426 protein-coding genes, 5 tRNA genes, 1 pseudogene and 2 riboswitches (2 of these 434 only partly in view) are annotated in these 456,516 nt (G+C 70.7%); of the genes and pseudogenes, 189 read left to right on the top strand and 243 right to left on the bottom strand.

The genetic code is table 11. The features are described 5' to 3' along the window. A protein-coding gene (locus tag BLT21_RS14030; RefSeq protein ID WP_256336085.1) for an alpha/beta fold hydrolase crosses the window boundary here: on the top strand, positions 1-2,410 show its 3' portion. It extends 239 nt beyond the left edge of the window; only the last 2,410 of its 2,649 coding nucleotides appear in the window; its start codon lies off the left edge, out of view; its stop codon occupies positions 2,408-2,410. Further along, positions 2,407-3,381: an NAD-dependent epimerase/dehydratase family protein gene (locus BLT21_RS14025; protein WP_091503172.1), complete on the top strand. Its 975-nt coding sequence runs from the start codon at positions 2,407-2,409 to the stop codon at positions 3,379-3,381. The genes BLT21_RS14030 and BLT21_RS14025 overlap by 4 nt, the downstream gene beginning before the upstream one ends. Positions 3,382-3,407: 26 nt before the next feature. On the opposite strand, the gene BLT21_RS14020 is transcribed toward BLT21_RS14025, so the two are convergent. Then, a complete protein-coding gene (locus tag BLT21_RS14020; protein WP_256336084.1) occupies positions 3,408-4,361 on the bottom strand; it encodes a DMT family transporter in 954 nt (317 codons plus the stop codon). A 189-nt stretch (positions 4,362-4,550) separates the two neighbouring features. On the opposite strand from BLT21_RS14020, the gene BLT21_RS14015 reads away from it, so the two are divergent. The 6 genes from BLT21_RS14015 (at position 4,551) to BLT21_RS13990 (ending at position 8,196) form a co-directional block, all read left to right on the top strand. Next, complete coding sequence (locus tag BLT21_RS14015; protein WP_256336083.1) at positions 4,551-4,919, top strand: DUF7882 family protein; 369 nt, start codon at positions 4,551-4,553, stop codon at positions 4,917-4,919. Positions 4,920-4,967: 48 nt separating this feature from the next. Next, the gene (locus tag BLT21_RS14010) at positions 4,968-5,243 is read left to right on the top strand and encodes a hypothetical protein (protein WP_176786920.1); all 276 of its coding nucleotides are present in this window, start codon (positions 4,968-4,970) and stop codon (positions 5,241-5,243) included. 455 nt (positions 5,244-5,698) lie between these two features. Then, a complete protein-coding gene (locus BLT21_RS14005) occupies positions 5,699-5,932 on the top strand; it encodes a hypothetical protein (RefSeq protein WP_091503168.1) in 234 nt (77 codons plus the stop codon). 99 nt (positions 5,933-6,031) lie between these two features. Continuing rightward, the gene (locus BLT21_RS14000) at positions 6,032-6,439 is read left to right on the top strand and encodes a hypothetical protein (RefSeq protein WP_091503167.1); all 408 of its coding nucleotides are present in this window, start codon (positions 6,032-6,034) and stop codon (positions 6,437-6,439) included. A 516-nt stretch (positions 6,440-6,955) separates the two neighbouring features. Then, positions 6,956-7,876 carry a phosphatase PAP2 family protein gene (locus BLT21_RS13995; RefSeq protein WP_091503165.1) on the top strand — a complete coding sequence of 307 codons (921 nt, stop codon included), beginning with the start codon at positions 6,956-6,958 and terminating at the stop codon, positions 7,874-7,876. Positions 7,877-7,914: 38 nt separating this feature from the next. Beyond that, positions 7,915-8,196 carry a hypothetical protein gene (locus BLT21_RS13990; protein WP_143024994.1) on the top strand — a complete coding sequence of 94 codons (282 nt, stop codon included), beginning with the start codon at positions 7,915-7,917 and terminating at the stop codon, positions 8,194-8,196. Positions 8,197-8,613: 417 nt separating this feature from the next. Here the strand turns inward: BLT21_RS13990 and BLT21_RS13985 are convergent. The 3 genes from BLT21_RS13985 to BLT21_RS13975 all read right to left on the bottom strand — a co-directional run bounded on the left by BLT21_RS13985 (position 8,614) and on the right by BLT21_RS13975 (position 10,638). Then, positions 8,614-8,689: transfer RNA gene (locus BLT21_RS13985), tRNA-Thr, on the bottom strand. Positions 8,690-9,027: 338 nt separating this feature from the next. Continuing rightward, complete coding sequence (locus BLT21_RS13980) at positions 9,028-9,615, bottom strand: DUF7010 family protein (RefSeq protein ID WP_091503161.1); 588 nt, start codon at positions 9,613-9,615, stop codon at positions 9,028-9,030. 30 nt (positions 9,616-9,645) lie between these two features. Then, a complete protein-coding gene (locus tag BLT21_RS13975; RefSeq protein ID WP_091503159.1) occupies positions 9,646-10,638 on the bottom strand; it encodes a DsbA family protein in 993 nt (330 codons plus the stop codon). Between the two features lie 243 nt (positions 10,639-10,881). Between BLT21_RS13975 and BLT21_RS13970 the strand changes: the two genes are divergently transcribed. Beyond that, positions 10,882-11,985 (top strand): ABC transporter ATP-binding protein, encoded by a 1,104-nt coding sequence (locus tag BLT21_RS13970; protein WP_091503158.1) that lies wholly within the window; start codon positions 10,882-10,884, stop codon positions 11,983-11,985. Between the two features lie 86 nt (positions 11,986-12,071). Next, positions 12,072-13,376, top strand: a complete 1,305-nt coding sequence (locus BLT21_RS13965; RefSeq protein ID WP_091503156.1) for a DUF4032 domain-containing protein — start codon at positions 12,072-12,074, stop codon at positions 13,374-13,376. 38 nt (positions 13,377-13,414) lie between these two features. On the opposite strand, the gene BLT21_RS13960 is transcribed toward BLT21_RS13965, so the two are convergent. The 4 genes from BLT21_RS13960 to cysS form a co-directional block, all read right to left on the bottom strand. Further along, entirely contained in the window at positions 13,415-14,053 is a 639-nt protein-coding gene (locus tag BLT21_RS13960) for an NAD(P)-dependent oxidoreductase (RefSeq protein WP_091503154.1), read from the bottom strand. Between the two features lie 55 nt (positions 14,054-14,108). Then, complete coding sequence (locus tag BLT21_RS13955; protein ID WP_371113455.1) at positions 14,109-16,559, bottom strand: glycogen/starch/alpha-glucan phosphorylase; 2,451 nt, start codon at positions 16,557-16,559, stop codon at positions 14,109-14,111. Between the two features lie 209 nt (positions 16,560-16,768). Further along, positions 16,769-17,755, bottom strand: a complete 987-nt coding sequence (gene rlmB / locus BLT21_RS13950) for a 23S rRNA (guanosine(2251)-2'-O)-methyltransferase RlmB (RefSeq protein ID WP_091503149.1) — start codon at positions 17,753-17,755, stop codon at positions 16,769-16,771. Next, entirely contained in the window at positions 17,748-19,151 is a 1,404-nt protein-coding gene (cysS, locus tag BLT21_RS13945; RefSeq protein WP_091503147.1) for a cysteine--tRNA ligase, read from the bottom strand. The genes rlmB and cysS overlap by 8 nt, the downstream gene beginning before the upstream one ends. 81 nt (positions 19,152-19,232) lie before the next feature. Between cysS and BLT21_RS13940 the strand changes: the two genes are divergently transcribed. Then, on the top strand, positions 19,233-20,153 hold the full coding sequence (locus BLT21_RS13940) for a DMT family transporter (protein WP_256336082.1): 921 nt from the start codon (positions 19,233-19,235) through the stop codon (positions 20,151-20,153). 1 nt (position 20,154) lies between these two features. Continuing rightward, positions 20,155-20,652: a GNAT family N-acetyltransferase gene (locus BLT21_RS13935; protein WP_091503143.1), complete on the top strand. Its 498-nt coding sequence runs from the start codon at positions 20,155-20,157 to the stop codon at positions 20,650-20,652. Here the strand turns inward: BLT21_RS13935 and ispD are convergent. Next, positions 20,637-21,818, bottom strand: a complete 1,182-nt coding sequence (ispD, locus tag BLT21_RS13930; protein WP_091503141.1) for a 2-C-methyl-D-erythritol 4-phosphate cytidylyltransferase — start codon at positions 21,816-21,818, stop codon at positions 20,637-20,639. The two genes, BLT21_RS13935 and ispD, sit on opposite strands and share 16 nt — an antisense overlap. Positions 21,819-21,839: 21 nt before the next feature. Then, positions 21,840-22,322 carry a CarD family transcriptional regulator gene (locus BLT21_RS13925; protein WP_076690104.1) on the bottom strand — a complete coding sequence of 161 codons (483 nt, stop codon included), beginning with the start codon at positions 22,320-22,322 and terminating at the stop codon, positions 21,840-21,842. Positions 22,323-22,476: 154 nt separating this feature from the next. Here BLT21_RS13925 and BLT21_RS13920 point away from each other — a divergent pair, with 154 nt between their 5' ends. After that, positions 22,477-22,974, top strand: coding sequence for a DNA modification methylase (locus tag BLT21_RS13920; protein ID WP_091503139.1), 498 nt, complete (start codon positions 22,477-22,479; stop codon positions 22,972-22,974). Between the two features lie 81 nt (positions 22,975-23,055). On the opposite strand, the gene BLT21_RS13915 is transcribed toward BLT21_RS13920, so the two are convergent. Further along, complete coding sequence (locus tag BLT21_RS13915; protein ID WP_091503136.1) at positions 23,056-23,739, bottom strand: response regulator transcription factor; 684 nt, start codon at positions 23,737-23,739, stop codon at positions 23,056-23,058. Then, entirely contained in the window at positions 23,736-24,944 is a 1,209-nt protein-coding gene (locus BLT21_RS13910) for a sensor histidine kinase (protein WP_091503134.1), read from the bottom strand. The genes BLT21_RS13915 and BLT21_RS13910 overlap by 4 nt, the downstream gene beginning before the upstream one ends. A 171-nt stretch (positions 24,945-25,115) precedes the next feature. Between BLT21_RS13910 and phoU the strand changes: the two genes are divergently transcribed. Then, a complete protein-coding gene (gene phoU, locus BLT21_RS13905) occupies positions 25,116-25,802 on the top strand; it encodes a phosphate signaling complex protein PhoU (protein WP_091503132.1) in 687 nt (228 codons plus the stop codon). Positions 25,803-25,865: 63 nt separating this feature from the next. Here the strand turns inward: phoU and BLT21_RS13900 are convergent, their stop codons facing one another. Then, entirely contained in the window at positions 25,866-26,615 is a 750-nt protein-coding gene (locus BLT21_RS13900; RefSeq protein ID WP_091503130.1) for a phosphoglyceromutase, read from the bottom strand. A 40-nt stretch (positions 26,616-26,655) separates the two neighbouring features. Here BLT21_RS13900 and BLT21_RS13895 point away from each other — a divergent pair, with 40 nt between their 5' ends. Beyond that, on the top strand, positions 26,656-27,474 hold the full coding sequence (locus BLT21_RS13895) for a class I SAM-dependent methyltransferase (protein ID WP_091503507.1): 819 nt from the start codon (positions 26,656-26,658) through the stop codon (positions 27,472-27,474). Positions 27,475-27,516: 42 nt separating this feature from the next. On the opposite strand, the gene BLT21_RS13890 is transcribed toward BLT21_RS13895, so the two are convergent. Both BLT21_RS13890 and BLT21_RS13885 read right to left on the bottom strand, forming a co-directional pair. Then, positions 27,517-28,191: a HEAT repeat domain-containing protein gene (locus tag BLT21_RS13890; protein ID WP_091503128.1), complete on the bottom strand. Its 675-nt coding sequence runs from the start codon at positions 28,189-28,191 to the stop codon at positions 27,517-27,519. A gap of 76 nt (positions 28,192-28,267) precedes the next feature. Then, a complete protein-coding gene (locus tag BLT21_RS13885) occupies positions 28,268-29,197 on the bottom strand; it encodes a LysR family transcriptional regulator (RefSeq protein WP_091503126.1) in 930 nt (309 codons plus the stop codon). Between BLT21_RS13885 and BLT21_RS13880 the strand changes: the two are divergent. Together BLT21_RS13880 and BLT21_RS13875 are read left to right on the top strand one after the other, a co-directional pair. Continuing rightward, positions 29,173-30,387: pseudogene (locus tag BLT21_RS13880) on the top strand (MFS transporter); the annotation flags it as partial. The gene BLT21_RS13885 and the pseudogene BLT21_RS13880 sit on opposite strands and share 25 nt — an antisense overlap. Positions 30,388-30,629: 242 nt before the next feature. Further along, complete coding sequence (locus BLT21_RS13875; RefSeq protein ID WP_091503122.1) at positions 30,630-32,279, top strand: amidohydrolase; 1,650 nt, start codon at positions 30,630-30,632, stop codon at positions 32,277-32,279. Positions 32,280-32,318: 39 nt separating this feature from the next. Here BLT21_RS13875 and BLT21_RS13870 read toward each other — a convergent pair whose 3' ends face one another. From BLT21_RS13870 to BLT21_RS13855, 4 genes are all read right to left on the bottom strand, one after another. Further along, a complete protein-coding gene (locus BLT21_RS13870) occupies positions 32,319-33,437 on the bottom strand; it encodes an FUSC family protein (RefSeq protein WP_256336081.1) in 1,119 nt (372 codons plus the stop codon). Position 33,438: 1 nt separating this feature from the next. Beyond that, positions 33,439-34,530, bottom strand: coding sequence for a CAF17-like 4Fe-4S cluster assembly/insertion protein YgfZ (locus BLT21_RS13865; protein ID WP_371113447.1), 1,092 nt, complete (start codon positions 34,528-34,530; stop codon positions 33,439-33,441). After that, positions 34,527-35,132 (bottom strand): nitrobindin family protein, encoded by a 606-nt coding sequence (locus tag BLT21_RS13860; protein WP_091503117.1) that lies wholly within the window; start codon positions 35,130-35,132, stop codon positions 34,527-34,529. Before BLT21_RS13860 ends, BLT21_RS13865 begins: the two co-directional genes overlap by 4 nt. 146 nt (positions 35,133-35,278) lie before the next feature. Next, entirely contained in the window at positions 35,279-35,569 is a 291-nt protein-coding gene (locus BLT21_RS13855) for a hypothetical protein (RefSeq protein WP_091503115.1), read from the bottom strand. A 108-nt stretch (positions 35,570-35,677) separates the two neighbouring features. Here BLT21_RS13855 and BLT21_RS13850 point away from each other — a divergent pair, with 108 nt between their 5' ends. The 3 genes from BLT21_RS13850 to BLT21_RS13840 are packed head-to-tail and all read left to right on the top strand — an operon-like array spanning position 35,678 to position 39,530. After that, positions 35,678-36,376: a winged helix-turn-helix domain-containing protein gene (locus BLT21_RS13850; protein ID WP_091503113.1), complete on the top strand. Its 699-nt coding sequence runs from the start codon at positions 35,678-35,680 to the stop codon at positions 36,374-36,376. 50 nt (positions 36,377-36,426) lie between these two features. After that, positions 36,427-38,595 carry an RNA degradosome polyphosphate kinase gene (locus BLT21_RS13845; protein WP_091503111.1) on the top strand — a complete coding sequence of 723 codons (2,169 nt, stop codon included), beginning with the start codon at positions 36,427-36,429 and terminating at the stop codon, positions 38,593-38,595. Then, a complete protein-coding gene (locus tag BLT21_RS13840) occupies positions 38,592-39,530 on the top strand; it encodes an NUDIX hydrolase (RefSeq protein ID WP_091503109.1) in 939 nt (312 codons plus the stop codon). Before BLT21_RS13845 ends, BLT21_RS13840 begins: the two co-directional genes overlap by 4 nt. Positions 39,531-39,533: 3 nt before the next feature. Here BLT21_RS13840 and BLT21_RS13835 read toward each other — a convergent pair whose 3' ends face one another. Further along, positions 39,534-40,172: a Rho termination factor N-terminal domain-containing protein gene (locus BLT21_RS13835; protein WP_091503107.1), complete on the bottom strand. Its 639-nt coding sequence runs from the start codon at positions 40,170-40,172 to the stop codon at positions 39,534-39,536. Between the two features lie 182 nt (positions 40,173-40,354). On the opposite strand from BLT21_RS13835, the gene pstS reads away from it, so the two are divergent. The 5 genes from pstS to BLT21_RS13810 all read left to right on the top strand — a co-directional run bounded on the left by pstS (position 40,355) and on the right by BLT21_RS13810 (position 45,654). Next, on the top strand, positions 40,355-41,464 hold the full coding sequence (gene pstS, locus BLT21_RS13830; protein WP_091503104.1) for a phosphate ABC transporter substrate-binding protein PstS: 1,110 nt from the start codon (positions 40,355-40,357) through the stop codon (positions 41,462-41,464). Between the two features lie 80 nt (positions 41,465-41,544). Next, a complete protein-coding gene (gene pstC / locus BLT21_RS13825; RefSeq protein WP_091503102.1) occupies positions 41,545-42,498 on the top strand; it encodes a phosphate ABC transporter permease subunit PstC in 954 nt (317 codons plus the stop codon). Position 42,499: 1 nt separating this feature from the next. Continuing rightward, on the top strand, positions 42,500-43,597 hold the full coding sequence (gene pstA, locus BLT21_RS13820; RefSeq protein WP_091503100.1) for a phosphate ABC transporter permease PstA: 1,098 nt from the start codon (positions 42,500-42,502) through the stop codon (positions 43,595-43,597). Between the two features lie 19 nt (positions 43,598-43,616). Further along, positions 43,617-44,396: a phosphate ABC transporter ATP-binding protein PstB gene (pstB, locus tag BLT21_RS13815; protein ID WP_091503097.1), complete on the top strand. Its 780-nt coding sequence runs from the start codon at positions 43,617-43,619 to the stop codon at positions 44,394-44,396. Between the two features lie 424 nt (positions 44,397-44,820). Continuing rightward, on the top strand, positions 44,821-45,654 hold the full coding sequence (locus tag BLT21_RS13810) for a DUF559 domain-containing protein (RefSeq protein WP_091503095.1): 834 nt from the start codon (positions 44,821-44,823) through the stop codon (positions 45,652-45,654). Positions 45,655-45,994: 340 nt separating this feature from the next. Here BLT21_RS13810 and BLT21_RS13805 read toward each other — a convergent pair whose 3' ends face one another. The 4 genes from BLT21_RS13805 to sigK all read right to left on the bottom strand — a co-directional run bounded on the left by BLT21_RS13805 (position 45,995) and on the right by sigK (position 49,530). After that, entirely contained in the window at positions 45,995-46,879 is an 885-nt protein-coding gene (locus tag BLT21_RS13805; protein ID WP_091503093.1) for an aminodeoxychorismate lyase, read from the bottom strand. 383 nt (positions 46,880-47,262) lie between these two features. After that, positions 47,263-47,901, bottom strand: a complete 639-nt coding sequence (locus BLT21_RS13800; protein ID WP_091503091.1) for a DNA-directed RNA polymerase subunit beta — start codon at positions 47,899-47,901, stop codon at positions 47,263-47,265. 166 nt (positions 47,902-48,067) lie between these two features. Beyond that, on the bottom strand, positions 48,068-48,934 hold the full coding sequence (locus BLT21_RS13795; RefSeq protein ID WP_091503089.1) for an anti-sigma factor: 867 nt from the start codon (positions 48,932-48,934) through the stop codon (positions 48,068-48,070). Continuing rightward, positions 48,931-49,530, bottom strand: a complete 600-nt coding sequence (gene sigK / locus BLT21_RS13790; RefSeq protein WP_176786919.1) for an ECF RNA polymerase sigma factor SigK — start codon at positions 49,528-49,530, stop codon at positions 48,931-48,933. Before sigK ends, BLT21_RS13795 begins: the two co-directional genes overlap by 4 nt. Before the next feature lie 249 nt (positions 49,531-49,779). Between sigK and BLT21_RS13785 the strand changes: the two genes are divergently transcribed. Further along, positions 49,780-50,454, top strand: coding sequence for a fasciclin domain-containing protein (locus BLT21_RS13785; RefSeq protein WP_091503087.1), 675 nt, complete (start codon positions 49,780-49,782; stop codon positions 50,452-50,454). Between the two features lie 214 nt (positions 50,455-50,668). Continuing rightward, positions 50,669-50,741 (top strand) — tRNA-Lys (locus tag BLT21_RS13780). A 595-nt stretch (positions 50,742-51,336) separates the two neighbouring features. Here BLT21_RS13780 and BLT21_RS13775 read toward each other — a convergent pair. The 3 genes from BLT21_RS13775 to BLT21_RS13765 form a co-directional block, all read right to left on the bottom strand. Beyond that, positions 51,337-51,591, bottom strand: coding sequence for a helix-turn-helix domain-containing protein (locus BLT21_RS13775; RefSeq protein WP_091503085.1), 255 nt, complete (start codon positions 51,589-51,591; stop codon positions 51,337-51,339). After that, positions 51,591-52,067 carry a DUF2975 domain-containing protein gene (locus tag BLT21_RS13770; RefSeq protein ID WP_143024993.1) on the bottom strand — a complete coding sequence of 159 codons (477 nt, stop codon included), beginning with the start codon at positions 52,065-52,067 and terminating at the stop codon, positions 51,591-51,593. Before BLT21_RS13770 ends, BLT21_RS13775 begins: the two co-directional genes overlap by 1 nt. Before the next feature lie 277 nt (positions 52,068-52,344). Beyond that, positions 52,345-53,130 (bottom strand): DNA/RNA non-specific endonuclease, encoded by a 786-nt coding sequence (locus BLT21_RS13765; RefSeq protein ID WP_091503083.1) that lies wholly within the window; start codon positions 53,128-53,130, stop codon positions 52,345-52,347. Between the two features lie 96 nt (positions 53,131-53,226). Here BLT21_RS13765 and BLT21_RS13760 point away from each other — a divergent pair, with 96 nt between their 5' ends. The 7 genes from BLT21_RS13760 (at position 53,227) to BLT21_RS13730 (ending at position 58,817) form a co-directional block, all read left to right on the top strand. Beyond that, on the top strand, positions 53,227-53,562 hold the full coding sequence (locus BLT21_RS13760; RefSeq protein ID WP_091503081.1) for a YciI family protein: 336 nt from the start codon (positions 53,227-53,229) through the stop codon (positions 53,560-53,562). A 200-nt stretch (positions 53,563-53,762) separates the two neighbouring features. Beyond that, on the top strand, positions 53,763-54,392 hold the full coding sequence (locus BLT21_RS13755) for a DUF1345 domain-containing protein (RefSeq protein WP_091503079.1): 630 nt from the start codon (positions 53,763-53,765) through the stop codon (positions 54,390-54,392). A 161-nt stretch (positions 54,393-54,553) separates the two neighbouring features. Next, complete coding sequence (locus BLT21_RS13750) at positions 54,554-55,021, top strand: hypothetical protein (protein WP_091503078.1); 468 nt, start codon at positions 54,554-54,556, stop codon at positions 55,019-55,021. Beyond that, positions 55,018-56,187 carry a zinc-dependent alcohol dehydrogenase gene (locus tag BLT21_RS13745; RefSeq protein WP_091503076.1) on the top strand — a complete coding sequence of 390 codons (1,170 nt, stop codon included), beginning with the start codon at positions 55,018-55,020 and terminating at the stop codon, positions 56,185-56,187. The genes BLT21_RS13750 and BLT21_RS13745 overlap by 4 nt, the downstream gene beginning before the upstream one ends. A 112-nt stretch (positions 56,188-56,299) precedes the next feature. After that, on the top strand, positions 56,300-57,460 hold the full coding sequence (locus BLT21_RS13740) for a glutathione-independent formaldehyde dehydrogenase (protein WP_091503074.1): 1,161 nt from the start codon (positions 56,300-56,302) through the stop codon (positions 57,458-57,460). 121 nt (positions 57,461-57,581) lie between these two features. After that, positions 57,582-58,346, top strand: coding sequence for a hypothetical protein (locus tag BLT21_RS13735; protein WP_091503072.1), 765 nt, complete (start codon positions 57,582-57,584; stop codon positions 58,344-58,346). 126 nt (positions 58,347-58,472) lie between these two features. Beyond that, complete coding sequence (locus BLT21_RS13730) at positions 58,473-58,817, top strand: histone-like nucleoid-structuring protein Lsr2 (RefSeq protein ID WP_091503071.1); 345 nt, start codon at positions 58,473-58,475, stop codon at positions 58,815-58,817. 103 nt (positions 58,818-58,920) lie between these two features. On the opposite strand, the gene BLT21_RS15695 is transcribed toward BLT21_RS13730, so the two are convergent. From BLT21_RS15695 to BLT21_RS13720, 3 genes are all read right to left on the bottom strand, one after another. Then, positions 58,921-59,070: a hypothetical protein gene (locus tag BLT21_RS15695; protein WP_176786918.1), complete on the bottom strand. Its 150-nt coding sequence runs from the start codon at positions 59,068-59,070 to the stop codon at positions 58,921-58,923. Positions 59,071-59,133: 63 nt separating this feature from the next. Next, positions 59,134-59,373 (bottom strand): hypothetical protein, encoded by a 240-nt coding sequence (locus BLT21_RS13725; RefSeq protein WP_091503069.1) that lies wholly within the window; start codon positions 59,371-59,373, stop codon positions 59,134-59,136. A 44-nt stretch (positions 59,374-59,417) separates the two neighbouring features. Next, positions 59,418-59,786 (bottom strand): VOC family protein, encoded by a 369-nt coding sequence (locus tag BLT21_RS13720; protein ID WP_091503067.1) that lies wholly within the window; start codon positions 59,784-59,786, stop codon positions 59,418-59,420. Between the two features lie 56 nt (positions 59,787-59,842). On the opposite strand from BLT21_RS13720, the gene BLT21_RS13715 reads away from it, so the two are divergent. Together BLT21_RS13715 and BLT21_RS13710 are read left to right on the top strand one after the other, a co-directional pair. Next, the gene (locus tag BLT21_RS13715; RefSeq protein WP_091503064.1) at positions 59,843-60,319 is read left to right on the top strand and encodes a MarR family winged helix-turn-helix transcriptional regulator; all 477 of its coding nucleotides are present in this window, start codon (positions 59,843-59,845) and stop codon (positions 60,317-60,319) included. A 16-nt stretch (positions 60,320-60,335) separates the two neighbouring features. After that, complete coding sequence (locus BLT21_RS13710; RefSeq protein WP_091503062.1) at positions 60,336-61,370, top strand: YdcF family protein; 1,035 nt, start codon at positions 60,336-60,338, stop codon at positions 61,368-61,370. 19 nt (positions 61,371-61,389) lie between these two features. On the opposite strand, the gene BLT21_RS13705 is transcribed toward BLT21_RS13710, so the two are convergent. Beyond that, a complete protein-coding gene (locus BLT21_RS13705) occupies positions 61,390-62,244 on the bottom strand; it encodes a PhzF family phenazine biosynthesis protein (protein ID WP_091503060.1) in 855 nt (284 codons plus the stop codon). A gap of 113 nt (positions 62,245-62,357) precedes the next feature. Here BLT21_RS13705 and BLT21_RS13700 point away from each other — a divergent pair, with 113 nt between their 5' ends. Further along, positions 62,358-63,077, top strand: coding sequence for an isochorismatase family protein (locus tag BLT21_RS13700; RefSeq protein WP_091503058.1), 720 nt, complete (start codon positions 62,358-62,360; stop codon positions 63,075-63,077). On the opposite strand, the gene BLT21_RS13695 is transcribed toward BLT21_RS13700, so the two are convergent. Continuing rightward, positions 63,047-63,820 (bottom strand): response regulator, encoded by a 774-nt coding sequence (locus BLT21_RS13695; protein WP_091503056.1) that lies wholly within the window; start codon positions 63,818-63,820, stop codon positions 63,047-63,049. The two genes, BLT21_RS13700 and BLT21_RS13695, sit on opposite strands and share 31 nt — an antisense overlap. Beyond that, positions 63,817-65,094, bottom strand: a complete 1,278-nt coding sequence (locus BLT21_RS13690) for a sensor histidine kinase (protein WP_256336080.1) — start codon at positions 65,092-65,094, stop codon at positions 63,817-63,819. The genes BLT21_RS13695 and BLT21_RS13690 overlap by 4 nt, the downstream gene beginning before the upstream one ends. A 163-nt stretch (positions 65,095-65,257) precedes the next feature. Between BLT21_RS13690 and BLT21_RS13685 the strand changes: the two genes are divergently transcribed. Genes BLT21_RS13685 through BLT21_RS13675 form a run of 3 tightly spaced genes read left to right on the top strand, consistent with a single transcriptional unit; the run spans position 65,258 to position 68,416 of the window. Further along, positions 65,258-66,280: a tripartite tricarboxylate transporter substrate binding protein gene (locus BLT21_RS13685; RefSeq protein WP_091503499.1), complete on the top strand. Its 1,023-nt coding sequence runs from the start codon at positions 65,258-65,260 to the stop codon at positions 66,278-66,280. Further along, the gene (locus BLT21_RS13680) at positions 66,277-66,897 is read left to right on the top strand and encodes a tripartite tricarboxylate transporter TctB family protein (protein ID WP_091503051.1); all 621 of its coding nucleotides are present in this window, start codon (positions 66,277-66,279) and stop codon (positions 66,895-66,897) included. The genes BLT21_RS13685 and BLT21_RS13680 overlap by 4 nt, the downstream gene beginning before the upstream one ends. Before the next feature lies 1 nt (position 66,898). Next, the gene (locus BLT21_RS13675; protein WP_091503049.1) at positions 66,899-68,416 is read left to right on the top strand and encodes a tripartite tricarboxylate transporter permease; all 1,518 of its coding nucleotides are present in this window, start codon (positions 66,899-66,901) and stop codon (positions 68,414-68,416) included. Between the two features lie 72 nt (positions 68,417-68,488). Here the strand turns inward: BLT21_RS13675 and BLT21_RS13670 are convergent, their stop codons facing one another. The 4 genes from BLT21_RS13670 to BLT21_RS13655 all read right to left on the bottom strand — a co-directional run bounded on the left by BLT21_RS13670 (position 68,489) and on the right by BLT21_RS13655 (position 72,664). Next, positions 68,489-70,036 (bottom strand): GMC family oxidoreductase, encoded by a 1,548-nt coding sequence (locus tag BLT21_RS13670; protein WP_091503048.1) that lies wholly within the window; start codon positions 70,034-70,036, stop codon positions 68,489-68,491. Beyond that, positions 70,033-71,067, bottom strand: coding sequence for a gluconate 2-dehydrogenase subunit 3 family protein (locus tag BLT21_RS13665; protein ID WP_091503046.1), 1,035 nt, complete (start codon positions 71,065-71,067; stop codon positions 70,033-70,035). The genes BLT21_RS13670 and BLT21_RS13665 overlap by 4 nt, the downstream gene beginning before the upstream one ends. Continuing rightward, the gene (locus tag BLT21_RS13660; RefSeq protein ID WP_091503044.1) at positions 71,064-71,963 is read right to left on the bottom strand and encodes an SDR family oxidoreductase; all 900 of its coding nucleotides are present in this window, start codon (positions 71,961-71,963) and stop codon (positions 71,064-71,066) included. Before BLT21_RS13660 ends, BLT21_RS13665 begins: the two co-directional genes overlap by 4 nt. 110 nt (positions 71,964-72,073) lie before the next feature. After that, entirely contained in the window at positions 72,074-72,664 is a 591-nt protein-coding gene (locus tag BLT21_RS13655) for a TetR/AcrR family transcriptional regulator (RefSeq protein WP_091503042.1), read from the bottom strand. Positions 72,665-72,756: 92 nt separating this feature from the next. On the opposite strand from BLT21_RS13655, the gene BLT21_RS13650 reads away from it, so the two are divergent. Beyond that, entirely contained in the window at positions 72,757-73,146 is a 390-nt protein-coding gene (locus tag BLT21_RS13650; protein WP_091503497.1) for a DUF1304 domain-containing protein, read from the top strand. 83 nt (positions 73,147-73,229) lie between these two features. Further along, positions 73,230-74,243, top strand: coding sequence for an NADP-dependent oxidoreductase (locus BLT21_RS13645; protein WP_091503040.1), 1,014 nt, complete (start codon positions 73,230-73,232; stop codon positions 74,241-74,243). A gap of 92 nt (positions 74,244-74,335) precedes the next feature. Here BLT21_RS13645 and BLT21_RS13640 read toward each other — a convergent pair whose 3' ends face one another. The 5 genes from BLT21_RS13640 to BLT21_RS13620 are packed head-to-tail and all read right to left on the bottom strand — an operon-like array spanning position 74,336 to position 77,987. Then, positions 74,336-74,968 (bottom strand): HAD-IA family hydrolase, encoded by a 633-nt coding sequence (locus BLT21_RS13640; protein WP_176786917.1) that lies wholly within the window; start codon positions 74,966-74,968, stop codon positions 74,336-74,338. Between the two features lie 59 nt (positions 74,969-75,027). Further along, complete coding sequence (locus BLT21_RS13635) at positions 75,028-76,440, bottom strand: PTS ascorbate transporter subunit IIC (protein WP_091503036.1); 1,413 nt, start codon at positions 76,438-76,440, stop codon at positions 75,028-75,030. A 55-nt stretch (positions 76,441-76,495) separates the two neighbouring features. Further along, complete coding sequence (locus BLT21_RS13630) at positions 76,496-76,777, bottom strand: PTS sugar transporter subunit IIB (protein WP_023954969.1); 282 nt, start codon at positions 76,775-76,777, stop codon at positions 76,496-76,498. Then, the gene (locus BLT21_RS13625; protein WP_091503034.1) at positions 76,774-77,226 is read right to left on the bottom strand and encodes a PTS sugar transporter subunit IIA; all 453 of its coding nucleotides are present in this window, start codon (positions 77,224-77,226) and stop codon (positions 76,774-76,776) included. The genes BLT21_RS13630 and BLT21_RS13625 overlap by 4 nt, the downstream gene beginning before the upstream one ends. A 14-nt stretch (positions 77,227-77,240) precedes the next feature. Continuing rightward, a complete protein-coding gene (locus BLT21_RS13620) occupies positions 77,241-77,987 on the bottom strand; it encodes a GntR family transcriptional regulator (RefSeq protein WP_091503032.1) in 747 nt (248 codons plus the stop codon). A gap of 125 nt (positions 77,988-78,112) precedes the next feature. On the opposite strand from BLT21_RS13620, the gene tkt reads away from it, so the two are divergent. Next, the gene (gene tkt / locus BLT21_RS13615) at positions 78,113-80,185 is read left to right on the top strand and encodes a transketolase (protein WP_091503011.1); all 2,073 of its coding nucleotides are present in this window, start codon (positions 78,113-78,115) and stop codon (positions 80,183-80,185) included. Positions 80,186-80,300: 115 nt separating this feature from the next. On the opposite strand, the gene BLT21_RS13610 is transcribed toward tkt, so the two are convergent. Further along, positions 80,301-81,722 carry a DHA2 family efflux MFS transporter permease subunit gene (locus tag BLT21_RS13610; protein WP_091503009.1) on the bottom strand — a complete coding sequence of 474 codons (1,422 nt, stop codon included), beginning with the start codon at positions 81,720-81,722 and terminating at the stop codon, positions 80,301-80,303. A gap of 107 nt (positions 81,723-81,829) precedes the next feature. Between BLT21_RS13610 and BLT21_RS13605 the strand changes: the two genes are divergently transcribed. Further along, the gene (locus tag BLT21_RS13605; protein WP_091503008.1) at positions 81,830-82,498 is read left to right on the top strand and encodes a TetR family transcriptional regulator; all 669 of its coding nucleotides are present in this window, start codon (positions 81,830-81,832) and stop codon (positions 82,496-82,498) included. A 226-nt stretch (positions 82,499-82,724) separates the two neighbouring features. Beyond that, positions 82,725-83,501 (top strand): 23S ribosomal RNA methyltransferase Erm, encoded by a 777-nt coding sequence (gene erm / locus BLT21_RS13600; RefSeq protein ID WP_091503006.1) that lies wholly within the window; start codon positions 82,725-82,727, stop codon positions 83,499-83,501. Here erm and BLT21_RS13595 read toward each other — a convergent pair. The 3 genes from BLT21_RS13595 to BLT21_RS13585 form a co-directional block, all read right to left on the bottom strand. Beyond that, positions 83,486-83,791 (bottom strand): hypothetical protein, encoded by a 306-nt coding sequence (locus BLT21_RS13595; protein ID WP_091503004.1) that lies wholly within the window; start codon positions 83,789-83,791, stop codon positions 83,486-83,488. The genes erm and BLT21_RS13595 overlap by 16 nt on opposite strands. 172 nt (positions 83,792-83,963) lie before the next feature. Next, positions 83,964-84,833: a WcbI family polysaccharide biosynthesis putative acetyltransferase gene (locus BLT21_RS13590; RefSeq protein ID WP_091503003.1), complete on the bottom strand. Its 870-nt coding sequence runs from the start codon at positions 84,831-84,833 to the stop codon at positions 83,964-83,966. Positions 84,834-84,878: 45 nt separating this feature from the next. After that, positions 84,879-85,430: a CGNR zinc finger domain-containing protein gene (locus tag BLT21_RS13585; RefSeq protein ID WP_091503001.1), complete on the bottom strand. Its 552-nt coding sequence runs from the start codon at positions 85,428-85,430 to the stop codon at positions 84,879-84,881. A gap of 25 nt (positions 85,431-85,455) precedes the next feature. Between BLT21_RS13585 and BLT21_RS13580 the strand changes: the two genes are divergently transcribed. Next, positions 85,456-85,683, top strand: coding sequence for a hypothetical protein (locus BLT21_RS13580; RefSeq protein WP_091502999.1), 228 nt, complete (start codon positions 85,456-85,458; stop codon positions 85,681-85,683). Here BLT21_RS13580 and BLT21_RS13575 read toward each other — a convergent pair. Continuing rightward, positions 85,662-87,014 carry a D-alanyl-D-alanine carboxypeptidase family protein gene (locus BLT21_RS13575; RefSeq protein ID WP_091502997.1) on the bottom strand — a complete coding sequence of 451 codons (1,353 nt, stop codon included), beginning with the start codon at positions 87,012-87,014 and terminating at the stop codon, positions 85,662-85,664. The two genes, BLT21_RS13580 and BLT21_RS13575, sit on opposite strands and share 22 nt — an antisense overlap. Before the next feature lie 113 nt (positions 87,015-87,127). Between BLT21_RS13575 and BLT21_RS13570 the strand changes: the two genes are divergently transcribed. The 5 genes from BLT21_RS13570 (at position 87,128) to BLT21_RS13550 (ending at position 93,570) form a co-directional block, all read left to right on the top strand. Continuing rightward, positions 87,128-88,102, top strand: a complete 975-nt coding sequence (locus tag BLT21_RS13570; RefSeq protein ID WP_256336079.1) for a hypothetical protein — start codon at positions 87,128-87,130, stop codon at positions 88,100-88,102. After that, positions 88,099-89,739, top strand: a complete 1,641-nt coding sequence (locus BLT21_RS13565; protein ID WP_256336078.1) for an efflux RND transporter periplasmic adaptor subunit — start codon at positions 88,099-88,101, stop codon at positions 89,737-89,739. The genes BLT21_RS13570 and BLT21_RS13565 overlap by 4 nt, the downstream gene beginning before the upstream one ends. Then, on the top strand, positions 89,736-90,491 hold the full coding sequence (locus tag BLT21_RS13560; RefSeq protein WP_091502994.1) for an ABC transporter ATP-binding protein: 756 nt from the start codon (positions 89,736-89,738) through the stop codon (positions 90,489-90,491). Before BLT21_RS13565 ends, BLT21_RS13560 begins: the two co-directional genes overlap by 4 nt. Then, a complete protein-coding gene (locus BLT21_RS13555) occupies positions 90,491-91,816 on the top strand; it encodes an ABC transporter permease (RefSeq protein WP_091502992.1) in 1,326 nt (441 codons plus the stop codon). Before BLT21_RS13560 ends, BLT21_RS13555 begins: the two co-directional genes overlap by 1 nt. Positions 91,817-91,923: 107 nt before the next feature. After that, positions 91,924-93,570, top strand: a complete 1,647-nt coding sequence (locus BLT21_RS13550) for a serine/threonine-protein kinase (RefSeq protein ID WP_091502990.1) — start codon at positions 91,924-91,926, stop codon at positions 93,568-93,570. A 7-nt stretch (positions 93,571-93,577) separates the two neighbouring features. On the opposite strand, the gene BLT21_RS13545 is transcribed toward BLT21_RS13550, so the two are convergent. The 4 genes from BLT21_RS13545 to BLT21_RS13530 all read right to left on the bottom strand — a co-directional run bounded on the left by BLT21_RS13545 (position 93,578) and on the right by BLT21_RS13530 (position 97,456). Then, entirely contained in the window at positions 93,578-94,162 is a 585-nt protein-coding gene (locus BLT21_RS13545) for an isochorismatase family protein (RefSeq protein ID WP_091503492.1), read from the bottom strand. Beyond that, on the bottom strand, positions 94,159-96,363 hold the full coding sequence (locus BLT21_RS13540; RefSeq protein ID WP_256336077.1) for an MMPL family transporter: 2,205 nt from the start codon (positions 96,361-96,363) through the stop codon (positions 94,159-94,161). Before BLT21_RS13540 ends, BLT21_RS13545 begins: the two co-directional genes overlap by 4 nt. Positions 96,364-96,415: 52 nt before the next feature. Next, positions 96,416-96,811 (bottom strand): hypothetical protein, encoded by a 396-nt coding sequence (locus BLT21_RS13535; protein WP_091503487.1) that lies wholly within the window; start codon positions 96,809-96,811, stop codon positions 96,416-96,418. 66 nt (positions 96,812-96,877) lie between these two features. Next, entirely contained in the window at positions 96,878-97,456 is a 579-nt protein-coding gene (locus tag BLT21_RS13530) for a TetR/AcrR family transcriptional regulator (protein ID WP_091502988.1), read from the bottom strand. Between the two features lie 187 nt (positions 97,457-97,643). Here BLT21_RS13530 and BLT21_RS13525 point away from each other — a divergent pair, with 187 nt between their 5' ends. Next, entirely contained in the window at positions 97,644-98,408 is a 765-nt protein-coding gene (locus BLT21_RS13525) for a sugar phosphate isomerase/epimerase family protein (protein WP_176786936.1), read from the top strand. Next, complete coding sequence (locus BLT21_RS13520; protein ID WP_091502984.1) at positions 98,405-99,532, top strand: Gfo/Idh/MocA family protein; 1,128 nt, start codon at positions 98,405-98,407, stop codon at positions 99,530-99,532. The genes BLT21_RS13525 and BLT21_RS13520 overlap by 4 nt, the downstream gene beginning before the upstream one ends. Before the next feature lie 68 nt (positions 99,533-99,600). Here the strand turns inward: BLT21_RS13520 and BLT21_RS13515 are convergent. Next, positions 99,601-99,676, bottom strand: a tRNA-Thr gene (locus tag BLT21_RS13515). Between the two features lie 241 nt (positions 99,677-99,917). On the opposite strand from BLT21_RS13515, the gene BLT21_RS13510 reads away from it, so the two are divergent. The 3 genes from BLT21_RS13510 (at position 99,918) to BLT21_RS13500 (ending at position 102,571) form a co-directional block, all read left to right on the top strand. Beyond that, positions 99,918-100,814: a MetQ/NlpA family ABC transporter substrate-binding protein gene (locus BLT21_RS13510; protein WP_091502982.1), complete on the top strand. Its 897-nt coding sequence runs from the start codon at positions 99,918-99,920 to the stop codon at positions 100,812-100,814. Positions 100,815-100,881: 67 nt separating this feature from the next. Next, positions 100,882-101,919, top strand: a complete 1,038-nt coding sequence (locus tag BLT21_RS13505) for a methionine ABC transporter ATP-binding protein (RefSeq protein ID WP_091502980.1) — start codon at positions 100,882-100,884, stop codon at positions 101,917-101,919. Beyond that, on the top strand, positions 101,912-102,571 hold the full coding sequence (locus tag BLT21_RS13500; protein WP_176786916.1) for a methionine ABC transporter permease: 660 nt from the start codon (positions 101,912-101,914) through the stop codon (positions 102,569-102,571). Before BLT21_RS13505 ends, BLT21_RS13500 begins: the two co-directional genes overlap by 8 nt. Positions 102,572-102,591: 20 nt before the next feature. Here BLT21_RS13500 and BLT21_RS13495 read toward each other — a convergent pair whose 3' ends face one another. The 9 genes from BLT21_RS13495 to BLT21_RS13455 form a co-directional block, all read right to left on the bottom strand. Beyond that, positions 102,592-104,145, bottom strand: a complete 1,554-nt coding sequence (locus BLT21_RS13495) for an alpha/beta hydrolase (RefSeq protein ID WP_091502978.1) — start codon at positions 104,143-104,145, stop codon at positions 102,592-102,594. Further along, on the bottom strand, positions 104,142-105,296 hold the full coding sequence (locus tag BLT21_RS13490) for a DNA polymerase III subunit delta' (protein ID WP_091502976.1): 1,155 nt from the start codon (positions 105,294-105,296) through the stop codon (positions 104,142-104,144). Before BLT21_RS13490 ends, BLT21_RS13495 begins: the two co-directional genes overlap by 4 nt. Positions 105,297-105,371: 75 nt before the next feature. Then, complete coding sequence (gene tmk, locus BLT21_RS13485; protein ID WP_091502974.1) at positions 105,372-106,022, bottom strand: dTMP kinase; 651 nt, start codon at positions 106,020-106,022, stop codon at positions 105,372-105,374. Further along, complete coding sequence (gene topA, locus BLT21_RS13480; protein WP_091502972.1) at positions 106,019-108,724, bottom strand: type I DNA topoisomerase; 2,706 nt, start codon at positions 108,722-108,724, stop codon at positions 106,019-106,021. Before topA ends, tmk begins: the two co-directional genes overlap by 4 nt. Before the next feature lie 88 nt (positions 108,725-108,812). Next, complete coding sequence (locus BLT21_RS13475; protein ID WP_091502970.1) at positions 108,813-109,130, bottom strand: helicase; 318 nt, start codon at positions 109,128-109,130, stop codon at positions 108,813-108,815. Continuing rightward, positions 109,130-109,465 (bottom strand): TadE family type IV pilus minor pilin, encoded by a 336-nt coding sequence (locus tag BLT21_RS13470; RefSeq protein WP_256336075.1) that lies wholly within the window; start codon positions 109,463-109,465, stop codon positions 109,130-109,132. Before BLT21_RS13470 ends, BLT21_RS13475 begins: the two co-directional genes overlap by 1 nt. Further along, entirely contained in the window at positions 109,465-109,665 is a 201-nt protein-coding gene (locus tag BLT21_RS13465) for a DUF4244 domain-containing protein (protein WP_091502968.1), read from the bottom strand. Before BLT21_RS13465 ends, BLT21_RS13470 begins: the two co-directional genes overlap by 1 nt. 87 nt (positions 109,666-109,752) lie before the next feature. Next, a complete protein-coding gene (locus BLT21_RS13460) occupies positions 109,753-110,583 on the bottom strand; it encodes a type II secretion system F family protein (protein WP_256336074.1) in 831 nt (276 codons plus the stop codon). Between the two features lie 59 nt (positions 110,584-110,642). Then, positions 110,643-111,704 (bottom strand): TadA family conjugal transfer-associated ATPase, encoded by a 1,062-nt coding sequence (locus tag BLT21_RS13455; protein WP_091502964.1) that lies wholly within the window; start codon positions 111,702-111,704, stop codon positions 110,643-110,645. 399 nt (positions 111,705-112,103) lie between these two features. Here BLT21_RS13455 and acs point away from each other — a divergent pair, with 399 nt between their 5' ends. Next, on the top strand, positions 112,104-114,068 hold the full coding sequence (acs, locus tag BLT21_RS13450) for an acetate--CoA ligase (protein ID WP_091502962.1): 1,965 nt from the start codon (positions 112,104-112,106) through the stop codon (positions 114,066-114,068). 48 nt (positions 114,069-114,116) lie between these two features. On the opposite strand, the gene BLT21_RS13445 is transcribed toward acs, so the two are convergent. The 3 genes from BLT21_RS13445 to BLT21_RS13435 form a co-directional block, all read right to left on the bottom strand. After that, positions 114,117-115,862 carry a Na+/H+ antiporter gene (locus BLT21_RS13445; protein ID WP_091502960.1) on the bottom strand — a complete coding sequence of 582 codons (1,746 nt, stop codon included), beginning with the start codon at positions 115,860-115,862 and terminating at the stop codon, positions 114,117-114,119. Positions 115,863-115,953: 91 nt separating this feature from the next. After that, positions 115,954-116,421: a RidA family protein gene (locus BLT21_RS13440; protein WP_091502958.1), complete on the bottom strand. Its 468-nt coding sequence runs from the start codon at positions 116,419-116,421 to the stop codon at positions 115,954-115,956. Continuing rightward, positions 116,418-116,639: a Sp36 family protein gene (locus BLT21_RS13435; RefSeq protein WP_091502956.1), complete on the bottom strand. Its 222-nt coding sequence runs from the start codon at positions 116,637-116,639 to the stop codon at positions 116,418-116,420. Before BLT21_RS13435 ends, BLT21_RS13440 begins: the two co-directional genes overlap by 4 nt. Before the next feature lie 107 nt (positions 116,640-116,746). Between BLT21_RS13435 and BLT21_RS13430 the strand changes: the two genes are divergently transcribed. From BLT21_RS13430 to BLT21_RS13415, 4 genes are all read left to right on the top strand, one after another. Further along, on the top strand, positions 116,747-119,311 hold the full coding sequence (locus BLT21_RS13430; RefSeq protein WP_091502954.1) for a transglycosylase domain-containing protein: 2,565 nt from the start codon (positions 116,747-116,749) through the stop codon (positions 119,309-119,311). Beyond that, a complete protein-coding gene (locus BLT21_RS13425; protein ID WP_091502952.1) occupies positions 119,311-120,240 on the top strand; it encodes a metallophosphoesterase in 930 nt (309 codons plus the stop codon). Before BLT21_RS13430 ends, BLT21_RS13425 begins: the two co-directional genes overlap by 1 nt. A gap of 48 nt (positions 120,241-120,288) precedes the next feature. Continuing rightward, positions 120,289-120,362, top strand: a tRNA-Pro gene (locus BLT21_RS13420). Between the two features lie 61 nt (positions 120,363-120,423). Continuing rightward, positions 120,424-121,188, top strand: a complete 765-nt coding sequence (locus tag BLT21_RS13415; RefSeq protein ID WP_176786914.1) for an HAD-IIB family hydrolase — start codon at positions 120,424-120,426, stop codon at positions 121,186-121,188. Positions 121,189-121,281: 93 nt separating this feature from the next. Here the strand turns inward: BLT21_RS13415 and BLT21_RS13410 are convergent, their stop codons facing one another. The 6 genes from BLT21_RS13410 to BLT21_RS13385 all read right to left on the bottom strand — a co-directional run bounded on the left by BLT21_RS13410 (position 121,282) and on the right by BLT21_RS13385 (position 127,437). Further along, on the bottom strand, positions 121,282-122,565 hold the full coding sequence (locus tag BLT21_RS13410; protein ID WP_091502948.1) for an alpha-hydroxy acid oxidase: 1,284 nt from the start codon (positions 122,563-122,565) through the stop codon (positions 121,282-121,284). Positions 122,566-122,614: 49 nt separating this feature from the next. Next, complete coding sequence (locus tag BLT21_RS13405; RefSeq protein WP_091502946.1) at positions 122,615-123,334, bottom strand: FadR/GntR family transcriptional regulator; 720 nt, start codon at positions 123,332-123,334, stop codon at positions 122,615-122,617. An 85-nt stretch (positions 123,335-123,419) separates the two neighbouring features. Further along, positions 123,420-124,034: a thymidine kinase gene (locus BLT21_RS13400; protein WP_091502944.1), complete on the bottom strand. Its 615-nt coding sequence runs from the start codon at positions 124,032-124,034 to the stop codon at positions 123,420-123,422. Between the two features lie 5 nt (positions 124,035-124,039). After that, positions 124,040-125,512 carry a malate:quinone oxidoreductase gene (locus BLT21_RS13395; RefSeq protein WP_091502942.1) on the bottom strand — a complete coding sequence of 491 codons (1,473 nt, stop codon included), beginning with the start codon at positions 125,510-125,512 and terminating at the stop codon, positions 124,040-124,042. A gap of 55 nt (positions 125,513-125,567) precedes the next feature. Then, positions 125,568-126,626: an aspartate-semialdehyde dehydrogenase gene (locus tag BLT21_RS13390; RefSeq protein ID WP_091502940.1), complete on the bottom strand. Its 1,059-nt coding sequence runs from the start codon at positions 126,624-126,626 to the stop codon at positions 125,568-125,570. 94 nt (positions 126,627-126,720) lie between these two features. Beyond that, positions 126,721-127,437, bottom strand: coding sequence for an NRDE family protein (locus BLT21_RS13385; protein ID WP_091503482.1), 717 nt, complete (start codon positions 127,435-127,437; stop codon positions 126,721-126,723). Positions 127,438-127,509: 72 nt separating this feature from the next. On the opposite strand from BLT21_RS13385, the gene coaBC reads away from it, so the two are divergent. Further along, positions 127,510-128,721, top strand: coding sequence for a bifunctional phosphopantothenoylcysteine decarboxylase/phosphopantothenate--cysteine ligase CoaBC (coaBC, locus tag BLT21_RS13380; protein ID WP_091502939.1), 1,212 nt, complete (start codon positions 127,510-127,512; stop codon positions 128,719-128,721). Positions 128,722-128,769: 48 nt separating this feature from the next. Here the strand turns inward: coaBC and thrC are convergent, their stop codons facing one another. Then, positions 128,770-130,173, bottom strand: coding sequence for a threonine synthase (thrC, locus tag BLT21_RS13375; protein ID WP_091502937.1), 1,404 nt, complete (start codon positions 130,171-130,173; stop codon positions 128,770-128,772). 77 nt (positions 130,174-130,250) lie between these two features. Further along, positions 130,251-131,537, bottom strand: a complete 1,287-nt coding sequence (locus BLT21_RS13370) for an aspartate kinase (protein ID WP_091502935.1) — start codon at positions 131,535-131,537, stop codon at positions 130,251-130,253. Positions 131,538-131,694: 157 nt separating this feature from the next. Here BLT21_RS13370 and BLT21_RS13365 point away from each other — a divergent pair, with 157 nt between their 5' ends. Next, entirely contained in the window at positions 131,695-133,086 is a 1,392-nt protein-coding gene (locus tag BLT21_RS13365; RefSeq protein ID WP_091502933.1) for a threonine/serine exporter family protein, read from the top strand. Between the two features lie 117 nt (positions 133,087-133,203). On the opposite strand, the gene BLT21_RS13360 is transcribed toward BLT21_RS13365, so the two are convergent. The 5 genes from BLT21_RS13360 to BLT21_RS13340 all read right to left on the bottom strand — a co-directional run bounded on the left by BLT21_RS13360 (position 133,204) and on the right by BLT21_RS13340 (position 140,002). Continuing rightward, on the bottom strand, positions 133,204-134,232 hold the full coding sequence (locus tag BLT21_RS13360; protein ID WP_091502931.1) for a 6-phosphofructokinase: 1,029 nt from the start codon (positions 134,230-134,232) through the stop codon (positions 133,204-133,206). Between the two features lie 223 nt (positions 134,233-134,455). Beyond that, entirely contained in the window at positions 134,456-136,609 is a 2,154-nt protein-coding gene (locus BLT21_RS13355) for a DEAD/DEAH box helicase (protein ID WP_091502929.1), read from the bottom strand. Between the two features lie 229 nt (positions 136,610-136,838). After that, positions 136,839-137,489: a hypothetical protein gene (locus tag BLT21_RS13350; protein ID WP_091502927.1), complete on the bottom strand. Its 651-nt coding sequence runs from the start codon at positions 137,487-137,489 to the stop codon at positions 136,839-136,841. Positions 137,490-137,498: 9 nt separating this feature from the next. After that, positions 137,499-139,790 (bottom strand): heavy metal translocating P-type ATPase, encoded by a 2,292-nt coding sequence (locus BLT21_RS13345; RefSeq protein WP_091502925.1) that lies wholly within the window; start codon positions 139,788-139,790, stop codon positions 137,499-137,501. Then, positions 139,790-140,002, bottom strand: coding sequence for a heavy-metal-associated domain-containing protein (locus BLT21_RS13340; protein WP_091502923.1), 213 nt, complete (start codon positions 140,000-140,002; stop codon positions 139,790-139,792). The genes BLT21_RS13345 and BLT21_RS13340 overlap by 1 nt, the downstream gene beginning before the upstream one ends. A 91-nt stretch (positions 140,003-140,093) precedes the next feature. Between BLT21_RS13340 and deoC the strand changes: the two genes are divergently transcribed. Beyond that, positions 140,094-140,810, top strand: a complete 717-nt coding sequence (gene deoC, locus BLT21_RS13335) for a deoxyribose-phosphate aldolase (RefSeq protein WP_091502921.1) — start codon at positions 140,094-140,096, stop codon at positions 140,808-140,810. A 21-nt stretch (positions 140,811-140,831) separates the two neighbouring features. On the opposite strand, the gene BLT21_RS13330 is transcribed toward deoC, so the two are convergent. The 4 genes from BLT21_RS13330 to truB are packed head-to-tail and all read right to left on the bottom strand — an operon-like array spanning position 140,832 to position 143,563. Beyond that, positions 140,832-141,803 (bottom strand): bifunctional riboflavin kinase/FAD synthetase, encoded by a 972-nt coding sequence (locus tag BLT21_RS13330; protein WP_091503479.1) that lies wholly within the window; start codon positions 141,801-141,803, stop codon positions 140,832-140,834. Beyond that, on the bottom strand, positions 141,800-142,252 hold the full coding sequence (locus tag BLT21_RS13325) for a hypothetical protein (protein WP_091502919.1): 453 nt from the start codon (positions 142,250-142,252) through the stop codon (positions 141,800-141,802). The genes BLT21_RS13330 and BLT21_RS13325 overlap by 4 nt, the downstream gene beginning before the upstream one ends. Before the next feature lie 34 nt (positions 142,253-142,286). Then, positions 142,287-142,655, bottom strand: coding sequence for a hypothetical protein (locus tag BLT21_RS13320; RefSeq protein WP_091502917.1), 369 nt, complete (start codon positions 142,653-142,655; stop codon positions 142,287-142,289). Further along, complete coding sequence (truB, locus tag BLT21_RS13315; RefSeq protein WP_091502915.1) at positions 142,652-143,563, bottom strand: tRNA pseudouridine(55) synthase TruB; 912 nt, start codon at positions 143,561-143,563, stop codon at positions 142,652-142,654. Before truB ends, BLT21_RS13320 begins: the two co-directional genes overlap by 4 nt. A 90-nt stretch (positions 143,564-143,653) precedes the next feature. On the opposite strand from truB, the gene BLT21_RS13310 reads away from it, so the two are divergent. Beyond that, entirely contained in the window at positions 143,654-144,520 is an 867-nt protein-coding gene (locus tag BLT21_RS13310) for an HhH-GPD family protein (RefSeq protein WP_091502913.1), read from the top strand. A 66-nt stretch (positions 144,521-144,586) separates the two neighbouring features. Here BLT21_RS13310 and rbfA read toward each other — a convergent pair whose 3' ends face one another. The 4 genes from rbfA to nusA form a co-directional block, all read right to left on the bottom strand. Beyond that, a complete protein-coding gene (gene rbfA, locus BLT21_RS13305) occupies positions 144,587-145,024 on the bottom strand; it encodes a 30S ribosome-binding factor RbfA (protein ID WP_091502911.1) in 438 nt (145 codons plus the stop codon). A gap of 133 nt (positions 145,025-145,157) precedes the next feature. Continuing rightward, positions 145,158-147,986 carry a translation initiation factor IF-2 gene (infB, locus tag BLT21_RS13300; RefSeq protein WP_091502909.1) on the bottom strand — a complete coding sequence of 943 codons (2,829 nt, stop codon included), beginning with the start codon at positions 147,984-147,986 and terminating at the stop codon, positions 145,158-145,160. A 95-nt stretch (positions 147,987-148,081) separates the two neighbouring features. Continuing rightward, positions 148,082-148,333, bottom strand: a complete 252-nt coding sequence (locus tag BLT21_RS13295; RefSeq protein ID WP_091502907.1) for a YlxR family protein — start codon at positions 148,331-148,333, stop codon at positions 148,082-148,084. A gap of 30 nt (positions 148,334-148,363) precedes the next feature. After that, positions 148,364-149,350, bottom strand: a complete 987-nt coding sequence (nusA, locus tag BLT21_RS13290) for a transcription termination factor NusA (protein WP_091502905.1) — start codon at positions 149,348-149,350, stop codon at positions 148,364-148,366. 260 nt (positions 149,351-149,610) lie between these two features. On the opposite strand from nusA, the gene BLT21_RS13285 reads away from it, so the two are divergent. Next, a complete protein-coding gene (locus BLT21_RS13285; RefSeq protein WP_091502903.1) occupies positions 149,611-150,717 on the top strand; it encodes an NAD(P)-dependent alcohol dehydrogenase in 1,107 nt (368 codons plus the stop codon). A gap of 87 nt (positions 150,718-150,804) precedes the next feature. Next, positions 150,805-151,611 (top strand): DUF1206 domain-containing protein, encoded by an 807-nt coding sequence (locus tag BLT21_RS13280; protein ID WP_091502901.1) that lies wholly within the window; start codon positions 150,805-150,807, stop codon positions 151,609-151,611. Between the two features lie 110 nt (positions 151,612-151,721). Here the strand turns inward: BLT21_RS13280 and BLT21_RS13275 are convergent, their stop codons facing one another. Beyond that, positions 151,722-153,479: a proline--tRNA ligase gene (locus BLT21_RS13275; protein WP_091502899.1), complete on the bottom strand. Its 1,758-nt coding sequence runs from the start codon at positions 153,477-153,479 to the stop codon at positions 151,722-151,724. 121 nt (positions 153,480-153,600) lie between these two features. Here BLT21_RS13275 and pcp point away from each other — a divergent pair, with 121 nt between their 5' ends. Beyond that, a complete protein-coding gene (gene pcp, locus BLT21_RS13270; protein WP_176786913.1) occupies positions 153,601-154,236 on the top strand; it encodes a pyroglutamyl-peptidase I in 636 nt (211 codons plus the stop codon). A gap of 120 nt (positions 154,237-154,356) precedes the next feature. Here pcp and ispG read toward each other — a convergent pair whose 3' ends face one another. Beyond that, positions 154,357-155,487 carry a flavodoxin-dependent (E)-4-hydroxy-3-methylbut-2-enyl-diphosphate synthase gene (ispG, locus tag BLT21_RS13265; RefSeq protein WP_091502897.1) on the bottom strand — a complete coding sequence of 377 codons (1,131 nt, stop codon included), beginning with the start codon at positions 155,485-155,487 and terminating at the stop codon, positions 154,357-154,359. A gap of 238 nt (positions 155,488-155,725) precedes the next feature. Here ispG and BLT21_RS13260 point away from each other — a divergent pair, with 238 nt between their 5' ends. After that, positions 155,726-157,666, top strand: coding sequence for an anthranilate synthase family protein (locus BLT21_RS13260; RefSeq protein WP_091502895.1), 1,941 nt, complete (start codon positions 155,726-155,728; stop codon positions 157,664-157,666). Positions 157,667-157,690: 24 nt separating this feature from the next. Here the strand turns inward: BLT21_RS13260 and BLT21_RS13255 are convergent, their stop codons facing one another. Further along, positions 157,691-158,995, bottom strand: coding sequence for a M50 family metallopeptidase (locus BLT21_RS13255; RefSeq protein WP_091502893.1), 1,305 nt, complete (start codon positions 158,993-158,995; stop codon positions 157,691-157,693). A gap of 56 nt (positions 158,996-159,051) precedes the next feature. Here BLT21_RS13255 and BLT21_RS13250 point away from each other — a divergent pair, with 56 nt between their 5' ends. The 5 genes from BLT21_RS13250 (at position 159,052) to pflA (ending at position 165,338) form a co-directional block, all read left to right on the top strand. Beyond that, entirely contained in the window at positions 159,052-159,642 is a 591-nt protein-coding gene (locus BLT21_RS13250) for a hypothetical protein (RefSeq protein WP_091502891.1), read from the top strand. A gap of 61 nt (positions 159,643-159,703) precedes the next feature. Then, positions 159,704-160,393, top strand: a complete 690-nt coding sequence (locus BLT21_RS13245; protein ID WP_091502889.1) for a DUF1775 domain-containing protein — start codon at positions 159,704-159,706, stop codon at positions 160,391-160,393. Between the two features lie 65 nt (positions 160,394-160,458). Continuing rightward, positions 160,459-162,066: a Mur ligase family protein gene (locus BLT21_RS13240; protein ID WP_091502887.1), complete on the top strand. Its 1,608-nt coding sequence runs from the start codon at positions 160,459-160,461 to the stop codon at positions 162,064-162,066. A gap of 180 nt (positions 162,067-162,246) precedes the next feature. Beyond that, positions 162,247-164,520 carry a formate C-acetyltransferase gene (pflB, locus tag BLT21_RS13235; RefSeq protein ID WP_091502885.1) on the top strand — a complete coding sequence of 758 codons (2,274 nt, stop codon included), beginning with the start codon at positions 162,247-162,249 and terminating at the stop codon, positions 164,518-164,520. A 14-nt stretch (positions 164,521-164,534) separates the two neighbouring features. Then, positions 164,535-165,338, top strand: a complete 804-nt coding sequence (gene pflA, locus BLT21_RS13230; protein WP_256336101.1) for a pyruvate formate-lyase-activating protein — start codon at positions 164,535-164,537, stop codon at positions 165,336-165,338. Between the two features lie 8 nt (positions 165,339-165,346). Here the strand turns inward: pflA and BLT21_RS13225 are convergent, their stop codons facing one another. Next, entirely contained in the window at positions 165,347-166,432 is a 1,086-nt protein-coding gene (locus BLT21_RS13225) for a 1-deoxy-D-xylulose-5-phosphate reductoisomerase (protein ID WP_091502883.1), read from the bottom strand. Positions 166,433-166,468: 36 nt separating this feature from the next. Continuing rightward, a complete protein-coding gene (locus tag BLT21_RS13220; RefSeq protein ID WP_091502882.1) occupies positions 166,469-167,446 on the bottom strand; it encodes an FKBP-type peptidyl-prolyl cis-trans isomerase in 978 nt (325 codons plus the stop codon). 213 nt (positions 167,447-167,659) lie between these two features. Between BLT21_RS13220 and BLT21_RS13215 the strand changes: the two genes are divergently transcribed. After that, the gene (locus BLT21_RS13215) at positions 167,660-168,463 is read left to right on the top strand and encodes a lysophospholipid acyltransferase family protein (RefSeq protein ID WP_371113454.1); all 804 of its coding nucleotides are present in this window, start codon (positions 167,660-167,662) and stop codon (positions 168,461-168,463) included. Positions 168,464-168,491: 28 nt separating this feature from the next. On the opposite strand, the gene BLT21_RS13210 is transcribed toward BLT21_RS13215, so the two are convergent. Further along, positions 168,492-168,971 carry an OsmC family protein gene (locus BLT21_RS13210; RefSeq protein ID WP_091502880.1) on the bottom strand — a complete coding sequence of 160 codons (480 nt, stop codon included), beginning with the start codon at positions 168,969-168,971 and terminating at the stop codon, positions 168,492-168,494. A gap of 52 nt (positions 168,972-169,023) precedes the next feature. On the opposite strand from BLT21_RS13210, the gene BLT21_RS13205 reads away from it, so the two are divergent. Next, complete coding sequence (locus tag BLT21_RS13205; RefSeq protein WP_091502878.1) at positions 169,024-170,013, top strand: asparaginase; 990 nt, start codon at positions 169,024-169,026, stop codon at positions 170,011-170,013. Positions 170,014-170,047: 34 nt separating this feature from the next. Continuing rightward, positions 170,048-171,163 (top strand): alanine dehydrogenase, encoded by a 1,116-nt coding sequence (gene ald, locus BLT21_RS13200; protein ID WP_091502876.1) that lies wholly within the window; start codon positions 170,048-170,050, stop codon positions 171,161-171,163. Positions 171,164-171,221: 58 nt separating this feature from the next. Here the strand turns inward: ald and BLT21_RS13195 are convergent, their stop codons facing one another. From BLT21_RS13195 to prmC, 19 genes are all read right to left on the bottom strand, one after another. Continuing rightward, positions 171,222-172,445: a saccharopine dehydrogenase family protein gene (locus BLT21_RS13195; RefSeq protein ID WP_091503467.1), complete on the bottom strand. Its 1,224-nt coding sequence runs from the start codon at positions 172,443-172,445 to the stop codon at positions 171,222-171,224. A 9-nt stretch (positions 172,446-172,454) separates the two neighbouring features. After that, on the bottom strand, positions 172,455-173,978 hold the full coding sequence (locus tag BLT21_RS13190; protein WP_371113453.1) for an APC family permease: 1,524 nt from the start codon (positions 173,976-173,978) through the stop codon (positions 172,455-172,457). Positions 173,979-174,039: 61 nt separating this feature from the next. Further along, on the bottom strand, positions 174,040-176,772 hold the full coding sequence (locus BLT21_RS13185; protein WP_091502872.1) for an FtsK/SpoIIIE domain-containing protein: 2,733 nt from the start codon (positions 176,770-176,772) through the stop codon (positions 174,040-174,042). A 67-nt stretch (positions 176,773-176,839) separates the two neighbouring features. Then, positions 176,840-177,682, bottom strand: coding sequence for a PP2C family protein-serine/threonine phosphatase (locus BLT21_RS13180; RefSeq protein ID WP_091502870.1), 843 nt, complete (start codon positions 177,680-177,682; stop codon positions 176,840-176,842). A 72-nt stretch (positions 177,683-177,754) separates the two neighbouring features. After that, positions 177,755-178,738 carry an aldo/keto reductase gene (locus tag BLT21_RS13175; protein ID WP_091502868.1) on the bottom strand — a complete coding sequence of 328 codons (984 nt, stop codon included), beginning with the start codon at positions 178,736-178,738 and terminating at the stop codon, positions 177,755-177,757. A gap of 64 nt (positions 178,739-178,802) precedes the next feature. Continuing rightward, positions 178,803-179,486, bottom strand: coding sequence for a hypothetical protein (locus BLT21_RS13170; RefSeq protein WP_091502866.1), 684 nt, complete (start codon positions 179,484-179,486; stop codon positions 178,803-178,805). Positions 179,487-179,605: 119 nt separating this feature from the next. Continuing rightward, positions 179,606-180,358 carry a YaaA family protein gene (locus BLT21_RS13165; protein ID WP_091502865.1) on the bottom strand — a complete coding sequence of 251 codons (753 nt, stop codon included), beginning with the start codon at positions 180,356-180,358 and terminating at the stop codon, positions 179,606-179,608. A gap of 81 nt (positions 180,359-180,439) precedes the next feature. After that, positions 180,440-180,697, bottom strand: coding sequence for a F0F1 ATP synthase subunit epsilon (locus BLT21_RS13160; protein ID WP_091502864.1), 258 nt, complete (start codon positions 180,695-180,697; stop codon positions 180,440-180,442). Position 180,698: 1 nt separating this feature from the next. Next, positions 180,699-182,144 carry a F0F1 ATP synthase subunit beta gene (gene atpD, locus BLT21_RS13155; protein WP_091502862.1) on the bottom strand — a complete coding sequence of 482 codons (1,446 nt, stop codon included), beginning with the start codon at positions 182,142-182,144 and terminating at the stop codon, positions 180,699-180,701. Positions 182,145-182,165: 21 nt separating this feature from the next. After that, positions 182,166-183,068: a F0F1 ATP synthase subunit gamma gene (locus BLT21_RS13150; RefSeq protein ID WP_091502860.1), complete on the bottom strand. Its 903-nt coding sequence runs from the start codon at positions 183,066-183,068 to the stop codon at positions 182,166-182,168. Positions 183,069-183,086: 18 nt separating this feature from the next. Next, positions 183,087-184,727: a F0F1 ATP synthase subunit alpha gene (atpA, locus tag BLT21_RS13145; protein ID WP_091502859.1), complete on the bottom strand. Its 1,641-nt coding sequence runs from the start codon at positions 184,725-184,727 to the stop codon at positions 183,087-183,089. Between the two features lie 72 nt (positions 184,728-184,799). Beyond that, the gene (locus tag BLT21_RS13140; protein WP_091502858.1) at positions 184,800-185,588 is read right to left on the bottom strand and encodes a F0F1 ATP synthase subunit delta; all 789 of its coding nucleotides are present in this window, start codon (positions 185,586-185,588) and stop codon (positions 184,800-184,802) included. Next, positions 185,588-186,139 (bottom strand): F0F1 ATP synthase subunit B, encoded by a 552-nt coding sequence (locus tag BLT21_RS13135; RefSeq protein WP_091503464.1) that lies wholly within the window; start codon positions 186,137-186,139, stop codon positions 185,588-185,590. The genes BLT21_RS13140 and BLT21_RS13135 overlap by 1 nt, the downstream gene beginning before the upstream one ends. A gap of 31 nt (positions 186,140-186,170) precedes the next feature. Continuing rightward, positions 186,171-186,410, bottom strand: a complete 240-nt coding sequence (gene atpE, locus BLT21_RS13130) for a F0F1 ATP synthase subunit C (protein ID WP_091502856.1) — start codon at positions 186,408-186,410, stop codon at positions 186,171-186,173. 43 nt (positions 186,411-186,453) lie between these two features. Continuing rightward, positions 186,454-187,230 (bottom strand): F0F1 ATP synthase subunit A, encoded by a 777-nt coding sequence (gene atpB / locus BLT21_RS13125; RefSeq protein WP_371113446.1) that lies wholly within the window; start codon positions 187,228-187,230, stop codon positions 186,454-186,456. Positions 187,231-187,413: 183 nt separating this feature from the next. Continuing rightward, positions 187,414-187,872: a Cg1360 family ATP-synthase-associated protein gene (locus tag BLT21_RS13120; RefSeq protein WP_091502853.1), complete on the bottom strand. Its 459-nt coding sequence runs from the start codon at positions 187,870-187,872 to the stop codon at positions 187,414-187,416. After that, positions 187,869-189,020, bottom strand: a complete 1,152-nt coding sequence (locus BLT21_RS13115) for an MraY family glycosyltransferase (protein ID WP_091502852.1) — start codon at positions 189,018-189,020, stop codon at positions 187,869-187,871. The genes BLT21_RS13120 and BLT21_RS13115 overlap by 4 nt, the downstream gene beginning before the upstream one ends. Next, positions 189,017-189,775 (bottom strand): L-threonylcarbamoyladenylate synthase, encoded by a 759-nt coding sequence (locus BLT21_RS13110; RefSeq protein WP_091502851.1) that lies wholly within the window; start codon positions 189,773-189,775, stop codon positions 189,017-189,019. Before BLT21_RS13110 ends, BLT21_RS13115 begins: the two co-directional genes overlap by 4 nt. A gap of 34 nt (positions 189,776-189,809) precedes the next feature. After that, positions 189,810-190,691, bottom strand: a complete 882-nt coding sequence (prmC, locus tag BLT21_RS13105) for a peptide chain release factor N(5)-glutamine methyltransferase (RefSeq protein ID WP_091502849.1) — start codon at positions 190,689-190,691, stop codon at positions 189,810-189,812. 124 nt (positions 190,692-190,815) lie between these two features. Here prmC and cysK point away from each other — a divergent pair, with 124 nt between their 5' ends. Together cysK and epsC are read left to right on the top strand one after the other, a co-directional pair. Next, a complete protein-coding gene (gene cysK, locus BLT21_RS13100) occupies positions 190,816-191,769 on the top strand; it encodes a cysteine synthase A (protein ID WP_091502848.1) in 954 nt (317 codons plus the stop codon). After that, positions 191,769-192,341: a serine O-acetyltransferase EpsC gene (epsC, locus tag BLT21_RS13095; protein WP_091502846.1), complete on the top strand. Its 573-nt coding sequence runs from the start codon at positions 191,769-191,771 to the stop codon at positions 192,339-192,341. Before cysK ends, epsC begins: the two co-directional genes overlap by 1 nt. 99 nt (positions 192,342-192,440) lie before the next feature. On the opposite strand, the gene prfA is transcribed toward epsC, so the two are convergent. The 6 genes from prfA to BLT21_RS13065 form a co-directional block, all read right to left on the bottom strand. After that, entirely contained in the window at positions 192,441-193,517 is a 1,077-nt protein-coding gene (gene prfA, locus BLT21_RS13090) for a peptide chain release factor 1 (protein ID WP_091502844.1), read from the bottom strand. 2 nt (positions 193,518-193,519) lie between these two features. Next, positions 193,520-195,736 (bottom strand): transcription termination factor Rho, encoded by a 2,217-nt coding sequence (rho, locus tag BLT21_RS13085; RefSeq protein WP_091502842.1) that lies wholly within the window; start codon positions 195,734-195,736, stop codon positions 193,520-193,522. 151 nt (positions 195,737-195,887) lie between these two features. Then, complete coding sequence (gene thrB / locus BLT21_RS13080) at positions 195,888-196,817, bottom strand: homoserine kinase (RefSeq protein ID WP_091502841.1); 930 nt, start codon at positions 196,815-196,817, stop codon at positions 195,888-195,890. Positions 196,818-196,901: 84 nt separating this feature from the next. Next, positions 196,902-198,221 carry a homoserine dehydrogenase gene (locus tag BLT21_RS13075; RefSeq protein ID WP_091502839.1) on the bottom strand — a complete coding sequence of 440 codons (1,320 nt, stop codon included), beginning with the start codon at positions 198,219-198,221 and terminating at the stop codon, positions 196,902-196,904. Next, positions 198,218-199,660, bottom strand: a complete 1,443-nt coding sequence (gene lysA, locus BLT21_RS13070) for a diaminopimelate decarboxylase (RefSeq protein WP_091502838.1) — start codon at positions 199,658-199,660, stop codon at positions 198,218-198,220. The genes BLT21_RS13075 and lysA overlap by 4 nt, the downstream gene beginning before the upstream one ends. Positions 199,661-199,791: 131 nt before the next feature. Then, positions 199,792-200,388: a YdeI/OmpD-associated family protein gene (locus tag BLT21_RS13065; protein ID WP_091502836.1), complete on the bottom strand. Its 597-nt coding sequence runs from the start codon at positions 200,386-200,388 to the stop codon at positions 199,792-199,794. 37 nt (positions 200,389-200,425) lie between these two features. Here BLT21_RS13065 and BLT21_RS13060 point away from each other — a divergent pair, with 37 nt between their 5' ends. After that, positions 200,426-200,938, top strand: a complete 513-nt coding sequence (locus BLT21_RS13060) for a hypothetical protein (RefSeq protein ID WP_091502835.1) — start codon at positions 200,426-200,428, stop codon at positions 200,936-200,938. A 39-nt stretch (positions 200,939-200,977) separates the two neighbouring features. Here the strand turns inward: BLT21_RS13060 and BLT21_RS13055 are convergent, their stop codons facing one another. Genes BLT21_RS13055 through BLT21_RS13045 form a run of 3 tightly spaced genes read right to left on the bottom strand, consistent with a single transcriptional unit; the run spans position 200,978 to position 204,350 of the window. Continuing rightward, complete coding sequence (locus BLT21_RS13055; protein WP_091502834.1) at positions 200,978-201,790, bottom strand: LmeA family phospholipid-binding protein; 813 nt, start codon at positions 201,788-201,790, stop codon at positions 200,978-200,980. Between the two features lie 4 nt (positions 201,791-201,794). Further along, a complete protein-coding gene (locus tag BLT21_RS13050; protein ID WP_091502833.1) occupies positions 201,795-203,462 on the bottom strand; it encodes an arginine--tRNA ligase in 1,668 nt (555 codons plus the stop codon). A gap of 60 nt (positions 203,463-203,522) precedes the next feature. Further along, entirely contained in the window at positions 203,523-204,350 is an 828-nt protein-coding gene (locus tag BLT21_RS13045) for a transglutaminase-like domain-containing protein (protein WP_091502831.1), read from the bottom strand. A 95-nt stretch (positions 204,351-204,445) separates the two neighbouring features. Between BLT21_RS13045 and BLT21_RS13040 the strand changes: the two genes are divergently transcribed. The 3 genes from BLT21_RS13040 (at position 204,446) to BLT21_RS13030 (ending at position 205,861) form a co-directional block, all read left to right on the top strand. After that, positions 204,446-204,853: a RidA family protein gene (locus tag BLT21_RS13040; RefSeq protein WP_091502830.1), complete on the top strand. Its 408-nt coding sequence runs from the start codon at positions 204,446-204,448 to the stop codon at positions 204,851-204,853. 79 nt (positions 204,854-204,932) lie between these two features. Further along, positions 204,933-205,739, top strand: a complete 807-nt coding sequence (locus tag BLT21_RS13035) for an SGNH/GDSL hydrolase family protein (protein WP_256336071.1) — start codon at positions 204,933-204,935, stop codon at positions 205,737-205,739. Positions 205,740-205,788: 49 nt separating this feature from the next. Beyond that, a tRNA-Arg gene (locus BLT21_RS13030) sits at positions 205,789-205,861 on the top strand. 55 nt (positions 205,862-205,916) lie between these two features. On the opposite strand, the gene BLT21_RS13025 is transcribed toward BLT21_RS13030, so the two are convergent. From BLT21_RS13025 to BLT21_RS13010, 4 genes are all read right to left on the bottom strand, one after another. Beyond that, on the bottom strand, positions 205,917-206,702 hold the full coding sequence (locus BLT21_RS13025) for an NAD(P)H-dependent oxidoreductase (RefSeq protein WP_091502827.1): 786 nt from the start codon (positions 206,700-206,702) through the stop codon (positions 205,917-205,919). After that, entirely contained in the window at positions 206,699-207,301 is a 603-nt protein-coding gene (locus BLT21_RS13020) for a TetR/AcrR family transcriptional regulator (protein ID WP_218125823.1), read from the bottom strand. The genes BLT21_RS13025 and BLT21_RS13020 overlap by 4 nt, the downstream gene beginning before the upstream one ends. A gap of 136 nt (positions 207,302-207,437) precedes the next feature. Beyond that, the gene (locus tag BLT21_RS13015; RefSeq protein ID WP_091502825.1) at positions 207,438-208,460 is read right to left on the bottom strand and encodes a CNNM domain-containing protein; all 1,023 of its coding nucleotides are present in this window, start codon (positions 208,458-208,460) and stop codon (positions 207,438-207,440) included. Further along, positions 208,457-209,902, bottom strand: a complete 1,446-nt coding sequence (locus tag BLT21_RS13010; RefSeq protein WP_091502824.1) for a hemolysin family protein — start codon at positions 209,900-209,902, stop codon at positions 208,457-208,459. The genes BLT21_RS13015 and BLT21_RS13010 overlap by 4 nt, the downstream gene beginning before the upstream one ends. Before the next feature lie 289 nt (positions 209,903-210,191). Here BLT21_RS13010 and BLT21_RS13005 point away from each other — a divergent pair, with 289 nt between their 5' ends. Further along, positions 210,192-210,788, top strand: a complete 597-nt coding sequence (locus BLT21_RS13005) for a TetR/AcrR family transcriptional regulator (RefSeq protein ID WP_091502822.1) — start codon at positions 210,192-210,194, stop codon at positions 210,786-210,788. A 70-nt stretch (positions 210,789-210,858) separates the two neighbouring features. Here BLT21_RS13005 and BLT21_RS13000 read toward each other — a convergent pair whose 3' ends face one another. From BLT21_RS13000 to BLT21_RS12975, 6 genes are all read right to left on the bottom strand, one after another. Further along, the gene (locus BLT21_RS13000; protein ID WP_091502821.1) at positions 210,859-213,105 is read right to left on the bottom strand and encodes an exo-beta-d-1,3/1,6-glucosidase; all 2,247 of its coding nucleotides are present in this window, start codon (positions 213,103-213,105) and stop codon (positions 210,859-210,861) included. Then, on the bottom strand, positions 213,102-214,148 hold the full coding sequence (locus BLT21_RS12995) for an ABC transporter permease (protein ID WP_091502819.1): 1,047 nt from the start codon (positions 214,146-214,148) through the stop codon (positions 213,102-213,104). The genes BLT21_RS13000 and BLT21_RS12995 overlap by 4 nt, the downstream gene beginning before the upstream one ends. Position 214,149: 1 nt before the next feature. After that, a complete protein-coding gene (locus BLT21_RS12990; protein ID WP_091502818.1) occupies positions 214,150-215,145 on the bottom strand; it encodes an ABC transporter permease in 996 nt (331 codons plus the stop codon). Further along, complete coding sequence (locus BLT21_RS12985) at positions 215,142-215,954, bottom strand: ABC transporter ATP-binding protein (RefSeq protein ID WP_091502817.1); 813 nt, start codon at positions 215,952-215,954, stop codon at positions 215,142-215,144. Before BLT21_RS12985 ends, BLT21_RS12990 begins: the two co-directional genes overlap by 4 nt. Continuing rightward, positions 215,951-216,775, bottom strand: coding sequence for an ABC transporter ATP-binding protein (locus BLT21_RS12980; protein ID WP_091502815.1), 825 nt, complete (start codon positions 216,773-216,775; stop codon positions 215,951-215,953). The genes BLT21_RS12985 and BLT21_RS12980 overlap by 4 nt, the downstream gene beginning before the upstream one ends. An 84-nt stretch (positions 216,776-216,859) precedes the next feature. Continuing rightward, positions 216,860-218,530: an ABC transporter substrate-binding protein gene (locus tag BLT21_RS12975; RefSeq protein ID WP_091502814.1), complete on the bottom strand. Its 1,671-nt coding sequence runs from the start codon at positions 218,528-218,530 to the stop codon at positions 216,860-216,862. A 165-nt stretch (positions 218,531-218,695) separates the two neighbouring features. Between BLT21_RS12975 and BLT21_RS12970 the strand changes: the two genes are divergently transcribed. Genes BLT21_RS12970 through BLT21_RS12960 form a run of 3 tightly spaced genes read left to right on the top strand, consistent with a single transcriptional unit; the run spans position 218,696 to position 221,000 of the window. Continuing rightward, entirely contained in the window at positions 218,696-219,364 is a 669-nt protein-coding gene (locus BLT21_RS12970; protein WP_091502812.1) for a TetR/AcrR family transcriptional regulator, read from the top strand. A gap of 9 nt (positions 219,365-219,373) precedes the next feature. Beyond that, positions 219,374-220,462 (top strand): peptidoglycan DD-metalloendopeptidase family protein, encoded by a 1,089-nt coding sequence (locus tag BLT21_RS12965; protein WP_091502811.1) that lies wholly within the window; start codon positions 219,374-219,376, stop codon positions 220,460-220,462. Between the two features lie 16 nt (positions 220,463-220,478). Then, positions 220,479-221,000: a hypothetical protein gene (locus BLT21_RS12960; RefSeq protein WP_091502810.1), complete on the top strand. Its 522-nt coding sequence runs from the start codon at positions 220,479-220,481 to the stop codon at positions 220,998-221,000. A 125-nt stretch (positions 221,001-221,125) separates the two neighbouring features. Here the strand turns inward: BLT21_RS12960 and BLT21_RS12955 are convergent, their stop codons facing one another. Genes BLT21_RS12955 through BLT21_RS12945 form a run of 3 tightly spaced genes read right to left on the bottom strand, consistent with a single transcriptional unit; the run spans position 221,126 to position 222,118 of the window. Then, positions 221,126-221,344: a hypothetical protein gene (locus BLT21_RS12955; protein WP_091502808.1), complete on the bottom strand. Its 219-nt coding sequence runs from the start codon at positions 221,342-221,344 to the stop codon at positions 221,126-221,128. Positions 221,345-221,387: 43 nt separating this feature from the next. Next, a complete protein-coding gene (locus tag BLT21_RS12950) occupies positions 221,388-221,738 on the bottom strand; it encodes a hypothetical protein (RefSeq protein WP_091502807.1) in 351 nt (116 codons plus the stop codon). Beyond that, positions 221,735-222,118, bottom strand: a complete 384-nt coding sequence (locus BLT21_RS12945) for a DUF7882 family protein (RefSeq protein ID WP_256336070.1) — start codon at positions 222,116-222,118, stop codon at positions 221,735-221,737. Before BLT21_RS12945 ends, BLT21_RS12950 begins: the two co-directional genes overlap by 4 nt. 116 nt (positions 222,119-222,234) lie before the next feature. On the opposite strand from BLT21_RS12945, the gene BLT21_RS12940 reads away from it, so the two are divergent. Beyond that, positions 222,235-222,747: a MarR family winged helix-turn-helix transcriptional regulator gene (locus BLT21_RS12940; protein ID WP_091502805.1), complete on the top strand. Its 513-nt coding sequence runs from the start codon at positions 222,235-222,237 to the stop codon at positions 222,745-222,747. A 3-nt stretch (positions 222,748-222,750) separates the two neighbouring features. On the opposite strand, the gene BLT21_RS12935 is transcribed toward BLT21_RS12940, so the two are convergent. Beyond that, the gene (locus tag BLT21_RS12935; RefSeq protein WP_091502804.1) at positions 222,751-223,551 is read right to left on the bottom strand and encodes a DNA-formamidopyrimidine glycosylase family protein; all 801 of its coding nucleotides are present in this window, start codon (positions 223,549-223,551) and stop codon (positions 222,751-222,753) included. A gap of 118 nt (positions 223,552-223,669) precedes the next feature. Here BLT21_RS12935 and BLT21_RS12930 point away from each other — a divergent pair, with 118 nt between their 5' ends. Further along, positions 223,670-224,506 (top strand): alpha/beta fold hydrolase, encoded by an 837-nt coding sequence (locus tag BLT21_RS12930; protein WP_091502803.1) that lies wholly within the window; start codon positions 223,670-223,672, stop codon positions 224,504-224,506. 65 nt (positions 224,507-224,571) lie between these two features. On the opposite strand, the gene BLT21_RS12925 is transcribed toward BLT21_RS12930, so the two are convergent. From BLT21_RS12925 to BLT21_RS12895, 7 genes are all read right to left on the bottom strand, one after another. Beyond that, the gene (locus tag BLT21_RS12925; RefSeq protein ID WP_091502801.1) at positions 224,572-225,054 is read right to left on the bottom strand and encodes a pyridoxamine 5'-phosphate oxidase family protein; all 483 of its coding nucleotides are present in this window, start codon (positions 225,052-225,054) and stop codon (positions 224,572-224,574) included. 128 nt (positions 225,055-225,182) lie between these two features. Further along, entirely contained in the window at positions 225,183-225,422 is a 240-nt protein-coding gene (locus BLT21_RS15555) for a hypothetical protein (protein ID WP_143024992.1), read from the bottom strand. A 171-nt stretch (positions 225,423-225,593) separates the two neighbouring features. After that, the gene (locus BLT21_RS15945; protein ID WP_091502798.1) at positions 225,594-226,097 is read right to left on the bottom strand and encodes a DMT family transporter; all 504 of its coding nucleotides are present in this window, start codon (positions 226,095-226,097) and stop codon (positions 225,594-225,596) included. A 1-nt stretch (position 226,098) separates the two neighbouring features. Next, positions 226,099-226,413 (bottom strand): DMT family transporter, encoded by a 315-nt coding sequence (locus BLT21_RS12910; RefSeq protein WP_091502797.1) that lies wholly within the window; start codon positions 226,411-226,413, stop codon positions 226,099-226,101. Between the two features lie 10 nt (positions 226,414-226,423). Next, positions 226,424-226,488, bottom strand: a riboswitch (guanidine-III (ykkC-III) riboswitch). Between the two features lie 84 nt (positions 226,489-226,572). Next, positions 226,573-227,430, bottom strand: coding sequence for a CPBP family intramembrane glutamic endopeptidase (locus tag BLT21_RS12905; protein WP_091502795.1), 858 nt, complete (start codon positions 227,428-227,430; stop codon positions 226,573-226,575). A 15-nt stretch (positions 227,431-227,445) separates the two neighbouring features. Continuing rightward, positions 227,446-228,195, bottom strand: coding sequence for a tRNA (guanosine(46)-N7)-methyltransferase TrmB (gene trmB / locus BLT21_RS12900; protein ID WP_091502794.1), 750 nt, complete (start codon positions 228,193-228,195; stop codon positions 227,446-227,448). 54 nt (positions 228,196-228,249) lie between these two features. Further along, on the bottom strand, positions 228,250-229,083 hold the full coding sequence (locus tag BLT21_RS12895; RefSeq protein ID WP_091502792.1) for a DUF3097 domain-containing protein: 834 nt from the start codon (positions 229,081-229,083) through the stop codon (positions 228,250-228,252). Positions 229,084-229,264: 181 nt separating this feature from the next. Here BLT21_RS12895 and BLT21_RS12890 point away from each other — a divergent pair, with 181 nt between their 5' ends. The 4 genes from BLT21_RS12890 to BLT21_RS12875 all read left to right on the top strand — a co-directional run bounded on the left by BLT21_RS12890 (position 229,265) and on the right by BLT21_RS12875 (position 233,462). Then, the gene (locus tag BLT21_RS12890) at positions 229,265-231,301 is read left to right on the top strand and encodes a TPM domain-containing protein (RefSeq protein ID WP_091502791.1); all 2,037 of its coding nucleotides are present in this window, start codon (positions 229,265-229,267) and stop codon (positions 231,299-231,301) included. 41 nt (positions 231,302-231,342) lie between these two features. Next, a complete protein-coding gene (locus tag BLT21_RS12885) occupies positions 231,343-232,077 on the top strand; it encodes a PspA/IM30 family protein (protein ID WP_091502789.1) in 735 nt (244 codons plus the stop codon). Positions 232,078-232,161: 84 nt separating this feature from the next. Next, positions 232,162-233,004, top strand: a complete 843-nt coding sequence (locus tag BLT21_RS12880; RefSeq protein WP_091502788.1) for an arginase family protein — start codon at positions 232,162-232,164, stop codon at positions 233,002-233,004. Continuing rightward, positions 233,001-233,462 (top strand): Fe-S oxidoreductase, encoded by a 462-nt coding sequence (locus BLT21_RS12875; RefSeq protein ID WP_091502786.1) that lies wholly within the window; start codon positions 233,001-233,003, stop codon positions 233,460-233,462. Before BLT21_RS12880 ends, BLT21_RS12875 begins: the two co-directional genes overlap by 4 nt. Positions 233,463-233,517: 55 nt before the next feature. On the opposite strand, the gene BLT21_RS12870 is transcribed toward BLT21_RS12875, so the two are convergent. From BLT21_RS12870 to BLT21_RS12860, 3 genes are all read right to left on the bottom strand, one after another. Beyond that, complete coding sequence (locus BLT21_RS12870; RefSeq protein ID WP_091502785.1) at positions 233,518-233,979, bottom strand: SIP domain-containing protein; 462 nt, start codon at positions 233,977-233,979, stop codon at positions 233,518-233,520. A gap of 65 nt (positions 233,980-234,044) precedes the next feature. Further along, positions 234,045-234,767 carry a tyrosine-protein phosphatase gene (locus tag BLT21_RS12865; RefSeq protein ID WP_091502784.1) on the bottom strand — a complete coding sequence of 241 codons (723 nt, stop codon included), beginning with the start codon at positions 234,765-234,767 and terminating at the stop codon, positions 234,045-234,047. Further along, on the bottom strand, positions 234,764-235,240 hold the full coding sequence (locus BLT21_RS12860; RefSeq protein ID WP_091502782.1) for a carboxymuconolactone decarboxylase family protein: 477 nt from the start codon (positions 235,238-235,240) through the stop codon (positions 234,764-234,766). Before BLT21_RS12860 ends, BLT21_RS12865 begins: the two co-directional genes overlap by 4 nt. 70 nt (positions 235,241-235,310) lie before the next feature. On the opposite strand from BLT21_RS12860, the gene BLT21_RS12855 reads away from it, so the two are divergent. From BLT21_RS12855 to BLT21_RS12820, 8 genes are all read left to right on the top strand, one after another. Beyond that, positions 235,311-236,243, top strand: coding sequence for an alpha/beta fold hydrolase (locus BLT21_RS12855; protein ID WP_256336069.1), 933 nt, complete (start codon positions 235,311-235,313; stop codon positions 236,241-236,243). A 304-nt stretch (positions 236,244-236,547) separates the two neighbouring features. Continuing rightward, entirely contained in the window at positions 236,548-238,059 is a 1,512-nt protein-coding gene (locus BLT21_RS12850; protein ID WP_091502781.1) for an ABC transporter substrate-binding protein, read from the top strand. Then, positions 238,056-239,006: an ABC transporter permease gene (locus BLT21_RS12845; protein ID WP_091502780.1), complete on the top strand. Its 951-nt coding sequence runs from the start codon at positions 238,056-238,058 to the stop codon at positions 239,004-239,006. Before BLT21_RS12850 ends, BLT21_RS12845 begins: the two co-directional genes overlap by 4 nt. Continuing rightward, positions 239,003-239,884, top strand: coding sequence for an ABC transporter permease (locus BLT21_RS12840; protein ID WP_091502778.1), 882 nt, complete (start codon positions 239,003-239,005; stop codon positions 239,882-239,884). The genes BLT21_RS12845 and BLT21_RS12840 overlap by 4 nt, the downstream gene beginning before the upstream one ends. Beyond that, complete coding sequence (locus tag BLT21_RS12835) at positions 239,881-240,663, top strand: ABC transporter ATP-binding protein (RefSeq protein ID WP_091502777.1); 783 nt, start codon at positions 239,881-239,883, stop codon at positions 240,661-240,663. Before BLT21_RS12840 ends, BLT21_RS12835 begins: the two co-directional genes overlap by 4 nt. Continuing rightward, complete coding sequence (locus BLT21_RS12830) at positions 240,660-241,469, top strand: ABC transporter ATP-binding protein (RefSeq protein ID WP_091502775.1); 810 nt, start codon at positions 240,660-240,662, stop codon at positions 241,467-241,469. Before BLT21_RS12835 ends, BLT21_RS12830 begins: the two co-directional genes overlap by 4 nt. Positions 241,470-241,535: 66 nt before the next feature. Continuing rightward, positions 241,536-242,588 carry a M4 family metallopeptidase gene (locus BLT21_RS12825; RefSeq protein WP_091502774.1) on the top strand — a complete coding sequence of 351 codons (1,053 nt, stop codon included), beginning with the start codon at positions 241,536-241,538 and terminating at the stop codon, positions 242,586-242,588. Beyond that, positions 242,581-242,925 carry a protealysin inhibitor emfourin gene (locus BLT21_RS12820; protein ID WP_256336068.1) on the top strand — a complete coding sequence of 115 codons (345 nt, stop codon included), beginning with the start codon at positions 242,581-242,583 and terminating at the stop codon, positions 242,923-242,925. The genes BLT21_RS12825 and BLT21_RS12820 overlap by 8 nt, the downstream gene beginning before the upstream one ends. Before the next feature lie 4 nt (positions 242,926-242,929). Here BLT21_RS12820 and BLT21_RS12815 read toward each other — a convergent pair whose 3' ends face one another. Together BLT21_RS12815 and BLT21_RS12810 are read right to left on the bottom strand one after the other, a co-directional pair. Further along, positions 242,930-243,556: a GNAT family N-acetyltransferase gene (locus BLT21_RS12815; RefSeq protein WP_091502772.1), complete on the bottom strand. Its 627-nt coding sequence runs from the start codon at positions 243,554-243,556 to the stop codon at positions 242,930-242,932. A gap of 49 nt (positions 243,557-243,605) precedes the next feature. Continuing rightward, a complete protein-coding gene (locus BLT21_RS12810) occupies positions 243,606-244,262 on the bottom strand; it encodes a uracil-DNA glycosylase (protein ID WP_176786934.1) in 657 nt (218 codons plus the stop codon). Positions 244,263-244,343: 81 nt separating this feature from the next. Between BLT21_RS12810 and BLT21_RS12805 the strand changes: the two genes are divergently transcribed. Then, positions 244,344-245,816 (top strand): MFS transporter, encoded by a 1,473-nt coding sequence (locus tag BLT21_RS12805; protein ID WP_256336067.1) that lies wholly within the window; start codon positions 244,344-244,346, stop codon positions 245,814-245,816. 39 nt (positions 245,817-245,855) lie between these two features. On the opposite strand, the gene BLT21_RS12800 is transcribed toward BLT21_RS12805, so the two are convergent. Beyond that, a complete protein-coding gene (locus BLT21_RS12800) occupies positions 245,856-246,641 on the bottom strand; it encodes an SDR family oxidoreductase (protein WP_176786911.1) in 786 nt (261 codons plus the stop codon). A gap of 153 nt (positions 246,642-246,794) precedes the next feature. Here BLT21_RS12800 and BLT21_RS12795 point away from each other — a divergent pair, with 153 nt between their 5' ends. After that, positions 246,795-248,117, top strand: a complete 1,323-nt coding sequence (locus BLT21_RS12795; RefSeq protein WP_091502768.1) for a bifunctional o-acetylhomoserine/o-acetylserine sulfhydrylase — start codon at positions 246,795-246,797, stop codon at positions 248,115-248,117. Between the two features lie 78 nt (positions 248,118-248,195). On the opposite strand, the gene BLT21_RS12790 is transcribed toward BLT21_RS12795, so the two are convergent. Beyond that, on the bottom strand, positions 248,196-249,227 hold the full coding sequence (locus BLT21_RS12790) for a TerC family protein (RefSeq protein WP_091502761.1): 1,032 nt from the start codon (positions 249,225-249,227) through the stop codon (positions 248,196-248,198). Positions 249,228-249,407: 180 nt separating this feature from the next. Here BLT21_RS12790 and BLT21_RS12785 point away from each other — a divergent pair, with 180 nt between their 5' ends. The 3 genes from BLT21_RS12785 (at position 249,408) to BLT21_RS12775 (ending at position 252,210) form a co-directional block, all read left to right on the top strand. After that, positions 249,408-250,430: a DUF2332 domain-containing protein gene (locus tag BLT21_RS12785; protein ID WP_091502760.1), complete on the top strand. Its 1,023-nt coding sequence runs from the start codon at positions 249,408-249,410 to the stop codon at positions 250,428-250,430. Positions 250,431-250,527: 97 nt separating this feature from the next. Next, positions 250,528-250,947 carry a hypothetical protein gene (locus BLT21_RS12780; RefSeq protein ID WP_091502759.1) on the top strand — a complete coding sequence of 140 codons (420 nt, stop codon included), beginning with the start codon at positions 250,528-250,530 and terminating at the stop codon, positions 250,945-250,947. A 60-nt stretch (positions 250,948-251,007) separates the two neighbouring features. Then, positions 251,008-252,210 (top strand): homoserine O-acetyltransferase MetX, encoded by a 1,203-nt coding sequence (locus tag BLT21_RS12775; protein WP_091502735.1) that lies wholly within the window; start codon positions 251,008-251,010, stop codon positions 252,208-252,210. A 7-nt stretch (positions 252,211-252,217) separates the two neighbouring features. Here BLT21_RS12775 and BLT21_RS12770 read toward each other — a convergent pair whose 3' ends face one another. Genes BLT21_RS12770 through BLT21_RS12755 form a run of 4 tightly spaced genes read right to left on the bottom strand, consistent with a single transcriptional unit; the run spans position 252,218 to position 255,883 of the window. Then, the gene (locus tag BLT21_RS12770) at positions 252,218-253,453 is read right to left on the bottom strand and encodes an MFS transporter (protein ID WP_256336066.1); all 1,236 of its coding nucleotides are present in this window, start codon (positions 253,451-253,453) and stop codon (positions 252,218-252,220) included. Next, positions 253,450-253,791: a thiamine-binding protein gene (locus tag BLT21_RS12765; protein WP_091502733.1), complete on the bottom strand. Its 342-nt coding sequence runs from the start codon at positions 253,789-253,791 to the stop codon at positions 253,450-253,452. The genes BLT21_RS12770 and BLT21_RS12765 overlap by 4 nt, the downstream gene beginning before the upstream one ends. Positions 253,792-253,804: 13 nt before the next feature. Further along, positions 253,805-255,010, bottom strand: coding sequence for a glycosyltransferase 87 family protein (locus BLT21_RS12760; RefSeq protein ID WP_176786910.1), 1,206 nt, complete (start codon positions 255,008-255,010; stop codon positions 253,805-253,807). A 24-nt stretch (positions 255,011-255,034) separates the two neighbouring features. Beyond that, positions 255,035-255,883, bottom strand: a complete 849-nt coding sequence (locus BLT21_RS12755; protein WP_091502731.1) for an ADP-dependent NAD(P)H-hydrate dehydratase — start codon at positions 255,881-255,883, stop codon at positions 255,035-255,037. Between the two features lie 38 nt (positions 255,884-255,921). Between BLT21_RS12755 and BLT21_RS12750 the strand changes: the two genes are divergently transcribed. Then, positions 255,922-256,989, top strand: a complete 1,068-nt coding sequence (locus BLT21_RS12750) for an NADH:flavin oxidoreductase/NADH oxidase (RefSeq protein ID WP_091502729.1) — start codon at positions 255,922-255,924, stop codon at positions 256,987-256,989. Positions 256,990-257,087: 98 nt separating this feature from the next. Here the strand turns inward: BLT21_RS12750 and BLT21_RS12745 are convergent, their stop codons facing one another. The 3 genes from BLT21_RS12745 to BLT21_RS12730 form a co-directional block, all read right to left on the bottom strand. Then, positions 257,088-258,170: a hemolysin family protein gene (locus BLT21_RS12745; RefSeq protein WP_091502727.1), complete on the bottom strand. Its 1,083-nt coding sequence runs from the start codon at positions 258,168-258,170 to the stop codon at positions 257,088-257,090. Beyond that, positions 258,167-259,534, bottom strand: coding sequence for a hemolysin family protein (locus BLT21_RS12740; protein ID WP_091502725.1), 1,368 nt, complete (start codon positions 259,532-259,534; stop codon positions 258,167-258,169). The genes BLT21_RS12745 and BLT21_RS12740 overlap by 4 nt, the downstream gene beginning before the upstream one ends. 819 nt (positions 259,535-260,353) lie before the next feature. Next, positions 260,354-261,811 carry a GMP reductase gene (locus BLT21_RS12730; RefSeq protein WP_091502721.1) on the bottom strand — a complete coding sequence of 486 codons (1,458 nt, stop codon included), beginning with the start codon at positions 261,809-261,811 and terminating at the stop codon, positions 260,354-260,356. 197 nt (positions 261,812-262,008) lie between these two features. On the opposite strand from BLT21_RS12730, the gene BLT21_RS12725 reads away from it, so the two are divergent. After that, a complete protein-coding gene (locus BLT21_RS12725) occupies positions 262,009-265,704 on the top strand; it encodes a multifunctional oxoglutarate decarboxylase/oxoglutarate dehydrogenase thiamine pyrophosphate-binding subunit/dihydrolipoyllysine-residue succinyltransferase subunit (RefSeq protein ID WP_176786909.1) in 3,696 nt (1,231 codons plus the stop codon). Between the two features lie 100 nt (positions 265,705-265,804). Here BLT21_RS12725 and BLT21_RS12720 read toward each other — a convergent pair whose 3' ends face one another. Together BLT21_RS12720 and BLT21_RS12715 are read right to left on the bottom strand one after the other, a co-directional pair. Beyond that, positions 265,805-266,053 carry a zf-HC2 domain-containing protein gene (locus BLT21_RS12720; RefSeq protein ID WP_091502719.1) on the bottom strand — a complete coding sequence of 83 codons (249 nt, stop codon included), beginning with the start codon at positions 266,051-266,053 and terminating at the stop codon, positions 265,805-265,807. Continuing rightward, positions 266,050-266,643 carry a sigma-70 family RNA polymerase sigma factor gene (locus tag BLT21_RS12715; protein ID WP_091503445.1) on the bottom strand — a complete coding sequence of 198 codons (594 nt, stop codon included), beginning with the start codon at positions 266,641-266,643 and terminating at the stop codon, positions 266,050-266,052. Before BLT21_RS12715 ends, BLT21_RS12720 begins: the two co-directional genes overlap by 4 nt. A gap of 108 nt (positions 266,644-266,751) precedes the next feature. Here BLT21_RS12715 and aroA point away from each other — a divergent pair, with 108 nt between their 5' ends. The 3 genes from aroA to bcp are packed head-to-tail and all read left to right on the top strand — an operon-like array spanning position 266,752 to position 269,635. After that, a complete protein-coding gene (gene aroA, locus BLT21_RS12710; RefSeq protein WP_091502717.1) occupies positions 266,752-268,095 on the top strand; it encodes a 3-phosphoshikimate 1-carboxyvinyltransferase in 1,344 nt (447 codons plus the stop codon). Beyond that, positions 268,092-269,171, top strand: coding sequence for a ribosome small subunit-dependent GTPase A (gene rsgA / locus BLT21_RS12705; RefSeq protein WP_091502715.1), 1,080 nt, complete (start codon positions 268,092-268,094; stop codon positions 269,169-269,171). Before aroA ends, rsgA begins: the two co-directional genes overlap by 4 nt. After that, on the top strand, positions 269,168-269,635 hold the full coding sequence (bcp, locus tag BLT21_RS12700; protein ID WP_091502713.1) for a thioredoxin-dependent thiol peroxidase: 468 nt from the start codon (positions 269,168-269,170) through the stop codon (positions 269,633-269,635). The genes rsgA and bcp overlap by 4 nt, the downstream gene beginning before the upstream one ends. A gap of 12 nt (positions 269,636-269,647) precedes the next feature. Here bcp and BLT21_RS12695 read toward each other — a convergent pair whose 3' ends face one another. Then, on the bottom strand, positions 269,648-270,034 hold the full coding sequence (locus BLT21_RS12695) for a histidine kinase (RefSeq protein ID WP_091502711.1): 387 nt from the start codon (positions 270,032-270,034) through the stop codon (positions 269,648-269,650). 221 nt (positions 270,035-270,255) lie between these two features. Here BLT21_RS12695 and BLT21_RS12690 point away from each other — a divergent pair, with 221 nt between their 5' ends. Next, a complete protein-coding gene (locus tag BLT21_RS12690; RefSeq protein WP_047542656.1) occupies positions 270,256-270,504 on the top strand; it encodes a WhiB family transcriptional regulator in 249 nt (82 codons plus the stop codon). Between the two features lie 73 nt (positions 270,505-270,577). Here BLT21_RS12690 and BLT21_RS12685 read toward each other — a convergent pair whose 3' ends face one another. Genes BLT21_RS12685 through BLT21_RS12675 form a run of 3 tightly spaced genes read right to left on the bottom strand, consistent with a single transcriptional unit; the run spans position 270,578 to position 273,924 of the window. Next, positions 270,578-272,071 carry a sensor histidine kinase gene (locus BLT21_RS12685; protein ID WP_091503442.1) on the bottom strand — a complete coding sequence of 498 codons (1,494 nt, stop codon included), beginning with the start codon at positions 272,069-272,071 and terminating at the stop codon, positions 270,578-270,580. A 9-nt stretch (positions 272,072-272,080) separates the two neighbouring features. Next, positions 272,081-273,301, bottom strand: coding sequence for a CpaE/TadZ family protein (locus BLT21_RS12680; RefSeq protein ID WP_091502708.1), 1,221 nt, complete (start codon positions 273,299-273,301; stop codon positions 272,081-272,083). Then, positions 273,301-273,924 carry an SAF domain-containing protein gene (locus tag BLT21_RS12675; protein WP_091502706.1) on the bottom strand — a complete coding sequence of 208 codons (624 nt, stop codon included), beginning with the start codon at positions 273,922-273,924 and terminating at the stop codon, positions 273,301-273,303. Before BLT21_RS12675 ends, BLT21_RS12680 begins: the two co-directional genes overlap by 1 nt. Before the next feature lie 98 nt (positions 273,925-274,022). Here BLT21_RS12675 and BLT21_RS12670 point away from each other — a divergent pair, with 98 nt between their 5' ends. Then, positions 274,023-274,295: a helix-turn-helix domain-containing protein gene (locus BLT21_RS12670; protein ID WP_091502703.1), complete on the top strand. Its 273-nt coding sequence runs from the start codon at positions 274,023-274,025 to the stop codon at positions 274,293-274,295. A gap of 4 nt (positions 274,296-274,299) precedes the next feature. Here BLT21_RS12670 and BLT21_RS12665 read toward each other — a convergent pair whose 3' ends face one another. Beyond that, on the bottom strand, positions 274,300-274,881 hold the full coding sequence (locus BLT21_RS12665; protein WP_091502701.1) for a hypothetical protein: 582 nt from the start codon (positions 274,879-274,881) through the stop codon (positions 274,300-274,302). A gap of 133 nt (positions 274,882-275,014) precedes the next feature. On the opposite strand from BLT21_RS12665, the gene BLT21_RS12660 reads away from it, so the two are divergent. Continuing rightward, on the top strand, positions 275,015-275,455 hold the full coding sequence (locus tag BLT21_RS12660) for an Rv3235 family protein (RefSeq protein ID WP_091502699.1): 441 nt from the start codon (positions 275,015-275,017) through the stop codon (positions 275,453-275,455). Between the two features lie 18 nt (positions 275,456-275,473). On the opposite strand, the gene BLT21_RS12655 is transcribed toward BLT21_RS12660, so the two are convergent. Together BLT21_RS12655 and secA are read right to left on the bottom strand one after the other, a co-directional pair. Then, complete coding sequence (locus BLT21_RS12655; RefSeq protein WP_091502696.1) at positions 275,474-276,697, bottom strand: pyridoxal phosphate-dependent aminotransferase; 1,224 nt, start codon at positions 276,695-276,697, stop codon at positions 275,474-275,476. 60 nt (positions 276,698-276,757) lie between these two features. Beyond that, complete coding sequence (secA, locus tag BLT21_RS12650) at positions 276,758-279,544, bottom strand: preprotein translocase subunit SecA (RefSeq protein ID WP_091502694.1); 2,787 nt, start codon at positions 279,542-279,544, stop codon at positions 276,758-276,760. A 160-nt stretch (positions 279,545-279,704) separates the two neighbouring features. Here secA and BLT21_RS12645 point away from each other — a divergent pair, with 160 nt between their 5' ends. Next, positions 279,705-281,036, top strand: coding sequence for a hypothetical protein (locus BLT21_RS12645; protein WP_091502692.1), 1,332 nt, complete (start codon positions 279,705-279,707; stop codon positions 281,034-281,036). A 69-nt stretch (positions 281,037-281,105) separates the two neighbouring features. On the opposite strand, the gene hpf is transcribed toward BLT21_RS12645, so the two are convergent. The 5 genes from hpf to mtrA form a co-directional block, all read right to left on the bottom strand. Continuing rightward, positions 281,106-281,768 (bottom strand): ribosome hibernation-promoting factor, HPF/YfiA family, encoded by a 663-nt coding sequence (gene hpf / locus BLT21_RS12640; protein WP_091502690.1) that lies wholly within the window; start codon positions 281,766-281,768, stop codon positions 281,106-281,108. Positions 281,769-281,857: 89 nt separating this feature from the next. Continuing rightward, positions 281,858-282,514: a ComF family protein gene (locus BLT21_RS12635; RefSeq protein ID WP_091502688.1), complete on the bottom strand. Its 657-nt coding sequence runs from the start codon at positions 282,512-282,514 to the stop codon at positions 281,858-281,860. A gap of 88 nt (positions 282,515-282,602) precedes the next feature. Further along, entirely contained in the window at positions 282,603-284,291 is a 1,689-nt protein-coding gene (locus BLT21_RS12630; protein WP_091502686.1) for an LpqB family beta-propeller domain-containing protein, read from the bottom strand. Then, complete coding sequence (gene mtrB, locus BLT21_RS12625) at positions 284,291-285,961, bottom strand: MtrAB system histidine kinase MtrB (RefSeq protein WP_091502684.1); 1,671 nt, start codon at positions 285,959-285,961, stop codon at positions 284,291-284,293. Before mtrB ends, BLT21_RS12630 begins: the two co-directional genes overlap by 1 nt. 7 nt (positions 285,962-285,968) lie before the next feature. Next, positions 285,969-286,649, bottom strand: coding sequence for an MtrAB system response regulator MtrA (gene mtrA / locus BLT21_RS12620; RefSeq protein WP_091502683.1), 681 nt, complete (start codon positions 286,647-286,649; stop codon positions 285,969-285,971). Between the two features lie 141 nt (positions 286,650-286,790). Here mtrA and BLT21_RS12615 point away from each other — a divergent pair, with 141 nt between their 5' ends. The 5 genes from BLT21_RS12615 to BLT21_RS12595 are packed head-to-tail and all read left to right on the top strand — an operon-like array spanning position 286,791 to position 292,125. Then, positions 286,791-288,059, top strand: coding sequence for a DUF7847 domain-containing protein (locus BLT21_RS12615; RefSeq protein WP_143024991.1), 1,269 nt, complete (start codon positions 286,791-286,793; stop codon positions 288,057-288,059). Next, positions 288,056-288,688: a DUF4129 domain-containing protein gene (locus BLT21_RS12610; protein WP_143024990.1), complete on the top strand. Its 633-nt coding sequence runs from the start codon at positions 288,056-288,058 to the stop codon at positions 288,686-288,688. The genes BLT21_RS12615 and BLT21_RS12610 overlap by 4 nt, the downstream gene beginning before the upstream one ends. Next, on the top strand, positions 288,685-289,854 hold the full coding sequence (locus BLT21_RS12605; protein WP_091502677.1) for a DUF4350 domain-containing protein: 1,170 nt from the start codon (positions 288,685-288,687) through the stop codon (positions 289,852-289,854). The genes BLT21_RS12610 and BLT21_RS12605 overlap by 4 nt, the downstream gene beginning before the upstream one ends. After that, positions 289,851-290,816, top strand: a complete 966-nt coding sequence (locus BLT21_RS12600) for an AAA family ATPase (RefSeq protein ID WP_091502675.1) — start codon at positions 289,851-289,853, stop codon at positions 290,814-290,816. The genes BLT21_RS12605 and BLT21_RS12600 overlap by 4 nt, the downstream gene beginning before the upstream one ends. 7 nt (positions 290,817-290,823) lie before the next feature. Then, positions 290,824-292,125, top strand: coding sequence for a DUF58 domain-containing protein (locus BLT21_RS12595; protein ID WP_091502673.1), 1,302 nt, complete (start codon positions 290,824-290,826; stop codon positions 292,123-292,125). A gap of 105 nt (positions 292,126-292,230) precedes the next feature. Here BLT21_RS12595 and katG read toward each other — a convergent pair whose 3' ends face one another. Genes katG through BLT21_RS12580 form a run of 3 tightly spaced genes read right to left on the bottom strand, consistent with a single transcriptional unit; the run spans position 292,231 to position 296,105 of the window. Further along, entirely contained in the window at positions 292,231-294,579 is a 2,349-nt protein-coding gene (gene katG, locus BLT21_RS12590; RefSeq protein ID WP_091502671.1) for a catalase/peroxidase HPI, read from the bottom strand. 38 nt (positions 294,580-294,617) lie between these two features. Next, positions 294,618-295,052 carry a Fur family transcriptional regulator gene (locus tag BLT21_RS12585; RefSeq protein WP_091502669.1) on the bottom strand — a complete coding sequence of 145 codons (435 nt, stop codon included), beginning with the start codon at positions 295,050-295,052 and terminating at the stop codon, positions 294,618-294,620. Between the two features lie 57 nt (positions 295,053-295,109). Next, positions 295,110-296,105 carry a stage II sporulation protein M gene (locus tag BLT21_RS12580; RefSeq protein WP_091502667.1) on the bottom strand — a complete coding sequence of 332 codons (996 nt, stop codon included), beginning with the start codon at positions 296,103-296,105 and terminating at the stop codon, positions 295,110-295,112. 16 nt (positions 296,106-296,121) lie between these two features. Between BLT21_RS12580 and BLT21_RS12575 the strand changes: the two genes are divergently transcribed. Then, positions 296,122-296,982 carry an RDD family protein gene (locus tag BLT21_RS12575; protein ID WP_091502665.1) on the top strand — a complete coding sequence of 287 codons (861 nt, stop codon included), beginning with the start codon at positions 296,122-296,124 and terminating at the stop codon, positions 296,980-296,982. Here the strand turns inward: BLT21_RS12575 and BLT21_RS12570 are convergent. Continuing rightward, positions 296,954-297,160: a DUF3499 family protein gene (locus BLT21_RS12570; protein ID WP_036305938.1), complete on the bottom strand. Its 207-nt coding sequence runs from the start codon at positions 297,158-297,160 to the stop codon at positions 296,954-296,956. The two genes, BLT21_RS12575 and BLT21_RS12570, sit on opposite strands and share 29 nt — an antisense overlap. An 80-nt stretch (positions 297,161-297,240) precedes the next feature. On the opposite strand from BLT21_RS12570, the gene BLT21_RS12565 reads away from it, so the two are divergent. Then, positions 297,241-297,681: a metallopeptidase family protein gene (locus tag BLT21_RS12565; RefSeq protein WP_176786908.1), complete on the top strand. Its 441-nt coding sequence runs from the start codon at positions 297,241-297,243 to the stop codon at positions 297,679-297,681. 53 nt (positions 297,682-297,734) lie between these two features. Here the strand turns inward: BLT21_RS12565 and BLT21_RS12560 are convergent, their stop codons facing one another. The 4 genes from BLT21_RS12560 to manA form a co-directional block, all read right to left on the bottom strand. Continuing rightward, a complete protein-coding gene (locus tag BLT21_RS12560) occupies positions 297,735-299,126 on the bottom strand; it encodes a DUF5719 family protein (protein WP_091502661.1) in 1,392 nt (463 codons plus the stop codon). Beyond that, positions 299,123-301,963 (bottom strand): glycosyltransferase family 2 protein, encoded by a 2,841-nt coding sequence (locus BLT21_RS12555; RefSeq protein WP_091502659.1) that lies wholly within the window; start codon positions 301,961-301,963, stop codon positions 299,123-299,125. The genes BLT21_RS12560 and BLT21_RS12555 overlap by 4 nt, the downstream gene beginning before the upstream one ends. 122 nt (positions 301,964-302,085) lie before the next feature. After that, the gene (locus BLT21_RS12550) at positions 302,086-302,406 is read right to left on the bottom strand and encodes a WhiB family transcriptional regulator (protein WP_091502657.1); all 321 of its coding nucleotides are present in this window, start codon (positions 302,404-302,406) and stop codon (positions 302,086-302,088) included. A 143-nt stretch (positions 302,407-302,549) separates the two neighbouring features. After that, on the bottom strand, positions 302,550-303,722 hold the full coding sequence (manA, locus tag BLT21_RS12545; protein ID WP_091502655.1) for a mannose-6-phosphate isomerase, class I: 1,173 nt from the start codon (positions 303,720-303,722) through the stop codon (positions 302,550-302,552). Positions 303,723-303,794: 72 nt separating this feature from the next. Between manA and BLT21_RS12540 the strand changes: the two genes are divergently transcribed. Genes BLT21_RS12540 through BLT21_RS12525 form a run of 4 tightly spaced genes read left to right on the top strand, consistent with a single transcriptional unit; the run spans position 303,795 to position 309,028 of the window. Continuing rightward, a complete protein-coding gene (locus BLT21_RS12540; RefSeq protein WP_091502653.1) occupies positions 303,795-305,219 on the top strand; it encodes an O-antigen ligase family protein in 1,425 nt (474 codons plus the stop codon). Between the two features lie 35 nt (positions 305,220-305,254). Next, on the top strand, positions 305,255-306,703 hold the full coding sequence (locus BLT21_RS12535; RefSeq protein WP_091502651.1) for an O-antigen ligase family protein: 1,449 nt from the start codon (positions 305,255-305,257) through the stop codon (positions 306,701-306,703). Next, positions 306,700-308,046: an O-antigen ligase family protein gene (locus BLT21_RS12530; RefSeq protein WP_256336065.1), complete on the top strand. Its 1,347-nt coding sequence runs from the start codon at positions 306,700-306,702 to the stop codon at positions 308,044-308,046. Before BLT21_RS12535 ends, BLT21_RS12530 begins: the two co-directional genes overlap by 4 nt. Before the next feature lie 10 nt (positions 308,047-308,056). Next, complete coding sequence (locus BLT21_RS12525) at positions 308,057-309,028, top strand: glycosyltransferase (RefSeq protein WP_091502649.1); 972 nt, start codon at positions 308,057-308,059, stop codon at positions 309,026-309,028. On the opposite strand, the gene BLT21_RS12520 is transcribed toward BLT21_RS12525, so the two are convergent. The 4 genes from BLT21_RS12520 to glf are packed head-to-tail and all read right to left on the bottom strand — an operon-like array spanning position 309,010 to position 313,724. Next, a complete protein-coding gene (locus tag BLT21_RS12520; RefSeq protein WP_091502647.1) occupies positions 309,010-309,753 on the bottom strand; it encodes an ABC transporter ATP-binding protein in 744 nt (247 codons plus the stop codon). The genes BLT21_RS12525 and BLT21_RS12520 overlap by 19 nt on opposite strands. Next, a complete protein-coding gene (locus BLT21_RS12515) occupies positions 309,753-310,544 on the bottom strand; it encodes an ABC transporter permease (RefSeq protein WP_091502645.1) in 792 nt (263 codons plus the stop codon). The genes BLT21_RS12520 and BLT21_RS12515 overlap by 1 nt, the downstream gene beginning before the upstream one ends. A gap of 25 nt (positions 310,545-310,569) precedes the next feature. Beyond that, positions 310,570-312,591 carry an acyltransferase family protein gene (locus tag BLT21_RS12510; protein ID WP_176786907.1) on the bottom strand — a complete coding sequence of 674 codons (2,022 nt, stop codon included), beginning with the start codon at positions 312,589-312,591 and terminating at the stop codon, positions 310,570-310,572. Then, positions 312,588-313,724, bottom strand: a complete 1,137-nt coding sequence (gene glf, locus BLT21_RS12505) for a UDP-galactopyranose mutase (protein WP_091502641.1) — start codon at positions 313,722-313,724, stop codon at positions 312,588-312,590. The genes BLT21_RS12510 and glf overlap by 4 nt, the downstream gene beginning before the upstream one ends. 194 nt (positions 313,725-313,918) lie before the next feature. On the opposite strand from glf, the gene BLT21_RS12500 reads away from it, so the two are divergent. Genes BLT21_RS12500 through BLT21_RS12490 form a run of 3 tightly spaced genes read left to right on the top strand, consistent with a single transcriptional unit; the run spans position 313,919 to position 317,230 of the window. Further along, on the top strand, positions 313,919-314,977 hold the full coding sequence (locus BLT21_RS12500) for a hypothetical protein (RefSeq protein ID WP_143024989.1): 1,059 nt from the start codon (positions 313,919-313,921) through the stop codon (positions 314,975-314,977). Then, on the top strand, positions 314,974-316,215 hold the full coding sequence (locus BLT21_RS12495; protein ID WP_091502638.1) for a polysaccharide biosynthesis protein: 1,242 nt from the start codon (positions 314,974-314,976) through the stop codon (positions 316,213-316,215). The genes BLT21_RS12500 and BLT21_RS12495 overlap by 4 nt, the downstream gene beginning before the upstream one ends. Before the next feature lies 1 nt (position 316,216). Next, positions 316,217-317,230 (top strand): glycosyltransferase, encoded by a 1,014-nt coding sequence (locus BLT21_RS12490; RefSeq protein WP_091502636.1) that lies wholly within the window; start codon positions 316,217-316,219, stop codon positions 317,228-317,230. On the opposite strand, the gene BLT21_RS12485 is transcribed toward BLT21_RS12490, so the two are convergent. Then, the gene (locus BLT21_RS12485) at positions 317,184-317,909 is read right to left on the bottom strand and encodes a glycosyltransferase (protein ID WP_371113445.1); all 726 of its coding nucleotides are present in this window, start codon (positions 317,907-317,909) and stop codon (positions 317,184-317,186) included. The genes BLT21_RS12490 and BLT21_RS12485 overlap by 47 nt on opposite strands. 113 nt (positions 317,910-318,022) lie before the next feature. On the opposite strand from BLT21_RS12485, the gene BLT21_RS12480 reads away from it, so the two are divergent. Further along, positions 318,023-318,901: a glycosyltransferase family 2 protein gene (locus tag BLT21_RS12480; protein WP_091503436.1), complete on the top strand. Its 879-nt coding sequence runs from the start codon at positions 318,023-318,025 to the stop codon at positions 318,899-318,901. A 57-nt stretch (positions 318,902-318,958) separates the two neighbouring features. Here BLT21_RS12480 and BLT21_RS12475 read toward each other — a convergent pair whose 3' ends face one another. The 5 genes from BLT21_RS12475 to rfbA are packed head-to-tail and all read right to left on the bottom strand — an operon-like array spanning position 318,959 to position 323,375. Beyond that, a complete protein-coding gene (locus tag BLT21_RS12475; RefSeq protein WP_091502631.1) occupies positions 318,959-319,336 on the bottom strand; it encodes a DUF2304 domain-containing protein in 378 nt (125 codons plus the stop codon). Further along, positions 319,333-320,076, bottom strand: coding sequence for a glycosyltransferase family 2 protein (locus BLT21_RS12470; RefSeq protein ID WP_091502629.1), 744 nt, complete (start codon positions 320,074-320,076; stop codon positions 319,333-319,335). Before BLT21_RS12470 ends, BLT21_RS12475 begins: the two co-directional genes overlap by 4 nt. A 3-nt stretch (positions 320,077-320,079) precedes the next feature. Then, positions 320,080-321,504 carry a sugar nucleotide-binding protein gene (locus tag BLT21_RS12465; protein ID WP_091502627.1) on the bottom strand — a complete coding sequence of 475 codons (1,425 nt, stop codon included), beginning with the start codon at positions 321,502-321,504 and terminating at the stop codon, positions 320,080-320,082. 3 nt (positions 321,505-321,507) lie between these two features. Then, on the bottom strand, positions 321,508-322,506 hold the full coding sequence (gene rfbB, locus BLT21_RS12460; RefSeq protein ID WP_091502625.1) for a dTDP-glucose 4,6-dehydratase: 999 nt from the start codon (positions 322,504-322,506) through the stop codon (positions 321,508-321,510). After that, positions 322,506-323,375 (bottom strand): glucose-1-phosphate thymidylyltransferase RfbA, encoded by an 870-nt coding sequence (rfbA, locus tag BLT21_RS12455; RefSeq protein ID WP_091502622.1) that lies wholly within the window; start codon positions 323,373-323,375, stop codon positions 322,506-322,508. Before rfbA ends, rfbB begins: the two co-directional genes overlap by 1 nt. Before the next feature lie 92 nt (positions 323,376-323,467). Here rfbA and BLT21_RS12450 point away from each other — a divergent pair, with 92 nt between their 5' ends. The 5 genes from BLT21_RS12450 to BLT21_RS12430 all read left to right on the top strand — a co-directional run bounded on the left by BLT21_RS12450 (position 323,468) and on the right by BLT21_RS12430 (position 331,303). Next, on the top strand, positions 323,468-325,534 hold the full coding sequence (locus tag BLT21_RS12450) for a hypothetical protein (protein ID WP_143024988.1): 2,067 nt from the start codon (positions 323,468-323,470) through the stop codon (positions 325,532-325,534). A 102-nt stretch (positions 325,535-325,636) separates the two neighbouring features. Continuing rightward, on the top strand, positions 325,637-327,634 hold the full coding sequence (locus BLT21_RS12445) for a DUF6541 family protein (protein ID WP_091502617.1): 1,998 nt from the start codon (positions 325,637-325,639) through the stop codon (positions 327,632-327,634). Between the two features lie 87 nt (positions 327,635-327,721). Further along, positions 327,722-329,710 (top strand): glycosyltransferase, encoded by a 1,989-nt coding sequence (locus BLT21_RS12440; protein WP_091502615.1) that lies wholly within the window; start codon positions 327,722-327,724, stop codon positions 329,708-329,710. Next, the gene (locus BLT21_RS12435) at positions 329,707-330,576 is read left to right on the top strand and encodes an ABC transporter permease (protein WP_091502614.1); all 870 of its coding nucleotides are present in this window, start codon (positions 329,707-329,709) and stop codon (positions 330,574-330,576) included. Before BLT21_RS12440 ends, BLT21_RS12435 begins: the two co-directional genes overlap by 4 nt. Continuing rightward, positions 330,560-331,303 carry an ABC transporter ATP-binding protein gene (locus tag BLT21_RS12430; RefSeq protein ID WP_091502611.1) on the top strand — a complete coding sequence of 248 codons (744 nt, stop codon included), beginning with the start codon at positions 330,560-330,562 and terminating at the stop codon, positions 331,301-331,303. Before BLT21_RS12435 ends, BLT21_RS12430 begins: the two co-directional genes overlap by 17 nt. Before the next feature lie 24 nt (positions 331,304-331,327). Here the strand turns inward: BLT21_RS12430 and BLT21_RS12425 are convergent, their stop codons facing one another. The 6 genes from BLT21_RS12425 to BLT21_RS12400 all read right to left on the bottom strand — a co-directional run bounded on the left by BLT21_RS12425 (position 331,328) and on the right by BLT21_RS12400 (position 337,099). Beyond that, complete coding sequence (locus BLT21_RS12425) at positions 331,328-332,413, bottom strand: glycosyltransferase (RefSeq protein ID WP_091502609.1); 1,086 nt, start codon at positions 332,411-332,413, stop codon at positions 331,328-331,330. 3 nt (positions 332,414-332,416) lie between these two features. Beyond that, a complete protein-coding gene (locus BLT21_RS12420; protein WP_091502607.1) occupies positions 332,417-333,856 on the bottom strand; it encodes an LCP family protein in 1,440 nt (479 codons plus the stop codon). Continuing rightward, entirely contained in the window at positions 333,853-334,320 is a 468-nt protein-coding gene (gene purE / locus BLT21_RS12415) for a 5-(carboxyamino)imidazole ribonucleotide mutase (RefSeq protein ID WP_091502605.1), read from the bottom strand. The genes BLT21_RS12420 and purE overlap by 4 nt, the downstream gene beginning before the upstream one ends. A 145-nt stretch (positions 334,321-334,465) precedes the next feature. After that, positions 334,466-335,593, bottom strand: coding sequence for a 5-(carboxyamino)imidazole ribonucleotide synthase (locus BLT21_RS12410; protein WP_091502604.1), 1,128 nt, complete (start codon positions 335,591-335,593; stop codon positions 334,466-334,468). Between the two features lie 84 nt (positions 335,594-335,677). Next, positions 335,678-336,232, bottom strand: coding sequence for a PH domain-containing protein (locus BLT21_RS12405; RefSeq protein ID WP_091502602.1), 555 nt, complete (start codon positions 336,230-336,232; stop codon positions 335,678-335,680). Positions 336,233-336,310: 78 nt separating this feature from the next. Beyond that, the gene (locus tag BLT21_RS12400; RefSeq protein ID WP_091502599.1) at positions 336,311-337,099 is read right to left on the bottom strand and encodes a biotin--[acetyl-CoA-carboxylase] ligase; all 789 of its coding nucleotides are present in this window, start codon (positions 337,097-337,099) and stop codon (positions 336,311-336,313) included. 129 nt (positions 337,100-337,228) lie between these two features. On the opposite strand from BLT21_RS12400, the gene BLT21_RS12395 reads away from it, so the two are divergent. Continuing rightward, a complete protein-coding gene (locus BLT21_RS12395; RefSeq protein WP_176786906.1) occupies positions 337,229-338,818 on the top strand; it encodes an acyl-CoA carboxylase subunit beta in 1,590 nt (529 codons plus the stop codon). Then, complete coding sequence (locus BLT21_RS12390; protein WP_176786905.1) at positions 338,815-339,066, top strand: acyl-CoA carboxylase epsilon subunit; 252 nt, start codon at positions 338,815-338,817, stop codon at positions 339,064-339,066. Before BLT21_RS12395 ends, BLT21_RS12390 begins: the two co-directional genes overlap by 4 nt. A gap of 248 nt (positions 339,067-339,314) precedes the next feature. Here the strand turns inward: BLT21_RS12390 and BLT21_RS12385 are convergent, their stop codons facing one another. The 4 genes from BLT21_RS12385 to BLT21_RS12370 are packed head-to-tail and all read right to left on the bottom strand — an operon-like array spanning position 339,315 to position 343,571. Further along, positions 339,315-340,385, bottom strand: a complete 1,071-nt coding sequence (locus BLT21_RS12385; RefSeq protein WP_091502595.1) for a hypothetical protein — start codon at positions 340,383-340,385, stop codon at positions 339,315-339,317. Continuing rightward, entirely contained in the window at positions 340,382-341,620 is a 1,239-nt protein-coding gene (locus BLT21_RS12380; protein WP_176786904.1) for a sensor histidine kinase, read from the bottom strand. The genes BLT21_RS12385 and BLT21_RS12380 overlap by 4 nt, the downstream gene beginning before the upstream one ends. Beyond that, positions 341,610-342,266: a response regulator transcription factor gene (locus BLT21_RS12375; RefSeq protein WP_091502593.1), complete on the bottom strand. Its 657-nt coding sequence runs from the start codon at positions 342,264-342,266 to the stop codon at positions 341,610-341,612. The genes BLT21_RS12380 and BLT21_RS12375 overlap by 11 nt, the downstream gene beginning before the upstream one ends. A gap of 9 nt (positions 342,267-342,275) precedes the next feature. Beyond that, positions 342,276-343,571 carry a class I SAM-dependent RNA methyltransferase gene (locus tag BLT21_RS12370; protein WP_091502591.1) on the bottom strand — a complete coding sequence of 432 codons (1,296 nt, stop codon included), beginning with the start codon at positions 343,569-343,571 and terminating at the stop codon, positions 342,276-342,278. A gap of 72 nt (positions 343,572-343,643) precedes the next feature. Between BLT21_RS12370 and BLT21_RS12365 the strand changes: the two genes are divergently transcribed. The 3 genes from BLT21_RS12365 to BLT21_RS12355 all read left to right on the top strand — a co-directional run bounded on the left by BLT21_RS12365 (position 343,644) and on the right by BLT21_RS12355 (position 346,399). Next, on the top strand, positions 343,644-344,300 hold the full coding sequence (locus BLT21_RS12365) for a Maf family protein (RefSeq protein ID WP_091502589.1): 657 nt from the start codon (positions 343,644-343,646) through the stop codon (positions 344,298-344,300). Positions 344,301-344,397: 97 nt separating this feature from the next. Continuing rightward, the gene (locus BLT21_RS12360) at positions 344,398-346,164 is read left to right on the top strand and encodes an acetyl/propionyl/methylcrotonyl-CoA carboxylase subunit alpha (protein WP_091502587.1); all 1,767 of its coding nucleotides are present in this window, start codon (positions 344,398-344,400) and stop codon (positions 346,162-346,164) included. 16 nt (positions 346,165-346,180) lie between these two features. Beyond that, on the top strand, positions 346,181-346,399 hold the full coding sequence (locus BLT21_RS12355; RefSeq protein ID WP_091502583.1) for a hypothetical protein: 219 nt from the start codon (positions 346,181-346,183) through the stop codon (positions 346,397-346,399). Positions 346,400-346,456: 57 nt separating this feature from the next. Here the strand turns inward: BLT21_RS12355 and BLT21_RS12350 are convergent, their stop codons facing one another. Next, the gene (locus BLT21_RS12350; protein ID WP_091502581.1) at positions 346,457-347,920 is read right to left on the bottom strand and encodes an NAD(P)H-quinone dehydrogenase; all 1,464 of its coding nucleotides are present in this window, start codon (positions 347,918-347,920) and stop codon (positions 346,457-346,459) included. 68 nt (positions 347,921-347,988) lie between these two features. On the opposite strand from BLT21_RS12350, the gene BLT21_RS12345 reads away from it, so the two are divergent. Genes BLT21_RS12345 through BLT21_RS12335 form a run of 3 tightly spaced genes read left to right on the top strand, consistent with a single transcriptional unit; the run spans position 347,989 to position 351,141 of the window. Then, entirely contained in the window at positions 347,989-348,822 is an 834-nt protein-coding gene (locus tag BLT21_RS12345; RefSeq protein ID WP_091502579.1) for a purine-nucleoside phosphorylase, read from the top strand. 26 nt (positions 348,823-348,848) lie between these two features. Then, positions 348,849-350,549, top strand: a complete 1,701-nt coding sequence (locus BLT21_RS12340; protein ID WP_371113452.1) for a phospho-sugar mutase — start codon at positions 348,849-348,851, stop codon at positions 350,547-350,549. Between the two features lie 22 nt (positions 350,550-350,571). Further along, on the top strand, positions 350,572-351,141 hold the full coding sequence (locus BLT21_RS12335; protein ID WP_091502577.1) for a GNAT family N-acetyltransferase: 570 nt from the start codon (positions 350,572-350,574) through the stop codon (positions 351,139-351,141). Between the two features lie 30 nt (positions 351,142-351,171). Here BLT21_RS12335 and BLT21_RS12330 read toward each other — a convergent pair whose 3' ends face one another. Further along, positions 351,172-353,091, bottom strand: a complete 1,920-nt coding sequence (locus BLT21_RS12330; RefSeq protein ID WP_091502575.1) for a BglG family transcription antiterminator — start codon at positions 353,089-353,091, stop codon at positions 351,172-351,174. A 107-nt stretch (positions 353,092-353,198) separates the two neighbouring features. Between BLT21_RS12330 and BLT21_RS12325 the strand changes: the two genes are divergently transcribed. From BLT21_RS12325 to BLT21_RS12290, 8 genes are all read left to right on the top strand, one after another. Beyond that, positions 353,199-353,552, top strand: coding sequence for a PTS sugar transporter subunit IIB (locus BLT21_RS12325; protein ID WP_091502573.1), 354 nt, complete (start codon positions 353,199-353,201; stop codon positions 353,550-353,552). Next, positions 353,549-353,821, top strand: a complete 273-nt coding sequence (locus BLT21_RS12320) for an HPr family phosphocarrier protein (RefSeq protein ID WP_091502571.1) — start codon at positions 353,549-353,551, stop codon at positions 353,819-353,821. The genes BLT21_RS12325 and BLT21_RS12320 overlap by 4 nt, the downstream gene beginning before the upstream one ends. A 52-nt stretch (positions 353,822-353,873) precedes the next feature. Continuing rightward, positions 353,874-355,529, top strand: coding sequence for a phosphoenolpyruvate--protein phosphotransferase (ptsP, locus tag BLT21_RS12315; RefSeq protein ID WP_091502569.1), 1,656 nt, complete (start codon positions 353,874-353,876; stop codon positions 355,527-355,529). A 43-nt stretch (positions 355,530-355,572) separates the two neighbouring features. Beyond that, positions 355,573-357,156 carry a PTS mannitol transporter subunit IIBC gene (locus BLT21_RS12310; protein WP_091502567.1) on the top strand — a complete coding sequence of 528 codons (1,584 nt, stop codon included), beginning with the start codon at positions 355,573-355,575 and terminating at the stop codon, positions 357,154-357,156. An 86-nt stretch (positions 357,157-357,242) separates the two neighbouring features. Beyond that, on the top strand, positions 357,243-357,680 hold the full coding sequence (locus BLT21_RS12305; protein ID WP_091502564.1) for a PTS mannitol transporter subunit IIA: 438 nt from the start codon (positions 357,243-357,245) through the stop codon (positions 357,678-357,680). Further along, a complete protein-coding gene (locus BLT21_RS12300) occupies positions 357,677-358,843 on the top strand; it encodes a mannitol-1-phosphate 5-dehydrogenase (RefSeq protein ID WP_091502562.1) in 1,167 nt (388 codons plus the stop codon). The genes BLT21_RS12305 and BLT21_RS12300 overlap by 4 nt, the downstream gene beginning before the upstream one ends. Next, on the top strand, positions 358,840-359,619 hold the full coding sequence (locus BLT21_RS12295; protein WP_091502559.1) for an alpha/beta hydrolase: 780 nt from the start codon (positions 358,840-358,842) through the stop codon (positions 359,617-359,619). The genes BLT21_RS12300 and BLT21_RS12295 overlap by 4 nt, the downstream gene beginning before the upstream one ends. Before the next feature lie 217 nt (positions 359,620-359,836). Then, positions 359,837-360,640 (top strand): type IV toxin-antitoxin system AbiEi family antitoxin domain-containing protein, encoded by an 804-nt coding sequence (locus BLT21_RS12290; RefSeq protein WP_256336064.1) that lies wholly within the window; start codon positions 359,837-359,839, stop codon positions 360,638-360,640. Positions 360,641-360,719: 79 nt separating this feature from the next. Here BLT21_RS12290 and BLT21_RS12285 read toward each other — a convergent pair whose 3' ends face one another. The 8 genes from BLT21_RS12285 to BLT21_RS12250 form a co-directional block, all read right to left on the bottom strand. After that, entirely contained in the window at positions 360,720-361,835 is a 1,116-nt protein-coding gene (locus BLT21_RS12285) for an adenosine deaminase (protein WP_091502555.1), read from the bottom strand. Positions 361,836-361,929: 94 nt separating this feature from the next. Continuing rightward, complete coding sequence (locus BLT21_RS12280; protein WP_091502553.1) at positions 361,930-363,240, bottom strand: thymidine phosphorylase; 1,311 nt, start codon at positions 363,238-363,240, stop codon at positions 361,930-361,932. Beyond that, positions 363,237-363,638 (bottom strand): cytidine deaminase, encoded by a 402-nt coding sequence (locus tag BLT21_RS12275; protein ID WP_091503429.1) that lies wholly within the window; start codon positions 363,636-363,638, stop codon positions 363,237-363,239. The genes BLT21_RS12280 and BLT21_RS12275 overlap by 4 nt, the downstream gene beginning before the upstream one ends. Before the next feature lie 8 nt (positions 363,639-363,646). Then, entirely contained in the window at positions 363,647-364,933 is a 1,287-nt protein-coding gene (locus BLT21_RS12270) for an ABC transporter permease (RefSeq protein ID WP_091502551.1), read from the bottom strand. Further along, complete coding sequence (locus tag BLT21_RS12265; protein ID WP_091502549.1) at positions 364,930-366,246, bottom strand: ABC transporter permease; 1,317 nt, start codon at positions 366,244-366,246, stop codon at positions 364,930-364,932. Before BLT21_RS12265 ends, BLT21_RS12270 begins: the two co-directional genes overlap by 4 nt. Beyond that, the gene (locus BLT21_RS12260) at positions 366,243-367,757 is read right to left on the bottom strand and encodes an ABC transporter ATP-binding protein (protein ID WP_091503427.1); all 1,515 of its coding nucleotides are present in this window, start codon (positions 367,755-367,757) and stop codon (positions 366,243-366,245) included. The genes BLT21_RS12265 and BLT21_RS12260 overlap by 4 nt, the downstream gene beginning before the upstream one ends. A gap of 88 nt (positions 367,758-367,845) precedes the next feature. Further along, on the bottom strand, positions 367,846-368,961 hold the full coding sequence (locus BLT21_RS12255; RefSeq protein WP_091502547.1) for a BMP family lipoprotein: 1,116 nt from the start codon (positions 368,959-368,961) through the stop codon (positions 367,846-367,848). A gap of 155 nt (positions 368,962-369,116) precedes the next feature. Further along, positions 369,117-370,232 (bottom strand): mannose-1-phosphate guanylyltransferase, encoded by a 1,116-nt coding sequence (locus tag BLT21_RS12250; RefSeq protein ID WP_091502545.1) that lies wholly within the window; start codon positions 370,230-370,232, stop codon positions 369,117-369,119. Between the two features lie 190 nt (positions 370,233-370,422). Between BLT21_RS12250 and sdhC the strand changes: the two genes are divergently transcribed. From sdhC to BLT21_RS12210, 8 genes are read left to right on the top strand one after another with little or no spacing between them, the layout of a single operon-like run. Next, on the top strand, positions 370,423-370,857 hold the full coding sequence (gene sdhC, locus BLT21_RS12245; protein ID WP_091502543.1) for a succinate dehydrogenase, cytochrome b556 subunit: 435 nt from the start codon (positions 370,423-370,425) through the stop codon (positions 370,855-370,857). Continuing rightward, positions 370,857-371,300, top strand: a complete 444-nt coding sequence (locus BLT21_RS12240) for a succinate dehydrogenase hydrophobic membrane anchor subunit (RefSeq protein ID WP_023955540.1) — start codon at positions 370,857-370,859, stop codon at positions 371,298-371,300. The genes sdhC and BLT21_RS12240 overlap by 1 nt, the downstream gene beginning before the upstream one ends. Positions 371,301-371,346: 46 nt before the next feature. Continuing rightward, entirely contained in the window at positions 371,347-373,173 is a 1,827-nt protein-coding gene (gene sdhA / locus BLT21_RS12235; RefSeq protein ID WP_091502540.1) for a succinate dehydrogenase flavoprotein subunit, read from the top strand. Beyond that, complete coding sequence (locus tag BLT21_RS12230) at positions 373,173-373,943, top strand: succinate dehydrogenase iron-sulfur subunit (protein WP_091502538.1); 771 nt, start codon at positions 373,173-373,175, stop codon at positions 373,941-373,943. The genes sdhA and BLT21_RS12230 overlap by 1 nt, the downstream gene beginning before the upstream one ends. Before the next feature lie 60 nt (positions 373,944-374,003). Further along, complete coding sequence (locus tag BLT21_RS12225) at positions 374,004-375,164, top strand: YihY/virulence factor BrkB family protein (protein WP_091502535.1); 1,161 nt, start codon at positions 374,004-374,006, stop codon at positions 375,162-375,164. A 49-nt stretch (positions 375,165-375,213) separates the two neighbouring features. Then, entirely contained in the window at positions 375,214-376,053 is an 840-nt protein-coding gene (locus BLT21_RS12220; protein WP_091502533.1) for an exodeoxyribonuclease III, read from the top strand. A 41-nt stretch (positions 376,054-376,094) separates the two neighbouring features. After that, the gene (gene trpS / locus BLT21_RS12215; RefSeq protein ID WP_091502531.1) at positions 376,095-377,099 is read left to right on the top strand and encodes a tryptophan--tRNA ligase; all 1,005 of its coding nucleotides are present in this window, start codon (positions 376,095-376,097) and stop codon (positions 377,097-377,099) included. After that, positions 377,092-377,604, top strand: a complete 513-nt coding sequence (locus tag BLT21_RS12210; RefSeq protein ID WP_256336063.1) for a hypothetical protein — start codon at positions 377,092-377,094, stop codon at positions 377,602-377,604. Before trpS ends, BLT21_RS12210 begins: the two co-directional genes overlap by 8 nt. A gap of 313 nt (positions 377,605-377,917) precedes the next feature. Here BLT21_RS12210 and BLT21_RS12205 read toward each other — a convergent pair whose 3' ends face one another. Then, positions 377,918-378,796, bottom strand: a complete 879-nt coding sequence (locus tag BLT21_RS12205) for a hypothetical protein (protein WP_256336062.1) — start codon at positions 378,794-378,796, stop codon at positions 377,918-377,920. 461 nt (positions 378,797-379,257) lie between these two features. Here BLT21_RS12205 and BLT21_RS12200 point away from each other — a divergent pair, with 461 nt between their 5' ends. The 9 genes from BLT21_RS12200 to BLT21_RS12160 all read left to right on the top strand — a co-directional run bounded on the left by BLT21_RS12200 (position 379,258) and on the right by BLT21_RS12160 (position 387,727). Further along, positions 379,258-379,821: a GNAT family N-acetyltransferase gene (locus BLT21_RS12200; RefSeq protein ID WP_091502529.1), complete on the top strand. Its 564-nt coding sequence runs from the start codon at positions 379,258-379,260 to the stop codon at positions 379,819-379,821. 67 nt (positions 379,822-379,888) lie between these two features. Continuing rightward, on the top strand, positions 379,889-380,752 hold the full coding sequence (locus BLT21_RS12195; protein WP_091502527.1) for an Fpg/Nei family DNA glycosylase: 864 nt from the start codon (positions 379,889-379,891) through the stop codon (positions 380,750-380,752). A 296-nt stretch (positions 380,753-381,048) separates the two neighbouring features. Further along, a complete protein-coding gene (gene ribD, locus BLT21_RS12190) occupies positions 381,049-382,131 on the top strand; it encodes a bifunctional diaminohydroxyphosphoribosylaminopyrimidine deaminase/5-amino-6-(5-phosphoribosylamino)uracil reductase RibD (RefSeq protein WP_091502525.1) in 1,083 nt (360 codons plus the stop codon). Beyond that, positions 382,131-382,763, top strand: a complete 633-nt coding sequence (locus BLT21_RS12185) for a riboflavin synthase (RefSeq protein ID WP_091502523.1) — start codon at positions 382,131-382,133, stop codon at positions 382,761-382,763. The genes ribD and BLT21_RS12185 overlap by 1 nt, the downstream gene beginning before the upstream one ends. Further along, a complete protein-coding gene (gene ribA / locus BLT21_RS12180) occupies positions 382,760-384,085 on the top strand; it encodes a GTP cyclohydrolase II (RefSeq protein ID WP_091502521.1) in 1,326 nt (441 codons plus the stop codon). Before BLT21_RS12185 ends, ribA begins: the two co-directional genes overlap by 4 nt. Further along, on the top strand, positions 384,082-384,555 hold the full coding sequence (gene ribH / locus BLT21_RS12175; protein WP_091502519.1) for a 6,7-dimethyl-8-ribityllumazine synthase: 474 nt from the start codon (positions 384,082-384,084) through the stop codon (positions 384,553-384,555). Before ribA ends, ribH begins: the two co-directional genes overlap by 4 nt. A 42-nt stretch (positions 384,556-384,597) precedes the next feature. Then, positions 384,598-384,948, top strand: a complete 351-nt coding sequence (locus BLT21_RS12170) for a Fe-S protein (protein WP_091502517.1) — start codon at positions 384,598-384,600, stop codon at positions 384,946-384,948. 232 nt (positions 384,949-385,180) lie between these two features. Further along, complete coding sequence (locus BLT21_RS12165) at positions 385,181-386,623, top strand: MFS transporter (RefSeq protein WP_091502514.1); 1,443 nt, start codon at positions 385,181-385,183, stop codon at positions 386,621-386,623. A gap of 120 nt (positions 386,624-386,743) precedes the next feature. Then, entirely contained in the window at positions 386,744-387,727 is a 984-nt protein-coding gene (locus tag BLT21_RS12160) for an NADP-dependent oxidoreductase (protein ID WP_091502512.1), read from the top strand. A 48-nt stretch (positions 387,728-387,775) separates the two neighbouring features. On the opposite strand, the gene BLT21_RS12155 is transcribed toward BLT21_RS12160, so the two are convergent. The 3 genes from BLT21_RS12155 to BLT21_RS12145 are packed head-to-tail and all read right to left on the bottom strand — an operon-like array spanning position 387,776 to position 390,401. Then, positions 387,776-388,606, bottom strand: a complete 831-nt coding sequence (locus tag BLT21_RS12155; RefSeq protein ID WP_091502510.1) for an ABC transporter permease — start codon at positions 388,604-388,606, stop codon at positions 387,776-387,778. Continuing rightward, entirely contained in the window at positions 388,603-389,463 is an 861-nt protein-coding gene (locus BLT21_RS12150; RefSeq protein WP_091502508.1) for an ABC transporter permease, read from the bottom strand. The genes BLT21_RS12155 and BLT21_RS12150 overlap by 4 nt, the downstream gene beginning before the upstream one ends. Then, positions 389,460-390,401, bottom strand: coding sequence for an ABC transporter ATP-binding protein (locus BLT21_RS12145; RefSeq protein ID WP_091502506.1), 942 nt, complete (start codon positions 390,399-390,401; stop codon positions 389,460-389,462). Before BLT21_RS12145 ends, BLT21_RS12150 begins: the two co-directional genes overlap by 4 nt. A gap of 74 nt (positions 390,402-390,475) precedes the next feature. Here BLT21_RS12145 and BLT21_RS12140 point away from each other — a divergent pair, with 74 nt between their 5' ends. Both BLT21_RS12140 and rraA read left to right on the top strand, forming a co-directional pair. Further along, entirely contained in the window at positions 390,476-391,327 is an 852-nt protein-coding gene (locus BLT21_RS12140) for a sulfurtransferase (RefSeq protein ID WP_091502504.1), read from the top strand. Between the two features lie 47 nt (positions 391,328-391,374). Continuing rightward, positions 391,375-391,842 carry a ribonuclease E activity regulator RraA gene (gene rraA / locus BLT21_RS12135; protein ID WP_091502502.1) on the top strand — a complete coding sequence of 156 codons (468 nt, stop codon included), beginning with the start codon at positions 391,375-391,377 and terminating at the stop codon, positions 391,840-391,842. A 271-nt stretch (positions 391,843-392,113) separates the two neighbouring features. Here rraA and BLT21_RS12130 read toward each other — a convergent pair whose 3' ends face one another. Continuing rightward, positions 392,114-394,720: a helix-turn-helix transcriptional regulator gene (locus tag BLT21_RS12130; protein ID WP_143024987.1), complete on the bottom strand. Its 2,607-nt coding sequence runs from the start codon at positions 394,718-394,720 to the stop codon at positions 392,114-392,116. A gap of 203 nt (positions 394,721-394,923) precedes the next feature. On the opposite strand from BLT21_RS12130, the gene BLT21_RS12125 reads away from it, so the two are divergent. Beyond that, entirely contained in the window at positions 394,924-396,957 is a 2,034-nt protein-coding gene (locus BLT21_RS12125; protein WP_091502499.1) for an ABC transporter ATP-binding protein, read from the top strand. A gap of 129 nt (positions 396,958-397,086) precedes the next feature. Here BLT21_RS12125 and BLT21_RS12120 read toward each other — a convergent pair whose 3' ends face one another. After that, complete coding sequence (locus BLT21_RS12120) at positions 397,087-398,973, bottom strand: phosphoenolpyruvate carboxykinase (GTP) (RefSeq protein WP_091502496.1); 1,887 nt, start codon at positions 398,971-398,973, stop codon at positions 397,087-397,089. A gap of 117 nt (positions 398,974-399,090) precedes the next feature. Between BLT21_RS12120 and BLT21_RS12115 the strand changes: the two genes are divergently transcribed. Further along, positions 399,091-400,533, top strand: a complete 1,443-nt coding sequence (locus BLT21_RS12115) for an XRE family transcriptional regulator (protein ID WP_091502494.1) — start codon at positions 399,091-399,093, stop codon at positions 400,531-400,533. A 122-nt stretch (positions 400,534-400,655) separates the two neighbouring features. Here the strand turns inward: BLT21_RS12115 and BLT21_RS12110 are convergent, their stop codons facing one another. After that, positions 400,656-401,747: a winged helix DNA-binding domain-containing protein gene (locus BLT21_RS12110; RefSeq protein WP_091502492.1), complete on the bottom strand. Its 1,092-nt coding sequence runs from the start codon at positions 401,745-401,747 to the stop codon at positions 400,656-400,658. Positions 401,748-401,960: 213 nt separating this feature from the next. Between BLT21_RS12110 and BLT21_RS12105 the strand changes: the two genes are divergently transcribed. Genes BLT21_RS12105 through BLT21_RS12095 form a run of 3 tightly spaced genes read left to right on the top strand, consistent with a single transcriptional unit; the run spans position 401,961 to position 404,433 of the window. Further along, entirely contained in the window at positions 401,961-402,818 is an 858-nt protein-coding gene (locus BLT21_RS12105; RefSeq protein ID WP_091503419.1) for an ABC transporter substrate-binding protein, read from the top strand. Positions 402,819-402,838: 20 nt separating this feature from the next. After that, entirely contained in the window at positions 402,839-403,684 is an 846-nt protein-coding gene (locus tag BLT21_RS12100) for an amino acid ABC transporter permease (RefSeq protein WP_091502490.1), read from the top strand. Continuing rightward, positions 403,681-404,433 (top strand): amino acid ABC transporter ATP-binding protein, encoded by a 753-nt coding sequence (locus BLT21_RS12095; protein WP_091502488.1) that lies wholly within the window; start codon positions 403,681-403,683, stop codon positions 404,431-404,433. Before BLT21_RS12100 ends, BLT21_RS12095 begins: the two co-directional genes overlap by 4 nt. Positions 404,434-404,535: 102 nt before the next feature. On the opposite strand, the gene BLT21_RS12090 is transcribed toward BLT21_RS12095, so the two are convergent. Then, positions 404,536-405,417, bottom strand: coding sequence for a bifunctional methylenetetrahydrofolate dehydrogenase/methenyltetrahydrofolate cyclohydrolase (locus BLT21_RS12090; protein ID WP_091502486.1), 882 nt, complete (start codon positions 405,415-405,417; stop codon positions 404,536-404,538). A gap of 168 nt (positions 405,418-405,585) precedes the next feature. Beyond that, positions 405,586-406,860, bottom strand: a complete 1,275-nt coding sequence (gene glyA / locus BLT21_RS12085) for a serine hydroxymethyltransferase (RefSeq protein WP_091502484.1) — start codon at positions 406,858-406,860, stop codon at positions 405,586-405,588. A 52-nt stretch (positions 406,861-406,912) separates the two neighbouring features. Beyond that, a riboswitch (ZMP/ZTP riboswitch) is annotated at positions 406,913-406,996 on the bottom strand. 71 nt (positions 406,997-407,067) lie between these two features. Between glyA and BLT21_RS15880 the strand changes: the two genes are divergently transcribed. From BLT21_RS15880 to BLT21_RS12060, 5 genes are all read left to right on the top strand, one after another. Next, positions 407,068-408,588 carry a beta-N-acetylhexosaminidase gene (locus tag BLT21_RS15880; protein WP_091502483.1) on the top strand — a complete coding sequence of 507 codons (1,521 nt, stop codon included), beginning with the start codon at positions 407,068-407,070 and terminating at the stop codon, positions 408,586-408,588. After that, positions 408,585-409,736 carry an N-acetylglucosamine-6-phosphate deacetylase gene (locus BLT21_RS15875; protein ID WP_371113451.1) on the top strand — a complete coding sequence of 384 codons (1,152 nt, stop codon included), beginning with the start codon at positions 408,585-408,587 and terminating at the stop codon, positions 409,734-409,736. The genes BLT21_RS15880 and BLT21_RS15875 overlap by 4 nt, the downstream gene beginning before the upstream one ends. 61 nt (positions 409,737-409,797) lie before the next feature. Beyond that, entirely contained in the window at positions 409,798-410,196 is a 399-nt protein-coding gene (locus BLT21_RS12070; protein ID WP_091502478.1) for a YrdB family protein, read from the top strand. Then, a complete protein-coding gene (locus BLT21_RS12065; RefSeq protein WP_091502476.1) occupies positions 410,193-411,560 on the top strand; it encodes an FAD-binding oxidoreductase in 1,368 nt (455 codons plus the stop codon). Before BLT21_RS12070 ends, BLT21_RS12065 begins: the two co-directional genes overlap by 4 nt. Continuing rightward, positions 411,557-411,973, top strand: a complete 417-nt coding sequence (locus BLT21_RS12060; protein ID WP_256336061.1) for an NUDIX hydrolase — start codon at positions 411,557-411,559, stop codon at positions 411,971-411,973. The genes BLT21_RS12065 and BLT21_RS12060 overlap by 4 nt, the downstream gene beginning before the upstream one ends. 30 nt (positions 411,974-412,003) lie before the next feature. On the opposite strand, the gene BLT21_RS12055 is transcribed toward BLT21_RS12060, so the two are convergent. From BLT21_RS12055 to BLT21_RS12035, 5 genes are all read right to left on the bottom strand, one after another. After that, complete coding sequence (locus BLT21_RS12055) at positions 412,004-412,951, bottom strand: ROK family protein (protein ID WP_091503417.1); 948 nt, start codon at positions 412,949-412,951, stop codon at positions 412,004-412,006. A gap of 2 nt (positions 412,952-412,953) precedes the next feature. Continuing rightward, positions 412,954-413,919, bottom strand: a complete 966-nt coding sequence (locus tag BLT21_RS12050; protein ID WP_091502472.1) for a carbohydrate ABC transporter permease — start codon at positions 413,917-413,919, stop codon at positions 412,954-412,956. Then, the gene (locus BLT21_RS12045) at positions 413,916-414,887 is read right to left on the bottom strand and encodes a carbohydrate ABC transporter permease (protein ID WP_091502470.1); all 972 of its coding nucleotides are present in this window, start codon (positions 414,885-414,887) and stop codon (positions 413,916-413,918) included. Before BLT21_RS12045 ends, BLT21_RS12050 begins: the two co-directional genes overlap by 4 nt. A gap of 64 nt (positions 414,888-414,951) precedes the next feature. Further along, a complete protein-coding gene (locus BLT21_RS12040) occupies positions 414,952-416,211 on the bottom strand; it encodes a sugar ABC transporter substrate-binding protein (RefSeq protein ID WP_091502468.1) in 1,260 nt (419 codons plus the stop codon). 111 nt (positions 416,212-416,322) lie between these two features. Next, a complete protein-coding gene (locus BLT21_RS12035) occupies positions 416,323-417,471 on the bottom strand; it encodes an ROK family transcriptional regulator (RefSeq protein WP_091502466.1) in 1,149 nt (382 codons plus the stop codon). A gap of 172 nt (positions 417,472-417,643) precedes the next feature. Here BLT21_RS12035 and BLT21_RS12030 point away from each other — a divergent pair, with 172 nt between their 5' ends. The 3 genes from BLT21_RS12030 (at position 417,644) to BLT21_RS12020 (ending at position 420,160) form a co-directional block, all read left to right on the top strand. Then, positions 417,644-418,075, top strand: coding sequence for a hypothetical protein (locus BLT21_RS12030; RefSeq protein WP_143024986.1), 432 nt, complete (start codon positions 417,644-417,646; stop codon positions 418,073-418,075). A 131-nt stretch (positions 418,076-418,206) separates the two neighbouring features. After that, positions 418,207-419,646, top strand: a complete 1,440-nt coding sequence (locus BLT21_RS12025; RefSeq protein WP_176786903.1) for a L,D-transpeptidase family protein — start codon at positions 418,207-418,209, stop codon at positions 419,644-419,646. 61 nt (positions 419,647-419,707) lie between these two features. Then, positions 419,708-420,160: a GNAT family N-acetyltransferase gene (locus BLT21_RS12020; protein ID WP_091502460.1), complete on the top strand. Its 453-nt coding sequence runs from the start codon at positions 419,708-419,710 to the stop codon at positions 420,158-420,160. A 75-nt stretch (positions 420,161-420,235) separates the two neighbouring features. Here BLT21_RS12020 and BLT21_RS12015 read toward each other — a convergent pair whose 3' ends face one another. After that, positions 420,236-422,452 carry an NADP-dependent isocitrate dehydrogenase gene (locus BLT21_RS12015; protein ID WP_091502459.1) on the bottom strand — a complete coding sequence of 739 codons (2,217 nt, stop codon included), beginning with the start codon at positions 422,450-422,452 and terminating at the stop codon, positions 420,236-420,238. 136 nt (positions 422,453-422,588) lie between these two features. On the opposite strand from BLT21_RS12015, the gene BLT21_RS12010 reads away from it, so the two are divergent. After that, the gene (locus BLT21_RS12010) at positions 422,589-423,581 is read left to right on the top strand and encodes an acetylxylan esterase (protein ID WP_091502457.1); all 993 of its coding nucleotides are present in this window, start codon (positions 422,589-422,591) and stop codon (positions 423,579-423,581) included. Then, a complete protein-coding gene (locus BLT21_RS12005) occupies positions 423,578-424,501 on the top strand; it encodes an N-acetylglucosamine kinase (RefSeq protein ID WP_091502455.1) in 924 nt (307 codons plus the stop codon). The genes BLT21_RS12010 and BLT21_RS12005 overlap by 4 nt, the downstream gene beginning before the upstream one ends. An 81-nt stretch (positions 424,502-424,582) precedes the next feature. Here the strand turns inward: BLT21_RS12005 and BLT21_RS12000 are convergent, their stop codons facing one another. From BLT21_RS12000 to BLT21_RS11970, 7 genes are all read right to left on the bottom strand, one after another. Then, on the bottom strand, positions 424,583-426,394 hold the full coding sequence (locus BLT21_RS12000) for an ABC transporter ATP-binding protein (protein ID WP_091502453.1): 1,812 nt from the start codon (positions 426,392-426,394) through the stop codon (positions 424,583-424,585). Next, positions 426,391-428,211, bottom strand: a complete 1,821-nt coding sequence (locus BLT21_RS11995; RefSeq protein WP_091502451.1) for an ABC transporter ATP-binding protein — start codon at positions 428,209-428,211, stop codon at positions 426,391-426,393. The genes BLT21_RS12000 and BLT21_RS11995 overlap by 4 nt, the downstream gene beginning before the upstream one ends. Positions 428,212-428,517: 306 nt before the next feature. Further along, a complete protein-coding gene (locus BLT21_RS11990; protein WP_091502449.1) occupies positions 428,518-429,066 on the bottom strand; it encodes a methylated-DNA--[protein]-cysteine S-methyltransferase in 549 nt (182 codons plus the stop codon). Next, positions 429,063-430,595, bottom strand: a complete 1,533-nt coding sequence (locus tag BLT21_RS11985; protein WP_091502448.1) for an AlkA N-terminal domain-containing protein — start codon at positions 430,593-430,595, stop codon at positions 429,063-429,065. Before BLT21_RS11985 ends, BLT21_RS11990 begins: the two co-directional genes overlap by 4 nt. Before the next feature lie 141 nt (positions 430,596-430,736). Continuing rightward, entirely contained in the window at positions 430,737-431,423 is a 687-nt protein-coding gene (locus tag BLT21_RS11980; protein WP_143024985.1) for a hypothetical protein, read from the bottom strand. A gap of 10 nt (positions 431,424-431,433) precedes the next feature. Continuing rightward, on the bottom strand, positions 431,434-433,128 hold the full coding sequence (locus BLT21_RS11975) for an alpha/beta hydrolase (RefSeq protein WP_091502445.1): 1,695 nt from the start codon (positions 433,126-433,128) through the stop codon (positions 431,434-431,436). Continuing rightward, a complete protein-coding gene (locus BLT21_RS11970; protein ID WP_091502443.1) occupies positions 433,125-433,418 on the bottom strand; it encodes a hypothetical protein in 294 nt (97 codons plus the stop codon). Before BLT21_RS11970 ends, BLT21_RS11975 begins: the two co-directional genes overlap by 4 nt. Positions 433,419-434,260: 842 nt before the next feature. On the opposite strand from BLT21_RS11970, the gene BLT21_RS11965 reads away from it, so the two are divergent. Further along, the gene (locus tag BLT21_RS11965; RefSeq protein WP_091502441.1) at positions 434,261-435,688 is read left to right on the top strand and encodes a dihydrolipoyl dehydrogenase family protein; all 1,428 of its coding nucleotides are present in this window, start codon (positions 434,261-434,263) and stop codon (positions 435,686-435,688) included. A gap of 33 nt (positions 435,689-435,721) precedes the next feature. Here the strand turns inward: BLT21_RS11965 and BLT21_RS11960 are convergent, their stop codons facing one another. The 11 genes from BLT21_RS11960 to BLT21_RS11910 all read right to left on the bottom strand — a co-directional run bounded on the left by BLT21_RS11960 (position 435,722) and on the right by BLT21_RS11910 (position 449,734). Next, a complete protein-coding gene (locus tag BLT21_RS11960) occupies positions 435,722-436,399 on the bottom strand; it encodes a hypothetical protein (RefSeq protein ID WP_091502439.1) in 678 nt (225 codons plus the stop codon). Positions 436,400-436,412: 13 nt separating this feature from the next. Then, complete coding sequence (locus BLT21_RS11955) at positions 436,413-437,222, bottom strand: hypothetical protein (protein ID WP_091502437.1); 810 nt, start codon at positions 437,220-437,222, stop codon at positions 436,413-436,415. After that, positions 437,219-437,845 carry a hypothetical protein gene (locus BLT21_RS11950; protein ID WP_091502435.1) on the bottom strand — a complete coding sequence of 209 codons (627 nt, stop codon included), beginning with the start codon at positions 437,843-437,845 and terminating at the stop codon, positions 437,219-437,221. Before BLT21_RS11950 ends, BLT21_RS11955 begins: the two co-directional genes overlap by 4 nt. Further along, positions 437,842-439,086, bottom strand: a complete 1,245-nt coding sequence (locus tag BLT21_RS11945; RefSeq protein WP_091502433.1) for a hypothetical protein — start codon at positions 439,084-439,086, stop codon at positions 437,842-437,844. The genes BLT21_RS11950 and BLT21_RS11945 overlap by 4 nt, the downstream gene beginning before the upstream one ends. A gap of 28 nt (positions 439,087-439,114) precedes the next feature. Further along, positions 439,115-439,453 (bottom strand): flagellar protein FlgN, encoded by a 339-nt coding sequence (locus BLT21_RS11940; protein WP_143024984.1) that lies wholly within the window; start codon positions 439,451-439,453, stop codon positions 439,115-439,117. Between the two features lie 85 nt (positions 439,454-439,538). Continuing rightward, positions 439,539-439,826, bottom strand: coding sequence for a WXG100 family type VII secretion target (locus tag BLT21_RS11935; RefSeq protein ID WP_091500844.1), 288 nt, complete (start codon positions 439,824-439,826; stop codon positions 439,539-439,541). 142 nt (positions 439,827-439,968) lie between these two features. Next, complete coding sequence (locus BLT21_RS11930; protein WP_091502430.1) at positions 439,969-444,546, bottom strand: FtsK/SpoIIIE domain-containing protein; 4,578 nt, start codon at positions 444,544-444,546, stop codon at positions 439,969-439,971. Positions 444,547-444,587: 41 nt separating this feature from the next. Continuing rightward, positions 444,588-446,045, bottom strand: a complete 1,458-nt coding sequence (locus BLT21_RS11925) for an RDD family protein (RefSeq protein ID WP_091502428.1) — start codon at positions 446,043-446,045, stop codon at positions 444,588-444,590. A 136-nt stretch (positions 446,046-446,181) separates the two neighbouring features. Beyond that, a complete protein-coding gene (gene purH / locus BLT21_RS11920) occupies positions 446,182-447,786 on the bottom strand; it encodes a bifunctional phosphoribosylaminoimidazolecarboxamide formyltransferase/IMP cyclohydrolase (protein WP_091502426.1) in 1,605 nt (534 codons plus the stop codon). Positions 447,787-447,825: 39 nt separating this feature from the next. Beyond that, a complete protein-coding gene (purN, locus tag BLT21_RS11915) occupies positions 447,826-448,449 on the bottom strand; it encodes a phosphoribosylglycinamide formyltransferase (RefSeq protein ID WP_091502424.1) in 624 nt (207 codons plus the stop codon). Positions 448,450-448,453: 4 nt separating this feature from the next. Then, positions 448,454-449,734 (bottom strand): cell division protein PerM, encoded by a 1,281-nt coding sequence (locus BLT21_RS11910; RefSeq protein ID WP_176786902.1) that lies wholly within the window; start codon positions 449,732-449,734, stop codon positions 448,454-448,456. Between BLT21_RS11910 and BLT21_RS11905 the strand changes: the two genes are divergently transcribed. After that, positions 449,733-451,250: an NCS2 family permease gene (locus BLT21_RS11905; RefSeq protein WP_091502422.1), complete on the top strand. Its 1,518-nt coding sequence runs from the start codon at positions 449,733-449,735 to the stop codon at positions 451,248-451,250. The genes BLT21_RS11910 and BLT21_RS11905 overlap by 2 nt on opposite strands. 183 nt (positions 451,251-451,433) lie before the next feature. On the opposite strand, the gene sucD is transcribed toward BLT21_RS11905, so the two are convergent. From sucD to BLT21_RS11885, 4 genes are all read right to left on the bottom strand, one after another. Further along, positions 451,434-452,336 (bottom strand): succinate--CoA ligase subunit alpha, encoded by a 903-nt coding sequence (gene sucD / locus BLT21_RS11900; protein WP_091502420.1) that lies wholly within the window; start codon positions 452,334-452,336, stop codon positions 451,434-451,436. A gap of 27 nt (positions 452,337-452,363) precedes the next feature. Then, positions 452,364-453,530, bottom strand: a complete 1,167-nt coding sequence (gene sucC, locus BLT21_RS11895) for an ADP-forming succinate--CoA ligase subunit beta (RefSeq protein ID WP_091502418.1) — start codon at positions 453,528-453,530, stop codon at positions 452,364-452,366. Positions 453,531-453,663: 133 nt separating this feature from the next. Then, positions 453,664-454,266 (bottom strand): response regulator transcription factor, encoded by a 603-nt coding sequence (locus BLT21_RS11890; RefSeq protein ID WP_091502415.1) that lies wholly within the window; start codon positions 454,264-454,266, stop codon positions 453,664-453,666. Beyond that, a complete protein-coding gene (locus BLT21_RS11885; protein WP_256336059.1) occupies positions 454,263-455,522 on the bottom strand; it encodes a sensor histidine kinase in 1,260 nt (419 codons plus the stop codon). The genes BLT21_RS11890 and BLT21_RS11885 overlap by 4 nt, the downstream gene beginning before the upstream one ends. 112 nt (positions 455,523-455,634) lie before the next feature. Here BLT21_RS11885 and BLT21_RS11880 point away from each other — a divergent pair, with 112 nt between their 5' ends. Both BLT21_RS11880 and BLT21_RS11875 read left to right on the top strand, forming a co-directional pair. Beyond that, positions 455,635-456,135, top strand: a complete 501-nt coding sequence (locus tag BLT21_RS11880; RefSeq protein WP_091502410.1) for a small multidrug efflux protein — start codon at positions 455,635-455,637, stop codon at positions 456,133-456,135. A 107-nt stretch (positions 456,136-456,242) separates the two neighbouring features. Next, on the top strand, positions 456,243-456,516 hold the start of the coding sequence (locus BLT21_RS11875) for a long-chain-fatty-acid--CoA ligase (protein WP_091502408.1). 1,421 nt of this gene lie beyond the right edge of the window; 274 of the gene's 1,695 nt are visible here — the first part of the coding sequence; it begins with the start codon at positions 456,243-456,245; the stop codon falls past the right edge of the window.

Genomic DNA, 456,516 nt, shown 5'->3' with positions numbered 1-456,516 from the left:
GATGGGCTATTCGGAGCGCACCGCCGTGACGCGCGGCCTGCCGCAGCGCATCGCCGACCTCGGGGCTCTCGTCGACGATCTGGCGCTCACCGGCCGCCTCGTCACGATCGGTCACGACTGGGGCGGCCCGATCTCGCTGGGATGGGCTGTCCGCAACGGCGACCGCGTCGACGCTGTCTCCGTGCTGAACACCGCCGTGCACCACCCGGCCGGGATGCCGCTGCCCGCCGCCCTGCGCGTCGCCGGCGCCCGCTCACTGCTCGCGGCGACGACCGTGAAGACGACGGCTTTCCTCGACACGACCTTGGCGCTGGCCGACCCCGCACTCGAACCGGAGGTGCGCGCCGCCTACCGTGCGCCGTACGCGACGAGTGCGCTGCGCCGCGGCATCGGCGCCTTCGTCGCCGATATCCCGGCGACACCGGAGCATCCGAGCACGCCCGCTCTCGACGAGCTCGCGGGCGGGCTCGTCGACCTCGCCGTACCGGCGCTGCTGCTGCGCGGCCCGCGTGACCCGGTCTTCGGCGAGCACCATCTCGACGATCTCGCGCGTCGTCTCCCCCACGCCGACGTGCACCGCTTCGAGGGAGCGGGCCACATGCTCGCCGAGGAGCGGCCGTATGCCGACCTCGTCCTCGACTGGCTCGACGACAATCGCATCGCCACGCCCCAGGCCGACGGCGACGATGCGGAGGCCTCTCGCGTGGTCGCCGACCCGGAGGGCGAGGACGACACCGACCCCGGGCAGACGTCGGATCAGGCACCGTTCGCGCCCATCTGGCAGCGACTGGCCGATCGTCGCGACGACGATGACACCGCCGTGGTCGACCTCACCCGCTCCAGCGCGGGCGGCCCCCTGAGCGTGAGCTGGCGCGAGCTGGCCGAACGGGTGAACCAGCTCGCCGCCGGCTTCGCCGACTTCGGCATCCGCCCCGGCGATCGCGTCTCGCTGCTCGTCCAGCCCGGGCCGACGCTGACCGCCGTGCTGTACGCCTGTCTGCGCATCGGCGCCGTCGTCGTCGTGGCCGATCGCGGCCTGGGCGTCCGGGGGCTCTCCCGCGCGGTACGCGGGACGGAACCCTCGTTCGTCATCGGCGAGCGCGCCGGCCTGGCCGCCGCTCGCGCCCTCGCGTGGCCCGGACGCCGGATCTCGGCCCCGCAGCTCCCGGGCGCCGCCGCGCGAGCCCTGGGCGTCGAGGCCAGCCTCGCGGAGATCGCGACGCGGGGCGCTCGAGGAACCCTCCCCGCGGCTCCGACCGCGGACGACGAGGCCGCGATCCTCTTCACCTCGGGATCCACGGGACCCGCGAAGGGCGTGGTGTACACGCACGGACAGCTGTCGGCACTGCGTGATGTGCTCGGGGCGCACTTCGACGTCACGCCCGACGTGGGCCTCGTGACGGGGTTCGCGCCGTTCGCCCTGCTCGGCCCCGCCCTCGGAACGCGCTCGGCGACCCCGCGCATGGACGTCTCCGCGCCGCGCACCCTCACCGCGGTGGCGGTCGCCGAGGCCGTCCGAGCGTCGCGCGCACGCATCGTGTTCCTCTCCCCCGCCGCCCTCGCGAACGTCTGCGCCACCGCCGGCCGGCTGAGCGACGACGACCGCGCGGCGCTCGCGCAGGTGCGCACGTTCCTCTCCACCGGCGCGCCGGTCGGCATCGACCTGCTCCGGCAGGCGCACGATCTGATGCCGGCGGCCGAGGCGCACACCCCGTACGGGATGACGGAGTGCCTGCTGGTCACCGACGTCACCCTCGACGAGCTGGAGCGCGCACAGAGCGCTCCAGACGCCGGCATCTGCGTCGGCACGCCGATCGGCTCGGGCGACGTCCGCATCTCGGCCCTCGACACCGACGGCCGCGCCACCGGCGAGCTCGCCGCAGACCCGCACGTCGCCGGCGAGATCGTCGTCTCGGCGCCGCATCTGAAGCGCGGCTACCACCGCCTCTGGGCGACCGATCGTGAAGCGGTCCGAGGCACCGGGTCGGTCGCCGGTCGGTGGCACCGCACAGGCGACGTCGGGCACCTCGACGCCGAGGGGCGGCTCTGGGTCGAGGGACGGTTGCCTCACGTCATCGTCACAGCAGACGGGCCGGTCACCCCTGTCGGTCCCGAGCAGCGCATCGAGAAACTCGGCACCGTCCGCCGCGCGGCCGTGGTCGGCGTGGGACCACGCGGCCGCCAGGTGTGCATCGCCGTCCTCGAGACCGCTCGCGGCGCGCGCCAGCCCGGCCTCGCGTCGCCGGAGCTGACCGACCAGATCCGTGCCGCGTCCGACCTCGAGATCGCCGCGGTCCTCGTCGTGCCGGTGCTGCCGACCGATATCCGGCACAACTCGAAGATCGACCGCTCACGGCTGTCGGGCTGGGCCGAACGTGTGCTCGCGGGCGAGAAGCCGAGCGCGCCGTGATCGTCCTCGCCACCGGGGCCTCCGGCTTCCTCGGCCGAGCCGTCGTGGCCGAGCTGCTAGCAGCCGGGCACAAGGTCCGCACCCTGCAGCGACGGCCGTCGCGCGTCGCGGGCGCCCACGACATCCTGGGCTCGATCTCCGACCCCCGGGCCGTCGATGAGGCTGTCTCGGGCGCCGAAGCCGTGGTGCATCTCGCCGCAAAGGTCTCGCTCGCGGGCGACCGCCGGGACTTCCGCGCCGTCAATGTCGACGGCACGACGGCACTGCTCGACGCGGCAGCGGCTGCCGGCGCGACCCGATTCGTGCAGGTGTCGTCTCCCTCGGTGGCGCACGCCGGCTCAGCTCTGGCCGGAGCCGGCGCCGACCCGGCCGATCCCGTCCACGCGCGCGGCGATTACGCCCGCACGAAGGCCGAGGCCGAGCTCATCGCGCTCGCCCGTGACAGCGCGGCGATGCGCGTCGTCGCGGTGCGCCCGCACCTGGTCTGGGGTCCCGGCGACCCGCAGCTGATCGAACGCATCGTCGCGCGAGCCCGGCGCCGCACGCTCCCGCTGCTCAACGGCGGCACGGCGCTCATCGACACCACCTACATCGACAACGCGGCCTCGGGCATCGTGGCGGCTCTGCACCGGGCGGATGCCGTCGGCGGCCGTGCCTACGTGCTGACGAACGGCGAGCCGCGACCCGTCGGCGACCTCATGGCCGGCATCTGCCGCGCGGCCGGCGCGCCGGTCCCGCGCCTGCGGCTGCCCGCTGCTGTCGCTCGCGCGGCGGGCGCCGCCGTAGAACGCGTGTGGCAGGTGCGCCCTGGCGTGGATGAGCCCCCCATGACGCGCTTCCTCGCGGAGCAGCTCTCGACCGCGCACTGGTTCGATCAGACCGACATCCGACGCGACCTGCAGTGGGCGCCGACCGTGTCGATCGACGAGGGACTCGCGCGTCTGGCCGACCACTACGCCGCCAAGCGCTGACGCCGGACTCCGAGGCAGCCGGCGGCTCAGCGGGCGCGGCGCCGCCAGGGGACGACGGCGATCACCACCCCGGCGAAGGCGACCGCTGCGGCCGTCGACGCGGCCAGCAGCGACGGCCCGGACGGGGGCGGCGCGACCGCATCGAGCACGATCGAGGCCGACAGAAGACCGACGACCGAGCCGAGTCCGAGAAGCAGAACGCCGGTGCGCTTCACCAGCGCGGCCGAGAGGACGATGTAGACCACTCCCGTGGGGCCGCCGAGGTACACCCAGGCCGCTGACGGCAGTGCGTCGGGCACACCGCTCGCCGTGACGCTCACCGCGGCGGCGATGCCGAGCGCGATCGTCCCACCGGCGAAGTTGACCGCTGTGGCGGTGATGGGGCTGCCGATCTCGTGCCGGAGACGCCCGTTCGTACCCTGCTGCCAGGCGATGCCCGCGCCGGCGACCACCGGCAGAAGCAGCATCCACCAGGGCACCGGCTCGCCACGCGGACCGAGCGCGCAGAGGATGACGCCGGCGATCGCCAGGAGGCCCCCGACGAGGCGCGGTACCGTGACCGCGACGACGCCGGCCGGTCCGTATCCGACCCGGTCGAGGATGAGCCCTCCCGCCGTCTGCCCGGCGACGACGCCGACCGTGAACAGAGCGACGCCGATCGTCGCGACCGTGAGCCCCTGTGTCGCGACCGTGACGGCTCCGGCGAGCCCGCCGAGCAGCATCCAGACGGGGATGCCTCGGCCCGCCCCGGCCACGAGCAGCCGCACACCGTTCCGGCCACCGCGAGTGAGCACGGTGATCGCGAGAATGAGGACCAGACCCGTGGCGAACGAGATGAAGGCCGCCACGAACCCGTCGCCGACGGCTGCGCCCAGTGCCCCGTTGATGCGCGCCTGGACGGCCGTGAGGATGCCGACGAGCACGGCTCCCGCGACCGCGAGTCCGAGCGGCAGCGTCGAGGTGCGGGCCTGAGCGTTCACTTGCTCAATAGTGCCGGAGAATCGGCGACGCTCCTCACCCGCACCCCCGGCGCCGACCCCCCTTGACGTCTCCTCCGGCACCCGGAAGCGTGGCAAGTCAGAACAGAGAACGTTTCGCGCTCTGGTCCACACGCCGCGCACCCCCTCAGCGCGACGGCCGGCCCGTGAAACGTCCTCCCGAGGGCCATCATGGGTCGCTTCATCTACGGCAACGGGAACGCCAAGGTCGAGATCGAGGATCGGGCGCTCGCCCACTTGCAGCAGGTCATCGGCACCAAGCTGCGCCGCAACGAATGCTTCTTCTTCACGTGGCGCGACGACGTCAGCGTCGGCGACGGCCGTCGCTCGGTCTGGATCCACCACGGTGCGGACCTCGAGTTCAAGTACCACGGGCACCGGTCACCGCGTCTGAACCGCGACTGGCTCGAGGCGCTCACGATCGTCGCCAACTCGGGAACCGGTCTCTACCTGACGCCGGAACCCGCACCGCGCGGCGGCCCTGAGGCGGGCGCCCTGAGCACCGTGCACGTGTCTCCGCAGACCGCCGTCATCTCTTGATCATCTGCCGTCCGAGCGGGGCTGGCACGGCGGCTTAGGCTGGTTCGCATGTACGTGGGCACCATCCGTCAGGTGGAGAGCGCCTCTGTCGAGCTGGCGGGGCATTCCCTCGCCGAGATCCGCGACCAGGCGCAGGCAGCCGCGCCGGCGGGCTTCGATCTCGTCTCGGCACCGGTGCAGATGATCAAGGGCAGCACCGAGCTCAAGGCGACCGCGACCTACCGGCGGCGCGACGTCCTTCGTGACATCGAGGCGGACGATCGCGAGGCTCTCTTCGCGAAAGTGCCCGAGGGCTGGCAGCTCGTCAACCTGCGCAAGCACTGACCAGGGGATGCGGCGACCCCGCCGACTGCCGGGGATGGCTCGGGGCAGGGTTGCGGCCGGTCAGGGATACGCCGACCGAAGAAGGTACGCGTCGGGCAGTCTTTGCGGTAGCCCCCTTTCGGTGGACGCTGATCGTCCTCACAGTGGGGCGGTCGCTCCCGGACCGGAGAGCGCTCTATTGGGGGGGCACGCCCTCAGGTCCGGGATCGGCGCAGCGTCGCAGCTTCCGACCTCGCCCAGTCCCGACGCCACTGCGGAGGCAGACTCCGGTGCTCTCGGACTTCGGGTACCGCACCCGACGACTTCGAGATCTGGGCGACCGGCCAAGAGGTGCATGACGGCATCTGACCGTGCGGCGTCGACGGCCTCCCTCGAAGCGTGATGAACACCAGGTGGGCCGACACCCGCGATACGGCGGGGTCGACAGATAGCCATCTGCCTGCGAGGGTGGCCCGATGAACAGCACACAGACGAGACGCAGATGGGCGTGGGGCTTCCTCCTGTTCGGCGTCGTGTACGGAGTGGTGGTCGCGGTCATGATCATCACCGGCGCACTCAGTACCACCTTGTGGTTCACGGTCGCCGCCATGGCGATGCTCGCGGCGTCGCAGGCCCTCAACCTCCGAGCGATCAGCCGTACCGAGCGTCGGGAGCGCACGCACGAGCATCCCGAGGCGCACTCGGCCTGACATTCCCGCGGTCGGGGTGATCGTGCGTCGGGTCCGGTAGCGAATCCCGATGTCGGCACTGCGTGGCAGGCTCACCGCTGGGAGAAGGGGCGTTCGCGGGTGGGGACCAACACACGGTATGCCGACGCGATCGACAGTCGAGCCGAGCTCTCGCAGCAGACGATCATGCGCATCCCGCCCTGCACGATCCCCATGCAGGCATACGGGCCGCAGCCGCTGACGTGGGCGGAACAGCGGCCGACCGTCTGGGCGTGGGTGTCGTGGCCGCACAAGCCCGCCGAACGGATCGCCGCGGTGGCCGTGCGGTACGTTCGGCCCATGACGACGTTCTGGGTGATCTCGATCGTGGCGGGCGTCGGGATCGTCGGAGTCGCCCTCATGTTCGGTTTCCGCGAAAGCCGTCGAGGCGGGTTGCAGGTGTATTCTCACCGATGGTTCGTCGTGGTCGCCGTGGCCGGTGCCGGCGGAGGAGCTCTGTCGATCGGCGTACTCAACCTGCTGCGCTGAGGAGCAAGGCCGGGAACCGGCTGAATTGCGAGGTGCATTCGCCGGCCTGAGTCGGCGTTTTCGGAGCCGACTACGGGATGTGAACCCGTCATCCCCGTCTTCTACGTGCGACACACTGGCTGCAGTTATCGCGCCTCGCGGCGGTTTCGGTACACCCGGATACAACTGAGTACACGCGCAAAACCACGGGTAGACCAAGGTCCGCAGCCTTCGCAATCATGGGATATGGATCTCGTAGCCGCACCCGCCGCAGACGTACCCGCCGTCGACCGTGCGCATGACCGTGCCGCAGACAGCTCGATATCGAGGCGGTCTCGCTCGCTCGCCCCGACCTCCATGGCTGTATCCGTGCGGGCAAGCATGATGAGTCGATAACGGATCAGATCTTGGGTGTGGTCCTCCTCGGCGTCCGTCACGACACAGAGGGTACAGACCCACCATGACGGCACCGTGGCGATCGAGCCCGCAACCGGCGGACCTGCGAATGGCCACGGGTCAGGCCCCTACGCTAGCGGGATGCACCAACTTCGCGCCCCCGTCTCCGTGCAGGGTCGAATGATCACAGGTGGGCTCACAGCCGCCGCCCTCTTCTTCGCCCTGTACGTCTTCTTCAATCTGACCGTTGTCGGGCAGTCTTTGGAGAACGGTTGGGCGTGGAAGTACGAAGTTTTCGACACGGTCGGCTATTGGCTCCACCAGCATGATCTACCACCGATCGCTCACGACCGCGCCACGATCGCCGTCGGCACGCTCCTCGCGATCGGCATTGCCGCCGTGAGCCGCGACTGGCGCACAGTCGCCTGGGTCGCAATCGCTACCCCCGGCGCTGTCCTCGCGTCCGAAGGGTTCAAGATGGTCTTCGGGCGCCCCCTGCTGATCGATTCGCGCGACGACGCAGTGAGCTATCCGAGCGGCCATGCCGTCATCGTGCTCGCCGTGTCCGCCGCGCTGATCGTCGTGGTGCCCAAGGGCTGGGCACGGTGGGTCGTCCCAGCGCTGGGGGTATGGATGGCGTTGGCCACCTCAGCCATCGTCGTGATCGGAAATCACCGCCCCAGCGAGATCATCGGCGCCGCGCTCCTCACCATCGCGGTATTCACGCTGACAGGCACGGTGGCGCACTCGAGCTTCCTCCGCCTGAGGATGTCGTCCGGCACGCGTCACCCCGTGGCGACCGAGGCACCGAGCGAAGATGCCGCACCCCGAGCGTGGACGCTCGTCGGCCTGGTCGCCTTGATCGCTGTTGCTGGCATCGTCGCAGCATGGGGGGCTCTGCCGTGGGTCACCGCCATCGACGGAGCGACGGGAGCGGTGGCATCTCTGCTCGTCCTCCGCGTCATGTCCGAAGTGCGGCTGAGGATCGCCGACATCCCGCAGAACAGAACTGTCGGTGTCGAGCAGCGGGCATCGCCAGCGGGCGAAACCATTCGCTCATAGCCTCAAGCGCTTCGGCTCGACCTCGGCGATGAACAGCCATGAGGGCGCCTGATGTCGGCGTACCATGGCAGTCTCTCGGCCGGAGAACGGGGAACCCGGCCACGACATCACTGCTCGGGCCCGACGTGCAGCTCGATGTGCTGCTGCCCGCGATCTGCGGCCGCAGCCAGTACACCCACGACCCGGCGCCCGTGATCGGCGGGCTCACCGCGGCCTCATGCGGACGGGCCAACATCCTCGGCCGCGTCGCCGGCTTCTGGTCCGGCTACGTCGAATCACCGGAGAGGGCTCCGCTTACCGCGGCGCATCCGAATGCATAGAGCGCGAGCCACCTCTGTGGTGAGCGGAGTCTCAGTGCCCGGATTTGCGTGGGTGGGAGTGGGAGTACCCACAGTGACCAGCGGCAAGTCACGCCTCGCCCACCACTCGAGCTCGAGACGTGGGGGCGCATACGACGCACGACGATAGGCGGCAAGCCGACCGCGTTCGGCACCCTCCGGCACCCGAACAACTACCGCACGACCTGGCGCGCCGCCCTGGCGGGGACGCCGTACGCCGGCATGACGCCGAAGAGCTTCCGCAAGACGGTGGCGACCGTCATCCGCGACGAGCTCGGGATCGAGGCGGCGAAGGACCAACTCGGCCGCGAGGGGCAAGAAGACGACGGAGGCGCACTACGCCGATGCTGTTCACCTGAAAACCATGCGTTAGCGCTTGTCGGCCTGACCCGGCCTTTCTGGAGCCGACTACGGGACTTGAACCCGTAACCCCCGTATTACAAGTACGGTGCGCTACCAATTGCGCCAAGTCGGCAATGACCACAGTCTATCGACCGACCCGCACCGGCCGAGAACCGCTTGCGGCGAGGACGCCTGGAGGGCGCCGATCGATGAGGCTCTCGGGCGGAATCACCTGACCGTTCGGCAGACAGAACGGGGCTCTGTCTGCCGAACGGTGCTGCGGTAGCAGCGCGCGTCTCTCGTCGGGGAAGCCCCAAACTTCCTGGTCCGACGCGGCGGTGTGAAACCGGCCCCAAGAGCGAGCAGCGCCTCCGCAAGACTATGGCGACCCGTGAGCCATCGCCCGCTATATGAGACACCTCTCACGTCCGAGATCAGCGCGATCCGATCGCTCGCGGCCTCCCGCGTCGGCTACCGGACCACCGGCGCGGACACGTCCGCCACGGGCGAGGAAGCATCACGCCGCGTCTCCGCGCGGTGGCTTAGGAACAGCGGGATGGCGAAGGCGAGCAACAGCGCGGCCCCCAGCCATCCGCTGGCCGCTCGCAATGCAGGAATCGCGAAGATCGCGCCGGCGCCGACCGCGGCGAGGACTCCGGCGAGGACGCCGTACAGCGGCATGCCGTAGAGCGAGATGAACGTCAGGTAGTGCGCGCCCACGATGATCAGCGCGGCCGGCAGGAACAGCGACGGCGCGACCGTGCCGAGAGCGATCGCGACGAGCAGGCCGAGCGGCACGGTGAGCGCGCTCTGAGTGGCCAGCGCCGCGGAGGGGTGCCCCTTCGGCAGGAAGGCCGGGCCTCCCATCGCCTTCAAGACGAGCGAAGACAGGGGGAAGATGAGGATTCCCCCGAAGAACAGCACCGCCATCGACGCCGAGACGGAGCCCCACTGGTAGGCCGCGGCCGCTGCCGCCCAGACGACTGCCGAGACGAGCGGACCTGCGAACCCTCCGCGGTAGACGCGGCGGACGTCGTGCTGCGCACCGTTTACGTCCATCAGTCGTTTCGCCCGCAACCGCCTAGGCGGTCAGGATGCCGGCGTCGCAGTCGGCGTGGGCGTCGGTGTCGGTGTCGGCGCGGACTTGTAGTACGCATCGCTCGCGGTGGTGAGCACGAACTGCGAGAACTCCGCCGGGTCGGTCAGGTCACCGATGTACTGCTTGCCGTTGACGAGCACCATCGGGGTGCCGGTGAGCGACAGGCCGTCGGTGTCGGGAATGCCGGCGACGGCACGCTCGGTGGCCGACTTCGCCCAAGCGGCGTAGGAACCCGATTCGATGCAGTCGCGGACGACACGGGTCGAGTCGACGCCCGACGCCTGCGCCATGTTCGCGAGCTCGGTATCGGAGTACCCGTCGGAGTCGACCTCGGGCTGACGCGTGAGCAGCTCGCTGTTGAAGGCGAAGAACGCGTCGGGCGAATGCGTGGCCACACAGGCCGCAGCGCTCGCGGCGCGGAGCGAGTACTTCGTGCCGTTCGACTTCGCGGTCAGCATCGCGACCGGGTAGTAGCTGAGCGTCACGGCACCGTCGTCGACCCACGACGTGAGCTGCTGCGCGTTGGCGACCTGCCACTCACGTGCTCCGGCGGAGAGGTAGTCGACGTACACGCGGATCTCGACGGGCGGGGCGGCGGTCGTCGACGGAGCGGGCAGTCCCTCCGCGGGCGTCGCCTGCGCGGCATCCTCCGGCGCGTCCGCGGCTGCTTCCTCGGCGGCGCCGGCCTCGGCGGAGATGTCCGCAGTCACCGATCCGGTGACGACGTCGGCGACGACGAACCCGTCGCCCGACGCGGTGGTGGGCTGGAGCTGCGGGCTGCTGCCGGCGCTCGAGACGGTCCAGGTCACCGCGATGGCCGCGGCCGCGACGACACCCACGGCGAGCACCCCGAGACCCGAGCGGCGGGCGATCCGCGCGCGCGACTGCCGGGTGTGGACCTGGAGCGCCTTCTCGCGCACCGCCTCGCGGCGGTCGGCGACTGCCGGCGATTCAGGAGCGTCAGGAGTGTCGTCAGAAGACATGGAACCTCGGGGACAGGAAGAAAATGAGGGCCGAGCGATGGGACTCGCGACGGGCTTCACGAGTCATCCGATGGTAATCAGCCAGCCTGGGAAAGCCCAGAGCACGAGCGCGATCCGACGTCCCGCACACGCCTGCGCGCGTGCCATACTGAGATCGCGCCCGATGGGGGGCGTACGGGGGCGACCCCGTTCCATTCACAACGGATCGTCCGGCACGTACCTGCCGGTGAAGGAGAAGAAACGATGGCGACCGTCACTTTCGACAACGCTACCCGCCTGTACCCCGGAGGCACGCGCCCCGCGGTCGACAAGCTCAACCTCGAAGTGGGCGACGGCGAGTTCCTCGTCCTGGTCGGCCCCTCGGGCTGCGGAAAGTCCACCTCGCTGCGCATGCTCGCCGGCCTCGAAGAGGTGAACTCGGGCAGCATCCGCATCGGTGAGCGCGACGTCACCGACGTGCCGCCGAAGGACCGCGACATCGCGATGGTGTTCCAGAACTACGCGCTCTACCCGCACATGACCGTCGCCGAGAACATGGGCTTCGCGCTCAAGATCGCCGGCGTCGGCAAGGAAGAGCGCGCTCAGCGCGTGCTCGAGGCCGCCAAGCTGCTCGACCTCGAGGAGTACCTGACCCGCAAGCCGAAGGCCCTCTCGGGTGGTCAGCGTCAGCGTGTCGCGATGGGCCGTGCCATCGTCCGCAAGCCCCAGGTGTTCCTCATGGACGAGCCGCTGTCGAACCTCGACGCCAAGCTCCGCGTCCAGACCCGCACCCAGATCGCGTCGCTGCAGCGCAGCCTCGGCGTCACCACGGTCTACGTCACGCACGACCAGACCGAGGCGCTGACCATGGGTGACCGCATCGCGGTGCTCAAGGACGGTCTGCTGCAGCAGGTCGGCACCCCGCGCGACCTGTACGAGAAGCCGAACAACATCTTCGTCGCAGGCTTCATCGGCTCGCCGGCGATGAACCTGTTCTCCGCGTCGCTCGTCGAAGGCGGCGTCCAGTTCGGCACGAAGGTCGCCGGCGTCGAGGCCGACACGCTGGGCAAAGCTCAGGGCTCGACGGTCACCATCGGCGTCCGCCCCGAGGACATCATCGTCAACCCGGAGGACGGCCAGGGTCTGACCGTCGACGTCGACCTGGTCGAGGAGCTCGGCGCGGACGGCTACCTCTACGGTCACACCGAGATCAACGGCAAGCGCACCGACATCGTCGCGCGCGTCGACGGCCGCCGTCACCCGAACGCTGGCGACAAGGTCGTGCTCGCTCCCGTCACCGGACACATCCACGTGTTCGACAGCGAGAGCGGCGAGCGTCTCACCGACAAGGCCATCGCCTCGGCCTGATCCGGTATCTTCGTACGCTGCGGCGCGGGTGGCCACTGTGGTCGCCCGCGCCGCAGTCTTTGCGCCCCCACCCGATCGGAGAACACGTGCGCTCCTCGCTCTCGATCACCGCGAGCAGTGTCGACCCGGGCCTGCTCGCCCTGCCGTGGTCGACGACCCTCGCCGACTGGTCGACGCCTGACATCGTCTACCTGCCCAAGGGCATCTCACGGCACCTCGTGCGCTTCGCCAACCTCTCGGGTCGTGTCGTGGCGATCAAGGAGACGACGGCGGCGATGGCCCGGCGCGAGTACGAGATGCTCGGGTCGCTGCAGCGTCTCGACGTGCCGTGCGTCGAGCGCGTCGCGGTCATCGACGGTCGCCGGGATGCCGGCGGCGACGAGCTGCCGGCAGCCCTCGTCACCGCGCATCTGAAGTTCTCCCTGCCCTACCGCGCCCTGTTCACGCAGGTGCTGCGCCCCGATACCGCGACCCGTCTCGTCGACGCCCTGGCGCTGCTGCTCGTCCGCCTTCACAACGTCGGTTTCTTCTGGGGCGACGTCTCGCTGTCGAACACGCTCTTCCGCCGTGATGCCGGCGCGTTCGCCGCCTACCTCGTCGACGCCGAGACGGGAGAGCTGCACGAGCGGGGCCTCACCCGTGGCCAGCGTCTGCACGACCTCGACATCGCGCGCACCAACATCGCCGGCGAGATCATGGACCTCGAAGCCGGCGGGCGGCTCGAGGGCGGTGTCGACGCCATCGCCATCGCCGACGGGATCATGTCGTCGTATCACTCGCTGTGGGCGGCCCTCACCGACCAGGAGACGTTCTCGGCGAACGAGTCGTGGCGCATCACCGAGCGCGTGCAGAAGCTCAACTCGCTCGGCTTCGACATCGGCGAGATGTCGATCGACGCCGCCGCCGACGGCACGCGCGTATCGATCCAACCCAAAGTCGTCGACGCCGGACACCATCAGCGGCGCCTCATCCGGCTGACCGGGCTGGATGTCGAGGAGAATCAGGCCCGCCGCCTGCTGAACGACCTCGACGAGTTCAGCGCCCGTGTGTCACGACTCGGCTCGAATGAGGAGATGGTCGCTCACGAGTGGCTGACCCGCGTGTTTGAGCCGGTCGTCCTCTCGGTGCCGTGGGACCTGCGCGCCAAGCTCGAGCCGGCCGAGTTGTTCCACCAGGTGCTCGAGCACCGCTGGTACCTGTCGCAGAGCGAGGGCCGGTCCATCCCGTTGGCCGAGGTCCTGTCGTCCTACGTCGAGAACGTGCTGCGCCACCGGCGCGACGAGGCCACCGTCATGGGTCCGCAGACCGAGACGATGTCGGTTCCGGTCATCACCGACTCCGTCACGGTCGACGACGACGAGGCCGCGGTCGACTGGCGCGACCTCGTCTGAGTCCGACGTGCCGAGAGCGAGGAACTCGGCGGGCGGGGTCAGTATCCGACGGTGAAACGGCCGCGGACGTGCTTCGGGTTCTCGATCTCGTCGACCACGGCGATGGCGAAGTCCGCACCGGAGATGAACGAGTCGCCGTTGTCGTCGGTGACGAGCACGTCTCCCCCGTCGCGATAGGTTCCGGTGCGCTCCCCCGGGTTGAACGACCCGAAGCCACCCGCGGGGTGGATGAAGAACCAGTCGCGGCCGGTGTCATCGGCCTGGAGGTCCTCGAGCACGCCGATCGCCTCGAGGGCCTCGGCCTTGAACTCCTCGGGGAAGCCGCTGTCGATCAGACGCGGTCCACCGGGCGCGACGAGACTGCCGCCGGCACCACCGACCACGCCGACGCGCACGTTCTCGGGCAGCGTCTGGACGAGCAGTGCGGTGTTCGGACGCACCTGTCCCTGCATGTCGCCGCGGGGAGCCACCGCCGACACGACGACGTCGACCCCCTCGAGCTGGGTGACGAGGGCGGGGACGTCGAGCAGGGTGCCCTCGAGGTAGGTCGCACCCTCGACGCGCTCAGCCGGCACCTTGCGGGCGACGGAGACCACGGTGTGACCACGCGAGACCGCCTCCTCGACGATGTGACTGCCGGCGTAACCGGTTCCTCCGATGACGGCGATACGTGCCATGACTGTTCCCTCCGTTGGTTGGTCGTGGTCAGGTCGGGGTCTGGGCCCCGGGGTGTCAGCGCGCGGGCTGGGTGTGCCAGATGCGGTCGATGTAGTCGCGGATCGACCGGTCGGACGAGAAGAAGCCGGTACGGGCGACGTTGAGGATGGCCGACCGCGTCCACGCATCGCGGTCGGCATACGCGGCATCCACCTTCTCCTGGGCGGCGATGTACGACGTGTAGTCGGCGAGCACCATGAAGCGGTCGTCGTAGAGCAGGTTCGAGACGATGGGCTCGAACGTCGCCCGGTCACCGCCGGAGAACGCGCCCGAACCGATGAGATCGAGAGCACGTCGGAGTTCGTCGTCGCCCTGGGCGAACTCGCCCGGACGGTATCCCGCGGCCCAGAGCTCCTCGACCTCGGGCTCGCTCATCCCGAAGAGGAAGAAGTTGTCGTCGCCGACGAGCTCGCGGATCTCGACGTTCGCGCCGTCGTCGGTGCCGATGGTCAGCGCTCCGTTGAGGGCGAACTTCATGTTGCCGGTACCCGACGCCTCTTTGCCGGCGAGCGAGATCTGCTCCGAGAGATCCGCGGCGGGGATCACTCGTTCGGCGAGCGTGACGTTGTAGTTCGGCGGGAAGACGACCTTGAGCCGTCCCTCGAGCCGTGGGTCGTTGTTGACGACCGAGCCCACGGCGTTGATGAGATGGATGACGCGCTTGGCCATCGCGTACCCCGGGGCCGCCTTGGCTCCGAAGATGAAGGTGCGCGGCTGCAGGTCGGATGCCGCGACGCGTCCCGACACCACGCGCTCGTACAGGGTGACGATGTGCAGCACCTTGAGCATCTGCCGCTTGTACTCGTGCAGCCGCTTGACCATGACGTCGAGAAGGTGGTCGTCGGCGATCTCGAACCCGTCGCGCGCGAGCAGCACGTCGTTCAGTCGGCGCTTGTTGGCGGACTTGACCTCGGCGAACGCCGCGCGGAAGTCGGCATCCTCGGCGTACGACTCGAGCTCGCGCAGGCGCTCGAGATCGGTCAGCCACCCGGTGCCGAGCGCAGCGGTGATGAGCTCGGACAGCTCCGGGTTGGCGAGCCGCATGAACCGGCGGGGCGTGACGCCGTTCGTGACGTTGGTGAACTTCTCGGGCATCATCTCGTCGAACTGGTGCAGCACCTTCTCGCGAAGCAGCTGCGAGTGCAGTTCGGCGACGCCGTTGACCTTGGCGCCGGCGACGGTGGCGAGGTAGGCCATGCGCACGGCGCGGTGCTCCGACACGATCGACATCTCGTTCAGGCGCTGCTCGTCGTCGCCGAAGCGCTCACGGACGCGCACGAGGAACTCGTCGTTGATGCGGTAGATGATCTCGAGGTGACGAGGCAGCAGCCGGCCGAGCAGGTCGACCGACCAGACCTCGAGCGCCTCGGGCAGCAGCGTGTGGCACGTGTAGGCGAAGCACTTCTGGGTGATGGCCCAGGCGACGTCCCACTCGAGCTTGCGCTCGTCGACCAGCACGCGCATCATCTCGGGCACCGCGATGACGGGGTGGGTGTCGTTGAGCTGGAAGATGACGCGCTCGGGCAGGTCCTCGATGACGAAGTCCTCGGGTAGCACCTTCGTCAGATAGTCCGCGATCGACGCCGCGACGAAGAAATACTGCTGCTGCAGGCGCAGCTCCTTGCCCTGCGGGGTCGAGTCCTCGGGGTACAGCACCTTCGAGATGTTCTCGGCGAAGGTCTGCGCGCGCACCGCCTCGACGTAGTCGCCGCTGTTGAAGGTGCGCAGATCGAACGCCTTCGTGGCCTCGGCGCTCCACAGCCGCAGAGTGTTCACCCGACCGTTCTGGTAGCCCGGCACCATGTAGTTGTAGGGCACGGCGCGAACGCTCCACGCGGGCACCCAGCGGCTGCGGATGACGCCCTCGTCGTCGTAGGTCTCGGTGTGCCCGGCGAACGACACCGTCTGTGCCGACTCGGGGTGCCGGAACTCCCAGGGCGAGCCGAGCGCCAGCCAGGCGTCCGGCTTCTCGACCTGCTCGCCATCGCGGAACACCTGGCGGAAGATGCCGTACTCGTAGCGGATGCCGTAGCCGATGCTCGGCACGCTGAGGGTGGCCAGCGAGTCGATGAAGCAGGCGGCGAGACGGCCGAGACCGCCGTTGCCGAGGCCGGGCTCGACCTCGTGGGCCCGCATCGTGTCGATGTCGATGCCGCACGCGGCGAGGGCCTCGCTGGCGATGTCGGTGAGACCCGCCGCGAGCAGGTTGTTGTCGAGCTGCCGGCCGAGCAGGTACTCCGCGGAGAGGTAGCAGACCGCCTTGCTCTGGTCGGAGCGCTGCCGCCGCTGATCCTCGAGCCACCGCGCAACGAGGTAATCGCGCACGGTCGCGGCGAGGGCCATGTACTTGTCGGTCTCGGTCGCGGACGACAGGGCGACGCCCCGGTCCATGTTCAGGTTCAGCAGGAACTCGCGGACGAACCCGTCGACGGTCACCGGCGGCGTCGCCACCGGCGCAAGCGCCAGCGGGTGCGTCGCATTGAACGTGCGGGAATCGGGAGTCTTGTCGTTCTCGCTCACGGTTCGAAACTACCGGGTCGATCCGGATCGCGCGGGGCGGTCCGGGATCGGCGTCACGGAATTTACAGGAAGGTCATCGCTCGGTCACAGCGCGACGTCACGGCGCGACGTCACCCGCGCGAGGTCGCCGCGCCGCGGGCATTGCGACCCCGGTGTCACTCCTGCGCGGCGCGGATCGTCGCGACCTGGTACAGCGCGACGGATGCGGCGATGCCCGCGTTCAGCGACTCGGTCGCCGACGAGATCGGGATCGACACGACCTGGTCGCAGGTCTCCGTCACGAGGCGCGAGAGGCCCTTGCCCTCCGACCCGACGACGATCACGACCGGACGATCGGCGAGCTGCAGAGAGGGCAGTTCGACGTCGCCGCCGCCGTCGAGGCCGAGCACGAAGACGCCCTGCTTCTTGAACTCCTTCAACGTGGTCGTGAGGTTCGGCGCGATGACGACCGGGATGCGCGCGGCGGCGCCGGCGCTGGTCTTCCACGCCGCCGAGTTCACGCCCGCCGAGCGACGCTGCGGCACGATGACGCCCTGGCTTCCGAATGCGGCCGCTGAGCGCATGATCGCACCGAGGTTGCGCGGGTCGGTGACACCGTCGAGCGCGACGAGGAGCGGGGTCTCGCCGGCATCGATGACCTCCTCGAGGAGGTCCTGCGGGTGGCCGTACTCGTAGGGCGGCACCTTGATCGCGACGCCCTGGTGCACGCCGTCGAAGCCGGCCATGCGGTCGAGCTCCTGCCGGGTGACCTCGAGGACCGGGATGCCGCGGTTCGTCGCGATAGACAGCATCTCCTTGACGCGGTCGTCCATCTCGACGCGCTGGGCGATGTAGAACGCCGTGGCGGGGATCTTCGCGCGCAACGCCTCGAGCACACTGTTGCGGCCCGTGACCGTCTCGGTGTCGTCACCCGACTTCGCCTTCGGCGCACGGTTGCCGCCCTGGCGCTGTTGCGGCTTGCCGCCGGCGGCGACGTACCGCTCCTGGGCGGCCTTGCGCTTGCCGGCGGGGTGCCAGGCGCGGTCCTCGGCCTTCGGGGTCGGGCCCCGACCCTCGAGCGAGCGACGGTTCTTGCCGCCGGTGCCCTTGGTGGGGCCCTTCTTCTTGCCGCGTCCGGCGGACGGGTTTCCTGGCTTAGCCACGGTTCACACTCCAATGGGTCCCCTCGGGACCGTCTTCGAGGACGATGCCGGCCGCCGCGATCGCGTCGCGGATGCGGTCGGCCGTCGCCCAGTCCTTGGTGGCGCGCGCATCGGCGCGCTGGTCGATCATGGTGCGCACGAGCGCGTCGAGCGCGCCTGTCGCGGCGCCGTCGCCGCGCGACTCGTCGTCGCGGAGCAGCCCGAGCACCGACAGCATCCCCGTCACCGCGGCGGCCGCTGCGGCGGCTGCGGGGTGGTCGCCGTCGTCGAGGGCGGTGTTGCCCGAACGGACCGTCTCGTGCAGCACGGCGAGGGCCTGCGGCACGGCCAGGTCGTCGTCCATCGCGGCCGCGAACGCCGCGGGAAGATCGGCGGTGGCGGCGGGTGCTCCGGTCGACAGCGCACGTGCGGCGCGCTGCTGGAACGAGCGGATGCGGTCGAGTGCCGCCTCGGCCTCGTCGAAGCTCGCCGGCGTCAGGTCGAGGCTCGAGCGATAGTGCGCGGCGCCCAGCGCGTAACGCACGACGGCCGGGTCGCGCTCGGCGAGCACGTCGTCGGCGAGCAGGAAGTTGCCGAGAGACTTCGACATCTTCTGGTCGCCCACGGTCACGAGGCCGTTGTGCACCCAGTACTGCGCGAAGCCGTCGCCCGCGGCCGTCGACTGCGCGAGCTCGTTCTCGTGATGCGGGAAGCGCAGGTCGAGGCCGCCGCCGTGGATGTCGAACTCGCCGCCGAGATAACGCCGGCTCATCGCGGAGCACTCGATGTGCCATCCGGGGCGACCCGGCCCCCAGGGTGAAGCCCAGGCGGCATCCGTCGGCTCCGCCGGTTTCGCGCCCTTCCACAGGGCGAAATCGCGCGGGTCGCGCTTGCCCCGCGGATCGGCGTCGGCCGCCGCCTCCATCGCGTCGAGCGACTGCCGGGTGAGCGAGCCGTAGGCCGGCCACGACCGCACGTCGAAGTACACGTCGCCGGAGGCGTCGGGAGCAGGGTAGGCGTGGCCGCGTTCGATCAGTGTCTCGATGATCTCGATCATCTGCGGCACGGACGCCGTCGCGCGCGGCTCGTAGGTGGGCGGGAGCACGCCGACGGCTGCGTAAGCACGGGTGAACTCGAGCTCGATGCGATACGCCAGTGCCCACCACGGCTCCGCATCCGTCGCGTTCGCGAGGATCTTGTCATCAATGTCAGTGACGTTGCGCACGAACGTGACGCGACCGTGCCGGTGCTCGAGCCAGCGGCGCAGGATGTCGAAGCCCACCGCGGCGCGGACATGCCCGATGTGGGGGCCCGACTGCACGGTCGGCCCACAGACGTAGACGGTGACGTTCGACGGGTCGCGGGGCGCGAAATCACGCAGCGCCTGCGCGCGGGTGTCGTAGAGGCGAACGGTCACCGCATAAGCCTACCGGCGGGGCGTCGCGCCGCCGTGGCATACGCGTGGTCCGAGACGCGGTAGAACTGGAGGGTGCTGCCCGTGATCGCCGTCCTCGTCGCGGCGGTGCTGTTCGGCACGACCGGCACGGCGCAGGCGCTCGGCCCCGAGAGCACGACCCCGTTCGGCGTCGGCGCCGCCCGCCTCGTCATCGGGGGCGCTGCTCTCGCCGCCGTCGGGCTGTCGATCGGTTCTCGACGCCGCCGCCGCGCGCTCACCCGCGGCGACTCAGCACCCCAGGGCGGGGCGAGGGCGTTCGCCCTGATGGCGCTGACCGGTCTGTGCCTCGCTCTCTACCAGCCGCTCTTCTTCCTCGGAACCGCGCGCAACGGTGTCGCGGTGGGCACCGTCATCGCGCTCGGGTCGGCGCCCGTGCTCGCCGGCCTGCTCGAATGGGCCCTGACCCGTCGACGCCCGACGCCGTCGTGGATGACGGCGACGGCGCTCGCGACGATCGGCGTCGCGCTGCTGGCCGTCACCGGTGGCGGCTCGGCGGGGGCCGACGGGCTCGGCGTGCTCGGCTCGCTCGGAGCAGGAGCGTCGTTCGCCGTGATCGCGAACGCGCAGCGTCGTCTCATCTCCGGTGGCTGGGACGCCTTCACCGTCTCGGGTGCCATGGGGGCCGGCGCCGCCGTCTGCGGCCTCGCGATGATCCCCGTCACCGACATGACCTGGCTCGCGGATCCCCGAGGCTGGCCCATGGCGCTGTGGCTCGGCATCGCCACGGTCGCGCTCGCCTACGCCCTGTTCACCTGGGGCCTGAGCGGCCTCACCGCCGCCACCGCGGCCACCCTCACGCTGGCCGAGCCCCTCACGGCGAGCCTGCTCGGCGTGCTGCTGCTCGGCGAGCACCTCGCCCCGCTCGCACTCGTCGGGCTCGCCGTGCTCGCCGCGGGACTCGTGCTGCTCGCGCTCACTTCGCGCTCACGCCGGAACCCGGCTCCGACCCCCCTGGAGGCCTGACATGCCCGCGTCCCTCTCGATCGTGCTCGACGACCTGACCGGTACCGCGACCCGCGACCTCATCGCCGCGCACCTCGCCGGCATGCTCGCCAACACCCCGGTGGAGAGCGTCCACGCCCTCGATCTGACCGCACTGCAGCATCCCGCCGTGCGCGTGTACTCCGCCTGGGTCGGCGATGAGATCGCGGCCGTCGGAGCGTTCACCACCTTCGACTCCGACCGGGCCGAGATCAAGTCGATGCGGGTCGCCGAGGCGTACCTGGGTCAAGGGATCGGGCGGGCGATGCTCGAACACCTTGAGCGCGAGGCCCGGGGTGTCGGCATCCGTTCGCTCTGGCTCGAGACCGGCGCCGGGCCCGACTTCGTCGCGGCCCGCAGTCTGTACGAGCGCGCGGGCTTCTCGTACTGCCCGCCGTTCGGCGACTACTCCCCCGACCCGCTGTCGGTCTTCATGACGCGCGAGCTCGCAGGAGAGACCGCCGGTCAGCGGATGCGGTAGACGAGGGCGACCGCGGTAGCCGAGACGCCCTCGCCGGCGCCCGTGAACCCGAGCCCATCGGTCGTCGTCGCGGCGACCGACACCGGCGCGCCGAGCGCCGCAGTCAGGACGCCCTCGGCCTCGGCCCGGCGCGGCGCGAATCGCGGCCGGTTGGCCTGCACCTGAACCGAGACGTTGCCGATCGCGAGACCCGCTTCGGCCACGAGCTGCCGCACGCGCTGCAGGAAGACGATCCCCGCGGCACCGGCGTACTCGGGTCGGTCGACGCCGAAGTGCGTGCCGATGTCTCCGAGGCCCGCGGCGGCCAGAACGGCGTCGACGATCGCATGCGCGACCGCGTCGCCGTCGGAGTGCCCGCGCAACCCCGTCTCCCTGGGCCATTCGAGACCGGCCAGCCGCAGTGGGCCGTCGCCGCCGAACGCGTGGACGTCGGTTCCGATGCCGACGAGCGGCAGGGCGGATGCCGCCGGCGCGATCGGTCGCAGCAGATGCCGGGCGCGTTCGAGGTCGGCGGGCGTGGTGATCTTGAACGAGAGATCGTCGCCGTCGACCGTCCGGATCGGATGACCGCTCGCTGCCACGAGCGCGGTGTCGTCGGTGTAGTCCGCGGTCGCATCGGCGTACGCCCGGTCGAGGAGCGCGCGCGGGAACCCCTGGGGCGTCTGCGCGGCGACGAGCGGCGCCCGATCGACGGCCGCCTCGACGTCGGCGCCCGCGACACGCTTCAGGGTGTCGACGACCGGGCGGGCCGGCACGACGCCGGCACCCGTGCGCTCGACCTCGGCGATCACGCGTTCGAAGACCGCCGGTGGGGTGAGCGCGCGCGCCGCGTCATGGATGAGCACCGTCTCGACGTCGGCCCAGAGCGCGCGCAGGCCCGCGGCGACGGACCGCTGACGCGTGTCTCCGCCGACGACCACCGTGACGAGCTCGGAGCGGTCGCCGAACGCCGCGTCGGCCTCGGTGCGCGCGTCGCCCTCGCGGCCCGCGGGCACGACGACGACGACCTGAGCGAGCGGCGCCCGCGCCACGCCGTCGAGGGCATGACGCAGCACCGATCGGTCATCGATGCCGACGAACGCCTTGGGTGCTCCGGCGGACAGCCGGGTGCCCGAGCCCGCCGCGACGACGACGACCGCGACACGCGGTACCGGGATGATGCCCACGGCAGCGATGCCGGGCCGGTTTCAGGAGGCGAGGACCTCGTCGAGCACGCCCGAAGCGTGCTCTTCGTCGGCCTTGAGGGCCAGGGCGATCTCGGAGACGAGGATCTGGCGCGCCTTTGCCAGCATGCGCTTCTCACCCGCGGACAGGCCGCGGTCCTGGTCACGGCGCCAGAGGTCGCGGACGACCTCGCTGACCTTGATGACGTCGCCCGAGGCGAGCTTCTCGAGGTTGGCCTTGTACCGGCGCGACCAGTTGGTCGGCTCCTCGGTGAAGGGAGCGCGCAGGACATCGAACACGCGCTCGAGTCCGTCCTTGCCGATGACGTCGCGGACGCCGACCAGATCGACGTTGTCAGCCGGGACCTCGATGATGAGGTCTCCCTGCGTGACGTTGAGCTTCAGGTATTTCTTCGTCTCGCCCTTGATGATCCGGTCCTTGACCTCGATGATCGTGGCTGCCCCGTGGTGGGGGTAGACGACGGTTTCGCCAACCTCAAAAAGCATGGAGTTATATCCCTTCGGCAACATCCAGGATAACACAGGGGGCATACAGTAAGGTTTGCCGCCTCCTGTGCGCGGACGCCTCCTCCCCCGTGTCTGCGGGAGCCGCGTCACCCTCTAGACTGCTGAAGACGCCGTCTGCCAGCCTGGAGGATCCGTGAAACTGCGAATCGTCGCCTCGATTGCCGTGGGCGCCGCCCTGACCCTGGGAGCCACGGGCTGCAGCATGATCGCGCCGCAGGCGACGACCATCCAGTACTCCGCCTCCGACGGCGTGAACATCCCGCACTCGGGGCCGCTCGATGTCCGCAACGCGATGGTCATCGCCGACGAGTCGGGCACCACGGGCAACTTCATCGCCGCGATCGTCAACGACACCGACGAGCCGCAGACGCTCGTGTTCGGCTTCGGCGGCGAGACCGCCACGCTCCGCGTCGATGCGCGTCAGCGCTTGAGCCTCGGCGTCGACGGCGAGGAGCCCATCCGGCTCGAGAACCTCGACACCGCCCCGGGTGCCACGATCGCCATGTCGTTCCAGTCCGGCGACGGCGAGGGCGTGCGCACCGAGGTCCCCGTGCTCGACGGACTGCTGCCGTACTACACCGAGTTCGTCCCCCGCGAGACGCCGACCCCGACGGCGACGCCCACCCCCTGACACTCCATCGCGTTCGTCGCGACATGACGAGAGGGGCCTGGCGATGTCTGCCAGGCCCCTCTCGTCGTATCAACCGTCGGATCAGGCCTCGAACCGGTAGCCGAGCCCCCGCACGGTCAGGAGCATCGACGGCTGACCCGGATCGACTTCGATGCGCGACCGGATGCGCTTGATGTGCACGTCGAGCGTCTTCGTGTCGCCGAAGTAGTCGCTCCCCCAGACACGATCGATGAGCTGGCCGCGGGTCATGACCCGGCCGGCATTGCGCATCAGCACCTCGAGCAGCTCGAACTCCTTCAGCGGCATGTTGATCTCGCCGCCGTCGACCGCGACCGTATGGCGGTCGAGATCGATCGTGACGCGGCCGCCGGCCAGCACCCGCTCGTCGACCTCGACATCCGCCGTGGCCGCACGACGCAGCACCGCACGCATCCGGGCGAGGAGCTCGCGCGACGAGTAGGGCTTCGTGACGTAGTCGTCGGCGCCGAGCTCCAGGCCGACAACGATGTCGACCTCGGAGTCCTTCGCGGTCAGCATGATGATCGGCACCTTCGAGGTGGTGCGGATGATGCGGCACACCTCGGTTCCCGGCATGCCGGGCAGCATGAGGTCGAGCAGCACGACGTCTCCGCCGCGCGCGTCGAACGCCTCGAGTGCGGCGGGGCCGTCCTCGGCGATCTCGACCTCGAAGCCCTCGCGTCGCAGGAGGTACGCCAGCGGGTCGGCGAGGTCTGGTTCGTCCTCGACGAGCAGGACACGGGTCATGATGGTTCTCCCTTGGCCCGGGCGGGAAGCGCACGGACGATTCTCTTGGTGGTCTTCTTGGGCGCGACCGGAGCGCCGTCGGGTGTCGGGATGGCGGGCAGGCGCACGGTGAACGTCGACCCGTGGCCCTGGCGCGACCAGAGCTGCACCTCGCCACCGTGTCGCTGCACCGCATGCTTGACGATCGACAGACCCAGTCCCGTGCCGCCGGTGCGTCGCGAGCGCGCCGCGTCGGCACGGTAGAAGCGTTCGAACACCCGCTGCTGCTCGTCTTCCGGGATGCCGATGCCGCGATCGGTCACGGCGATCTCCACGGTGTCGTCCGAAGCGCGCACCCCGACGCCGACCTGGCTCGCCGGCGGGGAATAGACGATCGCGTTGGCGATGAGATTGCCGATCGCTTCACTCAGCACCTGCACGTCGCCGCGCACGTACAGTCCGCGGTCGCCGCCGCGGATGAGCGCAACGCCGGCCGACTCCGCGGTGATGGCGTTGGTCTCGATGGCCGACGTGACGACCTCGTCGACGGCGACGTCGCGCAGCTCGGTCAGTTCGTCGGAGGACTGCAGGCGCGACAGGCTCATGATGCGCGAGGTCAGGTTGCCGAGCCGGAGCGCCTCCGCGCTCAGCCGACTGGCGAAGGAGCGGACCTGCTGGGGATCGTCGGCCGCCGACTCGATCGCCTCGGCCAGCAGGGTCACCGCGCCGACGGGCGTCTTGAGCTCGTGGCTCGTGTTGGCCACGAAGTCGCGCCGCATCGCGGCGAGCCGTTCGCGCTCGGTGATGTCGCGGACCAGCACGAGGGTGAAACGCGGCGTGATGCTGCTCGCCCGCGCGACGACGAGCCTCGGCTCGGCCGGCGCCACACCGCGCCGCAGCCGCAACGTGCCCGTCTCGGAGTGCGAAACGCCGCGGGAGGAACGCAGCAGGGTGCGCAACTCCTCGCCCGGCACCGTCTCGCCCTCGCGCAGGCCGAACAGTTCGGCGGTGGGCGAGGTCGCGATGACGGTGAACGAGGCATCGACGATCAACGCCGCCTCGTCGAAGGCGCGGAGCACCTCGCGGGCACCGGCGGGGAGTTCACCGTCGGCCTGCTCCTGCGCCTTGACGCGGGCGCGCCAGGCGAGGAAGGCCACGGCGCTGATGAGAAGGCCGACGAACACGCCCGCGACGAGGGCGACCAGCGCGAGCTGCGTCGGATTCATTCCTCCAGAGTAGGACGCCGCCTCGGCCCCCGCCGTCGCTCTCGCGACGAACCCGTGAGCCCACGGACGGATGTTCATCGGCCCGGCACCGTTCGTTAACCTTGGGGAGCGACAATCGCGTCGCCGTGAGTACGGCGTCGTGCTGTCTCCGCAAGAAGGAAAGGTGCTCCGATGCGCGAAGTCTTCCACCAGTCCCTCGAGGACGTCCAGGCGCGACTGGTCGAGATCTCCGAGCTGGTGACCGTCGCGATCGAGAAGGCCACGCGTGCGTTCAGCACCAGCGACATCACCCTGGCCGAAGAGGTCATCGACGCCGACGCGATCATCGACGAGAAGGCGGTCGCGATCGACGAGCAGGCCATCGAGATCCTCGCCCGCCAGCAGCCGGTCGCGCGTGACCTGCGCATCGTCGTGGCCGCGCTGCGCATGAGTGCGTCGCTCGAGCGGATGGGTGACATCGCCGAGCACGTCGCGCAGCTGACGCGCATGCGGTTCCCCGAGCGTGCGATCCCCAAGGGACTCAAGAACACCTTCACCAAGATGGGCGAGATCGACGTCGAGGTCGCGCGTACCCTGACCGAGCTCCTCCGCACCGAGGACCTCTCGCTCGTCGAGACCCTCCGCGGTCTCGACGACCGGCTCGACGACCTCCACCTCAGCGTCTTCGAGAAGGTGCTGAGCGAGAACTGGCAGGGTGAGGCGGCCGCGACGGTCGACGCGACGCTCGCGAGCCGCTACCACGAGCGCTTCGCCGACCACGCGGTGACCGTCGGCAAGCGCGTGGCCTACCTCGCGACGGGCGAGTGGCGCCCCGACACCGAGACGATCGGCGTGATCGTCGGCGAGAGCGGTCTCTGACCGCATCCCGCAGACGACGAAGGGGCGGTGCCGATCGGCACCGCCCCTTCGTGTGTGTTCGACTTACTTCTTGCCCTGGTTCGCCACGGCCGCGGCGCCCGCGGCAGCCGCCTCGGGGTCGAGGTACTGGCCGGGGCCGAGGGGCTGCAGGTCTTCGTCGAGCTGGTACACCAGCGGGATGCCGGTCGGGATGTTCAGCTCGGCGATGTCGTCGTCGCTGATGCCCTCGAGCTGCTTGACCAGTGCGCGCAGCGAGTTGCCGTGCGCGGTGACGAGCACGGTCTTGCCCGAGCGCAGGTCGCCGGCGATCTCGGACTCCCAGTACGGCAGCAGACGGTCGATGACGAGTGCGAGCGACTCGGTGCGGGGCACCTCGCCGTCGATGCCGACGTAGCGGGGGTCGTCGACCTGGCTGTACTCGTCGTCGTCCGCGAGGGGCGGCGGCGGAACGTCGAACGAGCGACGCCAGAGCATGAACTGCTCGTTGCCGAACTCCTCGAGGGTCTGCGCCTTGTCCTTGCCCTGCAGAGCGCCGTAGTGGCGCTCGTTCAGGCGCCACGAGCGCTTCACGGGGATCCAGAGGCGATCGGCCGCGTCGAGGGCGATCTGCGCGGTCTGGATGGCCCGGCTGAGCACGGACGTGTACAGCACGTCGGGCAGCAGCCCCGCCTCGGCGAGCAGTTCGCCGCCGCGGTGGGCCTCGGCCTTGCCCTGGTCGGTCAGTCGGACGTCGACCCAGCCGGTGAACTGGTTGGACTTGTTCCACTCGCTCTGCCCGTGGCGGAGGAGGATCAGGGTGTACGGCGCACTCATGCTCCGAGTCTACCGAGCCGAGGCCTGCGATCATGGGGTCATGGCCCCGGCACATATCGGGCAGGCCACCCGTGGCACCACCAACACGAATCGCCTGCGCCGCGTCGATCGCTGGATCGCGCGTCATCCCGTGCTGCGTCGGTGCGCCGACCCGCTGGTCGTCGACCTCGGCTACGGCGCGAGCGGCGTGACGGCTCTCGAGCTCGAGGCACGCCTGCGCGCGGCGCGCGACGACGTCGAGGTACTGGGTCTCGAGATCGATCCCGACCGCGTCTCGCGCGCCCGGGCACAGCTCGACGAGGTGCGGGCCGGGCGCACGGCATTCTCGCGCGCCGCACGCGTCTCGTTCGCGCGCGGGGGCTTCGAGGTGCCGGTGCCGGGCGGTAGACGTCCCGCGGTGATCCGGGCCTTCAACGTGCTGCGCCAATACGACGAGACGGATGTCGCCGACGCGTGGTCGCGCATGACGTCGCGCCTCGCACCCGACGGCATGCTCGTCGAGGGGACGTGCGACGAGATCGGTCGCGTGAGCACGTGGATCGAGGTCGGGCCGGATGCTGCACCCCGGTCGCTGACCGTCTCGCTCCGCCTCGCCGGGCTCGACTCCCCGGCGATCGCGGCCGAGCGCCTGCCGAAGGCACTCATTCATCGCAATGTCGCCGGCGAGCGCGTGCACGACCTGCTGACGATGCTCGACGACGAGTGGCGCCGAGCCGCCCCCGCATCCGCTTTCGGTCCCGTCCAGCGCTGGCGTTCCGCGCTGCAGGCGATGAGCACCCGCGGCGCCGAACTCGGCGACCGCTCGCGCTGGCGCCTCGGCGAGTTCACCGTGCCCTGGAGCGCCGTCGCCCCGGCCTGACCCGAGCTCCCCGCCGAGCAGCCGAACCGCGCCGAGCGGCGGTCAGGCGTCGTGCCAGTCCGCCGCGTCACGGCGCGCCGCGGCGCGGCGGGCGATGGCCACGGCGGCCTCGAACCCGTCCTCGGGGTGGGAGACGAGATGATCGGTCGCGAGGGCATGCAGCCGCACCTCCCAGTCGGTGGATGCCGCGGCGGTCTCGATCGCGTCGCGGCCGGCCTCGCCGAGCATCACGAAGGCCCGGCTGAGGCTCTGCCGCACGTCATCGGCACCCGATCCGAAGTGGTCCGCCAGCTCGGCGGCGAGCGCGCCACGCTCGGCATCCGGGGCCAGACCGGCCGCCGTCCGCCAGGCCGTGCGCGCGACATCGGGGTCGTCGTCGTGCAGGAGGTCGGCTGTGATCGCCGGCCACGCCCGGGCGTCACCGATCTTCGAGAGGGTGTGCAGCGCCTGGCTGCGCGCACGGGGGGACGTCGACATCAGCTCGGGGAGCACCCGGTCGAGGGTCGTGTCGCGGTCCTGCCGGGTCAGGGCCCAGGTCAGGGTCTCGCGGACGGTGAAGTCGGGCTCGTGGGCGCATTGCTCGACGAGCACGGGCACATACTCGGGACGCGGGTAGGTGCCGGCGGCCATCGCGCTGCGGACGCGCTCGGACCCGTCCGACGAACCGAGGGCTCGGCGCAGCAGGTCGGCTGCGGTGGGGGTGTTCTCGCTGGTCATGGTGTCACTCCTCCTCCCCTATCGAACACGCTCGCGGGACGCCGCGGCCCGATCGCGTCGTTCTCACAACGCGGTCTCAGGCCTCCGACGCCGCGCGGCGGCTGCGACGGGCTGCCTGCCGAGCCCGCCCGCGACCGCGCTCGGCGAGGAAGACCGCGAGGTCGTCGACCACTGTCTCGATGAGCGCCGCCCGCGGCCCGTCGGCATCCCACCCCGCGTAGAGCTGCGCCTCGAGGCATCCGTCGGCGCCGAGGATGGGCACCGTCACGGTTCCCGGCGCCGGGTCGTCGGTGAGCACGGCTATTCCGCGACCGGCCGCCACCAGGGCGCGGGCGATCGCGGGCTGCCTGACCGTGATGGGGTCGTCGTAGTCGAGCCCCGCCCTCCCGACCTCGTGATCGAGGGCACGTCGGGCCGCACTGTTGGGCGTGAGCAGCACGAGCGGATGCTGCAGCAGCTCGGCGACGGCGACTTCGGCCCGACGAGCGAGCTCGTGCTCGCGGGGCACGTGCGCCCACACGCGCGCGGGCGAGAGCCGCCGCGCCCGCCAGCCCGGACGCGGGGTCGTCGTCGAGATCCCGAGGTCGGCCCCGCGGGTCGCCGCCAGGTCGAAGACGCGGAAGGGGTCGGCATCGTCGCAGTCGAGCACGGGCGCCTCTGCGCCCCGGGCGACGAGGTACGGGGCGATCGCCGAGGTGATCGTCGCCGAAGGGGCGATGACATGCAGGATCGCGCGCGTCTGGCCGCTCTCCTGCTTCGTGCGTCCCACCACGTTCTCGGCGAGTGCCAGCAGGTCGGTTACGCGGTCGTAAAATCTCGCGCCGGCCGGCGTCGGACGTACCGGCCCGTTGCCGCGGATCAGCAGTCGGACGCCGAGCTCGTCCTCGAGCCGTTGGATCTGCCGTGTCATCGCCGGCTGCGTGATACTGCGGCGTCGCGCGCCCGCAGAGATCGAACCCTCCTCGATGACGGCGGCGAAGGATGCGAAGGCGAACAGGTCGGCCATGCACCCAGAACATACCTCAATGCCCGAATATCATTCGACAACATGGTTCGTCTCTCGCCAGCATGGCGGAACGGCGCTCCCGCGTCGCGATGAGAGGACCCGACCCCATGACCGTTCCCGCCCCCGCGCTCCACGATGAGCGCAAAGCCCGCCGGGCTGCCTTCGGCTCGTTCGTGGGCACCTCGATCGAGTGGTACGACTTCTACCTGTTCGGAACGGCGGCGGCCCTCGTGCTGCCGACCGTGTTCTTCCCGGGAGCCGACCCCGCGATCGGGCTGCTGGCCTCGTTCGCGACGTTCTGGGCCGGGTTCCTCGCCCGGCCGTTGGGCGGTCTGTTCTTCGGCCACATCGGCGACCGCCTCGGCCGTAAGAACACCCTCGTCGTCACCCTCGTGATCATGGGCGTCGCCACCTTCCTCATCGGGCTGCTGCCCGGCGCCGACACGTGGGGCGTGGCCGCCCCCATCCTGCTCATCGCGCTGCGGGCCGCGCAGGGATTCGCCGTCGGCGGCGAGTGGGGCGGCGCCGTCCTGATGGCGTCGGAGAGCGCGCAGAAGGGCCGCGGAGTCCGCTCCGCGATGTGGGTGCAGCAGGGCTCGCCCGTCGGCAGCATCCTCGCCACCGTCGCGTTCCTGCTCGTCGGGCTCCTCGACCAGGAGGCCTTCCTGTCGTGGGGCTGGCGCGTGCCCTTCCTCGCCTCGGCCGCGCTGGTCGCCGTCGGGCTCCTCATCCGACTGAAGGTCGAGGAGTCTCCGGAGTTCGAGGCGGCCGCGTCGGATGCCGACGTCCCCCGCATCCCGATCGGCGAACTGCTGCGCCACCACTGGGGCACCCTGCTGGTCGGCGTGCTCGCCTGTGGTCTCGGCATCGGCGGCGCCTACTTCACCTCGACGTTCATGCTGTCGTACACGACGACCCAGCTGGGCGTCGACCGTCAGACGATGCTCATGATCCTGCTCGGCACGGTGTTCGTGCAGTTCGCCTGGCAGCCGATCGCAGCGCGCATCGCGGAGCGCGTCGGAACGGCCCGGTTCATGGTGGTCAGCCTCGTCGTGGCGATCGCCATCGCCTTCCCGGCGTTCCTCATCATCTCGGCAGGCGAGCCGCTCGGCATCTTCCTGGTGCTCGCGGCGGTCATGATCCCGACCTCGGGCTACTACGCCGTGCTGGCCGGTTTCCTCGCCCAGGCGTTCCCGGTGCGCATCCGCTACACCGGCATCTCGGCGGCCTACCAGCTCTGCGCCACGCTGATCGGCGGCACCACTCCCCTGCTCGCGCAGCTCGCGCTGAACATCGGCGGGGGCAGCTGGGTCGGCATCGCGGTCTTCTACGTCATCCTCATCAGCATCACCCTGATCGGCGTCGTGGGTGTGACGGTGCGCAGCGGCTTCTCCGCGGCCGCCGAGCGTCGTGAGCGCGCCGAGGTGACCGCATGAGGCTCGACGCGATCATCGAGAACGGCCGCATCCGCACCGGCGACGCCGACCGCCCGATGGTCTCGCGCGTCGGGGTGTTCGCGGGACGGATCGTCGGGGTCGACGAGGAGATCGACGGCGCCACGGCCGACCGCGTGCTCGATCTCGGCGGCGCGCCCGCCGTGCCCGGGTTCCACGATGCCCACCTGCACTTCAGCCTCCACGGGCAGAAGCTGCTGCGGCTCGACCTCTCGCACACGGCGCGACCCGACCTCGACGCCGTGTACGCCGCGATCTCGACGGCCGTCGCGGATGCCGCGCCCGGCGCGTGGGTGCTCGGGCGCGGACACGACCAGAACAAGCTCGGCCGCCACCCGCACCTGGCCGATCTCGATCGCATCGCGCCCGACAACCCCGTCTACCTCGAGCACACCTCGGGGCACATGGGGGTCGCCAACAGCGCCGCCTTCCGCGCGATGGGCCTCGACCCCGCCGCGCTGCCGCACCACGTCGACGGCGGCCACGTCTCTCGCGACGCCGACGGCCATCCCGACGGCCTGCTGCAGGAGCGGGCTCAGGAGCTCGTCACGGGCGGGTTCCTGCCGGTCGCGCTCGACACGCACCGCGAGGGCTCCCGGCTGGCATCGGCCGACCTGCTCGGATACGGCATCACGACCGTGACCGAGCCGGGCATCGGCGCCCCCGGACAGATCGGGCAGAGCCCCGTCGAGCTGCGCGCCTACCAGGAGGGCATCGAGGCCGGCGACGTCCGTCTGCGCATCAACGCGATGCCCTACATCCGCGTCATGCACGACCTCGGCGCGATCGGGGGCAGAGAGACCGGGTGGGGTCTCGACCTGGGAGCCCGCACGGGGCTCGGCGACGACCGGCTGCGGATCTCGGGCACGAAGGTGCTGAGCGACGGATCGCTCATCGGACGCACCGCGGCGATGTGCTGCGACTTCAGCGACGACCCGGGCAACCGGGGCTTCCTGGTGTGGGAGGAGCCCCAGCTGCGCGAGATGATCCGCGACGCGCACCGCAACGGCTGGCAGATCGCGACCCATGCGATCGGCGACCGGGCGCTCGACGCGCTGATGGATGCCGTCGACGCCGCGCAGCGGGAGTTCCCCCGCCACGACCCGCGCCACCGCATCGAGCACTGCGGTGTGTCGCGTCCCGACCAGATCGACCGTGTCGTTTCGCTCGGCCTCATCCCGAGCCCGCAGGGCCGGTTCGTCTCCGAGACCGGCGACGGCCTGCTCGCGGCCGTCGGCCCCGAGCGCGCCGACATGGTCTACCGGATGCGGACGTGGCTCGACCGCGGCGTCGTGCTGCCCGGGTCGACCGACGCACCCATCGTGCATCCCGACCCGATCGCGAGCATCCACGACATGGTCAACCGTCGGACCGCGGCCGGCGTGCCGCTGGCGCCCGCCGAGGCCGTGTCCCCCGAACAGGCTCTGCGTGCCTATACGTACGGTTCGGCGTACGCCGCGCGCGAAGAACATGTCAAGGGCACCATCCGCCGCGGGATGCTGGCCGATCTGGCCGTGCTCAGCGACGACCTGCTGACGGTCGACCCGACGCGCATCTCGTCCGTCGAGGTGGGCGCGACGATCGTCGGCGGCGAGCTCGTGCACGACCGGGGCGCCGTCGTCTCCTGAGACGCGACGAGCGGCACCGCCTCGCGCGGGCCGCTGCGGTCAGATGCGGGGCATGGTCGCGCGAGCCTCGGCCGGCGCCATGCCCGCGGCGGTCAGCAGGTCGACGACCAGCGGGCGCAGCGCGGTGATGATGTTCTGGTCGCCCAGCGACGATCCCGGCACGAGCGCCGTCGGGTCGAGGCGCGCCGCCACCGCCCGAAGTGATTCGAGTGCGATCGGCTCGAGCTCGATGTCGTCGATCGACTGCCCGAGCAGGGCGGCGGCGCGCGCGATCTGCGCGAGCAGGTCGGCTGCGATCGGGCGGGGCTGACGGTCGTCGAGGGCGTAGACGACGCGGCGCGCGATCACGCGGAGGTTGCGCGTCGCGAGGTCGAGGGCGGCGCGCATCCGCTCCTGGCGCTGCAGCTCCTCCCGCTGACGACGGAGGAAGGGCGAGATGCGGGCGACGGCGAGCCCCGACTCGAGCGACGTGGTCCAGTCGTCGACGAGCGGCTGCAGCGACCGGGCCTTCTCGAGGCCGCGGTCGGCCCGCATCCGGTCGCCGCGACGCATGGCCTGGATGACGGTCGCCGCCGCGTTCTCGAAGCCCGCGAACAGCGCACGCCCCGCTCGCGACACCTCGCGGAGCGGGCGCCGGGGCAGCAGCGCGGTGGCGAGCAAGGCGGCGATGGCGCCCACCGAGCCGTCGATGAGTCGCACGAAGGGCATGCTGCCAGGAATGGCGATCACGATAACCGACTGGATGGCCGCGGAGATCGCGAAACTCGGCTGGGGCGACAGCGCCCGGGCGATGAGCATCGTCGCGGTCAGCGCGAGGGCGAGCTGCCACGTTCCCGAACCGACGACGAGCACGATCAGCTCGGACACGAGCACACCGACCAGCATCCCGATCACCGTCTCGAGCACACGTCGGGGACGCGCGTCGCGGACGAGGCCCAGACTCGAGATCGTGACCGTCGCGGCCAGCAGCGGTGATGCGTGCCCCAGCACGATGTGCGCGAAGGCGTAGGCGACGGATGCCGCGACCACGATCTGCAGGATGGCGGGCGCCGATTCGCGCGCGCGGTTCAGCCCCCGCCGCGGGCGCACGCGAGCGCGCCAGCCGGTCGCGATGGGCGCGGTGACGGCGGGCGGCTCGTCGGCACGCTCGGGCGCCACGTCAGGTGCGGCGGCTCAGCCGGGGCAGCCGCGGCGGCGCGGCTGTGCGACCGGCGTCGGGCGGGACGACGACCTCCTGCACGGCGGAGACGACCGCGCCGTCCGCGTCGACAGCGAGCTCGGCGTCGACGGGGACCGTCCGCTTGACGATCGCCAGCGCGATCGGCCCCTGCTCGAAGTGCCGTGCGACCGAGGTGATGCGACCGACCTCGTCGCCGTCGCGGCGCACGATGGCACCCGGGTCGGGCAGGACCGCGTCGCTGCCGTCGAGCTGCAGCGCGACGAGTCGGCGCGGCGGGTGACCGAGGTTGTGCACCTTGGCCACCGTCTCCTGGCCGCGGTAGCACCCCTTCGACAGGTGCACGGCCGTGCGCAGCCAGTCGACCTCGTGCGGGAGCGTCATGCCGTCGGCCTCGGCGCTCGCGCGAGGGCGCCATGCGGCGACGCGCAGGGCTTCGGCGGCCCAGCGACCGACGATCCGGAGCTCGCCCGAGACCGCATCGGTGGCGAGACGATCGAGCAGGTCACGGGCGACGACGGCCTCGGCCCAGTCGCGGCCCGAAGCCGGGTGCCCCTCGCCGAGGGCGTAGCCCCAGCCGCCCGTCGAGACCTCGGGCCACGGGTCGCGCCAGACCGCCGCGGCGTCAAGCCGCGACACCGCCTCGGCCGTGCCGCCCAGCACCGCGGTGTCGTCCGACCGGTCGGCGACCTCGACACGCAGCCGGAACCGCATCCGGGTCAGCCACGAGGTGAGCGCCTCGCGCCGGTCGGCGTCGGTGATCAGCCACGTCGTCTCGCCGTCGTCGACGACGGATGCCGCATGCTCGACGTGCCCGTGGGGGTCGAGAACGAGCAGCTCGGTGCTCTCGCCGGGAAGGAGCCGGGTGAGCGCCTGCGACGTCAACGAGTCGAGCCAGCTCAGCCGGTCGGGTCCCGTCACGGTGATGACGGCGCGGTCGCCGAGGGGCGCGAGGGCCGCGCCGCTGTCGAGTAACTGCTGCTCGCGCATCGGGTTGCCGACGTGGATGAGACCCTGCTCGTCGCAAACCGCACCATCGAGACCGGCGAAGGCCGCGCCGTCGCCCGCCATCATTCGGCCTTGGCCAGGCGTGCTGATGCGTGCGAGGCGAGCTCGCCGCCGAGCGCGGCGATGTCCCAGGCCCAGAGCAGGTGTCCGTCGACCAGGCCGTACATGCGGGTCGCGGCGGTGTAGTCCTTCGCGCCCGACCCCCGCACGACCGCATCCGTCGCGAGGTCGATGCGCGGCCCGCGCACCTGACCGAGGTACAGCTCGCTCACCCCGTCGGAGTGCACGAGCGCGACCTCGAGGTCGAAGCCGCCCTCGGCGTTCCGGAGCGCCTCGACGTCATCGACGGTGCGTTCCCGGGCGGGTGCGGGTGCCGGAAGCAGACCCGGCCCGACGTCTTCGACGCCCGCGGGCCGGGAGACGCGCCAGTAGCCGGTCTCGGCGACGAGCGGACGCACACGTTCGCCGCCGTCGTCGAGCAGCCAGGCGCCGGCCGAGTAGTTGAGGTAGTCGCCGCCGTCGTGGCTGAAGCTGACCTGGTGGGCGAACTCTCCGGTCAGATGCCCGTCGGCCGTCTCGTAGTCGATGACGCCGGTGCCTTCCCAGACACCGAGCAGCCAGGACAGCGGGACGAGATCCGCCGGGAGATCGGTCGGCAGCTCGAGCACGGTGTCAGCGCTGGCCGCGATAGAGGTTCTTCACGACGACGCCCGAGACGAAGACGATCGCGAGCGATGCCAGTCCGAGCAGGCCCACGAAGAAGATTTCGAGCGCGAGGAGATCCATGTTCCCTACTCTACGCCCGCGGGCGCGCTCACGCCGCGACGAGCGCGGAGAGCCCGAAACCGATGCCGATGAAGCCCATGACGAGGAGTGCACCGAGAACGCTCGCGGCCACGCGCTCGATGAAACCGCGCGATCGGCCGAGGGCGAGCTGCACGCCGAAGGCCACGATGAGGCAGCCCCCGAGCGCTACGGGCATCCAGACCGCCCGCGTCTCGACGGGCGCGAGGACTCCGACGAGGACGGCGGCGACGGCCGCGATGATCCAGACGGCGACGACTCCGGCGACGGTGCGCGGCGGTGCGAGATCGGGCGTGGTCACCGTTCCATTGTGGCCCACCCCGCTGTCGCCCGCGACGATGCGCGCGGTGCGACCCGAGCGAACGCCTAAGATGAGGTCACGTCCCGGCCGCTCCCGGAGGATTACCCGTTGGCACAGCTTCTCGTCTTGAGTTCCACGCATGGCGGTGGTCTCGCGCTGCCTGCGCTCGAGCTGCTCAGCCATCGGGTGCGCCAGATCCCCGCCGAGCCCGCGCAGCTGGTGAACGCGCCCAGCGCCGAAGTCGTCTTCGTCGACGCGCGCCATGACCTGGTCGGCGCGAAGTCGCTCTGCAAGATCCTCGGCAGCACCGGTATCGATGCTCCCCTCGTGCTCATCGTCACCGAGGGCGGCCTGACGGCGGTCTCGACCGACTGGGGCGTGGATGACGTCATCCTCGCGACCGCCGGTCCCGCCGAGATCGATGCCCGCATCCGTCTCGCGATCGGGCGGGTGAGCAAAGAGGCGGTGTCGAGCCGCATCCAGACCTCCGGCATCACGATCGACGAGTCGTCGTACTCGGCGAAGGTGCACGGACGTCCGCTGGACCTCACCTACAAGGAGTTCCAGCTGCTGCACTTCTTCGCCACCCACCCGTCGCGCGTCTTCACCCGCGAGCAGCTGCTGAGCGAGGTGTGGGGCTACGACTACTTCGGCGGCACCCGCACGGTCGATGTCCACGTGCGACGCCTGCGCGCGAAACTCGGCGATCTCGAGCAGTTGATCGGCACGGTCCGCAACGTCGGCTACCGGTTCAACGTGTACGAGGACGATCCGGTTCCCGCCGGTCGCGAGACCGGCCAGAGCTGACTCTCCGTCCCGTTCACCGGCAAGACACGCAGGACTGCCATGATGAGGGGATGATCGACACCGAGGCCCTGGACTCCGGTCTGGGCGACGCAGACGACGACGACTTCGATCCCGCGGTCGAAGACGTCGACGCTCAGCTGCCCGACCACCGCTACACCGATCGTGAGATCAGCTGGCTCGCCTTCAACCAGCGCGTGCTCGAGCTCGCCGAAGACCCGACGATGCCCGTGCTCGAGCGGGCCAACTTCCTCGCGATCTTCGCGAGCAACCTCGACGAGTTCTTCATGGTCCGCGTCGCCGGCCTGAAACGACGCATCATCACCGGCCTCGCGGTGCCGACCAACGTCGGTCGCGCTCCGCAAGAGGTCCTCGCCGACATCTCGGCCGAGGCTCATGCGCTGCAGCTGCGGCACTCGCGCGTCTGGGGCGGCGAGGTCCAGCCCGCGCTCGTCGAGGCCGGGATCGAGATCGTCGGCTGGGACGACCTCGACGAGTCCGAGCGCAGCCGCCTGTACGACTACTTCCAGGCTCAGGTCTTCCCCGTGCTCATGCCGCTCGCGGTCGACCCGGCGCACCCGTTCCCCTATATCTCGGGTCTGTCGCTGAACCTCGCGATCCGCATCCGCAACGCCAAGACGGGCCGCCAGGAGTTCGCGCGCCTCAAAGTGCCGCCGATGCTCCCCCGATTCGTCGAGCTCGACACGGGAAGCTCCGTCAAGCGCTACCTGCCGCTCGAGCACCTCATCGCGAACAACCTCGGAGACCTGTTCCCCGGCATGGAGATCCTCGAGCACCACACCTTCCGGCTCACGCGCAACGAGGACGTGGTGATCGAGGAGGACGAGACCGAGAACCTCATCCAGGCCCTCGAGGCCGAGCTGCTGCGCCGCCGCTTCGGACCGCCGATCCGCCTCGAGGTCACCGAGGACATGGACGACGTCACGCTCGATCTCCTCCTCGGCGAACTCGACATCACCGATCAGGAGGTCTACCGGCTGCCGGGGCTGCTCGACCTGCGCGGACTCTTCGACCTCGCCCGCATCGACCGCCCCGAGCTGCGCTACAAAGCGCACGTGCCGACGACGGCGACGGCCTTCCAGCCTGCCGAGCAGAACGGGCGCACCGACTTCTTCGGCGCCATCCGCGCCGGCGACGTCCTGGTGCACCACCCGTATGAGTCGTTTACGACGAGCGTCGTCGCGTTCCTCGAGCAGGCGGCACGCGACCCGCATGTGCTGGCGATCAAGCAGACGCTCTATCGCACGTCGGGCGACAGCCCCATCGTGCAGGCGCTGATCGATGCCGCCGAGCGCGGCAAGCAGGTGCTCGCGCTCGTCGAGGTCAAGGCCCGGTTCGACGAGGCCGCCAACATCGTGTGGGCCCGCAAGCTCGAGAAGGCGGGCGTCCACGTCGTGTACGGCCTGGTGGGGCTCAAGACCCACTGCAAGCTGCTCCACGTCATCCGCGAGGAAGACGGCGCCCTGCGTAGCTACAGCCACATCGGCACGGGAAACTACAACCCCAAGACGAGCCGGCTCTACGAGGACTTCGGCCTCTTCACGAGCGACGAGCAGGTCGGCCGCGACCTGACCCGCCTGTTCAACGAGCTGAGCGGGTACGCGATCGAGAAGAAGTTCAAGCGCCTGCTCGTGGCCCCGCTGCATCTGCGCAAGGGACTCCTGCGCCACATCGACACCGAGCGCCGCAACGCTCTCGACGGCAAGCCGGCGCACATCCGCATCAAGGTCAACTCGATGGTCGACGAGCAGATCATCGACGCGCTGTACCGGGCGAGCCAGGCGGGGGTGCGCGTCGACGTGTGGGTGCGCGGCATCTGCTCGCTCCGCACCGACCTGCCCGGCGTCACCGACAACATCACGGTGCGCTCGATCCTCGGCCGCTATCTCGAGCACTCGCGCATCTTCACGTTCCACAACGCCGGCGACACCACCGCCTTCATCGGCAGCGCCGACATGATGCACCGCAACCTCGACCGGCGCGTCGAAGCGCTGGTCCGCGTCGTCGCGCCCGAGCACGTGAAGGAGCTGACGACGCTCTTCGACCTCGCGATGAGCGACTCGACGAGCTCGTGGCATCTCGGCGAAGGCGGGGTCTGGACGCGTCACGCGTTCGACGACGACGGCAAGCCGCTGGTCGACCTGCAGGAGCGCACGATGGCTCAGGTGCAGCGTCGACGCCGGGCACGGGCGGTGCGATGACCGACACCGCGGTGTACGCGGCCGGCGGTGTGGTGTGGCGGTGGGTCGACGACAAGGTGAAGGTGCTCATCATCCACCGCACCAAGTACCGCGACCTGACGCTCCCCAAGGGCAAGGTCGACCCCGGCGAGATGCTCGCCGAGACGGCGGTGCGCGAGATCCGCGAGGAGACCGGCATCACGGTGCGGCTCGGCCCGCCCGTCGGCGTCTCGAAGTACCACCTGCCGAGCAAGAAGCAGAAGATCGTCCATTACTGGGCCGCCGAGGCGACCGATCTCGCGATCAAGATGTCGACCTTCGTGCCTAACAAGGAGATCGCGGCGCTCGAGTGGATGGGGCTGAAGAAGGCCCGCAAGGCTTTGAGCTACCCCGTCGACGTCGAGATCCTCGACGAGTTCGTCCGCCTCGTCGACGAGCGCGCGATCGACACCTTCCCCCTCATCGCCCTGCGCCACGCGAAGGCCGTCGCCCGCGAGGACTGGGACGGCGAGGATGCGGCGCGCCCGCTGTCGGCGCGCGGCAAGAAACAGGCCCACGCGATCGTCGGGCCGCTCATCGCGTTCGGCGCGCGCCGGATCGTCTCGTCCGACGCCAAGCGGTGTCTGCGCACGGTCGCTCCCCTGGCGGGCGCGCTGAGCAAGCGGATCGAGAGGTCGCGCTCGCTGTCGCAGGAGGCGTGGGAGCACGGGAAGGCGGATGTGCGCGCGGTCGTCGGCGAGCGCGTCCGCGCCCGCAAGCCCGTGGTGCTGTCCACCCACGGACCGGTGCTGCCCGACCTCCTCAACGAGATGGCCCTCGCCACCGGCACGCTTCGCGGGTCGTATCTGGGCAGCGCGTCGGCCCTCGAGACGGGGGCGTTCTCGGTCGTGCATCTGCCACGCGAGAACCCGGGTGCGGGCATCGTCTCTATCGAGACGCACCTGCCCAAGATCTGACCGTCACGACAGCCGTCGTACCAGCTGCGCCTTCGTCAGTCGTGAGTACCCCGTGAGGCCGGCGGCCCGCGCCCGAGCGCGCAGCTGCACCACCGTCATCGACGCGAGCGCGGGCGCGCCTGCGGACTCCTCGACAGCGGATGCCCCACGGCGGGGCTCCTGCGCCGCGGGGTCATCGGCCCCGGGCTCGCCGAGCGCCGCCGCGAGCTCGTCGTCGGCCTCGCGCGAGGCCAGCTCCGCCCGTGCCGCGGCCTTCTCGGCCTGGGCCGCGCGTCGGCGACGTTCCTTCGACTCCGTCTTCTTCGCCGCGGCCTCCGCCTCGGCGTCCCGGGCCGCGGTCTCAGCCTGCTCCGCCTCCGCGCGCAGACGCGCCTTCTCGGCAGCCCGACGCACCGCCGTCTCGACGGCCTTCTCGAGCCGTTCCGCCGCGGCGCGCGCACGTTTGGCCACCTTCTTGGGCGAAGACCGCATCCGCTTGTCCGACACCGCGGCGGCCTCGCGCGCCTCGTCGATCGCGTCACCGAGCGGACGGGCGATCTTCTTCGGCAGTTTCTTGGCGGTCTTCCGCGCCTTCTTCGCCGCGTGCGCGACGCCGTCGACGGCCTCGCGGGCTGCCCGCTCCTGCTTCGATGTCTTCGCCATGCCGCACACCGTAGCGGCAATACGTGAACGACGCGCCGCCCGAGAAGCCCGGTATGACGCGGCAGCTCGAGGTCGTTCACCTTCTGTTCACCCCCACAGCGCACTCTCGTAAGGGACGGTGTCTACCGTTCGGGACGAACCTGCACCGGGTTCTCGTCATCAACATGCGAAGGATTCACACAGTGAAGCTCTCCCGATTCGCCCAGCTGGGCGCCGTGGCCGCCGTGGCCTCTCTTGCCCTCGCCGGCTGCGCCGCTAACGAAGGTGCCGCTCCCGACGCCGGCGCCGGCTCGAGCGACTCCTCCGCCCCCGCACTCGAGGGAAACCTCGTCGGCGGCGGCGCCTCGTCGCAGGAGGTCGCCGTCCAGGCCTGGACGCAGGGTCTGCAGACCGCCAACCCCGGCCTCACCATCGACTATGACCCGTCCGGATCGGGCACCGGCCGCGAGTCGTTCCAGGCCGGCGCCGTGCAGTTCGCCGGCTCGGACCGGGCGTTCAAGACCGACGAGATCTCGGCCGGCGGCTTCGAGGCATGCGCCGACGGCTCCGACCTCGTCGAGCTGCCCACCTACATCTCGCCGATCGCGGTCGTCTTCAACCTCGACGGCGTCGACTCGCTGAACCTCGACGCCGACACGCTGGCGAAGATCTTCGCCGGCCAGATCACGACGTGGAACGACCCGGCCATCACGGCGCTCAACGAGGGCGTCGACCTGCCCTCGACCGCGATCACGCCCGTGCACCGCTCCGACAAGTCGGGCACGACCGGCAACTTCACCGACTACCTCGCCAAGACCGCGGCCGACGTCTGGACGGCCGGCTCGGTCGAGGAGTGGCCGGCGCTCGGCGGCGAGGCCGCTCAGGGCACCTCGGGCGTCATCTCCGCCGTCGAGGGCGGCCAGGGAACGATCGGCTACGCCGACGCCTCGCGCGCCGGCAACCTCGGCACCGTCGCCATCCAGGTCGGCGACGAGTTCGTGGAGTACTCCCCCGAGGCCGCCGCGGCGATCGTCGACGCGTCGCCCGAGGAGGACGGCCGCGCCGCGACCGACATCGCGATCGCGCTCGACCGCACCAGCACCGAGGCCGGCGTCTACCCCATCGTCCTCGTCAGCTACCTGATCGGCTGCGCCGAGTACAAGGACGCCGCGACCGCCGACCTGGTGAAGGGCTTCTTCACCTACGCGGCGAGCGCCGAGGGCCAGGACGCCGCGGCCTCCGCCGCCGGCTCCGCGCCCATCTCGGAGACCCTGCGCACGCAGGTCACCGAGGCCATCGAGGCCATCAAGTAAGACGCTCCGGGTGCCCGGTCCGGCGTTTCGCCGGGCCGGGCACCTCGCGCGGTTCCCGCCCGTCGCACAGAATCGAAGCCATGACCACAACACCCGAGGTCACCCGAACCGGGACCCCGACGGCCAAGACCCGAGCGGGTGACCGCTGGTTCTCCGGCACCGCGCTCTTCGCCGGCTCGATGATCCTCGTGACCCTCGCCGCGGTCGCGATCTTCCTGATCATCCAGTCGCTTCCCGCCTTCGTCGCCACCAACGAAGACGCCTCGATCCTGCCCGACAACTTTTGGTCGTACGTCGGACCCCTCGTGTTCGGCACCGTATGGGCCGCCGCTCTGGCGCTGCTCATGGCTGTTCCGCTCTCACTCGGCGTCGCCCTCTTCATCTCGCACTACGCGCCCCGCCGACTCGCGCAGGCCCTCGGCTACGTCGTGGACCTGCTCGCCGCCGTCCCCTCCGTCGTCTTCGGTCTGTGGGGCATCGGCGTTCTCGCCCCCGCCGTGCAGCCGATCTACAGCTGGTTCGTCGAGAACGCCGGCTGGTTCCCGCTGTTCGCCGGCCCCGTCTCGAGCACCGGCCGCACGATCTTCACCGCATCCGTGGTGCTGGCCGTCATGGTCACCCCGATCATCACCGCCATCTGCCGCGAGATCTTCCTGCAGACGCCGACCCTGCACGAGGAGGCCGCGCTGGCCCTCGGGTCGACCCGCTGGGAGATGATCCGCATGGCCGTGTTCCCCTTCGCCCGCAGTGGCATCGTCTCGGCGGCCATGCTCGGCCTCGGACGCGCGCTCGGCGAGACCATGGCCGTCGCGATGGTGCTGTCGGTGTCGGGCGGCGTGACCTTCGCGCTCTTCACGTCGGGCAACCCGTCGACGATCGCGGCGAACATCGCGCTCACCTTCCCCGAGGCGTACGGCACGAACGTCAACGTGCTCATCGCCACCGGTCTCATCCTCTTCATCGTCACCTTCGCGGTGAACGCGGTCGCTCGCTACATCGTGAGTCGCCGCAAGGAATTCTCGGGGGCGAACTGACATGACCACGACGATCACTCCCCCGGCCACGCCGACGCGCCAGGCCTCGACCAGCCTCACCACCGGTCATCTGCCCAAGTGGGCACCGTGGGCCATCCTCGGCGCCTCGCTCGTGGTGGTCGGCATCTTCTTCGGCGTCATCGCCGCGGCAGCCGGCGAGGGCCTGAACGTGCCGGGATGGCTTATCCTCTCGGCCGTCGCCTACCTCGTGCTGGTCACCGCCGTCTCGGCCGCGGTCGAGGGGCGCCGCAAGGCCACCGACCGCCTCGTGACGGGTGTCGTCACCGTGGCCTTCATCATCGCGATGGTGCCGCTCGTCTCGGTCGCCTTCACGGTCATCACCCTCGGCGCCCCGAGCTGGAGCGGCGAGTTCTTCAGCTCGTCGATGCGCAACGTCGTCGGTGAGGGCGGCGGCGCGCTCCACGCCATCATGGGCACGGTGCTGATCACGCTCGCGGCGGCGGTCATCTCCATCCCGATCGGCATCTTCACGGCGATCTATCTGATCGAGTACGGCCAGGGGAAGCGCCTCGCCCAGGGCATCACCTTCCTCGTCGACGTCATGACCGGCATCCCCTCGATCGTGGCCGGCCTGTTCGCCTACGCCCTGTTCGCGCTCTTCCTCGGACCCGGCGTCCGCCTCGGCATCATGGGCTCGGTCGCGCTCGCGGTGCTCATGATCCCCGTCGTCGTCCGTTCGACCGAGGAGATGCTGCGCCTCGTCCCGAACGAGCTGCGCGAGGCCTCGTACGCGCTCGGCGTGCCCAAGTGGCTCACGATCGCGAAGGTCGTGCTGCCCACCGCGATCGCGGGCATCACGACCGGCGTGATGCTGTCGATCTCGCGCGTCATCGGCGAGACCGCTCCGCTGCTCATCACGGCAGGCTTCACGGCATCCATGAACTACGACCTCTTCAACGGTCGTATGCAGACCCTGCCGGTCTTCACCTACACCCAGTACATGAACCAGGGCATTCCCGCCGAGGCCTTCGTCGGTCGCGCGTGGGCGTCGGCTCTGACCCTCATCGTCATCGTCATGCTGCTGAACCTCGTGGCGCGCCTCATCGCCCGATTCTTCGCACCCAAGACCGGCCGCTGACCCGAAAGAAAGAACCTCCGTGTCAAAGAGCATCGAAGTCAACGACCTCAACGTCTACTACGGCGACTTCCTCGCCGTCGAGGGTGTCTCCCTCGACATCGAGCCCCGTAGCGTCACCGCCTTCATCGGCCCGTCGGGCTGCGGCAAGTCGACGTTCCTGCGCACCCTGAACCGCATGCACGAGGTGATCCCCGGCGCCCGCGTCGAGGGCAGCGTGCTGCTCGACGGCGACGACCTGTACGGCCCCGGCGTCGACCCGGTGCTCGTGCGTCGCCAGGTCGGCATGGTGTTCCAGCGGCCGAACCCGTTCCCCACGATGTCGATCCGCGAGAACGTGCTGGCCGGCGTCAAGCTCAACAACCGCCGCATCTCGAAGTCGGACTCCGACGCCCTCGTCGAGAAGTCGTTGCGCGGCGCCAACCTCTGGAACGAGGTCAAGGACCGCCTCGACAAGCCCGGCTCGGGCCTTTCGGGTGGCCAGCAGCAGCGTCTGTGCATCGCTCGCGCCATCGCGGTGTCGCCCGACGTCCTGCTGATGGACGAGCCCTGCTCGGCCCTCGACCCGATCTCGACGTTCGCGATCGAGGAGCTGATCCAGGAGCTCAAGAGCGACTACACCGTCGTCATCGTCACGCACAACATGCAGCAGGCCTCGCGCGTCAGCGACAAGACCGCCTTCTTCAACATCGCCGGCACCGGCAAGCCCGGCAAGCTCATCGAGTACGACGACACCACCTCGATCTTCACCACCCCGTCCGTCCAGGCCACCGAGGACTACGTCTCCGGCCGCTTCGGGTGACGTGCGGGGCCGGGGTGCGGTGGGGCTTGTGGTTGGGCTTGGGCTGGGGCTTGTGAGCCGCTGAGCCCGGTCCGGGATGCAAGGGATCGTGCGCGACGCGCCGGTGCGAGGACTCCTCGCCCGGCGCGTCGCCGCATCCGCCTTGCATCGCGGCCTCGGGTCGGCCTGCATCACGACCCCCGGGCCCGCGGTGCCTCGCCGGGGCCAGCGCCCTCGGCTGCCCGCGCGGGGCCGCGATGCAAGGGATTCAGACCGACACCCCGGCATGGATGACGTCCGGCCGGGGTGTCGCGTCCGAAGCCGTGCATCCGGGTCCGCGGACCGGCCACCACTCGGGTCCTCCCCCATGCTCACCGCGGCGTCGTGATGCACAGAAGGGGCACCACCCGCGGGTGAGTCGCCGAGCCGATTTCACGCTGGTCGGATGTGTGCCACCCGATCGATCTTCACCACCCGCCAGCTGCGAGCCGACGGGCTGACACATCGCGACATCACCGCAGCGCTCGACACAGGACGGCTCGAGCGCATCCGGATCGGCATGTACGCGTCGCCCGACGCGTGCCGAGCCGCGCGGGCGGTCGCCGCCCACGGAGGGTCGATGGCATGCGTGACGGCGGCGCGTCACCACGGTCTGTGGACGCTCGACGACGAGGATGAGCCGCACGTCTGGCTCAAGACCGGGCAGCGAGCCCACCACGAAAGCGCATGCGGATGCGTCGAGCACTGGGACCGCGATCGGCGACGCACGGCATCCGGCCCGCTTCCGCTACCGCAGGTACTGCGGCAGATCCTCGGATGCCGCGGCCCCGAGCAGTTCTTCGTGGCCGTCGAGTCCGCGCTGCGACAGGGCCGTCTCAGCTCGGACGAGCTCCGCTGGCTGCGCAGGAACACGAACGCACGCGGACGCGAGGCGCTGCATCTCGCTCGTACGGACGCCGACAGCGGCCTCGAGTCGCTGCTGCGGTGGCGGCTGCGGCGGTTCGGGCTGCGCGTGCGCACCCAGGTCGCCGTGTTCGGCGTCGGCGTCGTCGATGCGCTGATCGGCGATCGACTGATCGTCGAGCTCGACGGTCGCGCAAATCACGACGGCGCGACGATGAGACACAAGGATCTCGTGCGCGACGCGAACGCGGCCTCGTGGGGGTACACGACTCTGCGCTTCGACTACGCACTCGTCATCCACGACTGGGACCTCGTCGAGACCGCCATCCTCGGCGCCTTCGCCTCTGCGGGCCCCGGCGCCGCGGCCTCCGCCTGAGCCGGTGCGCCGGTGCGCCGACGCGCGGATGCGCGGATGCAAGGGATCGCTTCCGACACCCCGGTCAGCCTTGGGCTTCACCGGCGCGCCGCGCTCGTTCCCTTGTATCGCGGCATCCGCTCGCGCAGGTCGGTGGGCCCGGTCACCGGCCACAGGCCACAGCCCACGACCCACAGCCCCGACCCACGACCCACGGCCCACGGCCCACGAGCCACGGGCAATGGGCCGCGATGCAAGGGAGTACGGAAGACACCCCGGCAGCCTCAACCCCCGCACGGCGCGTCGCGCATAATCCCTTGCAACGCGGCAGACGCGGCCCCGCCCGAGGAGCCGGGCCGGGTCAGTCGCGCGGCGAGAGCAGGTAGTCGTTGAGGGATGCGGTGAACTCGGCATCGACGGCGAGGGCGGCGCCGTCGAGCTCGACGATGGGGGCTGCGAGCCGGACGCTGGACACGAGCCAGGCGGCATCCGCTCGGCGCAGGTCATCGAGCGGAATCGTCTCGTAGACGGTCTCGAATCCGCGCTGCGCGAGGTGCTCGAAGAGGCTGAGCTGGGTCGTGCCGTGCAGGATCCCGCCGTTCGGGGCGGGCGTGACGAAGGTGTCGCCTCGCCGCAGGATCAGCGATGCGGTGGGCGCCTCGAGCACGAATCCGTCGGAGCTGAGGAAGATCGCGTCGTCGCTGCCGCGCCGGTGCGCCTCGCGGAGCGCCGCCATGTTCACCGCGTACGACAGCGTCTTGGCGCCGAGCAGCAGCCAGGGCGCGCGTGCCGGTGCGTCGATCGCGTACCCCCGGTCGAGGGTCACGACGCGGATGCCGTCGGTGCGGGGCGCCGTGAAGTCCGCGGCCGCCGCAGCGGTCGCCCAGGCGGTGGGCGTCGGGCCGTGCTCGATACCCCGGCTGAGGATGAGCTTGACCACTCCCTCGCCCGGGCCGCTCTCGGCAGCCGCGATCGCGACCGCCGCCCGCCACTGCGCGATGTTCGGCGCGGGCAGGTCGCAGAGCTCGGCGGAGTGAGCGAGGCGCTCGAGGTGCGCCTCGACCTCCTGCGAGTGACCGTCGACGACGCCGATCGACTCGAAGATGCCGTCGCCCCGTTGCGTGCTGAGCTCACCGACGGTGAGCGCCGGCGCGGCCGGGTCGACCGACGTGAAGGTCGACGCGAGGTCGGACGGGGTCTCATCCGCCGCGAGCGGGTCGATCATCAGCGCGAATCGCAATGCCATGCGCCGAGCCTACGACGCGCCCGAGTGCCGGGATGCACGACATCCGGTGCGACACCCCGCGAGGGATGCCGGCCGCCCGGCATGTCGCCCCAGAACCCTTGCATCGCGGCACCAGCCGGCAGGCGCCCAGCCACCAAGCCCGGCCCGATCGACCTCATCCGCTACCCGCCAGAGGTCCCGATCGTCAACCCCGGGAATGCCCACGGGTGGGGCTCCGTTAGACTGTGAGTGCCGGGCCGCAGTAACCCCGGGCTCCATCTTCAGCCGCTGCGAGCGGCCACGCGCCGAGAGGCGTTCTGCGGCCCGGCACTTATCTTTTCCGCCGCGAACGGCGAACCGCGAAACCGCGGAGATCAGGGCGGAACCGCCTCGACCTCACCGGCTCAGGTCAGCGCTTCGCGCCGCCACAGGCCCGCGCACGAACCCAGGTCTTCGGCGTACGTGCTCAGTCGCAGGGCGCGCGCGGTGAACGCCGACGAGCGGTCGGGCTCGCTGGCGTCGTGGTCGTCGGCGACGGATGTCGCACCCGCCGCCTGCACACGGCAGAACGACGCCGCGCGCTCGAGGGCGACGGCGAAGTCGCCGCGGAAGACGCCCCGCAGGATGATGTCGATCAGGGCCACGAGCTCTTCGGGACCCGCGGGTGTCGGAGCACCGGCGATGACCTCGTCGGCCGAGCGCAGTGTGACTCTGCCCCGCTCGTACAGCAGCGCAGCGGTGCGCGGGTCGCGATGGATCATGAGCTGCAGCAGGTACAGGCGCCACAGCGCACCGGGCAACGACTTCGCGGGCGAACGCGACCAGAGCTCGGCGACGGTGTCGATCCCGTGCTCTGCGGTGAAACCCACAAGGCGGTCGACGACGGCGTCGCTCGGGTCTTCGCGCACGCGCGACAGCAGGGCACCCGCCGTGGCATGAGCCACGCGCGAGACCTCCGCGGGGTCCTCACCGGCGAAGTGTCGATCGAATTCGTCGGCGGGGCGCCGAACGGGCTTGTGGTAGTCCCGGGATCCGTCCGTCATCAATCCAGGCTAAGCGAGCACGGCATCCTCGTGGCCTCCGCTCGCCCACTGCGAACACCCCACGCCGAACCCTCCCCGCCCCACGCCGCGCCAGCCCCGCCCCACAACGACAGAACGGCCGACCACGAAGGTCGGCCGTTCCGCTGCCGGATAACGGGGTGGGCAGTCAGGCGGACGTCGGGATGGCGACGATCGGGTCGGTGGTCGGCAGGCCGCTGGGCGAGCCGCCGCTCTGTTCGATGGTGAGGGCGATGACGTCGTCGGGCTGCATGTCGCCGTCGAGGAGCAGCGCCGCCGAGCCATCGCTCGACTCGAACGCCCCCGCCGGGACCGGCGCGCTACCGCGAACGAACCAGGCCTCGTACGACTGGTCGTCGGCGATCTCGGGCAGTCCTTCGGCAACGAGCACGACGCCTTCGACGCTCGGCGACCAGTGCACCGTCGCTTCGCCGCCGTCGGCCAGCTGCGCCGTGCTCGACTGCGCGTCGCCCGACTGCTCGATCTGTGCGAGCACGCTGTTGGCGGAGGGGGCACGCATGCCGTCGGTCAGCGTGCCGACTCCCCAGCCGATGCCCACGAGCAACGCGATCGATGCGGTGAGTGCGAACAGGCTGCGCGTCCAGTTGCGACGCTGAACGGTCTGCACCTGCTCGGTCACGGGCGAGCCCACGCGGTGTCCGGCGGCCCGCGGGTCGTCATCCTCGAGTTCGTCGTCGGCATCGGCGACGTCGGGGTCGCGCGTCCCGGCGATGGATGCCGCGTCCGCGTCGCTCGTCACGGCTGATGCCGGAGCCACGTCGATGTCGACCTCGGGTGCGCCGATCTGGGCGAGGAGGTTCGCTCGCAGAGAGGCGGGCGGCGCGACGTCGGCGACCCCTTCGGAGAGGAGCGCGGCGGTGGCGGCGTCTGCCTCGACGATCGGCATCCACTCGGGGTGCGCGTCGAGAGCCTCGCGGTAGGCGAGCTCGTCTTCAGGAGACAGCGCGCCGAGCGCGTAGCCTGCCGAGAGTTCGGCGAAAGTCTGTTCGTTCACGATGTCACCCCCATTGCACTTCGGAGCCTGGTCAATCCGTCACGCATCCGTGTCTTGATCGTTCCGAGCGGCGCTCCCACCAGCGCTGCGATCTCGCTCTGACTGTAACCCCCGTAGTAGGCGAGGGTGATGGCCTCTCGCTGTGCCTCGGGTAGAGAGCTGAGAGCCCGAGCGACGCGCCGTCCTTCGATGCGAAGCTCAACTTGCTCGGCGACACCTTCGGGCTGTGACGCCATTTCTCGGTAGCCCGCACGAACATCGCGATCGCTGCTCGCCTGCGACGACCGAACCCGGTCGACTGCGCGGCGGTGTGCGATCGTGAGGATCCACGACCTTCCTTGCCCCTTCTTCGGAGCAAACGTCGAAGCGGATTGCCACACTTCGAGGAAGACCTCTTGCAGCACTTCCTCGCTCTGCGACCGATCGACCAGCACGCGGAGGATGAGCCCGAACACGCGTGACGAGAGCGTGTCGTAGAGGCGGGTGAAAGCGCTGTGGTCACCGTCGGCGCAGCGCTGAATCAGCTCCGCGACGTGATCCGTCGACGCCCCGTCGTCGGGCACGTCCATTCCATCTATGACCATCGCTACAAGCATGCCGCATCCCCTGACGTGTTCTCGGATGCAGCGCCGACCTGTTACCGCTTCTCTACCAACCGCCCGTGGGGCCATCGTGGTCGCCGGCGTGTGTCCGTGTCGACTCTGCTTCGTATAAGGGGGGTGTATCGGATTGCCCGAAGCGCGATTTTCGAGATTCCCGAACTTTTTCCGATCCGATCGCAGGGGGTCTCCGAAGAACTCTCGACGCCGGGGACGGACCACGGCGGAGAACACACGGAGGCAATCATGCTCAGCACCAAGAAGAAGTTCACTGCTGCCCTGGCCCTCGGCTTCGCCGGAGCGCTCGCTCTGTCGGCCTGCTCGGCGGGATCGGGTGACAACGCCACCGAGGAGACCGAGGCCCCCTCGTCGTCGGCAGCTCCGATGGAGTCGGCTTCGCCCGAAGCCACCACCATGGACCCGGCTTCGAACCTCGTCGGCCCCGGCTGTGCCGACTACGCCGCAGCCGTTCCGGACGGCGCTGGCTCGGTCGCCGGTATGGCTCAGGACCCGGTGGCCACCGCAGCGTCGAACAACCCGCTGCTCACCACCCTCGTCGCAGCCGTCAGCGGTCAGCTCAACCCTGACGTCAACCTCGTCGACACGCTGAACGGTGACGAGTTCACCGTCTTCGCTCCCGTCGACGACGCATTCGCCAAGATCGACCCCGCCACCATCGAGTCGCTGAAGACCGACTCGGCGACCCTCACGTCGATCCTCACCTACCACGTCGTCCCCGGCCAGATCGCGCCCGACGAGATCGACGGCACCCACACCACGGTCAACGGTGCCGACCTGACCGTCACCGGCTCCGGCGACAACATCATGGTCAACGACAGCGCTGCAGTCATCTGCGGTGGCGTCACGACGGCCAACGCCACGGTTTACCTCATCGACACGGTGCTGATGCCCCCGATGTGACCCGAACAGCCGCGGTGAGGGGTTCCCGCGGCACGGCCTCGGTTAACTCCGTGGCTGAGGCGAAGCGGCCGGTGCGAGCACACCGGCCGCTTTGTCGTGCCCGGACGGATGCCGCGGCGCCCGGTGGTGCGAGCGGATGCCGCGGACGGCAGCCGGCAGCAGCGGTGCAGGGCGGCTCGATCGCCCGGTCACGGCTACTAGGCTAGGAAGCTCAGGGCCTCTAGCTCAGTCGGTAGAGCATCGGACTTTTAATCCGCGGGTCGTGGGTTCGAGCCCCACGGGGCCCACCTCTGAAACAGCGTCGAAACCCATGGTTTTCGACGCCCCTGGGTCGGCAGGGTTTGCTCAGAAGTATTTGGACCCTGTCCATCAGAGCAAGCGTGCTCGCCAGCTTGATCGCCGTCACCGCGCTGCCGAGCGCGGCTTCGGCCTCCACCGAACTGGACGCAGACCTAGTCCCGGCGCCCGTCCCCGTCGGAGAGCTGGTCGTCTACGGCGGCCACGACACCGGCGCGCTCGTCGGCATGAACTACCCGACCGACATTCCCCCGGGGACCATCACGCCTATGGCGTCGTGGGGCCCGAGCTATGCCTACGCGGAGGAATGCCTAGGTCACCTACAGAGGCGCGGGGAAGGCGGCCGCGAACGTCTACAGCGGCCAGCGCATCATCACAGTCTGCTTCTGGTGGACCCGCGGTCTGCTTCTGGTGGACCCGCGGTGGTTCGGCTGTGACCGGTACGACGTGCTCGAACGCGTCGTGCGCGACCGGCGCTTGGAGGGCTGGGCCCGAAGTCGTCGGGTGGGCCACCGACTCGCTCGAATCCAACGCCCCAAAGACCATCTTCAACATTCAGACAACGCGGATCAACCCGAACATCGTCTAACGTGCGATCGTCGCCGACGCCCCGGCTGGGTCTATAGATTCGGCCGGGGCGTTGTCGTATCGGAGTATGTCGCCGGGCTGGCAGTCGAGCGCCTCACAGAGCGCAGAGAGCGTGGAGAAGCGGACGGCCTTCGCGCGACCGTTCTTTAGCACGGCAAGGTTCGCTGGCGTGATTCCTATCAGCGCGGACAATTCAGCGACGGTCATGCCGCGCTCGTCCATGAGCCGGTCGATGTCGACGAGGATCGGCATCAGATGACCTCCGCAAGGTCGTGTCTCATGGTGGCGGACTGCCGCAGCAGCGCGAACAGCACGGCCAGGATCAACGTCGCCGCGGCACTGACTCCGATCGCGGCGAGCATGCTCAGCATCAGCGCCGGCGGCGTGACGTGCGCGGCATTGAGCACAACGAACATTGCGAGGGTGCTGAGCCCGATCGCGGCGGGGCACCACGTCAGTGCGCGCACCCACGAAAAGGCGTCGGTCGTGAAGATGCTGTCGTCTCGCACAAGATCGAGCAAGCGCCATGTGACGATGAGAGCTGCCTGACCGCAGGCGATCACGAAGGCTCCCCACCCGATGATGACCGGCGCGATGCTGGCGACCTCCGCGTAGGCGCTGGCGAGGCCAGTGACGTTCGCGGGAATGATGAAGAGCTGTAGCGCGAGCCCGATTAGGGCAAGCACCGCGAAGACGATCTTCGCGGTGGCGATCAGGGTTCGGTTCATATCGCGCTCCTTCACTAGGTATCGATAAACGATAGATTGTTTATCGATGAGCGTCAACCCGTGGCGCGCTTACGTTCCTTGAGGGCGTCCTGGCCGCGCGGTTGCAGCGCTCATGCGAGCACAAGCTGGGCGAGGCGAACATCCTGGTGCCCTTCGAATGCGTCAGAGCCCCACGGGTCCTACCACCTCACCCCCGGTTCGCTCAGAGCTCCGCACACGTTGCGACGGTGTGCGCCGCGAAGCCCGAGCGGTGCGAGCGTCCGCCGTTGAACCCCGCTCAGATCAACTCGATGTCCCCAACCGTCTCCAGCCGACGCCAACCCTCCGCCACCAACCGCGGCACCATGACGTCGGCCCCCGCAAGAGGACCGAAGTCCACACCACTCAATCCCGAAACCTCGGCGACCGTGACCTGGAAGGTCTTGAACCCGCCGAGCGGTGGCGCCTCGACGAGACCGGTTCGCACGTCGACGAGTTCGGACTGATCCAGGAGGAATCCTGTCGCCTGCAGGCCGCGCGGCGACTGCCAGGCGACGACCTTCCAGAACTGCAGCGGCACCTGGATACCGCGATAGGGCGGGTCGTCACTCGCGAGGACGGGTGCGGTGAAGACGGAGATGCGCTGCTCGGTCGTCTCGGCGTACTCGAGAACGTGGTCCTCGAGTCCGAGCCACAGTTCCTTCGACTGGTTGAAGCCCGACGCCTGCGGGGCCGCGTTCGGGTACCGGAACGTCGCCTCGGTGGCCTCGCGCGCCGTATCCGCGTCGCCCCAGCCGGGGTCGCGCCTGCGGACGAGATGTCCGCGATCGAGGTCGTTCCCGGAGTAGATCTCATTCCCCGCCTGCTGCGCGGCCGGAAGACGCACGTCCAGAGACCAGTCCCCCGTCCGCGGCACGTCGCGCAGCTGAGCACCGTCGATGTTCACACCCGTCACAGCCGCCAGGCGACGATCCCGGTCGAGCACGACCGAGAAGTGCGGATAATCCAGAGTCACGGTGTCGCCGTCAGCAACCGGAAGGGGCACGTCGGTGGGCAGGAAGGTCGCGTCGTATCCACTCGTCATGGGCTCATCCTGATGCCGACGTATGACGTTCGCGTGAACACCGTGGTCAGAACCCGTCGCGGGTGAGACGGTTGCTGCAACACGAAGGGGAACTCGATGAAAGTCATGCTTCTCATGCGCTCCGACGGCACCTACGACGGCGGGAACTCGGAGGAGGATTACGCGGTCTGGTCGGACTACACCGTCTCGCTCGAGGAACAGGGCGTATATGTGACGTCCGGCCAGTTCGAGGATGGCGCCGGCGGCACCCTGCTGACCGAACTCACCGAGAATCGCTCGCCGGAAAAGCCACAGCCCGCGGACGGCACACCCGCGGGCTCGCTCGTCGGGTACTACATCCTCGAGTGCGCGGACTTCGAGGAAGCATCTCGGCACGCGCGGCGAGCTCCCCTCTACGGCTCGGTGGAGGTCCTTCCTCTCAGCGCGTGGTGACTCGGCGGCGCAGAGCGTGGCGCCGCAGAGCTCGGCGGTGCGGGTTCGGCGAGCGGCATACGCGCCCACCATGAGCCCACCCCGAACCCTCCGCTCCTGACGCACGCGCGTCAAGGGGGTCCGCGCGCACAGGGCGGCGGGTCCAGGGTGCGCGGACGGTCAGCCGAACTCCGTCGGCGGCCGCTCAGCGGAGGACCCCCATGTCGCACATCGCCGTCAAAGCCGCCGTCTCGGCAGCCCTCGGAATCGTCGTCGCCATCATTCCGATACTGCTCGAGGCCGCGGAACTCGCTCCGCTGCTCGGCTGGGCTGTCGCTGCCGGGATCTTCCTCACGTGGTCGTGGGCGCAGGCCTGGCATGCCGGACCCGACCGAACGCGCGAGCTCGCACTGCACGAGGGCAAAGCCCGTCGGCTCGTCGACACCCTGATCATCGGGGCCACGTTCGTCAGCCTGGTGGGCGTGGTCTTCGCGCTGTTGCGAAGCCAGCAGCGCGATCCGATCGGCGCGGCCTGCGCGATTCTCGCGGTCATCGGCGTCGTCGCAGCCTGGGCGCTGGTCAACACGGTCTACGCGTTCAAATACGCCCGCATGTACTACCACGATGAGCGTCACCGCTTCGACTTCGATCAGGACGAAGACCCGTCGTACAGCGACTTCGCCTATGCCGCCTTCGGGATCGGCATGGCGTACAGCGCCACCAGCGTGACGCAGTCCTCCACCCCGTCGCGTCGCATCGCCTTCGGGCACGCACTGCTGGCCTACTTCTACGGCACCTTCGTGGTCGCCGTCGCGATCAACCTCATCACCAGCCTCACGCAGTCGAGCTGATCCGGCGCGCCGCATCGGGGTGCCGCGGCCGTGCCGGTCCGTGTGGGCGCGCACCGATTGTCCTCCTCGATCCGGCCCGCCATAACCCCCTGTGTCGACGGTGCCACACGCCCCCAGCATGGGCGGCTCATGAGCGACGACGTAAGAACGAAGGAGCAGACATGGACGTGAAAGCGGCGGTTGCAGCAGGTGCGGCCGGTGTGGCGGCGGCGGGACTGGTGGCACGGTCCTTGGTGCGCAAGAAGCAGGAATCCGTCGGCGACGGACGTCATCCCGAAGGATGGAAGGCGGTGACGGTGCTGGGTGACGCGGAAACCTTCCGCGGCCATCATCCCGAACCGTTGCAACGGATAGCCGACGGCCTCGAGATCCGGATCGAGCCCGCGCCGGGTGACAAGGGCTTCGAGGTCCATGCCCGCATCCGCGAAGGCGCCGAGCTGTCATCCGACGACGACGACGCCGACCCCGAGCAGATCCTGCGCACGGCCCTTCGCGACGCGAAGCAGGTCTTCGAGACCGGAGAGGTGCTTCAGGCCACGCCCCGGCCGCACGGACACCGCTCGATCACCCTCTTCGGCGCGGCGGTCGACGCAGCCGAGGACAAGGCCAAGGGCGGTGGGGTGCTGTGAAGGCTCTGTGCTGGACCGGCGTCAACAAGCTCGAGGTGGAGAGCGTCGACGACCCGGCCATTCTCAATCGGCAGGACATCATCGTGCGGGTGATCCTCACCACGACGTGCGGATCCGACCTCCACCTGCTCGGCGGCTACGTGCCGACCATGCGCGCCGGCGACGTGCTCGGTCACGAGTTCATCGGCGAGGTCGTCGAAGTCGGCTCGGCCGTGACGAAGCACCGCGTGGGCGATCGGGTCGTCGTGTGCTCGTTCATCAGCTGCGGCAGATGCTGGTACTGCAAGAACGACCTGTTCTCGCTGTGCGACAACGGCAACCCCAATGCGGGGATCCCCGAGATGCTGTGGGGTCAGGCACCCGGCGGCTGCTACGGCTACTCCCACGCACTCGGCGGATGGGCCGGCAGCCATGCCGAGTACATCCGCGTGCCCTACGCCGATCAGGGGGCCTTCACCGTGCCCGAGGGCGTCAGCGATCAGCGCGCCCTGTTCGCATCGGATGCCGCCCCGACGGGATGGATGGGTGCCGACCTCGGAGGGGTCAAGCCCGGCGACACGGTCGCCGTCTGGGGCGCCGGCGGCGTCGGACAGATGGCGGCGAGCGCCGCGCTGCTGCTGGGCGCCGAACGGGTGATCGTCATCGACCGGTACCAGGAGCGCCTGTCTCAGGTGTCGGACATCATCGGCGCCGAAACGCTGAACTACGAGACGAGCGAGGTGCTTCCCGAACTGCGTGAGCTGACGGGCGGTCGCGGACCGGACGTCTGCATCGAAGCCGTCGGGATGGAGGCGCACTCCGACCGCGTCGATTTCGCCTACGACCAGGTCAAGCAGCAGCTGCGACTGCAGACCGACCGGCCGACCGCCGTACGCGAAGCGATCTTCGCGGCTCGCAAGGGCGGCAGCCTCTTCGTCCTCGGGGTCTTCGGCGGCTTCGTCGACAAGTTCCCGCTCGGCCCCCTGATGAACAAGGGCCTCACGCTGCGTTCCGCGCAGCAGCACGGTCATCGCTACATCCCGATGCTGCTCGAGAGGATGTCGCGCGACGAGCTGATCACCGAGCACCTCGCCACGCACATCATGCCGCTGGACGAAGCACCGGCCGGCTACGAGATGTTCAAGCAGAAGGACGACGGCTGTGTCCGCGCCGTGTTCCGGCCCTGAACCGTCGGGTCGCCCTGCGCCGTGCCGGCCGCCGCGAGGAGGTGACCCGCGGCTCCCCGTCGACTGAACGACTCACTGCATCCCATTCATCACTGTCGAAGAAGGAGAGATCATGAAAGCTGTCGTCTACGAGGGCCCGCGGAAGGTCAGCGTCCAGGACGTTCCCGACGCGCGCATCGAGCGCCCCACCGACGTGCTCGTCCGCATCACCACCACGAACATCTGCGGGTCCGACCTGCACATGTACGAGGGCCGAACCGATTTCGAGACCGGTCGCTGGTTCGGTCACGAGAACCTCGGCCAGGTCATCGAGGTCGGTGACGGAGTGGACAAGGTGAAGGTCGGCGACTACGTCGTGATGCCGTTCAACGTCGCGTGCGGGCACTGCAAGAACTGCGAACGCGGGCTGACGAACTACTGTCTGACGGCTCAACCGAACGCCGCGTGGGCCGGTGCCGCCTACGGGTTCGCCGACATGGGCCCCTGGCCCGGCGGGCAGGCGGAGCTGTTGCGCGTGCCGTGGGGCGACTTCAACTGCCTGCGCCTCGGCGAGGATGCCGAGGAGAAGCAGAACGACTACGTGATGCTGGCCGACATCTTCCCGACCGGCTACCACGCGACGGAGCTCGCTCACGTGAAGCCCGGTGATCAGACGGTCATCTACGGGGCGGGTCCGGTCGGATGGATGGCGGCCTACTCGGCAATCATCAAGGGCGCGTCGAAGGTGATGGTCGTCGACCGCCACCCCGACCGTTTGCGCAAGATCGAGGAGATCGGCGGTATCGCGATCGACGACTCCAAGGTCGACCCCGTCGAGGCGGTGAACGAGATGACGATGGGGCTGGGCGCCGACAACGGATGCGAGTGCGTCGGCTACCAGGCGCACGACGCCGACGGCAACGAGCAGCCGAACCTGACCCTGAACCGCCTCGTGAAGTCGGTGAGGTTCACCGGCGAGATAGGCGTCGTCGGGGTGTTCATCCCGCAGGACCCCGGTTCACCCGATCCGCTCGGGAAGCAGGGACAGGTCGCTTTCGACTTCGGCGAGTTCTGGTTCCGCGGGCAGAAGCTCGGCAGCGGCCAGTGTCCGGTGAAGAAGTACAACCGGGCGCTTCGCGATCTGATCGTCAGCGGCAAGGCGACGCCGTCGCAGATCGTCAGCCATGACCTCGGCCTCGATGACGCGCCGCGGGCCTACGAGCACTTCGACAACCGCGACGACGGCTGGACGAAGGTGGTGCTGCATCCGGAGTTCGCCTCCACCGGCGCCTGAGCGTTCACGACCACCGCCCCCTTCGGGGTTCGGCCACTCCCCTCCGGGGATCCGAAAATCGAAGGGGGCGTTCTCTGCGCCGACCCGGTAACGTCCGTTCCTGGGGCAACAGGAGGAGTCGGTGTTCATGCAGCCGGATAGCGACTTCTGGGCGCCGCAAGGGCGAATCGCCCGGGCGACCACCGGGCCCTGGGAAGGCCGGCTGCTCTTCCTCATCCCCGATACCGCTCCCGGTTGGTGGATCGGCATTCTCTCGCCGCCCGCCGTACCTGACACCCCGGGCGACTTCTACGCCGACGAATGGGACCTGCCGGCGCGACTCGAAGCGGAATGGGGATTGGAGTGGTACGAACGTGGACCCGAAGAAGAAGCCCTCGAGATAGCGGAATTCGGCTGGCGCCCTTTTCTTGGACGCGGCTGGGTGCACAAGATGGATGCCGGTTCGGCGCGGTCCACCGTCGCGTCGTCGCGCGCAACGACCGTCCTCTATCTCGCCGCCCTCACGCTCGCCGCCGGGGCACTTATCTCCGGACTTCCCGGATGCTCGTCGTCACCCGAGTTCTGGTCCGCGATGGTGCGCCCGGCTACCGTTGTCGCCTGGATCGTTACGCTCTCGATCTGCCTCGGCCTTCCCCTCCTGCTCGTCCGGATGATCGCGCGGCGCCTGCGACCGAAAGAGAGGCTCATGGGTCACCTGTTGACCCTCGGATGCGCTGGGGGTGCCGCGTCGCTACCGATGCTCCTGGTGCATTTCGCCGCGTCTGAGTGGTCTCCGGATTGCGCGCTGGGTGATGCACCTCCGCTTCTCGGCCTCACGCAACTGTTCGGCGCTGTGGCGATACCGGCTGCAGTAATCGTCGCCGTCGTCGTCGCGCGAAGACGATGATCTCCTGGTCCGGAATGAGCGTGCTGCGAGCGCGCTTCCTATGCATATCCTCAGAATGAAAACAAATCATCCACATCTCTTCTTCGCGGATCGCATCGACACAGGCCGCGGGCATAAAGTAAGCGCATGGCCCGCAAGCAAATCACCCAGCTCATCGACGATCTCGACGGCACCGTTCTCGAAGACGGCGAAGGAAAGCAGATCTCCTTCTCCGTCGAGGGACGTTCGTACGAGATCGACCTGTCCAACCGCAATGCCGACAAGTTCTACAACGCCCTCGCGCCGTATGTCGACGTCGCCCGTTCCGCATCCTCGAGTGCGCCCCGCCGCAGCAGCGGCCGTTCCTCGCGTTCGAAGAGCGACGTCGACCTCGGCGCCGTCCGGGAATGGGCACGCGCCAACGGTCACACCGTGAACGAGCGCGGCCGCGTCCCCGCCGCTGTGCTCGACGCATACCGCGCGGCGAACTGACGCATCACCCGCATCCGAAATGGCTCAGGCGCCTCCAGCCCTGAGCCATTTCGCATTCTCGGCGCGCTGCTGGAAATGATCGCGCCTGGCCCTTATTGCGCTGTCACTCCGCCGGATCGGTCGCCCCGCCTCGCGTGGGCGAGCCGGCCGAGCGGCGGTTGACGACGACGATAGCGATGATGGCCGGCACGAACGACGCTCCGACGAGCAACGGCGAGATCAGCCAGGCTGCATCCCGGCTCGAAACGAACATCAGAGTCCCGAAGAGAGCCAACGCCACACCACCGGCGCGCCATCCAATGCGGAGCGGAACCAATCAGTCGCGTCGCTCCCGCGCCTCGCGGCGGCGCCGGATGCCGAACACGAGGGCCACGACCCAGTAGGTGGCGAGGAGCGGCGAGATGATCGCCAGGACGACGCGGATGACGTCGCCGCCGTTCAGTGCCCACGGGATCCAGATCGCCGACATCCCCACCCAGACGATCGCCTGCATGACGATCACCCCGAACGGTGTCGCGACCGAACTCGCGGCGATGCGCTCCCACAGACTCTGCACCCAGCGAACCTAACAGTCGCTCGCGCCGGCGCCCGACGCCGTCCTCAGCCGCGGTCGTGGAAGGTGACGTGGTATCCGTCGGGGTCGGCGAAGGTGAAGGTGCGGCCGAACGGGCCGTCCACAGGTTCAGCGACGATCTGACGCCCGTCGGCGACCAACGCGTCGTGGATTTCCTGCACGCCGGACGCGTGGAACCAGAGAGCGACCCCCTGACCCGGCTGGGCGAGCGCGTCGAGGTCGACCCCGGGCAGTGGGTCGCGAAGCGCGAACGCGATCGGCTCGGTGGTGAAGACGACGGCGTGCGGCGGCCCGGCGGGCGAACGGACGAGGCCGAGATAGCGCTCGTAGAACGCCTGGGATGCGTCGAGATCGCGCACCTGCAGCGAGATGAAATCGGGTCCGGTGACGGGCATGATGACGTCCTTTCGTGTCAGTTTTCTGACATCCGACCATATGTCAGAATACTGACATGAGTCAAGGCGATAGCGGCATCGATCTCGAGACGTCGATGGGCTACCTCGTGAAGGAGGTCTCGAGCGCGCTCCGCGCGGCGATGGAGGAGGTGCTGCGCCCCCTCGGCATGAACATCACCCACTACTCGTGCCTCGAGCTGCTCGCCCAGCGGCCCGGACTCTCGAACTCCGATCTCGCCCGCGGAACCTTCGTGACACGGCAGAGCATGAACGTGCTCCTGCAGACGCTCGAGCGCGACGGCGAAGTCGTCCGCGATGCGGTCCCGACCTCGGGCAAGGCACTGCCCACCGAGTTGACGCCGCGTGGCCGCGAACGTCTGGCTGCGGCCACCGCAGCGGTCCGCGGGGTCGAGCTGCGGATGCTCGCCGACATCGACGACCCCGATCGGCAGACCGTCTTCCTTGCGCTCCGCCGCATGGCCCGCGCTCTCCGCGAGCCGCGCCGCGCGACGGACGCGTCACCCGAGCGCTGAACTCTAGGCTGGAATCGTGCCCGGCTTCCTCACGTTCGTGTTCGCCGCCGTGGGAGCCGTCCTCGCTTCGCGAGATCCCCGCCGCCTGCTGCCCGGAGTGCTGCTGACCCTCGCCGCGGCCTCGCTCGTCATGTCGGTCGTGGGCTTCGTCCTCGAAGCGGCGGCCGTGCTCGCTCCCCTGCCCGACGGCGCGCGCACGATCGTCGGCGGGCTGCTGCTGCTCGTCATCCCGCTGGCGTCGGCCATCTGCCTGGGTGCAGCACTGCTCGCCAACGGCCTGGTGATGGTGCGACGCGAGGGACGCTCGCTCGCGAATCTCCTCTCGCTCATCGCGGGGATCGGCGTCCTCGGGTTCTTGGGGCTCGGAATCTTCGCGATAGCGGTCGGATGGCTGCAGCTCGCCGTCGTGCTCCTCCTTCTCGCCGGTCCCATCGGCTACGTCGGCACCGGGTTCGTCGCCTACCTCTGCTGGTCGGCCGTGTACGCGCGCATCGCGCGCCGTCGCGCTGCACCGGCAGCCGTCGTGACGCTCGGCTCGGGCCTCCGGCGAGACGGCAGCGTTCCGCCGCTTCTCGCTCAGCGCGTCGACCTCGGGGTCGCGTCGCAGCGGCGCTACCCCGACTCGGTGCTCGTCGTGTCGGGCGGCACGGGTGCGGACGAACCCCGCAGCGAGGCCGCCGCGATGGCCGAGTACGCGGTCTCGCTCGGCGCACCCCGCGACCGGTTGATCGTCGAGGACGAGTCGCGCACGACGGAGGAGAACCTCACGCTCACGCGCAGCATCCTCGCCGAGCGCGAGATCGTCGGCCCGGTCCTCGCGGTTACAAGCGACTACCACGCCTTCCGCGCGGCGACGCTGTTGCGCACCCTCGACATGGCCGGTCACGCCATCGGCGCCCGTTCAGCGCGCTACTACCGTCCGAGCGCCCTGCTGCGGGAGTACCTCGCCCTGCTGCGCGACCACCGATGGCTCAACCTCGTCGCGCTCGCGCTGCTGATGGCCCCCGTCGTCTTCTTCGTGGTCTCGTCGCTCGCCCGACTTCTGCCCTGAGCGGGATGCGCGCTCGGAGTCAGTCGATCGGCACGGCGTGCCCCGAGACCGTGATCCCGCCGACCGCGGGGATCATGACGGTGAGCTCTCCCGGCCGGCCGACGTGCCGCCCCTGCTCGATCGTCATCGTCGCGGGGGCGATGACGGCGCCGAGCTCGCGCAGGTAGGCGCCGAACGACGCGGCGGCCGAGCCCGTCGCCGGATCCTCGGTGATCCGGCCCACCGGGAACAGGTTGCGGGCGACGAAGCGGTCAGTCCCCGCGCGGAAGGCGACGGTGATCGTGGCCGGCCACCCGCGCTCGTCCATGAGTGCGCGGACCGCGTCCGCATCGAACGAGAACGCGTCGAAGGTCGCCTCGTGTGCGAGCACGATGACCGGATGCGGGTTGCCCGCGTTCGCGATGCGCGGCGGAAGGTCCGGGTGCAGGTCGTCGCGCGTCAGGCCGAGCAGGTCGAGGATCGCGTCGAGGTCGGTCTCCCGGAGCGCGCCGACCGTCGGTTCGATGCTCGTGAACGCGGCGCGGATGCCGTCGGCGTCGCGCGACACCGCGATGGCGACGACCCCGACCGGTGTCGAGAAGCGCACGGTCCCGTCCGACCCGACGCGGTCACGCTCGGCGAGCGCCACCGCGGTCGCGACCGTGGCATGCCCGCAGAAAGGCACTTCGGCGATCGGCGAGAAGTAGCGCACCGTCTGTTCGCCGGCGGGGGTCGTTCCCGTGACGAAAGCCGTCTCGGCGTAGTCGACCTGGGCGGCGATGCGCTGCATCTCGCGCTCGTCGAGCTCTCCGGCATCGAGCACGACGCCCGCGGGGTTGCCGCCCGCCGAGTGCGAGCTGAAGGCGGTGTATCGCAGGACGTCGGGCGCGCTCATCCGATCAGGCTACGCCCGCGGTGATGATCGCTCCGCGCGCACGTCGCGCGCGCCCCGCCCCGGCGGCGCACTGCGAGGTCCACGACACGGTCGAGGCGTGAGAAGGTGTGCCCATGGACACCCTTCGCCGCGCACTGGTCGTCGTCGACGTGCAGCAGGAGTACTTCGCCGGCCCGCTCGAGATCGAGTACCCGCCGCGCGAGGATTCCCGGACGGCGATCGTCCGCGCCGTCGAATCAGCACACGCCGCGGGCCTCCCCGTCGTGATGGTCCAGCATGCCGGTGGGGCCGGGGCCGCCGTATTCGACCCCGACGGCGACGGCTACCCGCTCCACCCCGACATCGCTGCGCTCCGTCCGGCGACCGGCGCGCAACCGTGGCACGATGTCGTGAAGCATCACGGCTCGGTCTACGCCGGCACCGCCCTCGCCGACTGGCTCCGTGAGCGGGGCGTGACGACGGTGACCCTCGTCGGGTACATGATCAACAACTGCATCCTGGCGTCGGCGGTCGCGGCCGAAGCGCTCGGATTCGACACCGAGGTGCTCGCGGACGCGACCGGGGCGATCCCGCTCGCCAACGATGCGGGAACACGCGACGCGCGCGAGGTGCACTCGACACTGCTGACGCTCCTGCACTCCAACTGGGCCTCGGTGGCGAACACCGATGGGTGGGCCGCCGCGGTGACGACCGGGACGCCGTTGAGCCGCAGCAATCTCGTCGCCTCCGCGGTGGCCGGGCGCGCAGCCGGGCACGGCGCCCGTCACGGCGCCCCTCACGGCGCCACTTCGGAGGAGCCGCCTCAGAGCTCCGGTGACGGCGCGAGCCGGTAGAGCACCTGAGGTCGTCCGCGTCTGCCGTACCGGTGCGACACGTGGATGACGCCGGCGTCCACCAGATGGCTCAGGTAGCGGTGCGCCGTGGCTCGGGAGATGTCGCATGCGGCGGCGACATCCTCGCCGGTGAGGGCGACGACCGGGTCGAGCGCCGCGACGACCTGGGCGAGGGTCGGCGCGGCCAGGCCCTTGGGCAGCGCGCCGCCGCGCGGCGCCCGCGCCCGACCCGCGGCGGCGGTGTCGTCCGGCAGCGACGCCGAGGCCCCCGAGGCTGCCGACACCGTGCGAACCGTGCCGGTCGAGAGCAGGCGGTCGATCTCGCCCTGGGCGAGCAGACGGTCGCGACTGCCGGCGACGATCCGCTCGCGGTCATGGGCGTAGCGCTCCAGTCGCTCGCGGAGCGCGGCCTGGGTGAACGGCTTCACGAGGTAGCCGACGACCCGCGCGGCCAGCGCCTGCCGCACCGTGGTCTGATCCTGTGACGAGCTGATGACGAGCACGTCGGGCCCCTCGTCGCCGAGGGTGCGCAACCGGTGCAGCACCTCGATGCCGCTGATGCCCGGCAGCCGCATGTCGAGCAGGAGGAGATCGACCCCCGCGCGGCTGTGCTCGAGCGCAGCCTCTCCGCTGCCGGCGGTGGCGACGACGACGAAGCCCGGGACGTCCGCGACGAACCCCGCGTGCAGCGCGCGGGCGCCCCGGTCGTCGTCGACGACGAGGACGCGGATCGGTCGACTCATCCCGCGCGCTCCAGCTCGAAGGCGAAGCGCGCTCCCCCGAGTGCGGACAGCCCGACCTCGACGGACCCTCCGCGCGCGGTGACGATGCGCCAGACGACGTCGAGCCCCAGCCCACGCCCCCAAACCGACGCATCAGTCTTCGAGGTGAAACCCGGGACGAAGATGCGTGCGGCGATGCGCGGCTCGACTCCCGGTCCGTCATCGTCGACCGACCCCACGATCCGGTCATCGGCATTCCGCAGCGCGCAGACGACGGTGGCCGCACCCGCCTCCGCGGCGTTCCGACAGAGGTTCGCCACGACCGAGACGACCCCCTCGTCGACGTCGAACTCGACGGCGAGGTCGAACCGCACGCGGGCGCCGAGGTCGGAGAGCTCGGTGCGCACCGTCTGCGTCATCGCGGCCAGCACCGGCAGGTCATCGGGCACCGGTTCGTCACCGGCCCCGCCCGCGTCCACGGGTCGGCGTACCGCCGCGATCTCCTCGATATAGCCGCGCGCCTCATCGACATCGCCGCGCGAGACCAGTCCGTGGATGACGTGCAGCCGGGTGCTGAACTCGTGCGACTGCTCGCGCAGCGCCACCGTCGTCCGGCGCATCTGGGCATGCTCGGCCGCGATGACGTCGAGCCGGCGGAAGCGCCGCTCGACAGTGGCGGTCAAGACGGACGCCGCGAGGGTGGCGACCAGCAGCGCCCCGACGGCCCACGGCAGCAGCGCCCGGACGGCCGCGTCGAGCTCGGAGGCGATCTCCGACTCGAGCACCCCGACGGCCACCATCCCGACGGGCTGACCGGCCGCGTCGCGCACCGGCACTTTCGCCCGGAGCGACGGGCCGGAGGCGCCGATCTCGGTTCCGGTGAACGTCTCGCCCGCGAGGACCGACGCATTCGCGGTCTCGACCTGCACCCCGCGCTCCGCGGCCAGCGGATGCGTGATCCGCACGCCCTCGTCGTCCGTGATGACGACGTAGTACACGCCCGCCGCCTCACCGACGAGATCGGCGATCGGCTGCAGGACCGCCGTGGCCTCGGCCAGGTCGTCGGCACCGGCGAGCGCCGCGGGCGATCCCTTCGCGGTCACCGCGCCGACCGTCTCGCGCACCTCGGGCAGGTCGGCGAGGCTCGACGCCACCTCGAGCACGCGCTCGCCCGTGGCCTCGCGGATGGTCCGCTCCTGCAGAGCGAGCGCGACCGCGCCCGTCGCCGACAGCGCCGCCAGCGTGACCACCGAGGGCAGGACGAGCAGGACGAGACGCACCGCGGACGGTCTCATCGTGAACGGCATCCTGTCGACTTCCTCGTACGGTCGGACACGGCGGACCGGGCCCGTGCGCATCTATGAGAACAAATCCCGCCACGCTCGGGGGCGGCTCGGCGAAGTGCCATCCTAATTCGATCTCGCGGAGACGACGACGTCCGCGCGAATGGGAGTGATCATGACGCATACCGCGACAGAGACAGATGCGCGCCCGCAGCATCGGGGCCGAACCCTGGCTGCACGCATCATCGGAGGGGCCGTCGCCGCAGCCGCGATCGTGACGGCGGGAGTCGGCTCCATCACCTCGGCCGCCACCGGCCAGGAGATCAACGCCTCGATGACCATCATCGCTCCGGCCGCCGCGGGAGGCGGGTGGGACGGCGTGGCACGCGAGCTCCAACAGGCGCAGAAGGCCAACGGCCTCGTCAACAACGTCCAGGTGGTGAACATGCCGGGCGCGGGCGGCACCATCGCCCTGGGGAACGTGTCGGTTCTCGACGGCCAGCCCGGCAACATGCTCGTGGGCGGCACCGGCCTGCTCGCCGCCACCATCCAGTTCGACTCCGCCGCCAAGCTCGGCGACGTCACGCCGCTCGCGGTCGTCGTCGAGGAGTACGACGTCATCGTGGTTCCGTCGGATTCCCCGTACGAGACCCTCGACGACCTCGTGGACGCGTGGCGCGAGAACCCGAAGTCGATCCCGTGGACAGGCGGCGGCTCGTTCGACCAGCTGGTGGTCACCGACCTCGCCCTGGCCGCGGGCATCGACCCGATCGACACGACGTACATCTCGTCGGACGGTGGCGGCGAGGCCATCCAGGCCCTTCTCAACGGCACGGCCCAGGCCGCCGCCGGCGGGTACCCCGACAACATCGACCAGATCGAGGCCGGTCGCCTGCGGGCCCTGGCGCTCGTGTCGGAGGAGCCGATCGAGGGGATCGACATCCCGACCGCGAACGAGCAGGGCTACGACATCTCACTGTCGAACTGGCGCATGCTCGCCGCCCCGTCGGGTCTCGACGACGAGGACGTCACGGCCCTGACCGAGCTCGTGCTCGACTCGGTCGCGACGCCCGAGTGGCAGGACGCCATCGAGCGCTATCGCTGGACCGAACGCATCATCACCGGAGACGAACTGACGGCCTTCCTCGACGACGAGGAAGAGCGCATCACCAACCTGTACGAGGAGATGGGACTATGACGTTCCCCCCGAACCCGACGGCGACCTCGGCCGTCGTCGGCGACCGCCTGCGACTCGTGTCGGGGCCGGGCATCGCCGCCCTGCTCAAGGGCCTGACGATGCCGGTGATCATCACGGCCTTCGCGACGTACCTGCTCGTCGGCATCTTCACGATGAAGGTGCCCGCCAACGCCGTGTTCCCCGGTCCGCAGTTCTTCCCCGGCATCATCGCGGGCGGCCTGTACGTCTTCGCCGCCGCCCTGGTGGTGTCGGCGCTCACAGAGATGCGCGAGACGAGCGCGGCACGTCCCGACATCGCCGCCGTGACCGCGGATGTCGTCGGTGGTGACGACGCCGGCGCCGAGTCCGGGGCCGCCGCACCGGCGCGAGCGGTACGTGTCGATGTGCGGTCGCTGTTGTGGGTGGTCGGTGCGTTCTTCGCCTTCGCCTTCCTGCTCGAGATCCTCGGGTGGATCATCGCCGCGGGCCTCCTCTTCTGGTGCGTCGCGCGAGCCTTCGGGTCGACGAAGCACCTCGGCGGTCTCGTCGTCGGGCTCACGGTGAGCTCCATCGCCTACATCGGTTTCGACATGGTGCTCGGGATGCCGCTCCCGTCCGGCATCCTCGGAGGGTTCTGACATGGATGTGCTCGAGCTTCTCGGCCAGGGTTTCGCGGGTGCGCTGACGCCCGCCAACCTCCTCTGGGTCCTCGTCGGGTGCCTCCTCGGCACCGCGGTGGGCGTCCTCCCCGGCCTCGGTTCGTCGATGGCCGTCGCCCTGCTGCTGCCCATCACCTTCTCGCTCGACCCGACAGCGGCCTTCATCATGTTCGCCGGCGTCTACTTCGGCGGCTTGTTCGGCGACTCGACCATGGGCATCCTCATGAACACCCCGGGTCAGGCGTCGGCCATCGCGTCGACGTTCGAGGGTCACAAGATGGCCCTCAACGGACGTGCGGCGCAGGCGCTCGCGACCGCCGCGATCGGCGCCTTCATCGGCGGCTTCGTCGCCTCGGTCGTCGTGGTGTTCGTCGCTCCGGCCCTGGCCGACTTCTCGAGCCGATTCGGTCCGGCCGAGTTCTTCGCGCTCGCGGTGTTCGCGTTCGCGGCGACCTCGTCGGTCGTCACCGACAACGTCGTGAAGGGTCTGACGGCTCTGTTCATCGGGCTGGGCATCGCCGTCATCGGCATCGACGGCGTCTCGGGAGCCCCGCGGTTCACGATGGACTCCCCCAACCTCTTCGACGGCATCTCGCTCGTCACCGTCACGGTCGCGATCCTCGCGCTCGGGGAGGTCATCTACGTCGCCTGCCTCGAGCGGCACACCTCGAACAAGGCGCTCATCAAGCCGACCGGCCGACCCTGGCTGACGCGACGCGAGCTGAAGGAGGCGGCGCCGGCGTGGGCGCGCGGCACCGCGATCGGCCTGCCGTTCGGTGTCGTACCGGCCGGCGGTTCGGAGATCCCGACATTCCTCGCCTACGGCGTGGAGAAGCGGCTCGACGCGCGACGGAAGAATCCGCAGTTCGGCCGGGGCGCCATCCGGGGACTGGCGGCTCCCGAGGCGGCGGGCAACTCCACCACCGGCATGGCGATGGGCGCGCTGCTCGCCCTGGGCCTGCCGATCTCCGCGACCGCCGCGATCATGCTGGCCGCCTTCCGCCAGTACGGGCTGCAGCCCGGCCCGCTGCTGTTCGACCGCGCTCCCGACCTCGTGTGGTCGCTTCTGGCGAGCTTCTTCATCGCCATGGTGGTGCTGCTCATCCTCAACCTGCCGTTCGCGATGCTCTGGGCGAAGCTGCTGCTGATCCCCCGCCCCTATCTCTACGCGGGGATCACGGTGTTCTGCGCCCTCGGCATCTACGCCACGTCGGGGTCGACCTTCGACCTGCTGATGCTGCTCGGCATCGGCCTGCTCGGATTCCTCATGCGGGCGCTCGACTTCCCCCTCGCCCCGCTCATCATCGGCATGGTCCTCGGGCCGCTCGCCGAGACGAGCCTGCGCGACGCGGCGATGAGCTCGAACGGCGACTTCTCGGTGCTGGTGCAGAGCCCGATCACGATCGTGCTCTACGCCCTGCTGGCCATCGTGCTGGTGTTCTCGGTGCGGAGCCGGTTGGTGGCGCGCAAGCGCGAGAAGCAGCTCACCGGCGTCTGAGGGCGCCGACGAACGAACAGAGGGTGGATGCCGCGTGCTGCGGCATCCACCCTCTGCGTTCGGGTCGGCAACTCAGGCGGTGGCGAGCATGCGGTCGGCGGTGCGCAGCGACAGCGCCATCTGCGTCAGCCCCGGGTTGGCCGACAGGGCACTCGGGAAGGTCGAGTTGTCGCAGATCCACATGTTCGGGATGTCGTGCGACCGGCCGTCGGGGTCGACGACCCCGTCACCGGGGTCGGTGCTCATGCGGCACGTGCCGATCGTGTGCGCCGAACGCGCCAGCACACGCGTCTCGCGCGCGCCCGCCGCCTCGAGGATGCGGGTCATCACCCCCACCGCGTGATCGTCGATCGCCTTCTCGTTCGGTCCCGGCGAGAAGCTGACCTCGGCCCGCGGGATGCCCCACTCGTCGGTCTCGTCCGAGAGCACGAGCCGGTTGCCGTCGGCGGGCAGACACTCGCCGTTGATCCCGATTCCGGCGGAGAACTGCCAGGCGTCGAGGGCGTCCATGAGCTCGCGACCCCACAGCGACCCGCTGCGCACGAGCGACGTGGCGTAGGTCAGCGGCATGACGCCGAGACTCTGGATGAGGTATCCGCCCGCGAAGTCGACCCCCTCGGGCCGCACGAAGTCCTCGGTGATCGCGGCCGACGGGTAGCCGCGGTAGCCGCGGATGCTCTCGTCGAAGCGCCCCCACACCTGCACCGCGCCATGGGCGAGGAAGTTGCGACCGACCTGGCCGCTCGAGTTCGCCAGACCCGTGTTCAGCAGCAGGCGCGGCGTCTCGATCCCGCCGCCCGCGAGCACGAGCGAAGCGCACCGCTGCCGGTACTCGACGCCGTCGTGCAGGTAGACGACACCCGTGACCGAGCCCGAGGCATCCTGTTCGATGCGGTGCACCATCGAGTCGGGGCGGATCTCGGCGCCGTGGGCGACGGCGACCGGAAGATAGGTGATGGCCGTCGTCGCCTTGTAGCCGAACCGGTCGCCCTGGTGGATGCCGCCGACGTCGATGCTCGCCTTGCGCTGCCCGTAGTGCGGCTGCTCCCGGTCGCGGGTGATGATCGCGGCGGGCGCATCGGTCGCCGCGATGCCGAGCCGCTCGCAGCCCTGCAGCACCAGATCGGCGGGAGCGTTTCGACGGGTCGGGCCGTCGAGGTACTCGCGCTGCGGATCCCACGGATAGGGCGTCGGACCGCTGACACCGATGACCTTCTCGACCTCGACGATGTAGCGGATCAGCTCGTCGTAATCGATGGGCCAGTCTCGTCCCTGACCCGACTCGCTCCGCAGTGAGAGGTCGCGCCGGTCGGGACGGGGCGTGAACGCGCCCCAGTGCAACGTGCCGCCGCCCACGCCCCAGCCGCTGTTGTTGGGGCCGAACGCCGTGGGGGCGTCTCCCCCGCTGAAACGGTCGGACATCCAGTTGATGCGGGTGGCTTCGCGCTCGTCGGGCGAGAACTGGTCCATCTCGAGGTTCGGACCCGCTTCGAGCGCGACGACCCGCAGCCCCCGCTCCGCGAGGCGGCTGAGCAACGGCCCGCCGCCTGCTCCCGTGCCGACCACGACGACGTCCACTACCTCGTCGAGGTCGTAGGTGCGCATGCCGGTGAGGTTCATGAGGTTCGTCCTTCCGCCGCTCCGAGGCGGCCGAGCTCTTCGGGTTCCCATTCCTCGCGCTCGCCCGCGGCGAGAACGAGGTATCCGGCGGGTTCGGGACCGGTGCCGCCGGTGGCGAAGCCGGTGTAGCCGACGTGGGCGAGCGAGGCCGGGTGCGACAACCACAGCCGGATGAGGTCGTTCCGCGCATCCTCGAACCACAGGCTCAGCTGACCGGGGGTCAGCACGGAGCCCGAGGCCGCCTCGCCGTCGATGACCTGCTGGATGACGGCGTCCTGTGCGGATGGGCCGCGCATCCAGATGGCGGCGAGCGCGTCGAGGCCCGTGCGATAGGCCTCGACATCGGTCGACATGCCGGTGGGGCGCCAGCCGTCGCTCTCGCCGGCCTCGACCATGCGGTCGAGACGGGCGGCGAGGTCGATCGCGGGACCCGCCTGTTGCGGCACGATCCGACGCGCGACCTCGCGCAGCAGGCCGAGCTGTTCGTCGCTCAGTGCCCGCGGACGGTAGCCCGGATCGTCCGCGAGGGCGCGGCGGGCCAGGGTGGCGCGCATGGCGACGTCCGTGCGGTCCGACGCGATGATGCGCGACCATGCGGCGGGAACGCGGGGCCCGCGGGCGGCCACGTCGGTCGCGAGCCCGCGGACGGCGGTCGCCACGCCGTCGGTCGCGACCGTGGCCGGCACCTCCCGGTGACGGATGCTGTCGGGGATCTCCGCACTCTCGACCACGACGCCGGCGAGGCCGAAGAGGCCGACCACCCCGTCGAGCGCCCGATCGACGAGCTCGGCGGCGGCATCGCGCTCGTCAGGCCCGGCGACGACGATCCACGGGGTGTCGAGCGCGGCATCCGCGATGGCCGCGACGATCCCGTCCGTGCCGAGGGCCGGATCGAGGGCGAGCACGGAGAAGGGGCCGGCGACGAGCTCCGCGACGCCGTCGGCCTCCGTCGGGTCGACGGGCCGGACGGCGTCATCGAGCTGCGGTACGTCGCCGATGAGGGAGACGACCGCGAAGGCGTATTCGCTCACGGGGTGACCATTCCCCCGTTGACATTGAGCGTCTCACCCGAGACGTAGCTGGACTCCGCCGAGGCGAGGAAGACGAAGGCCGGGGCGATCTCGGCCGGCTGACCGGCACGCTGGTATGTGCTCTCGTCGTCGAACGCCTTCATCTGCTCGTCCGAGACGCCGTCGCTCACCTGCAGCGCCGACCACACCGGCCCGGGGGCCACGACGTTGACACGGATTCCGCGCGGCGCCAGCTGCTGCGACAGCCCCTTCGAGAAGTTGTTGATCGCGGCCTTGGTCGCGGCGTAGTCGAGCCGGTCGGGCGCGGGCTTGTAGGCCTCGAGCGACGCGGTGTTGATGATCGAGGCACCCGCCGGAAGGTGCGGGAGCGCGGCCTTGGTGATCCAGAAGTTCGCGAACACGTTGGTGTGGAAGGTCGCCGCGAACTGCTCGTCGGAGAGGTCCTCGAGCTTGTCGACCGCGACCTGCTTGCCCGCGTTGTTGACCAGGATGTCGATGCCGCCAAGGAACTCGGCCGCCTCCGCGACCAGCGCGCGGCATGCCGCGGCGTCGGAGATGTCGGCTGCAATGGCGTGCCCGCGCACGCCGGCCTCGGCGATCAGGCCGAGGATGCGGTCGGCGTCGCGCTGCTCGGCCGGCAGGTGCACGATGACCACGTCGGCCCCTTCGCGGGCGAACGCGATCGCCGTGGCGCCGCCGATGCCGGAGTCGCCGCCCGTGATGAGGGCCTTGCGGCCGAACAGCCGGCCGGATCCGCGGTAGGTCGTTTCGCCCAGGTCGGGCACGGGGTCCATGTCGGCCTGCACGCCTGGTTCGGGCTGGTGCTGGACCGGCGGCTCGACCCGGTCGTATCGGGTCACCGGGTTGTCGAAGGTGTACTGATCGCTCTGCTCCACGGGGCTCACGGTAGGTCGCGGCCGAATGTCGGCGCGAACGCTTGCCAAAAGTCAAGGATGAGGCGTAAAGCGGCCGCATCCGAAGCGCATCGCGGACCCGTTCGGCGCGCTCAGGACTGCGGCGACCCCGTCACGAGCGCGATCGCCGTGCCGAGGGCATCGGATGCGGCATCCGCGTCGACCCGCACCAGGGCGAACGCCGAGACGACGAGCCCGGTGCACGCGTCGGCCAGCGTGCCGATCTCGGTCGCGCCGAGATCGGGGCGGCGAGCGGCGACGCCTCGGCCGAAGGCGGTGCGCAGCTCCGACCGGTACTCGGCGATCACGTGAGCGACCGCCTCGTCGCGGGCGATCGGCGCCGAGGCGGTGTTGACGAGCAGACAGCCGCTCGTGGACGGCAGCGAGCTCGGCTGCCGCAGGGCGGCGCGCAGTCCGGTCAGATACCCCTCGAGCGCATCCGGCGCGACGGTCGCGGCGACCAGCGGCGTCAGCCGGGGACGCACCACCTCGTCGAGATAGCTCTCGACGGCCGCATCGAACAGGCCACGTTTCGACCCGAAGGCGTGATAGATGCTCGACCGGTTCAGGCCCGTGACCCGTTCGAGCTCCGGCAGCGGAGCCCCGTCGTAGCCCAGTTCCCAGAACACCCCGCGCGCCGCGCGGACGGCATCCGCGCGGTCGTACGTCTGCGCTCGGCCCATTCGGAACCACCCCTTTTGTGTATCGGTCAGTTCAGTATATATTGAACCGAACGATACAGAAAACGGTGTGCATCGCCGGAAGGGAACAGCTCGTGATCATCGTCGGTCTCGCGCTCGCGGGTCTCGCAGCGCTCATCCACGTCTACATCTTCTATCTCGAGTCGATCGCCTGGACCGGCGAGCGCGCGCGGGCGACATTCGGCACGGGCAGCGTCGCCCAGGCCGAGTCGCAGAAGGCGCTCGCGTTCAACCAGGGCTTCTACAACCTCTTCCTCGCCGTCGCCGTCTTCGTCGGGATCGGCTTCGTCATCGCCGGCGACCTCGCGATCGGAGCGACGCTCGTCTTCGTCGGCGCCGGCTCGATGGTCGCCGCCAGCCTCGTCCTGCTCCTCTCCGACCCGAGCAAGGCCTCCGCCGCCCTGAAGCAGGGGGTCGTCCCCGCGCTCGGTGTCATCGCCCTCGTCATCGGGCTCGCTCTCTGACCTCCGCGCCCAGCGCACTCCCCCGTGTCCGCGGCTCCGACCGGGCTCGCGGCATCCATTCCGCCCCCTCACGAAGGAGAACCATGTCCCACGAGATCAGCACGCAGGTCCGTCTCGCCCGCCGCCCGCAGGGCTGGCCGACGACCGACGACTTCGACATCGCGCGCGTCGAACTCGCCGAGCCGACCGCCGGCGAGGTGCGCGTCGCGAACGAGTTCGTCTCGGTCGACCCGTACATGCGCGGACGCATGAACGACGTGCGCAGCTACGTCGCGCCCTACGCGCTGGGCGACGTCATCGCGGGCGGCGCGATCGGTCGTGTCGTGGCGAGCGCCGCCGACGACTTGCCCGTCGGGACGATCGTGCTGCATCAGCACGGCTGGTCGGACGTCGTGCAGGCGGATGCCGCGACCTTCCGCCCCGTGCCCGACGTGCCGGGACTGCCGCTGTCGGTGCGGCTGCACATCCTGGGCATGACCGGACTCACGGCGTACGTCGGCCTGACCGCGATCGCGAATCTGAAGCCGGGCGACACGGTCTTCGTCTCGGGCGCGGCGGGCGCGGTCGGCACAGCGGTCGGGCAGGTCGCGAAGCTCCTCGGCGCGGGACGGGTCATCGGCTCGGCGGGCTCGGCCGAGAAGGTCGCGCTGCTGACGGACAAGTACGGCTACGACGCGGCCTTCAACTACAAGGACGCTCCGGTGCGCGAGCAGATCGCCGCCCACGCTCCCGACGGCGTCGACGTCTTCTTCGACAACGTCGGCGGCGACCACCTCGAGGCCGCGCTCGACGTCATGAACACCGGCGGCCGTATCTCGCTGTGCGGCGCGATCGCCGGCTACAACACGACGGAGAAGACCCCCGGCCCCGACAACATGGCCAACATGATCACCCGCGGGCTCACCGCGACCGGCTTCACGCTGGCGTCGTACCTGCACCTGTCGCCGGAGTTCAGCGAGAAGATGACGGGCTGGTTCGCCGAGGGAAAGATCTCGTACGACGAGACCGTGGTCGACGGCATCGAGAACACCGTCGAGGCGTTCCTGTCGATGATGCGCGGCGCCAACACCGGCAAGATGCTCGTCCGCATCGCCTGACTCCCACCCCTGAGGCCCTCGAGCCGACTGAAAAGGCGGTGACGCAGTGCGCGTCACCGCCTTTCGCGTCGGCTCGGCGACGGAGTGGGCCGTCACCCTCGCAGGTGCAGGATGCCGTTTCGCCACTCGGCCGAGCGGAGGTCGTCGATCCGAGCGTCGACGTGCGCCGCCCCGAGGTGGTCCCCCACGCCGACGACCCACCCGGCTCCGGCAGCGCGGGCCGAGCGCACACCGGCCTCGGCATCCTCGAACACGACGCACCGCGCGATGTCGACGCCGAGCAGCGCGGCGCCGGCGAGGTAGGGCTCGGGATCGGGCTTGCCGCGATCGACGTCTTCGGCCGACACGAGCGCTGCCGGAACCGGGTGGCCCGCTGCTGCGAGCCGGCGCCGCGCGAGCTCGCGGGTGGCCGACGTGACGACCGCCCACGATCCCGACGGGATGCTCGACGTGAGGTTGACCGAGCCGGCGATCGGCTCCGTCAGAGCGGCGGAGTCGACCTCGGCCGCGTCGAGGGCGGCGACCGCCTCGTCGAGGAGGCCGGCGGACACGAGGGTCGCGACGGTGTCGGCGGCGCGGACCCCGTGCTCGATCTGCGTGCGGAAGTCGAAGCCCGGCGCGTAGCGCGCGGCCCAGGCGTCCCACGCGGTGGCGGCGGCTTCGAGCGAGTCGACGAGGACGCCGTCGCAGTCGAAGAGGACGGCGGTCGGGGTGATGGTGGTCACAGGATCCTCCGGGTATGGCGATGCCCGCCGGGGCGGACCCCGGCGGGCATCGGTGTGATTCAGCGAGCCGAGGCCGCGGGTGCCGGCGTCGACTCCGCTTCGACTGCGGCCGCCTTGCGGCGGTCACGGCCGCGCAGCGCGAACGTCGTGACGTAGAGCGCGACGAGGGCGACGGCCAGCGTCACGATGACGGCGATCTGCCCGCCGGCCCCCGAGACGCCGCCGAGGATGAGGCCGAAGACGCCGTAGTCGGAGTCCGAGAACGTCGAGTTCGAGAACCCGATGTCGCCGAGCACGGGCAGCAGGAGGAGGGGCAGGAAGGTGATCGCCACACCGTTCGCGAACGCGCCGAGCACCGCGCCCCGGCGACCGCCGACTGCATTGCCGATGACGCCCGATGCCGCACCGGTCATGAAGTGGGCGACGACACCGGGGATGATGATCGCCGTGCCGAGCGCCGCCATGCCGAGCATGCCGACGATGCCGCCGACGAAGCTCGCGAGGAATCCGATGAGGACCGCGTTCGGGGCGAAGGGGAAGACGATCGGCACATCGAGCGCGGGCTTGGCGTTCTTCACGAGCTTCTCCGAGATGCCCTTGAAGGCGGGCACGATCTCGGCGAGCACGACGCGCACGCCGGCGAGGATGATGAACACGCCGGCCGAGAAGGTCGCCGCCTGCAGAGCGAGGAACACGATGAAGTTCTGCCCGTTCGACAGCTCCCCCTCGATGTACGGGGCACCCGCGAACAGGCCGACGACGATGTAGATGACGGCCATCGAGAGGGCGACGATGACGGTGGTGTCGCGGAGGAAGCCGAGCCCGCTGGGGAACGAGATCTCCTCGGTCGACTTCGAACCGCCCTTGCCTCGGGTGGCGAGGGCGACGAGACCGCTGAGGGCGACACCGGCGCCGCCCGTGTGCCCGAGGGCGACGTCGTCGCTGCCGGTCACGCGGCGCATGAAGGGCTGCACGAGAGCGGGCGAGACCACCATGTAGATGCCCTGCGCGATCGAGCCCCACAGCACGACGGCCCACGGCTCGAAGCCGGCGACACCGAGGATGACGGCGAACATGGCCGCGATGTAGAACGCGACATGACCCGACAGGTAGATGTACTTGAAGCGGGTCGTCGCCGCGAGCACGATGTTGACGATCATGCCGAAGAAGAAGATGAGCGCGGCGGCGGAGCCGTAGTCGAGCAGCACCTGCGCGACGATCGCCTCGTTGTTGGGGACGACGCCCTGCACGTTGAACGCATGCTGGAACATCGCGCCGAACGGGTCGAGCGAGCCGACCACGACACCGGCACCGGCGGCCAGTACGAGGAAGCCGACGAGGGTGCGGATGGTGCCCTTGAGGACGTCGCTGAAGGACTCGCCTTGCACGGCGAGACCGATCAGGGCGATGAGCGCGACGATGACCGCCGGCTGGGTGAAGATGTCGAGCAGGACATCGATGACAGCATCCATCGCGGATGCTCCTTTCGTCGGTGAAAGCGTCGGGTGGCGAGCAGAGGCGGTCAGGTCAGGAGTGGCGCTTCACGGCCTCGTCGACCTTGGTGCGAAGCTCCGCGAGGTCGATGATGCTGTCGAGCGCGACGACGTCGTCGCCGAGACCGCTCGCGGCCTCCGCGATGTCGCGGCCGACGAAGATGGTGTCGGCGTCGCCGCGGGCGACCGAGCCGAGATCGGCGTGGTCGACCGTGATTCCGGAGACCCCGAGCTCCTTCAGGACCTTCTCGATGTTCATGTGGACCATGAAGCTGCTGCCGAGGCCGGAGCTGCAGACGGCGAGGAACTTGGTCATTCGGTGACTCCTGTCATGAGGGCCGCGCGGACGTCGGCGGTGGTTCGGGCGGAGAGCAGTACGGCGCGGGCGCGGTCGTCGCTGAGCAGACGGGCGAGCTCCGACATGGTCGACAGGTGCGACTCGGTGTCGGTCGCCGCGAGGCAGAAGAAGAGGGTGATCGGGTGGGCCTCTTCGTCGTTGAGCAGGACCGCGGGCTCGACCCAGAGCGCGGAGAGCCCGGTGCGGAGGACACCCTTTTCGGGACGCGTGTGGGCCAGAGCGATCCCGAACCCGAGGTCGATGTAGGTGCCGCCGGCGGCGATCGATTCGATCATCGCGTCGATGTACGAACGCGTGATGGAGCCGTCGTCCAGCAGCGGCCGGCTGACGGTCTCGACGGCCGTGCGCCATCCGTCGACGTCGGTCGCGAACTGGATGCGGTCGTCGCTGAGCTGTTCGATGAGCATGGGGGTCCTTCCGATCAGGCGCCGGGCCGGGGGCCGTGGAGCGTCAGGGAGATCTCGCTGTTCTCCGGAGCGTGGCGCGCCGTGCCGAACGCGACGGGGGTGCCGTCGGCGTCGACGACGAGGGAATCGATGGTGAGCAGCCGCAGACCGGCGCTCACGCCCAGGTTCAGGGCGACGTCCGGCGCCGCCTCGTCGACGCGCACGGTCATGTCGTTGCGGACGAGACTGACCCCGTACTGCTCCTGCAGGAACGCGTACAGCGACTGATCCGAAAAATCGCCGGTGTAGACCGCCGGGTACCGCACGTGTGGAACCCACGTGAAGACGTGCTGGTGGAGCTGTCCGTTGACGTAGCGCAGGCGGACGAGCTCGACCACTCCCTCGCCCTCCTCCAGCTCGAGGAGCCGGGCCACCTGCGCACCGGCGGGCACGAGCTCCTGGCGGAGCACGCGCGTCGTGACGACGTTGCCGGCGCTCGTCTGCTGACGATGGAACCCCGTCACGACGTCGGCGAAGTGCTCGGGGTAGTGGTCTCCCGCGACCGGTTCGGTGACGAACGTGCCGCGGCCGTGCTCGCGGGCGAGCCATCCGTCCTGCACCAGTCCATCGACCGCTTTCCGCAGGGTGATGCGGCTGACCGCGAACTCGTCGCACAGCTCCGGCTCGGACGGCAGGCGATCTCCCACCGCCATCTCGCGGATGCGGCGCAGGAGCTCATCGTGCACGGTCCGGTACTTCGCCGTTCCGGCTGCTGTCACCATCGGTCGCCTCCTCGCTGACTCTTGTGCGTCGTCATGACGTCATGACTAATCCGTGGACGATCATGCCCGAATCAGGCACAGACCGCAAGATTGCGCCCGCAACTCATTATGACATCATGATGACTATGGAGAATTTGATCTCGACCCCCGCCGCACCGGCCGCCGTTGCCGAGACCACCGAAGCATCGGATCGCGACGTCGTCGTCGCCGCTCGCCTGTTGGCTGCCGACGCGGTGGAGGCCGCTCGGTCCGGGCACCCCGGCACCGCGATCGCACTCGCCCCGATCGCGACGGCGCTCTTCCAGCGGCACATCAGGCACGATCCCGCCGACCCGGCATGGCCGGGCCGCGACCGCTTCGTGCTGTCGTGCGGGCACGCCAGCATCCTGCTCTACACGCAGCTGTTCCTCACCGGCTACGACGTCACGATCGACGACCTGCGCGCTTTCCGCACCCTCGGCTCCCGCACCCCCGGCCACCCCGAGCTGGGTCACACCGCCGGGGTCGAGACCACGACCGGACCCCTCGGGCAGGGACTCGCCACCGCGGTGGGCATGGCCATGGGCATGCTGCACGAGCGTGCGACCTTCGATCCCGGCGCACCGGCGGACGGATCACCGTTCGACCGGCACGTGTGGGTGCTGGCGTCGGACGGCGACCTGCAGGAAGGCATCTCGTACGAGGCGGGAGCGCTCGCGGGCCGCCACGGCCTCGACAACCTGACCGTCGTGTACGACGACAACGACATCCAGATCGAGGGCGACACCCGTCTGACGTCGTCGGAGGACGTGGGCGCCCGATTCCGCGCACAGGGCTGGCACGTCGAGCGGATCGAGCTCGCCGCGGACGGCGACGTCGACGTCGACGAGCTCGACCGCGTGCTCGGAGCGGCGAACCCTCCCGGCAAGCCCCGCCTCATCGTCCTGAAGTCGCAGATCGCCTACCCCTCGCCGGGCGCGCTCAACACCGCCGCATCGCACGGCGCCCCGCTCGGAGCCGCAGAGATACAGCTCTTGCGCGATGCACTCGGCAGCCAGGCGGCGCCGTTCGAGGTGAGCGAGACGGTGCTGCAGCGCGCGCGCCGCGCCCGTGTCCGGGGCGCGCGACTGCACGCGGAGTGGGACGAGGCGTTCGCGCGCTGGCAGGCGACGGATGCCGCGCGGGCAGACGCGCACGACACGTTCCGTGGGCGCCGGCTGCCCGACGATCTCGCCGGGGCCCTCCCCCGATTCGAGCCCGGCACCGAAGTGTCGACGCGCGACGCATCCGGCGCCGCGATCCAGGCGTTGGCGCAGGCGATTCCCGCGATGTGGGGCGGATCGGCCGACCTCGCCGAGCCCAACCGCACTGAGATCCACCAGGGCGGATCGTTCCTGCCCGAGGAGACGGGTCTGGGCACCCGCGCCGGCCGCAACATCCACTGGGGCGTTCGCGAGCACGCGATGGGCGCCGCGATGAACGGCATCGCCCTCGCCGGGGGATGGCGCGTCTTCGCCGGCACCTTCCTGGTCTTCAGCGACTACCAGCGCCCCGCGATCCGTCTGTCGGCCCTCATGGGCCTGCCGGTGACGTACCTGTGGTCGCACGACTCCGTCGCCCTGGGCCAGGACGGCCCCACGCACCAGCCGATCGAGCACCTGGCGAGCCTGCGGGCGATGCCGGGCTTCACCGTCGTCCGGCCGTCGGATGCGAACGAGACCGTGGCGGCGTGGCACGCGATCGTCGAGGCGGACTCCCCCGCCGGGCTCGTGCTGGGCCGGCAGGGCGTGCCGGTGCTCGACATCCCGATCGACGACGTGCGCGCCGGCGTCCGCCGCGGCGGGTACATCGTGCGGGACGCGGCAGACCCCGTCGCCGTCATCATCGCGACCGGAAGCGAGGTCGCGCTCGCGCTCTCGGCAGCCGAGACGGCCGCCGCATCCGGCGTCGAGGTGCGGGTTGTCTCGATGCCGAGCCGCGACTGGTTCCTTGCGCAGGATGCGTCCTACCGCGATGCGGTCCTGCCGCCGTCGCTGACCGCGCGCATCGCGGTCGAGGCGGCATCGCCCTTCGGCTGGCACGAGATCGTCGGCTCGGCGGGTGCCGTCGTCGGCATCGACGAGTTCGGGCTCTCGGCCCCCGCGGCCGACGCCCTGCGCGAGCGCGGCATGACGGAGGACCGCCTGCTCGCCACCCTCCACTCCCTGATCGCGAGCTGACCCCCGCTCCTCCCTCGAACCGACCGAAAAGGCGGTGACGCTGCGCGCGTCACCGCCTTTCGCGTCGGCTCACCGACGAGCCGGGGCCGACCCGCCGGGGCCGACCCGCCGGACCTCAGGGACCCGTGAGCTCGTCGACGGGAGCGGGGCGCCGCACGAAGAACGTGAGGACGACGGCCGCCGACGCGATGCATGCGCCCGTCAGGAACGCCGTGTGCACGCCGCTGGCGGTCGCCGCGATCGCGTCGACTCCGTCGGCCGCGGCGGCTGCCGCACCCACCGACATGAGGGTGACGAACAGGGCCGTGCCCGCCGCGCCCGCCACCTGCTGCAGGGTGCTCACGGTCGCACTTCCGTGCGAGTAGAGCCGCGCCGGGAGCGAGCCCAGCGCCGAGGTCAGCAGCGGGGTGAACACGCAGCCGAGCCCGAGGTTGAGGCCCATGTGGACGGCGATGATCCAGCCGATCGGCGTGTCGACGCCGAACGTGGTCATGCCCCAGAGCGCGGCGGCGGCGACGATCATGCCCGGGATGACGAGAGGCGTCGGACCGAAGCGGTCGAACAGCGCGCCGACGACGGGGGCGATGAGCCCCATCAGCACGCCGCCCGGCAGCAGCATCAGGCCCACCGCCAGGGTGTCGAGGCCGAGCACCTGCTGCAGGTAGAGCGGCAGCAGGATGAGCGAGCCGAAGAGCGCCGACATCACGACGACGACCAGGGCGACGGCGAGGCTGAAGGACCGCGATCGGAACGTCCGCAGGTCGAGCAGCGCGGCGTCGCTGCGCTGCAGCTTCAGCTGGCGCGCGACGAAGGCGACGAGTGAGACCGCCCCGACGACGAGGGGGATCCAGACGGGGATCGCGGCGTGTCCGGTCGCCGACTCGCCGATCGAGCTCAGACCGAAGATCAGACCGCCGAAGCCCAGAGCCGAGAGCACGACCGAGCCGACATCGAACCGGGCCTCGCGCGTCTCGGTGACGTTCTGCACCCAGATGGCGCCCAGCGCCAGGGCGAGGAGCGCGATGGGCAGCACGAGCCAGAACATCCAGCGCCAGTCGAGTACCGACAGGATGAGGCCCGACACGGTGGGTCCGATGGCGGGGGCGACGGCGATGACGATGCTGATGACGCCCATCATCCGCCCGCGTCGGGCCGGCTCGACGACGTTGAGGACGGTCGTCATGAGGAGGGGCATCATGATCGCCGTGCCCGACGCCTGCACGACGCGGCCGGTGAGCAGCATCCCGAATCCGGGAGCGAGGGCCGCGATGAGGGTACCCGCGGCGAAGAGCGACATCGCGGTGAAGAAGACTCCCCGGATCGGGAAACGAGCCAGCACGTACCCCGTGAGCGGGATGACGACGGCCATCGTCAGGAGGAAGCCCGTCGTCAGCCACTGCGCGGTGGCGGCCGTGATGTCGAGGTCGACCATGAGCCTGGGCAGCGCGACGCCCATGATCGTCTCGTTGAGGATCACGACGAAGGCCGATGCCACAAGGAGCGCGATGACGGGGCCGGTGCGAGCTCGGCGTGCCATCGCCGGTGCGAGCGGGATGGTGGAGGTGGAGGGATTCTGCTGGTCAACTGTCACTCACTGATCATATGGCAGTCTCTGCCACTTTGGCGCTATGAGACACTGAAGCCATGGAGCGCGATCACGACGCCACCCCCGCAGACGGTCACGCGGCGGGTCTGCGCGAACGACGTCGACAGGAGACGCAGCGCGAGCTGTCGGACGCCGCTCTCGACCTCTTCGAGCAGCACGGCGTGCACGGCACGACCGTCGACGACATCGCCCGCCGCGCGGGCACCTCGCAGCGCACCTTCTTCCGCTACTTCCCGTCGAAGGAGGCGGCCGTGTTCGCGAGCGCCGACGACTCCGCACGCGTCGTCGGCGACGCGATCGCCGCGGTGAAGGCCGGGGCGTCGGTCGTCGAGGGCATCGAGCGCAGCTGGCTCACTCTTCTCGACCGTTTCGACGCACATCCCGACGAGCATGTTCGCGCGCTGCGGGTGCGGCGGCTCGTCGGATCCGAGCCGTCTCTCCTCGCGCTCGCCCTGCGCAACGAAGCCCAGGAAGTCGATCAGCTCACCGATGCGGCCGTGGATGCCGCCGGAGCGGAGGCCGACGTGCTCGCTGCACGCGCGGCCGTATCGATGATGGCGCTCGTCCTGCGCCTCACGATCGACGAGTGGGTCCGGCGTGCCGAGCTCAACGAACGCGCGAGCGTCCGCGACATTTATCTGGAGATGAGGCGCGGTCTCGCCGCCGCCGGTCGACAGCTCGAGAAGAGCCCGACCCATCTCATCTGAGCCCGATGCGCAGTGCGACGGCTGATAGCCTGAGGACGTGGGTTCACTACACGCAGCGCCCGTGATGGCGCGCACTTTCACCGCTCGCGACCGCCGCGCCTGACGGCGCGTCCGCGACCTCTGGTCTGACCGCGCCGTCCCTCGAGATGCCATCGCACCTCGGACGGGCCGCTCTCGCACGCCTTCCCGCATCCGGGGTGCTCCCCTCGAAACCCGGAGCACACCCATGTCTCGTTGCCGCCACGGCGGACGCCACGAACTGGGTCAGAACTTCCTGACCCACCGCCCCACCCTCGACACCATCGCCTCGCTCGTCGCCGCCACACGCGGCGCCATCCTCGAACTCGGCGCCGGCGACGGCGCCCTCACCCGGGTTCTCGCCGAAACCTGCCGGCCGATCACGGCCGTCGAGATCGACGAGCATCGCGCGCGGCGCTTGTCACGCTCACTGCCCGCGGTCTCGGTCGTCACCGGTGACGCTTTGCGCCATCCCCTCGACGGCCCGGTCGTCGTCGGCAACATCCCGTTCCATCTGACGACCCCCATCCTGCGCCGGCTCCTCGCCGCACCGTCGTGGCGCGACGCGGTGCTCGTGACCCAATGGGAGGTCGCGCGCAAGCGTGCGGGTGTCGGCGGCCGCACGATGATGACGGCCCAGAGCGCGCCGTGGTTCGACTTCGCGCTGCACGGCCGCGTGCCCCGCTGGGGCTTCTCGCCGCAGCCGTCCGTCGACGGCGGGGTACTGGGTATCTCGCGTCGCGCGCTCCCTCTCGTCGCCGACGCGGATCGTCGGCGGTACGAGTCGTTCGTCCGGACGATGTTCACCGCCCGCGGGCGGGGCGCAGCCGGCATCCTGCGACAGGGATGTGGGCTCGACGCGTCGTCGGCCCGCAGGGCCCTCGCCGCGAGCCGGACAGCCTCCGACGCCCTGCCGCGCGACCTGTCTCCGACCCAGTGGGCCGACCTGTGGCGAGCCGTCTCGGCGATTCAGCGCATGTCGTAGGTGGGCGTGCGCCGCGACGAGCCGGGGCGGCGGGAGCGCCGGCGCGGGGCACGCCCACCCCCGCGCGGCGGCGCGGGCCGTGCGGCCGCGGCGACCGCGGCCGCGGCGGCACCTGCCGTGGTGTGCGCGCCCAGATCGGCGCCGTGGCCGCTCTCGGCATCGAAGGTCGCCGGGGCGGTACCGGTGGTGACGAACCCGGCGTACTGGCCGTCGAGAGTCGCGACGTAGAAGTCGGCGTCGGCCTGGCGCCAGACGAGGGCGGGCGCGGAAGAAGAAAGCGAAGAGAGCACGAGAATCCTGAGAAAGAGCGCGCACAGCACGGTGCGCGGAGAAAGATGAGGGCTGGATGTACCAGTGATCGCGTCGGACGATCTGCTCGACAGTGAGCCAGACGAACGACACACGAGCCCCGAAGGGACCCGTCAACGCTAACACGCGCTCCGGCGGCGAGGGCCGCCGGAGTCAACCTCGCCAGTGCGCGAGCAGGTCGTGCAGCCGTGTCGTCGCCGCGGCGACGAAGCGCGGCTGCGTCCGGTACCACTCGAGGTGGGCCTCGGCGACGGCATCGGTGTCGACCTCCACGCCGTCGACGATCCAGTGCGCGCGCGGCGCATCCGCGAGCCCCCAGGCGTCGAGCACCCAGTCCTCGAGCGGAGCCCGCACCGCGTTCAGCAGAGGGCGTCCGGGATCCGTCGGCTCACCGCGCAGCCCGAGCGCCGCGAGCACCCGCTCGGCGAGCGGCATCCAGACCGGGTTGCCGGGATGATTCACGGTGCGCATGACGTCGGTCGACGCGGGATGCAACAGGTCGGACACCGCGACATCGATCGACTGCTCGCGGCGTTGCAGCTCTGCGAGCGAGTCGCGCGCCACCTCGCGCACCGCGCGATGGTCGAGGCGATGAGCCGCGGGCAGGCCGGCCGCCCGGGCGAGCGTCCTGACGTCGTGGTAGGCGACGACGGGGGGCACCTCGTCGATGCCCTCGACGTGCAGGGCGGCCTGGAAGGGGTGCAGGCCCGCGTACCGGACAACCGGGAACGTGATCAGACGCGCCGTCGGTGACAGCGACGCCGCGAGCTGCCGGGTGCCCAGGCGCAGGCCGTGATAGTCGTCGCGCACCGGCTGCGCGACGAGGAACGAGGCACGTGGCAGCAGTTCGTGCAGCCGCTCGACATCGGCGGCGTCCATCTCGTGGACCGGGGGCACCCGCACCGTCGGACGGTCGGGCGCGTCCAGCACGATGCGCATCGATTCGGCCTGGCAGTTGCCGACGACGATGCCGAAGCCCGCCGGCGGCTCGACGCCCCGGAACGGGGTGGGAACGGAGTGCATCCCCTCATCGTGCCGATGCGGCCCGCTGGCCGATGGTGTTTGCCCTCACCGCCCCCGATGCGCTAGCGCGACCTTCGCGCGGTGGCGGCGTACGCCGTCGCGGTTCGCGCAGCGCACCGAGCAGTAGCGCTGGCGGCCGTTGCGGGTGATGTCGACCACCACGTTGCGACACGGGTCGCCGGGGGCTCGTCCCGCGGCGCACCGCGAGAGGCGCTCCATCCCCCGGGTCGTGATGTGGAGGGCGGTGCCCACCGCGAAGACGGCCCGCAGCACCTGCGGCAGCCGCTGGTCGTCGTCGCGGTAGTGCAGGTGCCAATCGCCGTCGTGGTCGGTGAGGCGCGGGTACGCGGTCGCCGCCGCCATGAGGCCGTTCAGCAGTTCCGCGCGTCGACCCGGATCGTCCGCGTCGACGACATCGAGCCAGTCGTCCACGACGGAACGCGTCGCATCGTGGTCGGTCGCGGCGGCCGGCGCGTAGATCGCCGTCATCCCGAACTCGTACGTTCGGGCGACGATGCCCTCCCGGTCGCCGGGCCAGTCGTTCGCCAGTGACGCGGCGAGCAGGACGGCGTACTCACCGTAAGGGTTGAGTTGCATAACGGCATTACATCACGATCGGATCATGCCTTCGACATCACTCACCCGTGCGGCCGCCCCCGAGCCCGTCGCACCCGACCGCCACGAACACGGCTGGACGACCGAATCCGCTCACCGCACGTCGGAAGGGCTGGTCCGCTACGTCCGCTGCGCGGTCTGCGGCATCCGACGGGTCGACCTCCAGCCGTCGCGGACTGCTCGCACACCGGCCGCCGCGAGCGCCGAGATCGGTCAGCCGATTTCACCCGGATGAGTGAGACGCCACCAGTCGGAGGGGGGCTCGATGTCGCCTTCGAGCACGACGTCGACGGTCACCGACTCCGGCCCCGCGGTCCATGTCACCGAACCGAGGACCTCGCCGTCGACCCAGTCCACGGGCTCGCGGATATCGCTCGCGACCTCGATCGGGGTGTCGGACCACGTCCGCAGGGCGGCGTTGTCGGCGAGCACGACACGCGCCGAGCTTCCCCAGGCGGTCGTGTACGAGCCGATCTCCTTACCCCGGTGTGACACCGCGATGCCATGGAACCCCGCGACGAGACGCTCCAGCACACCTCGGACGTTCGCCGCGACGCCCCGCTGAGTCGACCCGCCGAGGGCGACGCCCACGATGTCCAACGGCTGCTCCAGTCCGACGTCGATGCTCGCCGTATAGAGCAGGTTGGCTCCGCTCTCGTCGAGGGTGCCGGTCTTGAGCCCCGTGATCCCGTTCTCGCCCAGGAGCCCGTTGGTGTTCACGAGCCGCCCCGGCCCCGGCAGAGTGAGAGAGGGCGTCGCGGCGATCGCGGCGACCGTGGGTTCGGCGGCGGCGATGCGACCCAGCGCGATCATGTCGCTCGGGGTGCTGGTGTTGCGCGGGTCGAGGCCGGTGGGCTCGACGATGTTCGTGTTCTGCAGGCCGTTGGCATCGAGCCAGCGCGCGGCGGCCGACCGGAACCCCGAGACGGAGCCGAACGCCCATACCGCGATCGACTCGGCGTAGTTGCTCGCCGACGGGATGAGCATCGTCGCGAGGGCGTCGCGCAGCGACATCGAGCTGCCCGTGGGCATGGGGGCGATCGTCGCGTCCCGCACGAAGTACGCGTCGTACAGGGCGTGATCCGCACGCGAGAACGTCAGTGTCGGACCGGCGCCGCCCTCGCCGAGAGGATGGGCGTCGAGCACGACGAGGGCGGTGATGATCTTGGTGATACTGGCGATCGGCCGGGCGTCGTCACCCCCGTGGGTCACCCACAGGCCGGCCGCCTCCGGGCCGAGATAGGGCTCGGCGCCCGCGACCGACAGCGCTGCCGAGCCGTCCGGCGCGAAGCCGAGGTCGACCGCCGGAGACGGCTGCGGCGCACCGGGCACCGTGATGCCGCCCGCCGCCTCCTTCAGCGGCGCGTTCAGGGCCCACAGGGCGTATCCGGCGGGCGGCCCCAGGACGACCGCGAGCGTCACGGCCGCCGCGATCCAACCGCGCCGGCGCCGCCTCCGCCCCTGCGATGCGATCTCTTCGTCACTCGGCGGCGGCGATCCGTACGGAGCCGTCAGCAGCGCACGGAAGTCGCTCAGATCGGTATCCGTCGTGTCGCGGTGCACCATCGAACCTCCCTCGTCGTGGACCTCATCTTGTCGCAAACGTCATCCTCACGGATGATTCGGGCTTCTCAGCGAACCCATAGTGTGGAGCCGTTCTCGAAACAAGGGGGTTGCACGTGCACCGCAAAATGCTCCATTGGGCCGCGTCGGCCACGGTCGGTCTGATGCTCATCCTGGCCGGATGCACGGGAGCCGATGCTCCCGCCGACGACGAAGAGATGTCGCCGCTCGGCGAGTACTTCTCCGCCTTCTACGGCGGCGACCTGAGTGAAGAGGAGCAGCAGGCCAAGTACGAGGCCGAGAACAAGCAGCGCGAGGAACTCGTCGCCCAGTGCATGCAGGACGAGGGCTTCGAGTACATCCCGGTCGTCAACAGTATGTCGTTCGACCCCGGCGTCGAGTGGAAGCCGGAAGACCGCGAGTTCGTCGCGCAGTGGGGCTACGGCGCCGCTCGGTACCCGGGCGGCGATGAGCCGCCCGAGCCCGAGGACATCGCGCCCGATCCCAATTCCGACTACGTCTCGGCCCTCTCGGAGTCCGAGCAGACGGCGTACTACGAGGCCCTCTACGGCCCGACCCCGACCGAGGACGAGATGTCGGAGGACGGCTCGTACGAGTACGACTGGGAGACCGCGGGCTGCTACGGCTGGGCAGGCCACGAGATCAGCGGAGACGACCCCCTGCAGTCCGATGAGTTCGCCGACGTCATGAACGCGATCTCCACCTTCTACGAGAACTCCGCTTCGCTGCCGGCCATCGCCGACATCGACCGCGAGTGGGCGTCGTGCATGGATGCCGCCGGCTACCCCGGCTTCGCGACGCAGGCCGACGCGCAGAACTCCGTCTACGACGAGCTGAACGCCATGTACGAGAACTCGTCCACCTCGGAGACGGGTGTCGACGAGGCCGCCCTCGACGAGATCCACGAGCGCGAGGTCGATGTGGCTCTCGCCGATCTCGACTGCCGCGAGGAGACCGGCTACCGCGACGCCTACCAAAAGGCGCAGTTCGAGGCCGAGGAGCAGTTCATCGCCGATCACAAGACCGAGCTCGACGCGATGAAGGCGGCGGCTGAGCAGGCTCGTTCGTGACCGGCGGCCGGTCGTCGGGCGGTGGCGCGTCGCAGCCCGACGACACCTTCGACGAGCTCGTCGGCGACCCGTCGTCGTCGGATGACGCGGCGGACGGCACGGGTGTCGATGCCGCTCTCGTCGGCGACGAGACCGCCGACGCTGCAGCACCGGCCGCGAGCCGCCTCGCGATCTGGCGCTCCGTCGTCACGCGCAATCGCGTGCTGTGGATCTCGGCAGCCGTCGCGGTCGTCGCACTCGTGGGCGGTCTGCTCGTCGGACGCTTCGTCATGGCTCCCGCCTCCGCCGCGTCCGACGATGCACCGGCTCCCGGCCTGGTCACCGTTCCGGTCGAGTTCGGGCCGTTGAGCAACGACGTCACGATCCGCGGCGAGGTCGCATTCGCCGACCCCGTCGAGGTGAAGATCGACACGTCGGCGATCTCCGGCCCGGCCGTCGTCACGGGTCAGGTACCCGAGCTGGGCGCCGAGCTCGCGCAGCTGTCGGTCGCGCTCGAGGTGGCCGGTCGTCCCGTCATCACCCTGCCGGGTGAGCTCCCGGCCTACCGCACCCTGCGGTTCGGCGTGGCCGGTCCCGACGTCGTGCAGTTCAAGGAGGCGATGCGCGCGGTCGGCATCGATGCGGGCGATCCGGGCAACAACGTCTTCGACGAGCAGGCGGCGGCCGCCGTGACCGCGCTGTACGCGGCCGTCGGCTACACCGGTCCCGAGTCCGAGGAGGACGGCGAGGGCGGACTGCGCTCGGCGCAGGAGGGCGTGCGGTCGGCAGAGCAGGCCTTGAGCGCCGCCCGGGGCCAGCTGGCGTCGGCGGGCCGCGACGGCAACGCGATCGCCCGAGCCGACCTCGACATCGCCAATGCGCGCGCCGTCCTGCAGGCCGCCCGTGATGCCGCCGCCGAATGGGACGTCGTCGTCGAGGCGCAGAACCAGGTCGCCACGGCGGAGCTCGCGCGCGAGCAGCTCAACTCCGCCCCCGACACCAGCGCGGAGCGTGCGGCGGTCGACTCGGCCGCGGCGCAGCTGTCGCAGGCACAGGAGGATCTCGGTCGCGCCCGTCAGCAGGCGCTGCCGGCACTGCCGGCCGGCGAGGTGCTGTACCTCACCGAGCTCCCCCGGCGCGTCGACGCCGTCGCCGCCGAGCGCGGCAGCATCCTCTCCGGCGCCGCGATGACGGTGTCCGGTGCCACGGTGGCGCTGAGCGGGTCGGCGGCCGAGGCCGACGCCAAGCTGCTGACCGCCGGCGCCACCGCGACCTTCGCACTGCCCGACGGCGCCGAGCACGCGGCGACCGTCACCGACGTCGCGCCGGGCGGCGAGGGAGAGAGCCGCTGGAAGGTGACGCTCGAGCCCGCCGAGCTCACGTCCGAGCAGATCTCGCAGCTGCAGGGCACGAACGTCCGCGTCACGATCGCGGTCGGCGCGACCGCCGGCGACGTCCTGAGCGTCCCCGCGGCGGCCCTCACGGCGGGCCCGGGCGGCGAGACGCGGGTCGAGGTCGTGGAGGGTGACCCGCGCGACGCCGACGCGCGCACGCGCCTGGTGGTCGTCGAGACGGGGCTCTCCGCCGGAGGCGCGGTCGAGGTCCGCGCGACCGAGGGCGAACTCGAGGAGGACGACCTCGTGGTGGTCGGACGATGACGACGAGTGTCGCGGTGACCGTCGGCGACGTCGGCACAGCACCCGACGGCCAGACCGACGTCGTCCGATCGGATGGCGTTCCGCCGGTCATCGAGCTTCGCGACGTGACCCGATCGTTCCCCGGCCCGCCCGAGGTCCAGGCGCTCAAGGGGATCAACCTCACGGTGTCGGCCGGCGAGTACGTCTCGATCGTCGGCCCGAGCGGTTCGGGCAAGTCGACGATGCTGAACATCCTCGGCCTGCTCGACCGCCCCACGGTCGGCGAGTACCGCCTCGCGGGTGAGCTCACCGGCGGCTACTCCGAGGACGAACGAGCCGCCGTCCGCGCGCATCGGCTCGGCTTCGTGTTCCAGGCGTTCCACCTGATGCCGCGTCGCACGGTCCTGGAGAACGTCATGCTCCCGATGCTGTACAGCGGTGCCCCGCGCGCCGAGCGCGCCGACCGCGCACGGGCCGCCCTCGACCGGGTGGGCCTCGGGCACCGCGTCGACTTCCTGCCCGGCCTGCTCTCGGGTGGCGAGCGACAGCGCGTGGCCGTCGCCCGCGCCGTCGTGACGCAGCCGCGCGTCATCCTGGCCGACGAGCCCACGGGCAACCTCGATCAGGCCACGACCGCAGATGTCATGGCGCTCTTCGAGGAGCTCAACGCCGAGGGCCTGACGTTCGTCGTCATCACGCACGATCAGAACGTCGCCGATCGTGCCGCGCGGCGCATCCGCATCGCGGACGGTCGCATGAGCGAGCTGAGCTGATGGCGATCTGGAAGCGGCTGGCGTCTCGGCGGTCGCCTCGGCGCCCGGAGGCCGAGGCCACGGCCACGGCGACGAGCGCGGTCGCCGAGGCCAACCGCGTGCCGCGCGCCGACCGATTCGGGTTCGGCGACCTCGTACTCGAGGCGACGGTCGACATCGGCTCGCGTCCCGGCCGTCTCGTGATGACGGTCATGGGCACGGTGCTCGGCATCGGCGCGCTCGTCGCGACCGTGGGGTTCGCGCAGACGGCGGCCGGACAGATCGCCCGGCAGTTCGACGCGGCGTCCGCGACGCACCTGAGCATCGGCCCCGCCGAGGCGCAGGCCCGCGGCGGACAGAGCGTCGCCACCGCCTCGTTGCCGTGGGATGCTCCGACGCGCCTCGAGAACCTCGCGGGGGTGGAGGCCGCGGCCGTCCTGGCTCCCGTGACGCTGAGCGACAACACGATCACCGCCGTCCCGATCAACGACCCCTCGATCGCGGCGGCCGCGCCCCCGGCCCTGTTCGCCGCATCGGGCGGCATCATCGACACGCTCGGCGGCGACATCGTCACCGGCCGATCCTTCGACGACGGTCACGACGTCCGCGGCGACCGCGTCGCGATGCTCGGGGCCCGTGCCGCCGAGCGGCTCGCGATCAACCGCGTCGACACCCAGCCGTCGGTCTTCATCGGCGGGGTCGCCTACGCGGTGGTCGGCATCTTCGACGATCTCGATCGTCGCGCCGAGGTCGTCGATGCCGTCGTGATCCCGACCGGGGCGGCCCGCGCCGACTTCCAGCTCACGTCGCCGGGCGACGCCATCGCCCGCATCGCTGTCGGGACCGGCCCGCAGCTGCGCGAGCAGGCACCCCTCGCTCTGGCTCCCGATGCGGTCGACACCCTCGAGGTCAGTGCACCGCAGGGGCGCTCCGACCTGGCGCGCGACGTGCAGAGCGACGTCAACGTGGTGTTCCTGATCCTGGGAGTCATCGTGCTGCTCGCGGGCGGCCTGGGCATCGCCAACGTCACGACGCTGTCGGTGCTCGAACGCACCGGAGAGATCGGGTTGCGCCGCGCGCTCGGGTCGACGGGGCGGCAGATCGCCGGGCAATTCGTGGTCGAGTCGATCATCATCGGCCTCCTGGGCGGCCTCATCGGCGCCGCGCTCGGCGTCTTCGCGGTCATCGGGGTCTCGATCGTGCAACAGTGGTCGCCGGTCCTCGACCCCGGCGTCGCGCTCGCGGGAACGGTCCTGGGGGCGCTCATCGGCCTCGCCGCAGGCGGCATCCCGGCGCGGCGCGCGGCGCGGATCGAACCGGTCGTGGCGCTGCGGGGCAACGCCTGATCCGGCGTCCATAGCGCGCCCGGAGCCGGAGCGCCAGTCCCCCTCCTCCGGAGCACCGGAAGGCTACCGTTGCACGCGGTGAGGATGGCCGAAGACGAGGACGCGGGATGAACGACGGTGTCACGAACGAGGACGCCGTGATGTCGGGCGCCCTCCTCGCGGGACGCTACCGCGTGGTCGAGCCCATCGGCTCGGGCGGGATGGCGCGGGTGTATCTCGCGCGGGACGAGGCGCTCGGTCGCCCCGTCGCGGTGAAGGTCCTGCGGACCGAGGTCGCCGATGGGGCGGCCGCCGACCGCGCGGCGATCGAGACCCGCCTGCTCGCGTCGCTCAACCACCCCGGCCTCGTGACGCTGTTCGATGCGCACCTGAGCGGCGACCCGCGGTTCCTGGTGATGGAACACGTGGTGGGCACGACCCTCTCGCACCGGATCATGACAGGCGCTCTGGACGAGCGTGAGCTCGCCTCGCTCGGCGCTCAGCTCGCCGACGCGTTGCACGTCGTTCACGACGCCGGCATCGTGCACCGCGACGTCAAACCCTCGAACATCCTCCTGACACGGTCGACGACGCCCGGCGTCCCGCTGCGGGCGAAGCTCGCCGACTTCGGGATCGCGCACCTGCTCGACAGCGAGCGGGTGACGTCGCCGAGCCTGATGGTCGGAACCGCGGCCTACATCGCGCCCGAGATCCTGCACGGCGCCGCCCCCGCTCCCCCGTCGGACATCTACGCGCTCGGCCTCGTCCTGGTCGAGGCGGCTTCCGGCTCGCGACCGTTCGCGGCCGCGGAGGGGAATCGCGGCCAGCTGCTCGCGCGCCTCTCGCGTGATCCCGACATGCCGATGACCCTCGACCACCACTGGCGCGACCTTCTCTGCGCGATGACGTCACGTCGCCCCGAGGACCGGCCCACCGCGCACGAGGTCATGGCTCGGATCGGCGAGAACGGTGTCGGCGTCGCATCCGGCGGCATCCCCGTCGTGCCGGCATCCGCCGGTGCAGAGGCGCAGACGGAGAACGCCCGCCGGGTCGCCCTCGCGAGCATGGCTACCGCTGCATGGCCGGTCGCGGACGCGACGGGGATCACGGGTCCGGCGGGTGAGCCGTCGGTCACGGTGGCGACGCCCCTCGGCCGAGACGACACTGGCACCGGCACCACGCAGATCGGCCCCGTCCTCGCTTCCGCCGGCGTCTCCGCAACGCGCCGTGGCGCCGACCGACGACGGCGGCGGCGGCGAACGGCGATCGCGGTGGGTGCGGCATCGGCGGGCGCGATCGGCGCCGTCCTCGCAGCCCATCTGATGCTCACCGCACCGGAGATCGATCCCACCACCGATATCGCGACGGTCGAGACGCCGGCGGTCGCGCCGAGCGACACGGTCGCGCCCACCGACGAGACGGTGACGACCGATACGACGGACGCCGGCACAGGGACGGACGGGACCGTCGACACTCAGACGGTGATCGCCCCGGAGGATGCCGCCACCGACCCCATCGACACCGTGCCCGTCGTCGATACGGTGCCGGCACCGGAGGGCGTGACCCCCGTGGAGGATCGGAAGACCGACAAGGGCTCCACCGCCCGTGACGCCGACGGGAACGGCAACGGTCCGGGGCAGAACAGCGGCAGCGGTCCGGAGACCAACAGCGGGAATGGCAACGGGAACGGGCTCGGCCAGAACAGCGGCACCGGAAACGGTGCGAAGGACAAGGCCCCGGCCAAGCCCGACAAAGCGAGTCAGCGCGACCGCTGACGCGGCATCAGCGGTCGGTGCTCGTCACGAGCTCCGCGCCCGCGTGTGCGAGCTCGGCGAGGGCGGCCTCGCTCGACGATGCGGCGACCCCGGCCACGAGGTCGGTGAGCACGCGCACCCGCCGTCCGTGCGCGATCGCATCGAGAGCGGACGCGCGCACGCAGTAGTCGGTGGCGATGCCGACGACGTCGACGTCGACGACGCCGTGGCGGGTCAGCAGGTCGGCGACCGCCTCGCCGTCGTCCGTCGTCCCCTCGAACAGCGAGTACGCGGGCACGCCCTGCCCCTTCTTGACGTGGTGCGTGACGGCACCGGTGTCGAGCTCGGGGTCGTACTCCGCCCCCGTCGTCTCGGCCACGCAGTGCACGGGCCAGGTGTCGACGTAGTTGGGCTCACCGTCGGCGAAGTGTCCGCCGTTGTCGTGGTCGGCGTGATGCCAGTCCCGCGACGCGACGATGAGCTCGTAGTCGCCCGCGTGCGCGCGTAGATGGCGGGTGATCGCCGTCGCGACGGCGTCGCCGCCGTCGACCCCGAGGGCTCCCCCCTCGGTGAAGTCGTTCTGGACATCGACGATGAACAGCGCACGGGTCATGCGTCGAGGGTACGCCGAGCAGCCGCGCGCCGCGCCTCGCGTTCCCGCCGCCACTGCCGAGACGGCCACCAGATCGCCGGCCCGATGTCGTGGGCGAGAGCGGGCACCAGCAGGGAGCGGACGACGAACGTGTCGAGCAGGACACCGAACGCGACGATGAAGGCGATCTGCGCGAGGAACAGGATCGGGATGACGCCCAGCGCGGCGAACGTCGCTGCGAGCACGAGGCCCGCCGACGTGATCACCCCGCCGGTCGCGACGAGGCCGCGAGCGATGCCGCGGCGGGTGCCGTGCGCGAGCGTCTCCTCGCGCACGCGTGACATCAGGAAGATGTTGTAGTCGACCCCCAGAGCCACGAGGAACACGAAGCCGTAGAGCGGCACCGCCGGATCGCCCCCGGGGAAGTCGAAGACGTGGGTGAACACGAGCGCGCTCACGCCGAGAGCCGTGCCGAACGACAGGATCGTGCTGAGGATGAGCAGCACCGGTGCGAGGACCGACCGCAGCAGCATCATCAGGATCAGCAGGATGACGCCGAGGATGACGGGGATGATGACCGTGCGGTCGCGGATCGACGTGTCGTTCGTGTCGATGTCGGTCGCGGTGGTGCCGCCCACCAGCACGTCGGGCGCGCGCTCGGCGAAGGCGTCGCGCAGATCACGCACCGTCCGCTCTGCCGCGAACGAGTCGGCTGGGTCGGTGAGGGTCGCCGAGAGGAGCACCTCGCCGTCCGAGACGGTCGGACCCGCAGCCGGGGCGCCCGGTCGCCCGGGTGATCCGAAGACGGGCTCGCCGTTCTCGAGCGTCACCGCCACCTGGCCGGTCGGCGAATCGGCGGCGACAGCGGCGACCGAGGAGATACCGGGGCTGTCGTCGAGCACGGCGAGCGCGTCGGCGAGGCGGTCCTCGGGCACGATGATGGATGCCGGGCTGCCCGAGCCGGCCGGGAAGTGCTCACCCAGGGCCACCTGGCCGTCCCGGGCCTCCGACGCGCCGAGCACGAGGTCGCTGGCGGGAACGCCGTCGGCGTTCAGCTGCAGAACTCCCGCCGCACCGGCCACGAGGACGACGGTGCTGACGATCCACACCGGCCGAGCACGCCGGGCCACGAAGCGCGCCAGGCGCGGCCAGAGTCCCGAGACGGGAACGCTCGGGTCGTCGGGGAAGTCGATCGCTCCGGTCCGCGGGACGAAGGGCCAGAACGCGGCACGCCCGACGAGGGCGAGCAGCGCGGGCAGGAAAGTGAGCGCCGACAGCATCGAGAACGCGATGCCGATCGAGGCGATGGGCCCGAGCGCCTTGTTGCTGGCGAGGTCGCTCAACAGCAGACACAGGAGGCCGGCGATGACGGTGCCCCCCGACGCCAGGATCGGCTCGACGGCGCCCTTCCAGGCTCGCACCGTCGCATCCCAGCGGGTAGCACCGGAACCGATCGCCTCGCGATACCGGGCGGTATAGAGGAGCGCGTAGTCGGTGGCCGCGCCGATGACGAGGATGAAGAGGATCCCCTGCACCTGTCCGTTCAGGACGACGACCTCGGCCTTCGCGAGCCACCACACGGTGAGGAGAGCGACGCACAGAGCGAAGACGGAGGTAAGCAGCACGAGGATCGGCAGAAGCGGCGAGCGGTAGACGACGACCAGGATGACGAACACGGCGGCGAGAGCGACGATGAGCAGCAGCCCGTCGATGCCGAGGAAACCCTTCACCAGGTCGGCTGTGAAGCCGGCAGGTCCGGTGACCCACGCATCGACTCCGCTCGGCACGTCGTCGGCGATGAGGGCGCGGATGTCCTCGACGACGTCGCGGACCTCTGCCGAGGTGTCGATCGGCACGAACACCTGCACCGCGAGGCCGTCCTCCGACGGGATCGGCGGCGAGACCTCGCCCACATCCGCGATCTCCCCGATCGCGGTGGCGAGTTCGCTGAGCGCCGCGAGCTGAGACGGGTCGAGCGGATCGGCAGACGCCGCGACGACGACGGCGGGGATCTCATCGGCTCCGGTGAAGTCGGTGAGCCGTTCGCTGACCTGGGTCGCGTCAGCGCTCGCGGGGAGGAACGATGACTGATCGTTCGTGGCGACCTCGTCGACACGGCCGAAGTAGGGGCCACCCACCGACCCGCCGACGAGCCAGACGAGCACGAGGAGGGCGGGGATGCCGATCCGCAGCCAGCGCGGCACGCTTCGTTCGCTATTCACGTAGGTAGCTTATCTAGCTACATCTCTTCACGCCAGTTCCGATGCGTGCCGACTAGCCGCGAACGAAGAGCACCACCCACGACGCCGCCGTCGAGACGACTCCGAGGGCCAGGAATCCGAGCGCGAGACCCGCGAGCAAGCGACGCATAGGGGGGCGCCTGGTCAGCCGCATCCTCCCCCGCCATCCGTGCCGGAACCAGATGTCCGCACGGTCGTGCCCTCCGAGCAGTGCAGCTGTGTGCCCGTCGACGCGCGCGCTGTTCGCCTCACCCTCGTCGTCGAACCAACGCACCCAGGTGCCGTCTGGCTCGTGATCGACGAGCCCCTCGGCGGGAAGCCAGGTGCCGTCGGTCGCCCACAGCACGACGAGGGCCAGACCGAACGCCGCGGCGCCGCCGAACCCCGCCCAGCCGAAAGCCTCGAGGACGGCGTCGAGTGTCGTCGTCACGGGCACCGCCGATACGAGGATCGGGTCGCGGAGGCCATGGATTCAGTATGGATCACGCCGGATGGATCACGCCGGGCGCAGCAGCACGGCGAGCGACGCCAGGGTCCGCTCGAGCTCGATCGAGGGCTCGAGCAGCCACTGGATCTGCAGACCGTCGGACGCCGCGATGAGCAGCGCGGCGAGGTGCTCCGGCGGGACGTCGTCACGCACCGCGCCCGAACGCTGCTCGGCGCGGAGGCGATCGGTGAGCTCGCCGCGGATCCGCTCGAATCTCGTCGTGAAGAAGCGCTTGCCGTGCTCGCTGCCGGTCTCGAGTGCGCCCGCGACGAGGATGGAGTAGAGCTCGACGAGACCCGGTACCTCGACGTTGTCGACCGCCGCCCGCGTCATCACGCCCACCGCGGTCTCGGGCGGCACCGGGTTGCGCACGCCGCGCTGCGTCTCGGCGTGCTCGTAGACGGCGACGAGCAGTTGCTCGCGCGACTCGAAGTAGTGGAGCAGCGCAGCGTGCGAGACACCAATGGCCTCGGCTATCCGCCGCAGCGACGTCCCCTGCATCCCGCGCTCCTGGAACACCTCGATCGCGCGATCGAGGATCTCCTGTCGCCGCGCGACGCCCTTCGCGTAGGCGCCCGGACGGCCCATCCGCGTGCGATCGTCAGTGCTCACATCGCGACTGTAACAAAAACCTCCACCTGGATGTATTACGTGTTAGCGTGACGACGTGCCCAGAACGGCACCCCGCACGATGACGTACGAAAGAAGGTCGACTGTGACTCAGGTCCAGGCATCCGTCCAGCTCTATTCGCTTGCGAAGGAGTTCTCCGCCGACATGTCCGGCTCGCTGGCGAAGCTCGCCGAGATCGGGTTCGCGCGCGTCGAGGCGTTCGACTTCGTCTCGCGTCCCACCGAGATCCGCGCGGCTCTGGACGCCGCCGGCCTCACCTCCCCGACCGGCCACGCCCCTCTGCTGACCGACGAACTCTGGACGCCCGACGGCTCCATCCCGACGCCCGCACCCGAGGTCGTCTACGAGGCCGCTGCGACGATCGGTGTGAAGACGGTCATCGACCCGTTCGTCGCACCGGACCGCTGGCTCACCGAGGAGGGCGTCGCCGACATCGCCGAGCGTCTCAACGCGCAGGCCGAGATCGCCGCCGGGTTCGGCCTGAGCGTCGGCTACCACAATCACGCGCAGGAGTTCGTCGCCTCGTTCGACGGTCAGAGCGCGTACGAGCGCTTCGTCTCTCTGCTCGACGAGCGCGTCACGCTCGAACTCGACCTCTTCTGGGCCCTGACCGGCGGTCAGGATGTTCCCGCGCTGGTCTCCAGCCTCGGTGACCGGCTCATCGCCGTCCACGTGAAGGACGGCGTGGTCCCGGCCTCGAACCCGTGGGCCCCGGGCGCCGAGCAGTTCGGCTCCGACAGCCTCGACCAGCGCCACGCCGGCACCGGCGACGTGCCCCTCGCGGAGTCGCTGCGTGCGGCGAGCGCGCTGCAGTACGCCGTCGTCGAATACGACAAGGCACCCGGCGACGTGTTCGCCGACGTCGCCGCCAGCCTCGCGTTCCTCCGCCAGAACGGCGTCAGCGCATGACCGGGCCCGTCGGAGTCGGATTCGTCGGCGTCGGCGTCATCAGCGACACCTACCTCGAGAACCTGGGCTCGTTCCCCGACGTCCGGGTCGTCATCCTCGGCGACCTCGACGTCGATCGGGCGAAGGCACAGGCCGAGAAGCACGGTGTCGGCGAGTGGGGCACGACGGACGACGTCCTCGCGCACCCCGACGTCGATGTCGTCGTGAACCTGACCATTCCCGCCGTCCACGTGGAGGTCTCCTCGCGCGCGATCGCCGCGGGCAAGCACGTCTGGACCGAGAAGCCGCTCGGACTCGACCGCGAGAGCACGTCCGACCTGCTCCGGCAGGCCGAGGCCGCCGGCCTGCGCATCGGCTCGGCACCCGACACACTGCTGGGTCCGGGGTTCCAGACGGCCAAGCGCGCGATCCAGAGCGGCGTCATCGGCGAGCCGATGTTCGCGTCGACGACCTTCCAGACCGTCGGACCCGATCTCTGGCACCCCAGCCCCGCCTTCCTGTTCGCGCAGGGCGCCGGGCCACTGCTCGACATGGGTCCGTACTACTTCAGCGGGCTCGTGAGCCTCTTCGGACCTGTCGACCGCGTTGCGGCCGTCGGCCGCAAGAAGCTCGAGGAGCGCACCATCCAGGCCGGGCCGAACGCCGGCACCGTGTTCCCCGTGGAGGTTCCCACGACCATGCAGGTCGTCACCGCGTTCGAGGCCGGTCAGCAGGCGGCGAGCCTGCTGAGCTTCGACTCCGCGCTCGAGCGTCACGGCATCTTCGAGGTGCACGGCACCGAGGGGTCGATCGTCATCCCCGACCCGAACCAGTTCGAGGGACGGATCGCCTACGTCAAGGCGCGCACGTCGCTCTCGGACGGCAACTGGGGCGAGCAGGAGTGGATCGAGATCGAGCAGGAGGGCACCCTCACCGGTCGCGGTCTCGGGCTGCTCGACATGGTCCGCGCGATCGCCGAGGACCGGCCCCACGTCGCCACCGGCGAGCTCGGCTACCACGTCCTCGACGTCATGCTGTCGGCGCAGGAATCGGCCGCCTCCGGCGAGTTCGTGAAGGTCGCGAGCACCGTGGCGCCCGTGCCCGCCGTGCCGGTCGACTTCGACCCCTTCGCCGCGACGCTGTAGGCGCGACGGCGACCCGCCGAGCGGGAACGCGAAAGGCCCGGACTCTTCGGAGTCCGGGCCTTTCGTGGTGGAGCCGCCTAAGGGAATCGAACCCTTGACCTATTCATTACGAGTGAATCGCTCTGCCGTCTGAGCTAAGGCGGCGCGCGTCGCTGTGCGATGCACGATCAGCAATGTTACATGCATCCGACGGCGGTCGCGAACCGTCGGCGGGCCTGTCCGGCAGGCGGGCGCCACGGGATGCCGGAGTCGCCGTGTTACGAGCTGATTACGCGACGGGCAGCACCCGACATACCGTCGGAGGGCACCGCGAAGAGGCGAGCGCGACCCGGTCGCGCATGGGCGGGCCACCGCCCCGCGGTGCCTGATCCGAGGAGCACCACTCATGTCCAAGCGACTTCTGACCGCGGCCGCCCTGGCCCTCCCCCTGACTCTGCTGCTGGGCGCATGCGCCACGAACGCCGGCTCCGGCGACGCGGGAGACGCTGCACAGGAAGGCCCCGTGCGCATCGGCGTCGTCGGCGCCGGCGACCCGTACTGGGAGACGTACAAGGAGGCCGCAGCCGACGAGGGCATCGAGGTCGAGATCGTCGACTTCACCGAGTACACGCAGCCCAACCCCGCCCTGTCGGCGGGCGAGCTGGACCTCAACCAGTTCCAGCACATCATCTACCTCGCGACCTACAACGTGAACGCCGATGACGACCTCGTCGCGATCGGCTCCACCGCGACGTACCCGCTGGGCCTCTACTCCACGCAGTACGACTCGATCGACGAGATCCCCGAGGGCGCCACCGTCGCGGTGCCGAACGACGAGAGCAACCAGGCCCGCGGCCTGCTCGTGCTGCAGGCGCAGGGCCTGGTCGAACTGAAGGACGGCGGCTCGGTGTTCTCCACGACCGCCGACGTCGAGCCGGGCTCGAAGGTCAAGGTCGAGGCGCTCGATGCAGCGCTCACCGCGACGTCGCTGCCCGACGTCGCCGCGGCGATCATCAACAACGACTTCGTCGAGGACGCCGGACTGGCCTTCGACGACGCCCTCGCGACCGATGACCCGAGCGACCCGAGCGCGCAGCCGTACATCAACATCTTCGCCGCCAAGGCCGAAGACGCCGACAACCCCACCTACGCGAAGCTCGTCGAGATCTTCCAGGACACCCAGGCCGTCACCGACGGGCTGCAGGAGGCATCGGGTGGGAGCGCCGTGCTCGTGAAGACGCCGCAGGACGAGCTCGCCTCGGCCCTCAAGCAGGTCGAGGACGACATCCGCGCCAACCAGTGACATCATGCGTGTGCGGCCCGCTCCATCGGACGGGCCGCACACGCATGTCCCGTTCGAGGAGCACCGTATGACCCTCATCCGCCTGTCCGGCGTGACCAAGAGCTTCCCCCCGTCCACGAAGGGCGGTGAACCCGTCGTCGCCGTCGACGACGTCGACCTCGAGATCGCGGCGGGTACCGTCTGCGGCATCGTCGGGTACTCCGGTGCGGGCAAGAGCACCGTCCTGCGGCTCGTCAACGCGCTCGAGACCCCGACGAGCGGCATCGTCGAGATCGACGGCCGTGACATCACCGCGCTGCGCGAGCGCGACCTGCGCGCGCTGCGCGGCGACATCGGGATGATCTTCCAGCAGTTCAACCTGTTCGATTCCCGCACCGTCGCCGGCAACATCGCGTACCCGCTCGAGGTGGCGGGGCGGCCTCGCGCGGAGGTGAAGAAGCGCGTCGCCGAGCTGCTCGACTTCGTCGGCCTCGGAGGCAAGGCGCGGAACTACCCGGAGCAGTTGTCCGGCGGTCAGCGCCAGCGCGTCGGCATCGCCCGCGCCCTCGCGACCGACCCCCGCATCCTCCTGGCCGACGAGGCGACGAGCGCCCTCGACCCCGACACGACGCAGGAGGTGCTCGCGCTCCTCAAGCGCGTCAACACCGAGCTCGGCGTCACCATCCTCGTCATCACGCACGAGATGGAGGTCGTCCGGGCCATCGCGGACCGCGTCGTGGTGATGGAGCACGGGCGCGTCATCGAGAGCGGCGATGTCTTCGACGTGCTCTCGGCGCCGCAGCACGCAGCCACCCGCCGGTTCGTCTCGAGCATCATCGACGAGGTCCCCGCGGGTGAGAAGCTCGCCGCCCTCTGGGCACGGCACCCCGGGCGCATCGTGACGTTCACCATCCGCGACGGCGAGTCGACGCAGGCCGACGTGTTCGCCGCCCTGTCGTCGCACGGCGCGCGCTTCGAGCTCATCCACGGCGGCATCAACGACATCCGGGGTCGGGTGTTCGGACACCTCACCCTGGCGCTCTCGGGAGATCCGGATGCCGTCGCCCGAGCCATCGCGGCAGCATCCGCCCACGCACCGCTGATCGAGGAGGACTCCCGTGGATAGGCTCATCGACCTGCTGCCCGAGCTGTGGCCCGCGACGGCCGAGACGCTCTACATGATCACGCTGAGCCTCGTCTTCGGTGGGCTCGCGGGGTTCCTGATCGGTCTTGCACTGTATGCGACCCGTGCCGGCAGCCTCTTTCCGAACCGGGTCGTGTTCGGGATCGTCAACGTGATCGTCAACACGTTCCGGCCGATCCCCTTCATCATCTTCATGGCCGCCGTGCAGCCCCTCGCGCGTGCCTTCAGCATCCGCGGCATCGGCATCGAGTTCGCCGTCTTCGCCATCTCGATCGCGTCGATGTTCGCGATCGGCCGCATCGTGGAGCAGAACCTGCTGACCGTCCGACCGGGCGTCATCGAGGCCGCGCGCGCCGCGGGAGCGAGCCGCTCACGCATCCTGTTCCGACTGGTCCCCCGCGAGTCGCTCGGACCGCTCGTGCTCGGCTACACGTTCATCGTGGTCGCACTCGTCGACATGACGGCGGTCGCGGGCGCCATCGCCGCAGGCGGGCTCGGTCAGTTCGCCCTGGTGAACGGCTTCCGTCAGTTCAACCCGTGGGTCACGTGGGCGGCCGTCATCATCATCATCCTGATCGTGCAGGGCGTGCAGTTCTTCGGCAATACCCTGGCGCGCCGCATCCTGCGCCGCTGACGCGCGGCGGACGCGGAGGTCTACTGGCAGACGAGGCCGTCGTCGGGAACGGTTCCGTCGACGAAGAACGACTCGACGGCGGAATCGATGCAGTCGTTGCCCTTCTGGAAGCCCGTGTGTCCCTCGCCCTCGCGAGTGATCAGGACGCCCGAGGCCAGCTGGTCGGCGAGCGACACCGACCACTCGTAGGGCGTCGCGGGGTCGTTGGTGGTGCCGATGACGACCATGGGTGCCGCGCCGTCCGCGGTGATCTCGCCGCGCGTCCCGGTGGGCGGGTACGGCCAGACGGCGCAGCCGTCGACGCCCTCCCAGTACGGGGCGACCGTCGGCGCTTCGGCCGCGATGCGAGCGGTCGCGGCGGCCTCGGCCTCGGGGTCGTTCTCGACCGGGTAGTCCATGCAGTTGTAGGCGCGGAAAGCCTCGGACGAGTTGTCCTCGTACTGTCCGTCCGCGTTCCTGGCGTAGTAGAAGTCCGCGAGCAGGAAGGCGGTCTGCGGATTGCCCTGCAGGGTCTGCGCGAGCGCCTGCCGCAGGATCGACCAGTTCTCCTCGGAGTACAGCGCGGCAATGATCCCTGTCATGAGCGTGTCGGCGCCGAGCTGACGTCCGTCGGAAGCCGGCAACGGCGTCGCGTCGACACCCGCCAGCAGCGTCGCGAGGTCAGTCATCGCGTCGTCGACGGTGCCCCGGAACGGGCAGTCCTCTTCCTCGACGCACGCGGCCATGAACGCGCGGAGCGCAGACTCGAACCCGACCGCCTGCGTGGTGCTCACGTCGAGCGAGGGGACGCTCGGATCGATCGCGCCGTCGAGCACGAGGCGCCCGACCTTCTCGGGGTAGAGCTTCGCGTACGTGGCGCCGAGGAAGGTGCCGTACGAGTAGCCGAGGTAGTTGAGCTTCTCGTCACCGAGCACGGCCCGGAGCAGGTCCATGTCACGCGCCGCGAACTCGGTCGTGATGTAGGGCAGGATGCCGTCGCTGTTGTCCTCGCATGCGGCGGCGAACTGCTCGTTTCGGGCGGTGAGCTCGGCCTCCCACTCGGGGGTGCCTCGCGGCGCCGCGGGGATGTCGAAGAAGTAGGCGTCGGTGCCGGCGGCGTCGAAGCACGCGACGGCGCTCGATCGACCGACACCGCGGGGGTCGAATCCGATCACGTCGTACGCGTCGGCGAGGACGGAGCCGACAGCGAACTGAGCGCTGTCGGCAACGAGGTCGTAGCCGCTCGCACCGGGGCCGCCGGGGTTGACCAGCAGCGAGCCGAGCGCCTCGCCCGAGTCGGCCGCACGCCGGACGACCGCGAGCTCGAGCTCCCCTGCCGCCGGATCGTCCCAGTCACGGGGCGCCCGGACGGTCGTGCAGTCGTAGGCGCCCGAGTCGGCCCCCTCGCAGGCCTGCCAGTCGAGCTCCTGCCCGTAGAACGGCAGGAGCTCGGCCGAGACGCCCTCCGTGATCGGGGTGCGACTGGGAGCGGGACTCGCCGCATCACGGTCGCCCGTGAAGACGCATCCGGTGAGTGCCGTGGCCGCCGCTGCCACGAGGGCGACGGCGGTGATCAGACGACGAGGAGCTTTCACGGTGTCCTTCCGCTGGCGACGGTGATGAGCATGCTCTCGAGGGCCAGCAGCGGCGCGGCATTGCCCTCGAGGACGGTGCGGGTGGCGGCGATGCGATCGAGCACCACGAGCGTGCGATCGGCCGTCCAGGCGGCGGCCAGGCTCGACAGCTCGTTCGCGAGCTCGCGGTTGATGAGATCGTCGCCGCGGCCGAACTGGAGCATGAGGGTGTCGCGGTACATCGACTCGAGGTCGGTGAGGACGCGGTCGATGCCGTCGCGCAGACTTCTCGTCGCCCGGCGCTTCTGGTCGTCCTCGAGAGCCCCGAGCTGACCGCGCACGGCGGGCGGCACGGGCGCGCCCGGTGCGACGCCGAGCGTGCGCCGCAGCGCCTCGCGCTCGGCCTCGTCGCGTTCCGCGGTGAGCGCCTTCGCGTCCTCCGTCGCAGCCGCAACGATGCGACCGGCGGTCTCGACGGCGTCGGAGACCCCGCGGACGGCGAGGACAGCCCGCAGCGTCGCGTCACGACGCTCGCGCGACGGCGCGTCGGTCGCCAGTCGCTGGGCCATGCCGATGTGGCGCTGCGCGAGCCGTGCGGACTGCTCGGCGACGGCCTCGTCGACGCCCGTCCGCGCCGAGATCAGGCGGGCCACGTCGGCGACGTCGGGCTCGCGGAGTCGCAGCGTGCGCACCCGGGAGCGGATGGTGGGCAGCAGGTCGGCGTCGCTCGGTGCGCACAGCACCCAGACGGTCCGTTCGGGCGGCTCCTCGAGCGCCTTGAGCAGCACGTTGCTGGTCCGCTCGACCATGCGGTCGGCGTCTTCGACGACGATGACCCGATAGCGGCCGAGCGACGGCGCGAAGTAGGAGCGCTCCACGAGAGCGCGCGCATCGCGGATGGAGATGACGACGCCCTCGGTGCGCAGGGCGGTCAGATCGGGGTGCGTCCCCGCGAGCACCTGCCGCATCGCCGCGTCATCGCCCGGTTCGGCGATGAGCGCCGCCGCGAAGGCGTGCGCGAGGGTCGAGCGCCCCGACCCGGGCGGGCCCGTGATGAGCCAGGCGTGCGCGAGCTGCGCAGGATCGGATGCGGCCGCCTGCAGCGCCGCGACGGCCGATTCCTGTCCCCAGACCTCGCTCCACGGCGGCGCGGGCGGGACGGGGGAAGCCATGGGTCCAGCCTACGGGGAGCCCCCGACTTCGGCGGCCCCGCATCACGTCGTCCGAGGCCCGGTCGCGGCCGGGCTTCAGCGTCCGGGGGCGGCGCCCAGCGCGTCGCCGACCCGGGCGCGGATGTCGGCCGACAGGTCGCCCGGTGGCCGCGTCGCATCGAGCACCAGGAAGCGGTCGGGCTCGGCCTCGGCGAGGCCGAGGAAAGCCGAGCGCACGCGCTCGTGGAAGTCCGACTTCTCCGCCTCGAGCCGGTCGAACGGCTTGTCGTCGGCGTCGAGGCGCTGCCGTGCGGCGGTCGGGTCGAGGTCGAGGAGGACGGTCAGGTCGGGAAGGGCGCCGTCAGCCGCCCAGAGCGAGAGGTCGCGCACCTCTCCGGCGTCCAGCACGCGTCCGGCGCCCTGGTAGGCGACGGAGGAGTCGAGGTAGCGGTCCTGCACGACCACGGCGCCGCGGGCGAGCGCCGGACGCACGACCGTCGCCACATGGTGGGCACGGTCGGCCGCATACAGCAGCGCCTCGGCGCGGGGGGCGATGTCGCCGCGGTGATGGAGCACGATGTCGCGGATCAACTGCCCGACGTCGCTGCCACCCGGCTCCCGGGTGCGCACGACCTCCCGGCCGCTCTCTCGCAGCCATCCCTCGAGGGCCGCGGCCTGGGTCGTCTTGCCCGACCCGTCGCCGCCCTCGAGGGTGATCCAGAGTCCGCGTGGCGCGTCGCCGGTCACTTCTTCTTGGCCGCGGGCTTGCGCGTCGTGGTGGTCTTGCGTGCCGCCGTCTTGCGCTTGGGCGCCGGCCCCTTGGCGCGCTTGTCGGCGAGCAGCTGCACGGCCCGCTCGAAGGTGACCTCTTCGGCGTTCTCCCCGCGCGGGATGGTCGCGTTGGTCTCGCCGTCGGTGACGTAGGGACCGAAGCGGCCGTCCTTGAGCTTGATCGGCTTGCCGCTCGTGGGGTCGGCCTCGAACTCCTTGAGTGCGCTCGATGCCGCGCGGGCGCCGTACTTCGGCTGCGCGTAGACGGCAAGCGCCTCGTCGAGCGTGATGTCGAAGAGCTGCTGCTCGCTCGCGAGCGTGCGCGAGTCGGTGCCCTTCTTCAGATACGGGCCGTAGCGACCGTTCTGCGCGGTGATCTCGTTGCCCGACTCCGGGTCGACGCCGACGACACGGGGAAGCGAGAGCAGCTGGAGGGCCTGCTCCAGATCGACCGTGTCGACGCTCATCGATTTGAACAGCGATGCCGTCCGCGGCTTGGGAGCCGCTTCCTTCTTCTTCGTCGTCTTCTTCTTCGCGGGGGCGACCTCGCCGGTCGCCTCGTCGACGGTCTCGTCGGGCTCGGGCTCGAGCTCCTGCACGTACGGGCCGAAGCGGCCGTCCTTGACGACGATGAGCTTGCCGTTCTCGGGGTTCTCGCCGAGCACACGGTCGCCGGCGACGGGAGCGTCGATCAGCTCCTGGGCCTTCTCGGGCGTCAGCTCGTCGGGAGCGAGGTCGTCGGGGACGTTGACGATCCGCGTCTCGCCCTCGCCGACCGGTACGTCGAGGTACGGTCCGTACTTGCCGAATCGCAGCGTCGCGACGTCGCCGATGGGCGTCGCATTGAGCTCACGCGCGTCGATGTCGCCGAGGTTCTCGACGATGTTCCGGAGGCCGACGTGGTTGTCAGAGCCGAAGTAGAACTCCTTCAGCCACGCCTCGCGCGCCTGCTCGCCGCGGGCGATGGCATCGAGGTCGTCTTCGAGGGCAGCGGTGAAGTCGTAGTCGACGAGGTCGGAGAAGTGCTGCTCGAGCAGCCGCACGACGCTGAACGACAGCCAGCTGGGTACGAGGGCCTGCCCGCGCTTGGTCACATAGCCGCGCTCGAGGATGACGTCGATGATGCTCGCGAAGGTCGAGGGGCGGCCGATGCCCTTCTCCTCGAGAGCCTTGACGAGGCTCGCCTCGGTGTAGCGCGGCTTCGGGCTCGTGGCGTGGCCCTTGGGCTCGACATCCGACAGCGTGAGCGTGTCACCGACGGCGACGGCGGGCAGCGACTGGTCGGCCGACCGGTCGCTGTCGCCGCGCTTCTCGTCGTTGCCTTCTTCGTACGCCTCGAGGAAGCCCTTGAACGTGTAGACGGTGCCGGATGCCGTGAACGCTGCGCGCTTGCCGTCGGCGTCGACCTCGAGGGTGACGGTCGTGGTCTCGTACTTCGCATCGGACATCTGGCTGGCGACGGTCCGCTTCCAGATGAGGTCGTAGAGGCGCTGCTCGTCGCGGTCGAGGCCGGACGACACCGACGCGGGCGTGCGGAACTCCTCGCCCGAGGGACGGATCGCCTCGTGCGCCTCCTGCGCGTTCTTCGCGTTGTTGCGGTACGAGCGGGGGCTCGCGGGCACTGCCCGGTCGCCGTACAGCGCGACCGCCTGCGTACGCGCCGCCGTCACGGCCTGCGCCGAGAGCGCGGTCGAGTCGGTACGCATGTAGGTGATGTAGCCCTTCTCGTAGAGACGCTGGGCGACGCTCATCGCGTGCTTAGCGCTCATCGAGAGCTTGCGGCCGGCCTCCTGCTGCATCGTGGACGTCGTGAACGGCGGCTTGGGGCTGCGCGTTCCCGGCTTGGCCTCGACACCGGTGACCGCGGCCGTCGCCGCCTTCTCGATGGCGGCGGCCAAGTCGCGGGCGTCCTTCTCGCTGAGGACGACCACGGCCTTCTTGAGTGATCCCGAGTCGTCGAAATCGGTGCCTCGGGCGAGCGGGGCACCGTCGAGCCGCGCGAGGCGGGTCGAGAACGAGCCGCCGTCCTTCGCTGCGTGAGCCTCGATGTCCCAGTACGAGGCCGATACGAACGACATCCGCTCGCGCTCGCGTTCGACGACCATGCGGGTCGCGGCCGACTGCACGCGGCCGGCGCTGAGGGCCTGTCCGTCGCGGCCCGAGCCGATCTTGCGCCACAGCACGGGCGAGACGTCCCACCCGTACAGGCGGTCGAGCACACGCCGGGTCTCCTGTGCGTTGACGAGCGCGAGGTCGAGTTCACGCGTGTTGCCGGCGGCGGCGCGGATGGCGTCCTTGGTGATCTCGTGGAAGACCATGCGCTTGACCGGGACCTTAGGCTTGAGCACCTCGAGCAAGTGCCAGGCGATCGCCTCACCCTCGCGGTCCTCATCAGTCGCGAGCAGAACTTCGTCGGCGCTCTTCAGGGCGCGCTTGAGCTCGGCCACGGTCTTGGTCTTGCGATCGCTGACCACGTAATACGCATCGAAGCCGTTGTCGACGTCGATGGAGTACTTGCCGTACGCCTGCTTCTTGTCGGCCGGGATGTCCTCTTTCTTAGCGAGGTCCCGGATGTGCCCGACCGAGCTGAGCACTTCGTACTCGTCGCCCAGGTACCCCTGGATCGACTTCATCTTGGTCGGGGACTCGACGATGACGAGTTTCTTGCCGCCTGCCACGAGTCATCCTTTCTCCAGCGCACACCATACACGCGCCACACGGTGGAGGACGCTGAGAGCGGCGCGGCCATATCCTTCTGTCGGCATGTCACGAGGCGGGGCCCGCGCGGGCGCGCGCGTGCACACGGAATACACCGGTCGACGCGCCGACCTCGACGGTCGCGATCGCGCCGTCGACATCGCAGGCGGCGAGCTCGAGACCCGCAGCGGCGACCACCTCGGCCGCGCGCTCGCACGGCACTCCCCCGACGAAGCCGAGGGCTGTGTCTGCCGCGGCGAGCGCGGCGGTGTCGGCGGTGGCCGTGACCTGGGCCGAGCGGATCGCGGCTGCTCCGGCGGCGGCGCATCCGACTCCGATCGTCATCGTCACCGCCAGCACCCCGAACGCTGTCGCGACCCCCGCCATCAGCGGCCTCCGGACAGCGCGCAGGATTCGACGCGCAGCGGTGGGAGCGGCAGGGGGATGCCGTGCTCCGCTGCGACCTCGGCGCACGTCAGGTCGCCGTGCACACGCACGGTCAGCGACGCTCCCCCGGCCGCGCCCGCGACCATCTCCCGTGCACGCGCCTCGTCCTCGCCGCGAGCGACGAGCCGGGCGGCCTGGGCGGCGGCGTGCTCGAGACGGATCTGCGTGCCCGCCGCCGCCAGGGCGGCGACGGCGAGCAGCACGACGAGCACCGCCGCGGGCACGACCACCGCGAACTCCGCGGTGACGGAGCCGCGATCGTCGTTGCGCAGCATCATTCGACGGTCAGCGCCCGACGAACGAGGTCGGTGAGGATGCCGCGCACCTCGTCGCTGCGCATGATCACGACCAGGAGCCCGGCGAAGGCCACGGCGGCCATCGTCGCGATCGCGTACTCGGCGGTCGCGGCACCGGATTCGTCGGCGAAGAGCTGCGCCGCGCGGGCACGTGTCAGCGTGGGAAGGGATCGGTTCATGGGTGTTCCGTTCTGTCGTCGGGTGTGGGGATCGGGCACGTCGGGCACGGTCTGGGCGGCGGCACGATAGGGCGGCGTGTGCCGGTGTCACAGCGTCACCGCGGCGCCGGTCATGGCGCCGAGCAGCATCGGGGCGACCCCAATGAGGAGGAAGGCGGGCAGCGTGCAGACGCCGAGCGGCAGGAGGAGGCGCGACGACAGCTTCGCCGCGCGCATCCGTCCGTCGATCCGAGCCCGATGACGCCTCAGGTCGGCCGTCGCCCGCAGGAGATCCACCGCGGGGACACCGGCGGACGCGGAGAGGTCGAGGACTTCGCGGTCCGACTCCTCCGGGAACACGTCCACCGACGCCATCACCGCTTCGGCGCGTGTGATCGAAGCGCCACTCGACAGCGCGATCGCGAGAAGCTCGGCCGACATGCCGGGGACGCCGCCGGGCGGCTGGGCGCGTTCGACGAGACGGCGTGTCCACACCTGCGCCGCGATCATCAGCGACGCACCCGCGACGAGACAGGCGCTGCCGACCGGGTGCCCGATCGCCGCGACCACGTCGAACCCGAGCACCACCGCGAGCACGACTGCGACGAGAGGCAGCCACGCGACGAGGCGGGCCGTCGCGGCCGGCTCGGCGAGCGCAACACGGACGTCGTCGCGAGCCTGTTCGGCGTCGCGGAGGGCGTCAGCGGTGCTCCGGAGGGTGCGTGCGAGTGGGGCGCCCACCGTCGTAGCGACGTGCCAGGCGGAGGCGACCTCGCGCCACGCGCCGCCCGCCGCGCCGATCGCGGCGGTGAGCGATGCACCGGCGCTTCGACGGCGGTGCACGAGACGCGGGGCGTCGCCGCCGGATGCAGCGAGGTACTCCCAGGCTCGGTCGGGCGCGACGCCGGCCTCGAGCAGGACGGCGAGTCGGCGCAGCACCGATGCGACCTCCGCCGTGGTCGCTCCGTCATCCGTCGCCGAACGGCGCCACCGGCCTATCACACGAGCTCCGTGAGCGCGAGTCGAGCACCGTCGAGGACGGGCCGCGCGATGCCGGTCACCTGCCGAACCCCGTCGACCCTGCCCAGGTGGACGACGGCGCCGATGGCGCTGACGACCTGCCGCGCGACCCCGTGATCATCGAGCCCAGCCAAGGCGCCCAGCGCCTCGAGGCGGGCGGGTACGTCCGCGAGCCCGCTCGCGTGCACGGTTCCGGCCCCGCCATGATGGCCGGTGTTGAGCGCGGTGAGGAGCTCCCGGATCTCCTCGCCGCGACACTCGCCGACCACGAGGCGATCGGGCCGCATCCTCAGCGCCTCGCGCACAAGACGGGCGAGCGGCACCGCACCGGCACCCTCGAGGTTCGGCTGCCGTGCCTCGAGACGCACATGGTGCGGATGCTCCAGCCGCAGCTCTGCGACGTCCTCGATGGTCACGATGCGCTCCCGCGGGCTCGCGTTCGACAGCAGTGCAGCCAGGACCGTCGTCTTCCCGACGCCCGTCGCACCGGTGACGAGCACGTTCGTGCGGTCGGCGACGAGTCGTCGAAGCTGCTCGCCGACGGGAGCCTCGAACATCCCCCGCTGTTCGAGCTCGTCGAGGCCCGGCTGTTCGGCCGCCGGCAGACGGATCGAGATCGCCGCCCCCGCGCAAGCTACGGGCGAGAGCACGGCATGCACCCGGATGCCGCCCGCCCATCGGACATCGACGCACGGTGTCGCATCGTCGATGTGGCGTCCGCCGAGCGAGATCAACGTCACGGCGAGGGCACGGACCTCGGCATCATCGGGCCGCCACCCCGGGATATGTTCGGCGCCCCTCCCGCGGTCGACGAAGAGCCCGTGCTCGCCGTTGACGAAGACGTCGGTGACGTCGGGCGCGAGCAAGTACTCCCGCAGAGGGTCGAGCGCGTCGTGGTCGGGCAGCTCCCGCTGCGCGGGCACCTCGCCGGCCGCGGCGACAGGATCCGCGAGAGCCTCGGCGAGGGGCGCGTCCGACGAACGGGGCGCCCTCACCGACGACCCGACCGGGCGGGGGACGACGACGAACGGCGACGGCATGGACCCGACTGTAGGAAGCGCGGCCGCCGTCTCACGCGGGCGGCACGGGAACGCGGGAGAAGCCCATGCCGTCGCCCACCTGGGGAGGAGAGGTACCGCCCGGGCCGATGAGCACCGGGCGGGAAAAAGAAGAAGGACGGCACCCCGCATTGGGGGATAGGGGTGCCGTCCACGTGACGGCCCGCCGCTTGGGGGGTAGGTCGGGGCGCCACGGGCGCGATCGAAGTCGCTGCCGCGATCAGCTTACGCGCTCGACACGGAGATGGGTCAATCTGACCCGCCGATTCCGCCACCCGCGCGACCACCCACTAACGGCGGTAGCCTCCGATTCTCGCCGCGGTCTAGATTGACCGCACGCCGCCTGCGCGCGGCGCCATCGACCGCGAAGGAGCGTGCCGCATGAGCAGCCAGATCGACCACCTGCTGACCGAGACCCGACGGTTCGGACCGTCGTCCGACTTCGCCGCCGCCGCCGTCGGCACGGCCGAGCTGTACGAGCGGGCCGCGACCGACCGCGAGGGGTTCTGGGCGGATCAGGCGCGCGAGCTGCACTGGCACACGCCTTTCACCCAGGTGCTCGACTGGTCCAACCCGCCTTTCGCGGAGTGGTTCGCCGACGGCGAGCTGAACGTCGCCTACAACTGCCTCGACCGTCACGTCGAAGCGGGTCTCGGCGACCGCGTGGCGCTGCTCTGGGAAGGCGAGCCCGGAGACGATCGGGCCGTCACCTACGGCGAGCTCACCGACGAGGTGAAGCGCCTCGCGAACGTGCTCACCGGTCTCGGCATCGAACAGGGCGATCGAGTCGCGATCTACATGCCGATGGTTCCCGAGGCCGTCGCCGCGATGCTCGCCGTCGCCCGGATCGGCGCCGTGCACTCCGTGGTGTTCGGCGGCTTCTCCGCCGACAGCCTCCGCACGCGCATCGACGACGCCGGCGCGAAGCTCGTCATCACCGCGGACGGCGGATACCGCAAGGGCAAGGTGTCGCCGCTCAAGCCTGCCGTCGACCAGGCGCTGGCCGACCGCGGCGCCGGGCCGCAGACCACCGTCGAGCACGTCATCGTCGTCCGCCGCGGAGGGAACGACATCGAGTGGACGGACGGCCGCGACCTGTGGTGGCACGACGTGTTGGCCGACGCCTCCCCCGATCACGAGGCCCAGGCCTTCCCCGCCGAGAACCCGCTGTTCATCCTCTACACGTCGGGCACCACCGGTAAGCCGAAGGGCATCCTCCACACCTCCGGCGGCTACCTGACCCAGGCGGCATTCACGAACCGCGTCGTCCACGACATCCACCCGGAGGCCGACGTCTACTGGTGCACCGCCGACATCGGCTGGGTCACCGGGCACAGCTACGTCACCTACGGTCCGCTCGCGAACGGGGCGACACAGGTGCTCTACGAGGGCACCCCCGACACGCCGCACGCCGGCCGGTCGTGGGAGATCATCCAGAAGTACGGCGTCACGATCTACTACACCGCTCCCACCGCGATCCGCTCGTTCATGAAGGTGGGACGCCAGGTACCCGCCGAGTACGACCTGTCGAGCATCCGTCTGCTCGGTTCGGTGGGCGAGCCCATCAACCCCGAGGCGTGGATGTGGTACCGCAAGGTGATCGGCGGCAAGAGAGCGCCCATCGTCGACACGTGGTGGCAGACCGAGACCGGCGCCATCATGATCTCTGCCCTGCCGGGCGTCACAGAGACGAAGCCGGGATCGGCACAGGTCGCGCTCCCCGGAATCTCGATCGACGTCGTCGACGAGGAGGGCAACCGCGTCGGCGAGGGCAATGGCGGGTTGCTCGTCATCACCGAGCCGTGGCCGAGCATGCTGCGCGGTATCTGGGGTGACCCCGACCGCTTCGTCGAGACGTACTGGGACAAGTTCCGCGCTCAGGGTTTCTACTTCGCCGGAGACGGTGCGCGACTCGACGACGACGGCGACATCTGGCTGATGGGCCGGGTCGACGACGTCATGAACGTTTCGGGCCACCGCCTGTCGACCACCGAGATCGAGTCGGCGCTCGTCGCGAACGAAGCCGTCGCCGAGGCCGCCGTCGTCGGGGCGTCCGATGAGACCACCGGTCAGGCGGTCGTCGCCTTCGTCATCATCAAGCAGAGCTATCTCGACGCCAACGCACCAGATGGTCTGGCTGCGTCGCTGCGCCAGTGGGTCGGCGACCAGATCGGCCCGATCGCGCGACCCCGCGACGTCTACATCGTCGGAGAACTGCCCAAGACCCGCTCCGGCAAGATCATGCGGCGTCTACTGCGGGATGTCGCGGAGGGGCGCGAGGTCGGCGACACCACGACGCTCGCCGACACCGCCGTGATGTCGGTGATCAGCGCGCAGCTGAAGTGATCGGGACGTCTCGCGCCGCCGACACGCGATGACGCGCGGCGCGAGACCTCACTCGGCGTCGCGGTCGAGACCGCGGGCGCGGATCTCCTCGAGGTCGAGGCTCGCGAGGATGCGGCGGGCGACGAGGTCATCGATCGTGCCGTCGCGCCGCAGCCGGAACAGGACCTCGCGCTTGCGGTCGAGCATCGCCAGCCGCAGCCGGGTCGCCTCCTTGTGCCGGACGATCGGCGAGCGCTGCGTCAGGTCGATGTCGTCGCTCACCGCGATCATCTCGAGCTGCGGCGAGGCGCGTCGGCCGTCGGTCTCCGCGGCCCCGGGCGGCACGGGCCCCATGAGCGAGGCGTCCTGGTCTTCACTCGCCGCCTCGTCGTCGGTGTCGGCCTCCGCCTCGCGCTCCTCCGCCGCCCGAACCCGCGCCACGGCACGCGCGTTCGCGAGCTCGAGCCGCTCGTAGCCCTCGGTACGGGCACGGTCGCGCACCCGGTCACTGACGCCGTGCTCGGCGGCGAGATCGTCGAGCGCCGCGAGCGCCGCTCCCGAGATCGCTCGCTGCGCGAGCTCGAACTCCTCGATGGCTGCGTCGTCGGCGGGGAGCTTCGCCCAGCGGATCACCGCCGGCAACAGCGGTCCCTGCACGAGGAGGGTGAGCACGATCACGCCGGCGGTGACGAACACGACCGCGTCGCGCCCCTCGACCGGCTCGCCGGACGCGGTGGTGATGGGCACCGAGAGCGCGATCGCGAGCGAGACGGCGCCGCGGAACCCCGAGACGGTGCTGACGACCCGCGAGCGGTGTCGCAGCGACCTGCTCGACCCCGTCGCCGGCCGCGAGAACGGCGAGAACAGCCACTGGAAGAGATACCGGACGACGACGAGAGCGACCCACGCGGCGACGGTGATGATCAGCAGGGTCCCGATCTCGGCGGGCGAGATCTCGTGCAGCACCAGCTGCACCTCGAGGCCGATCAGCACGAACAGCGCACCGTTCAGCAGGTACACCCCGAACGGCCAGGTCGCGTCGGCGGCCCGCCGCGACATCGCGGTCGTGATCCGCGGCGACACCCAGGCGACGATGAGCCCCGCGAAGACGACGGCAAGGACACCGGACGCCTCGATGAGCTCGGCGATGAGGAACGCCACGAACGGCACGAGCAGCAGCGTCAGGTTGATCGTCAGGGTCGACTGCATCCGCCGCAGCGCGAAGAAGGCGAGGGCGGCGACCGCGATGCCCGCGGCGGCTCCGCCGAGGTACGACAGCAGCACCATGCCGGTGACCGAGAGTGCGCTGACCTGGTCGCCCAGCAGCAGCGACACCGCGATCGCGTAGAGCACGAGCGCGGTGCCGTCGTTCGTCAGGCTCTCGGCCTTCAGCTTCATGAACGTGCGGGCCGGCAGCAGGCGCCCCAGCGCCGCGACGGCCGTGGCGTCGGGTGGCGCGACCGCGGCACCGAGCACGAGCGCCGCCTCCCAGGGCACGCCCATCCACGTCGCGACCGCCGCGACGGCGAAGGCGGACGCGACGACGAGCAGGGTGCTCATCGGCACGATGTACCGCAGCGACCGCCGCACCGATCTCAGCGAGGTGGTCCACGCCTCACGGAACAGCAGCACGGGCAGGAACAGCAGCAGCACGGTCTCGGGCGGCAGCTCGATCGAACGCAACTGGGGAACGAAGCCCAGCAGCAGACCGATGACCAGCAGCACCAGCGGCGTCGCGACGCGCAGTCGCGGGGCCAGGACGGTGCCGACCAGAAGCGCGATCCCCAGCAGAACCGTGACCTCGAGACCCTGCATCCCCTACCGCCCTTCCGCGTGATCCTCACCAGAGCGTAGAGCCGAGCGGCCCCGCCCGGGCGGCGTTCGCGGTGGGCGGAGCCGGCGAGCGTCAGGCGAGGGCGAAGACGACCTCGACCTCGACGGGCGAGTCGAGCGGCAGCACCGGCACGCCGACGGCGGATCGCGCATGGCGGCCGGCTTCGCCGAAGATCTCGCCGAGCGCCTCGCTCGCTCCGTTGATGACGCCCGGTTGGCCGGTGAAGGCGGGGACGGATGCGACGAACCCGGTCACCTTGACCACGCGCGCCAGCTTGTCGACGCCGCCTGCGACATCGGCCGCGGCCGCGATCGCGTTGAGGGCGCACTGCCGGGCGAGCCGCTTCGCGGTGTCGGCGTCGACGAGGCCGTCACCCTCGCCCACCTTGCCGGTCGCGGGCAGCGCACCGTCGACCATCGGCAGCTGGCCCGACGTGTAGACCAGCCCGCCGTGCTCGGTCGCCGGGATGTAGGCGGCCACGGGCGGGACGACGGGGGGAAGCTGGATGCCGAGCTCGGCCAGGCGCTCGGAGACGCTCACGCGCCCGTTCCCTCGAACTGCTGCGCGGCCTGCTGCGCGGCACCGAGACCGGCGTTGGCCGCTCCCCCGCCGGCGGGGCGCTTGAAGTAAGCGACCAGCCCGCCTTCGGGCCCGGTCACCACCTGCACGAGCTCCCAGCCCTGCTTGCCCCAGTTGTTGAGGATCGCCGCGGTGTTATGGATGAGAAGGGGTGTGGTGAGGTACTCCCACGTCGTCATCGGGGCTCCGATCTGTGGATTTCGGACGCGCTCTCGCATGCGCCGAGGTGCGCGCGCAAGGGGTGGCCCTGAGGCGGACGCCCAGGTATCTCGCTTACGATCACCCTATGCCTCACAACAAACGCACGGCCACCGGTGTGCTCGGCGGTCTCGCCGGCCTGGTCGGCCTGAGCGCTGTCGCCGGGATCCTCGTCACGGCGACCGTGACCCCTGCCATCGCCGTGTCGGGTTACGCGGCGTCCAGTGCGATCGACGTCTTCGACAACATGCCGAGCTACCTCGAGGTCGACAAGCTCATGCTGCCGACCGAGTTCTACCGCAAGGACAGCGACGGCAACGACGTCCTCATGACGCAGTTCTACGATCAGAACCGCGTGCCCGTGACGTGGGACGAGGTATCGCCGGTCATGTTCGACGCGATCACCTCGAGCGAGGACAAGAACTACTACACGCACGGCGGGGTCGACCTCCTCGGCACGGCGAGCGCGGTCCTCGGCAACCTGCGCGGCAGCGACACCCGCGGTGGGTCGTCGATCACGCAGCAGTACGTGAAGAACGTCCTGCAGCAGGCCTGCGAGAAGGAGGCCAAGTCGCAGGACGAGGTCGAGGCGTGCTTCCGCTCGACGACGGTCTCGTCGGGCACCGACGGCATCGAGCGCAAGCTGCAGGAGATGCGCTACGCGATCCAGCTCGAGAAGCGCTACCCGAAGAACGAGATCCTCCTCGGGTACCTGAACATCGCCCACTTCGGCGGCACCGTGTACGGCATCGGCGCGGCCGCCCAGTACTACTTCGGCACCACTGCCGCGAACCTGACCATCGGTCAGGCCGCCGCGATCGCCGGCATGGTCCAGGAGCCGAACACCTACCGCCTCGATCGTCCCGACAGCGAGACGAACGGCGCCGCGAACGGTTACGAGCTGACGAAGGATCGTCAAGTCTACGTCCTCAACCGCATGCTCTCCGACGGCAAGATCACGCAGGAAGAGCGGGATGCGGCCGTCGCCGAGCCCATCACTCCGAACATCCAGCAGCGCCCGCAGGGCTGCCAGCTCGCGACCGGCGTCGAGTTCTTCTGCCAGTACGTAACGAGTGTTGTGCTCTCCGACCCCGCTTTCGGCGAGACCATCGAGGAGCGGCAGCAGAATCTTCGCCGTGGCGGCATGAAGATCTACACGACCGTGGATCCCGACCTGCAGGCCACCGCTCTCGATGCGATGTCCGTTGTCCCGGCCACGGATGACCGGCTGAATCTCGGCTCCTCCGCGGTACAGGTAGAGGTCGGCACTGGGCGCGTGCTGTCGATGGTGCAGAACCGTCCCTTCAGCCCCAACGGCTCGGAGGATGGTTCCTCGACCGCCGTCAATTACAACGTGCGTGAGGTCGATGGCGGTGGCATCGGCCACCCGGCAGGCTCCACATACAAGCTGTTCAGCGTTGTCAACTGGCTCGAGCAGGGTCACTCGGTGAACGAGGTCATCAATGGCCGCGTGGGCACCAAGCGGGTGCAGACCTGCGACGGCAACACGATGCAGGTGCGCGCCGCCAACGACCAGCGTCAAGGCTCCATTGCTAACTTCCAGGCGAACCCGGGTTACTCGGGAACCATTCGTAAGTTCACTGAGGATTCGCTGAACTCTGGTTTCTTCGCGATGGCGGAACGCATCTCGGTGTGCTCGACAAACCAGGTCGCCATGAAGCTCGGCGTCATGCGCGGTGACGGCAGCCCGCTCGACCAGGTACCCGCTGGATCGACGTCGTCCCCGAATCAGCCCTACAACGTGCTGGGGGACGCCGCCGTCGCGCCGATCGACATGGCAGAGGCCTATGCCGCCATCGCCGGCCAAGGCATGCTCTGCCAGGCGAAGGCGATCGATCGCGCGGTGAACTCCGACGGCGAAGAGCTGCAACTTCAGCACAGCTGCGAACAGGCGATCTCCGCGTCGGTTGCGAACACCACGGCCTACGCGCTCGAAGGCGTCATGAACGCGACGGGCCAAGGTGCGCGCATCTACGACGGCGTCCCGGTCTTCGGTAAGACCGGTATCCACGAGTACGAGCACACCTGGATGGACGGTGCAAGCACGAAGGTCGCGACCGTGGTCTGGGTCGGGAACGTCGAAGGCTTCGTGAAGCTCAACGACTACCGCGTCAACGGCTGGCGACTGGATCAGATCCGAAACGCGATCTGGCCGAAGATGCAGGGTGCAGCGAACGCGAAGTACGGCGGTGACCGCTTCCCAGGTCCCGACCAGAACCTCTCCAAGAACACGCTCACCGACCTGCCCAACGTGGTCGGACAGACCGTTGAAGAGGCACAGCGCAACCTGCAGAACGCCGGCTTCACGGTGAACGTCGCGGACGCCACCGACTCGACCGAGCCCGAGGGCCGGATCGTCTCGCAGGACCCGGGTGCCGGACGCGCTCCGGGCGGCACGACCGTCACGATCACGCCGAGCAACGGTCAGGGCGCGACCGTGCCCGAAGTCACCGGCAACCCCGAGGAGGCCGAGCGCCAACTGCGCGCGGCCGGGTTCACGAGCGTCTCGACCTCGTGCTCCGAGGACGGTGACGCCGAGCAGCCTCGGGTGACGGGCACCGATCCCGCCGCCGGCTCCTCTGTCGGACGCGGCACCGAGATCACTATCCAGTACTCGGCGAAGGACTGCTGATGGGGGGCGTCCGTCGGACGCTCTCCACGATCGCCACCGCCGGCGCCCTGGGCGCCGGCGGTGCGGTCGTCTGGGGGGTCGGAATCGAGCGGTACCTGTTCACCGCGCGCCGCCACGAGCTCCGCATCCTGCCCGCGGGCAGCCCGAGCATCACGGTGCTGCACCTCTCCGACGCCCACATGGCGCCGTGGCAGCACCGCAAACAGCGCTGGATCGCCGACCTCGCCGAGGACACGCAACCGGATCTCGTGATCAACACCGGAGACAACCTCGGTCATGCCCGCGGACTCGACGGCATCCGTCGCGCCTTCTCGCCGTTGCGTGGCGTGCCCGGGTTCTTCGTCCACGGGTCGAACGACGTCTACGAACCGAGCGGTCGGAACCCGCTCCGGTACTTCACCGGACCCTCGCGGCACCCCAAGGCCGTGGCCGAGCTCGACACCGCCGCGATGGACTCGTTCTTCGCGGACGACCTCGGCTGGTCGGAGCTCGACAACGCAGCAGCGACGGTGCGTGCCGCTGGCCTCCGCATCGACGGCGTCGGCGTCGACGATGCCCACCGCGACTGGGACGACCTCGACGCCCTCCCCGGCGCCCTGGGGGCGCTGGAAGGCCGCAGACGCGCCGACCTGACCCTCGGCGTCACCCATGCCCCCTATCGCCGCGTACTCGACCGCTTCGTCGATCTGGGCGCCGACATGATCTTCGGCGGACACACCCACGGTGGACAGGTCCGCATCCCGTTCGCGTCGCGGGCACTCGTCGCGAACTGCGACATCCCGCTCGACCAGGCACGCGGTCTCAGCACGTGGGGTTCGGCGTCCGTGCCGCTCAACGTCAGCGCGGGGCTCGGACACTCCATCTACGCACCCGTGCGGTTCGGCTGCCGCCCGGAGGCCTCGGTCATCGTGCTGCGCCCGAAGGCCTGAGCCGATTCGTCTTCCGAGCCGGATCGGGGTAAGCTTGGAGGGTTGCCACGGGGTGTGGCGCAGCTTGGTAGCGCGCGTCGTTCGGGACGACGAGGCCGCAGGTTCAAATCCTGTCACCCCGACAGCAGAGAGGCTCCGCCGCGAGGCGGAGCCTCTCGCATGCCACCGGAGAACGGAGCACGGATGTCCCTCCCCCGCCTGGTCGCCTTCGACCTCGACGACACCCTCGCCCCGTCGAAGAGCGCCATCGATCCGCGGATCGGGCGTCAGCTGCTCGACCTCGCCGCACGGGTCGAGGTCGCCGTCATCTCGGGAGGTCAGCTCGCGCAGTTCACCGCGCAGGTCGTCGACCAGCTGCCCGAGACGGACGCCGAGCTGCTGTCGCACTTCCATCTGCTGCCCACGTGCGGAACGCAGTACTACCGCCTCTCCCCCGCCGGCATCGAGACGATCTACGCGCGCTCGCTGACCGACGACCAGAAGACCCGCGCCCTGGCCGCGGTCGAAGAGGAGGCACGCCGCCTCTGCCTGTGGGAGAGCGAGACGTGGGGCCCGATCCTCGAGGACCGCGGTTCGCAGATCACCTTCTCCGCGCTCGGCCAGCAGGCCCCCGTCGACGCGAAGATGGCGTGGGACCCGACGGGCGAGAAGAAGAACGCCCTGCGCGCGGCCGTCGCCGACCGGATCCCCGACCTCGAGGTGCGCGCCGGCGGCTCGACATCGGTCGACATCACGGAGCGCGGCATCGACAAGGCCTACGGCATGACGCGGCTCATCGAGCAGACGGGCATCCCGCAGGATGACATCCTGTTCATCGGCGACCGGCTCGACGAGACCGGCAACGACTACCCCGTCCTCGCGATGGGCGTAGCGTGCCACGCGGTCGACGGCTGGGAGGACACCGCAGAGTTCCTCGACCAGCTTCTTCCCACGCTCCCCCTGCGCTGAGCCACGCCCCTCACCGCAGCGCACGCATTCGGGCCCCGGAACCGTGCAGCCGTTCGGCTGCCGGCTCCGGGACCCGACGTTCTCGTCCCGTCGTCAGGCTGGCGACGTCGTCTTAGCCCGCGAAGACGACCGGCGCGGCGCCGGACCTGTGATCGGGACGAGTCGCTGCAGCTGCGTGACGTGGCGCGGCTCGAGCTCGTCGAGGCTGGAGACCCCCAGCAGCTGCATCGTGCGCTCGATCTCGCTGCGGAGGATCGCGATGGTCCGGTCGACGCCCTGCCGGCCGCCAGCCATCAGACCGTAGAGGTACGCACGGCCGATGAGCGTGAACTTCGCGCCCTGCGCGATGGAGGCGACGATGTCGGCGCCGTTCATGATGCCGGTGTCGACCATGACGGTGGCGTCCTTGCCGACCTCACGCACGACCTGCGGCAGGAGGTGGAACGGCACGGGCGCACGGTCGAGCTGGCGTCCGCCGTGGTTCGAGAGCACGATGCCGTCGACGCCGAGATCGATGAGACGCTTGGAGTCCTCGACGTTTTGGACGCCCTTGATGACGATCTTGCCCGGCCACAGGCCGCGGATGACCTCGAGGTCGTCGTAGCTGATGGTCGGGTCCATCGCCGAGTTCAGCAGCTCGCCGACGGTGCCTCCGGTGGTCGTGAGCGACGCGAACTCGAGCTTCGGCGTCGTGAGGAAGTCGATCCACCACCACGGCCGCGGGATGGCGTTGACGATCGTACCGACGGTCAGCGCCGGCGGGATTGAGAAGCCGTTGCGCTTGTCGCGCAGGCGCGCACCGGCGACGGGGGTGTCGACCGTGAACATGAGGGTGTCGAAACCGGCCTCGGCGGCGCGCTTGACCAGACCGTACGAGATCTCGCGGTCGCGCATGACGTAGAGCTGGAACCAGTTGCGCCCATGCGGGTTCGCCGCCCGCACCCCCTCGATCGACGTCGTGCCGAGCGTCGACAGGGTGAACGGGATGCCGGCAGCGCCCGCGGCCGACGCGCCCGCGCTCTCGCCTTCGGTCTGCATGAGCCGGGTGAACCCGGTCGGCGCGATGCCGAAGGGCAGAGCCGACCGACCGCCGAGGATCTCGGTGGACATGTCGACAGACTCGGCCGGGCGCAGGATGTCGGGGTGGAACTCGATGTCCTGGAACGCCTGGCGGGCGCGCTCAAGCGAGATCTCGCCCTCGGCGGCTCCGTCGGTGTAGTCGAAGGCGGCCTTGGGGGTGCGGCGCTTCGCGATCGTGCGGAGGTCATCGATCGTCAGCGCTGACGTGAGCCGGCGGCGGCGGCCGTTGAGGTCGGGAGCCTTGAACTGCATCAGTTCGAGCAGTTCGGGGATCTTCGGAAGCTGTCGGGTGACCATGTCTCTCCTCGATTCCGGCGCAGCGCCGGAGGGGTCGGGCCGGGTGGGTTCAGGCGGATTCGGGGCGGACGGGGTTGGCGGACGCGTAGTACCCCGTGATGTGGTCGTGGACGGCAGTGCGCGCGTCGTCAACACGCTGCTCGTCGATGGCCGCGACGATGGCGCCGTGCTCGTCGCGGAGCCGGTCGACGGTGTTCTCCCAGTCCGGGATGCGGGCAGCGCCTTCGAGGACGTAGTCCTCGATCGACGAGCGGAGCCCGGCCATCATCGCCGCGACGACCTCATTGCCCGAGGCCTCGGCGAGCGCGACGTGGAACTGCGCGTCGAGGGCGAGGAAGTCGGCAGGGCTGAGGCCCGGGGCGTCCATCGCGAGCAGAGCCTCACGGGCGGAAGCGAGGTCGACGTCGTGCGATGCGGCCAGCTGCCCGGCCACCCATTCCTCGAGCAGCAGGCGTGTACTCACGACATCCGAGATCGCAAAGCCCTGCGCAGCGACCTGCAGTCGCAGCAGGGCCTGCATGCCGCCCGTGGGTCGCGCCACGACGATGGCGCCCGCGGTGGGGCCGGAGCCGGTGGCGGTGCGGATGAGGCCCATGACCTCGAGCACGCGCAGCGCCTCGCGGACGCTCGATCGACCGACGCCCAGTTGAGAGACGAGGTCGCGCTCGGACGGCAGGCGGTCGCCAGGGCCGAGCTTGCCGGCGAGAAGATCGGACTCGATCCTCTCCAGTACGACGCGCCAGGCGCGCGCCGGGGTTCCGTCAGCCATGACGCCCCTCTCCTCCGTAGCCGGACCACCATACATCTTGTGGTCAGACCGCGCAAAGCACTGGACGGGCGCGTCGTGAAACGGTTCAGGCCAGCCGGCCGCCCGACTCGCGCAGATAGCATTCCGCACACATGGACTCGTATGTGACCCGGTCGGCGGCGAGCTCGTCGATCGCGACCTGGTCGCCCTCGAAGACGAAACGCCCGCCGACGAGCCGCGCGTTGAACAGCGCCTTGCGGCCGCAGCGGCAGATGGTCTTGAGCTCCTCGAGACTGTGCGCGAGCTCCATGAGGCGCGCGGAGCCGGGGAAGGCGCGGGTCTGGAAATCGGTGCGGATGCCGTACGCGAGCACCGGGACGTTCTCGTCGACCACCGTGCGCAACAGATCGTCGACCTGCTGCGAGGTCAGGAACTGTGCCTCGTCGATCAGGAGGCAGGCCACATCTGATCCGGTCTGCGCCCGTACCCGCCCACGGTGCACCGCCAACAGGGAGCGGAGGTCGTCGTCCGCACCCACCAGGAAGTCGACGTCACGCTCGACCCCCAGGCGACTCGCGATCTGCCCCGCTCCCTTGGTGTCGATCTCCGGCTTCGCGAGGAGGACATGCTGTCCGCGTTCCTCGTAGTTGTAGGCGGCCTGCAGCAGGGCCGTCGACTTGCCGGAGTTCATCGCCCCGTAGCGGAAGTAGAGCTTGGCCATACCCGTCAGGGGTTGATCGACAGCGCTTCGGCCGTCGCCGCGATCGAGGCGCGGGCCGCGTCGCCCCGGGTGTTGAGCGGCTGACCGTAGCTCGGGATGAGCTTCTTCAGCTCCGGCTCCCAGCCGTCGATGCGATCGGGGAAGCACTTCTTGAGCAGCCCGAGCATGATCGACGCGGCGGTCGACGCTCCCGGCGAGGCTCCGAGCAGACCTGCGATCGAGCCGTCGGCCGCGGTCACGACCTCTGTGCCGAACTGCAGCACGCCGCCCTTCTCGGGATCCTTCTTCATGACCTGGGCGCGCTGACCGGCCTGGATGAGCTCCCAGTCCTCGTCCTTCGCCGTCGGCATGAAGACGCGCAGCGAATCGACCTTCTTGCGGTGGTTCTTCAGCAGCTCGCCGACGAGATACGAGATCAGGCTCGGGTTGTCGATGGCCACCTTCAGCATCGGCACGAGGTTGTGGGGGCGCACCTGCGCCACGATGTCGGTGATGCGCCCGTTCTTGAGGAACTTCGGGCTGAACGTCGCGAACGGCCCGAACAGCAGCGACGCCTCGCCGTCGACGACGCGGGTGTCGAGGTGCGGTACCGACATCGGCGGCGCACCGACCGACGCCTGCGAGTACACCTTCGCCTTGTGCTGCGACACGATCGCGGGGTTCGACGTCTTCAGGAACTGTCCGCCGATGGGGAAGACGCCGTAGCCCTTGATCTCGGGGATGCCGGACTTCTGCAGCAGCTTGAGCGCCCAGCCGCCGGCGCCGACGAAGACGAACCGCGCGTCGGTGTGGCCCGGCGTGCGTCCCAGACGGTTGCGCCAGAACACGCGCCACGATCCGTCGCTCTGGCGCGTCAGCGTACGCACCTCTCGGTCGGTGACGACCTCGACGCCCTGGTCCTGCAGGTGCGCGAACAGCTGGCGGGTGAGGGAGCCGAAGTCGACGTCGGTGCCCGCGGGCACGCGAGTGGCCGCGAAAGGCTCGCCCTTGCGGCGCTGCTGCATGAGCAGGGGCGCCCACTCGTTGATGACGCGCGAGTCCTCGGAGTACTCGATACCCGCGAAGAGCGGCTGATCCTTCAGCGCCTCGTAGCGACGCTTGAGGAACGCGACATCCTTCTCACCGCGCACGAAGGTCATGTGCGGCGTCGCATTGATGAAGGTCGAGGGCTCGTCGAGGATGCCGCGCTCGATGAACGAGGCCCAGAGCTGACGGCTCTGCTGGAACTGCTCGTTGATCGTGATCGCCTTGCCGGGGTCGACGGTCCCGTCCGACGACTCGGGCGTGTAGTTGAGCTCGCACAGCGCAGCGTGCCCTGTCCCCGCGTTGTTCCACGGGTTCGAGCTCTCCTGCGCCAGATCGGACAGGCGCTCGTGCACCTCGATCTTCCAATCGGGCTGGAGCTGCTTCAGCAGCGCACCGAGCGTGGCACTCATGATGCCCCCGCCGATCAGGACGACGTCGACCTTTTCACTCACGATGCACCAGTCTATCCCGGGTCGGCGGGCGGCATCCCGCCGACCCGTGGTCGGGTCAGAGGCGGTCGGCGACGATCTCGGCGATCTGCACGGCGTTCAGCGCCGCCCCCTTGCGCAGGTTGTCGTTGCTGATGAACAGCACGAGCCCCTTGCCCTCGGGCGCGGACTGATCGGCGCGGATGCGGCCGACGTAGCTCGGGTCGTTGCCGGCCGCCTGCAGCGGGGTGGGAACCTCCTCGAGCGCGACACCGGGCGCCGTCCCGAGGATCTCGCGTGCCCGCTCGGGGGTGATGTCGCGCGCGAACTCGGCGTGGATCGAGAGCGAGTGTCCCGTGAAGACCGGGACGCGCACGCAGGTGCCGGCGACGCGCAGGTCGGGCAGCTCGAGGATCTTGCGGCTCTCGTTGCGGAGCTTCTTCTCCTCGTCGGTCTCGTTGTCGCCGTCGTCGACGAGGTTGCCCGCGAAGGGGATGACGTCGAACGCGATCGGCGCGACGTACTTCTCGGGCTGGGGGAAGTCCACAGCCGAGCCGTCGTGCACGAGGTCGAGCGCGCGGCCCTGCGCCAGGACGCCCTCGACCTGGCCGAGGAGCTCCTCGGCGCCGGCGAGGCCCGAGCCCGAGACCGCCTGGTAGGTCGAGACGATGAGACGCTCGAGCCCGGCCTCGGTGTCGAGGACCTTCAGCACGGGCATCGCGGCCATGGTGGTGCAGTTCGGGTTCGCGATGATGCCCTTGGGCGGGTTCACGGTGGCGTGCGGGTTGACCTCGCTGACCACGAGCGGCACGTCGGGGTCCATACGCCAGGCGCTGGAGTTGTCGATGACGACGGCGCCGGCCTCGGCGAACCGGGGTGCGTGGGCACGCGAGCCGGTCGCCCCGGCAGAGAAAAGCGCGATGTCGATGCCCGCGGGATCGGCGGTGGCGACATCCTCGACGACGACCTGCTGACCGCCGAACTCGACGGACGTTCCCGCGGAGCGCGCCGTTGCGAACAGGCGCAGCTCACGGATCGGGAAGTTCCGCTCGACGAGGATCTCGCGCATCACCTTTCCGACCTGGCCGGTGGCGCCGACGACGGCGACGGAGAGTCCGGAATCGGAGATGCGGGTCATAGCTGTTCCTTGCGTGGAGCGGGATCGGGTTTCGGCGATTCTATCGGCGCGGCGACCTGGACCCGACGCGCGTGACCGTCGATGACCGCACGATTCACGCCATCTCCGGGCGGTTCCACTCCCCCGGCACGTCGAGTGCGCCGTACTCCAGGTCGAGGCCCGCGGGCCCGACCGAGGCCGTGCAGACCAGCAGCGACAGCGTCGGGACCCCGTACGGGCGGTTGTCGCGGATGATCGCGGCATCGTCGGTCGCGGGCGTCGCCGCGGTGTCCTGCAGCACGTCGAGCCACGGGCGCAGGTCATCGGCGCGCTCGAGGTCGGGCGCCGCTCCGGCGAACGCCCCCAGCCACCGACGGATGCGGGCCGTACGCGGATCGTCGACGTCGTCGTGAGCGATCATGTGGGTGCCCGGCCCGAGCTCGATCGTCCGCAGGGACGCGGCATCCCACATCGACACCCGCACGCCGTCGGGCGCGACGTCGACGAGGTTGAAGCCGTGGGTGGCCGGCGAACCCGCCGGCGGGGCGCCGGTGACGGCGTCCAGGACGATCCCGCCGCGCGAGAGCGCCGGGGCGTCATCGGGCAGCACGTCGGCACGATTGAGGATGACAGCGAGGCGGCGCGCGTCGGCATCCGCTGCGAGCCATGCTCCGCCCGCACGACGGTCGCGCACACCGACGACGCCCGGGTGCGACTCGGTCCACCAGGGTCCGACCGGGTCCCATGCCCGGTTCGGGTCCTCGTCGCGAACGGCGAGAAGACGCACGGGACGGCCCGGATCGGCGGGCACCTGGATGACGACGGTGCACATGCGGATCACTCGCTCTCGGCGCCCGACGGACGTTCCGCGCACCCGACCGGGGGCCGTGGGAGGATCGGGAGCATGTTCATCGTAGTCGGGGTCACCGGGGGCATCGCCGCCTACAAGAGCGTTCATCTGGTCAGACTGCTCGTGCAGCAGGGCCACGATGTCCACGTCATCCCGACGCCGGACTCGCTGCGCTTCATCGGGCTCACGACATGGGAGGCGATCAGTCGCAACCCGGTCACGACCTCGGTGCACGACGATGTCGCCCGCGTGCGGCACGTGGCCCTGGGGCAGAGCGCCGACCTCGTGATCGTCGCTCCCGCGACCGCGAACACCATCGCGGGAATGACCGCCGGTCTCGCCTCGGATCTCCTGGGGACGACGCTGCTCGCGACGACGGCGCCCGTGGTGGTCGCGCCGGCGATGCACACCGAGATGTGGCGGCATCCTGCGACGACGGCCAACGTCGCGACGCTGCGCGAGCGCGGTGTCGTCTTCGTCGGTCCCGCCGACGGACCGCTCACGGGCGGCGACAGCGGTCCGGGCCGCATGTCGGAGCCCGAGGAGATCGTGACCGCCGCGCTCGACCTCCTCTCACCCGCATCGCACGATCTCGCGGGTCTCCACGTCGCCGTCTCGACCGGTGGCACCCGCGAGCCGCTCGACCCCGTGAGGTTCCTGGGCAACCGTTCCAGCGGCCGCCAGGGTGCGGAGATCGCCGCCGAGGCGGCGCGCCGCGGGGCGACCGTCACGCTCGTGGCGGCATCCGTCGATGCCGGCGTGCTCGATGCGGTGAGCGCGAGCGCCGCGGTCACCACCCGTCACGTCGAGACGGCGGCCGAGCTCGGCGTCGCGATGACGGATGCCGCCGCGAGCGCGGACGTCGTGGTGATGGTGGCGGCCGTCGCCGACTACCGCGCGGCGGACGTCTCGGACAGCAAACTGCGCAAGGAGGACGGCCCGCTCACGTCGATCGAGCTCGTACCCAACGACGACATCCTCGCGGGTCTGGCCGCCGGACGCCGCGACGGTCAGACCGTCGTCGGGTTCGCCGCCGAGACCGCCGACGGCGATCTGCTCGAGCGCGCCCGTCGCAAGCGCGAGCGCAAGGGCGTCGACCTGCTCGTGGTCAACGAAGTCGGCTGGGACTCCGGCTTCGGCTCGGGCGAGAACACCGTGGCGGTCGTCGGAGACGACGGTGCCGTCGTCGCCGAGGCCTCCGGCTCGAAGACCGCCGTCGCCGCAGTCGTGTGGGACGCCATCACCGCCGCTCGCGCCGGCCGCTGAGCGGCCGTCCCGATACGGTCGGTCGAACTCCCGCTCAGAGGACGGCGGTCAGCGCAGGGCGCGCTCGCGGATGAAGGCGGTGAGGGCCGCAGCGTCGTCCGGAAGGTCGACGACGTGCTGCGGCGCGTCGAGCAGTGCCCGCAGCTCGTCGGAGTAGGTCAGCTCGATGCCGATGGCCTCATGGATCGTCTCGGCGAACTTCTCGGGCTTCGCGGTCTCGAGCACGAGCATGGTCTCGCCCGCCTGCACGTACTCGCGCGCGACGGTGACGCCGTCGGCCGTGTGCGGGTCGATGACGTCGCCGGACTCCTCGTACACCGAGCGGATCGTCGAGAGACGGTCATCGTGGGTCGAGGTGCCGCTGACGATGCCGAACTCGGCGGTGAATCTCGCGAGGTCGGCGGTGAAGTCGGCGAAGCCCTGCGACTCGAGGTCGCGCCAGGCCGCGACGACACGCTGCGGGTCGCGACCGACGAGCTCGAAGATGAACCGTTCGAGGTTCGACGCCTTCGAGATGTCCATCGACGGGCTCGAGGTCTGCAGCGTCTGCGCGGCGGATCGGGGACGGTAGATGCCGGTGCGGAAGAACTCGTCGAGGACGTTGTTCTCGTTCGCGGCCAGCACCAACCGGCTGACCGGCAGGCCCATCTCGCGTGCATAGAACCCCGAGAGGATGTTGCCGAAGTTGCCCGAGGGCACCGTGATCGAGACCTCGGCGTGCCCGTCGGCATCGGTCGCACGGAGCCAGGCCCAGAAGTAGTACACGACCTGCGCCGTGATGCGCGCGAGGTTGATCGAGTTCACGGCGCCGAGATGCAGCTCCCGCTTGACGTCGAGGTCGCCCGCGAGCTCTTTGACGAGGTTCTGGCAGTCGTCGAAGACGCCCTCGATCGCGATGTTGTGGATGTTGGCCTCGTCGAGCGAGAACATCTGCGCCCGCTGGAACGGGCTCATCCGGCCCTGCGGCGACAGCATGAACACCGAGATGCGCTCCTTGCCTCGGAGCGCGTACTCCGCCGCCGAGCCGGTGTCGCCCGACGTCGCGCCGAGCACGTTCAGCACCGACCCGGTTCGGGCGAGGGCGTGCTCGACCACCTGACCCAGGAACTGCATCGCGAGGTCCTTGAACGCGAGCGTCGGACCTTCCGAGAGCCCGACGAGCGTGAGTCCGCCGCCGATGGGACGCAGCGGCACGACCTCGTCGGGGAACGGCGCGTACGCCGCCTCGGTCATGCGGGCGAGATCGTCGCGCTCGATGTCGGTGGCGAAGAGTCCGAGCACCTCGGTGGCGAGCTGGGGGTACGTCAGGGCGCGCCAGCGTTCGAGCGTCTCGGGGGTGACCGTGGGCATCTCCTGCGGCACGGCGAGACCACCGTCGGTCGCGAGTCCCTCGAGCAGGGCGTCGCAGTACGGCAGCGGCTCGGCGCCGCCTCGGGTCGAGATGTACAGCACGCGGGCTCCTCGGTAGCGGATCGGGGATGACGGTGGGGTGTGCGGGATGCCGGGGGCGCGGCGGGCGACCGTTCGGGTCAGCGACCGGTGCCGGCGTATACGACGGCTTCGGTGTCGCCGTCGAGGCCGTAGGCCGTGTGCACGACGCGAGCGGCCTCGGCCAGCTCGTCTCCGCGGACCACGACCGAGATACGGATCTCGGAGGTCGAGATCATCTCGAGGTTCACACCCGCGTTCGAGAGGGCCTCGAAGAGCGTCGCGGAGACACCCGAGTGGGTGCGCATGCCGGCGCCTACGACCGACAGCTTGCCGATCTGGTCGTCGTGCACGAGGCTCTCGAAGCCGACCTCGCTCTGCTCTCCGGCGAGGGCGCGCAACGCGAGCGTCGCATCCGTCTTGGGCAGTGTGAACGAGATGTCGGTGCGGCCGGTGGCGGCAGCCGACACGTTCTGGACGATCATGTCGACGTTCGCGCCCGACTTGGCGACGATCTTGAAGATCTCCGCGGCCTTGCCGGGGACGTCCGGCACACCGATGACGGTGATCTTGGCCTGGCTGAGGTCGGTGGCGACGCCCGCGACGATCGGCTCTTCCATCTCTTCTTCCTTTCGGCCTTCGGGCAGCGCCATCCCGGGTCCCAGCACGAACGTGCCGGATCCCGAGCTGAACGTCGACCGGGCGTTGATCATGACGCCGTGGCGGCGGGCGTACTCCACCGCACGGATGTAGAGCACCTTGGCACCGTTGGCGGCGAGCTCGAGCATCTCCTCGGCGGAGACGACGCCGAGCTTGCGGGCCTTGGGCACCACGCGCGGGTCGGCGGTGTAGATGCCGTCGACGTCGCTGTAGATCTCGCAGACGTCGGCGGACAGGGCGGCGGCGAGCGCGACTGCGGTCGTGTCGGAGCCGCCGCGACCGAGCGTGGTGATGTCGCGGGTGTCGCGGTTGAAGCCCTGGAAACCGGCGACGATCACGATCGCGCCCTCGTCGAGCGCTTCGCGCAGACGCACCGGGGTGACGTCGACGATCCGTGCGGCGCCATGCGTCGCGTCGGTGATCATCCCCGCCTGGCTGCCCGTGAACGACCGCGCCTCGAAGCCCATGGAGTGGATGGCCATCGCCAGCAGGGCCATCGAGATGCGCTCGCCCGAGCTGAGCAGCATGTCGAGCTCGCGGGGCGCCGGGATCGGTGCGACCTCGTTCGCGAGGTCGAGCAGCTCATCGGTGGTGTCACCCATCGCGCTGACGGCGACGACGACGTCGTGACCGGCGCGGCGGGTGTCGACGATGCGCTTGGCGACCCGCTTGATGCTCTCCGCGTCGGCGACGGACGACCCGCCGTACTTCTGCACGATCAATGCCATGTGGGACTCCCGGGAGCCGGTACCGGTGCCGGCGCGATTGCTTCGGGCGCCCGGATGCCGCGCCCACCGCCCCATCTTACGGAGGGTCCCATGCGCCCGGCGCCATGTGACGAGCGCCCGCGACGGACGTCGGCGGCGCCGATCTAGGCTGGATGCCATGGGACGTCGCTCGCTCTTCACGTCGCTGAACGCGCTGGTGCGCACCGCGGATCCGGCAGCAGGCCCGGCGACGGAGCTCCTCCCGGTCATCGACGACACGTTCGCGGTGCGCGTGCTGGATGTGGCCATCCGCATCGGTGAGACGATGCTCGTCGCGGGGTCGCCGGCGAGCGAGGTCACCCTGACGATCGTGCGGGTCGCTGGGGTGTACGGCCTCGACCCGGTGCACGTCGACGTCACCTACAACTCGATCACGGTCGCGCACCACCGCAGCGGCGACGACCGGCCCATCACACTCATGCGCGTCGTCCGCGGCGCCGCGCCCGATCACGCCCGCCTGCAGCGGCTGCAGGCGCTCGTCACCGAGATCCGCGGGGGGCTGCCGCTCGATGCCGCCGCCGTCCGTTTCCGCAGCATCCGTCGTACGCCGTTCCGGTATCACACCCCGGTGGTCGTCGCGTCGCAGGCGCTGCTCGCGGTGGGCGTCGCAGTCATGTTCGGTGCGAACTGGCTCGTCATCCTGTTGTCGTTCCTGGCCGCCGGCTCGGCCGCGGTGACGCAGTTCCTGCTGAGCAGGGCCCGGGTGCCGTTCTTCTTCAGCCAGATCGCGGGCGCCTTCGTGCTCACGATCGTCGCGGCGGCGTCACCGCTGCTGCGGGCGACGGGCTGGGAGGCGGCGATGACGATGCGCCCCTCGGTGATCGTCGCGTCGGGCATCGTGCTGATGCTCGCCGGCCTCACCGTCGTCGGGGCGGCGCAGGACGCCATCGACGGGTTCGCATTGACGGCGATGGGGCGCATCCTCGAGCTCGTGACGCAGACGCTGGGCGTCGTGCTCGGCATCCTCGCCGGCATCGAGACGGCGCGCGTGATCGGGCTCGGCCTCGAGGCGCCGACCGAGGCGCTGCCGCTCGGGCCGGTGCCGCTGCAGTTCCTCGGCGCGGGGCTGATCGCGCTCGCGGTCGCGGTGTTCAACGGTGCGGGCGTGCGCATCATCGTCGTGAGCGTGGCGCTGAGCGTCGTCGCCTGGCTCGGCTACGTCGCCGCCGCGACGCTGGGGTTCGAGACGGCCGCCGCGAGCGGTCTGGGAGCGTTCGTCGGCAGCCTCGTCGGAATCGTCGCCGCGTACCGCCTGCACGTACCGTCGGTGGCCATCACGACCGCGGCGATCCTGCCGATGGTGCCCGGTGCCGCGGTCTTCCGCGGGCTGCTCGGAGTGGTCGAGTCCGGGGACGAGCCCGCAACCCTGCTGACGGGCTTCACGACGCTCGCCGGGGCGGCCACCATCGGCATCGCGCTGGCGGTGGGCGCGTCGCTCGGCATCTACCTCGGCCAGCCGCTCCGCGCCTCGCTCGGGTCGGTCATCCGCGCGCGCGCCCGCGTGCGCTGATCGCCGCCGGCCGACGCGCATCCCCGCGCGCATCGACTGCGCACGCAGCACGGCCGCGGCCGGCAGACGCGTGAGGCATCTGTCCGGCACACGGCCGTGCGGAGCAGTGAGCGAGGATCAGCCGAAGAGCGCGGCCGCCTCCTCGTAGCGGTACAGCGGCACGGTGTTGAGCTCGCCGAGGGCCTCGTCGAACGACACACGGACGATATCGGTGCCCTTGAGCGAGACCATCTGGCCCCAGGCACCGTCGACCAGCGCATCGGCGGCGGCGAGCCCGAGGCGTGTCGCGAGCACGCGGTCGAACGCGGACGGCGAGCCTCCGCGCTGGATGTGGCCGAGCACGGTCGCGCGGGTCTCGATGCCGGTCAGGCGCTCGATCTCCGGCGCGAGCACCTCGCTGATGCCACCGAGACGCGGGCGGTTGAAGGCGTCGAGGCCCTTGTCGCTGTACGCCTCGTCCTGGCCCGTCACCTTGAAGCCCTCCGACACGACGACGAGCGGTGCACGGCCGCGGTCGAAGGCCTTCGTCACCTGCGCCGTGATCTCCTCGATCGACATCGGCACCTCGGGGATGCAGATGACGTGGGCACCCGCTGCGATACCCGCGTGGAGCGCGATCCAGCCGACGTGCCGGCCCATGACCTCGGCGACCATGCAGCGCTGGTGCGAGTCGCCGGTCGTGCGCAGGCGGTCCATCGCGTCGGTCGCGATGTTGACGGCCGTGTCGAAGCCGAACGAGTAGTCGGTGGCCTTCAGGTCGTTGTCGATCGTCTTCGGCACCCCGAGGACGTTGATGCCGTCGTTGGCGAGACGGTTGGCGGCGGCGAGGGTGCCCTCGCCGCCGATCGCGATGATGCCGTCGATGCGGTGCTTGTCGAGCGTCGCGGCGATGTTCTCGGCGCCTCCGCGCGGGCCCTCGTAGGGATTGGTGCGGCTCGTGCCGAGGATCGTCCCGCCGACCTTCGACAGGCCCTTCACCTCGTGACGCGTCAGCGGGAAGAAGTCGCCGTCGACGACACCGCGCCACCCGTCGCGGATGCCGACGAACTCGATGTTGTACGAGGTGGTGCCCTTGAGCACGACGCCTCGGATGACGGCGTTCAGTCCGGGGCAGTCGCCGCCGCTGGTGAGGATGCCGATCTTCATGGGGAGATCCTTCGTTGTTGCTCGGGTGTGATGTGGCGACGCTGCCTCAGATCGAGACTATCGTCGCGGCGCGGGAGCTGCCAGGCGGCGTGGCCCGGGAGAACTGGCCGCACGCCAGGACGGGCCGGTCGGCGCTGCGATGCGAGGCCGCGGCGGACAGACGAACGCGGCCCGGTCCCCGCGTGGTGACGGGGCCGGGCCGCGGATCGACGATGACGTCGTGTCAGGCTGCGCCGATCGCCTGGCGCAGCAGGTGCATCAGTGCAGACAGCTGCACCGAGTCGCTCGACGTCGGGTCGACGGCCTCGCCGTCGAGCGCCCGAGCTGCGAGACCCTGCTTCGAGTCGATGAGCTCGGCGATCTTCGTGTCGATCGTGTGCGCGGCGATGATGCGCCAGGCGGTGACGGGTTCTTCCTGACCGATTCGGTGAACGCGGTCGATTGCCTGCGTCTGCTCCGCCGCGGTCCACGACAGCTCCGCGAGCACGACGTTCGACGCCGCCTGCATGTTGACGCCGACGCCGGCCGCCGTGAGGGAGCACACCGCGATCGCGACATCCGGATCGTTGTTGAACGCGTCGATCGCGTCCTGACGGGCCGCCGCGGTCTGATCGCCCCGGAGGGACACCGTGCGGAGCCCCGCCGAGGCGAAGTGGGCCTCGGCGGCGTCCATGACGTCGATGTGCTTGGCGAAGAAGACGACCTTGCCTACCGAACGCTGGAGCTGCGCCGCATAATCTGCGGCGAGCACAGCCTTGGCCTGACCGATGCGACGGACCATCGTGAAGACGTTCTCGGCCCCGCTTCCGGCGGCCTTCGACTCCTCGAGCTCCTGCGTGGCCACGAGCCGGACGATGTCGTCATCGGCCTCGCCGATGAGCACCCGGTCGCCCCGCGCCTCGATGATGCGACGGTAGCGGGCGGCGAGACGCTCGCCGAGCTCGTGCTCGGCCTGGCGGATCGAACGACCGTACTCGTCGTCGAGCTGGACGGGCAGGTCGGCGACGAGCTTGTCGGGCAGGTCGGCGGCGACATCCTTCTTCTTGCGACGGACGATGCCCATCGAGATGACGGCGTCACGGGCAGCGGGATAGAAGGCCTTGTCGGCGGGGGTCATCCCCGTCTCGTCGAGACGCTCCATCAGCACGGGGCCGGGCTTTTCGCCGTTGGTCCACCCGAGGAAGCGCCAGATCGCGTCGAAGTCCTCGACGTCGTTGATCAACGGGGTTCCGGTGAGGGCGAGCATGAGCGGATCGCGCACCTGCTCGCGGATGCGGCCGGCGAGCGCCAGTACGTTCTGCGAGCGCTGCGATCCGAGGTTCTTGATGAAGTGCGCCTCGTCGACGACCATGCCGCGCAGACCCAGCGAACCGAGCCACGACAGGTGCCGATCGAGGACCTCGTAATTGACGATGAAGACGTCCGCGAACGCGTCGATCTGGCTGCCGTCGCCCGTGATGACCGTGGCGCGGCGCTGCGGCGTCCACCGCTCGACCTCGCGCGCCCAGTTCATCTTGACGACGTTGGGCACGACGGCCAGGAGCGGGTACGCGCCGGCGACGGACGCGGCGAGCACCGACTGCGCCGTCTTGCCCAGACCGGGCTCGTCGGCGAGGAGGAACGAACGGTGTCCTGCACGGACCGACTCGAGGAAACGGGACTGGTGCGGCATGACCTCGAGGCCCTTGGGCGACAGGCGGTCGAACTCGGGCACGCCCGGGAGGTCCATCGACGCGGCAGCGCCCCCGGCCCCCGTCTCGAACGCCTTGTACAGCGGACCCATGAGCTCCCAGCCGTCGAGTCGTCGACGCGGCGTCTGTTGGGGCGCGTGCATCTCGAGGTCGGGCGCCAGGAAGGGGTTCGCCTCGCGGCGCACGAGCACCTGCGGCGGCGTGACCTGCCGCTCGGCGAGCGCCGCCGGGACCACGGGCGCCTGCACCGGGGCGACATCGGTGATGATCAGCTCGTCCTCGGGCAGCTCGGCGCCCGACTCGAGCAGCCAGTCGCGCCGCATGCGCTTGGCGACGGGCGAGGTCGCCTGGTCGACCTCGAGCAGCTGGATCAGGGAGGTGTCGCGGGCAGCGGTCTTGGCGAGGATGGTCGCGACGCCGTCGAGACGCTTGAGCAGCTCTGCTCGTGCCGCCGTCGACAGGTTCTCGTCGGCCTTCACGCGGGCGCGCTCCTCGCGCACCAGGAAGGCGATGACCTGGAACTTCACACGGTTGGTGGGCCCGAGCTTGCCGCGCTGGGCCTTCGCCTCGACCTCGCGCACCTTGCGCGCGAGGATCGGGATGAGAGGCGCGTCGTCGTCGCGCCGGGCGGACGACGACTTCCTGCGGCGGTTGGCGGTCGCTGTGGCGGTGGCCATGGTCGGCATGCTCCTCCTGAGCCTGAGTGCCGGAGCTCCGTCGTGACGGAGACGTACGGGTGCCGCTCGAACGGACACCGGAGCGTCATGCGAGCGAAGGGCGATCGTGTCGGCCGGCCGCGGGCACTCGCTTCAGCGAGCTGCGGCGTCGAATCCGACGGTGTCCCCGAACCCCATTCTACGTCATACGGCACGGGTGCCGCGAGAACACGCGGAACTGCCGCCCCTCGGGCTCAGGTCAGGGCCAGAGGGAGCCGACGATGCCGGGGGTGTACGACGAGGGACCGTAATTGATCCAGCGCGTGGCGACCCAGGCATTGCCGCGCAGGAAGTGGGTCTCACCCAGCTCGACGACCTGCTCGTCCATCGACAGCATCTGCTGGGACGTGCGGAAGTACTCTCCGCCCGACGCTTCCTCCGTGCCGAAGCCGGCAGTGGTCAGCGATTCGGCGATGAGTGCTGCCTGGTCGGGCGACACGATCGAGACGGTCGTCGCGATGCCCCGGTCGGACGGCGTGCCCCACGTGCAGCGGAGGCTCTGCACACCGGACTCGAGGACGCCGAGCGCCTCGGCGTTCTCGGTGGAGTACATCGTGACACCGGGGTCGTTGAGCGGAGGGATCTCGGCGTCGAGCGTGGCACGGAGATCGGCGGGGTAGAGATCGTCGCACGACGCGGGCAGCGCGATGTCCTCGGTCGGGGTGCGCGTCTCGACGGGGCTGGGCGTCGCCGAAGGCGAGACCTCGGGCGACGCGGTCGCGGTGGGCGCGGTCTCGGTCACGTCGGGAGTGGCGACTCCCCCGGCCGGAGTGGCGCACCCCGCGGCCAGCAGCGCGACCGCAGCGACGACCGGGATGAGGCGGAGGGTGGTGCGGTGCGTGACGGCCATGTGCCGATCCTAACGAGCGGCGGGCGCGGACGCCCCCCGGCGCGCGGGCCGGAGCGCCGACCGGAGCCGGAGGCTGTTGAGCACCACGAAGACACTCGAGAAGGCCATCGCCGCGGCGGCGACCATCGGGTTCAGCAATCCGGCGACGGCCAACGGGATCGCGGCGACGTTGTACGCGAACGCCCAGAAGAGGTTTCCTCGGATGACGCCGAGCGTGCGTCGGCTCAGTTCGATGGCCGCCGCGACCGCGACAGGGCTCCCGGCTGTCAAGGTGATGTCGCTCGCGTGCTTCGCGGCGTCGGTGCCGCCGCCCATCGCGATGCCGAGATCGGCCGCGGCCAGCGCCGCGGCGTCGTTGACGCCGTCGCCGACCATCGCGACCCGAAGTCCCGCCGCCTGCCGCGAGCGGACCTCGGCCAGCTTCCCCTCGGGCCGCACGTCGGCGACGACCTCGTCGACCCCGATCTCGCGGGCGACCGCGGCCGCCGCGCCGGCGTTGTCGCCGGTCACGAGCACGACCGATGCGCCGGTGCGGTGCAAGCGTGCGACGGCCTCGCGAGCGTCGTCGCGGACACGATCCGCGACGGCGATGACGGCCCGCACATGCCCGTCCCAGCCGACGGCCACGACGGTGGCCCCCGATTCGGCCGCGTCGCGCGCCGCGTCGAGAAGCTCGGCCGGCAGCGGGGCCATACGGTCCGCGACGAACGCAATGCTGCCGGCGACGACCTCCTCCCCGGCCACGACGCCCCGCACACCATGACCCGCGAAGCCTGCGAAGTCCGCCACGGCGGGAACGGTGTCGACGGCCGCGACGATCGCCCGAGCGATCGGGTGCTCGGACGCCGATTCGACGGCGGCTGCCCTGCTCAGCGCCTCGTCCGGCGCGGCCCCGTTCGCGGTGACGACCCGCGCCACCGACATCCGGCCCTCGGTGAGCGTGCCGGTCTTGTCCATCAGGACGACATCGATCCGCTCGGCGGCCTCGAGCGCCTCGGGTCCGGTGATGAGGATGCCCAGCTCGGCGCCGCGACCGGTACCCACGAGTACGGCGATCGGCGTCGCGAGCCCGAGCGCGCAGGGGCAGGCGATGATGAGCACGGCTACGGCCGCGGTGAAGCCCGAGGCCACGGGCGCACCCGCGACGATCCATCCGACGAGCGTGAGCACGGCGACCACGATGACCGCCGGCACGAAGACCGCCGATACCCGGTCGGCGAGACGCTGCACGCGGCTCTTGCCCGCCTGCGCCTCGTCGACGAGGCGCGCCAGGTGCGCGAGGCGCGTGCTCTCGCCGACCGACGTCGCACGGACCAACAGGCGTCCGCCCGACGCGATCGTGCCCCCGGTCACCTCGCTCCCCGCAGCCACGTCGACGGGCACCGACTCGCCCGTGAGCATGCTCTCGTCAACCGCGGCCGCCCCCTCGAGCACGACACCGTCGGTCGCGACGGTCTCCCCCGGGCGCACGACGAAGGCATCGCCGACGCGCAGGGAGTCGACCGCCACGCGTCGACCATCGGCGAGCTCGACGTCGGTCGCCCCGAGCTCGAGCAGCGCACGCAGAGCGGCACCAGCGCGACGCCGCGAGCGCTGCTCGACGAAGCGGCCCAGCAGAATCAGGACCGTGACGGCTGCCGCCACCTCGAAGTAGACGAGCGACGTCGGGTCGTGCACCGGACCGAAGAGCACGACGTCGTGACGGATGCCGATCCGCCCGGCCGAACCGAACAGCACGGCCCAGAGGCTCCAGGCGAACGCGGCGAAGGTGCCGATGGTCACGAGCGTGTCCATCGTCAGCGCCCCGTGACGCGCGTTAGCGAACGTGGCCCGGTGGAACGGCCAGCCCGCCCAGAACACGACCGGCGCGGTCAGGACCAGCGAGAGCCACTGCCATCCGGGGAATTGCCACGCGGGCACCATGCCCAGCACGACCACCGGCACGGCGAGCACGATGCCCCAGACGAGGCGGGTCCGCAGGGTGGTGCGCCCCGGCACGTCCTCGACGTCGTGTTGGTGTCCACCGCCGGCGTGATGTTCGGTGTGGTCGGCGGGCGCGGCCGCGGGGCGACGCACGCGCGCGGTGTACCCCGCCTCGCCCACGGCTCCGATCAGCTGCTCGGCCGAGACGTCGGCGGGATGCTCCACGCGAGCCGTCTCGGTCGCCAGATTCACGGTCGCACGGACACCGTCCAGGCGCTGCAGACGCTTCTCGACGCGGGCGACGCAGCTCGCACAGGTCATCCCCTCGATGTCGAGGACGGCGTGGCTCAGCTCGCGCCCGGCGGTGTCGGTGCTCATCAGCGGCGTCCGGTGACCGTGTATCCCGCTTCGGCGACGGCCGCCGAGACGACGTCGTCGTCGGGCGGCTGGACGGCCGTGACCGCGACGGTTCCCGCGTCGACGTCGACGGCGACGTCGGAGACGCCGGGTACGAGCCCGAGCTCGCGGGTCACAGCGGCGGCGCAGTGGCCGCAGGTCATGCCTTCGACGGCGTAGGTCTGGGTCGACATGATGCTCCTGTTCGTTCGACGATGACAACAGGATACCCCCCAGGGGTATTCCCGTCGATGCCCGTGCGCAGGGAACGCGTACGCTGAAACCATGTCCACGATCTCCGAGCGCGAGCTCGCCGCGACCCTCGACCACGCCATCCTCAAGCCTGAGCTCACGCGAGCTCAGGTCGACGCCGAGCTGGCCGTCGCCGCGGAGTGGAAGGTGTTCTCGGTGTGCGTCCGCCCCTCCGACATCCCGCACGCGGTGGAGCGACTGAGCGGCACCGGCGTGGCCGTCGGCACCGTCATCGGGTTCCCGCACGGCACGACGTCGACCGCGACGAAGGTCGCCGAGGTGCGCCAGGCCGCGGCTGACGGCGCCTCCGAGTTCGACATGGTCGTGAACATCGCGGCGCTGCGGTCGGGCTTCGACGACGTCGTGGTCGACGACATCCGCGCGGTCGTCGACGCCGCCGAAGGGAAGATCGTCAAGGTCATCCTCGAGACGAGCCTGCTCGACGACGAGCAGATCGCCCGAGGCAGCCGGTTGACCGAGGCCGGCGGCGCCGACTTCGTCAAGACTTCGACAGGCTTCGCCGGCGGCGGGGCGACGGTGCCGCACGTCCGTCTCATGCGCGAGAACGTCGGACCGTCCGTGCAGGTCAAGGCCTCGGGTGGCGTCCGCAGCTTCGCCGACGCTGTCGCCATGCTCGATGCGGGGGCGACGCGTCTCGGCACGAGCGGCAGCGCGACGATCCTGGGCGAGGCACGACGCCTCGAGGCCGGCGACGAAGCCACCGGCGCCGTTGACGAATCCTCGTACTGAGCGGCCCCGCGACGACGCGCGTCAGGCGAGCGCCTCGCGCACCCGGACGACGTCGTCATCCATCTGCCGGATGAGCGCGGGGATGCCTTCGAACGCGACCATGCCGCGGATGCGGGCCGTGAACCGAACCTCGACGCGGTGGCCGTACAGGTCGAGGCCGGTCTCGTCGAGGACGTACGCCTCGACCTGCCGCTGGGGCACGTCGTCGAAGGTCGGATTGGTGCCGACGGAGATGGCCGCCGGATAGCGGATCACGCTCGCCGGGTACGTGCCGTCGCCCCCCCGCATCCCGAGGTCGACGAGCCACCCCGCGTACACCCCGTCCGCCGGGATGAAGCCCGCCGCGTCCGTCGCCAGGTTGGCCGTCGGATAGCCGAGCTCGCGGCCGCGCTTGAGGCCGTGCACGACCTCGGCCTCGACGGCGTGCGGCCGACCGAGCAGGCGCGCGGCGCCGGCGACATCGCCGTCGGCCAGGAGATCGCGCACCCACGTCGACGAGACCCGCCGCCCTGCGTCGCGGGCGCGCACGTCGGTGACGACGTCGACGTCGAAGCCCAGCTCGCCGCCGAGCTCGACCAGCGTTCCGGGGCCGCCCTCACCCCCACGTCCGAACCGGAAGTCGTCGCCGACGAGTACGCCGACGGCCCCCAGGGCTCGAACCAGGATGCTCTCGACGAAAGCGCGCGCCGGCAGCGCGGCCAGCTGCTCGTCGAAGCGCAGCACCAGTACCGCGTCGACGCCGGCCGAGGCGAGCAGCCCGATCTTCTGGTCGAGCGCGACGAGCGGCTCCGGGCACAGCTCCGGCCGCAGAAGGCTGAGCGGATTGCGGTCGAAGGTCACGGCGACGACGCGGGCGCCGCGCGCCGCCGCATCCACACGCGCCCGGTCGATGACGGCCCGGTGACCCGAATGCACGCCGTCGAACTTGCCGATCGCCACGACGCTCGGGCCGAAGCCCGCAGGCACCTCGGCGGGATCTCGGAACACGGTCACCATGAGGATCCCTCCAGGACGACGGGACGCTCGTCGTTGTCGGCGGCACCGTCCCGGTGCGAGACGAGCCACCAGATGCCGACGAAGGGCAACGCGAGCGGCACCCAGAAGTAGCCGAAGCCGTAGCCCGACCACACCGTCGCGTCATGCGAGAACAGGTCGGGCAGAACGAGGCTCAGCGTACCCACGACCAGGACGCCCACGAGCTCGAAGCAGATCGCCACCCAAGCCACGAGGTACCACCGGCGGGAGCCCGACTTCACGAGCGCGACGGTGGCGAGGACGTAGACGAGCGCCGCGGCCGCCGAGAGCGAGTACGCCAATGGCGCGTATGAGAAGTCCTCGACGATCTGCACGAGCGAGCGCCCGGTCGCGGCGAGGGCCATGACGGCGTACACGACCACGAGGACGCGGCCGATGCCGGTCATACGAGGGCGGGTCTGATCCATGACCCGAACAATGATAGGCGTCGCACGAGCGGCTTCAGACGACCTGAACCGTCCATATCACCTGCATCCGCCAGACCATGACGGCGACCGAGAGCGCTGCCACCCCGAGGATGACCGTGCTCCACCGGCTGCGTTCGATGAGGGCCCAGAAGACGGCGGCCGGCGGCAGCAGCACCGCCGAGACGAGGTAGACCCAGAACTCCAGCGCACTGCCGCTGGGCGGGTTGCCCACGAACGGCGCGACGATCGCCACCACGACCTGCGCGATCAGCAGTACCTCGACGAGGGCGAGCGACCCGACCGAGAGGTCGCTCGGGCGCCGGTTCGCCAGCCCGAGCCCGGTGCACAGCAGCCCCGCGGCGACGGCCACCACGACCTGCACGATCGTGAACACCGCGATCATGCGCCCTCCGCCATGTTCATGAGGCTTTTGACGTCGTCGCCCCGACGTCCCACGATCCCGACGAGTCGCCCGTCGGGATCTATGGCCGCGGGATTCACGCCCGTCAGCCGCTCCGCCGCGCCGACGAGCCGTTTGCCGTGACGCAGGTCACGGGCCTCGTCGGCGCTGACCGCGAAGGTACCCAAGACGGCCGCCGCGACGGCCGCGTCCGACAGAAGGGCGGCGTCGGGAAGGATCTCCGTCACCGCCTCCGCGACATCGAAGGGACCGATACGGGTGCGCCGCAGGGCAGTCAGGTGGCCGCCGACGCCGAGGTCGGCTCCGAGGTCGCGCGCGAGGGCGCGGATGTAGGTGCCGCTCGTGCAGTCGACGACGACGTCGACATCGAGGGCCCCGGCCGCATCGGCGCGGTCGACCGGGCGGACCTCGCCGATCTCGAATCGCGAGACCGTGACGCGCCGCGCCTTGAGCTCGACCTGCTCCCCGGCGCGGGCGAGGTCATAGGCTCGCTTCCCACCGACCTTGATCGCCGACACGGTACTGGGGATCTGGTCGATCTCGCCGGTCAGAGCCGCGACACCCCGCTCGATACCGGCGCGGTCGACCGCCGAGAGCGCGTGCTCCGTGGCCCGTCCGGTGACGGATCCGTCGGCGTCGTCCGAATCCGTCGAGACACCGAGTCGGATCGTCGCCTCGTACGTCTTGTCGAGTCCGACGATGTAGGTGAGCAGCCGCGTCGCGCCACCGACGCCCAGCACGAGCAGGCCGGTCGCCATCGGATCGAGCGTCCCGGCGTGTCCGATCTTGCGGGTGCCGAGCGCGCGACGAGCACGTGCGACGACGTCGTGACTGGTCATTCCGCCCGACTTGTCGACGAGCAGGATGCCGCGGGGGGCGGTTTCGGGCATGCTCTCCAGCCTACGGCGCCCTCCCCCCGGCCGCTGTCCGGTCAGTGGGTAGCGGTGACCGGCGCCCCGCGTGCGTCGTAGGCTGAATCGATGCCCGACCTCGCCCTGCCGCTCGCCGCGTGGTATCGCGACAATGCGCGCGATCTGCCCTGGCGCCGCGCCGGGTTCGGGGCGTGGGGCACGCTCGTCAGCGAGTTCATGCTCCAGCAGACACCCGTGAGCCGGGTCGTCCCCCTCCTCGAAGCGTGGCTCGCGCGCTGGCCGACACCCGGGGCCCTCGCCACCGCTGCGCCGGCCGATGCCGTGCGTCAGTGGGCGAACCTCGGGTACCCCCGCCGCGCACTCTGGCTGCACCGCGCCGCCGTCGAGATCCGCGACCGGCACTCCGGCGTCGTCCCTCGCGACGTGGACGACCTCCTCGCTCTGACCGGCATCGGCGACTACACCGCGCGCGCCGTCGCCGTCTTCGCATACGGTGACCGGCATCCCGTCGTCGACACGAACACCCGGCGCGTCATCGCCCGTGCCGTTCAGGGGCGCTCGCAGCCCGGCCCCGCCGCGAAACGCGACCTCGTCGACATGGCCGCGCTGCTGCCCGACGATGTCGCCGAGTCGGCGGTGGTCAATGCGGCCGCGATGGAACTCGGTGCGGTCGTGTGCACCGCTCGCTCACCCCGGTGCGAGGTCTGCCCCCTCGCCGACCGATGCGCGTGGCGCGCGGCGGGCTATCCGGACACCGGCGACACCCGCACCAAGCAGGCGCGATACGAGGGCAGCGACCGGCAGGCGCGCGGCGCCGTGCTCAAGGTCCTGCGTGCGGCCACGACCCACGATCTCGCCGCCGACGAGGTCATCGGCGACTGGGCCGACCCGACACAGCGCGACCGCGCGATCGACTCGCTCATCGCCGACGGTCTCGTCGAGGCGATCGACGGTCGGCTCCGGCTTCCTCGCTGACACGCCCGACGGGCCGGCCGGCGCGATGAAAAAGGGGGATGCCGCGCTGCTGCGGCACCCCCTCTCTCAGTCCTCGTCGTCGTCGGCCTCGCGAGGCTTGACGTAGGGGTCGGCCTCACCGGCATAGCTCGCGCCCGTCGCGGTGGCCGCTGTCGCGGCGTCCCGCTCGCGCGCCTCACGCAGGAGGTGCTCGATGTGCCCGGCGTTCTCGGGGATCGCATCGAGGATGAACTCCAGCGTCGGCGTCACGCGGACGCCGAGCTTGCGTCCGACCTCGCTGCGCAGCATCCCCGTCGCCGCACGCAGGGCGTCGGCCGAGTCGGTGCGCTCCTGGTCGGAGCCGTAGACGGTGTAGAACACCGAGGCGTGCTGCAGGTCACCCGTGACCCGCACGTCGGTGATGGTCACGAAACCGAGGCGCGGGTCGCGCAGCCCCTTCTCGAGGCGTTCCGCGACGAGCACGCGGATGCGGTCGGCCATACGTGACTGACGTTCGCTCGACATACCTTCTTCTCCTTCTTCCGGCCCGCACGGCGGCGGGCAGAGACAGCGACGGCGTTGGACGCCTCCGCGACGACCGCGATCCCGAAGGACCCGTCATCGCGGAGGCGCCCAACGCCGGAGCGCCTGACGAGCGTCAGCCGCGCGGCTTCTCCACCATCTCGGTCGTCTCGATCTCGTCGCCGATCTGGATGTCGTTGTACTTGCCGAGGCCGATACCCGCCTCGAAGTCCGTGCGGACCTCGGTGACATCGTCCTTGAAGCGGCGCAGCGACTCGATGGCCAGGCCATCGGCGAGCACGACGCCGTCGCGGATGACACGAGCCTTGGCGTTGCGCGTGATCGTTCCCGACCGCACGATGACACCGGCGATGTTGCCGAACTTCGAGGAGCGGAACACCTCGCGGATCTCGGCGACACCCGACTGGATCTCTTCGTACTCCGGCTTGAGCATGCCCGTGAGGGACTGCTCGACGTCGTCGATCGCGTTGTAGATGACCGAGTAGAACCGGACGTCGACACCCTCGCGGGCGGCGCGCTCACGGGCCTTCGTGTCGGGACGGACGTTGAATCCGATGACGATCGCGTTGTCGATCGTCGCCAGGTTGATGTCCGACTCGGTGATCGCACCCACGCCGCGGTGGATGATCCGCAGCTGCACGGAGTCGTCGACCTCGATCTTGAGCAGCGACTCCTCGAGGGCCTCGACGGCACCCGAGACGTCACCCTTGATGATGAGGTTGAGCGACTCGACCTTGCCCTCTTCGAGAGCGCGGGTGAAGTCCTCGAGCGAGATGCGCTTGCGGGCCTTGGCCAGCTGGGCGTTGCGCTCGGCAGCCTCACGCTTCTCGGCGATCTGGCGGGCCAGACGGTCCTCCTCGGTGACGATGAACACGTCGCCGGCACGGGGAACCGAGTTGAGACCCTGCACCTGCACCGGACGCGAAGGCCAGGCCTCCTCCACCGGGTCGCCGTTCTCGTCGATCATGGCGCGCACGCGGCCGTAGGCCGTACCCGCGACGATCGCATCGCCGACACGCAGCGTTCCGGACTGGATCAGCACCGTGGCGACCGAACCGCGACCCTTGTCGAGCTTCGCTTCGATCGCGACACCACGGGCCGCCTTGTTCGGGTTCGCCGTGAGGTCGAGACCGGCGTCGGCGGTGAGGAGGACCGCGTCCAGGAGCTCCTGGATGTTGGTGCCCTGTCGTGCCGACACGTCGACGAACATGACGTCTCCGCCGTACTCCTCGGCGACCAGGCCGTACTCGGTGAGCTGCTGACGGACCTTGGCCGGGTTGGCGTCGGGCTTGTCGACCTTGTTCACCGCGACCACGATCGGCACCTGGGCTGCCTGAGCGTGGTTCAGGGCCTCGACCGTCTGCGGCATGATGCCGTCGTCGGCCGCGACGACGAGGATCGCGATGTCGGTCACCTGAGCACCACGGGCACGCATGGCGGTGAACGCCTCATGGCCCGGGGTGTCGATGAAGGTGATCGCGCGCTCGATGCCCTCGTGCTCGGTCCAGACCTGGTACGCACCGATGTGCTGCGTGATACCGCCGGCCTCGCCCGCGACCACGTTGGTCTGACGGATCGCGTCGAGCAGTCGCGTCTTACCGTGGTCGACGTGTCCCATGACGGTGACCACGGGAGGACGGATCTCGAGGTCGTCCTCGCTCTCGGCGTCGAGCTCGGCCTCGAGGTCGAGACCGAAGCCCTCGAGGAGCTCTTTGTCCTCGTCCTCGGGGGAGACCATCTGGATCTTGTAGCCGAGCTCTTCGCCGAGCACCTCGAAGGTGGCCTCGTCGAGCGACTCGGTGGCCGTGGCCATCTCACCCAGGTTGAACAGGATCGTCACGAGCGTGCCGGGCTGAACGGTGTAGCCGCGCAGCGCCTCGAGCTTGTCCGCGAAGTCGGCGATCGAGGCGCCGCGGCGCAGGCGGATGATCTCGCCGTTGCCCTTCTGGACGTTGACGCCGCCGACGACCGGCGCCGACCGCATCTCGAATTCCTGCCGCTTGGCCCGACGCGACTTGCGCTGCTTGGACTTGCCGCCACCCTTTCCGAAGGCGCCGGCCGTACCACCGCCGGGACCACGGCCGCGGCCACCGCCACCGCCGGGACGACCGGCGAAGCCGCCACCGGGTGCGCCGCCGGGACGCTGGAAGCCGCCGCCGGCACCGCCGGGACGACCCGGACCGCCGGGACGCTGCTGGAAGGGCGCGCCGGGACGACCGCCGCCACCGGGACGACCCGCACCGCCGGGGCGCGGAGCACCGGGACGCGGCGCGCCGGGACGCGGGGCCTGCGGACGCGGGATGTTGCCGGGCGTGGGCCGCTGGCCCATGCCCTGCGCCGACGCGAAGGGGTTGTTGCCCGGGCGGGGACCGGCGGGACGCTGGCCCATGCCCTGCGAGGGAGCGAAGGGGTTGTTGCCGGGGCGGGCGCCACCGGGACGCGGCGGCTGCGACCCGCCGGGTGTCGGGCCGGCGGGCTTGGCCGGGCCGGGCTTGCCGGCGCCGGGGGTCGCTGCACCGGGGGTCGCTGCGCCGGGGGTGGGAGCCGACGGCGCCGCGGGCGAGGCCTGCGGGGCGGTGGATGCCGCCGGAGCGACCGACTCTGCTGCGGGAGCGGCCGGAGCCGATGCTGCGGGGGCTGCCGGGGTCGCGGGCCTGGCGGGGCCGGGCTTGACCGCCGGGCCCGGCTTCGCGCCGGCCGGGCCGGGACGACCGGCACCGGGGCGGGCGGCGCCGGGGCGCGCGCCGGAGGCCGCGGGGGCCGGGGCTGCAGCGGCGGCGCCGCCCTCAGCCTCGAGCGCAGCCCGGAGCTTGCGAGCCACGGGGGGCTCGATGGTGGACGAGGGGCTCTTGACGAATTCGCCGAGCTCCTTCAGCTTCGCGAGCGCGACTTTGCTGTCGACGCCGAGTTCGGAAGCGATCTCGTGTACGCGTGGTTTTGCCACAATTCTCCTGTCTGAAGGCCCACCCTCGGACAGGGGGGACCGTTTAAGCGCGGACGGGTCTCATTTCGAGCCGTTCACTTCGTGTCCATAGCCGTTCAGCCTTTGCGCTGGTGATCAATCGGGAAATCCTGCGTGTCCAGTGGGCCGGACACCCGCAGGGCTCGTCCGAACGCTCGGCGCCGCAGAGCGGCATCCATGCATTCGCGCGTCTCGTGCACCCACGCGCCCCTACCCGGGAGCGACGCGCCCCGATCTTCGATCAGGACCCCGTCGCGGGCCACGACTCGAAGGAGCGAGGACCGGGAGGCACGCGCGCGGCACCCCACGCACGTTCGAACAGGTTCCATTCTACCCCCTCGACCGGCGTGCCGGTTTCGTCACGACTCCAGGATCGAGTCGGGCTGGATGTCGATCTTCGCGCCCGTGAGCTTGGCGGCGAGACGGGCGTTCTGCCCTTCCTTGCCGATGGCCAACGACAGCTGGTAGTCGGGCACGAGGGCGCGGACGGCCTTGGTCGCGGCGTCGAGCACGAAGCTCGAGGTGACCTTGGCCGGCGACAGGGCGTTCGCGACGAACGCGGGGAGATCGGCGTTGTAGTCGATGATGTCGATCTTCTCGCCGCCGAGCTCCTCGGTCACCGCGCGCACGCGCCGACCGAGCTCGCCGATGCAGGCGCCCTTGGCATTGATGGAGGGATCGTTGGCCTTGACCGCGATCTTCGTGCGGTGTCCGGCCTCGCGTGCGAGCGAGGTGATCTCGACGAGACCGTTCGCGATCTCGGGGACCTCCATCGCGAACAGCTTCCGGACCAGACCCGGGTGTGTCCGCGAGACCGTGATCGACGGGCCCTTCGTGCCCTTGGACACCGAGGTGACGTAGACGCGCAGACGCGAGCCGTGACGGTATTCCTCGCCCGCGACCTGCTCCTCCGGCGGGAGAATGGCCTCGATCGTGCCGAGGTCGACGTGGACCATGCGCGGGTTCGGTCCCTGCTGGATGACGCCGGCGACGATATCGCCCTCCTTGCCACGGAACTCCCCCAGCACCGCGTCGTCGGCGATGTCGCGCAGACGCTGGCTGATGACCTGCTTCGCGGCGAAGGCGGCGATCCGGCCGAAGTCATCGGGGGTCGACTCCTCCTCGCCGACGACGACGTCCTCGTCGTCTCGGAGCGGGATGTAGATCGCCACATGGCCGGTCTTGCGGTCGAGCGACGCGCGGGCACCCTCGGGCAGCTCGCCGTCGGGCGAGGTGTGCTTCGCATACGCGGTGAGCACGGCCTGCTCGATGATGCGGACGAGTTCGTCGAAGGGGATCTCCTTCTCTCGCTCGACGGTGCGCAGCAGTGAGAGATCGATGTCCATGGGGGCCCTCCATATTCAGCTCTTGGCCGGGCGCGCCTCGCGCTCCCGGCATCCATCCAACGTTACCCGATGGCGCCGCGACCGCGCTGAGAGCGATCGCCGTTCCGCGGGGCCCGCACGCTCGATGGCCCGGAGATATCGATTCAGGCGCATACTGTTTTGAGGACCGGGCGACCCGCGCTGCGGGAAGACGCCCGATCGTGACATCGGTTGCGACGACGGCACAGCCGCCGCGACCGCGACGCGAAAGGAACCCCTTCATGACCACCACCGCCCACGCCGCCGTTCTCCACGGCCAGGACGCACCCTTCACCTTCGAGGACATCACCCTCGACGACATCCGGCCCGACGAGCTGCTCGTGCGCGTTGCGGCCACGGGTCTCTGCCACACCGACCTGGCCGTGCAGCACGGTCATATCCCGGCCGCCTTCCCCTTCGTCCTCGGCCACGAGGGCGCGGGCGTCGTCGAGCAGGTCGGCGACGCGGTGGCCGGCTACGCCGTCGGCGACAAGGTCGCCGTCTCGTTCGCGTCGTGCGGACACTGCACGAACTGCCTCACCGGCCGCGAGGCGTACTGCCGCAACTTCATGGCTCTCAATTTCGGCGGCGCCCGCGAGGACGGCTCCGCGACCATGACCGCCTCCGACGGATCGGCCGTCCACGGCTCGTTCTTCGGCCAGTCGTCGTTCGCGAGCCACGTCATCGTCGAGGCACGCAACGCCGTCAAGCTGCCCGCCGACGCCGACGTCGAGATCGCCGGTCCCCTCGGCTGCGGCGTGCAGACCGGCGCCGGAACGGTGCTGAACTCCCTCGACGTCCCCGCGGGCGCGTCCGTCGTCGTGACCGGCACGGGCGCCGTCGGCCTGTCGTCGATCATGGGGGCGAAGGTGGCGGGAGCGACGACGATCGTCGCCGTCGACATCATCCCCGAGCGACTGGAGTTCGCGGCCAAGCTCGGCGCGACCCACACCGTCAACAGCAAGGACGAGGATGCGGTCGCCCGCATCCTCGAGATCACCGGCGGCGTCGGCGCCGACTACGCGGTCGACACCACCGCCGTGCCCGCGGTCATCGACACGATCGTCGCGGCGACGGCCTTCGGAGCCAAGATCGCTCTCGTGGGCGTGCCGAAGCCCGGTGCGGAGATCTCGCTCGCCGCCGTCTCCGGCTCGGGCAAGACGTTCGTGGGGGCCATCGAGGGCGACGCGGTCCCCCAGAAGTTCATCCCCGAGATGCTCGCTCTGCACGCCGCCGGCCGCTTCCCGTTCGACGAGCTCATCACGAAGTACCCCTTCTCGGAGATCGAGCAGGCGATCGCCGACACCCAGTCGGGCAAGGCCGTCAAGGCCGTGCTCGTGATGGGCTGACCCGCGTCAGCGGGCCGGGTCGACGCATCGCGTCGCACTCCGGCCCGGGACCGGCGCTGGAAGCCCTCGAGGCCATAGGCTCGCGGGATGGGCGAACCCGTACACGACGCAGCGCGCGCCGTCGAACGGCAGCCGGCGGCTCGCGTGTTGGCCCGCGGTGGATACGTGGCCAACGGCATCGTGCATTTACTGATCGGCACTCTCATCATCGCCGTCGTCTTCGGCGGCGACCGCGACGCGGATCAGACCGGGGCCTTCCGCGCGGTGGCTGAACTGCCGCTCGGCTTCCTTGCCCTGTGGGCCATCGCCGCACTGCTGGCAGCACTGGGGACGTGGCATCTCGCCGAGGGCATGCTCGCCTCACGGCGTCGGCGCGGTGCCGCGGTGTGGGGCCTACGGGTCTCCGAGTGGGGCCAGGCGATCGTGTTCCTGTTCTTCGGCGGGCTGTCCGCCGCGGTGGCGCTCGGCGCCCGCCCGCAGGCAGACGAAGCCGCCCGCGATGCGAGCCGCGGCATCCTCGCCGTTCCGGGCGGCGTGTTCGCGATCGTGCTCGTCGGCGTCGGTGTCGCCATCGCCGGGGTGGTCTTCGTCGTCATGGGCGTCCGACGTTCGTTCCACTCCAAGATGACGATCCCCGATGGCGCCGTCGGCCGTGCCGTCGAGAGCCTCGGCATCGTGGGCTTCATCGCCAAGGGCGTCGCGCTGGCTTCGTTGGGGCTCGTGCTGATCGTCGCGGCCGTGCGGTCCCGCGCCGAGGAGGCGGGCAGTCTCGACGCCGCGATCCGGGCGCTCCTCGACCTCTCGTTCGGCCCGGAGATCGTCGTGATCGTCGGCGTCGGGCTCCTCGCCTACGGCGTCTTCACCGTCTTCCGCGCACGCTACGCCGACCTCTGAGGCCCGGCCTCTCGACGCAGCCCGCTTCGAGCTCACTTCGACGTATCGAGCGCACGAAGAAGTGCGCCGGATGCCGCGACATGCGCGGCATCCGGCGACGGAAGGCGCGATCAGCGGGCGGTGAGTCGAGCGACGGCGTCAGCGACCGCGACGGTCTCGCGCTCCCCCGTGCGCCGGTCCCACAGCTCGATCTGGCCGTCGGCGGCTCCGCGCCCGACGATGACGATGCGCGGCACGCCGACCAGCTCGGCGTCGCCGAACTTCACGCCGGGCGACACCTTCGGGCGATCGTCGTAGACGACATCGAGTCCGGCGGTCTCGAGGTCGGCCGACAGCTGCTCGGCGAGCTCGAACGCAGCAGCGTCGCGCCCCGTGGCGACCACGTGGACGTCGAACGGCGCGACCGACGCGGGCCAGATCAGACCGCGGTCATCGTTGTTGAGCTCGGCGATGATCGCGAGGATGCGGGTCACGCCGATGCCGTACGAGCCCATCGTGACCGTGACGAGCTTGCCGTTCTCGTCGAGGACCTTCAGCCCCAGCGCCTCGGCGTACTTGCGGCCGAGCTGGAAGACGTGGCCGATCTCCATGCCGCGCGCGATCGAGACCGGGCCCGAGCCGTCGGGAGCCGGGTCGCCCTCGCGCACCGTCGCGACCTCGACGAACGCATCGGCGGTGAAGTCACGACCGGCGACGAGCGAGTGGACGTGCTTCTGGTCGATGTTGGCGCCCGTGATCCACGAGGTCCCGTCGACGACGCGGGGGTCGAGGACGTAGCGGATGCCCGTGGCCGACTCCTCGCCGAGCACCAGGCCCTCGGGCGACCAAGGGCCGATGTAACCCTTGACCAGCAGCGGGTTCTTGGCGAAGTCCTCGGCTGTCGCCGGCTCGACCTCGGCCGGCGCGAAGGCGACCTCCACACGCTTGCCGTCGACGTCACGGTCGCCGGGCAGCCCCACGACGACGAGCTCCCGCGTACCGTCGAGGTGCGTGAGAGCGAGCACGACGTTCTTGAGCGTGTGCGCCGCGGTGAACTCACCCTCGAGGTTCGCGTTGACGTGTGCGACGAGCGTCTCGATCGTGGGGGTGTCAGGCGAGTCGAAGACGACCGGCTCGGGCAGCCCGTCGATCGGCCCGGCCTCGGGCACCACTGTCGTGAACGCCTCGACGTTCGCGGCATACCCGCCAGCGGAGCGCACGAACGAGTCCTCACCGACGGGGGTCGGGTGCAGGAACTCCTCCGAGCGCGAGCCGCCCATGGCGCCGGCATCCGCCTGCACGATGACGTATTCGAGACCGAGGCGCTGGAAGATGCGCTCGTACGCGTCGCGCTGGGCCTGATAGCTGGCCTCGAGGCCGGCGTCGTTCACGTCGAACGAGTACGCGTCCTTCATCGTGAACTCACGGCCGCGCAGCAGGCCGGCACGGGGACGCGCCTCGTCGCGGTACTTGTCCTGGATCTGGTAGATCGTCAGCGGCAGGTCCTTGTACGACGAGTACAGGTCCTTGACGAGGAGCGTGAACGCCTCCTCGTGGGTGGGAGCGAGCAGGTAGTCGCCGCCCTTGCGGTCCTGCAGGCGGAACAGCAGGTCGCCGTACTCTTCCCAGCGCCCCGTCGCCTCGTACGCCTCGCGCGGCATCAGTGCCGGGAAGTGCACCTCCTGCGCACCGGCGGCGGCCATCTCCTCACGCACGACGCGCTCGATCTTCGCCTTGACGCGCAGGCCGAGCGGCAGCCACGCGAAGATGCCCGCGGCCTGCGGCCGGATGTAGCCGGCGCGGATCAGCAGCTTGTGACTGGCGACCTCGGCGCCCGCGGGGTCTTCACGGAGGGTGCGGAGGAACAGGTGCGACATACGGGTGACCACGAGTCGAGTCTACGGATGCGGCGGGGCCGCGACGTGCGGTCACTCCCCTTCCGCGCTCCCGGACTCTGTCGTGTCCGGCACCGCCGAGAAGGTTCGCGGCCGCGCGAACTAATCTGAGCGGATGACGACCGTGCTGCTGACCGGATTCGAGCCGTTCGCCGGAGACGCGACCAATCCGTCGGGGGATGCCGTCCGCCGGGTCGCCGATCATTGGGAAGGGCCGGAACAGCTCGTCACCGCGGTCCTTCCCGTCGAGTTCGGCGGCGCTCGGCACCGACTGCTCGAGCTCATCGCGACGCACGACCCGGACGTCGTCATCGCGACGGGGCTCGCAGGCGGACGCATCGGCATCAGTGTCGAGCGCGTGGCCATCAATCTCATGGACGCGCGCATCCCCGACAACGCCGGCGACCAGCCGGTCGATGTCCCGTCATCGCCCGACGGGCCAGCCGCCCACTTCGCGACCCTGCCCGTCAAGGCGATCACCGCCGCGATCGCGGATGCCGGCATCCCCGCCGCCGTCTCGCACTCGGCGGGCACCTTCGTCTGCAACCACGCCATGTTCACCGCGCTCGATGTCAACGGCTCCGGGCACCGTCGCGCCGGTTTCATCCACGTTCCCTTCGCGGCCGAGCACGCGCCGCAGGGCCAGCCCGCGCTCCCCCTCGCCGACATCACCGAAGCCCTCCGCATCGCGCTGCGCACCGCACTCGACACCGACGTCGACACGTCGTACGCCGCCGGCACGATCGCCTAGCCCCCGCCCACCCCTCCCGACCCGCGAGACATCAGATGCGCCCCGAGACCGGCGGTAAAAGCCAGGGTCTCGGGGCGCATCTGTGGTCTCGATGTTCTCGGGACCGGAATGGAACCGATCTCAGGCGGTGACGACCTGCGCCGTGCCGAGGGGCGCGTCGGGGCCGAGCTCGTCGGCGATGCGGCGAGCCTCCTCGATGAGGGTCGCGACGATCTCCGACTCGGGCACGGTCTTGATCACCTCGCCCTTGACGAAGATCTGCCCCTTGCCATTGCCCGACGCGACGCCGAGATCGGCTTCGCGCGCCTCACCGGGTCCGTTGACGACGCACCCCATCACGGCGACGCGCAGCGGCACGGTGACGTCCTTCAACCCCGCCGTCACGTCGTCTGCGAGCGTATAGACGTCGACCTGCGCACGCCCGCACGAGGGGCACGACACGATCTCGAGCTTGCGCTCGCGCAGGTTGAGCGACTGCAGGATCTGGTGTCCGACCTTGACCTCCTCGGCCGGCGGCGCCGACAGCGAGACGCGGATGGTGTCGCCGATCCCTTCGCCGAGCAGGATGCCGAACGCGGTGGCGCTCTTGATGGTGCCCTGGAAGGCGGGACCCGCCTCGGTCACGCCGAGGTGCAGCGGCCAGTCACCGCGCTCGGCGAGCTGACGATAGGCCTTGACCATGACGATCGGGTCGTTGTGCTTGACCGAGATCTTGAACTCGTGGAAGTCGTGCTCCTCGAACAGCGACGCCTCCCACACGGCGCTCTCGACGAGGGCCTCGGGCGTCGCTTTGCCGTACTTCTCGAGCAGGCGGCGATCGAGCGAACCGGCGTTGACGCCGATGCGCAGCGAGACGCCGGCGGCCTTCGCCGCATTCGCGATGGCACCGACCTGGTCGTCGAACTTCCGGATGTTGCCGGGGTTGACGCGGACGGCCGCGCACCCGGCGTCGATCGCCTGGAAGACGTACTTCGGCTGGAAGTGGATGTCGGCGATGACCGGGATCTGGCTCTTCTTCGCGATGATGTGCAGGACATCGGCGTCGTCCTGCGACGGCACGGCCACGCGCACGATCTCGCATCCGGATGCCGTGAGCTCCGCGATCTGCTGCAGCGTCGCGTTGATGTCGGTGGTCGGCGTCGTCGTCATCGACTGCACGCTGACGGGGGCTCCTCCCCCGACGAGCACCTTCCCGACGCGGATCTGCCGGCTCTTGCGGCGGGGGGCGAGGACGTCCGGAACCTGGGGCATCCCGAGATTGACAGCTGGCACGGGCACAGCCTACGCGGCACCGCCGCTGGGCGGCTGGGAGCGCCGGAGCGCGGCGCCGCGCACGCGGGTGTGATAATTTCGGCCCATGCGCACGCGCCTCTCCTGGTGGCACACCGCCTAGGCGGTGTGTTCGACGTGCACACGTTTCAGACCGCCCGGCGTTGAAGGCCCGGCGGTCTTCTTCGTGGGGCGGGCGCTCCGACGAAGAAAGACGACGATGACCGGTTCTCTGCCGACCCTGACCGAGCTCGCGGCGAGCGGAGAGCCGTTCGCCCTCATCGCCCGCGACGGCGCGAACGTCGAGGTGCTGCGCGGCGACGTCGTCGACGTCGAGCTGCTGGCCGACATCCCGCTCGACGACGCCGACGGCACGCCGCGCGAAGTCCTCGCGCTCGTCCCGTTCCGCCAGGTCGTCGAGCGCGGCTTCGTCTGCCACGACGATCACGCGCCGCTGCGCTGCCTGCGCGTGACCGATCACGACTCGATGCCCCTGTCCGAGGCACTGCGGCAGCTGCCGTCCGAGCGAGTCCCCCTCGGGGACGCCGGCTTCGACATCTCTGACGACGAGTACGCCGATATCGTGCGGCGGGTCATCTCCGACGAGATCGGCCGGGGCGAGGGAGCCAACTTCGTCATCCGACGCGACTTCACGGCGACGGTCGAAACGGATGCCGTCACCGCGGGTCTCACGTGGTTCCGGGCCCTGCTGCAGCACGAGCGCGGCGCCTATTGGACGTTCCTCGTCGTCACCGACGGCCACGTCGCGGTCGGTGCGAGCCCGGAGGCGCACGTCAGCGCCCGCAGCGGCGCTCCCGCCGAGCCCGGCACGAGCGTCGTCACGATGAACCCCATCTCGGGAACGTTCCGTCACCCCCGGGGCGGCGCGACCGCTGAGACGCTGACGGAGTTCCTGTCGTCGACGAAGGAGACCGAAGAGCTCTTCATGGTCGTCGACGAGGAGCTGAAGATGATGTCGGCGGTGTGCTCCGACGGTGGCCGCATCACGGGCCCGCATCTCAAGGAGATGTCGCGTCTGACCCACACCGAGTACATGCTCCGGGGCTCCAGCACGATGGATCCGCGCGACATCCTTCGCGAGACGATGTTCGCCCCGACGGTCACCGGCTCGCCGATGCAGAACGCCTGCACGGTGATCGCGCGGCACGAGCGCACCCCCCGCGGCTACTACTCCGGCGTCGCGGCGCTCTTCACCCCCGCAGCGGCCGGTGGTCATGATCTCGACGCCCCCATCCTCATCCGGACGGCCTACCTCGTCGACGGCCGACTGCGGGTCCCCGTCGGCGCGACGCTGGTGCGGCATTCCGACCCTGCCGGCGAGGTCGGCGAGACCCACGGCAAGGCGGCGGGCGTCCTCGGCGCCATCGGCGCCGTCGACCGTGACGAGGTCCCGGCGCCCATCGCCCGGACCGCCGCCGTCGACGAGGACGCCCCGGCGCCCGACCCACGCCCGCGGCTCGGCGACGACCCCGCGATCGCCGCCCTGCTCGCCTCCCGCAACGCGCGTCTCGCGCAGTTCTGGCTCGACCCCCAGGCCGCCGAGGGCGGTCCCTACGCCGGCCGCGAGGTCCTCGTCGTCGACGCCGAAGACCGGTTCACGACGATGCTCGGCCACCAGCTGCATCATCTGGGTTTCGCGGTGCGCATCGCGCCGTGGCATGAGGTGACAGACGCGGCAGTCGATGAGGCCGGTCTGGTCGTCTTCGGGCCCGGGCCGGGCGACCCCCGCGACGGCACGAACGCCCGGATCGCGCGCATGCGTGAGCTCGTCGCCCGTCGAGCCGACGCGGGCAGCCCGCTGCTGGCCGTGTGCCTGAGCCACCAGATCCTCGCGGACCGCCTGGGGATCGGACTCGCTCCGCTCGCGTCGCCGCACCAGGGCCTGCAGAAGAGCGTCGACGTCTTCGGGATGCCGGCGTCGATCGGCTTCTACAACACCTTCACGGCACGCGTCGCCCCCGGCACCACCGAGCTGGGCGGCACCGAGATCGCTGCCGATCCCTCATCGGGTGACGTCTACGCGCTGCGCGGGCCCGGGTACGCATCCGTGCAGGGGCACCTCGAGTCGATCCTCTCGCGCGACGGCCTGCCGACGCTCGAACGGCTCATCGGATTCGCCCTGGGGCCCGTCCCGGCCTGACGTGCGCCGTCCCGGCGAGGAACGTCAGCCGAGGATCGAGATCGGGTTGAACACGTCCGCGAGGATGAGCGTGCCGCCCATCACGATGAGGCCGATCACGACGACGAACGTCACCGGAACGAGCTTCGTCGCGTCGACCGGTCTCGGCTTCGGCCTGCCGGCGATCTTCGCCCACACCCGTTTGAGCCCGTCCCACAGCGCAACGACGACATGACCGCCGTCGAGGGGCAGCAGGGGGAGCAGGTTGAAGACGAAGAGCGCGATGTTGAGCGACCCGAGCAGGCTCAGCAGGTCGACGACGCGGTCCTGGACCGGCGCCTCGGTCGCGGCGACCTCCCCCGCGATGCGACCAGCGCCCACGACCGACAGCGGCCCGTTCGGGTCGCGTTCCCCGCCCGTCACGAGAGCGACTCCGGTCTCATAGACCTTGACCGGCAGCTGCCAGATGACGCTCGCAACGGCCCCGAGGCGCTCGACCGCCGCTTGCGGTCCGGTCCAGATCGGCTGCGGCACGTTGATCCGCGTTCCCGTCATACCGACGAACCCGACCTCTTTGACCTCGGTCCCGCCGTCGGCCGTGGCCACCGGCCGTTCGGCGGCGATCGGCGTGACGCTCAGCGTCACCCGCTGCCCGGCGCGCTCCACGACGATCGGGATGGTGCGTCCCGGCGATGCCTGGACGATGGACGTCGCCTCGACGTAGCCCTCCACCTCGGTCCCGTCGACGGCGACGATGACGTCTCCGGGACGGATGCCGCCCGCCGCGGCGGGTGAGACGGGATCGCCGGGCTCGCATGTCGTGCGCTCGACGCCGGCCGGAACGACGCACTCGTTCACGCCGGCGATCGTGGTGGAGACGCTCGGCAGCCCGATGGCGCTCAGCGCGATGCCGAACAGCACCATGGCGAGCACGAGGTTCATGAACGGGCCGCCGACCATGATGATCACGCGCTTCCATACGGCGAGCTGGTAGAAGGCCGGGCGCGTGTCGTTCTCGACGAGCGTCTCGGCGTTGGCCAGGCGGGCGTCCTGCACCATCGCGCCGAAGAACCGGCCGCTGCGGCGCGCGGCCGCGTCGGGTTCGTCGGGCGACGGCGGGTACATGCCCGACATCGAGATGTAGCCGCCGAGCGGCAGCGCTTTGACCCCGTACTCGGTCTCGCCGAAGCGTCGTGACCAGAGCGTGGGTCCGAGGCCGATCATGTAGCGGCCGACGCGGACTCCGAAGACCTTCGCGGGGACGAGATGGCCGACCTCGTGCAGTGCGATCGACACGGCGAGCCCGACCACGAGCAGGAGGACGCCGACGACGAAAGCGAGAACGGTCACGAGCGGTCAGATTACCCGCCGTGCCTTTGAATTGTCCCAGGCTCTAAACTCGGACCATGGAGCGGGCCGGGGGTGCGAGATCGCGCCGTGGGCGCGCCGTCCGCGGCAGCATCTCCGCCGGGATCGCCACGATACTCGCCGCCACCGCCCACACGATCTCAGGCGGTCTGGCTCCGCTGTGGCTCATCGTCGCGGCCACCCTGCTGGCCGCTCCGATCGCGGTCTTCCTCGCCGGACGGACGCCGTCGCTGTGGCGTACCGGCTTGGTCGTCCTGGCGAGTCAGGGCCTGTTCCACACCTTCTTCTCCCTCGCCGGATCGGCGACCGCCCCCGTCCTCGCGCCGCACGTGCACACGACCGGACTGCCCGCGGCGGCACCCCTCGCCCACGTTCATGCCGGTGCCGGTGCCGGGATGACGGCGACCCATGTGCTGGCCGCAGTGATCACGGTCGCGGCACTCGCGCTCGGGGAGCGCGTCGTTCGCAGCATCCTGGGCGGGCTGCGCCGTCTGGCACGGCTCCTCGCATCGCCCATCCCGCCTCCGACGTCGCCGAGGCCTCGCGCTGTCGGCGAGCGCTGTGTCCTCCCCGCGCGTCTCCTGCGTTCCTCGCTGTCTCTCCGGGGTCCTCCGGTCGCGTTCGCATGACCTCACCCCTTCCCCTCCCCGCGGGCGCACGGAACGCGCCCGCTCATTCTGAGAGACGAAAATGACCCGCACCATCTCCGCGCGCCGCCGCGCGCGCCTGGCCGTCGGCGTGACCGCCGGCGCCGCCCTCGCCATCGCCCTCCCGCTCGCCGCCTCCGCCCACGTGCACGTGACGCCCGAGGACGTCGCCGCCAACGGCTCGACCCGCATCGACTTCTCGTTCAGCCACGGCTGCGACGGGTCTCCGACGACCGCGCTGGTGGTCGACATCCCCGCCGAGGCGCAGGGCGCGACGCCCGTCATCGACGGGGCGTGGACCATCACGACCGAGACCGGCGACGCGGGCATCCCGACCCAGATCACCTACACCGCCGTCACCCCCATCCCGGACGCGTACGCCGCCTCGGCGGGGATGAACGTCATCTTCCCGGCGTCGGCCGAAGGCGAGAGCTTCGCCTTCCCCGTCACCCAGCAGTGCGAGACGGGCGAGGCTCCCTGGACCCAGATCGCCGAAGACGGCGAGGACCCGCACGACCTCGAGTACCCGGCGCCCGTGGTGCTCGTCGGCGCGGCTGCCGCGGACGAGCACGGCGGACATGAGGGCGACCACGCGTCGTCCGACGCGGCCGACGCGGAGACCGCGGCCTCGACCACCACCGCCGCCGATCCTCTGCCGATCTGGCTCTCGGCAGGCGCCCTCGTGGTCGCCGCGATCGCGCTCGTGCTCGCCATCGCGCGACGCCGGGCCTGAACACGCCGGGGCGGTCGTGACCTCCGACGCGGCTGCCCCGGAACCGGGATGACACAATGGCAGCAATGCCTACCGACGCCCCGAATCTCCCTCCCGTTCTCCGACCCGAGAGTCCGCCGCGCCGCTCCCTGACAGAGCTCGCCGCGCACGTCGGCGGTCGGATCATCGGCGATGCCGACGGTGTCTCCGTCAGCGGCATCACCCTCGCCACGGCCGATCTGCGTGCCGGCGAGGCCTTCGTCGCGATCCGGGGTGCCACCCGCCACGGCGCGGAGTTCGCCCGGACCGCCGCGCAGACGGGAGCCGCCGCGATCGTCACGGACGCCGCGGGCGCCGAGCTCGCGGCCGACGTCGGTCTGCCGATCGTCGTGGTCGACGATCCCCGCGCCCGGCTCGGCGAGCTGTCGGCCTGGGTGTACGGCACCGGCCGCGAAGACCGCCTGCCGCTGCTGTTCGCGACGACCGGCACCAACGGCAAGACGAGCGTGTCGCACCTCATCGAGGGCATCCTCGGGCAGCTCGGCGCCGTCACAGGCCTCTCGTCCACCGCCGAGCGTCACATCGCCGGCGAGGTCATCGTCTCGCGGCTGACGACGCCCGAGGCGTCCGAGTTCCACGCCCTGCTCGCCCTCATGCGCGAGCGCGGCGTCGAGGCTGTGGCCGTGGAGGTCAGTGCCCAGGCGCTCACGCGGCACCGCGTCGACGGGGTCGTGTTCGACGTCGCCGGCTTCACCAACCTCTCGCACGACCACCTCGACGACTACCGCGACATGGCCGAGTACTTCGAGGCGAAGCTCCCCCTGTTCCGCGCGGACCGGTCGCGACGAGGCGTGGTCTGCCTCGATTCCGAGGCCGGCGCCCAGATCGCCGCGCGCGCGGAGATCCCGGTGACGACCATCATCACCCCCGCGATCGCCGAGACGCCGTCCGCTACGGCCGACTGGACGGTCGAGATCGTCGAGGAGCGCCAGAACGGCACGGAGTTCCGGCTCGTCGGAGCCGCCGGACGCGTGCTGACGACGACGGTGCCCGTCATCGGCCGCCACATGGCCGCCAACGCCGGTCTCGCGATCGTGATGCTGCTCGAGGGCGGCTACGCGTGGGACGACCTCGTGCGAGCGCTCGACGGCGAGCGCATCGTGGCTCACCTGCCCGGCCGCACGCAGCGCGTCTCGGGAGAGCGCGGACCCGCCGTCTACGTCGACTTCGGGCACTCCCCCGACGCGTTCGAGAAGACTCTCGCGGCCGTGCGACGCGTGACCCCGGGCACCGTCGTCATGCTCTTCGGGGCGGACGGCGACCGTGACAAGACGAAGCGGCACGACATGGGCGCGACCGCCGTCCTGGGCAGCGACATCCTGATCGTGACCGACCACCACCCGCGCTTCGAAGACCCCGACGCGATCCGCGCGACCCTGCTCGAGGGGGCTCGACGGGCACGGCCGGATGCCGACATCCGCGAGTCCTCACCGCCGGAGAAGGCGATCGTCGAGGCCGTCTCGCTCGTCGGGGAGGGCGACGCCATCCTGTGGGCCGGTCCGGGACACCAGGACTATCGAGACATCCGAGGGCAGCGCACGCCCTACTCGGCGCGCGAGCTCGCGCGGCGAGCGCTGCGCGAGGCCGGCTGGCCCGTGCCGGAGCCCAGCTGGGCGGTCCCGTACCCCGACTGAGCGCGTTTGTGGTCGGACCACTGTGAAAAACAGTCGGTCCGGTGACGTCCTGTGCCCCGCGTGCACGAACTACGTCGTGCCGTGGCACCCGGCGTAGCGTCGGCCTCAGGCACGCCGCGGCAGGCACGATTAGGGCCTCCCCCGCTTACGGCGGGCCTTCGACAGGACGAAGGACCCACGATGAGCACAGTCATCCCGAACCCGACAGCACACGACGACGACGCGGTCCCCGCGGCGTGGGCGGGCTTCGCCCCGGGCCCGTGGCAGGACGACATCGACGTCCGCGACTTCATCCAGCGCAACTACGAGCCCTACACCGGTGACGCCGCGTTCCTGGTCGGACCGACCGCACGCACGACGGGGCTCTGGGACACGCTCAGCGAGATGTTCCCGGCCGAGCGCGAGCGGGGCGTGTACGACGTCGACGCCCTGACCCCGTCGACCATCACGTCGCACGCCCCGGGCTACATCCGCCAAGAGGACGAGCTGATCGTCGGCCTGCAGACCGATGCGCCGCTGCGCCGTGCGATCATGCCGAACGGCGGATGGCGTATGGTCGCGGGGGCCCTCGAGACGTACGGCTACCCCGTCGACCCGACCCTCGAGACGATCTTCACGCGCTATCGCAAGACCCACAACGACGGCGTCTTCGACGTCTATCCGCCAGCCGTCCGCCGCGCCCGCAGCAGCCACATCATCACGGGCCTCCCCGACGCCTACGGCCGCGGCCGGATCATCGGCGACTACCGGCGCGTCGGTCTCTACGGCACCGATGCCCTCGTGTCCGCGAAGAAGGTCGAGCGTGCCGAGCTCGACATGCAGCCCTCGACCGAGGGCATCCTGCGATCGCGCGAGGAGAACGCCGAGCAGATCCGGGCGCTGCACGAGCTCGCCGAGATGGCCGCGACGTACGGCTTCGATCTCACCCGTCCCGCCGCCTCGGCGCGTGAGGCGATCCAGTGGCTCTACTTCGCGTACCTCGGCGCCGTGAAGGAGCAGAACGGCGCCGCGATGAGCCTCGGACGGAACACCTCGTTCCTCGACGCCTACATCCAGCGGGACATCGCGATTGGCCTCCTCACCGAGACGGAGGCCCAGGAGCTCGTCGACGATCTGGTCATCAAGCTCCGCATCGTCCGGTTCCTGCGCACACCCGAGTACGACGCGCTCTTCTCGGGTGACCCGACCTGGGTGACCGAGTCGATCGGCGGCGTCGGCGAGGACGGTCGCACGCTCGTGACGAAGACCGCCTTCCGCTTCCTGCAGACGCTCTACAACCTCGGCCCCGCGCCCGAGCCCAACCTGACGGTGCTGTGGAGCGACGCGCTGCCCGACGGCTTCAAGGAGTTCTGCGCGCAGGTCTCGATCGACACCTCGTCGATCCAGTACGAGTCCGACGACCACATCCGCGCACTGTGCGGCGACGACGCGGCCATCGCGTGCTGCGTCTCGCCGATGACGGTCGGCAAGCAGATGCAGTTCTTCGGGGCTCGGGTCAACCTCGCCAAGACGCTCCTGTACGCCGTCAACGGCGGACGCGACGAGGTGAGCGGCAAGCAGATCGCACCGGCCGCCGCCCCGGTCTCGGGAGACGTGCTCGTGTACGACGACGTGCGCGAGCGCTTCCGGGTGATGATGGAGTGGCTCGCCGAGACGTACGTCGACGCGCTCAACTGCATCCACTTCATGCACGACAAGTACGCCTACGAGCGTCTCGAGATGGCTCTGCACGACGGCAACGTCCTGCGCACCATGGCGTGCGGCATCGCCGGACTGTCGGTCGCCGCCGACTCGCTCTCGGCCATCAAGTACGCGACCGTCGAGCCGGTGCGCGACTCCTCGGGCCTCGTCGTCGACTACCTCGTCCACGGCGACTTCCCCACCTTCGGCAACGACGACGACCGCGTCGACGAGATCGCCCGCGAGCTCGTGTCCGACTTCATGTCGATGATCCGCAAGCACCCGACGTACCGCGACGCGGTTCACACGCAGTCGGTGCTGACGATCACCTCGAACGTCGTCTACGGCAAGGCGACGGGCAACACCCCCGACGGCCGCCGCGCCGGCCAGCCCTTCGCCCCGGGCGCGAACCCCATGAACGGTCGCGACACGCACGGGATGCTGGCGGCCGCACTCTCGGTCGCGAAGCTCCCGTTCGATCAGGCTCAGGACGGCATCTCGCTGACCACCACGGTCACACCGGGCGGGCTCGGACGCACGCCCGACGAACGGGTGCGCAACCTCGTGGGGCTGCTCGACGCGCAGATGACGTCGGACGGATATCACCTCAACGTCAACGTGCTGACGCGCGAGACGCTCGAGGACGCGATGGTCAACCCCGACAAGTATCCGCAGCTGACCATCCGGGTATCCGGTTACGCGGTCAACTTCGTGCGCCTGACCCGCGAGCAGCAGCTCGACGTGCTCAGCCGCACCTTCCACACGGGGGTCTGACTCCCGTGTCCGCCATCCTGGTGCCGGGCGAAGCCTGCACCGCCGATCTGAGCGATCCCCGTCACGACCGTCTCGCCGCACGACGGTCCGGGCACATCGCGAGTGTGCACTCCTGGGAGCTCGTCACTTCCGTGGACGGCCCCGGCACCAGGATGACCCTCTTCCTCGCGGGATGCCCGCTGCGGTGCCAGTACTGCCACAACCCCGACACCTGGCGTCAGCGCGACGGCGAGCTCACTGCCCTCGACGACGTCGTCGCCCGGCTGCGCCGGTACCTGCCGGTATTCCGCGCGACGGGCGGCGGGCTGACGATCTCCGGCGGCGAGCCGTTGCAGCAGTCGGCCTTCGTCACGCGCCTGGCCCGGGCTGCGGCCGACCTCGGCGTCCACGTCGCCCTCGACACGTCGGGAAACCTCGGCCGCGCGGCATCCGCTGCCCTCCTCGACGACGTCTCGCTCGTGCTCCTCGACGTGAAGTCGGGCCTGCCCGGCACCTATCGCGAGGTCACCGGACGCGAGCTGCAGCCGACGATCGAGTTCGGCGACCGCCTCGCGGCTCGGGGCACCCCGGTGTGGATCAGGTTCGTGCTCGTGCCCGGACTCACGGATGCCGTCGAGAACGTCGAGGCGGTCGCCGACACCGTCGCGCGGTGGGAGAACGTGCAGCGGGTCGAGGTGCTGCCCTTCCACCAGATGGGCACGTCGAAGTGGGAGCGCCTGAGCATCGCCTACCCCCTCGCCGGACGGCCGACGCCGGATGCGGAGCTGCTCGCCCGGGTGCGCGGTCAGTTCGCCACGCGCGGTCTCACCGTCTACTGACGGGACGGTCACCCGGCCGCGGAGATCGCACGATCCGCGGCGCTTCGGGCCCACGTCTCCGCCGCCGCGAGAGAGGCGCGCGTGAGCTCGCCCGGCGGGACATGCGCCTCCACGACGCGCTCGATCGTCTCCACGATCCCGAGGAAGCTCAGCGCCCCCGCGTGAAACGCCTCGACGGCCTGCTCGTTCGCCGCGTTGAACACCGCCGGATAGGTCCCGCCCTCCCGCCCCACGCGCTTGGCCAGGGCGACCGCCGGGAACGCGGCATCGTCGAGCGGCTCGAAGGTCCATTCGCTCGAACGGGTCCAGTCGAGCGGGGCCCCGACGCCCTCGACACGGCGGGGCCAGTCGAGGCCGAGCGAGATCGGCAGACGCATGTCGGGCGGTGACGCCTGCGCGATGGTCGAGCCGTCGATGAACTCGACCATCGAGTGGACGATCGACTGGGGGTGCACGACGACGTCGATGCTGTCGTAGTCCACGCCGAACAGCAGGTGCGCCTCGATCACCTCGAGCCCCTTGTTCACCAGGGTCGCCGAGTTGGTGGTCACGACGCGTCCCATGTCCCAGGTCGGGTGCGCGAGCGCTTCGGCGGGGGTGACGGCGGCGAGCTCGTCGCGGCGACGGCCGCGGAACGGCCCACCGGATGCCGTCAGCACGAGCCGGCGCACCTCGTCGGGCCCGCCCGAGCGCAGCGCCTGGGCGATGGCCGAGTGCTCCGAATCCACCGGGACGATCTGCCCCGGTGCCGCGAGCGACGTGACGAGGTCGCCGCCGACGATGAGGGACTCCTTGTTGGCGAGCGCGAGGGTGCGCCCGGTCTCCAGCGCGGCGAGGGTCGGGCCGAGGCCCACCGATCCGGTGATCCCGTTGAGGACGACATCCGCGTCGACGTCGCGCACGAGGCGCTCCGCGTCGTCGGCACCGAGAGCGGTGTGGCGGACGTCGAAGCGCGTCGCCTGCTCTGCCATCAGCTCCCGGTTCGACCCGGCGGCAAGACCGACGACCTCGAAGCGGTCGCGTCGCGAGGCGATGACGTCGAGCGCCTGCGTCCCGATCGATCCGGTGGAGCCGAGGATGAGGACGCGACGCATGCCGTCAGCCTAGGCCGTGGGGTCCCGCCCGGATGGTCAGCCGGCGGCGGGCGCCGGAGTGCGCTGGACGCCGAGGATGTCGACGACGAACACGAGGGTCTCGTTCTGGAGCTCGCTGCCCTCCTGTGCGCCGTAACCGGCGGCGGGCGGGATGACGACGAGGACCTGCGAACCGACCTGCTGCCCCTCGAGCGCCTGCTGGAAGCCCGTGACGACGCCGTTCGTGGGGAACGCCGCCGGCTGACCCCGGTCCCAGCTCGAGTCGAACACCGAGCCGTCCGACCACTTGACACCGGTGTACTGGACGAAAGCGGTGTCGCCCGGCTGCACGGTGGCACCGTCACCGGTCTTAAGGTTCGCCAGCTCCACCTCGGTGGGAGCGTCGGTACCCGGAAGCGTGACGGTGGGCGCGCCGTCGTCGGCGAGCTCGACCGTCGGCATCCCGTCGACCGGGGCCACATCGGTGCCGGTCGCCCGGGTCGACAGCTTCTCGACACCCTCGGCCACGACGACCACGGGGGTTCCGCTCTCTCCGAAAGCGGAACCGGGGATCGCGAGCGCGGCGGTCGAGCCGAGCGGCGCGCATTCGAGAGCGGCGACGAAGACCGAGTACTGCTGCGCGTCGAGGAGCACCGGCACGAGGCCGGTGTCGTCGGGCGAGGTGTCGCGCGACTGCTCGAGGAGATCGCCGGTGACACCGTCGTAGATCGCGTACGAGCCCGACACCAGGTCGCCCGAGTAGAGGTCTTCACCGTCGCCCTCGGTCGTGATGGTGCGCTCGATCTCGGCCGGCTCGAGCCCCGCGGCCACCGTCGCGGTGAGGTCAGGGGCGGAGCCGGAGACCTCGATGCTGTCGGACGACTCACCGGGCTGCGCGTCGACCAGGCACTGCGAAGCCGCGCCCGATGCGTCCGGGGTGGGCGACTCGGTGGGCGCATCCCCGCTGGCACAGCCCGCGAGGGCGAGCGCCGAGACGGCGACGACGGACAGAGCGGCGAACGGGCGCAGACGCACGAGTGACCTCTTCGATCGGGGATGGAGGAGACCCATCCTCTCGCACCCGCATCAGCGTGCGCTGGGAACGGCCGACACGCGAGCCGACGGGGATGGCGGTCTTCCCGATGCTGAGACGACTGTTCGCGTCGGGTCGGCGTCCGTCGGAGCTGACGGCGCGGCGCATCGGCGCTGCACATGTCCGCGGGGTTATGCGATCCGCAGTAGCCTCGTCTGGTGAACGCTGACGCAACCGAGCCGCAGTCAGGCGAGCCCGGCGAGCACGAAGCCGCACCCGACGCGGTCGAGGCCGTGCCCGGTATCGGCCTGACCTACGTGATCGGACGCTGGGTTCTCGCGCCGCTCGCGCGCATGCTCTACCGCCCCCGCATCGAGGGACGCGAGCACTTCCCGCGCAAGGGCGCTGTCATCCTCGCCAGCAACCACCTCTCGTTCATCGATTCGTTCATCATCCCGATGGCATCGCCGCGACCGGTGAGGTTCCTGGCGAAGTCGAGCTATTTCGACGGCACCGGGTTCCGCGGCTGGCTGTCGCGCGAGTTCTTCTTCGCCGCCGGCGCGTTCCCGGTGCGCCGGGGAGCGGGGCAGGCGGCTCTCGACGCGCTCGACCAGCAGAAGAAGATGCTCGATGCGGGATGGTCCACGGCCCTCTATCCCGAAGGCACGCGCTCCCTCGACGGTCGCCTCTACAAGGGCCGGACCGGCGTCGCGTTCCTCGCGCTCCAGACGGGCGCGCCCGTCATCCCCGTCGGACTCATCGGGACGAGCGACATCATGCCGGTCGGGGCGAAGTTCCCCCGCCTCCGGCCGCGCGTGACCGTGCGCTTCGGCGAGCCTCTCGACCTGAGCCACCACGGTCCCGCCGACTCCGGACGCGCGCGCCGTAACGCCACGGACGAGATCATGGCGGCCATCCACGCCCTGTCCGGACAGGAGCTCGCGGGCGCCTACAACGAGGCACCGCCGCAGAACACCGTCGAGCGCATCAAGCAGGCCCTGCCGCACGAGCGCCGCTGACCCGCCCCCGGTCCCGTCGCGCGGACGGTCAGTCCGAGGCGGCGACCACGATCGTCGGTTCGTGACGCACCGGGAAGTTGACCGAGTTCGCGATGAAGCACCAGGCGTTCGCCTGCGCGTGCGCGGCGAGCGCAGGCTCGCGCATCTCCTCCTGCGCCACCACGACCCGGGGCCGCAGCACGACCTCGGTGAACGCTCCCCCGCCGCGACCGTCCTCGCGCATCGTCCCGATCGCGTCGTCCCGGTAGTCGACGACGACCACACCTGCTGTGACGCAGGCGTGGAGGTAGGACAGCAGGTGACACTCGGCAAGCGCCGAGAGCAGCAGGTCCTCGGGATTCCACCGCGACGGGTCGCCACGGAACGGCTTGTCGCTCGAGGCCGCGATCTCGGGCTTGCCGTCGACGCGCAGCGATACGGAGCGGTCGTAATCGCGGTATCCGCTCGTCCCGGTGCCGCGATTCCCGGTCCATTCGGCGCGGACGGAGTAGTGGTGCTCACCCAACATGCGGTCAGTCTGACACGCCGCGCAGCGCGTGCCACGACGGTAGGCTGTCGGGGTGCCGCAGACCTTCGCCGTCCCCGCCGCCGTCGAGCTCGCGGTCGTCGAGCGCAGCGGCTTCGTCGAATCTCGACACGCCGGGGCCGCGGTCGTTCTCGGAGCCGACGGCGCCCCCATCCGGACGCTCGGCGACGTCGACGCGCTGATCCTGCCGCGCTCGACGCTGAAGCCTCTTCAGGCCCTTGCGAGCCTCACCGCGGGCGCCCCGCTCGAGGGCGAACGTCTCGGCCTCGCGACGGCCAGCCACTCCGGTACCGACCGGCACGTGTCCGTCGTTCGCGACATCCTCAACGACGCCGGCCTCGGCGAAGACGACCTGGGCTGCCCGGCGGCGTGGCCCGGCGACACGGCGACGCGTGACGAGATGGTCCGCGAGCTCGGCTCCCCCAGCCGCATCCGCATGAACTGCTCGGGGAAGCATGCCGCGATGCTGTCGGCCTGCGTCGCCAGCGGCTGGGACACGGCGACGTATCTCGATCCCGAGCACCCCCTTCAGGTCCACACCCGCGAGGTCATCGAGCGCCTCACCGGCAGCAAGGCCGCCGCGACGGCGATCGACGGGTGCGGCGCCCCCGTATACGCGATGAGCCTCATCGCTCTCGGGCGCGCCATCCAGCGCATCGGAACCGCGAGCGAGCGATCGCCTTTCGCGCTGCACCGAATGGCGGGCTCGCTCGTCCGCGCCGTCCGCGAGAATCCCTGGACGATCGACGGCCCGGGGCGCCCCGACACGGTCGCGATCGAGCGGCTCGGCGTCTTCGCGAAGACGGGCGCCGAGGGTGTGCTCGTGATGGTCGCTCCCGACGGCACCACGGCGGCCCTCAAGGTTCTCGACGGCAACGGCCGGGCGGCGACGGCGATCGCGCTGACACTGCTCGTCCGGGCCGGCGCGCTCGAGGCGGCGCCGGTCGCCCGGGTGATCTCCCATCTTCCGCTCGCCGTCCTCGGCGGCGGACAGAACGTCGGCATCATCCGGCCGACGGTGTAGCGGCTCCTCACGAGGGAGCGTGGAAAGGACTGCCATGCGCATCAGCGTTCCCAGCGAGGTCAAGAACAACGAGTACCGCGTCGCGCTCACCCCTGCGGGTGTGCACGACCTGGTCGCCGCCGGTCATGAGGTCTTCGTCCAGCGCGGCGCCGGCGCGGGCTCGTCTCTGCCCGACGCCGAGTACGACGAGGCCGGTGCGGTGCTCGTCGAGGAGGCGGACGAGGTCTGGGCGCGCGCGGAGCTGCTGCTGAAGGTCAAAGAGCCGATCGCGAGCGAGTACCACCGGTTCCGCGACGACCTCGTGCTGTTCACGTATCTGCACCTCGCCGCGGACCGGCCGCTCACCGACCGGCTCGTCGCGAGCGGCATGACCGCGATCGCATACGAGACCGTGCAACTGCCGGGAGGCGGCCTGCCGCTGCTGGCTCCGATGAGCGAGGTGGCGGGCCGGCTCGCGCCGACCGTCGGCGCTGCGACCCTGTTGCGCTCGGCGGGAGGTCTCGGGCTGCTGATGTCGGGGGTGCCGGGCACGCGCCCCGCGACCGTGACCGTCATCGGCGGCGGCGTCGCCGGGGCCAACGCCGCTTACATCGCCGCGGGCCTGGGCTCGGACGTCACGATCTTCGACACGAACATCCAGCGGCTGCGTTTCCTCGACGACCACTTCCAGGGGCGGGTCAAGACCGCCGCCTCGAACCCGCTCGATCTCGATCGGGCGGTCGTGGCCTCCGACCTCGTGATCGGTTCGGTCCTCATCCCGGGTGCCAAGGCGCCGAAGCTCGTGCGCAATGAGACGGTCGCGCGCATGCGACCGGGATCGGTTCTGGTCGACATCGCGGTCGACCAGGGCGGGTGCTTCGAAGACACGCGCCCCACGACTCACGCCGAACCGACCTTCCGGGTACACGACACGGTCTTCTACTGCGTGGCGAACATGCCCGGCGCGGTGCCGAACACCTCGACCGCCGCGCTGACGAACGCGACGCTCCCCTACGTTCGACAGATCGCGCGCCACGGCTGGCAGCGAGCCCTGCGCTCCGACAGCGCGCTCGCGGCCGGCCTGAACGTCGCCGGCGGCCACGTCGTCAATGAGGGCGTCGCGGCGGCGCACGGCCTGCCCGCGGGCCCGCTCGTCGACGCGCTGGCCTGACGCGCTCCGACCGACGACGGCCCGTCGCGCGGTGCGATTCGGGTCGCGTCGGTCACGGTCAGGCGACCGGCAGCTCCATGATGCCCCAGGGCGAGCCGTGGCCCTCGGGCGACGCGAGGAGGTCGAGGAAGGGCGTGGCGGGAAAGGCCTCGGGGCCCAGCACCCCGACGCCGGTCCACACGCCGGTCGCGAGCAGCTCGAGAGCGATCACCGGCCCGAGCGCGGTCTGCAGGACGACCGCCTGCGAGGCGTACTCCCTCATCGTGTGCTCGTTGTCGGCCACGTGGTAGAGGTAGCTCGACCGCGGACGGCCGTCGCGTCCGGTGCCGGTGACCACCACACCGGCGCAGGTCTTGCCCGTCATCCGATCGCCGAGTGAGGCGGGATCGGGCAGGCACGCCGCCACGACATCGCGCGGCGAGACGGCCGTCCCCTTGACGGTGACGGGGTCGGTGCGGTCGAGCCCGAGCTTGTGCAGCACCTTGAGCACCTCGATGAACTCGTCGCCGAGACCGTATTTGAAGTCGACGCGCTTCGCGGACGTCCACCGCGGCATCAGCAGGACCTCTTCATGCTCGACGTTGACGCACTCCACCGGACCGATGCCCTCGGGGAAATCGAAGACCTCCGGCTCGGAGAAGGGCGGCGTCGTGTACCACCCGCGCCCCTCCTCGTACACGACGGGCGGATTGAGACACTCCTCGATCGTGGTCCAGATCGAGAACGACGGCGCGAAGTCGTAGCCCTCGACGACGAGGTTGGCACCGTCTCGCACCCCGAGGCTCTCGATCTCGTCGAAGAGCTCGTCCTCGGCGTACCGGGCGAACACGTCAGACATCCCGGGCTCGACGCCCATGCCGACGAGTGCCAGCAGCCCGGCATCCTCCCAGTCGGCGGCCGCAGCGAACTGCTCGTCACCGAGCTTGATCCCCGGTTCCTCGTAGGGGCGTTCGGGATGCGGTCGCGACAGGCTCATCGCCATGTCCAGGTAGGTCGCGCGTGCCGCGAAGCAGCCCTCGAAGATGGGCATGACGAAGCGCGGGTCCACGGCGTTCAGGACATGGGTGACGGCGTGCTCGCCGATCAACGTCGCGACGGAGTCGGCCGACGACGCGTCGACCTGCGCCGCGACGAGTCGACTGTCGCCCACCTCGTCGACGAGGCGCTGCGGGCGCGCGGGTTCGTAGTCGGCGATGACGAGAGTGTCGAAGAAGCTGCGACGCACCGCGAGGCGGACCGCCGCAGAACCGACGCCTCCCGCCCCGATGATGAGAATGCGCATGCTCATGTGTCAGCCCCTTCCGCCGTCGACCGAACGCGGGTACTCGATGGGTTCGTCGGGGACGAGCACCTCGGTGTCGCGATTGAGACTCTCTCCGCGGAAGAACGGCTTCGACCGGGGAAAGAGGTACCAGAGCAGCATGAGCACGACGCCGAGGGCGAGCGCGCCGATGCCGAGGACGAAGGTGCCGCCGATGCCGAGCAGCACGGTGTACCCGTAGTCGACGTCCCACATGTCGATCGCCGACTGGACGAAGGCGTACGTGAGCATCAGCGCGCCCACCACCGGGAGCACGCCCTTCACCACGAGGTCGCGCGCAGACCGCCGCAGGTCGTGACGGAAGTACCACGCGCAGGCGTACCCGGTGAGCGCATAGTAGAAGGCGATGGCGAGCCCCAGCGAGAGGATGGAGTCCTGCAGGATGTTGTCGCTGATCAGCGTCATCCCGATGTAGTAGACGATCGCGACCGCGCCGCCGACGATCGTCGAGACCGACGGCGTCCGGTAGACCGGGTGAACCGTGCGGAACGCCTTCGGCAGTGCCCGGTAGGCGGCCATGGCGAGGGTTCCGCGAGCCGTGGGCAGGATGGTCGTCTGCGTCGACGAGATGGCGGAGATCATGACCGCGACGACGAGCGCCCACGAGAACGGGCCGAGCAGGCCGTCCTTGAGGGCGAGGAAGATGTCGTCGGCGATGTCCTCGTTGCCGAGGCCCGTCGCCCCGTCACCCAGCCCCGCGTACATCATGGCCGAGATGGTGACACCCACGTAGGTCACGAGCAGGATGATCGTCGTGAGCACAGCCGCGCGGCCCGGGATGCGCGTCGGGTCCTTCGTCTCCTCGTTCAACGCCAGGCACGTGTCCCACCCCCAGTAGATGAACAGGGCGAGCAGGATGGCCTGCACGAAGCCGCTCGCGTCCGTGAAGGCGAACGGGTTCAGCCAATCCCACGAGAAGGCCGTGGGATCGGGCGCCTCCCCCGAGAAGTAGTGCCAGAGCGCCGAGACGACGAACACCGCCAGCAGCAGGTACTGCACCGCCAGCAGGACGTTCTGCAGCTTCTCGCCGATCTCGACGCCCCGCCAGCTGACGTAGGTCATGAGGGCGATGAAGACGACGCCCGTCGCGGTGACGAGCGGCACGTTCTCGCTGAGGGAGCCGTCGCCGAAGAGAGACCAGAAGTAGATGCCGGCGACCTGCGCGAGGTTGGCGAGCACAACCATGCCCGCGACGGCGACGCCCCAGCCGCCCATCCAGCCGACCCACGGACCGAACGCCTTCGTGCCCCAGGTGAACGTCGTGCCGCAGTCGGGGACGGCGTTGTTGAGCTCGCGGTAGGCGAAAGCGATGAAGAGCATCGGGATGAACGCGATGACGAACGCGATCGGTGCCTGCGCGCCGACAGCGAGGACGACGAAGCCGAGGGTGGCGACGAGCGAGTAGACGGGGGCGGTCGAGGCGAGGCCGATCACCGTCGAGCCCCACAACCCCAGCGTTCCGGCCGCGAGCCCCTTGCCGTCAGCCCGCCGCATGTCGATGGGAGAGGTGGTCACAAGCTGCACGCTAGGGCCGTGCATCGTCGCCGCGCAAGAGTCAGCTCTGCGCGGTGCCCGCCGCGGTCAGGATGACGCGGCGCACGCGGTCGCTTCGGGTGTCCAAGAGCCACGCGCGCCCGCCACCGGGGTGCGCGAAGGGTGGCAGTGCCCGGTTGCCGGTGAGAAGACGCAGCTCGCTCCCGTACCCGGCGTCGACGACCAGCTGACACCGTCCGCCCGTCCCGGCGACGGCCGCGGCTGCTGCACGCCATCGTCCGAGCCACGCCTCGGGTGTGCCCCAGACGACGCGTCCGGGGCGGAGTTCGGTCGTCTCCTCTGTGCTGCGCACCTCGATGCCGGCGTCGCGCCAGCGGTGGAGCGCGATGCGCGTGGCCGCGGTCGGCGGGGCGACGAGAGCGACGGCGTGACTCGGCCGGAAGACCGACGGCGCGCGCGGATCTCCACCGATCGGAGCCGGCGCCGCGGTGTCGGCGAACTGCACGAGCGCGCCGTGCCATCGCCCGCGCCCGGCGGGTGCCGCCGGGTCGTGATGCGCGGGGTCACCGCCGAAAGCGATGTGCTCCGACCGCGATACGGCGGCGAGCACGGCACGGTCCGGCAGCTGGTCGACGATCCTTCCGACCGCGCCCGTGATCCGTTGCGCCGCGCAGACGACGCTGATGCCCCGGGCGCGCGCCTCCCGTGCGCAGCGCTCGATGGATGCCGCGGCGGCAGCGGCGTACTCGTCCGGCATCCGGGTGAGGAGCAGGTCGAGGTCGTCCACCACGACCACCCACCCCCGCGGGACGTCGTCGAGGCCCGCGATGACGTCCCACGCCTGCTCGAGGTCGTCGGGAACCCAGCAGAGCCGGTCCCGAGCGGCCTGTACGGCGATGGTCCGCAGAAGTGTGGTGCGGCCCGAGCCCGCCCGACCGAGGACCGCCGCGCCGGGCGCGCCGGGCTCGAGGCACACCACGCGGCGACGCTGCTCGGCCGGCTCGTCGGCGACCCCGAGCACCACGGTGTCGGGGCGCCGCAGCCCGTCGAGGGCGACGCGCGAGGGAAGCGGCGGCAGCCAGGGTCGGCGGGCGGGCGCACCGCGCGTCGAGGATCGCGCGATCCGCTCGACGGCCGCCGGCGGGCAGAGGCTCACCCGCATCAGCTGCGGCGCGGTGTCGGCGGCGCGCCGCACGAGTGCGGTGCCGCGCTCCGCCACCCCTCCCGGCAGCGCCGCCGCGTCCGAGCAGCCCAGGACGGTCCGCGAGTCGGCGGCATCGGCGACGCGCAGCGCGATCCGCAGCGGTGCGTTGGCCAGCACGGCGTCGCGGAAGCCCTCGGCCCGCTGCGTCGCGAGCACGAGATGCAGACCCAGTGCACGACCCCGGGCGGCGAGATCGGCGAACAGGTCGTGCATCCCCGGATGAGCCCGGGTGAGCGCCGCGTACTCATCGACGACGATGACCAAACGCGGCAGCACGTCGGCGATCTCGCCGATGTCCCGTGCGCCGTGCTCGGCGAGGACGCGCTCCCGGCGGCGTATCTCGGCGGTGAGACTCTCGACGGCGCGCACCGCGTTGCACTCGTCGAGGTCGGTCACGACGCCCACGACGTGGGGCAGCGGCGCGAGCGCGTCGAAGGCGCGGCCGCCCTTGAAGTCCACGAGCAGGAAGTTCACGCGATCGGGCGGCGCGCTGCGCGCCAGAGCCGTCACCCAGGTCACGAGAAGCTCGCTCTTGCCGCTCCCCGTCATCCCCACGACGATCGCGTGGGGCCCGTCGTCGACCAGGTCGACCTCGACCGGACCGGCCGGGCCGGCGCCGATCGCGACCCGCGAGCCCGAATCCGGCCGCTGCGGCAGGTCGTCGAACGCCATCGGGGCGAGCGGACCGGCGCCGACGGCGGCCTCGTGGCCTCGGAGCACGTCGACGAGCGCCGCAGCGCGCTCGGCGCCCCAGGCCGCGGGCCGCACACGCGTCGACGAACCCTCGAAAGTCAGCTCCGCCTCGTCGGTGTCGATCAGACGGAGGATCGCCGAGCACTGCGGCGGAGGCGCAGCCGCGCCGGCGCAGATGATCGTGGCATCGACGTCGGGGGGCAGCGTCGCCCGGCCCCACCACAGTCGCAGTCCGCGCGCGACCTGGGCATGCGGCAACGCGTCGGCCCACTCCTCGTCGACGCCGATCAGCTGGACCGCACCGGGCGGATGGGCGAGGCAGATCTGCGCGACGAGCGCGCGCGCCACCGCGACCGACGCCGCGCGCGGACCGACGACGGCGATGCCCGCCGTGAGCGGCACGTCGATGGGCGCATCAGCGAGCACGGCGGCCTCTCGGCGGAACTCGGCTGCCGCATCCCCGTCGATGCGCGCGCGTGATGGGACCGAACCCGATCCGACCACGACGACCTCCCGGCCCGGGCCGGCTCGCCAGATCCCGTCGGGGCGCTCGACGAGACGATCGGCGTCGGGCGTCGCCCGCCACAGCGCGGCGCGTTCTGCGGCGTGCCGGCGATCGAGTTCGGCACGCGCGAGCCGCAGGTCGTCGGCCTCGCGCCGCTGTGCGCGACGCCGCTCGCGACGCGCCATCCGCCCTGCGTCGAGGATCGATGCGAGGGCGACGAGGGGTCCGAGTGCGGCGAACCACAGCACCGTCGGCGACCCGGTCACCTGCCAGAGGACGACCGCCCCGACGACCGGCACCACGAGGGCCCAGAACGGGAACGACGCGCGGCGGGGTTCCGGGGCCCGAGAGGGCACGCGGATCGGGTCATCGAGGAGAGCCGGGTGCTGCACGTCGCCGAGTCAACCCCGGACGACCGGCCCGCGCGGCCGACACTCGCGCCTCGGTGGAGGTCGGTGCTCAGTCCGAGGCCGGGGAGGAACCGGCGTCGGACGACTGGGGGCCGGGAGCCTCGCCCGTCGCGCCACCCGCATCGCCCTGCAGGTGCGCGTCGAGCACGATGACGGTCACGTTGTCGCGGCCGCCGTTCTCGAGGGCGGCCGTCATCATCGCCGACACGGCGGCGGCGGGATCGGCGTTCTCGAGCAGGAAATGCAGGATGCCGTAATCGGTCAGCTCTTTGGTGAGTCCATCGCTGCAGATCACGAAGCGGTCGCCGTCGACGACGTCGAGCCGGACGTAATCCGGGGTGACCCCGTCGCTGGGTCCGACGGCGCGCGTGATCACGTTGCCGTACGGGTGCTGCTCGGCCTCTTCCGGGCTGAGGCGACCCGCTGCGACGAGCTCCTGCACGACGGAGTGATCGGTCGTCACCTGGGCGATCGCCTGATCGCGCAGGAGGTACACGCGCGAGTCGCCGATGTTCAGGGTCGTCCACTGCGGCTCGCCGTCGACGACGTCGAGGTAGACGCCCGTGACGGTCGTACCCGTGCCGTCGTCGGTCGTCTCGGGATGATCGGCGATGTCTCCGACCGCACGCTCGAGCGCGTCCTCGATGTCCTCCGGGGTGACGACGCCGCGGTCGGCGACTCCCCGCAGGCGGTCGACGGCGCTCGCACTCGCGATCTCGCCGCCGATGTGGCCGCCCATCCCGTCGGCGACGATGAACAGCGGATACTGCGCCAGAAGCGCGTCCTGGTTGCTGTCGCGGCGTCGTCCGGTGTCGGTGGCTGCGGCCCAGCGGAGTTCGATCGCACCGGACGGGACGTCCACGATCCGGGATTGGGTCGTGGGGTCGGGCACTCTGTCACTCTTCCTTCGTGGACGGATGGACGTGTCACACTCTAGTGGACACGCCCGCGGAGCGTGATTCCGCTACCCCGCCGCAGGGTCGGCCGGCAGCGGGAAAAGCGCGTCGATGGTCGCGAGGTCGTCGGCGCTGGGGCGCCATGCCGACGCCGCGGCGGCGTTCGACCGGACCTGATCGGCTGAGGTGGCGCCCGCGATGACGCTGCTGAGCGCGGGCTGCGCGAGCAGCCAGCCGAAGGTCGCCTGCACCATCGTGATGCCGCGCTCGTCGCAGAACGAGCGGTAGGCGTCGAGCGCATCCCAGGGCGCCTTCTCCCAGAGGTGACGTCGCTCGCGTGCGACACGGGAATCGGACGGGATGTGGTCGCGCGTGAACTTGCCGGTCAGCAAGCCGTTGTGCAGGGGGAAGTACGGCAGGAAGCCGCGATCGTACCGACGGACCGCCGGCAGCACCTCGCGCTCGGCGGCGCGGGCGAGAAGGCTGTAGTGGTTCTGCGCGGAGATGAACGGCACGTCACCCCGGGCCCGCGCGACCGCCTCGGCCTCGGCGATCTGCCAACCGGTGAAGTTCGAGTGCCCGACGTAGCGCACCTTGCCCTCGCGCACGAGCTCGGACAGCGCGTCGAGAGTCTCCTCGATCGGCGTCTCCGGATCGGGGGTGTGGAGCTGGTAGAGGTCGATCCAGTCGGTCTGCAGTCTTTCGAGCGACGCCTCCACCGCACGCCGGATGTACGCCCGCGAGCCCTTGGCACCGGGCAGGCCCAGATCGACGGCGCTGTGGCCGAACTTCGTGGCCACGACCACGCCGTCCCGTCGCCCGCGCAACGCCTCCCCCATCAGGGTCTCCGACAGCCCGGGCTCGCCGCCGTAGATGTCGGCCGTGTCGAAGAAGGTTATGCCCGCGTCGAGCGCGGCGTCGAGGACGGCGACCGTGCCCTCCAACGACTGCGTCGGCGTGCCCCGCCGACCGAAGTTGTTGCAGCCCAGTCCCACCGCCGACACGAGGAGTCCGGAGGAGCCGAGTCTGCGGGTCTGCACTGCGTCGTCCATCCCCCCACGCTAGCCCGGAATCGACGAGAGAGCCCCCGTCGCGTGACGGGGGCTCTCTCGGGAGTCACGGGCGCGGAGCGTCCGAGGCCGGGGGTTCGGCGGGCGGCGGCGGGTACGATCCGGCCGGCGGCGGGTACGAGCCCGCCTGCGGCGCCGCGGGCGCGGCCGGCGGGACGTATCCGGCGGACGGGGCGCCGTAGCCGGCGGCGGGAGCGGCTCCGCCGTCCGGCTGCACCGGGATGCCCTGCCAGACGGTCGTGTCGCGCAGGAACGAGGTGCGCCACGGCGCGGGCGTCACATTCGGGTTCCACGGCGAGCTGGAGAACGCGGCGATACCCAGCCAGATCAGCCCACCGATGCCGGGGATGAGGTAGAGGAGGACCAGGGGCCAGTCCTTGCCGAGCTTCAGCCCGACGCGCCAGCTGGCGACGGCGAGGGCGGCGAAGAGGACGTAGCTGAAGATGCCGCCGATGGCGGGGATGTTCGTCAGGACGGCAGCAGCCACCATGGCGCCGAGCATGACCCAGGGCGACAGATCGCCGAGCTTCGCGAAGACCAGCTCGCGGTACACGGGGACCCACGCACGCCATTTGCCCTGCACGCCCGCCTTCTCGAAGATCCTCATGTAGAAGAAGGAGCTGATGACGTATCCCGCGAGGGAGAGGATCAGGATGATGGGCAGCAGGACGAAGATGACGGCCAGGATGGCTCCCACGCCCGCTCCGCTCCCGTCGTAGTAGTCCGGCATGAAACGACCTCCTCAGTCAGGACCCGGAACGGCACGATCGTGTCGCCGGTCGCCGCTCATGCTAGCGAACCGGGCGCGGGCGTGCGGGAATGCCGGCCGTGCCCTGTCGGCCGCGGCCGTCAGACGACGAGCTCGAGCTCTTCGCTCCGGTCGGATGCGCGGACGCTCCACCCGTTGCGGCCCGCCCAGTCGACGAACGCGGCGCGCGAATCGATCGCGGCACCCGTAGCGGCGAGAGCGCGGGTCAGCTCGCCCTTCGCGTGCTTGTTGAAGTGGTTCAGCGCCCGCACGGTGCCGTCGGCACCCGCGGTGACGACCCGGACGAAAGCCGACGGCACGGCGGCGGGCACCGGCGCGAGCGCCACGTAGGCCTCGGACCGCAGGTCGAGGATGAACGACGCCCCCGTCGCGGCCAGCGCCGCGGATGTCGCTTCGGCCCAATGGCGGCGCATCGGGGCGATCCCGGGCAGCGCGGTCCCGGCGGCCAGGCGATAGGCGGGGATGGCGTCGAGCGCGCCGACGGGGCCGAACGGGGCGGATTGGATCAGGACGTGAGCGCCGAGCCACGCCCGGCCCGCAGCGTCGAGGGATGCAGCGTCCAGCGCGTCGAAGAGCACGCCCGTGTACCGGTCGATCGCCGGCATGGTCGGCGCGGTCGCCATCTGGGCGTTGACGTCTATCTCGCCCAACTGCCGGGGGCTCAGCTTGAGCACCCGAGCGGCGATGCCGGCATCCGCCGAGAGCGCGACGAGAGCGTCCACGGCCTCCCGGCGCTGACTCGCGAGCTGCGGCAGAGCCAGCGCGTCGAGGTCGAGAGGAGCCCCCGCCCCTCCCGCGCGCTTGGTCTCCGAGGGCGGCAGCAGCACCAGCATCCGATTGTCCTCCCTCTCAGCACGAGAGACCACACCCCGTAGGGCGTGGTCTCTCGTGTCGTGTCGTGCGACGTGTGCGCGTCAGGCGAGTGCGGCGTTGCCTGCCACGATGGTGAGCTCGTCGCCCTCCATCGACAGGAAGCCGTCCTGCGCGTTGGCGACGATCTTCGCGCCGCCGGGCTGGGTGATGCGGACCTGGCCTTCGGCGAGGATCGCCAGCACCGGCTCGTGACCTGCCATGAAGCCGATCTCGCCCTCGACCGTCTTGGCCACGACGAGGGTGGCCTCGCCGGACCAGACCTCCGCCTCGGCGGAGACGAGCGTGACCGTCAGAGCCATGTCAGCTGTTCTCCTTCTGGATCTTCGCCCACTTCTCCTCGACGTCGCCGATACCGCCGACGTTGAAGAAGGCCTGCTCGGCCACGTGGTCGAAGTCACCCTTGACGATCGCGTCGAACGACTCGATGGTCTCCTTGATCGGGACCGTGGAGCCCTCGACGCCGGTGAACTTCTTCGCCATGTAGGTGTTCTGCGAGAGGAACTGCTGGATGCGGCGCGCACGCGACACGACGATCTTGTCCTCTTCCGAGAGCTCGTCGACACCGAGGATCGCGATGATCTCCTGCAGTTCCTTGTTCTTCTGCAGGATCTGCTTGACGGCGGTCGCCACCCGGTAGTGGTCCTCACCGATGTAGCGCGGGTCGAGGATGCGGCTGGTCGAGCTCAGCGGGTCGACGGCCGGGTAGAGGCCCTTCGACGCGATCTCACGCGAGAGCTCGGTCGTGGCGTCAAGGTGCGCGAACGTCGTCGCCGGGGCCGGGTCGGTGTAGTCGTCGGCAGGCACGTAGATCGCCTGCAGCGAGGTGATCGAGTGACCGCGCGTCGACGTGATGCGCTCCTGGAGCACACCCATCTCGTCGGCGAGGTTCGGCTGGTAGCCCACGGCCGACGGCATACGACCCAGCAGGGTCGAGACCTCGGAGCCGGCCTGCGTGAAGCGGAAGATGTTGTCGATGAAGAGCAGCACGTCCTGCTTCTGCACGTCGCGGAAGTACTCCGCCATCGTCAGCGCCGAGAGCGCGACGCGCAGACGCGTTCCCGGCGGCTCGTCCATCTGACCGAAGACGAGGGCGGTCTTGTCGAACACGCCCGCCTCCTCCATCTCGTGGATGAGGTCGTTGCCCTCACGGGTGCGCTCACCGACACCGGCGAACACCGACACACCACCGTGGTCCTGCGCGACGCGCTGGATCATCTCCTGGATCAGGACGGTCTTGCCGACGCCGGCACCACCGAAGAGGCCGATCTTTCCACCCTGCACGTAGGGCGTGAGGAGGTCGATGACCTTGATGCCGGTCTCGAACATCTGGGTCTTGGACTCGAGCTGGTCGAAGCTCGGCGCCTGGCGGTGGATGCCCCAGCGCTCAGTGACCTCGACGGTCTCGCCCTCGGCGGCGTTCAGGACGTCACCCGTGACGTTGAAGACCTTGCCCTTGGTGACGTCGCCGACGGGGACCGTGATGGGTCCGCCGGTGTCGCGCACCTCCTGGCCGCGGACCATGCCGTCGGTCGGCTTCAGCGAGATGGCGCGGACGAGGTCGTCGCCGAGGTGCTGAGCGACCTCGAGCGTGATCTCGGTCGACTCGCCGTCGATCGTGATCGTGGTCTTGAGGGCGTTGTAGATGTCGGGGATCGAGTCGTGCGGGAACTCGATGTCGACGACGGGGCCGGTGACGCGCGCAACGCGGCCGACGACCGACGTGGCTTCGGCAGTGACGGTGGTCATGTCTGTCTCTTTCGGTTGGTCTTATTTGCCCGACGCCAGAGCGTCGGCGCCGCCGACGATCTCGGCGATCTGCTGAGTGATCTCGGCCTGGCGAGCGTTGTTGCGCAGGCGGGTGTAGTCGGTGATGAGCTTGTCGGCGTTGTCGCTCGCCGACTTCATCGCCTTCTGTGTCGCGGCGTGCTTCGCGGCCGACGACTGGAGCAGCGCGTTGAACACGCGGCTCTGGACGTAGACCGGCAGCAGCGCGTCGAGCACCGTCTCGGGGTCGGGCTCGAACTCGTACAGCGGATAGACCGGAGCCTGGTCCGCCGTCGCAGCGTCGGCCTCGACGACCTCGAGGGGCAGCAGACGCACCGACTCGGGCGTCTGCGTCATCATGCTGACGAAACGGTTGTACACGAGGTGGATCTCGTCGACGCCGCCGTCCTCGCCGCCCTGAGCGTAGGCGTCGAGGAGGGCCCCGGCGACCTGCTCGGCCGTGCTGAAGTGCGGTGTGTCGGTGTCACCCGTCCACTCGCCGGCAGCCCGCATCCGACGGAACTGGAAGTACCCGACGGCCTTGCGGCCGATGAGGTAGTACTCCACGTCCTTGCCCTGCGACCGCAGCAGCTCGGCCAGCTCGAGACCCTCGCGGAGGATCTGCGAGTTGAACGCGCCGGCGAGGCCGCGGTCGGAGGCGAAGATGACCACCGCGGAGCGACGGATCGTCTCGCGCTCGGTCGTCAGCGGGTGCTCGACGTCGGAGTGGGTCGCCACCGCGGAGACGGCACGCGTCACGGCCCGCGCGAAGGGAGAGGACGCGCGGACGCGTCCCATCGCCTTCTGAATGCGCGAAGCCGCGATGAGCTCCATCGCCTTCGTGATCTTCTTGGTCGTCTGAGCAGAACTGATCTTCTGCTTGTAGACCCGGAGTTGTGCGCCCATAGTGTGTCGTCCTCCGCGTCAGCCGCGGCGGCCCTTGACGATCTGCTCCTGGTTCACGTCATCGGCCGCGGCAGCAGCGGTCTCCTCGTGGCCCGGCTTGTTGATGGCCTGACCCTTGCCGCCCTGGAACTCGAGCACGAACGCGTCGACGACCTTCTCGAGCTCGGCGACGGTGTCGTCACCCAGCACGTTCGTCTCACGCAGCGTGTCGAGGATCGACGTGTTGCGCTTGAGGTAGTCGAGCAGGTCGCGCTCGAAGGTCAGGACGTCCTCGACCTCGATCGTGTCGAGCTTCCCGTTGGTGCCGGCCCAGATCGAGACGACCTGCTCCTCGACGGGGTACGGCGAGTACTGGGGCTGCTTGAGAAGCTCGGTCAGACGGGCTCCGCGAGCCAGCTGACGACGCGACGCGGCGTCGAGGTCGGACGCGAACATCGCGAACGCCTCGAGCGAGCGGTACTGGGCGAGCTCGAGCTTCAGCGTGCCCGACACCTTCTTGATCGACTTGACCTGGGCGTCACCACCGACGCGCGACACCGAGATGCCCACGTCGACTGCGGGACGCTGGTTCGCGTTGAAGAGGTCGGACTGCAGGAAGATCTGGCCGTCGGTGATCGAGATGACGTTCGTCGGGATGTACGCCGAGACGTCGTTGGCCTTCGTCTCGATGATCGGCAGACCCGTCATCGAGCCGGCGCCCAGCTCGTCGGACAGCTTCGCGCAACGCTCCAGCAGACGCGAGTGCAGGTAGAACACGTCGCCGGGGTATGCCTCGCGGCCCGGCGGGCGACGCAGGAGCAGCGAAACGGCGCGGTACGCCTCGGCCTGCTTCGACAGGTCGTCGAAGATGATCAGGACGTGCTTGCCCTCGTACATCCAGTGCTGACCGATGGCCGAGCCGGTGTAGGGGGCCAGGTACTTGAAGCCGGCGGGGTCGGATGCCGGAGCGGCGACGATCGTCGTGTACTCCATGGCGCCGGCGTCCTCGAGCGCGCCCTTCACCGAAGCGATGGTCGAGCCCTTCTGGCCGATCGCGACGTAGATGCAGCGGACCTGCTTGTTGACGTCGCCGGATTCCCAGTTGGCCTTCTGGTTGATGATCGTGTCGATCGCGATCGCCGTCTTGCCGGTCTGGCGGTCGCCGATGATGAGCTGGCGCTGGCCGCGGCCGACGGGGATCATCGCGTCGATGGCCTTGATTCCGGTCTGCATCGGCTCGTGGACCGACTTGCGCTGCATGACGCCGGGCGCCTGCAGCTCGAGCGCGCGGCGCCCGACGGTCGCGACCTCGCCGAGTCCGTCGATCGGGTTGCCGAGCGGGTCGACGACGCGGCCGAGGTAGCCCTCGCCGACGCCGACCGACAGCACCTCGCCGGTACGGGTGACCTTCTGGCCCGCCTGGATCCCGGCGAAGTCGCCGAGGACGACGACACCGATCTCGTGCTCGTCGAGGTTCTGCGCGAGGCCCTCGACGCCGTTCTCGAAGCGGACGAGCTCGTTCGCCATGACGCCGGGCAGACCCTCGACGTGGGCGATGCCGTCGGCCGCGTCGACGACGGTGCCGACCTCGGTCGCGGCGGCCCCGGTGGGCTCGTACGCGGCGACGAAGTCTTTCAGCGCGTCACGGATGACATCCGGGCTGATGGACAGTTCTGCCATGGTGTTCCTTCGGTCCTGAGTCTGTGGGTCCGGATGCGTCCGGCCGATGCGCCCGGGAGGGCGGGAGGTGGGTCAGCCCGCCAGTCGCTGGCGGAGATCGGAGAGGCGGGAGGCGACGGTCGCGTCGATGACGTCGTCGCCGATCTCGATGCGCAGCCCGCCGACGACCGCGGGGTCGACGACGAGGTTGAGCGAGACGGGCGTGCCGTATCGGCTCGAGAGGGTCTCGGCCAGCCGCGAGCGCTGCTGGTCGTTCAGGGCGGTCGCCGTTCGGACGCTCGCCACGATGCGGCCGCGCTGGCTCGACACGATGCGGATGGCGCGCTCGAGCAGCTGACGTACACGACGCTCGCGCGGGCGCTGCACGACCGACGAGGCGACCAGACGGGTGCCGTCGCCGCCGCGTCCATCGAGCAGACGCTCGACGAGAGCTCCCTTGGCCGACTGCTCACCGAGACGGCTGCCGAGCGCGAGCTCGAGCTGCGGGTTCGCCGAGATGGTGTGCAGCACACCGAACAGCTCGTTCTCGAGGTCACCCGCATCGGCGACGGCCGCGACACGGATCGCCAGCTCCTCGACGGCGTCGACGAAGTCGTCGGCCGACGACCAGCGCTGACCCGCAGCGGTGCGCAGCAGTGAGACGGTCTGCGCCGCGAAGGCCGGACCGAACACATCGCCGACGACCTTGTCGCGGGCAGACGACGAGGCCGCGTTGTCCGTCAGCGCGCCGCTCAGCTGCGGCGAGTCCGCCAGAGCCCGCGCGGCGACGAACAGCTCGCGCGAGACGTCGAGCGTCAGCCCGGGAGTCTCGGCGACCGCCGCCGTCGTCGCGGCGAGAGCCTGAGTGGTCGCGCTGCCCATCAGTTCGACGCCTTCTCGGAGGCCTCGAGGTCGGTGAGGAAGCGGTCGACGACGGCCTGAGCCTTCTGGTCGTCCGACAGGGTCTCGCCGATCACGCCGCCGGCCAGGTCGAGGGCCAGCGTGCCGACCTCGCTGCGGAGCGACACGACGGCCGCCTGGCGCTCGGCTTCGATCTGCGTGTGCGCTGCGGCGGTGAGACGCTCGGCCTCGGCCGACGCGTTCTGCTTCGCCTCGCTGACGATCTTGCGACCGTCCTCGCGAGCGGCGTCACGGATCTCGCCGGCTTCCTTGCGGGCGTCGGCGAGCTGGGCGGTGTACTCCTCGAGCGCCGCCTCGGCCTTGCGCTGAGCCTCGTCGGCCTTGGCGATGTTGCCCTCGATGGCCGCGCTGCGCGCGTCGAGCACCGTGGTGACACGGGGCAGCGCGTAGAAGACGACAACGAGAACGATGATGACGAAGCAGACGCCCGACCAGATGATGTCGTAGTAGGCGGGCAGCAGCGGGTTACCGGAGCCCTCTTCGGCGGCGACGGTGAGCAGTGCGTCGACCATCATGCCTCCCTCTTGGTGAATGGCGAGCGGATCAGAGCGCGTTGAAGATGAACGGCGTTGCGATGCCGATCAGCGCGAGGATCTCGATGAGGCCGATACCGATGAACATCGTCACCTGCAGGCGTCCCGCGAGTTCGGGCTGACGAGCCGTCGACTCGATCGTCTTGCCGATCATGATGCCGAGGCCGATGGCCGGGCCGATGGCGGCGAGGCCATAGCCGACGGTGGCGATGTTTCCGGTGACGGCGGCAAGAATCGTCGTAGCGTCCACTGGATTTTTCCTTTCGTAGGGCGACCAGCCGGGTGGCTGATCGTCAGTGCTCTTCGGCGACGGCGAGCTGGATGTAGACCGCCGTCAGGATGGTGAAGATGTATGCCTGCAACGCAGCAACGAAGATCTCGAACAGGGTGAAGGCGAAACCCATCGCGAGGGTACCGGCCGCCAGGATCGAGAACCAGTTGAAGCTCATCAGGAAGAACTGGGTGGCTGCGAAGAACAGCACGAGCATGAGATGACCGACCATCATGTTGGCCAGTAGTCGCAGGAACAGCGAGAAGGGCCGGGCCACGAAGATCGAGATGAGCTCGATCAGGGCGATCAGAGGCACGATCAGAACCGGCACACCGCTCGGCACCAGCGAGTTCTTCAGGAACCGACCGGGCCCGTGCTTCTTCAGACCGGCATATACGAAGACGACGTATGCAACGAGGGCGAACATCAACGGCGCCCCCGCGACCGCGGTACCCGCGATGTTGAGGAACGGGATGATGCCCGTGAGGTTCAGGAAGAGGATGCCGAAGAACAGTGACGTCAGGACGGGGAGGAACCGCTTGCCGTCCTTCTCTCCGAGAACCTGGTATGCGACCTGCTCGCGCACGAACCCGAACCCGAGTTCCAGAACGCTCTGGAATCGTCCCGGAACAACCGTCATGCGTCGGGCGCCGATCACGAGGACGAGCACGAGCACCGCGGTCGCGATCAGCTGAACCATCGAGATCCGCGTGAATGCGAACGGAGTGCCTTCAAAAAGCAGGACCTCGGGGAAGAAGTCACTGATGGAGGGCGGGTGGAATTCGTTATCGGCCGCCATGGCGATCATTGCCGCTTGAGTCAACGGGTTGGCTCCAGCTTCTCGTGCCAGCGTGAACCAGCTCGGTAAGTATGAGAAGAGATCTTCACGGGGCCTCAGCGTCGCCGCTGCCCACCGTCCGTGAAGTGCTGTGTCAGCCTATCAAACAACCGAGCCCAGCCTGTCATCGGAATCCCGGAACGGTCAGACCTCCGGATTGGTCTCCGGCAGGGTGGTGTCCGACACGTGAGGCAGGCGCATACGAGCCATCACGACGAGATCGACAGTGATCGCTCCGATCGCGGCGGCAACCAGGGCGAAGAAGAACATCGGCGAGACGATCCAGTCGATGCGGCTGATGACCAAGAGCGCGACGAGCACGAGGGCGAACTTGACGACCCAGCCACCCATCACGATGCCGAAGTAGATCGGAAGGAACATCTCCTGCCCGTACCAGCGGTTGGCGATCAGGATGCTGAGCGCAGTGAGGGCGGGGAAGATCATCCCTACAGCCGCGCCGATCACGCCGCTCCATGCGCCCTCGGATCCGGCGACGAGCCCACCCACGACGGCGGCGACGACAGCGACAGCGGCACCGACGACGAGCCCCCACGTCAGCGCGGCTCGCAGAATCGGCGTACTCGACAGGGTCTTCTGGTTCATGAGTTCTCCACGGATGAGACGACCCGCCGGGACCGGGCGGGGATGAGGGTGACGACGAGGCAGGCGGCGACGCCGAGGACGAGGAAGCCGAGGCCGAAGAGGTAGTCCCCCGGCCAGGCGGCGGTGGTGCCGATGTACATGAGCAGCACCGAGAGGCTGACGACCGTCGTCCACGCGTAGAAGACGAGGACGGCATCGCGGTCGCTGTGGCCCATGTCGAGCATGCGGTGGTGGAGGTGCTTGCGGTCCGGGGAGAACGGCGACTTGCCGCGCGCCATCCTGCGGATCACGGCCATGCCGAAGTCGAGCAGAGGCAGCAGCACGACGACCACCGGGAGGAGGATCGGGATGAACGCTCCGAGAAGCTGCGACCGGCCGAACACGTCGTTGTCGCCGGTCGCGGGAACGAGCGTTCCCGTGACGAGGATGGCGGAGCAGCTCATGAGCAGCCCGATCATGAGCGCTCCGGAGTCGCCCATGAAGAGCTTGGCCGGATTCCAGTTGAGGGGCAGGAAGCCTGCGCACACCCCGAGCAGCACCACCGCGAGGAACGAGGCGAGGTTCGCGTAGCTGCTCGCCCCGAAGTCGCGGCCCAGCAGGTAGGTGTAGGTGAAGAACACCCCGTTGGCGATCAGCGCGACGCCGGCGACGAGACCGTCGAGGCCATCGATGAAGTTGACGGCGTTCATCACGACGACGATCGAGAAGACGGTGATGGTGAAGCTCGCGGCACTCGAGACCACCGTCTGGCCGCCGACGGGGATGGTGTACATCTGCACGCCGCCGAAGCCCACGACGATCGCCGCGGCGGCGAACTGCGCTCCGAGCTTGATGAGCCAGTCGAGGTCCCACAGATCGTCGGCGACGCCGACCGCCACGATGAGCGCCGTCGCGGCGAGGATGGCCCAGATCGGCTCGGGCTCCGCCCAGAAGATCGAGAAGAACGGTACCTGCGACGATGCGAGGATGACCGCGGCCGCGCCCAGGAACATCCCGACGCCACCGAGACGGGGAGTGGGCGTCTTGTGGACGTCGCGCTCCCGGATCGCGGGGTAAAGCTTGTAGCGCAGGCTGACCTTGAGGACGAGCCAGGTCAGCCCGAAGGTGACGATGGCCGTGACCACGAATGTGGCCAGGTAGAGCCTCACGCGACGCTGCCGCCGGCGGCCTCGCCGGCGCTGCCCGTGGAGCCCGGGTCGCCGGGCGTGCGGTTGGCCGCCTCCGCGTGCTCCGGTTCCGGGTCGGGCTCGAGGAGATCGCCCAGCACGTCACGCAGCGCTTCGCGGCTGACCGCACCCTCGCGGAGCACCCGCACCGGGGTCGGATCGGGTCCGACGAGCGTCGTCGCGTCGACGATCGTCGAGGCGACACCCGTGGCCGCCGGTCCGCCGTCGAGGTAGACCGAGACGCTCTCGCCGAGCATCCGCATCGCGTCGTCGATCGTGACGGCCGCGTTCATCTTCGTCAGGTTCGCACTCGACACGGCGAGCGGGCCGCACTCCTCGAGCAGTTCCAGGGCGAATCGATCGGCGGGCATGCGTACCGCGACCGTCCCGCGCGTCTCGCCCAGATCCCACGACAGCGACGGCTGGGCGGGCAGGACGATGGTGAGACCGCCGGGCCAGAAGGCCTCGACCAGTCGCTCGACCGGCTCGGGGACCTCTGCGACGAGCGCGCGCATCGTCGAGATGCCGGCGACGAGCACCGGCGGCGGCGACTGCCTCCCCCGCCCCTTGGCGGCGAGCAGCTTGGTCACCGCGGACGCGCTGAAAGCGTCGGCGGCGACGCCGTAGACGGTGTCGGTGGGGATCACGATGAGATCGCCCCGGCCGATGGCCTGGCGCGCCTGGCGCATGCCGGGGAGGACCTGGGTCTCGTCGCGGCAGTCGAAAACGGGAGACATGACCGCTCCAGTGTACGGCGGAGGCCGCCCGGTCTCAGGAGCGGACGGCCGTCGTGGTGCGATCGCGCAGCGTGAGATCGGGGTGCGTCGCCGCCGCGGACCATCCGTCGGCGGTCAGGATGCCGCGGATCGCGGCGCCCTGCAGCTCGCCGTGCTCGATCACGATGCTGCCGCCGGGGTGGACGAGGCGCAGCCCGACTCGGGAGAGGGTACGGACGACGTCGAGCCCGTCCGCTCCCCCGTACAGCGCGACAGGCGGGTCCCACAGCCGCACCTCGGGGTCGCGCGGGATCGCGTCGTCGGGCACGTACGGCGGGTTGGAGACGAGCACCGACACGGTGCCGTCGAGTTCCGGGAACGCGTGCTCGAGGTCGATGAAGGCGAGCCGCGCGTTCGGCGCGCCCACGAGGGCGAAGTTCTCCTTCGTCCAGATGAAGGCGTCGACGGAGTTCTCCGCCGCGTGCACCCGCGCGTGCGGCACCTCGGTCGCGAGCGAGAGGGCGATCGCGCCCGATCCCGTGCCGAGGTCGACGGCGACCGGCTCGGGCCCCGCGACGGCCCGCAGGAGATCGATGGCGATCTGGGCGACCGACTCGGTCTCGGGACGGGGGACGAACACGCCCGGCCCGACGCGCAGCTCGAGGTGCCGGAACGGAGCGACGCCGGTCAGGTGCTGCAGCGGCTCGCGGGCGGCACGCCGCGCGATCAGGTGGGACAGCTCGGCAGCCGCCGACGCCTCGATGGCATCGCCGCGGAAGACGGCCGCCGAGAGCTCGCCGCGACCGATGCCGAGCACGTGGGCCGCGAGCAGCTCGGCGTCGACCTGCGGGGTCGGCACGAACGCGGCCGCGAGCTCGGCGGTCGCCGCGCGGAGGACCTCGGTCAGGGTCGGAACGGGGGCGGTCGCGGTGCTCATGGCGCCGACAAGCCTAGTCAGGCGTGCGTGTTCGTCACATTCGGGTCCCCGCGCAGACGGCGACAATAGGCTGGGCGCTGATCCCGCCGCGTCGCGGCATCCGCTCGAAACCCGAAAGGCAGTCATGTCCGAACCGGTCACCCACGGCATCCATCCCGACATCACCACCGCGTACGGCAACACCCCTCTCGTGCGTCTGAACCGGGTCAGCGAGGGCCTGCCGGGCACCGTGCTCGCCAAGCTCGAGTTCTACAACCCGGCGTCGTCGGTCAAGGACCGCCTCGGCATCGCCATCGTCGACGCCGCCGAGAAGGCCGGCGCGCTGCAGCCCGGCGGAACGATCGTCGAGGGCACGAGCGGCAACACCGGCATCGCGCTCGCCATGGTCGGCGCCGCACGCGGATACCGCGTCATCCTCACGATGCCCTCGTCGATGTCGATCGAGCGCCGCCTGCTGTTGAAGGCGTACGGCGCCGAGCTGGTCCTGACCGACCCCTCGCTCGGGATGAAGGGCGCCGTGTCGGAGGCGGAGAAGATCGCGTCCGAGACGCCGGGGGCCGTGCTCGCGAAGCAGTTCGCCAACGAGGCGAACCCCGAGGTCCACCGCCGCACGACCGCGGAGGAGATCCTGCGCGACACCGACGGGCAGGTCGGCTACTTCGTCGCCGGCATCGGCACGGGCGGCACCATCACGGGCGTCGGCCAGGTGCTCAAGGAGCGGGTCTCCGACGTGCAGGTCGTGGCCGTCGAGCCGAAGGACTCGCCGCTGCTGACCGAGGGCAAGCCGGGCCCGCACAAGATCCAGGGCATCGGCCCGAACTTCATCCCCCCGATCCTCGATCAGGGCGTCATCGACGAGGTGCAGGACGTCACGTTCGACGACGCGATCCGGGTCGCGCGCGAGGTGGCGCAGAAGGAGGGCATCCTCGTCGGCATCTCGTCGGGCGCCGCCGTCTGGGCCGCCCTGCAGGTCGCGGCACGTCCCGAGGCCGAGGGCAAGAACATCGTCGTGATCATCCCGTCGTTCGGCGAGCGCTACCTCTCGACCCCGCTGTTCGAGGGCCTCCGCGAAGACTGATGGGCACGCTCCGAGCACGCATCCGCGAAGATCTGGCCGCCGCGAAGCTCCGCGACCCCGCGGCGCGCAGCGGCCTCGAGATCGCGCTGCTGTACCCGGGGCTGCACGCGGTGTGGTCGCATCGCATCACGCATCGACTCTGGACCCGGCGCGCGCGTTTCCTCGCGCGCGCCGGGTCTCAGGTCACCCGGTGGTTCACCGGTATCGAGATCCACCCGGGTGCCGAGATCGGGCGGCGCTTCTTCATCGACCACGGCATGGGCGTCGTGATCGGCGAGACCGCGGTCATCGGCGACGACGTCATGCTCTACCACGGGGTCACGCTGGGCGGCCGCACCCGGCACGCCGGCAAGCGCCACCCCACGCTCGAGGACGGCGTGGCCGTGGGCGCGGGGGCGAAGATCCTCGGCCCGATCACGATCGGCGCCGGGAGCGTCGTCGGCGCCAACGCCGTCGTCACGAAGGACGCGCCGGCCGATTCCGTGCTGGTCGGAGTGCCCGCCAAGCCGCGGCCGCGCCGCGAAGGCGACGACACCCGCGCGGTGCTGACCGCGCCCGAGTACCACATCTGACTCCCCCGTCGCGGTGCTCCGTCGACTCGCCAGCAACGGCGGGTGCAGGGGTCGCCTGACCCGCAGATTCCGGCGAGTCGACGGGGTGGGGGTGGGAAGTCAGTCGTCGGCGAGGGCGGCCAGACGAGCCTCTTCGTCGGCGGCGATGCAGCTGTCGACGACCGGTGCGAGCGCGCCGTCCATGACCTGATCGAGGTTGTAGGCCTTATAGCCGGTGCGGTGATCGGCGATGCGGTTCTCAGGGAAGTTGTACGTGCGGATGCGCTCGGAACGGTCCATGCCGCGGATCTGCGAACGGCGGGCATCGGATGCCGCGGCATCCCGCTCCTCCTGCTGCTTCGCGAGCAGCCGCGCCCGGAGCACGCGCATGCCCGCCTCGCGGTTCTGCAGCTGGCTCTTCTCGTTCTGCATCGAGACGACGATGCCCGTCGGAACATGCGTGATGCGCACCGCGGAGTCGGTCGTGTTGACCGACTGCCCGCCCGGTCCCGACGAACGGAAGACGTCGATCTTGAGATCGTTCGGGTCGATCGTGACCTCTTCGGGCTCGTCGACCTCGGGAAACACGAGCACGCCCGTCGTCGACGTGTGGATGCGGCCCTGCGACTCGGTGGCGGGCACGCGTTGCACGCGGTGCACGCCGCCCTCGTACTTGAGGTGGGCCCACACACCCTGCGAGGGGTCGGACGACGACCCCTTGATGGCGACCTGGACGTCCTTGAAGCCGCCGAGGTCGGATTCGTTGCGCTCCAGCAGCTCGGTCTTCCAGCCGCGCGACGCGGCGTACTGCATGTACATCCGCAGCAGGTCGGCGGCGAAGAGAGCGGATTCCGCTCCCCCTTCGCCCTGCTTGATCTCCATGATCACGTCGCGCGCGTCGTCGGGGTCGCGCGGGATGAGCAGTCGGCGGAGGCGCTCCTGCGCCTCGCGCAGCCCCTCTTCGAGGACCGGCACCTCAGCGGCGAACGCCTCGTCGTCACGCGCGAGCTCGCGCGCCGCCTCGAGGTCGTCGGACGCCGCGACCCACGCATCGTGGGCCGCGACGATCCGCGACAGTTCGGCGTACCGGCGGTTGACGCGCTTCGCGCGCGCGGCGTCGGCGTGCACCGCGGGGTCGGAGAGCTCCTCCTGGACCGCGCGGTGCTCGTCGAGCAGCCCCCGGACGGACTCGAACACGATCAGCGGATGCTGTTGTCGTGCGCGTTCGGCGCCGGGATCGACTTCTGCATCTGCACGAGGAACTCGACGTTGGACTGCGTCTCCTTGAGCTTGTCGAGGATGACGCCGAGGGCGTGCTGCTGGTCGAGCCCGGCGAGGGCGCGGCGCAGCTTCCAGGTGATCTTGACCTCGTCGGACGAGAGCAGCATCTCCTCGCGACGCGTCGACGAGGCATTGACGTCGACGGCCGGGAAGATGCGCTTGTCGGCCAGCTGACGCGACAGGCGCAGCTCGCTGTTGCCCGTGCCCTTGAACTCCTCGAAGATGACCTCGTCCATCTTGGATCCGGTCTCGACGAGCGCCGTGGCGAGGATCGTCAGCGAGCCGCCGTTCTCGATGTTGCGCGCCGCGCCGAAGAACCGCTTCGGCGGGTAGAGCGCCGACGCGTCGACACCGCCGGTCAGGACGCGGCCCGACGTGGGCGCCGACAGGTTGTATGCGCGTCCGAGACGGGTGATCGAGTCGAGCAGCACGACGACGTCGCGGCCCAGCTCGACCAGACGCTTGGCGCGCTCGATGGCGAGCTCGGCGACCGTGGTGTGGTCCTCGGCGGGACGGTCGAAGGTCGACGCGATGACCTCGCCCTTGACCGTGCGCTGCATGTCGGTGACCTCTTCGGGGCGCTCGTCGACGAGAACGACCATGAGGTGCACCTCGGGGTTGTTCTGCGCGATGGCGTTGGCGATCTGCTGCAGCACGATCGTCTTGCCCGCCTTGGGCGGCGCGACGATGAGGCCGCGCTGGCCCTTGCCGATCGGGGCGACGAGGTCGATGATGCGCTGGGTCAGCTTCTCGGGGCCGGTCTCGAGGCGCAGCCGCTCCTGCGGGTACAGGGGCGTGAGCTTGCCGAACTCGACGCGGGTCGCCGCATCCTCGACCGACAGGCCGTTGATCGAGTCGACCTTGACGAGCGCGTTGTACTTCTGGCGGCTCGACTGCTCGCCCTCGCGGGGCTGCTTGATCGCGCCGACCACCGCGTCGCCCTTGCGCAGGTTGTACTTCTTGACCTGGCCGAGCGAGACGTAGACGTCCTGCGTGCCCGGCAGGTAGCCCGTGGTGCGCACGAACGCGTAGTTGTCGAGGACGTCGAGCACGCCGGCGATCGGGATGAGGATGTCGTCCTCGTTGATCTCGGTGTCGAACTCGTCGCCACCGCCCTGGCCGCGGCGCTTGTTGCGCTGACGACCGCGGCCGTTCTGGCCCGGGGCGTCGTCGTCGTCGGGACCGGCGTTGCCGCCCTGGTTCTGGTTCCCGCCCTGGTTCTGGTTCTGGTTCCCGCCCGGGTTCTGGTTCCCGCCCGAGGCCTGACCGTTCTGGCCCTGGTTGCCCGCGGCGCCGTTCTGGGCATTGTCCTTGTTGCGGTTGCGGTTGCGGCTGCGCGACCGGCTGCGCGAGCGTCCGGACGATTCGCCCTCGCCCTCGCCGCCGTCCGTCTTCGCGGACTCGTCGCCGTTCGACTCGCCCTCGGCGGCCTGCTCGGACGGTGCCTCCGAGGCACTCTCGGCGGGTGCCGCGTCGGCGGCGGCCGCCTCGTCGCTCGAAGCCGCCTCGGGCTCGGCGTCCTTCTTCGCGTTGCGGCCACGACCGCGACCGCGTGCGGTCTTCTTCGGCGCCTCGGCGGGCTCGGCATCGGCGGCGGCCTGCGCGTCGGCGGCGGGCTGCGCATCGGCGCTCGGCGCCTCGGCTTCGGCGGGGGCCTCGACAGCCTCGGCACCTCCCGCAGCGTCAGCGACGGCCGTGTCGGCGACGGCCGTCTCGGCAACGGGAGCATCAGCAGCGGCAGCAGCGTCGGCGACGGGTGCCTCGGCGGGCGTCTCGTCGGCGGCGGGCGCCGGCGCGACATCCGTGCTCTTCGCACGGCGGGGAGCGCGCTTGCGCGGCGCCTTCGCCGGCTTCTCGGCGACCTCCGCGGTGTCGACGGGGGCCTCCTCAGCGGCCGGTGCCGTCTCTTCGGGGGCGCTCTCCGGGGCGGATGCGTCCGGTGCGGGCTCGGCGGGAGCCTCGGCAGCGACGTCGGCGACCTCCGCCTCCTCGGGAGTCTCCTCCTCGGGGGCGGGAGCCGCGGTCGTCGCGTCTTCGGCAGGCGCGTCGGCGACGACGTCCTGCTGCTCGGCGGACCCCTCGGTCGGGGCGTCGACGGTCTCGTCGATCGTCAGGTTCTCGGAGTTGGACTCCACGAGTTCTCCTCTTACACGGTGGACATGACAGAACCGCGTCGGCGCCGTCCACGGCGGGCGCCCTCCACCTGCCACACGCGTCCGGCCGACGGCACGGGGTATGGATCAGGGGTGTTCGCGGTGATTCGCAGAATTGCGACGGAGGCTCAGATCACAGTGGTGTGGAACCCTCCGTATGGTCCCTCACCATACCACCGCGTACATCGACGGCCAGCATCCGCGCATCCCACGGGGTGTCTGTGATATCGGCGGCGATCCTGGCGGCGGCGAGACGCTGCCCGGGACCGTCCGCGAGCACCAGCACGCTCGGGCCCGCGCCCGACACGACCGCCGCGAAACCCTCCGCGCGCAGAGCGCGGACGAGCCGGTCGGTCTCGACCATCGCCTGCGCCCGGTACGACTGGTGGAGCTTGTCCTCGGTGGCGGCGAGCAGCAGGTCGGGGCTCTGCGTGAGGGCCGCGACGAGCAGCGCCGATCGCGAGAGGTTGAAGATCGCGTCCTCGCGCGTCACCTGCAGCGGATCGAAGCCGCGGGCGACAGAGGTCGACATCGTGAAGTCGGGCACGAACACCAGCGGCGCGACGCCGCGATGGACGAGCAGCTTCTTGTGCTGCGGGCCGTGCTCGTCGACCCAGGCGATCGTGAGGCCGCCGAAGAGGGCCGGGGCGACGTTGTCGGGATGTCCCTCGAGCTCGGTCGCCAGACGCAGCAGCGCCTCGGCGCCGATCTCGACGTCACCGGCGAGCAGGCCCTTGGCCGCGAGCAGGCCCGAGACGACGGCGGCGCCGGACGAGCCCATGCCCCGCCCGTGCGGGATCGCGTTGACGGCCTCGAGCCGCAGACCCGGCATCGTGCGTCCGAAGGCCTCGTAGGCGTACGCCATTGCCCGTACCACGAGGTGCGAGGCGTCGGTGGGCACCTCGCCGGCGCCCTCGCCCGAGACGGTGATCTCGAGGCCCGGCTCGGGCAGCTCGGTCACGATCAGCTCGTCGTACACGCTGAGGGCGAGCCCGAGGGTGTCGAACCCGGGGCCGAGGTTCGCACTGGTCGCGGGCACGCGCACCTGGACGGAGCGGCTCATGCGATCACCCGGGCTACGCCGACGAGAGACGTGTCGGTGCCGGTGCCGATCGCGGACGACATGGCATCGCGGAGGCGCGCCACGTCAGTCGCCCTCCACGCGCAGGACCGACACGACGCGCTGCACGACGCCGCTCGCGCTGAGGGCGGCGACGGCGTCGCTCAGGTCCTGCTCGCGTGCGAGGTGCGTACCGACGACGAGGCGGGCGGTCTCGTCGCCCTCCGTTCCGACGATCGACTGCTCGAGCGTCGCGATCGACACCCGTCCGTCGCTGAGCAGGCCCGCTACGGCGGCGAGCACGCCCGGACGGTCCTCGACCTCGAGGGTGATCTGGTACCGGGTGGTCACGTGCCCGATGGGGACGACGGGCAGGTTCGCGCGGGTGGACTCCCCCACGCCGACCCCGCCGGCGATGTGGCGGCGAGCCGCCGACACGACGTCGCCCAGCACGGCCGAGGCGGTCTGCACACCGCCGGCGCCGGCGCCGTAGAACATGAGGTCTCCCGCGGCCTCGGCCTGCACGAACACGGCGTTGTTCGCGCCGTGCACGCTCGCGAGCGGGTGCTCACGGGGAACGAGAGCCGGGTAGACGCGCACCGAGATCGTCTCTCCCGAGGGCGACACCTCGGCGTCGGAGAGCCGCTCGCACACCGCCAGGAGCTTGATGACGAAGCCGGCCTTGCGCGCGGCATCCATCATGTCGGCGTCGATGCGGGTGATGCCCTCGCGGTGGACGGCGCTCAGCGGCACCGCCGTGTGGAAGGCCAGCGACGCGAGGATCGCCGCCTTCTGCGCGGCGTCGTACCCCTCGATGTCGGCCGTGGGATCGGCCTCGGCGTAGCCGAGGGCCTGCGCGTCGGCGAGGACCTCGGCGAAGTCGGAGCCTTCGCGGTCCATGCGGTCGAGGATGTAGTTCGTCGTGCCGTTGACGATGCCCATGATGCGCTGCACTCGGTCGCCGGCGAGCGAGTCGCGCAGCGGGCGGATGATCGGGATGGCGCCGGCGGCCGCGGCCTCGTAGTAGATCGAGGCACCGACCTGGTCGGCCGCCTCGAACAGCTCCGGACCGTGCGTGGCCAGGAGCGCCTTGTTCGCGGTGACGATGTCGGCTCCGGCGCCGATCGCCTGCAGGATGCTGGTGCGGGCGGGCTCGATCCCGCCCATGAGTTCGATGACGATGTCCGACCCGACGAGCAGCGACTCGGGGTCGGTCGTCAGCAGCTCGCGCGGCAGGTCGACGTCGCGCGGCGCATCGAGGTCGCGTACCGAGATGCCCACGAGGTCGAGAGCCGCACCGGCCCGGTCGGCGAGCTCGTCCCCGTGCTTGAGGAGGAGCGCGGCGACCTGGGAGCCGACGGCTCCGGCGCCGAGCAGCGCGACGCGCAGGCGGCGGTAGTCCGTCACTTCGACCCGCTTCGCTGGCTCGGTGTTTCGCATTCGGCTCCTTCGGTGGGGATGCCCGCGTCGCGGGCGAGCAGGTCGTCGATGGTCTCGCCGCGCACGATCACGCGGGCGCTCCCGCCCGCGACCGCCACGACCGGCGGGCGCGGGACATAGTTGTAGTTGCTGGCGAGCGAGAAGCAGTAGGCACCGGTGGCCGGCACGGCCAGCAGGTCGCCGGGAGCGACGTCGCCGGGCAGGTACTCGGCGTCCACGACGATGTCTCCCGACTCGCAGTGCCGTCCGACGACCCGCGACAGCGCCGCGGGAGCGTCGCTCGACCGGCTGGCGATCCGCGCGGAGTACGCCGCGCCGTACAGGGCGGGACGCGCGTTGTCGCTCATGCCGCCGTCGACGCTCACGTAGAGACGCTCGAGCTCGTCGCTGACCCGCACGGGCTTGGTCGTGCCGACTTCGTACAGCGTCACGCCGGCCCGGCCGACGATCGCGCGTCCGGGTTCGAACGCCAGGGTCGGCAGCGGGATGCCGTGTGCCGCGCACTCGCGCGCCACGGCGGCGACGATGCCGTCGGCCAGCTCCTCGATCGGGGTGGGGTCGTCGACGCTCGTGTAGGCGATGCCGAACCCGCCGCCGAGGTTCATGACGGGGACCTCGCCGTCGGCGAGCAGCCGGGCGTGGACGGAGACCAGGCGGGATGCCGACTCGGCGAACCCCGCGGTGCCGAAGATCTGCGAGCCGATGTGGCAGTGCAGCCCGATGAAGCGCAGCGAGGGCAGCTCGCGGATCCGGGCCACGACCGACTCGGCGTCGGTCAGGGCGAATCCGAACTTCTGGTCCTCGTGGGCCGTGGCGAGGAAGTCGTGCGTCTCGGCGTGCACACCGCTGTTCACCCGGACGAGGACGGGCTGGACCGCGCCCCGGGCGGCGGCGATCTCGGCGAGCCGATCGATCTCGATAAGACTGTCGACGATGACCGAACCGACGCCGAGCTCGACGGCCCGGGCGAGTTCGAGCCGCGACTTGTTGTTGCCGTGCAGCCCGATGCGCGCCGGGTCGGCGTCGGCGGCGAGCGCGACGGCGAGCTCGCCCCCGGTCGCCACGTCGATCGCGAGGCCTTCGCCGGTGACCCAGCGCACCACCTCGGTGCTCAGGAACGCCTTGCTCGCGTAATACACGCGGGCGGTCGTGCCGTGGCGGGCGGCGGCGGCGGCGAACGCCTCGCGCACGCGACGCGCCTCGGCGACGACGGCATCCTGGTCGAGCACGTAGAGGGGCGTGCCGAACTGGGCGGCGAGGTCGGCGACGCTCACGCCCGCGATCGAGAGCACACCGGCGTCATCGCGCTCGGCGCGCGGCGGCCAGACGGCTTCGACGAGGTCGTTGGCGTCGGCGGGAGGGAGCAGCCATTCCGGCACGGCGGGGCGGACGTCGGACGCGGACACGGGAACACCAATCGGGAGGAGCGCTGACCGTCCGGCAGACGGGGCCGCGACGGTGCCGCCAGTCTAGGACACCCGCCGCACGGGCCCGATCCTCGTGACGTCGGGCGTCGAGGCCGCCGCAGTGCGCTTCGTCACCGCCCTCCGGGCGCGGTGTCATCGCCCGCGAGGCGCTCGATCGCGCGCCGGATGCGAGCCGCGCGCGCCGCGTCGGAGGGCGCGCTGAGGATCGGATGCAGCACCGCGTACCGAGCCGTCGCTCCGAGAGCGGCGAACCGCTCCGACGCCGCGGGATGCTCGGCGAGTGCCGCCACCAGGTCGGGAGGCGCGACAGCCGCGGCCGGACCGGCATAAGCCCGGTCCCACCTGCCGTCGGCACGGGCCCGGTCGATCTCGACCTGCCCGCGGGGGCGCATCCGCCCCTCGGCGATCAGGCGCTCGATGAGCCCGACATTCCGTTCGGACCAGATCGAGCGCGCTCGTCGCGGCGTGAAGAGCTGCAGGAAGGTGGTGGCGTCTCGGGAGTTGCGCCTGCCGTCGATCCAGCCGCTGCAGAGGGCCTCGTCGAGAGCCTCGGCGTAGGTCAACGAGGTCGGGTCCGTCACCCCCTTCTTCGCCATCACGACCTGCACCCCGTCGGATGTCGACTCGTTGGCGTCGAGCCAGGCCCGCCAGGCCGCCGCATCCGCCACGATCAGCGGCGCGGGGCGCTCATCGACCGCTGCGGTCATCGTCCCTCCCGCTTGTAGCCTGGCGCAGGAGGTCGAGATGAGCAACGACAGCGCGCAGGGGCCCGAGCTCGAGGAACGCATCGGCGCCCTGAAGGAACGGATCTACGCGACCGTCACCGGTCTCGCGATCCTCGCAGGGCTGCTGACGGCCGGTCACGTGACGGTCGGCGAGTCGATCTTCGCGCTCGTCGTCGGCATCTTCGCGATCGCTGCGGCGGGTTTCGTGGCCGAGGTCATCGCGCATCAGATCGGTCACCGGCAGTTCCCCCGCGGGCGCGAGCTCGCCGTCATGGCCCGAACCGCCGTCGTCGCCCTCGGGACAGCGTCGTTTCCGCTGCTCGCACTCCTGCTCGCCCTGGGCGGGCTGATCGACCTCGACACCGCCCTCATCATCGGCATCGTCGTCGACGCGGCGGTGCTGGTCGGGGTCGTGCTCCTCGCGAGCGCCCGTACGGGGCTGAGCATCGTGCAGCGACTCGTGGCGTCGACGCTGCTGCTCGGCCTCGTCGCCCTCGTGGCGGTCGCGCTGCTGCTCGCCCACGGTCACTGAGCACCGCTGCCGCCGCGCGGACCGCGAGCGGCTCGCGGGTCAGGAGCAGGTGCCGTCGGCCTGCAGCGACGCGTCGCGGATGATCGCACCGTCGACGTCGACCTCGGCCACCAGCGCGGACGGCTCCACGTGCACCTCGCGCAGCGTCAGCCCCGCGGGCAGCCGGTCGCGGATGCAGATCGGATAGTCGCGAACGACGCCGTCGACCACGGAACCGAATCGGTCGCGCAGTCCGTCGCCGGTCAGTTCGGCGTTGCCGAGCCGGACCGCGGTCGGCGTGAGCACGATGTCGCCGTCGACGGCGCTCGGAGTGAGATCGAGACCGACGGCCACCGACACGGCGAAGACCGGCATGTCCACGTCGACCGTCACGTTCGGCGGGTCGAGGGTCAGCCCGGCGCCCGAGACGCCGGACACCTGCGAGAGCAGGATCTCGAGCTGATCCTCAGCGAACACGACGGTCGCGTCGGCCGAGCCGATGTCGCCGTCGCCGCGGATCGGCACGTCCGTCGCGCGCACCGAGACGTCGGCGAGCACGTCGCCGAGCGGCACGTCGTCGCTCGCGATGTCGAGGCGGTCGAGGCTGCCTCCGATGACCTGCGGCAGCACCGGCTCGTCGAATCCGACGTCGATCTGCTGGTCCTCCGGAAGCGCGAGCTGGGTGATGACCTGCTCGCGCACCGTGTTCGTCAGGATGCTGCGCGTGATGCTCTCGGCGATGAACCAGGCCGCGACGGCGAGCCCGACGACCACCACGAGGGCGATGATCCAGGGAAGCGCGCGGCGTCGGCGGCGCGCGGGAGCGGCGCTCGCCTCCGGCAGCGGGAGGGTCGGCTGCGTCGCACCGCTCACGTCGTCACATCCGTTCGGGCGCGCTGACGCCCAGCAGGTCGAGGCCGTTGCGGAGCACCTGGCCGGTCGCGTCGTTCAACCACAGGCGCGTGCGGTGCGTGTCGGTGACCTCCTCGTCGCCGAGCGGCGTGACCCGGCAGGTGTCGTACCACCGGTGGTAGAGGCTCGCGAGCTCTTCGAGATAGCGGGCGACGCGGTGCGGCTCGCGCAATTCGGCGGCGAAGGCGACGATGCGGGGGAACTCCTGGAGGGCACCCAGCAGAGCCGATTCGGTCTCGTGATCGAGCAGCTCCGGAGCGAACGCGTCGCGCGTCACACCCGAGTCGGCGGCGTTGCGCGCCACGTTGTGCGTGCGCGCGTGGGCGTACTGCACGTAGAAGACAGGGTTGTCGTTGGTGCGCTTCTGCAGGATCTCGGGGTCGAGTGTCAGAGGCGAGTCGGCCGGGTAGCGCGCGAGCGAGTACCGCAGCGCGTCGGTGCCGAGCCAGTCGCGCAGGTCGTCGAGCTCGATGATGTTGCCCGCACGCTTCGACAGGCGCGCGCCGTTGATCGAGACGAGCTGCCCGATGAGCACCTCGATGTCCTTCTCCGGGTCGTCGCCCGCGGCACCCGCGAGGGCCTTCAGACGGTGGACGTAGCCGTGGTGGTCGGCGCCGAGCAGATAGATCTTGTGCGCGAAGCCGCGGTCGCCCTTGTTCAGGTAGTACGCGGCGTCGGCGGCGAAGTAGGTGTACTCGCCGTTCGAGCGCCGGATGACGCGGTCCTTATCGTCGCCGAAGTCGGTGGTCCGCACCCACACGGCGTCGTCCTGGTCGAACACGTGCCCCTGCGCACGCAGCCGATCGACGGCCTGGTCGACGAGGCTCGGGCCGCCATCGGCGGGCGTGGTGTGCAGCAGCCGCTCGCTGAAGAAGACGTCGAAGTGGACGTTGAACTTCTCGAGCGAGTCCTTCAGGTCGGCCATCTGCAGCTCGTACCCGAGGTCGAGCGCGATCTGCTCCTGCTCGTCCTGCGGCAGGGTCAGCAGGTCGGGGCGAGCGGCGAGCACGCGCTGCGCGAGCTCGTCGATGTAGGCGCCCGGGTAGCCGTCCTCCGGAGTCGGCTCCCCCTTCGCGCTCGCGAGCACCGAGCGGCCGAACCGCTGCATCTGCGCACCCGCGTCATTGATGTAGAACTCGCGCACGAGCTCGGCGCCACTCGCGAGGAGCAGCCGGGCGATGGCGTCGCCGAGGGCCGCCCACCGCGTGTGACCGATGTGCATCGGACCGGTGGGGTTGGCGCTGACGAACTCGAGGTTGATCGAGTTTCCGGTCTGACTGTCGTTGCGTCCGAAGGCCGAGCCGAGCTCGACGATCTGGCGGGCGAGCGCGCCGGCGGCGGCGGCATCCAGACGGATGTTGATGAACCCGGGGCCGGCGACCTCGACCGAGGCCACTCCGGGGGTCTCGGCGAGCGCGTCCGCGATCTCGGTCGCGAACTCGCGGGGGTTGGTCCCGACCTTCTTCGCGAGCTTCATCGCAGCGTTCGAGGCCCAGTCGCCGTGGTCGCGGTTCTTCGGCCGCTCGAGGACGAAGTCGGCGGCGGTGAGACCTTCGCTCGACCCGGGGCGTCGCGCCTCGGCGAGGGGGGCGACGACGGACAGGAGTGCTTCGGCGAGGGCATCGGGATTCATAGCCCTCCGATTCTAGGCGGGCTGTCGGTGCCTCGCGGATGAACGCGACGGCCGTCGGACTCAGGCGATGGAGACGAACGCCTCGTGGTCGTCGGCGGACGCGTCGTCGAACGCCGCGTCTCCCCCGGCGACCTCGGCGTCCACGCGAAGATGCGTGAGCGCGATGTTGCCGCCGTAGTAGCTCAGGAACGCGCAGTCCGCGGCATCCCGCCCGGTCGCGATGCGGACGAGACCGCGCCGGTTCGAGAGCCGGGTCGCGTCGATGACGTGCCACGCGCCGTCGAGGTAAGCCTCGGCGACCGCGTGGAAGTCCATGGGTCGCAGGCCCGGCGCGTAGCAGGCGGCGTACCGGGCCGGCACGTCCATCGCACGCAGGAGGGCGATGACGAGGTGGGCGTAGTCGCGGCACACGCCCTGGCCGCTCGCGAGCGTCGTCACCGCGGAGTCGGTGCCGAGGCTGAGCCCCGGGGCGTAGGTCGTGCTCGTGGCCACGAAGTCGCTGATCGCTGAGACGAGCTCGCGCCCCTGCAGGCCGCGGAACTGCCGTCGCGCCTGCGCGAAGACCTCGTCCGACTGCGCGTACCGGCTCGGACGCAGGTAGGCGATCGCGTCGAGGTCGCTCGTCGGGGCCGGTGCGGCGGTGCCGTCGACGACCGCTCGGTAACGAACGACAACCGTGCCCGGCGCGCCGGAGATGCGGTGGATGCGGCTACCGGCCGGGTCGCCGGGCGGGTCGACGAGCTCGGTCACCGGCACCTCCTGCCCGGCCAGCGAGACGCTCAGGCGCTCCTCGCTGAACGACGCGGCGCGCGACGCGGCGACCTGCAGGATGACGTCGACGGGACCGGTCATCTGGAGGTCGAGTTCGGCCGTCAGGATGCGCTGCACCGGGCAATCCTCGCACGCGCGAAGCAGCCCTCGGGTCGGGTCGCGTCCGGGGGCGTGGCAGGCTGGATTCCGACCCTGAAACCCCGGAGCGCACCATGGCGAAGACCGTCACCCTGATCCGCGCGGCGGCCCTGTCGGACGCCGCCGAGTACGCGTACGCCGCCACCGCGCCGGCGGACGCCCGGCTCGTCTTCCTGGCGGGATCGTGCCCGCTCGCGGCCGATGGAACCACCGTCGGCGTCGGGGACTACGCAGCTCAGGCGGCATCCTGCATCGACAACATGCGGGTCGCGCTCGCGGCCGCCGGAGCCACGATCGAGGACGTCATCAGCACGCGCGTGCTCGTCGCATCGTCATCGCAGTCCGACCTCGTGACGGCGTGGGAGGTCGTGCGCGACGCCTTCGGCGACCACGACGTGCCGAGCACCCTCCTGGGTGTGACCGTGCTCGGCTACGACGACCAGCTCGTCGAGATCGAAGCCGTCGCCGCCGTCCGCGACTGACCGCCCGCTGCGTCGCGACGGGCGGGTGGCCGCGTAACGCGTGTACGTGCCTGACGATCGGATGACGTACCCTCAGCGTGTGCAGAGCCGAAACGACCGTCCTCGCCGCAGGACCGTGTGGGCGGTCTCGGCGATCTCGGCAGCCGTCGTCGCCCTCGCGTTGACGGCGTTCCTGCGCCCGTGGTCCGCCCCCACCGCCGCGCCCGTCGCCGCCGCCGACGGAGCGGTCACCGCGGTGGATGCAGCTCCGCTCGCGCTCCCCGCCGGTGCGCGCGTGCTGATCTTCGGTGACTCGTGGACCTACGGCTCCGCAGCATCCGACCCGACCCTCGGATACGCCTACGTCGTGGCCGAGCGCACCGGCTGGACGACCATCGTCGACGGAGTGCGCGGCAGCGGATACCTCAAGCCCGGCATCGACGGACCGGCGTTCGGCGAGCGGATCGCGGCGCTGGATCCTGCCCTCGACCCCGACCTGGTGATCGTGCAGGGTTCGATCAACGACCGCAAGCAGGGCGAGACGGGCTACCGCGACGCCGTGAACGCCGCGTGGGATGCGCTGGCCGACACCTACCCCGACGCCCGCATCGTCGTCCTCGGACCCGCGCCCCAGGTGCTCCCGGTCGAGGCGCAGACCGCGCGCATCGACCGCGACCTCGCCGACCTCGCCGCCGCGCGAGGCTGGTGGTACCTCTCCCCCATCGCGGAGGACTGGATCACCGACGCGAACTACCTCGATGTGATCGACACGAGCGCGACCGGTCGCGACCACCCGTCCACCGCCGGCCACGCCTACCTCGCCGACCGTCTCGCGTCCGACATCGCCGCCATCACCGAAGCACCCGCCGTCGCCGCCGAGCCCGCGCCGGAGCCCCTCGTCCCCTGACGCGCGTGGTCGAATCACGACCTCGCGCGGTGATAGTCTCGATCGGCACGCCTCCGTAGCTCAGGGGATAGAGCGTTGGTTTCCGGTACCAAAGGTCGCTGGTTCGATTCCAGTCGGGGGCACACACGGAAGAAGGGGAGTCGGTTCGCCGGCTCCCCTTCGCCGTACCGCAACCGATCAGTCGGCCAGGTGGATGCCGAAATCGGTCCGGCCGGGATGGATGTCGCTGCGCAGCGCCCGCGTTCCCTGGTAATCGCCGTCGCGCAGCGCGCGGTACCGCCGCGGCTGCTCCATCCCGAGGCCCGCGATGCGAGCGCGCAGGCGCTCCGTCTCGCGGTCGACGCCGGCGACATCCAGGCCGTCCGCGTCGTAGACGACGTGCAGGTCGAGGGCCTCGATGCCGACGTACCAGAGGGCGCCGTGGGTCAGCGGGAAGAGCAGCGAGCCGAGGTCTCCGCTGATGCCGCGCTCTCCGATCGAGCGTTCGTCCTCCCCCACCGTGACGACCACGAGCGCGCGCCGTCCCGAGAGTCCACCGTCGCCGTAGCGGCGCGGGACGCCGAGCTCGGGGTCCATGTCGCCGTAGGCGAATCCGTTGGTGAGCACGCGGTCGATCCAGCCCTTGAGGATCGCGGGCGGCCCGTACCACCACAGCGGGAACTGCAGCACGAGCAGCTCGGCGGCGGCGAGCTTGCGCTGCTCCTCGATGACGTCGTCGGGGAACGCGACCTGCCCATACGTACCGCCGGGCGCTCCGGAGGCCCGACCGAGGGTGACGTCGAGCTCCGGATCGGTGAAGACGGGCCGGAAGCCGTCGGCGTACAGATCGGATGTCGCTACGGTGTGCGTCTTCGCCAGCTCGGCTGTGCCCTCGCGGAACAGGTGAGCGTTCAGCGACGAGCCGCGCGGGTGGGCGAGCACCCAGTGCGCGGTGTTCGGCGTCGGTTCGTGCGAAAGGGTCATGATGCCTCCGGTCGGTCGTCGGATGGGTGAGCAAGGGCGTGCAGCACGCGGGACAGGGCCGAACGGGCAGAGCCGGCGCTGATGCGGTGCTCGAGCACCGCGCGCGAAAGAGAGTCGCCGGCGCCGACCACAGCTCGCGCGGCGGCGTGGTCGAACCGCCCGCCGCAGGTCGCGAGCGCCTCGCGGCACAGCGCGAGATAGGCCTCCTCCGCCTCGCGGCGCACTTCGGCGAGGGTCGCCGAGCCGGCCAGCGCCGACACGACGTCGGCGAGCTCGCGCCCCTCGGCGAGCGAGCAGTCGATGTAGGCGCCGGCGACGGCGGCGCACACCGAGCCGAGCGTCGGGTCCGCGCCCGCCAGTGCTGCGGTCAGGCTCGCGCGCTGCTGCTCCTCGAACGCCCGGTAGAGCTCGGCGAGCGCGCCGGCGCGGTCGCCGAAGTGGTCGTAGACGATCGGCTTGGTCACACCCGCGCGTTCGGCGAGACGCCCCAGGGTGAACTCGTCGGTCCCCGCGTCGTGAATCAGCTCGCGGGCGACGGCCAACAGTTGCGCCCGCCGCTCGTGTCGCGGCATCCGGCGCCGCGGTCCTTCGTCGTCCATCTCGCCCCCCTTAAGTTACCGATAGTAGCTTAGGGGGCGAGACTGGGCTGGGTTCACCCGGCAGATCGCGCCCACATCCTCACGAGGAAGGGGCGCGATCTGCCATGCGAGCATGCCGGGCGACCGGCCGACCCGGTCAGTTCGTGATCAGCTCGCTGTCGGCAGCACCCGGGAGCACCTCGCGCAGCAGGTCGTCGAGCGTGACGACCCCGAGCAGCCGGTCGCCGTCGACGACCGTCGCGAGCTGCACGTGCCCGCGGCGCATGCGTGCGAGGGCGTCGTAGGCCGAGGCGTCCGGGCCCACGACGAGCGCTTCCCGGGCGATGTCGATCGCCGGAGTGTCAGGAGCGACGGCGAGGGTGTCGCGGACGTGCGCCACCCGGCTCGAGGCCCCCTCACCCACCAGGATGCGCAAGTGGCTCGACGACGCGGCGACGGCCTGCACGTCGGCGGCGGTCGCCGTGACGGGCACCGACGTAGGCACGCGGTCGGTGCGCACGATGTCGCCGACGGTCAGCGAGCCGAGCGCGATCGCGCGGGCGATGGGCTCGGAGTACTGCACCTCGAGCGTCCCCGCCGCGCGCGAGTGCGCGACGAGCTCGCGGATCGTGTCGGCATCCTGACCGCCGGCGGCGGCCTTCTCGACGGGCTCGACGCCCGACGCCTTCACGAGCCGGTTGGCGATGTGGTTGATCCACAGCAGGAACGGACGCAGCGGCCACGTGAGAGCACGCGCCGTGATGCCCGTGGCCTTCGCCGCAACCTCGGGATGCGCGATCGCCCACGACTTCGGGGCCATCTCGCCGATGACGAGGTGGAGGAACGTCACCACGATCAGGGCCAGCATGAAGGCGATGATGTCGGCGAGGACGTAGGGCAGACCCCACTGCTCGAACACGGGCGCGAGCGCGTAGTCGATCGCCGGTTTGGTGATGGCACCGAGCAGGAACGTGCACGCAGTGATGCCCAGCTGGGCGAAGGCGAGCATGACGGTGAGCTCGTTGACACCGCGCAGCGCCGCGCGCGCAGACGCGCTGCGGTCGGCCTCCTCTTCCAGCCGGTGTCGCCGGGCGGCGAGCAGCGCGAACTCGACGATGACGAAGAACGCACTCGCGACGATGAGCGCGATCGTGATAATCGTAACGACCCACCAGCTCATCGGGTGACCTCCTCGTCGGGCGCGCCGGCCGCGACGACGGCATCGCCGCCCCCGGTATGGGCTGTCAGCTCGGCATCATCGGCGTCGGCGTCGAGATCCACCTCGTGCAGACGCACGACGAGCTCCGACGGGACCAGTCGGGCGACCTCGGCCACCTCGACGTCGAGCCAGCGCTGCATCCGCAGGCCCTGCACGGTCTCGGACGCACGCTCGGGCAGGTCGATGCGTACGACCGCGCCCTCCGGCAGCAGGTCGCCGTGCTCGCTGATGATGAGTCCGGCGATGGTCTCGGCGTCGTCCCTCGGCAGGTCGTAGCCGATGAGGCGCTCGACCTCGTCGAGGTGGATGTCGCCGGGCAGACGCCAGTGGTCGTCCCCGACGCTGACGATCTCGTGGACGTCGAGATCGTGCTCGTCGGAGATCTCGCCGATGACCTCTTCGGTCAGGTCCTCGATCGTGAGGATGCCGTCGAAGTTGCCGTACTCGTCGACGACGCACGCGAGCTCGTTCCGCGTCTGCCGCATGCGGTCGAGCGCGACGGGCAGCTGCATCGTCGTCGGCAGCACGACGGCCTCGCGCATCATGGTCGACACCGGCGCGTCGTCGGCGTAGTGCCCGCGCAGCAGGTCGATCAGCTCGACGACACCGACGGGGTCGTCCTCGTGGCCGATGACCGGGTAGCGCGTGTGGCCGGTGGCCATCAGAGCGCGCACCTCGCCCACCGTGGTGTCGGGCGAGATCGAGTCGATGCGCGAGCGCGGCACCATCGCGTGCTCGACGTCGCGCTGCGGGAAGTCGAGGATGCGGTCGATGATCATCGACAGATCGTCGGGGAGGTCGCCGCTCGCGCGGGACTCCTCGATGATGGCCTCGAGGTCGCGGGCGGTCGCGCTCTCGTCGACGTCCTCGAGCGGCTCGATGCGGAGCAGACGGAGCAGGGCGTTGGCTGCGACGTCGAAGACGGTGATGAGCCAGCCGAAGAGCAGCAGGTAGATGCGGGTGGGCACCGCCAGCGCACGGGCGAGCGGCTCGGGGCTCGCGATGGCGAGGTTCTTCGGATACAGCTCGCCGAAGATCATGGTCACGACGGTCGCGAGCACCAACGCGCCCACGGTGCCGATCAGCACCGAGACGGCCGGGTCGATGCCGACGCCGCCGAGGAGCGTGCCGATCGATTCGCCGATCAGCGGTTCGGCCACGTAGCCGATCATCAGGCCGGTCACGGTGATGCCGAGCTGCGCGCCCGAGAGCATGAAGGACGTGCGCTTGGTGATGGCCAGCACACGTGCTGCTTGCGCATCGCCCTTCTCGGCCCGGGCGGCCATGCGCGACCGATCGACGGACATGTACGCGAACTCCTGCGCGACGAAGAAGCCGCAGGCGGCGATGATCGCCAGTGTCAGCAGGATGCCGAGCAGCAGTGTCAGAACTGCCTCGATCATTCGGATTCACCCCCTCTCTCAGCGAGGGGGTACGAAGATCGACCCTCCTGGTCGGTGGAGGAATGGCGATTGCTCACGGGTGTTCTTTCTCGATAGGGCACGGGTGGGCAATCACAGGATAGCGGCATCGGAGACGGCCGGCGCTGGCAGCATCCGGGCGTTACGTCTGACGCTGTAACGTGGGCCTCACCCGGTCACGGTCCGCCGAAGGTCGCGGTGAAGATCCGCGCGACGAAGCGCATGGGGGGCTCCACCGCGATTCTCGGCGCATCGCGATTACAGTTGCGGGATGTCCGCTAGCAGAGTCGGTCGCCCGCACACGCAGGGCATCACGGAGGACCTCCTCCGGGCCGCGGAACGGGTCATGGCCGAGAAGGGCTTCTCCGCCCTCACGGTCGACGGACTCGTCAGCGAGGTCGGCACCACGCGGCCGACCTTCTACCGCCGATTCTCCAGCACGGCGCATCTCGCCTTGACGGTTCTCCAGCGCCGGTTCGGTGCGGGCGCCCAACCGGACACGGGCACCCTCGCCGGCGACCTGCGCGCGATGCAGCGCGAGGAGGTGGCGATGCTCGCCGACCCGGTCATGCGCAACAGCATCGTCGGACTGCTCGGCGCCGCCCGGACGGCACCCGAGCTCTCGGCGCTCTACTTCAGCGAGTTCATCCGGCCACGTCGCGACCGGGTGCGGCGCGTCATCGACGCGGCTGTGGCGCGAGGCGAGCTCGAGAGCGTCGACGTCGACAGCGACGAGATCTCCGACCTGCTCATCGGTCCGGTCCTGGCCCGCGCTCTGCTGCCGCTCGGCGCGCCGCTCGACGAGCACCTCGCCGACCTCACGGCACGCTCGGCCCTGCTGCACCTCGGGGTGCGCACGGCCGACTGAGGGACGAGGCCTGCCGCCGGATCGGCGCCGCCGGCGCGCGGTCCCGTCCCCGGCGCCGCGCGTCGGCCCCTCAGCGGATGCGGAACCTCGCCGCCGTCAGGTCCTCCGGCCGGGATGACGCTCCGACGAGCACGTCGAATTCGCCGGGCTCGACCACGCGGCGACCGCTCGCGTCGACGATCGTGCAGGCAGCGGCCGCGAGCTCGATCCGAACCGTGCGCACCTCACCGGGGCTCAGCTCGACCTGCCGGTAGGCCTTGAGCTCGCGGTCGCACCAGCTGGCGCTGGTGACGACGTCGCGCACATAGAGCTGCACGGTCTCGCGCACGGGACGGGCGCCGGTGTTGCAGACCTCGACGTCGACCACGACCGTCCCGGCGGGATCGACCTCGGTGTCGGCGAGCGCGACGCCGCGGTACTCGACGGTCGTGTACGACAGGCCCTGCCCGAAGGCCCACGCCGGCGCCTGGGTGAGGTCCGCGTACCGGTCGCCGTGCTGACCGCGCACCTGGTTGTAGTAGGTCGGCTGCTGCCCGACGTGGCGCGGGAACGAGATGGGCAGCCGTCCGGAGGGCTCGATGGCCCCGGTCAGCAGCTCGGCGAGCGCGGCGCCGCCGGCCATGCCGGGATTGGCGGCCCAGACGACGGCTGCCGCCCTCGAGACCGAGGCGGGCAGGACGAGCGGTTTGGACGCCAGGAGGACGACGACCACGGGAACGCCCGTGTCGATGACGGCGTCCAGGAGCGCCCGCTGCCCGCCGATGAGCTCGAGGGTCGCGGTCGAGCGCCCCTCCCCCACGAGTTCGATGCGGTCGCCGACGACGGCGACGACCACGTCGGATCGCTCGGCCGCGGCGACGGCGGCCGAGATGAGCTCGTCGTCCGGCTCGCATGCATGGAGCACGGGCGGTCGTGGCTGCCCGTCGGGGAAGGTGGGCCCGGCGGGATCCGGTTCCAGGGTGAGGATGTCGGCGCCCCGCGCGTGGACGACATCCCACGGCGCGATGCTGCGCAGACCGTCGAGCACGGTCGTGATCATCTCGCGCGGCTGCCCGTCGAGCCAGCCGGCCTGACCCGAGCCACCCGCCCAGTCGCCCAGCTGCGTCTGCGCGTCGTCGGCGAGCGGTCCGACGACCGCGACGCGCCTCGTCCGCTCCGGATCGAGCGGCAGCACGCCGTCGTTCTCGAGCAGCACGAGCGAGCGACGAGCGACCTCGAGGTTGAGCTCCCGGTGCGCCGCGGCTCCCACGACCTCGTCGCGGTTCGCGGCGGGCAGCCGCGGGTCCTCGAACAGACCGAGTTCGAACTTCAGGGTGAGGATGCGCGCCACGGCGGCGTCGAAGGCGTCCGCTACAAGCAGCCCCCGCTCGACGGCCTCGAGTGCACCCTCGAAGAACCGCGGCGTGGTCATGACCATGTCGTTGCCGGCGGTCACCGCCGCCGCAGCCGCGTGGACGTAGTCGGGCTGCACGCGCTGCTCCCAGACCATGCGTCCGACGTTGTCCCAGTCGGTGATGAGGGTCCCGCCGTATCCCCACTCGCCGCGGAGGACGTCGTTGAGCAGCCAGTCGTTGGTCGTGATCGGCACGCCGTCGGTCGTCTGATAGCCGAGCATGAACGTGCGGCACCCTTCGCGGGCGACGCGCTCGAACGGCGGCAGGAACCACGACCGCAGTTTGCGTCGCGAGATGTCGGCCTCGCTCGCGTCGCGGCCGCCCTGGGTCTCGGAGTAGCCGGCGAAGTGCTTGGCGGTGGCGAGGATCGCCGATGGGTCGCCGAGGCCCGTCCCCTGATACCCGCGCACCATCCCCGAGGCGAGCTCGCCGATGAGGAACGGATCTTCGCCGAACGTCTCCCCTACTCGGCCCCAGCGCAGGTCGCGCGCGATGCAGAGCACCGGCGAGAAGGTCCAGTGGATGCCGGTGACCGCGACCTCCTCGGCGGTCGCCCGCGCGACGCGTTCGAGCAGATCCGCATCCCAGCTCGCCGCCATGCCGAGCTGGGTGGGATAGATCGTGGCCCCGGGCCAGAAGGAGTGGCCGTGGATGCAATCCTCGCCCACAAGCAGCGGGATGCGCAGGCGCGTGCGCTGCGTCAGCTCGCGCGCCTCGAGGATGCGTTCGGGCGACGTGTGCAGGATCGACCCGACGTGACGCGAGAGCACGTGGTCGGCGAGGTCGTCGCGCGCGTCGAGCTGCAGCATCTGCCCGACCTTCTCCTCGAGGGTCATCCGCGACAGCAGGTCGGCGACGCGTTCCGGGATCGGCAGGGCGGGCTGGCGGAACGGCGGCGCGGGGGCGATGGTGGGGCTCGTCATCGGTCGGTGGCCTTCCGGTCGGGGGATGCGGGTGCGCGTACCGCGGTGACGGCGTCGTTGACGTCGAGCCCGCGCTTCTTCATCGCTCGGGCGCGTTCCCCGGCCGATCGGAGGCGCGGGTTGACGTATTCGTCGATGCCGAAGTTGATGAGCGAGAGCGCGACGCCCAGGAACGCGATGCACAGACCAGCGGGGATGTACCACCACCAGTAGTCCGGGAAGGCGCCGTTCTGCTGCGCCCAGAACAGGATGGTGCCCCAGTTGAGGTTGCTGATGGGGATGACCCCGATGAAGGCCAGCGTCGTCAGACCCAGCACCGCGGCGGTGACGGTCCCCACGAAGCTCGAGGCGATGATCGCCATGAGGTTCGGGAGCATCTCGACGAAGATGATGCGCCGCAGCGGCTCGCCGTTGGCGCGGGCCGCCTGGATGAAGTCGCGGTTGCGCAGCGACATCGTCTGGGCTCGGAGCACGCGGGCGCCCCACGCCCATCCGGTGATCGCCAGCACGGCGGCGATGAGGACGAGCGGCGGGTTCTCGAACTGCGACGCGACGATGATGATGAGCGGCAGCCCCGGGATGACGAGGAAGACGTTCGTCAGCGCCGAGAGCGACTCGCTGCGCCACCCCCGCGTGTATCCCGAGATCACGCCCATCACGACGGCGATGGCCGTGCCCATGATGCCCGCGAGGAACCCGACGACGAGCACCCCCCGCGTGCCGTAGACGATCTGGCTGAAGACGTCCTCGCCCATGTGTGTCGTGCCGAGCAGATGCGCCCCCGACGGGGCCTGCCGGAGGGCCGAGTAGTCCTTCTCGAGCGGCCCGTAGGGCGCGATCAGATCGCCGAACACCGCGACGACGACGAACACCGCCAGGATGGCGAGTCCGGCGAGAGACTTGCGGTTCCCGAACATCGCGAACGACGAGCGCAGCTGGGTCGCGAACGTGCGCTCGGCGGGAGCCGCCGGCGGAGCGGCGAGCACCGTCGCGGTGGCGGGGCTGCCGATACGGTCGGGGGTGGGCTGATTCGGGGACGTCATGTCAGGCCTCCGTCTGACGCGTGCGGGGGTCGAGCACCGCGTAAGCGATGTCGGCGAGGATGTTGGCCACGAGCACGGCGAGCGTGATGATGAGGAAGAGCCCCTGCATCAGCGGGTAGTCCTTGGCCGTGGTCGCGTCGAGGAGCAGCTTCCCGACACCGGGGTACGAGAACACCATCTCCATCACGATCGTGCCGCCCACGATGAAGCCGATCGAGAGGGCGAAGCTCGACAGCTGCGGGAGCATCGCGTTGCGCGCCGCATAACGCCACAGCACGCGCGCGTTCGGCATCCCCTTCGCCTGCGCGACGGTGATGTAGTCCTCGTCGAGGACCGTCAGCATCATGTTCCGCATGCCGAGGATCCAGCCGCCGAGCGAGGCGATGACGATCGTGAGGACGGGCAGGGTGCCGTGGGCGACGACCTGTCCGATGAAGTCGAGGGTGAACGCGGGCCGCGCGCCCTTGTCGTAAGCGTGCGATGCCGGGAACCAGCCGAGCATCGACGAGAAGACGGCGATCGCGATCAGGCCGAGCCAGAAGTAGGGGACGGTGCTGAAGAAGGTCGAGATCGGCACGATGACGTCGGCTCGGCTTCCCCGGCGCCATCCGATCAGCGCGCCCGTCGCCGTGCCGAGCAGGAACGACACGACGGTCGCGAAGCCGACCAGTCCGAGAGTCCACGGCAGGGCGGATGCGATGACGTCGCCCACGGGAGCGAGCCCGTTCGAGAACGAACGGCCGAGATCGCCGCTGAAGAGCAGGCCCCAGTAGTCGAGGTACTGCTGCCAGACGCTCGTGTCGCGATCGAGCCCGAAGAGGATGCGCAGCGCGCGCTCGGCCTCCGGCGAGATCTGTCCGGCGTTCTTCTGCATGTATGCCGAGACGGGGTCGCCCTTGAGCATGCGGGGCAGGAAGAAGTTGATCGTGATGGCCGCCCAGGCCGTGAACAGGTAGAACGCCGCACGACTGGCGATGAAGCGGACGGGGATCCTCATGCGATGTCTCCGAACGGGCGGGCGGATGCATCCGCGAAGTGCTTCTCGGGGTCGGGCGAGGCGGCGCGCAGGTCACGGGTGTACTCGTGCTGCGGGCGCAGGATGACGTCGTCCGCCGGCCCGTGTTCGACCACCCGGCCGTGGTGGAGCACCATGATCTCGTCGCTGAAATGCCGCGCCGTCGCCAGATCGTGCGTGATGTAGAGAACGCCCAGCCCCTCCTCGCGCTGCAGGTCGGCGAGGAGGTTCAGCACGCCGAGACGGATCGACACGTCGAGCATCGAGACCGGTTCGTCGGCGACGAGCAGCTGCGGCCGCGAGGCGAGGGCCCGAGCGATGGCGACGCGTTGCCGCTGGCCGCCCGACAGCTCATGCGGTCGGCGATCAATCACGGTCGCCGGGTCGAGGCGGACCCGCTCGAGCAGTCGCCGGACCTCGGCGTCGACCTCGCCACGCGGCACCACCCGGTCGAGCTGCAGCGGACGCTCGAGGTGGTAGCGGATGGAGTGGTACGGATTGAGCGATGCGAACGGGTCCTGGAAGACCATGCGCAGCTGCTGGCGGTAGCGCCGCAGGCCGCGCCCGTGCCGGGGAATCGGCACGCCGTCGAGCAGCACCTCCCCGCTCGTGGCCGTCTCGAGCTGTGTCAAGATCTTGGCGATCGTCGACTTGCCGCTGCCCGACTGCCCGACGAGGGCGATGGTCTGTCGGTCGCGGAGGGTGAAGCTCACGTCGTCGAGCGCGAGCATCGGCGCGGCACCGCGCACCCGGTAGCGCTTGCTGACGTTGCGGAACTCGAGGGTGGTCATCGCACCAGCACCCCCCGCTCGCCGGTGAGGCGGGGGAAGGACGACAGCAGCGTCCGGGTGTACTCGTGCTGCGGACGCTCCCACAGTTCTCGCGCGTCCGCCAGCTCGACGATCTCGCCGGAGCGCATCACCGCGATCCTGTCGCTGATCTCCAGGAGGAGCGGGAGGTCGTGCGTGATGAAGATGACGGAGAATCCGAACTCGTGGCGAAGCTGCGAGATCTGCCGCAGGATCTCTCGCTGCACGAGCACGTCGAGCGCCGTCGTGGGCTCGTCCATGACCATCAGCTGTGGGCGCAGCGCGAGGGCCATCGCGATCATGACGCGCTGGCGCATCCCGCCGGACAGCTCGTGCGGGTAGGAGCGCATGCGCTCCTTGCCCACCGCGACGAGCTCGAGCAGGTGCTCGCAGGCGCGACGGCGTTCACGCCGCCCCATGTCGGGCCGGTGCACGAGGAACACGTCGTCGAGCTGCGCCCCGATGGAGGTCACCGGATTGAGCGCGTTCATCGCGCCCTGGAAGACCATGGAGATCTTGTCCCATCGGAATCGGCGCATCTGCTCGACGTCGAGCGCGTTGATGTCGACGTCATCGCCCGACGCGTCGTGGAAGACGACGCTGCCGCCCGTGATGACGGCCGGAGCCCGCAGCAGGCGCTGCAGACCGTAGGCGAGGGTGGTCTTGCCGCAGCCGCTCTCGCCGGCCAGGCCCAGGATCTCACCGCGTCGCAGTTCGAGGGTGACTTCTCTGACCGCCTCGACGGGCGGCTCGACGTCGTACACGACGGAGAAGTCGCGCACGGTCAACAGGGGTTCGGACATCGTCCTTCGCTTTCGTGGCAGGCGAACGGGCAGACGGGTGGGCGCGACGGACGGGGACGCCGCAGCGCCCCCGTCCGTGCGGGATCACTCGGCGGGCTTGAGCTTCGTGAGGATGAGCGGGACCGTCACCTGCGTCGGGTCGGCGGTCGCGTACTGGTCGTCCTCGCTGGGCCAGCCGACATACGAACGCGTGTTGTATTCGCCCAGGTAGGGGTGCGTGCCGACCGGGATGACCGGGACCTCGTCGACGAAGATCTTCTGCACCTCTTCGAGAGCCGCGGTGCGCTCGTCGTCGCTCGCCGCGGTCGCATAGGTGTTGAGGAGCTCGGTGGCGCGCGGGTTCTCGTAGCGACCGAAGTTGAAGTCGACGTCGTCACCGGCGAGCAGCCAACGGCCGTCCATGGTGTCGGAGTAGAGGTCGTACGGCGTGGTGCCGCTGTCGACCCAGTGCATGATGGCGTCGAAGTCGCCCGATCGCTTGTTCGCCCACCAGGTGTCGGCGTCCGGGGTGTTGACCTTGGCGTCGGCGCCGAGCGACTCGGAGACCTGATCCGCGATGAGGCTGATACCCGTGACGTAGTCGTTCCAGCCCTGCGGCACCTCGAGGGTGAACGACACCGGCTCGCCGTCGGGGTCGATCAGCGCGTCGCCGTCCCAGCTGTAGCCGGCGGATTCGAGGATGTCGCGGGCGCCGTCGACGTCCATCGAGAACTCGACCCCCTCGTACTCCGGGGCGATGTACTGCTTGCCCACGGGGGTCGGCAGCCCGGTCACGGAGGTGAGGACCGGGCCCGCGTTCTCGCGGGCGATCTCGGTGTGCGCCTCACGGTCGATGACCATATTGACCGCCTGGCGGAACGCGAGGTCGTCGAACGGCTTCTGCGTGTGGTTGACGAAGAGGACGTCGGGAGCCATGACGTTGGCCGCCCAGAACACGTTGTGCTCCGGATCCTTCTCGACGAAGGCGCTCTGGACGTTCGGGATGAACGCCTGCGCCCAGTCGGCGTCGCCGTTGGCGAGGGCCGTGGTCAGGGCTGTGTTGTCGTTGTAGGAGATGTAGTAAAGGGTCGGCACGGCGAGCTCGCCGCCCCAGTAGTCGTCACGGGCCTGGAGCGTGACCGACTGGCTGCTGAAGCTGTCGAGCGTGTACGGGCCGGTGCCCACCGGCTCCGGGTTCGCGAAGGTCGTCGGGTCGCCGGCGTCCTTCCAGACGTGCTCGGGGACGATCCCGATGTGCAGGACCTGCGCCTGCTTGACGAACTTCGACTCCGCGAAGCTGAGGACGACGTCGTCGCCGTCGACCGCCACGTCGGTGAGCTGCAGATTGCCGGTGTCGAGCGCCGGGGTGTTCCGGATGAGGTCGAACGTGAAGACGATGTCGTCGGCCGTGAAGTCCTCGCCGTCGTTCCAGGTCACTCCAGTGCGCGGAGTGACGCGCAGCTGCGTGTAGTCGTCGTTCCACTCGACCTTCTCGGCGAGCCAGGGGGTGGTCTCGTTGTCGCCGACCAGATTGACCATGGCGAGCGGTTCGAAGATGACGTTCTTGTAGCCGAGCTTGTTGGCCGAGGAGTCACCGACCCACGGGTTGTTCGACTCGGTCGTGATGGCGCCATCGGGCTTGGCGATGGTCAATGCCGCGCCCGCGCCCGAGGCGTCGCCGCCCGAGTCGTTGTCACCGGCGGAACAGCCGGCGAGGACGAGGGCGCCGAGGGCGGCGACGGCGGTGGCCGCCGCGAGGGATCGTCTGAGCTTCATTGCTTCTCCTTGGCACGGTCATTGTGCTTCCCCCGAGCGGACGCCGCTCGGGGGGTGGTTGCTTACTGGTCAGAAAGTAAGCTGTCGAGAGGTTACCGACAAGTAAGTAACCTTGGCAAGCGTGCTTGTCCGAACCGTTACACTCACCGATGAGAGGGGGCCACCGTGACCGATACGGCTGCCAGCGGGTCGCGCGCGCGCCCGTCAACACGCCAGAAGCGCACCGACATCCTCAAGGCCGCGATCGAGATCTTCGGCAACAAGGGCTACACGAACGGCACACTGGCCGACATCGCCGAGCAGGTCGGGATGACGCACGCCGGCGTCCTGCACCACTTCGGGTCGAAGCAGAACCTGCTTCTGGAGGTCATCGCGTACCGCGACGAGGCCGACGTCGAGGAACTCGACGACAAGCACATCCCGGGCGGCGCCGATCTCTTCCTCCACCTCGTCCGCACCGCGTTCGAGAACGCACGGCGGCCCGGCATCGTGCAGGTCTACACCGTGCTCTCGTCCGAGTCGGTGACAGACGGGCACCCGGGCCGCGACTACTTCGAGCACCGCTACACGACGCTCCGCCGCGACGTCGCTGACGCATTCCGGATCATCTGCACCGCCGAGGGAGTGACCGACGATGCGGCGATCGAGCTCGCCGCCGCGAGCATCCTGGGCGTCATGGACGGCCTGCAGCTGCAATGGCTGCTCCTGCCGGGCACGATCGGGCTGGGCGAAGCGAGCGAATTCGCCATCCGCGCCATCGTGAACGCCGTGCTGCACCCGGGTCCCGACCTTCCGCACGCGAGCGACCTCGGCGCGACCTCAGCAGCCTGTTAGGTTTCTCTCGTGCCGACCGACGAGAACGAGCTCCCCCGGAAGCAGCGTGCCCTCAGCCGCCGATCCGTTCTGCTCGGATCCGTCGCCGCCGGTTCGCTCGTGCTCGCCTCCGCGGCGCCCGCCCGCGCCCTGACCTACACGATCAAGACGGCGGCCGAGCATGCCGCCCTCCCCATCGTCTGGGGGTACCCGTTCACCAGCCGCGCGACCCGCGGCTCCGGAGTCGACGGCTACCCCGGCCAGACCTACAGCGGGCACATCGGCGCTGACTATTACGCCACGCCCCGCGTGGGGACGACCATCCTCGCGGTCGCGGACGGCACCGTCTCTGCAGTGGGCGACGACGGCGACGTCAGCCGAGGGGTCTTCGTGGTCGTGCAGCACGCGGCCGGCGTGCGGTCCGAGTATCTGCACATGGAACGCGGCAGTCCTCTCGTCAGCGTCGGCCAGCGGGTCTCGCGCTGGACACCGCTCGGACGCACCGGAAACACGGGCGATGTCCGGCCGCGCACGGTGAGCAACGCACACCTCCACCTCGCGATCTTCTCGGGTCCGCACCGGACCGGCACGGTCTGGAACCCGGCCTGGCTCATCGAGAGCGCGCCGCTCCCGCCCACCTCGGCTTTCGAGCCAACCCCCGTCTACCGGTTCTGGAGCGCCCTCAACGACAAGCACTTCTGGACCGCGGATGCCGCCGAGCGCGACACCGTCGTCGCGCGTTGGCCGCACATCTGGACGCTCGAAGGAACGGCGTACTCGGCCTTCACCACACCGGCGCCGGGAACCGTGCCGTTGTATCGGTTCTGGAACAGGCTGCAAGACGGACACTTCTACACGGCGAACGCGGCCGAACGCGACGATGTCGCCGCCCGACTGACCGACACGTGGAAATACGAGGGCATCGCGTACTACGTCTACCCGTATGACTCGACCGCGTCGGGGACCGTCACCGTGGCTCGGTTCTTGAACCGCCAGAAGGGGCATCACTTCTACACGTCCGATGCCTCGGAGCGGGACACCGTCATCGCACGCTGGCCGCACATCTGGTACTACGAGGGTGACAACTTCCGCGTGCCGACAGTGGGCGGACGGGCATGACGACGAAGGGCACCCCATGACCGACACGAAGCGCAGCCTCCGGACCCTCGCCCCGGCTCTCACCTTGCTCACCACAGTGTCACTGGGCCTCGCGGGCTGTGCCACTCCGAGCGTGGGAGATGCGGCCCCCTCGCCCACCACCACGCCGACGCCCTCTGTCACCACGCCCGCGCCGTCGCCGTCCGACGGACCCACGCCGACCAGCTCCCCCGACCCCGTCGAAACCGAGGGACCCGAACGATCGACCGCGGAACTCCTCGACGCGTGCCTCACGGCCGTCGGAGACGACAACGCCCCGGCGTCGGAGCAGCTGGCACGCTCCGCCATCGCGACCGATCAGGCCCGGTCCGCTCTCCGCCCGGACGGCCTCTGGTACGTCGTCGTCCCGCTCGACGATCCCACTGTCGACGGCGAGGTCGAGTACGCGTGCCTGCTCACGACCGACCTCGCGGTGGATGCGAGCTGGGGCCGCCTCGCCCCCGAGATCGATGACTTCGAGCAGTGGGCGACCGCGACCGAGCCCGCGGAGGGACTGTAGGCAGCCGAGCCGACCGAACCGACGAGAAAGAGCCCGGAGCTGTCGTCTCCGGGCTCTTCGCGCATCGCCGATGGGGTGGAGCGATGTGATCGTGGTCGGGGACCGCGCCGCCTCCGACCGCGAGGTCATGACGACTGCTCGTCCTCTTCCGGCTCGAACGTCGATGCCGTTCCGGTGTGACCTGCGGCCACGCCGTCGGGGTCGCTGGGGATCGTCCCGTCCTGACCGAGGCCATTCGGCTCGCGAGTACCCTCGCTGTCGGTCTCGGTCTCGGTCGAGGCGACATCGACGTCGGGCCCCTGGTGGTTGCTGTCGTCCGTCTGTCGCGACGTGTCTTCATTCATGTCGTTCTCCTTCTCTCTGATGACGGCACACGGCCGTCCGGGCTCAGATGAACGGGGCGAGCGCTCCAGCCGTCAGCGCGAGCGCGCCGGCGACCGCTCCGGAGGCGGTCGCGGTCATGCGCAGGTGGCGGCGGGTGCGCAACTTGCGCGCCCGGTTGCCCGGGGCTTCGGTGGTCAGCAGCGAGTGCTGTGCCTCCTTCAGCGTCGCAAACCGGCCGATCGGCGTCGCCTGACCGTCGAGGGCGATGAAGTGACCGTCGGGTGAGGTGTCGATGGACCCGACGAACTCGCCGTTCGTCGATGCCACATAGAAGCCGGGTGCCACGGTGGACCACGTGATGCTGCGTGCCGTCAGGATGCGTGGCGCATCCTGGTCGCGCTCGAGCAGGCTCATGCTGCGGTCGCGAGTTCGGACGCGGCGACCGGGGCGGCGACGGGCGCGGCGCTCGATGCGATAGGGGCGGGGGCGGCGGCTTCGAAGTCCGAGATGTCGACGACGAGACCCGTCGACGACGTCGCGGCGCGCGCCATCTCGGTCAGCAGGCCGGAGTCCAGCTTCTCCATGTCGGCGCTGTCGAAGACGAAGCGGAGCGGAATAGCGGGCTGCAGCCAGATGGTCGACCGACCCGCGGCGCTGTCGGCGCCGTGCCGCCACGTGAGCGTGAAGCTCTCCGATCGGCGGAGCTTGGTCGCCGTCAGCACCTTGAGGTGCGCGAGCAGACGGTCGGGGATCTCGATCGACTCGGACGCGTTGCCGTAGTACAGCTGGCCCATGGTGGCTCCTCACAGATGCTGGATGACTTGTCCGCAACGCTACTAGGTGGACAAGTATCTCGTCAAGTTAGATATCTGGTAAGGTATAGCTACGAGCAGAACGCGGAGGTGTTCCCATGAGTGGTTTCTTCTACAACAACGATCGCCAGCGTGCGACGAGCGCCCTCGAGGCACTGCGCCTGTATCAGGCCGCTGAGGCCGCTATGCGTCGTCGCACCCGAGAGTCGATGTCGATGGGTGAGAACGAGTTGCTCGTGGTCCGTCAGCTGCTCCGCGCTCAGTCGCGAGGCCTTCAGGTCAAGCCGGGCGACGTCGCCAAGTACCTCGGGATCTCGACGGCAAGCACGACCAGCCTGCTCGACCGGCTCGAGAGTTCCGGCTACCTGCGCCGCGTCCCCCACCCCAGTGATCGTCGCAGCGTCTACCTCGAACCGACGGAACGCGCCGACGAAGAGGTGCGCACGACCCTCTCCGCCATGCACGATCGCATGCATCAGGTCGCCGCCGACACCACGGCCGAGGCGACCGAGGCCGTCATCGACTTCCTCTCGCGCATGCAGGATGCGGTCGACTCCGTCGAGCCCGCTCCGACCCACCAGCGCGGGCGCGACGCGACCTCCGTCGGCTGACGATCAGCCGCGCCGCGGCTGGCAGGCTGGGCACCACCACGTGCGCCGCCGCTCGGGATCTCCGGTGGTCTCCGCGCGGACGAGCACCAGGGTCCCGCACCTCAGGCAGGGCCGGCCGGCTCGGCCGGCCACCCAATGAGAACTCCCCCGCCGGGTGTTGCCCGTCGTCACCTGATACATCGACGGCACCGTGGCCGAGACCCGCAGCGCCCGCGCGGCGCGCGAGACCACGGCCGCGACATCGCACCGGCCGATCGGGTCGAACGGGTGGATGCCGGAGAGGAACGCGAGCTCATTGGCCCACAGGTTCCCCAGACCGGCGATGTTGCGCTGGTCGAGGAGGGCCGCCGCGAAGGGGCGATCGGGCTGCGTGCGCAGGCGGCGCACCGCCTCGTCGGCATCCCAATCGGCTCGCAGCGGGTCGGGGCCCAGATGAGCCAGCACACCGTCGATCTCGCTCGCTCGCACGAGGTCGACGACGGGCATGTCGATCCCCCACAGCGTCGAGCCGTCCTCGAGCTCGGCCCTCACCCGAGCGAGGGAACGCGGCCCGGGTGGGAGAGCGCGACGCGGGCCCGTCACCGTCCACGACCCCTGCATGAGGAGGTGCGTGTGCAGGGCGAAGTCCGGATCGAGCCAGGTGATGAGGTGTTTGCCGTGCGTCTCGAAACCCGCGATCCGCCATCCCGCCAACGACGTCCCCGCGGCCTTCCCCGACCGCAGCTCCCCCGCGACGATCTCACGACCCGCGACCGTGCCGCGCAGACGCGCGGCCAGGCGGAAGACGCTGTCACCCTCGGGCACAGCAGCCCCCGGCGGTATCGAGCGACCCCATGGACCCAGTCTGCCGTCTCGGGCTACCGTGCAGCCCGCCGTCCGTCAACCGTTCGAATCTCGCCGAGGCAGGAGCGAGCATGGCTTCATGACTGAGATCACCGCCCACAAGGGCCTCTTCAATGACATCGAGCTCCACGTCGACGACACGGGCGGCACCGGGCGCCCGGTGGTCCTCATCCACGGCTGGCCGCTCTCGGCCGAGTCGTGGTCGGAGCAGGTCCCCGCCCTCAGCGCAGCCGGCTACCGCGTGGTCGCGTACGACCGCCGCGGCTTCGGTCGCAGCGACAAGCCGCGCTCGGGGTACGACTACAACACGTTCGCCCAGGACCTGGCATCCGTCCTCGAGACCCTGGACCTGCGCGACGTGACGCTCGTCGGTTTCTCGATGGGCGGGGGCGAGGTCGCGCGATACATCGCGAACCACGGACAGGAGCGGCTGCGCAGTGTCGTCTTCGCCGCTGCGGTGCCGCCGTACATGGCCCAGACCGCCGACAACCCCGAGGGTCCCCTGACCCAGGATGCCGCGGACGAGATGGAGAGCGGCCTGAAGGACGACGAGGCCACCTTCTACGACGGCTTCACCACGCAGTTCTTCTCGGTCGACGGCGACCTCAAGGTCACCGAGGAGCAGCGCCAGGAGGCCCTCGCACTCACCCGCCAGGCGGACCACCACGCCGCTCTCAAGGCGATGGAGGCCTTCGGGACGACCGACTTCCGCCGCGACCTCGACGCCGTCACCGTTCCCGCGCTGATCATCCACGGCGACGGCGACGGAACGGTGCCGTTCGAAGGGTCCGGGAAGCGGACGCACGAGCAGCTGGCCGGCAGCGAGCTGGTGCTCATCCCGGACGCCCCGCACGGCCTGAACGTGAGCCACGCGCGCGAGTTCAACGAGGCGCTGCTGGCCTTCCTCGCGAAGTAACCCGCGAGACCGACGAGAGGACCGCCCCACGTCAGGGGCGGTCCTCTCGTGCGTCGGGACGTGGATCAGAGGTCGAGCTTCTCGTTGCGTCCTTCGTAGGTCTCGCCGGTCAACTTCGACTTGATCAGCCCGACAGCCGTGGCGATCCGACCACCCGCGCTGCTCCAGTACTCACCCGAGACCGCGTCGATGCGCAGCAGCGTGATGCGCGGGTCGTCAGGGCCGTCGGGGAACCACGCCTCGAGCGTGCTCGACCAGTAGTGATCGAGCCTTGCCCGATCGTCGACCACCGCCGCCTCGCCCGCCAGCGACACCCACGCGTCATCCTTGCTGAGCGCGACGCCGACGGCGGGTCGGGACGCGACGTGCGAGGCCACGGACGAGCCGCGGTCGATGACGAACCACAGGTCGCCGTCGAACTCCGCCTCCTGCACGGTCAACGGGCGTGCGGTCAGCTTGCCGGTCTCGTCGGTGGTCGTGACCATCGCGAACCGGAACTCCGGCAGCAGTTCCGCCAGGATGGTCCGGGGGTCTTCGTTGTCGCTCATCGTCTCTCCTTCGGTGCGGCAGATCCGTCGTCGGTCGGTCCGGGCGTCGGTCGCTCCAGGCTCGCACCGCCGGTCGTCGCCCGTCGCGGTCTTGACACCGGCGACGGAGGCGCCGACGGGACGATGCGTCAGCCGCCCGACGGGTTGTCGAGCGGCTGACCGTCCGAGTCGGTCGTCGTGTCGACGTCATCTCCCTCGTCGTTGCCGCCCGCGTCCGCTTCGGGCCCGGGCTCATCCGGTGCCGCGCTCGGCGCACCCGGGAAGGCCGATGCCCCGCCCGTCGCCGTCCCGGTCTCGACGTCGCCGCCGGAGACCTCGTCGCCGGCCGAGCTCGCCGCGTCGGCGTGCGTCTCTCGGAAATCGCTCATCTGTCGTCCTCTCGTCGCGTGCGTGTGCCGACGGTACGTCCGCCGCACCCCGCCGCCGAGGGGATTGACAGCGTCGGGACGGAATCATCCCCGGGGCGGACGGCCGTGCGACTCGCGACCGACGCGTCCGCGCGGAATGATTCCTATCGTCGGAGTGTGACCACCGCACCCCTATCCCCGACGCACCGCATCCGTCTCGCCGCCGATCGTTCCCGGGCCGTTCTCGGGGCGATCCTCGGCAACATCGTCATCCTGGGTATCGTCGCCGTCGCCGCCCTCGTCGTACCGGTCGCCGCCTTCCTCGCCTTCGCGCCCGCGCTCCTCGCGCGGCTGTGAGGCGCCGCCCGGCGCCCGGCGAGCGGCCGGAACGAGCTTCAGTCCGACGACGGCGACGATGATCCCGGCGATGAAGACGCCCTTGCCGACGGAGAACGGCTCGGCCCCGGTCGCCATCGCCCACGTCACCGTGAGCGCCGCACCCACCCCGACCCACACCGCGTAGGCGGTCCCGATCGGGATCTGCTTCATCGCACGGCCGAGGCCGAGCATGCTCACCAGCAGTCCGGCGACGAAGACGATCGTCGGCAGCGGCGAGCGTAGGCCGTCCGACAGACCGAGCGCCGTCGCCCACACCGCTTCGCACACGGCGCTCGCGAGCAGGATGATCCATGCCATCTCAGCTCACCGCCTTGAGCCCGATGACACTCGCCACCAGCAGCAGGAGCAGGAGGATGCGGGCGGTCGATGCCCGCTCGCGACCCGTCGCCATCGCCCAGACCACGGTGAGCGTCGCGCCGACGCCCACCCAGACGGCGTACGCCGTTCCGGTGGGGAGCTCGATCATCGCGAAGGCGAGGCCGGCCATGCTCCCGGCGAGCGCGACGACGAACAGGGTCGCGGGTCGGTTCCTCCGGAAGCCCTCGGAGGCCGCGAGCGCCGAGGCCCACACCGCCTCGAGAACACCGGATGCGATCAGGATCACCCATGCCATGACAGACCTGTCCGAGTCAGTCTTGTCTGGTGCGGGTACTGCTCCCTCGTCCGCGGGCCCGCCGTCGGACCCCGTCCATCACGCTAGCGCGGCGGCCTGGGCACGCCCTGTGCAGCCGACCCCCCCGGGCCGCGTGACCGGTGGGAACCACGCCGCCGGTCACGGCGCCGGAACGAGGAAGATCGCGTCGAGGAGGCCTGGGTTGTGAGCGTGCACCAGCACGCCGAAGACGACGGCGTCGAAGAGCAGATGCACGGTGACGACATAGGCGAGCGAACGCGTGCGCAGGAAGATGTACCCCTGCAGGAGGGCGAACGGGATGGTGAGCGCCGGCCCCCACGAGCGGTAGCCCAGCTCCCACAGGAACGACACGAACACGATGGCCTGCAACACGTTCGCCGATACGTCGGCGAAGTGACGACGGAGGAGGGCGAAGCACGTACAGATGAAGAAGAGCTCGTCCCAGATGCCGACCGCGCCCACCCCGACGAAGAGCCTCGCGATGAGATCGGGCGTGTCGACGACCGGCCAGTTGGTGTAGACGCCCGAGGTGATGAAGTAGAAGGGCAGGATGAGCCAGCCGAGTATGAGGACGGCGGCGAGCCAGACCCACTGGAACGTGCTCCAGCGACCCCCTCCTCGCCAAGGGAACCGGATGGCGTGGTCGCGGTAGATGAATCGCGAGACGAGATAGGGCAGCAGCACGGCGCCGCCGAGCGCCAGGGTGAAGCGCACCATCGCGAGGTTGTCGAGCTCAGCCTTGAGATCGATCAGGCTGACCACCACGAGGCCCAGCGCGATGAGCGACAGATCGCGGAGGAGCGATGGTCGCTCGGGCTCACCGACCCGCCACCGGTCGACGCCCAGCGCGGTCACGAGGCCCGCGATGAGGAGGCCCCAGCCGAGCCAGGGCAGGAGGAGCACGAAGAACGCCGGGGCGGCCAGGCACACCAGCAGGGCCGGCACCGTGCTCGCCGACACGACAGGGCGGGGGGCAAGACCGGGATGCGTCCTCATGCGCCGGCGGCCCGGTCAGACCGCGTCGACACGGCGGTAGGCGAGATCGCGGATGTCGCGTCCCTTGGCGATGCCCTTGCGCTCGAACGCCGTCATCACGCGGCCCTCGAATCGCGGGGCCCAGTCGCCCTCGAAGTCCGGCTCGAATCCGGCGGCATCCCCCATCACTTCGCGCATCTGCCGCGCGTAGTCCTCCCAGTCGGTCGCGAGGCGGAGCACGCCGCCCGGCTTGAGCACGCGCGCTGCGAGCGGGGTGAAGTCCGGCGAGATGAGCCGTCGTTTGGTGTGGCGGGTCTTGTGCCACGGGTCCGAGAAGAAGATCCACAGCTCGTCGACCGATGCGGCCGGCAGCAGGTGCTCGAGCACTTCGGGAGCATTGGCCTCGATCAGGCGCAGGTTGCGCGCACCAGCGCGGTCGGCATCGAGCATGGTGCGGGCGAGTCCCGCACGGAAGACCTCGACCGCGACGAAGTCGGTCTGGGGCGCGGCCTGCGCAGCCGCGACGATCGCGTGGCCCTGACCCGACCCGATCTCAACGACGAGCGGAGCGGTGCGACCGAAGAGCGCGGCGGGCTGCACCTCCGACCCGGGCCGGACGCTGAGGAGCGCCTGGTCGCGTTCGACGGGGACGGCGTAGAACGACCCGAGTTCGTTCCAGGCGCGCTCCTGCCCGTCGCTCATCCGGCCGCTGCGGCGGGCGAACGACACCGGCCGCTCGCGATAGCGGGGCTCGTCGCCGGTCTCGGGCGTATCGGTCTCGGGCATGTGTCCAGGCTACCGAGCCGTCCCGGTTGCGCTGATCCGATCGGCGGCCGGCGCTCAGACCGTGACGAAATCGATCAGCTCCTCGACCCGACCGAGCAGCGAGGGGTCGAGATCGCGGTAGGTGCGCACCGATCCGAGGATGCGCTGCCAGGCGTGGGCGATGTCGGCCTGGTCCTCCGCCGGCCAGCCGAGCGCGCGGCAGACGCCCGTCTTCCAGTCGATGCCGCGCGGCACGACCGGCCACGCGCGGATGCCGACGGCCTCGGGACGCACGCACTGCCACACGTCGATGTGCGGATGGCCGACGATCTTGAGGTGTGCGCCGTGCGGTCCGCGGAGGATCTGCTCGGCGATGCGGGTCTCCTTCGACCCCGCGACGAGGTGGTCGACGAGGACGCCGTAGCGACGCTCGGCCGAGGGCGGCTCGTCGCGCAGGAGGTCGTCGAGCAGGTCGATGCCCTGCAGGTATTCCACGACCACGCCTTCGACGCGCAGGTCGCTCCCCCACACCTTCTCGACGAGCTCGGCGTCGTGCCGGCCTTCCACGAGGATGCGCGAAGCGCGGGCCACACGCGCGCGCTGCTGCGGGGCGACGAACGATCCGGATGCCGTCCGCAGCCGGCCCGCGGCCTGCTTGGCCCGCGGCGCGACGAGCCTGACCGGCTCGCCGTCGACGAGGAAGCCGCCGCCGAGTGGGAAGATCCGCACCTTGCCGATCCGGTCCTCGAGCTCGACGTTGCCGCCCCGCACCGCGATCACGGCCCCGCAGTATCCGTCGGCCGCGACCTCGACCACGAGGTCGGAGTCGGCGGGTACCTCCGGCACGACCTTCCGCCCCGCGTCGCGCCATCCGGCGGCGAGCACATCGGTGCCGTACCTGTCGTCCATCGCAGCCTCCCGCCTCGTGACCCTCCGGCCGCCGGTCAGCGTAACCGTCGCAGCGCACCCCGCCGGGTATCCGCGCCGCGATTCCGCTGCGCGCTGATTCCCAGTCCCCGCATAGGCTCGGACTCGAGGCCCTCAATAGAGTGGGAGCGAGGCCGGTCCTCCGTCCTCGGAAGGGGAACGGATGCGCGCGCTCCGAGCAGTGACGCTCTCGATCGTGGCGAGCCTGGTGCTGGTCCTCGGCGGCTCCGCCGCGGCCTGGGCCACCGACCCGGTCGACCTCGGCGCCGGTCGCGTCGTCGACCAGGTGGGCGCGCTCTCGACCGGCGAGCAGCGGTCTCTCGACGAAAGGCTCACTGCACTCAGCAGCGAGGCCGGAATCGACCTCTGGGTGGTCTACGTCGACGCCTTCACCTCCCCGTCGGACGCCGAAGGCTGGGCGAACGAGGTCGCCGCCAACGGCGGACTCGGCGTCAACCAGTACGTCCTCGCCGTCGCGACCGAGCAGCGCAACTTCTACCTCTCCGGCGACACGGCGGGCCCCGTCGACGGCGACGCCCTCGGCCGCATCGAGACCGACGACATCCTGCCCGAGCTGCGCGCAGGTGACTGGGGCGGTGCCGCATTCGCCGCGGCCGGTGGGCTCGCCGCCGCGGTCGGCGCTCCCGGAGACGGTACGGGCGGCTCGGACGGCTCGCCGGGCGGCACGGGCGTGTCCGGCATCACGATCGTCCTCGGCATCCTCGCCGTGGGCGCCGTGATCGCCGTCATCGTCGTGGTCGTCCGGCGCCGTCGCGCGGGGGCGGGCACCGGCGCGGACCGCGGCCAGGCCGCCGAGCCGGTCGAGGAGCTCGCACGGCGATCCGCCAGCGCGCTCGTCGCCGCGGACGACGCCATCCGCACCAGCGAGCAGGAGCTCGGATTCGCCCGCGCGCAGTTCGGAGACGAGGCCGCGGCCGCGTTCAGCGAGACCGTCGCCCAGGCGCGACGCGACCTCGACGAAGCGTTCTCACTGCAGCAGCGTCTCGACGACGACCAGCCCGACACCGAGGCCGACGTTCGCGGGATCCACACGCGCATCCTCGAGCTGTGCGCCCACGCCGACTCCGAGCTCGACGCCCGCACGGAGGAGTTCGATCGCCTCCGAGCGCTCGAGCAGAACGCCCCGGAAGCGCTCGTGCGCATCCAGCAGCAGCGTGCCGCAGCGGCGACGGGCCTTGACGACGCCGTCGCGTCGATCGAGCGCCTGCGCGCCGCCTACGCGCCCGAGGAGCTCGCGACCATCGGGGACAACCACGATCAGGCGCGCAGCCGCCTCGACTACGCCGACGAGCAGCTCGAGGCGGCGCAGCGCGCGATCGCCGCGGGTGACGGCTCCGCCGCGGCGGTGTCGCTGCGTGCCGCCGAGGGGGCCGTCGCGCAGGCCGCTCAGCTCGAAGCCGCCGTCGAGAAGGTATCGGCCGACCTGACGACCGCCGAGCGCGACGCGACCGCCCTCATCGCCGACCTCGAACAGGACGTCGCCGCGGCCGTCGGCGTACCCGACCCCGACGGCTCGCTCGCGGCCGTCGTCTCCTCCACACGTCAGCAGATCGACGCCGCGCGTGCCCAGCTCTCCGGCGACCACCGGCGACCTCAGGCGGCACTCGCCGCGCTCCTCGGCGCCAACTCCGCCATCGACGCCGCCCTGTCGGGGGCCCGCGACGCCGCGCAGCGCGCCACGCGGGCCCGACAGACGCTCGAGCAGCAGCTGCAGCAGGCCCGCTCCCAGGTCTCGGCCGCCGAGGACTACATCGGGACGCGCCGCGGCGCGGTCGGAGCGACCGCTCGTACACGGGTGGCCGAAGCCCGCGCCTCCCTCGACCGCGCCGAGGCCACGGCGCAGATCGAGCCCGAGCGCGCCCTCGCCGACGCGGCGCGGGCGACGCAGCTGAGCGGGCTCGCGATCGACGCGGCGCGCAGCGATGTCGGCGGCTTCGCCCAAGGCTCGCCGGGCTCGAACTCGAGCGGCATGATGGGAGCCATGATCGGCGGCATGGTGCTGAACTCGCTCCTCGGCGGCGGCTCATCCGGACGCCGTTCGTCGGGCTTCGGCGGCAGCGGATTCGGCGGTGGGTTCGGCGGCGGCTCGCGCGGCGGGTTCGGCGGCGGCTCGCGCGGTCGATCCGGCGGCGGCGGCTTCGGCGGCGGACGCTCCCGCGGCGGCGGCGGCCGCTTCTGACGACTCATCTCTCCTCCAGACCACCCACGAAAGGAACCTCGATGGCAAAGCAGTCCATCTTCGGTCGCATCTCGACGCTCATGAAGGCGAACATCAACGCCCTTCTCGACCAGGCCGAGGACCCGCAGAAGATGCTCGACCAGCTCGTGCGGGATTACACCAACTCGATCGCCGACGCGGAGTCGGCCATCGCCGAGACGATCGGCAACCTCCGTCTGCTCGAGCGCGACCACCAGGAGGACGTCCAGGCGGCCGCCGAGTGGGGCAACAAGGCGCTCGCCGCGAGCCGCAAAGCCGACGAGCTGCGCGGCGTGGGCAACACCGCGGACGCCGACAAGTTCGACAACCTCGCCAAGGTCGCACTGCAGCGCCAGATCAGCGAGGAGAACGAGGCCCGGACGATCGCGCCGACGATCGCCACGCAGACCGAGGTCGTCGAGAAGCTGAAGGACGGCCTCAACGGCATGAAGGTCAAGCTCGACCAGCTGCGCGCCAAGCGCTCGGAGCTGCTCGCGCGTGCCAAGACGGCCGAGGCCCAGAACCGCGTCCACGACGCCGTCAAGTCGATCGACGTCCTCGACCCGACGAGCGAGCTCGGCCGCTTCGAGGACAAGGTCCGCCGTCAGGAGGCGCTCGCCGCCGGCAAGCAGGAGCTCGCCGCGTCGAGCCTCGACGCGCAGTTCGAGAGCCTCGAGGACGTCGGGCAGCTCACCGAGGTCGAGGCGCGACTCGCCGCGCTCAAGACGGGTGGAGCGGCCGGCGCCATCGAGCGCTGACTCTCCCCGCATCGACGTCCGGGCCGGCACCGCCGCCCGGACGTCAGTGTTCGACCCGCCGCACTCCGAACAGAGGATGACGTCATGACCCGATTCATCGTGGTCCCACAGTGGCAGGGCTCGCCGTCGGCACGGTCGATGACCCTCATCGACGGCGCCGACGCCATCGCCGGCGACCTGCCCCGAAGCGCGACCGCGCGGGTCGAGGTGCCCGTCGAGGCGGGGGAAGCGCTCGACACCGGCATCCGGCGCTTCAGCTCGCTGCAGCGCGTGCGCGACCTGATCACCACCGCCCTCACCGAGGCCGACGGATCGACCGAGGCCGCGGGGGTCGCGACGGGACACACCGTCGTCGTCGGCGGGGACTGCGGCGTGGCCGTGCCCGCGATCGCGTACGCCGCCGCGCGACATCCTGAACTCGCGGTCGTGTGGTTCGACGCCCACGCCGACCTGCACACGCCCGACTCCTCGCCCTCCGGAGCGTTCGCCGGGATGGCGCTGCGCGCCGTCTTCGACGGCAGCCCCCTGACGCCGGATGCCTCGGTCCCGGCCGAACGCGTCATCCTCGCCGGGGCGCGGGAACTCGACGAAGCCGAGGCTGAGACGGCCCGGACGTCCGGGCTCGCCCACCTCGGTGTCGAGGACCTGACCGACCCCGCACGGCTCGCGGACGTCGTCGCAGCCACCGGTGCGCGGGCGGTGTACGTCCACGTCGACCTCGACGTCCTCGACCCGGCGGCCATCACCGGTGTCGCCGCGCCCGTGCCGTTCGGGCTCGAGGTCGCCTCGCTCACCGGCACGATCGGGCTCCTCCGCGAGCGACTCCCCATCGTCGGCGCATCCGTCTCCGGGTTCGCACCACCGCACGCCGACGCCGTCGTGAGCGACATGGGTTCGGTCCTCCGCGTCGTCGGGGCACTCGCATGACGCCGACGATGCCGCCGGAGGGGTGGCGAGAGCGCGCGGACACGGCGCTCTCGCGCGGCGCCGCGATCGACCGCCGCATCCCGCGGGTCCTGCTCGACTCGCCCCTCAGCCGGCTGGGCGCACGGGCGGGCACGGTCTTCGGCTTCGTCTGGGGATCGCTGTGGTCGACCGGTCGCGTGGAGCGGCGCGGCGGGCTCTGGGTCTTCCGGGGCATGCCCGGCTGGGCCTTCGGCCGCGGCGGCGTGTGCGTGGGATCGTGCTTCCTGACGGGTGATCGCGATCCGAGCGAGCGGATCCTGGTGCACGAGGCCGTTCACGCCCGACAGTGGCGCCGATACGGCCTGCTCATGCCCGTGCTCTACCTCATCGCGGGACGCGACCCGCTGCGCAACCGGTTCGAGATCGAAGCGGGCCTGGCCGACGGCAACTACATCCCGCGGCGGGCCGAGCGCTCCTGAGCGGCGACTCCGCGATGCCCCCTGCCCGCCTGCCCGCTGCCCGCGGTGGCGGGGGTCAGCGAGCGGTCGCGAGGCCGAAGCGCTCGGGCGTGTGGATCGACGACGCGGGGATGCCGCGCCGGGCGGTGAGGTGGTCGACGATGTCGGCCGTGCCGAGGAACCCGCCCAGCAGGTGCACGCGGGTGGCCTGTGCGGCCTCCGTGCACAGCATCTCGTCGGCCCATGCCGCGACCGCACGCGCGAGCGCCTCTCCGGGCGCGCAGGTGCGACCCGATCCGGGCTGCCCACTGCGCGTCGAGCGGTCGAGCCACGTCACGATCATGCGTGCCGGGACCGACACGACGCCGATCCACGCGGCGTCGGGCACCTCGACGAAGACGCGGCCCGTGGAGCACAGCGGCAGGGTCGCCAGGAGCGCCTCGAGCTCGGCGAGCGAATTCTCGTCGGCCGTCACGAGGTGCTGCACCCGCACGTGCTTCGAGGCGCGGCAGGCGGCGGCGCTGTGGAGCTCGGTCATGATAACTCCACTATACCGCGAAGTAGGCATGCCTTACCTTGGTCGCCGAAACGGGCTCGACGCGTTCAGCGCAGGATGATGCGGCGCAACTCCGCGAGCTCGGCGTCGTCGAGTCCCTGAGCGAGCAGATACTCGGCGGGCGAGCCCCATCGCTCCCGCAGGTCCGACAGCAGCCCGCGCATCACGGGGGCCGGCGAGCGCATGGCGAGATCGACCAGCTGCGGGGCCTCGGGGTGATGCGCGCGCAGGTAGGCGAGGATGGGCGCGTTGCGTTCGGCGGGCAGCAGCGTCTCGGTTCGCGCGTAGTCGTCGACGACGGCGTCCTCGTCGACTCCGGCGGCGGCCAGGATCAGTGCGATCGTGACCCCGGTGCGATCCTTGCCGATCGTGCAGTGGACGAGCACCGGCTGGTCCGCGATCACCCCCCGCACGACCTCGAGGACGCGGGGAGCGGACTCGTCCACGAGAGAGCGGTACATCGACTCGAGCGACATGTCGGCACGGAACAGCGACGCGACGGATCCGCGGAAGAGCGGAACGCGCTGCGTCTCGATCGCGAGCTCACCGAGCACGGTCGGCTCGGAGCGCACCTCGTCGTCGTCCCGCAGGTCGATGATGCGACGCAGGCCGAGCGCGCTGAGGGCGCGGCGGCCCTCGTCGTCGACCCGGAACAGGTTGCCCGAGCGGTACAGCACGCCCGACCGGGTGGTGGCGCTCCCGGCACGGAGACCGCCGGTGTCGCGGAAGTTGAGGGCCCCGGGGATCGAGAGCGATGCCGCGTCGCTCATCCCGCGGGTCTCGGGATCGGAGGGACCGGGTAGCGGCCGGCGATCGTGAGCCGGTTGAAGGCGTTGATCGAGATGAGCAGCCAGCTGAGGGCGACGTACTCGGCCTCGGAGAACACCCCGCCCACATGGTCGTACAGCTCGTCGGACACGCCCTCGTCGGCGATGTGGACGTACGCCTCGGCGAGTTCGAGCGCCGCGCGCTCGCGCTCGTCGAACACGCCCGACTCCCGCCAGGTCGCGAGCTGGGCGACCTCGTCCGCCGTGACGCCGGCCGCCACCGCGCGCTCGACGTGGACCCGCACGCAGTACGCGCAGCCGTTGAGCTGCGAGCTGTGCACGAGTGCGAGCTCCTTCAGCCGGTCGCCGATACCGGCGTCCGCGGCGATCGCACCAACCGTCCGGGCGAAGGCATCCAGTGCGTCGAAGGCGGGTCGTGCCGCTTTCGCCAGGTGGATGCGGCGCTCGGGATTCATGCGTTCACATTACCCACCGGCATCCGTTCGGGCGCGAGAATGGGGTGCCTGCCTCGACCGAAGGATCCCCGTGACCGACGACACGTTCGACGAGTTCTCGTTCCTGCCCGTGCAGGCCGCCGAAGCGGGCGTGCCCGCGCCGGCGGCGGAGCGGCTGTTCACCTTCATGCCGGACGGGCGTCCGCTGAGCGCGCTCCGGCTCGGAGACGGCGCACCCGAGGTGACCCTGCTCCACGGCGCCGGGCTGAACGCCCACACCTGGGATCGGACGGTGCTCGCGCTCGGGCGCCCGGCACTGGCCCTCGATCTCCCGGGCCACGGGGACTCCGGCTGGCGCGACGACGCCGACTACACGGCGCGGACGCTCGCCGCCGACATCGCACCGGCGGTCGCGCAGTGGGTCGGGACCCCGCAGGTGGTCGTCGGTCAATCGCTGGGCGGCCTGACGGCCGCGGCCCTCGCCGCGGCTCACCCCGAGCTCGTCCGCGCTCTCGTGATCGTCGACATCGCCCCCGGCCTCGACCCCGCGGGAGGTGCCGCGCAGATCCGCAGGTTCTTCGCCGGCCCGACGCACTGGACCTCGCGCGACGAGATGGTCGAACGCGCATTGTCGTTCGGCCTCGGCGGCGACCGCACCGCCGCCGAGCGGGGCGTCTTCCTCAACTCGCGCGTGCGCGAGGACGGCCGGGTCGAGTGGAAGCACCACTTCGCACGCATCGCCAACGCGCTGGCCGCCGACCCCGATGCGGCGGCCGCCGCCTCCGCGCGCCAGGACTCGCTGGCCGGCATCCTCGCGGCCTCGGGCTGGGACGACCTCGCGGCCGTCACCGCCCCCGTCACCCTCGTGCGCGGCACCCGCGGCTACCTCAGCGACGCCGACCTCGCGGCCTTCACCGACCGGCTCCCGGACGCCGCCGTCGTCACCGTCGACTCCGGCCACAATGTGCAGGAGGAGCTGCCGATCGAGCTCGCCCGCATCATCCGCGACGCCGCGATCGCCTGACCGGCATCGCCCGGCCGCGCTCTCCCTCGCGGCACCGTCTGGGCCGTCGGATCGCCGGGTATCCGACCCCGCGCGTGCCGTCGACAGGTTGGGCGGAGTCGGAGGCTGCCCGCGGCAGCTCGACGGCCGACTGGGCCTGCTCGCGGCACGCCGTTCGGTGAAGCCGGAGAACGCCGTGCGACGCCGGACGTCGACGGATGCGCCGAGCGGGCGCGGCGGACCCTAGGCTGTATGCCGCACTGAGTTCGCGGACGCGCATCGGACAGCAACGATGCCGCCGCCCTTGCGAAAGGACCCTCTCCACATGCTCCGCCGTACCACCCTCTCGGCCGCCGCCCTCGTGGCCGCCGGCACGCTCCTGCTCGCCGGCTGCACAAACTCGGCCGAGCCCTCGCCGAGCGCAAGCGTCGGCACCCCGAATCCGGACGCGAGCGTGAACATCCGTCTCGTCCTCGAGCCCTCCAATCTCGACATCCGTCAGACCTCGGGTATCTCGCTCGACCAGACCCTCATCGACAACGTCTACCAGGGCCTGGTCGCACGCACCTCGGAGGGCGAGATCGTCGACGCGCTCGCCAGCGCTCACGACGTCTCGGCCGACGGTCTCACCTACACGTTCACGCTGCGCGAGGGCGTCACCTTCCACGACGGGCAGCCTCTGACGCCTCAGGACGTGGTGTCCTCGCTGACCGCACGGAAGGCGACGCCGGAGTGGGCCGACAGCGAGCGCCTCGCGAACGTGGCCGCCATCGCGGCCGACGGCCAGACGGTCACGCTGACCCTCTCGCAGCCGGACTCCTCGCTCCTGTGGAACCTGACCGGCCGCGCCGGGATCATCCTCAAGGAGGGTGACACCGTCGACTACAACACCGCGGCCAACGGCACCGGTCCTTTCCGGCTGGCGAACTGGCGCCAGGGCGCGAGCCTCACCCTCGAGCGCAACGACACCTACTGGGGCGACGCGGCACAGGTCGCAGACGTGACCTTCGACTTCATCCCCGACACGCAGGCCGCCATCAGCGCCGCCCTCGCGGGTGAGGTCGACGTCGTCGTCGGGTTCGACGCCACCCTGACCGATCAGGTCGAGGGCGGCGGCGACTTCGTGGTCCAGACCGGCAGCGCGACCGACAAGAGCGTCCTGGCGATGAACTCCACGTCCGGCCCCCTCGCCGACGTGCGGGTGCGGGAAGCCATCCGGACCGCCATCGACCACGACGCCATCGTCGAGGCCGTCGGAGCGGGCCAGACTCTCTACGGCCCGATCCCGCAGGCGGACCCGGGCTACGAGGATCTCTCCGATGTCGTCTCCTACGACCCCGATGCGGCGCGGGCCCTCCTGACCGAGGCCGGCGTCAGCGACCTCTCGCTCACGCTGACCATCCCCTCGGCCTACGGGACGACGCTCCCCCAGATCCTGGTCTCGAACCTCAACGATGTCGGGATCGACCTCAAGGTGAACCCGGTCGACTTCGGCACCTGGCTGAGCGACGTCTACACGAACAAGGACTACGAGCTCAGCGTCGTCAACCACGCCGAGCCGCGCGACTTCGAGAACTGGGCCAACCCCGACTACTACTTCACCTACGACAACGCCGAGGTGCAGGAGCTCTACGCGCAGTCGCTGCTCGCGACCGACGAGGCGAGCGCCGACGACCTGTTGAAGCAGGCCGCGCGCATCGTCTCGGAGGACCACGCCGCCGACTGGCTCTACAACTGGGCCTCGGTCGTCGCGGTGGCGACGAACGTCTCGGGCATGCCCGTCGACAACGTCAACGCGCGCATCGATCTGGCCGAGATCGCCAAGAGCGACGGGTGATCCGCTACGCGCTGACGCGACTGGGCCTGCTGGTGCTGGGCCTGGTCGTCGCCAGCGTGCTGATCTTCGTGACGCTGCGCGTGCTCCCCGGGGACGTGGCGCAGCAGATCGCGGGGACGAACTCGACCCCCGAGCAGGTGGCGGCGCTGCGCGAACAGCTGGGACTCGACGTGCCCCTGCCGACGCAGTACCTCGAATGGATGGCGGGACTCGTGCGGGGTGACCTCGGCGCCTCGCTCGTGACGGGCACCCCCGTCGCCGCCGAGCTGGTCGCCAAGGCCCAGGTGACCGTCCCGCTCGGACTGATGTCGATGGTCGTCGCGCTCCTGATCGCCCTGCCGTTCGGCGTCGTCGCCGCTCTGCGTCGCGGGCGCGCCGGCGGCACGGCCCTGTCGTTCGGCGCGCAGGCGCTCGCCGCCGTCCCGGTGGTGTGGGCGGGCATGATGCTCGTCGTGGTCTTCGCCGTCTGGCTCGGCTGGCTGCCGGCGCAGGGCTTCCCCCGGAGCGGATGGGCGGACCCCGGCCGCGCGATCGCGGCGCTCGTCCTCCCCGCCGTGACGATCGGCATCGTCGAGGGCGCGATGCTCATGCGGTTCGTCCGCAGTGCGACCCTCTCGGCGATGGGCCAGGACTTCGTCCGCACCGCCGCCGCCAAGGGTCTGACCCGCCGCGCGGCACTGCTGCGGCACGGACTGCCCACCGTGGGCCTGTCTATCGTGAGCGTCCTGGGGCTGCAGGTCGCGGGCATCGTCGTCGGCGCCGTGGTGATCGAGCAGCTCTTCACGCTCCCGGGCATCGGGCGGATGCTGGTCGCCGACGTGGGCCTGCGCGACCTGCCGAAGGTGCAGGGCGAGCTCCTCGCGCTGACCGGGGTCGTGCTCGTCATCGGCTTCGTCGTCGACCTCGTGCACCGCGGTCTCGACCCGAGACAGCGGGAGGCGTCATGAACGGTCGGATGTCGTGGCTGCGGCGCCTGTGGGCGATCCCGGCCGGCCGTTTCGGCCTCGTGGTCGTGGTCGCGATCGGCGTGCTCGCCGCCGTCTCGCTGGTGTGGACCCCGTTCGATCCGCAGCGGGTCGACATCCCGGCACGGTGGAGCCCACCCGGCTGGCCCCACGTCCTCGGCACCGACGCGTCGGGACGCGACATCCTGTCGCTGCTGCTGGCGGGAGCGCGAACCACGGTTCTCGTCGCCGTCGGGGCCGGTGTCGTCGCGACGCTCATCGGCCTCGCACTCGCATGCCTCGGGGCCCTCACCGGGCGCTGGACCCGCGAGGCGGTCGCCGTGCTGGTCGACATCCTGATCGCCTTCCCGGTGCTGCTCATCGCCATGATGATCTCGGCGGTGTGGGGCGGGTCGCTCTGGGTCGTCGTGATCTCGGTCGGCGTCGGATTCGGCGTGAACATCGCACGCGTCACCCGGCCCGAGCTGCGACGCACGCTCCACAGCGATTTCGTCCTCGCCGCGCGCGCGAACGGATTGACCCCGACGCAGATCGCCGTGCGTCACCTGCTGCCCAACGTCGCGCCCGTGTTCATCGTGCAGCTGTCGTGGGGAATGGCCGTCGCGGTCCTCGCGGAGGCGGGGCTCAGCTACCTCGGCTTCGGCGCGCCCCCGACGCAGCCCTCGTGGGGACTCCTGCTCAGCGAGTTGCAGACCTACCTCTCCGCGCACCCGCTGAGCGTGGTGTGGCCGGGACTGGCCATCACCGTGACCGTCCTCGGGCTCAACCTGCTCGGCGACGCCGTGCGCGAGGCGACCGACCCCACCCTGGCTCGACGCCGCTCCCCCGCGGCGACGCACGTCCCGGCGGTCGTCGCATGAGCCTCGTGGTCGAGAACCTCTCCATCGAGCTCGACGGGCGCCGCGTCGTGACCGACGTGTCGTTCGATGTCGCCGACGGGGCGCGCGTCGGACTGATCGGCGAGTCCGGGTCGGGGAAGTCTCTGACGGCCCTCGCCGTGCTCGGCCTGCTCCCCGAGGGTGCTGCGGTCAGCGGCAGCATCCGGTGGAACGGGACCGAGCTGATCGGGCGTCACGATCGCGAGCTGGCCGCCCTGCGCGGCGCCGAGATCGGCATCGTGTTCCAGGAGCCGCAGACAGCCCTCAACCCGCTGCGCACCGTGGGCCGCCAGATCGCGGAGCCCCTGCGCATCCACTCCCGCGCGAGCCGTCGCGACGCCCTCGCGCGCGCCCAGGCCGACGCCGACCGGGTGCGGCTCCCCGAGGGGACGCTGCGCCGCTATCCGCATCAGCTCTCGGGCGGGCAGCGCCAGCGGGTCGCGATCGCCATGGCGCTCTCGGCACGGCCCCGGATGCTCATCGCCGACGAACCCACGACCGCACTCGACGTGACGATACAAGCCGAGATCCTGGATCTCCTCGGCCATCTCGTCGATGACGACGGGATGTCGCTGCTGTTCATCACCCACGATCTCGCGGTGCTCTCGCAGGTCGCCACGCACGCGGTCGTGCTCGAGCACGGACGTGTCGTCGAGACCGGCGCCGTGGGCGACCTGCTCACCGCGCCGGCCTCGGAGGTCACGCGCGGACTGCTGCGCGACGCGACCGCGACGGTGTGGCGCCCGGAGGGGGACGCATGACGGGCGAGACGCTGATCTCGGCTCGCGGTCTGAGCCGGCGGTACCGCGTGCGCGGAACGGGCCCGGGGGCTCCCCGACGCGAGACGATCGCACTCGACGATGTCGACCTCGACGTGCGGGCGGGCTCGGCCCTCGGGATCATCGGCGAATCGGGGTCGGGCAAATCGACTCTCGTTCGGCTCCTGCTCGGGCTGGACACACCGTCGGCCGGCACGGTCACGATCGACGGCCGCCCCGTCGACGCGCGGGCGTCGGCCCGCAGCCTGCACTGGCTGCGGCGCCGCACGGGGATCGTCTTCCAAGACCCCTACGCCTCGCTCGACCCGCGCATGAGCGTGGGACGGATCGTCGCCGAGCCCCTGTGGGCGCTCGATGTGCCGGGAGACCGCCGGGCACGCGTGCGCGAAGTCCTCTCGGACGTCGGCCTTGAGGCGGATGCGGCGGAACGGTACCCCCACGAGTTCTCGGGCGGGCAGCGGCAGCGCATCGCCCTGGCGCGGGCGATCGCGCACCGACCGCAGATCCTCGTCGGCGACGAGCCGCTCTCGGCCCTCGACGTCACGGTGCGCGCGCAGATCCTCGCGGTGCTCCGCAGGCTGCGTACGGAGCAGGGCATGACCCTCGTGCTCGTCTCGCATGACATCGGAGTGGTCCAGAACCTCTGCGACGAGGTCGTCGTCATGACCGGCGGCCGGGTCGTCGAGGAGGGGCCGACGGAGAAAGTGCTGCTCGAGCCGCAGGCGGCCTACACGCGGCGCCTGCTCGCATCCGTGCCGGTCATCGATCCCCACCGATCCCGCGACTGACGATCCCGACGCCCCGCGTCGGCCCGGATCGGCCCCGGTGTCGGCGCCCGGCGCTACCGTGGGGCCATGCGCGCGATCATCCCCCCGTATCTGCTGGCCCGTGTCGCCTCCGCGCGCGAGCCGCACCTCGCCCGCGCCGCCGTCGCCGCGCGGACGACGCTCGCGGCGCGGCCCGCCGATCTCGCCGGTCGAACGCAGCTGCGGCTGTCGGTCGAGGACGGCGGGACCCTCGTCGCCGAGCGGGTTCCCGCCGCCGATCGCATCATCTCCGACGCCGGGGGTCGAGAGGAACTCCCCGGCGTCGTCGTCCGGCGCGAGGACGACGCCCCGACGGGCGACCGGGCGGCCGACGAGGCCTTCGACGGGCTCGGGGCCACGTTCGCCTTCTTCCTCGAGGCGTACGGGCGCGACTCGATCGATGCGCGGGGCAGCGCGCTCGCGGCCACGGTGCACTACGGCGACGCGTACGACAACGCGTTCTGGAACGGCGAGCGCATGGTGTTCGGCGACGGAGACGGCGAGGTCTTCACGGGATTCACCCGCTCGCTCACGGTCATCGCGCACGAGCTCGCGCACGGCGTCACCGAGTTCTCGGGCGGTCTCACCTACGCCGGTCAGTCCGGCGCGCTCAACGAGTCACTGTCCGACGTCTTCGGCGCGCTCACCGAGCAGCATCACCTCCAGCAGCGCGCCGACCGCGCGTCCTGGCTCATCGGGGCGGGCATCTTCTCCGACGCGGTTCAGGGTCGCGCTCTCCGCTCGCTCGCCGACCCCGGCTCGGCCTACGACGACGATGTGCTCGGCCGCGACCCGCAGCCGGGCCACATGCGCGACTACGTCGACACGACGAGCGACAACGGCGGCGTCCACATCAATTCGGGCATCCCGAACCGGGCGTTCCACCTCGTGGCGACGCGGCTCGGCGGCTACGCCTGGGAACGCGCGGGGCTCGTCTGGTACCGCACGCTGACGTCGCGCATCCTTTCCCCCGAGTCCGACTTCGTCGCGTTCGCGCTCGCCACCGTCGATATCGCCATCGCCGAGTACGGTGAGGGATCGGAGGAGGTCGCCGCCGTTCGTGCCGGGTGGTACGGCGTCGGCGTGCTGGAGGATGCCTGACACCGAAGACGGCCCGGCGAGCCCGCTGCGCATCGTCGTCGAACGCAGCGGCGGGTTCGCGGGGATGACGCGGACGTGGCGCGTCGAGCCGGCAGACGCGGAACGCGATCGCTGGCTCGAGCTCGTCCGGCGCTGCCCGTGGGATCAGCCGCGGTCGTCCGCGTCAGCACCGGGGGCCGACCGCTTCCGCTGGCACATCGTCGTCTCCGACAGCGAGGCCACGCATCAGGCGGAGTTCGCCGACGACCTCGGGGCGCCGTGGCGCTCGCTGGTCGAGGCGGTGCGGTCGGGACGACCGCCCGGGGCCGAGGATCCGAGATCGCCCGACCCGTCGTGACCGATCAGCCGGACTTCTGCGCGAAGAGCCCAAGCAGGCCCTTCTTCTGCTGTTCGAGCGACTTCTGCAGGTAGATCGTGCCGAGCCAACGCCCGAACTTGTGACCCACCCGTCCCATCCGGCCGACCTCGACGAAGCCGAACCTCTCGTGCAGGGCGATGGATGCCTCGGCACCCTTGTCGCTGACGACGGCGACGATCTCGCGCAGGCCGAGCTGCCGGCACTCCTCGATCAGCGTCTCGAGCAGCGCCCGGCCGAGTCCCTTGCCGGTGGCGGCCTGACCCAGGTAGATCGAGGTCTCGGCCGTGTAGCGGTATCCCGTCTTGCCGTTCCAGGGTGAGGCGAGCGCGTAGCCCAGGATCTGGCCGGTCGGTGAGACCGCGACCAGGAACGGCAGCTTGAGCTTGCTCAGATAGTCGAACTTCTCGCGCCACTGCGCCTGCGACCACTTCTTCTCGTCGAAGGTGACGACCGAGTTGGTCACGTAGTAGTTGTAGATCTCCCGGATGTCGGGCAGGTCGTCGAGCTGGGCCGGACGGATCTCGTACGAGAACGGCCGTTCGGGCTCCGCGGGCCGGCGCAGGTGCCGCGGGAGGCGTCGGCGGTCGCGGTTGTAATCCTCCTCGAGCATGCGGCAACTCTACGGTGCGCAGGTTTCACACGGATGTCGCGAATCACGCTCACGCCGGCGGGATCCGCCAGTCGATCGGTGCCGCGCCGCGCTCGACCAGGAGATCGTTCGCGCGAGAGAACGGTCGGGACCCGAAGAACCCGCGGCTCGCCGACAGCGGGGACGGATGCGGGGAGGCGATGATCGCGGTGTCGCCGAGTATCGGACGCAGTGTGCCGGCATCCTTGCCCCACAGGATCGCGACCAGGGGGCCGTCGCGGGCGACGAGGGCGCGGATGGCGTGCTCGGTGACGGCCTCCCAGCCCCAGCCGCGGTGCGAGGCGGGGGCACCCGGAGCGACGGTGAGCACGCGGTTCAGCAACAGGACGCCCTGATCGCTCCAGGCGGACAGGTCGCCGTGCGTCGCCGGGGGGATGCCCAGATCGGCCTCGAGCTCGCGGTAGATGTTGCCGAGGCTGCGGGGCAGCGGGCGGACATGCGCGTCGGCCGCGAAGGAGAGACCGATCGGATGGCCGGGCGTGGGGTACGGGTCCTGGCCGACGATCAGCACACGCACGTCGGCCATCGGCCGCTCGAACGCCCGCAGGACCCGGTCGCCCGCGGGCAGGTAACCGCGGCCCGCGGCGGTCTCGGAGCGCAGCCGCTCCCCCAGCGCGGCGATGTCCGCCGCGACGGGGCTCAGGGCCTCGGCCCAATCCGGGGCCATCAGACCATCGGCGGCGAGTTCGGTCAGCGAGCGCGGCGTCACCCTCCCAGGGTAGGTGCGACGCAGCAGTATGCTCGCCCCGTGTCCACGACGCTGCGCACCTCCGCCCTGGGTGTCACCGCGGGTCTGATCGGATGGTTCATCCTGGTCGAGATCGTCAGCGGCATCCTGCAGGGCTACTACGTCCCGCTCCTCAGCGACATCGTCGTCGAGCTCGGGATCCACGACTCCGACGTGAACTGGTTCGAGGCCGCGCAGCTGCTCCTCTCGGCGCTCGTGGTGCCCGTGCTCGCCAAGCTCGGCGACATGTACGGCCACAAGCGCATCCTGCTGATCACGGCCGTGCTGACGGCGGCCGCCACCTGGTGGCTGGCCTTCGCCGCCTCGTTCTGGACCTTCCTCATCGCGTGGGCGCTGCAGGGCTTCTACGTCGTCTGGCTGCCGCTCGAGATCGCGCTCATCTTCGAACGCGGCAGACGACAGCGCCACGGGGTCTCGCTCACCCGCCGCGCGGCGGGCCTGCTCGTCGTGGGCCTGCAGGTCGGCGCCATCATGGGCGCCCTCGCCGCAGGTCGCATCTACGCCGCGACATCCGGCGACCTGACCCTAACCCTCGTCGTGCCCGCCATCGCGGTGACCGTCGTCGCGCTCGTCATCTGGGTCGCAGTGCCGGAATCGGTGCCGGAGCCCGGACGCCGCCAGCTCGACTCCGGCGGTTTCGTGCTGCTGGCCATCGCGCTGCTGCTGGTCACGAGCGCGCTGACCTTCCTGCGGCTGAACGGCCCGGGCGCGGTCTGGGTCTGGCTGTTGCTGCTCGCCGGCATCGGCGCGTTCGTCGTCTTCGGACGCTTCGAGCTGACGCGCCCCGACCCGGCGGTCGACGTCCGGATGCTCGCTCGACCGGAGATGTGGCCCGTGCAGGCGACGGCCTTCCTGGTGGGTATCAGTCTGCTCGGCGCGCAGGGGCCGCTCTCGACCTACGCGGGCACCGATCCCGCGCTCGGCTACGGCCTCGGACTCGATGCGACCGACCGCTCGAACATCATCGGCGTCTATCTCGTGTCGCTGATCGTCGGTGCGGTGCTGTTCGCGGTCACGTCGCGCCGGGCCAGCCCGCGCATCGTCCTCATCGTCGCGGCCCTCCTCGTGGGCATCGGATACGCCCTGTTCCTGCCGTTCCACCGCGAGCTGTGGCAGGTGCTCCTCAACCTCTGCATCGCCGGCCTGGGCTGCGGCGCCCTCGTCGGCGCGCTGCCCGCCGCAGCGGCGGCCGCGGCGCCGAGGGGCCGGACCGGCGTCGCGTCGGCCATGACCAACATGACCAAGACCATCGGTGGGACGTTCTCCTCGGCCCTGTTCGGGGTCGTGCTCGCCGCGGGAGCCGGTGTCGTCGCCAGCGAGACCGCCGCTTCGATCGGCGGCTACCTCACCGTCTGGGCGGTCTGCGCGGCGGGAGGCTTCGTGGCGGCGGCGCTTCTGCTCGTCGTTCCACGCGTCGCGTTCGCCGACTCCGACGAAGCGGAGGCGGAGCTCCCGTCGGGCATCGTGCGCTGAGCCGCCGCGGGCCGATGCGACTGCGGCGGCCGGCTCGACTCAGTCCTCGGTCGTGCGCGGCTGCAGCGGACCCCGGGCGAGCAGGTGCTGCGCCGACTGCGCCACGGGGCGCATCGTCACGAGGTCGAGGTTGACGTGCCCGGGTGCGGCGAGCGCGTAGGCGACGACATCGGCGACGTCGGCGGCCACGAGCGGCTGCTCGACCCCGTCGTAGAGCCGGTCGGCCGCTTCGCGGTCTCCGCCCAGGCGGTTCAGGGTGAACTCCTCGGTGCGGACCATTCCCGGCGCGACCTCGACGACCCGGATCGGCTCGCCGTTCAGCTCCAGCCGCAGCGCATGGACGAGCATCGACTCCCCCGCCTTCGCCGCGTTGTAGCCGGCACCGCCGGGATAGGCGTTCTGCGCGGCGGTCGAGGTGATGAACACCGTGTCGGCGTGGCCACCGTCGGCGGCGATCCCGCGTCGCAGCAGCGGGAGGAGCGCCGCGGTGAGGAGCTGCGCCGAGAGTACGTTCACCTCGAACATCCACCGCCAGTCCTCGGCTCGGCCGTCCTCGACGCGGTCGCTGCCCCGGGCTCCGCCTGCGACGTGGACGACCGCGTGCAGCTCGCCGCTCGATGCCAGGTGCTCGGCGAGGCTCGCGACGTCGCCCTCCTGCGTGAGGTCGGCGGCGAACGACGCCGACCCGACCTCCGCGTCGAGGGCCGCGAGGCGCTCTCCCCGGCGGGCGACGCCGACGACGTCCCATCCCGCGGCGCGCAGGGCACGCACGACCGCCTCTCCGATTCCCGAGCTGGCTCCGGTCACCACTGCACGACGCGTCATCCCTCCACCGTAGCCTCGGGCCGGTCATGGCGCGTCACCCGGCAGGCGAGGAGATTACGCAGCGTGTCCCGCGCGTTGTCGACCGCCGGACATGTCCGTACGCTCGACCCAGGCCGGCGACCGTCGCCGCTTTCCGACCCGATGGAGCCTCGCATGTCCGCACCCGAGAACTGGCGCTTCGAGACGAAGCAGATCCACACCGGTGCTGCGCCGGACCCGGTCACGAAGGCCCGTGCCACGCCGATCTACCAGACGACGTCGTACGTGTTCGACAACTCCGACCACGCCGCGAGCCTCTTCTCGCTGTCGGAGTTCGGCAACATCTACACCCGCATCCAGAACCCCACGCAGGATGTCGTCGAGCAGCGGCTCGCTGCCCTCGAGGGCGGCACGGGCGCGCTCCTCGTCGCATCGGGCCAGGCCGCCGAGACGTTCGCCATCCTGAACATCGCCGAGGCCGGCGACCACTTCGTCTCGTCGAGCTCGATCTACGGCGGCACCTACAACCTCTTCAAGTACACCCTCGCCAAGCTGGGCATCGAGGTCACGTTCGTCGAGAACCAGGACGATCTCGAGGAGTGGCGTCGGTCGGTCCGGCCCAACACGAAGCTCTTCTTCGCCGAGACGATCGGCAACCCGCAGATCAACGTGCTGGACATCCGCGGCGTCTCGGACGTCGCGCACGAGGCCGGCGTGCCGCTCATCGTCGACAACACGATCGCCACGCCCTACCTCATCCGACCGTTCGAGCACGGCGCCGACATCGTCGTCCACTCGGCGACGAAGTTCCTCGGCGGCCACGGCACCGTGATCGGCGGAGTCATCGTCGATGGCGGCCGCTTCGCATGGTCGGAGCACTCCGAGCGGTTCCCCGGTCTCACCACCCCTGATCCCTCGTACCACGGCGCCGTCTACACGCAGGCCGTCGGCGACGGTCTCGCCTACGTCATCAAGGCCCGCGTCCAGCTGCTGCGTGACCTGGGCGCCGCGATCTCGCCGCAGAGCGCCTGGCTGCTCATCCAGGGGATCGAGACACTCTCGCTGCGTATCGAGCGCCACGTGCAGAACGCGCAGGAGATCGCCGAGTGGCTCGAGAACCACGACGACATCGCCTCGGTGAACTATTCGGGTCTGCCGACCTCGCCGTGGTACGCGGCCGCCAATCATTACGCCCCGAAGGGCGTGGGCGCCGTGCTGTCGTTCGAACTGAAGGGCGGCGTCGCGGCGGGACGCGCGTTCGTCGACGCGTTGCAGCTGTTCAGCCACCTCGCGAACATCGGGGATGTCCGTTCCCTCGTCATCCACCCGGCGTCGACGACGCACTCGCAGCTGACGCCCGAGCAGCAGCTCACGACGGGCGTCACCCCGGGTCTCGTGCGGCTCTCGGTCGGTCTCGAGAACATCGACGACCTGAAGGCCGACCTCGAACAGGCCCTCGCGGCCGCGCGTGACGTCGTCGAGGCGGCGCGCGCCTGATCGTTCCTCCTCAGAACGACCGGATGCCCCGGCCCACCGCGTTCGGTGGGGCCGGGGCATCCGTCGTCTCGGGCCCGGTCAGTCGGCGTCGGACGCCGTCGTGATCTCCTCGCCCTGAACCTGCTCGCGGTCGCCCTTCGCCTTGTCGCCGCGCGTCTTCGCCAGGCTCGCGATGGTCGCGACGGCCACGGTGGCGGCGATGAAGAGCAGCGAGAACCAGATGGGGATTTCGGGGACCCACAGCAGCGGCTCTCCCCCGTTGATGAAGGGCAGCTCGTTGACGTGCAGCGCGTGGAAGACGAGCTTGACACCGATGAAGGCCAGGATGACGGCGAGGCCCTGTGCCAGGTACACCAGACGCTCCAGCAGGCCGCCGATGAGGAAGAAGAGCTGGCGCAGGCCCATCAGTGCGAAAGCGTTCGCGGTGAAGACGATGTAGGCCTCGTTGGTCAGACCGTAGATCGCGGGGATCGAGTCGACCGCGAAGACGAGGTCGATGAAGCCGATGGCGATGATGACCAGCAGCATCGGGGTGACGAAGCGCTTGCCGTCCTTCTTCACCGTCAGCTTGTCGCCGTTGTACTCGTCGCTCACGGGCAGGTGGCGCCGCACGAAACGCATGAACTTGCCGTTGGCCGGGTCCGAGTCACCGTGCGAGAACGCCTGCCGGTAGGCGAGGAACAGCAGCAGCGCACCGAAGATGTAGAAGATCCACGAGAAGTTATCGATGAGTGCGGCGCCGATCGCGATGAACGCACCACGCATGATGAGCGCGATCACGATGCCGATCATGAGCACCTTCTGCTGGTACTTCTTCGGCACCGCGAAGCCCGTCATGATGATCAGGAACACGAAGAGGTTGTCGATCGACAGCGCCTTCTCGGTCAGGTAGCCGGCGAAGTACTCGCCCGCGAAGACCCAGCCCCATCCGGGGATGAGCCCGATGACGACGCCGAAGATAAGCGCGAGGCCGATGTAGAACGCCGACCACCGCGCCGATTCGGCGATGGTCGGTTCGTGCGGTGTGCGCACGTGCGCGAAGAACTCGTACACGAAGAAGGCGATGGTCACCGCGATGGTGATGATCCAGACGAGCGGAGTGATGTCCACGAAGGCTCCAAGGGGTCGACAGCAACGAACGGCCAGGTCTCCTTCATCCCCGGAGGGACCGGCGTCCCGGAACCCGACGTCGGGTTCGTAATGACGAGATCGCCGCAGGCGGAAGTACTCCCCTTGCTCGCGATATCTTACGGGACGATCGTGGCAGCGGATGCGTCCTACCCTGACCCCATGGATGTGGCGGTCTCTGCTCGTTACCTTGGCTTCGCTCCCTGGGCGCTCGACACCTCGCCCCTCTACTCCGAGTGGGCCGAGGGCGTCGCGAACGACGACGAGCTGACCGAGCGCATCGCCCGTCTCGGCGAGCGCCGCGGGCAGCCGAACCTCGTCTTCGCCGCGGCCCGGTGGGCGGGCTGCGGGCTCGACCCCTTCCCCGTCTGGCGGGAGAATGTGCTCGATGCCTGGGACCGGGTCGCCGAGATCACGGCGGAGCGGCGTACGCAGACCAACGAGGTGGGGCGGTGCGCGACGCTCCTTCCGCTGCTCTCGCGCGTCGACGGCCCCGTCGCCCTCCTCGAGACCGGTACGGCGGCCGGTCTGTGCCTCTTCCCCGATCGGTACTCGTATGCGTACTCGTCGCCGGCCGGCGAGCACCCGCGGCCGCTCGCCGAGCCCGCCTCGCCAGAGGATGAATCGTCGGCACCCGTGCTGCACTGCCGCCTCGATTCCGTCGAGGCGCTGCCGGAGCGCCGGCCCGACGTGGTGTGGCGCGCCGGGATCGACCTCGCCCCGATCGATGTGCGCGACCCCGTCGCGGTGGCGTGGCTCGAAACCTTGATCTGGCCGGGCTCGGCGCACGCCGAGAGGGTCGCCCGACTGCGCGCCGCCGTCGGGGTCGTCCGCACCGACCCGCCGCGCATCGTCGAGGGCGACATCCTCGACCACCTGGCCGATGTCGCCGCCGAGAGCCCCCGCGATGCGACTCTGGTGGTGTTCCACAGCGCCGTGCTGATGTATCTCGACGCCGACGAGCGACGTCGGTTCTCCGACCTCGCCGCCGGTCTCGCCGCTCACCTCGGCCGACGCGTCATCTGGATCTCCAACGAGTCCGCGGGAGTGCTGCCGCTTGTCGACCGGCAGATGCCGCCGGGCGTCGACAGCACGGGGCGCTTCGTGCAGAGCGTCGACGGTGAGCCGGTCGCCCTCGCCGGTCAGCACGGCGCCTCCTACGAGGTCATGCCCCTCCGACCGTGACGAGATACGGCTGACCGCGCCGTCTCGTTACCCGCATACTCACGCATCTCTGCCCTGCTCGTAGGATCGATCGATTCTTCATGGACGGGAGGACACATTGCTTGACGACTTCTTCGGAAGCCTCGTCGGAGGAGAAATCGGCTATTTCATCGGCCGCGCCATCAAAGCGCCGTTCATCCGCGCCAAGCCGGGTCGGGGGAAGATGCAAGCAGCCTTGCGTCTCGAATCGGGATCGCAGGAGGGTGTGACCGAGACATGGCGACGCGGCAACATCCATGTCCGCCCCGGGCTGCTGGAGTTCCGCGGTAACGAGATCCGCGTCCTGCGCGTGTACGAAGCCCCTCGAGAACCCACGGCCAGGGAGCGGGTTCGCGTCCACACCGACTCGATCATCTACTCGATCGCAACGCCGTCCGCGCGGCTCCTCTGGGCGATCCCGGGCCCACAGTCATCCCGGGCTCTGAGCCGTCTCGCTCCGCCGACCGGGTGCGGACCCGAGGCGGCCGACAAGTCGTAACACTCGCGGCCGACGGCTCACGACAACCTAGCCTGGAGTCTCGCGAAAGGAACGGCATCCATGGACTGGCAGACCTCCGAAGACACGGTGCCGAGCGCGCCGATCACGGAGGCCGACGCGCGCCTGCTGCGGGGCCGGCCCCCGGCGAGCGGTGCCTGGCGGGACGGAGACCCCGTCGGCGAGCGGCGTTTCGCGGCGTTCGGCCCGCTCACCACGGAGAGCGGAGAGCACCTGTCGAGCTTCCGCCTCGCCTATGAGACGTGGGGCGAGCTCGCTCCGACCCGCGACAACGCGATCCTCGTGCTGCACGCCCTGACCGGCGACAGCCACCTGCGCGGCGCGGCAGGTCCGGGGCATCCGACCGCCGGGTGGTGGGAGGACATCGTCGGCCCCGGGCTCGCGATCGACACCGATCGGTGGTTCGTCGTCGCCCCGAACATGCTCGGCGGCTGCCAAGGATCGACGGGCCCCTCCTCGATCGCCGCCGACGGTTACGAGTGGGCCGCCCGCTTCCCCCATCTGACCGTCCGCGACCAGGTCGCCGCCCAGACCCGCCTCGCCGATGCGCTCGGGATCGACGTCTGGGCCGCCGTCGTCGGGGGGTCCATGGGTGGCATGCATGCCCTCGAGTGGGGCGTCGGCCACCCCGAGCGCCTCGAACGCCTGGCCGTGCTTGCCGCTCCTCCGGTGAACACCGCCGACCAGATCGCGCTGAACTCGGTGCAGCTCGAGGCCATCCGCATCGATCCGCGCTTCCAGGAGGGCGAGTACTACGACTCCGGCGACGGCGACGGCCCGCATCGGGGTCTCGCACTCGCGCGCCGGATGGCACTGCTGAACTACCGCAGCCCCACCGAACTGAACGTGCGCTTCCAGCGCACCTGGCAGTCGGGCAAGAGCCCGCTCGGTCACGGCGGACGCTTCGCGGTCGAGAGCTACCTCGACTTCCACGGCAACAAGTTCACCCGCCGCTTCGACGCGAACAGTTACATCACGCTCGTCGAGGCGATGAACTCGCACGACGTCGGACGCGATCGGGGCGGCGTCGACGACGCACTGGCACGGGTGACCGCTCGCACGCTGGTCCTCGGGATCGACTCGGATCGCCTGTTCCCGGTCGAGGGCCAGCACCGCATCGCGCGAGGTATCCGCTCGACCATCGACGACGAGGCCGTGGTCATCTCGAGCGACTTCGGCCACGACGCCTTCCTCATCGAGACCCCGGTCGTCGGCGCCCACCTGCGCCGACTGCTCGAGGCGTAGCGGCGCCTCAGCGGGTGCCCGCCGCGGGTGCGACGCCGGCCCGGGCGCGGGACTCCACCGAGAAGCTCACCGCGGCCACCGCGAGCCCGCCGAGCGCCAGCGCCACGCCCACCCAGACGGGGGCGACGAACCCGAGACCGGCACCGATGACGGCACCGCCGAGCGCTGCACCGAGCGCATTGCCCATGTTGAGCGCCGAATGGTTCAGCGCGGCGGCGATCGACTGGTTCTCGCCCGCGACGTCCATCAGCCGGGTCTGGATGGTGGGGCTCAGCGCGGCGGAGAAGAACCCCACGAGGAAGACGAAGAGACCGACCGTCACGATCCAGCCGGCGGTCAGCGCGAGCAGTGCCTGCACCAGCGCGAGGGCGACGAGACCTCCGAGCAGACTCCGGCGCAGGTCGAGGTCGGCGAGCCGGCCGCCGACGAGGTTCCCGGTCGTCATCCCGAGGCCAGCGACGACGAGGACGATCGGGACCACCCACTGCGGCGAGCCCGCCGCCTCGGTGACGAGCGTCGCGATGTAGCTGTACACGGCGAAGAAGCCGCCGAACCCGATCGCGCCGATGCCGAGCGCGAACCAGACCTGCCCGACGCGGAACACCCGCAGCTCCGCGCGCAGCGTGCGCGCGGGCTCGCCGGCGTGGTGCGGCACCGTCAGACCGATCGCCACGGTCGCGATCGCGAAGATCACCGTCACGACGAGGAAGGCGGCCCGCCACCCGAACTGCTGGCCGAGGAACGTCCCGAGCGGGACGCCGACGACGTTGGCGATCGTGAGCCCGGTGAGCACGAAGGCGACGCCCTGCGCGCGCTTGCCCGGGCCGAGGGCATCCGCGGCGACGAGCGCGCCGATACCGAAGTAGGCGCCGTGGGGCAGCCCGGCCAGGAAGCGCGACGCCGCGACGAGTTCGAACGAGGGCAGCACGAGCGTCAGCCCGTTGAACACCGTCAGCGCGAGAGCTAGGAAGAGCATGACGCGGTGCCGCGGATACTTGGCCACGACTCCCGCGATCGTCGGAGCCCCGACGACCACTCCGGCGGCGTACAGCGTGATGAGCCACCCCGTCTGCGCGATCGCCGCCTCGGGGTCGGCCGCCGAGACGGCGGGCAGGAGCTCACCGGCGATGTCGGGCAGCAGACCCATGACGACGAACTCGGTCATCCCGATTCCGAAGCTGCCGATCGCGAGCGAGAGCAGAGCCCGGCGGGCAGCGGTGCGGGAGGGGGCGGGGGTCGTCACTCCGGGAGCGTAGCGCCGCCTTCACCCGTGTGTCGAATCGATTCGAGCGCGCCCTCGAGCCGAGCGATCTTGCCGTCGAGCTCGCCGCTGTACCCCGGGCGGATGTCGGCCTTGAGCACGAGCGAGACGCGCGATCCATACGGCATCACCGCGTCCGTGGCTCGCTTGACGACATCCATGACCTCGTCCCACTCCCCCTCGATCTCGGTGAACATCGACGTCGTGCGGTGGGGCAGACCGGATGCCCGGACGACCGCGACCGCCGCGGCGACGGCATCGTGGACCGAGCCGTCGGCGCGGCCGGTGCCGCTCGGAGCGACGGAGAAGGCGATGAGCATGGTGACCTCCGGATCAGGTGGTGACGGATGCGGGAGTCCGGACGGGCACGCGGACGAGCCGCACGACCATCCACACCCCGAGGGCGACGAGCAGGACGTTGCGGACGGTCAGCACGACCACGCCGGTGGGGAGGGCCGCCAGCACATCGCCGTACAGGAGCGGGTACACGAGCTGCGTAAGTGCGCTCAGGACCAGCACGAAGGCCGCAGGACGCAGCCAGGCGCGCCGGTCGAAGACGAGCCCGAGTACGACCGGCGGCACCAGCCAGCACAGGTACTGCGGCGAGCCGACCTTGTTGAGGGCGATGAACACCACGACGATGGCGAGTGCCGCGACGGGCAGCAGATCCCTCACGGCAGCGCCCCGCCGAGCTTTGAGCGCGGCGACGACCGCGACCGCACCGACGGCGAGCGCGAGCACCGGCGTCATGGCCGCGATGACCGCATCGATGCCGTCGCCGGTGACCTGGAAGGTGAGGATCTCCGTGGAGTAGTAGACGGAGAACCCCGGAACGCCCACCATCGTGCCCCACAGGTAGAACATGCTGACGGGGGCCTCGACCTGGAGCCCTCGCCCGGTCTGATCGCCCACGAAACCGAACACGTGGCCCGCGCCACCCGCAGCCACGGCCGCCGCCAGGGTGAGTGCCGACACCACGAGCGCGGCGGCCGCCAACGCAGCGCGGCGGCGCAGCGCGATGACCGCAGCCGCGATCATCGCGGCGGGCCACACCTTGATCCAGGTGGCGACGGCGAGCAGGATGCCGGCCAGCCACGGCCGACCGCGCAGCCAGACGCACCCCATCACGGCCAGTGCGACCGTGACGGCATCCAGCCGGTAGAGACCGACCGGACCGAGCAGCAGGATCGCCGCGAGCCAGAACCAGGCGGCGGCGACGCGTCCCCGCGATCGTGCCCGACCGATGAGCACGCCGAGGGCGACGGCGTCGATGACGGCCACCAGGATCGCCCAACCCACCGTGTAGCCCGCGATCCATGCGAACGCGTGAGCCAGGACAAGCGGCACGAGGGCCAGCTGCGGATAGACCCAGTCATCGTCGATCCCCACGATGCCGGCACCGGCGAGCGCGCGCTGCGACCAGGGTTCGTAGACGAGGTAGACGTCACCCATCGGCTGGTTCGGCATGACGAAGCCGAGCACCGAGACGACGAGGTGCACGAGCACGAACGCGACCCAGAGCGTTCCCCGTCTCGACACGGTCACATCCTACGGCGGGCGCGCTCAGCGAGCGGGGTCTCCCCCGGAGAGCAGCGTGCCGATCACCGCAGGAACCGCCTCGGCGACGTCGAGCGCCGTGATGGGTCCGGCTGCGGCTGCGCGGGCGGCGTGACCGTGGATGTACGCGGCCGCGGCGGCGAGGCGCGCGAGCTGCGCGGCCTCCAGCTCGCGGTCGGCGGCGCGCGCCGCGACGATGCTCCCGAGCACGCCGCCGAGGACGTCACCGGTGCCCGCCGTGGCGAGCCAGCCGGTGCCGGCGCGGACCACGGTGCTCCAGCCGTCGGGAGCGGCGACGACCGTCTCGGCGCCCTTCAGCAACACCGCGATGCCCGCCGCCGCGGCCGTCTCGCGCGCGGCGGACACGCGGTCGGCGAGGGTCGTGGCGTCGGTGTCGTCGAGTCCCAGCAGGCCACGCAGCCGGGCGTGCTCGGATCGATGCGGCGTGACCACGAGCGGGGCCCGAGCACCCGGCACGAGGTCGAGCGCCCCTGCGTCCACGACGACCGGGACATCGCCTTGCAGCAGCTCCTCGAGCCGCGCCGTCTCGGCGGGCGGCCGCGTCGTGGCGTCCGTGCCCGACCCGATCAGCCACGCCTGCACGCGGCCCGGAGCCGTCACGGTCTCGGGGCGGCGCTGGAGGACGAGGTCGGCGGGGCGATCGGGTCCGAGATAGCGCACCATGCCGATGCCGGTGCGCCACGCCGCCTCGACCCCCAGGACGGCTGCTCCCGGATACTCCTGCGAGCCGGTGCGCACACCGAGGACTCCCCGGGAATACTTGTGGTCGTCGGCAGTTGGCTTGCGCAGGAGCGCGGCCGTGTCGACCGCGTCCCATTCGTGGATCTCGACCATGGCGCCACCCTACCGGCGGCGCCCCGAAGGAGCCCGGCGTGAGCCAGCTGTTCAGTCCCCTGACCGTCCGCGCCGTCGAGGTGCGCAACCGCCTGTGGGTCGCCCCCATGTGCCAGTACTCCGCACGGGAGGGCGTGCCGAACGACTGGCACCTCGTGCACCTCGCCCAGTTCGCGTCGGGTGGGGCCGGCCTGGTCATGGCCGAGGCCACGGCCGTCGTGCCGGAGGGGCGGATCACCCCGGACGACACCGGCATCTGGAACGACGAGCAGCGCGACGCCTGGCGACCCATCGTGACGGCCATCCACGACCGCGGCGCGGTCGCCGCGATCCAGCTCGCGCACGCTGGGCGCAAGGCCTCGACGTACCCCCCGTTCGCACCGTCCCGCGGAACCGTCCCCGCCGAGGAGGGAGGGTGGCGACCCCTCGCACCCTCCGCCGTCGCCTTCGACGGCTACACCCGCCCCGACGAGCTCGACGCGGCGCAGATCGACGCGCTCGTCGACGCGTTCGCCGATGGCGCGCGCCGATCCGTCGAGGCCGGGTTCGACGTGCTCGAGATCCACGCCGCGCACGGTTACCTGCTGCATGAGTTCCTGTCGCCGCTGTCGAACCAGCGCACCGACGCGTACGGCGGCTCGCTCGAGAACCGGGCGCGGCTGCTGCTCCGCATCGTCGAGTCCGTGCGGGCCGCCGCGCCGGATGCGCCGCTGTTCGTCCGCTTCTCGGCGACCGACTGGGCCGACGGCGGCTGGGATGTCGCGGACACCGCGACGGTGTCGACGTGGGCGCGCGAGCGCGGCGCCGACCTGGTCGACGTGTCGAGCGGCGGCCTCGTCGCCCACCAGAGCATCACCACGGGCCCGGGCTACCAGGTGCCCTTCGCCCGCGAGATCCGCCGCGCGACCGGGCTACCCACCAGCGCGGTCGGCGAGATCACCAGCGGGACGCAGGCCGAGGACATCCTCGCCGCCGGCGACGCCGACGCGATCATGGCCGGACGCGAGTGGCTGCGCGATCCCCACTTCGGTCTCCGAGCCGCCGACGAGCTCGGCGAGGACGCCACGATCTGGCCGCCGCAGTACGTCCGCGCTCGCCGGCGCTGAGCGTCTGCTCGACGAGACTCGGCACCGTCGCACGGCCGCGGCCGCGGAACACCCGCGCCGCGGCCGTCACGCGTTCCCGGTGCGCCCCGCGATGCGCATCACCGCTGCGCTGGGCCGTCGGCTGCGGCCCAGCGCGGCGCGCGACGCGTCGCGTCGTGCACCTCGCCGATCAGCTCCTCGATGATGTCCTCGAGGAAGAGCACGGCCGTCGTCCGCCCCTCCGCGTCGCGCACCTGCGCGAGGTGGCGGCTCGAACGGCGCATGAGCGCGAGCGCATCCTCGAGGTCGGTCGTCTCCGACACCGGCACCATGAGGTGTATGCGCTTGGCCTTGATGGGCCGTGACGCCGCCTCGTCGGCATCCTCCGCCTCGCGCAGGACATCCTTCAGGTGCACGTAACCGACCGGCTGCCCGGCGTCGTCGACGATGACGTATCGCGAGAAGCCGTGGCGCGAGACCGCCCGCTCGACGTCCTCGGGAGTCGCCGACTCGGGCAGGGTGACCAGTTCGGTCAGCGGCACGGCGACATCCGCCGCCTTCTTGTCGGTGAACTCCATGACGGCCGCGACCGTGCCCGACGCGTCGTCGAGAACACCCTCGATGCGCGAGGTCGCCACGATCGTCGCCACCTCGTCGAGCGTGTAGGTCGAGGTCGCCTCGTCCTTGGGCTCGACGCGGAAGAGCCGGACGGCGTGATTGGCGATCCAGTTGAGCGTCACGATGATCGGGTAGAACAGACGCGAAACCCACCGCAGCGGCGTCGCGAGCAGCAGCACGGCCCGGTCGGGAAGCGAGAAGGCCAGGTTCTTGGGCACCATCTCGCCGAACACCACATGCAGGTACGACACGACCACGAGCGCCACCGCGAAGGCGACGACGTCGACGACGGCCTCACCCCAGCCCGTGAGCCCGAGCGGCACGGCGAGCAGGTGATGGATCGCCGGCTCCGAGACGTTCAGGATGACGAGCGAGCAGATGGTGATGCCGAGCTGACACGTCGCGAGCATGAGCGTCGCGTGCTCCATCGCCCACAGGGCGGTCTTCGCCGAGCGGGATCCCCGATCGGCCAGCGGCTCGATCTGCGACCGGCGCGCCGAGATGACGGCGAATTCGCTTGCCACGAAGAACGCGTTGAACGCCAGCAGCACGACGAGCCACGCCAGTCCGGCCCAGTCGTTCATCGCACTCCCCCCTCGTGGGTCCGCGGCGCCGTGCGGAGGGGCTCGACCGCGTCGTCGGTCGAGGTCGCGTCGGGTGGCGAGGTCGGCTCGAACCGCACGCGGTCGACCCGCCTGCCGTCCATGCGCTGCACCGTCAGGGTGCCGTCCTCGATCTCGACGGTGTCGCCGACGACGGGGATGCGCTCGAGCACACTCATGACGAAACCACCGACGGTGTCGTAGACGTCGCCCTCGGGAACACGGATGCCGGTCCGGTCGAGCACCTCGTCGGGACGCAGCTCGGCGGGGAAGACGATGCCGCCCGTGACGCGGAGCACGCCGGCGCGATTGCGGTCGTGCTCGTCGAGCACTTCACCGACGATCTCCTCGACGAGGTCCTCGAGGGTCACGACCCCCGCCGTCCCGCCGTACTCGTCGACGACGATGGCCATCTGATACCCCTTGGCGCGCAGCTCGGCGAGCACGGCGTCGAGGTGCACGGCCTCGGGAACCCGCAGCGGCTCCTCGGCGATCGCCGCGGCGGGCACATCGGCGCGGCGCTCGCGCGGCACGCTCACGGCCTGCTTGACGTGCGCGATGCCGGTGATGTCGTCCATCGAGTCGCCGAACACCGGGAACCGGCTGTGCCCGGTGCGTCGCGCGAGCTGGATGACGTCCTCGACGCTGTCGCCGGCGGCGACCGCATGCAGGCTCGGACGCGGCGTCATGACGTCGGCCGTCGTGAGGCGGGCGAACGTGAGCGACCGGTCGAGCAGCGACGCGGTGTCCTTCTCGAGCACGCCCGCGCTCGCTGACCGGCGCACGAGGCTCGACAGCTCCTCGGCCGAGCGCGCTCCCGACAGCTCCTCCTTCGGCTCGACGCCGATCGAGCGGAGCACCCCGTTCGCGCTGCCGTTGAGCACCGTGACCGCGGGGCGGAACACCGTCGTGAAGAGGGTCTGGAACGGGATGACGAGCTTCGCCGTCTGCCGCGGGATCGCCAGTGCGAAGTTCTTCGGGACGAGCTCGCCGAGGATCATCGAGAAGACCGTCGCGATCGACACGCCGACGATCGCGGCGACGGGACGCGATACCGTCTCGGGCCAGCCCCACGCCTCGAAGACGGGTGACAGCAGGTTCGAGATCGCCGGCTCCATCGTGTAACCGGTGAGCAGCGTGGTGAGGGTGATGCCGAGCTGCGCGCTCGACAGGTGCGTCGACGTGATGCGCAGCGCGGCGATCGTCATCGCCAGCCGCGACTCTCCCGCCGCCTGACGCGCTTCGAGGTCGGCCCGATCGAGATTGACGAGCGCGAACTCACTCGCGACGAACAGACCGGTGCCGACGGTCAGCAGGAGCCCCACGCCCAGCATGACGAAATCCATCAGGCGTCACCCCCGATCGGTCGGGGTCGGCGGGGCGAGGGTCGGCAACTGGGAGGGTCGTCCATCGTGCGCCCGATCTTACGCCTGTCGGGGGCGTCGCGGCGGGCGGCATCCGCTTCGCTTCCTTTCCTCGCGTGGGTCGCACTTCGGGGTGTCGGGCGCGGTTCGAGCCGCGGTTGATCGCGCGAAGTGCGCTCCCCGTCGCCGGCTGCGGATTGCGCGAACAGGCGCCCGTTCCTCCCCGGGCCGTCTCGGGATGTCGGAGCGCACGGTGTCGGATGCTGCGCGCCGGGCGCCCTCGCGGTCGGACAGGCTTCCCGCATGGCCTGGATGACGCGACCACCGCTGGAGACCGTCGTACGGCGGCGCGAGGCCGACGAGGCCGCCATGCGGCTCCTGGATCGGGCCCGCAGAGCCGGAGCCGGACGGACGCGACGCCTTCGCCGACTTCTGGTGGCCCGACTACGACCACATCGGCGAATTCGACGGCACCGGAAAGTACTTCGACCCGGTGATGCGGCGCGGCCGCACGCCGGAGCAGGCACTCATCGCCGAGAAGGACCGCGGCGACGCGCTACGACGTCAGGTTCGGGCGCTCTCGCGCTGGCGCACGCCCCATCTCCGGAGCCCACGCCTGCTGTACGACATCCTGCGGGACGACGGCCTCCCTTCGGCCCGTCCTCGCCCCGGCCGGTGAACCACACCCCGCGCCGACCCGCGCCAGCCATCGGGCGCACTTCCTGTCTTCGCCCGCAGGAGGAACGGCGTGGCATCCAGCGAACTGCGCCTCGAGTACAGCGGTCGGGCCCGCGGCGAGCTCTACCAGCTGACGGGCAGGGCCTTGCCCTCTTCGTAGCCGGCAGCCGACTGCAGGCCCACGGTCGCACGGTCGTGGAACTCGGCGACCGAGGCGGCTCCCGCGTACGTGAACGACGAGCGAACGCCGGAGGTGATCATGTCGAGCAGATCCTCGATGCCGGGCCGGAGCGGATCGAGGTAGATGCGAGACGAGGAGATGCCTTCGGCGAAGAGCTCCTTCCGGGCGCGCTCGTAGGCGTCGAGGCGTCCGAAGCGGCCGACGACCGCTTTGGTCGACGCCATGCCCCACGATTCCTTGAAGACCCGGCCCTCGTCGTCGACCTGCACCTCGCCGGGCGACTCGATCGTGCCGGCGAACCACGAGCCGATCATGACGGATGCCGCACCGGCGGCGAGCGCGAGCGCGACGTCGCGCGGGTAGCGCACGCCGCCGTCGGCCCACACGTGCGCCCCGCGCTCGGCAGCGGCCTGGGCCGTCTCGAGCACCGCGGAGAACTGGGGGCGTCCGACGGCGGTCATCATGCGGGTCGTGCACATCGCCCCGGGGCCCACGCCGACCTTCAGGATCGTGGCGCCCGCCTCGACGAGGTCGGCAACACCGTCGGCCGTGACGATGTTGCCCGCGACGATCGGCAGGCCGAGGTCGAGGGCGGCGACCTCGCGCAGCGCGCGGAGCATGCCCTCCTGGTGTCCGTGCGCGGTGTCGACCACGAGCACGTCGACACCCGCGGCGGCGAGGGCTCGCGCCTTCGCCTCCGCATCCCCGTTGATGCCGATGGCGGCCGCGACGATGAGCCGGCCGTCGCCGTCGACGGCGGGCCGGTAGATGGCCGAGCGCAGGGCGCTGCGCCGCGAGAGGGTGCCGACGAGTCCGCCCTGGTGCAGCACCGCCACGACGGGAACGTCCGCGGCCTCGATGAGGTCGAAAGCGGCGCGGGCGTCCGGCACATCGTCCGCGTCGATCGCGGTCGGGCGATCGCGGACGAGGTCGCCCAGCCGCGCGTCCGGCAGCGCGGTGGCCAGCCGACCGGCCGGCACGATCCCGGTGATGTCCTCTATGCGCAGCGCCGGGACCCGGGGGTCGGCGACCACGATGCCGTGACCGTCGAGGGCGGGCAGGATGCGGGACGCCTCGGCGACCGTCGCATCGGGCGACAACACGATCGGCGTGTCCCATGCGACGGGCTGATCCTTCACCCATCGGATCGCCTCGTCGAGGTCCTGCAGCGGCATGTCCTGCGGGAGGACGGCCAGGCCGCCGCGACGCGCCAGGGTCGCAGCGAGACGCGGGCCGGTGACCGAGTTCATGTTGGCCGACACGATCGGGAGGGTCGCCGCCGTACCGTCGCCAGGAGCGAGGTCGACGTCGAGCCGACTGGTCACGGCGGATCGACGGGGCACGAGGAAGACGTCGGAATACGTCAGGTCGACCGTGGGCTCAGCTCCGGAGAATCGCATGTCCCCTACGCTACGCCGCGCGCCTACGGGGGTGACGGGGCGGCGGCCGGACAGGGCGGAAGCTCGGTCACGATGCGATACCACGCTCGTCGTCGCGGCATCCGGCCTCATGATCTGGGCTACCCTAGGACACTGTGCGCGGCGGCGGACGACCGCCGTGAGAACTGATCTTCACCGATGAAAGCAGGCGATCTGCCGTGTCCAGCCAGGCGACCGGAATCGGAACCTCGAACGACGGAGAGTTCGGAGCGAACGAATGGCTCGTCGCCGAGCTGTACGAACAGTTCCGAGATGACAAGAACTCGGTGGACAAGGAGTGGTGGCCGACGCTCGAGGCGTACGCGAACCACCTGAACGCGGCCGACGCCACTGCCGCTCCGGCGGCCGCGGCCCAGCCCGCGGCCGCTCAGCCGGCCGCGTCGGCGCATCCCGTGACCGCCCCGGTCCCCACCGTTGGATCCCAGCCCGTCGCCCGCACCACCGCCCGGCCCGCCTCTGCGCAGCCGGTGCCCGCTCAGGCCCCGACGGCGCCGGCCGCCGAGGTCGAGCAGCGCGAAGACGTCGTCACCCCGCTCCGCGGCATGCCGAAGACCCTCGCGGCCAACATGGACGACTCGCTCACGATGCCGACCGCAACGAGCGTTCGCACCATCCCCGCGAAGCTGATGATCGACAACCGCATCGTCATCAACAACCACATGTCGCGAACCCGTGGCGGCAAGATCAGCTTCACCCACCTCATCGGCTGGGCGCTCATCCAGGCGCTCAAGGCCTTCCCGAGCCAGAACGTGTCGTACGCCGAGGTCGACGGCAAGCCGTCGGTCATCGCGCACGCGCACGTCGGCCTCGGCATCGCCATCGACCTGCCCAAGCCCGACGGCACGCGTGCGCTCATGGTGCCGAGCATCAAGCGCGCCGAGTCGCTCACGTTCGACGAGTACCTCTCGGCCTACGAAGACCTGGTCAGCCGCGCCCGCAAGAACAAGCTCACGGCCGCCGACTTCCAGGGCACCACGATCTCGCTGACCAATCCCGGCGGCATCGGCACCGTCCACTCGGTGCCGCGTCTCATGCGCGGGCAGGGCAGCATCATCGGCGCGGGCGCACTCGACTACCCGGCCGAGTTCCAGGGCTCGAGCGAGAAGACGCTCGTCAACCTCGGCGTCGGCAAGACCATCACGCTCACCAGCACCTACGACCACCGCGTCATCCAGGGCGCCGGCTCCGGAGAGTTCCTCAAGACCGTCCACGAGCTGCTCATCGGCAAGAACGGCTTCTACGACGACATCTTCGCGGCGCTGCGCATCCCGTACGCGCCCATCCAGTGGTCGACCGACATCAACGTCGACCTCGCGGAGCGCGTCGACAAGACGGCACGCGTGCAGGAGCTCATCAACTCCTACCGCGTGCGCGGCCACCTCATGGCCGACATCGACCCCCTCGAGTACCGCCAGCGCACGCACCCCGACCTCGAGATCGAGCAGCACGGACTCACGTTCTGGGACCTCGACCGCGAGTTCGTCACCGGCGGCTTCGGCAGCAAGCGCGTCATGAAGCTGCGCGAGATCCTCGGTGTGCTCCGCGACTCGTACTGCCGCACGATCGGCATCGAGTACATGCACATCCAGGACCCCGAGCAGCGCAAGTGGTTCCAGGACAACGTCGAGGTCAAGTATCAGAAGCCGGGCCACGACGAGCAGCTCCGCGTGCTCGGCAAGCTGAACCAGGCCGAGGCGTTCGAGACCTTCCTGCAGACGAAGTACGTCGGTCAGAAGCGCTTCAGCCTGGAGGGCGGCGAGTCGCTCATCCCGCTGCTCGACGAGATCCTGCAGGGTGCCGCGCGCACCGGGCTCGAGGGCGCCGCGATCGGCATGGCCCACCGCGGCCGCCTGAACGTCCTGACCAACATCGCGGGCAAGACCTACGGACAGGTCTTCCGCGAGTTCGAGGGCTCCGTCGCGATCGGGTCGAAGAGCGGCTCCGGCGACGTCAAGTACCACCTCGGCACGGAGGGGACCTTCGTCGGCGACGAGGGCCACGAGCTCCCCGTCTACCTCGCGGCGAACCCGTCGCACCTCGAGACCGTCGACGGCGTGCTCGAGGGCATCGTCCGCGCGAAGCAGGACCGTGGCCCCATCGCCTCCTTCTCGTGGCTGCCGGTGCTCGTGCACGGCGACGCGGCCTTCGCCGGCCAGGGCGTGGTCGTCGAGACCCTGCAGATGTCGCAGCTGCGCGGATACCGCACCGGCGGCACCGTGCACGTCGTGGTGAACAACCAGGTCGGCTTCACCACGCTGCCGCTCGATGCGCGCAGCTCGGTGTACGCCACGGACGTCGCCAAGACGATCCAGGCGCCGATCTTCCACGTCAACGGCGACGACCCCGAAGCCGTCGTCCACGTCGCCCAGCTCGCGTTCCGCTACCGCCAGGAGTTCAAGCGCGACGTCGTCATCGACCTCGTCTGCTACCGCCGCCGCGGCCACAACGAGGGTGACGACCCCTCGATGACCCAGCCCCTCATGACGAACCTCATCGAGGCCAAGCGCTCGGTGCGCCGCCTGTACACCGAGTCGCTCGTCGGTCGCGGCGACATCACCGAGGAGGAGTACGAGCAGGCCAAGCGCGACTTCCAGGACCGCCTCGAGGTCGCGTTCGCCGAGACGCACGCCGCCGAGACCGGAGCCTCCGGCCCGGTCGGGCTGTCGGGTCCCGTCGATCAGGCGGTCGGCGCACCCGAGACGACGGGTGTCGGCCAGGACGTCATCCGCCAGATCGGCGACGCCTTCATCAACGCACCCGAGAACTTCACGGTGCACGGCAAGCTCAAGCAGCTGCTCGAGAAGCGCCACGACATGAGCCGTAACGGCAACATCGACTGGGCGATGGGCGAGCTGTTCGCCTTCGGCTCGCTGCTCATGGAGGGCACGAACGTCCGCCTCGCCGGTCAGGATGCCCGTCGCGGCACGTTCGTGCAGCGGCACGCGGTGCTCCACGACCGATCGAACGGTCAGGAGTGGCTGCCGCTCGCCAATCTGTCCGAGAACCAGGGACGCTTCTACGTCTACGACTCGCTGCTGAGCGAGTACGCGGCGATGGCGTTCGAGTACGGCTACTCCGTCGAGCGCGCCGACTCGCTCGTGCTGTGGGAGGCCCAGTTCGGCGACTTCGCCAACGGCGCACAGTCGGTCATCGACGAGTTCATCTCGTCGGCCGAGCAGAAGTGGGCGCAGCAGTCGGGCGTCGTCCTGCTCCTCCCCCACGGATACGAGGGCCAGGGACCGGACCACTCGTCGGCCCGCATCGAGCGCTACCTGCAGATGTGCGCGCAGGACAACATGACGGTGGCGCGCCCGTCGACGCCGGCATCGTACTTCCATCTCCTCCGTCGGCAGGCGTACGCGCGTCCGCGTCGGCCCCTCGTGGTCTTCACTCCCAAGGCGATGCTCCGCCTGCGCGGCGCCACCAGCCCTGTCGAGGACTTCCAGAACGGCAAGTTCGAGCCCGTCCTCGACGACGCGACGATCACCGACAAGGCTGCCGTCAAGCGCGTGCTGCTGCACGCGGGCAAGATCCACTGGGACCTCAAGGCCGAGCTCGACAAGAAGCCGAACCCGGCGATCGCCCTGGTCAGCCTCGAGCAGTACTACCCCGCTCCGGTCGACGAGCTGAACGCGGTCCTCGCCGAATACCCGAACGCCGAGATCGTCTGGGTCCAGGACGAGCCCGAGAACCAGGGCGCCTGGCCGTTCATCGCTCTGGAGGCATCGGCGAAGCTCGGCGGCCGCCCCGTCCGAGGCATCACGCGGCCGGCTGCGGCGTCCACCGCGACCGGCTCCCCGAAGGTCCACGCGGTCGAGCAGGCGAAGCTGATCGAACAGGCGCTCACGCTCTGACGACGGCGCGAGAAGAGGGTCGGACGTTTCGACGTCCGACCCTCTTCTCATCCCCGCTGTCCGGGCGCCGATCGAGTCGACGTCGCGGACCGACGGAGGGTCAGGCGTGGGCGGCTTCTTGGGCCTGCCGCAGGCGCAGGAGCACCTGATCGCGCAATTCCTCGGGCGCGGTCTCTCGGCATGCGCGCGCCACGACCTCGGTCAACGTGCGCGAGACCAGCGCCTCGTCGCGGCACGCCGGGCACGATTCGAGGTGGGCACGGATGTCGGCGTGCTCGGTCTTGCACACCTCGTCGCGCAGGTACTCTTCCAGGTCACGTCGGGCCTTGTCGCAGCCGCAGTCGCTCATTTCTTGCTCCTCGTGGGGGGCATCGCGATGCCCCGCTCCTTCGCATAGTCGGCCAGCAGGTCACGCAGGAGTCGTCTGCCACGGTGCAGACGGCTCATGACCGTGCCGATCGGGGTTTTCATGATGTCGGCGATCTCCTGGTAGGCGAAGCCCTCGACGTCTGCGAGGTACACCGCCAGTCGGAAATCCTCGGGGATCGACTGGAGGGCATCCTTCACAGCGGATGCCGGCATGTGGTCGATCGCCTCGGCCTCGGCGGACCTGCTGCTCGAGGCGGTGGTGGATTCCGCCCCGCCCAGCTGCCAGTCCTCGAGGTCGTCGATGGTGCCCTGGTAGGGCTCCCGCTGCTTCTTGCGGTACGTGTTGATGTAGGTGTTGGTCAGGATGCGGTACAGCCACGCCTTGAGGTTCGTGCCCTGCGTGAACGACGACCACGACGCGAACGCCTTGACGAACGTCTCTTGCACGAGGTCGGCGGCGTCGGCGGGATTGCGCGTCATCCGCATGGCCGCGGCGTACAGCTGGTCCATGAACGGGAGCGCCTGCTCCTCGAACTGGGCGCTCGGATCGGTGACCGCTTGCTCTTCCATCAGCGGCCAGTCTACGTGGGCGTCCCACGAGGACACCGTGGGATCGGCGAGTGCGATCATGGACTCCCTTCCTCCAGAGGATGAACGCGTTCGATACTGTGGAAACCCATGACTCACGCCGCCTATTCCCCCCGTCCCGCCGACGACGGCGCGCCGTGGCGCGCACCGGTCGCCGACGGCCCCGTCCGCGCCGAGGTGGCGGTCCCCGGATCGAAGTCGCTCACGAATCGCGAGCTCGTGCTCTCCGCGATCGCCGAGACCCCGTCCCGACTCATCGCGCCGCTCCATTCCGACGATTCGGCGCGGATGATCGACGCCCTGCGTGCGCTCGGCGCGGGGATCGAAGCCGTGCCCGGCGAGGGACGTTTCGGCCCCGACCTCGTCGTGACACCGCTGGGGACGGAGTCGGCCGACGCCGTCGTCGACTGCGGACAGGCCGGCACCGTGATGCGCTTCGTCACACCCCTCGCGGGCCTGGCACGGGGCGAGGTGACCGTCACGGCGCACGAGAGCGCCCTCCACCGCCCGATGGCCGAGATGATCCGCAGCCTCCGCGAGCTCGGGGTCGACATCGACGACGGCGGCCGCTGGACGCTCCCCTTCCTCGTCCACGGACACGGTCACGTTCGCGGCGGCGAAGTCACGATCGACGCGAGCGCTTCGAGCCAGTTCGTCTCGGGCCTGCTCCTGGCCGCCCCGCGCTTCGACGTCGGGCTCCGCCTCGTCCATGAGGGGCACCGGCTGCCGAGCATGCCGCACATCGACATGACGGTCGAGGCTCTCGCCCATCGCGGTGTCCACGTCGAGCGGCCCAGCGAGCGCGAGTGGCTCGTGCCCGCCGGTCCGCTGCGCGGCAAGGAGCTCACGATCGAGCCCGACCTGTCGAACGCCGCTCCCTTCCTCGCCGCCGCCGCGCTGACCGGCGGCCGGGTGACGATCCCGCACTGGCCGGTGCACTCCACACAGCCGGGGGCGCTGCTCGCCGACATCCTCACCGAGATGGGCGCGCGCGTCACCCGCCGCAGCGGCGTCCTGTCGGTCACCGGAACGGGTGAGATCCGCGGCGTCGACCTCGATCTCTCGGCGGCGAGCGAGCTGACGCCCTCGCTGTTCGCGCTGGCCGCGTTCGCCGACTCTCCCAGCACCCTCCACGGCATCGGTCACATCCGCGGCCACGAGACCGATCGCATCGCGGCACTCGTGGGAAACCTGCGCGCCCTCGGCGGCCGCGCCGAAGAGCTGGAGGACGGCATCAGGATCGTCCCCGCACCGCTGCGAGGCGGACTGTGGCGCGCTCATCACGACCACCGCATGGCCACCGCCGGGGCGATCATCGGCCTGCGCGTCGCCGGGGTCGAGGTGGACGACATCGGGACGACCGCCAAGACGCTGCCGGAGTTCCCCGAGCTGTGGGCAGAGATGCTCGGCGACGACGTACGGACCGACGGGTGAGCTGGCTCGGCGACGACGACGACGAGCTCGACGAGTACGACGACTCGGGGTTCCGCACACGTCCGAATCCCAAGGCCAATCGCCCGCGCACCAAACGGCGACCGGCGCACAGCGATGCGCACATCGCACGCGTGGTGGGCGTCGACCGCGGCCGGTACACGGTGCTGATCGACGAGGACGGCGACGACGAGCACACGACCCTGGCGGTGCGCGCCCGCGAACTGCGGAGGCAGCCGATCGTCAGCGGTGACCGCGCGCGCGTGGTCGGCGACGTGTCCGGCGACGAGGGGACGCTCGGCCGCATCGTGGGGATCGAACCGCGCACGACGCTGCTGCGCCGCAGCGCCGACGACACCGACCAGGTCGAGCGCATCGTCGTGGCGAATGCCGATCAGATGGTCATCGTCGTCGCCGCTGCAGATCCGGAGCCGCGCCCGCGCCTCGTCGACCGGTACCTCATCGCGGCGCTCGACGCGGGCATGCATCCGATGCTCGTGGTGACCAAGACCGACCTCGCCGACCCGACGGCCTTCCTCGCGCACTTCGAGGGCGTCGACGACCTGGAGGTACTGACCAGTGGACGCGACAGTATGCCCGTCGACGACCTGGGCGCACGACTCGTCGGTCACGCGACGGTGTTCGTCGGGCACTCCGGCGTCGGCAAGTCGACGCTCGTGAACGCTCTCGTCCCGTCCGCGGCACGCGCGACGGGCCACGTGAACGAGGTCACCGGCCGGGGGCGGCACACCTCCAGCTCGACGGTCTCGCTGCGCTACCGCGGTCCCGAGGGCCGCGGCTGGGTCATCGACACCCCGGGCGTCCGCTCTTTCGGCCTCGGCCACGTCGATCCGGCCAACATCCTCGCCGCCTTCACCGACCTCGCCGCCGTCGCCGAGGAATGCCCTCGCGGCTGCACCCACCTCCCCGACGCACCCGACTGCGCGATCGTCGAGGCCGTCGCCGCCGGAGGTCTCGGCGAACGCGGACCGGCACGGCTCGACTCGCTGCAGCGACTGCTCGGCACGTTCTCCGCGGGCGCGGATGCCGCGACCCGCCGTCCTAGGCTGGAGACATGACGCGTCTGGAACCCGGCGACCCCGCCCCCGAATTCACCCTCGACGACCAGGACGGGGCGACCGTCTCGCTGTCGGACCTGCGCGGGCGTCGCACCGTCGTCTTCTTCTACCCCGCGGCGATGACGCCCGGCTGCACGCGCGAGGCCTGCGACTTCCGCGACAGCGTGGACGCGCTGCGCGGTGCGGGTGTCGAAGTCCTCGGCGTCTCGCGCGACGACGAGGCCAAGCTGCGGCGGTTCCGCGAGCAGGAGCAGCTCACCTACCCGCTGCTCAGCGACCCCGACCGCGCCGTCCACGAGGCGTACGGCGCCTGGGGCGAGAAGAAGAACTACGGCAAGACCGTCGAGGGAGTCATCCGCTCCACCTTCGTCATCGACCCCGAGGGCCGCATCGAGCACGCGCTATACAACGTGAAGGCAACCGGGCACGTCGCCCGCGTCCGCACCCTGCTCGGCCTCGGCTGACCCCGCCGCGGCTCAGCGCGTGTCGCGCTCCCGCGCGGCACGGCGCGAGGCTGCGATCAGCAGCACGAAGCCGATGGCGCCCGGCACAGCGATGAGCACGGCTGTGCCGGCATCGGCGTACTGACCGGTGGCCGCGCCCAGGGCGACGGCGAGGATGAGCAGTTGGGCGACGATGCCGCCCGACCGGCCCCACGACACCCGGCGCCAGACCGACACCGCGAAGGCGGCGAGCGCCGCGGCAGCGACCGCGGTCAGCACGATGAGCGCGACCGAGCTGGGCACGTCGATCGTGTCGCCCCCGAGGAGAGCGACGATCTCCCACCCGACGACCGCGAGGAGCGCGACGGATTCGGCGGCCAGCACCGCTCCCGCGATGCGTTCGACAGCAGAGGGCGCCATGGCATCCGACCTTCGATCCGGGCCGCCCGGCGCCGGTATTCACGGCGCGACGGCGAGCAAATCCGCAGTTCACCCTTGATTCACCTGTCCGGGCTATGGGACGATAGATCAAGCCGTGTGCTCCCACAGCGAAGTGGGGCGAGCATCCGCTCGCACACTTAACCAGGGTACCGGACTACCCGAGTCCGGCCCGACAGAACCACCACCCCAAGGAGCACCACATGGATTGGCGCGACAAGTCTGCCTGCCTGACCGTCGACCCCGAACTCTTCTTCCCCGTGGGGAACACCGGCCCGGCCGTCGATCAGATCGAGAAGGCCAAGGCCGTCTGTGCACGCTGCACCGTGACCGAGGTCTGCCTGCAGTACGCCCTCGAGACCGGACAGGACTCGGGCGTCTGGGGCGGCCTCTCCGAGGACGAGCGTCGCGCGCTGAAGCGCCGCGCCGCACGCGCGCGTCGCGCGTCCTGACCTCCGCCACGAACCGGTGTCGCGCCTCGCACGACGCCGGTTTTGCTTGTCGGAGGGAGCGGAGCGGCGGCCCTCAGCCCGCGTCGCGCTCGATGTAGCGCAGCGGGATCTCGATCGTCACCTCGGTGCCGCTGCCGACGAGCGTGTGCCAGTCGATCGTCCCACTGAGCTCGCCCTGGATGAGCGTGCGTACGATCTGCGTCCCGAGACCGCGTCCCACCTGCCCCTCGGGCAGTCCGATGCCCGAGTCCCGGACCTTGACCTCGAGGTGCTCGGCCGAGCGCTCCGCGACGATCTCGACGTCGCCCTCCGTGCCGGCCAGCCCGTGCTCCACCGCGTTCGTCACGAGCTCGGTCAGCGCGAGCGCGAGCGGAGTCGCGTACTCGCTCGGAAGGGTGCCGAACTCTCCCGACGAGCGGGTGCGTGCCCGCGTGTTCGGTGCCGCGGCGACCTCGGCGACGAGCTTGAGCACGCGGGCGAAGACCTCGTCGAAGTCGACGTTCTGCGCGAGGCCCTCCGAGAGCGTGTCATGCACGACGGCGATGGCCGAGACCCGACGCATCGCCTGCGTGAGCGCGTCGCGTGCCTCTTCGGAATGGGTCCGGCGGGCCTGGATGCGCAGCAGCGAGGCGACGGTCTGCAGATTGTTCTTCACGCGGTGGTGGATCTCGCGGATCGTCGCATCCTTCGTGATGAGCTCCTGCTCCTGGTGGCGGATCTCGCTCACGTCGCGGCACAGCACGATCGCGCCGATGCGGTTCCCGTGGTCGCGCAACGGGATCGTGCGCAGGGACACCGTCACCCCGCGGGCCTCGATGTCGGCTCGCCAGGGGGCGCGGCCGGCCATGACGATGGGCAGCGACTCGTCGAATTCGCGCTTGCTGGGCAGGATCGCCGTCGCCACCTCGATGAGGGGCTCGCCCTCGAGCTCGTCCTCGAACCCCAGGCGGTTGAAGGCCGACAGCGCGTTGGGACTGGCGAACGTCGTCATCCCGTCGACGTCGAGGCGGATCAGCCCGTCGGACGCGCGGGGCGCACCGCGTCGGGGCGCCGTGGGCGCGTTGAGGTCGGGGAAGTCCGAGGATGCGACCATGCCGAAGAGGTCGTCGGCGCAGTCGTTGAAGGTGATCTGCTGGCGCGACGGCGTCCGCGCCTCGCCCAGGTTCGTGTGCCGGGTCAGCACACCCACGACGTGGGCCGCGCGTCCCTCGGCGGCGCGCTCGCGAACGATCGGCACGGCGCGCACCCGCGTCGGGGTCTCCTCGAACCAGTCGGGTGAGGCCGAGTCGACGATGCGCGCCTGCGTGAAGGCGTCAGTGACCTGCGTGCGCCACTGCGGTCGCACCCGATCGCCCACGATGTCTCGGTAGAAGAGGGTCGCCGCTCCCCCGGGTCGAGTGTGGGCGACAGCGATGAACGAGTCGTCGGCCGTGGGCACCCAGATGACGATGTCGGCGAAAGCGAGGTCGGCCAGCAGCTGCCCGTCGCCCGCGAGGCGATGGAGCCACTCGACGTCGGCGTCGGTGGAGAGTCCCTGGGCATGGACGAGATCGCTGAGGGTCGACACCATCCCAGACTAGGGGGCCGATCGGACGCCCGCGGCTCCCACGACATCGCGATCGCGCCGTCGTCCGCGCGCCCGCGGCTCCGGCGGCGACACCGCCTCGCCGACCAGCCGCCGGACGGCCGCGGGGATCGCGCCGCGGCCGTTGCCCTCGCCCACGGGCCGCGCAGCGAGGAGTGCCGCATCCGTCGCGCGCGGGTCGCAGGGGACGAACCAGCACCGCTCGACACCCGCGTAGCGCTCGAGGCTCCGCCGGATCTGCCCCCGAGCGTCGATGCCGAGGGCGCCGGCCCGCAGCTTGTTGACGACGACGTGCACCGGGGTCGAGCCGACGACGGCACGCAGATCGGGGTATGTCTTGAGGAACCTCGCGAGGGCGACGGGATCGGCGGCGGTGACGGCGACGACCATGTCGGCGGCCTCGAGTGCGGCGATCGTCGCGGCGTTCCGACGCGGTCCGTCCAGATCGCTGACGATCTCCTCGTCCCGCTCCAGGGATGCCGCCACATCGACCACCAGATCATCGACCCAGAGCCGGCCGATCTCGAGCACGCGCTGCAGCCGCGGTGCTGCCACCTCCGGCCAGCGGGCGACACGGTTGATGCCCGCGAGCACGTCGAAACCGCCTGCCGGCTCGGCGATCCGCGCGAGCTCCGCGGCGGTGAGCTCGTCCCTCGCGGCCCGACGGCAGGCGCCGGCGAGGCCGGGGCCCTCGTCGGGGATGCCGAGCGCGACCGCCACAGCCGGGGCGTGGGTGTCGGCGTCGGCGAGAGCCACGCCCCGGTCACCCCGGCCCAGCTCGCGCGCGAGCTCGATCGCGAGGGTCGTGCGCCCCGGCGCACCCGCCGCACCCCAGACGACGATGACGCGGCCCCGCGTGACCTCGATCGGCGCGGACGAGGGCAGTGCGTGGACGGCCTCCAGCGGATCGGTGCCGGCGTCGACGACGGCGACGCCGAGCCTCTCGGCCGCGCGCCGCTCGTCTGCGCTCGCGCTCCAGGCGACGATCCGCGTGCCGGTCCTGTCGCAGAGCGCGACGACCGAACCGGTGAGCCACGCCCGCGAGGCCGCCACGATGAGGACATCCGCTGCGGCGAAAGGCGCGTCGGACTCCGCCGCGCCGGCGGCGGCCTCGAGCTCGTCGCGCGTGAGGCCCCGAACCCCGCCGTGCCCGCCCGCGCGGAGTCGGTCGACGACGCGGACCGCGTCGGGCAGCGCGACGACGACCCGCATCAGCGCGGCCCCGGGCCGGTCGCGACCACGGAGACCGCGTCGCCCGCGCTGACGGCTGCGAGGACCGCCGCGACGTCTGCGCGCGATACCGCGAGCTCGACGGCTGCCGCCCGCTGTGCCATGAGTCCCTCGCCGCTCTGGATCGCGCGGACGGTTGCATCCCGGACGAGGACGCGGGGATCGCCGAAGACCCCGCGATCGGTCTGCGGGGCGCTCCACACCTCGACGCGGGTACCCGCCGAGACCGAGCCCGGCACCGCGCCGGCCGTCTGGACCACGACGGTCGTGACGTCGATATCGCCCGGTTCAGCGACTGCACTGAGCGGCAGAAGCTCGCCGGTGGGGACCGTCCGCGTCGCCACGGCGCCCACTGCGAGGCTCCCCGGAGCCGCGTAGACCTCGTCGGCGGGTCCCAGCACGACGTCGACGACCCGCAGATCGGCCGCATCGATCGGCTCGCCGACGATGATGGTCCGGGCCGCGCTCAAGACGGGTGAGGTCTGCCGAGCCTCGGCGACGACCAGCCAGACCCCGGCGACGGAGACCAGGACGAGCACCGCCCCGATGGCGACCCGGAGATCGGCCCGGGCGAATCGACGACGGAAGGCGGAACGAGCGAACATGACCTCATGCTGGTCGAACCGATCGGGGCACGTCCGTCGTTGTCCACAGGGGTGTCAAGCCCCGATCGGATGAGGGCGCTCCAGCGCATAATGTCCCCATGCCCGCCCCATCCGACCGCGCGTGCTTCCTCCTCCCCTCTCAGGTCGCCGAGATGCTGCAGATCGAGGTCGACGAGGTGATCGCCCTCGTCGGCGAGGGACGATTGGTCGGAGCGAAAGTCGGGACTCCCGCCCGCTGGCGTATCGAGGGCGCGAGCGTGGAGGACTACCTCGACGCGCAGGTCGAGGACGCCCGGCGGGCCGCCCTGTGGCAGCAGTCCCAGGTCGCGAGCTTCCCCGAGCTGTGGTCCCGCCGCGAGCGCGGCGACTGAAGGTTCACGCGCCCTCGCCCCGTAGCTGGACCACGTGGATCGCGGAGAAGGCGACCAGGCAGTGGCCGGTCACCGCGGCCGCCCGCCGGGGCTCCCCGGCCTCGTGCACGGCGAGATCGAGATGGTCGGCGCCGGCACGGTCGATCGTGCCGCTCCAGCTCCGCCCCGCGTCGCAGACGAGGCGGACACCGATCCGGCGGCGAGCGAGGTCGCGGAGGACGAAGCCGAGGCCCATACGATCGGACAGTCCGGTCCGCGCTCCGGCGGGACGAGCGCTGCGCAGGAGATCGGGCTCGGCCGCGATGATGGCGTCGACCGCCGGGATCGGCACGATGGCCGCGCCGCGCCGGTCGCCGACGTCGAGACTCGCCCAATCGGCTCCCACCCCGGTCAGCCGGCCGCGCACGGGCTCCGGTGCGCGGACTTCCAGCGCTAGGTCGTCTCCGATCAGACCGACGAGACGTTCGCGCAGGCCGAGCCGCGACAAACGCAGTCGTTCGGCCTCGGTGTCGAGCGCCGCACGCTCGGCCTCCCACTCGGAGTCGAGCTGGAGTTCGAGATCCTCGAAGAACCGCTGCCATCGCACGCGGCGAGGCTAGCGGGCGCATGGGCGTGCCCGGGGGCACTGTCCACAGGTTGGAGGATTCTCATCCGGCCATATCCGGCAGTGTGCTGTACTCATCGGCATCACTGGACCCCGATGAGAGGAGGTGCGTGCGATGACATCTCTGAGCGCCGACCACCCCCGCAGGTACCCCCGTATCGGTTCCTCGCTCGACGTCGCCGAGTACTTCGCACCGCAGCCGACGGCCACCGCCGACCTTCCCGATCCCGAGCCGCTCGTACGCAACCTGACCCGTGGTGTGCTCGAGGTCCTCGCCGGCGTGCGCGAGGTCGAGCAGCTCGCACGGTGGCTCAGCGAGGACGCCTTCCGCGCGCTGGTGACGCGCAGCAACCTCGCAGCCCGCGCGCGCAGCGCACGTCAGGTGACGCCGTCACGACCGGTGCACTCGATCGTCACGGTCCGGCTGTGCGAGCCCGCGGACGGCGTCGTCGAGGCGACGGTCGTCGTGACCACCCCGCACCGCACCCGCGCCGTCGCCATGCGCCTCGAGGGACTCGACGGCCGGTGGCGTGCGACGTCGCTCGCGCTGCTGTGACGGCGCCGTCGTCGCGCGCTACTGCTTGTACGACGACAGGAAGTTGCCCAGCCGCTCGATCGCCTCGGTGAGCACGCGGGCCTCGGGCAGCGTCACGATGCGGAGGTGATCCGGGTCGGGCCAGTTGAAGCCGGTGCCCTGCACCAGCAGCACGTGCTCCGCGACCAGGAAGTCGTAGACCAGCTTGCCGTCGTCGTGGATGTCGTACACCTCGGGGTCGAGCCGCGGAAAAGCGTAGAGCGCGCCCTCGGGCTTGTGGCAGGTGACGCCGGGGATGCTCTCGAGCCCCTTCCATGCGGCATCCCGCTGCTCGTGGAGCCGACCCGTCGGGGCGATGAGCGCCTCGATCGACTGCACCCCCGACAGCGCCGCCTGCACGGCGTACTGCGCCGGGACGTTCGGGCACAGGCGCGTCGAGGCGAGCAGCTGGATGCCTTCGAGGAAGCCCTTGGCGTGCGCCTTCGGTCCCGTGATCACGAGCCACCCCGACCGGTATCCCGCGACGCGGTAGGTCTTGGAGAGGCCGTTGAAGGTCAGGCAGAGCAGATCGGGAGCGAGCGTCGCGAGCGGGATGTGGGTGGCCCCGTCGTACAGGATGCGGTCGTAGATCTCGTCGGAGAGGAGCAGCAGGGAGTGCTCGCGCGCGATCTCGACGATGCCCTCGAGCACCTCGCGGCTGTAGACCGCCCCCGTCGGGTTGTTCGGGTTGATGACGACGATGGCCTTGGTCTGCGGCGTCACCTTCGACCGGATGTCGTCGAGGTCGGGCTCCCAGCCCTGGGTCGCGTCGCACAGGTAGTGCACGGGCTTGCCGCCCCCGAGGCTCGTCATGGCCGTCCACAGCGGATAGTCGGGGGCGGGGATGAGCACCTCGTCGCCCTCGTCGAGGAGCGACTGCATCGTCATGGTGATGAGTTCGGAGACACCGTTGCCGAGATACACGTCGTCGGGGTCGACGTGCGGGAACCCGGGCACCTGCTCATAGCGCGAGACGACGGCACGTCGCGCGGAGAGGATGCCGCGGCTGTCGCTGTAGCCGTGGGCGTGCGGCACCGATTCGATCATGTCGCGCACGATCTGGAACGGCGCCTCGAATCCGAAGATCGCGGGGTTGCCGGTGTTCAGCTTCAGCACCCGGTGTCCGTCGGCCTCGAGACGGTCGGCCTCGGCCAGGGCGCTGCCACGGATCTCGTAGAGGACGTCCTTGAGCTTGGATGACTGGTCGAGGGTACGGCGCTTCATCCGATCAGGATATCGGGGGGCCGAGCGGGCCGATCGACGATGCGTGGCCCGCTCGGGAGGTCACTTCTTCTTGCCCGCGGCGCGACGGGCGGCACGGTTGCCCGCTTCGTCGGCGTCGTCGGATGCGACCTTCTGACCGAAGGAGCCCCGCGGAGCGTCGGCCGGGGCGTCCTGCTCGGTGGCCTGCTGACGCGCCTTCGCGGTGGCGGACTTCTGGACCTGGCCGCGGTCGTTGCGCACCTCGACCTCGCCCGACCCGGTGTCGCTCGGCGCCGAGTACTCGAGCTTCTGCGTCTCGACGGGTGTCGGGGCCAGGCCCTTCGCGTCGACGTCGCCGCTCTCGGGCGAACGCACCTCGACCTCGAGGTTGTAGAGGAAGCCGACCGACTCCTCCTTGATCTGGCTCATCATCGACTGGAACATCTCGTAGCCCTCGCGCTGGTACTCGATGAGCGGGTCGCGCTGAGCCATGGCGCGCAGACCGATGCCGTCCTTGAGGTAGTCCATCTCGTAGAGGTGGTCTCGCCAGCGGCGGTCGAGCACCTGCAGCACCACGCGGCGCTCCAGCTCGCGCATCGCCGGCTCACCGAGCGACTCCTCGCGGTTCTGGTACGCGATCTTCGCGTCGGAGAGAAGCTCGCGCTTGAGGACCTCGGGCGTGATGCGGCCCTTGTTCCCCGCCTCCGAGACGACCTCGTCGATCGTGACGCCGACCGGGTAGAGGGTCTTGAGCTCGGTCCACAGGGCGTCGAAGTCCCAGCTCTCGGTGTGGCCCGACGAGGTGTGGTCGTCGATGACGGCGCTGATGGCGTCCTCGACGAAGTGCTGCACACGCTCCGACAGATCGTCTCCGTGCAGCACCTGACGACGATCGGTGTAGATCGCCTCGCGCTGCCGATTGAGGACGTCGTCGTACTTGAGGACGTTCTTGCGGATCTCGGCGTTGCGCGCCTCGACCTGCGACTGGGCGCTCTTGATCGCCCGGGAGACCATGGACGACTCGATCGCGACGTCCTCGGGGAAGTTCGTGCGCGCGAGGATCGCCTCGGCGGCTCCCGACTGGAACAGACGCATGAGGTCGTCCGTGAGCGACAGATAGAAGCGGCTCTCGCCGGGGTCGCCCTGACGGCCGGACCGGCCGCGCAGCTGGTTGTCGATACGACGGGACTCGTGGCGCTCCGTGCCGAGAACGTAGAGACCGCCGGCCGCGACGACCTTGGCAGCCTCTTCGGCGACCGTGTCGCGGACCGAGGCGAACACCTCGTCCCACGCGGACTCGTACTCGTCCGGCGTCTCGACCGGGTCGAGGCCGCGCGACTTCATCTCCTGCACGGCGAGGAACTCGGCGTTGCCGCCGAGCATGACGTCGGTACCGCGGCCGGCCATGTTGGTCGCGACGGTGACGGCACCCAGACGTCCGGCGCGGGCGACGACCTCGGCCTCGCGCGCGTGGTTCTTCGCGTTGAGGACCTCGTGCTTGACGCCCTTCTTCGCGAGCAGGCGCGACAGGTACTCGCTCTTCTCGACGCTCGTCGTGCCGACGAGGACGGGCTGGCCGCCGGCGTGACGCTCGACGATGTCCTCGACGACCTGCGCGAACTTCGCCGTCTCGTTCTTATAGACGAGATCGGGCTGATCCTTGCGGATCATCGGCTTGTTGGTGGGGATCGGAACGACGCCGAGCTTGTAGGTCGACATGAACTCGGCGGCCTCGGTCTCGGCGGTACCGGTCATGCCCGAGAGCTTGTCGTAGAGCCGGAAGTAGTTCTGCAGCGTGACGGTCGCGAGGGTCTGGTTCTCGGCCTTGACCGGCACCCCCTCCTTCGCCTCGATGGCCTGGTGGATGCCCTCGTTGTAGCGCCGCCCGACGAGGATGCGGCCGGTGTGCTCGTCGACGATCATGACCTCGTCGTTCATGACGACGTAGTCGGTGTCGCGCTTGAAGAGCGCGCGCGCCTTGATCGAGTTGTTGAGGAACGAGATCAGCGGGGTGTTCGCCGACTCGTAGAGGTTGTCGATGCCGAGGTAGTCCTCGACCTTCTCGATGCCGGGCTCGAGCACACCCACCGTGCGCTTCTTCTCGTCGACCTCGTAGTCGACGCCGGGCTCGAGCGTCGTGGCGACGCGCGCGAACTCGACGAACCAGCGGTTCGCCTCACCCGACGACGGGCCCGAGATGATGAGGGGCGTGCGAGCCTCGTCGATGAGGATCGAGTCGACCTCGTCGACGACGGCGAAGAAGTGGCCGCGCTGCACGAGGTCCTCGCGACGCCACGCCATGTTGTCGCGCAGGTAGTCGAAGCCGAACTCGTTGTTCGTGCCGTAGGTGATGTCGGCGGCGTACTGGGCACGGCGCACCTCGGGCGTCTGCCCGGCGACGATCGTGCCCGTCGTCATGCCGAGGGCACGGTAGACGCGGCCCATGAGCTCCGACTGGTACGACGCGAGGAAGTCGTTGACGGTGATGACGTGCACGCCCTGGCCGGCGATGGCGTTCAGGTAGGCCGCGAAGGTCGCCGTGAGAGTCTTGCCCTCACCGGTCTTCATCTCCGCGATGTTGCCGAGGTGGAGCGCGGCCCCACCCATGACCTGGACGTCGTAGGGACGCTGGCCGAGCGTGCGCTTGGCGGCCTCGCGGACGGCGGCGAACGCCTCGGGCATGAGCCGGTCGAGCGTCTCGCCGGCCTCGTACCGGGCACGGAGCTCGACGGTCTCGTTGCGCAGTTCCTCGTCGGTGAGGTGCGCGTAGTCCTCTTCGAGCGCGCCCACGGCCTTGACGATCTGCTGCAGGCGGCGGAGCACTCGGCCCTCACCGGCGCGGAGCAGTTTCTCGAGGGGATTGGCCACGGCGTATCTCCATCTATCGGGTGCGCCGACGCCACGTCGGCCGCGCCCGCGCGTACGCACGGGCATATGGAGCCATGTTATCGGCCCGTGACCTTGGCGTCGCCTGCGAGTGGGCGCCCCCGCCATCCGCAGCGGACCGGCGCGGACCTAGGATCGTGACATGGCTGGATTCTGGGGCAGACGCAAGCGGGAACAGCAGGAAGTCGCCGACGCGGCCGCGAACCTCGCCCATGAGGCCGACGTGGCTCTCGTCGCCGCCGACGAGCGCCTGCGCGTCACGAGCGACGAGATGATCTTCGCCGAGGCCGAGCTCGGCGAGGATGCCACCGCGTCGCTGCGCGAGGCGATCGCCGCGGTCCGGCACCACCTGGGCGAGGCGTTCCACCTCAAGCAGCTCAACCACGACGAGATCCCGGACACCCCGGACGAGGTGCGCACACGCAACGCACGCATCGTGCAGCTCTGCGAGTGGGCGCAGGATCTCCTCGACGACCGCACCTCCGCGCTGTCCGAGGCGATCGAGCGGGCCCGACGCGCTCCCGAGATCCTCGCGGGCATCCGAAGCGACGTCGTCGCTCTGCGAGACCGGGTCGAGCCGGCGCGCTCCGTCATCGAGCGGGTCTCGGGTCGTTACCACCCGGACGCCCTCAACCGGGTCGGCGGCAACGCCGACGAGGCTGCCGGACTGCTCGAGTTCGCGGAGCACGGCGCGGATGTCGCCGAGCGCCGCCGGGCGGCGGGCGAGCGCGGCCCGGCCAACATCGCACTCGAGACCGCCACGGAGGCCGTGCGACGTGCGCGGACCCTCCTCGACGCGGTCGACGACTTCGAGGTCGAGGCGCTCCGGGCGCAGTCCACCCTCGCCGACGTCGTCGCCGACTCCCGCGACGACCTCGTCGTGGCCCGCAGCGCCCCGCAGACCCCCGCCGTCACGACGGCGATGGCCGAGCTGCAGCAGGCCCTGACCCGCGTCAGCCCCGCCGGCTCGAAGGGCGACCCCTTCGCCGAGCTCTCGATGCTCCGCGAGAAGAACGCCGCACTCGACGTCGCGGTCGACACGGCCCGTGAGCGTGCCGCCCGCCCCCTCCCCCCGGAGAGCCACGTCCGTCACGCCATCGACGACGCCGACCGGCAGCTCTCCGTGGCCCGAAGCGTGATCGCCGGCCACCGCGGCTGGATCGGCGCCGATGCACGGACCCGTCTCGCCGAGGCCGAGAGCCTGCGCTTCGGACTCGCTCCGGCGGGACCGATCGCCGAGGACGATCGCGAGCAGGCGCTCGCCGACGCACGACGCTGCGCCGCACTCGCCGGCGAGGCGCTGCAGCTCGCTCAGCGCGACATCGACGGCTCACGACCCAACGACGGCTGGGGCGGACCCGGAGGACCCGGCGGCGGCTGGGGCGGCCGCGGCGGCGGTGGCGGCGGGAACATGGTCGGCGGCATTCTCGGGGGCCTCGTGATCGGGAGCATGCTCGACGGCATGTTCGACTGAACCGCGACACCGGCAGACGGACGACGGGGGCGGGTGCCATCACGACACCCGCCCCCGTCGTCTCCGAGGTCAGGACGCCAGCTCGGCCTCCGGCGGAGCGGCGGCGGTCAGCGAGATGACGCCGTAGTCCCAGCCCTTGCGGCGGTAGACGACACTCGGGTGATCGGTACGCGCGTTGATGAAGAGGAAGAAGTCGTGACCGACCAGCTCCATCCGGTCGACGGCCTCCTCGACCGTCATCCACTCGGCGCCGAACTCCTTCGTGCGGATGACGACGGGGCTGTAGTCCTCGTCGTCCGCCGGGTCTCCGATGACGGGCACCTCGCCCGTCGCGACGGCCCGCAGCACCTCGACCGAGGCAGGTTCCACGTCGATGCCCGCGAGGGAGCCCGTGCCCTTGTCGAGCTTGGCTCCGCGCGGATGGTTGCGGGCGTCCACCCGCTTGTCCTTCGCACGCCGCAGCTGCTCGACGAGCTTGTCGACCGCGAGGTCGAGGGCGACGAACTTGTCGCCGTCCGTGGCCTCGGCCCGGACGAGCGGTCCCTTTCCGGTGAGGGTCAGCTCAACGGTCTCGTCATCCATGCGCCCGTTTCGATACGCGCGGTGCGTGACCTTGATGTCGAGACTCTGCGCGCGGGGCGCGAGCGTCTCGATCCGACTGGACTTCTCTTCAGCCACCGTGCGGAAGCGATCCGTGATCCCGACTCCGACGCCGACGATGCTGTTTTCCATCCTGACCTCCTTGCTCCGGTCCGCCCGGTTCAAGGGCGGACCTTCGTTCGCCTTGGTCTCCCCCACGCTAGCGGCGAGCGCGCCGGTTGTCACTCTTCGACCGCCGGGGAAACCCGCCGCGGCGTGTCGGCGACGACCACCGCACCCAACACGTCCCGGCCTGCGGCACGCAACGCACGGCGCGCCTCGAGCAGCGTCGCGCCGGTCGTCACGACGTCGTCGAGCACCACGACGGGGCCGTCACCGGGATGGGCGACGAACGATCCCGCGACGTTCCGCTGCCGGTCTGCGCGACCGAGACGCCGTTGATCGGCCACGCGCCGCTGCAGCCGCAACAACCGCCGCACCGGCGCACCGGTGCGGCGCGCGAGCAGATCGGGAACGGCATAGCCGCGGCGCCGCAGGCCCGCGCGAGAGGTCGGTACCGGGACCAGCTCCAGGTCGCACCAGCCTGCCCCGATGAGGAGCTGCGACAGCGCTCCACCGAGCGGCCGCGCGAGACCCGTGGTGCCCGCCTCCTTCAGCGCGCGGACGATGCGCCCCGCCGCGGCTTCGTACCGCGTGACGCTCCACACGTCGAGGCCGTCGATCTGGCGGCACTCCGGCTGCGGGAGGGTCGCCAGGCAGCGTGCGCAGAGTATCCGCCCCGGCTCGTCGCACGACGCGCACCAGACGGGCATGACGAAGTCGAGGGCATCGGCGAGATGGTCGCGCCAGCGGGAGCGGCGCGGGTCGATCGGATCCATCGCTCCAGGATCGAACGGCCGTGCGCGATGCAGCGGGCGTTGACGTCCCCGTGTTCACCGCGGCTGAGAACCGCACGTCGGGGAGGCGTCAGCGCGGGGAGCCCTGCTGACCGGCGAGCACCCGGATGCCCTCGGCCGCGGGCGGCCAGGCCTGTCCCTTCTGCGCGTACAGCACCCCGTCGCCGTCGAGCACGCGCACCGCCCTCAGCTGGTTCGTCGCAGCGATCGACACGGCTCCCGCAGGCGCCGTGGTGAACTCGCCGAAGCCGCCGACGGACTGCGAGATGACGACGTCGCCGTCGCCGTCCTCGGCCAGCACCGCGATGGTGGACGCGTCGACCCAGCTCGCGGCGAGACCGGTGCCGGGCAGCTGCGCGATGGTCTCCCGGTCGCCGAGCCCCACCGGGGCGCCGCTATCGTCGCGCAGGACGCCGGCGATCCACAGCGCCGGCCGCGATCCGTCGCGCACCAGGGCGGCGATCCGCGTGCCGTCGCGCGAGACCTCGATGCTGGAGATCTGGGAGGCGCCCGGCCACGCGTCGGCGATGGGGACAACGGTTCCGTCGGCCCCCGTCGCCAGGAGGGCCGACGGGGACCCGCCGGGTACGGTCCAGATGAATCCCTGCGGATCGATCGTCGGGTCGACGAGCCCGGCCCGCTCGTCGACCACCTCGAAGGTCGCGTCGTCGCGTGCACGCACCACCGCCCCCGAGGTCGTGCGCACTGCCGCGGCCCGGCGGTCGGCACCCACCTGGATCGCTTCGGCCTCGAGATCGGCGATGGCCTCGGACAGCCCCGGCACCGGCTCGATCTCGGATCCGGAGAGGAACCCGAAGGCGTCGTCGGTGAGCACGAGCGGCCGGACGTCGACCCGGGTCGGCCGCACGTCGACCGCCTGTGCCGCGACCGGTTCACCGTCGACCGACATCTGCGCCTCGCGGATGCCCGCGGACTGCAGGCTCGCCTCGAGCTGCGCCTGCATCCGGTTGCGCGTCTCGGGCACGATCGCGAGAGCCGACTGCGAAAGCGGCACCTGGGCGACGCCGGAGTCGAGAGGCACGGCCCGCGTCGCCAGCTCGAGGCTCTCGGGGAAGGCGGAGTACACCGCACCCGAGAGCCACGGGCTCGGGTCGCCGTCGATCAGCGCCTCGGCGATGTGCGTCGCGGCGTTCGTCGCGGGGAACCAGCGGCGGTCGGGGACCAGGTACGACCACGACCGGTCGAAGTACATGACCGAGTACTCCCGGAACACCGCCTGGAAACGGGCGCGATCGAGCACCACACCGTCGGGGGCGTCCGAGATGCGCCACTCGCCGTCCACGTCGACGAGGCTGAACGCCAGGGGCATCGACCCGCCGTCCGCCACCGAGAGGGCACCGGTCGCGTCGACCGACGCCTCGGCGGTGATCGAGACCGTCACGGTCCCGTCTCCGGCGACGGTGTACACCCGCTCGCCGGGGAGGTCGACGGTCGCGCGTGCGGTCGGCTGCCAGGACGACCGGAAGTCGGGCGCGAGGAACTGGCGCGCGGTGCCCCAGTCGTCGCGCGGGCCCGACCCGGCGGCGAGGAACCCTGCGACGATCTGCTGCGGCGTCGCACCCGGCGGCGGATCGTCGGGCAGGAACGAGAAGTCGACCGACCCGGCCTCTTCGTCGATCGGCGCGCCAGCGACGACCGCTCCCGAGGTCGGCAACCCCGTGCAGCCGGCGAGCAGCAGCGCGGACATCATCGCCACGACGACGGCGACGGCGTGACGCGCGCGCGAGCGGAGACGCATCAGGACGATCCTTTCGCGAGTCGGGGCAGCGAGATGGGCTGGGTGAGGCCCAAGTCGTCGAAGGGTACGCCGTCTTCCCCGGGATCGACCGGGATCGGCGAGTGACCGTCGAGAGGGTCGCTGCGGCGCGGGATGGTGAGCACGAAGTTCGTGCCGCGACCGAGCTCGGACCACACAGCGAGGGTGCCGCCGTGCAAACGGGCGTCTCCGAGCGCGATCGAGAGTCCCAGCCCGGTGCCGCCGATCGTGCGCTTGCGCGACGGATCGGCACGCCAGAAGCGGTCGAACACCCGCTCGGCATCCGCCGGCCGCATCCCGAGGCCGTAATCGCGCACCCCGATCGCGACGGCGCGCGCGTCACTGTCGACGCTCACGACGATGGGGCGTCCCTCCCCGTGCTCGATCGCGTTCCCCAGGAGGTTGCGCACGATGCGCCGCACCCGTCGGGGATCCATCTCCACCGGTGAGTACCCGCCGGGGGCGACCAGACGGACGTCGCTGCCGTGCTGTTCGGCGAGCTGGACCATCGACGCGATCACGTCCTCGGCGAGCTGCGTCATACTCGTCGGCTCGCTCTCGAGCTGGACGGAGCCGGCGTCGTAGCGGCTGATCTCGAGCAGGTCGGTGAGGAGCACCTCGAACCGGTGCACCTGGTCGTGCAACAGCTCGGCCGCTCGACCGGCCACGGGGTCGAAGTCCTCGCGCCGATCGTTGAGCATGTCGGACGCGAGCCGGATCGTCGTCAGCGGCGTCCGCAGCTCGTGCGAGACGTCCGACACGAAGCGCTGCTGGACCTGCGACAGCTCGGCGAGCTCCTTGATCTGCGACTCGATGCTGTCGGCCATCGCGTTGAACGAGCGGCCCAGCGTCGCGAACTCGTCCTCGCCCCGCACCTGCAGCCGCACGGCGAGGTCGCCGGACGCGAGCTTCGAGCTGCTCTCCGCCGCCTGAGCGATCGGCTCGGTCACAGAGCGCAGCACGATCCACGAGATCGCGCCGATGAGGACGACGAGCCCGACCCCGACGATCCAGAGCGTGATCTGCACGAACGCGAGCGTCTGCGCCTCTCCGGCGAGGTCGTACCCGAGGTAGAGCTCGTATGCCCCCACCTCGGGCAGCACGATCTGCTGCCCGACGACGATGCCCGGAACCTGACCGCCGTCGTCGACCGCGAAGCCGACGGGCTGCCACCACTGCAGCTCGTCATCGCTCTGCACCCGGTCGCGCAGATCGTCGCTGATGCGGTCGGCGGGGAGCCCGGCTGAGTCGAAGTCCTGCGGCGCGATGGACGAGGGCTCGGAGGAGATGCGGAACGCGGCGATGCGATCGGTCGAGGACTGCCGCTGGATCGACGTGCGCACGCTCTCCATGAGGTTGTCGATCGCGACGACGTCTCCCCCGACCTCGGCGGCGTCGAGCGTCGACTGCGCCGACAGCGTCGCGCGCTGCGCCTCGGCCAGCAACTGGGTCGTCCGCGACTCGAAGAGGTCGTTCTGGATCGCGAGCGACATCCACACGAGCGCCACGGTGATCGTCAACGCGGTGGCGCCGAGGGTGATCGCGACGGTCCGGAACCGCAGCGAACGCCGCCAGGTGCGGGCGAGGCGCCGGGGCCACGAGCGCCAGCCGTGCGTCGCGACCGTCGCCGTCGTGACGGTGCGGATGGGCATCGGCGGATCAGATCACGGCGCCGGCGCGGTAGCCGACCCCGCGGACGGTCGTGACGATGCGGGGATTGTCCGGGTCGATCTCGACCTTGGCGCGCAGCCGCTGCACGTGGACGTTCACCAGTCGGGTGTCGGCCTTGTAGTGGTAGCCCCACACCTGTTCGAGGAGCATCTCGCGCGAGAACACCTGCTGCGGCTTCGAGGCGAGCGCGACGAGCAGCTCGAACTCGAGGGGGGTGAGGGCGATCGCCTCGGCGCCCCGGCGCACCTCGTGACCCTCGACGTCGACGACGAGGTCGCCGATGCGGAGCGACTCCGACGCGGCGGCGACCACGGGACGCAACCGCGTGCGGATGCGGGCGACGAGCTCCTTCGGGTTGAAGGGCTTGACGATGTAGTCGTCGGCACCGGACTCGAGTCCGCGGACGACGTCCGCCGTGTCGGTGCGGGCGGTGAGCATGATGATCGGGATGCCGGACTCGGCGCGCACGCGCGTGCAGATCTCGATGCCGTCGATACCGGGGAGCATCAGGTCGAGCAGGATCAGGTCGGGCTTCTCGGTGCGCCACGCGTCGACGGCCGCGGCGCCGTCGGCGCAGAACACCGTGTCGAACCCCTCGGTGCGCAGCACGATGCCGATCATCTCCGCCAGAGCGGTGTCGTCATCGACCACCAGGATGCGAGAAGTCATGGGCGGCGTTCGTCTTTCGGCTCGGGCTCGCGCGCGACGTGCGCGTATTCACCGTACCCGACGCCCGAGCCGTCGACTCCGGCCGGCCGAGACGCGTGTGACACGATGGGTGCGACCGAGCCGACTGTCCAGGAGTGCATCGTGACGGCATACCCAGCGTGGACGCCCGCCCCGCGTCCCGGCATCATCCCGCTCCACCCGCTTTCCTTCGGTGTCATCCTGGGCCGGTCGTTCTCGGCGCTGCGTCAGAATCCCCGTGTCCTGCTCGGCTTCGCGCTCGTCGTGCAGACGGCGGCGATCCTGCTCGCCACGGCCGGCATCGTCACGGTCGGCTTCGCCACGTTCGGCCGTCTCGCCTCACTGCAGCCCGGCACCGACGAGTTCGAGACCGTGCTGGCCGGGTCGATCGCCATCAGCGGCGCCACGGCCCTCGTGCTCTCGCTCGCCTCGAGCGCGCTCGGCGTGATCGTGCAGGGCGTCGTGGTGAGCGAGGTCGCCCAGGCGGTGCTCGCCGAGAAGCACACCCTCGCGACCCTGTGGGGGCGGGTCAAGCCGGTGGCCGGGCGCCTGATCGGCTACGCCGCGCTCGTGTTCCTCATCGTCGCCGTGGTCGTCGGCATCCTCGCCGCGGGGATCGTCGCCCTGACCGTGAGCGTCGGGTGGGTCGGGATCGTGCTCGCGATCGTGCTTGCCCTGTCGTCCATCCCGCTGAGCCTGTGGCTCAGCACCAAGCTTCTGCTCGTGCCCGCCGCGATCGTCCTCGAGCACGCGACCGTCTTCGGCGCGATCTCGCGCTCCTGGACGCTCACGCGGGGACGGTTCTGGCCGACGCTCGGCATCATCGTCGTCATCTCGATGAGTTTCGGCATCCTCGCCCAGGTCATCAGCGTGCCGTTCTCGTTCGTGACGATGGGCCTGACCTCGGTGATCACCCCCACCGGCGACCCCGAGCCGGGTCAGATCATCGCGCTGCTGGTCGGCACGCTCTTCGCGCAGGCGTTCGTCACCCTCATCCAGACGATCGCCGTCATCGTGCAGTCCACCGCCGGTGCGCTCGTCTACGTCGACTGCCGGATGCGGCGCGAAGGACTCGACCTCGATCTGTCGGCCTACGTCGACCAGCGCGACGCCGGTGTGGTCGACCCACCCGATCCTTACCGCCGCAACGTCGGTCGCGAGATGGGCGGACGGTGGCCGCAGCCCACGGGCCAGCCCGACCCGGCGTGGGGCCCGGTCTTCCCGGGGCAGCCCGGGTACGCGCCGCCGACCGCGTACGGCGCGCCCGCCGGTGCCGCGCCGACCGCCGAGCCCGCGCAGCGCGACCAGTCGGACGGCGCCTCGCCCGCGGCGGGTCCCCCGGAGCCGCCGTCGCCGACCGCGTGGACCGCGCCCGGCTCCGATCGCCCATGAGCCTCTTCGCCGCACCGATCGCACCCGACCCCGACGAGGCACGCCGCTGGGCCGAGTCGGAGCTGTCGAAGTCCGCCTACCGGCAGGCCGAGCCCACCCCGATCGACCGGTTCGCTCGGAGCGTCGGCGAGTTCTTCGCCGCGCTCTTCACCGGACAGGTCCCCGCGACGCTCGGGCCGTGGCTCGCGGTCGGGGCGATCGTGGTCCTCCTCCTCGTCGTGGCCGCGGCCATCGTGATCTGGGGACGGCCGCGCGCCGTCGTCCGATCGCGGGCTGCGGTCCCGCTCTTCGGCGAGGACGAGACGCGCGACGCGGCACGGCTCCGCCGGGACGCCGAAGAGGCTGCGCGCCGGGACGCGTGGGACGAGGCGGTCGTGCTGCGGGTGCGTGCGCTCGCGCGCGGTCTCGCCGAGCGCACGATCGTCGAGACCTCCCCCGGCGCGACGGTGCACCGGTTCGCCGCCGAGGCCGCACGCGCCTTTCCGGCGTCGCGTGCCGAGCTCGACCGTGTCGCCCGTTCCTTCGACGACGTCCGCTACCTGCGACGTCCGGGGACCGAAGCGGCGTACGCGGTCGTCCGCGACCTCGACGAGCGCCTGGCCGTCGCGCGGGCCGAGGTCCCGGTGTGAGCGGCGCCGTCCCGACGGCCGACGCGCCGCGGCGCACGCGCGCCGTGCTCGGCTGGTTCGGGCTCGCCGCGGGCGTGCTCGTCGCCGGGCTCGCCGCAGCCGCCATAGCCGGCGTCAATACGATGCCCGCGCAGGGGCTTCTCGATCCCGAGGCCGCCGGCCCCGACGGGTCGCGCGCCCTGGTCGAGCTGTTGCGGGACCGCGGGATCGACGTCGAGATCGCGCGCGACCGCGCCGCGGCTCTCGCGGCGCTCGAGGGGGGCGAGGCGACGCTGGCCATCGCCGACACGGCCCCGCTCGACGACGACGACCTCGAGCAGCTGCGCGCCACCGCCGGCAGTGTCGTGCTGCTCGAGCCGCGCACGCGCGACCTGCGGCTCCTCGTCGATGGGGCGCAGACCGCGGGCTTCGCGGCCGACGACACCGTCGCGCCCGCGTGCGATCTGGCCGAGGCTGCCGTCAGCGGTCCCGTGCAGCCTGGCGAGGTCTTCTCCGGCGACGACCTCGGCGTCGCCTGCTACCCCGCGGGGGCCGGATACGGCCTCGTCGGCGCGGTCACAGGGGGCGAGCGCACCATCGCCCTCGACGCGACCGCGCTGCTGACGAACGGACGTCTCACCGAGAACGGCAATGCCGCCCTGGGGTTGAACCTGCTGGGCTCCGAGGGCACGGTCGTCTGGTACCTGCCGGCGATCGGCGACGGGTCGCTGACCGCCGCGCCGACGCTCGGCGAGCTCACGCCGCCCTGGGTGACCCCCGCGATCCTGCTGCTCATCGGGTCCGTCGTCGCCGCCGGCCTGTGGCGGGGTCGACGCTTCGGTCCGCTCGTCGCCGAGAACCTGCCCGTCACCGTCCGGGCGTCCGAGACGACCGAGGGCCGCGCGCGGCTGTACGCCGCCGCCGCCGACCCCGTCCACGCCCTCGATCAGCTCCGCCGCGACGCGCTGCGGCGCCTCGGCCGTCGTCTCGGGCTCGGCGCTTCCGATGCCGGGGCGATCGCCGACGCGGTCGCGGCCCGGCTCGGCGACGACCGCACGCGCGTCCGCGGCATCCTGCTCGACGACCTGCCCCGCAGCGATCGGGAGCTCGTCGACGCCGCCGACCGCCTGCGCGACCTCGAAGCGGCCGTCATCCGATCCGTCCGTCCCGAAAGGAACACCCCATGAGCGAGTCCGCATCCGGCGACCTCCGCGAAGCGATGAACCGCGTCCGTGTCGAGGTCGGCAAGGCCGTCGTCGGCCAGGACGGGGCCGTCACGGGCCTCCTCATCGCCCTGCTCGGCCGCGGGCATGTGCTGCTGGAAGGAGTTCCGGGCGTCGCCAAGACGCTGCTCGTGCGCACGTTCAGCAGAGCGGTCGGGCTCGACACCACCCGCATCCAGTTCACCCCCGATCTCATGCCGGGCGACGTCACCGGCTCGCTCGTCTACGACGCCCGCAGCGGGGAGTTCGAGTTCCGCTCCGGTCCCGTCTTCACGAACGTGCTCCTCGCGGACGAGATCAACCGCACCCCGCCCAAGACGCAGGCGGCGCTCCTCGAGGCCATGGAGGAGCGGCAGGTCTCCGCCGACGGCGTCTCGCGTCCGCTGCCCGATCCGTTCCTCGTCGCCGCGACGCAGAACCCGGTCGAGCACGAGGGCACCTACACGCTCCCCGAGGCGCAGCTCGACCGCTTCCTGTTGAAGCTCGTGATCGACGTACCCGCTCGCGACGACGAGGTCGCCGTACTGCGCCGCCACGCCGACGGGTTCCGACCGGGGTCGCTCGAGACCGCCGGAGTCCGCGCCGTCGTGAGCGCCGACGAGATCCGCGCCGCGCAGCAGGCCGCGGCCGCGGTGGACGTCTCGGACGACGTGCTCGGCTACGTCGTCGACCTCGCGCGCGCCACCCGGCAGTCGCCGTCCGTGCAGCTGGGCGCGAGCCCGCGCGCGGCGACCGCCCTGCTCGCCGCTGCGAAAGCGTGGGCGTGGCTGGGTGGCTACCCCGCCATCACCCCCGACCACGTGCAGACGATGCTGGTCCCCGCCTGGCGGCACCGCCTGCAGCTGCGTCCCGACGCCGAGATCGAGGGAATCTCCGCCGACACCATCCTCACGTCGGTTCTCCAGCAGACGCGCGTCCCGATCTGAGCCGCCGATGTATGTGTCCGGGCTGTTCGCCCTGCTCGTCGCCCTCGGCGTCGTCCCCGTGGTGCTCGCTCCCGCCGCGGGGCTCGACGCCGGGTGGGCGGCGCTCGCCTGGGCCGGGCTGTGCCTCGTGCTCGCCACGGTCGACGTGCTGAGCGCCGGTCCGCTGCGCGCGGTGGAGATCGAGCGCCGCATCCCGGCGCGAGCCCGTCGTGATGAGCCCGTCGACACCGTCATCCTGCTGCGCAACGCCGGCCGCCGGAGGATCCGCGGTCGGCTGCGTGATGGGTGGCAGCCCACCGCCGGCGCAGGACCGGCACGGGCCGACATCGATCTGCCCGCCGGCGAGCGCCGAGCCGTCGCCCTGCCGCTGCTGCCGCGTCGACGGGGCGAGCTGCGGTCGGCGTTCGTCGCGCTCCGCAGCAGGGGGCCACTGGGCCTGGCCGGGCGTCAGCGCGTCGTCGCCGCACCGGGAGCGCTGCGGGTACTCCCCCCGTTCACCTCGCGCCGCCACCTGCCCTCGCGGCTCGCGCGGCTGCGCGAGCTCGACGGGAACACGAGCGTGCAGGTGCGCGGACGGGGCACCGAGTTCGACAGCCTCCGTGAATACGTGCGCGGAGACGACGTCCGCTCGATCGACTGGCGGGCGACCGCGCGAGCAGGGACGACCATGCTGCGCACGTGGCGACCCGAGCGCGACCGGCACGTGGTCATCGTGATCGACACCGGGCGCACCAGCGCGTCGCGCGTCGCCGACGGGGTCCGACTGGATGCCGCCATGGAGTCCGCCCTGCTGCTCAGCGCGTTGGCGGCCCGCGCCGGCGACCACGTGCACCTGCTGATGTTCGACCGCGCACGCCGCGCCCGGGTGACCGGGATCGACGGCGCGCGCCTGCTCCCGGCCCTCGTCGACGCGATGGCGCCGGTCGAGCCCACACTGATCGACACCGACTGGAGCGCGGTGCTCACGGAGGTCCGGGCGCTGACATCGCGCCCGTCGCTGATCGTGCTGCTGACGGCGCAGGATGCCCCCGATGCCGCTCGCGGATTCCTCGGAGCCCTCCCGCCGCTGACCGAGCGCGCGACCGTCCTCGTGGGCTCCGCGACGGACGACCCCGAGCGCGCCCCCGACATGCGGACCGCCGAGGACGTCTACCGCCAAGCGGCGGTCGCCCGCGCCTCGCGCGACGCCGAACTCGTCGCATCCGCTATCCGGCGCGCGGGCGGCGCCGCGCTCACGGCGACTCCCGAGGCCCTCCCGCCGGCGATCGCCGATCACTACCTCGCGCTGAAGGCCGCCGGCCGACTCTGAGACCCGCGCTGCCGTCCCACCGGGCTCAGCACCCGCTCACCTGGTGAAACGGGTACGCGGAGGGCCCGCCCCGGGATGCGGGACGGGCCTTCGGCGGGATGCGACTCAGCGCAGGTCGAACCGGTCGAGCTCGGTGACCTTGGTCCACGCGGCGACGAAGTCGCGCACGAACTTCTCGCTCGCGTCGTCCGAGGCATAGACCTCGGCGATGGCGCGCAGCTCGGAGTTCGAGCTGAACAGCAGGTCGACACGCGTTCCGATGCCGATCTCGGAGCCGTCGGAGTCCACGCCGCGGAACGCGTGCGAACCCGGGTCGAGCGGCTTCCAGGTCGCTCCGAGGTCGAGCAGCTTCACGAACACGTCGTTCGTCAGTACGCCGGGCCGATCGGTGAACACCCCGAACGACGAACCGTCGTAGTTCGCGCCGAGCGCTCGCAGACCACCGACGAGCACGGTCATCTCGGGCGCGCTCAGCGTGAGGAGGTTCGCCTTGTCGATGAGGTGGTGCTCCGCCGGGAGGACCGCCTGGGGGCCGTAGTAGTTGCGGAACCCGTCGGCGGCGGGCTCGAGGTGGCTGAACGACAGCTCGTCGGTCTGCTCGGACGTGGCGTCGGTGCGTCCCGGGCGGAACGGCACCGTCACCTCGACGCCGCCGTCACGGGCGGCCTTCTCGATGCCGGCATTGCCCGCCAGAACGAGCAGGTCGGCGAGCGACACCTTCTTGCCACCGGTCTGCTCGGCGTCGAACGCCTGCTTGACACCTTCGAGCGCCTCCAGCACGGTCTGCAGCTGAGCCGGGTTGTTGACCTCCCAGTCCTTCTGCGGCGCGAGACGGATGCGGGCGCCGTTCACGCCGCCGCGCTTGTCGCTGCCGCGGAACGTCGATGCCGCGGCCCAGGTCGTGGACACGAGCTGCGCCACCGTCAGGCCGGTCTCGAGAATGCGCTGCTTCAGGGCGGCGGCATCCGCGTCGTCGATCAGCTCGTGGTCGACGGCGGGCAGCGGGTCCTGCCAGATGAGCTCCTCCTGGGGCACCTCGGGGCCGAGGTAGCGGGCGATGGGGCCCATGTCGCGGTGGGTCAGCTTGAACCAGGCGCGGGCGAACGCGTCGCCGAATGCCACCGGGTCGTCCTTGAAGCGGCGCGAGACCTCGTCGTACGCGGGGTCCGTGCGCAGCGCGAGGTCGCTCGTCAGCATGCGCGGCTCACGACGGCCGTTGGAGTGCGCGAGGGGCACCATGTCGGCGCCGCCCCCGTTGATCGGCCGCCACTGGTGGCCGCCGCCGGGGCTGCGCATGAGCTCCCACTCGTAGGCGTACAGGATGTGGAAGAACTCGTTGTCCCAGCGGGTGGGGTGGTAGGTCCACGTGACCTCGAGACCCGACGTGATGGTGTCATCGCCGTGTCCGGTGCCGTTGTTGTTCTTCCAGCCGAGACCCTGCTGCTCGACGCCCGCGGCCTCGGGGTTGTCCTCGAGGTTCGAGTCGGGGGCCGCGCCGTGCGTCTTGCCGAAGGTGTGGCCGCCGGCGATTAGGGCGACCGTCTCCTCGTCGTTCATGCCCATGCGGCCGAACGTCTCGCGGATGTCGCGAGCCGACTTGAGCGGGTCGGGCTCGCCGTTGGGGCCCTCGGGGTTCACGTAGATGAGGCCCATCTGAACGGCCGCGAGCGGCTTCTCGAGGTCGCGGTCGCCGGAGTAGCGCTCGTCGGCGAGCCACGTCGTCTCGGGACCCCAGTACACGTCGTCGTCCGGCTCCCACACGTCGGGGCGACCACCGGCGAACCCGAAGGTCGAGAAGCCCATCGACTCGAGCGAGACGTTGCCGGCGAGGATCATGAGGTCGGCCCACGAGATCGACTGACCGTACTTCTTCTTGATCGGCCACAGCAGACGACGGGCCTTGTCGAGGTTGACGTTGTCGGGCCAGCTGTTCAGCGGCGCGAAACGCTGCTGCCCGGCACCGCCGCCGCCCCGTCCGTCGGTGACGCGGTAGGTTCCGGCCGAGTGCCAGGCCATGCGGATCATGAGGGGGCCGTAGTGACCGAAGTCGGCGGGCCACCAGTCCTGCGACGTGGTGAGGACCTCTTCGATGTCCTTCTTGACGGCGGCCAGGTCGAGCGTCTCGAAGGCGGCCTTGTAGTCGAAGTCCTCGCCCACCGGGTTCGCGACGGCGGGGTTCTTCTTCAGGATCCGCAGGTTGAGCTGGTTGGGCCACCAGACGTGGTTGGCGTTGCCGACGGTCGGGTGAGGCTGGCCGCCGTGCGAGCCGTGACCCTGCGCGCCGTGGCCCTGGTCGCCGCCGTGGATGACGGGGCAGCCGCCCGCGTCGTTGGGGCGCGGCCGGGTCTCGCCGTCGGCCCGCTCGTCCTCGGGTGTGTCGATGGGGGTGACCGCCTGGTCGGTGTCGGTCACGTCCTCGCCGATGGGCGCGGACTGCTGGTCGCGATCGCTCATGGTGATCCTTCCGTTGGGGGTTTCGGGTGAGAGGGAAGTCAGGGGTGGGATGTCGCGGCGGCGGCGCATTCCGCGCACCGCCCCCAGTACGTCACCTCGGCCGAGGCGACCTCGAAGCCGTGGTCGTCGGAGGGGTGCAGGCAGGGCGCGTGGCCCACGGTGCAGTCGACGTCCTCGACGCGTCCGCAGCCGGTGCACACGAGGTGATGGTGGTTGTCGCCCACCCGCAGCTCGAAGAGCATCGACCGGCCCGCAGGCTCGATACGGCGCGCGAGTCCCGCGTCGGCGAAGTCGTTGAGCGCGTTGTACACGGACTGGCGGCTGGCGTGCGGTATCCGGTCGACGACGGCGGAGTAGACCTCGTCGGCACTCGCGTGCGGCAGCGCGCTCAGCGCCGCGTAGACGGCGGCGCGCGACTCGGTCACGCGCAATCCGGAGGCGCGGATGGCCTCGGGAGCTGTCGCGGTCGTCATATGACGATGATACCGCGTGTTTTGATCAGATCAAATCTAGGCCGTTTCGCGCCATCGTCATCCGACGACGAGCCGCGGCGTTCCGGCCTCGTATTCGGTCAGGTCGCCCGTCTCGCCCTCTCGCGAAGCGATCCGGCCGAGGCCCAGCATGTACGCCAGGAAGACACCGAGTGCGAGTGCGCCGATGCCGATCTTGACCGGCCACGGCCACGGCTGCGCGGTGACGAAGCCTTCGACGACGCCGGCGAGGGCGAGAGCGAGGACGAGCCCGATCGCCACGGTCGCGAGCGAGCGGCCGGCTGCGGCGAGAGCCTCGCCACGGCCGCGAGGCCCCGGCGCGATCCACGCCCAGAAGATGTGCAGGCCTGTCGCCCCCGCGACGAAGATGCACGTCAGCTCGAGCAGGCCGTGCGGGGCGATGTGCAGCAGGAAGACGTCCCCGCGGTCGAACGAGATGAGGATGGCCGCCGCCTGCCCGATGCTCACGGCGTTCTGCATCAGCACCATCACGGGCCACAGCCCGGTGATGCCGAACAGCACGCACTGCGCCGCGATCCACGCGTTGTTCGTCCACACGGTGCCCGCGAACACCGCCGCCGGGTTCTCGCTGTAGTAGGCCGTGAAGTCGTTCTCGGCGTACTGTTCGAGCTGCGCCTGCGAGCCGAGCGAAGCCACTGCCGCCGGATCGCCCGAGACCCAGAAGGCGACGAGCGCGGCGACGGCCAGGAATGCGGTCGCGACCCCGAGCGTCGTCCAGCGCACTCGGTACAGTGCTGCCGGCAGCTGGCGGAGGAAGAAACGCGGCAGGTGTCGCAGTACGTTCTCGGGCGCCCCCGTCAGCCGCAGCCGCGCCCGCGAGAGCGTCATGGACAGGCGGTCGCCCTCGGGGCTCCGACCGGCGGATGTCTTGATGTCGGACAGGTCGGCCGAGGCGGCGCGGTAGCGGGTGACGAGCTCGTCGACGTCCTCACTGGAGAGGCGCCGAGCACGCGCCAGAACGTCGAGCCGATCCCATTCGGCGCGACGCGCGGCGACCAGGGCGTCGAGGTCCATTTGCTTAACTGTACCCATGACGACGCCCGCACCCCCGGTGCAGATCCGGCAGGACGAGATCCTGACGGGCGAGGCGGTCGCGCTGGACGTCCAGCCCCTCGGCTTCTTCCTGCGGGCCCTCGGCGTGCTGATCGACGTGGTGTGCGGCGTCGCCCTCCTCGTCCTGTTCTTCCTCGTCTCGAGCCTCATCGTGGGCGGCCTGAGGATCGAGGCACTGTCGCCGATCCTCGTCGTCGCGGCCCTCGTGCTCGTGCTCGTCGTCATCCCGACCGCGGTGGAGACCGTCACGCGCGGTCGCAGCCTGGGCAAGCTCGCGGTCGGCGGCCGCATCGTGCGGACCGACGGCGGCGCCACCGGATTCCGACAGGCGTTCGTCCGTGCCCTGGTCGGCGTGCTCGAGATCTGGTTCACTTTCGGTGCCCTCGCGGGGGTGGTCGCCGCGTTCACTCCGCGCTCGACGCGCCTGGGCGACATGGTGGCGGGTACCTACTGCGAACGCACCCGGGCGCCGGGTCTGCCCGAGCCCGCGGGTCCCGTCCCTGCGGGCCTGGAGGAATGGTCGCGGGTGGCGGACGTCGCCCGCCTGCCCGATCGGATCGCGCGACGCGCCACCCGTTTCGCACGCTCGGCCGGGACGATGGATCCCGGCGCGCGTTCACGCGCCGCGGCGACCGTCGCCGCCGAGGTAGCGCCCTACGTCTCGCCCCTGCCGCCGGTCGATCCGGAGACGCTGGTTCGCGCGGTCGTCGCCGTCCGTCGAGACCGCGAGTACACCGCCATCGTGCGCGTCGACGAACGCGCGCGGGCATTGGTCGGACGCGCCGACGAGACGCCCCGCGGCTTCCCCGTCAGACCCGCAGGGTCTCGTGACGTATGACGACCCATCCCTTCGGCACGGAGAGACGCTCCGTGTGGATGGCGCAGAGATCGTGGGCATGCGGGTCGGTGCCGCCGCCGAGCGGACCGAGCGCGGCCATCTGGTCGCCGTAGTCGAAGGTCAGGGTCGTCACGGCCTCGCGGGCGCAGCCCACCTTCGAACACAGTCTCTCGCGCATCGCACCCACGCTAACCCCACCCGCATCCGCCGGTCGGATGCCGCGCCGACGTCGCCGCGACGGGCCCATAGGATGGCCTCATGATCCGGCGTCGTTCCCGACCCGTCCCGCCGCGGCGGAATCGACCGTCGCGGCATGGCCGTCACGGTCGCGACGATCGGAGCCCTGTCGTCCGGCCGCCCTTGCCCCCGCTCGAGACCCGGTCGGAGCGGTTCGATCTCTCGGTCGGGACCGCCGCGGAGTTCCTGCGCAGCGCCTGGCCCGAGCTGCGCGAGGTGCGGTTCGAGGTCGCCGGCATGCCGATGGCGAGCGACGACGACGGCATCCCGCGCTGGCGCGTGTTCGCCGAGGAGAAGCGCATCGTGCTGTACCGGCTGCCGATCGAGCGCCTGAACCGGCTCCACCGCAACGACGACCTCCACCGGCGGATGATGGTCGAGAGCTGCGTCTTCCGTGCCGCCGCCGAGTACCTCGACCGCGACCCGTGGGACCTCGGCCCCGACCGGTTCCGATTCCTGTGAGCCCGTGCGGGCGGGGTGCGCGCGCCGCGCTCCCTACCGCCGGGTGATGCTGATCATGGGTAGACGGTGAGCTCGGCGGCCGCCGAGGCCGACCCGGTCACGGGGTAGGTCCCCAGCAGGCCGGTGGCCGAGAAACCGACCGAGCCGCGGATGCCGCCCTCGCCGGGGTCGATCCGGTAGACGGTCCCCGCCGTCGCGTCGAGCGTGCGCGACTGTCCTGCCGCGAGCTCGACCGTGCGCGCGGCCCCGCCGTCGAGCGCCGTCACCGTCGCCACGGTGTCGCGTTCCGCCGTGAGCGTCAGGGTCGGGCCGGGCGCCGGTGCGACCGCGACGAGGGTCGGCGCCTCGACGAGCGGCGCCGCGACCGCCCACGCGAAGTCGGCGGGCCCAGCGAGGTCGGTCGACGTCCACGCCGCGGCGACGAGCGGGCTCCCGGCCGTCGCGGTCACGGTGTAGTCGCCGACGGGCATCCCAGTCACCTCGAGCTCGAGCGGGCTCCCGTCGGTGAGCTCGATGCCCTCCTGTTGCGAGACCACGCTCCCGTCGGCGACGGAGCGGACGGTGACCGCCGCGATCGTGTCGCCCGCGGTCGCCATGAGCCGTACCGACAGTCCGCCCGCAGAGACCCCCGAGTCGGGCGCGACGGTGACGTCGACCGCGGGGATCACCTGAACGGCAGAGGGCAGCGCGCTCGCGCCGATCTGGTCGACTCCTCCCGCGATCAGCGTTCGCGTGAGGGTCGACTGGAGCGAGGCCCGCACGGGGGCACCGTCCGAGGTCACCTGGACGACGGGGGTCTCCTCGCCGCGCTGCAGTGCGGCGAGCGGGATGGCGCGCTGCGATCGCGCCGCCACCACGATGTCCTGGCCGGCCACCGGGTCCTGCGCACCGTCGGTGCCGAACACGCGCAGATCGACCGTCGCCGCGACATCCCCCGGGTTGGTGAGCAGGACGAGGTCGCTCGCGCCGGTCGCAGCCGACCCGCCCACGAGCCACGACTCCATCGAGGGACGGGAGCACGCCGACACCGCGAGCCCGCGAAGGTCGTCGGCGTCGAGGGTGGACGCGGACGCCGCGGCGAGATCGGTCGGCACGCCGCCCGCGGGATCGGCGGAGAACGCGGCGGGAGCCGCTCCCTCGTCCGCCCGGTCCGGCGTGGCGAGCGCGGACTCGGCGGGCTCCACCCCATCCGCGGCCGCGACGACGTTCGCTGCCGCCGCCTCGGTGATCGCACCGGCGGCCGCAGCGTCCCGGCCGAGCGCGAGGAGCGGCCCGTCGCAGGCGGCGACGGATCGTGCCGCCTCGGGCACGACGTCGAGCGACACGGGGTCGCGCGAAAGGGTCGGCCAGGGCGCCAGAGCGGCGGCGGCGACACCGCCGCCGACGATGACGGCGCTCACGACGCCCACGGCGACACGGGTGATGGTCGAGGTTCGCGTGGTCAACGGTCCCTCCTTCGGAGCGGGCGCGTGCCGACGACGCGCGGCACGGCTCGCGACGCCGAGCGGCTGCTCCGGGTCGGGAGGGCCAGCAGCAGAGCTATGGCGAAGACGACGGCGATGCCGGTCCAAGCGGTGGCGGCGACCGCGCGCGCCGAGGCGGGCGCCTGGTCGCGGGGCGCGACGTCGCCGGAGAGGCGCCACAGCTCCCCCTTGTCGGTGGACCCGACGGCGTCGAGGCCGTCGCGCCCATCGAGGGCCGTCGCCGCGGCGAGCCGCGTCGCGCGCGCGGTGGCCGACTCCGCATCGCCACCCGGCGCGAGGAGGATGAAGGCGACACCCTGGTCACGCAGCTCGGCGACGACGTCGTTCGCGGTGTCCGCGACGAGGTCGGCAGCGACCTGTGCCACCTCGCTGTCACCCGCCGAGAGCTCGGTCCGCGTGGTGACGAGCGTCGACTGACCGCCGAGCGTGGCACTGCCGCCCCAGACGACGTCGACCGCGACACCGTCGTCGGTCGGAGTCAGCACGATCGTGCCGAGGCCGGGCGTGCCTGCGCCCTCGGCCGCCACGAACGCGGGCAGTGTGCTGCTGTCACCGCGTCCGATCAGCGAGGCGTCCCGCGCCTGCGCGGTCAGCACGGGAGCGGCGGCCGCCACGAGCCCCGCGACCGCCACGGACGCTGCGACCGTGCGGACGGCACGGATGGTCACCACACTGTCGAGCGTCAGCAGCGCCGCTCCCGCCACCCCGATCCAGGCGAGGCTGAGCGCGGTTCCGGGCCAGAGCGTGATCGGGGTCGTGCCGTCGACCGCGACGGCGACGCCCGCTGCCGCGAACGCGGTCACCGTGCCGAGACCCGCCACTGCGAGGAGCACGATCCCCGCGAGACGTCGCGGAGAGGACGCGGCGGCGAGCGACAGGGCGAGGACCGGGGCCGTGAAGAGCAGGAGCCACCACAGCGGTCCGGCGGCACCGGTGAACGCCTCCCAGCCGGCGTCGGCCGGGAACCCGGCGGCGAGGAGAACGCGTCCCATGACGTCGTCGGGGAACCGCGGACCCGACCAGGGCAGGCTCGGATCGGCGAGCAGCGACCACGGGTCACCGGCCTGCAACCGTGCGACGACCAGCGGAGCCGAGAGGGCGAGCGACGGCACGAGGACCCAGATCCACCGGAACGCCGCCCGCCGGCCGCGCAGCACCATCGACAGCGCGACCGCGAACAGCCAGAGGACCACGACCGGCGCCGACAGCACGGGAGAGCAGGCGAGCACCGCGGCGAGCAGGATCGAGGCCGTGCCCGCGTTCCCCCACGACCGGTGCGCCGCCGCCGCCGTGAAGGCCAGCCAGGGCAGCAGGAGATGGACGATGACGGCCGCCGGCCGTCCGTCGCCCCAGGCGATGAGGAACATCGGCGCGAGGGCCCACGCCGTCGCACCCACGATGCGCAGCACCGGCCGCTCGGTCACCCGTGTCGCCGCGAACCATCCGCCGAGGACCGCCAGCGGCAGTGCGAGCAGCCACAGGACGACGACGGCGCGCGACGGGTCGGCCGGCGAGAACGTCGCGAGCACGGCGAGCACCGCGCTGAACGGATCAGCGGGGCCGACGGCGTCCCAGCCGAGGGGGCGCTGCGCTCCGGTCGCCTCGGTCCAGGCCTGCGCCGCGTTGGCGGCGAGGGGCGCCAGCCCGCCACCGCCGATCGAGGGCCAGCTCAGCGCGGCGGGGAGGGAGGCGACCGAGACCACGAGCGCCGCGAGCACCGCCCACGCGCCGCCGCCCGAGAAGAAGCCGAGCTCGGTGCGCCGAGGGCCGGTACCGGCGGGCTCGTCCTCGATGAGGCGCTGCCGCATGATTCGCGTGCCCACGCGCAGCGGGGCGAGCTGGGCCCACGATGCGCGGCGGTGCCGGGCGATGCGGCTGCGAGCACGCGCGACGGCACCGACGCGGAAGAGCACGGTGAGGGCCGCGGTCCATTCGGGGCCGATGCGTGACGGACGCTTGCCCACCAGATCGAGGATGCTGCGCCAGAGCGCGAGGGGCAGCAGTGTCAGCCAGTGCAGGACGACGAGAGGCGGAGCCGCGTACACGAGGCGGCGGTGGAGCTGCGCGACCCGGGCCGCGTGTGTGGCCCGGGCCCGCGCTCCCGTGGTGCGCGGAGCGGGTGCGCCGGCGACGCCGTCGTGCGCGACGGCGATCCGTGCGCCCGGTGCGAGCACGACTCGCCCGCCCGCCAGGCGGACGCGCACGCCGAGATCGAGTCCCTCGTCGGCTCCCGCCAGCGCGGTGTCGAGACCGTCGAGTTCCCGCCAGGCCGCGGTGTGCACGAGCACCCCGCGGACGTCTCCGCCGAGGACATCGTCCGTGCCGTCGTGCTGTCCCTGATCGTGCTCTCCGTCCGCGAGCCCGACCGCGGCCCCGAGCCTCGTCATCGACCGCCCCAGCGACACGATCCGGGTGCGGTCGTCCCACTCGACGGTCTTGGGCACGGCCACCGCGACGGACGGTGCCGTCTCGAGCGCGGCGGCGAGACGGCGCAGCGCGTCCGGCTCGGGAGCGACGTCCTGCGCCAGCAGCCAGACGGCGTCGCCGTCGATCCGGCGCGAGGCCAGCCGGAGGGCGGCGGCGAAGCCGGTGCGCGTCGGCGCTGTGATCACGGCCTCCGCCCCCGACCCCTCGGCCAGCGCGCGGATGCGCTCGTCGCCGCCGCACAGGACGATCGTGAGCGCGTCGACGGCGCGCGTCTGCTCGCGCAGCGCGGCGAGCGTGCGTGAGAGGTGGAAGGCCGCCGGCGCGCGTCCGTCAGGACGAACGACCAGGAGGGCGTGAACACGGGCGGGCATGACGGAGCAAGCCTAGGCGGCGATGATGGACAGCTCCGGCAGCGGGTGCGCGGTTCGCCTATTTCGCCGTCGACGGGTACCACACGTCGCGCCCGCGTCTCGGGGGCACGGGTGGTGGGCGGTCAGACCGCGCGTCTCTTGAGCTTGCGGCGCTCGCGCTCGCTGAGACCACCCCAGATGCCGAAGCGCTCGTCGTTCTGCAGCGCGTAGTCGAGGCATTCGCCACGGACGTCGCACGATGTGCAGATGCGCTTGGCGTCGCGGGTCGAGCCGCCCTTCTCGGGGAAGAACGCCTCAGGGTCGGTCTGGGCGCACAGGGCATCGGTCTGCCACGCGAGAGCGTTGTCGTCGCTGTCGGCTTCGGCGCGCCGGACACCCGGCACGCCCAGGTTCACCGGGTCGACGAACCAGTTGTCGGGAACGCCCGAACGGTATGCCGTCATATCGTGTCCCCTCCTCGCCGGCCGGCACGCGAGCCGCGTGTCTTCAGTAATTACACCTGTGTCATTCGCTCGGGTCAAGTCGCGGATCGTAAACCCTCAAGCGGGTGTTTAAGCTTCGCGCCGACGCATCGGCGTGTCGCAGCTCAGCCGCGGCCCGGCTGCGCGACGAACGCCTCGCCCGCACCGCCGATCGCGACGGTCGCCGCCGACACCACGGCTGCCGTTCCGGGAACGAGCTCGACACGCCCGCCCTCCGCCTCGACCACGACGTCGCCGACCGTGGCGAGCACGATCGCGGTGCCCTCGAGTTCGATCTCGGTGACCGCCTCGAACGTCGTGTCGACCCGTACCAGTCGGAAATCCGGGACGCCGACGTCGTAGCCGAAGACGCCGGGGGCGATCTCGACGGGCTCGACGATCGGGGCGGGACCGCTCTCGGTGCTCACGATGCTCAGCAGCTCGGGCACGTCGACGTGCTTGGGTGTCAGGCCGCCGCGCAGGACGTTGTCGCTCGCCGCCATCAGCTCGATGCCGAGACCGTCCTGGTAGGCGTGCAGCACGCCGGCCGGCGCGAAGAGCCCCTCGCCCCGACGCAGCTGGACGAGGTTCATGAGCGTCGCGACCACGAGACCCGGGTCGCCGGGGAACTCCGCCGCGATGTCGCGGAGGACCGCCCGCTCCGCCGCGAACCCGGAGTCATCGCTCGCGGCATCCTCAAGGGCGCGCAGAGCGGCGGCCAGATCGTCGACGACCTCGGTCGCCTCCCCCGACAGCGCCCATCCGATGACGCGGCGGAGCGCCGCGGCCTCGTCCTCCGCGTCGGTCGGCGCGAGCGCCGCGGCCAGGGCGGCGACGCCGGCGCGCTCCCCCAGGCCCGCGACGAGGCGGCGCGTCTCGGCGAGGGGACGCAGCCCGACGAGGGCACGGAAGTTCTCCGACAGCGCGACGATGATCTCGGGCTTGTGATTCTCGTCGCGGTACAGCCGCTCGGCGGCGTCGCGCGGCACGCCGGCATCCTCCTCGCGTGCGAAGCCCACCGCGGCCTGCGCGCGGGAGGGGTGCGCCTGGATCGACAGCGACGTCGCGGCCGCCAGGATCTTCAGGAGATAAGGCAGCGGTGCGATCCCGGCTTCGTGCAGCGCGCGGTCGAGCGGGCGCCCGGTCCCGTCGTCGACCCGTGACGGACTCCCGGGGTGGTCGCCGAACCAGATCTCGGCCTCCGGCGCCCCGGAGGGCTCGCGTCCCTGCAGGTCGGCGATGAGCGTCTCGCTGCCCCACGCGTAGTCTCTGGCGATGTTCGAGATCGGAATCAGCACGGCCCCAGCCTAGAGCTCGACGCGCCCGGGCCGGGGTGCCGGATGCGGTGCCCGCGATAGCCTGTCTGGACCATGGCCGTCCACTCCCGCCACCCCGTCTCGGCGCCGCCCACGGCACCCGCACGCGAGACCACCGGCCATCTGCTCCTGCGGGCCTGGTGCGTCTTCGTCATCGCCGCGTCGATGGCGGGCACCAGCTGGCTGATGGCGTTCGGTGCGATCGGGTCGGCGGTCGTCGTGGTCGCGACCGGCGTCGTGTCCGCCGTCCTGTGGGTATCGATCCGTCCGCGCGTGCAATGGCGTCGCCTGCCGTGGTTCGCGCTGGCCTACGTCGCCTGGGCCGTTGCGTCGCTGCTGTGGTCGAACTGGCTCGGCGCGACCGAGCTCACGCTCCTGCTGCTGGTGTCGACGACGCTGCAGGCGATGTTCGTCGGCGCGGTCTTCACCTGGCGCGAGATCCTCCGCGCCGTCGCGTCGGCGCTCAAATGGATGCTCGCCCTCTCGCTCCTCTTCGAGCTGTGGGTGGCGCTCATCTGGCGCGGCGACATCCTGCCGGGCTTCGTGCGTCCCGATGCCTCGTACGACGGACACCCCATCACGCTGTGGTCGCGCGACAACCTCTTCACAGGCGGCCGGCTGCAGGGCATCTTCGGCAACGCCAACCCGCTCGCCTACATCGCGCTCCTCGCGATCATCGTGTTCGTCATCCGTCTCGCGTCGGGCGCGCCCCGCAAGCTGCTGCTCGTGCTGTGGACGGCGCTCGCTGCATTCCTCTTCTGGCGGGCGGCCTCGGCGACCGCGCTCCTGTGCGCCGTCGCGGTCGCCGTGGTCCTCATCACGATCCTGCTCATGCGCACCGCACGCCGCCCCGGCGAGCGCACGCGCTTCTACGTCATGTACGTCATCGTCGCCGGCCTCGGCGGCGCGGCCGTCTGGTTCGCCCGTGACACCGTGTTCGACCTGCTGGGGCGCTCCCCCGACCTGACCGGCCGTCAGCGCATCTGGGACGCCGTCGGCGAGCGCATCGGCGAGCGCCCCTTCCTCGGCTGGGGCTACTCGACCCCGTGGGTGCCGTCCGACCCGGCTTTCGACGGGTGGATCGTGGACCACGGCGTGAGTGTCATGCAGGCGCACAACATGTGGCTGGACGTCGCGTTGCAGCTCGGCTTCGTCGGCGTGGTGCTGATCGCGCTCGCCCTCCTGGCCTTCGTGTGGCGGTCGTGGTTCTTCGCAGTCGACCGTCCCCGCTGGGACCTCGTCGCCGACCGCCCGTACACGGCGCTGACGCTGCTCCCCTCTCTCGTCGCGACGATCCTGCTCGTGCAGGGACTCGCCGAGTCGGCTCCGCTGCTGAACTGGGGATGGTTCCTCATCATCCTGTTCGCCTTCAAGATCAAACAGGCTCCGCTGGTCGGCCGAGGTCCCGCCGAGCAGCGTCTCGACGCCGAGCAGGGCGACCTCCTCGCCGAGGGGAACGGCGACGACCGACGTCCATGAGGACTCCCAGGGGCTGAGGCTAATCTGAGACCACCATGGCCAGTCACACGCACGCGCGACCACGAGCGGGTGCGTCATCGACCCCGACGACGCGGCGCATCCCGCAGCGACTGGTCCGCGCATGGTGCGTCCTCGTCATCGCTTCGTCGATGGCCGGCACGGCCTGGCTCATGGCGATCGGCGTCGCCGGATCCGCGGTGGTGGTCGCGCTCACCACGCTCGGGTCCGCAGCGATCTGGGCGATCCAGCGACCACGCCGACGCTGGCGCCGGCTGCCGTGGTTCGCGCTGGCCTACGTCGGCTGGGCGCTCGCCTCGCTGCTGTGGACGGAGTGGCCGCGCGCCACAGCGATGACCCTCGCGCTGCTGCTCGCGACCACCGCACAGGCGATCTTCGTCGCCTCGGTGCTGACGGGCCGTCAGATCATCGAGGCGATCGCGGCGGCCGTGAAGTGGATGCTGGCCCTGTCGCTCGTTTTCGAGCTGTGGGTGTCCCTCGTCTGGCGCGGCCCGGTCCTGCCGCAGTTCGTCCGTCCGGGCCCGGGCTTCGAGGGCGATCCCATCATGTTCTGGTCGCGGGACAAGCTGTTCACCGACGACCGCATCCAGGGCATCTTCGGCAATGCGAACTCGCTCGCATACATCGCACTCCTGGGACTGGTCGTCTTCGGGCTGCAGATCAACACACGCGCCGGGCGCCGCGGACCCCTCGTGGCGTGGACGGTGCTGGCGGCCTTCTGCTTCTGGCGCGGGTCGTCCGCCACGGCGGCGATGTGCGCGATCGCGATCGCGATCGTCATCATGGTCGTGCTGCTGATGCGCCGTGCACGCACCGCTCACGTCCGACGCATCCTCTACGTCGTCTTCGCCGTGACGGGTGTCTCTCTCATCGTCACCCTCTGGCTCGTGCGGGAAGACCTCTTCGAGCTGCTCGGACGCTCGTCCGATCTGAGCGGCCGCAAGGAGATCTGGGCCATGGTCGCCGCGAGGTTCGCCGAGAGCCCCCTCATCGGGTGGGGCTACTCGGTGCCGTGGGTTCCGACAGACCCCTTCTTCGACGGCTGGATCGTCGACCGGGGTGTCACGGTCATGCAGGCGCACAGCACCTGGTTCGACGTCGCCATGCAGCTCGGTGTGGTGGGACTGCTCTTCTTCGCCGTCGCGCTCGGCGTGTTCACCTGGCGGGCGTGGTTCCTCGCTCTCGGTCGCATCCCCCGGTCCGGCACCGACCGCGAGCCGCGCTCGCGCCTGCTGCTGATCCCCGCCCTCGTCGCCACGATCCTGCTCGTCCAGAGCGTCACCGAGTCGTCGCCGCTGCTGAACTGGGGGTGGTTCCTCCTCGTGATGCTCGCGTTCGCCATCAAGCAGGCGCCGGCCTCCGTTCGCGGCACCCCCGTACGCCGCCGGTCGACGCTCGCGGCGGTCTGGCCCCTCGAGGGCGGCGACCCGATCGAGCGCGGCGTCCCCGTCGAAGGCGCTGCGTGAGCACCCCGCCGGCGCTGTCGGCCTCGTGGCTCGTCCGCACCCTCGACTCGGCGGCGTTCGCGCAGTCCTTCGCGCATGCCGCGATCGCCGCGGTGTTCGCCGAGCACCTCGTCGAACGCACCGCCGGACGCGTCACGTGGCTCACCGTCATCGCCGGCCTCTGCATCCTGGGGGCCGGCGTCCTGCTCGTCCGGCGACGCGAGTTCACGCTGGTGCGGCTCGTGCCCTCGACCCTCGTCTTCTTCCTCGGCTGGGCGCTGGCCAGCGTCACGTGGACGACCGACGTCTCCGGGACGGTCGGCGGCTGGCTGGCCCTCGCCGGCATCGCGTTCCTCGCCGTCGTCATCGCCAACACCCGCGACACGCTGCAGACCGTGAGGGCGCTCGCCGACGTGTTCCGCGTGCTGCTGGCGCTCTCGCTCGCGCTCGAGCTGCTCTCGGGCGTCTTCTTGGACATGCCGTTCACGTTCCTCGGCATCGAGGGCGACATCGCCGCCTTCGGGCCCGTGCAGGGGATCTTCGGCACCCGCAACGCGCTCGGCTTCATCGCCGTCCTCGCCCTCATCACCTTCTACATCGAATGGCGCACCGTCTCGGTCCGCACCGGGGTCTCGCTGTTCTCGGCGGTGCTGGCGGCGTTCCTGGCCGCCCTGTCGGATTCGCCGACCGTGCTCGTGCTCGCCGTCGCCACCGCGATCGCCACGGCTGCGCTCGGGCTCGTCCGCCGCACCCCCCGGTCCCTGCGCGGCACCGTGCAGACCGTGCTCGGCGCGACGGTCGTCGCAGGCGCGATGGTGGGGTACCTGCTGCGCGAACGCATCATCGCGTGGATCGGAGCGGGCACCGACTTCTCGATCCGCGCGGAGCTGTGGGACCGGATCGCCTCGTTCGTCCGCGTCGAGCCCGTGCGGGGCTGGGGATGGTTCGGTTCGTGGTCGCGCACCGACTTCCCCTTCAACGCGATCAACTTCGCGCTCGGCGACCGCCATGCCTCGGCTCTCAACGCCTACGTCGACGTCGCCCTGCAGCTCGGCTGGATCGGCCTGTTGATCTTCATCGCGTTCTGCGGCCTGGCATTGGGGCGCGCCTGGCTCGTCGCGAGCGAGCGACGATCCATCCTGTACGCCTGGACCCCGCTCATCCTCGTGACCGTGCTCGTCGATGCCCTCTTCGAGAGCTTCCCCCTGCACGGCTCGGGGTGGTTCGTCCTCGTCCTGTGCGCCCTGCGAGCCGCGCAGTCGAAGTCGTGGCGCGAGCGCATCCGCGAGGTCGGCCGCCCCGCGGCACCCGCGGCCGGTGGTCCTGACGACACCGCGACGGGAACGCACGGCATCGCACGGTAGGATCGGGCCGGTGAGCGCGCAGGTTTTCGACCCGACATCGGCGACCATCGCCGTCGTCACTTTCAACCGCTCCGCGCTCCTGTCGCGGCTGCTCGAGAGCATCACGCGGATGGATCCGAAGCCGGGACGCGTCGTCATCATCGACAACGCCTCGACCGACGACACCACCTCCGTCGTGGAGTCGTTCCGCGACCGGCTCGGCGCCGACCTCGAGTACCGGCGGCTCGAGACCAACACGGGCGGCTCCGGCGGCTTCAGCGAGGGCGTACGGGTGGCCTACGAGCTCGGATCCGAATGGATCTGGCTCATGGACGACGACGTCGAGGTGCTTCCCGACGGCCTGTCGAAGATGGGGCGCTGGGCGCCGCGGTTCCGCAGCATCCAGGGTCGTCGCTACGACTACGACGGCAGCGAGTTCTACTGGCAGTACCGCGTCGCGGAGCGCATGGGCATCCCGATCCCGTTCGCACCCGCCGGCTTCGGCGACTCGGGGTACAAGGAGATGAACTCCGGCTGCTTCGAGGGCATGTTCATCCACCGCGACATCGTGGCCCGCATCGGACTCCCCGATCCGCGCTTTTTCATCTACTGGGATGACCAGCTGTACGGGTGGCTGGCCTCGCGCATCACGACGTCGGTCATCGTCGACGAGTTCGTCCTGCGCCGTACGCGTGAGATCCGCCAGTGGGACATGGGCATCCGCCACATGAACGCCTCGAGCGACGCCTACCGGTACTACATCATGCGCAACCGGGCGCACATCAAGCAGTATTACCGCACGAAGGGCGTCTACCAGCCCGTGCTGTTCGGTCTGGGAACGACCCTGACCTTCGGCAAGGAGCTCATCCGACTGTTCCTCGTCGAGCGCACCGTGCGCGGCACGTCGCACCTGTTCCGCGGACTCCGCGACGGCCGGCGCATCGCACGCGATCGATCGTGGCGGCCGATGCAGCCGCTGATCGATCAGGCCGCCGCGTTGTAGTCCGCGTTGTACCGATCGAGCACGTCGCCGATCGGGCCGTCGAGGACGAGTGCGCCCTTGTCGAGGTACAGCCCGCGCGTGCAGAAGCGACGCAGATCCTTCTCGTTGTGGCTGACGAAGAACAGCGTCCGCCCCTCGGCGAGCAGTTCGTCGATGCGCTTGTAGCACTTCGCGCGGAAGGCGCGGTCGCCCACGGCCAGCACCTCGTCGACGAGCAGGATCGGCTCGTCGAGCTGCGACACGACCGAGAACGCCAGCCGGACCTTCATGCCGTTCGAGAGGTGCTTGTACGGGGTGTCGACGAAGTCCGCGATCTCGGCGAACGCGATGATGTCGTCGAAGCGACGGCTGACCTCGGCCTTCGGCATCCCGTGCAGCCCCGCGGTCAGCCGCACATTCTCACGCACCGTCAGATCGCCGACGAATCCTCCGGTGATCTCGATCAGCGGAGCGACGCCGCCGTTCACGTCGACGCTCCCCTCGTCGGACAGCAACACACCCGCCACGAGCTTCAGCAGCGTCGACTTGCCCTGCCCGTTGCGGCCGACCACGCCGATCGACTCACCCGGCGCCACGGTGAACGAGACGTCGCGGAGCGCCCAGAACTCGCCCGGACGACTGCGGCGCGAAGCGCCACCGAAGAGGTCCTTGAGGCTGCGCCGGCCCCGCCGGTTGCGGCGGAACCGGACGCCCAGCCCGCGCACGTCGATCGCGAGATCCGCCATCACAGCTCCTTCAGCACGGGACGCTCGAGGCGGCGGAAGACCAGCACGCCGAGCAGGAGGACGAGGATGCTCGTCGCCGCGCCGACGATGACCGACGGGGTGTCCCACTGGTCGGGGAAGAACCCGACGCGATAGAGCGTGAAGATGCCGGCGAGCGGGTTGAACGCCCCGATCTCCTTCGCGAACCCGGGCAGATCCGCGACCCCGTAGATGATCGGCGATGCGTAGAAGAGCGCCCGCAGCACCAGACGGGTCGTCCGCTCGAGATCGCCCCACAGGACGCACAGCGGCGCCACGATGAGCCCGAGGCCCAGCAGCAGGACGACCTGCAGGATCATCGCCACGGGGAACAGCAGGAGCGCCCAGCTGACGGTCGCGCCGCCGAAGACGGCGAAGACCGCGAGCACGGGCAGCGAGAAGAGGAACTCGATGCCCTTGCTCAGGACGATGCGGCCGACCCAGATCGAGCGCGGGATGGATGTCGAGCGGACCAGGCGCGCGTCCTTGTTGAACGCGCGGGTGAAGTCGGTGACCGCCGAGTTGAACCACACCCAGGGAAGCAGGGCGGTGATCAGGAAGACGATGTACGGGTTCTCGCCGACGTCACGATGGAAGACCTGCGTGAACACGAACCAGTAGATGCCGCTCATCACCAGCGGATCGAGCACGGACCACAGATAGCCCAGCGCACTCGTGGAGTACCGCACCCGCAGGTCGCGCGACGACAGCAGCCACAGCGAATGCACATAGCGCCGGGGCGATCCGGGGGCGCCGACGACGGCAGGGCTCACGGGTTCGATCCTATGCGTCACGCCATCACCCGAGCGGGACCCCGGGCATCTCGCGGAGCGCCGCGATGCCCGCCGGAGCCAACGTGGCCGCGTAGGTGCCGGTGAGGTGATTGTCGTCGAGGAAGACGGCCACGTTGCCCACCACGGGGATGCAGACGCCGTCGGGGCAGATGTACTCCGTGAGGTCGAGGGCGAAGACCGACCCCTCGCGGGTCAGCGCCTGCGCGGGGTTCTCGGCGGCGAGCACGTCGCCGACGGGGACGGCGCACGACTCCGATCCCTCGTCCTCCCAGCAGCGGTACATGTCGAAGCCGAAGCGGGGATTGTCGCGGAGCAGGACGACCTGCGACCCCGACGCCGCGATCGCGTCCACGACGGCGTCGAGCCCGTACGGGACGCGCTCCTCGGGCGACATCGAGATGGCTTTCGTCCCGACGACCGCCACGACGTCGACGTCCGCAGCCTCCGCGTACTCGGCCGCCTCGGTTCGCCAGGCGACGCAGTCCTCGTCACCGACCTCGCCCGGCGCGAAGGCGCAGCCGCCCTTCATGACCGCGACCAGGTTCCAGTTCGCCTCGTCGAGGATCGGGAGGAACATGCCGAGCCACTGCTGTGCGTGCGAGTCGCCGAGGACCAGCAGCGTGGGCGCACCCTCGACGACGTCGTTCTCCAGACAGCTCTCTGCAGCGAGCGGCTGGTCGGGGACGCGGGAGCCGGTGCAGCCCCGGCCGACCTCGACCCATTCGTCATCGAGCTGCGTACTCGTAGGTACGACGGGAGCGTCGTCGGCGGCGACGGCCCCGAGCCACGGCATGAGGACCGCCGCGCCCGGATTGTTCTCGGGGCTCGCCGTCGCGGCGCGCACGCTGTCTGCGAGCTGCCAGCTGCCCAGCGGCACGGCGACCAGGAGCACGGCTGCGGACATGACCGCCGCGTTGCGCCGCACACCCGCCATCATGCGTCCCGCGGGCTGCTCGACCGCGCGATGCAGCACGAACGCCGCGGCGACCGAGAGCGCGATCACGACGACGCCGCCGCCGATCCCCACGTCGGTCGAATCCGTGATGGTCATGTAGCCGATGAGGATCGGCCAGTGGACCAGGTAGAGCGAGTATGCGATCTCCCCGACTGCGGCGAGCGGGCGCGAGGCCAGGAAGCGCGCGGACGATGCCGCCGCGGGCTTCTCGGTCTGCCCGGCCGCGATGATGGCCACCGCCGCGAGAGTGGGCCACAGCGCGGCGACGCCGGGGAAGCCTGCTCCGACGTCGAGCACGATGCCGCACGTGACGAGGGCGACGATGCCGCCCCAGCCCAGGGCGGCGGCCGCCCACCGCGGCAGACGGAGGGACGGGAGCAGAAGAGCGGCGAGAGAGCCGAGCGCGAACTCCCACAGCCGGGCGGGCGTGCTGAAGTAGGCCACCTGCTGGTCGGCTCCCACGAGCCAGGTCGAATACAGGAACGAGACGACGAAGACGGCCGCGAAGACGACGCCCAGGACGAGCCGCGCCGACCGTCCGAGGGCGCGCGCTATCAGCACGGATACGAGGATGATCACGGGCCACAGCAGGAACACCTGGCCTTGCACCGAGAGCGACCAGAAGTGCTGCAGGATGCTGGGGAACGTCTCGGTACGTGCGTAGTAGTCGACGGAGCTGTCGGCGAGCTCGCGGTTCTGGACGTAGAACAGCGAGGCCCACGACTGGCTCCACACGGTTCGCCACTGCGAGCCGGGAAGCGCGGCCGCGGTGAACCCCAGCACCGCGAAGATCGTGACGGCGGCCGCCGGCAGCAGCCGCGCGAAGCGCCGGAACCAGAAGACCGGGAGATCGCTCGGCCGGAGACCGTCCGACCTGCGGAGGAAGGATGCCGTGAGGAAATACGCCGAGACGAGGAGGAAGACGTCGACCCCGCCGGAGACCCGTCCGAGCCACACGTGGTAGACCACGACCAGGACGATCGCGAAGGCGCGCAGACCGTCGATGTCTGCGCGCCACTCCGTGGCAGCGGGCCGCCGACGCGTTCGCCGCGGGAGTTCGACCTGAGTCACACCAGCTGGTTGTTCCACATCGACAGCGCCGAGCCGATCGCCATGTGCATGTCGAGGTACTGATAGGTGCCGAGACGACCGCCGAAGTGGACGTCCTGCTCACCCTTGGCGAGGTCGCGGTAGGCCAGCAGGCCCGACCGGTCCTCGGCCGTGTTGACCGGGTAGTACGGCTCATCGGCCCGGGTGGCGAATCGCGAGTACTCGCGGACGATGACCGTCTTGTCGGTCGGATAGCGGTCGGCACGCTCCGGGTGGAAGTGCTTGAACTCGTGGATGCGCGTGTAGGGCGCGTCGGCGTCGGCGTAGTTCATGACGCTCGTGCCCTGGAAGTCGGGGATGTCGAGGACGTCCTGCTCGAAGTCGAGCGTGCGCCACGACAGCTCACCGGCGGTGTAGTCGAAGTACCGGTCGACCGGGCCCGTGTAGACGATCGGGACCTGGCCGACCGTGCCCTTCTTGTTGAGCGGCTGCGACTCGTCGAAGAAGTCGGTGTTCAGCTTCACGTCGATGTTGGGGTGGTCGGCCATGCGCTCGAGCCACGCGGTGTAACCGTCGACGGGCAGACCCTCCCACGTGTCGTTGAAGTACCGGTTGTCGTAGGTGTAGCGCACGGGCAGACGCGAGATGATCTCGGCGGGGAGCTCCTGGGGATCCGTCTGCCACTGCTTCGCGGTGTAGTCGCGGATGAAGGCCTCGTAGAGCGGGCGACCGATGAGGCCGATCGCGCGCTCCTCGAGGTTCTGCGCCTGCTTCGGGTCAAACTCGCCCGCCAGCTCCTGGATCAGAGCACGCGCTTCACCGGGGGTGTATGCGGCCTGGAAGAACTGGTTGATCGTGCCGAGGTTGATGGGCAGCGGGTACACGACGCCCTTGTGGGTCGTGTAGACGCGGTGCACGTAGCTCGTGAACTCGGTGAACCGATTGACGTACTCCCACACCGTGGGGTTCGAAGTGTGGAACAGGTGCGCTCCGTACTTGTGCACCTCGATCCCGGTCGTCGGCTCGTTCTCGGTGTACGCGTTCCCGCCGATGTGGTGGCGCCGGTCGATGACGGTGACCTTGCGGCCCGCGGCGGCGGCGCGCTCGGCGATGGTGAGACCGAAGAAGCCGGAGCCGACGATGAGGAGATCCATGAGAGCACTTTCTGTGTGCGCGACCGGCCGCGGGGCGGATTGTTCGGCCCGGCGCCGCCGACGCGGGCGGAACACAACCCCGCGATTCTACTCAGGCCTACGTGGATGAACGCCGACAGCGCTCGGCATGGCCGCAACATGGGCCGCGATAGGATCGATCGACGCCCGCTCGAAGTGACCCCAAGAAGGCCGTGATGCAACGCGTATACGAACGTATCTTCGTTCTCTACCCGCGGGGGCAGCGAACAGGAGGCCCCGAGGCCCTCCACCAGCTCGTGGACTCGCTGCGACGACAGGGCGCCGATGCCTCGCTCGTACCGCTCGAGTCGACCCGCCACGCCCCCCGGGTCGACGCGTACGAGCACTACGACGCCCCCGAGGCGGCGATCGTCGACCGCCCCGAGTCGCTCGTGATCGCTCCCGAGAGCGCCGTGCACCGCTTGTCCGCTCTGAACCACGCCGGCACCGCGTGCTGGTGGCTGAGCATCGACTACTCGGTGCCCTTCTACTCGCGACAGGAGTACGCCGACCGCGCCTTCGCTCGGCGCATCGGCGTGGCGCACCGGGCCTGGGAGCCGAATCGTCTCGCCTCGACCTACCGGCATCTGCTCGCGCGCACCTTCCGCCGCCGCGAGCTGCGCCCCATGCACCACCTCGCGCAGTCCGAGTACGCCCGGAGCTTCCTGCGTATCGAGGCGGACGTCGACGCCGCGCTGGTGAGCGACTACATCCCCCGCGCGATCATCGATGCGGAGCTGAGCACGGCCACCGAACGTCGGCGCGCCGTCGCGTTCAACCCCAAGAAGGCGAGCTGGGTGCCGGACCTCCTCGGCCCCCACCTCGCAGACGTCGAGTGGATCCCGCTCACCGGCATGACGCCGGAGGGAGTGGCCCACGCCCTGCACTCGTCCGCGGCGTACTTCGATCCCGGATTCCACCCCGGCCGCGACCGGATGCCGCGGGAAGCGGCACTCCTCGGCGCGGTCTCAGTCCTCGCACGCCGCGGGGCCGGCGCCTTCTGGGCCGACACCCCGCTCCCGTGGCAGCACAAGGTCGCCGTGACCGATGTGTTCGCCGCCGACGCGGCCGCCGCGCTCGAGACGGTGCTCGCCGCGCCCGCGCAGGCGGCCGCCGAGCAAGCCCAATACCGACGCTGGATCGACGGCGATCGCGAGCGTTTCGACAGCGAGGTGGCCGGGGTTCTCCTCGACGGACGCTGGGCGGACGACACGCCGATCCTGCCGGCGCGATGATCGCTGCCGTCAGGCGCTTCGGGGGCCTTGCGCTCCTTCCGTTCCTCTCCCTGGCGATCCCGTTCGCGATCCTCCCCGTGATCTCGCGGGGTGACGAGTCCGCATGGGCGGCCGTCGGCATCGGAGAGTCTGTCGGAGCCGTGGTCGCGCTCGTCATCGGCTACGGGTGGCCTCTCGTGGGCCCGTCGCGTGTCGCGGCGCTCGACGACGCGCGCGCACGCGAGCTCTTCACGATGAGTCTCGTCTCGCGCAGCATCGTGGCCGTCGTGGCTGCGGTGCCGGCAGCCCTGCTCACGGCGCTCCTGGCGCCCGGCGGCTCCGCCGGGCTCGCGGTGGCGGCGATGGCGGCCGTGGGCGTCGCCGGTCTCTCGCCCTCATGGTTCCTCATCGGCCGCAGCGAGCCGCGGGCCATCGCGATCTACGACCTTCTCCCCCGTCTCGCGGGCGCTCTGCTCTCGGCCGCCCTCGTCCTCGCCGGCGCCCCGGTGATCTGGTACCCGGTCGTCATGCTGACCGTGACGCTCGGGGGCATCGTGTGGTTCTGCGCGCGCCGCGCGGCGCGACCGCCGCGCGGCTCGGTCCGGGTCGGGTTCCGTTCGCTGCGCGACGACATCCAGCCCGCGCTCGCAGTCGTCGCAGCGGGCGTCTACAGCGCCGGCACGGTGGCCATCGTCTCCATCGCGGGCACGACGTCGGTCGTCGCCGTCTACGTCGTCGCCGACAAGGTGCTCAAGGCAGCCCTCACCGCGATCGTCGCCGCGACGAACGCCGTGCAGGGGTGGGTCTCCGAGGACGCGGACCGCGCGGTCATCCGAGCGCGCGGCTGGCGCGGCACCTACATCCTCGGCGGCATCGGCGTCGTGGGGGCACTGGGCATCGGTCTGCTCGGGCCCTGGGCGACGACCGTCGTCTTCGGGCAGCGGGTCGCGATCGACGCGCTCACCTCCGTGGGCATCGGCGCCACGTTCTTCGCGATCGCGGTGAACTCGGCTTTCGGGCGCCTCCTGCTGACCCCCCTCGGCGCGATCCGCTGGGTCACGCGGAGCACGTTCGTCGGCGCGGCCGTCGGCGTCCCGCTCATCGTGCTCGGCACCGCCCTGGGGGGTGCCCCGGGGGCAGCCGCGGCGTTCGCCCTCTCCGAATTCATCGTGGTGGCGGTGCAGGTCGTGGGCTACCTCGCCGTGCGCCGCGCCGACCGCGCGGCATCCGACGCGTGCGCGAACGACGAAAGGGACTGACATGGCATCCGACGCATCCCGAGGCTACGTCGTCCTGGCCGCCTACCGGCCGGACCCCGAGCTTCTCCGGCGGCAGCTGCTGTCGATCCAGGCGCAGACGCTCGAGGACTTCGTCTGCCTCATCAGCGCGGACGGCGAGCCCGCGGACGTCGAGAGTCTCGTGCACGACATCGTCGGCGAGGACGGACGTTTCCGCGTCATCGGCTTCGAGGATCGGTCCGGCTTCTACGGCAATTTCGAGCGCGGCCTGTCCGCCGTGCCGGCGGACGCCGCCTGGATCGCACTGTCCGACCAGGACGACTACTGGTACCCCGCGAAGCTCGCGACCCTCGTGCCCCATCTCGCACGCGCGACGGTGGTCGCGGGGCAGGCTCGAGTGGTGACCTACCCTGAAGGGCGCGTGGTCGCGGCGACGACCGCGCGCAAGGACACCGCTCCCCTCGCGTTCTTCCTCGACAACCAGTTCACCGGTGGTCAGATGGTCTTCCTCCCGGCGGCGCTCCGGGTGGCACTGCCCTTCCCCCGCCTCTCCACCCCCGCCGAGGTGCACGATCACTGGATCGCCGTGTGCGGGGCGGCGATCGGCGGTGCCCGCGTCCTCGACGAGGTCGTCCAGGACTACGTGCAGCACGGCAACAACGTCATCGGCGAGTCGACCGGCGGCGTCTCGCTACGCCGCTCGATCCGCACCGCTCGCTCGATCGCCGAGCGGTTCGAGGGGTCGGACGGCGTCGCAGGCGTCCTGCGGGCCACCTATCGGGTCGGCGCCGGTTGGCGCGAGACCATGGCCGAGGCGCTGTCGACGCGACTGCCCGGCAACCCCATCGCGGAACGCGCGCGACGTCTCTACGGCGCGGGACGCCGAGACATGCGCACCGCCCGCGCCGTGATCCAGATGGCCGTGCGCGGACAGGTCTCGTACCGTTCCGCCCTGGAATACCTCGCGGGCGGCGTCGCCGGAGCGCTCGTCAGGATGCGACGCGGATCCGACCGCGCCGCCGAGAACGTCGCATAGCCTCAGCCGCGGCGCGCGCCATCGCGACGCGGGCACCGAGGACCACGCGCACCGGACGGTTGCCGCGCGCCGAGGCGTTCGAGGCATGCACCCGACGATCGATCGTGTCCTCGGTGAGATGCACGACGCCCCGGTTTGCGTTGCCGACGTATCCGACCCACTGGTCGTGCGTCTCGGTGACGTATGCCGGGAAGGGCAGCAACTGATTCACGAGCTCGCGCCGGAAGGCCATGCAGCATCCGTAGTAGGGGCGGAGGCCCGTCCACACCCAGAAGACGTTGGCGAGCCAGCGGCGCGGCGTCGTACCACGCAGCCGTCGCGCCTGGACAGGCGTCAACGAGCCGCCGAACGCGGCGAAGTTGGACACCACGAGAAGGGAGTCGCGCAGGGCCTCGACCATGCGGTCCACGCGGCCGGGACGCCAGATGTCGTCCTGATCGCTGAGGAAGATGACGTCGCCGCGCGCGACGGAGATCGCCCGCTCGAATGCGCGGACATAGCCCTGATTCCGCGGCGACTCGTGGACGACGATGCGCGTATCGTCCAGGGCGCGGATGATCGCGACGGTGGTGTCGCGCGACGCGTCGTCGACGATCACCAGCTCGTCGTGAGGACCGAGCTGAGGCAGGATCGACTCGATCTGCTCGCGGACGTATTTCTCGCCGTTGTACGTCGCCATGCAAACGGAGACCGTCACCGCGCGAGAGGCGGCCTGACTGGACATGGGTGACCTCCGTTCACGAACTAGGATATTAGTCGACCGCTGCCCCGGCTTGGAGATCCCCTGTGCCCCTGAAGATCGATGTCATGCTGCCCTACTACGGCGACGTGGACCAGATGAAGCTGGCGGCTCGGAGCGTCCTGCAGCAGACCTACGAGGACTTCCGGCTCGTGGTGCTCGACGACGGCTACCCCGATCCCGAGCCGCAGCGATGGTTCGCCTCCCTCGAAGACCCGCGCGTCACCTACCTGCGGAACGAGCAGAACCTCGGAGCCAACGGCAACTACCGCAAGGCCGTCGAGCTCGTCGAGGCCGAGTGGTTCGTCATGATGGGCGCCGACGACGTCATGCTTCCCGATTACCTCGAGGCGGTCGTCTCGGCCATCAGCCGATTCCCCGCGGACATCATCCAGCCCGGCGTGCGGGTCATCGATGAGCACGGCCGGATCGTCCAGCCGCTGGTGGACCGCGTGAAGGCCGTCCTCGCGCCGCGCGTCCCGGCGGGTGGGGGCGCTCTTGCGGGCGAGCCCGTCGCCGCGAGCCTCATGCGGGGCGACTGGGCGTACTTCCCCTCGCTCGCGTGGCGCACCGAGCGGGTCCGCGACATCGGGTTCCGCAACGGACTCGACGTCGTCCAGGATCTCGCGCTCATCCTCGACATCATCAAAGCCGGAGGAACCATGGCGGTCCTTCCGGAGGTCGTGTTCGAGTACCGTCGCCACTCGCAGTCCGATTCCTCGGTGCGCGCTCTCGACGGCCGCCGATTCGACGAGGAGCGGCGGTTCTTCCTGGAGGAGGCGGCGAGCTTCGACGCGCTCGGATGGCGTCGTGCCGCCCGAACCGCCCGGCTCCACCTGACCTCGCGGCTCAACGCCGCCTCGTTGCTCCCCCGCGCGGTGCGCAAGGAAGCCGGCTCTCCGTCGGCCCTGCTGCGGCATCTGCTGCGCTGACGTCGCGCCGACGCTCACGGATGCGGTGACCGGGTCTCGACCGGGTCGCCGCATCCGTCATTCCGTGCCGGTGGACCGCGGCGGATCGATCCGCTGATCGGCTTCGAGCGCGTCGAGCCGGGCGCTGAGGATCGCGACGTCCTCGGCGAGTCTCCGGGTCTCGTCCTCACTCATCGACAGTTCCCACGACAGGTGCAGGGCGACACCCAGCAGCACCGCGAGCGCGGTGGCGAAGAGGAGATTGACCGGCAGCTCGACGCCGAGCACATCGGTCGCGGCCTCGAGCACGCCGGGGAAGACCCCGAGCACGAGGACGATGACGCCGAGCACCAGCCAGAGCACCGCGTACTTCTCGCGGATGCGCCGCAGGATGAGCAGACGCACGACGATGACGAGAAGCGCCAGTGAGAACACAACGCCCAGGACGACGATCACGGCTGGGTTCCTCTCTCGCGGAAGGCTCGGGGTTTGGGCCTCACGATGGCCAGCGCCAGGGCGAACACCGAGCGGAACAGATAGATCGTCGAACCGAGCGCCCCCTGACTGGGTGTCCCGTGCTGGCGGGGGCGCATCGCGACCGGCACCTGCGTGACGCGCAGACCCGCGTGGACGGCGGCGACGAGCGAGTCGATGGTGTCGCCGAGGTACTCGGCCGGGTAGTACTGGACATACTGCGCGATCGCGCGCTCGCCCGCCGCACGGAACCCGCTCGTGACGTCCGTCAGCCGTACCTTCGCGACCCGCGAGAGCACGCCGGCGAGGGCCACCATCGCCCAGCGCCGCGGACCGCGCACCGAGTAGTCGCCGACCTCGGCGAAACGGGCGCCGATCGAGATGTCCGCGTGCTCCAGACCCGACAGCACCGATTCGATCTCGCTCGGGTTGTGCTGACCGTCCGCGTCGACCTGGATGGCTCGGCGGTAGCCCCGCCGCTGCGCATACGTGAAGCCGGTGCGCATCGCGCCGCCCACACCGAGGTTGAACGACAGCGGCAGGACGACGGCCCCCGCGGCCCGGGCGACGCGCTCCGTCTCGTCGAGCGAGCCGTCATCGATGACGATCACGTCGTACGTGGGGCTGACCGCCTGGATCTCGCGGATCGTGACCGCGATCCCCTGCGCTTCGTTCCACGCCGGCACGAGGACGGCGACGCGCTCGGGTGACACCACGGCCATCCCTCAGCGCTCCGCGCCGACGTACGTCGCGAGATGCTCGTCCGCGTTCGATGACTCGAACCCGGCGCGGCGGAGCTTGTCGAGCTCGAGCACGCTGCTCCGCGGGCGCGGCGCGACGGGCCCGGTCGCCGACGCGAAGTACTCGTCCGTGCTGACGGGCGAGACGCGCGCCGCCTCGTGCCCGCTCAACTCGAACACGTGGGCCGCGATGCGGTCCCAGCTGCGGGGGTCGCCCGCCCCGGTCAGGTTGTAGACACCGGGCTCGGCGTTCGTGTCGAGGAGGTGACGGATACCGCGGGCGATGTCGTCGGTGAAGGTGAGCCGGCCGATCTGGTCGTCGACGACTCTGGGGTCGATGCCGCGTTCGGCGAGGGACGCCATGGTGCGGACGAAGTTGTTGCCGTCGCCGATGACCCAGCTGGTGCGGACGATGTAGTGGCGCGGCACCACGGACACCACGGCATCCCCCGCGGCCTTCGTCTGGCCGTAGACGCCGATGGGCGAGACGGGGTCGTCCTCGCGGTAAGCGCCGTCCTTCGTGCCGTCGAAGACGTAGTCGCTGGAGACGTGGACGAGGGTGATCCCGTTGGCGGTGGCGATGCGGGCGAGGGCGGCGACGGCGGTGACGTTCGCGGCCCAGGCGTCGATGCGTCCCTCCGCCGTCTCCGCGAGGTCGACCTTGGTGTAGGCGGCGGCGTTGACGATGGTGCTGTAGTCGCGCCAGCGTCGCGCGGTGGCCAGACCGGGCGAGGTGAGATCGAGCTCGTCGCGGCCGGCGTATTCCACCCACGGGTGCTCGCCGAACTCGGCGCGCAGCGCCCGCCCGAGCTGTCCGTTGGCACCGGTCACCAGGATGCGCTGGGGGGGCATGGGCACGACGTCTGCGAGGCGGGGGTGGTTCTTGTCCTTCTCGCTGATCTCGACCTGGTCGAGCGGGATCGGCCATTCGATCGCGGCGGTCTCGTCGGCGAGGTTGAGGAAGGTGTACGTCGCGTCGGGCGACCAGTGGTCGTTGACGAGATAGGTGTAGGCGGTGTCGGGCTCGAGGGTCTGATACGAGTTGCCGACGCCGCGGGGCACGAAGATCGCGCGGGAGGGATCGAGCTCGGCGGTGTACACCGCGCCGAACGTGGGTCCTTCGCGCAGGTCGACCCAGGCGCCGAAGATCCGGCCGGTGGCGATCGAGACGTATTTGTCCCAGGGTTCGGCATGGATGCCGCGGGTGGTGCCGATCGCGTCGTTGAACGAGATGTTGTTCTGCACGGGACCGAAGTCGGGGAGGTCGATGCCGGCGGCGATCATCTTCTCGCGCTGCCAGTTCTCCTTGAACCAGCCGCGGGAGTCGCCATGCACGGGGAGGTCGAGGACGACCAGCCCCGGGATGGGGGTCTCGGTGACGGTGAGCTTCTTACCGAACTCGATCGACACGGGTCACTGCCCCTTCGAGGCGTAGAAGGCTTCGACGCCGTCCTTCGCGGGAGCCCACCAGGTCTCGTTCTCGCGGTACCAGTCGATCGTGGCCTTCAGCCCCGCTTCGAAGTCCTGGTAGCGGGGCGTCCAGCCCAGTTCGGTGCGGAGCTTGGTGGAATCGATCGCGTAGCGCATGTCGTGCCCGGCACGGTCGGTGACGTGGTCGTACGCATCGGTGGGCTGGCCGCTGAGCGCGAGGATGAGCTCGACGACGGACTTGTTGTCCTTCTCGCCGTCCGCGCCGATCAGATAGGTCTCGCCGATGACGCCCTTGTCGAGGATCGTCAGCACGGCCGAGGAGTGGTCGTCGGCGTGGATCCAGTCGCGCACGTTCTCGCCCTTGCCGTAGAGCTTGGGGCGGATGCCGCGCAGGACGTTGGTGATCTGACGAGGGATGAACTTCTCGACGTGCTGGTACGGACCGTAGTTGTTCGAGCAGTTGCTGATCGTCGCCTTGACTCCGAACGAGCGCACCCACGCGCGCACGAGCAGGTCGGAGCCCGCCTTGGTCGAGGAGTACGGCGAGGACGGGTTGTACGGGGTGTCCTCGGTGAACCGCGCCGGGTCATCGAGCTCGAGATCGCCGTACACCTCGTCGGTGGAGATGTGGTGGAACCGCTTGTCGTGCTTGCGCGCGGCCTCGAGCAGCGTGTACGTGCCGATGATGTTGGTGTCCAGGAACGGACGGGGGTCGTGGAGGGAGTTGTCGTTGTGCGACTCCGCGGCGTAGTGCACGACAGCGTCGACCTGGCCGAACAGCTCGTCCACGAGCGCAGCGTCGGCGATGTCGCCCTCGACCAGACGCACCCGATCCTCGGGCAGGCCCGCGAGCGAAGCGGCGTTGCCGGCGTACGTCAGCTTGTCGAGCACGATCACCGTGTGATCGGTGTGCTCGAGGACGTGGTGGACGAAATTCGAACCGATGAACCCGGCGCCGCCGGTCACGAGAAGCGTTCCCATCAGCGTCCCCTCTCCAGAATCTCCAGCAGGTACGTTCCGTACCCGGACTTGACGAGCTTGGTGGCCCGCTCGCGCAGTTCGTCGTCGGTGAGGAACCCCTGCCGCCAGGCGACCTCTTCGGGGACACCGATGCGCAGGCCGGTGCGGCGCTCCATCGTGCGGACGTAGTCGGCGGCGTCGGTCATCTGATCGAACGTTCCCGTGTCGAGCCACGCCGTGCCCCGCGGGAGGACCTCGACCTGCAGCTTGCCCCGTTCGAGATAGGCGCTGTTGATGTCGGTGATTTCGTACTCCCCGCGCGGGGAGGGCTCGAGGTTGCGGGCGATGTCGATGACGTCGTTGTCGTAGAAGTAGAGGCCCGGCACGGCGTAGTTGCTCTTGGGCTCGGCTGGCTTCTCCTCCAGCGACACCGCCTTGCCGTCCCCGTCGAACTCAACCACGCCGTACGCGGAGGGCTCACCCACCCAGTACGCGAACACCGCGCCGCCGTCGATATCGGCGTAGCGCTTGAGCTGCGAGCCCAGGCCCGGGCCGTAGAGGAGGTTGTCGCCCAGGACGAGGGCGACCTTGTCGTCGCCGATGAAGTCCGCCCCGATCGTGAACGCCTGCGCCAGCCCGTCCGGGGACGGCTGCTGCGCGAACGTGAGCGAGATCCCGAACTGCGACCCGTCGCCCAACAGTCGTTCGAAGAACGGCGCGTCGTGCGGGGTCGTGATGATCAGGATGTCGCGGATCCCTGCGAGCATCAGCGTCGACAAGGGGTAGTAGACCATCGGCTTGTCGTACACCGGGATCAACTGCTTCGAGACGCCCAGGGTGATCGGATGCAGCCGCGTGCCCGAACCACCGGCGAGAATGATGCCCTTCACCCGTTAATCGTGCCACACGGCGCCCCCGGCTCCCGGGACCACGTCCGCCCGCCGCTCCCGGCGTTTTCCCACCCGTGGGACACAATGGGGGTGTGTCGTCAACATCCCGAGCCAGCCGCGCGGCCGCCGCCGCGGCGCTGACCGTCTTCGCGCTCGTCCTTGCGCTCATTCCCGGAATGGCATCGGCCGCGGAACCGACCGACGTGTCGGCAGCGCCCACCGCGGCGACCGCGCCGGTGACGGCGACCGCATCCCCGGTTCCCGCGGCGGTCGACATGTCGACCTTCAACCCCGGCAACATCATCAGCGACGAGGTGTTCTTCGATCGCACGACGATGGGCGAAGTCGACATCCAGGCGTTCCTCAACGCGCGCGGCGAACGATGCTCCTCGGGTCACACCTGCCTGCGCGACTACCGCATGAACACGGTGACCAAGGCGGCGGACTCGTACTGCGCCGGGTACTCGGGAGCGGCCAACGAGAGCGCGGCCCGCATCATCGCCAAGGTCGCGGCCTCGTGCAACATCAACCCGCAGGTCCTGCTCGTCACCCTGCAGAAGGAGCAGAGGCTCGTCACGCGGGGCGACCCGGGTCCGGGTCACTACCAGTTCGCCATGGGTCAGGGATGCCCCGACACCGCCGCGTGCGACAGCCGCTACTACGGCTTCCAGAATCAGGTCTACGGAGCAGCGCGACAGTTCCAGATCTACGCCGAAGGACGGTACTTCACCTGGTATGCCCCGGGTCGCACCTGGAACATCCTCTACCACCCCAACTCCAGTCTCGGCTGCGGCAGCTCGCCCGTCTACATCGTGAATAAGGCCACCGCCGGCCTCTACTACTACACGCCCTACCAGCCGAACCGTGCGGCGCTCGCCGCAGGCGGGGGGACAGGCGACACCTGCTCGTCGTACGGCAACCGCAACTTCTTCCGATTCTTCACCGACTGGTTCGGCAGCACTCAGGGCGCGCAGGGCAACCTCGTCCGCACCGCGTCGGCACCGCAGATCTACGTCGTCGTCAACGGTGTGCGCCGTCACGTGCAGTCGCAGGAAGATCTGTCGGTCCTGACCGCCCGCCTCGGCCCGGTCGCCGTGATCAGCGATGGGCGCATGGCGCAGCTCCCGCGCGGCGCCGCCATGACCCGCCTCGCCCGGGATGCGCGGGACGGTCGGATGTATCTCCTGCAGGCCGACGGGACGAAGCACCACTTCACGTCGGCGAGCCTGGTTACGCGCTACGGCTTCGCCATGGACAACTACCTCGACCTGCCCGCCGCGCAGCTCGACGCCTACAGCTCCGGCGCAGCCGTCGGCGACCTCTTCCGTGCCGACGACGGCCCCGAGGTCTTCAAATACGACGCCGGCTCCCGACGCCACATCTACAGCCAGATCGCGTGGGACCAGGAACGACGCACGCTCGGTGACTACGTCGCGGTCCTGCCGCGCACCACCGTGAACACGTTCCGCACGGCGGCGCCGCTGCTCGGGGCCGGCGTCCTCGTGAAGGAGACGAGTTCCCCGGCCGTCTACGTCGCCGGATACGGCGACGAGCTCATGCACCTGCCTTCCTGGGCACTGGCCTCGGAGGCCGGGCTCAGCGCCCGCGCGGTGGTGCCCGACACGACGCTGCGCTCGCACCGCGTCGTCGGCACCCTCGCTCCGATGCTGCGCTGCGGCGATCGCACGGGCGTCGTCGGCGAGGGCGGCCTCAATCGCGTCACCGGCACCTTCTCCGGGTCGCCTGCCACGGTCCCCGCCTCGATCTGCTCGGCGCTGACGTGGTCGTCCAAGGTCGTCGAGGGGCCGGTCTTCATCGGCACGAACGGTGGCTCGCGCATCTACACCGCCTCGACGACGACGCTGCGGCACGTCCGGGATGCCGACGTGCAGCGTCGTCTCGCCGACGGGAAGCCCATCCGCGTCGTCTCGTGGTCGCCGGACATGATCGCCACGATGGCCGCGGGCGCTCCGCACCTGTCCGACGGCAGCTTCGCGCAGTTCGGCGATGCCCGCGTCTTCGTGGCCGACGGCGCCGCGATCCGTCACGTCCGGAGCCTGGAGACCCTGCGCAGCCTGGCGGGCCCCGGCCCGATCGTCGTCGAGCAGCTCCCCTCCGCCTTCCTGGGGTCGTACGTCGAGAAGGCCGCGATCGACTGATCGGCCGGCGCCGCCACGGCCGGATCGGTCCGTCGCGGCGGGGTCTCCCAGGTCCCCTGCGATACCCTCGACGACGGTCCGAACACAGCAGGGAGCACGTGAATGTCCGATTGGTTCGGAGTCTGGCCGGTCATCCTCCTGACCATCGCGACCGTCTTCCTCCCGGGAGCGGTGCTCGTATCGGCTGCCGGGGCGCGCGGCCTCGACCGGCTCGGGCTCGCCGCGCCGACCAGCTTCGGACTCGCCGGAGTGGTCGCGGTGGCAGCCGGCCTGATCGGCCTCCCGTTCACGCCGGTCACCTTCGCGATCGCCACCCTGGTGACCGCCGTCGTGGCGCTCCTCGTGCGCCTCTTTCTGCGCCGCCGACTGCCCGAGCGCGCCGCCCCCGTGCGCCCTCGTCGCGCGCGCGGAGGCGTCGTCACCGGCGTCGTCGTGCTCGCGGCCGCGATCGCGATCCCCGCCGTACTGATCGGGCGACGAGTCCTCCGCGCGTTCGGCGGGCCCGAGAACATCGCGCAGCTGTTCGACAACGTCTTCCATCTGAACGCGGTCAAGCACATCGCCGAGACGCAGTCGGGTTCGTCGCTCACCCTCGGCAACCTGACCGAGGCGTCTCGCGGCTTCTACCCCGCCGCCATGCACGATCTCACCGCGGTCGTCGTCCAGCTGGGCGACTTCGCGGTGCCCACTGCCGCCAACGCCATGGCCCTCGTCATCGCGGCCGCGGTCTGGCCGATCTCGATGATCTTCCTCGTCACCCGCGTCTTCGGCGTCCGGCCGGCGCCCATCCTGCTCGCGGGGGTGCTCAGCAGCGCGTTCGGCGCCTTCCCGCTGCTGCTGATGTCGTGGGGCTTGGTGGCTCCGCTCATCACCGCCACCGCCATGCTCCCGGTGGCCGTCGCACTCCTCATCCAGGCGTTCGGGCGCGACAGCCGACGCGGGCAGTCGCGCTGGACCGCGGTGCTCGCGCTCGTTCCGGTCTCGGCGGGAATGGCGCTCACGCATCCGAGCACGATCGTCGCGGCATCCGTGATCGCGTCGCCCTTCGTGATCGCGCGCATCGTCGCGGACGTCCGCGGCCACGACGATGCGCGCCGCCTGCGACTGCTCGTGAGCGGGGCGTACCTGCTCGGCACCGTCGCCGCGTTCGTCGTCGCCCGTCCCGACCTGGGCGCCGCGGAGTGGAGCGCCGTCGAATCGACCACCGCATCGGTCGGTGCCGTCGTCACGTCGGCACCGCTCGGCCTCGCTCCGACCTGGGCGGTGACGGTCCTGGTGGCCCTCGGCGCCGTCGTCGTGGTCCGCTCCCCCCGCCGGTGGTGGCCGCTGCTGGCCGGATACCTCGGGGTCGGCCTGCTCTACATCGTCGTGGCGAGTTTCGCCGACGGGCCGCTGCGCGACGCGTTCTCGGGCGTCTGGTACCGCGACACCCCGCGCATCGCAGCGCTGATGCCGGTCGCCACGATCCCGCTGGCCGTCCTGGGGGGCCTCGCGGTGGTTCACGGGGCGACGACGCTGACGACGCGCCTCGCTCGCCGCCGCGGACTGCCGTTGCGGCGCCCGGCACGCATCGCGCTGGCCGTCGGCACGGTGCTCGCTGTCGTCTTCGTGCCGCTTTCACAGGGCAATCAGCTGCGCGAGGCCGAGTCGCTCGTGCGCTACGTCTACACCTACAGCGACGACGCCCGGCTGATCTCGCCCGAAGAGCGCGAGCTGCTCGAAGAGGTCGACGCATACGTTCCCGCCGACGGCGTCGTCGTCGGCGACCCGGGCCTGGGCGCCTCGCTCGTCTACGTGTACTCCGATCGCACGCCGCTCGCGCCGCACATCTTCGGCCTGCGCAGCCCCGACGAGGACCTGCTCCTCACCCGGTGGGACCGGGTGGGGCGCGAACCGGCGGTCTGCGAGGCCATCGAGGAGCTCAACGCGTACTGGGCTCTCTCCTTCCCCGGTCTCGACGCGCTGGGCCGTCCGGCGGAACTGCCCGGCCTGACGGACTTCGACGCTCCCGGCATCCGCGAGGTCGCGCGCGTCGGCGACGCGGTGCTCTACGAGGCGACGGCGTGCGGACCGGTGCCGCAGCCGGATGCCGGGACCTGAGGCCCAGCGGCCCGCCCGGACCGCACACCCCCCGTACAATCCTCTGGGACCCGCAAGGGGACCATCGATGAGAAGTGAGAACGCACTATGACGACGAGTCCGCGCGAACAGACGACCGCCGAGTGGGTCGCGGTCCACAACGTCGTCTTCCCCGTCGGCGGCGACTCCACCGTGCTCCCGCTCTACGTCGACGAGGGCTCGGGCACGCCCGCCCCCACACCCGACACGCTCCCCGCGAACCAGCGCCAGCTCTTCGGACTGCTCCGGGACTCGCTCCACGCCGAGGTCCGCGGATCCGGCGGCACCCGCATCTCCTACGAGCGGCGCGGCGTCCGCCTCGAGCCGCACACCCGCATCTCCTTCGCCACCTACTTCAACGCCTTCCCGGCGGCGTACTGGCAGGAGCACACCGACGTCGCCACCGTCCGTCTCGTCGTCGACGTCGAAGGATCGGCCCGGATCGATCTGTTCCGATCGAACGCGCGCGGCAAGTACGTGCGCATCGAGTCGAGGAGCGCGCACGACGGTCGCGCCGAGTTCGAGGTCCCGCTGCGCTCCTTCGGTGACGGCGGCTGGCTGTGGTTCGATCTCGAGACCGATGCCGAGGCGGCGTCGATGTCGGCGGCGGAGTGGTCCGTCCCGGTCAGCTCCCGCCACCGGGGGCCCACCCGGCTCACGGTCGCGATCCCGAGCTTCAACATGCCTGAGGCCTGCCTCGACCAGATCCGTCGCTTCGACGACCACCCCGAGACCATGGCGGTCGTCAGTCGCGTCGTCATCGTCGATCAGGGGACTCGCCGACTGCGCGAGGCCCCCGACTTCGACGAGACCGCCGCTCGCCTGGGCGACCGGCTTACCGTCATCGAGCAAGCCAATCTCGGAGGCTCCGGCGGCTTCTCCCGAGGGATGGCGGAGATGCTCGCCGACGAAACGTCCGATGCCGTCCTCCTGCTCGACGACGACGCCGAAGCGGAGCCGGAGAGCGTCATCCGCGCCGCCCGCTTCAACGACTTCACCCGCCAGCCGCTCATCGTCGGTGGCCACATGCTCAATGCGAACGCGCGCACCGTGCTCCACAGCTTCGGGGAGACGCTCAACTTCGACTCCTTCTGGTGGGAGCCCGTCGACCGGCAGCTCGCCATGCTCGACTTCCGCAATCGCAGCATCCGGACGACGCCGTCGCTGAGCAAGCGCATCGATGTCGCGTACAACGGATGGTGGATGTGTCTCGTCCCCCGCGAGGTCGCGGAGCGCATCGGCCTCTCACTGCCGCTGTTCATCAAGTGGGACGACGCCGAGTACTCGCTGCGCGCCGGCGCAGCGGGCATCGGGACCGTCTCGCTTCCCGGCATGGCAGCATGGCACGTCCCGTGGGACGAGAAGGACGACGGCCTCGACTGGCAGGCGTACTTCCACCAGCGCAACCGCTGGGTCGCTGCTCTCCTCCACTCGCCGCACCGCCGCGGCGGCTCACTCGTGCGCAAGAGCTTCGCTTCCGACCTCAAGCACCTGCTGTCGATGCAGTACACCGCGTCGAGGCTCCGCGGAGACGCGCTCACCGACGTGCTGCGCGGGCCCCGCCACATGGACGGCACGCTGGCGTCGAGCGCGGCCCGCGCCCGGCGTATCGCATCCGAGATGCGCGACGGCGCACTCATCACCGAGCGGGCCGCCTACCCCGCCGTGGCCCCCCATCAGAAGGGCGTGCGCCATGTGCGCGTCCGCCCGCAGCGCAACATCGTGACGTTCGTCGTCAACGCCGTGCGCGGCATCGCGCACCAGCTGCGTCCGGTTCGCGCGAACGCACCGCAGGACCGCGTCCGGTCGGTCGACGCGAAGTGGTGGCGCCTGTCGGGCATGGACGTGGCCCTCGTGGGCAACGCGGCTGGATCCGGCGTCTGGGAGTATCGGCGCGACCGCACGACGTTCCGCCGCGAGCTGCGGCGCAGCATCCGTTCGCACGTTCTGCTGTACGTACGCTGGAATCGGGTCTCGGCGGCATATCGGGCCGACGCGGGCAACCTCGCGTCGGCCGAGCGATGGTGGTCGATCTTCCGGAATGAGGACAAGGCGTGAGCGCGAGCCAGACGTCGACGGGTTCGGTGCTCACCGAACCCGGTCGTTCGGGGAGCCTCATCGAGGTCTTCCGTCGGCGGTACCTCCTCTCCCTCGTCGTGCGGAAGGAGGTCGGCATCCGGTACCGGGGCTCCGCTCTCGGCTGGTTGTGGTCGTACGTCAAGCCGCTCGTCCAGTTCGCGGTGTTCTTCGTCGCTCTCGGCGTGTTCCTGGGGCTCAACAAGAGCATCGACAACTACCCGATCTACCTGCTCGCCGGCATCACCGCCATCACTTTCTTCAACGAGGCGTTCTCGAACGGCACGCGATCACTCGTCGACAATGCCGCGCTGATCAAGAAGATCTACCTGCCGCGCGAGATGTTCCCCGTCGCCAGCACCCTCGTCGCCGCGATCAACACGGTGCCGCAGATCGCGGTGATCATCGTGATCGCGCTGTTCTTCGGCTGGGCGCCCACCGTGCTCAGCATCGCCGCCCTTCTTCTCGGGCTCGTGATCATCGCCCTGCTCGCGACCGGTCTCGGCATGCTGTTCGGTTCCATCAACGTGACCTTCCGCGATGCCCAGAGCTTCGTCGAGATCATCACGATGATGTCGGTGTGGGCGTCGCCGGTGATGTACCAGTGGGAGATGGTGCGCAACGAGGTGCCGGAGTGGCTCTTCGTGCTGTACCGCCTCAACCCGCTCACGTCCGCCGTCGAGCTCTTCCACTACGGACTCTGGTACCGCATGGGATCGGCGACGGCCGAGCCGATCCCCGATCTGTGGGGCTACGCCGGGTACGCCTTCGTGTTCTCCGTCGTGCTGCTCATCGTCGGGCAGTTCGTCTTCCGCCGATTGGAGGGGCGCTTTGCCCAGGATCTCTGAGCCCGACGCGCAGCCGCGCATCGTCGTCGACAGCGTCCGCAAGAGCTTCGTCCTGCGTCACACGCATTCCTTGAAGGAGACCTTCGTCGCCGCCGTGCGGCGCAAGCCGCTCACGACACAGTTCCACGCACTCGACGGGGTGTCGTTCGACATCGCCGAGGGCGAAGCGGTCGCCCTGCTCGGATTCAACGGCTCGGGAAAGTCGACGACGCTCAAGATGATCTCCGGCGTGCTCCGACCGGACACCGGCAAGGTCCTGACCCGCGGCCGAGTCGCCGGTCTCATCGAGGTGGGTGCCGGCTTCCACCCCGACCTGTCGGGTCGGGAGAACATCTTCCTCAACGCGGCCATTCTCGGCATGAGCAAGCGCGAGACGGAGGAGCGGTTCGACGAGATCGTGGCCTTCAGCGAGATCGAGCAGTTCATCGACACCGAGGTGAAGCACTACTCGTCCGGCATGTTCCTGCGGCTCGCGTTCTCGGTCGCCATCCACACCGAGGTCGACATCCTCCTCATCGACGAGATCCTCTCGGTCGGCGACGAGCCTTTCCAGCAGAAATGCCTCGCGCGCATCCGCGAGCTGCACGCCGCAGGCAAGACGCTCGTCGTGGTCTCACACGATCTGAACATGGTGTCGGACCTGTGCGAGCGCGGCGTGTTCCTCAAGGACGGGAAGATCGAGTTCGACGGCCCCAGCAAGGAGGCCGTCGCGCGGATGCGCGGCTGACGTCGTCCGGCGTCGCACCGGGCGTCACAGTTCGGCGTGCAGGGCCCAGACACGCTCGGCGTGGTCGCGCCAGGAGAAGGCCCGGCCTCGATCGGCGGAGCGCACCGACCATCGATTGAGCTCCTCGGCGGACGAGAGCACCTCGCCCGCCGCATCCCGCAGTCCGGCGAACGGCGCGACCCGCGCGCCGTCGAGCAGCACCTCGCGGTGCACCGCCGAGTCGGCGGCGACGACGGGGACGCCCAGCACCATGGCCTCGACGGCGCGCCAAGGGAAGCCGGAGCCCTCGTGGAGGGCGATCACGATCACGGCCGCGTCGAGCACGGCGGCGCGATCGGCAGCGTCGAGGCGACCCGGGACGATGACACGGTCGCGGTCGATGCCCGCCGCGGCGATGGCACCCGCGACATCGGCGGGCTCGTCGAAGACCACGACGCTCGCCGTCTGCTCGCCGGCGATCGAGGCGAGCACGTCGCGCACCTGCTCTTCCGTGCCGCCGGCGACGACCGCCACACGGTCGGGCACGCCGAGGGCGCGCCGTCGCCCGACGGCATCGGTCGGGACCCGGAACCCGGTCGCAGCCGCCCCCGGGATGACGCGGATGCGTCCCGCGAGCTTGGGGGCGTGCTGGGTGAGGCGGTCGGCGATCGCGTGCGCGGGGACGACCACGGCGTCGGCGTGCTTCTCCGCGCGCTTGAGCAGGGCACGGTGGGCGAGCACCGTGGCGCGGGGGAACAGCGCCGGGGTCTCCCAGACGGCGAGGTCCCACACCGTGACGACGGTCTGCTCGTTGTCGTGCGCCCGGTCGTGCTTGACGAGCGGCGCCAGCAGGGTGGGAGCGTGCAGGAGGCCGCCGGCGACGCCGCCGGAGATGCCCATCGGCCAGGACGTCAGCAGCCCGGTCCGCGGGAACGGCGCACGCGCGGTCTGCGTCAGGCCGACCATCGCGCCCGCGGCATCCACCGCGTCCGAGGGCACGACCGCCGCGACCTCGCACTTCGCGGGGGCCGTCTCGAGGAGGGCGCGGGCGACCTCGAGCGAGGCCTCGGCGGTGTCGGCGTCGGCGACGTCGACGAGCTGGTCGAGGACGACGCGCAGCACGGTCGTCATGCCTCAGCCCTCCGGAGTGGGTGACGGTGTGGGCGGATGCAGGGCGTCCTGGACCATCTGACGCGCGAGCGCGAAATCGGGCGACGCCTCTTCGATGCCGTTGGCGGGCGTGAGCTCGATCGTGGTCAGGGGCTGCTCCTTCGCCTTCATCGCGATGTCGGCGAGGAACGGCAGCAGGTCGGCGGGGATGTCGGTCTGCACGAGCACCTGACCGGCGTCGGCGATCTCGGTGAAGCGGTCGAGCACGTTCTGCGGGGTCATCTGAGCGAGGATCGCCTCCTGGAGCTCGCGCTGCCGGCGCATGCGGTCGAAGTCGCTCGTGGTGTAGCGCGATCGCGCGTACCACTGAGCGGTGTCGCCGTCCATGTGCTGCTGACCGGCCTCGATCCACCCCTCGGCCCAGTCTTCGGCGCTCTGTCCCTCGTACTGGGGCCCGCCGCCCTTGGGCAGACGCTCGATCACGTTGATGTCGACGCCGCCCAGGGCATCGACGAGGTCGGCGAAGCCCTTCATGTCGATGAAGACGTAGTACGGGATGGTGATCCCGAGGATGCCCTCGACGGCATCCTTGGTCGCCTCGACGCCCGGAGCCGACCCGTCGCGCACCGCATCGGGGTAGAGGGCGTCACCGTCTCGGCAGACCTCGACCTCGGTGCGGAGCTGGTTGATGCCGCTGCTCCACCCGCACGTGGGGTCGATGCGCCCCTCGTGGACGTCGGGGTAGAGATCCTTCATGGGTCCCTCGGCGAAGGGGAAGTGTCCCATGTCGCGCGGGACGCCGGTGATGGTCGTGGCGCCGGTCTCGGCGTTCACCGACACGACCGAGATGGAGTCGAAACGCATCGAGTCGCGGCCCTCGCCGCTGTCGGCGCCGAGCATCAGGATGTTGTAGTACCCGTCGGACGGCGGCACGCTCGGACCGCTGGCGCCGAAGACGGTGCTGAGCGTCTCGCGGACGGAGTTGACGCGGTCGAAGGTCCACACGGCCGCCGAGGTCGAGGCGACGGCGAGCAGGATGGCGAGCAGGGGCACGCCGACGCGGGCGAGTGTGCCCGCGCGCACGAGCTTCACGAGACGCAGGGTGTCGGCCGTCAGCACGATCCAGAGCACCGCGTAGAAGGCGATGACCGCCTGGACGATGAGCAGGACGAACCAGTTGGTCGCCGCGGTCAGCAACAGCGGACGCCAGAGCAGCCCCGTGAGCACCGTCAGCAGTGCGATGAGCCACATCACGATCGTCGCCGCGAGTCCGAAACGGCCGAGTCGTCGGCTGCCCGCCAGGACCTGCGCCGAACCGGGGAGGAGGAAGTTGAGGACGACGAGCCACCACCCGCGACGCCCCATCACCTCGGGCGAGGAGGTGTCGGGATGACGAAGAGGACGTTCCTCGATGATGCCGCCGCGGGGGCGCGCCGTGCGGCGCGGCGGAGCGGCGACGCTCACAGGGATTCCTTCAGCCGGCGGTTCTTCTCCTCGACCTGCTGCTCGAGCCCGCGCGCGTACTCCTCGAGCCGGTCGGCGAGCTCCGGGTCGGAGGCGCCGATGATGCGCGCGGCGAGGAGGCCGGCGTTCTTGGCGCCGTTGATCGAGACCGTCGCGACCGGGATGCCGCCCGGCATCTGGACGATGCTCAGCAGCGAGTCCAGCCCGTCGAGCGTCGCCAGCTGGACCGGCACCCCGACGACGGGCAGAGGAGTGAGCGACGCGAGCATCCCGGGCAGGTGCGCCGCACCGCCGGCACCCGCGACGATGACGCGCAGGCCGCGCGCACGAGCCTCACGGCCGTAGCGCAGCAGCTTGTCGGGCGTCCGGTGAGCCGAGACGACCTCGACCTCGTGCGCGACGCCCAGATCGGAGAGCGCCTGCGAAGCGTCGCTCATCACGCGCCAATCGGAGTCCGAACCCATGACGACTCCCACGAGCGGGGCGTCCGACGAATGCAGCGGCGAGGATGTCACCGACCCAGGTTAGGCGGGGCACCTGAGGAATCCCCGGAGCGGCGCGGCAGCGCAGTGCCCTCGGCCGGGCGATCCGTGGTCGCCTGCCTCGCGATCAGTCGTCGAAATGGGCGGCGACCACGCGGGCGTCGCCGACGACGGCGTCGAGGTCGTCCCCGGCGAGGGTGACGTGCCCCACCTTTCGTCCGGGGCGCGGCGCCTTGCCGTAGGTGTGAACCTTGGCACCGGGGTGGGCGGCGAGCGCGGCGGGGATGCGCGCGGCGAGGGAGTCGGTGGTGGGGCCGCCGAGGATGTTGATCATGACCGACCACGGCGCGCGCGGCGTCGTGTCGCCGAGGGGCAGATCCAGGACGGCCCGGAGGTGCTGCTCGAACTGCCCGGTCACGGCCCCGTCCTGGCTCCAGTGTCCGCTGTTGTGCGGTCGCATGGCGAGCTCGTTGACGAGCAGGCGCTCGTCGGCGGTCTCGAAGAGCTCGACGGCGAGCATGCCCGTGACGCCGAGGCCGTCCGCGATCGCGACGCCGATGCCCTCGGCGACCTCGCTCAGCCGCTGACCGGCCCGGGGCGCCGGCGCGATCACCTCGGCGCAGACGCCGTCGCGCTGCACGGTCTCCACCACGGGGTAGGCGCGCCACGCTCCCGATGGCCGGCGTGCGACCTGCTGCGCGAGCTCGCGCGTGAACTCGACCAATTCCTCGACGAGCAGGTGCCCACCGGGCTCCAGCGCATCGAGCCAGTCGGCGGCGTCCGAGGCGGCCCGGACGACGCGGACGCCCTTGCCGTCGTAGCCGCCACGGGGGGTCTTCACGACCGCGCTTCCGCCGTTGTCGTCGAGGAAGGCCTGCAGACCGGCGGCGTCCGACACGGCCGCCCACTCGGGCTGCGGCATCCCGAGCTCGGCGAGACGCGCGCGCATCCGCAGCTTGTCCTGCGCGTAGAAGAGGGCATCGGGGCCGGGGTGCACGGCCACGCCGTCGTCGACCAGCGCGCGCAGCACCTCCTGCGGGACGTGTTCGTGGTCGAAGGTGATGACGTCGACCTCGCGGGCGAACGCCCGCACCGTCTCAAGGTCGCGATAGTCGCCGGTGGCCGTCGCGGCGATGGCCGCCGACATCCCGGGCTGCTCCGCCAGGACGCGGACGTCGATGCCCAGCTCGACCGCCGGGGCGATCATCATGCGGGCCAGCTGCCCTCCGCCGACGATTCCTACGCGCAACGACATGACGCCTCCTCCGGGTTCGCATCCATCATCGCGCACCTGGGCGCGAGGTCGGCACGCGCGTCGCGCGCGGGCCCGCGGCGCCTCTCAGGACTCGGGTCCCACGATGGGCATGCTGTGCGAGTCGCGATGAGCCAGGATCTGGCTCACCTCGACCTGATCGGCCAGCACCTCGTGGACGAGGGTCACGGCCGGGATGCTGCGCAGCCGCATCGACGGATCGACGCCGTTCGACAGCGCGAGCGTGCCGGTGCCGTTGAGGCGCTGCAGCGGACCCCGCGTCTCGCGGATGCCGTACCCGCGGATGTGGCTCAGTTCGGCGCGACGACGGACGATGAGGCCCGATGTCTCGATGACCCGGCGCGTCGTGATGGTGTACGAGTGGGCGAGCCAGCGCAGGTAGGGCAGCACGACCAGGAGCACGACGACGAGCCCGGCGGCCGACCACAGCATCACGTCGGTGAAGGGGGCCGGGAGATTGCCCGTGAGGTACCCCGTCACGCCCGCGACGACCACGAGGAGCAGCGCGGGCCAGAACAGAGGGCCCGCGTGGGGACGGACGCGCGCGACGCGCAGCTCGGGGGCTGCCGCACCCGGCGCGGGTGCGACGGGCCGTCCGAAGGATGCGGCGGGCTGTGTCACAGCACCATCATGACCCGAGCCCCCGACAACCTGGCGACGGCACGCCCGGATGCCGTCGCGGACGGCCGGTCAGGCGCCTCAGCCGATGCCGCGGACGTGCACGACGTCGCCCGCGCCGACCGCCGTCTCGGCGGCGCCCGTCCCCACGACGAGACGCCCGTCCTCGTCGAGGCGCTCCGCGCGTCCGGTCAGCGACTCACCCCCGGGCAGCGACACCACGACGTCCGCGCCGAGCGTGAGGCAGGCTGCGGCGACACGGTCGCGAAGCCCCTCGTCCGCACCCGACACCGCGAGATGCGCGATGTGGTCGCGCACTCCCCCGAGGAAGTCGGCGAGCAGCCGATCCTCGTCGACGGTTGCGCCCATCGCGGCGAACGACGTGGCCGTCGAGACCGGCAGGTCCACCTCCGCCATCGTCGTGTTGACCCCGGCACCGAGGATCACGTCGCCGTCCGCTCCCGGCAGGACCTCGGCGAGGATGCCGCTGATCTTGCGGCCGTCTACTAGGACGTCGTTCGGCCACTTCACCCCCACCGCCGAGTCGCGCAGCTGCGCGGAGACGGCGTCGCTCATCGCGAGACCCGCCACCAGCGGGATCCAGCCGCGCGATCGCACCGGGACGGCGCCGACGCGCAGGAGCACCGACACGGCGAGCGCGGTGCCGGGCGGGGTCGTCCAGCTGCGGTCGAGACGACCGCGACCCTCGCGCTGATCGGTCGTCACGACGACCGAGAGGTGCGGGTGGGCGTCGGGCTCGGCCTCGACGTCGCGTCGCAGGTGGGCGTTGGTCGAGTCGGTCTGCGCCACCAAGTGGAGGCGCGGCGTGACCGCGGCCGCGCGCGGGTAGCCGTTCTCGGGGATCGTCATGCCGTCACCCTACGACCCGGCATCGGATTGCGGCGAGGCCTTGCGTCCGAGGGTTTCCACAGGTGATCCTCCCCGTCGTTGTGGGCGTGCTCCAACGGCTGCGGGGCGGCGCTGGATAGGGTGGAACGCGTGACCGACCAGCCCGACCTGTCCACGACCGCCGGCAAGATCGCCGACCTCCGCGCCCGCTATCAGACGGCGGTCGTCGACGCCGAGGCCGTCGCTCGGGAGAAGCAGCACAAGAAGGGCAAGCTGACCGCCCGCGAGCGCATCGAGATGCTCGTCGATCCGGGCTCGTTCGTCGAGCTCGACGAGTACGTGCGCCACCGCACGACCGCCTTCGGTATGGATCGCTCGCGTCCGTACGGCGACTCGGTCGTCTCGGGCGTCGGGACCATCCACGGCCGCACCGTCGCGGTCTACTCGCAGGATTTCACCACCTTCGGCGGTTCGCTGGGCGAGTCGGCCGGCGAGAAGATCATCAAGGTCATGGAGTTCGCGCTGCGCGGGGGCATGCCGATCATCGGCATCCTCGACTCGGGCGGGGCGCGCATCCAGGAAGGTGTCGTCGCGCTCGGCAAGTACGGCGAGATCTTCCGGCTGAATACCGCCGCGTCCGGCGTCATCCCGCAGATCTCGCTCATCATGGGGCCGGCCGCCGGCGGCGCCGTGTACTCCCCCGCCCTCACCGACTTCGTCATCATGGTCGACAAGACCAGCCAGATGTTCGTCACCGGCCCCGACGTCATCAAGACGGTCACGGGCGAGGACGTCGGCATGGAGGAGCTCGGCGGCGCCCACACGCACAACACCCGCTCGGGCGTCGCGCACTACCTCGCCGAGGACGAGGACGACGCGATCGACTACGCCCGCTCCCTGCTGAGCTTCCTGCCCGACAACAACATGTCGGACGCCCCCGTCTACGAGGGCGGCTTCGAGTGGGAGACCACCGACGGCGATCGCGCGCTCAACACCGTCATCCCCGACTCGCCGAACCAGCCGTACGACATCCACCAGGTGATCTCGGGCATCGTCGACGACGGCGACTTCCTCGAGGTGCAGCCGCTGTTCGCCCCGAACATCGTGGTCGGCTTCAGCCGCGTCGAGGGGCGCACCGTCGGCATCATCGCCAACCAGCCCTCCCAGATGGCGGGCACGCTGAACATCGACGCCGGCGAGAAGGCGAGCCGGTTCGTGCGGTTCTGCGACGCGTTCTCCGTGCCGATCGTCACCCTGGTCGACGTTCCGGGGTACCTGCCCGGCACCGACCAGGAGTGGACCGGCGTCATCCGGCGCGGCGCGAAGCTCCTGTACGCCTACGCGGAGGCGACCGTGCCGCTCGTCACCGTCATCCTGCGGAAGGCGTACGGCGGCGCGTACATCGTCATGGGATCGAAGCAGCTCGGCGCCGACGTCAACGTCGCGTGGCCGACGGCCGAGATCGCCGTCATGGGCGGCCAGGGCGCCGTCAACATCCTCTACCGCGGCGAGATCAAGCGCGCGGAGGAAGCGGGCGAGGATGTCGCGGCCGTGCGTTCCCGGCTCGCGTCGGAATACACCTACAGTGTCGCGTCACCGTTCCTCGCGGCCGAGCGCGGCGAGCTCGACGGCATCATCGAGCCCGCCCAGACGCGCGTGTACGTCGCTAAGTCGCTGCGCGCCCTGCGCGGCAAGCGCGCCGAGCTGCCCGCCAAGAAGCACGGGAACATCCCGCTGTGACCGGCACGGACGGCGATCGCGGCGAGCTCGGCGGCGACGAGCAGCCGGTGCGCATCGAGGTGCGCCGCGGAGCGCCGACCGCTGCGGAGCTCGCTGCCGTCGTCGCGGTGGTGACCGAGTCGTACGCCCAGGAGGCCGCCGACGCGGTCGCGCCCGAGCCCACCCCGGCGTCGGCCTGGCAGCGCTCCGCTCGCGCTCTGCGCGCCCCGCTGCAGCGGGGCTTCGGGTGGGGTCGTTTCACCGGCTGAGCCCGCGGCGACGACCCGCCTCCGTCGATGCCCGGAATGTCCCCCGAAATACCTACAGACACTCCCTGCGGGCTCGCGCAGACTGAATGAGCTGGAACGCTTCTGCGTTCGGTCACTCGTGCTTCACGCCGGTGACTGCTGCGGGTCGGTTTTCGGGTAACCACTCGCATGGCGAGGGGCGGGCGGCTTCGCCGCCCCTCGCCCCCAGCACCCCCGTGTCACGTGACGCAGGCTCGACTCGATGCGGTTCAGGCGCGGGGACGCGGGATCTCGCGCCACAGGTCGACCGTCTCATCGGGGCCGTCATCCTGCCGCGACCGTCCCACCACCGTCACCGCCGTGTCGGGGTGCGTCGAGGTGCGGATGTACAGGCGCTCCGACCGCGCCCCGTCGAGCACGTCGGCGAGCTCGGCGCGGATGGCCGACAGCTCGCGCTCGTCGAGGCCGTCGAGGCCCCCCTCGTCGAGGAACGTGACACGCGACCCGGCGCGCCGGACGTCCTCGAGCACACGACGCACGGCGTCATCGAGTAGGCGCGGGCCGCGCAGCTCGTCGCGCAGTCGCCCCTCCGCCAGCCGGGCCTGCAACCGCTCGTCGTCGTCGAGATCGCCGTCGGCGTTGATGGTGCGGGAGAGCACCGGACCGGCGACGGCGAGCGCCCGCTGAACCCGCACCCGCCGTTCGCGGCGCCGGCCCTCCTGCGTCGCGAGCCATTCCGAGGCCTCGCGCTGGAGGGTGGTCAGCTCCGCCGTCTCGACCGCCGCACGGTCGATGAGCAGCACGATGATCTGCGCTCCGCCGACCCAGATCGCAGAGCCGACGGCCCCGAGCGACAGGGTCGGCTCGATGCCGATCCAGAGCACCGACTCGAGGAACATCACCGCGATGCCCGTCCAGGCCACGATCGACCGGCGCCGGACGACGAGCACGGCCATGAGCGCTCCGAGGCCGCCGAGGCTCCACGTCGCGAACGGCTGCAGCCGCCCCTCCTCGCCCGCCGCCCACCAGGTCGCGGTAGGGATGACGACGGCGACGGCGAAGGCGAGGAACGCGATCCATGCCGGCAGCGGCGCGGGCCTGCTCATCCCCGCCGTGACGGCGCTGACCGCCCGCCCGTCGGCGGTCGGTCGCGCGGGCACGCCCATCGAACGCGTGGGCCAGAAGATGCACAGCCCGGTGACGCCCAGGTAGACCACGAGACTCAGCACGAGAACGACGGGAGAGTCGACCGGCCGCGTCCAGAACATGCCGCCGACCGCGAGGTACGCGGTGAAGGCGACACCCAGGGCCGAGAGGACCCAACGGACCGAGCGATTCACGATCGCTCCCGCCAGCTGATCGACACGGTCGTGCCGGACGGATCGGAATCCACCGTCGCGACGCCCGAGACCGCCGCGACGCGGGCGATGATCGAGGCGCGGATGCCGAGGCGGTCCTCGGCGACGCGCGCGGCCTCGAACCCCGGTCCGTCGTCGCGGACCGCGATGTCGAACCCCGCCGCATCGGCCCGGCACGAGACCCGGAGGTTCGCGGCGCCGGCGTGCTCGACGGAGTTCGTCACGGCCTGGGCGGCCGCGAGCTGCAGGGCTCGAGCCACCCGGCCCGGCACGGAGCGCGCGTCCGGCAGGATGTCGGCTGTCACGGCTGCCGCCGGGTGCAACCGGTGCACGGCGGCCTCTAGTTCGGCGCCCACGACGGCAGCGGGGATCGGGGCGTCGGGGCCCTCCCCCGCCTCCTGGTCGACATTCGCGAGGCGGGTCAGGGCCTCGCGCGCCATCGAGACGGCGAGCGCGCGCTCGCGGTCGGTCTCGGCCCGCTCGGCGGCGATGAGGGCGGCGAGCACGCTGTCGTGCATGAGGGCTGCGACGGCGACCCGCTCTTTCTCGACGGCGTCCGCGGCGGCGGCCTGGGCGAACGAGCGCACGGCGCCCTCCCGCCCCGCGTCGATACTGGCCGCGAGAGTGCGGAGGATCCAGCCGACGACGATCAGGACGCTGGCGAGGATGATCGCGAAGATCGAGTCGAGCGCCACATCCAGCACCGTCCCGGGTGTGATCTCGAGAAGGGTGAGCCGCATCGCGCCGTAGAGGAGGGGCAGGAGGAACGCCCACACGATCTGCCCCGCGAGCGGGAGGCAGAACACCGCCGCGACGGTCCCGACGTTGACAAGGAACCACAGCCAGGGCTGTTCGTCGAGCGTGGTCGACGAGCCCGCGGCGAGGGGCCAGAGGATGGTCGCTATCGGGAACACCGCCGCGAAGACGCCGGAGAACACCCGGACGCCGCGCAAGGTGAGCAGTGAGACGCACATGAGCAGCAGGGAGCCGAGCACCGCGCACAGGAGGATCGTGTTCCACAGGCGGTCGCCGGCGGGCGCACTCAGAGCGCCCACGAGCGCCTGGACGCCGATGACGGCGCTGCCGGTCCCGACCACGATGCCGAGGATGCGGTCGATGCGCGACTGGGTGAACCGCTGCGTCTGCGCGAGGGCCTCGCGGAACTCGGCCGGCCGGCGCGGCCTGGTGGTGACGGCTGCGGGAGGCTCAGCGGGCATCGGAGGCTTCGGCGACGAGACCGTCTTCCATCGCGCGGCGGAGGAGGTCGACCTTGGTCGGGGCGGGACGGCCGACCTCGACATACTTCACGCGCACCCGCGTGATGTTCTCCTTGGCCGTGGAGTAGGCGATGCCCAGACGCTCGGCGACCGACTTGAGCGGCAGCCCCGCCGCATACAGGCGCAGCACCTCGCGCTCGCGGGTGGACAGCTGCGCATCGGCGAACGCGCGGTCGCCGTCGACCGCGCTCGCCCATTCGACGTTGTCGAGATGCTCGCCTCGTGCCACCGTCTGGATGGCGGCCACGACGTCGTCGGTGCGGGCCGACTTGCTGATGATGCCCAGAGCACCCGCGGCGAGCGCCTCGCGGACCGCCGCGGGGCGGTCGGCGACGCTGTGGATGATGACCTGCGAGCCGTTCCAGACGAGCTCCGAGACGTTCTCGGACACCGTCGCGCCGTCCCCCAGCATCAGGTCGAGGACGACGACGTCGGCGGGCGCCTCGCCGGTCTCGCCGCGCCACCGCAGGTACTCGGCGACGGTGCTGCCGGAGAACACGACCTCACCCACCGCCGCACGCGAACACGCAGCGGCGAGCCCGAGCCGGACCGACTCGTGATCGTCGATGAGTGCCACCCGTGTCATGGGCTCAGCCTAGGACAGAGCGCCCCCGTCGGTCAGTATCGCGACCGCCTCGACGTGGTGCGAGTTCGGGAAGAGATCGAGCCCCTCCAACGACACCGGGGTGTAGCCGCCGGCGCGGAGCATGCCGATGTCGCGGGCGAGCGCGACGGGATCGCACGCGACGTACGCGAGCGTGGCGGGACGCAGCCGCAGGAGCGCCTCGACGACGTCACGTCCGGCCCCGGACCGCGGCGGGTCGAGGACCGTGACCCCGGCGCGCAGCCGAGCGCGCTCGGCGGGCGACGCGGACTGCTCGGTCTGCGCGAGCCAGCGGTCCACGCGGCCGGTCTCGGCGCGGGCGCCGACCCACTCTGCGAGATTCTCGCCGGCGTGGTCGGTCGCGCGTGCGTCCGATTCCACGCTCGTGATGCGCGTCCCTGCGCCACCGAGCTCGGCGACCGCGGCCGCCAGGAGCCCGACGCCCCCGTACAGGTCGAGGTGCGAGGCATCCGGATCGAGTGCGTCGCGCCCCGCCTCGCGCAGACCGCGGTGCACGGCGTCCCGGAGAGCCGCGGGGGCGAGCCGGTGCACCTGCCAGAATCCGCCGGCGTCGACGCGGAAGTCGCGCCCGCCCACCGTCTCGACGACGACCTCCCGCAGAGCGGGATCGACCGCCGGGCGGGGGCCGCCGCGGCCACGGCGTCGGGGCGTCTCGGGGCGGGCCAGGGCGCGCACGCGCCCGTCGCCCGGCTGAACCAGGTCGAGGCGGCCCGGGGCGGCCGAGCGCCCCCGGGCGATGGCCTCGGCGATGACGGGCGTGGCGAGCGGGTGGTCGTCGACCTCGACGACGCGGTGAGAACGCGCGGCGAACGGTCCGATGCGGCCGTCGGCGTCGACGTGCAGGCTCACGCGCGTGCGCCACCCCGTGCCGTCGACGCTCTCGGTGTCGCCGGCGGGCGACACCACGACGTCGCTGTCGATGCCTCCGAAGCGTTGCAGGGCGTCGCGCAGGACGCGCTGTTTGAGCTCGCGCTGGTGCTCGAGACGGATGTGCCCGAAGTCGGCGCCGCCGGGGCGCTTCTCGGGCGGGGTGTCGATGTCGGCGGGAGACCAGACGTGCGGCTGCCGGTGCGGAGAGGCGTCGAGGACCTCGAGCGTCTCGGCCCGCCAGAACGACGACTTGCCGGTGTCGGTGAGGCGGGCGCGCACCTTCTCTCCCGGAACCGCGTCGGGCACGAAGACGACGCGGCCTTCGTGACGGGCGACGAACACGCCGCCGTGGGCGACGTCGGTGACGTCGAGGTCGAGGAGGTCGCCGGACTGCATCCCTCGATGCTCGCACACGCCCGAGCCCGTCAGCGCGGCGGGTGGTGCCCGGTCCGCGGGTAGCGTGAAGTCATGCGCGTGTGCCTGGCCTCGACGTCCCCCGCCCGCCTCATGCTGCTGCGTCAGGCGGGCATCGAGCCCGAGACGCGCTCGCCCCGGGTCGACGAGGAAGCGGTCGTCGCGGCCCTCGAGCAGGCCGAGGGTCGTATCCTGCCGCCGGAGGAGCACGTGCTGGTGCTCGCCCGGCGCAAGGCGGCCGACGTCGTCGCGTCGCTCGGGCAGTCCGACCCGGACTTCGACGGCATCGTCATCGGCGGCGACTCGATGTTCGCGTTCGACGGCGAGGTGCTCGGCAAGCCGCTCGTCGCCGATGTCGCCATCGCCCGGTGGGAACGGATGCGCGGCGGCACCGGCATCCTGCACTCGGGCCACTCGGTGTTCCGTGTCCAGCCCGGCCGGCCCGCGCGTGAGGCGCACGCGGTCGCTGCGGCCGGGGTCACCTTCGCCGACGACATCACACCCGACGAGATCGCCGCCTACGTCGCGACGGGCGAGCCGCTCCAGGTCGCCGGGGCCTTCACCGTCGACAGCCTCGGCGGTGCGTTCATCACGCGTGTCGACGGCGATCCCTCGACCGTCGTCGGGATGTCGCTGTCGACGCTGCGACGCCTCGCGCGCGAGCTCGGCGTGGCGTGGCCGGAGCTCTGGAACGCGGCACACGCATCCTGACGACACCACTGCTTGGTAGGCATCCGCCCACGTTCCGGCGGTCGTTTTGTGCGAGTGATCCAAAAGAGCGGGCCGTGTGCTCGCTAGGCTGGCACTCATGCCTGAGATCGCCAAGGTCCTCATCGCGAACCGCGGCGAGATCGCCGTCCGTATCGTGCGCGCCGCCCGTGACAGCGGAAAGTCCTCGGTCGCCGTCTACGCCGACCAGGACCGCGACGCCCTCCACTCCCGCCTCGCCGACGAGGCCTACGCCCTCGAGGGCAGCACGAGCGCCGAGACCTACCTCTCGATCGAGAAGATCCTCTCGGTCGCCCGCCGTTCGGGCGCCGACGCGGTGCACCCGGGCTACGGCTTCCTGGCCGAGAACGCCGAGTTCGCCCGCGCCGTCATCGACGCCGGCCTGACATGGATCGGTCCCGCGCCCGAGGCGATCGAGGCCCTCGGCGACAAGGTGACCGCCCGACACGTCGCCGAGAAGGTCGGCGCGCCGCTCGCTCCCGGCACGCCCGGGCCGGTCGCCGGCGCCGACGAGGTCATCGCATTCGCGAACGAATACGGCCTGCCCATCGCCATCAAGGCCGCCTACGGCGGCGGGGGCCGCGGGCTGAAGGTCGCCCGCGAGCTCGACGAGGTCGCAGAGCTCTTCGAGTCCGCCACGCGCGAGGCCATCGCGGCGTTCGGCCGCGGCGAGTGCTTCGTCGAGAAGTACCTCGACAAGCCGCGCCACGTCGAGACGCAGTGCCTCGCCGACGCCGCAGGCAACGTCGTCATCGTCTCGACGCGCGACTGCTCGTTGCAGCGCCGCCATCAGAAGCTCGTCGAGGAGGCTCCGGCGCCGTTCCTCACGCCGGAGCAGAACGACATCCTGTATTCGGCTTCGAAGGCCATCCTGCGCGAGGTCGGCTATGTCGGCGCCGGCACGTGCGAGTTCCTGATCGGCGCGGACGGCACGATCTCGTTCCTCGAGGTCAACACCCGGCTGCAGGTCGAGCACCCGGTGTCCGAGGAGGTCACCGGCATCGACCTCGTGCGCGAGCAGTTCCGCATCGCCGAGGGCGGGACCCTCGACTACGCCGACCCCGAGCCCGTCGGTCACTCGATCGAGTTCCGCATCAACGGCGAGGACCCGGGGCGCAACTTCCTGCCGCAGCCCGGACGCATCCACGTCTTCAAGACGTTCGGCGGTCCCGGCATCCGTCTCGACTCCGGCGTCACGGCGGGCGACTCCGTCTCGGGCGCGTTCGACTCGATGCTCGGCAAGATCATCGTCACGGGCCGCACCCGCGAGGAGGCGCTGGAGCGCTCGCGTCGCGCGCTCGACGAGTTCGAGGTCGCGGGCATGCCCACCGTCCTGCCGTTCCATCGCAAGGTCGTGCGCGACCCCGCGTTCACCGCCGAGGACGGCACCTTCGGGGTCTACACCCGCTGGATCGAGACCGAGTTCGTCAACGACATCCCCGCCTGGGACGGCGAGCTCGAGGCCCCCGCCGAGCCCGCCGGGCGCCACACGGTCGTCGTCGAGGTCGCGGGCAAGCGCCTCGAGGTCAGCCTGCCGGATCGCGTCGCATCCGCCCCCACCGCCGTCGGCCGCCCCGCTCAGGTGCCGCCGTCGCGGCGCTCCCATGCGGCGAGCGCGAGCGCAGCCGCATCCGGCGACGCCGTGAAGTCGCCGATGCAGGCCACCGTCGTCAAGGTCGCGGTCGAGGCCGGCCAGCAGGTCGTCAAGGGCGACCTCGTCGTCGTGCTCGAGGCGATGAAGATGGAACAGCCCATCCAGGCGCACAAGGACGGCGTCGTCGGCGCCATCGACGCCACGCCGGGCACCACGGTCGGCGCCGGCCACCCCCTGCTCACGATCTCCTGACTTCAATAGTGGGGGCATGCACCGCCCCCTGCCAGCGATCACCGTCGTCTCTCTGCTGGGGCTGGGGCTGGGGCTGGGGCTGGGGCTCGGGCTGAGCGCCTGCGCTCCCCCAGCCCTCGACCTCGCGTCGGCGGACGCATGGCTCGCCTCGGTGACGGCGGAACGCGCGGGGGTGGACCTCGGCGTCGACGTCGCCGCCGATCCCGAGACACGTTTCTACGCCGAGGTCGACTGACGCGCGCGTTCCCCGTCGCGCTTCAGGAGCGGACGTGGGGTCGCCGCGAGGCGCGGGTCAGGAGAGCGGATCTTCGTCGCGCTGCACGAGGTGCATGGCACGGGCCGCATCCGTGATGCTGCCGGTGAGCGACGGGTAGACGGCGAAGACGCGCGAGACCTGGTCGACCGTGAGGCGGCGTTCGACGGCGATCGCGATCGGGTAGATGAGCTCCGACGCGCGGGGCGCGACGATGACGCCGCCGATGACGGTGCCCGAGCCCTCTCGGGCGATGATCTTCACGAATCCGTCCTTGACGCCCATCATCTTCGCGCGGGGGTTCGCCGCGAGGGGCAGCTTGTGCACGTATCCGTTGACGAGCCCCGACTCGACGTCCTTCTGCTGCTGTCCAACGGTGGCGATCTCGGGCGCGGTGAAGATGTTCGCGGTGATGCGCCGACGCTCGAGCGGGATGACGGTGTCGCCGAGGGCGTGGAAGACGGCCTGTCGGCCCTGCATCGAGGCGACCGAGGCGAGCGGCACGAAGGTCGTGCAATCGCCCGCGGCGTAGATGTTGGGCACCGAGGTGCGCGCGACGCGGTTGACCTGGATGTGGCCGGAGTCGGTGAGCTGCACCCCCGCCTCCTCGAGACCGATGCCGGCGGTGTTGGGGATCGAGCCCACCGCGAGCAGGCAGTGACTGCCCTCGACGGTGCGTCCGTCCGACAGGGTCGCGACGACACCCGTCTCGGTGCGCTCGACCTTCTCGGCGCGCGACTTCGACAGCACCGTCATCCCGCCGCGCTTGAAGACCTTCTCGATGACCGCCGCCGCGTCGGCATCCTCGCCCGGCAGCACCTGGTCGCGGCTCGATACGAGGGTGACCTTTGCACCGAGGTTCATGTACGCCGACGCGAACTCGGCACCGGTCACCCCCGAGCCCACCACGATGAGGTGCTCGGGAAGCGACTTCATGTCGTACAGCTGCGTCCAGGTGAGGATCCGTTCGCCGTCGGGCTTGGCGCTCGGCAGCTCGCGCGGCGAGGCGCCGACCGAGACGACGAGGGTGTCGGCCTCGACGCGGTCGAAGTCGGTGCCGCCCGGCCCGGTCGCGACGATGAGCCCATGGGTGCCGTCGAGGCGACCGTGGCCGGAGATGATGCGCACACCCGCCTCGACGAGCTGCGCGCGCATGTCGTCGGACTGCTGCCGGGCGAGCGAGAGCAGACGGCGGTTCACGGCCGCGAGGTTGATCGCGACCTCCGGCTTGAGCGGCGTACCGGAGTCCGACCGCGCGAACAGTTGCACGCCCAGATCGGATGCCTCGCTGATGGCGACGGCGGCGTCGGCCGTGGCGATCAGCGACTTCGAGGGGACGACGTCGGTGATGACGGCCGAGCCGCCCACGCCGGCGCGCTCGACCAGCGTCACCTCCGCACCCTGCTGAGCGGCGGCCAGGGCCGCCTCGTATCCGCCGGGACCGCCGCCGAGGACGGCGACGCGTTGGGTGCGCTCGAAGCTGAGAGGCGACATGCCCTCCATTCTTCCTCAGCCGCGACGACCGCCGCGCACGCCTGTGCCGCGACCGCCGCTCGTCTTAGAGTGGGGGGATGTCCGACACCTCCGTGCATCCCCTCGACGACCCGGCCGCCGACCCCACCGAGGTCGCACGCCAGGCCGCAGCCGACATCGCCCGTATCAGCGGCGTCGAGCGCCATGACATCGCCCTCACGCTCGGCTCCGGCTGGGGTCGCGCCGCGGAGCTGATCGGCGAGACGACCGCGACCATCCCGGCCACCGAGGTCACCGGTTTCAGCAAGCCGGCGCTCGAAGGACACGTCGGCACGCTCCGCAGCATCCTGACCCCCGAGGGCAAGCGCGTCCTGGTGATCGGCGCACGGACGCACTACTACGAGGGTCACGGCGTCCGCCGCGTCGTGCACAGCGTGCGCACGGCAGCCGCCACGGGCGCGAAGATCATGGTGCTCACCAACGGCGCCGGCGGCATCAAGCCGACCTGGCACCCCGGCCAGCCCGTGCTCATCAGCGACCACCTCAACCTCACGGCCGACTCCCCCCTCGAGGGCGCGACGTTCGTCGATCTGACCGACCTGTACTCGTCGCGACTGCGCGACGTGGCGCGCTCGATCGACCCGACCCTCGACGAGGGCGTGTACACGCAGTTCCGCGGACCCCACTACGAGACCCCGGCCGAGGTGCGGATGGCGCGGGCGATGGGCGGTGACATCGTCGGCATGTCGACGGCGCTCGAAGCGATCGCCGCGCGCGAGGCGGGGATGGAGATCCTCGGCTTCTCGCTCATCACGAACCTCGCCGCCGGCATCCAGGAGACCCCCCTCAGCCACGCCGAGGTCATCGAGGCGGGCCGCGAGGCCGAACCGGTGATCTCCGCCCTGCTCGCCCGGGTTATCGAGGCGCTGTGAGCGGTACGGACGACCCCGGCGCGGGTGTGAACGTCGATTCGACCACCCCGCCCGTGCCGCTCGACGCGGCGCGGACCTGGTTGGCTCAGGACCCCGACCCCGAGACGCGCGACGAGCTCGCGGCGGTGATCAGCTCGGCCGAGGCGGGCGATGCCGCCGCCGCAGCCGACCTCATCGACCGCTTCGGCTCACGCCTGGCCTTCGGCACGGCGGGTCTGCGCGGCCGCCTGGGAGCGGGCAGCAACCGGATGAACCGGGTGCTGGTCACGCAGGCCGCCGCGGGACTCGCCGCCCACCTGCTCGAGAAGGCGGGCCCGGACGCTCCGCCCGTCGTCGTCATCGGCTACGACGGACGCCGCGGTTCGGCACGCTTCGCCCAGGACTCGGCGGAGATCTTCGCCGGCGCGGGCCTGCGCGCCATCCTGCTGCCCCGGCTGCTGCCGACCCCCGTTCTCGCGTTCGCGGTGCGCCACCTCGGCGCCGACGCGGGCGTGATGGTCACCGCGAGCCACAACCCGCCCGACGACAACGGGTACAAGGTGTACCTCGGCGGCAGCGACGACGGTTCGCAGATCGTCCCACCCGCCGACGGCGAGATCGCCGCGCACATCGACCGGATCGCCGAGGCGGGCGACATCTCGGCGCTCCCCCGCTCGACCGACTACGAGATCGCCGACGACGAGGTCGTCGCGGCTTATGTGGAGGCGACGGCGACCGTCGCGCCCGCCCCGGCGGGTGCCGCGGGCATGCGATGGGTCTACACCGCCATGCACGGCGTCGGATCCGAGACGCTGCTGCGCATCCTCGACGCCGCGGGCTACCCGCACCCCGTCCCGGTCGAGGCCCAGGCCGAGCCCGACGGCCGGTTCCCCACCGTGGCCTTCCCCAACCCGGAGGAGCCCGGGGCGATGGACCTCGCGTTCGAGACGGCCCGCGCGCATCGGGCCGAGTTCATCCTCGCGAACGATCCCGACGCCGACCGACTCGCGGTCGCGATCCCGGACGCGGCGGTCGACGGCGGATGGCGACGACTGACCGGCAACGAGATCGGGCTGCTGCTCGGCTGGCGCGCGGCACGTCGGGCGGCCGCGGGCGGCACCGCACCGGGCGCCTCCCTCGCCTGCTCGCTGGTGTCGTCGCCCGCTCTGCAGGTCGTCGCCGAACGTCACGGTCTCGACTTCCACGCCACCCTGACGGGATTCAAGTGGATCTCACGCGCGCCGGGCCTGGTCTTCGGGTTCGAGGAGGCCCTCGGCTACCTCGTCAACCCCGAGACGGTCAAGGACAAGGACGGCATCTCCGCCGCGGTCGCGATCCTCGGCCTCGCCGCCGAGGCACGCGAGGGCGGTCGGACCGTCGGCGATCTGCTCGCGGAGTTCGACGCCGAGTTCGGCAGCTTCGCGAGCGGCCAGGTGTCGGTGCGCGTCGACGACCTCGCGGTCATCGGCCGCATCACAGCCGCCCTCCGCTCCGCCCCGCCGACCCGTGTCGGCAGTGCGGCGGTCGTGTCGTTCGAGGACCTCGCCGCCCCGGTCTCCGGTCCGCCGCTGGGAGACATCCTGCGGCTGTGGCTCGAGGGCGATGCACGGATCCTCGTGCGACCGAGCGGCACCGAGCCCAAGCTCAAGCTGTACCTCGACGTCCGGGGCGACTCCGCCGCCGACGCCGCGTCACGGCTCGCCGAACTCGAGGCCGGCGTGCGCGATCTGCTCGCCCAGATCGACTGACCGGCACGGCTGAGCCTCGGACATGCTGCTGACCGATCCGATCGAGCTGGCGGACGACCACGTCCGCCTCGTGCCGCTCTCGACCGACCACGCCGACGACCTCGCCCGCGCGACCGCCGGACTCGAGTACGCCTGGTACACCTCGGTCCCGGCGTCCGTGCCCGACGACATCGCACAACGGCTCGCCTGGCGCGACGCGGGGCACATGAACCCGTTCGCCGTCGTCCGCGACGGCGCAGCCGTGGGGATGACCACGTTCTGCAACATCGACCAGCCGCACCGTCGCGTCGAGATCGGACACACCTGGCTCTCGCCCGCCGTGCAGCGGACGGCGGTGAACACCGCGGCCAAGCGCCTGCTGCTCGGTCACGCGTTCGAGGCCTGCGAGGTGATCGCCGTCGAGTTCCGCACGTCATGGCACAACCGGCAGTCCCGGGCGGCGATCGAGCGCCTCGGGGCCAAGCAGGACGGCGTGCTCCGCAACCACCGGATCGGGCCGAACGGCACCCTCCGCGACACCGTCGTGTACTCGATCCTCCCCCACGAGTGGCCCGCCGTGCGGCTCGGTCTCGACGCGCGACTCGCCGGCTGACGCGTCGCCGGCGATCGGGACGGCGGACCGTCAGCCGTCGACGACGGCGACGAGCTCGTCGAGGAACGCGCCGAAGGTCGTCCCCCGCCGGACGATGCGCTGCACGCTCTCGCGTTCGCTGAAGACCTCGACGAGCTGCTCGAAGACGGTCTGGAACGCGGCACGATCGGATTCGGAGAATGCGACCATGGCCACGACCTGCACGCGCCCGTCGCCCCACGCGATCGAGGGGTCGGCGATGCCGAGCGAGATGGCGGTGCGCGTGGCGGTCATCCCGATGGCGTGCGGGACGGCGAGCGCATCGGTGAACGCCGTCGACGAGAGGCGCTCGCGCTCGATGGTCCGCTCGATGTACTCGTCGTCGATGATGCCCTGCTCGACCAGCAGCGATCCGAGCCGGCGGATCGTGTCGTCCTCTCCCCCGGTGCCGTCGAGCCCGCGGACGAACGCCGACGGGTCGAAGTAGCGCTCGAGCTCGGCGCGCAGCCGCGCCAGGCGTCGCGCCCGCCGCACTCGGGCGGCCGCGGTCTGGACGCGGTCGACGTCGGCGTCGGTGAGGAAGGGCTGGATGTGGACGATCCGGTCGCTCGTCACCGGCGGCGCGATCGTGGTGAGGATGAGGTCGGTGTCGATCGATGCCCAGTCGGGGTCGACGCGCGTCTCGACGCCGACCACGTCGAGCGACTGCCCGAGCGAGCGGTCGACGCTCGAACGCAGGAGCTCGTGCAGCTCGTAGTAGCCCGGACACACGATCGTCGCCGTGAGAGCCTGCGCCGACAGCCTGCTGCGCTCGAGTCGTCCACCGACGTGCATCGCGATGTAGGCGATCTCGTCGTCGAGCAGCGGGATGCCGAGGAGCCCGCGCAGGGCGTCGGCGATGTAGACGGCGACCTCGAAGATCATCGGGTACGTCGTCTTGAGAGACCGGGTCAACGGGTTGCGCGACCACGCCTGCTCGCGCGCGCGATGCTTGAGGTTCTGCACGTGCAGCGACAACCGCAGGACGAAGTCCTCCTGGTCGATGTCGACGAGGAACTCCGCCGCCGCGCGGTGGACGACGTCGCGCACCGCGGTGGCGACATCCGGGTCGATGCGCTCGCGGACGAGGGCCGCCGGCTCGGTGGCCCCGGGGGCGACGACGCGCGTGAGCACGAGGGCGGCGAGATGCTGGCGGTCGCCCGAGCCGAGCACGACGCCGAGGTGGCGCCGGGTGAGACGGTCGAGGATCTCGCCGACCTCGGCGCGGAAGGCGGCGTCATCGGTCTCGGCCACGTCGAGGGCGCGCCCGCGCGTGATGCGATCGGCGGCGATGGCGATGTGCATGACGACGTCGCCGATGCCGAACTCGTTGACGAAGTAGCCCAGCTCGGTGAGCGCGTCGACGAGCTCGGTCTTGAACGGCCCGAAGGCGACGGCCCCCACCGATTGCTCACCGAGCGTGCGCCGGAGGCTGTCGAGGTCGAACGAGCCGTCGTCGGTCTCTTCGTGGGCGAGTCGGCTCAGCAGTCGCCGCTGAGCCATCTCGGTGCCGCGCAGGCGTGCCCGCGATGACGTCCGCTCGAGGCTGAGCTCGGTGCCCCCGAGCAGGCCGCGCACCCGGGCGAGGTCCGCGTCGATCGTCGCCGGGCTGACGAAGAAGGAATCGGCCGTCTCGAAGACGTCGATGCCGTCGGGCGAGTCGAGCAGGGAGCGCACCAGCCGGTGCAGGCGGTCACGGGGCGTCCCGGAGTCGCCCACGTGCACCGCCGAGCCGCTGTCGGGCCCGACCCGGTACCCCTGCGGACCCGACTCGACGACGACCCCGTCGGGAACGCGGGCGTTCAGCGCTGTGACATAGCTCCGGATCGATCGCGGGGTGACACCGATGGCGTCGGCGAGCTCGGCCGCCGTGACCCAGTCGCCGTCGCGCGCGAGGATCGCGAGGACGCGATCCTGCCTGCTCCTGGTCACGCTCCCATTCCATCACGGACCGACCCGCCTTCCGCCCCTGCGGAAGCAGGAATGCCTTGCCGACACTCAGGGTCCTCACAACAATGGGGAGAGGAGGAGGCGGGTCGATGAGGATCCTGGTCGTATGCGGCGCGGGTGCGTCGAGTACCTTCGTCGCACAGCGGGTGCGCCATGCGGCGCAGGCGCGCGGCCTGGACATCACCGCCACCGCCGGAACCGAGCAGTCACTGCCGATCGATCTCGACGCGGCGGACATTGTCCTCGTCGGCCCCCAGCTCATCCCGAAGCTGGACCGGATCACCGAGGCCGCGGCCGCTCGCGGGACGCGCGTCATCCTGATGCCCGCCGACATCTTCCGAGATCTCGACGGCAGCCGGACGCTCGCGCTGATCACCGCCCCGGCTCCCACCACCCCACGTTCCAGCACCGACATCCCTTCAACGGAGAGGACATCCTCATGAGCGAGGCATCGCGTACCGTCCGCATCGGATCGTCGAACGGGCTCCACGCCCGTCCCGCCAAGCTGTTCGCTCAGGCCGTCAAGCAGTCCGGTGCGAATGTCACGATCGCGAAGGGGTCGGGCTCGCCCGTCAACGCCGCGAGCATCCTGGGGGTCATCGCACTCGGCGTCGAGTACGGCGACTACGTCACCCTCACGGCCGACGGCGACAGCGCCGAGAACGTCCTCGACGAGCTCGCCGATCTGCTCGCCACCGACCACGACGAGTGACGATGAACGACCATCGATACGAACACGGACGATACGAAGGAGATCGAGAGCAATGAGTGAGCTTCGCGGAGTGGGCATCGGCCTGGGAGTCGCGCAGGGACCGGTCGCACGGATGGCGGAGCCGCTTCCCGCGCCGAAGGACGAGAAGTCCGAGCGCACCCTCGACGAGGAGACGGCCCGTGTGAAGGACGCCGTCGCCGCGGTCGCCCGCGAGCTCGAGCAGCGCGGCGCGCAGGCCGGCGGCGCCGCCCGCGACGTGCTCGAGGCACAGGCCATGATGGCCGAGGACCCGAGCCTCGAGGCCGAGGTCGCCACGCGCCTGCAGGCCGGCAAGACCGGCGAGTACGCCGTCCACGATGCCTTCGCGTCGTTCCGCGACCAGCTCTCCGCCATGGGCGGTTATCTCGGTGAGCGTGCCGCCGACCTCGACGACGTCGCCCAGCGCGTCATCGCGAACCTCCGCGGCGTCCCCGCCCCGGGCGTCCCCGAGCCCGGCCACCCCTTCGTGCTCGTCGCGAAGGACCTCGCCCCCGCCGACACCGCGCTCCTCGACCTCGACATGGTCCTCGCGCTCGTCACCTCCGAGGGCGGGCCCACCTCGCACACGGCGATCCTCGCCCGGGAGAAGTCGATCGTCGCCGTCGTGGGCGTGACCGAGGCCGCCGACCTCACCGACGGCACGACCGTCATCGTCGACGCCGCCAAGGGCGTCGTCACCACCGACCCGAGCGCGGACGAGCTCGCCCAGGCGCAGAACCGCGCCGACGAGCGCAAGTCGGCGGCGACCGCCCCCCTCACCCCCGGCGCTCTCGCGGACGGCACGGCGGTGCCGCTGCTGGCGAACCTCGGCAAGCCCGAGGGCGCCGCGCAGGCCGTCGAGCTCGGCGCCGAGGGCGTGGGCCTGTTCCGCACCGAGTTCCTCTTCCTCAGCTCGTCGCAGGCGCCCACGGTCGCCCAGCAGCGCGAGTCGTACACGAAGCTCCTGCAGGCGTTCCCCGGCCAGAAGGTCGTCGTCCGCGCTCTCGACGCCGGCGCCGACAAGCCGCTCGCGTTCCTCAACGACGCGCACGAGGAGAACCCCGCTCTCGGTCTGCGCGGTCTCCGCGCCCTCCGCGCGAGCGAGGACATCCTGCGCGAGCAGCTGACCGCCCTCGCCGAGGCGGATGCTGCTACCGACGCCGACCTGTGGGTCATGGCGCCCATGGTCTCGACCGTCGAGGAGACCGAGTACTTCGTCGAGATCGCCCGGGAGTACGGCATCAAGACGGCCGGTGTCATGGTCGAGGTGCCGTCGTCGGCACTGCTCGCCGACCACGTGCTGAAGATCGCCGACTTCGCCTCGATCGGCACCAACGACCTCACCCAGTACACCCTCGCCGCCGACCGCCTGCTCGGCTCGGTGTCGTCGTTCCAGGACCCCTGGCACCCCGCGGTGCTGCGTCTCATCCACGAGACCGGCAAGGCGGGCCAGGCCAACGGCAAGCCCGTGGGCATCTGCGGCGAGGCCGCCGCTGACCCGCTGCTGGCCGTCGTGCTCGTGGGCCTCGGCGCCACGAGCCTGTCGATGGCGCCCACCGCGCTCGCCGACGTCCGCGCCACCCTGCTCCACCACACCCTCGACGACGCGCGCCGCATCGCCGAGGCCGCCCTGACCGCGACGGACGCGGCCTCGGCACGTGCCGAGGCCCAGAAGGCCGCCGGCATCTGAACCTGCTCCAGCAGAACGCACCGCACCAGAAGGAGAACCAGAAATGACAACGACGTCTACGTCACCATCGGGAGGTGGGGTCCGGGTCCGCGTGCAGCGGTTCGGCACCTTCCTCTCGGGCATGGTCATGCCCAACATCGCGGCATTCATCGCGTGGGGTCTGATCACCGCCCTCTTCATCGACACCGGCTGGGTCGGACAGGACGGCCCCATCGGAGCCTGGCAGTGGGCTGATTCCCGCATGCTCGGCGGCGGGGTCACCCCGGACGGCACCGAATGGACCGGCCTCGTCGGCCCGATCATCACCTACCTGCTCCCGACCCTGATCGCCTACACCGGTGGCCGCATGGTCTTCGGCGTGCGCGGCGGCGTCGTCGGCGCGGTCGCCGCGATGGGTGTCATCGTCGGCGCATCGGGCACCATCATGTTCCTCGGCGCCATGGTCGCCGGCCCCCTGACGGCGCTCGCGCTCAAGTGGGTCGAGAAGCTGTGGGCGGGCAAGGTCCGCGCCGGCTTCGAGATGCTCGTCGACAACTTCAGCGCCGGATTCGTGGCGTTCTTCGCCGCCCTCGCCGCGTTCTTCTGGCTGGCGCCGATCATGAAGTTCATCACCGACGTCCTCGGTGGTGCGGTCGGCTTCCTCGTCGACAACGGCCTGATCCCGCTCGCCAGCATCATCGTCGAGCCCGCCAAGGTGCTGTTCCTCAACAACGCCATCAACCACGGCGTCTTCACGCCGCTGGGCACCCAGGAGTCGCTCGAGACCGGCAAGAGCCTGCTCTTCCTCGTCGAGGCGAACCCCGGCCCCGGCGCCGGCCTGCTGCTCGCGATCGCCGTCTTCGGTGTCGGCATCGCCCGCGGCACCGCCCCGGGTGCGTTCATCATCCAGTTCTTCGGCGGCATCCACGAGGTGTACTTCCCGTACGTGCTGGCGAAGCCCTTCCTCATCGTGGCGCTCATCGCCGGTGGTGCGAGTGGTGTGGCGACCAACGCCATCTTCCAGTCGGGCCTCGTCGCGGCGGCCTCGCCGGGATCGATCTTCGCGGTGCTCATCCAGACCGCACCGGGCAGCCACCTCGGCGTCATCCTCTCGGTCGTCATCTCGGCGGGCGTCACCTTCGCGGTCTCGGCAGCGATCCTCCTCGCCAGCCGCAAGCGCGACCTTGCTCGCGAGCAGGCCGGCGAGGGCAACTTCGCGGACGCGATCGCCCGCACCGAGGCGAACAAGGGCAAAAGCTCCGAGGCGCTCTCGGGTCTGCGCGCCTCGGGCGTCGCGGCCGCCGGCACCGGCGCAGCCGAGGCGGGCACCAGCACCGCCACGGCGACCAAGCCCATCCAGTCGATCGTCTTCGCCTGCGACGCGGGCATGGGCTCGTCGGCCATGGGTGCGAGCGTGCTCCGCAACAAGATCAAGAAGGCCGGCATCGAGGACGTCACCGTCGTCAACAAGGCCATCGCGAACCTCGACGGCACCGCCGACCTGGTCATCACGCAGCAGCAGCTGACCGATCGGGCGAAGGCGCAGAACCCCGACGCTCTGCACGTGTCGGTGGACAACTTCATGAACTCGCCGAAGTACGACGAGGTCGTGGAGATGGTCCGCAAGCAGCACAGCGCCGACGCGTAGGCTCGAAACCCAGACCCGGGGCCGGGGCGGTCCATCCGCCTCGGCCCCGCGTCATCCCCCAGCAACACCACTCGAAGGAGACAGACATGGCACGTGAGGTCCTGAACATCGGTCAGATCCGCATCCACTCGGGAAGCGTCACCCGCGAGGAGGCGATGAAGGAGGCGGCTGACCTGCTCGAGTCCGCCGGCGCCGTGACCTCGGCCTACTTCGACGCCATGCAGCAGCGCGAGCAGACCGTGTCGACCTACATGGGCAACGAGCTCGCGATCCCCCACGGCACGAACGAGACCAAGGACGCGATCCTCGACTCGGCGCTCTCCTTCGTCCGTTACGACGGCGGCGTCGACTGGGGCGGAGAGCCCGTCACGTTCGTCGTCGGCATCGCCGGCAAGGGCGACGAGCACCTCGACATCCTGTCGCAGATCGCCCTGCTCTTCTCCGAGGACGACGACGTCGCACGGCTGAAGGCGGCCCAGACCCCCGAGGAGCTCTACGCTCTGCTCTCGTCGGTGAACCAGTGAGCACCGCCGTCCACTTCGGCGCCGGCAACATCGGGCGCGGCTTCGTCGGGCTGCTCCTGAACGAGGGCGGCTACGATCTCGTCTTCTCCGACGTCGCCGCTCCCCTCGTCGACGCCATCAACGCCGCCTCGGAGTACACCGTGCACGAGGTGGGCGAGGGCGGCGTCGACAAGACCGTCACGGGCTTCCGCGCGCTCAACAGCGCGAACGACCCGCAGGCGGTCGCTCAAGCGGTCGCGACGGCCGATGTCGTCACGACCGCCGTCGGCCCGACGGTGCTGAAGTTCATCGCCCCGCACATCCTCGCCGGGCTCACGCAGCGCGATCCGGCGGCGGCTCCGCTCGCCGTCATGGCGTGCGAGAACGCCATCGGCGCGACCGACCTGCTGCGCGATGAGATCCGCGCGCAGGCCGGCGCCGACTGGGACACCGTCTCGGGCCGCGCCGTCTTCGCGAACACCGCGGTCGACCGCATCGTGCCCGCGCAGCCCGCGGGTGCCGGCGTCGACGTGACGGTCGAGCCGTTCTACGAGTGGGCCATCGAGTCGGGCCCGTTCGGCGGCGCGCTGCCGAACATCCCGGGGGCGCATTTCGTCGACGACCTCGAGCCGTACATCGAGCGCAAGCTCTTCACCGTGAACACCGGGCACGCGACGACCGCGTACTTCGGCGCGCAGGCCGGCACCCCGACGGTCGCCGAGGCCCTCGCCGTGCCCGAGATCGCCGCGGCCGTCTCCGCAGCCCTCGAGGAGACGTCGGCCCTGCTCGTGCACAAGCACGGCCTCGATACGGGCGAGCTCGCCGATTACCGGGCCACCATCCTGCGCCGCTTCGCCAACCCCGAGCTCCCCGACACGGTCGGTCGCGTCGGACGGCAGCCGCTCCGCAAGCTCTCGCGCCGCGAGCGCTTCGTCGGCCCCGCCGCCGAGGCCGCCGAAGCAGGCCTCCCGGTCGACGCGCTCGTCGCGGCGATCGGCGCCGCGCTCGCCTTCGACGACGCCGACGACCCCCAGTCGGTCGAGCTGCAGCAGCGGCTGCGCGCCGAGGACGCGGCATCCTTCACCGCGTCCGTGACGGGACTCGAGCACGACCATCCGCTGTTCGCGCTCGTCGAGGCGGCCGTCTCGCAGCGCCAGGCCGCGATCGGCGCCGACGCGCGATGACGGAACCCTCGCACGCGTCGGGTCCGCGTCCGCGGTCGCGGGCCCGTCGTGTGCTCGTCATCGTCGCGCTGACGGTGGTCGGCCTCCTGCTCGCCGGCGTCATCGGCATCCTGGTGTGGAGCCAGGTCGGCGTGATGGACGCCGAGCAGGGCCCGCTCGACGAGGTCCGGGCCGACGACCGCGTCGTGCTGACTGAGGTCGACGGCAGCGTGGTGCTGACGCCCGCGAGCGGCGGCTCCGAGGTCGGGCTCATCTTCGTGCCCGGCGCGAAGGTGCAGGCGGAGGCGTATGCCGCGATCCTCGCCGATGTGGTCGCAGACGAGAGCGTGACCGTCGTCATCACGCGGCCCCGGCTGAACCTCGCGTTCTTCGACCCGCGGCCGCTGTCGTCGTTCACGGACCTCGTCCCCGAGGTGTCGACCTGGCTCGTCGGTGGTCACTCGCTCGGCGGCGTGCGCGCCTGCCAGCTCGCCGCGGACGCCGACGGCCTCGTGCTGTTCGCGTCGTACTGCGCCGAAGACCTCTCCGCCTCCGGCGACCCGGTGCTGAGCCTGTCGGGCTCGGAGGACGGCCTGACCACGCCGCAGAAGGTCGACGACAACCGCGCTCTGCTGCCGGCCGACGCCGTCTTCGTCGAGATTCCCGGCGCGAGCCACGCCTCGTTCGGAGACTACGGCCCGCAAGCCGGCGACGGCGTCCCGACGATCACCGACGACGACATGCGGGCCGACGTCACCGCCGCCCTCGCCGACTTCGTCGCCGCCCTCCCCCGCTGACCCGGGCACCTTCCCCGTCCCCGCCGCGCCAACTCCTCATCGGCGGTTGCGCGAGCGCCGGATCGCCGCGGTCCGCAGCGATCCGCGCGTTATCTGAGGAGTTGCTGCAGCTCGCCGCCTATGGCCGCGGGCTCTCCCCAACCGCGCGGCAGGTGCGCTTGTCCACGGGATGAGCATTACGGCTCAGCGCAAGGGCCGGGCGGCCGACACTGAGGCTGTGTTGCCCGAGGAATGGAGAAGCGCGCGATCACTGGGGCTCTCGCGCAGCGAGATCGACCGGGCCCTCGCGACGGGGCAGCTCGTCCGGGTGCGCCGCGGCCGTTACCTCCCGGCTGCCGCCCATCCCGACCTTCTCACGGCGGCGGAACTCGGATGCCGACTCGACTGCGTCTCGCTCCTGAGGCTGCTCGGCGTCTTCGTCCTCGACCGGCACCCGCTCCACGTGAACGCCCGCGTCGGATCCAGCAGGCTGCCGCCCGCACCCGACCATGTCGTTCGTCACTGGCGCGACGATGACGACCCGGCGACGTCCGTCGTGGCCGACCTCATCTCGGCTCTGGCACAGGCGTGCCGCTGCCAGGAGCCGCGCGCGGCGGTCGCGACGCTCGACAGCGCGTGGCATCAGCTGTTGATCGATGGCGAGGACGTCGCGGAGATCTTCCGCCGGCTGCCGCGACGCTACCGCAGGCTGCGCGCCCTGCTCGATCCCTCGGCGGAGTCGGGGGCGGAGACGCTTCTCCGACTGATCCTGCGTGCGATCGGATGCCGCTTCGAGACCCAGGTGGATATCGCCGGAGTAGGCCGCGTCGACTTCCTCGTCGAGGGGTGGCTGATCATCGAGTGCGACAGCGAAGCCCATCACTCGGGCTGGGACGCTCAGAAGCGCGACCGGCGACGAGATCTGGCAGCCGCAGCCCAGGGGTACACGACCGTCCGCCCCCTCGCCGAGGACGTCTTCCACCACCGTGACCGGCTGATGCAGCAGCTCCGCGCTGTCGTCACGAATCGTCCCGCGCGCTAACTCCTCAGATATGGCCCCAGGCCTCGTGTCGAGGCGCAGAATCAGCGCGACCGGCCCGAATCTGAGGAGTTGGACGGCGTCAGGCGCCGAAGCCCTCCGCGATGATCTCGATGAGCTCCTCGCGCTCCTCGACCGAGAGGAAGGCGCCCGCGGCGGCGTTGAGCTGGAAGGCCTGCAGGTCGTCGAGGTCGTAGTCGAACGTCTGGGCGAGGGTAGCGAGCTCGCGGGTGAGCGAGGTGCGACTCTGGGTGCGGTTGTCGACGTTCACCGTGACCGAGAAGCCGAGCTGGTAGAGCAGGTCGAACGGGTGGTCCTCCCACTGCGTGCCCCAGCCCTCGATCGCACCGGTCTGCAGGTTCGACGACGGCGACAGCTCGAGCGGGATCTCGCGATCACGCACCCAGCGCGCGAGGTCGCCGAACTGCACGAGCACCTCCTCGCCCTCGCGCGAGACGACGTTGAGGTCCGACGCGATGCGCACGCCGTGACCGAGCCGCAGCGCGCGGCCGTCGATGAGCGCCGAGCGGATCGAGTCGAGCCCCGCCGCCTCACCGGCGTGCACCGTGACGGGGAAGAACTCCGACGCGAGGTAGTCGAAGGCCGCGCGGTGCTGCGCGGGCAGGAAGCCGTCCTCGGGTCCGGCGATGTCGAAGCCCGACACCCCGCGTGCCCGGTTCTCGACCGCGAGCCGGGCGATCTCGAGCGACCGGTCGGCCTGGCGCATGGCCGAGAGGATTTGCCCGACACGGATGTCGCGACCGTCCGCCTCGGCGGCGTCCTCGCCCTCTTCGATCCCCTCCTGCACCGCGTCGACGGCGTCCTGCAGCGACAGGCCATCGCGGAGGTGCTGCTCCGGCGCCCACCGCACCTCGCCGTAGACGACCCCGTCGGCCGCGAGGTCCGTGACGAACTCGCGGGCGATGCGGCGCAGACCGTCGCGTGTCTGCATGACCGCGAGGGTGACGTCGAATGTCTCGATGTAGTCGACGAGCGACCCGGAGTCGCTCTGCTCCTCGAACCAGTCGGCGAGGTCGTCCGCATCGGTCTCGGGCAGGTCGTACCCGATCTCGTCGGCGAGCTCGACGATCGTGCTCGGGCGCACGCCGCCGTCGAGGTGGTCGTGCAGCGAGACCTTCGGCAGCGAGCGGACGGAGACGCCCTGCAGCTTCAGGTCGGCGTGCTGGTCGATCGGCATGGCGGCTCCTCCGGGATGGTGTGTCGGGTGTGTCGTTCGGACGGGTGGATGGATGCCGCTGAGCGGCCCGGTGGCGGGTGCCGCCGGGCGGCGGTCAGGCGGTGATGCGCTCGAGCACGAGCGGGCCGGCGGGCGGAGCCGCGTCGTCGATCTCCCACGCTCCGTGGAGGGCGTCGAGCGCGCGGTCGAAGCGCGCCCCGTCGTCGGCCGACAGCGTGAATAGCGGCTGTCCGGCGACGACCTCGTCGCCCGGCTTGACGTGCAGGTCGATGCCGGCGGCGTGGACGACGGGGTCCTGGGCCCGGGCACGACCGGCGCCCAGCCGCCAGGCCGCGATGCCGAACGGGAGCGCTTCGATGCGCGAAACGATGCCGGCGGCCGGAGCGGTGACGGTGTGCGTCTCGCGGGGCGTCGGGAGCGCGGCATCCGGGTCGCCGCCCTGGGCGCCGATCATGCGACGCCACACGTCCATCGCGCGACCGTCCGCGAGCGCCGCCTCGACGTCGGCGTCGGGCTGGCCGGCGAGGGCGAGCATCTCGCGCGCGAGCGCCACGGTCAGCTCGACGACGTCGGCGGGGCCGCCGCCGGCGAGGACCTCGACGGACTCGCGGACCTCGTTGGCGTTGCCGATCGCGAGACCGAGGGGCGCGTTCATGTCGGTGAGGAGCGCGGTGGTCGCGACGCCCGAGTCGGCGCCGAGCGCGACCATCGTGCGGGCGAGCTCCCGCGCCTTCTCGACGTCCTTCATGAAGGCGCCGGATCCGAACTTCACATCGAGCACGAGCGACTCGGTGCCCTCGGCGATCTTCTTCGACATGATGCTCGAGGCGATGAGCGGGATCGCCTCGACGGTTCCGGTGACATCGCGCAGCGCGTAGAGCCGCTTGTCGGCGGGCGCGAGCCCCGAACCCGCAGCGCAGATGACGGCGCCGACGTCGCGCAGCTGCGCGAACATCTCGTCGTTCGAGAGCGCGGCGCGCCATCCGGGGATCGACTCGAGCTTGTCGAGCGTCCCGCCGGTGTGCCCGAGGCCGCGGCCGGAGAGCTGCGGCACAGCGACGCCGAACGCGGCGACGAGGGGGGCGAGCGGCAGGGTGATCTTGTCGCCGACGCCGCCGGTGGAGTGCTTGTCGACGGTGCGCTTGCCGAGACCCGAGAAGCTCATTCGCTCGCCCGACGCAATCATCGCGTCGGTCATGACGCGGATCTCGTCGCGCTGCATCCCGTTCAGCAGCACCGCCATCGCGAAGGCGGCCATCTGCGAGTCGGCGACGTACTCGCGCGTGTAGGCGTCGATCATCCAGCGGAGCGCGTCCTCGGGGACCGCGCCGCCGTCGCGCTTGGTGCGGATGACGTCGACGGCGTCGAAGGCCTCGACGGCCGATGCGGTGGTGCCGGCGCTCATCGGGCGGCCTCCTCGAGGTCGCGGGGCCCGAAGGCGTCGGGCAGCACCTCGTCGATCGTCCGGATGCCGGACACGGTCTCGAGGAGCATCCCGGGCAGGGCGAACTCGTTCAGGAGCTGACGGCAGCGGCCGCACGGCATGATCGTCTGGCCGTCGTTGTTCACGCACACGAAGGCGACGAGCTGTCCCCCACCCGACATGTGCAGGTCACCGACGAGCGCGCACTCCGCGCAGAGGCCGACGCCGTACGACGCATTCTCGACGTTGCATCCCGAGACGACGCGGCCGTCGCTGACGAGCGCGGCGGCCCCGACCTTGTATCGGGAGTAGGGCGCGTACGCCCGCTCCATGGCTTCGGTCGCGACGGCGCGCAGCTCGTCCCAATCGATGTCTGTCACGGCAGAGATCACCCCTTGATGTACGGCTTGCCGGCAGCGGCCGGTCCTCGGATCTGCCCGGCGAATCCGGCGACCGCGAGGATCGTGACCACGTAGGGCAGCATGAGCATGAACTCGCTGGGGATGGGCGTCCGCAGCACGGTAAGCAGGTTCTGCAGGTTCGTCGCGAAGCCGAACAGCAGGCCCGCCAGCGCGGCACGCAGCGGATCCCAGCGTCCGAAGATGACCGCCGCGAGGGCGATGAAGCCGAGCCCGGCCGTCATCTCCTTGCCGAACTGCGGAACGGAGACGAGCGTGAAGTACGCGCCGCCGATACCGGCGATGGCCCCGGCCAGCGAGACGTTCCAGAACCGCGAGCTGTTGACGTTGATGCCCACCGTGTCGGCGGCCTGCGGGTGCTCGCCCACGGCTCGCAGACGCAGACCCCAGCGCGTGCGATACAGGGCCCACGTCACGATCGCGACGGTGATGAACATCAGGTACACGATGATCGTCTGGTTGAAGAGCACCGGACCGATGATGGGGATGTCGCTGAGCAGCGGGATCTCGAGTCGCGTGAAGCGCACCGGTCGGTTGAGCTCGCTCTCGTTGGGCACGAGGAGCGCGCCGTAGAGGAACCCGGTCAGCCCGGTGACGAGGACGTTGAGCACCACGCCGACGATGACCTGCTCGACCAGATACTTGATGGCGAACGCCGCGAGGACGAACGACACCAGCACGCCGCCGATCATCGCCCCGATGAGGCCGACGAAGGGGTTGCCGGTGATGCTCGACAGGAGCGCGGCCGAGAAGGCGCCGAGCAGCAGCTGACCTTCGATCGCCACGTTCACCACACCGACGCGCTCGCCGATGACCCCTCCCAGGGCTCCGAACACGAGCGGCACCGAGAGCGACACGGCTCCGAACAGCAGGCCGGTGACGGGGACGAGGCCTCCCGCCGCGGCCCACGTCAGGAACGCGAACACACCGAGGATGCCGAACAGCAGCGTCAGCCACAACGGCACCGCGCGGAAGCTCCAGGCGAGCCAGAAGGCGCCGGCCGCGAGGAGGGCGAGGAGCGCGAGCACGATCCAGGAGGTGAGGGCTGTGGGCACGGCGACGTCCGGGAGGCCGAGAGCCGCGGACGCATCGCCCAGTCGGAACGTGCTCTCGCCGTCACGGGGGGCGAAGAGGAAGAGCGCGGCGAGGAGGAGGACCACGACGACGAGGGTGATCGGCACCTTCAGCCGTCGCTGCTCCACCGTGGCGAGGTGGATGGTTCCGTCGTCGGACGACGTGGGGCTGAGGGCGGTCATGCCGTCACCGCCTTCTTCGCGGCCTTGGTTCGCGCCTTGGTCGCCTTCTCGAGGTCGGTCTTGGGGAGGAAGAACACCGTGCGCAGCAGCGGCGGAGCGGCGATGAACAGCACGATCAGCGCCTGGACGACGAGGACGATGTCTACCGGGATGCCCTGCGCCTGCATCGAGAACGATCCCGCCTTCAGAGCGCCGAAGAGGATGCCGGCGGCGAACACGCCCCAGGCACGACTGCGTCCGAGCAGCGCGACCGTGATCGCGTCGAACCCGATCCCCGCGTCGATCGTGCCGCTGAAGCCGGTCGTGATCGATCCCTGGATCTGGTTCATGGCCGCGAGACCCGCGAGCCCGCCGGCGAAGAGCATGGCGTACACGTAGATCCGCTCGACCCCGATGCCGGCCGCGCGCGCAGCGTGGGGGTTCTCCCCCACGGCACGCATCCGCAGCCCCAGGCTCGAGCGCTCGATGACCCACCAGACGACGAGCGTCGCGACGATCACGACGACGAAGCCCCAGTCGAGCGACGGGAAGCCCGCGCCCAGCAGGTTGGGGAACTGGGCCGAGGCGGGGGTCTCCGACGTGATCGGCTGGTTCGTGCCCGGCTTCTGCAGGAGTCCCGGGGTCCGGATCATCCAAGTGACGAAGTAGAACGCCACGTAGTTGAGCATGATCGTCAGGATGACCTCGTGTGCACCGGTGCGCGCCTTGAGCACACCGACGATGCCGCCCCAGATCGCGCCGCCGACGATCCCCGCGATCAGCGTCAGGGGGAGGTGGATCCACATGGGCAGGTCGAGCCCGAAGGTGACGAACGCCGCGAACCCGGCGGCGACCAGGATCTGACCACGGGCGCCGATGTTGAAGAGGCCGACACGGAAGGCCAGCGCGACGCCGAGGCCCGCGGCGATGAGCGGGGCGGCGAAGCCGAGGGAGTTCGTCAGGGGACGGATCTGCGCGAGGAACGAGTCGGCGCGCGGATTGAACACGGCGCCGCGGAAGAGCGCCTCGTATCCGCCCGACACCGCGCTCCAGATCGCGGCGAGGGTGTCACCCGGGCGGGCGAAGAAGTATCCCGCGGCCTCCTGCACGTCGTCGTCGGTGAAGGCGATCAGTACGCCGCCCGCGACCATCGCCAGGACGATCGCGAGGATCGTCGTGACCGTGCTGCCGCGAAGGAGCTCCTTGAGGAACACGCTCGAGGGCGGCGGGGGCGCGATCTCCGGCTGGCCGGTCAGGGGTCCCGAGGCGGCCGGCAGCTGTTCGGGAGCGCCAGACCGAGCGCTCTCCGAGGCACCGGGTGTCGAGTCGCTCATGCGGCCACCTCCGGGTGGGGTTCGCCGGCCATCATGAGGCCGAGGATGTCGCGGGGGGTGTCGGCGGGGACGATCCCGATGATGGTGCCGCGGTACATGACCGCGATGCGGTCGGCGAGGGCGGTGACCTCGTCGAGCTCGGTCGAGACCACGACCACCGGCACTCCGGCGTCGCGGGTCTCGATGATCCGCTTGTGGATGAATTCGATCGAGCCGACGTCGACGCCGCGCGTCGGCTGCGCCGCGACGAAGAGGCGCAGTTCGCGGCTCATCTCCCGCGCAATGACGACCTTCTGCTGGTTGCCGCCCGACAGCGTGCCGGCCGCCGTGTGCGGCCCCTGGGTGCGGATGTCGTACTCGGCGATGCGATCGCGGGCGAACGACTCCAGGGCTGCCCGGCGGAGGGTGCCGGCGCGCACGAACAGCGGGTCGGTCGACCGGTCGAGAATGAGATTCTCCGCCACGGAGAACCCGCCGACGAGACCGTCCTCCTTGCGGTCCTCGGGCACGAAGCCGACACCGGCGTCCAGGATGCCGCGCACACTGCGCCCCACCAGCTCGGTGTCGCCCAGTCGGATCGAGCCGTCGACCTTGCCCGCCAGTCCGACGATCGCCTCGACGAGCTCGGTCTGTCCGTTGCCCTGCACGCCGGCGACGCCGAGCACCTCCCCCGGCCGGACGTCGAAGCTGACGCCGTCCACGACGACGGCGCCGCCCGCGGTGAGCACGCGCAGATCGCGGACCGCGAGTCCGCCCTCGCCGAGCTGCGGGGCATCCTTCCGGACGGTCAGCTCGACGGCGCGGCCGACCATCAGCGAGGCGAGCTCGGCGTTCGTCGCGGTGGGCGATGCCTCGCCCACGACCCTGCCGAGGCGGATGACGGTGATGCGATCGGCCACCTCGCGGACCTCGCGCAGCTTGTGCGTGATGAACACGATCGACGTGCCCTCGTCGCGCAGCTGCCGCATGATCGCCATGAGCTCGTCGGTCTCCTGCGGCGTCAGGACGGCGGTCGGCTCGTCGAAGACCAAGACCTTCGCGTCTCGCGAGAGGGCCTTGATGATCTCCACGCGCTGCTGGACGCCGACCGGGAGATCCCCGACGACGGCGTCGGGGTCGATCTGGAAGCCGAAACGATCGGCCACGTCGCGGACGTGCCGTCGGGCCTTCGCGAGGTCGAGGGCGCCGATGCCCTTCGTGTCCTCGTGCCCGAGCATGACGTTCTCGGCGACGGTGAAGACGGGGATGAGCATGAAGTGCTGATGCACCATGCCGATGCCGGCGGCCATCGCGTCGCCGGGCCCCCGGAAGTTCTGGGCGGCGTCGTCGAGGAGGATCTGGCCCTCGTCGGCCTGGTACAGGCCGTAGAGGACGTTCATGAGGGTGGACTTGCCCGCGCCGTTCTCACCGAGCAGGGCGTGTATCTCGCCCGGCTCGACCACGAGATCGATGTGGTCGTTCGCGACGAGGGTGCCGAAACGCTTGGTGATGCCCCGGAGTTCGAGCTTCATGTTCGCCAATCTATGCGACGTTGAGGGACCGCGGACAGGGATCGGGGCCGGGAGACGATCGTCTCCCGGCCCCGACATCAGAACCGGCTCACGGGGAGTTCGGCGACTCCACCGTGATGTCGCCCGACACGATCGCGTCCTGCAGTGCGGTCAGCTCGTCGGTCAGGCCGTCGGGCAGCTGCGACTCGAAGTCGTGGAAGCTGGACAGCTTCACGCCCTCGTTCTCGAGGGTGCCGACGTACGGGGTGACGTCGAAGTCGCCACCGGCGGCCTCGATGGTCGCGTCGCGGACGGCGACGTCGATCGCCTTCATGACCGAGACGAGCACGAGGTCGGCGACGGTCTCGTCGGCGACCGCGAGGTCGGTGTCGACACCGAGCATGAGCGTGTCGGTGCCGCCGTCGGTGATGGCCGCAGCCGCACTCTGGTAGACGGGACCGCCGACCGGGAGGATGACGTCCGCGCCCTGGTCGAGCAGGTTCTGGGCCGTCTGCTTGGCGGTGTCGTTGGCGGCGAAGCCACCGGTGAACAGGCCCTCCTCGGTGCCCATGTCCCAGCCGAGAACCTCGACCGAGCCGCCCTTGTCCTCGTTGTACTTCTCGACGCCGAGCTGGAAGCCGTCCATGAACACGGCGACCGATGGGATCTGCATGCCACCGAAGGTGCCGACCTTGTTGACGCCGCTCTGCTCCGACCACGCCGCCGCGGCGTAGCCGCCGAGGTAGGCGGCCTCTGCCGTGTTGAACACGAGGGGCTTGATGTTGGGCGCGTCGGTCTCGCCGTTGAAGTCGTTGTCGGCGAGGTCGTCGATGATCGCGTAGTCGATGTCGGGGTTCGCGAGCGCCGACTCGACGGTGGCGGCGGAGAGGTTGAAGCCGACGGACACGATGAAGGTGCAGCCCTCGGCGACCAGCTGCTCCAGGTTGGGCGCGTAGTCGTTGGGGGTGGTCGACTCGAGTTCGATGCCCTCGACGTCGAGCTCTTCCAGAGCCGCATCCATACCGGCCTTGGCCGACTCGTTGAACGACTTGTCGTTCCAGCCGCCCTCGTCCGAGATCAGGCAGGGGGTGAAGCCGTCCACGGCTTCACCGGCGGCGTCACCGGTCGAGCTCGCCTCGGGTGCGGATCCGCATCCGGCGAGGGCGACGAGAAGGCCCGCGGCAGCTGTGATGCCGACGAGCTTCTGAGGGGTAGAGAGAGTCAATGCAGCCTCCACATTGAAGGCGCCGCGGACTTCGCGGCGGCTGGAAAGAAGTTACCCAGTGTTTCGTCGGGGTTGCACCCCGGACGCGCTGCGCCCCGCGAATGGTTACAAAGACGCAATGTGCGCGTCACAGAACCTCCGCGGCCGAGCGGCTCTCAGAGGACGTCGCCGCGGCCGGTCAGCTTGAGGGCGTCGACGACGTGCTTGACCCGTTGCGCGTTCTCGCTGGTCGTGACCAGGAGCGCATCGGGGGTGTCGACGACCACGATGTCCTTGACGCCGATCAGGCTGATCACCCGCGAGGTGTGGCTGACCACGATCCCGCTCGCAGCGTCGGAGAGGATGCGTGCGTTCTCGCCCAGGATCGCGAGGTCGTTCTTGCGTCCGTTCGAGTTGAGCTTCGCGAGGCTGGCGAAGTCGCCCACGTCGTCCCAGTCGAAGTGACCGGGCACGACCGCGAGCTTGCCCTTCTCGGCGGCGGGCTCGGCGACGACGTAGTCGATCGCGATCTTCTTCAGCCTCGGCCAGATGCGGTCGACCGCGGGACCGCGCAGGTCGCGATCGTCCCAGGCTTCGGCGAGCTCGAGCAGGCCGGCGTGAAGCTCCGGGCTGTTCGCCTCGATCTCGGCGAGCAGCACGTCGGCGCGCGAGATGAACATGCCGGCGTTCCAGAGGTAGGACCGGTCGGCGACGTAGGCGCGGGCGGTGTCGAGGTCGGGCTTCTCGACGAAGCGTTCCACCATCGAGGCGTCACGGGCACCGTCGACGATCAGCTCGCCGCCGCGCTTGATGTACCCGAACCCGACGGCGGGCTCGGACGGCGTGATGCCGATGGTGCAGATGTACCCCTCGCGGGCCACCTCGACGGCGTCGCGCACGGCGAACTCGAAGACGCGGCTGCCGCGGATCACGTGGTCGGCGGCGAACGACCCGATGATGACGTCGGGGTGACGCCGGTGCAGGATCGCCGCCGCCAGGCCGATCGCGGCGGCGGAGTCGCGTGGCTCCGACTCGAGGAAGACATTCTTGTCGGGGATGCCGGGCAACTGCGCCTCGACGGCGGCGCGGTGCGCGCGACCGGTCACGACGGCGATGCGGTCGCTGCCCGTGAGCGGGACGAGCCGATCCCAGGTGTCGCGCAGCAGCGAGTGCCCCGACCCGGTGAGGTCGTGCAGGAACTTCGGCGCATCGGCGCGCGACAGCGGCCAGAGCCTGCTGCCCACCCCTCCGGCGGGGATGACGGCATAGAAGTCCGGGATCTCGTCGACCATGCTCCGAGCGTAGTGGCGCGGCGGACGGGGCCCGAGCGTCAAGAACCCCGTTTCTTTAGGGTGCCCTTCGTCGCCCCGCCCTATTTTCCCGGCCTAGAATCGAGAGGCGCCCATGTGACGCCGGGGGTCAACCGCCCCACCGGGGCATCGATCGCCCCCACGAACCGTGTTCGATCCAGGGAGGACGACCGTGTCTGCACCAGCACGCGTCACACCGTCGGTAGCCCAGACCACATCCAAGACCCCGCGCGGCACGCTCTACCGCGGGAACGAGGGCATGTGGTCGTGGGTGCTTCACCGCATCACCGGCGTCGCCATCTTCTTCTTCCTCTTGGTCCACGTGCTCGACACCGCGCTGATCCGCGTGTCGCCCGAGGCCTACGACGCCGTCATCGGCACCTACAAGAACCCGATCATGGGCCTGGGCGAGGTCGCCCTCGTCGCAGCGATCGTCTACCACGCCTTCAACGGCCTGCGCATCATCGCGGTCGACCTGTGGCCGTGGGCCACGCGTCACCAGCGCCAGCTCTGGTGGGGCGTCCTGGCCGTCTGGGCCGTCACCGTCATCGGCTTCTCGGCGCGCCACGTGCCGATCGTGCTCTCGGAGATTGGAGGGGGTCACTGATGACCGCCGACACCCTGGCCGCTCCCCGCAGCCCGCAGGTCCGCAAGAAGGGCGCCAACCTCGAGAAGTGGGGCTGGGTCTACATGCGCGCCTCCGGCGTGCTGCTGGTCGTGCTGATCTTCGGGCACCTCTTCGTCAACCTGATGCTCGGCGAGGGCATCAAGGGCATCGACTTCGCGTTCGTCGCCGGCAAGTTCGCCAGCCCGTTCTGGCAGTGGTGGGACGTCCTCATGCTGTGGCTCGCTCTGATCCACGGCGCCAACGGCATGCGCACGATCGTCAACGACTACGTCACGGGCGCGACGGCGCGCAAGGTGCTGGTGTGGGCCATCTGGCTCTCGGCCGGACTCCTGATCCTCCTCGGAACGCTGGTCGTCTTCACCTTCGACCCCTGCCTCGGCGTCACCGCCGACAGCATGCTCTGGGAGACCTGCCAGGGCTGACCCTGCGCTCCGACGACGTGAATCACAGCAACGAAAGGCTCGCCGAGTGAGCACCCAGACCGAAGAGGTCGTCGTCAAGGACGGCATCCATTACCACCAGTTCGACATCGTCATCGTCGGCGCCGGCGGCGCCGGGATGCGGGCGGCGATCGAGGCCGGTCCGGGCGCTCGGACCGCGGTGATCTCGAAGCTGTACCCGACGCGCTCGCACACGGGTGCGGCCCAGGGCGGCATGGCGGCGGCGCTCGCCAACGTCGAAGAGGACTCGTGGGAGTGGCACACCTTCGACACGGTCAAGGGCGGCGACTACCTCGTCGACCAGGACGCCGCGGAGATCCTCGCGAAGGAGGCCATCGACGCGGTCATCGACCTCGAGAACATGGGTCTGCCCTTCAACCGCACGCCCGACGGCAAAATCGACCAGCGCCGGTTCGGCGGGCACACCGCCGACCACGGCAAGTCGCCCGTGCGCCGTGCGTGCTACGCCGCCGACCGCACAGGTCACATGATCCTGCAGACGCTGTTCCAGAACTGCGTCAAGCTCGGCATCAACTTCTTCAACGAGTACTACGTGCTCGACCTGATCACGGTCACGGCCGCCGACGGATCGACCCAGACGGCCGGCGTCGTCGCCTACGACCTGGCGACCGGCGACCTGCACGTGTTCCACTCGAAGGCCGTGATCTTCGCGACCGGCGGCTTCGGCAAGATCTACAAGACGACCTCGAACGCCCACACCCTCACGGGAGACGGCGTCGGCATCGTCTGGCGTAAGGGCCTCCCCCTCGAGGACATGGAGTTCTTCCAGTTCCACCCGACCGGCCTCGCCGGTCTCGGCATCCTCCTCACCGAGGGTGCGCGTGGCGAGGGCGCCATCCTGCGCAACGCATCGGGCGAGCGCTTCATGGAGCGCTACGCCCCCACCATCAAGGACCTCGCCCCCCGCGACATCGTCTCGCGCTGCATGCAGCAGGAGGTCGCGGAGGGCCGCGGCGCCGGCCCGCACCGCGACTACGTGCTGCTCGACTGCACCCACCTGGGCGCCGAGGTCCTCGAGACCAAGCTCCCCGACATCACCGAGTTCGCGCGCACGTACCTCGGCGTCGACCCCGTCGTCGAACCGGTTCCGGTGATGCCGACCGCGCACTACGCGATGGGCGGCATCCCCACCAACGTCAAGGCCGAGGTGCTCGCCGACAACACCACCGTCGTCCCCGGCCTCTACGCTGCGGGCGAGTGCGCCTGCGTCTCGGTGCATGGCTCGAATCGCCTCGGCACCAACTCGCTGCTCGACATCAACGTCTTCGGCAAGCGCGCCGGCCGGAACGCCGTCGAGTACGTCAAGACGGCCGACTTCGTGCCGCTGCCGGAGAACCCCGCCCACGCGGTCCGTGAGCTCATCGAGGGCGTCCGCGACAACCCCGGCACCGAGCGCATCGCGGTGCTGCGCAAGACGCTGCAGGACGAGATGGACAAGGGCGCCCAGGTGTTCCGCACCGAGGAGTCCCTCCTGCACGTCATGGACGTCATCGCCGACCTGCGCGAGCGTTTCAAGAACATCCACGTCGACGACAAGGGCAAGCGGTTCAACACCGACCTGCTCGAGGCGGTGGAGCTGGGCTTCCTGCTCGACATCGCCGAGGTCGTCGTGGTCGCCGCCCGCAACCGCAAGGAGAGCCGCGGCGGTCACATGCGCGACGACTTCCCGACGCGCGACGACGAGAACTACATGCAGCACACGATGGCCTACCTCTCGGGCGACCCCCACTCGTCGCACGCCGAGGACCACATCCGGCTCGACTGGAAGCCCGTCGTGTTCACCAAGAACGAGAACGGCGAACTGCGGTACCCGCCGCTGGAGAGGAAGTACTGATGACGATCGTCGAGACCGATGCCACGGCCCCTGCCGAGGCGGCGAACGACACCGGCATCCAGTCGTTCCTGGTCACCTTCATCATCCGGCGGTTCGACCCCGAGGTCGACGCGGAGCCGCGCTGGGTCGACTACGACGTGGAGCTCTACTCGACCGACCGCGTCCTCGACGCACTCCACAAGATCAAGTGGGACGTCGACGGGTCGCTGACCTTCCGGCGCTCGTGCGCCCACGGCATCTGCGGCTCGGACGCCATGCGCATCAACGGCCGCAACCGCCTGGCCTGCAAGACGCTGATCAAGGATCTCGACATCTCGCAACCGATCTACGTCGAGGCCATCAAGGGTCTGCCGCTCGAGAAGGACCTCGTCGTCGACATGGAGCCGTTCTTCGCCTCCTACCGCGACGTCCAGCCGTTCCTGATCGCCAACTCCAAGCCCGAGGCGGGCAAGGAGCGCATCCAGACGATCGCCGACCGCGAGATCTTCGACGACACCACGAAGTGCATCCTCTGCGCGGCGTGCACCTCGTCGTGCCCCGTGTTCTGGACCGACGGCCAGTACTTCGGCCCCGCCGCGATCGTCAACGCGCACCGCTTCATCTTCGACTCGCGCGACGACGCGGGCGATGTGCGCCTCGACATCCTCAACGACAAGGAAGGCGTGTGGCGCTGCCGCACGACGTTCAACTGCACCGAGGCGTGCCCCCGCGGCATCGAGGTCACCAAGGCCATCGCCGAGGTCAAGCAGGCGGTTCTGCGCGGTCGATGAGTTCGGGCGGGCCCGCCGGCCCGTCGGAACCCCGCTCGCGCTGCCGGTACATTCGACGACGTGAGTTCCGACCCCTCCGCGACGGACCCGCTGCGCGAGCGCTGGGATTCATCGCGCCTGCGTGAGCGGCTCGATCAGCCCATCGAGCGTGCGACGACTATCACCCGTCGCACGCTCGGCTGGTTCCCCATCCGGGTCTGGCGGCACTTCCTGCGACACAACGGGTTCCTGCTCGCGGCGAGCATCAGCTACCAGTCGCTGTTCGCACTCTTCGCGACGATCTACACGGCCTTCGCGGTGGTCGGTCTCTGGCTCGGCGGCTCCGCGGTCGCGATCGACGCGCTGATCGGAGTCGTCAACTCCTACATCCCCGAGCTGATCTCGCACGACGGTCCCGTCTCCCCCGACGATGTCGCCGGGATCGCGCGTGATAGCGGGAGCCTGCTCGCCGTCACCGGTGCTGCCGCGCTGGCCGTCGCGGTCTGGACCGCGATCGGCTTCGTGACCTTCACCCGACGCGCGGTGCGCGACATCTTCGGGCTCCCCTTCGACACCCGCAACTACGTCCTGCTCAAGCTGCGCGACTTCGGCGCGGCTCTGTTGTTCGGTCTGGCCCTCGTCCTGGGTGCGGCCCTCGGCCTCGTCGCGGGCGGCATCGTTCGCCAGCTGTTCGATCTCTTCGAGGTGCCCTACGAGTCGGCGACGATCGACGTCCTCAGCCGCCTCGCCTCGGTCCTCGTCGCCGTCGTGCTGAACGCCGCGGCGCTCACCGGGCTCATCCGGTTCCTCACGGGCACGTCGCTGCCGTGGCGCAAGATCATCCCCGGTTCGCTGTTCGGCGGCATCGCGCTGAGCGTGCTGCAGCTGGGTGCCGGTTTCCTCGCGGTCTACTCCCCCACCAACCCGCTGCTGGCGACCTTCTCGGTGCTCATCGGCTTCCTGCTCTGGCTGAGGCTGGCGGGCATCGTCATGCTCGTCGCCGCGTCGTGGGTCGCGGTCTCGGCGGCCGACGACGACATCCCCCTCATCGTCCGCACCGAGCAGGAGCGCCGCGCCGACGAGCGGCGCGCACTCCGGGTGGTTGCCGAGGCGCAGCTGCGCGACGCCGAGCACGCCCTCGCCGAGGCCGGCTGGTGGCAGCGCGTGCCCGCCCGCCGCGCCGTGCGACAGGCCCGCGACCTGCTGCACCGGCTCGACGCCGAGCGTGTCGCCGCGGAGTGAGCCGCCGCGGAGCGGGGTCGTGTCGGTGACCCCGATTACGCTGGCAGATGTGTCACGCAGCCTCCGCATCGCCTCCGTCAACGTCAACGGCATCCGCGCCGCAGCCCGTAAGGGCATGCACGACTGGCTCGCTGCCGCCGACGTCGACATCCTCACGCTGCAAGAGGTGCGCGCTCAGCCGAGCGATCTCGCGGCGGCGCTCCCGGGGTGGCACTTCGTCTCCGACGAGGCGCTCGCCAAGGGGCGCGCCGGCGTCGCCATCGCCGCGCGTGAGCCGCTCGACGTGTGGCGCGTCGAGCTCGGCGACGACGACCTCGACTCGAAGGGACGCTGGGTCGAGGCCGACATCGCGGTCGCGGGCGAGCACCTCACCGTCGTGAGCGCGTACGTCTTCACGGGCGAGGCCGACACCGAGAAGCAGGTCGCGAAATACGCCTTCCTCGACGCGATGGAGAAGCGGATGCCGCAGCTCGGCGGACTCGCCGTGATCACCGGCGATCTGAACGTGGGGCACCGCGAGCTCGACATCCGCAACTGGCGCGGCAACCGCAAGAAGGCGGGCTTCCTGCCGCGCGAGCGCGCGTACTTCGACCGCTTCACCGCTCCGGTCGGCGCGGAGGTCGAAACCGTCGACGGCGAGCGCGGCACCGGCCTCGGCTGGGTCGACGTGGGGCGCCGTTTCGCCGGCGAGGTCGACGGTCCGTACACCTGGTGGTCGAACCGCGGCAAGGCGTTCGACACCGACACCGGCTGGCGCATCGACTACCACCTGGCGACGCCGCAGCTGGCCGAGCGGGTCAGCGACTACCGGGTCGTCCGCGCACCGTCGTGGGACACCCGATGGAGCGACCACGCCCCGGTCGTCGCCGACTACGCCTTCCCGGGCTGAGTAGGCGACGGCGGGCGGAGCGACGCCCGTAGACTCGTCTGGTGAACAAGCCCCGCCTGTACTCCGGAATGCAGCCGTCCGCCGATTCGCTCCAGATCGGCAACTACATCGGGGCTCTCATGCAGTGGCGCGACCTGCAGGACACGTATGACGCGTTCTTCTCCGTCGTCGACCTGCACGCGCTCACCCAGCCGAACGATCCGGCCGAACTGCGCGCGAAGACCCGGCGCACGGCCGCCCAGTACATCGCCGCGGGCATCGAGCCGTCGCGCTCGACGCTCTACGTGCAGTCGCACGTGCGCGCGCACGCCGAGCTCGCGTGGGTGCTCTCGACCGTGACCGGCTTCGGCGAGGCCGGCCGCATGACGCAGTTCAAGGACAAGTCACAGCGCTACGGCGCGGATGCCACCAACGTCGGGCTCTTCACCTACCCGGTGCTCATGGCCGCCGACATCCTGCTCTACCAGACCGACATCGTGCCGGTCGGCGACGACCAGAAGCAGCACGTCGAGCTGACGCGAACCCTCGCCGAACGCTTCAACTCGCGCTACGGCGAGACCTTCCGTGTGCCGATGCCCGTCATCCAGCAGGACACCGCCCGTATCTACGACCTGCAGAACCCCACCGCGAAGATGTCCAAGTCGGCCGAGTCCGACGCGGGCGTGCTGTGGCTGCTCGATGACCCGAAGGTGTCGGCGAAGAAGGTCATGCGTGCCGTCACCGACTCGGAAGGGTCGGTGCGCTACGACCGCGAGAACAAGCCCGGCGTCTCGAACCTGCTCGTGATCTACGCCGCGCTGACGGGCCGCCAGATTCCCGCGATCGAGGACGAGTACGCCGGTCGCGGCTACGGCGACTTCAAGAAGGGCCTGGCCGAGGTCGTCGTCTCGGAGTTCGGGCCGGTTCGCGAACGTGCCCTCGAGCTGCTCGACGACCCCGCCGAGCTCGACCGCGTGCTCGCGTCGAACGCGGCGCGCGCCGACGAGGTCGCCGACCGGACCCTCGGCGACGTCTACGACAAGCTGGGACTGCTGCGACGTGTCTGACACCGAATCGACCGGCCCCGACGTCTTCGCTGACGGCGTGCCCGCCGAGGGTGTGCCCCCCGAGGGTGTGCCGGCCGAGCCCGCCCCCGAAACGATCGCAGAGCTCGACGACGCGGCTGCTGCCTCGAAGGCGTCTCCGGCCGACGCCGCCGTGCAGGAGCGGCTGTGGCGCGCGGCCTTCGCTCTCGACCGCTGGCTGTTCATCGCCCGCGGTTCCGACGACGAGCCCACCCCCTTCGCGCTGCGGTCGGACGAGGGGGCCGTGATCTTCGCGTTCTCGACCGCCGATCGTGCGCATGAGGCCGCCCTCGGCTTCGGCCTGTCCGAGGACGAGGCGTCGCGACTGCTCGCAGTGCCCCTCCCCTCTGCCGCGGCGTGGGTCGCCTCGTACGCCGAGGCCGGTGTCGAGGCGATGGTCTTCGACGCGCCCGGCAACGGAGCGATGGCCCCGCTGTCGAACCTCGCCGCCATGGCTGTCTACATCTCGCAGAATCCGACGGCCTGAGGCCCGCTTCCGGTCGCCCTCGGGTAGCCGCGCCGTTCTTCCTGTGCCGCGTACAGGTTGAGCAGCCGCTAGACCCGAGCGCCGGCGGCGCCGCGGGCGCTGAACCTGCGGATGGAACGCCTGCGGCATCCGAGCCCGACGCCGGCGGCATCCGCACCCGTCGCCGGTTCCCGTCCGAGCCCGTCGCCGGTTCCCATCCGAGCCCGTGCCGTCGACAGGGCGAGGACACCTCAGCGCACGATCCAGGCGCCGGCTTGCAACCCTCAGCCTGTCGACGGCACGCGCGCGTCGGTCGACCGGGATACGGGGAGCGTCAACGCAGCCGGGCAGAGCGCGGACCGCGGCTCAACAGGCCGCGCACGGCAGCGACCACCCGCTCGGGCCGCCACATGATGTCAGCGGCCATGGGGTGGAGCGTCGCGTAGCCGAGGGCCGCGGCGGCGAGATCCCGGCGCCCGTCTCTCCGGCGGGCCTCGAGGCCGGCGTGGTGGGCGTCGCTGTCGCACTCCACGATGAGCCAGCCGTCCACGAGCAGATCGACCCGGCCGACACCGGATACCTGCACCTGGACCTCGACTGAGCGCGCGATCCCGCGGAGCAGCAGCCGCATGAGCGTCTCCGGCCCCGACTCCGCGCGCGCATCGATGAGCGGGCGGAGCGCACGGTATCGCAACGGAAGGGCAGCGAACACGGTGGCGAGATCCGCCGGGGCCAGGAGCCCGAGGTGGAGGGCGCTGTCGATCGTGGCGATCGCCGCACGGGGCGGCTGACACAGCACGGCGCGAACGACCGCGTCCACGATCCCCGAGCACGCATACCACCGCGGGCGGGCCTCGACCGCGGGCATCCAGTGCCGCACGGCACGGTCGGTGCCGGCGGCGATGTCGGGCACGCGGGAGGCGGTCGGCGGGAGCTGGATGTGCGGCCCGCTCCGCTCGAGGACGAAGACCCCGAGCAGCCGCAGCAGACTCACGCAGGTGAGCCGCCCGCCGAGCGAAACGGCCGTGACGACGTCGTCCGGGGCGTCCGCCGGCAGGTACGAACCACGGCGCGGCCGAACGAGCCGACCCGCCGCGATCGCATCGGCGATGTCGCGCTTACGCAGACCGGCTGCGCGGAGCTCGGCGGTCGACCAGCACGGCAGGTCCGCGATCTCGGCGGGAGTCCACGGGGATGTCATCAGGTGCGTCATGCCGACACCCTGCGCCGCGCGGCGGCCGCCTACCGCCGCCCCGCGACGACCTGTGCGCAAGTGCCGGATGGGCCGGCCTGTGCGGGAGGCGCCGACCGGCGTGCCGTCGACAGGCTCGGGCGCCTCCATCCGCCCCGAATCGCGCGGACCGGCGACGTTCAGCCTGTCGACGGCACGTGACGCGTCGCGGTGCCGTGGCGCGAGACGCCCGCTGACCCGGCCCCGCCCGGCCCGGAGAGTCGAGTCTGGTCGCCGCGGCCGGTCGGCGCCCCGTGCTCGGAGCCCGCCGGAATCGTGCCGCGCACAGGCCACGCGGCATACCCGGTGCCGTGAAGGCCGGTATCGCCCCGCACAACCTGTGCACGGGACCAACCGCACCCGCACCACTGGCACCGGCACGGCACCCGAACAGCGGGAGCACGCGGCGCGGTGAGCGGGGCTCGGATCGGTAGGGTCGGGGGATGCAACCGGTGACCCTCCGTACCGCCCGGCTCGGGCTGTCCATCCCGACGCTCGACGACGCCGACGCCATCACCGCCGCCGCCCAGGACCCCGAGGTCCCCCGTTGGACCACGCTGCCCTCGCCCTACGACCGCTCGCACGCCGAGGACTTCGTCGCCAAGGCTGCAGTCTGGTGGCAGGAGCAGAGCGAGCTCACCTGGGGCATCCGCGTCGACGGCTCGTGGGTCGGCATGATCGGCCTGCATCGCACGATCGCCGGCGGCAGCGCCGAGATCGGCTACTGGATGGCGGCCGCCGCGCGCGGCCACGGCTACGTCACCGAGGCCGCCCGGGCCGTCATCGACTTCGGTTTCGCCGAGCCGCTCTCGCTGGCACGCATCGAGTGGCGGGCCGTCGTCGGCAACCTCGCGTCGGCGCGGACCGCGCGCAGCCTCGGCTTCCGGTACGAGGGCCTGCTGCGCCAGGGCCTCTCCGACCTGCGGGGCCGCCATGACGGATGGATCGCGGGCATCCTCGCGGCGGACGACCGCACGCCGCAGCCCTGGCCGATGCTGGCGGACTGAACCGAGCACGCCGCCGTCCGCGCACAACCCCGTGCCGGGCGGGGGTCGCGCGTGCCAGGATGTCGCCATGCCCGAGATGCCGGAAGTGCAGGGACTCGTCGACTACCTCGGCGGGCGGCTCGTCGGCCGGCGCATCACGAAGGCGCGGGTCAGTGCCATCTCGGCTCTGAAGACCTACGATCCGCCCATCGAGTCGCTCGAGGGCGCGACGGTGACGGCGGCGTCCCGGCACGGCAAGTTCGTCGACCTGGCCACGGACACCGGCACCCGCCTCGTCTTCCACCTCGCCAAGGCGGGCTGGCTGCGCTGGTACGACACGCTGCCCGCGACCGTCATCCGCCCCGGGAAGACCCCGATCGCCCTGCGTATCGGGTTCGATGACGACTCCGGCTTCGATCTGACCGAGGCGGGCACCAAGAAGTCGCTCGCGGTGTACGTCGTGCGCGATCCGGCCGAGGTCGCGGGGATCGCCCGCCTCGGCCCCGACCCGCTCGACCCGTCGTTCGACCGCGCCACGCTGGCGGGGCTGCTCGCCGGTCGCCGCACGCAGATCAAGGGCGTGCTGCGCGACCAGTCGATCGTCGCCGGGATCGGCAACGCGTACTCCGACGAGATCCTGCACGCGGCGAGGATGTCGCCGTACGCCCTCGCGGCCAACCTCGACGACGAGGAGGTCGACCGGCTCTATGCGGCACTCAGTGCGACGCTGACCGAGGCCGTCTCCGCCGCATCCGGCAAGCCGCCCGCCGACCTGAAGGACGCCAAGCGTCGCGGGATGCGGGTGCACGGCCGCCGCGGCGAGGCGTGTCCGGTCTGCGGCGACGAGGTGCGCAGCGTCTTCTTCGCCGACAACAGCCTGGAGTACTGCCCGACCTGCCAGACCGGCGGCAAGCTGCTCGCCGACCGGCGGCTGTCGCGGCTGCTGAAGTAGCGATCCGGCCGACGGCCCACGCCCCCGCTCAGATGACGGCACGAGTCGGGAATGCCCCGGATGTCGGCGCGTTGAGTACGATCGGAGTATTGAACGTGCTCCGGGGTCGGTGAGAATCCGAACCGGCGGTGAGAGTCCGCGACCCTCCCGGCCTTCGGGCCGAGAGGTTGATCCGGTGGAATTCCGGGACCGACGGTGATGCGACGCGAGTCGCTAGTCCGGATGGGAGGAAGCACGGCAGCGTTCGCGCTGCGCGCGCCCGCCCGCGTCCCCGGAGACTGACCGAAGGACGAAGGATGCCGGGCACCACCGATCGCGAGATCGCCGCGATGCGTCGCGCCTTCGACCTCGCGGGCAACGGTCCCCGTGGTATCAACCCGCAGGTGGGGGCCGTGCTCCTCGCCGCCGACGGGTCGGTCCTCGCCGAGGGCTGGCACCGCGGCGCCGGCACCGCCCACGCCGAGGTCGACGCACTGACGCAGCTGCCCGTCGGCGCGGCCCGCGGCGCGACCGCCGTCGTGAGCCTCGAGCCATGTAATCACACCGGCCGGACGGGCCCCTGCGCGCTCGCGCTGATCGAAGCGGGAGTGGCCCGTGTCGTCTACTCCCTCGCCGATCCGGGCGACGCCTCGGCCGGCGGGGCGCAGCGCCTGCGGGATGCCGGTGTCGACGTGGTCGGCGGGGTGCTGGATCACGAGGGCGAGGCGCTCATCCACGATTGGCTCACCGTGCAGCGCCTCGGCCGGCCGCACGTGACCGTGAAGTGGGCGCAGTCGCTCGACGGGCGCGCGGCCGCTCCCGACGGGACCAGCCAGTGGATCACCGGTCCCGCGGCGCGCTCCGACGTGCACCGCCGCCGGAGCGAGGCCGACGCGATCGTCGTCGGCACCGGCACCCTCCTGTCGGACGATCCCGCGCTGACCGCGCGGCGCCCCGACGGCACGCTCTACGAGCGGCAGCCGATGCCCGTGGTCCTGGGCCAGCGCGCCGTGCCGGACGACGCGCTGGTACGCCGCCACCCGCTGCCCCTCCTGCACCGCGACGGTGAGAACCTCGACGGCGAGAGCCCGAACGACCCGTCGCTGATGAGCGAGCTGCGCGAGCGCGGGGTGCAGCGCGTCTTCGTGGAAGGCGGCCCCACGATCGCGAGCGCCTTCCTGCGCGCGGGCCTCGCCGACGAGATCCTCTCCTACGTCGCGCCGACCCTCATCGGCTCGGGCACGTCGGGCGATGACCGTCCCGCGCTGCGGTCGCTCGGCGTCGAGACCATCACCGACCAGCGACGCCTGCGGGTGAGCTCTGTCGAGATGCTCGGCGATGATTTGCTGATCGTCGCCACCCCCGTACACCCGTCATCCCCCTCCGAAGGAGACGCCTGATGTTCACCGGAATCATCGAAGAGATCGGCGAGGTCGTCGCCGTCGACCCCTCGGGCGACGGTGTGCGGATCACGGTGCGTGCACCGAAAGCGGTGTCCGATGCCGGCCACGGCGACTCGATAGCCGTCAGCGGGGTCTGCCTGACCGTCGTCGATCAGGGAGCGGACTGGTTCACCGCCGACGTCATGCGTCAGACCCTCGATGTGTCGAGTCTGACCGGCATCGAGCCGGGACGCGCAGTCAACCTCGAGCGCGCCCTCGCCGCCCACACGCGCCTGGGTGGTCACATCGTGCAGGGACACGTCGACGGCCTGGGTCGCATCCTCGACGTGCGCCCCGGCGAGCAGTGGCGCGTGCTGCGCATCTCGGTGCCCGCCGATCTCGCGCCCCTGATCGTCGACAAGGGGTCGATCACCGTCGACGGCGTCTCGCTCACCGTGAGCGCCGTGAGCCCCGCCGACGCACGCGACGCGTGGCTCGAGGTCTCGCTGATCCCCGAGACGCTCGCCGCCACGACCCTCGGGGCCCGCATCACCGGCGACGCGGTCAATCTCGAGACCGACATCCTCGCCCGACACGTCCAGCGGTTGCTGGCATTCACCACCCTCTCGAACGAAGGAGGCTCCCGATGAGCCTTTCTCCCCTCTCCGACGCGCTCGACGCGCTGCGGGCCGGAAAGCCGATCATCGTCGCCGACGATGAGAACCGCGAGAACGAAGGCGACGTCATCCTGTCGGCTGCGCTCGCGACCCCGGAGTGGATCGCCTGGACGGTCCGCCATTCGAGCGGGTTCATCTGCGCCCCCATGCCTGCCGAGTGGGCCGATCGCCTCGACCTACCCCCGATGGTCGAGACCAACGAGGACGCCCGTGGCACGGCGTACACCGTCTCGGTCGACGCGGCAGAGGGCGTGACGACCGGTATCAGCGCGGCGGACCGCGCCCGCACCCTGACCGTGCTCGCGGATCCCGCGTCGACGCCCGGCAGTGTCATCCGCCCGGGCCACATCCTGCCGCTCCGCGCCGTCGAAGGCGGCGTGCGCGAGCGCAGCGGTCACACCGAGGCCGCCGTCGAGCTCATGCAGCTCGCGGGCCTCGAGCCGGTCGGCGCGATCGCCGAGATCGTCGCGGACGACGGCTCGATGATGCGGATGCCGGGTCTCCTCGAGCTCGGCGAGCGCGACGGCATCCCGGTCATCACCATCGAACAGCTGATCGCCCACCTCGAGGAGACCGATCCTCGCCCCACGGCCGACGCAAGCGCCCAGCGACGGCGCGTCAGCCTGCGCGCGGAGGCCCATGTGCCGACCTCGCACGGCGCGTTCCGATTCCTCGCGTACAAGGACCGCACGACCGGCACCGATCACATCGCCGTCGTGTCGGGCGACCTGACCGACCCGGCTCCGCTCGTGCGGGTGCACTCCGAGTGCCTGACGGGCGAGGCCTTCGGCTCGCTCAAGTGCGAGTGCGGTCCCCAGCTCGATGCCGCCCTCGACGCCATCGACCGCGACGGCGGCATCGTCATCTACATGCGCGGCCATGAGGGTCGCGGGATCGGGCTCATCAACAAGCTCCGCGCGTACCAGCTGCAGGAGCGCGGTCTCGACACGCTCGATGCGAACCTCGCGCTCGGCCTGCCGGCCGATGCGCGCGACTACGCCGCGGCGGCGGGGATCCTGTCGGACCTGGGCGTGAGCAGCATCCGACTGCTGACGAACAACTCCGACAAGGTCGCTCAGCTGCGGGCACTGGGACTCGACATCGCCGAGCAGGTGCCGCTGCTCGTCGGCGTGGGCGCGAATAACCACCAGTACCTCGCGACCAAGCGCGACCGCATGGGGCACATCATCGACGACGCCGAGCTGAGCGCGGCCCTCGCCCGCGGCACGGATGCGGACGCGGGTGCGGCCCAGGACACCATCGACCCTCGACAGAACTCGGAGAACATCGCATGAGCGGACACGGCGCTCCCGACCGCCAGCAGATCGACGCGAGCGACCTGAAGGTCGTCGTGGTCGCCGGCGAATGGCACGACGTCATCACCGACGGCCTCATCGCCGGGGCCGAGCGGGTACTCGAGGAGTCGGGCGCGGCCTGGCGTCTCGTCCGGGTACCGGGCTCGTTCGAGCTGCCGGTGGTCGCCAAGGCCGCCCTGGACTCGGGCGCCGATGCCGCCGTGGCCCTCGGTGTCATTATCCGCGGCGGCACTCCCCACTTCGACTTCGTGTCGTCCGCCGCCACCGACGGCCTCACGCGCGTCGCACTCGACACGGGCAAGCCAGTCGGGTTCGGCGTGCTGACGCTCGACGACGAACAGCAGGGCATCGACCGCGCGGGCCTGCCCGGGTCGAAGGAGGACAAGGGTGCCGAGGCGGCGGATGCCGCATTGCGCACAGCCCTCACTCTCCGCAGCCTGCGCGCCTGACCCTCCGGCGGCCGTTTCCATACCTTCAGCTAGGCTGAGGGTATGGAAACGCTCCGCGGAATCGTCCTCATCGTCCACCTCATCGGCTTCGCCACGCTCTTCGGCGCGTGGGCGGTCGAAGCGCTGGGGTCGCGCCGCATCACGCGCGTCATGAGCTACGGCCTGCTCGTCGCCGGAATCGCGGGGCTCGCCCTCGCCGCCCCCTGGGGCACGGACCATGATCTGAACTACGCCAAGATCGCCGTGAAGCTCGTCGTCCTCGTCGTGATCGGCGGCCTTCTCGGTGTCGGCTCGGGCCGTCAGAAGCGCACGTCGTCGGTGCCCGCCGCGATCTTCTGGCTCATCGGAGCGGCGACCGTCGCGAACGTGGCGATCGCCGTCCTCTGGCGCTGACGCGAGCCCAGAAACTCCGGCGGCCGCGCCGGAATACGCTCGGATGCCGGGCCCGAGCCTCGGGGCCCGGCATCCGTCGTAGAATGGACGATCGTGCGTCGCCGACACCGTCGACGCCGCCGGTGATCCTCGCGTCGAACGCCCGCCGCACCACCCCGCCTCGGACGTCCGCCCACCGGCACGCTCCCACGAGGGCGCTCACCCGTTCTTCCAGACAGGCATCACACCGCACATGTCATCCGCCACCGCGGCGCCCGCCGCGCCCGCGAACCCCCGCTCCCGCGTCATCACCGCCAGCCTCATCGGCACGACGATCGAGTTCTACGACTTCTACGTCTACGCGACCGCCGCCGTCCTCGTCTTCCCGCTGCTCTTCTTCCCGGCGGGCAACGAGACCACCAACCTGCTGCTGTCGTTCAGCATCTTCGGCGCCGCCATGGTCGCCCGTCCCATCGGCGCCGTCGTGTTCGGCCACTTCGGCGACAAGTTCGGCCGCAAGGCGACACTCGTCGCCTCGCTGCTCACGATGGGCATCGCGACCTTCCTCATCGGGCTCCTCCCCACGTTCAACGAGATCGGCGTCTGGGCGGCGATCCTGCTGCTCGTGCTGCGCCTCGCACAGGGTTTCGCGCTCGGTGGCGAGTGGTCCGGTGCCGCGCTCGTGGCCACCGAGAACGCGCCGAAGGGCAAGCGGGCCTGGTACGGCACGTTCCCGCAGCTCGGCGCCCCCATCGGCTTCATCATCGCCAACTCGGTGTTCCTCGTCATCTACTTCCTGCTGCCGCACCCCGACGGCCCGGCGCAGCGCTCCGAGGAGTTCCTCGCGTGGGGTTGGCGCGTGCCGTTCCTCTTCTCGGCCGTCATGGTCATCGTCGGCCTGTGGGTGCGCCTGAAGCTGGTCGAGTCCACCAGCTTCTCGAAGGCCGAGAAGACCGGTGCGATCCGCAAGTTCCCACTCGGCGCCGTCGTCCGCGGCCACTGGCGCGCGCTCATCCTCGGCACGTTCATCATGCTGGCCACCTACGTGCTCTTCTACCTGATGACGAGCTTCACCCTCGCCTACGGCACCAAGGCGACGCTCGAGGGCGCGCAGGCCGCCGCCGAGGCGTCAGGCGCGGCCTTCGACGCCGCCGCGTACGTGCCCGGTCTCGGCTTCGGGTTCACCGACTTCGTCATCATGCAGATCATCGGCGTCGTGTTCTTCGGCATCTTCACGCTGCTGTCGGGCCCCGTGGCCGACTCGATCGGCCGCCGCAAGCTGCTGATGTGGATCACGGCCGCGATCGCCGTCTTCGGCCTCCTGTTCGCGGTGTTCCTCATGCCGCAGCTCGACCCGAAGTTCACCGGGGCGCTCGTGCAGGCGTTCCTCGTCTTCGGGTTCATGCTCATGGGGGTCACGTTCGGCCCCATGGGTGCACTGCTGCCCGAGCTGTTCCCGACCAACGTGCGGTACACGGGCTCGGCCATCTCGTACAACGTCGCGTCGATCCTGGGCGCGGCCCTGGCCCCGCTCGTCGCGACGGCGCTGTGGGCCACGGCGGGCGGCTCGCCCGTTCTCGTCGGCCTGTACCTGACGGCGTCCGCCGTGCTGACCTACATCGCGCTGTACCTCTCCAAGGAGACGAAGGACATCGAGTACGACAGCAACATCGGCGAGGCGGCGACCACCCGCTGACCTCCTGTCGTCACGACGGATGCCGCGGCCCCTCGGGGTCGCGGCATCCGTCATGTCAAGACCTCCTCCGGGCGGGCAGGCGGGTCTACTGTTCGACTCACATCACGTGAGGAGCCCGTCATGAAGAAGGTCAGCGAGGCAGCGGTCGTCGAGTACGAGGAGGCCGGCGGGCCCGACGTGCTGCGTCTCGTGACGCGGCCCCTGCCGGAGCCCGGGCCGGGCGAGGTCACGGTCGAGGTCATCACGATGGGCCTCAATCACATCGACGGCTTCGTGCGTTCGGGCGCCGAGCAGGAGTGGGATGACGCGTTCCCGCGACGATCGGGCAGCTGCTTCGCCGGCACCGTCATCGCCGCGGGACCGGGCACATCGGGCTTCCCCGTCGGGTCGGACGTCGTCGGGCATCTGCGCTCGGGTGCGCAGGCGAGCCACGTGACGATCTCCGTCGACCGCCTCGTCCGCAAGCCGCGCAGCGTGACCTTCGAGACCGCGGGCGGCCTGTACCTCGCGGGGACGACAGCGCTCGACATCCTCGACGAGCTCAAGATCGGCGCGGGCGACACCATCGTCATCTCGGCGGCCGCGGGCGGCGTGGGCAGCATGGAGGCCCAGATCGCGATGCACCGCGGCGCTCGCGTGATCGGCACCTGCGGTGATCGCAACTTCGACTATCTGCGCCAGATCGGGGTCAAGCCGGTGCGATACGGCGAGGGCATCGTGACGCGCATCCGCGCCCTCGCGCCGAACGGCGTCGACGCGTTCATCGACAACTTCGGGCAGGACGGCCGCGAGGTCGCCGAGGCCCTCGGCGTACCGGGCCCAAAGTTCCGGTCCAGTGCCGATCGTCGCGATCGCGAGGTCGCTCTCCTGTCCGACAGTCCGGATGCGGTCGCCCACGGCACCTCGCAGTTGCGCGCGGTCGTCGCACTGGCGGAGAAGCGCGCCGTGTCGCCGCTCGTCTCCGGGTTCTACCCCCTCGCCGACGTGGCCGAGGCGTACGACGACCTCCAGAGGCTGCACTCCCGCGGCAAGGTGCTGCTCGCCACCCACCCTGTCAATCCGCGGCGCATCCGCAAGGCGCGCGAGGTCATCGAGTCGCGCTGAGCCGCGGCGGCCGCGAGACCCGACGGTCGGGGCTCGATCGACCGGTGTTCAGTCGAGGAACAGCGCTCGCAGCCGCTTCGTGGTGAAGACGAGACCCACCCCGATCATGACGACGAAGTAGAGGACGTGCCAGAGCATGCCGACCGACAGCATGCCGGTCGTGAGCCCGCGGATCAGCTCGACCCCGTGCCACAGCGGCAGCGCCTGCACGATCACCTGAACCCACTCGGGGTAGACCGTGATCGGATAGAACGTGGCCGAGAAGAGGAACATCGGCAGCAGGACGAAGTTGATCCAGTCCATGTGCTGGAACGTCTTCATGTAGCTGGTGACCGCCATGCCGACGCTCGCGAAGCCGAAGGCGATGAGCAGGACGGCCGGCAGGGCCAGCAGGGCCGTCCAGGCGAGGTTGAGCCCCAGCACCTGCATGATGATCATGAAACCGGTGGCGTAGACGAGTCCGCGCAGCAGTGCGTACAGGATCTCGCCGAGAGCGACGTCGAGCGGGCCGAGCGAGGTCGAGAGCATGCCCTCGTAGAGCTTGCCGTAGTTGAGCTTGAAGAAGACGTTCCACGTCGAGTCGTACACCGCGCCGTTCATCGCCGAGACGGCGAGGAGTGCGGGTGCGATGTACGCGGCGTACGGCACCGCGGCGCCGGTCGAGGTCTCGACGTCGCCGATGAGCGCGCCGAGTCCGATGCCGAGCGACGCGAGGTAGAAGACGGGCTCGAAGAAACCGGACAGCACGACGATCCAGCTCGACGACCGCGCGGCGATGAGGCCGCGCTGCACGACCGCCCCCGGGTTGCCCGCCCACAGGGCTCGGACGCCGCCACGGCGCCCGACCGGCGAGGTCTCCGGCGCGAGAACGGCGCTCATGCGGCGAGCCTCGCGGTGAAGACCCGGCGACCCCAGAGGTAGCCCACGAGGGCGAGCGCGACGAGGTACGACGCGTGCACCACGATCATCCCCGGGCCGATATCGGCGCCGTAGGTCGCCGCACGTCCGAGCTCGGCGCCATGCCACAGCGGCGAGATCCAGGCGATCCACTGCAACGCGACGGGCAGCGTCTCGACGGGGTAGAACGTGCCCGAGAACAGGAACATCGGCATGAAGACGAAGCGCTGCACGAGCGCGAACTGGCCCTTGTCGTCGCGGATGGAGCCGGCGTACGCCATCAGCGGGATACCGAAGGCGACGCCCGCGGCGACCCCCGCGAAGATCGACAGCCAGCCGGTCTCCGGTGCCGGCACGGCGCCGAACGGCAGGAGCCAGATGAACAGGTAGTAGGCGGCGACCGCCACGATCATGCGTGCGGTCGCCCCGACGATCACCCCGTTCGCGATCTGCGGGCTCGACAGCGCTGACGCATTGAAGCCGTAGAAGTAACGGCGCCACTTGAATCCCGCCATGACGGGATAGGTCATCTCCTCCGAGGCGACCGCGATGGCTGCGGTCACGAGCAGAGCAGGTGCGACGAACGGGAGGTAGCCGACCTCCTGCCCGTGCGACGAGACGGGCACGGTGATCAGGGCGGCGAGGCCGACCGCGAGGCCGAGGAGATACATGATCGGCTGCCCGACGGCGCCGACGACGATCGTCCAGCCGTAGGCGCGCATCGCGCGGATCATGTGCTCGGCGACGTACCAGGTGCCGTACCGGCGGGGCCGGCGGCCGCCCGCCATCGCCTCGGCCCGCAGCTCCTCGAGCGTGGGGTGCGCGGTCTGCGTGCTCATTCGATCAGCGACCGTCCGGTCAGACGCAGGAAGACGTCTTCGAGGCTGGAGCGACGCACGAGGCTCGTAACCGGGGTAAGCCCCGCCGCCATGACGCGCTCGAGGGCGGCCTCGCCGTCGTGCGCGTAGACGAGGATGCGGTCGGGCAGCGCCTCGACCCGGTCGCCGATGCCCTGTAGCTGCGTCGCCGCCTGCTCATTGCGATCGGAGCCGAAGCGCACCTCGAGCACTTCGCGGCTCGAGTGCTCGCGGATCAGCGACGACGGAGTTCCCTCGGCCATGATCCGCCCCTTGTCGACCACGATGAGGCGGTCGCAGAGCTGCTCGGCCTCATCCATGTAGTGCGTCGTGAGCACCAGCGTCGTGCCGCGCTCCTTCAGGCGGAACAGCCGATCCCACAGCACGTGACGGGCCTGCGGGTCGAGTCCCGTGGTCGGCTCGTCGAGCAGCAGGATGCGCGGATCGTTGATGAGTCCGCGCGCGATCGTCAGTCGTCGTTTCATGCCGCCCGACAGCTGGTCGACCTTGTTCTTCGCCTTGTCCTCGAGCTGCGCGAACGCGAGGAGCTCGTCGGCCTTCTCGTGGCAGACCTTGCCCGGCAGGCCGAAGTACCGTCCGTAGATGTAGAGGTTCTCGCGGGCGTTCAGCTCGCCGTCGAGGTTGTCCTGCTGGGGCACGACGCCGAGCCGCGAGCGGATCTCGGGCCCGAACCGGTCGGGATCGAGGCCGAGGATCTGCAGGTCGCCGCCGCTTCGGGTCGATACGGCGCCGATCATCTTCATCGTGGTCGACTTGCCGGCGCCGTTCGGACCGAGCAGCCCGAAGGACTCGCCCGGCGCCACCTCGAACGACAGGTCGTCGACGGCGACGAAATCGGGCTTGCCCTTCATGGCGTAGGTCTTGCGCAGCCCTCGAGCGGAGATGACGGATTCTGGCACGCGACAACACTAGCGACGGTGGGCGACATCGCTCCGGCCGCATCCGCCGCCCGTGGTGCGCGAGAATCTCACGCATGGACCGCATCCTCACCACCGCTCACGATCTCCACGCCGCGCTCGCGGCGGGCCGCTATCCCGACGGCGGCCCCGTGCGCGTCCTCGACGTCCGGTGGTGGCTGGACCGGCCCGACGGACGCCCCGCGTTCCGCGCCGGGCACATCCCCGGGGCGCGCTACGCCGACCTCGACACGCAGCTGGCCTCGCACGGCGATCCGAGCGAGGGTCGACACCCGCTGCCCTCTCCCGATGCGCTGCAGACGGCCGTTCACGGCTGGGGCATCGACGACGGCGACACCGTCGTCGTCTACGACGATGTGAAGAACATGGCGAGCGGGCGCGCGTGGTGGGTACTGCGCGACGCCGGCATCCGCGACGTCCGCGTGCTCGACGGCGCCCTCGCCGCCTGGGTCGACGCCGGGTTCGATCTCGAGCGGGGCGAGGAGTCGACGGGGCGCGCGGGAACCGCGGTCGTCTCCCCCGGCACGCTCCCGGTGCTCGGCATCGACGACGTCCTCGAGCACGCCCGCAGCGGACTGCTGCTCGACGCTCGCGCCGGCGAGCGGTTCCGGGGCGAGGTCGAGCCGATCGACCCCCGCGCCGGCCATATCCCGGGGGCCGTGTCGGCGCCGACGACGGAGAACGTCGACGAGAGCGGGCGTTTCCGCAGCCCCGACGAGCTGCGTGCGCGCTTCGCCGGGCTCGGCGCCGGGCCCAGCGCCGACGTGGGCGTCTACTGCGGATCGGGCGTCAGCGCCGCGCACGAGGCGATCGCCCTCAGCCTGGCCGGATACCGTCCGGTGCTCTATCCCGGCTCGTGGAGTCAGTGGTCGCAGCATCCCGAACGTCCCGCGGCGACCGGAGCATGATCGGAGCCGTCGGACCGGGCGTCGGCCGGCGCCGCTAGCCTGTCGGCATGACGATCGCCACCGCCGACCTCTACGACGACCGCGGCGACGCCCTGGACTCGCTCGCCCTTCCGCTCCTCGACCTCGGCGGCCGGGTGGCGTTCGACGGTCCCGTCCGCACGGTGCGGTGCCACCGCGACAACGCCCTCGTCAAGCAAGTCCTGGCCTCTCCGGGTGAGGGCGCCGTGCTGGTCGTTGACGGCGGCGGATCGCTCGAGTCGGCCCTGGTGGGCGACATGATCGCCGCGTCGGCCGTCGAGAACGGCTGGGCCGGCGTCATCGTCAACGGCGCGATCCGCGACCGCGTGGCGATCGCCGAGCTGCCCCTCGGGGTGAAGGCCCTGGGCTCCAACCCGCGCAAGAGCGCGAAAGCGGGCATCGGCGAGGTGGATGTGCCGGTCTCGATCGCCGGCGTCGTCTTCGTTCCGGGCCGGCACGTCTGGGCCGACCCCGACGGCGTGCTCGTCGAACGCTGACGGCCGGCGCGACGCGTTCCCACGAGAACGCGCGTCCGTCGCGTCCGGGCACGCTGCGATCGACGGCGCGCCGTCACGACCGCCTCGTCCCCGTGAGGACTCGAGCCGGTGGACGCGGTGGCCCCGCCGAACGTTTTGGGGCCGTTCGTCGGGGACCACCGCGATGCCGGCCCGCAGGAGCGACCGTAGGACACGCCTCGCCCGTGCGGAAGCACTGGGACGGAGAGAGCAGTACGGGCTCAGTACCCCGGGCCGTCCTGCCCGGAACGCGTCACAGCATCTCGCCGGAGAGCTCGACACTCGACGCGACGCGCCCGCCCAGGTCGCGTCGCGAGACCGCCCCGAGTTTGCCCCGCGCCTGGTAGATGTGGGACTCGACGGTCCTGACCGACAGGAACAGCCGCGTCGCGATCTCGCGATTGGTGAGCCCGGCGTCGATCAGCAGCGCGACCTCGCGCTCGCGTGACGTGAGCTCCTCGGCATCCGCTGTGCTTCCTCGGCCCGAAGGATGGCGGCGGGCGGCGGGTGCGCGCTCGGCGGAGCCCTCGGCATCCTGTCCCCAGAGCGCGTGCAGCCTCAGTTCGTCCGGACGCGGCGACGGCGCCGCGGGGTCACGCGCCGAGATGCGTCGGACGGCCTCCCCGGCGACGGGAAGGTCGGTGGTCGCTGCGAGCCGGACGAGTTCGTCGACGACGTCGCGACGCGACCGGTCGAGGAGGGCGAGTCGGTACAGATCGCGGATGCGGAACGCGACCGAGGTCGCTCCGGTTGAGAGCCGTGCCGCCTCGCGTGCCCGCTCGCGGGCCTCGTCGTGCCGCCCCTCGGCGACGAGGACCGTCGTCTCGACGTAGGCGACCGTCCGGCGCAGGAGCGGGGTGTCGACCTGCCCGATCCGGTCGACGATGGCTCGGGCCTGTGCCGTATGTCCGACCGTCGCCAACTCGTCGGCGATACCGAGCAACGGCATCGACGGCGAAGGCCGCGACGGAGCCGCCGGCGCGCGGGACACCAGACGCGGCAGTTCGCGCTGCGAGTCGACCGCACGCCCCTCGGCATTCAGGCCGAACGCAGCGGCGATGGTCGCGGTGAGCATGTCGTCGGAGCCGCCCTCCCGGGCCATGACTCCGAGTTCGGTTCGCAGACGAGCCAGCACACCCGAGCCGACGCTGCCCGCGATCTGATGCGCGGCGAGCAGCACGATGAGCGCTTCCAGGCGATTCCGCGGCGTGATGCCGACCGGTGCCGGGCGGAGGTCGAGGAGCCGCCCTGCGGCGGTGTGATGCTCGCGCCCTGCCGCCAGTCGCCCCGCCTTGATCTCCGCAGCCCCCGCGGCGGTGAGCGCGCGCAGGCGTTGCAGCGGCGACGCGTCGGCGACCGCCGCGGCTGCCGCGGCGAGCACGGCCGCGCGGCGGTCGTCCAGAACATCGGATGCGCCGGCCGCATCTCGGAGGAGGGTCTCGACGCGCAGGTCGTCGCTCGGCGCCGCGGGGGCGGGATGACGCGTCGACGAGGCATCCGCACGCTGGCGGGCCAGCCGGCGCGCATCGACCGGGTCGAGAGCAGCGCGGCGGCCGTTGCCGTTGCCGCTGCCGTCACCGTCACCGTCACCGTCACCGCTGCCGAGCCACGGGACGAGCTCGTCGCCCCGCGCGATCGCGATCTCGAGCCGGAACGCCGGGACGTCGTCGATGATCGCCCCGTGGGTTGCGTGCGCGGACGCGTGCGCGACGTCGCCTCGATCGTTGGCCTCGCGGGCCGCGTCGAGCAGCACGCGCGTCCGCAGCGTCGATGCGTGGGCGAGCTCGTCCGAGCCGCCGAGACCGTGGCGGTGCCAGCGTTCGGCGACCGACGCCGCGATCGGGGGGCTCCACCAGTGCTCGGCCTCGGCGAGCATGCGACGACCGGCCTCGTCGACGATCCGATCGATGCGGGCAGCCGCGATTCTCCGGAGGGCCCCCACCGCCAGGACGTCATTGACGGTCAGACGACGCAGCGGCGAGGCATCCGCGTGCACCTGCCCACCGGACAGCAGCGCGTCCACACTCGCGAGGTCGAACATGCGCGTGGCGGCGGCGAGGTCGAGGTGGGGCAGGCGGGACAGACCGGCGAGGCACTCGAGATCCGCGGTGGGCAGATCGGAGATGTGCTCGCGGACGGCGAGCGCCAGCCGGCTCTCGGGAGCGACGTCTCGCACCGCCAGCAGCGGGTCACGGTCACTGCGGGCGGCGCGGACCGCCTCGAGCACGAGCTGACGCAGGAGCGTCCTCGACCCGTCGGCCCGCCAGGTCAGCCCGCCTCGCGTCGGGCTGTCGAGCAGGTCGGCTCCCGGGAACATCTCGATGAGGTCGCGCGCATCGCCGTCGGTCATCTCGATCAGCTCGACGCGGTGCACGAGACCCTCGGCCCACAGGTCCAGCAACGCTCGCCGCGCGCGCCCCGCATCCGGCGGCAGCTGCCGTGCCCGAGCGCGAGCCGTCCGCAGACCCAGCACCGCGACGATGCGCCGCGCCGCGATCGCGCGGGCGATGAGCTCCGCGGACGCTTCGTCGAGAGCGTCGACGTCGTCGACGACGACGACCGCCGCCACGCGCTCCGACATCCGAGGGTCGCGGAGACTCGAGAGCCGAGCGTCGGCGGCGGCGTCGAGGGCGCCGTAGGGCACCGCCGAGAGCAGGACCGACGGATGCAGCTCGACGACGGGCACGTCGCGCCGCCCGAGCTGAGCGACGAGGGCGCGGATGACGTAGCTGCGTCCGCTCCCGCGCGGACCCGCGACGAGCACCGACATGCCCCCCGATATCCGTTCCGCGAGCTGCGCGTAGTCGCGGCCCGCTCCCGCCGATGCTCCGAGCCAATCCCGCTCGCCCCGGTGCGCCACAGCACCTCCCCCCGAGCACGCGACCGGGATCGGGCGCGCGCGTCGAAGAGGAGTATGGCGCCGCAGCCATCGGATGTGAAGACATTGCGCAAGCGGATGCCGCCGACTCGCATGCCCCGCGCGACGGGCCGGACGACGCGGATCCGCCCCGCGGAGAAGAAGTACGGTCGAAGGTGCACGATCAATCGAACCGAGGGGACCGCATGTCCGACAACCGCAGCCGTCTGCGCGGACGCCGCCGCACCGACGAGGGCCCGCGGGCCCGCATTTCGCAGCTGCTCCCCTACCTCTTCGAGCACAAGGGGGTGCTGGTCGCCGTCGCGGTGCTCAGCATCATCGAGGCGGTCGCCACGCTCGGGCAGCCCCTCGTCGTCGGTCAGGTGATCGAGCGCGTACAGGCGGGCGACACCCTCGGCATCCTCGTCTGGGCGCTCGTGATCCTCGTGGTCGTCTCGTCGGCCATCGGCGCCTTCCAGCACTACCTGCTGCAGCGCACCGGCACCGCCGTGGTGTTCTCGAGCCGCCGCCGCCTCATCGCGAGGCTCCTCCGACTTCCCATCTCCGAGTTCGACTCCCGCCGCACCGGCGACCTCGTCTCGCGGGTGGGCACCGACACGACACTGCTGTACGCGGTGCTCACGCAGGGCCTGGCCGACTCGGTCGGCAATGCGCTCATCTTCGTCGGTGCGATCGTGGCGATGCTCTTCATCGACCCGCTGCTGCTGCTCCTCATCGTCATCGTGATCGGAGCCTCGGTCGCCGTGGTCGTCGGGCTGAGCACCCGCATCCGTCGTGCGACCCGCGAGCAGCAGGAGCGCGTCGGCGAGCTCGCGTCGGGCGTCGAGCGGGCGATCGGCTCCATCCGGACCATCCGCGCCGCGGGCGCGACGGAGCGCGAGGAGGCGACGGTCTCCGGCGCGGCGCACCAGGCGTACGAGGCGGGCGTGCGGGTGGCGAAGGCGTCGGCGCTGGTCGTGCCCGTCGCGGGCGTCGCCCTGCAGCTGTCGCTGCTCGTGGTCCTGGGGGTAGGCGGGTATCGCGTGGCCTCGGGCGCGATCTCCATCGCGAGCCTCGTGACGTTCGTGATGTTCCTCTTCTTCCTCGTACAGCCGCTCGCGTCGTTCCTGGGCGCGATCACCTCCGTCAACCAGGCTCTGGGCGCGCTCGGCCGCATCCAGGAGGTGCTCGATCTGCCGACGGAGGACGCGACCGATCCGGATGCTGCAGCGGCGGTGACGGCGTCGGGCGACCGCGAGGTGGCGATCGAGTTCCGTGACGTGCGGTTCCGCTACCCGGAGTCCGTGATCGCCGCGCGGCGCTCGGCGTCGGACGAGGCGATCCGCACCCTCGCCGACGCCCGCGTCGATACCTCGGCGGTGACGGCGGCCGCCCTCGAGGCGGCGGGCGCCGAGGCTGGCGACCCGGATGCCGCCGCGAGCCGCGCGACAGACGATGTCGCCGTGGCGGCGGCCCTCGGCGCGGCGGCGGGCAGCGCGGGTGCGGGGACGGAGCGCGCGGCGGTGGTCGCGGCATCCGGAACCGCGACCGCATCCGACGGCGAGGTTCTCCGCGGCGTGAGCTTCCGCGTGCCTCGGGGCGCACGCGTCGCGCTGGTGGGCCCGTCGGGAGCTGGCAAGTCGACGACCCTCGCGCTCATCGAGCGCTTCTACGACGTCACGGACGGCGCGGTGCTCGTCGGCGGAGACGACATCCGGTCGCTCCCGCGGGCCGAACTCCGCGCGCAGCTGGGCTACGTCGAGCAGGACGCCCCCACCCTCGCGGGGACGATCGCCGACAACCTGCGCCTCGCCTCACCCGCTGCGACCGACGCGGAATGCGAGCGCGTGCTGCGCGCTGTCAACCTCGGCGAGGTGCTGGAGCGCAGCGAGCTCGGCCTCGAGGCGCCGGTCGGCGAGGCCGGGGTGATGCTCTCGGGCGGAGAACGGCAGCGCCTGGCGATCGCGCGCGCGCTGCTCGCCGCGCCCCCGATCCTGCTGCTCGACGAGTCGACGTCGTCGCTCGACGGGTTGAACGAGCAGCGGATGCGCGAGGCCATCGACGCGGTCGCGACGGGCCGCACCCTCGTGGTGATCGCCCACCGGCTCTCGACCGTCGTCGACAGCGACGTCATCGTGGTGCTCGATCACGGCCGGGTCGTCGGCCAGGGCACGCACTCCGAGCTCGTCGCGACCGTGCCCCTCTACCGCGACCTCGCGAAGCACCAGCTCCTGGTCTGACCCCGCCCCCGCCCTCTCCGCCCCTTCGAACCGCGAGACCTCAGTCGCGCCCCGAGACGGCCCGTGGAACCCCGGGTCTCGGGCCGGAACTGCAGTCTCGCGGTTCGGGCGGTGAGGGGAGGGGAGCGGTCAGGCGCGGTGGCCGAGACGGTAGCGCAGGGCCTCGAGCTCGGAGCGCAGGGCCGCCGGCATCCGGTCGCCGAAGGTGTCGTAGAACTCCTCGGTGAGGTCGGCCTCGCGCAGCCACGACTCGGTGTCGACCGCGAACAGCTCGTCGAGATCGCGCTGCGGCACCTCGATGCCGTCGAGGTTGAGATCGGCCGTGACCGGCAGGCGCCCGATCGGGCTGTCGACCGCGTCGACCTCGCCGTTGAGGCGCCGAACGATCCAGTCGATCACGCGCGAGTTGTCGCCGAAGCCCGGCCAGAGGAAACGGCCGTCCGTGCCCTTGCGGAACCAGTTCACCTGGAACACGCGCGGCGCCCGGTCGAACCGCAACTTCTGGCCGACCCTGAGCCAGTGGGCGAAGTAGTCGCCCATGTTGTAGCCGCAGAAGGGCAGCATCGCGAAGGGATCGCGGCGCAGCTCGCCCAGTGTGCCCTCGGCGGCCGCGGTGCGCTCCGACGAGATGTTCGAGCCGATGAAGACGCCGTGGGTCCAGTCGGTCGCCTCGACGACCAGCGGGACGTTCGTCGCCCGGCGTCCGCCGAACAGGATGGCGTCGAGCGGCACGCCGTCGGCGGCATCCCAGTCCGACGCGATCTGCGGGCACTGCGCGGCGCTGACCGTGAAGCGCGAGTTGGGGTGCGCGGCAGGCCGGCCCGACGCGGGCGTCCAGTGCTTGCCCTCCCAGTCGATCAGCTCGGCGGGCGCCTCATCGGTGAGCCCCTCCCACCAGACGTCGCCATCGGGCCGCAGGGCGACGTTCGTGAAGATCGTGTTGCCCCAGAGCGTCTCGACCGCCGTGACGTTCGTCGACTCACCGGTGCCCGGGGCGACGCCGAAGAACCCGGCCTCGGGGTTGATCGCCCACAGCCGACCGTCGGATCCCGGACGCAGCCAGGCGATGTCGTCACCGAGGGTCTCGACCCGCCACCCGGGGATGGTGGGACGCAGCATCGCGAGGTTCGTCTTGCCGCAAGCCGAGGGGAACGCGGCGGCCACGTGGTAGGCCTTGCCTGCCGGATCGATCACCCGGATCAGCAGCATGTGCTCCGCAAGCCAGCCCTCGTCGCGGCCGATCACCGACGCGATGCGCAGCGCGAAGCACTTCTTCGCCAGGATGGCGTTGCCGCCGTAGCCCGAGCCGAACGACCACACTTCGAGCGTGTCGGGGAAATGGACGATGTACTTCTCGTCGTTGCACGGCCACGCGACATCCTGCTCGCCGGCGGTCAGGGGCGCACCCACGGAGTGCACGGTCTTGACCCAGGGCTTGCCGGCCGCGATCTCGTCGAGCACTGCCGCGCCCACGCGGGTCATGATGCCGATCGACGCCACGGCGTACGCACTGTCGGTCACCTGCACCCCGATGTGCGAGAGCGGACCGCCGACCGCCCCCATCGAGAACGGCACGACGTACATCGCGCGCCCGCGCATCGAACCGGCGAACAGCGGCGTGATGGTCGCGCGGATGTCGTCGGGGGCGGCCCAGTTGTTGGTGGGGCCGGCGTCCTCTTCGCGCTCGGACGCGATGAAGGTGCGCCCCTCGGTACGGGCGACGTCGCTCGGGTGCGAGCGGGCCAGGTACGAGCCCGGCCGCCACTCGGGGTTGAGCTTGATGAGCTTGCCCTCGTCGACCATCTCTCGCAGCAGCGCGTCGTTCTCGGCCGCCGAGCCGTCGACCCAGTGCACGCGGTCGGGCTGCGTGAGCGCGGCGATCTCGTCGACCCAGGCGGCCAGCTCGGCGAGCGCCCCTGATGCCGCTTCGGGACGCGCGCCGAGCTCGGGGCGCGTGCGTCGGGCGGGCGAGCCGCCGGGGGCGGCGGGGCGGGTGAAGAGGTCTGCGATGGCCATGTCGGTCTCCTACGTCGGCGGCGAGATCGGGATGTGTGACCATTTCACGACACGAAACACTCCTCTTGCCGACGATATTCGGTTCAAGAAACGCGATTCTTTCCCTATGCTCAAGGAATGGCTGCATCCGGAATCGAACTGGCGACCCTCGGGCACCGCATCCGACACCACCGCGTCGCGCGCGGGCTCACGCTCGACGAGCTCGGCGCACAGGTGGGGGTCGCGGGGAGCCAGCTCAGCCTGATCGAGAACGGCCGTCGCGAGCCGAAGCTGTCGCTCCTCCAGGCGATCGCCTCGGCGACCGGCACCGACGTCGGCGACCTGCTCTCGCCCGAGCCGCCGAACCGCCGCGCCGCACTCGAGCTCGAGCTCGAACGCGCGCAGGCCAGCCCGGTCTTCCGTCGGCTCGGGATCTCCGCCGTGCGGGCGGGCAAGACCATGAGCGACGACACGCTCGAGTCGATCCTCGGGCTCCACCGCGAGCTGCAGCGTCGCGAGCGCGAGGCGATCGCGACTCCCGAAGAGGCTCGGCGCGCGAACACCGAGCTGCGCCTGCGGATGCGCGACGCGGACAACTACCTGCCCGACATCGAGCGGCTCGCCGAGAAACAGCTCAAGGCGGCGGGCCACACGTCGGGCGCACTGACGCACCGCACGGTGAGCATCATGGCCGAGCAGCTCGGGTTCGAGCTGCTGTACGTCGGCGACCTGCCCCACTCGGCGCGCTCCGTCACCGACCTCGAGAACGGCCGCATCTACCTGCCGCCGGCGTCGATCCCCGGCGGGCACGGCCTGCGGTCGATGGCGCTCCAGGCGATGGCGCACCGCCTGCTCGGGCACACGCCGCCGAACGACTACGCCGACTTCCTGCAGCAGCGCCTCGAGATCAACTACTACGCCGCGTGCTGCCTCATGCCCGAGACCGCGTCCGTCGCCTTCCTCGCGCAGGCCAAGAGAGACCGCAACCTGGCGGTCGAGGACTTCCGCGACGCGTTCGGCGTCACGCACGAGGCGGCCGGGATGCGGATGACGAACCTCGTGACGAAGCATCTCGGAATCCCGCTGCACTTCCTGCGCGTCGACGGCGCTGGCGCCATCACCCGGGTCTACGAGAACGACGGGCTCCCTCTGCCGATGGACGTCACGGGCAGCGTCGAGGGTCAGGTCGTGTGCCGGGCGTTCTCGGCCCGGTCGGCCTTCGAGGAGCAGAACCGCACCGTCGAGCACTACCAGTACACCGACACGCCGGGCGGCACGTTCTGGTGCTCGAGCCAGACCGGGACGACAGCCGAGGGCGAGTTCTCGATCACGGTCGGCGTGCCGTTCGACGACGCACGGTGGTTCCGCGGCCGCGAGACGCAGAAGCGCGCGGTCTCGACCTGCCCCGACGAGTCGTGCTGCCGCCGCCCCGACCCCGACCTGACCACGCGGTGGGAGGGCCGGGCCTGGCCGAGCGCCCGCGTGCACATGCAGATGTTCTCACCACTCCCCCGCGGCAACTTCCCCGGCGTCGATGACGGCGAGGTCTACGCCTTCCTCGACCGTCACGCCGGGCGGTGAGCTGCGGCGCCGCGCCGTAACTCCTCAGATTCGAATCGGCGGCGGCGCGGATACGCGAAGCGGCGCGGGTCTGGGGGGAAGACGCGGCGGATTTGAGGACTTGGCGCGCCGCGGTCCGGGCCTCAGGAGGCGAGGAAGCGGGAAACCCGGGCGAGCGACGCGTCGATCGCGGATGACGATACGCCGTCGTCGGTCACGAGAACGGGCTCGGGCGGCAGATGGTGCCGCCCCGTAGCGACGGAGTGGCGCCAGGTGCCGATGACCCGCCCGCCCGACACGAGGATCGGCGCGACCTGGCCGTTCAGGGTGGGGCCGATCCTCGCCGCGAGCTCGGGTTCGCAGACGATCGTCCGGTCGGCGTACGACAGGTAGTACTCGTCGAAGGCCGGGAGAGCGACGACGTCCTCCCCGGACTCGCTGGGCCCGGGGACCGACGTTCGCGCGACGAACAATCCGACCTCGATCTCGACGACCCGGTCGCGCGCCGCCTCGGCCGCGCGCCGCGACGTCCCGATCGGCAGACCCGCCCACCAACCGAAGTCCGTGATGCGAGCCGGTCCGTGCGAGCGGATGTAGCCGGCGAACATGTCGGCCAGCGGATCGTCGGGCGTCCCGGCCGACGGCAGGTCGTCCACGGCGACGAGGAACTGGTCGCGGGTGACGCCGCTCTCGCGCGGCACCACCGGACCGAACGCGAGCACGCCGCGGACGGCCAGCGACGAGAGGATGTGGTTGCCGCGCGAGCGCTCGGTATCGATACCCGCGCCGCGGAGGACGTCCGCGAACTCGTCGCGCGTGAGTCGGTTCGCACCGCGCAGGGCCTGTCGGGCGGCGCGCTCGGCCGTCGCCAGCACCGCCCCGTCGATCGCCAGCCCGCGCAGGATGCCGGCGGCCGCGCGCTCCTGCCGGTCGGCCGTGGCGGCGAGCAGAGCGGCGAGGTGCGTCGAGCGCACGATGTGCAGGGTGCCGCGCTGGGTCCACGAACGCACGAGCGTGCCGTCCTCGAAGGCGGCATCCACCGCGCTCAGTGCGAGCTCACCGACGGTGCGGACGGCCACTGCCCATCGCCCCGACCAGAACTCCTGCGCTTGCACCGCGAGCATGTGCGTCGCCGCGCCTCCCACGGTCGACGCCGGTTCGGTCAGCAGATGGGAGCGCAGCCGGTGTGAGGGGATCGCCGCAGCTGCCCCGCCGTCCCCCGCATCGCCTCTCACGCCGCCGATCCTGCCCGATCCCGCCCGATCCCGCCACGCGGGGTCCACTCCCTCGGCGCGGCGACGATGTCACGCGCGCGGGGTGCCAAGCGTCGGCACCGCGCGACGTAATACGACGACGCGCGGTGCCGACGGCGTCCACGGCGGGTGAGAATGGATGCTGCCGCCGGTGACAGCACGCCGATGCGCGGCATCCGCACCCGGAGGTCCCCGATGTCCCGCTCCCTCATCCGCACCGCGTCCGTCGGCGTCGCCGCGCTCGCGATCCTCCTCGCTGGCTGCTCGTCGTCGGCCGCTCCCGCCGCATCCGGCGACGCGGCGTCGGGCCCCGCCGCGGAGGACTACGTCACGCCGGGCAAGTTCACCATCGCCACCGGCGAGACCGCCTACGAGCCCTATGTCATCGACGACGACCCCGCCTCGGGTGAGGGCTTCGAGGCGGCCGTCGCCTACGCCGTCGCCGACAAGCTCGGTTTCGCCGCGGAGGACGTCGAGTGGGTGCGCACGAGCTTCGAGGCGGCCATCGCGCCCGGGCCGAAGAGCTTCGACGTCAACATCCAGCAGTACACGATCACCGATGAGCGCAAGCAGGGCGTCGACTTCTCGTCGCCCTATTACTCCGCGAGCCAGTCGATCGTGGCGCTGAAGGGGGGCGCCGCCGACGGCGTGACCGACATCGCCGGACTGAAGGACCTCACGATCGGCGCGATGGCGAACTCGACGAGCGCGCTCACGCTGCAGCAGGTGGTCGAGCCCGACGTCGAGCCGCGCCTCTACGGCTCGAACGAGGATGCCGTCGCCGCCCTCGGTGCGGGCCAGATCGACGCGATCGTCCTCGACACCCCCACGGCCTACCTCGCGGTGAACTTCTACATCGAGAACTCGTTCTTCGTCGGCGAGCTGCCGAAGGCGGGCATCGAGGACGAGTGGGGCCTGCTGCTCGCGAAGGACTCGCCGCTCACCGCCTCGGTCACCGAGGCCGTCGACGAGCTGCGCGAGGACGGCACGCTGGCCGAGCTCGAGAAGGAGTGGCTGTCGGGCCTGACGGAGGGCGTGACGCTCCTCCAGTGAGGGCGCGCTAGCGTCTATCCGTGACCACCTCCCCCCCGAGCGCGCTCGAACTCGAGCGCCGAGCGTACCGGCGCGGCCGCGAACGACGGTCGGTGCTGATCGCGGTCGCATCGACCCTCGCCTTCGCGGCCGTGGTCTGGCTGACGCTCATCAACACGGAGGGTTGGGCGACGGTCCAGCGCAGCTTCTTCGACCCTGCGATCGCATTGCAGGCGCTGCCCGACGTGTGGAACGGGTTCCTCGTGAACCTGCAGGTGCTCGCCATCTCGGTGTTCACCGTCGCGGCCGTCGCGTTGCTGCTCGCCCTGCTGCGCACCCTGCGCGGACCGGTGTTCCTCCCCCTGCGCCTCATCGCCGCCGGCTACACCGACCTGTTCCGGGGGCTGCCGTTCGTCATCGTGCTGTATCTCGTCGGATTCGGGCTGCCGACGATCCTCGGCGCCCGTATCGAGCCCGTGCTCCTCGGCGTGCTGGCGATCACGCTGACCTACTCGGCGTACGTCGCCGAGGTCGTCCGTGCGGGCATCGAGTCGGTGCATCCCTCACAGCGGCTCGCCGCACGCGCGCTCGGACTCAGCTACCCGCAGACCTTGCGGCGTGTCGTGCTGCCCCAGGCGCTGCGCAAGATGACGCCGCCGTTGATGAACGACTTCATCTCGATGCAGAAGGATGTCGGCCTGATCTCGATCCTCGCCGCGTTCGACGCGATCGCCGAGGCCCGCGGCGTCGTCGCGACGACCTACAACTTCACGCCGTACGTCGTGGCGGGCGTGCTGTTCGTCCTGCTCGCGATTCCCACCATCCGCCTCACCGACTGGTACACCGCACGGCTCCGCCGTCGCGAGCAGACGGGATCCATCCTGTGAGCGAGAACCGGACCGGCGTCGACGTGCTGCGCGCCCACGGCATCCGCAAGTCCTTCGGCGAGAAGGAGGTGCTCCGTGGCGTCGACGTGTCGCTGGCTCAGCATGAGGTCGTGGCGCTCATCGGCGCGAGCGGGTCGGGCAAGTCGACGCTGCTCCGCTGCCTCGGTCTCCTCGAGCCCATCGACGACGGGCAGATCCTGCTCGCGGGCGACGACATCTCCGACCCCCGCGTCGACGCGAACGCGGTGCGGGCCCGGCTGGGCGCCGTCTTTCAGAGCTACAACCTCTTCCCGCATCTCTCCGTGCTCGACAACGTCACGCTCGCCTCGCGGGTCGTGCACCGCGTATCGCGTCGCGAGGCCGAGTCACGGGCGCGCGAGCTGCTCGCGCGCATCGGGCTGGCCGACAAGGCGAGCGAGCACCCCGACCGGCTGTCGGGCGGACAGCAGCAGCGGGCGGCGATCATCCGCGCGATCGCGACCGATCCCGAGGTGCTGCTGCTCGACGAGATCACCTCGGCGCTCGACCCCGAGCTGGTCGGCGAGGTGCTCGAGCTGGTCCGCGATCTCGCGGAGGGCGGGTCGACCATCCTGATGGCGACGCACGAGATGGCGTTCGCGCGGGATGTCGCCGACCGCGTCGTCTTCCTCGACCAGGGTGTCATCGTCGAGGAGGGCGCGCCGGCGGCGGTCTTCGGCGCCCCGCGCGAGCCGCGCACCCGCGCATTCCTCGCCCGTTTCCTGCTCTGACCGCGCCCCGCACCGTCGACTCGCCAGAAAGCGCGGGTCCGGGCGGGCCGGCATCCGCCATTGCTGGCGAGTCGACGGGTAGGGGCGGGATGCGGGCGGGGCTCAGGCCGACGCGCGCTCGGCGGCCTCGACGACGTTGGTCATCAGCAGGGCGACGGTCATGGGGCCGACGCCGCCGGGGTTCGGCGACAGGAAGCCGGCGACCTCGGCGACATCCGGCGCGATATCGCCGAAGACCTTCGGCTTGCCGGTCTCGGGGTCGCTCTCGCGCGTGACGCCCACGTCGAGCACGGCGGCGCCGGGCTTGACGTCGGCCGCCGTGACGAGGTGCTTCACACCCGCCGCACCCACGATCACATCGGCCTGGCGCAGGTGCGCGCCGAGGTCGGCCGTGCCCGTGTGCGTGAGGGTCACGGTCGCGTTGATCTCCCGTCGGGTCAGCAGCAGACCGATGGAGCGGCCGATCGTGACGCCGCGGCCGACGACGACGACGTTCTTGGCCGCCAGGTCGTAGCCGTTGCGCTGGAGCAGCTCGATGACCGCCCGCGGGGTGCACGGCAGCGGGGTCGTGATCGGGTCGTTCACGTTGAGCACGAGGCGCCCGAGGTTGACGGGGTGCAGGCCGTCGGCATCCTTGGCGGGGTCGATGCGCTCGAGGATGCGGTCGGTGTCGAGGTGCTTCGGCAGCGGCAGCTGCACGATGTAGCCGTGGCACGACGGGTCGGCGTTGAGGCGGTCGATGACCTCCTCGACCTCGGCCTGCGTCGACTCGGCCGGGAGCTCGATCTGGATCGAGTTCATGCCGATCGCCTCGGACTCGCGGTGCTTCATCCCGACGTACAGCTGGGATGCCGGGTCGGCGCCGACGAGCACCGTCGCGATGCCGGGCGTCACGCCCTTCGCCTGCAGCGCGGCGACGCGCTCGGCCAGTTCGGTCTTGATGGCGGCGGCGGTGGCCCGCCCGTCGAGCTTCTGCGCGGTCATGTCGTTCTCCGTTCGAGGGTCCGCGACCCGGTCCGGTCCCCGCTCCCCCGCTCCCCGAACCGCGAGACGGCAGTTACGCCCCGAGACGGCGGCGCGGCCCCGGGGTCTCGGGGCGAGAGTGAAGTCTCGCGGGTCGGGGGGTGGGCGCGGGGGTGGGCGGGGCGGGGGTTACTGCTGCAGCGTGGGGTAGAGGGGGAAGGCGTCGGCGAGGGTCGCGACGCGCGCGCGGAGGGCCTCGAGGTCGGCGCCGGGCTGCAGCGCGAGTGCGATGACGTCGGCGACCTCGGTGAACTCGGCGTCGCCGAACCCGCGGGTCGCGAGCGCGGGAGTGCCGATGCGCAGGCCCGAGGTCACCATCGGCGGACGCGGGTCGTTGGGCACCGCGTTGCGGTTGACGGTGATGTGGATCTCGTGCAGCAGGTCTTCGGCCTGCTTGCCGTCGAGCTGAGCGTCGCGCAGGTCGACGAGCACGAGGTGCACGTCGGTGCCGCCCGACCGCACCGCGATGCCCGCGTCGGCGACGTCCTGACGGGTCAGGCGCTCGGCGATGATCGCGGCGCCGCGCACGGTGCGCTCCTGGCGCTCCTTGAACTCCGGCGTCGCAGCCAGCTTGAACGCCGTCGCCTTCGCGGCGATGACGTGCATGAGCGGACCGCCCTGCTGGCCCGGGAAGACGGCGGTATTGATCTTCTTCGCCAGGTCGGCGTCGTTCGTGAGGATGATGCCCGAGCGCGGGCCGCCGATGGTCTTGTGCACCGTCGACGACACGACGTGCGCGTGCGGGACAGGCGACGGGTGCACCCCGGCAGCGACGAGGCCGGCGAAGTGGGCCATGTCGACCCACAGGTACGCCCCGACCTCGTCGGCGATCGCACGGAACGCGGCGAAGTCGAGCTGGCGGGGGTAGGCCGACCAGCCGGCGATGATGACCTTGGGCTTGTGCTCGAGCGCGAGGCGCCGCACCTCGTCCATGTCGATGAGCGACGTCTCGGCGTTCACGCCGTAGGCGACGATGTCGTACAGCCGGCCCGAGAAGTTGATCTTCATGCCGTGGGTGAGGTGCCCGCCGTGGTCGAGCGAGAGCCCGAGCAGGGTGTCGCCGGGGCGCGCGATGGCGTGCAGCACAGCGGCGTTCGCGGTGGCGCCCGAGTGCGGCTGGACGTTCGCGAAGCCCGCGCCGAAGAGAGACTTCGCGCGCTCGATCGCGAGCTCCTCGGCGACGTCGACCTCTTCGCAGCCGCCGTAGTAGCGGCGGCCGGGGTAACCCTCGGCGTACTTGTTCGTGAGGACCGAGCCCTGCGACTGCAGCACAGAGACGGGCACGAAGTTCTCGGAGGCGATCATCTCGAGGTAGCCGCGCTGGCGGTCGAGCTCGCGCTCGAGCACCTGTGCGATCTCGGGGTCGACCTCGGCGAGCGGGGCGTTGAAGTACGAATCGGTCATGACGATCTCCAGACGACGGCTTTCGGGACGGATTTCACAAACAGAGAAGTTCCACATCGGCCCAGGCGTGCGGTCGAATGCCGTGTCGGTCGCTCCCCGGTGGTGGCCCACCTCAACGCCAGTCGCGACGCGTCCGAGCATAACGGATGCGGCGCTGGTACGCTGGCTCGAATCGGTTTGTTAGGTCTCCTTACAGATAGGTCCGCGATGACGTCGGCGCCCCTGGTCCCGCTGCCCGCCTCGGTGATCCACGACGACGGTGCGCCCTTCGCGCTGACGCCCGCCGTCCGCATCACGGGAGCCACGGATGCCACGGATGCCACGGGCATCCTGCACCGACTCGTCCTCACCCGCACCGGACTGCATCTGGCCGCGGTCGCCGGTCCGACGACCGACGACGACCCCGTCATCGAGTTGGCCGTCGATGGCGCCGGCCCCGCCGAGTCGTACCGCCTCTCGGTCGACGAGCACGGCGTATCGATCCGCGGCGCCGACGCCGCCGGCATGTTCTACGGCGTGCAGACGCTCGGTCAGCTCATCGCCGGCTCGGACCGGGGGTGGACGATCCCCGCCGTGCGCATCGACGACGCCCCCCGCTTCGCCTACCGCGGTGTCATGCTCGACGTCGCCCGCCACTTCCACGATGTGGCGACGGTGACCGCGTACCTCGAGCGGGCAGCGAGCCTGAAGTTCAACGTCCTCCACCTGCACCTCACCGACGACCAGGGATGGCGGCTCGAACTGACCCGCCGCCCGGAGCTGACGGCACGGGCGTCGGCGAGCGCGGTGGGCGGCGCCGCGGGCGGCTTCTATTCGCAGGCCGACTACCGGGCGATCATCGCGCACGCCGCCGCCCACCACATGACCGTCGTGCCCGAGTTCGACATGCCGGGCCACACCCACGCCGTCGGGCTCGCCTATCCCGAGGTCGCCGCCGCCCCGGTGCTCGGCGCCGGGGATGCCGCGGGCGACCCGCAGCCCGTCGCCGGAGAGGCGTACACCGGGATGGGGGTCGGCTTCTCGTCGCTGCGCATCGGCGAGTCCGCGACCGACGCGTTCGTCGACGACGTGCTCACCGAGCTCGCGGAGCTCACGCCAGGCCCCTACCTGCACTTCGGCGGCGACGAGGCGCACGGCACCCCCGCCGACGAGTTCGCGGCCTTCGTCGCGCGCGCATCGCGAATCGTCTCGCAGCTGGGCAAGACACCCATCGCGTGGCACGAAGCCGGCGCCGCCGCCGACCTGGCCCCCGGCACGATCGGCCAGTACTGGGGATTCGTGTCGCCGACCGACGGTGCCGACGACCGCGCGCGGGCCATCGTCGCACGGGGCGGACGCGTCATCCTCTCCCCCGCCGACGCCGTGTACCTCGACATGAAACCGGACGTGTCGTCGCGGCTCGGACTCACCTGGGCCAACGGCCCGACGAGCCTCGAGCGCGCCTACTCGTGGGAGCCCCTCGACGTCGTCGACGGTCTGGTGGAGTCCGACATCCTGGGCGTCGAGGCCCCGCTGTGGAGCGAGACCGTCCACGATCTCGACGACATCGACGCGCTCGCCTTCCCCCGTATCGCGGCCGCTGCCGAAGCGGCGTGGTCGCCCCCGTCGGGCGCGGTCGCGGCCCGCGACTGGCCCGCGTTCCGGGAACGGGTCGGGGGCCTCGGAGCTCTCTGGACGACCCTCGGCATCCGCTTCCCCGCCTCGTCGGAGGTGTCGTGGACGCTGTGAGCCTCGTCCTGCATTCCGTCCGGCTCGTCGACGACGGTCGCGACGCCGCCGACACCTGGCTGCTCGTGCGCGGCGGCCGGGTCGCGGCGCGCGGCACCGGCACTTCGTGGCGCGACGCGGTCGCCGCCCACCCGGTCGACGAGGTCATCGACGGCGCAGCGGTCGCCGGTGTCGACGCGATCGTCGTTCCGGGGTTCATCGACATCCACGGGCACGGCGGGGGCGGGGCGGCGTACGACGACGGTGCGGAGGCGATCCGCGTCGCACGCGAGCTGCACCGCGCCCACGGCACGACCCGCGCGGTGGTCTCGCTCGTGACCGCCCCCGTGGATGAGCTCGCGCGTCGCGTCGCGGCGATCGCCGATCTCGCCGAGGCGGATGCCACTGTGCTGGGCTCCCATCTCGAGGGCCCGTTCCTCGACCCGGGCCACCACGGCGCTCACGACCCCGCCCTGCTCGTCACGCCCGCATCCGACGCGGTCGCCCGACTGCTCGAGGCCGGGCGCGGCACCGTGCGACAGGTGACGATCGCGCCGGAGCTCCCCGGCGCGATCGCCGCGATCGAACGGATCGTCGGCGCGCGTGCCGCGGCGGCCGTCGGGCACACCGATGCGGATGCCGCGACCGCCCGCCGCGCCTTCGACGCCGGGGCGACGATCCTGACGCACGCCTTCAATGCGATGCCCGGGCTGCACCACCGGGCGCCGGGTCCGATCGGCGCGGCGACCGGCGACCCGCGCGTGACGCTCGAGGTGATCGCCGACGGCGTGCATCTGGCCCCGGAGATCGTCCGCATCGCGTTCGCCGCCGCACCGGGCCGCGTCGCGCTCGTCACCGACGCGATGGCCGCTGCCGGCGCCGCCGACGGCGACTACGTCCTCGGGGCGCTCGCGGTCCGGGTCGAGCGAACCGTCGCCCGCCTCGCGGACGGGACGATCGCAGGCTCCACGCTGACCCAGGACGCCGCTCTGCGAACGGCGGTATCGGCGGGAGTGCCGCTCGTCGACGCCGTCGCAGCGCTGACGAGTGTTCCGGCGCGCGCGATCGCACGGCCCGACCTCGGATCGCTCGCGGTCGGGCACCCCGCCGACATCGTGTTGCTCGACGCCGGCCTGGCGGTGCGCCGCGTCTGGACCGGCCGCGTCTGACGCGCCTGCGCCCCAGTGCCTACAGGCATCTCCGCACGGGTCGGCGCCTAGAATCGGAGGCATGTCCGATCTGCCGAACGTCCGTCCCGCCGAGCCCGAGGCGCCGCAGCAGGCTCCCGGAACGCGACGGTCCCTCTCGGCGATCGAGCTCGTCGCGTTCGCCTGCCAGCTGTTCGCTTTCGTCACCTTCGCCGTCTGGGGCTTCGCGGCGTGGGACTTCCCCCTGAATCTGGTCGCGGGGATCGGCGCTCCGATCGTCGCCATCCTGCTGTGGGCGCTGTTCGTCTCACCCCGAGCGGTGCTCGCGGTTCATCCGTTCGTCCGGGCTCTCGTCGAGCTGTTCGTCTACGCCTCCGCGACCATCGCGTGGTGGAGCATGGGCCACGCGTGGATCGGCCTCGTCTTCGGCGTCGTCGCGGTCGCCTCCGGCGTCGTCGCGGGTCGCCGACGCCTGGCATGACGGCGTCCGACGTCGTCGCGCGGCTCGTCGCCGCGCTCGGCGACCGGGTCGACGTCTCGGAGGCGGGGCGAGAGTCCGCACGCGCCGACAAGTCGGGCCAGGCGGCATCCGGCTCGCCGCTCGCGGTGGTCCGCGCTCGATCCGTCGACGACGTTCAGGCCACACTCCGCATCGCGTCGGCGACCGCCACGCCGGTCGTGCCGCGCGGAGCGGGAACGGGACTCGCGGGCGGCGCGAACACCGGCGCGGGCGAGATCGGCCTGTCGCTGCGAGCGATGGACCGCATCCTCGAGATCCGGCCCGACGATCTCGTCGCCGTCGTCGAGCCGGGCATCCTCAATGCCGAGTTGAACTCGGCGCTCGCGGAACACGGCCTGTGGTGGGCACCCGACCCGGCGAGCCGTGACATCTCCACCGTCGGCGGCAACATCGCCACCGGCGCGGGCGGCCTGCTGTGCGCGAAGTACGGCGTCGTCCGCGACGCCGTACTCGGTGTCGACATCGTCCTGGCCGACGGCCGCCTGATGCGCCTCGGCCACCGCACCGTCAAAGGGGTGACCGGCCTCGACCTCACCTCGCTCGTGATCGGATCCGAGGGCATCCTGGGCGTCGTCGTCGCCGCCACGCTGAAGCTGCGCCGGCTGATCCCCGGACAGGCGCGTACGATCGTCGCGACCTTCGGCGACGTCCGCGCGGCCGCGGTCGCCGCCTCGGGCGTGACTGCCGCCGGCATCCAGCCCGCGATCATGGAGCTGATGGATGCGACCTCGCTCGCGGCATCCCACCGTCTGCTCGGCCTGACCGCTCCGCCCGCCGGCGCCTCGCAGCTCACCGTGCAGACCGACGGTCCGGCCGCGACCGCCGAGGCGGAGGCCGTCGCGGCCGTGTTGGCGGCGGCGGGCGGCGCGGTGCGTCTCGCCGCGGACGACGCCGAAGCGCAGCAGCTGTGGACGGTCCGGCGCTCGATGCATCCCGCGATGGAGACGCTCGGCACGGCGCTGATCGAGGACGTGTCGGTGCCCCGCAGCGCGCTCCCCTCGATGTTCGACGAGATCGCCCGCATCGAGGCGCGCTTCGGACTGACGATCCCGACCGTGTGCCACGCGGGCGACGGCAATCTGCATCCCAACTTCGTCTTCGAGGGCACCGAGGTGCCCGAGGTGATCTGGGAGGCGGCGGGGGATCTGTTCCAGTCCGCGCTTCGCCTCGGCGGCACGCTCACCGGCGAGCACGGGGTCGGCGTGCTGAAGCGGCGATGGCTGGCCGACGAGCTCGGCGACGACCAGTGGGAGCTGCAACGCCGCATCGCGCGCGTCTTCGATCCCGCCGGCATCCTGAATCCGGGCAAGGTGTTCGCCCCGTGAGCGCAACGGGCGGTCCTGTGCGCGAGGTGCACGTGAGCGCCGCGGTCGTCACCGACGGGGCCGGCCGCACACTCCTCGTCCGCAAGCGCGGGACCGAACGGTTCATGGCGCCGGGCGGAAAGCCCGAGCCCGGCGAGTCCGCGTCGGCCGCACTCGTGCGCGAGCTCCACGAGGAGCTGGGCGTCGTCGTCGCCGAGTCCGCGCTCCGCTACCTCGGGCGATTCGAGTCGGATGCCGCGAACGAGCCCGGGTACCGCGTCGTGGCCGAGGCGTTCGCGATCCGTCTCGCACCGGCGTCGGTCAGCGCCGCCGCCGAGATCGCGGAGGCGCGCTGGCTGACAGCCGATGAAGCCTCCCGACTGCCGCTGGCGCCCCTGAGCACCGAGCACCTGCTGCCCCTCGCCTGGGCCTGAGGCCGATCGCCGCGGTCCCGACCGGCGCGGTCAGCGCACCGCATGCGCGTCGACGCCGTCGAGCGCCGCGAGGGTCGCGCGGGCGCCGCCGGACACGGCAGCTCCGGAGCCGAGAGCGGCCCCGACGGCTCCGACCGGCATCCCGCGCGGGACCAGCTCGACCCGCTCGGCCAGGCGCAGCGACAGCAGGAAGCCCGATGCCGCCGACGACTCCCGGAGCTCGTCGCAAACGGGATCGAGCAGCCGCTCGCCCAGCGCTGCGATGCCGCCGCCGAGGACCACGACGTCGACGTCGGTCGCGAGGACGAGCAGTCGCACGGCGGCGGCGACCCCGCGCACGAGATCGTCCCGCAGAGCGGCGGCACGCGGGTCGGCCGCGTCAGCGGCGTCGAAGACCGCTCGCACCGGCAGCGCGTCCGGGCGCCCCCAGCGCTCGGCGACCGCGCTCCCGCCCGCGAGGGCTTCGATGCACCCGCGCTGCCCGCACCGGCACAACGGTCCGCTGGGGTCGACCGGGACGTGCCCGATCTCGCCGGCCGCGCCGCGCGCCCCCCGGCGCGGCCCGGTCTCGTCGACGATCCCCGCCGCGACACCGGTCCCGAGATTGAGGTACGCCAGCGATCCGGCGCCCGGACGAGCCGAACGCGCTCCGACCGCCGCGAACCGCACGTCGTTGTCGACGACCGGTCGGATGCCGACACGCTCGACGAGGGCGCCGGCGAGGTCGAAGCGCTCGATGCCGAGGTTCAGCGCGTGCTCGACGACGCCGCTGCCCGGCACGATCTGACCCGGCACGCCGAGGCCGATCGACACGTCCGTGCGGTCGCCCGCGAGCTCGCGCACGACGTCCGCGATGCCGTCGGCGACGGCCTCGCCGCCCCACCCGGTCGGACGCCGCACGCGTCCGGACTCGAGGCCCGCGTCGTCGACGGCCACGGCGAGGATCTTGGTGCCGCCCACGTCGACACCGATGCGCAGCGTCATCCCTTCACAGCCCCCGAGACCAGCCCGCCCGACATCCGCCCCTGCACGATGAGGAAGAAGATCACGACGGGGACGGAGATGAGCGTCGAGGCGGCCATCACCGCGCCCCAGTTGGTCGCGGCGGTCGCGGACTGGAACGACAGCAGCCACGGGGGCAGGGTGAGGTTGTAGCCCTTCATCAGCAGCAGCGCCATCGTGAACTCGTTCCACGATTGGATGAACGCGAAGATGCCGGTCGCCACGAGTCCCGGTGCCAGCAGGGGGAAGGTGACCTTCCAGAACGCCTGGGTGCGCGTGCAGCCGTCGATCATCGCCGCCTCCTCGAGGTCGACGGGCACGCCGGCGACGAAACCGCGCAGCGTCCAGATCGTGAACGGGATGACGGCGGCGACGTAGACGACGCCCAGACCGATGAGGGTGTTCATCAGGCGCCAGTCGTCGATCATGCCGTAGATCGTGAACATCATCGCCTCGCCCGGGATCATCTGGACGATGAGCACGGCGACGATGAACGACCGCCGTCCCCGGAAGCGGATGCGGGCGACGGCGATCGACGCGAGGAAGGCGAGGACGAGCGTCACGACGAGCACGCCGACGGTCACGAGCGTCGACGACAGCAGACCGTGGACGAAGTCCGTCTGCCCCGGCGCGGCCTCGCGCGTCCATGCGGTCGCGTAGTTGCCGAGCGTGAAGTCGAACGGCAGGAAGCTCGGCGTGCGGCTGATGATGCTCTCGCCGCGCGTGAACGACATGTTCAGCATCCAGTACACCGGGAACACCGAGCAGACGAACACGACGAGCGCCGCGAGGTTCAGCCCGGCGCGGGTGACAACCCGGCGCCGCGGGGGCCGGCGCACGGCGAGCGAGCGCGGCTTCGGCCGGCGGGCGTTGCCCACCTCGCCGACGACCTCGTCGACGCCGACCGTGCCGAGCTGGGTGGCCGGGGTGACCTGCGTGCTCACAGCTCCTCCTCCTTGAGCGTCGTGCGGATGTATCCCCACGAGAGGGCCAGGAGCAGGACGACCATGAGCACGCCGATCGCGCTCGTGACCCCGAACTCCCCCGGGCCCTGCCGGAAGATGTAGGTGCCGAGCACGTTCGTCTCGGAGATGAGCCCGCCCCGCTGCTGCAGGGCGTAGACCTGCGTGAAGATGCGCAGGTTCCAGATGACCTGCAGCACGACGACGACGGTGACGACGCTGCGGAGGTACGGGAACACGACGAGGCGGAACCGCTGCCATCCGACGGCGCCGTCGAGCGACGCGGCCTCGAGCACCTCGGCGGGCACCTGCCCGAGCGCGGCGTAGAGGGTGAATGCCGCGAACGGCACGCCCTGCCAGACGACGATGACCGTCAGGACGAAGAAGAACGACCACGGATTCGCCAGCCACGAGTGGTTGGTCCAGTCGATCGAGCCCGTCGTGGTGTTGAGCGCCCAGTTGACGATGCCGTACTGGGAGTCGAAGATCCAGCCCCAGACGGTGGTCGCCGCGAGCGGGGGCATCGCCCAGGCCAGCAGCAGCCCGAGCGAGACGAGGATGCGCCAGCCGCGCCGCAGCCGCGTCATGAGCACGGCGATCAGGGCACCGAGCCCGACGATGAGCACCGTCATGACGACCATCAGCCCGAGGCTGCGCACCAGGACAGCGGGGAAGTCAGACTGCGTGAAGACCTGCACGTAGTTCTCGAAGCCGATGAAGTCGGGCAGTGTGCCCTGCACCTTGTTGCGGATGGCGTAGTCGGTGAACGACTGCACGAGCATCAGCACCGCCGGGTAGCCGACCATCACCCCGAGGATGATGAGCGACGGGCCCAGCAGGGTGAGCGCTCCGACGTTGTCGCGACGGCGGCGCGACCGCTCGCGGGTGGTGGGCGCGGAACGCTCGGACTGCGGGCCGCGGCGGTTCGTGCGCTCGAGGACGTCTGTCATCGTCCTCTCCTCTCTCTGCGTCGGCGCACGGACCGCGGGCGGAGCCCGCGGTCCGTGGCGACGGTCACTTGTTGAGGATGGCCTCGATCTGGCCGTCGAGCTCGGTCGCGATCGCGGTGACGTCGCCGCCCTGGGCGATCTTCACGAGAGCGTCCTTGATGACGCCGGACGACTCGACCTCGGACCAGTTCGGGCTCGCGGGCACGGCCTTGGACGACGCGACGGCCTTCGCGGCCTCGGCGGTGATCTCGTCGTCGGGCAGGAACTCGGCGAACGAGGTCAGCGCGGGGATGAGCCCGTTCTCGGCGAGGATCTTCTGGTATCCCTCCGAGAGGATGATCTTCAGCGCGGCCTCGGCCTTGTCGGGGGCGTCGGACTTCGCCGCGACGGCGATGTTCGAACCTCCGGCGAAGACGGGGGCGACCTCGCCTGCGGTCATGCCCGGGAGAGCGAATGCCTTCAGGTCGGTCCCGGCGGTCTCGGGGCAGCCGGGCGCCGTGGCGTCGTCGGCGGGGGCGAGGATCGACCACTTCACCCACGCGGGAGCGGACAGGAATCCGATCTCGCCGGCGCAGAACGGCACCTGCGGGTCGGTCTCGTCGGCGTCGGCCGGCGCGATCGTCGCGTTCTCGTACACGTCCTGGAGCATCTCGAGCCCCGTGATGCCGCCTGGGCTGGAGAAGCCGCCCGTCCAGGTGTCGCCGTCCTGCGTGGCGATCTCGCCACCGTTGGCCCACACGTAGGGCAGCGCGTTGTACCAGTCCTTGCCGGGGGCGTAGATGCCCGACTTCGTGGCCGTGGTCGCGGCGATGCCGTCGGCGACGTACTCCTCGAGTGTCGTGGGCACCTCGCCGCTGTACGAAGCGGGCGAGTAGAAGACGATGCGAGAGCCCGCGTAGTAGGGCGCGGCGTAGAGGCTGCCGTCTGCCGAGCCGAGTTCGACGAAGCTCTGCAGCAGCTCGTCGCCGCCCAGGTCGGACTCGAGGTCGGAGATGTCGAGGAACAGGCCCTGGTCGATGAAACCGGGCGACTGCGTGTTGCCGACCTCGACGAGGTCGGGCGCATCGTTCGACGAGAGCGCGGCGACGTAGTTGTCGGCGGTGTCGGCCCAGGTCTTCTCCTCGATCGTGAGGGTCCAGCCTTCGTTCTCGGACTCGAACGTCTTCTTGAGGTAGTCGCGGGCGTCCTGCGGCGTGTCGGTGCCGACCAGCCACACGGTCAGGTCTCCGGTCTCGGCGCTCTGTCCCGCGTCGCCGCTCGCGCAACCGGCGAGCAGCAGGGCGGAGACACCGAGGAGCGACAGTGCTCCGAGGCTCTTCTTCATGGTGATTCCTTCTTCTCAGGTGTCGACGAGTCGGATGGCTCGTCCGGGTGTGGAGCGGGTGGTGCGATGGGGCGGGTGGGACGTCTGGAGCTGTGGAGCCGTGGAGCTTCGTCAGGAGACGCCGAGGCGTCCCGACAGGACCATGACGGCGGCGCCGCGCAGGACGATGTCCTGGCCTTGCGCCGTCATCCGCACCTGCAGCTCGTCGTGGAACGTGGCGAGCGTGCGCGTGCGCACCGTCTCGGCGGCCGCATCCGCGAGCGTGCCGTCGAGAAGTTCTGCGGGGCCGGAGAGGACGACCTCCGACAGGTCGAGGGCGCCGACGATCGGCGCGAGCGCGATACCGAGTCGCTCCCCGGCGTCGCGGAGGAGCCGATCGCGCGCGGCGTCCGAGCCCGCATCGATGCGCGCCGACAGCGACGGCACCGAGATCCACGCCTCGAGGCACCCGATCTTGCCGCACGCGCAGTCCGGACCGCCGTCGGTGCCCACGGTGACGTGCCCGATCTCGCCGGCCGCCGATCGCGCACCGCGCAACGGCTCGCCGCCGGTCAGCAGTCCGGCGCCGACACCGCGTCCGACCTTGACGAGGATGATGTCGTCGCCGGCGCCGCCGAAGGTGTGCTCGGCGAGCACCGCGGCGTTCGCGTCGTTCGCGACGAGCACCGGGACCTCGAGCTCGGCACCGAGGATGCCGGCCAGGTCGAGCCCGTCCCAGCCGAGCCCGGGAGCGGCGAGCACGACGCCCGCGTCGTCGACGACACCGGGGGTGCCGACCCCGACTCCGAGCACGGGCGCTCGGGCGTCGTCGACGAGCGCACGGGCCAGCGCGATGACGGCGGGCAGGATCGCCGCACGCTCGTGGGGCACCGGGGCCTCGTGGCGCGCGACGATCTCACCGTCGAGGGTGAGCACGGCGCCGACGAAGCTATCGCTGCCCGACAGGTCGAGACCGACGATGCGGTGGCCGTCGCGGGCGAGGTCGATCAGGATCGCCGGCTTGCCCGGGCCTGCGGCTTCGCGGGTCCCCTGCTCCGCGACGAAACCGTCGGCGATGAGCTCTGCGACGAGGTCGGAGATGGTGACGCGCGTGAGGCCCGTCTCGCGGGCGAGATCGGCCCGGCTGCGCGCGCCGCCGTGGAAGAGGCTCTGAAGCACGAGAGCGCGATTGTGCGCACGCGCGTGCTCGGGCAGGATCTTCGCGCCCGGGCGCCGCGTGCGCGTGGTGCGCCGCGGGGTCTCGGTCTCCGTGCTCGTCATGTTTGTTAGTAGACCTTACGAACCCGGGCCGCACAAGATCGGGGAGCAATTTGCTAGTGGTGTTTACAAACTCGTTACACGGATGGTCGCGAGCGAGCGCCGGTGTCAAGGGCCCCCTCCTCCCCCGAGACGTCCGTAGTGTGGAGTGGCCGCCGCATCCGAGGAGATCGATATGAACCGCCGCCTGACCGCCGTCACCGTCGCCACCGTGGCGCTGTTCGCCCTCACCGGATGCACCGGCGGCAACGGCAGTGACGGGGCGTCGCCCGCGAGCGACCAGTCGGTCGAGGATGCCTGCTCGCAGGTCGACGACGTCATGACCGAAGCGACCCAGGGCATCCAGGACATCGACCCCTCCGACCCGGCCGCGGCGGCGAGCGCACTGCGAACCATCGCGGACGGCATGGGCGAGGCCGCCGACTCGGTGACCAACGACCAGGTCGCCGGCATCCTGCCGGACCTCCGCACCGCGTTCTCCTCGGCCGCCGACTCGATGGAGGCCGTCGCGGCCGGAGACACCGACCGTGCGACCGAGCTCACCACGGCGCTCGGCGACGTGCAGGGCAGCATCGACACGTACACGGAGCTCTGTGGCACCGACTGACCCGGAGCCTGCGCTGCTCCGCCCTCCGCACGACCCTGCATAACGCTCTGATTTCACTCAGGCCGCTCCCGGGGCGCTCTCGCGTACCATGAGTGCCGAGTGCGCGCGCACGCGCAGACGGGGGTACAGCGGTGACGGATGTCGCTTCGAAGCACGACCACGACAGCACGACGGGCCACGACCTGACCTCGACCGACGTCGAGCAGCGGGTGGAATGGGCCCCGGCCGAGCCGGCGCGCAAGAAGCGCCGCCTCGGGCTGTGGATCGGCATCCCCGTCGGCGTGGTCGTCGCCGGAGCCGCGGCCGCATCCTTCTTCCTCATCGCACCGGGGACCACCATCGGTGGCGTGCCGGTGGGCTTCCTGACCCCCGGCGCTGCGGCGGCAGCCGTTCAGGACCGCCTGGAGGTCACGACCGTGACCCTCGGCGACGGCGGCCAGAGCGTCTCGGGTGAGGACCTGGGCGCTCAGGTCGATGCGACCGCGCTGGCGGCGTCGGCGTTCGACGCCCGCCCCGCATGGAACGTGACCCAGTGGTTCGGCGATCCGATCGCGGCCCCCGTCTCGCTCGATGCCGAGACCGCCACGACCGCTCTCCGCGACGCCGCGGGCGACCTGTACGTCGAGCCCACCCCCGCGTCGGTCACCTTCGACGGCGCCTCGTACACCGTCTCCCCCGACGTCGCCGGCGCCGGCGTCGACCCCGAGGCGGCACGAGCCGGACTGCAGGGCGCGTTCGACGCGGGCGATACCGCCGCCGTCATCGACCCGCAGCTGACGCCGGTGTCGTCGCTCACGACGACGGCATCCGCCGAGGAGACCGCCGCCTCGCTCAACGCGATGCTCGACGGCGTCGGCTTCTACGTCGGCGACGAGCGCACCGTGCCGGTCGACCGCGACGTGGCCGCGAGCTGGATCACCGTCGGCACCGCCGCCGACGGATCGTTCGAGGTCACCGCCGACCCGGCGGCCATCCAGCCGATCGTCGACACCCTCCCCGGCCTGATCGATCGCGCCCCCGTCGACGGCGTCGTCTTCGCCAATGCGTCGGGCACGGTGATCGACGACTCCGATGCCGCACTCGACGGCCGCACCCTGCAGTCGACCGACGGCATCGCCGCCGGCTTCGCCGAACAGCTCGCGACCGGGGACGCCGCCTACCGCCTGCCGGTCGACGTCGTGCCCGTGGCGACCCAGACCATCACCCGGCTGCTCGAGGTCGACCTCGGCGAGCAGCGTCTGTACCTCAAGGAGAACGGCGCGGTCGTCGACTCCTGGCTCGTCTCGACCGGACGCCCGGGTGCCGACACGCAGACCGGCCACTACACGATCGGCTGGAAGACCCCGCTGCAGGACATGAAGGGCACGGCGGCCGACTCGGGCAAGAGCTACGTCCAGCCCGACGTGAAGTGGGCGATGTACTTCAACGGCGACCAGGCCTTCCACGGGGTCTACTGGCACAGCAACTGGGGCAACCAGATGAGCGCGGGCTGCGTCGGCATGCCCGACTCCCGCGCCGCGCAGATCTACGACTGGGCCGTCGCCGGCACCGATGTGTGGGTGCATTCCTGACGCCCCGCTGCCCGCCATATCGATCGATGCGGCGGGCAGCGATCCCCGTTAGCCTGTGACCATGGCTGACCTGCGAGTGGAAGAACTGTCGGCGTCGACGATCGTCGCGGTGAACAACCTGTCGTTGAAACCGGGGCAGGAACGCTTCGTCGTGCCGGAGAGCTATGCCATCGCGGCGACCGTGGTGAACCCGGCGACGTCGTGGCAGCGCGTCATCCTCGACGGCGACGAGGTCGTCGGTTTCGTCAGCGCGGGATTCGATCCCGAGGCTCCGCAGGAACACTTCCGATCGGTGCTCTGGCGCATCAACGTCGATGCGGACGACCAGGGACGCGGTGTCGGCCGGTTCGCGGTCGAACAGCTCGTCGACGAAGCGCGTTCGCGCGGATTCGACTGCGTCAACGTGATCTGTGAGGCGGGCGAAGGCGGACCCGAGGCGTTCTTCACCCGCGTGGGCTTCACCCCCGTCGACGAGACGGAGTACGGCGAGGTCGTCGCGGAGATCCGTTTCTGACCGACCTCCCCCCATCGACGGCGAGACGCCCCGGACGCCGAAGCGACCGGGGCGTCTCGCCGTGCGGATGCCGGATCAGAGCCCGTCGATGATGCCGTTCAGCGTCGCGGAGGGGCGCATGACCGCCGCCACCAGCTCGGCGTCGGGACGGTAGTAGCCGCCGATCTCGGCCGGTGAGCCCTGCACGGCGACGAGCTCGTCGACGATGGTGGTCTCGTTCGCCGCAAGGGCCTCGGCCACCGGCGCGAACGCGGCCGCGAGCTCGGAGTCGACCGTCTGCGCGGCTAGCTCCTGGGCCCAGTACAGCGCGAGGTAGAAGTGGCTGCCCCGGTTGTCGATGGTGCCGAGCGCGCGCCCGGGCGACTTGTCCTGCTCGAGGAACGTGCCCGTAGCCGCGTCGAGCGTGTCGGCCAGCACCTTCGCGTGCGCGTTGCCGGTGTAGTCGGCGAGGTGCTCGAACGACGCGGCGAGAGCGAAGAACTCGCCCAGCGAGTCCCACCGCAGATAGTTCTCGGCGACGAGCTGCTGCACGTGCTTGGGAGCCGATCCGCCCGCGCCGGTCTCGAACAGTCCGCCGCCGGCGAGCAGCGGGACGATCGAGAGCATCTTGGCGCTCGTTCCGACCTCGAGGATCGGGAAGAGGTCGGTGAGGTAGTCGCGCAGCACGTTGCCGGTGACCGAGATGGTGTCCTCGCCGCGGCGGATGCGCTCGAGCGAGTAACGCGTCGCCTCGGCCGGGGCGAGGATCTCGATCGTGAGGCCGGTGGTGTCGTGCTCGGCGAGGTACGTCGTGACCTTCGCGATCAGGTTCGCGTCGTGGGCACGGTTCTCGTCGAGCCAGAAGACGGCGGGCACGCCGGTCGCGCGGGCACGGGTGACGGCGAGCTTCACCCAGTCGCGCACGGCGATGTCCTTGGTCTGCGTCGCGCGCCAGATGTCGCCCCTGCCGACCTGGTGCGACAGCAGCACGGCGCCGGACGAGTCGATGACCTCGACGGTGCCGGGGGCGGCGATCTCGAAGGTCTTGTCGTGCGAGCCGTACTCCTCGGCCGCCTGCGCCATGAGGCCGACGTTCGGGACCGACCCGATGGTGGCGGGGTCGAGCGGGCCGTTCGCGATGACGTCCTCGATCGTGGCCTGGTACACGCCGGCGTACGACGAGTCGGGGATGACCGCGATGGTGTCGTCCTCGCCGCCGTCGACGCCCCACAGCTTGCCGCCGTTGCGGATGAGCGCGGGCATCGATGCGTCGACGATCACGTCGGACGGCACGTGCAGGTTGGTGATGCCCTTGTCGGAGTTCACGTACGACAGGCGCGGACCGGCGGCGATGGCAGCCTCGAACGCGGCGCGGATCTCGTCGCCGTTCGCGAGCTGCGAGAGGCCGGCGAGGATGGCTCCGAGCCCGTCGTTGGGCGTGAGGCCCGCGGCGGCCAGGTCGTCGCCGAAGCGCGCGAACACGTCGGCGAAGAAGGCGCGGACGACGTGGCCGAAGATGATGGGGTCGCTGACCTTCATCATCGTCGCCTTGAGGTGCACCGAGTACAGGACGTCCTCCGACGCGGCCTGAGCGACCGTCTCGGCGAGGAAGGCGTCGAGGGCGCTGGCCGACAGGAAGGTCGCGTCGACGACCTCGCCCGGCAGAACCTTCAGACCCGACTTCAGCTCGGTGACGGTGCCGTCCTCGGCCGTGAAGCGGATGGCGAGGACGTCGTCGCCCTCGATGACCGTCGAGGTCTCGTTCGACTTGAAGTCGTCGTGTCCCAGCGTCGCGACACGGGTCTTCGACCCGTCGGCGAACGGCTTGTTGCGGTGCGGGTGCTTGCGGGCGTAGTTCTTCACCGACAGGGGCGCACGGCGGTCGCTGTTCCCCTCGCGGAGCACGGGGTTGACGGCCGAGCCCTTGATGCGGTCGTAGCGGGCGCGCACGTCCTTCTCGTCGACGTTCTGCGGCTCGTCCGGGTAGTCGGGGATGTCGTAGCCCGCGGCCTGCAGCTCGGTGATGGCCGCCTTCAGCTGCGGGATGGATGCCGAGATGTTCGGCAGCTTGATGATGTTGGCCTCGGGCAGCGTCGCCAGGCCGCCGAGCTCGGCGAGCGCGTCGCCCACCTGCTGCTCGGGCGTGAGGTTCTGGGGGAAGGCGGCGAGGATGCGGCCCGCGAGCGAGATGTCGCGGGTCTCGATGGCCACGCCGGCCGCGCCGGCGAAGGCCTCGACGATGGGCAGGAATGAGGCGGTGGCCAGTGCCGGCGCCTCGTCGGTGTACGTGTAGATGATGGTCGAGTCGGGCACGTGTCGTCTCTCCAAAAGCGCGTCGAGGGTCGGGCTTCAGCGTATCGCACGGGGGTGGTTCTCTCGATGTCGAGATATCTCGGCGGCGGGTGGGGCGGGCTCCTCCGGCGCCGGGGCCGGGCGATAGGGTGAGCGCGTGCCGCGCTTCGATCTTCCGCTCGCCGAACTGCAGGACTACCGCCCGGAGGTGAGCGAGCCCAGCGACTTCGACGAGTTCTGGGCAGCCACGATCTCGGGCTCCCGGGAGGCCGGCGGTGAGGTCGTGGTGTCGCCGGCATCCGATCTGTTCACGGCCGTCGACGTGCACGACGTCACGTTCCCGGGCTACGCGGGCGAGCCGGTGAGCGCGTGGCTCATCCTGCCCGCGCACCGGGAGGGTCCGCTTCCCGCCGTCGTCGAGTTCATCGGCTACGGTGGCGGCCGCGGTCTGCCCGCCGAGCACCTGGCGTGGGCGACCGCGGGCTACGCGACCCTCGTCATGGACACGCGCGGTCAGGGCAGCATCTGGGGCAGCGGCGGTGCGACCTCCGACCCCCACGGCTCCGGTCCCGCCGTGCCCGGGTTCATGACACGCGGCATCGAGGCGCCCGAGACCTACTACTACCTTCGCGTGTTCACGGACGCGGTGCGGGCGGTCGACGCCGTCCGTTCGCTGCCCGAGGTCGATCCCGCGCGCGTCTCGGTCACGGGCGGCAGCCAGGGCGGCGGCATCGCACTGGCGGCGGCCGGCCTGAGCGAGGGCCTCGTCGCGGCCATGCCCGACGTGCCCTTCCTCTGCCACTTCGAGCGCGCCGTGGGCTTCACCGGCAGCGACCCCTACCAGGAGATCGTCCGCTGGCTCGCCGTCCACCGCGGCGACGAGGCGCGGGTGTTCGAGACGCTGTCGTACTTCGACGGTGTCACCTTCGCGCGGCGCGCCGACGCGGCATCCCTCTTCTCGGTCGGACTGCTCGACCCGGTGTGCCCGCCGTCGACGGTGTATGCCGCCTTCAACGCCTACCGCGGCACCCGGAAGGAGATCACCGTGTACCCCTTCAACGAGCACGAAGGCGGGCAGGGCCACCAGTGGCAGGCGCAGGCGGCTTTCCTCCGCGAGGTCCTGGGCACGGACGGGAAGGCAGGCGCATGAGCGAGCAGCGCGTCCTCGGCATCGACGCCGGCCAGAGCGGCATCAAGGTCCGCACGGCGGCCTCCGCCGCGGGAGACCTCGTCTACCCGGGCATCCGCACCGGCGAACCGCTCCTCCCCCAGCTCGCGGCGGTTGTCGCCGAAACGGTCGAGCGCACCGGCTCGCCCGCCGACGTCGTCGTGGCCGGCATCTCGGGCCTGACCGACGGCAACGCGGACGCCGACGCGATGCTCGAGCTGACGGCGCACCTGGGGGTGCGCGGCGTCGTGCTCGCTCACGACTCGACGACCTCGTTCCTCGGCGCGCTCGGCGCCCGGTCGGGCGCCGTGGTGGCGGCCGGCACCGGTGTCGTGACCCTGGCCGTCGGCGCCGAGACCACCGCGCGCGTCGACGGATGGGGGTGGATCATGGGCGACGCCGGCAGCGGGTACTGGATCGGGCGCGCCGCGCTCGACGCCGTGATGCGCGCCTACGACGGCCGGGGACCGACGACCGAGCTCACCGCCGCCGTATCCGCCCGCTGGCCCGACCTGTCGCAGGCCTACATGAGCCTGCAGGCCGACCCCGACCGCGTGCGGCTCGTCGCGAGCTTCGCGGCGGTCGTCGCCCGCGCGGCGGCCGACGGCGACGCCGTCGCTCAGGACATCTCGGGGCGCGCGGCACACGAGCTCGCGCAGAGCGTCCGAGCCGCCATCGCGCAGGTGCGCACCGACGAGGAGACGTTCGCCGTGTGCGCCCTGGGCGGCGTGTTCGGATCGGCGCCCCTGCACGAGGCCTTCGCCGCCGACCTGCACGCGGGCGACGACTCAGTGCGCCTGGTCGAACCGCTCGGCGTCGGCATCGACGGCGTCATGACCCTCGCCGACCTGGACGACACCCACCCGCTCGCCCTCGCGACGCACCGCGCCGGCGTGATCTGACGCGCGCGAGCACGCACCGCGCAGCCGAGGACGCACCGTCTCCGAGACGTGCTCGGCGCGACGGTGCGTCCTCGGTGTGGCTCAGACCAGCGACTCGCGCCAGGCGCTGTGCAGCTGGGCGAACTTGCCCGTGCCGGCGATCAGCGCGGCGGGGGTGTCGTCCTCGATGATGCGGCCGTGCTCCATCACGAGCACCCGGTCCGCGATCGCGACCGTCGACAGCCGGTGCGCGATGATGATGGCCGTCCGGTCGGCGAGCAGCGTGCCCAGGGCCTCCTGGATCTGACGCTCGCTCGGGATGTCGAGCGACGCCGTGGCCTCGTCGAGGATCAGCACGGCCGGATCGGCGAGGAACGCGCGCGCGAACGAGATGAGCTGCCGCTGGCCGGCCGACACGCGACCACCGCGCTTGTTGACGTCGGTCGCGTACCCGTCGGGCAGCCGCTCGATGAACTCGTGCGCGCCGACGGCACGCGCCGACGCCTGGATCTCGTCCATCGTCGCGTCGGGTTTGCCGAGCGCGATGTTGTCGGCCACCGTGCCGCTGAAGAGGTAGGCCTCCTGCGTCACCATGACGATCGCGCGCCGCAGGTCCTTCGGATGCAGCTGCCGCAGGTCGACGCCGTCGAGGGTGACCCGACCCTTCGTGGGGTCGTAGAACCGAGCGACGAGCTTGGCGAGCGTCGACTTGCCGGCTCCGGTCGTGCCGACGAGGGCGATCGTCTGTCCTGAGGGCATGTCGAGCGCGAAGTCGGGGAGGATCGTCACCGCGTTCGAGTACCCGAAGGTGACGTCCTCGAACCGCAGATGACCCCGGGCCTGGCGGAGGTCGACCGGGTCGGTGGGATCGGGGACCGTGGGCTCCTCCTCGAGCACGCCCGACACCTTCTCGAGCGCCGCCGTCGCCGACTGGTACGAGTTGAGGAAGAACGCGACCTCCTGCATCGGAGCGAAGAAGTTCCGCACGTACAGGACCGCAGACAGCAGGAAGCCGAGGCTGAGCGCGCCGTCGACGACGCGGAATCCGCCCCACGCGAGCACGAGCGCGAGCGATACCGACGCGACCGCCATGAGCGCCGGCTCGAATGTGCCGAACAGGCGGATCGAGCGCATGTTCACGTCGCGGTAGTCGCTCGAGAGCCCTCCGAACTCGGCGTCGTTGGCGGGCTCCTTGCGGAAGGCCTTGACGGCACGGATGCCGGTCATCGACTCGACGAACTTGACGATCACCTTGGCGCTCACGACACGCGACTCGCGGTACACCACCTGAGAGCGCAGGTAGAACCAGCGCATGAGCAGAAACAGCGGGATGCCCATGACGGCGAGGATGACGCCCGACTGCCAGTCGAGCAGCAGGAGCGCGATCAGCGTGAACCCGCCGTAGAGCAGACCCGAGACGAGCTCGTTCAGGCCGCCGTCGAGCAGCTCGCGGATGGTGTCGAGGTCGCTCGTCTGCCGCGAGATGATGCGGCCCGACGTGTACGACTCGTGGAACTCGAGACTCAGCCGCTGCGTGTGGCGGAAGATCCGCTTGCGCAGGTCGATCATGACCGCCTGCGTCAGACGCGCCGCGACCACGGCATACCAGCCGATGAGCGCTGCACCGCCGACCGCGGTGATCAGGAACACGACGACGACCGCGACGGTCGGCATCCAGTCGGCCCGCTCCTGCACCGCCGGGAGGGCGTTCGCGATGCCCCAGCCGACGAGGGCGGGACCGGCGACGCGCAGAGCCGTGGAGATGACGAGCACGATGGCCGCCAGCACCAGCTGCATCCGCAGCGGCGACACGAGCGAGCCGAGCAGGCGCAGCGACCGGCGCCGGATCTCACGGCTCTCGTCGCGGGTGTAGTCGGAGCGGTCCTCGCCGCTCGTCCCGGTGACGGTGCTCACAGGGTCACCTCCCTTTCGTCCTGTCGTTCCTGTTCGTCCTCGAGGCTCGAGATGACGTGGCGGTAGTGCTCGCTCGTGCGCAGCAGCTCGGAGTGCGTGCCGACCGCCGTGACCCGTCCCTCTTCGAGGAGTGCGACGCGATCGGCGAGCGTCACGGTCGAGGGGCGGTGCGCGACGATCAGCGCCGTCGTGTCGGCGAGCACCTCGCGCAGGGCGTCCTCGACGAGCGCCTCGGTGTCGACGTCGAGCGCAGACAGCGGGTCGTCGAGCACGAGCACCGCCGGGCGCGCGGCCACGGCACGGGCGAGGGCGAGGCGCTGCCGTTGCCCGCCCGAGAGGCTGAGACCCTCCTCGCCGATGACGGTGTCGACGCCGGCGGGCAGCGCGTCGACGAAACCGGCCTGCGCGACATCGAGCGCCTCGCGCATGACGCGTTCCGCCTCGTCGCTGCCCCGTTCGAGGTCTTCGCGACCCAGCAGCACGTTCTCGCGGACGGTCTGCGAGAACAGCGTCGCGTCTTCGAAGGCCATGCCGACGTGGCGACGCAGCTCGTCGAGCCGCAGGTCGCGCACGTCGACGCCGTCGAGCAGCACGCGCCCGCCGGTGACGTCGTAGAGACGCCCGGGCAGCGTCGTGAGTGTGGTCTTGCCCGAGCCGGTCAGGCCCACGAGCGCCATCGTCTCGCCCGGGCGCAGCGCGAGGTCGATGCCGTCGAGGAGGTCGCGCTCGGTCTCGGAGGCGTCCTGGTAGCGGAACCGGGCGCCCTCGAAGACGAGCTCGCCGCGCGGCTGCGCGATGGTCGTCGGGTTCTCAGGATCGACGATCGTGTTCCGCTCGTCGAACACCTCGAAGATGCGGTCGGTCGCGGTGCGCGCGTCGACGAGGAACGAGAACAGGAAGCCGATCGACTCGACCGGCCAGCGCAGGATCGTCGCCATCGCGAAGAACGCGATGAGCGAGTCGACGCCCAGCTCGCCGGCCTGCACGAGGTAGATGCCCGCGCCCAGGCACAGGGCGAAGGCGATGTCGGGCAGCAGCACGAGCCAGAACCAGATCCAGCCGACCGCCTGGGCCTTCTTGACCTCGGTCTGGCGCAGGGTCTCGGCCTGGCGCGTGAACTTCTGCAGCGCGTGCCCGCCCCGGCCGAACGCCTTCAGCACGCGGATGCCGTGCACCGACTCCTCGACGGCCGTGGCGAGGTCGCCGGCCTGATCCTGGCTCTGCCGCGACAGCAGGCCGTAGCGGTTCTCGAAGACGAACCCGGCGATCCACAGCGGCGCCGAGACGACGACGAAGATCGTGCCGAGCAGCCAGTGCCAGCGGAAGAGGATGATCGAGCCGACGACGATCGTCACCATGTTGACGACGAGCAGCACGACGCCGAAGGCGAGCCAGCGGCGGACGAGGCTGATGTCCTGCATCATCCGGCTCAGCAGCTGACCGGACTGCCAGCGGTCGTGGAACGCCACGGGCAGGCGCTGCAGGCGCGAGAAGAAGTCGGTGCGCAGCTCGTACTCGACCTTCGTGGCGGGCCCGAGCACGAACCATCGTCGGGCCCAGACCATGAGCGCTTCGAGCAGGCCCAGCGCGAGCACAGCTCCCGCGCCGAGCACGATCAGCCAGGGATCGGCCGAGGCGATCGGGCCGTCGGGGCCGACGATGACCTCGAGCACGAGGGGGATGCCGAGAGCCAGCAGGCTCGCGACGAGCGCGCTGGCGAAGCCGAGGCCGAGCCGCGGCAGCACGGGCTTGGCGAAGGGAAGGAGGCGCGCGAGCGCGCGCGGCGTGGACAGACGAGGGGGCGTCGAGGAGGTCATGTTCCTGCAGGGGTGTGAAGCGGATGCCGAAACGGCGGTGGACGCGCGGAAGCGCGGCAAGGCGGGGCCGAAGGCCCGTGAGAGGTAACGACGGAAGCGCCGGCGCGCTTCCCGGATCTACCGGGCGTATCCTCCGCGGACGGGACGTCCACCGGCGACGGGGAGGAAAGCGGCGGACTTCGTGGTGACGATGGCCGGGAACATGGCTTCCTCCTGGGTCGAGCGGACGGGGCGCCCGCTACGCACGCGGGAGCCCTCCAGGATATGCCTGTGGATTCGCTGAGTGCAAGCCTGTGGGCGTGTTCGTCAGCGACGGGCCTCGCGCTCGAGGAGCCTGCGCTTGACCTCGACGCCCCATGCGAAGCCGCCGAGCGCGCCTCCCGTGCGCAGCACGCGGTGGCAGGGCACGAAGAGGGCCGGCGCGTTGCGCGCGCAGACCGAGGCCGCCGCACGGACGGCCCCGGGCGACCCGAGCGCGACCGCGAACTCGCTGTACGTCAGCGGAGCGCCGGGCGTGATCCGGCGCAACGCCTCCCAGCCGGCACGCTGCAGCACTGTTCCCTCTTGGGCCACCGGGACGCCGTCGATGGCGGCGATGTCGCCGTCGTAGTAGGCCGCGACCGCGGCCGCGGCATCCGTGCGCCCGGTGACGACGTCTGCGGGGCGGGCGAGAGGACGCAGCCGGCCGAGGATCGCGACCGGGTCGGCGGTCCACCCCGACGCGAGGACCGCACCGTCGCGCTCAAGGATCGTGAACGGCCCGTCGGGAGTCGGGACCGTCTCGATGACGGCGGTGGTCTCGTCAGCGGCGGTGGTGACGGTCGCGGCGGTTGTGGCGATGATGACGGCGGTCATGAGCGGGCCTTTCGCGGGGAGGCATCGGTGGTCGGCGCGGTGAGAGTGGGCGCGGTGGCGCTCTCGCGCCACGCCTGGGTGACGGGTGCGGCGTACCAGAGGTGCGCCATGAGGTAGCTGCGCCACGGGGCGAGGCGCTCGGCCCACGCGACGAGCTCGGCGGGGCCGGCGGGAATGCCCGCCGCGGCGGCGCCGGCGCGCGCGGCGACGTCGCCGGGCAGAAGGATGTCGGGGTCGCCGAGCACCCGCATCCGCACGTAGTCGGCAGTCCAGGGGCCGATGCCGGGCATCGCCAGGAGCGCCGCCCGCTGCTCGTGCGAGTCGTCGCCGGGCGAGAGCCGCAGCGATCCGTCGGCGAGCGCGGTCGCGGCGCCGACGATCGCGCGGACGCGCGCGCCGGGTCCCCGCAACACCTCGGCTCCCCGTTCGGCGATCGCGGCCGGCGTCGGGAAGAGGATGGCCGGGCCGGCCGCGGTCTCGACCTGTTCGCCGAGCTCGGCGGTCAGCCGCCCCTGCACGGTGCGGGCCGACGCGACGCTGATCTGCTGGCCGATCATCGCCCGGACGAACATCTCGTCGGGGTCCATCGCGGCGGGCAGACGCACCCCGGGGATGCGGGCGACGAGGGGCGCGAGCTCCGGATGCCGTGCCAGCGCCTCGTCGATCGCGAGCGGGTCGGCGTCGAGGTCGAAGAGCCGTCGAACCCGGGCGATGAGGGTCGAGAGGTCGGCGAGCGAGGCCAGCTCGGCGCGCAGGCGGACCCGGCCGGCATCGTCCTGCCGCACCTCGAACCAGGCCGGTCCGCCGGCGAGACGGATGACGCGTGCGAACGACCGCTCGTCGCCGGTCTCGACGCCTGGGATCGCGTGCGCACGCATCCAGCCGAACAGACCCGCGGCGTCGAAGGGCTCCCGGACGGGGAGCACGAGGTCGATACGGCCGGCGGGCCGATCACCCGCCTGCCGCCGCGCGCGCAGCTGGCCGGGCGCCAGCGCGAACACCTCGGCGACGGTGTCGTTGAACTGGCGGATGCTGGCGAAGCCCGATGCGAACGCGACGTCGGCGACAGGCAGGTCGGTGTCGACGAGCAGGGCGCGCGCGGTGTGGGCGCGATGAGCACGGGCGAGCGCGAGCGGACCCGCGCCGAGCTCTGCGTTCAGCAAGCGCGTGAGGTGGCGCGACGAGTAGCCGAGCCGCGACGCGAGCCCCGGGACGCCCTCGCGATCGACCACGCCGTCGGCGATGAGCCGCATCGCGCGCGCGGCGAGGTCTCCGCGGAGGTTCCACTGCGGCGAGCCCGGGCTCGCCTCGGGCAGGCAGCGCTTGCAGGCGCGGTAGCCGGCCTCGTGGGCGGCGGCGCTCGTCGGGTAGAACGTGACGTTCGCCGGCTTCGGCGTACGCGCGGGGCAGCTCGGGCGGCAGTAGATGCCGGTCGACCGGACGGCCGTGACGAACTGCCCATCGAAGCGGGTGTCGCGCGCGTCGATCGCGCGGTACCGCTCGTCGAAGGTCATCCCGCCACTCGTCATGCCCCCAGCCTGACACGGCCCGCCGACACCGGCTCGCGGAAATCGGACACGACCGTGGACGGCCCACCCACCCGTCGACTCGCCAACGAATGCGGATGCCGGCGCACCGACATCCGCATTTCGTGGCGAGTCGACGGGCCGTCAGCCGGCCGGGGGCTGGGGCTGGATCGGCGTGCCGGACTCGTCGTAGTAGAGCGGGCCACCGGCCGGAAACGAGAACGCCGGCACCGACGCCGGGCCGTCGAACGCCGGCAGGCGGCGCCAGACGTCCGCGGGCAACCGCTCCTCGGCGAAGACCTCGGTGGCGAGGTCGTGTGCCGATCCGGGCGCGCAGTCCGTCTCGGCGGCGACCCGCACCTGCCCCGTGGCGGGCCGGACGGTGACGACGGTGCGCGCCGCGATACCGCCGATGCCGGTCACGGTCACCTCACGCGCGTCTCCCTCGCCGCGATCGGCGATCTCGGGCTCGACCCCGAGCTCGCGCAAGGCTACGGCGGCGGCATCGGCGATGCCCTCCGCGTCGCGACCGGGCAGCTCGATCCCGCGCACGGCGCTGAGCTTGTAGCCGGCCTCCTCGCTCATCCCGATCTGACAGCTCGTCGGATGCGCGCCGTATGCGCCCTCGACGACCGCCCAGTCGGCCGGCTCGATCGCCATGATGACCGCGTGGACACCGTCGGCCATCGTCGTGAAACGCGCCTCGGCCTGCTCGTACGACTCCGGCGTCCCGCCGGACTCCCCGGGCGTCCCGGTTCCACCGCATCCGGTCATGATCAGCGCCAATCCGACGGCGAGTGCCGTCATCGTCGTCCTGCGTGTGGTCGTCATCGTGGTCCCATCATGTCCGATAGGGATCGACGGGCAGCCAGCGCAGCCAGTCGGGCAGATCCCAGAAGCCGCGCTCACTGCCGGCGCCGTCCATCTCGGTGCCCGGTTCGCCGGTGACGACGATCTGGCCGATGTTGTAAAGCGACTCCGAGCCCTCCACGAGGTACCCGTCGCCGTCCGCCGACGGCAGCGGCCCGTTGCCGCCGCCATGCGCGGAGTGCCCGCCGGTCGGCGTGAGGTGCTGCCCGTCGGCGGCGTACCCGCCGTCGCTGCCGAACTCGGTGACACCCGGGAGCGTCTCGGGCACGGTGCCATGCGCGCCTCCCCAGCTCGTGTCGCGGCCGATCCGGGCCCACGCGTCGTTCTCCGACAAGGTCGCGTACATCTGCAGGCCCTCGGCGTTCTGCAGGTTCGACAGCACCTGCGGATCACTCGGGAACCCCGCTGACCCCACGGCGATGAACTGGTCCACCCCGAGCGCATCCGGTTGCGACCCGATCGCCAGCGCCGCCGTCGTGCTGCCGTACGAGTGCGCGATCACCGCCGTCTCGGCAGCCGGGTGCACGGCGTCGATCCCGAGGAGGAACGAGCGCAGGGCGGCGGCCCCGTCGTGCGCCCGATCCATCGACGGCTCCTCGATCTCGCTCGGCGAGTCGTAGCCGAACCACACGACCGTGGCGAGCCCCGGCCCGGCGCTGTTGAGCGCGCGAGCCGTCTCGCCCCACTCCCCCATCCCCGCGACGTTGGAGTTCATGCCGGGCACCAGCACGTTGATGTCGGTCGCCGTGCCCAGGTCGCCGTAGGCGAAGGCCGCGGTCACCTGATCCGACCCGTCGGGGTCGAAGGAGATCAGCTGCGGCGGCGGCGGGCCGTGAGCCAGCGTGTTCCACAGCGCATCGATCTGATCGCCGAGCTCGCCCGGGAGGTCCGCCTCGTACAGCTGCGCGAGGCGCTCGGCGTTGACGCGAGCGCGGACGTCGTAGGGGATGCCGTCGAGGTTGCCGATGATGTCAGGATGCGCGGCCTCGATCTCGGAGTGCAGTTCCGGGTGCGCGAGCCACAGCGCCAGCACCTCGGCAGGGCTGTCCGCAGCGAGGAGCTGATCGAGGAGCGACCGCGACTCGGAGGTCAGCGTGCTGCCCGCGCCGGCTGCCAGCTCGGCGAGCGCGGCATCGTAGGCCTCGTCCCAGGAGGTGTAGAGCGCCTCGTACTGCGCCCACAGCTCGGCGAGGTCGCGCTGTGCCGCGTCCCGCGCGGCGACGGCGTCGCGCGCGTCGTCGTTCGCCTGGCGCACCTCGTCAGCCTCGCCCGACCGCGAGGTCCACAGGGCGGCGAGCCCTGCCTGTTCGGCCTGGCCCGCGGCGGACTGCCACACGGCATGCGCCGACTCGACGTCGTCGATGAGGCTGTTGGCCTGCTCCGCCGACGTCGCGAAGGCGTCGGCATAGCGCTGCATGACGCCGGCCAGCAGTTCCGCCTCGGCGATCTCGCCCGCGATCGCCCCCACGACCTCCTGGGCATCGGCACGTGCGGCGATGATCGCTGCGCCGACGCCCGGCAGCTCCGTCGCCGCCTGCGTCGCGGTGCGCAGTTCGCCGAGCGAGCCCGCGACGCGACCGAAGGCCGAGCTCCACCAGCTCATCGACCCGGCGTTCCCCTCGAGACGCTCGAGCGGGTAGCCCCGGTTGGGCGAGGTCAGGGTCACGGTTCGCTCCGTCCGGTCAGCTCGAGGTCGAGGTCGGAGTATCGGGCCGCGATGTCCGACAACTTCCCGGCGACCGCCGAGGCGGCACCGGACCGGTCGAGAACGGCGGTGTGGAGCGCCGTGAGCCGGCGGTGCAACTCCAGCCGCAGCGCGGGGCGGTGCGCGGGGTTCTGCACCCCGGTGTCGTCGCCCTGGAGGTCGGCGCCGTCGAGGACGGCGTCGGATGCCCGTACCTGGATGGAATCGGCCGCGCTCGTCAGCTCGTGGTAGTAGACCTCGACATCCGACATGGCGTCCTCTCCGCGACCCGGCTCCCCCGGCGACAGTTGCGACGGTACCCACCCGCCCTCGGCCCCGTCGATGGGGACAACTCCCCACCCGCTCGCCACCCCGCCTGTGTCGTGCGTCGCCGGGTGCCCGTGCCGGGTGCCCATGCCGGGCGCCCGGTGCCGGGTGCCGACTGTCGGTGCCGGGTGCCGTGAGCCGTGAGCTGTGTGCCGTCGACAGGCTGAACGGCGCCGCGCCGTGCCGCAGACCCGTCCCGACACGCCTGAGCCTGTTCGCGGCACGCCTCCGCAACGCACCCAGAGCACTCGTCGACAGGCCGTGAGCCCACCGCGTCCCCGTGCCGGGCGCGGTGCGCGAAGCGCCACGGCATCCTCGTCGCCCGTGCCGCCGACAGGCTCGGCGGGGGTCGCTCGGCGCCACAGGTCCGCTCCGACACCTCCCAACCTGCGCACGGCACGCCCCCGCACGGAGCCACGGACGGCACGCTGCGGTCTTCCACCCGCGCCCGCGCCGCGACCCTCGCCCTTGCCCGCGCCCTGACCCGCACGCGAAGCCGCGACCCGCACCCCGAGCGTCGATCCTGCGCCGGACGCCTGCAACTCCCCCGGGAGCCGAAGCCGCTCGGGCCCCGTCCCGTCGACAGGCTCGACCGCTCCACGCCGCGCCGCGGACCCGCCGCGCCACCTCCCAGCCTGTTCGCGGCACAGCTCGGCGCCGAGTCGCAGACGACGCATGGACCACCGGCGGACGACGCGCGGACCACCGGCGGACGACCCACGGACGGCCCGGGCGCACGGAGCGCAAGGGCGTCGACGAACGGGGCGCCGCGAAGTACCGTCGCGGTATGAGCGAACGCACCTACGACCTCGTCGTCATCGGAGCCGGTCCTGTCGGAGAGAACGTCGCCGATCGGGCGGTACAGGGAGGCCTGAGCGTCGCGATCGTCGAGAGCGAACTCGTCGGCGGCGAGTGCTCGTATTGGGCGTGCATGCCGTCGAAAGGCCTGTTGCGGGCGGGGGCGGCCCTGCGCGCGGCCCGCGCGGTCGACGGTGCGAAGCAGGCCGTGACGGGCGAGATCGACGTCGCGGGGGTCCTCCGCCGCCGCGACACGCTCACCTCGGACTGGAACGACGCCTCGCAGGTCGAGTGGCTGCAGGGGGCGGGCGTGGACCTCGTGCGCGGGCACGGCCGTCTCGCGGGCGAGCGGCGCGTCGAGGTCACCGGGTCGGACGGCGCCGTCACGACCCTCATCGCGAACCACGCCGTCGCCGTCTGCACCGGATCCGCCGCTCTCCTGCCCAACGTGCCCGGCCTCGCCGACGTCTCTCCCTGGACGAGCCGAGAGGCCACCGCCGTGCAGGAGGTGCCCACCTCGCTCGCGGTCGTCGGAGGCGGGGTCGTCGCGGCCGAGATGGCGACGGCGTTCATCGATCTCGGCGCCGACGTCACCCTCATCGCCCGCAGCCGGCTCCTCGGTCCGATGGAGCCCTTCGCCGGCGACCTCGTCGCGCAGTCGCTCACCGACCGCGGCGCCCGGGTGCTGCTCCACACCGATCTCGTCTCCGCGCAGCGCGTCGACGACGGCCAGGTCGAGCTCGAGCTCTCCAACGGGACCCGGGTCCGCGCCGACGAGGTGCTCGTCGCGACCGGCCGCGTCCCGCGCACCGAGGATCTGGGACTGGATGCCGTCGGCCTGGAGCCCGGCTCCTGGCTGGATGTCGACGACACGATGCTCGTCCGCGGGTCCGAATGGTTGTATGCGGTCGGTGACGTCAACCACCGGGCGCTCCTCACCCACCAGGGCAAGTATCAGGCCCGCGCGGCGGGTGACGTCATCGTCGCCCGAGCGACCGGTGGTGCCGTCGACGACGCTCCGTGGGGGACGCATGTCGCGACCGCCGACCACACGGCCGTGCCCCAGGTGACGTTCACCGACCCCGAGGTCGCTTCGATCGGCGAGACCGAGGCGTCGGCCCGGGCAGCGGGTCGCAGCATCCGGGTGCTCGACTACGACCTGTCGTGGGTCGCGGGGGCCTCGACCCGGTCGGACGCGTACGCGGGTCAGGCGCGCGCGATCGTCGACGAGGACCGCGGGGTGCTCATCGGCGCGACCTTCGTCGGGGCCGACGTGGGTGAGCTGCTGCACGCCGCGACGATCGCCGTCGTGGGTGAAGTCCCGCTCGCTCGGCTCTGGCATGCGGTACCGGCCTACCCGACGCTGAGCGAGGTATGGCTGCGGTTCCTCGAGACCTACGGTCGTCCGTCCGCTTGACCCGCGCAGCGGGCCGCGCGGACGCGGCCGGGATCACGCGCCGGGAGCCTCCCAGCGCAGGCTCGAGACCGACAGGTCGAAGAGCGTCTTCATCAGCACGACGGCCTCGTCGTCGGCGGCCGTGCCTGACGGCCGCGCGATCGACACCGTCAGCTGCAGCGCCTGCCGCCGCCGCGACCCCGGGATGGGGGTCAGGTATCCGATCTCGGTGGCCAGGTAGTCCTCGCCGTCGAGCGATCGCCGCGTCTCGCGCTCGAACCGCAGGAAGCGCTTGTCGCCGAGCAGCGGGGTCGCACCCCCCTCGCGGATGAGGGCGCCGACGAGCGGGTCGAGGTTCTCACCCGTGGCCGTGCGCGTCGAGGCGACCATCGAGGCCGGCAATGCCAGAGCCTCGTCGTCCCCGGCCGCCGGGGTGAACATCGCGATGACGTCCGCCGCGGCCATGGCGGTGAACGCCTCGTCGAGGAGCGGCCGCAGACGGGCGTAGAGATCGGGGCGGTGCGCCTGCAGCAGCCGACCGCGCACCGACGCCTGCAGGTCGTCGCGGGACCCCTCGTCGACGGCTCGGCGAACCCAGCCCGTGGGCAGCGCGAGCACGAAATCGGGCCGCTCCGGCAGGCCCATGGCGGCGCGGAGCGACACCCGCGCCCGAGCCGGGAGGGCCGGGGATGACGTGGCGGGCGCGCTGACGGCATCCGTCGTATCGGTCACGTTCGTCCTCTCGTCACCGGCGCCGTTCGGCGTCGATCAGGTGCAGGGTCCCGGGGTCGCGACTCAGCGCGAGCTCGAGGGTGTCGGCGTCGATGAGGCCGCGTTCGTGCAGCACCGCCAGCGCGGCGTTGCGGTCGTCGACCATGGCCTGGCGTTCGTCCCAGGGCAGGGAGGCGATGCGGGCGCGGATGTCGCCCGCCCCGAGCCCGGACGCCGCCGCGGCCTCTCCGTCGCCGTCGGGCTCGCGGACGCGGAAACGCACGAGCATCGCGATCGCCGCGAGGGTGGAGACGCCGAGGGAGACGAAGACCGGAGTGCGACCGCCCTGCCAGTCGGCGTAGCCGTCGAGCTCGGCGACCCCGGGCGTGGTGCCGAGGGTGAGCACGGCCATGGCGGCGGCGATGAGGGGCACGGAGAACTCGGGCCACGAGAAGCGTGCGCCGCGGAGCAGCCAGACGACGAGGAACACCGCCTGGGCGACCGCCGCGACCGTGAACAGGACGGCGGCGATCGGGATCGAGCGCTCCGCTTCGATGCGGAAGAACTCGAAGCGGTCGCCCATCAGCACCGCGAGCCCCGCGATCGGGACGACGGCGGCGGCGATCCAGACCAGGATGACGGCGGCGAAGGCGATGCCGCGCATCGACGACCTCTTCCCCGTCGTACGCGAGCGACGGGCGACGGCGGCGCCGTCGGCGCCGAAGTGCTCGAAGATCTCGGGATGCCGCTGGTAGGCCATGACCTCGAGCTGTGCGAGGCGGACCTCCGACGAGAGCGAGTGGTCTTCCGCCCACGCGCGGGCCGAGGGGTAGAGGAAGCTCATGATGACGGCACGGTATCAGGCCACCGTTCCTCCGCCGCGACGCCCGGGGGCAGGGAGGCCACCCGCTCGTCGCCGTCCGGACCCACGAGGGTCAGCGTCTGCACGAACGCGTGGAACGAGCCGGCCACGAGCGCGAAGAGCTCGGGGATGGTCGGCTGCAGGCTCGCGTGCACGAGCACGTCGCCCGCGACGAAGAGGATGTCGAGGCCGACGAGTTCGACGTCGCCTGCGTCCACCGAGCTGGTGCGCTGGATGCCGACGCCGAGCCGATCGGCGTCGTAGGGCACGCCCGACGCCGTATCGAGGACGAAGCCGTCGGGGGCTGTTCCGAAGGCGACGAACGCGTGCGTCACGAGCGGTGCGGGCACCGGCCAGAGCTGGAACGCCAGGGCGGCGTCCTCGGGACGCGCCGCGAGTCCCGCACGCAGGAGATCGGCGACGGGACGCGCGTGCGCGTCGTCCCATCGCTCGCCCCAGCCGTCGCGGACGAGGTCGCCCTGCTCGGCCACCCACGCATCGACGTCCGCGACGCCCGCAGGCAGCAGCAGCCAGCCGCCACCCTCCGCGGTCGCATCCAGACGCCATCCGCCGGCACCCCAGCCGTCGGGCATGACCGCGGTCACAGGACGGCTCCGACCCACGGGAAGAGCGAGCTGGGCTTGCGGTCGGCGTTGCCCGTCCACAGCGCGATCTTGTCGAGCGCGGCCCAGCTTCCGGAGGCCATCGTGTAGGCCCCCTGCCACGCCGCCGACACGACGGTCGAGTTGCACCAGCCGCGGGCCGAGCCGGCGACGGATTCGGCGAGTCCCGTGACACCGGTGGAGTTCGGTCCGAACATGAACCGGCACATGATGTCGCCGACGCCGGCCGGGTTGTTCATCTGCCACAGTCCGCGCGTGATGTTGACGACGCCGTTCGGCGCACTCGTGCTGAACGCGGCGATGGTGCGGAGCGAGTTGACCTGTCCCGCGGCCGCGGACCAGCTCGACGGGCGGAAGGCGGTGAACATGTCGCCGGCGAAATCTACGAGCCCCGGCTTGCCCTGGAACAGCTTGCCGACCTTGCCGAACGGGATGAGGCTGATGATCGCGATCACGAGCTTCTCGGGTCCCGCGTCGCCCCGCAGGACTTGGTATGCGGTGAGCAGCAGCGTGATCACGCCCACGACCGCACCGATGAGGGCGAAGATCGGGCCGCCGATGATGATGCCGGCGATCGCCACGATGATCGAGATGACCGCGAGCACCTCGAGCACGACAGCGACGACGCCGTCGACGTCGTCCCAGAAGCTGTCGCGGATCGAGCCGTCGAGCACGTCTCCGATCGAGGATGCCGCGTGGTCGAACGCGTCCTCCCACGTGTCGTAGTGGCGGTCGAACACCGCCGCCTCGTCGCGGAACTCGTCGTAGAGCTCGCGCTTGCGGGCGTCGTCCTCCGCCTGATCGGCGAGCTGCTGCTCCGCGGCGGAACCGGGCTCAGGCTCGACGAGGGGTGCGGGACGATCGTCGCGCGTTCCCGGAGCCCCCGTGTACGCGATCCACGCCGACTCGGCCGCAGAGACCGCGGCACCGATCAACGGCTGCACAGACGACACCGCGTCGCCGTACGCGACGAGGATGGGCCCGGTCGGCTCGTACAGCTGGCCGGCTCGGCGCAGCTCCGCGTGCGTGTCGCCGACGATCTCGCGGACCTTCTCGATCGCCTTGCCCTGCTGTCCGTCGCCGCCCTCGACGAGCCCGCGCAGCACCTCGGCGCTCTCGACCATCTGGCGGCCGATCGACTCGATGCGGCGACCGCGCTCGGTGATCGTGCCGGCGTCTCCCTCGAGCGTCTCGATACGGCGGCCGCGGGGTGAGGATTCCATCGCACTCATACCTGTTCCGTTCCGCCCGTCACGCCGGGGTCGCACGCGTTGCGGAGCTCAGGCCCGACGCGTCGATGTCCATCTGGGAGGCGGTCTCGTCGTCCCAATCACGGAATCCGTCGAGCACGCCCACGACGTGCTCGCGGATCTTGGTGATGTCGCGGACGAGATCGCCGCGACGGTTGTCCCAGCCGGACTCGAACGAGTCGACCCGGTCACGGAGCTCGCCCCGCCCGTACGGCCGCCCGATCGCGCCGAGCAGGTCTCCGCTCAGACTCGCCGCGTCCTCGAGTTCGCTCAGGATGCGCTCGAGCTGACCGCTCGTACGCTCCAGCGACGAATAGTTGATCCAGACCACATCAGCCACGACGTCTCCTCCCCTGCACCCCGGCTGAGCTGCGGGCCGGGAGCCTCATGGCCCCGGCCCGCAGAAAGCGATACCCGCGTCGGCGTCAGCTGCCGGCGAGCTGCTGGTCCAGGTCCTGGATCGCGCGCATCATGCCCAGCAGCGAGTCGGACATGTCGTTGATGCCATCGACCGCGTTCTTCAGACCCGTCGTCAGCTCCGAATACCCCTCACCGAACTTGCCCGACGCGTGCTGGGTCTTGAAGTCATCACCCAGCAACGTGTCCACCTGCGACTTCAGGGTGTCGAGCTGACCCTGAATGTCATCACGAGCCTGCGACAGCGAGTTCGCAACCTGCTCCATCTCCGCATAAGACGCACCGAAATCAGCCATGACGGCCCTCCTGAAAGTAGATGTCCCGACCCCCCTCCGGAGCCGACACAGAAAACCTATCCGCCCAAGTCCCACCAGGTCGATGGGGAGAACTCCCCACCCTGCGATCTGCTATGCAATCGCTTTCCCTCGGTGGACGGCATCAGCGGATGGTCTCGGCGACCGTGTCGGTCGAGACGGCCTCCGGGGCGCCCGCCATCACGGGCTCCGGTACCGCGACGGTCTCGGACTCGACGAGCGGCATCTGCACCGTCACGGCGCGACCCGCCTGCACGAAGATGCCCCGTCCCTCCGGGAAGTCGCTGCGCTTGACCTTCGGGAACGGCACCTTGAACACGGCGTCGCCGTCGAAGGCATCCGGCTTGAGGATGATGCCCTTCCGACCGCCCTTGAAGTCGCCGACCAGTCCGAAGCCGCTCGTGACCTGCGTGACATCGGCGTCGCCGATGAGCAGGTGGTCGCTGCGGTTCACCGCCTGGAAGAGCGCCTTCAGCGGACGTTCGGCGGGAGAGTCCGCGAACTGCGGCACGTCCTCGACGACGACCAGGATGCGGCGTCCCAGGGTCTCGTCCGCGACGAGCTCGGCCAGCTCGGTGGCGAGCTCCTTCGCATCGTCGGGGGTCGTCGCACTGCGCACCCACGGTGCGAAGTCGCGCAGCTGCGACCGGCGGCCGCCGAAGTGGAACAGGGTCACCTCGGGGTCGAGGCGCGTCATCGACGTGATGATCGCCTTCATCGCGGTCGTCTTGCCCGCCATCGGCGGACCGGCGACGACGAAGGTGCCGACCGGGTCGAAGTCGCGCGGAGCCAGCGTGTCCTCCGCGACACCCAGCACCGGGAACTCCCCGATGCGGTCGGGCAGATCGGCCAGGGGGAGCCGCGTGGGCAGCGAGCCGATCTCCGCGACCTCGCGGACGCCGCGCTCGCGCAGCTCGTCCGAGAGCTGCCCGAGCAGCTTCGTCTGCTCGGCGACGTTGGGCGTGCCGCCGAGCACCGCGATCTGGGTCTCGAACCCGTCGACGATCGCGCGCCCGGGAGCGGAGCGCTCGTCGAGCACGTCCTTCGGGGCGTTCAGCAGCGCGTAGGCATTCTCGTCGGAGAGCCGCAGCACGATCCGGCGCGAGATGTTCGAGCTGACCGCGGTCGGGACGGACCCGGAGCGATCGGCCGTCGCCACGACGTGCACGCCCAGGGGGCGCCCCTCGCCCAGGATCCGCATGAAGGCCTGGTAGAACGGCATCCGCGCGGTCGTCGACTCCCATTCCGCGCGGAACTGGGGCAGGCCGTCGAGCAGGAGCACGATGCGCGCCTCGTCGCGACCCGTGAGCTCGCGGTACTCCCCGATCGTCGAGGCATTGGCGGCGCTGAACCGCTTGCCGCGCTCGTCGAGGACCTTGCCCAGCGAGCGCATGATGCGCTGGACCCGCTCCGCGTCGTCGCCGGGGATCACCGAACCGACGTGCGGCAGCACCTCGAGGCTCTTGAGCGAGCCGGAACCGAAGTCGAGGCCGTAGACCTCGATGTTCTCGGCGCGGCGACCGGTCGTCGCCGCGGCGATCGCGATGGTGCGCAGCACCGTCGACTTCCCCGAACCGCTCGTGCCGTAGACGAGCATCGAGCCGTCGCGATCGGGCTCGAAGTACACCGCCTCCTGCAGCTGACGCTCGGGGATGTCGCTCTTCCCGATGAGGATCGCGCCCCCGCGTCCCGCCGGCAGCGAACGGATGTCGACCGTCGTCTCGAGATCGTCGAGCCAGGGCCGTCGGGGTGCCGGGATGGCCGCACGGTTGGCTGCGGCGACGAGGGTCGCGACGATGCGCTTCTGGTCGTTGGGCCCCGGATCGATCTCGGCCGCGGGATCGTCGGGCTGCTCGTCGACCTCCCAGCGCTGCACCGAGCCGAAACGCAGCTCAGCGACTCCCACGTCGGCGACGACGACCTCGTCGGTGCTCCACCCGCCGGCGTAGGCGGACTGGAAGGGCACGAGGCGGCCGGGACCGGTCTTGGCGATACCGCGGCCGGGGATGCTCGGGTCGAACCGGGCCGCGACGGGGTCGTCCACGACATCCTTCGAGTCCGACTCGTCGGCCATGCGGAGGGCGACGCGGAGGTTCGTGTTGGCCCGCAGGTTGTCCTTGATGACGCCGGCGGGACGCTGCGTCGCCATGATCAGGTGGATGCCGAGCGAGCGACCGCGTTGCGCGATGTCGACGACGCCGTCGACGAACTCGGGGACCTCGCCGGCGAGCGCGGCGAACTCGTCGATCACGAGCACGAGCGCGGGCGGCGTCTCGGGGTCACGACGCTTCTCGAGCTCGAGCAGGTCCTTCGCCTTCTTGCGGTTGAACAGGTGCTCGCGGTGATGCAGCTCGGCGCGCAGGCTCGTCAGGGCACGGCGCACGAGGTGCGGGCTCAGGTCGGTCACGAGGCCCACGGTGTGCGGCAGCTCGACGCAGTCGGCGAAGGCCGATCCGCCCTTGTAGTCGACGAACAGGAACGTCACGCGGTCGGGACTGTGGGCGGCGGCCATGCCGAGCACCCAGGCCTGCAGGAACTCGGACTTGCCGGCGCCGGTGGTGCCGCCGACGAGGGCGTGCGGACCCTGCGTGCGCAGGTCGAGGGTCATCGCGTCCGTCGCGCCCTGCCCGACGATCGCCCGCAGGTTCCCCGACTTCTTCAGGCGCGGCATCGCCGCGCCTGAACGGTCGAGGATCGTGTTGTTCTCGCGCCAGCGCTCGACCGCGAACGAGGGGTCGGTCGCGAGCTCCGACCCCACGAGCGAGAGGAACATGACCGAGTTCGGGATGTCGGACGAGTCCTCGATGATGGTGCTCGCGTCGGTCACGGGCGCCAGGCGCTTCGCGAGCACGGTCATGAGCTCGTTCGAGACGCCCTCGACCTCGGTGACGGGATACTCCACTCCGCTGCGTACCGTGCCGACGCGAGCGGCATCGAGACCGCCGCTGACGTCGACGAAGGTGCGGCACACGGCGGGGAGCGCGTCGACGACGGGCGCGACGAAGATGCCGTAGACGCCGACGTCGGCGCCGCGTTCGAGAACCTGGGTCAACCGCGCTCGGTCGACGGGGGCGTCGGAGGTCACGATCACCAGGACCGCGGTCTGGCCGGGGAAGGTCGCCTCCTCGGCCGCGCGACGTACGTCGGTGCCGTACCGCATCGGGTCCCAGTCGTCGTCGAAGGGAAGACGCGGAGCGGACGCCGCCTTCGACCGCCGCATCACGAGCTCCTCGAGCCCGGACAGCAGCGCGGCGCCCGTCGACGCGGAATCCGCCAGCGGCATGTCGCGGAACGGGCTGCGCTCGCTGGAGGTGTGGGGCAGCCACTTGAGCCACTCGAGCTCCTTCGCCCACTCCGGCTCGGTGAGGGCCACCGCGGCGAGGTCGTTCGGCGAGTGCAGCCCGAACAGCTGCACGGCGAGCCCGCGCAGCGCGTCGGCGGCCTCGCGCTCACCGCCCGCGACGCCGATGACGCCGACGCTCTGCAGTGACTCGAGCACCGGTACGCCGTCGATCATCCGGTAGCGGTCGCGCAGGCGGTCGACGCGTTCGACGTACTCCTGCAGGGCGTCGGGGTTGTCGGCGCGTTTGACGCTCGATCGCGAGGGGGCCTCGGAGGTCCCCATCCGAACGGCCAGGAAGTTCCAGTGCTCGGGCCGGCGGGTCCAGAGCATCCGCCCCAACTGCATCGCCTGCTCGAAGACCACCGCCACGGGCGGGACCTCGGCGTTGCGCACCTCGCGCTCACGCGGTCGCAGGCGGTACAGCTTCTCTTCGAGCTCCTCGAACGTGCGCTCGAAGATCTCGACCTCTTTGCGCTGGCGCTGGCCGAGCTGCGTGCGCTGCGACACGAAGTTGCCGAGCAGCATCATCGGCGTCATGAAGACGATCAGCAGCGTCCGGGGCTGGTTCGTGATCGAGAACATCGCGATACCCAGGATGAGGGGGGCGATGAGCATCGGCCACGGGAACAGGCGCGAGACCGGATCCTTCGGCATCCGCGGTTCGTCGAGCTCCTCGCCGACGTAGCGCGCTTCGACACGCGGACTGCGGTTGAACAGCAGGCTGCCGCCCCGCTCGAGCACCGGATCCTGCTCGACGGGGGCGAAGCTCTCGACGAGGGTGAGGACGAGCTCGGTGTCGCCGAGCTGGAAGCGCTGACCCGGGATGACACGGAGGCGCTGCACGAGACCGCCGTCGATGACGATGCCGTTCGCGGAGTTGAGGTCGACGAGCTCGATCGAGGCGCCGATCTCGATGCGCGCGTGCCGCTTGGAGACGAGCCGGTCGTCGAGCACGATGTCGTTGCCCTGCGACCGGCCGATCGTGAAGTGCCCCTGCGGCAGCGAGAACTCCCGCCCCGCGAGCGGGCCGCCGACGACGTGCAGGATCGCCGCCACCGGGCCGCCCGCACCGCGCGTCGCGACGTAGTCCGCCCCGAGGTTGGTCACCGAGGCGACGAAGCCCGAGCCGACCGGCGCGTCGCTCACCAGCATGTGCGGGTCGAGCATCACGAAGTCGGGCGAGGTGGGGGGCGCGACGGTGAGCGTCAGCACGTCGGCCTCCCCGGCGACGACCTCGCGGCGAGGGTCGCTGTCGACGATCCGCCGGGCCACGTCGTGCACGGTCGCCGTCGAGTCGGAGGTGACGACGACGTCGGTGCTCGTGTGGTCACGGCGCTGGAGGGTCAGCTTGAGTCTCATCGAGGGCTCCTGTCAGCGGTGCGACGTCGTGTCGGCGGATGTCAGCGGATGGCCACGGCCGCGTGGCGGTCGCCGAAGCGGATGGTGTCGCCGTCGCGCAGCGCGACCGGTTCCCCGGGCACGAGGGCGCTCTCGCGACCGCCGCGGACGAGGACGCTGCCGTTCGTCGACCCGCGCTCGACCGCGACGACGCGGCCGTCGGCCGGGAGCAGCAGCGCCCAGTGCGTCTTCGAGATCGAACGGGTGGGGTCGACGACCGGGACGGGGGTGACATCGACGTCCTGCGGACCGGTGGACGGGGCGCGTCCGAGCACCACTCCGCCGCCTCCGACCGTGATCGTCTCGCCCGAGTCGAGGGTGAGCTCGACGGCCGATGCCGCCGGCGCGGGGGTCGGGTCCGCGGGGGCTGCGGGTTCAGGGGCCGCGGGTTCGGGCGCCGCGGGTTCGGGGGCCGCCGACGCTGCGGGCGCCGCGGGACCATCCAGCAGTGACGGCGGACTCCACGCGGCGGCGCCGGCCGCCGGGGCGACGAGCGCGCCCGGGGCAACCGCCGCGGGCGACGGTGCAGCTTGCCCGGCTGTGCCGGACTCGACCGCGGCGGAGGCGAGCGCGCCGCCCGCGGCCCCCGGGGCGGCGAACGGCGACGGCGCGACGGTCGTGGGGATCCCGGGTCGCGCTTCGTCCTCGGCCGCATCCGTCTCGCCCACGATGGTGTTGCCAGGGGTCGAGCGCACCGCGCCGAGCACCCCGCCCTTGTTGCGCGCGAGCGGGACGTACGCTCCCGTTCCCGTCGCGGCGACCGGGGTCGCCAGCGAGGGCAGGTCGGGCTTGACGTCGAGGAGGTCGGTCGCGGCGGTCTTGCGCGCGATGCGCATCCGCTTGTCGTCGTACGGGTTGAGACCGTGCTTGACGTCGACGATCCAGACGGCTGCGGCGAGGTCGGGCCAGCCGCGTCCGCGACGAGCGGGGTCGAACAGCGGTGAGAGAGCGATGACCAGGAGCGGACCGACGATCGGGATGAGCATGCTGGCCCACATCACGAGGTAACGGACGACCGCTCCCCGCCAGAAGCCGGGACGCTCGAGGGTGCGGACGTTGACCGAGCGCAGCCCCGTCAACGCTTTGCCGAGCGTGACGCCGCGACGGCCCAGCAGGATGAGCTGGACGATGAGGAACGCCGTCGACAGGCCCGAGCTCACCGCGGCGAGGATGGCCAGCAGCAGGACGTCATCGCGCGCGGTGAGGGCGGCGACGGGGTCGGCGTCGAGGGCGATCGAGCTGAGCGCCGGGACGACCACCAGGAGCAGCGGTGCCTGCAGCACGAGCAGCACGACCGCTTCGATGACGGTCGCCAGCACGCGGCGTCCGTACGGCGCCCGTCGCAGTCCGAGCGACGCGGCGTACTCCGGCCGCGGGCGCCCGTCGGCGTCGAGGCCCTCGATCGTCCGAGCGCGCTCATCGATCTCCCAGATCACTCGTTCCTCCCCGAAACGGCTCACATCCGAAGCGACCCTATCGTCCGCGGCCCTCCCCCGACCCGCGAGACCTCACTCTTGCCCCGAGAGCCCGGCTGTGTGCCAGGGTCTCGGGGCGGAACTGGGGTCTCGCGAATCGGGGCGAAGAGGCGGGCGGAGGTCAGTGGAAGAAGTGGCGCTCGCCGGTGAAGAACATCGTGACGCCGGCGGCGCGGGCCGCGTCGACGACCTCCTGGTCGCGGACGGATCCGCCGGGCTGGATGATCGTCTTGATGCCGGCGTCGATCAGCACCTGAGGGCCGTCGGCGAAGGGGAAGAAGGCGTCGGATGCCGCGACCGAGCCGGCCGCACGGTCGCCGGCGCGCTCGACCGCGAGGCGGCACGAGTCGACGCGGTTGACCTGGCCCATGCCGATGCCGACCGTCGCGGAGCCCTGCGCGAGGACGATCGCGTTCGACTTCACCGCACGGCAGGCCTTCCAGGCGAAGATCATGCCCTCGAGCTCGGAGTGCGCGGGACGCTCGCCGGAGACCAGCTGCCAGTCCTTCGCGACCGACTCGATGTCGTCGGGGAAGCGGTCGGCATCCTGCAGCAGCAGCCCGCCCGATACCAGGCGGACGTCCATGCGCTCCTGGCGCCAGTCGGCCGGCAGGCGCAGCACGCGCAGGTTCTTCTTCAGCTTGAACACCTCGAGCGCCTCGGGCTCGAAGTCGGGGGCGACGATGACCTCGGTGAAGATGTCGCGCAGGTTCTCGGCCATCTTGAGCGTCACGGTGCGGTTCGCGGCGATCACGCCGCCGAAGGCCGACACCGGGTCGCACTCGTGGGCGCGCAGGTGCGCCGACGCGATGGGGTCGAGGGCCTGCGGGGCCGTGACGGCGATGCCGCACGGGTTGGCGTGCTTGATGATCGCGACGGCGGGCTTGACCATGTCGAACGCGGCGCGCAGCGCGGCGTCGGCGTCGACGTAGTTGTTGTACGACATCTCCTTGCCCTGCAGCTGCTCCGCCTGGGCGATCCCGTGACCCCCGGCGCGCGTGTAGATCGCCGCGCGCTGGTGCGAGTTCTCGCCGTAGCGCAGCGTGGCCAGACGCTCGGCACGGATCGTGAGGTGCTGCGGCAGCTCGTCGCCCTCGAGGGTGGACTCCGCGAACCACGTCGCGACCGCGCGGTCGTACTCGGCCGTGTGCGCGAAGGCGCGCGCGGCGAGATCACGGCGCTGCGACAGCGTCGTGCCGCCGGCGGCGACCGCCTCGACGATGGCCGGATACGACGACGGTGAGACGACGATGGCGACGTTGGCGAAGTTCTTCGCCGAGGCACGGACCATCGCGGGACCGCCGATGTCGATCTGCTCGACCACGTCGTCGGGAGCAGCGCCCGAAGCGACGGTCTCGACGAACGGATAGAGGTTGACGACGACGAGATCGAAGGCCGCGATGCCGAGCTCGTCCAGCTGCGCCTCGTGGCTCTCCAGCCGGAGGTCGGCGAGCAGGCCGGCGTGCACGCCCGGGTGCAGCGTCTTGACCCGGCCGTCGAGCGATTCCGGGAACCCGGTGACCTCGGCGACGTCCGTCACGGCGATGCCCGAATCGCGCAGCAATGCGGCCGATCCGCCCGTCGACACGATCTCGACGCCACCGTCGGCGAGCGCCTGCGCGAGCGGCAGGAGGTCGGTCTTGTCACTCACCGAGATGAGGGCGCGGCGCACGGCGACCAGGTCGCGCGAGCGGTAGAGGGCGGGGTCGTGGCTCGGTCCGGCCATGGCGGTTCTCCTCGGGTACGGGGCGGGGCCTGTGGTGCGTCAGGCGGCGGGGACGGAAGGTGTCGGAGGCTCGGGCGCGGTGGGCGCAGCGAGATCGAGCTCGCCGGACGCGATGCGCCGGACGACGTCGATGAGCAGGCGGCGTTCGACGGGCTTGATGCGGTCGTGCAGCGCATCCTCGTCGTCGCCGGGCAGGACCGGCACGCGCTCCTGGGCGAGTATCGGGCCGGTGTCGACCCCCGCGTCGACGACGATGACGCTGGCGCCCGTCTGCACCGCATCGGCGGCGAGCGCGTCCCGCACGCCGTGCGCACCGGGGAACTCGGGCAGGTAGGCGGGATGCGTGTTGATGATGCGAGGCGCCCACGCATCGACGACGGCCGCCGGCAGCAGGCGCATCAGGCCGCTGAGCACGATGAGGTCGGGAGCCCAGGCGGCGAGCTGACGTGCGAGCTCGGCGCCCCATTCCTCGCGGCTGGCGTACTCGCGGAACGGCACCGCGAACGTCGGGATGTTGTACGCGTCGGCGTGAGCGAGTCCGTCGGCCGGACGGTCGGCTCCGACGACCACCACCCGGGCGGGGAAGCCGGGCTCGGCTGCGGCATCCAGCAGCGCCCGCAGGTTCGAGCCGCCACCGGAGATGAGGACCGCGACCGTCAGCACCGTCCTACTCTACCCACGGCGTATCGGCCGCCCGAGCGCTGTCCGCCCCGCGGGCCTCGGGCTCGGCCGCTTCATGGTCTCGACGCGAACGCGGACCGAACAGGGCGATCGCCGTACCGATGCCCACCTCGACCGCGAACGCGAGCCCAACAGCGCCGACGGGCGGGCCGATCTCGGCGAGGCGTCCCGGACCGAGCGCGCCGGACGCCAGCAGAGCGAGCAGCGCCACGACGAGCCCTCCGCCCACCATGACGACGGCGAGCGCGATCAGGCGCGGCGTCACGGGCTCGGCCGCGGATGCCGAAGCGCCGACCGGCAGCCGGCGGCGGGCGGCGAACCCGGCGATGAAGCCCGCGCCGACGAAGAGCAGCGCCACGAGCAGGAGGGCCGGAGGTGTGACCGGGGGGATCGCCCCGAGCACCGGGATGCCGGGCACGACGCCGAGCTGCGTGCCCGACGCGGCGACGGTCGACCCGGCGCCGAGGACGAACCCGGGACCGGCGGCGAAGGCGCCGCCCCAGACGATGAGGGTGGGCAGGTAGGCGGCCTGACCCACGGTCAGTGCGGTCGCCCCGATGACGTCGACGTTGGCGGCCTGGAACAGTGAGACGATCTCTCCCCCGCGAGCCAGCGTCGCGATGCCGACGAGCAGGGCGCCCACGGCGATGAACCCCGTCACCGCGATCGCGAGGCCCCGCGCCCCGGCCGACACGGCCGCGGCGTACCCTCGCCGGTCGAGCTGCACGAAGACGGCGTCGATGGGGCCGTCGTCGCCGTCGCGCCAGGCGCGCGCGACCGCGCCGAGGAGCGCCGGCACCGCGAAGACCAGGGTGGGCAGGAGCACGGCCTGCCAGGTCTCCACGGTCGCGAAGGGCGTCTGCGCCGTCGCTGCGAGCACGGCGGCCAGCACGGCGACGGTGACCCCGCTCGCCGCCACCCCGGTGAGGCCGGCGCCGGCGGTGGAAGCGCGACCGCCCGAGCGTGCCGCGAAGAGGGCGATGAGCGCGGCGACGGCGAGCGGCGCGAGCGAGACCGAGAACGAGAGCGCGTCGGCGGCGATGCCGGTCGCGACGGCGTACTCCTGGGGCAGCGTGATCTGCACCGGAACGAGATTGCCGAACTGCCACAGGCGCACCGACGCCGGCCACAGCATCGACCAGTCCGCCCCGCCGCCGAGGGCGACGGCCCACAGCACGGTCAGCGGAGCGAGCGCGGCGACAACGCCGACGGCCACCGCGACGAGGGCGTCGAAGGCGGAGAGGAGGGAGACGAGCAGGCGGTTCATGCCTGATCGACCCTACCCAGCGAGCCTGTGCGTGTCGGACGGAGGCGCGCGGGGCGCTACCGTCTTCTCGGAGGATTTTGTGAGCACCACCCATTCCCGCGCGCCTCAGAGCGCCATCGATCGCTTCTTCGACATCAGCCGGCGCGGCTCGACCATCGGCACCGAGGTCCGCGGCGGCCTCGTGACCTTCGTCACGATGGCGTACATCGTGATCCTGAACCCGATCATCCTGTCGGGCAAGCCCGATGTAGCCGGCACCACCCTCGACTTCGCCGCGGTGAGCGCGGCGACCGCGCTGACCGCGGGTGTCATGACGATCCTGTTCGGCGTCATCACGCGTCTCCCCTTCGCCTTCGCGGCCGGTCTCGGGATCAACGCCTTCGTCGCCTTCGGCGTCGTCGGCGAGGTCACGTGGGCCGAGGCCATGGCCCTGGTCATGATCAACGGCGTCATCATCGTGCTGCTCGCCGCGACCGGCCTGCGCAAGCTCATCTTCGACGCCGTCCCCGTGCAGCTCAAGCTCGCTATCACGGTGGCCATCGGTCTCTTCATCGCCTTCATCGGCTTCGTCAACTCCGGCTTCGTGACCTCGACCGGCGAAGCCTCTCCCCCGGTCGGGCTCGGCGTCGGCGGCTCGGTCGCCTCGGTCCCGACGCTGATGTTCGTCATCACCCTGCTGCTGACCGGCATCCTCGTCGCCCGCAAGGTCAAGGGCGGGATGCTGATCGGCATCGTCACCGGAACCGTGCTGTCGATCGTCGTCGAGGCGATCTGGCACCTCGGCGCCGCGACGGAGAACCCGGGAGGCTGGGGACTGACGGTCCCCGCCCTGTCGGGCTCGCCCGTGAGCGTGCCCGACCTCAGCCTCATCGGCGCCGTCGACTTCGGCTTCGACCTCGGCAAGGTCAGCATCGTGACCCTCGTCATGCTCGTGTTCACGCTGGTGTTCTCGAACTTCTTCGATGCGATGGGCACGATGACGGGCCTCGCGAAGGAGGCGAACCTCGCCGACGCGAAGGGCGACTTCCCGCGCATCAAGTCGGCCCTGATCGTCGAGGGTGTCGGCGCGATCGCGGGAGGCGCGACGAGCTCGTCGTCGGCCACGGTGTTCGTCGAGTCGGGCTCGGGCATCGGCGAGGGTGCGCGCACCGGTCTCGCCAACGTTGTGACGGGCCTCGTCTTCCTGCTGGCGATGTTCTTCACGCCGCTGACGTCGATCGTGCCGACCGAGGTCGCCGCCGCCGCACTCGTCATCGTCGGCGCCATGATGCTCTCGCAGATCGCGCACATCGACCTCACGGACTTCCGCGTGCTGCTGCCGGTGTTCCTCACCGCGACCGTGATGCCGCTGACCTACTCGATCGCCAACGGCATCGGCGCGGGCTTCGTCTCGTGGGTGCTGGTGAACGCCCTGTCGGGCCGGGTCAAGCAGATCAGTCCACTGCTGTGGGTCGTGGCCGCCGGCTTCGTGGTCTTTTTCGCCCGCGGTCCCCTCGAGGCCCTCCTGGGCGCCTGATCCCGCCGCCGCGGCGGGCGCGCCCGCGGGCGCCGAGCCCACCCCGACCACCCGAGCCCACCCGTTGCGCACCGCGCGTGATGGGTGGGCTCGAGTCGTTCGGGTGGACTCGAGGGCCGGCCTCCGCGAGACGCAGAAGGGGCGGATGCCGCAGCATCCGCCCCTTCTGTGTGTTGCGAAGCGTCAGAGCTTCTCGATGATCTCCCGCATCAGCGCGGCGGTCTCGGAGGGCGTCTTGCCGACCTTGACGCCGGCGGCCTCGAGGGCCTCCTTCTTCGCCTGCGCGGTTCCCGCCGAGCCGGAGACGATGGCGCCGGCGTGGCCCATCGTCTTGCCCTCGGGGGCGGTGAAGCCCGCGACGTAGCCGACGACCGGCTTCGTGACGTGCGCCTTGATGTAGTCGGCCGCACGCTCCTCGGCGTCGCCGCCGATCTCGCCGATCATGACGATGGCCTTCGTCTCGGGGTCGGCCTCGAACGCCGCGAGGGCGTCGATGTGCGTCGTGCCGATGACGGGGTCGCCGCCGATGCCGATGGCCGTCGAGAAGCCGAGGTCGCGCAGCTCGAACATCATCTGGTAGGTCAGCGTGCCCGACTTCGACACGAGGCCGATCGGGCCCTTGCCCGTGATGTTCGCCGGCGTGATGCCCGCGAGAGCCTCACCGGGGGTGATGATGCCGGGGCAGTTCGGCCCGATGATGCGGGTCGTGTTGCCCTTCGACTTGGCGTAGGCCCAGGCCTCGGCCGACTCGCCGACGGGCACGCCCTCGGTGATGACGACCAGCAGCGGGATCTCGGCGTCGATGGCCTCGACCATGGCGTCCTTGGTGAACGCCGGGGGAACGAACGCGACGGAGACGTCGGCGCCGGTCTTCTCGATCGCCTCGGCGACCGAGCCGAAGACGGGGAGCTCGACGGCGTTGCCGTCGGCGTCGGTGTGCGACACCGTCGTGCCCGCCTTGCGAGCGTTGACGCCGCCGACGATGTTGGTGCCCGCCTTGAGCATCAGCGCGGTGTGCTTGGTGCCCTCACCGCCGGTGATGCCCTGGACGATGACCTTGGAGTCCTTGTTGAGGTAGATAGACATGTCGTTGGTCCTTTTCGCGTCCGGGGCTCAGGCGTTCGCCAGCTCGGCGGCCTTGTCGGCGCCCTCGTCCATACCGGCGGCGAGCGTCACGAGCGGGTGGTTCGCGTCGGCGAGGATCGCGCGGCCCTCGTCGACCTGGTTGCCGTCGAGACGCACGACGAGCGGCTTGGTCGCCGCGTCGCCGAGGATCTCGAGCGCCTTGACGATGCCCTCCGCCACGGCGACGCACGACGTGATGCCGCCGAAGACGTTGACGAAGACGCTCTTGACCTGCTCGTCGCCGAGGATGACGTCGAGACCCGAGGCCATGACCTGGGCGTTCGCGCCGCCGCCGATGTCGAGGAAGTTGGCGGGCTTGACCCCGCCGTGCTTCTCACCGGCGTAGGCGACGACGTCGAGCGTCGACATGACGAGCCCTGCACCGTTGCCGATGACGCCGACCTGGCCGTCGAGCTTGACGTAGTTCAGGCCCGACTCCTTGGCCTTGGCCTCGAGCGGGTCGGCGGCGCCCTTGTCCTCGAGCTCCTCGTGCTCGGGGTGGCGCACCTCGCTGGCGTTCTCGTCGAGCGAGACCTTGCCGTCGAGCGCGACGATGTCGCCGGCGCCCGTGCGGACGAGCGGGTTCACCTCGACGAGGGTCGCGCCCTCGCCCTTGTATACGTCGTAGAGCTTGACGAACACGTCCGAGACCTTCTCGACGAGGTCTTCGGGGAAGTTCGCGGCCTGCGCGATCTCGACGGCCTTGGCCTTGTCGATGCCCTGCAGGGGGTCGACCTCGACGCGCGCGAGCGCCTCGGGGCGCTCGACGGCGAGCTCCTCGATCTCCATGCCGCCCTCGACCGAGCACAGGCTCAGGTACGAGCGGTTGGCGCGGTCGAGCAGCACCGAGAAGTAGAACTCCTCGGCGATGTCGGCGCCCTGCGCGATCATCACGCGCTGGACGACGTGGCCCTTGATGTCGAGGCCGAGGATGGCCTCGGCAGCGGCATACGCCTCGTCGGGCGTCTTGGCGACCTTGACGCCGCCGGCCTTGCCGCGACCTCCGGTCTTGACCTGAGCCTTGACGACCACGACGCCGCCGATCTTCTCGGCCGCCGCCTTCGCCTCCTCAGGGGTGTCGGCGATGATGCCGGCGAGCACCGGCACCTCGTACTTCTCGAACAGGTCTCGGGCCTGGTACTCGTAAAGGTCCACTGCAATCCTTCGCTGGGCGACGGTGGGTGATGGGCGTGAACAATCTCGATGTCGAGAGATCGCCCGATCGGAAAGCCTACTACCCGCGCCCGGCGGCCCCGCATCCGGACCCCGCCGAATGGAGGGACCGGAGTCAGATCCAGCCGCGTTCGCGCGCCAGGATCGCCGCTTGCTGACGCGTCGCGAGCCCGAGCTTTCCGAGCACCGAGGAGACGTGGTTGCGCACGGTCCCGGCCGAGAGGTGCAGCGTCGCCGCGATCTCGGCGATCGTCTCGCCCCGCGACCCGGCGCGCAGCACGTCGAGCTCGCGGTCGGTCAGCGGGCTGCGCTCATCGCTCAGCGCGTCGGCGGCGATCTCGGGGTCGACGTACCGCCGGCCGGCGGCGACCTCGCGGATGACCGCGGCCACGTCGTCGGCACGACGCGACTTCGGCACGAAGCCGTCGACACCGGCGCCGAGTGCGCGGCGCAGCACCCCGGGCCGGGCGTGACGCGTGACCACGACGCAACGCGCCGGGACGCGCTGGCGGATGCGGGCGGCGGCCTCGACCCCGTCGATGCCGGGCATCTCGAGGTCGAGCAGGCAGACATCCGGCCGCAGCCGGAGGGCCTCCGTGACGGCGGTCTCGCCGTCACGGCATTCCGCGATGACCTCGAGGTCGTCCTCCAGGCGCAGCAAGGCGGCGAGCGCGGAGCGGATCATGTCCTCGTCGTCGGCGATCAGCACGCGGATCATCGCGTCATCCCTCCGCCCGTCTCGTCACGGGACGACGGGACGGATGCCGCCGTGCCGGCAGGGACCGTCACCACGACGGCGAACCGATCGTCGTCGAGCCGCGTGCGCAGGTCACCGCCGACGACGCCGACGCGGTGCGAGATGCCCGCGAGACCCGCCCCCGACCCGAGTGCGGATGCCGCACCCCGGTCGTTCGCGAAAGCGACGCGCCAGAACGCCCCGTCGCGGTCGAGGCGCAGTTCGGCCCACGCGCCGCCGCCGTGCTTGAGAACGTTCGTCGTGCACTCCCGGATGACGGGACCCAGGATGTCGGCGGGGGCGAGCGCGGCGTCCGGGGCGACGTCGAGGCGCACCGTGAGGCCCGCGGCCCGCAGGAGGTCGGCGGCGTTGGCGAGCTCGTCGGGCAGGGGGACGCCGCGGAACCGTCCCGCGAGCTCGCGCGTGCCGGTGCGCGCCGCGTCGACCGACGCTCGGGCCAGCCGGATCTGCTCCCCCGCGGCCCGCGGATCGCGCTCCAGCATCCGCTCGGCGAGCTCGAGCTGCAGCGCGATGACCTGCAGATGGTGCCCCTGGAGATCGTGCAGCTCGCCCGCGAGTCGCAGACGCTCTTGCGTGGCGGCCAGGCGCGACTCGGTGGCGCGCGCCCGGTCGAGCTCGAGCACGACGTCCCATGACCACAGCGAGAGCGCGATCGAGCCGGGGAGCGCGACGGCGAAGACGAGCAGGGCGAACGTCATCGACTCGACGCCTGCCAGAGCGGACTCGATCCGCGTCCGCTCGGCGAACCAGAGTACGACCAGTGCGACCTCGACGAGCACGACTCCGCGCCAGCGGATGCCGGGGCCCCACCGGACCAGGCAGAGCACGGTGGCCAGGACGGATGCGGTGAACAGGGCCGACAGCGTCGCCGCGCCCAGCATGAGGGCCCCGGCGACACCCACCAGCACCGGCCAGGAGAGGAAGCGGCGGATGCGCGGGGGCCGGTCCGCCTCGCCGACGTCGCCGTCGGCCCGGTAGCGAATGAGCAGGAGCACGGTCGAGACGAGCACGGCGAGGGCGCCCACTGCATAGACGGCGATGAGCGCGGGCCGTTCGAGACGCGTGTGCACGATGAACGCCCACAGCCCCCAGATGCCGAGGGCCGTGACGGTGAAGAACACGATCGACACGGCGATGTACCACGACGTCGCGACGACGTCTCGGGCCAGCGCGGTCCTGCTCGGCGCCGGGCTCGGTCGCGGTTCGCGGTCGTTCACGAGGCCCAGGGTACGACCATGACGTTTGTCACGGGCGGGACGACGGAACCTCCCGGTGCGAGGTGACGCCTCGACACTGTCGGCGACCACGCCGGGCGGCTGGGATGGTCTCATGTCCAACCCGATCGCAGACCTCATCCTCGGCTTCCAAGACCTCGTGGCCCGGATGCCGGAGTTCCTCCAGCCCGTCATCGTCGCCCTCGCGGGAGCGGTGCCCTTCATCGAGGGCGAAGGGGCCGCCGGCATCGGCATCATCGGCGGCATCCACCCCGTCGTCGCGGCGCTCTCGGGCGCGATCGGCAACTTCGTCTGCGTCGCCGTCGTCGTCCTCGTCGCCGCGCGGGTGCGCACGGCCGTCACGACGCGTGGCGGGACCTCGGAGAAGCCCAAGACGACCCGCAACGAGAAGTTCCAGAAGGCCTACCACCGCTACGGCACGCCGGGAGTCAGCCTGCTCGGTCCGCTGCTGCTGCCGACTCAGTTCACCGCCGCGGCCCTGACGGCCACCGGGGTGCCGCCGCGCACCGTCCTGATCTGGCAGGCCGCCGCGATCGTCCTGTGGACCACGATCATCACGCTCTTCATCACCGGGGTGCTCTACGTCGCCACCTGACGCGGCGGCGCACCCCGCGCGATCCGCTTCTGGCACGATCGCGCGGTCCGCCGCAAGTCCGGCGCCGTATTCGGCGGTGGGCATGCCGCGGAATGCAGGATGGGGGTATGACCGCCCTCGAGTCCCGCCCGTGGCTGTCGGCCTACGCCGACGGCGTCCCCGCCGAGATCGACGACGTGACGCAGACCCTTCCGGAGATGCTCGCCGCCGCGGTCGCCGAACACGGCGACCGGACCGCCCTGGAGTTCTTCGGGGCGACGATGACCTACCGCGAGCTGGGAGACAGCGTCGACCGCGCGGCCGAAGGGCTGCGCCGCCTCGGCGTGACCGCCGGCGACCGCGTGGCGATCGTCCTGCCGAACTGCCCGCAGCACGTCGTCG

The sequence above is a fragment of the Microbacterium sp. cf332 genome, from assembly GCF_900102175.1.
Lineage (GTDB): Bacteria > Actinomycetota > Actinomycetes > Actinomycetales > Microbacteriaceae > Microbacterium.
Note: the sequence above shows the minus strand (reverse complement) of the source record. Positions and strands in the feature narration are given on the sequence as shown.

Excerpts from the sequence above, each read along its gene's own strand:
- BLT21_RS12170 (WP_091502517.1), top strand. The coding sequence starts at position 384,598 with ATGGAAACGCTCCGCGGAATCGTCCTCATCGTCCACCTCATCGGCTTC.
- BLT21_RS12400 (WP_091502599.1), bottom strand. The coding sequence starts at position 337,099 with ATGACGATCCCCGAGAACGGCTACCCGCGCGCGGCCGCGGTCACGCCG.
- BLT21_RS12825 (WP_091502774.1), top strand. The coding sequence starts at position 241,536 with ATGCGCGCGATCATCCCCCCGTATCTGCTGGCCCGTGTCGCCTCCGCG.
- BLT21_RS12885 (WP_091502789.1), top strand. The coding sequence starts at position 231,343 with ATGGCAAAGCAGTCCATCTTCGGTCGCATCTCGACGCTCATGAAGGCG.
- BLT21_RS12785 (WP_091502760.1), top strand. The coding sequence starts at position 249,408 with ATGGATGTGGCGGTCTCTGCTCGTTACCTTGGCTTCGCTCCCTGGGCG.
- BLT21_RS12630 (WP_091502686.1), bottom strand. The coding sequence starts at position 284,291 with ATGCGTCTCCGCTCGCGCGCGCGTCACGCCGTCGCCGTCGTCGTGGCG.
- ribA (WP_091502521.1), top strand. The coding sequence starts at position 382,760 with ATGAGCCTTTCTCCCCTCTCCGACGCGCTCGACGCGCTGCGGGCCGGA.
- mtrA (WP_091502683.1), bottom strand. The coding sequence starts at position 286,649 with ATGACTTCTCGCATCCTGGTGGTCGATGACGACACCGCTCTGGCGGAG.
- cysK (WP_091502848.1), top strand. The coding sequence starts at position 190,816 with ATGTCCGAACCGGTCACCCACGGCATCCATCCCGACATCACCACCGCG.
- sigK (WP_176786919.1), bottom strand. The coding sequence starts at position 49,530 with ATGCTTGTAGCGATGGTCATAGATGGAATGGACGTGCCCGACGACGGG.
- BLT21_RS12365 (WP_091502589.1), top strand. The coding sequence starts at position 343,644 with ATGCGCGTGTGCCTGGCCTCGACGTCCCCCGCCCGCCTCATGCTGCTG.
- BLT21_RS12165 (WP_091502514.1), top strand. The coding sequence starts at position 385,181 with ATGTCATCCGCCACCGCGGCGCCCGCCGCGCCCGCGAACCCCCGCTCC.
- ald (WP_091502876.1), top strand. The coding sequence starts at position 170,048 with ATGCGCATCAGCGTTCCCAGCGAGGTCAAGAACAACGAGTACCGCGTC.
- BLT21_RS12125 (WP_091502499.1), top strand. The coding sequence starts at position 394,924 with ATGTCCGACAACCGCAGCCGTCTGCGCGGACGCCGCCGCACCGACGAG.
- BLT21_RS11995 (WP_091502451.1), bottom strand. The coding sequence starts at position 428,211 with ATGACCTCCTCGACGCCCCCTCGTCTGTCCACGCCGCGCGCGCTCGCG.
- BLT21_RS12745 (WP_091502727.1), bottom strand. The coding sequence starts at position 258,170 with ATGAACGACTGGGCCGGACTGGCGTGGCTCGTCGTGCTGCTGGCGTTC.
- BLT21_RS12370 (WP_091502591.1), bottom strand. The coding sequence starts at position 343,571 with ATGCAGTCCGGCGACCTCCTCGACCTCGACGTCACCGACGTCGCCCAC.
- BLT21_RS12070 (WP_091502478.1), top strand. The coding sequence starts at position 409,798 with ATGTCCGATCTGCCGAACGTCCGTCCCGCCGAGCCCGAGGCGCCGCAG.
- BLT21_RS12350 (WP_091502581.1), bottom strand. The coding sequence starts at position 347,920 with ATGGAGGGCATGTCGCCTCTCAGCTTCGAGCGCACCCAACGCGTCGCC.
- BLT21_RS13770 (WP_143024993.1), bottom strand. The coding sequence starts at position 52,067 with ATGAACCGAACCCTGATCGCCACCGCGAAGATCGTCTTCGCGGTGCTT.
- BLT21_RS13695 (WP_091503056.1), bottom strand. The coding sequence starts at position 63,820 with ATGAGTCGACCGATCCGCGTCCTCGTCGTCGACGACGACCGGGGCGCC.
- BLT21_RS12690 (WP_047542656.1), top strand. The coding sequence starts at position 270,256 with ATGGATTGGCGCGACAAGTCTGCCTGCCTGACCGTCGACCCCGAACTC.
- atpD (WP_091502862.1), bottom strand. The coding sequence starts at position 182,144 with ATGACCACCGTCACTGCCGAAGCCACGTCGGTCGTCGGCCGCGTTGCG.
- purE (WP_091502605.1), bottom strand. The coding sequence starts at position 334,320 with ATGGGTTCGGACTCCGATTGGCGCGTGATGAGCGACGCTTCGCAGGCG.
- BLT21_RS12325 (WP_091502573.1), top strand. The coding sequence starts at position 353,199 with ATGAGGATCCTGGTCGTATGCGGCGCGGGTGCGTCGAGTACCTTCGTC.
- BLT21_RS12120 (WP_091502496.1), bottom strand. The coding sequence starts at position 398,973 with ATGGCCATCGCAGACCTCTTCACCCGCCCCGCCGCCCCCGGCGGCTCG.
- BLT21_RS13250 (WP_091502891.1), top strand. The coding sequence starts at position 159,052 with ATGGAGCGGGCCGGGGGTGCGAGATCGCGCCGTGGGCGCGCCGTCCGC.
- BLT21_RS11880 (WP_091502410.1), top strand. The coding sequence starts at position 455,635 with ATGTCCAACCCGATCGCAGACCTCATCCTCGGCTTCCAAGACCTCGTG.
- BLT21_RS12320 (WP_091502571.1), top strand. The coding sequence starts at position 353,549 with ATGAGCGAGGCATCGCGTACCGTCCGCATCGGATCGTCGAACGGGCTC.
- BLT21_RS13355 (WP_091502929.1), bottom strand. The coding sequence starts at position 136,609 with ATGCCGACCATGGCCACCGCCACAGCGACCGCCAACCGCCGCAGGAAG.
- BLT21_RS13895 (WP_091503507.1), top strand. The coding sequence starts at position 26,656 with ATGGCCCCGGCACATATCGGGCAGGCCACCCGTGGCACCACCAACACG.
- BLT21_RS13295 (WP_091502907.1), bottom strand. The coding sequence starts at position 148,333 with ATGGAACCTGTTCGAACGTGCGTGGGGTGCCGCGCGCGTGCCTCCCGG.
- pcp (WP_176786913.1), top strand. The coding sequence starts at position 153,601 with ATGACGACCGTGCTGCTGACCGGATTCGAGCCGTTCGCCGGAGACGCG.
- BLT21_RS13775 (WP_091503085.1), bottom strand. The coding sequence starts at position 51,591 with ATGCCGATCCTCGTCGACATCGACCGGCTCATGGACGAGCGCGGCATG.
- rfbB (WP_091502625.1), bottom strand. The coding sequence starts at position 322,506 with ATGGGAACGCTTCTCGTGACCGGCGGCGCCGGGTTCATCGGTTCGAAT.
- BLT21_RS11930 (WP_091502430.1), bottom strand. The coding sequence starts at position 444,546 with ATGAGACTCAAGCTGACCCTCCAGCGCCGTGACCACACGAGCACCGAC.
- BLT21_RS13475 (WP_091502970.1), bottom strand. The coding sequence starts at position 109,130 with ATGGCGGGGGTCGCGACAGCGTTCGGGGTGCTGGCGGTGACGATGACG.
- nusA (WP_091502905.1), bottom strand. The coding sequence starts at position 149,350 with ATGGACATCGATCTCTCACTGCTGCGCACCGTCGAGCGAGAGAAGGAG.
- BLT21_RS13740 (WP_091503074.1), top strand. The coding sequence starts at position 56,300 with ATGAAAGCTGTCGTCTACGAGGGCCCGCGGAAGGTCAGCGTCCAGGAC.
- truB (WP_091502915.1), bottom strand. The coding sequence starts at position 143,563 with ATGCCCGAAACCGCCCCCCGCGGCATCCTGCTCGTCGACAAGTCGGGC.
- BLT21_RS13505 (WP_091502980.1), top strand. The coding sequence starts at position 100,882 with ATGACCCTCATCCGCCTGTCCGGCGTGACCAAGAGCTTCCCCCCGTCC.
- BLT21_RS15695 (WP_176786918.1), bottom strand. The coding sequence starts at position 59,070 with ATGTTCGTTTCGAGCCGGGATGCAGCCTGGCTGATCTCGCCGTTGCTC.
- BLT21_RS13730 (WP_091503071.1), top strand. The coding sequence starts at position 58,473 with ATGGCCCGCAAGCAAATCACCCAGCTCATCGACGATCTCGACGGCACC.
- BLT21_RS12440 (WP_091502615.1), top strand. The coding sequence starts at position 327,722 with ATGACGACGAGTCCGCGCGAACAGACGACCGCCGAGTGGGTCGCGGTC.
- thrB (WP_091502841.1), bottom strand. The coding sequence starts at position 196,817 with ATGAGCCGCTCCGTCCAGGTGCGCGTGCCCGCGACCAGTGCGAACCTC.
- BLT21_RS15555 (WP_143024992.1), bottom strand. The coding sequence starts at position 225,422 with ATGAGCGATTTCCGAGAGACGCACGCCGACGCGGCGAGCTCGGCCGGC.
- BLT21_RS13720 (WP_091503067.1), bottom strand. The coding sequence starts at position 59,786 with ATGCCCGTCACCGGACCCGATTTCATCTCGCTGCAGGTGCGCGATCTC.
- BLT21_RS13685 (WP_091503499.1), top strand. The coding sequence starts at position 65,258 with ATGACGCATACCGCGACAGAGACAGATGCGCGCCCGCAGCATCGGGGC.
- BLT21_RS13510 (WP_091502982.1), top strand. The coding sequence starts at position 99,918 with ATGTCCAAGCGACTTCTGACCGCGGCCGCCCTGGCCCTCCCCCTGACT.
- BLT21_RS13670 (WP_091503048.1), bottom strand. The coding sequence starts at position 70,036 with ATGAACCTCACCGGCATGCGCACCTACGACCTCGACGAGGTAGTGGAC.
- BLT21_RS12905 (WP_091502795.1), bottom strand. The coding sequence starts at position 227,430 with ATGAGGACGCATCCCGGTCTTGCCCCCCGCCCTGTCGTGTCGGCGAGC.
- BLT21_RS12940 (WP_091502805.1), top strand. The coding sequence starts at position 222,235 with ATGAGTGGTTTCTTCTACAACAACGATCGCCAGCGTGCGACGAGCGCC.
- BLT21_RS13005 (WP_091502822.1), top strand. The coding sequence starts at position 210,192 with ATGTCCGCTAGCAGAGTCGGTCGCCCGCACACGCAGGGCATCACGGAG.
- BLT21_RS13165 (WP_091502865.1), bottom strand. The coding sequence starts at position 180,358 with ATGCTGGTGCTGCTGCCGCCCTCGGAGACCAAGCGCGCGGGAGGGGCG.
- BLT21_RS12880 (WP_091502788.1), top strand. The coding sequence starts at position 232,162 with ATGACCCGATTCATCGTGGTCCCACAGTGGCAGGGCTCGCCGTCGGCA.
- BLT21_RS13555 (WP_091502992.1), top strand. The coding sequence starts at position 90,491 with ATGGCGATCTGGAAGCGGCTGGCGTCTCGGCGGTCGCCTCGGCGCCCG.
- BLT21_RS12410 (WP_091502604.1), bottom strand. The coding sequence starts at position 335,593 with ATGTCGTTGCGCGTAGGAATCGTCGGCGGAGGGCAGCTGGCCCGCATG.
- BLT21_RS12695 (WP_091502711.1), bottom strand. The coding sequence starts at position 270,034 with ATGGCGCCCTCTGCTGTCGAACGCATCGCGGGAGCGGTGCTGGCCGCC.
- BLT21_RS13425 (WP_091502952.1), top strand. The coding sequence starts at position 119,311 with ATGGGGGGCGTCCGTCGGACGCTCTCCACGATCGCCACCGCCGGCGCC.
- BLT21_RS13010 (WP_091502824.1), bottom strand. The coding sequence starts at position 209,902 with ATGATCGAGGCAGTTCTGACACTGCTGCTCGGCATCCTGCTGACACTG.
- BLT21_RS11990 (WP_091502449.1), bottom strand. The coding sequence starts at position 429,066 with ATGACCGCCGTCATCATCGCCACAACCGCCGCGACCGTCACCACCGCC.
- BLT21_RS11965 (WP_091502441.1), top strand. The coding sequence starts at position 434,261 with ATGAGCGAACGCACCTACGACCTCGTCGTCATCGGAGCCGGTCCTGTC.
- BLT21_RS14010 (WP_176786920.1), top strand. The coding sequence starts at position 4,968 with ATGTACGTGGGCACCATCCGTCAGGTGGAGAGCGCCTCTGTCGAGCTG.
- BLT21_RS12205 (WP_256336062.1), bottom strand. The coding sequence starts at position 378,796 with ATGACGCACCTGATGACATCCCCGTGGACTCCCGCCGAGATCGCGGAC.
- phoU (WP_091503132.1), top strand. The coding sequence starts at position 25,116 with ATGCGCGAAGTCTTCCACCAGTCCCTCGAGGACGTCCAGGCGCGACTG.
- atpA (WP_091502859.1), bottom strand. The coding sequence starts at position 184,727 with ATGGCAGAACTGTCCATCAGCCCGGATGTCATCCGTGACGCGCTGAAA.
- BLT21_RS12850 (WP_091502781.1), top strand. The coding sequence starts at position 236,548 with ATGCTCCGCCGTACCACCCTCTCGGCCGCCGCCCTCGTGGCCGCCGGC.
- BLT21_RS14015 (WP_256336083.1), top strand. The coding sequence starts at position 4,551 with ATGGGTCGCTTCATCTACGGCAACGGGAACGCCAAGGTCGAGATCGAG.
- BLT21_RS12470 (WP_091502629.1), bottom strand. The coding sequence starts at position 320,076 with ATGGCCGTGGTGTCACCCGAGCGCGTCGCCGTCCTCGTGCCGGCGTGG.
- BLT21_RS12335 (WP_091502577.1), top strand. The coding sequence starts at position 350,572 with ATGCTGCTGACCGATCCGATCGAGCTGGCGGACGACCACGTCCGCCTC.
- BLT21_RS12375 (WP_091502593.1), bottom strand. The coding sequence starts at position 342,266 with ATGACACGGGTGGCACTCATCGACGATCACGAGTCGGTCCGGCTCGGG.
- BLT21_RS12595 (WP_091502673.1), top strand. The coding sequence starts at position 290,824 with ATGTATGTGTCCGGGCTGTTCGCCCTGCTCGTCGCCCTCGGCGTCGTC.
- BLT21_RS12755 (WP_091502731.1), bottom strand. The coding sequence starts at position 255,883 with ATGGTCGAGATCCACGAATGGGACGCGGTCGACACGGCCGCGCTCCTG.
- mtrB (WP_091502684.1), bottom strand. The coding sequence starts at position 285,961 with ATGCCCATCCGCACCGTCACGACGGCGACGGTCGCGACGCACGGCTGG.
- BLT21_RS13635 (WP_091503036.1), bottom strand. The coding sequence starts at position 76,440 with ATGGATGCTGTCATCGATGTCCTGCTCGACATCTTCACCCAGCCGGCG.
- BLT21_RS13135 (WP_091503464.1), bottom strand. The coding sequence starts at position 186,139 with ATGGTCGACGCACTGCTCACCGTCGCCGCCGAAGAGGGCTCCGGTAAC.
- BLT21_RS13865 (WP_371113447.1), bottom strand. The coding sequence starts at position 34,530 with ATGATGGCGGGCGACGGCGCGGCCTTCGCCGGTCTCGATGGTGCGGTT.
- BLT21_RS13210 (WP_091502880.1), bottom strand. The coding sequence starts at position 168,971 with ATGTTGGGTGAGCACCACTACTCCGTCCGCGCCGAATGGACCGGGAAT.
- BLT21_RS12360 (WP_091502587.1), top strand. The coding sequence starts at position 344,398 with ATGCCTGAGATCGCCAAGGTCCTCATCGCGAACCGCGGCGAGATCGCC.
- BLT21_RS13025 (WP_091502827.1), bottom strand. The coding sequence starts at position 206,702 with ATGACCCTTTCGCACGAACCGACGCCGAACACCGCGCACTGGGTGCTC.
- BLT21_RS12260 (WP_091503427.1), bottom strand. The coding sequence starts at position 367,757 with ATGAAGCTCGAACTCCGGGGCATCACCAAGCGTTTCGGCACCCTCGTC.
- BLT21_RS13750 (WP_091503078.1), top strand. The coding sequence starts at position 54,554 with ATGGACGTGAAAGCGGCGGTTGCAGCAGGTGCGGCCGGTGTGGCGGCG.
- BLT21_RS15945 (WP_091502798.1), bottom strand. The coding sequence starts at position 226,097 with ATGGCATGGATCATCCTGCTCGCGAGCGCCGTGTGCGAAGCGGTGTGG.
- BLT21_RS12890 (WP_091502791.1), top strand. The coding sequence starts at position 229,265 with ATGCGCGCGCTCCGAGCAGTGACGCTCTCGATCGTGGCGAGCCTGGTG.
- BLT21_RS13455 (WP_091502964.1), bottom strand. The coding sequence starts at position 111,704 with ATGCCGTCGCCGTTCGTCGTCGTCCCCCGCCCGGTCGGGTCGTCGGTG.
- pstC (WP_091503102.1), top strand. The coding sequence starts at position 41,545 with ATGACCACAACACCCGAGGTCACCCGAACCGGGACCCCGACGGCCAAG.
- BLT21_RS13960 (WP_091503154.1), bottom strand. The coding sequence starts at position 14,053 with ATGGCACGTATCGCCGTCATCGGAGGAACCGGTTACGCCGGCAGTCAC.
- BLT21_RS13625 (WP_091503034.1), bottom strand. The coding sequence starts at position 77,226 with ATGCTCATCGAACAGCTCAGCGACGACCGCATCCAGTTCGCGACCGAC.
- BLT21_RS12035 (WP_091502466.1), bottom strand. The coding sequence starts at position 417,471 with ATGACGAGCACGGAGACCGAGACCCCGCGGCGCACCACGCGCACGCGG.
- BLT21_RS12185 (WP_091502523.1), top strand. The coding sequence starts at position 382,131 with ATGTTCACCGGAATCATCGAAGAGATCGGCGAGGTCGTCGCCGTCGAC.
- BLT21_RS13680 (WP_091503051.1), top strand. The coding sequence starts at position 66,277 with ATGACGTTCCCCCCGAACCCGACGGCGACCTCGGCCGTCGTCGGCGAC.
- BLT21_RS12950 (WP_091502807.1), bottom strand. The coding sequence starts at position 221,738 with ATGAGCCTGCTCGAGCGCGACCAGGATGCGCCACGCATCCTGACGGCA.
- BLT21_RS13675 (WP_091503049.1), top strand. The coding sequence starts at position 66,899 with ATGGATGTGCTCGAGCTTCTCGGCCAGGGTTTCGCGGGTGCGCTGACG.
- bcp (WP_091502713.1), top strand. The coding sequence starts at position 269,168 with ATGACGCGTCTGGAACCCGGCGACCCCGCCCCCGAATTCACCCTCGAC.
- BLT21_RS12830 (WP_091502775.1), top strand. The coding sequence starts at position 240,660 with ATGACGGGCGAGACGCTGATCTCGGCTCGCGGTCTGAGCCGGCGGTAC.
- BLT21_RS13705 (WP_091503060.1), bottom strand. The coding sequence starts at position 62,244 with ATGAGCGCGCCCGACGTCCTGCGATACACCGCCTTCAGCTCGCACTCG.
- BLT21_RS13245 (WP_091502889.1), top strand. The coding sequence starts at position 159,704 with ATGACCCGCACCATCTCCGCGCGCCGCCGCGCGCGCCTGGCCGTCGGC.
- BLT21_RS12955 (WP_091502808.1), bottom strand. The coding sequence starts at position 221,344 with ATGAATGAAGACACGTCGCGACAGACGGACGACAGCAACCACCAGGGG.
- BLT21_RS12240 (WP_023955540.1), top strand. The coding sequence starts at position 370,857 with ATGACCGCCGACACCCTGGCCGCTCCCCGCAGCCCGCAGGTCCGCAAG.
- acs (WP_091502962.1), top strand. The coding sequence starts at position 112,104 with ATGAGCAGCCAGATCGACCACCTGCTGACCGAGACCCGACGGTTCGGA.
- BLT21_RS12160 (WP_091502512.1), top strand. The coding sequence starts at position 386,744 with ATGAAGAAGGTCAGCGAGGCAGCGGTCGTCGAGTACGAGGAGGCCGGC.
- BLT21_RS12925 (WP_091502801.1), bottom strand. The coding sequence starts at position 225,054 with ATGAGCGACAACGAAGACCCCCGGACCATCCTGGCGGAACTGCTGCCG.
- BLT21_RS12250 (WP_091502545.1), bottom strand. The coding sequence starts at position 370,232 with ATGGTCGACGAGATCCCGGACTTCTATGCCGTCATCCCCGCCGGAGGG.
- BLT21_RS12895 (WP_091502792.1), bottom strand. The coding sequence starts at position 229,083 with ATGGACGACAGGTACGGCACCGATGTGCTCGCCGCCGGATGGCGCGAC.
- BLT21_RS12995 (WP_091502819.1), bottom strand. The coding sequence starts at position 214,148 with ATGACGTCCCCGAATCAGCCCACCCCCGACCGTATCGGCAGCCCCGCC.
- BLT21_RS12150 (WP_091502508.1), bottom strand. The coding sequence starts at position 389,463 with ATGAGCACGCAGACCGCGCACCCCACGCTCGAGGAGCTGCGGGCCGAG.
- BLT21_RS11970 (WP_091502443.1), bottom strand. The coding sequence starts at position 433,418 with ATGTCGGATGTCGAGGTCTACTACCACGAGCTGACGAGCGCGGCCGAT.
- BLT21_RS13140 (WP_091502858.1), bottom strand. The coding sequence starts at position 185,588 with ATGGGCAGCGCGACCACTCAGGCTCTCGCCGCGACGACGGCGGCGGTC.
- BLT21_RS12115 (WP_091502494.1), top strand. The coding sequence starts at position 399,091 with ATGGCTGCATCCGGAATCGAACTGGCGACCCTCGGGCACCGCATCCGA.
- BLT21_RS11935 (WP_091500844.1), bottom strand. The coding sequence starts at position 439,826 with ATGGCTGATTTCGGTGCGTCTTATGCGGAGATGGAGCAGGTTGCGAAC.
- BLT21_RS12540 (WP_091502653.1), top strand. The coding sequence starts at position 303,795 with ATGGCCGTCCACTCCCGCCACCCCGTCTCGGCGCCGCCCACGGCACCC.
- BLT21_RS13445 (WP_091502960.1), bottom strand. The coding sequence starts at position 115,862 with ATGCAGGGTCTCGAGGTCACGGTTCTGCTGGGGATCGCGCTTCTGGTC.
- BLT21_RS12380 (WP_176786904.1), bottom strand. The coding sequence starts at position 341,620 with ATGCCCGCTGAGCCTCCCGCAGCCGTCACCACCAGGCCGCGCCGGCCG.
- BLT21_RS12980 (WP_091502815.1), bottom strand. The coding sequence starts at position 216,775 with ATGTCCGAACCCCTGTTGACCGTGCGCGACTTCTCCGTCGTGTACGAC.
- BLT21_RS13435 (WP_091502956.1), bottom strand. The coding sequence starts at position 116,639 with ATGACGACGTGGGAGTACCTCACCACACCCCTTCTCATCCATAACACC.
- BLT21_RS13840 (WP_091503109.1), top strand. The coding sequence starts at position 38,592 with ATGACCGACACCGCGGTGTACGCGGCCGGCGGTGTGGTGTGGCGGTGG.
- pstA (WP_091503100.1), top strand. The coding sequence starts at position 42,500 with ATGACCACGACGATCACTCCCCCGGCCACGCCGACGCGCCAGGCCTCG.
- BLT21_RS12800 (WP_176786911.1), bottom strand. The coding sequence starts at position 246,641 with ATGACGCGTCGTGCAGTGGTGACCGGAGCCAGCTCGGGAATCGGAGAG.
- BLT21_RS12985 (WP_091502817.1), bottom strand. The coding sequence starts at position 215,954 with ATGACCACCCTCGAGTTCCGCAACGTCAGCAAGCGCTACCGGGTGCGC.
- BLT21_RS13605 (WP_091503008.1), top strand. The coding sequence starts at position 81,830 with ATGGAGCGCGATCACGACGCCACCCCCGCAGACGGTCACGCGGCGGGT.
- BLT21_RS12585 (WP_091502669.1), bottom strand. The coding sequence starts at position 295,052 with ATGACGACCGCGACAGCTCCCGAGGCCATCCGCGCCTCCGGATTGCGC.
- tkt (WP_091503011.1), top strand. The coding sequence starts at position 78,113 with ATGGAGAATTTGATCTCGACCCCCGCCGCACCGGCCGCCGTTGCCGAG.
- BLT21_RS12675 (WP_091502706.1), bottom strand. The coding sequence starts at position 273,924 with ATGTTCGCTCGTTCCGCCTTCCGTCGTCGATTCGCCCGGGCCGATCTC.
- BLT21_RS12575 (WP_091502665.1), top strand. The coding sequence starts at position 296,122 with ATGACGACGCCCGCACCCCCGGTGCAGATCCGGCAGGACGAGATCCTG.
- BLT21_RS12645 (WP_091502692.1), top strand. The coding sequence starts at position 279,705 with ATGGCTGGATTCTGGGGCAGACGCAAGCGGGAACAGCAGGAAGTCGCC.
- BLT21_RS12610 (WP_143024990.1), top strand. The coding sequence starts at position 288,056 with ATGAGCCTCTTCGCCGCACCGATCGCACCCGACCCCGACGAGGCACGC.
- BLT21_RS12670 (WP_091502703.1), top strand. The coding sequence starts at position 274,023 with ATGCCCGCCCCATCCGACCGCGCGTGCTTCCTCCTCCCCTCTCAGGTC.
- BLT21_RS12990 (WP_091502818.1), bottom strand. The coding sequence starts at position 215,145 with ATGAGGATCCCCGTCCGCTTCATCGCCAGTCGTGCGGCGTTCTACCTG.
- BLT21_RS12485 (WP_371113445.1), bottom strand. The coding sequence starts at position 317,909 with ATGGCGACGTACAACGGCGAGAAATACGTCCGCGAGCAGATCGAGTCG.
- BLT21_RS12355 (WP_091502583.1), top strand. The coding sequence starts at position 346,181 with ATGCACCGCCCCCTGCCAGCGATCACCGTCGTCTCTCTGCTGGGGCTG.
- BLT21_RS12445 (WP_091502617.1), top strand. The coding sequence starts at position 325,637 with ATGTCCGATTGGTTCGGAGTCTGGCCGGTCATCCTCCTGACCATCGCG.
- BLT21_RS13345 (WP_091502925.1), bottom strand. The coding sequence starts at position 139,790 with ATGAGCACCGACACCGCCGGGCGCGAGCTGAGCCACGCCGTCCTCGAC.
- BLT21_RS12730 (WP_091502721.1), bottom strand. The coding sequence starts at position 261,811 with ATGCGATTCTCCGGAGCTGAGCCCACGGTCGACCTGACGTATTCCGAC.
- BLT21_RS13765 (WP_091503083.1), bottom strand. The coding sequence starts at position 53,130 with ATGACGAGTGGATACGACGCGACCTTCCTGCCCACCGACGTGCCCCTT.
- BLT21_RS13715 (WP_091503064.1), top strand. The coding sequence starts at position 59,843 with ATGAGTCAAGGCGATAGCGGCATCGATCTCGAGACGTCGATGGGCTAC.
- BLT21_RS13560 (WP_091502994.1), top strand. The coding sequence starts at position 89,736 with ATGACGACGAGTGTCGCGGTGACCGTCGGCGACGTCGGCACAGCACCC.
- BLT21_RS12655 (WP_091502696.1), bottom strand. The coding sequence starts at position 276,697 with ATGAAGCGCCGTACCCTCGACCAGTCATCCAAGCTCAAGGACGTCCTC.
- BLT21_RS11905 (WP_091502422.1), top strand. The coding sequence starts at position 449,733 with ATGCCTGATCGACCCTACCCAGCGAGCCTGTGCGTGTCGGACGGAGGC.
- BLT21_RS12270 (WP_091502551.1), bottom strand. The coding sequence starts at position 364,933 with ATGACCGCCCTCAGCCCCACGTCGTCCGACGACGGAACCATCCACCTC.
- BLT21_RS12285 (WP_091502555.1), bottom strand. The coding sequence starts at position 361,835 with ATGCCGATCGACCAGCACGCCGACCTGAAGCTGCAGGGCGTCTCCGTC.
- atpB (WP_371113446.1), bottom strand. The coding sequence starts at position 187,230 with ATGGCGGCCGATAACGAATTCCACCCGCCCTCCATCAGTGACTTCTTC.
- BLT21_RS13195 (WP_091503467.1), bottom strand. The coding sequence starts at position 172,445 with ATGCGCATTCTCATCATCGGGGCGGGAGGCGTCGGTTCTGCGGCGGTC.
- BLT21_RS13910 (WP_091503134.1), bottom strand. The coding sequence starts at position 24,944 with ATGAATCCGACGCAGCTCGCGCTGGTCGCCCTCGTCGCGGGCGTGTTC.
- BLT21_RS13915 (WP_091503136.1), bottom strand. The coding sequence starts at position 23,739 with ATGACCCGTGTCCTGCTCGTCGAGGACGAACCAGACCTCGCCGACCCG.
- BLT21_RS13020 (WP_218125823.1), bottom strand. The coding sequence starts at position 207,301 with ATGGACGACGAAGGACCGCGGCGCCGGATGCCGCGACACGAGCGGCGG.
- BLT21_RS13430 (WP_091502954.1), top strand. The coding sequence starts at position 116,747 with ATGCCTCACAACAAACGCACGGCCACCGGTGTGCTCGGCGGTCTCGCC.
- BLT21_RS13620 (WP_091503032.1), bottom strand. The coding sequence starts at position 77,987 with ATGGTGACAGCAGCCGGAACGGCGAAGTACCGGACCGTGCACGATGAG.
- BLT21_RS13040 (WP_091502830.1), top strand. The coding sequence starts at position 204,446 with ATGGCGAAGACCGTCACCCTGATCCGCGCGGCGGCCCTGTCGGACGCC.
- BLT21_RS13175 (WP_091502868.1), bottom strand. The coding sequence starts at position 178,738 with ATGGACGACGCAGTGCAGACCCGCAGACTCGGCTCCTCCGGACTCCTC.
- BLT21_RS12565 (WP_176786908.1), top strand. The coding sequence starts at position 297,241 with ATGATCCGGCGTCGTTCCCGACCCGTCCCGCCGCGGCGGAATCGACCG.
- BLT21_RS12280 (WP_091502553.1), bottom strand. The coding sequence starts at position 363,240 with ATGAGCGCCGGCACCACCGCATCGGCCGTCGAGGCCTTCGACGCCGTC.
- BLT21_RS12720 (WP_091502719.1), bottom strand. The coding sequence starts at position 266,053 with ATGAGCGACTGCGGCTGCGACAAGGCCCGACGTGACCTGGAAGAGTAC.
- BLT21_RS13885 (WP_091503126.1), bottom strand. The coding sequence starts at position 29,197 with ATGGCCGACCTGTTCGCCTTCGCATCCTTCGCCGCCGTCATCGAGGAG.
- BLT21_RS12715 (WP_091503445.1), bottom strand. The coding sequence starts at position 266,643 with ATGGAAGAGCAAGCGGTCACCGATCCGAGCGCCCAGTTCGAGGAGCAG.
- BLT21_RS12310 (WP_091502567.1), top strand. The coding sequence starts at position 355,573 with ATGACAACGACGTCTACGTCACCATCGGGAGGTGGGGTCCGGGTCCGC.
- BLT21_RS12945 (WP_256336070.1), bottom strand. The coding sequence starts at position 222,118 with ATGGGCCAGCTGTACTACGGCAACGCGTCCGAGTCGATCGAGATCCCC.
- BLT21_RS12030 (WP_143024986.1), top strand. The coding sequence starts at position 417,644 with ATGAACCGCCGCCTGACCGCCGTCACCGTCGCCACCGTGGCGCTGTTC.
- ptsP (WP_091502569.1), top strand. The coding sequence starts at position 353,874 with ATGAGTGAGCTTCGCGGAGTGGGCATCGGCCTGGGAGTCGCGCAGGGA.
- BLT21_RS12195 (WP_091502527.1), top strand. The coding sequence starts at position 379,889 with ATGCCCGAGATGCCGGAAGTGCAGGGACTCGTCGACTACCTCGGCGGG.
- BLT21_RS13785 (WP_091503087.1), top strand. The coding sequence starts at position 49,780 with ATGCTCAGCACCAAGAAGAAGTTCACTGCTGCCCTGGCCCTCGGCTTC.
- BLT21_RS12930 (WP_091502803.1), top strand. The coding sequence starts at position 223,670 with ATGACTGAGATCACCGCCCACAAGGGCCTCTTCAATGACATCGAGCTC.
- BLT21_RS12265 (WP_091502549.1), bottom strand. The coding sequence starts at position 366,246 with ATGAGCGACTCGACACCCGGTGCCTCGGAGAGCGCTCGGTCTGGCGCT.
- BLT21_RS13550 (WP_091502990.1), top strand. The coding sequence starts at position 91,924 with ATGAACGACGGTGTCACGAACGAGGACGCCGTGATGTCGGGCGCCCTC.
- ribH (WP_091502519.1), top strand. The coding sequence starts at position 384,082 with ATGAGCGGACACGGCGCTCCCGACCGCCAGCAGATCGACGCGAGCGAC.
- BLT21_RS13995 (WP_091503165.1), top strand. The coding sequence starts at position 6,956 with ATGCACCAACTTCGCGCCCCCGTCTCCGTGCAGGGTCGAATGATCACA.
- BLT21_RS13405 (WP_091502946.1), bottom strand. The coding sequence starts at position 123,334 with ATGGCTGACGGAACCCCGGCGCGCGCCTGGCGCGTCGTACTGGAGAGG.
- BLT21_RS11945 (WP_091502433.1), bottom strand. The coding sequence starts at position 439,086 with ATGGAATCCTCACCCCGCGGCCGCCGTATCGAGACGCTCGAGGGAGAC.
- BLT21_RS13360 (WP_091502931.1), bottom strand. The coding sequence starts at position 134,232 with ATGAAGATCGGCATCCTCACCAGCGGCGGCGACTGCCCCGGACTGAAC.
- BLT21_RS12550 (WP_091502657.1), bottom strand. The coding sequence starts at position 302,406 with ATGACGGCATACCGTTCGGGCGTTCCCGACAACTGGTTCGTCGACCCG.
- BLT21_RS11955 (WP_091502437.1), bottom strand. The coding sequence starts at position 437,222 with ATGAGCTTCCTCTACCCCTCGGCCCGCGCGTGGGCGGAAGACCACTCG.
- BLT21_RS13170 (WP_091502866.1), bottom strand. The coding sequence starts at position 179,486 with ATGCCGGACTACTACGACGGGAGCGGAGCGGGCGTGGGAGCCATCCTG.
- BLT21_RS13000 (WP_091502821.1), bottom strand. The coding sequence starts at position 213,105 with ATGACGAGCCCCACCATCGCCCCCGCGCCGCCGTTCCGCCAGCCCGCC.
- BLT21_RS13610 (WP_091503009.1), bottom strand. The coding sequence starts at position 81,722 with ATGGCACGCCGAGCTCGCACCGGCCCCGTCATCGCGCTCCTTGTGGCA.
- BLT21_RS13120 (WP_091502853.1), bottom strand. The coding sequence starts at position 187,872 with ATGAACCAGAAGACCCTGTCGAGTACGCCGATTCTGCGAGCCGCGCTG.
- BLT21_RS13260 (WP_091502895.1), top strand. The coding sequence starts at position 155,726 with ATGACCGGTTCTCTGCCGACCCTGACCGAGCTCGCGGCGAGCGGAGAG.
- BLT21_RS12815 (WP_091502772.1), bottom strand. The coding sequence starts at position 243,556 with ATGCTCGAGGAGGATTACAACCGCGACCGCCGACGCCTCCCGCGGCAC.
- BLT21_RS13690 (WP_256336080.1), bottom strand. The coding sequence starts at position 65,094 with ATGAGACCGTCCGCGGTGCGTCTCGTCCTGCTCGTCCTGCCCTCGGTG.
- BLT21_RS13490 (WP_091502976.1), bottom strand. The coding sequence starts at position 105,296 with ATGGCTTCCCCCGTCCCGCCCGCGCCGCCGTGGAGCGAGGTCTGGGGA.
- BLT21_RS13320 (WP_091502917.1), bottom strand. The coding sequence starts at position 142,655 with ATGATCGCGGTGTTCACGATCGTGCAGGTCGTGGTGGCCGTCGCCGCG.
- BLT21_RS13365 (WP_091502933.1), top strand. The coding sequence starts at position 131,695 with ATGGGACGTCGCTCGCTCTTCACGTCGCTGAACGCGCTGGTGCGCACC.
- BLT21_RS12490 (WP_091502636.1), top strand. The coding sequence starts at position 316,217 with ATGGCATCCGACGCATCCCGAGGCTACGTCGTCCTGGCCGCCTACCGG.
- rbfA (WP_091502911.1), bottom strand. The coding sequence starts at position 145,024 with ATGTCGAGCGAACGTCAGTCACGTATGGCCGACCGCATCCGCGTGCTC.
- BLT21_RS12680 (WP_091502708.1), bottom strand. The coding sequence starts at position 273,301 with ATGCGGGTCGTCGTCGCGCTGCCCGACGCGGTCCGCGTCGTCGACCGA.
- BLT21_RS12305 (WP_091502564.1), top strand. The coding sequence starts at position 357,243 with ATGGCACGTGAGGTCCTGAACATCGGTCAGATCCGCATCCACTCGGGA.
- BLT21_RS12875 (WP_091502786.1), top strand. The coding sequence starts at position 233,001 with ATGACGCCGACGATGCCGCCGGAGGGGTGGCGAGAGCGCGCGGACACG.
- BLT21_RS12870 (WP_091502785.1), bottom strand. The coding sequence starts at position 233,979 with ATGACCGAGCTCCACAGCGCCGCCGCCTGCCGCGCCTCGAAGCACGTG.
- BLT21_RS13390 (WP_091502940.1), bottom strand. The coding sequence starts at position 126,626 with ATGACCCGCATCTCCGATTCCGGACTCTCCGTCGCCGTCGTCGGCGCC.
- BLT21_RS13800 (WP_091503091.1), bottom strand. The coding sequence starts at position 47,901 with ATGACGGACGGATCCCGGGACTACCACAAGCCCGTTCGGCGCCCCGCC.
- BLT21_RS13400 (WP_091502944.1), bottom strand. The coding sequence starts at position 124,034 with ATGGCCAAGCTCTACTTCCGCTACGGGGCGATGAACTCCGGCAAGTCG.
- ribD (WP_091502525.1), top strand. The coding sequence starts at position 381,049 with ATGCCGGGCACCACCGATCGCGAGATCGCCGCGATGCGTCGCGCCTTC.
- BLT21_RS13150 (WP_091502860.1), bottom strand. The coding sequence starts at position 183,068 with ATGGGCGCACAACTCCGGGTCTACAAGCAGAAGATCAGTTCTGCTCAG.
- BLT21_RS11890 (WP_091502415.1), bottom strand. The coding sequence starts at position 454,266 with ATGATCCGCGTGCTGATCGCCGACGACGAGGACATGATCCGCTCCGCG.
- BLT21_RS13285 (WP_091502903.1), top strand. The coding sequence starts at position 149,611 with ATGACCACCACCGCCCACGCCGCCGTTCTCCACGGCCAGGACGCACCC.
- BLT21_RS13580 (WP_091502999.1), top strand. The coding sequence starts at position 85,456 with ATGCCTTCGACATCACTCACCCGTGCGGCCGCCCCCGAGCCCGTCGCA.
- BLT21_RS12835 (WP_091502777.1), top strand. The coding sequence starts at position 239,881 with ATGAGCCTCGTGGTCGAGAACCTCTCCATCGAGCTCGACGGGCGCCGC.
- BLT21_RS13655 (WP_091503042.1), bottom strand. The coding sequence starts at position 72,664 with ATGGGCCGAGCGCAGACGTACGACCGCGCGGATGCCGTCCGCGCGGCG.
- BLT21_RS13835 (WP_091503107.1), bottom strand. The coding sequence starts at position 40,172 with ATGGCGAAGACATCGAAGCAGGAGCGGGCAGCCCGCGAGGCCGTCGAC.
- BLT21_RS13470 (WP_256336075.1), bottom strand. The coding sequence starts at position 109,465 with ATGCTGCGCAACGACGATCGCGGCTCCGTCACCGCGGAGTTCGCGGTG.
- BLT21_RS12040 (WP_091502468.1), bottom strand. The coding sequence starts at position 416,211 with ATGAAGAAGAGCCTCGGAGCACTGTCGCTCCTCGGTGTCTCCGCCCTG.
- BLT21_RS13190 (WP_371113453.1), bottom strand. The coding sequence starts at position 173,978 with ATGCGGCGGGCTGACGGCAAGGGGCTCGCGGCCGGAACGCTGGGGTTG.
- BLT21_RS12975 (WP_091502814.1), bottom strand. The coding sequence starts at position 218,530 with ATGAAGCTCAGACGATCCCTCGCGGCGGCCACCGCCGTCGCCGCCCTC.
- BLT21_RS13410 (WP_091502948.1), bottom strand. The coding sequence starts at position 122,565 with ATGGTCACCCGACAGCTTCCGAAGATCCCCGAACTGCTCGAACTGATG.
- BLT21_RS13575 (WP_091502997.1), bottom strand. The coding sequence starts at position 87,014 with ATGGTGCACCGCGACACGACGGATACCGATCTGAGCGACTTCCGTGCG.
- BLT21_RS11980 (WP_143024985.1), bottom strand. The coding sequence starts at position 431,423 with ATGACGACCACACGCAGGACGACGATGACGGCACTCGCCGTCGGATTG.
- glyA (WP_091502484.1), bottom strand. The coding sequence starts at position 406,860 with ATGACCGATTCGTACTTCAACGCCCCGCTCGCCGAGGTCGACCCCGAG.
- BLT21_RS12960 (WP_091502810.1), top strand. The coding sequence starts at position 220,479 with ATGACCGACACGAAGCGCAGCCTCCGGACCCTCGCCCCGGCTCTCACC.
- BLT21_RS13310 (WP_091502913.1), top strand. The coding sequence starts at position 143,654 with ATGCCCGACCTCGCCCTGCCGCTCGCCGCGTGGTATCGCGACAATGCG.
- BLT21_RS13370 (WP_091502935.1), bottom strand. The coding sequence starts at position 131,537 with ATGGCATTGATCGTGCAGAAGTACGGCGGGTCGTCCGTCGCCGACGCG.
- BLT21_RS12520 (WP_091502647.1), bottom strand. The coding sequence starts at position 309,753 with ATGGCGGATCTCGCGATCGACGTGCGCGGGCTGGGCGTCCGGTTCCGC.
- BLT21_RS13225 (WP_091502883.1), bottom strand. The coding sequence starts at position 166,432 with ATGCGTCGCGTCCTCATCCTCGGCTCCACCGGATCGATCGGGACGCAG.
- BLT21_RS13585 (WP_091503001.1), bottom strand. The coding sequence starts at position 85,430 with ATGCAACTCAACCCTTACGGTGAGTACGCCGTCCTGCTCGCCGCGTCA.
- BLT21_RS12660 (WP_091502699.1), top strand. The coding sequence starts at position 275,015 with ATGACATCTCTGAGCGCCGACCACCCCCGCAGGTACCCCCGTATCGGT.
- BLT21_RS13700 (WP_091503058.1), top strand. The coding sequence starts at position 62,358 with ATGGACACCCTTCGCCGCGCACTGGTCGTCGTCGACGTGCAGCAGGAG.
- BLT21_RS13415 (WP_176786914.1), top strand. The coding sequence starts at position 120,424 with ATGTCCCTCCCCCGCCTGGTCGCCTTCGACCTCGACGACACCCTCGCC.
- BLT21_RS12570 (WP_036305938.1), bottom strand. The coding sequence starts at position 297,160 with ATGCGCGAGAGACTGTGTTCGAAGGTGGGCTGCGCCCGCGAGGCCGTG.
- BLT21_RS11985 (WP_091502448.1), bottom strand. The coding sequence starts at position 430,595 with ATGACGAGTGGCGGGATGACCTTCGACGAGCGGTACCGCGCGATCGAC.
- BLT21_RS12345 (WP_091502579.1), top strand. The coding sequence starts at position 347,989 with ATGTCCGACACCTCCGTGCATCCCCTCGACGACCCGGCCGCCGACCCC.
- BLT21_RS13060 (WP_091502835.1), top strand. The coding sequence starts at position 200,426 with ATGAGCAACGACAGCGCGCAGGGGCCCGAGCTCGAGGAACGCATCGGC.
- BLT21_RS13645 (WP_091503040.1), top strand. The coding sequence starts at position 73,230 with ATGTCCCACGAGATCAGCACGCAGGTCCGTCTCGCCCGCCGCCCGCAG.
- BLT21_RS13110 (WP_091502851.1), bottom strand. The coding sequence starts at position 189,775 with ATGTCTCCCGTTTTCGACTGCCGCGACGAGACCCAGGTCCTCCCCGGC.
- BLT21_RS12765 (WP_091502733.1), bottom strand. The coding sequence starts at position 253,791 with ATGCTCATCGCCTTCTCCGTCGCTCCGAGCGGCACCGGCCGCGCCGAC.
- BLT21_RS13160 (WP_091502864.1), bottom strand. The coding sequence starts at position 180,697 with ATGGCTCTGACGGTCACGCTCGTCTCCGCCGAGGCGGAGGTCTGGTCC.
- BLT21_RS13350 (WP_091502927.1), bottom strand. The coding sequence starts at position 137,489 with ATGGCCGTCACGCACCGCACCACCCTCCGCCTCATCCCGGTCGTCGCT.
- BLT21_RS12580 (WP_091502667.1), bottom strand. The coding sequence starts at position 296,105 with ATGGACCTCGACGCCCTGGTCGCCGCGCGTCGCGCCGAATGGGATCGG.
- purH (WP_091502426.1), bottom strand. The coding sequence starts at position 447,786 with ATGGCCGGACCGAGCCACGACCCCGCCCTCTACCGCTCGCGCGACCTG.
- erm (WP_091503006.1), top strand. The coding sequence starts at position 82,725 with ATGTCTCGTTGCCGCCACGGCGGACGCCACGAACTGGGTCAGAACTTC.
- BLT21_RS13845 (WP_091503111.1), top strand. The coding sequence starts at position 36,427 with ATGATCGACACCGAGGCCCTGGACTCCGGTCTGGGCGACGCAGACGAC.
- BLT21_RS15880 (WP_091502483.1), top strand. The coding sequence starts at position 407,068 with ATGACGTCGGCGCCCCTGGTCCCGCTGCCCGCCTCGGTGATCCACGAC.
- BLT21_RS12810 (WP_176786934.1), bottom strand. The coding sequence starts at position 244,262 with ATGGCCCCGGATTGGGCCGAGGCCCTGAGCCCCGTCGCGGCGGACATC.
- BLT21_RS13975 (WP_091503159.1), bottom strand. The coding sequence starts at position 10,638 with ATGTCTTCTGACGACACTCCTGACGCTCCTGAATCGCCGGCAGTCGCC.
- BLT21_RS13875 (WP_091503122.1), top strand. The coding sequence starts at position 30,630 with ATGAGGCTCGACGCGATCATCGAGAACGGCCGCATCCGCACCGGCGAC.
- BLT21_RS13340 (WP_091502923.1), bottom strand. The coding sequence starts at position 140,002 with ATGTCGACCCAGACCTACGCCGTCGAAGGCATGACCTGCGGCCACTGC.
- BLT21_RS13630 (WP_023954969.1), bottom strand. The coding sequence starts at position 76,777 with ATGACCAAGTTCCTCGCCGTCTGCAGCTCCGGCCTCGGCAGCAGCTTC.
- BLT21_RS13590 (WP_091503003.1), bottom strand. The coding sequence starts at position 84,833 with ATGCACTCCGTTCCCACCCCGTTCCGGGGCGTCGAGCCGCCGGCGGGC.
- BLT21_RS13935 (WP_091503143.1), top strand. The coding sequence starts at position 20,155 with ATGCCCGCGTCCCTCTCGATCGTGCTCGACGACCTGACCGGTACCGCG.
- glf (WP_091502641.1), bottom strand. The coding sequence starts at position 313,724 with ATGGATCTCCTCATCGTCGGCTCCGGCTTCTTCGGTCTCACCATCGCC.
- prmC (WP_091502849.1), bottom strand. The coding sequence starts at position 190,691 with ATGAGCACCGCGACCGCCCCCGTTCCGACCCTGACCGAGGTCCTCCGC.
- BLT21_RS11910 (WP_176786902.1), bottom strand. The coding sequence starts at position 449,734 with ATGAACCGCCTGCTCGTCTCCCTCCTCTCCGCCTTCGACGCCCTCGTC.
- BLT21_RS12020 (WP_091502460.1), top strand. The coding sequence starts at position 419,708 with ATGGCTGACCTGCGAGTGGAAGAACTGTCGGCGTCGACGATCGTCGCG.
- BLT21_RS12820 (WP_256336068.1), top strand. The coding sequence starts at position 242,581 with ATGCCTGACACCGAAGACGGCCCGGCGAGCCCGCTGCGCATCGTCGTC.
- BLT21_RS13980 (WP_091503161.1), bottom strand. The coding sequence starts at position 9,615 with ATGGACGTAAACGGTGCGCAGCACGACGTCCGCCGCGTCTACCGCGGA.
- BLT21_RS13385 (WP_091503482.1), bottom strand. The coding sequence starts at position 127,437 with ATGTGCACCGTCGTCATCCAGGTGCCCGCCGATCCGGGCCGTCCCGTG.
- BLT21_RS12740 (WP_091502725.1), bottom strand. The coding sequence starts at position 259,534 with ATGGATTTCGTCATGCTGGGCGTGGGGCTCCTGCTGACCGTCGGCACC.
- BLT21_RS13325 (WP_091502919.1), bottom strand. The coding sequence starts at position 142,252 with ATGGATCAGACCCGCCCTCGTATGACCGGCATCGGCCGCGTCCTCGTG.
- BLT21_RS13805 (WP_091503093.1), bottom strand. The coding sequence starts at position 46,879 with ATGGCATTGCGATTCGCGCTGATGATCGACCCGCTCGCGGCGGATGAG.
- BLT21_RS12200 (WP_091502529.1), top strand. The coding sequence starts at position 379,258 with ATGCAACCGGTGACCCTCCGTACCGCCCGGCTCGGGCTGTCCATCCCG.
- BLT21_RS12005 (WP_091502455.1), top strand. The coding sequence starts at position 423,578 with ATGAGCGAGCAGCGCGTCCTCGGCATCGACGCCGGCCAGAGCGGCATC.
- hpf (WP_091502690.1), bottom strand. The coding sequence starts at position 281,768 with ATGGAAAACAGCATCGTCGGCGTCGGAGTCGGGATCACGGATCGCTTC.
- BLT21_RS12090 (WP_091502486.1), bottom strand. The coding sequence starts at position 405,417 with ATGACCGCGCAGAAGCTCGACGGGCGGGCCACCGCCGCCGCCATCAAG.
- BLT21_RS12495 (WP_091502638.1), top strand. The coding sequence starts at position 314,974 with ATGATCGCTGCCGTCAGGCGCTTCGGGGGCCTTGCGCTCCTTCCGTTC.
- BLT21_RS13890 (WP_091503128.1), bottom strand. The coding sequence starts at position 28,191 with ATGACCAGCGAGAACACCCCCACCGCAGCCGACCTGCTGCGCCGAGCC.
- BLT21_RS13525 (WP_176786936.1), top strand. The coding sequence starts at position 97,644 with ATGTCCGGCTCGCTGGCGAAGCTCGCCGAGATCGGGTTCGCGCGCGTC.
- BLT21_RS12045 (WP_091502470.1), bottom strand. The coding sequence starts at position 414,887 with ATGACAGACGTCCTCGAGCGCACGAACCGCCGCGGCCCGCAGTCCGAG.
- BLT21_RS12840 (WP_091502778.1), top strand. The coding sequence starts at position 239,003 with ATGAACGGTCGGATGTCGTGGCTGCGGCGCCTGTGGGCGATCCCGGCC.
- BLT21_RS12155 (WP_091502510.1), bottom strand. The coding sequence starts at position 388,606 with ATGAGCGCCGTTCTCGCGCCGGAGACCTCGCCGGTCGGGCGCCGTGGC.
- BLT21_RS13990 (WP_143024994.1), top strand. The coding sequence starts at position 7,915 with ATGAGGGCGCCTGATGTCGGCGTACCATGGCAGTCTCTCGGCCGGAGA.
- aroA (WP_091502717.1), top strand. The coding sequence starts at position 266,752 with ATGACTCACGCCGCCTATTCCCCCCGTCCCGCCGACGACGGCGCGCCG.
- BLT21_RS13050 (WP_091502833.1), bottom strand. The coding sequence starts at position 203,462 with ATGAATCCCGATGCCCTCGCCGAAGCACTCCTGTCCGTCGTCGCCCCC.
- trmB (WP_091502794.1), bottom strand. The coding sequence starts at position 228,195 with ATGCCCGAGACCGATACGCCCGAGACCGGCGACGAGCCCCGCTATCGC.
- BLT21_RS14005 (WP_091503168.1), top strand. The coding sequence starts at position 5,699 with ATGAACAGCACACAGACGAGACGCAGATGGGCGTGGGGCTTCCTCCTG.
- deoC (WP_091502921.1), top strand. The coding sequence starts at position 140,094 with ATGTCCACGATCTCCGAGCGCGAGCTCGCCGCGACCCTCGACCACGCC.
- BLT21_RS12230 (WP_091502538.1), top strand. The coding sequence starts at position 373,173 with ATGACGATCGTCGAGACCGATGCCACGGCCCCTGCCGAGGCGGCGAAC.
- BLT21_RS13280 (WP_091502901.1), top strand. The coding sequence starts at position 150,805 with ATGGGCGAACCCGTACACGACGCAGCGCGCGCCGTCGAACGGCAGCCG.
- BLT21_RS12500 (WP_143024989.1), top strand. The coding sequence starts at position 313,919 with ATGCAACGCGTATACGAACGTATCTTCGTTCTCTACCCGCGGGGGCAG.
- coaBC (WP_091502939.1), top strand. The coding sequence starts at position 127,510 with ATGTTCATCGTAGTCGGGGTCACCGGGGGCATCGCCGCCTACAAGAGC.
- BLT21_RS13520 (WP_091502984.1), top strand. The coding sequence starts at position 98,405 with ATGACCGGGCCCGTCGGAGTCGGATTCGTCGGCGTCGGCGTCATCAGC.
- BLT21_RS13760 (WP_091503081.1), top strand. The coding sequence starts at position 53,227 with ATGAAAGTCATGCTTCTCATGCGCTCCGACGGCACCTACGACGGCGGG.
- BLT21_RS12865 (WP_091502784.1), bottom strand. The coding sequence starts at position 234,767 with ATGAGCGACGCGGCATCGCTCTCGATCCCCGGGGCCCTCAACTTCCGC.
- BLT21_RS13465 (WP_091502968.1), bottom strand. The coding sequence starts at position 109,665 with ATGAACCGATCCCTTCCCACGCTGACACGTGCCCGCGCGGCGCAGCTC.
- BLT21_RS12795 (WP_091502768.1), top strand. The coding sequence starts at position 246,795 with ATGTCCGCACCCGAGAACTGGCGCTTCGAGACGAAGCAGATCCACACC.
- BLT21_RS12860 (WP_091502782.1), bottom strand. The coding sequence starts at position 235,240 with ATGAATCCCGAGCGCCGCATCCACCTGGCGAAAGCGGCACGACCCGCC.
- BLT21_RS13970 (WP_091503158.1), top strand. The coding sequence starts at position 10,882 with ATGGCGACCGTCACTTTCGACAACGCTACCCGCCTGTACCCCGGAGGC.
- BLT21_RS12600 (WP_091502675.1), top strand. The coding sequence starts at position 289,851 with ATGAGCGAGTCCGCATCCGGCGACCTCCGCGAAGCGATGAACCGCGTC.
- BLT21_RS12425 (WP_091502609.1), bottom strand. The coding sequence starts at position 332,413 with ATGACGACCGTGCTGCGCGTCGTCCTCGACCAGCTCGTCGACGTCGCC.
- BLT21_RS13545 (WP_091503492.1), bottom strand. The coding sequence starts at position 94,162 with ATGACCCGTGCGCTGTTCATCGTCGATGTCCAGAACGACTTCACCGAG.
- sucD (WP_091502420.1), bottom strand. The coding sequence starts at position 452,336 with ATGTCTATCTACCTCAACAAGGACTCCAAGGTCATCGTCCAGGGCATC.
- katG (WP_091502671.1), bottom strand. The coding sequence starts at position 294,579 with ATGAGCGATCGCGACCAGCAGTCCGCGCCCATCGGCGAGGACGTGACC.
- BLT21_RS12105 (WP_091503419.1), top strand. The coding sequence starts at position 401,961 with ATGTCCCGCTCCCTCATCCGCACCGCGTCCGTCGGCGTCGCCGCGCTC.
- BLT21_RS12775 (WP_091502735.1), top strand. The coding sequence starts at position 251,008 with ATGGACTGGCAGACCTCCGAAGACACGGTGCCGAGCGCGCCGATCACG.
- pflB (WP_091502885.1), top strand. The coding sequence starts at position 162,247 with ATGAGCACAGTCATCCCGAACCCGACAGCACACGACGACGACGCGGTC.
- BLT21_RS12140 (WP_091502504.1), top strand. The coding sequence starts at position 390,476 with ATGGACCGCATCCTCACCACCGCTCACGATCTCCACGCCGCGCTCGCG.
- BLT21_RS12295 (WP_091502559.1), top strand. The coding sequence starts at position 358,840 with ATGACGGAACCCTCGCACGCGTCGGGTCCGCGTCCGCGGTCGCGGGCC.
- BLT21_RS12555 (WP_091502659.1), bottom strand. The coding sequence starts at position 301,963 with ATGCCCGCCCGTGTTCACGCCCTCCTGGTCGTTCGTCCTGACGGACGC.
- epsC (WP_091502846.1), top strand. The coding sequence starts at position 191,769 with ATGGGCACGCTCCGAGCACGCATCCGCGAAGATCTGGCCGCCGCGAAG.
- ispG (WP_091502897.1), bottom strand. The coding sequence starts at position 155,487 with ATGCCCCAGGTTCCGGACGTCCTCGCCCCCCGCCGCAAGAGCCGGCAG.
- BLT21_RS13755 (WP_091503079.1), top strand. The coding sequence starts at position 53,763 with ATGTCGCACATCGCCGTCAAAGCCGCCGTCTCGGCAGCCCTCGGAATC.
- BLT21_RS13900 (WP_091503130.1), bottom strand. The coding sequence starts at position 26,615 with ATGAGTGCGCCGTACACCCTGATCCTCCTCCGCCACGGGCAGAGCGAG.
- BLT21_RS13925 (WP_076690104.1), bottom strand. The coding sequence starts at position 22,322 with ATGCTTTTTGAGGTTGGCGAAACCGTCGTCTACCCCCACCACGGGGCA.
- BLT21_RS13530 (WP_091502988.1), bottom strand. The coding sequence starts at position 97,456 with ATGGGCCGTCCGGGCGCCTACGCGAAGGGCGTCGCGCGGCGACAGGAG.
- BLT21_RS12635 (WP_091502688.1), bottom strand. The coding sequence starts at position 282,514 with ATGGATCCGATCGACCCGCGCCGCTCCCGCTGGCGCGACCATCTCGCC.
- BLT21_RS13065 (WP_091502836.1), bottom strand. The coding sequence starts at position 200,388 with ATGACCGCAGCGGTCGATGAGCGCCCCGCGCCGCTGATCGTGGCGGAT.
- BLT21_RS12065 (WP_091502476.1), top strand. The coding sequence starts at position 410,193 with ATGACGGCGTCCGACGTCGTCGCGCGGCTCGTCGCCGCGCTCGGCGAC.
- BLT21_RS13015 (WP_091502825.1), bottom strand. The coding sequence starts at position 208,460 with ATGAGCTGGTGGGTCGTTACGATTATCACGATCGCGCTCATCGTCGCG.
- rraA (WP_091502502.1), top strand. The coding sequence starts at position 391,375 with ATGACGATCGCCACCGCCGACCTCTACGACGACCGCGGCGACGCCCTG.
- BLT21_RS13810 (WP_091503095.1), top strand. The coding sequence starts at position 44,821 with ATGTGTGCCACCCGATCGATCTTCACCACCCGCCAGCTGCGAGCCGAC.
- BLT21_RS12910 (WP_091502797.1), bottom strand. The coding sequence starts at position 226,413 with ATGGCATGGGTGATCCTGATCGCATCCGGTGTTCTCGAGGCGGTGTGG.
- BLT21_RS12535 (WP_091502651.1), top strand. The coding sequence starts at position 305,255 with ATGGCCAGTCACACGCACGCGCGACCACGAGCGGGTGCGTCATCGACC.
- BLT21_RS13240 (WP_091502887.1), top strand. The coding sequence starts at position 160,459 with ATGCCTACCGACGCCCCGAATCTCCCTCCCGTTCTCCGACCCGAGAGT.